The organism is Niastella soli (genome assembly GCF_017742245.1).
Lineage (GTDB): Bacteria > Bacteroidota > Bacteroidia > Chitinophagales > Chitinophagaceae > Niastella > Niastella soli.
Map to the genome: position 1 here is coordinate 461370 of NZ_JAGHKO010000004.1, position 461373 is coordinate 922742.

Annotated in this window: 366 protein-coding genes, 3 tRNA genes, 1 other RNA gene and 1 pseudogene (2 of these 371 running past the window's edge); 187 read left to right on the plus strand and 184 right to left on the minus strand. The window is 44.0% G+C overall.

Going from position 1 to position 461373, the window contains the following annotated elements:
- Positions 1-296: the start of a DEAD/DEAH box helicase gene (locus J7I42_RS16800; protein ID WP_209140001.1), read on the minus strand. Its footprint begins 934 nt before the window's first position; 296 of the gene's 1230 nt are visible here — the first part of the coding sequence; it begins with the start codon at positions 294-296; its stop codon lies off the left edge, out of view.
- 530 nt (positions 297-826) lie between these two features.
- Between J7I42_RS16800 and J7I42_RS16805 the strand changes: the two genes are divergently transcribed.
- The 3 genes from J7I42_RS16805 (at position 827) to gloA2 (ending at position 2645) form a co-directional block, all read left to right on the plus strand.
- A complete protein-coding gene (locus tag J7I42_RS16805; protein ID WP_236065510.1) occupies positions 827-1276 on the plus strand; it encodes a cold-shock protein in 450 nt (149 codons plus the stop codon).
- 256 nt (positions 1277-1532) lie between these two features.
- Positions 1533-2075 (plus strand): hypothetical protein, encoded by a 543-nt coding sequence (locus J7I42_RS16810; RefSeq protein ID WP_209140002.1) that lies wholly within the window; start codon positions 1533-1535, stop codon positions 2073-2075.
- Between the two features lie 180 nt (positions 2076-2255).
- Positions 2256-2645 carry an SMU1112c/YaeR family gloxylase I-like metalloprotein gene (gene gloA2, locus J7I42_RS16815; protein ID WP_209140003.1) on the plus strand — a complete coding sequence of 130 codons (390 nt, stop codon included), beginning with the start codon at positions 2256-2258 and terminating at the stop codon, positions 2643-2645.
- Positions 2646-3102: 457 nt separating this feature from the next.
- Here gloA2 and J7I42_RS16820 read toward each other — a convergent pair whose 3' ends face one another.
- The 3 genes from J7I42_RS16820 to J7I42_RS16830 form a co-directional block, all read right to left on the minus strand.
- A complete protein-coding gene (locus J7I42_RS16820) occupies positions 3103-3525 on the minus strand; it encodes a hypothetical protein (RefSeq protein WP_209140004.1) in 423 nt (140 codons plus the stop codon).
- 5 nt (positions 3526-3530) lie between these two features.
- Complete coding sequence (locus J7I42_RS16825; RefSeq protein ID WP_209140005.1) at positions 3531-13277, minus strand: SpvB/TcaC N-terminal domain-containing protein; 9747 nt, start codon at positions 13275-13277, stop codon at positions 3531-3533.
- Positions 13278-13342: 65 nt separating this feature from the next.
- Positions 13343-15328 (minus strand): T9SS type A sorting domain-containing protein, encoded by a 1986-nt coding sequence (locus J7I42_RS16830; protein WP_209140006.1) that lies wholly within the window; start codon positions 15326-15328, stop codon positions 13343-13345.
- A gap of 417 nt (positions 15329-15745) precedes the next feature.
- Between J7I42_RS16830 and J7I42_RS16835 the strand changes: the two genes are divergently transcribed.
- Complete coding sequence (locus tag J7I42_RS16835) at positions 15746-16180, plus strand: EthD family reductase (RefSeq protein ID WP_209140007.1); 435 nt, start codon at positions 15746-15748, stop codon at positions 16178-16180.
- 358 nt (positions 16181-16538) lie between these two features.
- Positions 16539-17015: a hypothetical protein gene (locus J7I42_RS16840; RefSeq protein ID WP_209140008.1), complete on the plus strand. Its 477-nt coding sequence runs from the start codon at positions 16539-16541 to the stop codon at positions 17013-17015.
- Between the two features lie 122 nt (positions 17016-17137).
- On the opposite strand, the gene J7I42_RS16845 is transcribed toward J7I42_RS16840, so the two are convergent.
- The 3 genes from J7I42_RS16845 to J7I42_RS16855 all read right to left on the minus strand — a co-directional run bounded on the left by J7I42_RS16845 (position 17138) and on the right by J7I42_RS16855 (position 19733).
- Positions 17138-18115 carry a glycoside hydrolase family protein gene (locus J7I42_RS16845; protein ID WP_209140009.1) on the minus strand — a complete coding sequence of 326 codons (978 nt, stop codon included), beginning with the start codon at positions 18113-18115 and terminating at the stop codon, positions 17138-17140.
- Positions 18116-18292: 177 nt separating this feature from the next.
- Positions 18293-18814, minus strand: a complete 522-nt coding sequence (locus J7I42_RS16850; RefSeq protein ID WP_209140010.1) for a M23 family metallopeptidase — start codon at positions 18812-18814, stop codon at positions 18293-18295.
- A 124-nt stretch (positions 18815-18938) separates the two neighbouring features.
- Positions 18939-19733 carry an HAD family hydrolase gene (locus J7I42_RS16855; RefSeq protein WP_209140011.1) on the minus strand — a complete coding sequence of 265 codons (795 nt, stop codon included), beginning with the start codon at positions 19731-19733 and terminating at the stop codon, positions 18939-18941.
- Between the two features lie 658 nt (positions 19734-20391).
- Here J7I42_RS16855 and J7I42_RS16860 point away from each other — a divergent pair.
- The 6 genes from J7I42_RS16860 (at position 20392) to J7I42_RS16885 (ending at position 27895) form a co-directional block, all read left to right on the plus strand.
- Positions 20392-22863 (plus strand): sensor histidine kinase, encoded by a 2472-nt coding sequence (locus J7I42_RS16860; RefSeq protein ID WP_209140012.1) that lies wholly within the window; start codon positions 20392-20394, stop codon positions 22861-22863.
- A 30-nt stretch (positions 22864-22893) separates the two neighbouring features.
- Complete coding sequence (locus J7I42_RS16865) at positions 22894-24861, plus strand: sigma 54-interacting response regulator (RefSeq protein ID WP_209140013.1); 1968 nt, start codon at positions 22894-22896, stop codon at positions 24859-24861.
- 239 nt (positions 24862-25100) lie between these two features.
- Positions 25101-25973, plus strand: a complete 873-nt coding sequence (locus J7I42_RS16870; RefSeq protein ID WP_209140014.1) for an alpha/beta hydrolase — start codon at positions 25101-25103, stop codon at positions 25971-25973.
- A gap of 45 nt (positions 25974-26018) precedes the next feature.
- A complete protein-coding gene (locus J7I42_RS16875) occupies positions 26019-26780 on the plus strand; it encodes an alpha/beta fold hydrolase (RefSeq protein ID WP_209140015.1) in 762 nt (253 codons plus the stop codon).
- A gap of 38 nt (positions 26781-26818) precedes the next feature.
- Complete coding sequence (locus J7I42_RS16880) at positions 26819-27517, plus strand: type 1 glutamine amidotransferase domain-containing protein (RefSeq protein WP_209140016.1); 699 nt, start codon at positions 26819-26821, stop codon at positions 27515-27517.
- Positions 27518-27574: 57 nt separating this feature from the next.
- Positions 27575-27895 carry a putative quinol monooxygenase gene (locus J7I42_RS16885; RefSeq protein WP_209140017.1) on the plus strand — a complete coding sequence of 107 codons (321 nt, stop codon included), beginning with the start codon at positions 27575-27577 and terminating at the stop codon, positions 27893-27895.
- A 403-nt stretch (positions 27896-28298) separates the two neighbouring features.
- Here the strand turns inward: J7I42_RS16885 and J7I42_RS16890 are convergent, their stop codons facing one another.
- The 3 genes from J7I42_RS16890 to J7I42_RS16900 form a co-directional block, all read right to left on the minus strand.
- Positions 28299-31103 carry an outer membrane beta-barrel protein gene (locus tag J7I42_RS16890; RefSeq protein WP_209140018.1) on the minus strand — a complete coding sequence of 935 codons (2805 nt, stop codon included), beginning with the start codon at positions 31101-31103 and terminating at the stop codon, positions 28299-28301.
- A gap of 716 nt (positions 31104-31819) precedes the next feature.
- Entirely contained in the window at positions 31820-34246 is a 2427-nt protein-coding gene (locus J7I42_RS16895; protein WP_209140019.1) for an ABC transporter permease, read from the minus strand.
- Between the two features lie 339 nt (positions 34247-34585).
- Positions 34586-34768, minus strand: a complete 183-nt coding sequence (locus J7I42_RS16900) for a winged helix-turn-helix transcriptional regulator (protein WP_209140020.1) — start codon at positions 34766-34768, stop codon at positions 34586-34588.
- A gap of 82 nt (positions 34769-34850) precedes the next feature.
- Here J7I42_RS16900 and J7I42_RS16905 point away from each other — a divergent pair, with 82 nt between their 5' ends.
- Positions 34851-35738, plus strand: coding sequence for an NAD(P)H-binding protein (locus J7I42_RS16905; RefSeq protein WP_209140021.1), 888 nt, complete (start codon positions 34851-34853; stop codon positions 35736-35738).
- A 210-nt stretch (positions 35739-35948) separates the two neighbouring features.
- Here J7I42_RS16905 and J7I42_RS16910 read toward each other — a convergent pair whose 3' ends face one another.
- Positions 35949-36113 carry a hypothetical protein gene (locus tag J7I42_RS16910; protein WP_209140022.1) on the minus strand — a complete coding sequence of 55 codons (165 nt, stop codon included), beginning with the start codon at positions 36111-36113 and terminating at the stop codon, positions 35949-35951.
- A 160-nt stretch (positions 36114-36273) separates the two neighbouring features.
- On the opposite strand from J7I42_RS16910, the gene J7I42_RS16915 reads away from it, so the two are divergent.
- The 5 genes from J7I42_RS16915 to J7I42_RS16935 all read left to right on the plus strand — a co-directional run bounded on the left by J7I42_RS16915 (position 36274) and on the right by J7I42_RS16935 (position 39544).
- Entirely contained in the window at positions 36274-36654 is a 381-nt protein-coding gene (locus J7I42_RS16915; RefSeq protein WP_209140023.1) for a hypothetical protein, read from the plus strand.
- A 97-nt stretch (positions 36655-36751) separates the two neighbouring features.
- Positions 36752-37195, plus strand: a complete 444-nt coding sequence (locus tag J7I42_RS16920; protein ID WP_209140024.1) for a thioredoxin family protein — start codon at positions 36752-36754, stop codon at positions 37193-37195.
- A 37-nt stretch (positions 37196-37232) separates the two neighbouring features.
- Positions 37233-38126, plus strand: coding sequence for an FAD:protein FMN transferase (locus J7I42_RS16925; RefSeq protein ID WP_209140025.1), 894 nt, complete (start codon positions 37233-37235; stop codon positions 38124-38126).
- Positions 38123-38341 (plus strand): DUF4266 domain-containing protein, encoded by a 219-nt coding sequence (locus J7I42_RS16930; RefSeq protein WP_209140026.1) that lies wholly within the window; start codon positions 38123-38125, stop codon positions 38339-38341. The genes J7I42_RS16925 and J7I42_RS16930 overlap by 4 nt, the downstream gene beginning before the upstream one ends.
- Before the next feature lie 21 nt (positions 38342-38362).
- Complete coding sequence (locus tag J7I42_RS16935; RefSeq protein ID WP_209140027.1) at positions 38363-39544, plus strand: DUF3570 domain-containing protein; 1182 nt, start codon at positions 38363-38365, stop codon at positions 39542-39544.
- Positions 39545-39591: 47 nt separating this feature from the next.
- On the opposite strand, the gene J7I42_RS16940 is transcribed toward J7I42_RS16935, so the two are convergent.
- From J7I42_RS16940 to J7I42_RS16955, 4 genes are all read right to left on the minus strand, one after another.
- Positions 39592-40260 (minus strand): BON domain-containing protein, encoded by a 669-nt coding sequence (locus J7I42_RS16940; protein WP_209140028.1) that lies wholly within the window; start codon positions 40258-40260, stop codon positions 39592-39594.
- Between the two features lie 80 nt (positions 40261-40340).
- The gene (locus J7I42_RS16945; protein WP_209140029.1) at positions 40341-41162 is read right to left on the minus strand and encodes a universal stress protein; all 822 of its coding nucleotides are present in this window, start codon (positions 41160-41162) and stop codon (positions 40341-40343) included.
- Positions 41163-41185: 23 nt separating this feature from the next.
- Positions 41186-41488: an HPF/RaiA family ribosome-associated protein gene (locus tag J7I42_RS16950; RefSeq protein WP_209140030.1), complete on the minus strand. Its 303-nt coding sequence runs from the start codon at positions 41486-41488 to the stop codon at positions 41186-41188.
- A gap of 340 nt (positions 41489-41828) precedes the next feature.
- Positions 41829-42107: a helix-hairpin-helix domain-containing protein gene (locus J7I42_RS16955; RefSeq protein ID WP_209140031.1), complete on the minus strand. Its 279-nt coding sequence runs from the start codon at positions 42105-42107 to the stop codon at positions 41829-41831.
- Between the two features lie 177 nt (positions 42108-42284).
- On the opposite strand from J7I42_RS16955, the gene J7I42_RS16960 reads away from it, so the two are divergent.
- Both J7I42_RS16960 and J7I42_RS16965 read left to right on the plus strand, forming a co-directional pair.
- Positions 42285-42371, plus strand: a tRNA-Leu gene (locus tag J7I42_RS16960).
- Positions 42372-42841: 470 nt separating this feature from the next.
- Positions 42842-43957 (plus strand): site-specific integrase, encoded by a 1116-nt coding sequence (locus J7I42_RS16965; RefSeq protein ID WP_209140032.1) that lies wholly within the window; start codon positions 42842-42844, stop codon positions 43955-43957.
- A 212-nt stretch (positions 43958-44169) separates the two neighbouring features.
- On the opposite strand, the gene J7I42_RS16970 is transcribed toward J7I42_RS16965, so the two are convergent.
- Positions 44170-44271, minus strand: coding sequence for an AraC family transcriptional regulator (locus J7I42_RS16970; protein WP_209140724.1), 102 nt, complete (start codon positions 44269-44271; stop codon positions 44170-44172).
- Positions 44272-44392: 121 nt separating this feature from the next.
- Positions 44393-45064 carry a TetR family transcriptional regulator gene (locus J7I42_RS16975; protein WP_209140033.1) on the minus strand — a complete coding sequence of 224 codons (672 nt, stop codon included), beginning with the start codon at positions 45062-45064 and terminating at the stop codon, positions 44393-44395.
- A gap of 254 nt (positions 45065-45318) precedes the next feature.
- Here J7I42_RS16975 and J7I42_RS16980 point away from each other — a divergent pair, with 254 nt between their 5' ends.
- The 8 genes from J7I42_RS16980 (at position 45319) to J7I42_RS17015 (ending at position 51389) form a co-directional block, all read left to right on the plus strand.
- Entirely contained in the window at positions 45319-46197 is an 879-nt protein-coding gene (locus tag J7I42_RS16980) for a helix-turn-helix domain-containing protein (RefSeq protein ID WP_209140034.1), read from the plus strand.
- A gap of 106 nt (positions 46198-46303) precedes the next feature.
- Entirely contained in the window at positions 46304-46876 is a 573-nt protein-coding gene (locus tag J7I42_RS16985) for a sugar O-acetyltransferase (RefSeq protein WP_209140035.1), read from the plus strand.
- Positions 46877-46961: 85 nt separating this feature from the next.
- Entirely contained in the window at positions 46962-47441 is a 480-nt protein-coding gene (locus tag J7I42_RS16990; protein WP_209140036.1) for a cyclophilin-like fold protein, read from the plus strand.
- A 33-nt stretch (positions 47442-47474) separates the two neighbouring features.
- Complete coding sequence (locus J7I42_RS16995; RefSeq protein WP_209140037.1) at positions 47475-47951, plus strand: cupin domain-containing protein; 477 nt, start codon at positions 47475-47477, stop codon at positions 47949-47951.
- A 34-nt stretch (positions 47952-47985) separates the two neighbouring features.
- The gene (locus J7I42_RS17000) at positions 47986-49170 is read left to right on the plus strand and encodes an NAD(P)-dependent alcohol dehydrogenase (RefSeq protein ID WP_209140038.1); all 1185 of its coding nucleotides are present in this window, start codon (positions 47986-47988) and stop codon (positions 49168-49170) included.
- A gap of 26 nt (positions 49171-49196) precedes the next feature.
- Entirely contained in the window at positions 49197-50249 is a 1053-nt protein-coding gene (locus J7I42_RS17005) for an NAD(P)-dependent alcohol dehydrogenase (protein WP_209140039.1), read from the plus strand.
- A gap of 77 nt (positions 50250-50326) precedes the next feature.
- Entirely contained in the window at positions 50327-50965 is a 639-nt protein-coding gene (locus J7I42_RS17010; protein WP_209140040.1) for an NAD(P)H-binding protein, read from the plus strand.
- Positions 50966-50990: 25 nt separating this feature from the next.
- Positions 50991-51389, plus strand: a complete 399-nt coding sequence (locus tag J7I42_RS17015) for a (R)-mandelonitrile lyase (RefSeq protein WP_209140041.1) — start codon at positions 50991-50993, stop codon at positions 51387-51389.
- A 21-nt stretch (positions 51390-51410) separates the two neighbouring features.
- On the opposite strand, the gene J7I42_RS17020 is transcribed toward J7I42_RS17015, so the two are convergent.
- Together J7I42_RS17020 and J7I42_RS17025 are read right to left on the minus strand one after the other, a co-directional pair.
- Positions 51411-52325: a helix-turn-helix domain-containing protein gene (locus J7I42_RS17020; protein ID WP_209140042.1), complete on the minus strand. Its 915-nt coding sequence runs from the start codon at positions 52323-52325 to the stop codon at positions 51411-51413.
- Positions 52326-52373: 48 nt separating this feature from the next.
- Positions 52374-53378 carry an aldo/keto reductase gene (locus J7I42_RS17025; RefSeq protein ID WP_209140043.1) on the minus strand — a complete coding sequence of 335 codons (1005 nt, stop codon included), beginning with the start codon at positions 53376-53378 and terminating at the stop codon, positions 52374-52376.
- Between the two features lie 182 nt (positions 53379-53560).
- On the opposite strand from J7I42_RS17025, the gene J7I42_RS17030 reads away from it, so the two are divergent.
- From J7I42_RS17030 to J7I42_RS17050, 5 genes are all read left to right on the plus strand, one after another.
- Positions 53561-54379 carry an oxidoreductase gene (locus J7I42_RS17030; RefSeq protein ID WP_209140044.1) on the plus strand — a complete coding sequence of 273 codons (819 nt, stop codon included), beginning with the start codon at positions 53561-53563 and terminating at the stop codon, positions 54377-54379.
- A gap of 114 nt (positions 54380-54493) precedes the next feature.
- Positions 54494-55399 (plus strand): helix-turn-helix domain-containing protein, encoded by a 906-nt coding sequence (locus tag J7I42_RS17035; protein WP_236065512.1) that lies wholly within the window; start codon positions 54494-54496, stop codon positions 55397-55399.
- A 19-nt stretch (positions 55400-55418) separates the two neighbouring features.
- Complete coding sequence (locus J7I42_RS17040) at positions 55419-56093, plus strand: Rossmann-fold NAD(P)-binding domain-containing protein (protein WP_209140045.1); 675 nt, start codon at positions 55419-55421, stop codon at positions 56091-56093.
- Between the two features lie 79 nt (positions 56094-56172).
- Positions 56173-57060, plus strand: a complete 888-nt coding sequence (locus J7I42_RS35140) for an SDR family NAD(P)-dependent oxidoreductase (RefSeq protein WP_236065513.1) — start codon at positions 56173-56175, stop codon at positions 57058-57060.
- A 276-nt stretch (positions 57061-57336) separates the two neighbouring features.
- The gene (locus J7I42_RS17050; protein ID WP_209140046.1) at positions 57337-57993 is read left to right on the plus strand and encodes a YdeI/OmpD-associated family protein; all 657 of its coding nucleotides are present in this window, start codon (positions 57337-57339) and stop codon (positions 57991-57993) included.
- Here J7I42_RS17050 and J7I42_RS17055 read toward each other — a convergent pair whose 3' ends face one another.
- The gene (locus J7I42_RS17055; protein ID WP_209140047.1) at positions 57994-58254 is read right to left on the minus strand and encodes a deaminase; all 261 of its coding nucleotides are present in this window, start codon (positions 58252-58254) and stop codon (positions 57994-57996) included.
- A gap of 202 nt (positions 58255-58456) precedes the next feature.
- On the minus strand, positions 58457-59572 hold the full coding sequence (locus tag J7I42_RS17060; protein ID WP_209140048.1) for a Gfo/Idh/MocA family protein: 1116 nt from the start codon (positions 59570-59572) through the stop codon (positions 58457-58459).
- Positions 59573-59920: 348 nt separating this feature from the next.
- Between J7I42_RS17060 and J7I42_RS17065 the strand changes: the two genes are divergently transcribed.
- Positions 59921-62542 carry a DUF5916 domain-containing protein gene (locus tag J7I42_RS17065; RefSeq protein WP_209140049.1) on the plus strand — a complete coding sequence of 874 codons (2622 nt, stop codon included), beginning with the start codon at positions 59921-59923 and terminating at the stop codon, positions 62540-62542.
- Here J7I42_RS17065 and J7I42_RS17070 read toward each other — a convergent pair whose 3' ends face one another.
- From J7I42_RS17070 to serA, 4 genes are all read right to left on the minus strand, one after another.
- Positions 62543-63043, minus strand: coding sequence for a DinB family protein (locus tag J7I42_RS17070; protein WP_209140050.1), 501 nt, complete (start codon positions 63041-63043; stop codon positions 62543-62545). It abuts the gene before it with no gap.
- Between the two features lie 166 nt (positions 63044-63209).
- Positions 63210-63617 (minus strand): DoxX family protein, encoded by a 408-nt coding sequence (locus J7I42_RS17075; RefSeq protein ID WP_209140051.1) that lies wholly within the window; start codon positions 63615-63617, stop codon positions 63210-63212.
- A 126-nt stretch (positions 63618-63743) separates the two neighbouring features.
- Entirely contained in the window at positions 63744-63986 is a 243-nt protein-coding gene (locus J7I42_RS17080) for a hypothetical protein (RefSeq protein ID WP_209140052.1), read from the minus strand.
- 53 nt (positions 63987-64039) lie between these two features.
- The gene (serA, locus tag J7I42_RS17085; protein ID WP_209140053.1) at positions 64040-65278 is read right to left on the minus strand and encodes a phosphoglycerate dehydrogenase; all 1239 of its coding nucleotides are present in this window, start codon (positions 65276-65278) and stop codon (positions 64040-64042) included.
- Positions 65279-65434: 156 nt separating this feature from the next.
- On the opposite strand from serA, the gene J7I42_RS17090 reads away from it, so the two are divergent.
- From J7I42_RS17090 to J7I42_RS17110, 5 genes are all read left to right on the plus strand, one after another.
- The gene (locus J7I42_RS17090) at positions 65435-66721 is read left to right on the plus strand and encodes a serine hydrolase domain-containing protein (protein WP_209140054.1); all 1287 of its coding nucleotides are present in this window, start codon (positions 65435-65437) and stop codon (positions 66719-66721) included.
- 12 nt (positions 66722-66733) lie between these two features.
- Positions 66734-68230 (plus strand): NAD(P)H-hydrate dehydratase, encoded by a 1497-nt coding sequence (locus J7I42_RS17095; RefSeq protein ID WP_209140055.1) that lies wholly within the window; start codon positions 66734-66736, stop codon positions 68228-68230.
- A gap of 41 nt (positions 68231-68271) precedes the next feature.
- Positions 68272-68841: a hypothetical protein gene (locus J7I42_RS17100; RefSeq protein WP_209140056.1), complete on the plus strand. Its 570-nt coding sequence runs from the start codon at positions 68272-68274 to the stop codon at positions 68839-68841.
- 77 nt (positions 68842-68918) lie between these two features.
- Complete coding sequence (locus J7I42_RS17105) at positions 68919-69503, plus strand: PhnA domain-containing protein (RefSeq protein WP_209140057.1); 585 nt, start codon at positions 68919-68921, stop codon at positions 69501-69503.
- Positions 69504-69539: 36 nt separating this feature from the next.
- Positions 69540-70235, plus strand: a complete 696-nt coding sequence (locus tag J7I42_RS17110; protein WP_209140058.1) for a GNAT family N-acetyltransferase — start codon at positions 69540-69542, stop codon at positions 70233-70235.
- A 118-nt stretch (positions 70236-70353) separates the two neighbouring features.
- On the opposite strand, the gene J7I42_RS17115 is transcribed toward J7I42_RS17110, so the two are convergent.
- Both J7I42_RS17115 and J7I42_RS17120 read right to left on the minus strand, forming a co-directional pair.
- Positions 70354-70770, minus strand: coding sequence for a molybdopterin-dependent oxidoreductase (locus tag J7I42_RS17115; RefSeq protein WP_209140059.1), 417 nt, complete (start codon positions 70768-70770; stop codon positions 70354-70356).
- Positions 70771-70838: 68 nt separating this feature from the next.
- Complete coding sequence (locus J7I42_RS17120; protein WP_209140060.1) at positions 70839-71204, minus strand: winged helix-turn-helix domain-containing protein; 366 nt, start codon at positions 71202-71204, stop codon at positions 70839-70841.
- A gap of 182 nt (positions 71205-71386) precedes the next feature.
- Here J7I42_RS17120 and J7I42_RS17125 point away from each other — a divergent pair, with 182 nt between their 5' ends.
- From J7I42_RS17125 to J7I42_RS17145, 5 genes are all read left to right on the plus strand, one after another.
- Positions 71387-73243, plus strand: coding sequence for an outer membrane protein assembly factor BamB family protein (locus J7I42_RS17125; RefSeq protein ID WP_209140061.1), 1857 nt, complete (start codon positions 71387-71389; stop codon positions 73241-73243).
- A 200-nt stretch (positions 73244-73443) separates the two neighbouring features.
- On the plus strand, positions 73444-75330 hold the full coding sequence (locus J7I42_RS17130) for a PAS domain-containing sensor histidine kinase (protein ID WP_209140062.1): 1887 nt from the start codon (positions 73444-73446) through the stop codon (positions 75328-75330).
- A complete protein-coding gene (locus J7I42_RS35610; RefSeq protein ID WP_209140063.1) occupies positions 75327-75956 on the plus strand; it encodes a response regulator in 630 nt (209 codons plus the stop codon). The genes J7I42_RS17130 and J7I42_RS35610 overlap by 4 nt, the downstream gene beginning before the upstream one ends.
- Before the next feature lie 574 nt (positions 75957-76530).
- The gene (locus tag J7I42_RS17140; RefSeq protein WP_209140064.1) at positions 76531-76920 is read left to right on the plus strand and encodes a response regulator; all 390 of its coding nucleotides are present in this window, start codon (positions 76531-76533) and stop codon (positions 76918-76920) included.
- A gap of 7 nt (positions 76921-76927) precedes the next feature.
- Complete coding sequence (locus J7I42_RS17145) at positions 76928-77971, plus strand: sensor histidine kinase (protein WP_209140065.1); 1044 nt, start codon at positions 76928-76930, stop codon at positions 77969-77971.
- Positions 77972-78093: 122 nt separating this feature from the next.
- Here J7I42_RS17145 and J7I42_RS17150 read toward each other — a convergent pair whose 3' ends face one another.
- Both J7I42_RS17150 and yiaA read right to left on the minus strand, forming a co-directional pair.
- Complete coding sequence (locus J7I42_RS17150) at positions 78094-79170, minus strand: DUF2652 domain-containing protein (RefSeq protein WP_209140066.1); 1077 nt, start codon at positions 79168-79170, stop codon at positions 78094-78096.
- Between the two features lie 202 nt (positions 79171-79372).
- Positions 79373-79783: an inner membrane protein YiaA gene (gene yiaA / locus J7I42_RS17155; protein WP_209140067.1), complete on the minus strand. Its 411-nt coding sequence runs from the start codon at positions 79781-79783 to the stop codon at positions 79373-79375.
- A gap of 250 nt (positions 79784-80033) precedes the next feature.
- Between yiaA and J7I42_RS17160 the strand changes: the two genes are divergently transcribed.
- On the plus strand, positions 80034-81689 hold the full coding sequence (locus tag J7I42_RS17160) for a tetratricopeptide repeat protein (protein ID WP_209140068.1): 1656 nt from the start codon (positions 80034-80036) through the stop codon (positions 81687-81689).
- Positions 81690-81741: 52 nt separating this feature from the next.
- Here J7I42_RS17160 and J7I42_RS17165 read toward each other — a convergent pair whose 3' ends face one another.
- Complete coding sequence (locus J7I42_RS17165; protein WP_209140069.1) at positions 81742-83139, minus strand: hypothetical protein; 1398 nt, start codon at positions 83137-83139, stop codon at positions 81742-81744.
- Positions 83140-83328: 189 nt separating this feature from the next.
- On the opposite strand from J7I42_RS17165, the gene J7I42_RS17170 reads away from it, so the two are divergent.
- The gene (locus J7I42_RS17170) at positions 83329-84588 is read left to right on the plus strand and encodes a GH36-type glycosyl hydrolase domain-containing protein (RefSeq protein WP_209140070.1); all 1260 of its coding nucleotides are present in this window, start codon (positions 83329-83331) and stop codon (positions 84586-84588) included.
- A 62-nt stretch (positions 84589-84650) separates the two neighbouring features.
- On the plus strand, positions 84651-85004 hold the full coding sequence (locus tag J7I42_RS17175) for a DUF5713 family protein (RefSeq protein WP_209140071.1): 354 nt from the start codon (positions 84651-84653) through the stop codon (positions 85002-85004).
- Between the two features lie 17 nt (positions 85005-85021).
- Here the strand turns inward: J7I42_RS17175 and J7I42_RS17180 are convergent, their stop codons facing one another.
- Positions 85022-85660: a hypothetical protein gene (locus J7I42_RS17180; protein WP_209140072.1), complete on the minus strand. Its 639-nt coding sequence runs from the start codon at positions 85658-85660 to the stop codon at positions 85022-85024.
- A gap of 166 nt (positions 85661-85826) precedes the next feature.
- The gene (locus J7I42_RS17185; RefSeq protein ID WP_209140073.1) at positions 85827-86672 is read right to left on the minus strand and encodes an aldo/keto reductase; all 846 of its coding nucleotides are present in this window, start codon (positions 86670-86672) and stop codon (positions 85827-85829) included.
- Positions 86673-86765: 93 nt separating this feature from the next.
- Here J7I42_RS17185 and J7I42_RS17190 point away from each other — a divergent pair, with 93 nt between their 5' ends.
- Positions 86766-87560, plus strand: a complete 795-nt coding sequence (locus J7I42_RS17190) for an SDR family NAD(P)-dependent oxidoreductase (RefSeq protein ID WP_209140074.1) — start codon at positions 86766-86768, stop codon at positions 87558-87560.
- A 180-nt stretch (positions 87561-87740) separates the two neighbouring features.
- Here the strand turns inward: J7I42_RS17190 and J7I42_RS17195 are convergent, their stop codons facing one another.
- Both J7I42_RS17195 and J7I42_RS17200 read right to left on the minus strand, forming a co-directional pair.
- Entirely contained in the window at positions 87741-88661 is a 921-nt protein-coding gene (locus J7I42_RS17195; RefSeq protein ID WP_209140075.1) for an ADP-ribosylglycohydrolase family protein, read from the minus strand.
- Positions 88662-88675: 14 nt separating this feature from the next.
- Positions 88676-89617, minus strand: a complete 942-nt coding sequence (locus J7I42_RS17200; protein ID WP_209140076.1) for an SRPBCC family protein — start codon at positions 89615-89617, stop codon at positions 88676-88678.
- A gap of 173 nt (positions 89618-89790) precedes the next feature.
- On the opposite strand from J7I42_RS17200, the gene J7I42_RS17205 reads away from it, so the two are divergent.
- The 4 genes from J7I42_RS17205 (at position 89791) to J7I42_RS17220 (ending at position 94963) form a co-directional block, all read left to right on the plus strand.
- A complete protein-coding gene (locus tag J7I42_RS17205) occupies positions 89791-90357 on the plus strand; it encodes an RNA polymerase sigma factor (RefSeq protein ID WP_209140077.1) in 567 nt (188 codons plus the stop codon).
- Positions 90358-90414: 57 nt separating this feature from the next.
- The gene (locus tag J7I42_RS17210) at positions 90415-91383 is read left to right on the plus strand and encodes a FecR family protein (protein WP_209140078.1); all 969 of its coding nucleotides are present in this window, start codon (positions 90415-90417) and stop codon (positions 91381-91383) included.
- 80 nt (positions 91384-91463) lie between these two features.
- On the plus strand, positions 91464-94088 hold the full coding sequence (locus J7I42_RS17215; RefSeq protein WP_209140079.1) for a TonB-dependent receptor: 2625 nt from the start codon (positions 91464-91466) through the stop codon (positions 94086-94088).
- 2 nt (positions 94089-94090) lie between these two features.
- Complete coding sequence (locus J7I42_RS17220; protein WP_209140080.1) at positions 94091-94963, plus strand: DUF4249 domain-containing protein; 873 nt, start codon at positions 94091-94093, stop codon at positions 94961-94963.
- A 1-nt stretch (position 94964) separates the two neighbouring features.
- Here J7I42_RS17220 and J7I42_RS17225 read toward each other — a convergent pair whose 3' ends face one another.
- On the minus strand, positions 94965-97808 hold the full coding sequence (locus J7I42_RS17225; protein ID WP_209140081.1) for a COR domain-containing protein: 2844 nt from the start codon (positions 97806-97808) through the stop codon (positions 94965-94967).
- A 545-nt stretch (positions 97809-98353) separates the two neighbouring features.
- On the opposite strand from J7I42_RS17225, the gene J7I42_RS17230 reads away from it, so the two are divergent.
- Both J7I42_RS17230 and J7I42_RS17235 read left to right on the plus strand, forming a co-directional pair.
- Positions 98354-99169, plus strand: coding sequence for an SDR family oxidoreductase (locus J7I42_RS17230; protein ID WP_209140082.1), 816 nt, complete (start codon positions 98354-98356; stop codon positions 99167-99169).
- Positions 99170-99198: 29 nt separating this feature from the next.
- Positions 99199-100107 (plus strand): helix-turn-helix domain-containing protein, encoded by a 909-nt coding sequence (locus tag J7I42_RS17235; protein WP_236065514.1) that lies wholly within the window; start codon positions 99199-99201, stop codon positions 100105-100107.
- Positions 100108-100118: 11 nt separating this feature from the next.
- Here J7I42_RS17235 and J7I42_RS17240 read toward each other — a convergent pair whose 3' ends face one another.
- The 5 genes from J7I42_RS17240 to J7I42_RS17260 all read right to left on the minus strand — a co-directional run bounded on the left by J7I42_RS17240 (position 100119) and on the right by J7I42_RS17260 (position 104591).
- Positions 100119-100946 carry a c-type cytochrome gene (locus J7I42_RS17240; RefSeq protein ID WP_209140083.1) on the minus strand — a complete coding sequence of 276 codons (828 nt, stop codon included), beginning with the start codon at positions 100944-100946 and terminating at the stop codon, positions 100119-100121.
- 566 nt (positions 100947-101512) lie between these two features.
- Positions 101513-102490, minus strand: coding sequence for a hypothetical protein (locus tag J7I42_RS17245; RefSeq protein WP_209140084.1), 978 nt, complete (start codon positions 102488-102490; stop codon positions 101513-101515).
- A gap of 185 nt (positions 102491-102675) precedes the next feature.
- Complete coding sequence (locus J7I42_RS17250) at positions 102676-102882, minus strand: hypothetical protein (protein ID WP_209140085.1); 207 nt, start codon at positions 102880-102882, stop codon at positions 102676-102678.
- Positions 102883-103041: 159 nt separating this feature from the next.
- Complete coding sequence (locus tag J7I42_RS17255; protein ID WP_209140086.1) at positions 103042-103575, minus strand: FEKKY domain-containing protein; 534 nt, start codon at positions 103573-103575, stop codon at positions 103042-103044.
- A 299-nt stretch (positions 103576-103874) separates the two neighbouring features.
- Positions 103875-104591, minus strand: coding sequence for a 3-ketoacyl-ACP reductase (locus tag J7I42_RS17260; protein WP_209140087.1), 717 nt, complete (start codon positions 104589-104591; stop codon positions 103875-103877).
- 256 nt (positions 104592-104847) lie between these two features.
- Between J7I42_RS17260 and J7I42_RS17265 the strand changes: the two genes are divergently transcribed.
- The 4 genes from J7I42_RS17265 (at position 104848) to J7I42_RS17280 (ending at position 108229) form a co-directional block, all read left to right on the plus strand.
- Positions 104848-104921 (plus strand) — tRNA-Pro (locus J7I42_RS17265).
- A 294-nt stretch (positions 104922-105215) separates the two neighbouring features.
- Positions 105216-105386, plus strand: coding sequence for an Arm DNA-binding domain-containing protein (locus J7I42_RS17270; RefSeq protein WP_209140088.1), 171 nt, complete (start codon positions 105216-105218; stop codon positions 105384-105386).
- 46 nt (positions 105387-105432) lie between these two features.
- Positions 105433-106458 (plus strand): site-specific integrase, encoded by a 1026-nt coding sequence (locus tag J7I42_RS17275; RefSeq protein ID WP_209140089.1) that lies wholly within the window; start codon positions 105433-105435, stop codon positions 106456-106458.
- 328 nt (positions 106459-106786) lie between these two features.
- The gene (locus J7I42_RS17280; protein WP_209140090.1) at positions 106787-108229 is read left to right on the plus strand and encodes a P-loop ATPase, Sll1717 family; all 1443 of its coding nucleotides are present in this window, start codon (positions 106787-106789) and stop codon (positions 108227-108229) included.
- Positions 108230-108326: 97 nt separating this feature from the next.
- On the opposite strand, the gene J7I42_RS17285 is transcribed toward J7I42_RS17280, so the two are convergent.
- A complete protein-coding gene (locus J7I42_RS17285) occupies positions 108327-109262 on the minus strand; it encodes a hypothetical protein (RefSeq protein ID WP_209140091.1) in 936 nt (311 codons plus the stop codon).
- A gap of 401 nt (positions 109263-109663) precedes the next feature.
- Between J7I42_RS17285 and J7I42_RS17290 the strand changes: the two genes are divergently transcribed.
- Entirely contained in the window at positions 109664-110011 is a 348-nt protein-coding gene (locus tag J7I42_RS17290; protein ID WP_209140092.1) for a helix-turn-helix domain-containing protein, read from the plus strand.
- Between the two features lie 363 nt (positions 110012-110374).
- Here the strand turns inward: J7I42_RS17290 and J7I42_RS35685 are convergent, their stop codons facing one another.
- The 3 genes from J7I42_RS35685 to J7I42_RS17305 form a co-directional block, all read right to left on the minus strand.
- Entirely contained in the window at positions 110375-110782 is a 408-nt protein-coding gene (locus tag J7I42_RS35685) for a HEPN domain-containing protein (RefSeq protein ID WP_209140728.1), read from the minus strand.
- Positions 110671-110976: a hypothetical protein gene (locus J7I42_RS17300; RefSeq protein ID WP_209140093.1), complete on the minus strand. Its 306-nt coding sequence runs from the start codon at positions 110974-110976 to the stop codon at positions 110671-110673. The genes J7I42_RS35685 and J7I42_RS17300 overlap by 112 nt, the downstream gene beginning before the upstream one ends.
- 318 nt (positions 110977-111294) lie before the next feature.
- Entirely contained in the window at positions 111295-113625 is a 2331-nt protein-coding gene (locus J7I42_RS17305) for a S9 family peptidase (protein ID WP_209140094.1), read from the minus strand.
- A 431-nt stretch (positions 113626-114056) separates the two neighbouring features.
- Between J7I42_RS17305 and J7I42_RS17310 the strand changes: the two genes are divergently transcribed.
- Complete coding sequence (locus J7I42_RS17310) at positions 114057-114803, plus strand: energy transducer TonB (protein ID WP_209140095.1); 747 nt, start codon at positions 114057-114059, stop codon at positions 114801-114803.
- A gap of 5 nt (positions 114804-114808) precedes the next feature.
- Here the strand turns inward: J7I42_RS17310 and ltrA are convergent, their stop codons facing one another.
- The 6 genes from ltrA to J7I42_RS17340 all read right to left on the minus strand — a co-directional run bounded on the left by ltrA (position 114809) and on the right by J7I42_RS17340 (position 126591).
- Complete coding sequence (gene ltrA, locus J7I42_RS17315) at positions 114809-116062, minus strand: group II intron reverse transcriptase/maturase (RefSeq protein ID WP_209140096.1); 1254 nt, start codon at positions 116060-116062, stop codon at positions 114809-114811.
- A gap of 1162 nt (positions 116063-117224) precedes the next feature.
- Positions 117225-117992, minus strand: coding sequence for a formylglycine-generating enzyme family protein (locus J7I42_RS17320; protein WP_209140097.1), 768 nt, complete (start codon positions 117990-117992; stop codon positions 117225-117227).
- A 213-nt stretch (positions 117993-118205) separates the two neighbouring features.
- Positions 118206-119477 carry a DUF6624 domain-containing protein gene (locus tag J7I42_RS17325; RefSeq protein ID WP_209140098.1) on the minus strand — a complete coding sequence of 424 codons (1272 nt, stop codon included), beginning with the start codon at positions 119475-119477 and terminating at the stop codon, positions 118206-118208.
- A gap of 500 nt (positions 119478-119977) precedes the next feature.
- Entirely contained in the window at positions 119978-121045 is a 1068-nt protein-coding gene (locus J7I42_RS17330; RefSeq protein ID WP_209140099.1) for a PorP/SprF family type IX secretion system membrane protein, read from the minus strand.
- 7 nt (positions 121046-121052) lie between these two features.
- Entirely contained in the window at positions 121053-124691 is a 3639-nt protein-coding gene (locus J7I42_RS17335; RefSeq protein WP_209140100.1) for a T9SS type B sorting domain-containing protein, read from the minus strand.
- Positions 124692-124836: 145 nt separating this feature from the next.
- Positions 124837-126591, minus strand: coding sequence for a hypothetical protein (locus J7I42_RS17340; RefSeq protein ID WP_209140101.1), 1755 nt, complete (start codon positions 126589-126591; stop codon positions 124837-124839).
- Positions 126592-126840: 249 nt separating this feature from the next.
- Between J7I42_RS17340 and J7I42_RS17345 the strand changes: the two genes are divergently transcribed.
- From J7I42_RS17345 to J7I42_RS35615, 4 genes are all read left to right on the plus strand, one after another.
- Positions 126841-127740 carry a helix-turn-helix domain-containing protein gene (locus J7I42_RS17345; protein ID WP_209140102.1) on the plus strand — a complete coding sequence of 300 codons (900 nt, stop codon included), beginning with the start codon at positions 126841-126843 and terminating at the stop codon, positions 127738-127740.
- Positions 127741-128037: 297 nt separating this feature from the next.
- The gene (locus J7I42_RS17350) at positions 128038-128649 is read left to right on the plus strand and encodes a YdeI/OmpD-associated family protein (protein ID WP_209140103.1); all 612 of its coding nucleotides are present in this window, start codon (positions 128038-128040) and stop codon (positions 128647-128649) included.
- Positions 128650-129131: 482 nt separating this feature from the next.
- Positions 129132-129380, plus strand: coding sequence for a hypothetical protein (locus J7I42_RS17355; RefSeq protein WP_209140104.1), 249 nt, complete (start codon positions 129132-129134; stop codon positions 129378-129380).
- An 83-nt stretch (positions 129381-129463) separates the two neighbouring features.
- Complete coding sequence (locus tag J7I42_RS35615) at positions 129464-133006, plus strand: S8 family peptidase (RefSeq protein WP_209140105.1); 3543 nt, start codon at positions 129464-129466, stop codon at positions 133004-133006.
- A gap of 698 nt (positions 133007-133704) precedes the next feature.
- Here J7I42_RS35615 and J7I42_RS17365 read toward each other — a convergent pair.
- Complete coding sequence (locus tag J7I42_RS17365; protein WP_209140106.1) at positions 133705-136122, minus strand: arylsulfatase; 2418 nt, start codon at positions 136120-136122, stop codon at positions 133705-133707.
- A gap of 621 nt (positions 136123-136743) precedes the next feature.
- On the opposite strand from J7I42_RS17365, the gene J7I42_RS17370 reads away from it, so the two are divergent.
- The 4 genes from J7I42_RS17370 to J7I42_RS17385 all read left to right on the plus strand — a co-directional run bounded on the left by J7I42_RS17370 (position 136744) and on the right by J7I42_RS17385 (position 140935).
- The gene (locus tag J7I42_RS17370) at positions 136744-137106 is read left to right on the plus strand and encodes a hypothetical protein (RefSeq protein WP_209140107.1); all 363 of its coding nucleotides are present in this window, start codon (positions 136744-136746) and stop codon (positions 137104-137106) included.
- Between the two features lie 508 nt (positions 137107-137614).
- Positions 137615-138823 carry a glycosyltransferase gene (locus tag J7I42_RS17375; RefSeq protein WP_209140108.1) on the plus strand — a complete coding sequence of 403 codons (1209 nt, stop codon included), beginning with the start codon at positions 137615-137617 and terminating at the stop codon, positions 138821-138823.
- 10 nt (positions 138824-138833) lie between these two features.
- On the plus strand, positions 138834-139919 hold the full coding sequence (locus J7I42_RS17380; RefSeq protein ID WP_209140109.1) for a hypothetical protein: 1086 nt from the start codon (positions 138834-138836) through the stop codon (positions 139917-139919).
- Positions 139916-140935: a glycosyltransferase family 4 protein gene (locus J7I42_RS17385; RefSeq protein WP_209140110.1), complete on the plus strand. Its 1020-nt coding sequence runs from the start codon at positions 139916-139918 to the stop codon at positions 140933-140935. Before J7I42_RS17380 ends, J7I42_RS17385 begins: the two co-directional genes overlap by 4 nt.
- A 2-nt stretch (positions 140936-140937) precedes the next feature.
- On the opposite strand, the gene J7I42_RS17390 is transcribed toward J7I42_RS17385, so the two are convergent.
- Positions 140938-142389 carry a glycoside hydrolase family 130 protein gene (locus J7I42_RS17390; protein WP_209140111.1) on the minus strand — a complete coding sequence of 484 codons (1452 nt, stop codon included), beginning with the start codon at positions 142387-142389 and terminating at the stop codon, positions 140938-140940.
- A gap of 212 nt (positions 142390-142601) precedes the next feature.
- Here J7I42_RS17390 and J7I42_RS17395 point away from each other — a divergent pair, with 212 nt between their 5' ends.
- From J7I42_RS17395 to J7I42_RS17415, 5 genes are all read left to right on the plus strand, one after another.
- A complete protein-coding gene (locus tag J7I42_RS17395; protein WP_209140112.1) occupies positions 142602-142880 on the plus strand; it encodes an RNA recognition motif domain-containing protein in 279 nt (92 codons plus the stop codon).
- A 22-nt stretch (positions 142881-142902) separates the two neighbouring features.
- Complete coding sequence (locus tag J7I42_RS17400; RefSeq protein WP_209140113.1) at positions 142903-143154, plus strand: RNA recognition motif domain-containing protein; 252 nt, start codon at positions 142903-142905, stop codon at positions 143152-143154.
- A 178-nt stretch (positions 143155-143332) separates the two neighbouring features.
- The gene (locus J7I42_RS17405) at positions 143333-143647 is read left to right on the plus strand and encodes an RNA recognition motif domain-containing protein (RefSeq protein ID WP_209140114.1); all 315 of its coding nucleotides are present in this window, start codon (positions 143333-143335) and stop codon (positions 143645-143647) included.
- A gap of 725 nt (positions 143648-144372) precedes the next feature.
- A complete protein-coding gene (locus J7I42_RS17410; protein WP_209140115.1) occupies positions 144373-144885 on the plus strand; it encodes an RNA polymerase sigma factor in 513 nt (170 codons plus the stop codon).
- Positions 144875-145441 carry a hypothetical protein gene (locus J7I42_RS17415; RefSeq protein ID WP_209140116.1) on the plus strand — a complete coding sequence of 189 codons (567 nt, stop codon included), beginning with the start codon at positions 144875-144877 and terminating at the stop codon, positions 145439-145441. Before J7I42_RS17410 ends, J7I42_RS17415 begins: the two co-directional genes overlap by 11 nt.
- A 154-nt stretch (positions 145442-145595) precedes the next feature.
- Here the strand turns inward: J7I42_RS17415 and J7I42_RS17420 are convergent, their stop codons facing one another.
- The 3 genes from J7I42_RS17420 to J7I42_RS17430 form a co-directional block, all read right to left on the minus strand.
- Positions 145596-146345: a hypothetical protein gene (locus tag J7I42_RS17420; protein ID WP_209140117.1), complete on the minus strand. Its 750-nt coding sequence runs from the start codon at positions 146343-146345 to the stop codon at positions 145596-145598.
- A gap of 138 nt (positions 146346-146483) precedes the next feature.
- A complete protein-coding gene (locus J7I42_RS17425; protein ID WP_209140118.1) occupies positions 146484-146825 on the minus strand; it encodes a hypothetical protein in 342 nt (113 codons plus the stop codon).
- Positions 146826-146937: 112 nt separating this feature from the next.
- Entirely contained in the window at positions 146938-147375 is a 438-nt protein-coding gene (locus J7I42_RS17430) for a hypothetical protein (protein ID WP_209140119.1), read from the minus strand.
- A gap of 230 nt (positions 147376-147605) precedes the next feature.
- On the opposite strand from J7I42_RS17430, the gene J7I42_RS17435 reads away from it, so the two are divergent.
- The 3 genes from J7I42_RS17435 to J7I42_RS17445 all read left to right on the plus strand — a co-directional run bounded on the left by J7I42_RS17435 (position 147606) and on the right by J7I42_RS17445 (position 150976).
- Complete coding sequence (locus J7I42_RS17435) at positions 147606-148073, plus strand: pentapeptide repeat-containing protein (protein WP_209140120.1); 468 nt, start codon at positions 147606-147608, stop codon at positions 148071-148073.
- Between the two features lie 118 nt (positions 148074-148191).
- Positions 148192-149889 carry a T9SS type A sorting domain-containing protein gene (locus J7I42_RS17440; RefSeq protein WP_209140121.1) on the plus strand — a complete coding sequence of 566 codons (1698 nt, stop codon included), beginning with the start codon at positions 148192-148194 and terminating at the stop codon, positions 149887-149889.
- A 223-nt stretch (positions 149890-150112) separates the two neighbouring features.
- Complete coding sequence (locus J7I42_RS17445) at positions 150113-150976, plus strand: hypothetical protein (protein WP_209140122.1); 864 nt, start codon at positions 150113-150115, stop codon at positions 150974-150976.
- A 212-nt stretch (positions 150977-151188) separates the two neighbouring features.
- On the opposite strand, the gene J7I42_RS35385 is transcribed toward J7I42_RS17445, so the two are convergent.
- Positions 151189-151314, minus strand: coding sequence for a hypothetical protein (locus tag J7I42_RS35385; protein WP_262898133.1), 126 nt, complete (start codon positions 151312-151314; stop codon positions 151189-151191).
- 69 nt (positions 151315-151383) lie between these two features.
- On the minus strand, positions 151384-153360 hold the full coding sequence (locus J7I42_RS17450) for an FAD-dependent oxidoreductase (RefSeq protein WP_209140123.1): 1977 nt from the start codon (positions 153358-153360) through the stop codon (positions 151384-151386).
- A 335-nt stretch (positions 153361-153695) separates the two neighbouring features.
- Between J7I42_RS17450 and J7I42_RS17455 the strand changes: the two genes are divergently transcribed.
- The 3 genes from J7I42_RS17455 (at position 153696) to J7I42_RS17465 (ending at position 156774) form a co-directional block, all read left to right on the plus strand.
- On the plus strand, positions 153696-153941 hold the full coding sequence (locus J7I42_RS17455) for an FG-GAP repeat domain-containing protein (RefSeq protein ID WP_209140124.1): 246 nt from the start codon (positions 153696-153698) through the stop codon (positions 153939-153941).
- 214 nt (positions 153942-154155) lie between these two features.
- Positions 154156-155178, plus strand: coding sequence for an LLM class flavin-dependent oxidoreductase (locus J7I42_RS17460; RefSeq protein WP_209140125.1), 1023 nt, complete (start codon positions 154156-154158; stop codon positions 155176-155178).
- Positions 155179-155388: 210 nt separating this feature from the next.
- Positions 155389-156774, plus strand: a complete 1386-nt coding sequence (locus tag J7I42_RS17465; RefSeq protein WP_209140126.1) for an RtcB family protein — start codon at positions 155389-155391, stop codon at positions 156772-156774.
- A gap of 659 nt (positions 156775-157433) precedes the next feature.
- Here J7I42_RS17465 and J7I42_RS17470 read toward each other — a convergent pair.
- A complete protein-coding gene (locus J7I42_RS17470) occupies positions 157434-157949 on the minus strand; it encodes a lipocalin-like domain-containing protein (RefSeq protein WP_209140127.1) in 516 nt (171 codons plus the stop codon).
- Between the two features lie 100 nt (positions 157950-158049).
- Here J7I42_RS17470 and J7I42_RS17475 point away from each other — a divergent pair, with 100 nt between their 5' ends.
- Positions 158050-158889 carry an AraC family transcriptional regulator gene (locus J7I42_RS17475; RefSeq protein ID WP_209140128.1) on the plus strand — a complete coding sequence of 280 codons (840 nt, stop codon included), beginning with the start codon at positions 158050-158052 and terminating at the stop codon, positions 158887-158889.
- A gap of 29 nt (positions 158890-158918) precedes the next feature.
- On the opposite strand, the gene J7I42_RS17480 is transcribed toward J7I42_RS17475, so the two are convergent.
- The gene (locus J7I42_RS17480) at positions 158919-159563 is read right to left on the minus strand and encodes a glycohydrolase toxin TNT-related protein (RefSeq protein ID WP_209140129.1); all 645 of its coding nucleotides are present in this window, start codon (positions 159561-159563) and stop codon (positions 158919-158921) included.
- A 1447-nt stretch (positions 159564-161010) separates the two neighbouring features.
- Here J7I42_RS17480 and J7I42_RS17485 point away from each other — a divergent pair.
- Positions 161011-162279, plus strand: a complete 1269-nt coding sequence (locus J7I42_RS17485) for a polysaccharide lyase (RefSeq protein ID WP_209140130.1) — start codon at positions 161011-161013, stop codon at positions 162277-162279.
- 91 nt (positions 162280-162370) lie between these two features.
- On the opposite strand, the gene J7I42_RS17490 is transcribed toward J7I42_RS17485, so the two are convergent.
- The 3 genes from J7I42_RS17490 to J7I42_RS17500 form a co-directional block, all read right to left on the minus strand.
- On the minus strand, positions 162371-165946 hold the full coding sequence (locus J7I42_RS17490; protein WP_209140131.1) for a VCBS repeat-containing protein: 3576 nt from the start codon (positions 165944-165946) through the stop codon (positions 162371-162373).
- Positions 165947-166175: 229 nt separating this feature from the next.
- Positions 166176-167912 carry a RagB/SusD family nutrient uptake outer membrane protein gene (locus tag J7I42_RS17495; RefSeq protein ID WP_209140132.1) on the minus strand — a complete coding sequence of 579 codons (1737 nt, stop codon included), beginning with the start codon at positions 167910-167912 and terminating at the stop codon, positions 166176-166178.
- A 20-nt stretch (positions 167913-167932) separates the two neighbouring features.
- Positions 167933-171100: a SusC/RagA family TonB-linked outer membrane protein gene (locus J7I42_RS17500; RefSeq protein WP_209140133.1), complete on the minus strand. Its 3168-nt coding sequence runs from the start codon at positions 171098-171100 to the stop codon at positions 167933-167935.
- A 694-nt stretch (positions 171101-171794) separates the two neighbouring features.
- On the opposite strand from J7I42_RS17500, the gene J7I42_RS17505 reads away from it, so the two are divergent.
- From J7I42_RS17505 to J7I42_RS17515, 3 genes are all read left to right on the plus strand, one after another.
- Positions 171795-172181, plus strand: coding sequence for a toll/interleukin-1 receptor domain-containing protein (locus J7I42_RS17505; protein WP_209140134.1), 387 nt, complete (start codon positions 171795-171797; stop codon positions 172179-172181).
- Positions 172182-173822 carry a hypothetical protein gene (locus J7I42_RS17510; RefSeq protein ID WP_209140135.1) on the plus strand — a complete coding sequence of 547 codons (1641 nt, stop codon included), beginning with the start codon at positions 172182-172184 and terminating at the stop codon, positions 173820-173822. It abuts the gene before it with no gap.
- A 510-nt stretch (positions 173823-174332) separates the two neighbouring features.
- Positions 174333-175139: a HEAT repeat domain-containing protein gene (locus J7I42_RS17515; protein ID WP_209140136.1), complete on the plus strand. Its 807-nt coding sequence runs from the start codon at positions 174333-174335 to the stop codon at positions 175137-175139.
- Positions 175140-175288: 149 nt separating this feature from the next.
- Here J7I42_RS17515 and J7I42_RS17520 read toward each other — a convergent pair whose 3' ends face one another.
- On the minus strand, positions 175289-176125 hold the full coding sequence (locus tag J7I42_RS17520; protein WP_209140137.1) for an SIR2 family NAD-dependent protein deacylase: 837 nt from the start codon (positions 176123-176125) through the stop codon (positions 175289-175291).
- A 449-nt stretch (positions 176126-176574) separates the two neighbouring features.
- On the opposite strand from J7I42_RS17520, the gene J7I42_RS17525 reads away from it, so the two are divergent.
- The 4 genes from J7I42_RS17525 (at position 176575) to J7I42_RS17540 (ending at position 180940) form a co-directional block, all read left to right on the plus strand.
- Complete coding sequence (locus J7I42_RS17525; RefSeq protein ID WP_209140138.1) at positions 176575-177144, plus strand: Crp/Fnr family transcriptional regulator; 570 nt, start codon at positions 176575-176577, stop codon at positions 177142-177144.
- 654 nt (positions 177145-177798) lie between these two features.
- Positions 177799-178569, plus strand: coding sequence for a DUF3560 domain-containing protein (locus J7I42_RS17530; protein ID WP_209140139.1), 771 nt, complete (start codon positions 177799-177801; stop codon positions 178567-178569).
- Positions 178570-178631: 62 nt separating this feature from the next.
- Positions 178632-178910 (plus strand): type 2 periplasmic-binding domain-containing protein, encoded by a 279-nt coding sequence (locus J7I42_RS17535; protein ID WP_209140140.1) that lies wholly within the window; start codon positions 178632-178634, stop codon positions 178908-178910.
- Positions 178911-179107: 197 nt separating this feature from the next.
- Positions 179108-180940, plus strand: a complete 1833-nt coding sequence (locus tag J7I42_RS17540; protein WP_209140141.1) for a M1 family metallopeptidase — start codon at positions 179108-179110, stop codon at positions 180938-180940.
- A gap of 75 nt (positions 180941-181015) precedes the next feature.
- Here J7I42_RS17540 and J7I42_RS17545 read toward each other — a convergent pair whose 3' ends face one another.
- The 3 genes from J7I42_RS17545 to J7I42_RS17555 form a co-directional block, all read right to left on the minus strand.
- A complete protein-coding gene (locus J7I42_RS17545; RefSeq protein ID WP_209140142.1) occupies positions 181016-183814 on the minus strand; it encodes a carboxypeptidase regulatory-like domain-containing protein in 2799 nt (932 codons plus the stop codon).
- A 2-nt stretch (positions 183815-183816) separates the two neighbouring features.
- Positions 183817-185058 carry a 6-bladed beta-propeller gene (locus J7I42_RS17550; RefSeq protein WP_209140143.1) on the minus strand — a complete coding sequence of 414 codons (1242 nt, stop codon included), beginning with the start codon at positions 185056-185058 and terminating at the stop codon, positions 183817-183819.
- Between the two features lie 144 nt (positions 185059-185202).
- Entirely contained in the window at positions 185203-186363 is a 1161-nt protein-coding gene (locus J7I42_RS17555) for a M57 family metalloprotease (protein WP_209140144.1), read from the minus strand.
- 302 nt (positions 186364-186665) lie between these two features.
- Here J7I42_RS17555 and J7I42_RS17560 point away from each other — a divergent pair, with 302 nt between their 5' ends.
- The gene (locus tag J7I42_RS17560) at positions 186666-187280 is read left to right on the plus strand and encodes a DUF4230 domain-containing protein (RefSeq protein WP_209140145.1); all 615 of its coding nucleotides are present in this window, start codon (positions 186666-186668) and stop codon (positions 187278-187280) included.
- A gap of 255 nt (positions 187281-187535) precedes the next feature.
- On the plus strand, positions 187536-188669 hold the full coding sequence (locus J7I42_RS17565) for a DUF4932 domain-containing protein (protein ID WP_209140146.1): 1134 nt from the start codon (positions 187536-187538) through the stop codon (positions 188667-188669).
- 32 nt (positions 188670-188701) lie between these two features.
- Here J7I42_RS17565 and J7I42_RS17570 read toward each other — a convergent pair whose 3' ends face one another.
- Together J7I42_RS17570 and J7I42_RS17575 are read right to left on the minus strand one after the other, a co-directional pair.
- Positions 188702-189547, minus strand: a complete 846-nt coding sequence (locus J7I42_RS17570) for an N-acyl homoserine lactonase family protein (RefSeq protein WP_209140147.1) — start codon at positions 189545-189547, stop codon at positions 188702-188704.
- Positions 189548-189599: 52 nt separating this feature from the next.
- Positions 189600-191807 (minus strand): outer membrane beta-barrel family protein, encoded by a 2208-nt coding sequence (locus J7I42_RS17575; RefSeq protein WP_209140148.1) that lies wholly within the window; start codon positions 191805-191807, stop codon positions 189600-189602.
- A 364-nt stretch (positions 191808-192171) separates the two neighbouring features.
- Here J7I42_RS17575 and J7I42_RS17580 point away from each other — a divergent pair, with 364 nt between their 5' ends.
- The 4 genes from J7I42_RS17580 (at position 192172) to J7I42_RS17595 (ending at position 195860) form a co-directional block, all read left to right on the plus strand.
- On the plus strand, positions 192172-193176 hold the full coding sequence (locus J7I42_RS17580; protein ID WP_209140149.1) for a sensor histidine kinase: 1005 nt from the start codon (positions 192172-192174) through the stop codon (positions 193174-193176).
- Positions 193173-193910: a LytR/AlgR family response regulator transcription factor gene (locus J7I42_RS17585; protein WP_209140150.1), complete on the plus strand. Its 738-nt coding sequence runs from the start codon at positions 193173-193175 to the stop codon at positions 193908-193910. The genes J7I42_RS17580 and J7I42_RS17585 overlap by 4 nt, the downstream gene beginning before the upstream one ends.
- 543 nt (positions 193911-194453) lie before the next feature.
- Positions 194454-194930: an LEA type 2 family protein gene (locus tag J7I42_RS17590; protein ID WP_209140151.1), complete on the plus strand. Its 477-nt coding sequence runs from the start codon at positions 194454-194456 to the stop codon at positions 194928-194930.
- Between the two features lie 174 nt (positions 194931-195104).
- On the plus strand, positions 195105-195860 hold the full coding sequence (locus J7I42_RS17595) for a glycoside hydrolase family 25 protein (RefSeq protein ID WP_209140152.1): 756 nt from the start codon (positions 195105-195107) through the stop codon (positions 195858-195860).
- Between the two features lie 9 nt (positions 195861-195869).
- On the opposite strand, the gene J7I42_RS17600 is transcribed toward J7I42_RS17595, so the two are convergent.
- From J7I42_RS17600 to J7I42_RS17620, 5 genes are all read right to left on the minus strand, one after another.
- Positions 195870-197096: a BamA/TamA family outer membrane protein gene (locus J7I42_RS17600; RefSeq protein ID WP_209140153.1), complete on the minus strand. Its 1227-nt coding sequence runs from the start codon at positions 197094-197096 to the stop codon at positions 195870-195872.
- A gap of 11 nt (positions 197097-197107) precedes the next feature.
- The gene (locus J7I42_RS17605) at positions 197108-198409 is read right to left on the minus strand and encodes a BamA/TamA family outer membrane protein (RefSeq protein ID WP_209140154.1); all 1302 of its coding nucleotides are present in this window, start codon (positions 198407-198409) and stop codon (positions 197108-197110) included.
- 98 nt (positions 198410-198507) lie between these two features.
- Complete coding sequence (locus J7I42_RS17610; RefSeq protein WP_209140155.1) at positions 198508-199422, minus strand: DUF4249 family protein; 915 nt, start codon at positions 199420-199422, stop codon at positions 198508-198510.
- Between the two features lie 4 nt (positions 199423-199426).
- Entirely contained in the window at positions 199427-201808 is a 2382-nt protein-coding gene (locus tag J7I42_RS17615) for a TonB-dependent receptor plug domain-containing protein (protein WP_209140156.1), read from the minus strand.
- A gap of 203 nt (positions 201809-202011) precedes the next feature.
- Positions 202012-203508: an MFS transporter gene (locus J7I42_RS17620; RefSeq protein WP_209140157.1), complete on the minus strand. Its 1497-nt coding sequence runs from the start codon at positions 203506-203508 to the stop codon at positions 202012-202014.
- Between the two features lie 200 nt (positions 203509-203708).
- On the opposite strand from J7I42_RS17620, the gene J7I42_RS17625 reads away from it, so the two are divergent.
- Genes J7I42_RS17625 through J7I42_RS17645 form a run of 5 tightly spaced genes read left to right on the plus strand, consistent with a single transcriptional unit; the run spans position 203709 to position 208431 of the window.
- Positions 203709-204773 carry a hypothetical protein gene (locus tag J7I42_RS17625; protein WP_209140158.1) on the plus strand — a complete coding sequence of 355 codons (1065 nt, stop codon included), beginning with the start codon at positions 203709-203711 and terminating at the stop codon, positions 204771-204773.
- A 37-nt stretch (positions 204774-204810) separates the two neighbouring features.
- A complete protein-coding gene (locus tag J7I42_RS17630) occupies positions 204811-207027 on the plus strand; it encodes a molybdopterin oxidoreductase family protein (RefSeq protein ID WP_209140159.1) in 2217 nt (738 codons plus the stop codon).
- A 30-nt stretch (positions 207028-207057) separates the two neighbouring features.
- Positions 207058-207627 (plus strand): 4Fe-4S dicluster domain-containing protein, encoded by a 570-nt coding sequence (locus J7I42_RS17635; protein ID WP_209140160.1) that lies wholly within the window; start codon positions 207058-207060, stop codon positions 207625-207627.
- 27 nt (positions 207628-207654) lie between these two features.
- A complete protein-coding gene (locus tag J7I42_RS17640) occupies positions 207655-208161 on the plus strand; it encodes a Rieske (2Fe-2S) protein (protein ID WP_209140161.1) in 507 nt (168 codons plus the stop codon).
- Between the two features lie 30 nt (positions 208162-208191).
- Complete coding sequence (locus tag J7I42_RS17645; protein WP_209140162.1) at positions 208192-208431, plus strand: DUF6755 family protein; 240 nt, start codon at positions 208192-208194, stop codon at positions 208429-208431.
- 8 nt (positions 208432-208439) lie between these two features.
- Here J7I42_RS17645 and J7I42_RS17650 read toward each other — a convergent pair whose 3' ends face one another.
- Positions 208440-209189, minus strand: a complete 750-nt coding sequence (locus J7I42_RS17650) for a DUF3575 domain-containing protein (RefSeq protein WP_209140163.1) — start codon at positions 209187-209189, stop codon at positions 208440-208442.
- Positions 209190-209357: 168 nt separating this feature from the next.
- On the opposite strand from J7I42_RS17650, the gene J7I42_RS17655 reads away from it, so the two are divergent.
- Entirely contained in the window at positions 209358-210173 is an 816-nt protein-coding gene (locus J7I42_RS17655; protein ID WP_209140164.1) for a CPBP family intramembrane glutamic endopeptidase, read from the plus strand.
- Between the two features lie 269 nt (positions 210174-210442).
- On the opposite strand, the gene J7I42_RS17660 is transcribed toward J7I42_RS17655, so the two are convergent.
- Positions 210443-213640: a reprolysin-like metallopeptidase gene (locus J7I42_RS17660; RefSeq protein ID WP_209140165.1), complete on the minus strand. Its 3198-nt coding sequence runs from the start codon at positions 213638-213640 to the stop codon at positions 210443-210445.
- A 301-nt stretch (positions 213641-213941) separates the two neighbouring features.
- Positions 213942-217775: a M36 family metallopeptidase gene (locus J7I42_RS17665; protein WP_209140166.1), complete on the minus strand. Its 3834-nt coding sequence runs from the start codon at positions 217773-217775 to the stop codon at positions 213942-213944.
- A gap of 230 nt (positions 217776-218005) precedes the next feature.
- Between J7I42_RS17665 and J7I42_RS17670 the strand changes: the two genes are divergently transcribed.
- Together J7I42_RS17670 and J7I42_RS17675 are read left to right on the plus strand one after the other, a co-directional pair.
- Entirely contained in the window at positions 218006-218332 is a 327-nt protein-coding gene (locus J7I42_RS17670) for a hypothetical protein (protein WP_209140167.1), read from the plus strand.
- Positions 218333-218387: 55 nt separating this feature from the next.
- Positions 218388-219305 (plus strand): SMI1/KNR4 family protein, encoded by a 918-nt coding sequence (locus tag J7I42_RS17675; protein WP_209140168.1) that lies wholly within the window; start codon positions 218388-218390, stop codon positions 219303-219305.
- A 51-nt stretch (positions 219306-219356) separates the two neighbouring features.
- Here J7I42_RS17675 and J7I42_RS17680 read toward each other — a convergent pair whose 3' ends face one another.
- The gene (locus tag J7I42_RS17680) at positions 219357-219869 is read right to left on the minus strand and encodes a hypothetical protein (RefSeq protein WP_209140169.1); all 513 of its coding nucleotides are present in this window, start codon (positions 219867-219869) and stop codon (positions 219357-219359) included.
- Positions 219870-220058: 189 nt separating this feature from the next.
- Here J7I42_RS17680 and J7I42_RS17685 point away from each other — a divergent pair, with 189 nt between their 5' ends.
- Entirely contained in the window at positions 220059-220691 is a 633-nt protein-coding gene (locus J7I42_RS17685) for a hypothetical protein (RefSeq protein ID WP_209140170.1), read from the plus strand.
- A 16-nt stretch (positions 220692-220707) separates the two neighbouring features.
- Positions 220708-223218: a glycoside hydrolase family 95 protein gene (locus tag J7I42_RS17690; protein WP_209140171.1), complete on the plus strand. Its 2511-nt coding sequence runs from the start codon at positions 220708-220710 to the stop codon at positions 223216-223218.
- Positions 223219-223398: 180 nt separating this feature from the next.
- Here the strand turns inward: J7I42_RS17690 and J7I42_RS17695 are convergent, their stop codons facing one another.
- Positions 223399-223962 (minus strand): dihydrofolate reductase family protein, encoded by a 564-nt coding sequence (locus J7I42_RS17695; protein WP_209140172.1) that lies wholly within the window; start codon positions 223960-223962, stop codon positions 223399-223401.
- 225 nt (positions 223963-224187) lie between these two features.
- Between J7I42_RS17695 and J7I42_RS17700 the strand changes: the two genes are divergently transcribed.
- From J7I42_RS17700 to J7I42_RS17715, 4 genes are all read left to right on the plus strand, one after another.
- Positions 224188-224901, plus strand: a complete 714-nt coding sequence (locus J7I42_RS17700) for a LytR/AlgR family response regulator transcription factor (protein ID WP_209140173.1) — start codon at positions 224188-224190, stop codon at positions 224899-224901.
- Between the two features lie 19 nt (positions 224902-224920).
- Positions 224921-226747, plus strand: coding sequence for a tetratricopeptide repeat-containing sensor histidine kinase (locus J7I42_RS17705; protein ID WP_209140174.1), 1827 nt, complete (start codon positions 224921-224923; stop codon positions 226745-226747).
- A 152-nt stretch (positions 226748-226899) separates the two neighbouring features.
- Positions 226900-227286 (plus strand): hypothetical protein, encoded by a 387-nt coding sequence (locus J7I42_RS17710; RefSeq protein ID WP_209140175.1) that lies wholly within the window; start codon positions 226900-226902, stop codon positions 227284-227286.
- Positions 227287-227556: 270 nt separating this feature from the next.
- Complete coding sequence (locus J7I42_RS17715) at positions 227557-227949, plus strand: hypothetical protein (RefSeq protein WP_209140176.1); 393 nt, start codon at positions 227557-227559, stop codon at positions 227947-227949.
- A 43-nt stretch (positions 227950-227992) separates the two neighbouring features.
- Here the strand turns inward: J7I42_RS17715 and J7I42_RS17720 are convergent, their stop codons facing one another.
- The 9 genes and pseudogenes from J7I42_RS17720 to J7I42_RS17760 form a co-directional block, all read right to left on the minus strand.
- The gene (locus J7I42_RS17720) at positions 227993-231757 is read right to left on the minus strand and encodes a right-handed parallel beta-helix repeat-containing protein (protein ID WP_209140177.1); all 3765 of its coding nucleotides are present in this window, start codon (positions 231755-231757) and stop codon (positions 227993-227995) included.
- Between the two features lie 77 nt (positions 231758-231834).
- A complete protein-coding gene (locus tag J7I42_RS17725) occupies positions 231835-233796 on the minus strand; it encodes a T9SS type A sorting domain-containing protein (RefSeq protein ID WP_209140178.1) in 1962 nt (653 codons plus the stop codon).
- A 556-nt stretch (positions 233797-234352) separates the two neighbouring features.
- On the minus strand, positions 234353-236467 hold the full coding sequence (locus J7I42_RS17730; RefSeq protein WP_209140179.1) for a B12-binding domain-containing radical SAM protein: 2115 nt from the start codon (positions 236465-236467) through the stop codon (positions 234353-234355).
- Between the two features lie 135 nt (positions 236468-236602).
- Positions 236603-236833: pseudogene (locus tag J7I42_RS17735) on the minus strand (T9SS type B sorting domain-containing protein); the annotation flags it as partial.
- A 15-nt stretch (positions 236834-236848) separates the two neighbouring features.
- The gene (locus J7I42_RS17740; RefSeq protein WP_209140181.1) at positions 236849-238897 is read right to left on the minus strand and encodes a glycogen debranching protein; all 2049 of its coding nucleotides are present in this window, start codon (positions 238895-238897) and stop codon (positions 236849-236851) included.
- A gap of 11 nt (positions 238898-238908) precedes the next feature.
- The gene (locus J7I42_RS17745; RefSeq protein WP_209140182.1) at positions 238909-240171 is read right to left on the minus strand and encodes a cupin domain-containing protein; all 1263 of its coding nucleotides are present in this window, start codon (positions 240169-240171) and stop codon (positions 238909-238911) included.
- A 27-nt stretch (positions 240172-240198) separates the two neighbouring features.
- Positions 240199-241350, minus strand: coding sequence for a cupin domain-containing protein (locus J7I42_RS17750; protein ID WP_209140183.1), 1152 nt, complete (start codon positions 241348-241350; stop codon positions 240199-240201).
- 10 nt (positions 241351-241360) lie between these two features.
- Positions 241361-243157 carry a GMC oxidoreductase gene (locus J7I42_RS17755; protein ID WP_209140184.1) on the minus strand — a complete coding sequence of 599 codons (1797 nt, stop codon included), beginning with the start codon at positions 243155-243157 and terminating at the stop codon, positions 241361-241363.
- A 119-nt stretch (positions 243158-243276) separates the two neighbouring features.
- Positions 243277-244356, minus strand: coding sequence for a gluconate 2-dehydrogenase subunit 3 family protein (locus J7I42_RS17760; protein WP_209140185.1), 1080 nt, complete (start codon positions 244354-244356; stop codon positions 243277-243279).
- 298 nt (positions 244357-244654) lie between these two features.
- Between J7I42_RS17760 and J7I42_RS17765 the strand changes: the two genes are divergently transcribed.
- Complete coding sequence (locus J7I42_RS17765; protein ID WP_209140186.1) at positions 244655-245848, plus strand: aminotransferase class V-fold PLP-dependent enzyme; 1194 nt, start codon at positions 244655-244657, stop codon at positions 245846-245848.
- 32 nt (positions 245849-245880) lie between these two features.
- The gene (locus J7I42_RS17770; protein WP_209140187.1) at positions 245881-246387 is read left to right on the plus strand and encodes a TspO/MBR family protein; all 507 of its coding nucleotides are present in this window, start codon (positions 245881-245883) and stop codon (positions 246385-246387) included.
- 50 nt (positions 246388-246437) lie between these two features.
- Here the strand turns inward: J7I42_RS17770 and J7I42_RS17775 are convergent, their stop codons facing one another.
- The 3 genes from J7I42_RS17775 to J7I42_RS17785 form a co-directional block, all read right to left on the minus strand.
- Positions 246438-246794, minus strand: coding sequence for a hypothetical protein (locus tag J7I42_RS17775; protein WP_209140188.1), 357 nt, complete (start codon positions 246792-246794; stop codon positions 246438-246440).
- Between the two features lie 130 nt (positions 246795-246924).
- Positions 246925-247716 carry an MBL fold metallo-hydrolase gene (locus J7I42_RS17780; RefSeq protein ID WP_209140189.1) on the minus strand — a complete coding sequence of 264 codons (792 nt, stop codon included), beginning with the start codon at positions 247714-247716 and terminating at the stop codon, positions 246925-246927.
- Positions 247717-247747: 31 nt separating this feature from the next.
- The gene (locus J7I42_RS17785) at positions 247748-248185 is read right to left on the minus strand and encodes a carboxymuconolactone decarboxylase family protein (RefSeq protein ID WP_209140190.1); all 438 of its coding nucleotides are present in this window, start codon (positions 248183-248185) and stop codon (positions 247748-247750) included.
- An 82-nt stretch (positions 248186-248267) separates the two neighbouring features.
- Between J7I42_RS17785 and pdxR the strand changes: the two genes are divergently transcribed.
- Positions 248268-249752 carry a MocR-like pyridoxine biosynthesis transcription factor PdxR gene (gene pdxR / locus J7I42_RS17790; RefSeq protein WP_209140191.1) on the plus strand — a complete coding sequence of 495 codons (1485 nt, stop codon included), beginning with the start codon at positions 248268-248270 and terminating at the stop codon, positions 249750-249752.
- On the opposite strand, the gene J7I42_RS17795 is transcribed toward pdxR, so the two are convergent.
- From J7I42_RS17795 to J7I42_RS17810, 4 genes are all read right to left on the minus strand, one after another.
- Positions 249738-253415, minus strand: coding sequence for an AsmA family protein (locus J7I42_RS17795; RefSeq protein WP_209140192.1), 3678 nt, complete (start codon positions 253413-253415; stop codon positions 249738-249740). The genes pdxR and J7I42_RS17795 overlap by 15 nt on opposite strands.
- Before the next feature lie 42 nt (positions 253416-253457).
- Positions 253458-254423 (minus strand): alpha/beta hydrolase family protein, encoded by a 966-nt coding sequence (locus J7I42_RS17800; protein ID WP_209140193.1) that lies wholly within the window; start codon positions 254421-254423, stop codon positions 253458-253460.
- On the minus strand, positions 254410-255471 hold the full coding sequence (locus tag J7I42_RS17805) for a sensor histidine kinase (protein ID WP_209140194.1): 1062 nt from the start codon (positions 255469-255471) through the stop codon (positions 254410-254412). The genes J7I42_RS17800 and J7I42_RS17805 overlap by 14 nt, the downstream gene beginning before the upstream one ends.
- A gap of 197 nt (positions 255472-255668) precedes the next feature.
- Entirely contained in the window at positions 255669-256220 is a 552-nt protein-coding gene (locus J7I42_RS17810; RefSeq protein WP_209140195.1) for a hypothetical protein, read from the minus strand.
- Positions 256221-256728: 508 nt separating this feature from the next.
- Here J7I42_RS17810 and J7I42_RS17815 point away from each other — a divergent pair.
- Positions 256729-258354, plus strand: coding sequence for a GMC family oxidoreductase (locus tag J7I42_RS17815; protein ID WP_209140196.1), 1626 nt, complete (start codon positions 256729-256731; stop codon positions 258352-258354).
- 55 nt (positions 258355-258409) lie between these two features.
- Here J7I42_RS17815 and J7I42_RS17820 read toward each other — a convergent pair whose 3' ends face one another.
- From J7I42_RS17820 to J7I42_RS17830, 3 genes are all read right to left on the minus strand, one after another.
- Positions 258410-258664 (minus strand): hypothetical protein, encoded by a 255-nt coding sequence (locus J7I42_RS17820; protein WP_209140197.1) that lies wholly within the window; start codon positions 258662-258664, stop codon positions 258410-258412.
- A 58-nt stretch (positions 258665-258722) separates the two neighbouring features.
- Positions 258723-259049, minus strand: coding sequence for an LETM1 domain-containing protein (locus J7I42_RS17825; protein ID WP_209140198.1), 327 nt, complete (start codon positions 259047-259049; stop codon positions 258723-258725).
- Positions 259050-259133: 84 nt separating this feature from the next.
- On the minus strand, positions 259134-259622 hold the full coding sequence (locus J7I42_RS17830; RefSeq protein ID WP_209140199.1) for a hypothetical protein: 489 nt from the start codon (positions 259620-259622) through the stop codon (positions 259134-259136).
- A 162-nt stretch (positions 259623-259784) separates the two neighbouring features.
- On the opposite strand from J7I42_RS17830, the gene J7I42_RS35620 reads away from it, so the two are divergent.
- Both J7I42_RS35620 and J7I42_RS17840 read left to right on the plus strand, forming a co-directional pair.
- Positions 259785-260924 carry a helix-turn-helix domain-containing protein gene (locus J7I42_RS35620; RefSeq protein WP_209140200.1) on the plus strand — a complete coding sequence of 380 codons (1140 nt, stop codon included), beginning with the start codon at positions 259785-259787 and terminating at the stop codon, positions 260922-260924.
- Between the two features lie 179 nt (positions 260925-261103).
- A complete protein-coding gene (locus J7I42_RS17840; protein ID WP_209140201.1) occupies positions 261104-262459 on the plus strand; it encodes a serine hydrolase in 1356 nt (451 codons plus the stop codon).
- 254 nt (positions 262460-262713) lie between these two features.
- Here J7I42_RS17840 and J7I42_RS17845 read toward each other — a convergent pair whose 3' ends face one another.
- From J7I42_RS17845 to J7I42_RS17855, 3 genes are all read right to left on the minus strand, one after another.
- Complete coding sequence (locus tag J7I42_RS17845) at positions 262714-262965, minus strand: hypothetical protein (protein WP_209140202.1); 252 nt, start codon at positions 262963-262965, stop codon at positions 262714-262716.
- 151 nt (positions 262966-263116) lie between these two features.
- Entirely contained in the window at positions 263117-263320 is a 204-nt protein-coding gene (locus J7I42_RS35690) for a type II toxin-antitoxin system RelE/ParE family toxin (protein ID WP_209140729.1), read from the minus strand.
- Positions 263321-263417: 97 nt separating this feature from the next.
- The gene (locus J7I42_RS17855; RefSeq protein ID WP_209140203.1) at positions 263418-263723 is read right to left on the minus strand and encodes a hypothetical protein; all 306 of its coding nucleotides are present in this window, start codon (positions 263721-263723) and stop codon (positions 263418-263420) included.
- A gap of 1300 nt (positions 263724-265023) precedes the next feature.
- On the opposite strand from J7I42_RS17855, the gene ku (J7I42_RS17860) reads away from it, so the two are divergent.
- Positions 265024-265803 (plus strand): non-homologous end joining protein Ku, encoded by a 780-nt coding sequence (ku, locus tag J7I42_RS17860; RefSeq protein WP_209140204.1) that lies wholly within the window; start codon positions 265024-265026, stop codon positions 265801-265803.
- Between the two features lie 200 nt (positions 265804-266003).
- Here ku (J7I42_RS17860) and J7I42_RS17865 read toward each other — a convergent pair whose 3' ends face one another.
- The 11 genes from J7I42_RS17865 to J7I42_RS17915 form a co-directional block, all read right to left on the minus strand.
- On the minus strand, positions 266004-269258 hold the full coding sequence (locus J7I42_RS17865; RefSeq protein WP_209140205.1) for a hypothetical protein: 3255 nt from the start codon (positions 269256-269258) through the stop codon (positions 266004-266006).
- A 22-nt stretch (positions 269259-269280) separates the two neighbouring features.
- Positions 269281-271443: a pentapeptide repeat-containing protein gene (locus J7I42_RS35390; RefSeq protein ID WP_209140206.1), complete on the minus strand. Its 2163-nt coding sequence runs from the start codon at positions 271441-271443 to the stop codon at positions 269281-269283.
- Positions 271406-272446, minus strand: a complete 1041-nt coding sequence (locus J7I42_RS17875; RefSeq protein WP_209140207.1) for a leucine-rich repeat domain-containing protein — start codon at positions 272444-272446, stop codon at positions 271406-271408. Before J7I42_RS17875 ends, J7I42_RS35390 begins: the two co-directional genes overlap by 38 nt.
- Positions 272446-273726: a pentapeptide repeat-containing protein gene (locus J7I42_RS17880; RefSeq protein WP_209140208.1), complete on the minus strand. Its 1281-nt coding sequence runs from the start codon at positions 273724-273726 to the stop codon at positions 272446-272448. Before J7I42_RS17880 ends, J7I42_RS17875 begins: the two co-directional genes overlap by 1 nt.
- A gap of 534 nt (positions 273727-274260) precedes the next feature.
- Positions 274261-279540 carry a fibronectin type III domain-containing protein gene (locus tag J7I42_RS17885; protein ID WP_209140209.1) on the minus strand — a complete coding sequence of 1760 codons (5280 nt, stop codon included), beginning with the start codon at positions 279538-279540 and terminating at the stop codon, positions 274261-274263.
- A 32-nt stretch (positions 279541-279572) separates the two neighbouring features.
- Positions 279573-282782 (minus strand): SprB repeat-containing protein, encoded by a 3210-nt coding sequence (locus tag J7I42_RS17890; RefSeq protein ID WP_209140210.1) that lies wholly within the window; start codon positions 282780-282782, stop codon positions 279573-279575.
- A gap of 9 nt (positions 282783-282791) precedes the next feature.
- Positions 282792-284876: a fibronectin type III domain-containing protein gene (locus J7I42_RS17895; protein WP_209140211.1), complete on the minus strand. Its 2085-nt coding sequence runs from the start codon at positions 284874-284876 to the stop codon at positions 282792-282794.
- 3 nt (positions 284877-284879) lie between these two features.
- Positions 284880-289382: a hypothetical protein gene (locus J7I42_RS17900; RefSeq protein ID WP_209140212.1), complete on the minus strand. Its 4503-nt coding sequence runs from the start codon at positions 289380-289382 to the stop codon at positions 284880-284882.
- A 224-nt stretch (positions 289383-289606) separates the two neighbouring features.
- Positions 289607-291319 (minus strand): TonB-dependent receptor, encoded by a 1713-nt coding sequence (locus J7I42_RS17905; protein WP_209140213.1) that lies wholly within the window; start codon positions 291317-291319, stop codon positions 289607-289609.
- A gap of 28 nt (positions 291320-291347) precedes the next feature.
- Positions 291348-292706 (minus strand): PKD domain-containing protein, encoded by a 1359-nt coding sequence (locus J7I42_RS17910; protein ID WP_209140214.1) that lies wholly within the window; start codon positions 292704-292706, stop codon positions 291348-291350.
- 447 nt (positions 292707-293153) lie between these two features.
- Positions 293154-295076, minus strand: a complete 1923-nt coding sequence (locus tag J7I42_RS17915) for a hypothetical protein (RefSeq protein WP_209140215.1) — start codon at positions 295074-295076, stop codon at positions 293154-293156.
- Positions 295077-295174: 98 nt separating this feature from the next.
- On the opposite strand from J7I42_RS17915, the gene J7I42_RS17920 reads away from it, so the two are divergent.
- From J7I42_RS17920 to J7I42_RS17930, 3 genes are read left to right on the plus strand one after another with little or no spacing between them, the layout of a single operon-like run.
- A complete protein-coding gene (locus tag J7I42_RS17920; RefSeq protein WP_209140216.1) occupies positions 295175-296284 on the plus strand; it encodes a glycoside hydrolase family 130 protein in 1110 nt (369 codons plus the stop codon).
- Positions 296285-296330: 46 nt separating this feature from the next.
- A complete protein-coding gene (locus J7I42_RS17925) occupies positions 296331-296717 on the plus strand; it encodes a DoxX family protein (RefSeq protein ID WP_209140217.1) in 387 nt (128 codons plus the stop codon).
- Positions 296718-296729: 12 nt separating this feature from the next.
- Entirely contained in the window at positions 296730-297185 is a 456-nt protein-coding gene (locus J7I42_RS17930) for a GNAT family N-acetyltransferase (protein ID WP_209140218.1), read from the plus strand.
- Positions 297186-297394: 209 nt separating this feature from the next.
- Here the strand turns inward: J7I42_RS17930 and J7I42_RS35625 are convergent, their stop codons facing one another.
- The 5 genes from J7I42_RS35625 to J7I42_RS17955 all read right to left on the minus strand — a co-directional run bounded on the left by J7I42_RS35625 (position 297395) and on the right by J7I42_RS17955 (position 308221).
- The gene (locus J7I42_RS35625; RefSeq protein WP_209140219.1) at positions 297395-298447 is read right to left on the minus strand and encodes an adenylate/guanylate cyclase domain-containing protein; all 1053 of its coding nucleotides are present in this window, start codon (positions 298445-298447) and stop codon (positions 297395-297397) included.
- Positions 298448-298735: 288 nt separating this feature from the next.
- Complete coding sequence (locus J7I42_RS17940; protein ID WP_209140220.1) at positions 298736-300835, minus strand: glycoside hydrolase family 97 protein; 2100 nt, start codon at positions 300833-300835, stop codon at positions 298736-298738.
- A 182-nt stretch (positions 300836-301017) separates the two neighbouring features.
- Entirely contained in the window at positions 301018-302823 is a 1806-nt protein-coding gene (locus J7I42_RS17945; protein WP_209140221.1) for a RagB/SusD family nutrient uptake outer membrane protein, read from the minus strand.
- A 231-nt stretch (positions 302824-303054) separates the two neighbouring features.
- The gene (locus J7I42_RS17950; RefSeq protein WP_209140222.1) at positions 303055-306210 is read right to left on the minus strand and encodes a SusC/RagA family TonB-linked outer membrane protein; all 3156 of its coding nucleotides are present in this window, start codon (positions 306208-306210) and stop codon (positions 303055-303057) included.
- Between the two features lie 379 nt (positions 306211-306589).
- A complete protein-coding gene (locus tag J7I42_RS17955) occupies positions 306590-308221 on the minus strand; it encodes a DUF6377 domain-containing protein (RefSeq protein WP_209140223.1) in 1632 nt (543 codons plus the stop codon).
- A gap of 128 nt (positions 308222-308349) precedes the next feature.
- On the opposite strand from J7I42_RS17955, the gene J7I42_RS17960 reads away from it, so the two are divergent.
- From J7I42_RS17960 to J7I42_RS17970, 3 genes are all read left to right on the plus strand, one after another.
- Positions 308350-308865, plus strand: coding sequence for a hypothetical protein (locus tag J7I42_RS17960; protein ID WP_209140224.1), 516 nt, complete (start codon positions 308350-308352; stop codon positions 308863-308865).
- The gene (locus J7I42_RS17965; protein ID WP_209140225.1) at positions 308850-309698 is read left to right on the plus strand and encodes a tetratricopeptide repeat protein; all 849 of its coding nucleotides are present in this window, start codon (positions 308850-308852) and stop codon (positions 309696-309698) included. Before J7I42_RS17960 ends, J7I42_RS17965 begins: the two co-directional genes overlap by 16 nt.
- Positions 309699-310072: 374 nt before the next feature.
- Positions 310073-314224 (plus strand): sugar-binding protein, encoded by a 4152-nt coding sequence (locus J7I42_RS17970; RefSeq protein WP_209140226.1) that lies wholly within the window; start codon positions 310073-310075, stop codon positions 314222-314224.
- A 57-nt stretch (positions 314225-314281) separates the two neighbouring features.
- Here the strand turns inward: J7I42_RS17970 and J7I42_RS17975 are convergent, their stop codons facing one another.
- Positions 314282-315295 carry a metallophosphoesterase gene (locus J7I42_RS17975; protein WP_209140227.1) on the minus strand — a complete coding sequence of 338 codons (1014 nt, stop codon included), beginning with the start codon at positions 315293-315295 and terminating at the stop codon, positions 314282-314284.
- Between the two features lie 143 nt (positions 315296-315438).
- Here J7I42_RS17975 and J7I42_RS17980 point away from each other — a divergent pair, with 143 nt between their 5' ends.
- A complete protein-coding gene (locus J7I42_RS17980) occupies positions 315439-316689 on the plus strand; it encodes a WG repeat-containing protein (RefSeq protein WP_209140228.1) in 1251 nt (416 codons plus the stop codon).
- A 12-nt stretch (positions 316690-316701) separates the two neighbouring features.
- Here the strand turns inward: J7I42_RS17980 and J7I42_RS17985 are convergent, their stop codons facing one another.
- Positions 316702-317163 carry a YbhB/YbcL family Raf kinase inhibitor-like protein gene (locus tag J7I42_RS17985; RefSeq protein ID WP_209140229.1) on the minus strand — a complete coding sequence of 154 codons (462 nt, stop codon included), beginning with the start codon at positions 317161-317163 and terminating at the stop codon, positions 316702-316704.
- A gap of 29 nt (positions 317164-317192) precedes the next feature.
- Complete coding sequence (locus tag J7I42_RS17990; protein WP_209140230.1) at positions 317193-317927, minus strand: hypothetical protein; 735 nt, start codon at positions 317925-317927, stop codon at positions 317193-317195.
- Positions 317928-318125: 198 nt separating this feature from the next.
- Between J7I42_RS17990 and xth the strand changes: the two genes are divergently transcribed.
- Both xth and J7I42_RS18000 read left to right on the plus strand, forming a co-directional pair.
- Entirely contained in the window at positions 318126-318902 is a 777-nt protein-coding gene (gene xth, locus J7I42_RS17995) for an exodeoxyribonuclease III (protein ID WP_209140231.1), read from the plus strand.
- 204 nt (positions 318903-319106) lie between these two features.
- On the plus strand, positions 319107-319412 hold the full coding sequence (locus tag J7I42_RS18000; RefSeq protein WP_209140232.1) for an antibiotic biosynthesis monooxygenase family protein: 306 nt from the start codon (positions 319107-319109) through the stop codon (positions 319410-319412).
- 54 nt (positions 319413-319466) lie between these two features.
- On the opposite strand, the gene J7I42_RS18005 is transcribed toward J7I42_RS18000, so the two are convergent.
- The 3 genes from J7I42_RS18005 to J7I42_RS18015 all read right to left on the minus strand — a co-directional run bounded on the left by J7I42_RS18005 (position 319467) and on the right by J7I42_RS18015 (position 321974).
- On the minus strand, positions 319467-320339 hold the full coding sequence (locus J7I42_RS18005; protein WP_209140233.1) for a pirin family protein: 873 nt from the start codon (positions 320337-320339) through the stop codon (positions 319467-319469).
- A gap of 92 nt (positions 320340-320431) precedes the next feature.
- On the minus strand, positions 320432-321082 hold the full coding sequence (locus J7I42_RS18010; RefSeq protein WP_209140234.1) for an HD domain-containing protein: 651 nt from the start codon (positions 321080-321082) through the stop codon (positions 320432-320434).
- Positions 321083-321152: 70 nt separating this feature from the next.
- Positions 321153-321974: a helix-turn-helix domain-containing protein gene (locus J7I42_RS18015; protein ID WP_209140235.1), complete on the minus strand. Its 822-nt coding sequence runs from the start codon at positions 321972-321974 to the stop codon at positions 321153-321155.
- A 432-nt stretch (positions 321975-322406) separates the two neighbouring features.
- Here J7I42_RS18015 and J7I42_RS18020 point away from each other — a divergent pair, with 432 nt between their 5' ends.
- The 3 genes from J7I42_RS18020 (at position 322407) to J7I42_RS18030 (ending at position 323772) form a co-directional block, all read left to right on the plus strand.
- A complete protein-coding gene (locus tag J7I42_RS18020; RefSeq protein ID WP_209140236.1) occupies positions 322407-322979 on the plus strand; it encodes a Crp/Fnr family transcriptional regulator in 573 nt (190 codons plus the stop codon).
- Positions 322980-323042: 63 nt separating this feature from the next.
- Positions 323043-323435, plus strand: a complete 393-nt coding sequence (locus J7I42_RS18025; RefSeq protein WP_209140237.1) for a DUF4267 domain-containing protein — start codon at positions 323043-323045, stop codon at positions 323433-323435.
- A gap of 7 nt (positions 323436-323442) precedes the next feature.
- On the plus strand, positions 323443-323772 hold the full coding sequence (locus J7I42_RS18030) for a hypothetical protein (protein ID WP_209140238.1): 330 nt from the start codon (positions 323443-323445) through the stop codon (positions 323770-323772).
- A 19-nt stretch (positions 323773-323791) separates the two neighbouring features.
- Here J7I42_RS18030 and J7I42_RS18035 read toward each other — a convergent pair whose 3' ends face one another.
- Positions 323792-324409 carry a hypothetical protein gene (locus J7I42_RS18035; RefSeq protein ID WP_209140239.1) on the minus strand — a complete coding sequence of 206 codons (618 nt, stop codon included), beginning with the start codon at positions 324407-324409 and terminating at the stop codon, positions 323792-323794.
- A 76-nt stretch (positions 324410-324485) separates the two neighbouring features.
- Positions 324486-325301, minus strand: coding sequence for a hypothetical protein (locus J7I42_RS18040; RefSeq protein WP_209140240.1), 816 nt, complete (start codon positions 325299-325301; stop codon positions 324486-324488).
- A gap of 250 nt (positions 325302-325551) precedes the next feature.
- On the opposite strand from J7I42_RS18040, the gene J7I42_RS18045 reads away from it, so the two are divergent.
- Positions 325552-326196 (plus strand): NAD(P)-dependent oxidoreductase, encoded by a 645-nt coding sequence (locus tag J7I42_RS18045; RefSeq protein WP_209140241.1) that lies wholly within the window; start codon positions 325552-325554, stop codon positions 326194-326196.
- Between the two features lie 32 nt (positions 326197-326228).
- Here the strand turns inward: J7I42_RS18045 and J7I42_RS18050 are convergent, their stop codons facing one another.
- From J7I42_RS18050 to J7I42_RS18075, 6 genes are all read right to left on the minus strand, one after another.
- Positions 326229-326852, minus strand: coding sequence for a hypothetical protein (locus J7I42_RS18050; protein WP_209140242.1), 624 nt, complete (start codon positions 326850-326852; stop codon positions 326229-326231).
- A gap of 22 nt (positions 326853-326874) precedes the next feature.
- On the minus strand, positions 326875-327045 hold the full coding sequence (locus tag J7I42_RS18055) for a hypothetical protein (RefSeq protein ID WP_209140243.1): 171 nt from the start codon (positions 327043-327045) through the stop codon (positions 326875-326877).
- Between the two features lie 81 nt (positions 327046-327126).
- Positions 327127-327693: a hypothetical protein gene (locus J7I42_RS18060; protein ID WP_209140244.1), complete on the minus strand. Its 567-nt coding sequence runs from the start codon at positions 327691-327693 to the stop codon at positions 327127-327129.
- A gap of 57 nt (positions 327694-327750) precedes the next feature.
- The gene (locus tag J7I42_RS18065) at positions 327751-328506 is read right to left on the minus strand and encodes a helix-turn-helix transcriptional regulator (protein ID WP_209140245.1); all 756 of its coding nucleotides are present in this window, start codon (positions 328504-328506) and stop codon (positions 327751-327753) included.
- 3 nt (positions 328507-328509) lie between these two features.
- The gene (locus tag J7I42_RS18070) at positions 328510-329451 is read right to left on the minus strand and encodes a hypothetical protein (protein ID WP_209140246.1); all 942 of its coding nucleotides are present in this window, start codon (positions 329449-329451) and stop codon (positions 328510-328512) included.
- 2 nt (positions 329452-329453) lie between these two features.
- Entirely contained in the window at positions 329454-329981 is a 528-nt protein-coding gene (locus J7I42_RS18075) for a GNAT family N-acetyltransferase (protein WP_209140247.1), read from the minus strand.
- 119 nt (positions 329982-330100) lie between these two features.
- Between J7I42_RS18075 and J7I42_RS18080 the strand changes: the two genes are divergently transcribed.
- On the plus strand, positions 330101-330973 hold the full coding sequence (locus J7I42_RS18080; RefSeq protein ID WP_209140248.1) for a ThuA domain-containing protein: 873 nt from the start codon (positions 330101-330103) through the stop codon (positions 330971-330973).
- Here J7I42_RS18080 and J7I42_RS18085 read toward each other — a convergent pair whose 3' ends face one another.
- Entirely contained in the window at positions 330974-334015 is a 3042-nt protein-coding gene (locus J7I42_RS18085; RefSeq protein ID WP_209140249.1) for an ATP-binding protein, read from the minus strand.
- 226 nt (positions 334016-334241) lie between these two features.
- Here J7I42_RS18085 and J7I42_RS18090 point away from each other — a divergent pair, with 226 nt between their 5' ends.
- Positions 334242-335444, plus strand: a complete 1203-nt coding sequence (locus J7I42_RS18090) for an NAD(P)/FAD-dependent oxidoreductase (RefSeq protein WP_209140250.1) — start codon at positions 334242-334244, stop codon at positions 335442-335444.
- 52 nt (positions 335445-335496) lie between these two features.
- The gene (locus tag J7I42_RS18095; RefSeq protein WP_209140251.1) at positions 335497-336330 is read left to right on the plus strand and encodes an SDR family oxidoreductase; all 834 of its coding nucleotides are present in this window, start codon (positions 335497-335499) and stop codon (positions 336328-336330) included.
- Positions 336331-336333: 3 nt separating this feature from the next.
- On the opposite strand, the gene J7I42_RS18100 is transcribed toward J7I42_RS18095, so the two are convergent.
- Positions 336334-337128 carry a mechanosensitive ion channel family protein gene (locus tag J7I42_RS18100; protein WP_209140252.1) on the minus strand — a complete coding sequence of 265 codons (795 nt, stop codon included), beginning with the start codon at positions 337126-337128 and terminating at the stop codon, positions 336334-336336.
- Positions 337129-338275: 1147 nt separating this feature from the next.
- Between J7I42_RS18100 and J7I42_RS18105 the strand changes: the two genes are divergently transcribed.
- The 3 genes from J7I42_RS18105 (at position 338276) to J7I42_RS18110 (ending at position 339410) form a co-directional block, all read left to right on the plus strand.
- The gene (locus J7I42_RS18105) at positions 338276-338698 is read left to right on the plus strand and encodes a hypothetical protein (protein WP_014217921.1); all 423 of its coding nucleotides are present in this window, start codon (positions 338276-338278) and stop codon (positions 338696-338698) included.
- A gap of 278 nt (positions 338699-338976) precedes the next feature.
- Positions 338977-339099 (plus strand): hypothetical protein, encoded by a 123-nt coding sequence (locus J7I42_RS35395; RefSeq protein ID WP_262898134.1) that lies wholly within the window; start codon positions 338977-338979, stop codon positions 339097-339099.
- Between the two features lie 17 nt (positions 339100-339116).
- Positions 339117-339410 carry a hypothetical protein gene (locus tag J7I42_RS18110; RefSeq protein ID WP_209140253.1) on the plus strand — a complete coding sequence of 98 codons (294 nt, stop codon included), beginning with the start codon at positions 339117-339119 and terminating at the stop codon, positions 339408-339410.
- Between the two features lie 80 nt (positions 339411-339490).
- Here the strand turns inward: J7I42_RS18110 and J7I42_RS18115 are convergent, their stop codons facing one another.
- Positions 339491-340231 carry an SDR family NAD(P)-dependent oxidoreductase gene (locus J7I42_RS18115; protein ID WP_209140254.1) on the minus strand — a complete coding sequence of 247 codons (741 nt, stop codon included), beginning with the start codon at positions 340229-340231 and terminating at the stop codon, positions 339491-339493.
- A gap of 91 nt (positions 340232-340322) precedes the next feature.
- Between J7I42_RS18115 and J7I42_RS18120 the strand changes: the two genes are divergently transcribed.
- From J7I42_RS18120 to J7I42_RS18150, 7 genes are all read left to right on the plus strand, one after another.
- Complete coding sequence (locus J7I42_RS18120; protein ID WP_317196249.1) at positions 340323-340667, plus strand: winged helix-turn-helix transcriptional regulator; 345 nt, start codon at positions 340323-340325, stop codon at positions 340665-340667.
- A gap of 54 nt (positions 340668-340721) precedes the next feature.
- Positions 340722-341051, plus strand: coding sequence for a hypothetical protein (locus J7I42_RS18125; protein ID WP_209140255.1), 330 nt, complete (start codon positions 340722-340724; stop codon positions 341049-341051).
- 135 nt (positions 341052-341186) lie between these two features.
- Positions 341187-343634 (plus strand): TonB-dependent receptor, encoded by a 2448-nt coding sequence (locus J7I42_RS18130; RefSeq protein ID WP_209140256.1) that lies wholly within the window; start codon positions 341187-341189, stop codon positions 343632-343634.
- Between the two features lie 312 nt (positions 343635-343946).
- Positions 343947-344903, plus strand: a complete 957-nt coding sequence (locus tag J7I42_RS18135; protein ID WP_209140257.1) for a helix-turn-helix domain-containing protein — start codon at positions 343947-343949, stop codon at positions 344901-344903.
- 60 nt (positions 344904-344963) lie between these two features.
- Positions 344964-345680 carry an SDR family oxidoreductase gene (locus tag J7I42_RS18140; protein WP_209140258.1) on the plus strand — a complete coding sequence of 239 codons (717 nt, stop codon included), beginning with the start codon at positions 344964-344966 and terminating at the stop codon, positions 345678-345680.
- Between the two features lie 680 nt (positions 345681-346360).
- The gene (locus J7I42_RS18145) at positions 346361-346960 is read left to right on the plus strand and encodes a hypothetical protein (RefSeq protein WP_209140259.1); all 600 of its coding nucleotides are present in this window, start codon (positions 346361-346363) and stop codon (positions 346958-346960) included.
- Complete coding sequence (locus J7I42_RS18150; RefSeq protein WP_209140260.1) at positions 346957-348339, plus strand: hypothetical protein; 1383 nt, start codon at positions 346957-346959, stop codon at positions 348337-348339. Before J7I42_RS18145 ends, J7I42_RS18150 begins: the two co-directional genes overlap by 4 nt.
- Positions 348340-348602: 263 nt before the next feature.
- On the opposite strand, the gene J7I42_RS18155 is transcribed toward J7I42_RS18150, so the two are convergent.
- The 6 genes from J7I42_RS18155 to J7I42_RS18180 all read right to left on the minus strand — a co-directional run bounded on the left by J7I42_RS18155 (position 348603) and on the right by J7I42_RS18180 (position 355242).
- The gene (locus tag J7I42_RS18155) at positions 348603-349355 is read right to left on the minus strand and encodes a glycosyltransferase family 2 protein (protein ID WP_209140261.1); all 753 of its coding nucleotides are present in this window, start codon (positions 349353-349355) and stop codon (positions 348603-348605) included.
- A 96-nt stretch (positions 349356-349451) separates the two neighbouring features.
- Positions 349452-350741, minus strand: a complete 1290-nt coding sequence (locus J7I42_RS18160) for a DUF2851 family protein (RefSeq protein WP_209140262.1) — start codon at positions 350739-350741, stop codon at positions 349452-349454.
- An 84-nt stretch (positions 350742-350825) separates the two neighbouring features.
- A complete protein-coding gene (locus tag J7I42_RS18165; protein WP_209140263.1) occupies positions 350826-351422 on the minus strand; it encodes a Maf family protein in 597 nt (198 codons plus the stop codon).
- Positions 351423-352367, minus strand: coding sequence for a geranylgeranylglycerol-phosphate geranylgeranyltransferase (locus tag J7I42_RS18170; protein ID WP_209140264.1), 945 nt, complete (start codon positions 352365-352367; stop codon positions 351423-351425).
- 55 nt (positions 352368-352422) lie between these two features.
- The gene (locus J7I42_RS18175) at positions 352423-352944 is read right to left on the minus strand and encodes a KdsC family phosphatase (protein ID WP_209140265.1); all 522 of its coding nucleotides are present in this window, start codon (positions 352942-352944) and stop codon (positions 352423-352425) included.
- Positions 352945-353088: 144 nt separating this feature from the next.
- Complete coding sequence (locus J7I42_RS18180) at positions 353089-355242, minus strand: carboxy terminal-processing peptidase (RefSeq protein WP_209140266.1); 2154 nt, start codon at positions 355240-355242, stop codon at positions 353089-353091.
- A gap of 153 nt (positions 355243-355395) precedes the next feature.
- Here J7I42_RS18180 and J7I42_RS18185 point away from each other — a divergent pair.
- The 5 genes from J7I42_RS18185 to J7I42_RS18205 all read left to right on the plus strand — a co-directional run bounded on the left by J7I42_RS18185 (position 355396) and on the right by J7I42_RS18205 (position 360603).
- Positions 355396-355469, plus strand: a tRNA-His gene (locus J7I42_RS18185).
- 115 nt (positions 355470-355584) lie between these two features.
- Positions 355585-356190: a DUF445 domain-containing protein gene (locus J7I42_RS18190; RefSeq protein WP_209140267.1), complete on the plus strand. Its 606-nt coding sequence runs from the start codon at positions 355585-355587 to the stop codon at positions 356188-356190.
- A 256-nt stretch (positions 356191-356446) separates the two neighbouring features.
- Positions 356447-359119, plus strand: coding sequence for a TonB-dependent receptor family protein (locus tag J7I42_RS18195; RefSeq protein ID WP_209140268.1), 2673 nt, complete (start codon positions 356447-356449; stop codon positions 359117-359119).
- Between the two features lie 284 nt (positions 359120-359403).
- The gene (locus tag J7I42_RS18200; RefSeq protein WP_209140269.1) at positions 359404-360054 is read left to right on the plus strand and encodes an SGNH/GDSL hydrolase family protein; all 651 of its coding nucleotides are present in this window, start codon (positions 359404-359406) and stop codon (positions 360052-360054) included.
- A gap of 57 nt (positions 360055-360111) precedes the next feature.
- A complete protein-coding gene (locus tag J7I42_RS18205; RefSeq protein ID WP_209140270.1) occupies positions 360112-360603 on the plus strand; it encodes a hypothetical protein in 492 nt (163 codons plus the stop codon).
- On the opposite strand, the gene J7I42_RS18210 is transcribed toward J7I42_RS18205, so the two are convergent.
- From J7I42_RS18210 to pxpB, 5 genes are all read right to left on the minus strand, one after another.
- Positions 360595-361860 (minus strand): DUF4407 domain-containing protein, encoded by a 1266-nt coding sequence (locus J7I42_RS18210; RefSeq protein WP_209140271.1) that lies wholly within the window; start codon positions 361858-361860, stop codon positions 360595-360597. The genes J7I42_RS18205 and J7I42_RS18210 overlap by 9 nt on opposite strands.
- Before the next feature lie 564 nt (positions 361861-362424).
- A complete protein-coding gene (locus tag J7I42_RS18215; protein ID WP_209140272.1) occupies positions 362425-363621 on the minus strand; it encodes an NRAMP family divalent metal transporter in 1197 nt (398 codons plus the stop codon).
- 84 nt (positions 363622-363705) lie between these two features.
- Positions 363706-364467: a LamB/YcsF family protein gene (locus tag J7I42_RS18220; protein ID WP_209140273.1), complete on the minus strand. Its 762-nt coding sequence runs from the start codon at positions 364465-364467 to the stop codon at positions 363706-363708.
- Positions 364461-365453 carry a 5-oxoprolinase subunit C family protein gene (locus J7I42_RS18225; protein ID WP_209140274.1) on the minus strand — a complete coding sequence of 331 codons (993 nt, stop codon included), beginning with the start codon at positions 365451-365453 and terminating at the stop codon, positions 364461-364463. Before J7I42_RS18225 ends, J7I42_RS18220 begins: the two co-directional genes overlap by 7 nt.
- Positions 365454-365523: 70 nt before the next feature.
- Complete coding sequence (gene pxpB / locus J7I42_RS18230; protein ID WP_209140275.1) at positions 365524-366273, minus strand: 5-oxoprolinase subunit PxpB; 750 nt, start codon at positions 366271-366273, stop codon at positions 365524-365526.
- A gap of 381 nt (positions 366274-366654) precedes the next feature.
- Between pxpB and topA the strand changes: the two genes are divergently transcribed.
- The 3 genes from topA to J7I42_RS18245 all read left to right on the plus strand — a co-directional run bounded on the left by topA (position 366655) and on the right by J7I42_RS18245 (position 370960).
- On the plus strand, positions 366655-369255 hold the full coding sequence (topA, locus tag J7I42_RS18235; RefSeq protein ID WP_209140276.1) for a type I DNA topoisomerase: 2601 nt from the start codon (positions 366655-366657) through the stop codon (positions 369253-369255).
- Between the two features lie 85 nt (positions 369256-369340).
- Positions 369341-369940: a YcxB family protein gene (locus J7I42_RS18240; RefSeq protein WP_209140277.1), complete on the plus strand. Its 600-nt coding sequence runs from the start codon at positions 369341-369343 to the stop codon at positions 369938-369940.
- 87 nt (positions 369941-370027) lie between these two features.
- Positions 370028-370960: a transglutaminase family protein gene (locus tag J7I42_RS18245; RefSeq protein ID WP_209140278.1), complete on the plus strand. Its 933-nt coding sequence runs from the start codon at positions 370028-370030 to the stop codon at positions 370958-370960.
- A 100-nt stretch (positions 370961-371060) separates the two neighbouring features.
- Here J7I42_RS18245 and J7I42_RS18250 read toward each other — a convergent pair whose 3' ends face one another.
- On the minus strand, positions 371061-372500 hold the full coding sequence (locus tag J7I42_RS18250; protein WP_209140279.1) for a Gfo/Idh/MocA family protein: 1440 nt from the start codon (positions 372498-372500) through the stop codon (positions 371061-371063).
- Between the two features lie 153 nt (positions 372501-372653).
- Between J7I42_RS18250 and J7I42_RS18255 the strand changes: the two genes are divergently transcribed.
- The gene (locus J7I42_RS18255) at positions 372654-372911 is read left to right on the plus strand and encodes a hypothetical protein (RefSeq protein ID WP_209140280.1); all 258 of its coding nucleotides are present in this window, start codon (positions 372654-372656) and stop codon (positions 372909-372911) included.
- Positions 372912-372976: 65 nt separating this feature from the next.
- Here J7I42_RS18255 and J7I42_RS18260 read toward each other — a convergent pair whose 3' ends face one another.
- Positions 372977-374395: a Gfo/Idh/MocA family protein gene (locus J7I42_RS18260; protein WP_209140281.1), complete on the minus strand. Its 1419-nt coding sequence runs from the start codon at positions 374393-374395 to the stop codon at positions 372977-372979.
- A gap of 231 nt (positions 374396-374626) precedes the next feature.
- Positions 374627-375037 (minus strand): OsmC family protein, encoded by a 411-nt coding sequence (locus J7I42_RS18265; protein WP_209140282.1) that lies wholly within the window; start codon positions 375035-375037, stop codon positions 374627-374629.
- Between the two features lie 36 nt (positions 375038-375073).
- Between J7I42_RS18265 and J7I42_RS18270 the strand changes: the two genes are divergently transcribed.
- From J7I42_RS18270 to J7I42_RS18290, 5 genes are all read left to right on the plus strand, one after another.
- On the plus strand, positions 375074-375409 hold the full coding sequence (locus J7I42_RS18270; protein ID WP_209140283.1) for a tRNA-binding protein: 336 nt from the start codon (positions 375074-375076) through the stop codon (positions 375407-375409).
- Between the two features lie 25 nt (positions 375410-375434).
- Entirely contained in the window at positions 375435-375935 is a 501-nt protein-coding gene (locus J7I42_RS35630) for a methylated-DNA--[protein]-cysteine S-methyltransferase (RefSeq protein WP_209140731.1), read from the plus strand.
- 162 nt (positions 375936-376097) lie between these two features.
- Positions 376098-376616 (plus strand): O-acetyl-ADP-ribose deacetylase, encoded by a 519-nt coding sequence (locus J7I42_RS18280; RefSeq protein WP_209140284.1) that lies wholly within the window; start codon positions 376098-376100, stop codon positions 376614-376616.
- 106 nt (positions 376617-376722) lie between these two features.
- Positions 376723-377724 carry a YhdH/YhfP family quinone oxidoreductase gene (locus tag J7I42_RS18285; RefSeq protein ID WP_236065517.1) on the plus strand — a complete coding sequence of 334 codons (1002 nt, stop codon included), beginning with the start codon at positions 376723-376725 and terminating at the stop codon, positions 377722-377724.
- Between the two features lie 3 nt (positions 377725-377727).
- A complete protein-coding gene (locus J7I42_RS18290; protein ID WP_209140285.1) occupies positions 377728-378819 on the plus strand; it encodes a flavin reductase family protein in 1092 nt (363 codons plus the stop codon).
- Positions 378820-378826: 7 nt separating this feature from the next.
- Here J7I42_RS18290 and J7I42_RS18295 read toward each other — a convergent pair whose 3' ends face one another.
- The 3 genes from J7I42_RS18295 to J7I42_RS18305 all read right to left on the minus strand — a co-directional run bounded on the left by J7I42_RS18295 (position 378827) and on the right by J7I42_RS18305 (position 381844).
- Positions 378827-379324, minus strand: a complete 498-nt coding sequence (locus J7I42_RS18295) for a suppressor of fused domain protein (RefSeq protein ID WP_317196252.1) — start codon at positions 379322-379324, stop codon at positions 378827-378829.
- A 350-nt stretch (positions 379325-379674) separates the two neighbouring features.
- Positions 379675-380169, minus strand: a complete 495-nt coding sequence (locus J7I42_RS18300) for a cytidine deaminase (RefSeq protein WP_209140287.1) — start codon at positions 380167-380169, stop codon at positions 379675-379677.
- A 91-nt stretch (positions 380170-380260) separates the two neighbouring features.
- Positions 380261-381844, minus strand: a complete 1584-nt coding sequence (locus J7I42_RS18305) for a S26 family signal peptidase (protein ID WP_209140288.1) — start codon at positions 381842-381844, stop codon at positions 380261-380263.
- A 180-nt stretch (positions 381845-382024) separates the two neighbouring features.
- Here J7I42_RS18305 and J7I42_RS18310 point away from each other — a divergent pair, with 180 nt between their 5' ends.
- Positions 382025-382972 carry a MerR family transcriptional regulator gene (locus J7I42_RS18310; RefSeq protein WP_209140289.1) on the plus strand — a complete coding sequence of 316 codons (948 nt, stop codon included), beginning with the start codon at positions 382025-382027 and terminating at the stop codon, positions 382970-382972.
- Between the two features lie 236 nt (positions 382973-383208).
- Here J7I42_RS18310 and J7I42_RS18315 read toward each other — a convergent pair whose 3' ends face one another.
- Positions 383209-384372, minus strand: coding sequence for a sigma-54-dependent transcriptional regulator (locus J7I42_RS18315; protein ID WP_209140290.1), 1164 nt, complete (start codon positions 384370-384372; stop codon positions 383209-383211).
- 71 nt (positions 384373-384443) lie between these two features.
- Here J7I42_RS18315 and J7I42_RS18320 point away from each other — a divergent pair, with 71 nt between their 5' ends.
- Complete coding sequence (locus J7I42_RS18320; protein ID WP_209140291.1) at positions 384444-385223, plus strand: DUF4846 domain-containing protein; 780 nt, start codon at positions 384444-384446, stop codon at positions 385221-385223.
- Positions 385224-385341: 118 nt separating this feature from the next.
- Entirely contained in the window at positions 385342-385476 is a 135-nt protein-coding gene (locus J7I42_RS35410) for a hypothetical protein (protein WP_262898136.1), read from the plus strand.
- Between the two features lie 88 nt (positions 385477-385564).
- On the opposite strand, the gene J7I42_RS18325 is transcribed toward J7I42_RS35410, so the two are convergent.
- The 5 genes from J7I42_RS18325 to J7I42_RS18345 all read right to left on the minus strand — a co-directional run bounded on the left by J7I42_RS18325 (position 385565) and on the right by J7I42_RS18345 (position 391233).
- Entirely contained in the window at positions 385565-386398 is an 834-nt protein-coding gene (locus J7I42_RS18325; protein WP_209140292.1) for a universal stress protein, read from the minus strand.
- A 15-nt stretch (positions 386399-386413) separates the two neighbouring features.
- Positions 386414-387994 (minus strand): DHA2 family efflux MFS transporter permease subunit, encoded by a 1581-nt coding sequence (locus J7I42_RS18330; RefSeq protein ID WP_209140293.1) that lies wholly within the window; start codon positions 387992-387994, stop codon positions 386414-386416.
- A gap of 15 nt (positions 387995-388009) precedes the next feature.
- The gene (locus J7I42_RS18335) at positions 388010-389113 is read right to left on the minus strand and encodes an HlyD family secretion protein (RefSeq protein ID WP_209140294.1); all 1104 of its coding nucleotides are present in this window, start codon (positions 389111-389113) and stop codon (positions 388010-388012) included.
- 44 nt (positions 389114-389157) lie between these two features.
- Complete coding sequence (locus tag J7I42_RS18340) at positions 389158-390492, minus strand: TolC family protein (RefSeq protein ID WP_209140295.1); 1335 nt, start codon at positions 390490-390492, stop codon at positions 389158-389160.
- A 168-nt stretch (positions 390493-390660) separates the two neighbouring features.
- Positions 390661-391233, minus strand: a complete 573-nt coding sequence (locus tag J7I42_RS18345; protein WP_209140296.1) for a TetR/AcrR family transcriptional regulator — start codon at positions 391231-391233, stop codon at positions 390661-390663.
- Between the two features lie 300 nt (positions 391234-391533).
- Here J7I42_RS18345 and J7I42_RS18350 point away from each other — a divergent pair, with 300 nt between their 5' ends.
- Positions 391534-394008 (plus strand): ABC transporter permease, encoded by a 2475-nt coding sequence (locus tag J7I42_RS18350; protein WP_209140297.1) that lies wholly within the window; start codon positions 391534-391536, stop codon positions 394006-394008.
- Between the two features lie 108 nt (positions 394009-394116).
- Here the strand turns inward: J7I42_RS18350 and J7I42_RS18355 are convergent, their stop codons facing one another.
- Complete coding sequence (locus J7I42_RS18355; protein WP_209140298.1) at positions 394117-395103, minus strand: pyruvate dehydrogenase complex E1 component subunit beta; 987 nt, start codon at positions 395101-395103, stop codon at positions 394117-394119.
- Between the two features lie 356 nt (positions 395104-395459).
- Here J7I42_RS18355 and J7I42_RS18360 point away from each other — a divergent pair, with 356 nt between their 5' ends.
- The 4 genes from J7I42_RS18360 to J7I42_RS18375 all read left to right on the plus strand — a co-directional run bounded on the left by J7I42_RS18360 (position 395460) and on the right by J7I42_RS18375 (position 398955).
- Positions 395460-396683: an acyltransferase family protein gene (locus tag J7I42_RS18360; RefSeq protein WP_209140299.1), complete on the plus strand. Its 1224-nt coding sequence runs from the start codon at positions 395460-395462 to the stop codon at positions 396681-396683.
- 54 nt (positions 396684-396737) lie between these two features.
- On the plus strand, positions 396738-397781 hold the full coding sequence (locus J7I42_RS18365) for a sensor histidine kinase (RefSeq protein ID WP_209140300.1): 1044 nt from the start codon (positions 396738-396740) through the stop codon (positions 397779-397781).
- Positions 397778-398488: a LytR/AlgR family response regulator transcription factor gene (locus J7I42_RS18370; RefSeq protein WP_209140301.1), complete on the plus strand. Its 711-nt coding sequence runs from the start codon at positions 397778-397780 to the stop codon at positions 398486-398488. Before J7I42_RS18365 ends, J7I42_RS18370 begins: the two co-directional genes overlap by 4 nt.
- An 80-nt stretch (positions 398489-398568) precedes the next feature.
- Positions 398569-398955, plus strand: coding sequence for a hypothetical protein (locus J7I42_RS18375; RefSeq protein WP_209140302.1), 387 nt, complete (start codon positions 398569-398571; stop codon positions 398953-398955).
- A gap of 16 nt (positions 398956-398971) precedes the next feature.
- On the opposite strand, the gene J7I42_RS18380 is transcribed toward J7I42_RS18375, so the two are convergent.
- Positions 398972-399235: a hypothetical protein gene (locus J7I42_RS18380; RefSeq protein ID WP_209140303.1), complete on the minus strand. Its 264-nt coding sequence runs from the start codon at positions 399233-399235 to the stop codon at positions 398972-398974.
- Positions 399236-400293: 1058 nt separating this feature from the next.
- Positions 400294-400707 carry a hypothetical protein gene (locus tag J7I42_RS18385; RefSeq protein WP_209140304.1) on the minus strand — a complete coding sequence of 138 codons (414 nt, stop codon included), beginning with the start codon at positions 400705-400707 and terminating at the stop codon, positions 400294-400296.
- 195 nt (positions 400708-400902) lie between these two features.
- Here J7I42_RS18385 and J7I42_RS18390 point away from each other — a divergent pair, with 195 nt between their 5' ends.
- Positions 400903-401298, plus strand: a complete 396-nt coding sequence (locus J7I42_RS18390) for a single-stranded DNA-binding protein (RefSeq protein ID WP_209140305.1) — start codon at positions 400903-400905, stop codon at positions 401296-401298.
- Between the two features lie 665 nt (positions 401299-401963).
- On the opposite strand, the gene J7I42_RS18395 is transcribed toward J7I42_RS18390, so the two are convergent.
- Positions 401964-402482: a GNAT family N-acetyltransferase gene (locus J7I42_RS18395; protein WP_209140306.1), complete on the minus strand. Its 519-nt coding sequence runs from the start codon at positions 402480-402482 to the stop codon at positions 401964-401966.
- 145 nt (positions 402483-402627) lie between these two features.
- Between J7I42_RS18395 and J7I42_RS18400 the strand changes: the two genes are divergently transcribed.
- Entirely contained in the window at positions 402628-403347 is a 720-nt protein-coding gene (locus J7I42_RS18400) for a hypothetical protein (protein ID WP_209140307.1), read from the plus strand.
- Positions 403348-403403: 56 nt separating this feature from the next.
- On the opposite strand, the gene J7I42_RS18405 is transcribed toward J7I42_RS18400, so the two are convergent.
- A complete protein-coding gene (locus J7I42_RS18405) occupies positions 403404-404588 on the minus strand; it encodes an acetyl-CoA C-acyltransferase (protein ID WP_209140308.1) in 1185 nt (394 codons plus the stop codon).
- 188 nt (positions 404589-404776) lie between these two features.
- Entirely contained in the window at positions 404777-405571 is a 795-nt protein-coding gene (locus J7I42_RS18410; protein WP_209140309.1) for an alpha/beta fold hydrolase, read from the minus strand.
- A 651-nt stretch (positions 405572-406222) separates the two neighbouring features.
- Between J7I42_RS18410 and J7I42_RS18415 the strand changes: the two genes are divergently transcribed.
- The 4 genes from J7I42_RS18415 to ligD all read left to right on the plus strand — a co-directional run bounded on the left by J7I42_RS18415 (position 406223) and on the right by ligD (position 410765).
- Entirely contained in the window at positions 406223-406570 is a 348-nt protein-coding gene (locus J7I42_RS18415) for a hypothetical protein (protein WP_209140310.1), read from the plus strand.
- Positions 406571-406615: 45 nt separating this feature from the next.
- A complete protein-coding gene (locus J7I42_RS18420) occupies positions 406616-406876 on the plus strand; it encodes a hypothetical protein (RefSeq protein ID WP_209140311.1) in 261 nt (86 codons plus the stop codon).
- Between the two features lie 112 nt (positions 406877-406988).
- Positions 406989-407951, plus strand: a complete 963-nt coding sequence (locus tag J7I42_RS18425) for an alpha/beta hydrolase (RefSeq protein ID WP_209140312.1) — start codon at positions 406989-406991, stop codon at positions 407949-407951.
- Positions 407952-407996: 45 nt separating this feature from the next.
- Complete coding sequence (gene ligD, locus J7I42_RS18430; protein ID WP_209140313.1) at positions 407997-410765, plus strand: DNA ligase D; 2769 nt, start codon at positions 407997-407999, stop codon at positions 410763-410765.
- Between the two features lie 14 nt (positions 410766-410779).
- Here ligD and J7I42_RS18435 read toward each other — a convergent pair whose 3' ends face one another.
- Both J7I42_RS18435 and ku (J7I42_RS18440) read right to left on the minus strand, forming a co-directional pair.
- On the minus strand, positions 410780-411274 hold the full coding sequence (locus J7I42_RS18435; RefSeq protein WP_209140314.1) for a ferritin family protein: 495 nt from the start codon (positions 411272-411274) through the stop codon (positions 410780-410782).
- A gap of 91 nt (positions 411275-411365) precedes the next feature.
- Complete coding sequence (gene ku, locus J7I42_RS18440; protein ID WP_209140315.1) at positions 411366-412157, minus strand: non-homologous end joining protein Ku; 792 nt, start codon at positions 412155-412157, stop codon at positions 411366-411368.
- A 223-nt stretch (positions 412158-412380) separates the two neighbouring features.
- Between ku (J7I42_RS18440) and J7I42_RS18445 the strand changes: the two genes are divergently transcribed.
- The 4 genes from J7I42_RS18445 to J7I42_RS18460 all read left to right on the plus strand — a co-directional run bounded on the left by J7I42_RS18445 (position 412381) and on the right by J7I42_RS18460 (position 417082).
- Positions 412381-414081 carry an HAD-IIB family hydrolase gene (locus tag J7I42_RS18445; protein WP_209140316.1) on the plus strand — a complete coding sequence of 567 codons (1701 nt, stop codon included), beginning with the start codon at positions 412381-412383 and terminating at the stop codon, positions 414079-414081.
- Between the two features lie 127 nt (positions 414082-414208).
- A complete protein-coding gene (locus J7I42_RS18450; RefSeq protein ID WP_209140317.1) occupies positions 414209-414718 on the plus strand; it encodes an RNA polymerase sigma factor in 510 nt (169 codons plus the stop codon).
- Positions 414719-415524: 806 nt separating this feature from the next.
- A complete protein-coding gene (locus tag J7I42_RS18455) occupies positions 415525-415794 on the plus strand; it encodes a hypothetical protein (RefSeq protein ID WP_209140318.1) in 270 nt (89 codons plus the stop codon).
- A gap of 382 nt (positions 415795-416176) precedes the next feature.
- Positions 416177-417082, plus strand: a complete 906-nt coding sequence (locus J7I42_RS18460; protein WP_209140319.1) for a transglutaminase domain-containing protein — start codon at positions 416177-416179, stop codon at positions 417080-417082.
- A 219-nt stretch (positions 417083-417301) separates the two neighbouring features.
- On the opposite strand, the gene J7I42_RS18465 is transcribed toward J7I42_RS18460, so the two are convergent.
- Positions 417302-418021 carry a hypothetical protein gene (locus J7I42_RS18465; RefSeq protein WP_209140320.1) on the minus strand — a complete coding sequence of 240 codons (720 nt, stop codon included), beginning with the start codon at positions 418019-418021 and terminating at the stop codon, positions 417302-417304.
- Between the two features lie 961 nt (positions 418022-418982).
- Between J7I42_RS18465 and J7I42_RS18470 the strand changes: the two genes are divergently transcribed.
- Positions 418983-420002, plus strand: a complete 1020-nt coding sequence (locus J7I42_RS18470) for a WD40/YVTN/BNR-like repeat-containing protein (RefSeq protein ID WP_209140321.1) — start codon at positions 418983-418985, stop codon at positions 420000-420002.
- A 34-nt stretch (positions 420003-420036) separates the two neighbouring features.
- Here J7I42_RS18470 and J7I42_RS18475 read toward each other — a convergent pair whose 3' ends face one another.
- Positions 420037-420369 carry a DMT family protein gene (locus J7I42_RS18475; protein WP_209140322.1) on the minus strand — a complete coding sequence of 111 codons (333 nt, stop codon included), beginning with the start codon at positions 420367-420369 and terminating at the stop codon, positions 420037-420039.
- Positions 420370-420440: 71 nt separating this feature from the next.
- Here J7I42_RS18475 and J7I42_RS18480 point away from each other — a divergent pair, with 71 nt between their 5' ends.
- Positions 420441-420971 carry a ferritin gene (locus J7I42_RS18480; RefSeq protein WP_209140323.1) on the plus strand — a complete coding sequence of 177 codons (531 nt, stop codon included), beginning with the start codon at positions 420441-420443 and terminating at the stop codon, positions 420969-420971.
- 365 nt (positions 420972-421336) lie between these two features.
- Here the strand turns inward: J7I42_RS18480 and smc are convergent, their stop codons facing one another.
- Complete coding sequence (gene smc / locus J7I42_RS18485; protein WP_209140324.1) at positions 421337-424858, minus strand: chromosome segregation protein SMC; 3522 nt, start codon at positions 424856-424858, stop codon at positions 421337-421339.
- A gap of 311 nt (positions 424859-425169) precedes the next feature.
- Here smc and J7I42_RS18490 point away from each other — a divergent pair, with 311 nt between their 5' ends.
- The gene (locus J7I42_RS18490; protein ID WP_209140325.1) at positions 425170-425490 is read left to right on the plus strand and encodes an antibiotic biosynthesis monooxygenase family protein; all 321 of its coding nucleotides are present in this window, start codon (positions 425170-425172) and stop codon (positions 425488-425490) included.
- A gap of 96 nt (positions 425491-425586) precedes the next feature.
- A complete protein-coding gene (locus J7I42_RS18495) occupies positions 425587-426066 on the plus strand; it encodes a hypothetical protein (RefSeq protein ID WP_209140326.1) in 480 nt (159 codons plus the stop codon).
- A 133-nt stretch (positions 426067-426199) separates the two neighbouring features.
- Here J7I42_RS18495 and fsa read toward each other — a convergent pair whose 3' ends face one another.
- The 3 genes from fsa to J7I42_RS18510 all read right to left on the minus strand — a co-directional run bounded on the left by fsa (position 426200) and on the right by J7I42_RS18510 (position 428528).
- A complete protein-coding gene (gene fsa / locus J7I42_RS18500) occupies positions 426200-426877 on the minus strand; it encodes a fructose-6-phosphate aldolase (RefSeq protein ID WP_209140327.1) in 678 nt (225 codons plus the stop codon).
- A gap of 174 nt (positions 426878-427051) precedes the next feature.
- Positions 427052-427151: signal recognition particle sRNA small type (gene ffs / locus J7I42_RS18505), an RNA gene on the minus strand.
- 84 nt (positions 427152-427235) lie between these two features.
- Positions 427236-428528 carry a type IX secretion system plug protein gene (locus J7I42_RS18510; RefSeq protein ID WP_209140328.1) on the minus strand — a complete coding sequence of 431 codons (1293 nt, stop codon included), beginning with the start codon at positions 428526-428528 and terminating at the stop codon, positions 427236-427238.
- Between the two features lie 154 nt (positions 428529-428682).
- Between J7I42_RS18510 and J7I42_RS18515 the strand changes: the two genes are divergently transcribed.
- Positions 428683-429912, plus strand: coding sequence for an ABC transporter permease (locus J7I42_RS18515; RefSeq protein ID WP_209140329.1), 1230 nt, complete (start codon positions 428683-428685; stop codon positions 429910-429912).
- 83 nt (positions 429913-429995) lie between these two features.
- Here the strand turns inward: J7I42_RS18515 and J7I42_RS18520 are convergent, their stop codons facing one another.
- From J7I42_RS18520 to fabF, 4 genes are all read right to left on the minus strand, one after another.
- A complete protein-coding gene (locus J7I42_RS18520; RefSeq protein WP_209140330.1) occupies positions 429996-431918 on the minus strand; it encodes a menaquinone biosynthesis decarboxylase in 1923 nt (640 codons plus the stop codon).
- A 283-nt stretch (positions 431919-432201) separates the two neighbouring features.
- Positions 432202-433065, minus strand: coding sequence for a DUF6089 family protein (locus tag J7I42_RS18525; protein WP_209140331.1), 864 nt, complete (start codon positions 433063-433065; stop codon positions 432202-432204).
- Between the two features lie 229 nt (positions 433066-433294).
- Entirely contained in the window at positions 433295-433936 is a 642-nt protein-coding gene (locus tag J7I42_RS18530) for a carbohydrate-binding family 9-like protein (RefSeq protein ID WP_209140332.1), read from the minus strand.
- Between the two features lie 250 nt (positions 433937-434186).
- Complete coding sequence (fabF, locus tag J7I42_RS18535) at positions 434187-435428, minus strand: beta-ketoacyl-ACP synthase II (RefSeq protein ID WP_209140333.1); 1242 nt, start codon at positions 435426-435428, stop codon at positions 434187-434189.
- Between the two features lie 90 nt (positions 435429-435518).
- Between fabF and J7I42_RS18540 the strand changes: the two genes are divergently transcribed.
- Positions 435519-435932 (plus strand): winged helix-turn-helix transcriptional regulator, encoded by a 414-nt coding sequence (locus tag J7I42_RS18540; protein WP_209140334.1) that lies wholly within the window; start codon positions 435519-435521, stop codon positions 435930-435932.
- Between the two features lie 138 nt (positions 435933-436070).
- Here J7I42_RS18540 and J7I42_RS18545 read toward each other — a convergent pair whose 3' ends face one another.
- Positions 436071-437615 carry a S10 family peptidase gene (locus J7I42_RS18545; protein ID WP_209140335.1) on the minus strand — a complete coding sequence of 515 codons (1545 nt, stop codon included), beginning with the start codon at positions 437613-437615 and terminating at the stop codon, positions 436071-436073.
- Positions 437616-437756: 141 nt separating this feature from the next.
- On the opposite strand from J7I42_RS18545, the gene J7I42_RS18550 reads away from it, so the two are divergent.
- The 3 genes from J7I42_RS18550 (at position 437757) to J7I42_RS18560 (ending at position 442616) form a co-directional block, all read left to right on the plus strand.
- Entirely contained in the window at positions 437757-438536 is a 780-nt protein-coding gene (locus tag J7I42_RS18550; protein WP_209140336.1) for a (Fe-S)-binding protein, read from the plus strand.
- 139 nt (positions 438537-438675) lie between these two features.
- Positions 438676-441060 carry an ABC transporter permease gene (locus J7I42_RS18555; protein WP_209140337.1) on the plus strand — a complete coding sequence of 795 codons (2385 nt, stop codon included), beginning with the start codon at positions 438676-438678 and terminating at the stop codon, positions 441058-441060.
- 281 nt (positions 441061-441341) lie between these two features.
- Positions 441342-442616: a hypothetical protein gene (locus J7I42_RS18560; protein WP_209140338.1), complete on the plus strand. Its 1275-nt coding sequence runs from the start codon at positions 441342-441344 to the stop codon at positions 442614-442616.
- Between the two features lie 66 nt (positions 442617-442682).
- On the opposite strand, the gene J7I42_RS18565 is transcribed toward J7I42_RS18560, so the two are convergent.
- Positions 442683-445616, minus strand: a complete 2934-nt coding sequence (locus J7I42_RS18565) for a TonB-dependent receptor (RefSeq protein WP_209140339.1) — start codon at positions 445614-445616, stop codon at positions 442683-442685.
- Between the two features lie 146 nt (positions 445617-445762).
- Between J7I42_RS18565 and J7I42_RS18570 the strand changes: the two genes are divergently transcribed.
- The 3 genes from J7I42_RS18570 to J7I42_RS18580 are packed head-to-tail and all read left to right on the plus strand — an operon-like array spanning position 445763 to position 448305.
- Positions 445763-446689 carry a phosphoribosylaminoimidazolesuccinocarboxamide synthase gene (locus J7I42_RS18570; protein WP_209140340.1) on the plus strand — a complete coding sequence of 309 codons (927 nt, stop codon included), beginning with the start codon at positions 445763-445765 and terminating at the stop codon, positions 446687-446689.
- 30 nt (positions 446690-446719) lie between these two features.
- Complete coding sequence (locus J7I42_RS18575; protein ID WP_209140341.1) at positions 446720-447178, plus strand: DUF3592 domain-containing protein; 459 nt, start codon at positions 446720-446722, stop codon at positions 447176-447178.
- 14 nt (positions 447179-447192) lie between these two features.
- Entirely contained in the window at positions 447193-448305 is a 1113-nt protein-coding gene (locus tag J7I42_RS18580) for a lactonase family protein (RefSeq protein WP_209140342.1), read from the plus strand.
- A gap of 84 nt (positions 448306-448389) precedes the next feature.
- On the opposite strand, the gene trhO is transcribed toward J7I42_RS18580, so the two are convergent.
- The 5 genes from trhO to J7I42_RS18605 form a co-directional block, all read right to left on the minus strand.
- Positions 448390-449442 (minus strand): oxygen-dependent tRNA uridine(34) hydroxylase TrhO, encoded by a 1053-nt coding sequence (gene trhO / locus J7I42_RS18585; RefSeq protein ID WP_209140343.1) that lies wholly within the window; start codon positions 449440-449442, stop codon positions 448390-448392.
- Between the two features lie 171 nt (positions 449443-449613).
- Positions 449614-452079, minus strand: a complete 2466-nt coding sequence (locus tag J7I42_RS18590; protein WP_209140344.1) for a DUF5686 and carboxypeptidase regulatory-like domain-containing protein — start codon at positions 452077-452079, stop codon at positions 449614-449616.
- A 120-nt stretch (positions 452080-452199) separates the two neighbouring features.
- Complete coding sequence (locus J7I42_RS18595) at positions 452200-452667, minus strand: RDD family protein (protein WP_209140345.1); 468 nt, start codon at positions 452665-452667, stop codon at positions 452200-452202.
- A gap of 6 nt (positions 452668-452673) precedes the next feature.
- Positions 452674-453036, minus strand: a complete 363-nt coding sequence (locus tag J7I42_RS18600) for a hypothetical protein (protein ID WP_209140346.1) — start codon at positions 453034-453036, stop codon at positions 452674-452676.
- Between the two features lie 7 nt (positions 453037-453043).
- Positions 453044-455491, minus strand: coding sequence for a penicillin acylase family protein (locus tag J7I42_RS18605; protein WP_209140347.1), 2448 nt, complete (start codon positions 455489-455491; stop codon positions 453044-453046).
- A gap of 577 nt (positions 455492-456068) precedes the next feature.
- Between J7I42_RS18605 and J7I42_RS18610 the strand changes: the two genes are divergently transcribed.
- Positions 456069-456551 (plus strand): cupin domain-containing protein, encoded by a 483-nt coding sequence (locus J7I42_RS18610; protein WP_209140348.1) that lies wholly within the window; start codon positions 456069-456071, stop codon positions 456549-456551.
- Positions 456552-456639: 88 nt separating this feature from the next.
- Here the strand turns inward: J7I42_RS18610 and J7I42_RS18615 are convergent, their stop codons facing one another.
- Positions 456640-457737: an aminotransferase class I/II-fold pyridoxal phosphate-dependent enzyme gene (locus J7I42_RS18615; protein WP_209140349.1), complete on the minus strand. Its 1098-nt coding sequence runs from the start codon at positions 457735-457737 to the stop codon at positions 456640-456642.
- A 74-nt stretch (positions 457738-457811) separates the two neighbouring features.
- On the opposite strand from J7I42_RS18615, the gene miaE reads away from it, so the two are divergent.
- Positions 457812-458420 carry a tRNA-(ms[2]io[6]A)-hydroxylase gene (miaE, locus tag J7I42_RS18620; protein ID WP_209140350.1) on the plus strand — a complete coding sequence of 203 codons (609 nt, stop codon included), beginning with the start codon at positions 457812-457814 and terminating at the stop codon, positions 458418-458420.
- 85 nt (positions 458421-458505) lie between these two features.
- Here miaE and J7I42_RS18625 read toward each other — a convergent pair whose 3' ends face one another.
- Positions 458506-459204, minus strand: coding sequence for a uracil-DNA glycosylase family protein (locus tag J7I42_RS18625; RefSeq protein ID WP_209140351.1), 699 nt, complete (start codon positions 459202-459204; stop codon positions 458506-458508).
- A gap of 52 nt (positions 459205-459256) precedes the next feature.
- On the opposite strand from J7I42_RS18625, the gene J7I42_RS18630 reads away from it, so the two are divergent.
- On the plus strand, positions 459257-460609 hold the full coding sequence (locus tag J7I42_RS18630; RefSeq protein WP_209140352.1) for a Gfo/Idh/MocA family protein: 1353 nt from the start codon (positions 459257-459259) through the stop codon (positions 460607-460609).
- A gap of 136 nt (positions 460610-460745) precedes the next feature.
- On the opposite strand, the gene J7I42_RS18635 is transcribed toward J7I42_RS18630, so the two are convergent.
- A protein-coding gene (locus tag J7I42_RS18635; RefSeq protein WP_209140353.1) for a GSCFA domain-containing protein crosses the window boundary here: on the minus strand, positions 460746-461373 show its 3' portion. Its footprint extends 377 nt past the window's final position; the window shows 628 of its 1005 coding nt (coding positions 378-1005); its start codon lies beyond the right edge, outside the window; the stop codon is at positions 460746-460748.

Genomic DNA, 461373 nt, shown 5'->3' on the forward strand with positions numbered 1-461373 from the left:
CCGGTATGCCGGGCAAGTGCCCGTACAGTATCCGTGATCTGGAGTACCAGCTCACGCGTAGGCGCAATGATCAACGTACGAAGTGTTGTTTTTCTTTGCTCCTCCTGCATTAATTGCAGTAAAGGAATAACAAAAGCGGCAGTCTTGCCGGTTCCCGTTTGGGCGCAACCGAACACATCGCGGCCTGCCAGCACATGCGGTATCGCCTGTTGCTGAATAGATGTAGGATTGCTGTATCCCTGTTCATTTAATGATTTCAGCAGGGATGTATTTAGATTTAGTTCTTTGAATGCCATAGTACTTTTGCCTGGAAGGCAATTACAGATAACTTTTGAATATATAATTTGATTAAAAAGTGAAAAAGGACCCAACAAGCGTAAAGAGAAGAAAAATTGTTACCGGTGAAGTGTAAGAATTAAGACTATTCCTAACCGAATGATGAAGAACTTGTGTTCACGATGCAAAGATAGGGCTTTATTTTGGCTTGTTACCATGCTATTTGTTAAATTCCTTCCCCGGCCAGGGTATTCATTGATTGACAAGGCATTAGGCAGCACATTGACTATCACGCCATTACCTTTACACCTGCGGTATTCTGATTTATTATTTGTACCTTTGTGTTCTTATTCTCCGCCTGCACCTGTTTTGATTCTTCACAACACTTAGTAAGGTTAGGTCATAAGTACTTCTGAAATTCGAATATCAAATGCTTCCTTTCTTCGAAAGCATTTCAAGGACCGAGTATGTTAAATGACGTTGGTTAACACGTCTGATGAGTGGCTTTAAATAATATTTCCTGTTCAACAGGAATCACTAAAAATTAAATATGGCAAGATCACAAGACACATTTGCAAAAAGAGAACGCGAAAAACAGCGCGTAAAAAAGCAAGAAGACAAAAGAGAAAAGATGAAAGAAAGAAAGGCTAATGCAAAAAGCAGCAGCCTGGAAGACATGATGGCTTATTTAGATGAAAATGGCAATCTTACTGACAGACCACCTGATCCAAGGAAGATCAAAACGTTCCGTCAGGAAGACATTCAGATCAGTGTACCTAAAGGCGAAGACAGGGAACCGGATCTACCCAGACAGGGAAAAGTTTCCTTTTTTAACACACAAAAAGGATTTGGTTTTATTATTGATGCAGAAACAGGTGAACGTATATTTGTTCACGCCAATGACCTATCGGCACCCATCCAGGAAAACGATAGAGTAACCTTCCTGATACAACATGGACCTAAAGGATTGATGGCTGCTAACGTAACGCATGTCAAGTAATATTACGCCATGCCTAAATGATGGTTTATGATATTTTTAAAAACGGCGATAAGAAACGCTTCGTAAAATGCTTTACGGAGCGTTTTTAGTTTATGCCAATTTAAAGATCTATTAAACTGGACGAATAACCGTAAATTTTATATCTTTCATAAAATTTGGTACTATCAAGCATCCTAACTAAGTATATAATAAACGGGAACAGGGAAATCAGAAATGATATTTCAAGGATTTGCCTTATTCAGCCAATAATCCTGCAATGAAATTCATAGTTACTTTCATCATAACACTTTTACTGTGTAAACCAACACACGCACAAAAGTATCCCCAGTCATTGATCGACAGCTTTTCTAACGAAACAATTGAGTACTATTATACAGACTTTATAAACCGCATCGACAGTACAGAGCCCGATTATTACAAACCGGGCACCATGTATATGCTCAAAAGCGAATTAACAAAGAACTTAAAAACACACTTCAAGAGTTTTACCCTCTGTTATGTAACACACGAGCAGGCTTTGGATGCATTCGTCAAGACGGAGGACCGGAGCGGCTCTTTGGAGAATTTATCTGTTACCCAATTGAAGGACACTATCAACATTGACATTGGTGGCTGGGTCATACAGATCACCAAGGTTAAGACTGTAAATGGTAAGCTAACTCCCGTAAATTCAAACTTCCTGATCAGTTGTGGTGGAACGCTTGGTTATATTCCAACCTGCAGATTTGTATTTGACAAAACATCACATTCCTGGAAAAGGTATACCTGGCAACAGACTGCAGCCATGTTAATACGTTGACACAGGAAGTAGGTTGATCAGTTGACCTGTTGATCAGGAAAAGCAGGTTGATCAGTTGACCAGTTGATCAGGAAAGGCTGCGGATTCGGCGGGTCACTTCCGGACTGATCAAACTTATTCTCTTCCTCCAGGAAAAAGACAATAGGTTTGCATTAGAAAAAAAATTCCTACACAGACAACATGAAAATTGAAAGATTACACCATGTAGCCATTATTTGTTCTGACTACGAAAGATCGAAGCGTTTCTATACGGACGTTTTAGGCTTTAAAATTGACAACGAAGTTTATCGCAAGGAAAGAGATTCTTATAAACTTGACCTTTCCCTTAATGGACAATACTTAATTGAACTTTTTTCATTCCCCAACCCACCCCAAAGACCATCACGTCCCGAAGCAACAGGTTTAAGGCATATTTCCTTTGGGGTTAAAGACATTGAGCAGTCTATTGCATTCTTACAATCAAAAAATATTACTGCAGAACCAATCCGGATTGACGAATATACCGGTAAAAAATTTACGTTCTTTAACGACCCGGACAATTTACCCATTGAAATCTATGAGGTATTATAAAAATGAAGCCGATCGTCGGGTAAGACCCTGCCACCACATTACCAATGTGTCAACCTGTTAACGTGTCAACCGGCGGTGTGGTGATCAGTTCTATTTTTTCAATCTTGTCAGCGGGCATACCTGACAGCATCGGCAATGCTCACAATAACCCTGTGCCTCAATGCAAATAGTTTGCAAGTCATAGCAAGACAGTTAACAGTTAATAGTAAGTCTTCTAAACAGAGCGTTTATTGTATTGCTTTAATAGAGGTAGGAAGAGAAGAAGGCTGGGAATCACAACAAATGTATTAAAACAGCCGAATATAAGTGAAAAACCAGGACACTATTATCGATTGAAGGTCAATTGACAGGCAGAAAGCAGACTCAATCATTATAGCAAGGGGCAGCGAAAGAAATGGCCCCAATTGTCGATTGGGGCCATTTATACCTGCAATTTGATCCTATAACTTAGTTCGTCTTATGCTCTTGTTACCAGTTTTTGCTGAACTTTTCTGCCCAATAAAAACGGACTAATAAAAGTAGCGGCAATCAGAAAATAAAAAAAGTTAGCTGTTAAATAATCAGTGCCACCAGGCAAAAGTAAACCATAGAATAAAGAAAGAACTATGTAGATCCCGCAATTGACTACTGCAATCTGTAACAATCTATTTCTCCATCTTTTTGCATTTACCAAAAAGTAGAAAAGTATAATATAGAACAGATAGTAGAATATAAACCGCATGGCATTTATCTCAAGCCCATCCCGCACCGCTTTCTCAATGTGCCAGGAATCTACTTTGTATTTTACAAAAAATAACGCACACTCTAATAGTACAATACAGATCACTGTTTCAATCAGCATTAACAGGATCGTATAGAGGACACACCTTAGTACAGACATACTTTTTATTTTTTCTTTTTTTCGTAAAGCTGGTCAATTAACGCCTGACCTAATTTCACCCGGTCGTTGTAATTCCCAAAGTTAAAGGTCTTGCCGCCTTCAAAATAATCTTCCATTACTTTCTTTATTGCACTGGGGGCAAATGCGGCTCCCATTGAACCATTTATTGATTTCATGATCGCTTTCATATCCGCCCCTGGGTTTTCTTTCTGATATTGGCTAATAAAATCCTGCACTTTTGTTTGCTCAAACTGAACCAATGCATAATCCAGCGCTTTTCCGCTCAGGCCTTTCAGTGATACCTTCGCACCGTTGGCATCGGTAAAGTTTTTATCGAGATTTCCTGCTATCAGGCCTTTGGCATTGTCCATATTGTGACTGAACAGGTACTTATTCCCTTTCGACAGGAAATCGTCGGCAGCATCGGACAAATACCACATATTAATACCTTCCGCAGCACCTACCGCATTCCATTGGGTCACTATGGCCGCGGCCGCAAACCATTTGCTTTTACCTGCTAACTTTTCATCGGCCCATGAATAATAATTATTTCTTTCGCTGATGCTTGTATAAGCCCAGGCATTTCCATGGGAAGTATTGTAGTTTGCAGCTTTAGAAAATGATTCAGGATCTGTATAGCCAATGATAGAATTATCACCATGAACATAATACCATTGAGACGGCTTTAACTTAGGCCAGAATAACCTGTTAATGAGCCCTTCTGTAACAGGTACTCCTTCCCGTCCATCGGCATCAAATACCAACACCGGGTTATTACCCATAGCGGCATAAGGCGACCATTGCGGATGTTTATGCGCCAATGGATCTACACTTTGCCACAAGCTTGTTCTGGGGTCATAATACCGTGCTCCATAATAATACAATCCTGTTTCTTCATCCAGTTCTTTTCCATTGAAAAGATACGGGGTGCGATCGGTGTTGCTGTGTTCCTGCACAAATGTTTCGCCAAATGGAAAGTATTCCATGTGTTCATACACTTCACCCGATGCATCGGTCACATAACCGGTGCTTCCTAAATGATCGGGATGATAGTAGTACAGGAAGTTATCGTCGGGGGTATTACCACTGTTACCGCTGTTATCATTCTTGCCATTCTTGTAATGCCCGTATGCATAATGATTGCCCTTATTGGATGGATCGGCATTGCTGTTATTGTTGTTACTGTTATTATTGATACCAGTGGCATTGCCATTATTGCCCCGCGCATCTTTCCCCGTAACAGCATCATTTGCATTGCCGTTGTTCTGCAATGTTTGCTGGTCGCGGCTGATGCTTTTCAGCAGCTGTTGTTCTTTTTTGGTGAAGGTGGTGGTATCGCCAGCATCATCGGCTGATACCTGCTTGTCCCAATTGTGTTCCAAACGGGTTGCCACGCGTTGCGTGCCTATAAAATAGTGATTGGAGTATTGCCCGCTTTGCACTACCAGGTATGGGTTTACATACACGGTGAAATTGCCTACACCACCCGAGCTGCTGTTGAGACTTCCATTCACAAACGTCGATTGCCCGGAACCCTGTCCCTTTAGTACCCTTTCACCAGCCGCATCATACACATAGCTATTGAGCTGCCCATTCACCGATACACTACGCAGGTGATTTTCTTCGTCCCAGATCATTTTTTGCCGCTGGCCTGTTTTATCATCAGTCCAGCCGGTTATATTACCATTTTCATCGTAGGTATAGGTTTGGCTGCCAATATGCGTAGCGGCATGCGGTTGTTTTGCTCCGTACGAATAGGAGTTGTCGTAGGTCATTTTCTTCTGCGGGATCCATTTATTTCCTCCCGGACCATTCGATTTATCGCTTGTTTGCACCTTACGGGTAATGCTTCCTACGGTATTATATTCCATAGTAAGGCTAAAGCGGTCCTGTTCATTAGGGCCTTTATAATAACCGGTGGCTGTAGACAAGCGATACAGATCGTCGTATGTATAATTATATTCTGTAGCGCCGCCCATCAATTTGTTACCGGGCACCGGCGCGTTGTTAACCAGGCTAAGGATATTATCCATCTTATCGTAGCTGTACACATTGTCCATGATACGCCGGCCGTTACCTGTAGTGGTCAACAGGTTTTCCAAACGCCTGCGTTGCGGGTCAATCGTATAGCTGGTTTGGGTACCATTGCCAAAGCCTGCAAACACCCTTGATTCAAACTTATCGTACCCCAGTTGCTGTACGTAGCTGGTTATGCTTCCAGACCGGTTGCCACTCATAGAGGCTAACAGTCCTCCCTCGTTATAATTGAAACTCACTACTTCGCTGTCAGGATAGATCATTGAAGTAAGCCTGTTCCAGGTGTCATAATTCCATTGGGTCACAAAGGTGCGCCGGCCAAAGTTGGGAATAACGATGGTGCGCACATTCTTTATGGTTTCACCAAACGGCCCAAAGAAATATTCCTGGGCGCCGGCAGCGTCTTCCTGAAGATAGATCTTGCCCGCGCGGTTAAAGGCTGCACCGGGCGCGCCATAGGTATTATGTAAATTGTTCTCGGGGTTATGCGGATACCTGATATCAGTTATCCGGTTAAAGTCGTACTCGTAGGTAATGGCATCGCTGTCTTTTTGCAGATTGGCGGTTACCATTTTAATCATATTGCCAGCCCGGTCATAGGTATACCGGGTCATGCCCTCATCAGGGTGGGTGGTACTGATACGACGTCCAATAAGGTCATATTGCATGGTTGAAACAGTACCAATATTGTCTGTAGCCGAAACCGGCTGCTTCATGGGGTCAAATGTAAAGCTGGTCCAAACATCACCTTTACCTGTAATACTTCTTTGAGACGTTACCAATCCCTGTACGCTGGTAAACTGTTCCATTATTTTTCCATTCGCATCCTCGGTCCTTGTACTGAACTGGTTTTGATTCAGCCGGTCGTTCCCAAAACCATAGGTATACCGCGTTACCGAACCATCGGGCACGGTAATGGTAAGCGCCCGGTTCATTACATCATACGTGGTACGGGTTGGCGTTATATTATCAAAGTTCTTATTGAAAACACTTTCTGTGCCTTTGTCTTCCAAAATGGGGTAATACACGGCTATTTGCCGGCCCAGTCCATCGAAAATTATCCTGCCCGAAACGATCATTTGTTCTTTATCCTGTTTGCCTTTGCCCTGGTAAATGCTGGCATCTTTTTTTGTTTGCAACAGGCGGCCTAAACCGTCCATGAAAGTCACCGTTTCCATGTTGTTGCCCGTATATGCCGGATCATAATGCGCAGTATGTGCCCAGGGTATAGCGGCTTCGGGATGATAATCGAAACGGATGGTATATGGTACGCCCGCCGCCAATTCATACGGACCAGTTATTTGTGATACCCGGCCCAGATCATCGAGCTGGTACGTAACAGCCTGGTTATTGAGATCGATGGTCTTAACCTGCCGGCCAAACCGGTAATCATAAACCGCCTGCGAACTGTATCCATAACTGTTCGAGACCTTAGTGATAAATTGATGCACCTGATCGTCGAAAACATACTCATTTTTAAATCGCTGTCCTTTTGCATTGGGTGCACCGGTAGTGCTGATGAGGTTGCCATAATTGTCGTACTGCATATCCGTGGCAATTACACTGCCATCATCGAGGAACTGACGGATCTGTGTCACGTCCCCTGTTTGGGGATCAATGGTGCTTTCGCGTTTGCGATAAGTAGTACCCGATCCTGTTATCACGATCGACTTTGGCGAACTGATAATGTATTTGTCAGGAATATTGTAATAGGTAACCGTTGCACTGATATCATCGGCAGGGCCATCATCTGCGAAATCGGTATACTGTATAATATTACCCTTTGTATCATATTCAAACGTAACAGAGGTAGACTTTCCTGGTTGTGCCTGTCCTTCAAAACTAAACTCATCCGTTCTTTTCAAGGCAACAAAAGCAGCACCTGCATCATCGGTCTTATATGAATTGGGTAATACGGCCCCTGTATTAATGTCTTTCAATTCATAGGTACTGATCTTCTGTTTGTATTTCTTTCCATCAGCGCTTTGCATGAGTTCCGACAACACCCTTCCTTTCATGTAATAGTTATCATTGCTGTGGGTACTGGTAGCGATGGTGTATACGGCATTGTTACTAGCAGCATCGTGGCTTCTTGTATATACAGTTTTAAAACCATAGAAGTCGCGTTCATTACGATCGAAGTAACCGCCTTCATATCCAAAAGTGGTCAACGTGGTATCCGGGCCATCGCCTGGTAAACCATCATACACTTTCAAAGACGCCAGGGTCCAGATACTATTGGGCATGGCATAGGTATTTCCCTGCCGTTTGTAATCCATGGTGAACAGGGCACCCATTGGCAGGTTCACTGTTTTCAGCATATTGGTACGGCCAATAGTGGAGAGTGCTACCGTAAGGTTATCGTCTTTTGTTGAACTGGTATAATCAGGAAATCCATCTCCATTTACATCCTGCATTTTTATCAGCTCGCGGCTCATCCCATCTCCTACGTTTATACTGGGGTTAATGGTGAATTTAACACCAAACAGCACGAAGCCCACCGTAAAGGCCAGGTTGCCCGATTCAGTAGAGCTGCTGCTGGAACCCAATACATTGGCATTTGTCCAGTTGATGACGTTTGAACTAAAGCCATTGCCCGTATTAAGCCTTACCTGCAACGCCTGTGAACCAATGGTCACCAGGTCGGGCAGCCCATCACCGTTCATATCCTGCAGCGACTGTTTTGAATTATTATCTGAGCGTGATAAGCTAAAACCGATGTTAATACTGTTGTTGCCTTTCACAAAACCCAAACTACCGCCACCGCTTACTGATTTGCTTGATCCATCTTGTATTTGATCAAAACCCCAGTCTTCTTCGGCGGCAAAACCATAACCCAGGTTCAGTGCTACCAGGTGATTATCCTGGTTAACGCGATCGGGCAATCCGTCGCCGTTCATATCCAGATAGGAGAATGTAGCTTTATTGGTGCCATTTACCACACCTGCATTTCCACCAATACTGATCTTGCCGCTACCCGCATTTGTTTGCGCATTACCGGCATCCACTACCTGGTCGCCCGAAGGTGTTTTGCGAAAAATAGCAGTTGGGATATACGACGAGCCGGTGAGGCTGAGACCAAGGGTATTGGTACTTGTTTCCTGAATAACGCCACCTGCAGTTGTTCTGCCCGATAAACCACCTCTGGCATCGGTATACTGGATGTTCTTTTCACCCACCACATCAGGATAGCGGTCTCCATTCAGGTCCATAAAGTCGGTAAGTGTTTTTGAAGTAGCGTTTGAAACACTGGCGCTGCCTCCTATTCCACCGGCGCTGGCCCCCACGGTAAATGAGATGCTGGTCACTTTGCTCACTTTGTCAACAGCGGGCGAACCGGTACCGCTACCGGCATTGATCTGTAACAGGCTCACATCATCGGCACCCTGGCGGCTGCTGCTCATGTTGTTGCCCTTTACAAATACCTGCATGTCGTAACCACTCCAGCGTTGCTGGTTGGCATTGCCGATCAGTATAATGAAACGGTCTTGTTTTGGATCATAGGTTTGGGAAGGGGTGAGTTGATCACCGTTCTGCTGGGCAAGCGCGTCAGGATCTACGCCTTGTTTTTGTTGGATCTGGTCACTCGGCTTTAATTGGCTTTCGTCAATTGGTTGGTCCTCCCAGCCATTGTTGCCATTCCAGGCAAACTGCCCCCAGCCACGATAGAAACTGCCGAAAATAAGATCTTCCTCCCGGCCATTTTTCGGCACGGGCGACCATATGCCCGCTGTTACCTGAGCACTAACGTCGCCGCTCAAGGTAGCGGTAGCCGCTGTTATAGCAGCACCTAATACATCATTTGGCACATGGTATTCAAAATAAATATTGTCCTGGTTGTGAACACCAATATTCAACGCATAGTTACCGGTTTGAATAACACCGTTTATAACCTTTATGCTCACTTTACCCAATAATTTGCCCGGTGCTTTCACCGAGAAGAAGATAGTCCCTGTGCCCGTGGTACCATTCAACAACAACGGATCGATGCTCAGCTGTGGCATCACTGTCAAAGTATGCAGGGATGTATCAGCCAGGTTGACCAGATACGGCGTAGTGAGCTGAACCATGTTGGCCAGTATAGAATATCTGGCTACGGCATACGCTTTTATAGGCGTAACACTCAGATCGATACTGGGATCGTTGGCTGCCGTAAATGTCATAGCAGGCTGCCAGTCGGTATTTGCCCAGTCGATATTTGTTTGCGACGCTACCACAAAACTATACTGATCGGTATTGCTTACTGTAATATTGTTCAGGGAAATGGTTGTGTTTACCGCCTGACTGGCTGCATAGGTTTGTTTCCACAACGTATCTGTTCCGGTTGATGTAGTATGCAGTATTACCAGCATCACATCATCAGTAGTGACCGGTTTTTTAAATGGTCCGCTGATGGTCACCATCCCGTTGATGGGCGGTGTGAGCGTTTGGGGACTGCTGAGCACAAAATCTTTGGCTGCATCAAAATGGTATAATGTTTTTCCATTGGCATCGGCCACCTGTCCATCCTGACCCATATAATCGATCACGGGAACCCAGCTCACCGAATCATAAGAACCGTTTTCTATAGATCCGATCCGGAAATAAAGGCGATCGCCTTTTTGAACCTGCAGGCCATTCAGCCCTGTAGGTTGATGCACCGTGTAATCATCGGCGGCAATATTCTCACTCCACAATACTGTGCCTTTCAACTGCACGCTTGCTTTAACCCCGTCTGCCGGTGTAGCTATGCGGTCGGGGTCATTGCTTTGTAACAGTTGCACCGGTGCAGTAACATTAACGGTACCGCTGTAGGGAGCCTGCCACATTCTCACAATATCTTGCAAAGGATTGTTGTTGATGGCCTCCTGCCGTTCATTGGCCAGTTCAGCGGCATCAACCAGGTCCTTACTGATGGCAACCCCGGCAAAAACAGGACTTGGTGTGCCCGTACTGGTTGCCGTAAACGTGATGATGCCCGTGGTGGTATCGATATGGTTAAAATATACAGTTCCTTCCTTCACAATATCGACCAACTGATCACCATTGCCTTCGGTAAAATAGATCGTGGTTTTTGTGGTTGACTTGCCTAAATTGGCACCGGCCATTAATCCGCCCAGTGCATTGGCCTCCAACCCTACGGTATATCCCTGTGTTTTATCTTTCTGGAATACATTCAGTCCGGTGATGGCTATTTTGTTGCCAAAACTGGTTTTGCCTGTTACGCCACTCTGGTTAGGTCGATAGTACAGGCTGTTATTGCCAGCGTCGAGAAATAATTTATCAGGCAATCCATCGCCATTCATATCTACCAGCGCCAGCATACCCTGGCTTTCAGATTGAGAATAGGAAAAAGCCCCACCCACTGAATTGATCTTACTGCTCACATCGGCACCCAAACCAACCGATACGGTTACGCCGCCACTTACATCTTTCGAGGCCGTTCCGCTTAAGGCCGAAGCTTCATCAGTAAACCCACTGACATTGGTGATCATATGACCATGCACATTATCAGCTCCTATAAGCCAGCTTTGGGAACTGGCCAGCGGCACCAGCGTATTACCTGATGCCACATCGTTGTAATAATCAAAACTGTGCTGGTTGAAAAAATTGCCTGCGGCATCGTATTGACGAATGCTTTGCAGCAGTGTTTTATAGAACGCACCTTCTTTATAGGTTAGCTCATAATGACGGATGGTGGTGCCATCGAATTGGACATCTATCCGTTTCAACAGATCAGCTGTAACCTGTTTGAAGCCATTATTGGCGGTAATGGTCACATCTTTTCTACTGGTGTGTCCATCCAGCTCACGGTCTCTTTTGAACAATACGGTATATCTTCCATCCTGGCCATTGAAACCTGTATAGCTGATCTTACTGATATAGAGCTGAACGCCCATAACGGTACCACCTGCCACGCCGGCATCGGTCACTTTCGTATACTGGTAATGGATAAAATTACCCCGGAGGTCTATCGTCTTTTTCAACGCCCAATGCGCAATATTACCTGCCGCATCGCTTAAGGTATAGTTCTGGTCGGCGCCTGTTGCAGGATCACCGCCATAGAAAAACCGGGTCCCCTCTTTATCGGTCACTTCCCACCAATATGTTAGCGGACTGTTACCATGTCGGATGATCTTATTAAAACCCTGCTCTACCCGGGGGTAAAACTGCTTTTCCGCGGAACGGGTCACCAGGCTGCCTCTGTGGGCAACCGGACTTAACTGTTCGCCGCTCATGGTATAGGTCTCGGTTTCATTCTGAGCATCGAACCGGGGAGCGCCCCAACGCGTGTCTATGGTAACGCAGGGAACAGACAGGTCCCACCCTATTCCCAGCCAGCCATTTCCGGCGCCACTATTATAACTAACAGACAATTGTGGCTGCAACCCCGAACGCCCTGACGGGATCTCGATGGGATACCCCAGCGAAGCGGTACCCATGCTGCCCGCCTGAGGAGCCTGGATCATATTCACCGCATCACTCGGGTTTGCCGCTTTAATACCCTTCATGGAGTTGGAATTATAGGCTTCCACTTGTGGCGATTCGGGCACTTTGATAACCGCGTTGATCATATCGGTAAAATGCAACGTCCTTGAATGCACTTTACCTGTTAACACCGATACGCTGTCGCGGGAAAGGGGCATCCAATGCCCTTTTTTCTCATCAAAGTAGTAGGTGCGAATATCCTTCTCTGTATATCCCTCGGGAATTTTTGTATCGTCGTAGTCAAGGCTCAATTGGGCTCCTTTAGCAAAACGGGTACCATGAGGCAGAAACCGGAAACCTGCCCCCCGGGTCACGTTCACCATGCCCATATCCATAGCAGGCAGGTCTACTGCACGCAGCGCTGTAACCGAAACCAGGGCAGCTTCTTTCATCGCCCCTTTGGGAATAACAATTGTGGCGTTGCCGGCAGTAAGCAACCCGGCTTGCTTTTGCTGCAATAGTTTTTGCGAATGAACAACAGCTCCTTCGAGTTCAAACCGGTAGTCAACTTTTTGTTCATCGGTAAAACGAATAACCTGTGATCTTTTTTTGCCATCTGCATAGCTCACCTCGATCAGGGATTGCCAGTTGCCTTTGGCGTCAGCTGGCCTGTTAACAACCGCCTCAAATGCGCCCTTCCATACTCTGGCGGCCTTTCCATCAACAGTCACTGTCGTTTTCTTTCCGGTGCCGTTGATAAATCCGCTGATGTACCCCTGGTTTCCATAATAGGCCAGTGAAGGTTGTTTTATCACCAGCTTCCCGGCTTCTTCATCCTGCGCGGCTATTTCTATTGACAAATTTTTGATGCGATAACTGTAACCTGCTGCTTCGGGCAATGTAAAGCGAATGATGTTATCTCCCTTTTTTAACCAGGAAGTATTCAACTGCTCTTTTTGCCTTGCCCAGCCCTGTCTCTTTTTCACCAGGTATCCTCCTGTGGATAGCTGGTCGTTGATGCTGCGGCTAACTGCTGTATAGTCCTGCACCCCATCGAGGTCATACGTGAGCCACACGCGCTCGTTGCCTTTTAAGGATGTTGGCAGGTATACGTGAAATGAATTATCAGCGGGATTGTCTACTACAGTGGCCGCGTTCGCGCCAATGACGCCTTCCCGCTGCCGTGCATTATATTGACGACGGGAGCCGGAATTATTGTCGTTTCCAGGTGTTTTACCGTAGCTGAGCGTACCAATAGATAATACGATCAGCGAAATGGAAATATTTCGAATAAAATTAAAGCTCATTTGATAGGGATTAGGAGGATAAGGTTAAAAGGATTGGGATTATAGAATTTAGGTATTGTATTAGTTTAAAGGATCAACAGGGTGCGTGAATCAACCCCATCTTTGGTAACTACCATGATCGTATAGGTGCCGGCGGTAACCAGGTGGCCAGGGAAACGGTATTCTGTATTATTCTTACCCGTCATCTCCTGCACCTTGGTACCTTTTGCATCATAGATGCCCACCTTTACATTGGTTGCTTTCGGGAAAGACATGCTGATAGTAAAGTTGCCATCTATTGAAGGGGCTGGATATACCGAGATGTGTTGTACTGCCTTACCTGTTACCTGCACGGTGTCACTGAACACACAACCGGCCCTGCTGGTGGCCTTTACTACATACGTACCCGGTTGTTTTACGGTTACCTGGGGCGTTGTTGCGTTGAATCCATTCTCACAGGTCCATTGATACCCGGTTGCATCGCCGGGTGTAATATGTTGCGCTGCATCCAGCAACAACTCTCCGCCAGTTGGTAAAGCCAGGGTTGGCTCCAACCCGATCAGCAACCGCTGGGCAGCAGGCGCCGGCATTATCAGCGTACGCAGGCTTTGGTGTCCTTTATTGTCTTTCAGTACTACCCGGTAAGTACCAACACTTAGTTTGCTAACATCGACAGATGTGGTATTAAAGAACTTACCAGTTGACACCACCTCACCTTGCGTATTGGTAACCGTATAGGCATAAGGGCTTTGACCGCCTATTGCCTGTAATCGGGCACTGCCCGCCTGGGCAGATACACACGAAGGTGTATCGACCACGTTCAATTTCAGTAACAGGTCTTTGGCCACCGCCAAACCAAACAGATCCTTGCCCGACTGGTCGGCATCCCACTTTACATTGCGATACCTAATCTGACCATTGGCGTCAATGCTATCAGGAAAATAATAATCAAGACTATCTACCGGAAAACCGTCATAGGCCCCGCGATTCACCACCAACCAATATTTACTGTTTCCCAGCAATTGCTGGTTCAGTTGCACGGTTGTATTCAACCTATTGGTTGCAGCGCCGCTTGCATTCATCAACCATTGCCGGTTCAGCATTTGTAACTGACCATCGACTGTGGCCGATCTACCAAATGATTTATTGTTATCACCCCACACCAGGTAATTCCCATTGGTAAGGGTATCGGTATTGGCTGCATTAGTTGCTACGAATTGACCATTGCTGATAGCGAGCAAGCCATCCGGATCAATAGCACTGATCGATTGCTTTTGATGAAGGGAAAAGAAGTCTTCCCGGCCAAGCCCCGTCAGGCGATACCCGAAATCTTTATTTTTATCAGCATTCCACAACACCGATTCACCAGCACTCACATAGTTCCCACGGGTAAGCGGAAGACCATATTTGATCGCTAAATAAGTTTCGTATTGAATTTGCGTGAGCACATCGAGGCTACGGTCGAACACTAACAGTTCGGCAATGGTACCCTTAAAAGGCCGGGTATTGTTTTGAGTGGAACCGAACAACAGGTATGCATTCTCACTTAATAACGTGGTGGATGGCCAGTTTTGAATAACAGTGCTTAACAGGGCGTAGCCGCCGTTCACACCGATGTTATCCACGCTGCTATCCGGGCCCATAACCCGCCGGGTGGTCATCATCATTTTATGCGCCATGGCATTGCCTGCGCCCCATACGCCTGTTTCAACGGTATCTGCCGGCTGAAATACAGCTATCACTGTTACCGCAGCCATACTATCTACATTGCAGGGAATACTTAAAGAATCATTAAAGCCATTAAAACTAAAAGCGGGATTGTAATTGAGTGAGCTGTTCACACGCACGGGTTGTCCAAAGATCGAAGCGTCGTGGCCTTGCCCGGTAGCATCCTTCCAAAAGCCATTCAGAGCGCCGGTACTATCGGCCCGCAGCCACACAACAGGATAATCTGTAGTACTGAGGGATTGTGCCGAGGCATCAAGGCCGATCAGTAAAAATAAAGAAATGAAAGAGCGGAATAAATAACGGGGCAGGCAAACCGGTAACGGCGCCATTACTACGTTGTTCATTAGGGGTACGATTTAAGGTCTTGTTATCTGGTATATGATTAACATCGCTAATGTATGCCGCCAAAATCAAACATGCAAGACAATTGACAGAAAAAAAATATATACCCCGGAAAATATATGACTTTTTCTTGCTAAATAATTTGAGCATCTCCGTAAGCGGGGGCTGAGGTGTTTATTTTGGCACAATCCGGGAATCAACCTACGTAAAAACACTTATACTTACATGTAACAGGTAACATGTAAGAACATTCTAAATTTTGTCACCTCGGCGTTCGTCGTTTATTGTTAGGCTCCTCCTTAACGGGTCGCAACTAAAGACCCCGATCCGCTCGCCATGCTGTTTTTTTGTTCAAGACCGGTTAACGGCATATATTTAAGAGTTAGTAGCAATTAAACCAATAATCAAACCTAATTTGTATGGCAACTAAAATACAATCCCTTTTGCTGATCTCCATCATTGCAGCTTTAACAGGTTGCAAAACCAGTCAACTGAAACCCTCCGCTGCAACAGAAGTTGGCATGTTTAAGGTGACCATACTTTATGCAAACGGGGAGGATAAGACCTTTGACATGGACTATTATGAAAAAAAGCACATGCCAATGGTAGCTGGATTTATAGGCAAAAATTTGAAATTTTATGAAATTGATAAAGGCATTTCCGGCAGAACACCCAATGACAAAGTACCCTTTGTAGCTATAGGTTATTTTTACATTACAGATGTTGCAGAATATAATAAAGCAATTGGACAAAACAGAGATGCCATCATCAGTGACTTTAAAAACTATACCAACATCCAGCCTACTATACAGATCAGTGAAGTTAAACAGGTGGGACACGTTGACGCGAAGTAAAGCTTACACTTAACTACCTGCCAAAGATTTGCTTCATCTTTTTCAAAAGTGATATCTAAGTAATAAAATATCTGTAAAAAACGCCTCGTAGATTTACATTTACGAGGCGTTTTAAATCAATATCATACTCTATTTTGAAAGAGGTGCAGCCCCTGTCGCTTTTACTATACTTATGCAAAAACACCTATCCCGCTCTTGCAAAACCAACAGTATAAGCACGCATGAGAAATCGCTCACTCTTTAATTTAAAGTTTTCATAATCTGTAAATTCGATACATTCAGAGTCATTACAGGAAAAATATACAACTCATAATAAACAAACCCTTCTGCCGTTCTTGCCTCCTTAACCAACCCTATAATGAAAAATAAAATTTCTGCTGCATTCGCTATTATTATCTTTTTCGCCCTATCTAAAAGTTGTATTTCCGATTATAAGAAAGGGGGTGATAAGGCAGCCATCGCCAAATATGAGAAAATGCTGGAAGACAATTCAAAAACAACTGCCGAGCTTCGCGATACATACCGGGAAGTGACCGTAAAGATCATGAAAGTGCCCGTGAAAACGTATGAGTTTAAGTATGATTATAAGGTTAACGAGACGTCCTATAGCGGAGAACACAGCTTCTCTGAACTGCCTACCAGCAAATACCTGGAAGTATATTATATGAAAGAGGATCATTCGGTTAGTTGTGTAAATCCGCAAAGCCTACTTGCCAGCGAAAATCAAAAGAATACATCAAAAGAGCCTTTATACTGGGGCATTGGCTTTGGAGTTCTTTGCGTTTTTTCCATTTTTGGTTTAGTCGCAGAATTAAGGGGAAAAAGTTTAGATTAAACTGCCGGGTAATTAATTAAGCTTGTTGTTATAATTTTCATACCATGCCTTGCGCAATGATGACCACTGTGCAAGGCATGGTATAATAGGTTAGGAAGCAACAGTTCTACTTACTCCTATACTCACAATTTCGCATAAGCAACACTAAAGTAGGAACTGAGACTAAAAGACGTGGCGCTTCCATTCGTAGCCCAGGAGGGCGTTACCATATTCATACTGCCGCCATCGCCGTTCCAGCACCAGGCCAGTACCGTCCAACCTTTACTACGTGCTTTATCTACTATTGCCGACCAGTCAGCACCGGAGCCACCGGAGTTTCCAAATTCCCCGATCATACAGGGGCGGCCGGAACTGGCAAGATCATCGATATCTGATGTATTCACATACCGCCCTTTGCCCCCATTCCAGGAACCGGGATAAATGTGTGCAGAAAGGATATAATTTCCATCTGTGATCTTTGTGCCATTGGTCCCTTTTGCGGCAGCCGCAGCAATAGCCGTTTCCTGTCCCCAACCCGACAGGTCAATAATGATAGCACCTGAATAAACCCGGCGCACAATGCTAATAGCATTATTGTATGCACTCGCATAGGCGTTGGCGCTTAGATTGTGACTTCCCCATTCGTTCATCAGGTTAATGGTAAATGATCCTGCCGAGGCCAGATTGGCATAATTGGCCACCCACCAGTTCGCAGCTGCTGTTAACTCCGCTGCATTATCAGAACCAAGGACAGAAGCTTTATGATAAGTGGCAATCACTGCATAACCATTGCTTCGGGCCTGTGATATCCAGCTTTTAGCCTGCGTTACATATCCAGGTTCAATTTCAATGCGCACCGTTTTGATCTTTGTCTGCTGTTTCATGAGCGACCAACCGAAATTCGGATTCCCTCCATTGTAATAGGATGGTTGCAGATTTACGCCATTACCAAAGCCGGCTGTAGCATCTACGCCAACCAGAGGCCCTGCATCCTCGCCAATGTTCTCGTTTTCTGTAAGATTCGTTGAATGTTTGTTACAGGCGGGCAACAACGCCGTGCCATACAGGACAGCTATAAGTACAATAGCCTGCCAACCCCATTGGGGTATTTTCTTTTTCATATGGATGTGTTTTAGTGAATAAGCAATCGTTATACAAGCGCTTGTACAGCGCTGATAGCAATCATAGAGGGCATTATAAATTTACCATGAAAGTGGGGAGCAGGCTAGTACTTTTTTAGCGTATCAGCTTATTATTTAAACCGGATACAAGTGCAGATAGGCGCTGCGCTTGCGTTTTCAAAAACATTCATTTAAATACGGGATAGGATTTAAGTAAAACATTTTTTTCCAGCCCTGGATGCTTTTGTCAATTCGCCAGGGGTAAGGTAAAACCGTCTTTATAGCATAGTGCAGATGTGGAGGCTTGCCAACTGCGTTACCAGTAGCACCAACTGTCCCAATTTGTGAGCTTTTTGATACAAATGAAAACATTCCAGTCGTTATATCATCCAGATGTGCGTAATAGTGAAGCCTCCATTTTGGACCAAGCACTAAAACCACATTGCCACCCATCTCGATTTGTCCTTTGAAAATCACAATTCCATAGGTGGAAGAATGTATAGGTGTACCTTTCTTAGCAAATATATCCACACCTTTATGAGTCACCGATTTCCCCCAAGGGTAAGCCCAGTAAGAATTCTGAGAATAGCTTTTGAATGTAGCACCCTCGACAGGCATTCTATAAGATTGTGGAATTAAAAACCCAATCAGCAGAATTATCAGTATTATATACAGGGTCCTATTAAGTCTTTTCTTCATTTGGGGGAAGGTCAATTATTTAAAATAGTCATTTTCCCGAACACTTTACTATTCCTCCTATTTATATAAACCCTTTACCTTTTGGTTAGACTATCACTAATAAAATTTCAGACTTAAAAAAATGCTAACATTCATTAAAACACAATAACTCTATTACATCCAGTATACCGGCCTCATTGTTATCTTTTTCTGTAACAAAATTAGCAGCCTCAATAAGTTTTGGGTTGGCATTTTTCATGGCATAACTATAGGTGGCAGTTTTCATCATTTCATAGTCGTTCATAAAATCGCCAAATACCAGGGTTTCATCGGGACTAATACCATTTAATGATTGCAGGATCTGTACGGCTTCGCCCTTATTGACGTCAGTTCGGGTAATGTCAAGCCATTTTGCGCCACCCACTACCACTTTTAACCGGTTTTCAAAATGTTTAAATTGCGGATAACTGTTTTGTTCTGAACCTGCATAATCATACACAGTCATCTTTAAAACCTCTTCATCAATCTTTGTAAGATCATCCACAATCTTAAAATTACTGTGGTAGGCTAATACAGCATTCATGAGAACCTCATCTGAATTTTCCAGATACCATTGGTCTCTTCCACAAAGTATTGGCCAGGCGTTGTCAACAGACCGGGCTGCTATTACCAGCGCCTCTATCTCATGTTTTGGCAGTGATTTGGAAAGCAACTCTGTTTGTTCATGAATAATAAGACTTCCATTATCCGAAATAGCATACAGCTGGTCTACAATAGCCTGAAATTTTTCGGTGATGCTAAAATGAGGTCTGCCGGTGGCGATCCCAAGCTTAATGCCTTTGTCAAACAGGCGGGAGGCTATTTTCCAGAAACGATCAGGGACTTCATGATTATCAGTGAGGAGGGTACCATCAAGGTCAGTAACAATAAGTTTTATCACAGTATCGCGGTTGTTTAAAGCGGTAAGGTACAACAAATTTAAAGATCGGGTAACAGGCCTTTGGCTTTCCAGTTTTGTATAGAGTGCAACCCTTCTGTGCATCCCGACCTGTCGGCAGAGTCGTTGGTTCGAATCCAGCCATCCCGACTAAAATTTACGAGTCCCTTCAAGTCATTGGATTTGAAGGGGCTTTTTGGTTCGAAGTGTTCTAGTTGAATTTTGATCCTTCAAATTCTCTCACATTCATTTTCCATATAGAAACTTCGTCGCCATTATATTGAATATCTTAAGCCAGGTTCGAATCCGGTTGAAATCACAAAAAGGAACGACCATTCCTCTATTATCTTCATATTCTGACAGCTACCTGTGTTTTTATGGAAATGTTAAGGGCGGGTGGTTCTGGTAGGAGATGCGGGTTACAACCGTAGCCATGGTCGGCGCTTACACCTTAGCGAGTGAATTAACTGCTCATAAAAACTATCTGCGTACTGAACTGGAGGTTATGTAAATGTCATGCGCGACCATATTATCAGCAATCAGAAAGCTGAACCCATTCAAAAAACATTTTTTGTTTTATTTATGTGTTTTTCCTTTCACAATGGACTCCATTTCGCAGCAAAGTAATTATCTTCAATTCAATTTGCTTAAAAGTAATGCTATGTCCAGGATCCTTCCATTTATTGTATTCAGTCTGCTGATGGCTGTTGAAGGGCAGGCTCAAACTTCAGCACAAAATGGAACACCCCAATATGCTTACTATCCACCATCCAGGGATAAGCAATCCTGGCAACGGCTAAATTTATTGCTGAGTTCCACTTTTATTAATGTGGTGCATGAAGGGCAGGTTGACCTGGACACCTCCTTATTATTAGCCAGCCGTTCACTTGGTTTAAGCCGGTTTTCAATGCTGGCGGAAGGGATAAATGATCCCGGATTGTTTGAGCAATCGGGCTGGATCGACCGGCGGGACCCCGGGTATGGGATCCGATTGTTATCAAAGGCAACAGGCAGGAAGCGCCTGGAATTATTGATCCTGCTTGGCGCCTATTATGCTTTTGAGCCTGGAGGTTATCAACAGAAAAGGGACAGTGTAGACTATTTTCTAACCCGGGCAATCCAGGAGAGTAAATTGTTGAAGGAAGAAAGGCTGGGTAGGCAGGCGCTTTGCCTGCAGGGAAAAATATACGTACAGCTGAACGATAGCCGGGGAGATTCAATTTTTACCCATTTGATCAATCAATGCGGGGAGGCTGGTGATAAGGAAACCGAAGCAAGGGCATTGGTATACCGCAGCAGGTACACGCCGCCAATGGCCGCCACCATACAAAAAAAGACAGAAGACTCGCAGCGGGCGGCAGACATCTATCACAGCCTGGGCAATACCGAGGGGGAGATCAATGCCCTGACGGATGCAGGCTATTTGATTACAATTACCGGGCAGTTGCAATCTGCTAAAGAAGTTTTCCTGAAAGCGCTTAACCTGGCTGAGTCTATCCACTTTCCCTACACGCATTACAATTTCCAAACGCTTTCCATGATCACCACTTTTCAGGGGAAGTTTGGGGAGCCATTGCGTTACACACTTCAAATGATCAAAATAGCTGAAAACTGCCGCGATAGTATCGGCTGGGGTTATTTATACAGTAACCTGGCGCTTATGCTTAAGTCTGAAGGCAGAATACAGGAAAGCCTGGATATAACGCAAAAGGCTATAAAGCGATTTATCATAGACCGTAATCCTACAGTGTATAATATGTTGATCGATGTGAACAATAAGATGGCTGAAGAGGGCCGGGCAAAAGAAGCGCTTGAACTTACGCTGGAGATCTCAAAAAAGGTAAACCCTCCAGCTACTTTTTCAGATCAATTTGTTTATCACGATGCATTTGCCAATTGTTATTTACACCTTAACCAGTTAGGCCTTGCCGAAATGCATCTTCGAAAGATGGATTCGCTGGAAACACTGGCCGAGAAGATCACGGGGCCGCTTAGAAGATCTGAAGTCAATGAATTAACCGGCCTGATCCTTATGAAACGGGGGCAATACCTGAAGGCACGCTCCTACTTCGAAAAACATTTCACCGTTCCATCGATGGTAACGCGCAATTTACCGGGCGATCTGAACGCATACCGTTCGCTGTTGACTATTGATTCTGCGCTTGGAGATAATGTGCGTACAATAGCTCATTACAAGAAATATACAGCACTACTCGATTCCAGTTTTAAGGTAACTAAAATAAGGCAGGCAGAAGAACTGCAGGTGATGTACCAGATGCAGGAGAAAGAAAGCCAGATCGCCTTGTTGACCCAGCAGGCTAATATTGAAAAGGCTAATTCGAAGCAGGCGGCTCTTCAAAAAAATGTAACGATTGCAGGTATTATCGCCGTAATGGTAATTGCAGGATTGCTATACCGGCAAAACCGGTTAAAACAAAGGAATAATGAGGTGATCACCCGTAAAAATAAGCAGCTACAGGAATTGTTGGACGTTCAGGCCCAGTTAATAAAAGATAAGGAATGGTTGTTGAAAGAAATACATCACCGGGTGAAAAACAATCTTCAGATCGTAATGAGCCTGTTGAATTCTCAATCGGTATATATTAACAATGATGCAGCGCTTACCGCTATCCATGACAGCGAGCGCCGGGTACATGCAATGGCGCTGATCCATCAGAAGCTTTACCAGTCTGAGAACATCTCCCAAATAGCGATGGTTGAATATATCGATGAACTGGTGAGTTATGTGCATGATAGCTTTGATATAGGGAATCGTGTAGTTTTTGAACAATTTATTGAGCCAATGAACTTGGATGTATCGCAGGCCATTCCACTCGGATTGATCATTAATGAAGGCATTGTGAATGCCATTAAGTATGCTTTCCCAAATGAACGGAAAGGAATTATAACTATCAACTTACATAATGATGGACCCGGCTATTTGTTGCTGGAAATATCGGATAATGGCATTGGTTTGCCGCCGGGGCTGAACATAAAGCAACTCAATTCACTTGGGCTGGATATGATACAGGGACTTACAAAACAATTAAATGGCAAATTTTATATAGAGAACAATAATGGTCTGCATATAAAGGTAGGGTTTGTTGCTTTAAACAGGGAATTGGTAAGTTAGTGCCGGTCCATTCTTTATTAATAATTTTTTATGAGTAAACAAGTGCTTATTGTAGAGGATGAGTATATTGTGGCCAAAGACCTGCAGCGTATACTGGAGCAGGCAGGCTATATAGTAAATGGCATCGCTTCCTCAGTTATAGAAGCCGAAGAAGATCTGCGGGAACACAAACCGGACCTTGTACTGCTGGATATCCGGCTGGAAGGAGAATTAACCGGAATTGATTTTGCCAGGAAGCTTAAGTCTGAAAATATTGCTTTCATTTATTTGTCTGCTAATTCTAATCAACCCATCCTGGATGAAGCAAAGAAAACCGAGCCGTATGGGTTCCTTGTAAAGCCATTCAGAAAGAAAGATCTGCTGATCGCTTTAGATATTGCCTGGTATCGCCACAACCATAGTTTTGAATCAAAATTACGCCAGGAAGTAATATTGCAGCAAAAATTAACGGAAATAACCAATGAAGCTACAGACCCCGATCAAAAGTTGTTGAAGGTGGCCGGGGTGATACAGTCTCATATACCATTTGACCTTATTGCCTCGGGATGCAGGCCGCTTAACACGGCACAGTTCAATGATAAAGGATATTTGCGTATAGGATATAACGAGTACCAGCTTATCGGTAAAAAAGAGTTACTGACAATAACGGGTCTAAAAGAAAATGATTTTTCAAGCATAGTTGAAAGTAGTTATACCGACCGGGCGATCATTTACAATGAGGGCGTCACAAATGAAAAACCCGGAATCACCTCCCTGCTCAGAATCTTGTTTGTCACCTTTAATTTACGATCGTACCTGGTATTTCCTGTTACGTTAAGAAATGGAATGTGTTTTCACTATTTCTTTTATAGTCGTCAACGTGATATTTATACCCAACATCATATTGACTTATTGATACGTTTGAAAACCTATTTAACGGCGGTGACCGAAAGAATGCTCTTTGAGGAAGCGGCATCGGCCCGGGTAACTGGCAGGCCAGTTTTGGCTGCTCAAAATAATAATGAAGTGGCCAGGCATACCGTCTTCAAAAGTATAATCGGGAATCACCATCTTTTACTAACAGCGTTAGACCTTGTAACACAGGTGGCGCCGTATAATACCTCTGTTCTGATACTTGGTGAAAGCGGTACAGGAAAAGAGAAAGTAGCTCAGGCCATTCATGATCTTTCACCAAGGAAGAATGGGGCATTTGTTAAAGTCAATTGCGCTGCCATTCCAAGCACGCTGATTGAATCTGAGCTATTCGGTCATGAAAAGGGTGCTTTTACCGGGGCTATTGAAAAACGGAAAGGGCGATTTGAACAAGCTGACGGGGGAACTATTTTTTTAGATGAAATTGGAGAACTGCCGCTGGGTATGCAGGTAAAATTATTACGCGTTTTACAGGAAAAAGAAATAGAGTATGTTGGTGGCAACGCTCCAAAGAAAGTGAATATTCGCATTGTAGCCGCCACCAACCGGAACCTCGAAAAAGAAGTAGCCGAAGGGAAGTTCCGGCTCGACCTGTATTATCGTCTCAATGTTTTTCCTGTTACCTTACCTCCTTTACGGGAACGAAGAAGCGACATAGAGGCATTGACATTGTTCTTTGCAAACAGGTTTTGTAAGGAATTCAATAAGCCATTTACGGGTGTTGCAGACGCTATGATGAAGCAATTGATTGCTTATGACTGGCCGGGGAATATCCGTGAACTGGAGAATATTGTAGAGCAGTCTGTTATTCTGAATGATGGACAATCAAAATTAGAATTAAAAAGGGGCCTGACTGTTTCCCTCCCTGAGGCCGCTGAAAAAGTTAATATCACTACCCTCCAGGATGTTAAGAACGTTCAACGGGAAACAGAAAGAGGGTATATCATCTCCGTTCTTAAAAAAGCGAATGGCCGCATACGCGGCGCCAATGGCGCAGCCGAAATATTACAGATCAAGCCATCGACCCTGGAGTCGAAAATGACCAAGCTGAATATTAAAAGAACAGATTTTATGGATATGACATAAGATCATTTAAAGACAATAACAACAGGCCCCCGGAATTTTCGGGGGCTTTTTATTTGTCCCCGAAAATTCCGGGGGCTTTTGGGTTTATACGGCATGCTGCCATGGAACATATTATCTGCGAACGATTTGTTTTACACTGCTTTGCGAAAATTTGTCCGATAGTTTTCTGATTTGGGATCAACTGGCACATAAATGGTCTTGCTATCTAATCAAAAACAACTGCTTAAACTGCTGTAAACATGGCCCCAAAAGAGAAGCAAATGGCCGCTACTTTTAGTACTAACAAAGTACAATCTACTTTTTACAGGCACTGGAAGAATAATTTCAAGCCCAAAGCGATACTGTTGATTGTGCATGGGCTGAATTCACACAGCGGGTATTATCAAAACTTTGCGCTGCAGCTCAATGAAAACAACTATGAAGTATATGCCATGGACCTTCGTGGCCGGGGTCATTCAGACGGTGAACGTTATTACATAGCCGATTATAAAGATATTACCGGTGACATTGACCTGGTATTGCAAACTATAAGAGCTGTCCACCCCACCTTACCCTTTTTCTTATTTGGCCATAGTGCCGGTGGTGTATTTGCTTCCGTTTATGCAGTGGAACACCAGCACCAACTAAAAGGACTGATCTGTGAGAGTTTTGCATTTCAGGTTCCTGCACCCGCGTTTGCCCTGGCCGTTATGAGATTACTGGGTTATATTATTCCGCATGTACGGCTGGTAAAGTTGAATAACCAGGATTTTTCCCGTGAACAGTCTGTTTTAGATACCATGAACAACGATCCTTTATTGGCCAATGAAAGGCAGCCAGCCAAAACCATGCAACAGCTTTTACGCGCAGCTGCCTATTTGAAAAAGGAAATGCCCGCCATAAAACTTCCTCTTCTTATCCTGCACGGAACGGCGGATAAAGCCACCCAACCCGGTGGAAGCAACTATTTCCTGGTGCATGCTTCTTCAGCTGACAAGCAATTGAAATTGTATGAAGGACATTTTCACGATCTGTTGAACGACAAAGACAATGGGATCGTGATGAGGGACATAGTACAATGGTTAAATGAGCAGGTTGAAGCCCTGCGGCAATCATCCAACCAGATATTGTAAAACCTAATCGCCTAAAATAATTTCTTATCATTCAAAATCAAAATTATGAAATCAACTTTTTTACCAATGTTTGCCTTGTTGTCTGCTACTCATTCTTTAGCGCAGTCACCAACGCCTGCACCTGCCAAACCCACTATTATTTTTGTTCATGGTTTGTGGGCTGATGGGTCTTCGTGGAACAAGGTCATTCCTACGTTACAAACCCAGGGATATAATGTTATTTCGGTTCAGAACCCTACTACATCCATAGAAGATGATGTGGCAGCTACAAAAAGAGCTATTGAATTGGCAAACGGAGATGTGATCCTGGCAGGCCATTCATGGGGAGGGTTTGTGATCTCAGAGGCTGGAGACGATCCCCGGGTAAAAGCGCTTGTATATATTGCTGCTTATGCGCCCGAAAAAGGTGAAACCGTACCCTCTTTAAGCGAAAAGGCGGCCTCTACAGCGCTGTTGTCTTTTTTTCAGGCGGCTGAAGGATACATAACACTTACCAATGAGGGCATTAACCAGGCTTTCGCTACCGACCTCCCTCCTAACGAGCAAAATATTGCTTTTGCCACGCAGCAGCCAGCCTCCCCCAATGTATTCAAGGCGGTGGCACAGCACGCAGCATGGAAAGTAAAACCAACCTGGTATATAGTAGCCGCAAACGATAAAACCATACATCCCGACCTGGAGCGGCTAATGGCTAAGCGGGCTAACGCAAAAACCACTGTATTGCAAACCGGCCACTTAGCTATGCTGGCTCAACCCCAAAAAGTTTTGGAAGTGATCGCAGAAGCTGTTAAGCAAACCAGTAAATAATTATAAGCACAGATCCATTAACAATTAAATCTTCAAAAATGAAAAAGAGAATTTTAATCATTGTGTCCAATGCTGGTACCATTGGCCCACATAATAGAAGAACAGGTAATTTTTTACCCGAGGTAGCGCATCCTTATGCGGTATTTGATAATGCAGGATACGAGATCGATTTTGCCAGCTTAACCGGATATGGGCCTTACCTGGATGCACTTAACCTGGCTGACGACCCGGATAATCTTAAATTTTTGACAGGTAAAGGATGGGCAACTATGCAAAAAGCAGTAAAACTTGCAGATGTTGACGTTGCCACCTACGACGCGATATTTGTGCCGGGTGGCCTGGCTCCCATGGTTGACATGCCGGACTCTGTGCTGATAAAAAAAGTAATTGTAGAGACCTATGAACGCAACGCTGTTGTAGGCGCCGTTTGTCATGGGCCCGTTTCCTTATTAAATGCAAAATTGAGCGATGGCACTTATATCGTTAACGGTAAAAATATAGCTTCTTTTACAACAGAAGAGGAAGATGGCTATGCCCGGGCAGATGTGCCTTTCGATCTGCAAACGGCACTTACCCAGCAAGGGGCGATATATCAAGTTACGCCACCCTGGACTGCCAACAGTGTTGCTGATGGCAACCTCGTAACAGGTCAAAATCCTGCGTCTGCCAAAGGAGTAGGTGAAAAAATGGTCGCCATCCTGGAAAAAACCAAAGCGAAAACCGGAGCAATGGCCTGAGTCATTAAAAATTGTGACCACTCTTTCAGGAGTGGTCATAAACTAATTAAATATTTCATGTCAAAAGCGAATGTAATGAGCACAACACCAGTTTATGTATTCGCCAAATGGCAGGTGATGGAAGGAAAGCTGGCTGCCGTATTATCATTCCTTAAGCAGGCTGCACAAAAAAGCCGGAGTGAAAAAGGAAACCTGTTTTACCATCTTCATCAAAGTACCAGCGATGCCAACACCATACTGGTATACGAAGGTTATACCAACGAAGCGGCAGCAGAAGAACATCGAAATTCTGATCATTACCAGGAGATCATTAAAAAGTCAATTATACCTTTATTGGAAAACCGGGAAGTGATCATGATGACACCGCTGTCAGATTAAGTAATATCAATCTGTTTATAAGTTGCGAGTTTCGGGTTAGTTATGAATTACGTTTTTGTAGAATGTCATTTGTTATAATGTTGGTTTTTACTATCCCCATGACTTTGCTGAATTCCGCCAAATTATCCAGGAACAGGTTAGACATCTGTCCAGTTGGCCCGGGTTTTCGATTTTGAAGTGGCCAGAACTGGACAGAGTTCGAACCTTTTGTTAGCTGATCTTAATAGCCTTCGATTATTTTGATAGAAAGAAAAGCGCAAACAATATGAATTAGGGAAATATTGCTGTTTAAAAAGAAGCTGATCGTTGAGCAATGATCAAAAGCCTTCCCCTCACGGCCTCACAATGTCCGGATCGATTCCTGGCTTGATATCGCCCGGTCAATTATTTTTCAACGAACCGCTTAAAACAAAGACCACTTTCCACCTGCAGCTGTTTTCTTTGCGCCTGCAGGCCTTAGATTATAAGTGAATGTTGACAAAAAATACTGCGCCAGCACATCTCCCTTAGAAAAGGATGCTGTATTTTGATTAGGCGACATGTACACATTTTTCCCCTGGTTCAATATGTCATTTGCACTTATCCTCAATACTGCTCTTTCATCTTTAAAGAAAGTAAAATTTACTGCTGCATTCCATAGATATATCTTTTTCAATGTCGGATCATCAAACATATTATTAGTGATTAAACGCAATCTTGTATCAAAAATTACATGTTTTATATAACGGACTATTACTTCTGTACCGATCGTTTGGCTAAATGTTTTGATATCTTCAAAACCAGCATTACTATTCTTTACAAACCGGTAACTAAAGGAGTACTCCTGGTTAAGCTCCAACTTATCATCCCAATTAAATCCAATGCCACTCCAGAAATTACAATTCAATCTGTTTTGTAGGCTTCGAACTCCATTATAATAAAAATAATTTCGAACATATTCGGTCCAGGTACCAAAATTCCAGGGGATCATAAAATTCTTTGAATTCCTTTTATTCTGGTACAAACCAAAATTAGTCGCAACACGTTTATACCCATTTGCATTTACGGGGTATATTGTTTGTATGCCACTCTGATCCAACGCAATGCTATCTACTATCACATTTTTCGATTGCGAGGCTTCAAACCATGACCATACACCCAAAGTACTTTTAGGGCTATAAGTGTTCAATGTAATACGTACCCTGTCCTGCAACGCCGGTTGAAGATTAGGATTACCCAACCTTGTCATATAAGGGTTGCTATTGTTCAATACCGGTATCAGGTTGCCGTAATAAGGTAACACTACATCCCGGTTATACGAAAGCGATAATTTTTTATATACAAAATCAAACTGTGGAAGAACATTATGCTGCTCCTGCGTAATTGACTGATTTAATGAGTATATATTGTTGTCAAATCTTTGCGATTGATAACGTATGCCTGGCCGGAAAGTAAAATCTTTATACCTGTATTCAATTCCTCCGGAAACGCTATACTTATTGCTTTCCCTGTTAAACCTGCTGCTCAGATCTTTGATAGGGCCACTTGTGTTATTTGCAAACGTGCCTACTCTGTCATCCATTTTTTCGTAATCGTAGCGTGCACCTAGCCTAAAGAAAAAGTTTTTGATCAGAGGTTCGCTGTAATTTCCGGCCACGTTAGCCGTCCACGTTGGTACCCATTCATTACGCAATTGATGGTAAACGGTATCTTTACCAACAGGTTGCTGGTATGAAATGAGAGCATTAGTATAGTCATCTCTGTCTCTTTTGCTCCACCCCGTGTATTGCGTAATATTCAATCGTCGCCCTTTTTTACTTCTGGATAGTTTGGTGAACATTATATTATGACTATACATGTTGGTTTTCAGATCACCTATATTATTTACAATACCGTTGTTTAAGTTTCCAAGAAAATTATTGACGCCACTTCTTGCGTCATTTTTTTCAGATTTGGTTCCGGATATTACATAGTTTAAGCCAATGATGAGGTTTATTGTAGAGTCAGGCTTTAAATTTGCACCGGCTCCAAACACATGCGAATTACCGATCTCGGTATAGTACTGTTTTGAAAAATTATTTATTACAGTATCTTCTTTATAGATATCGGTTCTGTTCTCATTTTGCACATCTGTATGAACACGTCCATAAAAATATTGACCATAGATTGATTGTTTATTGCTGGGCGAATGGTTGATGTTAATGCCTACGCCATCACTTTTTGTGACACCACCGTTCCGTGATTCTCCTCCAAAATTGATATCATTGATACTGAAGGAGGAACCGAAATTACTGGTATTGTTGTTATTGTTAGAGTTGCCTCCCATCGTCTCGATTGAACGGCTGATACCCATTGTTTGCCGCATATCAGTTACGCTAAACCCGGGGCGGTTAAGGTTATTGGAATAGCCCATTACACTTACCTGCAGTGTGTCCCTAAAAATATTTGCTATAGCTCCCATTTCATACCGGCCACCCTGCGGTCCGCCACCGCCACCGGCATAGGCTTTACCGAACATGCTTTTCTTTATCCCCTTTTTTAAAGTAAGATTGATCACCTTGCCTACGTTGTTCGCATTATCATCTCCATTACGCAACATCTCTTCTTTATCATCCGTTACCTGCACTTTATCGATCACCTGAGACGGCAAATTACGGCTAGCCATCTTTGGGTCATCACCAAAAAATGTTTTGCCATCAACCAATATCTTGTTAACAGGCTTCCCATTAACCATGATATTTCCATCTTTATCTACTTGTACCCCAGGTAATTTTTTTAAAAGATCTTCTACCAACGCATTGGGTAATGTTTTAAAAGCAGATGCATTAAATTCAACTGTATCCTTTTTAATTACAACCGGTGGCCGTTCTGCATATACAACCACTTCTTGCATTGCTACGGAAGCGGGCGACATGTAAACAGTACCGAGGTCTAAAACAGGCTGATCGCTTCTAACAGTAAATTCTTTCCTGTACCCAATGTAGCCACTATACGAAACTACAACTCTGCATTTCACATCAAAGGGTAACCCCGGAATTTTGAAATCACCTTCAGGGTTACTTAACCTGTAAGTAATAATGGCTGTATCAGATGCTTTAAAAACAGTTACGGTAGCTAAACCCAGAGGTATTTTTGCTGCACTGTCTATCAATTTTCCCTTAAGTGTTGCTTGCGAAAAGGATGTTGTACATATGGCTACGCACATAAAAAGCAATAAAATGATTTTCATTTTTTAATTCCGTTGTTTAATGGCTATATTAATTTTCTACATTTATCTCTTTTATTTCGATCGCCATAAGCTATCAAATCTCACCAGGGATTTTTTTTGAAAACCCAGGTCTGGTAATCTTCAATACTTATTTTCCTACGAAAAGGTTTCAATTTTGTTTGCTCCGGTATATAAATATAAAAGTGTACTCATAATTTCTATAAACCGTATCTCTTCACACTGCGGTAAAACTGCAAATGACGAATACAGTTATAGAGACAAGGCAATATGATATATGTTGCATGATAATTCAGATATTTATAAATGGGTAACAAGGGTGTTTGCAGGCAGTTGATTTTGCTCTATCAGTCATTTACTTTTCGACGTTGTTGGTGTTTGCAATCTTCAGCTAGTAGATGACATTGCCGGTGCCTGCCTGTCCGGTAGGCAGGTTTTCACCGGCGGCCCGAAGTTATACACGTGAATACCAAGTGAGAAGGTGAGTATTGGATGGTATACGCCATACATTTTAAAAAAATGATCTGGTCTTATAGCTATTTTAGGACTAGACAATAAAACATCATACAGAGTGCTTTCTCAGCGGTGGAAAAGCAAGGGACGCAACAATGTGGCTCCAAAGGTACTGTATCGCTACAGTTAACTACCGGGGTAGCATAGCCAATATTAGTAATATTTGAAGAACGGTAAATTTTTTGAATGCACTTTAGTTAGCTATTTTATTCGCTTCGTAGGCTTTTCACAGGATTAGCCAGTGCTGCTTTAATAGATTGAAAACTGATAGTTACAAACGCTATTACCAGCGCCATAATGCCGGCTGCCGCAAATATCCACCAACTCAAATCAGTATGGAAAGCAAAATCAGCTAACCATTCATGCATCCACCATCCGGCTACCGGGATGGCTATTACAGCTGATATTAAAACTAACCGCAGGAAATCTTTTGATAACTCAAGTACAATTTGCCGCAGACTTGCTCCCAGTACCTTTCGTACGCCAATTTCCTTAACCCGCTGGTTAATGGTAAATGCCGATAAGCCGAATAGCCCCATACAAGCGATAGATATAGCGACGCACGAGAATATGGTAAACAGGCTGCCCTGTTGCTGTTCGTTCCTGTATAGTTGACCGAATTTATCATCCAGAAAGGTAAAATCAAAAGGGGTTTCGGGTAGATATTTATGCCAGGTGGCTTGCAGCAAATTCACTGCGGTTTGGACTTCGCGACTATTTACCTTTACCGACATTACATGATAACCGTTGTCCGATGGCAATCGAAATAACAGCGGAGTAATTGTCTGGTGCAACGACTCGAAGTGAAAATCCTTAACGATGCCGATAATTTTGCCACTGACATCTCCATACGTAATATCCTTACCAATAGCATTTTGCGGGGTTTTCAAGCCCAGCGACCGTACCGCCGCCTCGTTTACAATAAAGTTATTGTTATCGGTTGAAAACGCTGCCGAGAAATTGCGTCCGGCGGCCATTTTCATACCATAAGTCGGTATAAAGCCGTAATCGGTGCTGATGCATTTCAGGTCGCTTTTAATTGGTTTTATTACGCCATCTACCAAAACCGACCCGTCTACGAAGTCGAGCAAGCGGCCCGATGGAATACGCGATGACCGGCCAACCTCTTTTATCGCTGTATTTTTCAGTAAATCTGCTTTAAATGCATCATATTGAGAATGTAGCTGTCCAACATACCCCATCGTTAAAACAGCGTCCTTACTGAAACCTAAATCGGCTTTTTGAATATATTGAAGTTGGCGGAACACCACGGTAGTGGCTACTATCAGGATAATCGAAATAGAAAACTGCGAAACAACCAGCACCTTACGGAATGACACTCCACCTGAGCCGGTTTTTATAATACCTTTCAAAACCTTCACCGGCAAAAACGACGACATAAAAATGGCTGGGTAAATACCACTGATGAGGCCTATTATGAACGGCAGCAACAAAATTGGCACTAAAATTTGCCACTGCTGCAGGCTGTTAAACGCGAGATTGGTGTTTGCAAAATGGTTTATCATTGGCAACAGTAATGCCGTTGCCGCCATGGCCAGTGCAAGCGCAAACCAGGTAATCATTATTGATTCGCTTAAAAATTGCCTGATGATCTCTTTTCGCTGTGCCCCGATTACCTTGCGGATACCAATCTCCTTTGCCCTCAATACCGACCGTGCAGTGGATAAGTTCATGTAGTTGATGCATGCTATCAGCAAAATAAACAGCGCAATAGCCGAAAATATGTATACATTTTTGATATCGCCGTTTTCTTCAAACTCATCAGCCATATGTGAGTGCAGGTGTATGTCGGCGAGCCTTTCAAACGTAAGTTTTGTGCCCTCCTGTGTTTTAGTGTTTCCGGCAGTACCGTCAAGATGTACGTATTTATCCAGAAAATCAGGCAATTGGCTTTCAATCCTGTCGGTATTATAGTCCTTGGGAAAAAGCAGGTAAGTGAAAAAGGCATTATCACCAAAATCGTTCACTAAGTTATTCGCGCCATAAATTGCCGGATCTCTCAAAGTACTGAACGACATCAGTATGTTGGGGTGCATATGCGAGTTGGCAGGAAAATCTTTAAATACACCGGTAACTTTAAAGTCGTGTTTAATCTTACCTAGGAAAATGTTATCCAGAAATATGCCTTTGTTAATCGGGTCGGAATCGCCGAAATATTTTTTGGCCATGTCCTCGCTAAGCATTATGCTGTAAGGCTCTTTCAGGGCATTATTATGGTTGCCTTTAACCAGAGGTACAGTGAAAAAGTCGAAGAAATTTTCCTCGGCAAAGACGCTATTCTGTTCGTTAAACAGCTTGTCATTAAACCGAAAGGCTGTAGTGCGGATAGGCAAAACCCGTGTTATTTTTTTAATATCAGGAAATGCACTTTGCAGCAAAGGCCCAAACGGCGGCGCAATCGCGCTTAAATGAAGGACCTCCTCATTCTTACTGGCATAAAAAATGCGCGTCACCCTGCGTATATCCTTCGCATTGGCATTAAATTTATCATAGCTGCGCTCGTAAATAATATAGCTTAAAATAAGCAGGCAGCAGGTTAAACCAACGGTTAAACCTAATATGTTGATGAATGAAATAAACGGGTGCCTTTTGATATTCCGAAACGCACTCATCAAATAGCTTTTTATCATGATTGGTACTGCATTAATTATATACTATATATTCATCACGAAACAGGTTAAATATTATGCCTAATTAATAAGATGCTGGTTATTAACATATTAATAAGAATATATTACTTCACACCGTAACAAAAATGAACAATTGGTGTCCGCTTTTGACACGATGCAAGCAAAATGATTATTTTTATCACCGTAGTCGATTTACTTTTTATACTTCGATGGGATTCGAAAAACTCCGGGTGGTTCCAACTTGCTAGCGACCGTAATAATAATCGTTTTTACTGTCTTAACTATTGGCATTTATTGTATACTTAAGTCGTTGAGCACCTTTTAGGTAATAGTCGGAATGGATTTTTTAAGCTCGCTGTATCGTTTCGTTCCCATCAATAAGCTGAACAAAATAACCGGCTTCCAATAACCGCCAATTCTTTCCATAACGAATGTTACCGGGCAAGCCGCAAATGCGTTGCTTTTATTCTCCTGAATGGTTGATGTTTTCTTAATCAATGTCATACTTATACATACTATGGGGTAAGTACTTGTATTAAAGTAAGTATAAATTTAGTTTTGGCAGGAATTTAAAATAAATACAAAGATGAAAATTACTGTAACGGGTTCTTTAGGAAATATTAGTCATGTTCTTATAGAAAAATTGGCAACAAATGGTCACGAAGTAAAAGTCATAAGTTCAAATGCCGAAAAAATTAAAGAAATTGAAAAACTAAAAGCAACCCCTTTGATTGGTTCTTTAAAGAATGCGGAATTTGTTCTTCACGCATTTAAAGATGCCGATGCGGTATATACAATGATCCCGCCTGATTTTTCAGTTCCGGATTATTATGATTTTGCAGATAAAATACACCAAAATTATGTACAGGCTATTGAACAAAATAACATCCAATATGCGGTAAATCTAAGTAGCATTGGTGTTGCATTTGCAGGCACTGAACCTTTGACAAGGTATTACAATCTGGAAAAACGCCTTGATGAAATACCGGGATTAAACGTTGTTCATCTACGCCCTGCAATGTTCTATACCAATTTTTATGGCAGCCTGGAAATGATAAAACATCAGAGTATTATTGGGCATAATCTTGCCGAAACTGTTGATCTGCTTATGACACACCCAGGTGACATTGCAGAAGCGGCATTCACCTACCTAAATTCTCTTTCTTTCAGTGGACATCAAATCAGACACATCGTTAGTGATGTAAAAAATGGTAAGGAAATAGCCCAAATATTGAGTGACGCAATTAACAAGCCATTACATTGGGTTGAATTTCCTGATGATGCTTTATTAGCAGGGTTGCTACAAAATGGATTTTCTCAAGATGCTGCCGAAACCCTCATAGTAAATGCGGGAAAGGCTATCAGAGAAGGATTATTCAATGAGTACAAGGCAGATAAATACAAATTAGTAGGAAGCCGAAAATTTGTTGATTTTGCTAAAGAATTCGCAATGGCTTATAAATTTAACAATTAAGTTTTAGCAATTATCCCATCCTTATTTATTCGATTAAGGTTCATAAATTCACCAGTTACCTTCAAATCCTGTATTAACTGGTTAGATGTTCGTCCAACCGCCCCGACTAAATAATCAAGGCAGTAAAAATGCTGCCTTGGTTATTTTTATCACTTACTGAAATGCAGTCGCCTCCATTGTATAGTAATAATGGAATATAATAACGTAATATTAATTAGCTAAAACTTCGTCTGCATCAAGAAATCCTGGAATCATGGCCATCAGCAAATCCGTTTTTTGCGTCAATCCAGGATGCATGGTTCCAGGCAAAATGGCAAATTGTGAGGCAGGCATCGATAATTCACCTAAGCTTCCTCCCCCAAATAAGTATAACATTAAGGAAGGGAAGTTCGAATCAAAATTGATTACCCAATGGCCCTTCGTACAGGCATCTCTGCCTACTACGCAAGACTCGCTTAAATACCCAATTGTTTACCAGGCTGTTAAACTTTTCTAGTGTCACTTTGTTAGTTATTATTTTGAATACCTTCAATACGTGAAAAACCAGGTGGCCATATTTTTATTAGTGATTTACCTGTTCGGTTCAACCGACGCGTATCAACTATTGAAATTACCGCAGTTGGTAGGGCATTATGTGAAACATAAAAGTGAAAGCCCACACCTGACGTTTGGCTCATTTTTCAAAATGCACTACATTGATCCTCAGCCATTTGATAACGACTACAAGCAGGATATGCAGTTGCCGTTCAAAACGGCACTAAATATTTACGGTAGAAATTTGCCTACTGACTTAACTGTTTTACCCAGGATCATTTTCAGTGCCCCGGCAGAAAATCCAGGTTTACAACCTGTTTTGAATGATAATATCCCTCCTTTTTTATTTACCTACAGCATCTTTCAACCTCCCAAAGCATAGCTGCATTTGTTGAATTCAGTCATATGTAATGCTGTAAGGAAGCCTTTATGTACAGGCTTTCGTTTACAGTCAATATAGTTATGTAAAAAATTATCTAATGAAGTTATTATTCCTGTTTTTACTGGCAGGTAGCAACCTGCTTTTTACCGATTGGCATGCTGATTTTGAAACTGCCAGAAAGGAAGCCAAAGCCAATGGTAATTATATTTTATTAAATTTTTCGGGATCCGACTGGTGTGCACCCTGTATCAAATTACGTCAGGAGGTATTTGGCAGTGCAGCGTTTGAACAACTGGCAAATAACTCCCTCGAATTATATGATGCAGATTTTCCCCGGAAGAAAAAGAACCAGCTGGCAAAAGAATTACAGCAAAGCAATGATGCCCTGGCTGAAAAATACAATCCTTTGGGCAAGTTCCCCTATACAGTAATACTAACCCCCGATGGAAAGGTGGTGAAAGCATGGGAAGGGTACCCGGGTAATAACAGCACACTGTTCATTGAACAACTAAAATCAGTTTGTGATGCCAAACGTCCCTGACAATCGGTTATTTGAATACAAACACACGTGTAAGCTAATGGGTAACACGTTTGAAATAACTGTAGTGGCCAATGACGGAAACTGGGCACAAGAAAAAATAGCACTTGCGGTTGATGAGATCAGAAGGATTGAAAAGCTGCTTACCACTTTTGATGAAAACAGCCAGACAAATCAGATAAACAAAATGGCTGGAACAGAGGCCGTACCCGTTAATCGGGAAGTGTTTGAGCTGATCAAGCGGTCTTTAAAGATCTCCGGTGTTACCGATGGGGCCTTTGACATTACTTATGGGTCTATAGATAAACGGTTGTGGAATTTCGATCGTAATATGACCAGTTTGCCCGATGCCGAAACGGCCAAAAATTCGGTGAGTCTGATCAATTACCATAATGTGCTTTTAAATGAACAGGATGGTACCGTAATGCTAAAAGAAAAAGGAATGCGGATCGGTTTTGGCGGAATTGGCAAAGGGTACGCTGCTGATATGGCCAGAAAACTGCTGGAAAAGGAAGGCGTACAAAGCGGTATCGTAAACGCCTCGGGCGACCTTGTTGCCTGGGGCAAACAGGCAAACAATGAGCCCTGGACCATTGGCATTGCTCATCCTGATAATGCGCGCTCCGCCTTTTCCCGGCTTAACATTTCCAACCTGGCTATTGCAACCTCTGGAAATTATGAAAAGTATGTAGTAATTGATGGCAGGAAATATTCCCACACCATCAATCCTAAAACAGGCATGCCGGTAACCGGTATTAAAAGCGTAACCATCATTAGCCCCTATGCTGAAATTGCCGATGCCATGGCCACTCCGGTTATGGTTATGGGGGTAAAGGCAGGCCTCGATCTCATTAACCAGATTGAGCACCTGGGTTGCATAATTGTAGACGACAACAACAAGATTTACTCCACCAAAAACATTCACTTAGAATGATCATTAAAAAATATTTTACTGCACTGGTTGTTGTTACACTGCTGGCAACATCATGCAAAACAGTTAAGGAATACCAGAAGAACAAACTGAATGATTCAGAAATGAGCCTGACTAATAGGAAAGTGGAAAAAACTGAAATGAGTTTTCAGTCGTACCGGGAAGGCGCATCCGGCGCAAATGCCGGCAAAAGCGGTGGCGGATGTGGCTGTAATTAATTAACTGTTTAACCAACATGCATGAAAAGAATATTCTTAACCGTACTAGGTATAGCGGCATTGGTAAAGTCTTTTGCGCAACAATTGCCCGATACCAGTTTTCAAAGCAGGAAGCTGAAAATAGATGAAATAAACCTGGTATCAAGTTACTATGGTCAAAATGGTGACCATGCGGCAGTAACGGGCGGTATTGGCACCCAGCAGCTAACTGACATCGCCAATGTATTTGATGTAAAACTGACGAAATATGACAGGAAATTAAGAAAGCATTCGTTCGATCTGGAACTCGGCATTGATCATTATACTTCGGCCTCTTCTGATAAAATAGATCTGAAAGCCAATTCATCGGCCTCACATGCTGATACCCGCATCTACCCTTCCCTTTCCTGGAGTATGGAAAATGAGAAAAAAGGAAGCACGGTAACAGCCGGCGTTTCCTCCTCTTCCGAATTCGACTATACTTCTTTTGGCGTTAACGCTGGGTTCTCTAAAAAAACAAAAGACAGGAATGGGGAATTGTCGGTTAAAGTACAGGCGTTCTTTGACCAGGTAAAGCTGGTCACCCCTGTTGAATTAAGAAGTAACCCTGAAGATAAAAATTATGGATCAGCCAACCGCACTACCCTTGCCGGCTCTTTATCCTGGTCGCAGGTCATTAACAAAAATCTGCAGGTAGCATTTCTTGCTGATATTGTACATCAGCAGGGCTTCCTGAGCCTTCCTTTTTACCGGGTGTACTTTACGGATGGCAGCCTTCACCAAGAAAAACTGCCCGACAACCGTTTTAAGGTACCCTTGGGTTTCAGGGCCAATTACTTTCTGGGAGACCGATTCATCATCAGGACCTGGTACCGGTATTACAAAGACGACTGGGGCATAAGCTCACACACGGCAAACATAGAAGTGCCAATAAAGATCACACCGTTCTTTAGCGTGAGTCCCTTTTACCGTTTCTATAACCAGACAGCCATAAAATATTTTGCGCCCTATGGCGAGCATACGGCACAGAATGAATTTTATTCAAGCAATTATGACCTGTCAAAATTCAACAGTAATTTCCTGGGAGCAGGTATCAGGTTGGCGCCGCCTAATGGAGTATTTGGCGTTAAACATTGGAACATGTTAGAGATCCGTTATGGACATTATACCAAAAACATTAACATGAACGCAAATATTGTTTCGCTGAATATTAAGTATAAATAAAAACGAACATCATACCAAAGCCATCGGAGTGATCTGGTGGCTTTTCATTACCAAACCAGTACTGACTCCTCTAATTCCAGCCTGTCTTCGACCTGGTCAACACCCGGGGCTGCCCAGGCCGCATAAACAGCATCTTCCTGTTCGGCAAACGAACGCACTTTTCCGGTAAGTGTTACTTTCCTGCCATCTACTTCTACGTTAATTTTTCCGGAATCTATCGTAGCGCTTCGTTCAAACGCTGCAGCAATTTTTTCTTTTATGTTTGCAGGTGTTATAGATGGTCTTATGGTTATAAAGTTATTCACCATTTTAATTCCAGCCAGGTTATCTATGGCCTTTATTGCAGCCTGACGCTGGTAATCCCAGTCCACTTCACCATTCAACGACACATATCCATCTTCAACTTTAACCTCAATACTTTCGTCTGGCACGAGTATATTCCAGCTCAATGCATGCAAAACGGCTTCAGCAATTTCAGTATCTGTCCTGTGAAATTCAGTTGCAATTCCAACCTGTATTTCTTCGGCTACAGCTTTTACTCCGGCCACTTTCTTTACTGCCTGTTCTGCCGCCACTTTTTTTGAATAGGTATCTACCTTACCATATAAGGTAACTATTCCATGTTTTACAAATACGCCTATTTCAGATTCATTCAAAATTGGCTCCCACATCAATTGATCCATTACATCTTTTCGGATCTCTATATCACTTTTCATACAATGAATTTTATAGTGTTATCAAATAATATCTCTTCAAATTTAATGTCAGGTGCTAAAGGTAAAAGGCAGTATTGAAATCACTTATGATGAGCAACAAATACCGGCACATTAATCGCTTTTATAATTAATTCTGCAGTGCTATGACTGAATAACCTGGCAAGCTTTGCTCGTTCAAATGCACCCATTACTACAAAAACATTCTTCTTGCCCAGCAAATGCCCAAATAACTCATCAGCTGCTTTACCCTGGAGCAATTGAAATTTAATGTTCTGGTAATGCAGTTCCAGCAACTCTGTTATTTTACCTTTCTCGTTGAACAAACTATCACCTGCTTCATTTACCTCCAGAACTGTAATTGTTCTGGCCGATAATTCAGGAAACAGATAAGTAAATTGCTTTATTGCATAGACGGAGGCTGCACTACCATCATAGGCTAATATTATTTCGTCGATTGTATGAAAATCAAAAGGAGCCAGCACTACGGGGCATTCACTTTTAGCAAGCACTTCTTTTATAAAACCGGAAGGTATTTCCTCCTTTTTTTGCTTAAATGACATTTCCGGATCAACAATAAGTAACTCTGCAAAACGAGTTTGTTTTATTATCTCTACAAGTGGATTATTATTTTCAAAATAAACTGAACAGTTTATTTCTCTATTGGCACAAGCCTCCTTAAATAGATGAATATTCTCATCGATTGATCTTGCCATTTTCTTTACTGCCGGTGCAAACTTTGCTTCCCTATAAATTGGCTCTTTTATCATCGTTTCCAATATTTGTGCGTCGTCAAGGAAAACGCCGGTAAGCCTGGAATGTGTAAGTCTGGCAATATAACAGGCAAAGTCCAACACCTTCATATTTACCTTTTGGGCATCAATTGCAATCATCACCTTTTTCATAACATGTCTTTTTATAAACCTATTTACCAAATTTCAACCCTTTCTTCTTTCTTCCATCTTAGTTGACGAGTGAGGTTTTCCATCACGTTACTGATCACCTCTTCAATGGATTTGCCTTTTTCCCGGCAAAAAAATGAAGTATTTGGAATAAAGACCCGCCCCTCCATTTCGTACTTATCCTTCTTGCCTGAATCAATTTTTCTCAAGAATACATCCAGCCCTACGATACGATCAAATATTTTTTCCAGACGGGCAAACTTGTTATGCAACAGACCATCCAAGTTCAGATCGAGCTTCACGTCTGGTGATTTGAAATTTAATTTCATAACAATATGTTTTCTGTGAAAAAAGTGTACTTAACTTACTAAAGTTATAATTATAAAAGCCTTTCGCTCGCTGATATGCATCAAGGAGCGAAATGATGTATGTCATATTACTCAATCAACTTAATAGATACCTTTTGAGTAAATAATTTAAACAGCGTGCATTTGGAGAATAAAAGGACTGGATTATTTGTAATGATCCATATTAATTGATCTAACACAAAGGCCCTGGTCCGCTTCGCGTGCCTGCCTTTTTATTGTCTGCTTTGCGGAGCAAGCCCGGCAAACCGTTCAGGAGGAGGTTGATTGGTGGGAATCATAGGCAGACCGGAGGCATTCGCACTTATATTTTTTTGTCTTTCCAGTTCCACCATTTTAATTTCCCGCTCTCCTGATCGCGGGCAGGTGTTTCTGCATAATAAACGGCGCACCGGAAAACATAGAGGATGCATCTGTCCTGCACGCAGCCGGCGAATTGGTTTGACTGGTCGTACAATTGTTGTGGGTCTTTTCCTTTTAGGTCGTCAATGCGGCTAATGCCAATGTTAAGAAGGTCTGTGGCAATAGATTTTCCCACACCAGGTATTTTAGACAGTTCTTTTATTGATTGGGCGGTGGTCATTTTACAATCAGAATGATAATGTACTAAAGATACGGTGCAACGGGAAAATGGGTGCTGAGACTGTTAGTCAAATTTTTCTTAGATTTTTTTTTATCATTTTTTTGGTCAATTCAGATTTACGGTTATCTTTGCAACCCGAAACGAAAAAGCTCTTTACAAAAACATAAAGATCTGAATGCCCAGGTGGCGAAATTGGTAGACGCACTGTGTTCAGGTCGCAGCGCTCGCAAGGGTGTGCTGGTTCGAATCCAGTCCTGGGCACCATTTAGCCCTGTAAGTCATTGATTTACAGGGCTTTTTTATTTTCCGTATGTCAAAAATGTGTCGTTTTTCACGCTTTCTACCACTATTTCTGACACATAATTGACACACTCAATGACACACACAAACGCTGGCACAGAAACATGTGCCGATGCTAGCACACTACAGGCACACCATTTCGGTCAAGCACAACGAAACCCGCTAAAAACGCCTAAAACAACCACCAGGCACACGCTTCCTCCCCCCTTTTTGACACACGGTTTGATACACGCTTTTGGCAGTAGTCAATCCGCTGAAATGTCAGTGCTGACAATACTTCCAGCGAATTTTAAAGGAAATTTTTTCGTTCATTTTTCATCACATTTTACCACAAACCTTTGCCGTGTGTCAAATCAGGTAGAGATTCTGACACACGCTTGCTCTTCGGCATATTCATTGAGCCACGATTCTATCACCTTTAAAATCGTAATCCTATGAATATCCTTGAAAGACCAAACAAAAAAGGCGATAAGATCTACTTCCTGTATGATTATGGACGTGGTCCCGGTCAACGACCATCAACCGGTGTTTTTATTTACACCAATCCAAAGGATCAGATTCAAAAGAACCATAACAAAGAGGCTCTAAAGCTGCTGGAGGTTAAGAAAAGCCAGGCAACAATTGATCAGCAGGCTATTGGCAGTTCCTTTATCCCCGCACATAAGTTTAAAGCCAATTTTTTGGAGTATTACGAAGAATATGTAAAGCTGAATGCCCGTAAAGGCAACCGCCACCTGGTTAACAGTCTGGCGCAGTTTAAACTGTTTATAAAAAAGGATTTCATCGCCCCCATTGACATTACTGAAAACTTCTGCAAGCGATTTCGGCAGTTCTTATTGGATAAATATTCAGGAGAAACACCCGGCAATTATTATTCACGGTTCAAATGGGCAGTGAGCGCAGCCGAAAGTGACGGGTACTTTCAAAAGAACCCTTCAGACAAAGTAAATTCGAAATCAAACCCCAGCATCAAACTAAAAGAGAACCTGGAGGTTGACGAATACCTTAAGCTGCTTACCACTCCATGCTTAAATGAAGAGGTAAAGGCCGCTTTCATTTTTTGCTGTTACACCGGCTTGCGCTGGGTTGATGTAAAGAAGCTGGAATGGAAAGATATTCGGGGGAATGTTCTTACGACCCGCATCATCCAGGCAAAAACAGGCCAACCGGTAACCCTGACACTGCATCCTATTGCGAAGTCCACCCTTGAAAAGCAAAAAGCAAAGCTGGAGGCGGTTAAGATTCAGAACCCGGAAGTGTTTTCACTACCAACGGCAGATGGCGCTAATAAGATCGTAGATGCCTGGGTAAAATCAGCAGGTATTGACAAGTATATTACCTGGTCCTGTGCCCGGTTGAGCTTCTCAATACTGTTGCAGGATAAAAATGTAGATGATGCGACTGTGGCTTACCTTATGGGGCATACTACTACTGACCAGGTGAGGAAAAGGTATAAAAGGCATAGGCCGAAAGATCAAGTGGCAACTATTAGTCAGTTGCCGACCCCAGATCAATCGCCAGACTTTCTGAATATAAGCAATAAATTGTAGAAGTTAATGGTATTTGATTAGTGCAGCCTCCCTTCCGGGAGGCATTTTTTTTGATTTACTCCATTAAAATCTTCTATATCACGATTAATTGTAGCAGTCGTTCGCTGTCACTACATCTTTTCCATGAGTAACTTGTTGACTATACTATGATTACACCTGTAGAAAAAATCTAAGTCAGTGACACCAGGTAATTGGGGTTTAGCTAAACCATATTAGTTTAACCATCGATATTCATTAGGTGTAAATCCAACTCTTTGTTTAAATAATCGTGTAAAGTGTTGAGGATATTTAAAGCCAAGCTCAAAGGCAATCATCCTAAGTTCCGATACTATCAAAACTTTGCAACTGTATAACGTAGGCTAACACACCACCATGGCGTCTTTGATTATTTAATATTAAAACTCCCTTAAAATGATATCATAAAACAAACGAAGTTTATTCTTCATTTTTAATATCCAAATGCGCCCGTAACATATGTTTTAAATGCTTTTTTAACCTGGGGGCGATTTTTTTATGATAGGAAAGATTATCTGCGCCATTAATTTTCCAACGGCTGCAATAAGCATCTTTCGAATTGGCTACATAGTTAACGGTTCCCAGTATAGTCGCCATAGTAAGCTCTATATCTACTTTTTTAAAATATTTTTTTCTTTGTCCGTCTTTGACCAGCTTGGTTATCTGCTCTAAATGACGTGATCTGATTTTTAGGATAAGTTCATTTATTACGGGCGACGCAGAATAGTTGTATTGTTGTGAGATAATACAATCGAAATAATATTTATTTAGTGTTTTTTCTACCAAAAAGGAAACCAATCGGTCAATCTTCTCCCAAGGTGAAAAGGTTTGATCCTTATTTAAGGCTTCAATTTTGTCAAATGTATGTTGCGCCCGCTCTGCGATAAGTACTTCTATTAACTTCTCCTTCGAACCGAAGTAGTAAGATACCATTGCAATATTAACGTTTGCAAGTTGCGCAATATCACGTACAGAAGTCCCATCAAATCCTTTTTCCGCAAACAGCTGCTCTGCAATTCGAAGAATGTGTTCTTTCTTATATAGTATTCCCATTAGTGACATAAAGTATTTACTTAATCCAATCTTACGCACATATTCTATCTAATGCCTGAGGCTGGTATTATTTATTTCTTCATCTATCTCTGGGATTACAAAACTAAAATCTGAAAACCGGGGGCACGTATACAAATTCCTGTTTTCTGTATACATATTGGGTATTTACTAATGGAGGTCCTCAGCAGTCGCCCATAAAACATAGTTGTGTACGAAAATGATTTAAAACCAGCATTTTAAAGGATTGTGATATTTACAGGTACCACTAAATTTGAAAATCTTAACTTTGTTGCATGGACAGAAAAGAAAAACGCTCACTTTCTGAATACAATAATGAATTGAAGTTGAAGGGATTTAATGTTTTCCAGATTGAGAGTGACGGCCAGGCTACAAAGATTTACAGTAGGAAAGATTTCTACAAGATATGCCTTACAACAGGAAAAAGCCTGATTCATTATGCCGACAGAAGCTATGATATGGATGGTACTATTTTGTTTTTCGGCAATCCTCATATTCCATATTCGTGGGAAACAATATCAACTACTTATGTGGGGTATACCTGTCTTTTTTCGGAAGACTTTTTAAAGCAATCAGAGCGAACAGAAAGCCTTCAACATTCGCCTTTTTTTAAAATAGGAGGTACACCTATCTTAGAAATTACAGATAATCAACGGGATTTCCTTAATAGCATATTTAGAAAAATGATAGAGGAGCAACAGACTGATTATGTTTATAAGGATGAACTCATTCGAAATTATATCAGCCTGATAATTCACGAGTCGCTTAAGCTGCAACCCTCTGAGCATTTTGACAAACATAAAAATGCATCTTCGCGTATCACTACTGTGTTTCTGGAATTACTGGAAAGGCAATTTCCAATCGAAAGCATTGACCGGCCATTATCATTGCGAACAGCTCAGGACTATGCCAAAGCCCTATCCATTCATGTGAACTATCTGAATAAAGCTGTTAAAGAAATCACTGGTAAATCCACAACAAACCATATCACTGATCGAATTATCACCGAAGCAAAGGCTTTGTTGCAACATACTGAGTGGAACGTTTCAGATATAGCTTATTCCCTTGGCTTTGATTACCCCACGTATTTTAATAATTTCTTTAAAAAGGTTACCGGAACAAACCCCAAAGCGCTCAGAGATCAATTAGTTTGAAATTCTTAATGATTTGATTGAAAATCGTTATCACCGGCTCGTTCTTCCTACCGAAATTTGTGTTACCAATCCCGCTTAAATAGATGTGGGAACAAATTCAAATGATATGAACGAACCTGTTACCGATATATTTCAAAGAGACAGGAGCGGAGATGTTATTAGTCTCGATGATCCTGAATACCCAAAGCTATTCAGGATAATCCAAAAGGCAATTAGAACAACGGCTGAGCTTAACAGCCTGATTACTGACGACCTGCAGGAAATTCGCGATGTGTTTAGCAGGTTGATCGGCCGCAAGGTAGATGACAGTCTTTTTCTTATTCCTCCATTTTACACAGACTTCGGTGAGAATATCGTGGTGGGCAAGAACGTTTTCGTAAATCACGCCTGTACATTTATGGACAGAGGTGGTATTACATTAGACGACGAGGTACTTATTGGCCCAAAAGTTAACCTTATTACCACCAATCACCCAATAAATCCATCCCAGAGACGCGCCACCATATCAAAACCCATAGTAATAAAAAGAAAAGCATGGATTGGCGTTGGCTCTACCATTCTACCAGGTGTAACCATTGGCGAGAACTCTATTGTAGCGGCAGGTTCTGTTGTAACAAAGGATGTCCCGGACAACGTAATTGTTGGCGGCATCCCGGCGAAAATCATTAAATCAATATAGCACGGGAAAATTTACCACTGCTAAAAAGCCGATTGCCAAATTGCAGCGCATAGTACACACTTTCAAATAATCAAACCTCAATTTTATGAGATGGATAATTATTGCAGGAACTTTCGCTATTGGACTATTCTTTATGTCCTATGCTGCTTGCGGCAAAGGAAATAGTGTCGACTCTATTTCTTCAGACACAACGAATATTAATGATACAACGACCCGAATAATGAAAATAAAAATTGGTTCTGTAGTATTTCAGGCTTCATTACTAGATAATGCTTCAGCCCGGGCATTCCAATCCCTGCTTCCATTAACCTTAAACATGACAGAGTTAAATGGTAATGAAAAGTATTTTGACTTATCAACTAATCTTCCTGTTAATGCCGCTAATCCTGGCACCATTAGCTCGGGAGATCTAATGCTTTGGGGAAACAAAACCCTCGTTCTATTCTATAAATCATTTTCAACCTCTTATAGCTATACAAAATTGGGTGTGATTGATGACCCAAAGGGACTCGCGGAAGCAGTCGGTTCAGGAAATGTTACCATTACATTCGAAATGAATAAGTAGCATCACTATTGAACATGTTAAAATCAATAAATAATGAATGCAATCTTCATATATATTGTTGCAGTTGCAGTCATGTTTACATGCTGTAAAGAGGCGCCTAAGAACAATCTATCGGTCGACGCAAAGGCAATATTTCCGAAAGGACAATTAGGTGCGACTGAAAATTTTACTGGCAATGCATGGAATTACGGCTTGGTTGCCAACGACACCGCTTTCACCACCCTGGTAGGCAATGTATATTTCGAACCAGGCGCAAGAACGAACTGGCATATACATCCTGCCGGACAAATTTTGGTCATTACCGATGGAGTTGGTTATCATCAGATCAGGGGGCAGCCCGTCGAATCCATCCGCAAAGGGTCAGTGGTGAAATGCCCACCCGGTGTCGAACATTGGCATGGCGCCAGTGCAGACACAGGTCTGCATCAACTTTATATCGTTCCAAACACAGAAAAAGGCATTGTTGTGTGGAATGAAAAAGTAACGGATGAACAATACAAAGGTCATTAATCCATCACTTAATTAACTATTTAATATAGGATATATGTGTACAGATAAGAATAAGCACGATCGTTCAAGAAGAAAGTTTATACAACAAACAACAGTAGCAGGCGCGGCCCTACTGTTGACCAACCCGATAGATATGTTTTCACAAACAACGGGCAAACAAGCCGCCAACATCAAGTCAAAAGGCTATGCGGCTAGAGATGCATCAGGCAAACTTAGTTTGTGGGAATTTGAACGCAGACCGGTAGGCGACAATGACATTCTCATTGAGATCAAATATGCCAGCATTTGTCACTCAGACATACACCAGATGAAAGGTGATTGGGGGCCTCAACAATACCCACAAGTGCCAGGCCATGAGATCGTAGGAATTGTAACAGCCATCGGTAAGAATGTAAAAAAGTTCAAGGTTGGCGACCGGGCAGGTGTTGGTTGTATGGTGGATAGTTGTATGCAGTGCGATAGCTGCAAACGAGGTGAAGAACAATTTTGCGATAATGGGAAAACATTGTTTACGTACGGATACCCAGATAAAAGTTCTCCTTCCGGTATTACCCAGGGCGGATATGCCACCAATATCGTAGTGAGAGATCATTTTGCAGTACATATTCCGGACAACATCAGCTTTGAGCAAGCTGCGCCATTGCTTTGTGCAGGTATCACCACGTATTCACCGCTTATGAAAGCAAAGTTTAAAAAAGGTGATAAAGTAGGCGTTGCAGGTATAGGCGGCTTAGGTCACTTGGCGGTGAAACTGGCCGTATCTAAAGGGGCAGAAGTATATGCTTTCACTACTTCCGCCGATAAAGTAAATGACATAAAGTCCTTCGGCGCGAAAGAGGTAATTATTGTCGACGACTTATCGAAACTGAAACCCTATAAGGGCAAGCTGGATTACATGATCTCCACCATTCCTGCCCAATATGATGTAGCTGCCTATGCAGCTGCAGTCAAGCCTGGGGGTTCTTACACACAGGTAGGTATGCCTGTAGGGTTCAATCTCACACTTAGCAACATTGCACTGGCAACGACCCGCGTTAATTTTAATGCATCCCTGATCGGCGGTATTCCCGAGACACAGGAAGTGATTGACTATTGTGCAAAAAACAAAGTGGTTCCGCAGATACAGGTAATTAAAGCGGAAGCTGTTAATGAAGCATGGGAAAATGTAGTGAACAAAAAGGCACGTTATCGCTATGTGATCGATGTAAAGACGATCTAATCTATAAAAACATTAAGAATGATCTCATGGAAACATTTAAAGTAAAAGCATATGGAACAGAAGCGGCCGATGCGCCGTTTCACAATATTGAAATCAAACGCAGAAACTTGTTGCCCGATGATGTAGAGATAGATATCCTTTATTGTGGTATCTGCCACTCGGACCTGCATGCGGTAAAAAACGATTGGGGCGGCACAATCTATCCAATCGTGCCCGGCCATGAAATTGTCGGCCGTATTACACAGGTGGGAACAGAAGTAACAAAGTTTAAGGTGGGCGACCTGGCAGCGATTGGATGTATTGTGGATAGCTGTGGCCATTGCCATCAATGCGATAACGGCGAAGAACAGTTCTGCGAAAAAGGATGGACTGTTGTATTCAATGCCCCTGACAAAGTGTTGGGCGGTCAAACCTATGGGGGCTTTTCAGAAAAAATTGTAGCCAAAGCCAATTATGTACTCAAAATGCCGGAGAATATTGACCTCGCGGCTTCAGCTCCCATTCTTTGCGCTGGTATTACTGTGTACTCACCTTTAAAACATTGGAAAATTGGTGCAGGTACGAAAGTAGGTATCATAGGGATTGGCGGCTTGGGACATATGGCTATTAAAATAGCCAAAGCAATGGGTGCATATGTTGTAGTATTTACTACTTCAACTTCTAAAATAGATGATGCAAAGAAATTGGGAGCTGATGAAGCTGTTTTATCTACAGATAAGGCCCAGATGAAAGCACAGGCAGGTTTTGATATGATATTAGATACAGTATCTGCAAAACACGATGTAAACACATATCTCAATGCGTTGAAGGTAGACGGTAGCCTGGTGCTTGTAGGATTGCCTAATCAGCCTCTTGAAATTGGTGCATTCAATGTGGTGAATGGTCGAAAGAGTTTTTCAGGTTCTAACATCGGCGGAATAGCTGAGACGCAGGAGGTTATTGATTTCTGTGCAAGCCACAATATTACCGCAGACATCGAACTGATTACAGTCGACCAAATCAATGAAGCATTTGAAAGACTTGAAAAAGGAGACGTGAAATATCGTTTTGTGATCGATATCGCTGCATCAAAAAAATAAAAACAATTGGCCGCAAAGCATCTGTGTACCGGATGCTTTCATGGCCAATTAATAAGTAAAATCTACGTATACAAACAATGGCCAACGTATTAATTTTGGGTGCCGGTGGACAAGTTCCGGCACATGTTATAGAAAGGCTGAAAACAAATAAAGCTATCAAGCTCACGTTATATTTGCGTAACGCAAACCGCTTGGAAAAACTGCAATCGGCTAATATCAGAGTAGTTGAGGGTGATATACTTGACAGTAAAAAGCTCACTGATGCCATGCAGGGACAGGATATAGTTTATGTAAATATTAATGGGCAGGAAGACCTACTAACGCAACAGATTCTGAATGCAATGCAAACGGTCGGTGTAAAGCGTCTAATCTTTATTGCAGCCATAGGTATTTACGATGAAGTGTCCGGAGACTTTGGCAAATGGAATGAAAAAATGATTGGACCCATTTTGCAAAGGTATAAACAAGCTGCCAATCAAATTGAGGCCTCAGGAATAGATTATACTATTTTGCGTCCTACATGGTATACCGATAAAGATGAAATAGATTATAAGTTTACTCAAAAAGGCACTCCTATTACCTGTACTGAAATTTCCAGGAAAAGTGTCGCCGATATGGTGGTGAATCTTATTGAAAAGCCTGAATTGTATATCGGCACCAGCCTTGGTCTGGAAAAGCCAGGAACAGAAGGAAACAAGCCTTCTTTTATGCAATAGCTTGATCAAAATAAAAAAGAAATGTATGGAGATCATTAAGAATGGTTCAAAACCATCAGGCAAAGGGCCGGCAGACTGGTTCACCGGTGCCGTGCGTATAGATCCGTTGTTCGATGCCAATGAAGTAAGGCGTGGCGCTGCTGCTGTAGTAACTTTTGAACCAGGCGCAAGAACGGCATGGCATACGCATCCACTTGGGCAAACATTGATCATAACAGCAGGATGTGGCTGGATTCAAAAGGAAGGCGAACCAGTACATGAAGTATTTCTCGGTGATGTGGTTTGGTTTGAACCCAATGAGAAACACTGGCATGGTGCCACTGTTACAAATGGCATGACACATATCGCCATACAGGAAAACCTAAACGGAAAGGTAGTAGATTGGATGGAGCAAGTGACCGCAGATCAATACAATTTCAAATAACCGTATTGAACCGCCAAGCTTTCAATTAAATGATTGTCGGAACTGCAACGGCGTTACATTCGTTTTATTCTTAAACAACTTGTTGAACGATTGAGGATATTCAAACCCTAATCTATAAGCTATTTCACCCACGGATAAATTAGTTGTTGTCAATAATTCTTTTGCCTTTTCTACCAATTGGCAATGGATATGTTGCTGTGTTGTTTGCCCTGTGAGGTTTTTCAGCATATCATTTAAATAATGAGGCGAAACAAAAAGTTTTTCAGCAAAAAATTGAACCGTTGGCAGAACTGTCGCATTAGACCTGCCATCCTTTAAGTAGGCAATCAACAACTCTTCAAACTTTGCAATCAAATCATTGGATGCTTTCTTTCTGGTAATGAACTGGCGGCTGTAGAAACGATTGCAGTAGTTTAACAAAAGGTCAATATGGGAAACAACGAGGTCCTGTGTAAAGCCATCTATAATAGCTTCAATTTCCGATTGCAAATTTTGCATTATTCCAGAAACAATCATTTCTTCTTTTTCCGAAACGTGTAGGGCTTCGTTTGTGGCATAAGAGAAAAATCCGTAATCATTGATCTTTTTTGCAAGCTGATAGCCGTGAAGAAAATCAGGATGAAAGGCAAGCATCCAGCCTTGTAATTTGGTGGGAGTAAAGCCTTCTATGGTTATTCGTTGTTTAGGTGCATAAAAGGTTATTGTGCCGTTGTCAAAATCATAGTATTGCTGCCCGTATCGGATTTTTCCATCAAAGTTTTTCTTCAAAAAAACAGTATAAAAGTTATGAATAATTGTTTCTACGGGTACGCTTTCCTTAGTATTGACGTCATCCAATTTCACTACACTCACCAACGGATGCACGGGCTTTCTCAGGTTAAGTGAGGCATGTAGGTCTGAAACAGAGTTAAAAATATGATGTTTGTCGTTTTGCATACATAAAAATCAAAGTTAGTGGGTAAGAAGATATCTTACCCACTTCGGTTATAAGTTAACATCTTTCATATCGGCGTATCTATCACCAGTTTGTGTTCCCAAAGGAATAATGGCTTCCAGGCGGGATACATCCTCTATACTAAGTTCAATTGTTGCAGCAGATATGTTCTGTTCCAGGTACTTTACCCTTTTTGTCCCTGGAATTGGAACATGGCCTTTTGCTATCACCCAGGCTATAGCCAACTTTGAGATAGCCACCTGCTTTTCCTGTGCCATTTTTTTTACTTCATTCAACAGTTCAATATTCTTGTAGAACTGCTCGCCCTGAAACCGAGGTAAATACCTTCTAAAATCGTCGGCAGGAATATCTTCCGGATGTTGAATTTCGCCCGATATAAAGCCTCTCCCTAATGGTGAATAGGCAACAAAACCAATGCCCAATTCTTTCAACGTTTGCAAAACACCTAATTCTTCCACCTGCCTTTCAAACAGCGAGTATTCCGTTTGCACCGCAGTGAGCGGATGAACTTTGTGGGCCCTTCTTATAGTTTCAGACCCAACTTCGGAAAGACCGATATACCGTACCTTGCCTTCTTTTACCAGTTCTGACATAGCTTCCACAGTCTCTTCAACGGGCGTATCCCTGTCGAGACGGTGCAGATAATAAAGATCGATATAATCAGTGTTCAGATTTCTTAATGAACGCTCTGCCGCCTTCTTAACGTAATTTTTGCTGCCATTGGTCCTGCCGGCACCATTACCATTATCGTCCATCTCAAAGCCAAATTTTGTGGCTATAATGTATTGATTTCTTTTTCCATCTATGGCTTGGGAAATTAGCTGCTCATTTTTAAATGGACCATAAAGATCTGCAGTGTCCAAAAAATTACCGCCTAACTCAAAGGAGCGGTGAATGGTAGCAATAGCTTCTTTTTCGTTTGATTCTCCGTAAACCTTCATTCCCATCATTCCTGTCATACCCATACATCCCAGCCCTATGCTTGGCACAGTAAGTCCCTGACTGCCTAATTTTACTTGTTTTAAGTTGCTCATATCATTTTATTTATGACAAAGATGTACCTATTGGGGCATGGAAATGTATCCAAAACATACAGATTTGTATCCATGAAGGATGTATTACCGCACCACCCGCAATAAGTATACAAGAAACCGGCATTTGTTTAAATATTACAATCCTTTTTATCTGACATTTATGCAGTTAAACAAGTACAATTATGAATAAAGTAATCCTTATTACAGGTGCCAGTTCAGGAATTGGAAAAGCAGGTGCACTTAAGCTAATACAGGAAGGCTATACTGTGTACGCAGGTGCGAGGCGGATGGATAGAATGCAAGACTTAAAAGATGCGGGTGGCTTTCCTGTCAGACTGGATGTAACAAGCTCAGAAGATATTAAAAGTGTAGTTGACAATATCATAGCGAAAGAGGGCAGAATAGATGTTTTATGGAATAATGCTGGTTTCGGCTGTTATGGCGCAATAGACGATGTACCATTAGATGATGCCAGGCGGGTTTTTGAGGTAAATCTTTTTAGTATGGCAGCCTTAATTCAAATGGTCGTACCCCACATGCGAAAGGTAAAATCAGGTACCATAATAAACACCTCTTCTATGGGCGGCAAAGTCTATGTTCCTCTCGGTGGTTGGTATCATGGAAGTAAGCATGCAATAGAAGGATTTAGCGACTGTTTACGTCTGGAGCTGAAGCAGTTTAATATTAAAGTTGTCATTCTTGAACCGGGAGCAATAGGAACAGAATTTAACACGGTAGTTGAAGAGGGACTGAAAAAGTATAGTGATAAATCCGCCTATACCGGTCTTTATAAAAAGATTGTAGGTAACATTCGAAGGGGCACAACCGAAGGTGGCGCATCACATCCATCTGTTATTGCAGATACAGTTAGTAAGATACTGAAAACTAAAAAACCAAAAACCCGATATGCGGCGGGCAAAATGGCAAAGCCATCAATATGGCTTCGCACATACCTTGGAGATCGAATCTTTGACAAAGTTATATCCAGTCAAATGAAATAATCAAAGTCAGGTTACCAGGATCATATTTTATTAATTGATTTTGGCTAAATTACTATCCGCAACAATTGGTATCTTGGATGGTTGTACTTTGAATAGTTTGTTTAATCTTTTAACATGAGCATTATCCATATAGAAAGTATATCAGAAGTAAATGACCTGCTCGGTCAGCCAAAAGTCAAACATCCCCTGATCGGAGTAGCTAACTTTACAAAATTCGAACAGGAGTTTGAACCGGGGATTAAGTTTACACTCGGTTTTTACATCTTAATGTATAAAAACTGGTGTCCAAATAAAATAAAATATCGTCAGCATATTCACGACTTTCAGGAAGGTACTCTTCTATGTATTGCTCCACATCAGGTTATTACTGTAGATGAAGCTTTTAAAAGCCCTAAGGACACCCAGGGTTGGGCAATATTTTTTCATCCCGATTTAATCCACGGGACACAACTTGGCAGAAACATTAATAACTATTCTTACTTTAGTTATTATTCCGGAGAAGCTTTATATTTATCTGATAAAGAAAAACAGATATTAGGTGAATGCAAACTAAATATCGAGGATGAACTTTGTGAAAATATCGATAAGCATAGCCGCACCTTGTTGATCACCGCACTCGAATTGATGTTAAATTACTGCTCCCGATTTTACGATCGTCAGTTTATCACCAGGCATGCTATCAACAATGATGTCATAAATGAAGTGGAACAGTTGTTACAAAACTACTTCCGGTCGCAAGATTTAATTCGGCAAGGGCTACCAACAGTTAAATACCTTTCGGAAAAAGTAAACTTATCACCTGGCTACCTAAGCGATCTTTTGAAAAAAGAAACTGGCATGAATGCACAAGACCGCATTCATTATTATCTGGTTGAAGAAGCGAAAAACCTGCTTCTTAGTTCAAATCAATCTGTGAGTGAGTTAGCATATTCTTTAGGTTTTGAATACCCCCAATATTTCTCAAGATTATTTAAAAGCAAAACGGGGTTGACACCGCTTGAGTTTAGGAACAATAATTAACCTGCAACAGCAATAAAAAATGAAGGTACTTATAACAGGAAGCACAGGAATGGTGGGCAAATTAGTTTTACAGAAATGCCTTTTATCTGATGAAATAACCGAAATAAGAAGTCTGGTTCGAAAGCCAACAGGACTAAAGCATGATAAATTAGCTGAAATAATTATAGAAAACTTTGAAGATTACTCACAACACGAAAATTTATTTAAAAATATTTCTGTAGCTTTTTTCTGTTTGGGTGTTTACACAGGACAAGTGGGTGACGAACTATTCAAAAAAATCACTGTAAATTATGCAGTAGAATTTGGGCGAACCTTGGAAAACCACAGTCCGCAAGCGACCATGTGTCTGCTAAGCGGTGCGGGGGCAGACACGACGGAAAAAAGCAAAACATCTTTTGCACGTTATAAAGGAATGGCTGAGAATAGAATCTCAAATTTGAATCTTAGATTTTATAGTTTCAGGCCGGCATACATATATCCGGTTGAACCAAGAAAAGAACCGAATGTAGGATATAGAATAATTAAGGTTTTATACCCATTACTTAAATTGTTTGGAGAGAAATACAGTATTAAATCAACTGAATTAGCAAATGCCATGTTCAATGTTGGCCTTTATGGTGCTGACAAGCAAATTTTGGAAAATCAGGACATATTGAAATACATATCTTCAGAAACGTATCTAAATAAGGCGTAAAACCACTAACAATTATTCCCGGGCTTGATCGACCTTTGTTTTTTAACATAGGCTGTTACAAGGTATAATACTTTAATGAATGGAAAATAAAACATTAGATGGAAAGGTAGCTTTAGTTACCGGTGGCTCCAAAGGTCTGGGACAAGAAATCTCCTTTGTATTGGCCTCGGCAGGGGCTACAGTAATTGTCAATTACAACAAAAGTCAATCGGATGCAGAACGGATAACCGCCAGAATAAAAGCCTCGGGTGGCAAGGCCGTAGCTATAAAGGCTGATGTTTCCAGGGAAGCTGACATATCCAGCCTCTATAGTGAAATTAAGGAGCAGGTAGGGTCAGTAGACATACTTGTAAACAATGCAGGTATCAACCCCTCCAAACCACTTCTGGAGTTGACCCTCGAAGACTTCCAAAAATCCATCAATGTAAATCTTACAGCTGCGTTCCTGACTACACAAGCGGCATTACCAGCTATGATAGAAAAAAATTATGGACGTATCATTAATATATCGTCTGTTGCCGCACAATTAGGAGGCGTAATAGGCCCAGCTTACGCAGCTTCAAAGGCAGGGATGCTGGGGCTGACACATTCTTATGCGGCGCTGCTTGCGAAGTATGGTGGCATCACTTCCAATGCTATAGCCCCTGCTCTCATTGAAACTGAAATGATAAAAAAACAATCCCAATATAAAACCAACGCTCATTCCACTTGGACGTTTTGGGCAGCCAGCAGAAGTTGCCAGCGTTGTGCTTATGTTGGCAACAAATGGTTACCTCAATGGACAAACTATCAATGTAAATGGTGGCTGGTACATGAGTTGATCTTGAATTTAAACGCCTGTAGCTTGTCGACTAAACAACCATTGGCGAACCTTCTCTTAACGAAAAAGTTGAAAGGGGAAACTGTTTATTTTCTGTTATACTTTATATTTGCTCCGACAGGCAAAAGCGGAAATAAGCACGCCTAACTGGCACACTTTTGTGCCTGATTAGATTTGCCTGGCAAAAATTTGACAAGCAGAGGCTTTAATATATTGAAGACCAGGACTTAACGAATCCAGTCCTGGGCACTTACTTAGAATGCCTCTTGATTTTATCAAGAGGCATTTTTGTTTTTAGGGTAGCTAAGAAATTAGGACCTGGCAAAATAAAAACGCTGCGTAAATATTTTTACGAAATGAACTTCAGCAATATTCAATAAATAGCTAAAGCCGCCTTTCCCTACCTTAGCTCAAACCCACACCATGCCAACGCCATTAGCTCAAAAACTAAAGATAAAAGAAGGCTACACCTTACTCACCATCAACGCCCCTGCCGATTTCAAAAAGGAACTCGGTCCCCTACCCGATGCTGTTTCCATTTCATCCACAGCAAAAGACTTTCAGCAAATTCACTGGTTCATCCTCAATAAAGCCCAGCTCGATAAGGAGCTGCCCAAAGTTATGCCCCTGGTAAAAGATGAGGTGCTTTGCTGGTGTTACTACCCCAAAGGCACGTCTGCCCTGCAAACTGACCTTACACGCGATAAAGGATGGGACAATCTGCTCAAACACGAACAATTTCATTGGATCAGTCTGATCTCCTTTAACGATACCTGGTCGGTCTTTGCCTTTCGGCTGAAAACGGAAGCCGACAAAAAGAAGGAAGCAAAACCCCAGGAACGGCCCATTCTCGATTATATCGATCCACAGAAGAAGACCGTCCGCCTGCCCGATGACCTGAAGGCAGTACTGTCGAAAAACAAAAAGGCCATTTCTTTCTTTGAGTCCCTTTCGTTCACCAACAAAAAGGAGTATGTGGAATGGGTAGTTACCGCCAAACACCCGGAGACCCGCAAGGAACGCATTTCGGGTACCATGGAAAGATTACTGCAGGGCTGGAAGAACCCAAGGAATACGTAGTTATAAAACGGTAATCATTGGTGGCTGGCCCCATGTATGCAGATCTGAGGTTGTAAGGATATTAAAAGGAGGCCTGGTGCCCCCCAGCTCCCCGGAATGTTTTGCGAAGACCACTTCTTTAATTTTATAATGCCTGATGGCATAGGAACAAAGTATACAGGGTTCTACATTACTATACAAAACCGAGCCTGACACATCCTCTCCCTTTTGTACCGCATCAAGTAAGGCCACTACTTCGGCATGCCGGGTAATGTCTTTCAACTGCCTGCTTTTTTCATAACCCTCACCTATATTTGTCCATCTTTTACCAATACGCTGCCTACCGGGCTTTCCCCTTCTGCAGCCGCCCTTTCGGCAAGCACCATACACCTGTCCAGATAATGCTGATGTTCACTCATGGCTCAAAATTAAAAAAGCCTCCCGACAAACCGGAAGGCTTTTATTATCCTATAGTACATTCTTATCATTTTAATTCCACCCGTTTACCACTGCTGACCGCCTGGTAAATGGCATCTATGATCTTTAGATCGCGCACCCCTTCCTCTCCATCAACCGGCACAATTGGCTGTTGGCCATCCAGGATAATACTGGCCATTTCATCCATCTGCACCGTTTGATGGGTGATATGCGGCTGCGTTAACTCACCTTTATTAGTACGTCCTTTTATGGGGCCATAGCCGGTAGCAGGTTGCAATTCGGCAAATCCTTTTTCTGCATTTAAAAAGAACCGATCGAGGTTGTTCATACTATAGGTACTCAAACAGGAAGCCACCGCACCACTGGGGAAACCCAGTTGAAATTGAATGGTCTCATCAACCCCGGGTTTAAATTTTTGCGGATTGTTCTTGGTCTCCTCGGCAGTCACCCAAACAGGTTCCTCCCCGATCATATAACGCGCACCATTAATGGAATAAATACCAATGTCCATCAGGGAACCGCCACCAGCCAGGGCTTTGTTTAACCGCCATTGGGTAGGGTCGCCAATAGTAAAACCGCTTAACCCCTGGAAGAACAGTATTTTTCCCAGTTCACCATCCTTGCGCATGCGAATGATCTCCAGGGTCTTTGGTTCAAAATGCATGCGATAGCCTACCAGCAATTTTACATTGGCTTTTTTGCAGGCATCTACCATCTCCTGCCCTTCTTTGGCATTAAGCGCCATCGGCTTTTCACAAATAACATGCTTACCCGCTTTGGCGGCTCGGATCACATTGTCATGATGCAACCCGTTTGGCGTGGTCACATAAACCACATCTATATCCGGATTGTCTTTTATTTTATCGAAGGTCTCGTAACTATAACAGTTCTTTTCAGGTATATTATATTTCGATTGCCAGCTGGTGATCTTGGCGGGCGTACCACTCACCACCCCGGTTAGGCGGGCCCGTTTGCAATCCTTCATGGCTTCTGCCACCCGGGTGCCATAACTACCCAGGCCCATGATGGCCACACGTAACGGCGGACCATCATATCTTTTTGCATTGGGATGTTCTATACAGGAAAGCGCTTCAGCTGATACCAACGGGAATGTGATCACCGAAGCCACCAGCTTTTGCAGGAAGTCTCGACGGGAATTCATACAGGCAAGTTTTAAATAAATTTAAGTAACAATGAGTTACCGCAGCATTATTTATGCCACCAACATTTTTACCAATTGTAATGATCATTTACCATTAACAGCCATGTTGTATCGTTCTTGCAGGATTCCATTTCCGCTCATCCTTAAAATAGTTGTTTTTTGTAACTTATTAGCGCAGCATTTTCCATAGGCTGCCACAGCAATAGCCCCGTTGCTCGTTTTTCTGAAATTACCGTTGCTATACTTTAACAGCAGTAAAAAAAAGAGAATCTGTACACTTGGAATATGAACCCCAGCAAACTGCTTTTGCTAATTTATTTTGCAGTCACATGTATCACTACAACCGCCATGAGTCAAACAACCGATACGACGGTTGTAAGAAGAACTTTTATTACCCAGCACATTCAGGGAAATATTTTAATGGATGGCATCCCTAACGAAGATGCCTGGAATGCGGTTGACTGGAGCGGTAACTTCATTCAATGGCAACCCAATGAAGGCAAAGCGCCCCATCAACCTACCGAATTCAAGATCCTGTATGACGAAAAATACCTGTACATAGCTTACCATTGTATAGACCAACATCCCGATTCCATAATAAAATGGATGGACCGCCGCGACCAGTTCCCCGGCGATTGGGTGGAAATAAATATCGACAGTTATCACGACCATCGCACTGCCTTTTCTTTTACCCTATCGGTATCGGGCGTACGCGGCGATGAGTTTGTTTCCAACAACGGTGATAACTGGGACGTAAACTGGAACCCCATCTGGTTTTCCAAAACCCATATTGACGAAACCGGTTGGACGGCAGAAGTAAAGATCCCGTTCAGCCAGCTGCGTTATGGCAATGAGGTCGACAAAACCTGGGGCATACAGGTAACCCGACGTATTTTCCGCAAGGAAGAAAGGTCCTGCTGGCAATATATTCGCCAGGGCTCTGGAGTTTGGGTTAGCGCCTTTGGTGAACTAAAAGGTTTGAAAAATATTCCCATGCACCGCCAGGTAGAAATTGCGCCTTATGTAACCATACAGGCCGATAAATACAAAAAAGAACCCGGCAATCCTTTCGCCAAAGGGTTCGATACCAAATTAACCGGTGGCGTCGATGGCAAGTATGCTGTTACCAACGACCTCATTCTTGACTTCACCGTTAATCCTGATTTTGGCCAGGTAGAGGCCGATCCCTCGCAGGTGCGCATCGATGGCTTTCAGAACTTTTTTGAAGAACGCCGGCCTTTCTTTATGGAAAGCCGGAATATTTTCAACTACCAGTTAACTGGCTCCGAGGCGGGTGGCGATTATGACTCCGATCTGCTTTTCTATTCCCGGCGCATCGGCAGTTCCCCGCATTCCACGCCCGACATAAACGACAATGAATATTTGAAAATGCCGCAAAACACCTCCATCCTGGGCGCCGCCAAGTTCAGCGGCAAAACCCGCAAAGGCTGGAGCATTGGCGTACTGGAAAGCATTACCCAACGGGAAATGGCCACCATCGATAATAATGGGGAGAAAAGAGAGGAACTGGTGGAACCGCTTACAAGCTATTTTGTAGGCAGATTGCAAAAAGACATCAACAGCGGCAAAACCATCTTTGGCGGCATCATTACCGCTGTAAATCGCGATGGTGGTCTGAACGACCTGTTACACCGCCAGGCCTATTCCGGGGGGCTCGACTTCTATCATACCTGGAAAGACCGCACCTGGTACATTCGTGGTAATATGGTCTTTAGTCAGGTACAGGGCACAAAACAAGCCATTCTCAATACCCAAACAGCTTTTGAACACCTGTTTCAACGCATCGATGCCCGTGGATTGTCGGTGGATAGCAACCGTACCGATCTAACTGGTACGGGCGGCACCTTCCGCCTGGGGAAAATAGGGGGCAAAGGATCAGGAAAGCATGGCCGCCTGTTTAAATTTGAAACGGGTTTCACCTTGCGCTCACCTGAGTTGGAGCTGAACGATATTGGTTTTATGCTCACCGCCAATGAGATCAACCATTTTACCTGGGCAGGTTTTCACTGGCCCAAATCATTCCTGTTCTTCCGTTGGGCCCGGTTGAACTACAACCATTGGTCGAGGTGGGATTATAGCGGCAGGTTCCTGAACCAGGCCTTTAATTTCAATACCCATGCCTCTTTTAAAAACAACTGGCAGGTGGGTACCGGCAGCACCACCACCGTTTACGATGTTTCGAACAATGCATTACGGGGAACAACAGCCATTCGCAACCCTGGTAGCATCTCGCATAATGCTTATTTAAATACCGACTTCAGAAAGAAATTATATGCTTACCTGAGCTTATACAATCAGTGGGGATTTGGCAATACCACCAGGTACAATGGTGTGGACCTTACTCTTTATTATCAGCCCATGAATGCCCTGCGGCTCAGCCTATCCGGTAGTTATTCCTATAACTGGCGCCGGCAGGACCAGTTTGTAGACAATGTTACTTACAACAATAACACCCGCACAATTGTAAGTGAAGTAAAACAAAATACCCTGCGTTTTACCGGCCGGTTAACCTATAATATAACACCGGACCTTACCTTACAATACTATGGGCAACCTTATATTAATCGCCCCCTGTACAGCAACTTTGCGTATGTAATAAGCCCCATGGCAAACAATTACAACGACCGTTTTCATCCGTTCATCAATGGAGAAGTAAAAGAAGTGAATGGCAAATATCAGGTTGATGAGGACAAGAATGGTGTAGTGGATTATACCTTCGACAAACCTGATTTTAATTTTGTACAGTTCCGCTCCAACTTTGTAATGCGTTGGGAATATAAACGCGGCTCCGAACTGTACCTGGTATGGTCACAAAGCAATACACCCGATGCCGAAGCTGACCTTGACAACAATGTAGGAATACCAAAAAGTTTATTCAATAATGCCTTTGATCACGATGTAACCAGAAATATCTTTCTGGTTAAGTGGACGTATCGTTTCCTGAAATAATTACCAGGTCCGTTCATCCGCTGAAGGTCCGTAAATCGATGGAACAGGAATATCATTCAATCGCATATATACGGTAAGTTGTCCGCGATGGTGCACCAGGTGATTTATGGTTGAAATGATCTGCCCCAGTTTGGGAGCGGTGTATAAAACCTGGCCATTTCTCTTCAAAGAAAATGGCTCCTGCAGGGCTTCATTTGAAACATTGGTCAAAGCTTTTCTGGCACCCTGGATATTCTCATCAAACCGCTTTACCAGATCGTCAGTAGAAGCAGGATGGAAAAATTGACCTTTGGCTAAATCAATTTCAGGCTGTTCTATCATGGTTGTGATCCAATTGGGCATTTCAGCCACCAGTATTGCCAGATAGCCCAATTCCATTGACTTTTCATGCGGTTTGTAGTGGAAAAGCTCTATAGGAATGCGTTCCAGGCATTTACGGGTAGCAGTTACTTCTGACTCCAGTTCTGCTAAATAGGTTTTACCAATAGTGGTCTGGTTCATAGTTTTGATTTTTGTTAAAAAGCATGCAAATTGTAAGCCAACGAAAAATTATCAGGTAACAACGCTATTACCCCGTTTATAATCCCTTTTTTCTATACCGAATGCCCAACACTGGTTATAACCTGCGTTAGGCATTCATAATTTCCATGGCTATACTGTCGGCATGCTAGGCAACTGCTACTCCTGTGTAGTGAGTAGTGGCACCCGCCTGTTGCAATTTTCTTCTTTTTTGATAGAACATATATGCTGTAGTTAATAAGGCTAATGGAATAAGATTGTAGATCCAGTCGGGTTTACCTGCCATATAGATAGAATAAGTAGCGCCGATCAGGTCAAAGAAGAAGCCTGCATACGCCCATTCTTTCAACCGGTGGAATCCTGGGGTAAGAATGGCCACCACCCCTAAAAACTTGGCTACGCCAATGAATGGAATAAAATATACCGGATACCCCAGGTCTTCATGCATTCCTTTTATAGCAACCGGATGACTTATAATATCAGGTATAGCAGAACCCAGCATCAGGAAAGCCAGTAAACCGGTGAACACCCAGTAAAAAATGTTAGTCTTTTTCATGACAATGTGATTTAGTTGTTGAGTATTTGTTGTTGCTTTTGTTGAAACAAAGCTAATATCAAAAAACAGCCTCAACGGGGTGTGTTACGGACAATCTAAGGGGTGGTTTGCGACTTCGCCCGCCTTCTATGCCGTCTCCCGTCTGCCGTTTGCCGTTTGCCATCTCCCGTCTGCTGTTTGCCGTTTGCCATCTGCCGTCTCCCGTCTGCCGTCTCCCGTTTGCTGTCTGCCGTTTGCCGTTTGCCATCTCCCGTCTGCTGTTTGCCGTTTGCCATCTGCCATCTGCCGTCTCCCGTCTGCCGTTTGCCGTCTCCCATCTGCCGTCTCCCGTCTGCCGTTTGCCGTCTGCTGATTCACGATAGCCGACAAAAAAGCGGATCGCCCTTTTCAGAACGATCCGCTTTCTATAAAGTATAATACTATTAATACAACAGCCTTACCTTAATGGTATCCTTCACTTCCTTCAACAACTGCACCGCGGTATTCGACAGCTTCTTATCAATATCAAGCACCACGTACCCTATTTCATCGTTTGTTTTCAGGTATTGGCCCAGGATGTTGATCTTGGCATTCGACAGGGTGGTGTTTATGGCTGACAGTACACCTGGCACATTACGGTGAATATGCAGAATGCGATGCACGCCCTCTTGCAGCGGCAGGCTTAAAGTAGGCACGGTGTGCGAACCAATGCTGGTACCATTCTCCAGGTACTGGAACAATTTATTGCTCACATCTTCTCCAATGTTTTCCTGCGCTTCTTCGGTAGAACCACCGATGTGCGGGGTCAGTATCACGTTTGGCAAACCCTGTAATGGGGTAGAGAATTTGTCGCCGTTCTTTTCAGGCTCCCAGGGATATACATCCACTGCGGCGCCGCTCATTTGTTTTTCTTCCAGGGCCTTGGCCAGTGCCTCCAGCTCAACCACTTCCCCACGGGCATAGTTGATCAGGATAGAACCCTTTTTAAAGTTCTTGATCACATTCTTGTTGATCATATTCTTGGTGGCAGCCGTTTCGGGTACATGCAACGTTATGATGTCGGCCTGGCTTACCACCTCTTTCAGGGTTTTCTTGGCAATGGCATTACCCAGCGGCAGCTTGGTAATGGTATCGTAGAAAATAACATGCATACCCATCGCTTCGGCCAGAATGCTCACCTGGGTTCCGATGTTACCATACCCGATAATACCCAGGGTCTTTCCACGAAGCTCATAACTACCCTTTGCATCCTTCATCCAAATGCCCTCATGGGCGGCTTTGTTCTTATCAACTATGCGTCTAATCAACAAAATTGATAGACCAATAACCAGCTCTGCTACGGAACGGGTATTGGAATACGGCGCATTGAACACCGCAACACCCTGTTGCTTAGCATATTTTAAATCAACCTGATTAACACCAATACAAAAGCAACCGATCGCCTGTAGTTTCTTCGCAGCATCCAATACACGCGGGGTGATCTGCGTTTTGGATCGGATACCCAGCAAATGCACGTCCTTCACTTCCTTTATCAGGTCTTCTTCACTTAATGCCCCCGTTACTTTTTTAACGGATGTGTAGCCATTGTCTTTAAAGAATTTAACAGCCGTGTCAGAGATGTTCTCAAGTAGGAGAATGTTTATCTTTTCCTTGGGAAAACTCGTAATTTGTTTTTCGGTCATAATGAATCCCCTGCTTTTACGTTATCTTAGTTAAAAGATTGCAAATATAGTTCATAGTTGCAGAAACTTGGGCATAGAAATTGAGTTTCATGGCCCGTTACTGAACCGTTTTCTGTAACTTTACAAATTAGTTGAAACCATAAATTATTAGTCCTGGTGAAAAACATAGTCAGGTTGTTGCTAACCCTAGTGGTATTGGAAAGCTGTGCGCGTGTTAATAATAAGAAGGTTACTTCCTCCCCTATGAATGAAGGTGATACTTCATCCCTAACCCATGCTGCCGTCCCATTAACCCCCGAAGAGATGAGTTATTATAAGAGAATGGTAAGCAACCATCTCGACTCTACCTTCAGTAAAACAAGGTTCAATGGCAGTGTGCTGGTGGCTAAAAATGGCCAGATCATCTACGAAGAGTACAATGGCTTCGTTGATCCCCGCACCAGGAAAGATTCCATCACTCCCTCCACGCCTTTTCATCTTGCCTCCGTATCAAAGACCTTTACAGGTATGGCCACTTTAAAATTGTGGCAGGATGGCAAACTCAATATCGACGATCCTGTCTCAAAATATTTACCCGGTTTTCCCCTGGAAGCTGTTACGGTAAGGCTTTTACTGAACCACCGCAGCGGTATTCCCAAATATGACCACTACATGGGTGAAATGGGCTGGGATAAACACAAGATGGTTTCCAACCAGGATGTACTGGATTTCCTTATCGCCAACTACCGGAAAATACCTATCGCGGCCGCCAACCACGGCTTTAGCTATTCAAATACCAACTTTGCATTGCTGGCGCTCATCATTGAAAAAGTAAGCGGCCTTAGCTACCCGGAATACCTGAAAAAGACATTCTTCGAACCATTGGGGATGAAAGACTCCTACGTATTCACCCTCGCCGATTCGGCCAGATACATGCCATCCTTTTATTACAGCGGAAAAGAATACAGGTTCGAATTTCTCGATGCAGTGTACGGCGATAAAAACGTATACAGCACCGTGCGCGACCTGTTGAAATGGGACCAGGCCCTCAAAAATGAGAACTTATTTAAAAAGGCTACCCTTGACCAGGCTTATGCCGGTTACAGCTTTGAAAAACCCGGCACCCATAATTATGGGCTGGGCTGGCGCATGTACCTGTTGAATAATGGCAAAAAACTGATCTACCACAACGGCTGGTGGCATGGCAACCGCACCTCTTTCTATCGTATGCAGGATGAAGATGCCACCATCATTGCCCTTTGCAATAATGATTGCCGATACGTGTACAAGGTGAAAGAAATGGCCGATATTTTCGGCGATTACCTGCAAAACAATAACCGCTACGACGATGACGACCCAACAAACAGCCAGCAGGTTGCGCAAAGACCGGTCGCCAAACATCGCTCACATGCCGTTTCACATAAAAAGAAATCTGCCGGTCGCCGTTCTACTGCCAAAAAGTAATTAATTTTCGGGATGCAAATTTTTGCTACCGAACAAATTAGGGCTTGGGATGAATACACCATCCGCCATGAACCTATTGCCTCTGTAGACCTTATGGAGCGCGCCGCCACGGCTTGCTACGAATGGTTATTGCAAAACAATTACAAAGGCAGGGCTTTTACCATCTTTTGTGGAAAAGGCAATAATGGCGGCGATGGCCTTGTAATTGCCCGGCTGCTGACCCAAAGTCGTCATACCGTTACCGTTTACATCCTGGAATTTGGCCATAAGGGCACAGTAGATTTTCAGCTCAACCTGGCCCGGCTGCACGATACGACCGCCGCCATCCGGTTTGTATCCTCGGAAGAAATGCTGCCTTCCATTCCAGCTGGTGATGTGGTCATAGACGCCCTGCTGGGTTCCGGCATCAACCGCCCCGCCGACGGGCTTACCGCCAACCTGATACAACATATTAATAATAGTCACAATAATGTGATTGCCATAGATATTCCCAGTGGCCTGTTCGTAGACCAAAGCGCCCGGGGCAATAGGGTGATAAAAGCCCATCACACCCTTAGTTTTCAATGTTTTAAACCAGCTTTTCTGATGCCGGAGAATGCTGACAGTATTGGGGAAGTACACCTGCTCAATATTGGGCTGCTCCCCGGTTTTTTATCCATCCAGGATTCACCCTTTCTGCTTATTGATAAGGCAATGGCAAAACAGTTGCTGCAGCCACGGAAACCCTTTTCCCATAAAGGAGATTATGGTCATGCTGCTCTTATTGCCGGTAGTTATGGTATGATGGGCGCAGCGGTCCTTTGCGCCCGCGCCTGTTTGCGCAGCGGGGTGGGTAAACTCACCTGTCATGTTCCGGCCGTGGGTTACAACATTCTGCAAACCGCAGTACCCGAGGCCATGTGCAAAACGGGACCCGTCAACGATCCCGGTCACGCTGTGCAGGAAATGGACAAATACGACACCATTGGCATTGGTCCCGGACTCGGCGCTCACGCCAGTAACATAAAGCTTTTGTATTCAATTTTTGAGCAGAACCGCCGTCCCATGGTGATCGACGCCGATGGCCTGAATGCAATAGCGCAGGAAAAAGGGCTGCTGAACAAGATCCCGCTGGGTTCCATCCTTACGCCACACCCCAAAGAATTTGAACGGCTGTTTGGAAAGACCGCCAATGATTACGATCGCATCCAACTGGCGCTGCAAACCGCCACGGACAATGATCTGTACATTGTGCTAAAAGGCCGGTATACATTTATAGCCTCCCCCGATGGCAAGGGCTATTTTAACAGCAGCGGCAACCCCGGTATGGCAAGTGGCGGCACGGGCGATGTGCTTACCGGAATAATTACCGGTTTGCTGGCGCAGAAATATTCTCCCCTGCACGCGGCCATTATGGGCGTGTACCTGCACGGTTGTGCCGGCGACCTGGCGGCCGCTTATGCCTCCCAGCCTTCTTTGATCGCCTCTGATCTGGTAGACTTTTTAGGCCAGGCCTATCAATCGTTATAAGAAAATCCTGATATTGCCGTTTTAAACCCAATCCGTATTATATGAAAACTTCCCCTTTTTGGATCAACCTTATTATGTATGGACCATATATTTTATTACTGGTCCTTTTTGTCATCTTCTACTACCGCGCCATCAGGTTCTATGGCATTACAAAGCTGAAGAAATTTACGGTGGTCATGCTGGGCGCTTTTGTAGTGGCATTCGCCTTGCGCTATTTCAGGTTTAATTTCTTTGATTGGGTGCCCATCCAGTTTCTGAAAATTGCAGGCAATGAGCCAATCACCAATGTACTGATCCTGTTAATGATGGTCTTTTTTGTTACCGCCATTGCCAAAATACGTACAGAAAAAAACGCCCGTTTCCTTTCGTTAACCTGGCTGCTCATTGGCTTGTTCAGCCTGGCCTTTGGCTGTTGGCTTACCTACCTGTATGCACGCTGGGAAGCACCGGTCAAAAAACCTACCGGGCCTTTACAAATAGCTATAGACCTTAACAATGTCCGAAGCTTCTATTTGACACAGATGATCTATCCTTTTTTGTGGGTGATGGTTTGTGCTGTAAGCCTTTGGAAGATCAAAAAAGAAAAACGCACCTCAATATTTGCCAGATAGGGCTTTTAGGCAGGCGCATTTTGCAGGAACCGTTTAGGGTAAAAATATTACATTCGCCGCCAATTTAAACCCGTATTATGAAACTGGAAGAGCAATTAAAGCAAAGAAGCGGCAACCAATGTGAATTATGCAAATCAGGCGGTCCGTTAAAAATATATGAGGTAACACCCCAGCCCCGGAGCAACGCAGATGATACGATCCTCATTTGTGAGACCTGTCATGCGCAGATTGAAAAGAAAGCAGAACTGAATAACAAACACTGGGCTTTTTTATCAGAAACAATGTGGAGTGAGATACCAGGTATACAGGTTGTCTCCTGGCGGATGCTGAATCGCCTGAAACGGGAAAGCTGGGCAATGGAAAGCCTGGAGATGATGTACCTGGATGAGGACATGCTGGCCTGGGCCAAAGCTACCGGCGATCATGACAACGACGACGCTGTTGAATTACACAAAGACAGTAACGGCAATCTGCTACAAAATGGCGACACAGTGATCCTGACAAAATCGCTGGACGTAAAAGGCTCTACATTAAATGCAAAAATGGGGACGGTAGTAAAAAACATTCGCCTGGTAGAGAACAATACGGAACAGATTGAAGGTAAAATAGAAGGCCAGGTAATAGTGATACTTACCAAATACGTAAGAAAGCAAAACGCTTAAAACCTCTGGTCGGCCGCAAAATCATTACATTGCGAGATGCATCACAGTGATCCATTTTCAACACTTGATAACCCTGCCTGGTGGGCGCTCACCAGCATGCAGCAACAGTTTGCTACCGGACCACAAAACGCAAAACGATACCAACGCGGTGTGCTGCCTTTTGCTGCGCTTGAAACAGCAACAACGGAGAATTTGCTCACCCTGCACACGCTGTTTGAACCGGGTGAGCTCTTTTATCTGATTGGTGAGCTGCCGCCATTGCCGCCAGGCGTTCAGTTATTGAAAGAACTTCCCTGTGTGCAAATGGTCCTGCAAGAAGCAACGGCCCTGCCTGCCGGCACGGAGCCTATTACCCCACTCAACGCATCGCACAGCGATGACATGCTCCACCTCATCAACAAAGTGCAGCCGGGGTATTATGAAAAAGACACAAGACGCCTGGGCAATTATGCTGGAATCTGGCAGGGCAATGAACTGGTAGCTATTGCGGGCGAACGAATGCGGCTCGATCACTTAACAGAAATAAGTGCTATTTGTACCGATCCGGCTTATACCGGTCGAAAATATGCCCAGTACCTGATTGCCCATCTTTGCAACGCTAACCTGCAAATGGGCAATACCCCATTTCTGCATGTATTAGAAACAAATGAACGGGCCATCAGACTGTATGAATACCTTGGGTTCACCACCAGAAGAACGATCAGCTTCTGGCAGCTCGTGAGTAGTTTGTGAGTTTGTAAGTTGTGAGTTGTGAGTTGTGAGGGGGTTCGCGAATATTCAGATGTCCGAAAAATCGGGAACCTACTCACCACTGACCACTCACAACTGACTCATTAATCCTTGGCAAACTTTATAATAAATTCCACTGGCCCTTGCCTTCGGGTAAGGGTTTATTATCGGCCTGGGTGGCCAGGATGATGGTCTTTTTAGAAAGCGCGGTATCCATTTCAGCCAGGGCAAACAACACCTGATAGCCATCGGCACATTTCACCAACACATACTTAGTGAGGTTTTCACCATGTAATTGTTTACCGGTAGTAACCCCTGCACTGTTCAGGATATCCAGTACCGGCACCCCGGTATAACTATGGTCTTTACCATCTTTATCGGAAAGCGTAACGGATACTTTGTTCATTTTAGCAATGTCAGCTTCATACAGTTTCAACGTCTTGCTCACTTCACCTGATACCTGTACATAGGCCTGCGCGGTGGCAACATAGCCCATACATACCAGTAACACCGAGGCAATCAAACTTTTTATAGTCATACTTATTTGTGGTTACGCACTTGCGTTGCAGCTTATAATCGAACAGCATTTTTCATAACCCATTGCCCTTATCTAAGCTTCGCAGTTTCCTGCTCCATAAACTTCCGGAATCTTTCCCGTAGTGACATATACCAATCGATCAGTTGTTTGGCTTCTTCAGAAATAGCAGAACCACCACCCTTTTCACCACCGGTTGCAGTGATCACCAATGGACTGCCCACTATTTCATTCAACCGGTTTACAATTTCCCAGGCTTTTTTATACGACATACCCATTTTCTTGGCGGCCTGGTTTATGCTTCCGGTCTCATCAATCAATTGCAACAACTCCACCGGGCCAGGACCAAAAAACCGGGTCCCATTACCTTCTAACCATAAACTGCCATTCACCCGGAATTCACCATTTGTCAATATGTCCTTCATTTGATTTTTCATGATGCAATAATAATTATTCTAATGTAACCCTTCCTTGAATGCAAAAAAAACATTATTCCTAAAAATAAACTCCCCAGATACCCCTAACTGTTATTAACAACAGAACATTTCGTCCTTTTCCCTTTGAACAATCATTTTATTCTTTCTATTTTGGCGGCATTATCATAAACCCAACTCTTACTATGAAGTCCATTCGAACGACCCTATGTTTATTATTACTATCTGGCCTAACTTATGCGCAGGTACAACCTGAATTTGAATTTCAGTTAGGCACCACTGTTACAAAGATCAAATGGATGCAGCAAACCAATACCGGTTCCCTGGTAGCTGCAACCGACCTGAGCCTTGCCGGTATTGACCCCAAAACAAAGAAAATTACCTGGGAAATTAAAGAACTGGGTAGTGCTTCTGAAGACAAATTTGAGAATATTTCCGGCACCCCTTATTTTATGGTGGAAACAGCCAAGTCACTGGGATTAGGCAAACCACAAACCAGCATCATTGAAGCTGAAACCGGTAAGATCATTTTCAACAGCAATGATGCCGACATGAAGATCTCTGGCAAAAGGCCTTTATACCACCTGGGCGCATTGCTCATTGAAGGCACCCGTAACAAACGCAGCTTTATCGCCCTGCTCGATTTTGCTACCGGTAAAGAAAGATGGTCAAAAGATATAGGCGCCGCCAAATCAGGTCTTGGTGCGTTGTTAAATACAAGAAGCATTTTCACTGTTCCCCCGATGGTCGATAAAAACAAGAACCTGGTGATCATTGATAAAAACAATGTGATCTGCTTGAATGGTACCGATGGCAGTGACGTATGGAAAAAGGAATTCAAGGAAAAAATTGAAGACGCCATGCTTACGTACGACAGATCAAAACTGTTTGTAACCTATGAGAACCGTGTTGATCTGCTGGCTACTGAAACCGGCGTTAGCGCTTATGGCGAAAAGCTGTTAAAGCTGAATGGAAAATGTAATGGCCTGGCCCCTTATGATAAAAAAAGCTATATCATCAAACATTCAGAAGGTGTAAACATCATTGATGCTGAAACCGGCCAACTCCGCTGGCAAAAGGAAAGCTCACTGGATAACATCAATGATATCCGTTTAACAGAGCACGGCATTCTGGCTATTAACAATGAAGAAAAGGCAACCAAATTTTACCTGGTAAACAACGAGGGTAAAAAAGTTTGGAAGTTTGAATTAAGCAGCCCCGCTGTGATCATTGAGCCTACAGAAAAAGGTATCTTATATTTTACCGAATCAAGGGCGAACCTGGTAGAATATGAAAAAGGAAAAGAACTGTGGAAAAGAGATATCAAGATCCGTAAACGTCCGGCCTTTGGTTTTGACGATGCAAGAAACCGCCTGTTGGTGTATAGCGATGACAAATTGAATGCATTCAGTCTGGCCGATGGTAATATGACTGTATTAACAGAATCCCTTCCATTAAAAGATTATGATGAAGAAAGGGAACTGGCTACCATTGAAGTAAGAAAAAGCGGTTATTTCATCAACTCCTTACAAAATACTTCTCTGGTTGACTTTGAAGGCAAAGTGATCTTCAATCACAACTATAGAGAAGCCGGTTTAAGTAAAGGCGTTCGTGCCTTAATGAAAGGCGCGGCCGTTGCTGCCACCGTATATTCAGGAGTTAAAACACTACAATCAGTACGTGTTCGCCCTGCTACAGATGAAAAAGGCAATCTGGTTAACGAAATATATGTAGATGAAAACACGTCTACATACAAATCAGCTGTTGCCGGCAATGATGCGGCAGGCGCTTTGTTTGCCATGGCAAGCCAACGTTTCAATGCCACAAAAGCCACAAAAGATGCCATATTCATTTTAACCAAATTTGAAGAATCTGGCATCAATGGACTGGTAAAAATTGATAAAGACTCAGGAAAAGACCTGGTAAAAATCCCATTCGGCGATAAAGACCCTGCTTATATAGTTGACGAAGCAGAAAACAAACTGTATGTTGTTATTAAAGACAAATTCTTACAGGGTTATGATCTGAACGTAAACAAATAATAAGCTTCCGTAATTTTTATAAAAGAAAAGCTGTTCACTAACCGGGACAGCTTTTCTTTTATTCTGCCTGTCTTGAACTAAATGCACCCTGGTAAAAGGGTATTCATTAAAAAAATAGGTGATTTACTATATATTTAAATTAGAAATGCATTAACTTATAAGCTTAACCCGTTATACATACTTAAATCAATTCCCGTTTGATGGATACGAGTATGCCAGCAATAAACAACCGTTCCGAAGATGTCATTTTAGTGTCGATTGAAAAGAAATCAGGTGTAATAAATGGCATCTGGCCAAAGGAAGCCAGGCTGCATGGAGTGGCTGGAAAACGATGTATAGGTAAAAAGATCCTGTCCTTTCTGATACCCGCATCAAAAGCTGTCTTTAAAAACGCCGTCTCAAAAAAGAACAAACAGCCAGCCGGCATTCTCCAGCTCGAATTCTGCTCAAAAAAATTACCCGACGCAACATACGATTGTTCTATCTGGAACGTTCGCAAACAACCGTTAGTGTTGATGATACATAGAAGTGCATCCCAATCATCCCAATCATCCCAGAAATCCCAGTCACATATGCCGCAACCTGACGAGCTGATAGCATGGGAGAAAGCAGAAAAACTGGTACTAGCTGCCGAAAACAAGTTCAAACGGATCCTTGAAAAAATGACCACCCCTATTGCGGTATATGAAGTACATGAACCCAAACGGTTCGTATTCATCAATCCAAAATTTACCGAATGGTTTGGTTACACTATAGAAGATATTCCCACTATTGATCGTTGGGGACAGCAAGCCTATCGCGATGAAGTTCATTTCCGAACACTACAAAAAGGTTGGCAGGCCGAATTGAAACTGGTCTATCATGGAGAAAAATACGAATCCCGCCCCTTTGAATCGAAAGTGTATTGTAAAGACGGGACTATAAAGGAACTGGAATTTACCTTTACTACAGATGAGAACCTGGTGTTTGTAAATTTTAATGACATTACTGAAAGGAACAGCTTTTTAAGGGCCCTGCATGAGAATGAAAAGAAATTCAGGGATATTTCCGAACAATTGCCCATTCCCATTTGTGTATTTAGTGATGCCGGCGAAACCAAGTTCGTGAACAATGCCTTTGTTGATACGTTTGGCTACACCCGGGACGATATTCCAACCCATAAAGAATGGCTGAACAAAGCCTACCCCAATGAAAATTATCGCAATGTGGTAAATGCAGCCCGTGAAAATGCGATCAGTCGCCCCAACCACAAAACAAGATCTACCTTAATTTGCCAGTTTGAAGTAAACTGCAAGGATGGTTCAAAAAAACACATAGAATTCTCCGCTTCCAAAGGCAACAAGAATCTCTATTTGGTAGCCAATGATATTACCGGCAAGGTAAAAGCCGAACAGGAGCTGAAACAATCGCACCGGCAACTCCGGGAACTCTCCTCCTACCTCGAAAACATCAGGGAGGAAGAACGGAAACATATTTCCCGCGAAATACATGATGAGTTGGGCCAACAATTGACGCTGTTAAAACTCGATCTGTTACAAATGAGCAAAAAGCTGCCTCCTGAAGCAAAAGAAATGATTGAGAAAATGAGGCAGGCGGATCTTTTACTCGCAGAAACCATGCGATCGGTACGTAAAATAGCTACCCAGTTAAGACCCAGCATACTCGATAACCTGGGACTGGTAAGTGCGTTGGAATGGCAAAGCCGGGAATTTGAAAAGAACTTTGGTATCCGCTGCATTTTTGAAAGCCTGTTGTATGAACCACAATTCACTACAAAGCAATCAAATGCATTGTTCCGTATTTATCAGGAAGCGCTGACCAATATTGCCCGTCATGCCAGCGCCACCCAGGTAGACGCCGTATTGTCGATGGAAGAGAACAGGATTGTGCTGGAGATCCGCGACAATGGCAAAGGATTTAACCCGAATGATATGGCCCACAAAAAAACGCTTGGTTTGAAGGGTATGCAGGAAAGGGCTTTGATGATAGACGGAGATTTTCATATTGATAGTACTCCCGGAAAAGGGACCTATATCCAAATATCCATTCCTATACTAATCACAAACCACGAAATCAGTCAACAGTGAGCAAATTTTTAATAGCCGATGACCATAGCCTTATCCGCAAAGGCCTGAGCACCTTGTTACGGGAAGAATTTCCCGGTGCCGAAGTATGCGAAGTGATCGATTCTTCTGCCCTGATCAAAGAGGCTGTAGCCCAAAAATGGGACCTGATCATTTCAGATATTTCCATGCCCGGACGCAACATCCTGGAAACACTTCGACAGTTGAAAAAAATGCTGCCAAATACCCCCGTATTGATCTTGAGTGTACATCCCGAAGACCAGTATGTGGTGCGGGCGCTGAAAGCAGGCGCATCCGGTTATCTTAATAAAGAAAGCCATCCCGATGAATTATTGAAAGCCGTTCGGCAGCTGATGCTGGGAAAAAAATATGTGAGTGCCGAAGGAGCAGAAAAATTAGCCGCATCGTTTGGCGATGATCCCAACCAGCTGCCGCATGAAAAGCTGTCTGAGCGGGAATTCGATGTACTGAAACGGCTGGCTTCCGGGAAAACTGTTTCCGAAATTGCCACTTCACTTTCCTTAAGTGTAAACACCATCAGCACCTACCGGTCGCGCATACTTGAAAAAATGAGTATGCAGAACAATGCTGAATTAACTCTCTATGCTGTAGAAAATAAGTTGATCTAAAACATAACTCCGGGTTAACCAACCTTGTTGTTTGGGTATCGGTCCATCCTTACAGGATGGTGTCAAAGAACTACCGTATACGAATACAAAGGTACCCATTACCTTCATGCGAAAGTTCCATCATGGGACGGGCTTCGGAAACCGCTGTGACGGTTTACTTGAAACCGGTGGGACGAATGGCTATTTCTCCTCGGAAATTTTAATTTTGGTGGGACGGTCCGCGGAAAATGGTGGGACGAATGGTCGAAAATCAGTGATGGTTTTTATTTCCTTCACTTTGCCTATACTGATCCTTCTCTTTGCCTCCTCGAAACCTTCGCTTTGCCTATACTGGCCCTTCACTTCACCTCCTCGGGCGCCGAGGTAGCAATGTGGTACCAAAGTGAAAGAATTAGGGAGTTTGTTAGTTTGTTAACTCAAGAACTAACAAACTAAACAACTTACAAACTTGCTTTTGTAGTACAAACCGCTACAAACAGTAATTGTCATCCTTACACAGAAACAACAATTGATCCTATGTACCGGCAACCTGTTATGGCCTACCTTTGCGTTCCAAACAAACAAAACGGCATGAATGAGCAATTCCCTATGTATCCTCTTAATAGATGATTCGGCCTTATTCATTCATCGCATCAAAGAACTGCTTTTAGAACGCTACAACGAGGCCTCCATTGCGGTAGCCGGCTGCTATGAAGATGGCATAACGATGTTCGCCAGAAAAACGCCACACGTTATTTTCCTTGATATTAACCTGCCAGGCAGGAGTGGGATTGATTTGTTGATAAAGATCAGGGGAATTAACAAGCATGTAAAAATTGTCATGCTTACCAATAACGACCCTGGGGAATATTTCGAAACATGCATGCGCCTTGGAGCTGATTATTATGTAGAGAAGTCTATGGGGTACGACTCCATTACAGGCATAACAGATGAGGCCCTGGAAAGCCTTGTAAAACAAAAGTAAACTAGCTATGAACTTGAGTGACGGAGCGTCACCGAATGCCTCGCAAGCGGGACAGGAATCGGTGTATTATGCAATCATTGATCAGGACGGCCGTATACTTTCTATGAACTCGGCCATGAATCAAGAGTTTGGACCCGGAACCCTAAAGCAATTGGACCATTTTCAATCCCTGCTTTCAGAAACTGACCGGGAAGTGTTCGATACCCTACTGACAAACAACGATCCATCCCTGCAAACCCTACCCATTAATCTGTACACCAATTCCGGTTCTAACCGTACCCAGACATTTAAATGGTCATTTTTCCATCTGGTTTCAGATAAAGAGGCGAATGGATGTATACTTTGCGCGGGTCACATGAGCGAAAAGGCGTTACTGGCTGAAAGCGTTATGCCGCAAAAACAAAACGCAAACAGGCCAACAGATCATCAAAACGCCGTCTCCGGTATGCTTATGAAAATGCTGGAGCATGAGCGGTTGGTTATTGGACAGGAACTACATGACAACGTGAACCAACTGTTATGTTCTGCCAAACTACACCTGGACCTGGTTCAGGTGTATAAGGCAGACAATCAAAAAGCAAAGGAAGTAACCACGCAACTAATTAAAGAAGCAATAGAAGAGATCAAGAAGTTATCGCGTGGAATGGTACTACAAAAATTGCAAAAAGATACCCTACTCGAAAGTGTAAAAACTTTCATTGAAGACATAAAAACAATCCACAGAATAAATATCCTATTTGGTATCCATCACTTTAATGAAAGCATGATCTCCGATTACAAGAAGGTCAATATTTACCGTATCCTGCAGGAACAATTCAGAAACATAACAGAGCATAGCAGAGCAAAAACGGTGGTTATGACACTCGAAACCGATGACCGGCATGTAGAGTTGATCATTGACGATGATGGCATTGGTTTCGACCCTAACCACCAGGTAGATGGCATTGGGCTCATAAACATCAGAGAGCGTATCCGCAATCTGCATGGCCATTGTGAGATCGTTACATCGCCAGGTAAAGGCTGCCGCTTACATATTAGCATTCCTATATGAAAACCATACAAGTACCGACTGTTCTGCAAAAAGCCAGCAACAGCCTGTATGATCAATGCACGACTAATTAATTGAGCATTGCACCTAAAGCTGCTGATATTTTTTTTCAGCAGCTTTTGTTTTTAAACATGGGCTTCGTGCGGAAATTCTATCAATAAATTTTCGAGGTTTTGCAGCGACCGCTGATAACTGATTTTTAAGTGATTCTTACCAGCCAGCACAGGCAGATATTCCGTAATAAAATTCTTTTTCCGATACAGGTCAAGCGTAAGCCGGGTGGTAGTATTGGTTATTCTCTCCAGCGTAAAGTAAGTAACGTTGCCCGTCTTTTCTTCCGTTTCGCTGAACCGGATCTTTTCAGGATGATAATAATAACTACTGCTGTAGATATAGGTTTCGCCGCTTTCTGTTAAAAACCTGCTTCGCATACCTATACGGGGCAGGTGATGATCGATCTCCTCTACTTTTATCACCCCTTCCTGCCAGCGGCTGCGATTCGAAAAATCGCCAGTGGCATGGAACAACAGAATGATATCTGTTTTGTATTCTTTCGACAGCGACAGTATTTTAACTTTATCAGAAAACACAATTGGCTCAAGCGGTTCTGGCGGCAGCTGTTCCTTCAACTCGCTTAATAAAGTATAATGATAGGGAATAACACCGGTTTCTGTTTCCTTATTACTGATCTCCCAATGCATCCAATTCGTAATGCCCTCAGGCTGTTTATCAGCAACCAGGTTATTGGTCACCAGCCAATATTCATGCTGGCGGATATCGTTCTTCAACAACTGATGCGCTACGATCACATCCTTACCGATCAGCTTATTGAAGTTCTGCACCTGGTACCCGGTAAATTCGCCATAGTGCGTAATAACTTTTAGCGTCAGTGCAACAGCAGCAGTACAGGCTGCACACTGGCAATATTTCCTGCGATCATACGCAATTAAACAGCGGTGAAAGGCACAAAACATCTCTTCCACCTGCTTGTATAGCACAGGCAAAGCAGGCGGTTCACCAAACTTATAAAACAAAATGGCGTCCCCTTCAATCTCGGAGATCTGCAAACCGAGACTATTTGACTTTATAAGCACCTCCAGCAATTCCTGAATAACATAACGGCTATGTTCAATTTCCGTTTCAGAAACAAAACGGGTAAAACCGCTGATATCAGGAATAAAGAGAAGTCCCCTGTTATCCATTTTTTTCTTTTAAGTTACTACTATTTAGGCAGATATGAGCAAAGAGTTAAGAGGTAGGAGGTAGGAAGTAGGATGTAAGAAATAAGAAGTAAGAATAAGAAGCAGGAAGTAAGAAAAAGAGGTAAAAAACAGGAAGCTTTATACTTCCTACTTCTTACCTCCTACTTCGATGTCTTAAGAAACGGGATTAAACTATTTAATTCTAATTCTCTTTAATCTCCTTCTTTTCAGCTGCCTTGGCGTCGCGGGTGTTCTTTTGCACCGCAATGGCGCCAAATAAAGCCAGTAAAAATGCAAATGCATAATACCCTTTCTCACTGGGTAAAATGGTAGCATTAAACAAACCAACTGCTAATAATACCACAGCCAGGATAGTGCAGAACCAGCTTAAACCATAATAGATGTCTGTAACAGGAACACCTTCCAGTTTATCACGAACGCTTTTCTGAAGAGAAATAACAGCAAAAAGACCGAACATTAAAACCGTAAAATAATATCCTTTTTCATTCAGTACCATTTCAGCACGCCACAGGCCGATTAAAAATCCAAGCATACCTGCGCCCAGGGCGATCCACGAGGCCGCAATAAAGGCGTTTGAGGGTTTTTGGTTCATGGGTTGTTTTTTAAGGTTAATTCAATAACCGGAAAAGTAAAAATAGCAAAATAAAGATATAATCAAAACCCATAAAATAATCACAAAAAAGCCCCCTCGTGGCAAAATACTAACATACATGAATGCATAACGGGTTATACCACATAATATTTCTATCTTTAGATAACACGTTTATCGTTTCTCCACCCATTGATAACATACCATCCGCACGCCTCCATTATTCATTCGGCCATTCAAATCGCTTGCTATCATGAAAAAAATCAAACCAGTTATAACGGTGCAGCTCATAGTCATTATTTCCCTGTTTGCCTGCAGGGAAAAACTACAGCCTACGCTTGCCAAAGAGATCAACGCTATTAATCTTAAAACAGGCAATGTAGTGCTGTGCGGCCCCGATGATAAAGGCGTGGGTAAAGTTTCATTTATTATTACCGGTGAGGATAGCATTGTAAAACAATTCAATTTTGCCGTGGCCTTGTTGCATTCCTTTGAATACGATGAAGCTGAAAAAGCATTTGCGCAGATCATTCACCACGATCCGCATTGCGCCATGGCTTACTGGGGTGTGGCCATGTGTAATTACCATCCATTATGGACACCGCCTGAAACACCAGAACTAACAAAAGGCGCAAAGGCACTGCAAATAGCCCGTTCCATAGAACCTAAATCAAGCCGGGAGGCTGATTACATTAATGCATTAACTGTGTATTATAACAACTGGGAAAAACTCGATCACCGCACCCGTTGCAACCAGTATGAAGCCGCCATGCAAAAGCTCAATGAGAAATATCCCAACGACAAAGAGGCCGCCATCTTTTATGCATTGGCGCTGGACGCGGCAGCAGATCCCGCAGATAAAACATATGCCAAACAAAAAAAGGCCGGACAAATACTCAGCAGCATTTATCCCAGTGTACCCTTTCATCCAGGCGTTATCCATTACCTCATTCATACCTACGATTATCCTGAACTGGCACAATTGGCGTTACCGGCCGCTCAGAAATATGCATCCATAGCACCCGCATCGGCCCATGCCCAGCATATGCCGTCGCATATTTTTACCAGGTTGGGCATGTGGGACGAATCCATTCAATCGAACCTGGCCTCCATAGCATCAGCTAAATGCTATGCAGAAAATGCAGGCATAAAAGGACATTGGGATGAAGAATTACATGGCATGGACTATCTGGTATATGCTTATTTACAAAAGAAGGAATTAAAGAAGGCCAAAGAACAATGGGATTACCTGAATACCTTTAGTGAAGTATCGCCGCCCAATTTAAAAGGCGCTTATACATTTGCAGCTATCCCCGTCCGGTATGTGCTGGAAAACAGACTATGGAAAGAAGCCACGCAACTAACTACCACACCGGCTGGTTTCCCTATGCAACAGTTTCCCTGGCAACTCGGCATTATACATTTTGCCAGACTGCTGGGCTTTGTGCACCTCAATCAGCCGGACAGCGCCAACAATGAACTGGCCATCCTAAACCAGTTGCGCAACAATTTACTGGCAAAAAAAGAGACCTATAAAGCCAACCAGGTCGACATACAGATAAAGGCATCAGAAGGCTGGATAGCCTGGAAAGCAGGCAACCCCGCCCTGGCAGTGGAAAAAATGGAGCAGGCTGCCGACATGGAAGACAAAACAGAAAAACACCCTGTTACACCCGGTGAAGTATTACCAGCACGGGAACTGCTGGCTGATCTGTACCAGGAACTAAAACAACCCGAAAAAGCGCTGGAGGCCTATCAATCAGATCTGACAACACATCCCAACCGGTACAATGGCTTACATGGTGCCGCCCTGGCGGCAACACAATGCGGCAAGAAAGAACTGGCAGATTATTATACCCAGCAATTAAAGGTTATTACGGCGCCCAAAGCAGCTTTGGCAAAAAAATGAATGAAAGGTATTGGTTACCCTGAAAATTACGCTTATAGGTAATGTGCAGTCATTAGCTGTTATCAATGACTATGATCTCCTGTTTCAGGGCGGCAAAGTCTTCGTCTTCTATCACCTTGCTTAAGCTGTAGGTAGTATACAGCTCGCTAAATACGGCTTTACATTCCTGAAGTATGGCCAGGCATCTCTCGGGATCGCCCAATTTCAGGGCAACCTTCGCCCGTCCTAAATAAGGGTGGTCATAGTACTTTAGCCCAAGCCCCTGGGCAATCAGAAATCTCTCTTCCGCTTCCTGTAATATCGCAGGCGATTGAAAATCATGGGCGAGCCGTGCATATTCAATAAGAAATTCGCCCCAGTATAAATTAGCGGTGAAGTCTTTTTCAGGTTCATACAATTTTGAGAAGATATACCGTCCTTTTTCGAACAGTGCAATTACAGCAACCTTGTTATGCCCGGCATACAAAACAGCCATTGCCTTTAACGCATTGGTAGCATATACGGGATAGGTCCAGGCAGCCGGATTAATATCCTGCGCTTTGGTAAAATATTCCACCGCAACGTTATAATACGTCAACGCTTCTGCGATGCTTTCCTGTTCACTCAGTTTATCAGCTGTTTTAGAAAAAGCAGTCCCCAGTTTGTTCAGGGTTTCAGGGTTAGCCGTTTCAAAATTTGTCAAAGGCGTTAATAATTGCGCCGATTGCCTGGCAAGTTCCTGCGCATAAGCTGGAGGGATACCCTCGTAATTTTCAACAATCCTTTTCAACTCATTCACCCATTCCAGGTAAATAAGCGGATCATTTTCTGCCCTTTCACGCAATACCGTGTTTACTTTCTCTAAAAACACCCCATGCCAGTATCGGTTTCGGGGAAAAGACAGTTGTAAGATGTCAAAGCATTTATAGATAAGATTCAGTTGATTCGAACTGCTGTAGTTTGATAAACCCTGTTCAAAATACCCCAGTACCACTACAAATTCGTCATCACTATATACATTTCTGAACTTTATTTTATCCAGTAAGATGCTTACCAGTTGATTGTTCAACCCGCAGGAATCAGGTTGCGCATTTAATGCTTCCCCTATTTCCTGCGCAGCCTTTTCTATATAACTTAATTGTTCATCCGGGTTGGTTTTAAGTCCGGCCATGGCCTGGTAACAGAAAGCTCGTTGTTCATTATAGATCCGCGAAGGATCAACCCGCTCAGCATCCGCCAGCAGTTCCAGCAGGTAGGAGAAAAAAGGATCCGGCCCTTCATTCGTTTCCACTTTACCACAGTCAAAGTCATAAAACCAGATAGCGTAAATATCAAGGAATGCTTCCCCCAGTTCGGTTTTATATTGCTGCCGGTCATCAACAGACAGGCTTTGTATCAATTCATGCAATCTGCCGTCATCCCGGGCGTAGGTTATTTCCTGTAACTGTTCCTCCAATGCTGCTTTATCCATAAGGTACTTTATGTATGTAAATGTAGCCTTACGCAGTCAGAAACGCCTGCATGTTACTACATTTCCGCTTACATATAAAGTATCATAATTAACAATTATCTAATTATAAATAATTTAATCATCCCAGCACCGGTTCTTTTGGTTTGTATCAGACAAAATTGTAACTATGTGCATACATAACAATTTACGATGCGTTGCAGAACGATTGCCTTTATTTTTTGCCTGCTGCCTGCTGTTCCTTATTGTCAACAAACCAATTTCCTGGCCATGGCCGATTCGGTGAAAACCATGGCAGAACAATTGATAAAAAAAGGCTTTAATGCCGGCGATGGATACGGCGAGGTTTGGATCAGGGACTTTAACACCTTTATGGATGTAGCCTGCAAAGTGAATGACAAAACCCAGATCAGGAAAAGCCTGCTCACCTTTATTCTTTTTCAACAACCAGATGGCGCCATTCTGGATGGTTATATTCCCAAACCCAAAAGCACGAATATTCCCTATAACTATTACTTTACGCCCCTGGCGCCTGAATACGCCGGTCATAAGAACACCGTGGAAACCGACCAGGAAACATCCCTGATACAGGCGATTGCCAGGTACATCCGCAATACTGGCGACAAGGCTATTCTTACAGACACCATTGCCGCCCTGCCGGTTCAACAACACCTGGAGCAGGCCTTGCAGTTTTTAATGACCCGCCGCTACAATGCCACCTACGGACTACTCTGGGGCGCCACCACAGCCGATTGGGGCGATGTACAACCCGAACATGACTGGGGTGTTGAAATGAATGCCGACACGCATCAGGCGATCGATATTTACGATAATGCCATGTTTGTGATCGCCCTCAACGATTACCTGGAAATGGCCGGATTATCTCGGACCAAACGCCAGTACTGGACAAAAACCCGGGACAATTTCAAAAAGAATATCCGCACCCATTTATGGGATGCAGCCAAACAAAAATTCAAACCCCATATTTACCTCAACAGCTCCCCCTTTCCTCCATCGTTTAATGAATCGGAGGTATATTACCACGGCGGCACTACAGTTGCCATTGAGGCGGGTCTGTTAAGTAAAAGCGAAGTGGAACAGGCATATCGGAAAATGCAGGAGAACGTACAACGGGCGCATGCCGCTACCATCGGGCTTACCCTGTACCCTGTTTACCCCGCCGGCTCCTTTAAAAATACCGGCATGGGGCCCTATTCCTACCAAAACGGCGGCGACTGGACCTGGTTTGGTGGCAGAATGGTAACCCAATTAGTGAGGTACAATTTAATGAAGGAAGCCCGCGAAGCCCTTACGCCCATGCTGGAGCGTGTATTGACAAACAAAGGTTTTTACGAATGGTACACCCCGGCCAATGAACCCAAGGGATCCACTGGCTTTAAAGGAGAAGCCGGTGTTTTATGGACCGCAATAGAACAATTGACAGAAAAATAGAAGTTGGAAAATAAAAACCAGGACGTGTCGTTATAAGCCCCCTAATTGCCCTACACAAGACAATGAAAAAACAATCGGAGCTCAAAAATGAGGACATTTGGAGCTACTCATTCCTGGAAGATATGTATGTCGACGACTTTTATCCTAACCACCTGGTAGATAAATGCAGGGATATCCTGATTGAATTATGCTTTGATATTGAGCGCACCCACCCCAAAGACCTGGACGAATTGTATGCATTAACCCATGCTGCTACCGACAAATTCAATCATATGCATGATGAATTTTACGAAAACAACAGTGAAATTGAAACCACTGCCCGGGATTGCATCAGCATTGACTTTACCTTTATAGCCACCTCTTACGGGTTTGCAGACGCCGACAGTGAAGAGCTGATTGCTACCAGGGACTGGTAAGTGAAGGCCGCACATAATTATAAATTAACGGCCATTACTTTCCTTATAGTTGGATCAACCACAATGTCTATTATGTGATTTTTTTCCTTCCTGGGCAAAGCAACGAAAAAGTAAAAAGATCGCCGGCCGTTATAGTCGCCAACCCGAAATCCCTGAAAATTGGGGTCATGGGCCTTTCCATATACAGAATCGGTTTTTGCCAGCGCTGTAAGTAGATAATCGATGGGTTTCCTCCTGAGCTTTTCCGGATCTGAATAATATTGTAACGAATCTTTGTTCAGGTGTTGAATGCCAAATATATAACCATTAATCGTTGGTATACACTCCCTAACCTGTTTGAGTTCTGATGATTCATATCGAACAGAACTTTTACCCAAGCTTTTACTGTCGATGACGACATCTACATATCTATAATCCGACAGGTTAGTAACTTTTGAATTTATAAGCGCCAACGCAGGAATAGACTTTAAATAGTTCATTTGCCTTTCTATATGCTGGCTGTCGATTGAAGGTTCTGTAATCAGGATCTCCATCTTTTTGAAAGTACCTGATCCGGCCCCTGTTACAATTCCTTTAGTCAATTTAACTTTTGTCCCATTTAACAGAGAAGAAAGATCGGTGACAAACTGCAATTCCTCTGAGAATACAGTTGACATACAAGATGCAAATAACGCGCAGAGACTAATAAAGAGCAGAGGTTTGGCAGGGTTCATAGTCAAAGATATCAGAAAAAACGTATTGCCGCCTGCTTTATTACTACCAACTACATATTAATTAGCGGATGCATATATAGAATATACATCCGCCAAATACAAATTCTTTTTATCCTCCCAACTGTTCAAACTCTTCGTCGGTAAGCTCAATAGAAGCCGCTTTCATATTTTCGGTTAAATGCGTTAGTGAGGAAGTCCCAGGAATAAGCAGAATATTTGACGAGCGTTTCAACAACCACGCAAGCGCTATCTGCGCCACGGTCGCCTTATGTTTTGCAGCAATGCTGCTGATCATCTCCGCAAGCGCATCCGGTCCGGAAGCCAATGGGTACCACGGAATAAAAGCCATGCCTTTTTCATAGGTATAATCAATCAACTCCTCCCACCTGCGTTCACCCAGGTTATACAAGTTTTGAACAGATACAATGGGAAGTATTTTCTCAACCTCTTCAACCTGCTCAATAGACACTTCCGATAATCCGACATACCTGATCTTACCCGCCTGCACCGCTTCCACTACGGGGGCCAATGTTTTTTCAACCGGCACCTGGGGATCTATCCGGTGTAATTGCCAAAGATCGATGGTATCTACTTTTAGTCTTTTGAGGCTTCCTTCAATGTTCTCTTTAATAAACGCAGGATCACCATTGGGGATCCATCCACCTGGCCCAGTGCGTCCAAAACCGCCTTTGGTTGCGATCACCAATCCTTTTTTATAAGGATGCAGGGCATCGGCAATAAGCGTTTCATTGAATTTAGGCCCATATGCTTCCGCCGTATCTATAAAATTAACCCCGGCGGCAACAGCAGCCTTTAGCACTTCTATAGCGTTATCACGGTCATTCACTTCGCCCCATACACCTGGGCCAGTTAATTGCATGGCGCCGTACCCGAGCCTGTTTATTTCGACTTCCCCACCTAATTTATAGGTAGCGTGTGTGTTTGTAGTGGTCATAACGGGAGTAACAACAAAAAGTTATTTAAGTTTAAAGACCGCTTTAAACAATTTGCCTTGCCGCCTGTTTCTAATCCTCCTAAAAATCATTCAATGGATCTGCAACTTCATAACAAAACGGCTTTCATAAGCGGTTCTACAGCCGGAATTGGACTGGCTATTGCCGAAGCCTTATTAAAAGAAAACGCAGCCGTTATCATAAACGGACGCAAACCAAACCAGGTGGAGGAAGTGGTAAAAGCTCTTCAAAAAGCGTTTCCCAATGGCAAGGTTTCCGGCCTTGCTGCCGATTTTGGAAAAAAAGAAGAGGTAGACGCCCTGATAAAACAGTTGCCTGCCATTGACATCCTGATAAACAATGTAGGCATTTTTGAACCCAAGCCCTTCACCGAGATCCCCGATGAGGACTGGTTCCAATTTTTTGAGGTAAACGTAATGAGCGGCGTGCGGTTGTCACGACACATCTTCCCCCAACTGTTGCAAAAGAATTGGGGCCGCATCATTTTTGTTTCCAGCGAATCGGCCGTTTTCATTCCCGAAGAAATGATCCATTACGGCATGACAAAAACCGCCCAGGTTGCCATTGCCCGGGGGTTGGCAGAATTGACAAAAGGCACTAACGTAACGGTAAACAGTGTTTTACCTGGTCCCACCAAATCGAGAGGCGTGGGTGATTTTGTGAATACCCTGGCAGCACAGGAAAACGTAAGCTTTGACGAAATGCAAACCAAGTTCTTTCATGATTTCCGGCCTACTTCCCTGTTGCAGCGATTTGCTTCCCCGGAAGAAGTGGCCAATATGGTAGTCTATGTGGCCAGTCCACTGGCTTCAGCTACCAATGGCGCAGCCCTTCGGGTAGAGGGCGGTTTAATAAGATCGATCTTATAAATAATTGAACCTGACCTGTAAGGTTTGTCATAGAGGCTTGAACAATTAAGCAGATCAATCGAACCCGCAAAGCGGGGCAGGCTCTGACAGGTCAGTTTTTTTAATAAGAGGCGCAACTGGTCACTCTATTTATGAAAGCATCAAATGATGCATCCGTCAAAGGCGACAGGCTCTGACAGGTCAGCCCCCTTTATAAAAAGGAGAGGTCCTGAATGGCTCCACCTGAATTAACCATTGCTCAGGTATGCTTTTTAAGCCAGCAGACATTACAACAATACTACCTATAATAGCAGCAATCGTATCCCGGTCGCCCAGTCCGCTTATGCCTTTCCAGATGGCTTCAACAAATGAATCGGTATGATTAGCGGCGCACCATAAGGCAAAAGGTACTGTATCCTGCGCGGTTAAATCAGTACCATTACCCAATACAGAAACAATCGTTCTTACATCATAACCCGCAGGAAGCGTTTTGGCTTTTTGAATTTTAGCTCTGACATCGCTCGAAGGCATCTGGTATATAATAAAATCATAGAAAGTATCTGCAGATAACTTCACCCCCGCCAATCTACTCCGTGTACAGACACAGGCGGCCAATGCCACGGCAATGCCGCCGGCAATTCCTTCCGGATGTGCATGGGTAACTTCTGCTGCTAATGTGGCTTCCCTGATCACGCGCGCTGCATCTTCATAAAAATAAGCACCAATAGGACCAGAACGCATGGCAGCACCATTACCGGCAGACCCCATTCCATCAAAAACGTCACGGCTTGCTCTTTTCCAATAAATACCTGCAGTAATATCTCTTAAGATCTTTTGTGCTATTGCCCCATAACCCCGACAGTTATCCTTCCTGTAATTTCCGGCAAACTCAAAGGCCAACGCATCCTGGTTGATCATCCCAAACAATGATAAATGATTATATACCCCAATCGCCATTATTGTATCATCAGTAAAAAACCAGGTGCCTTCCTGTAAGATCCTGTCGTTTATTCTGGCGGCAATTATATCTGCAGGCCCAAAGAATGTTTCACCTAAAGCATCACCAATGGATAATCCTAAAAGTGAGGTCTTTGCAAGGTCAAGTTTGTTTGCGATAGCCATGAATGAGGTACGTTTTATCTTATACCAAATCTTCGTTCCAGGTCCTTTGCCAAATTATTAAACACATAATCATGCTCCTGGGTAACGCCCAATTTCTCCATGGGTTCCCAATAAAAACGCGGGGTTAAAACGGATGTATAGGTGGTTATTCTCGTTAACTTACAACTATTGTTCGCTGCAGGCTCAAAATAGTAAATGGCTTCTTTAAAGCCAAGCCATTTCCGCCCAATTAAATTATAGTCTATTACATCCATTTTCAACACTTTGCCGCGCTTCACTTCAGTCACCCGCTCTGTTATGGTGCCGCCGCCAAAATCTGCATTACTTAACCGCCCGCCTCTAAAATAGCAGGTCCTTAACGCACCCACTTCCTCCTTTTCTAAAATACATTTTGTGGGAATGGGTAGGTCCAGCTTTAACAGGAATGGCTTTTCAGCATCCAACGTATCTACCGATTTTATTGCATCATATACCTGGTCCGGAGTGTAATTAAATACTTTTTCCGTTCTTACTTCTATGATCGTTTGCTTCTCCTTGTTAAAAAAATGTTCAGCGGGGGCAGCTATCAAAAAAGGGATTAGTGGCAGCAACAAAATGGACAACTTGTCGGTACCTTTTATTTTCTTGTAGCGTTTTACCAGCACCGCTATCACATAGCCGAGAAAGACAAGGGGTATGATCAGCACCTCCGCCATTACAATACAAATAATACCTGACATGCCAGGGATCCATAAAGCTATTAGAATTATTGCCGTTGTAATCAGCGCTCCCCATAGTGCATATTTTCGCACTTTCATGGAGCCTATGGCAACTCCCAGTACAATAGGTAGCAGCACAAACAATACCCAGCTATAGCCAACAAGCCCCATTAATAAAAACACAACGCCTGTCCCAATAAAAAAGAAGGAAAGTGCAATAGATATTTGAAAGCTCTCATCCTTTAAAATTTTGTTCATGATTTAGGTATTACTACTATTGAAAGTTTTACAAAATCGCGAATATTCGTCTGTGCACCTAACGCCAAAGACTTACGAATATTTCATATACGTTACTTATTGTTACAAACAACGCCTTAAACCTTTTCTTAACAGTTGATTCGCTATCTTCCGCCCCATTTTTGAACCGATCTATGCCTCCACCAAAACTGCAACATATACCCGATAATGAACTTTGGTTACTGATCATTTCGGGTAATGTATCCGCCTATGCCGAACTCTATGAACGTTACTGGGAGTCCCTTTTTGAAATAGCTTACTGGCATTTATTTGACAAGGCTACTGCCAAGGATATTGTGCAGGAAGTTTTTGTGTATTGCTGGCAGAAAAGGGAACAGATACAGATCAACGAATCTGTTGCCGCCTATTTTCGTGCCGCCGTACGTTTCAAGGTGTTGAATTACCTGAAATCGGAAAGCGCCCGGGAAAAATACCAACTGCTGGCAGGCAGGGCGCTGCCTGAGTTTACAGTAAATACCAGCGACCACCTGGCAATGGCTGACCTGCAGGCAAATTACCACCGCGAACTAAACCGCCTGCCCGATAAAATGCGAGCCGTTTTTATCGATAGCCGCGAACAGGGCCTTTCCATAGAGGAGATAGCCCAAAAACGAGCCATTTCCACCCAAACGGTTAAGAACCAGTTGTCTGCGGCCCTGAAAAAACTCCGCGAAGGGCTTGGCAGTTTTTTTATGGAATAAATTTTCCCGCAGCATAGTACTCCACCATTTCGAGAATTGTCTTATAAAAGTTAGCACATGAACAAGCTTCAACAATCTATGATAACGTCCTTATTGGAAAAACACGCCCTCGGCATTTGTACGCCGGAAGAAATGGACTTGTTGCAGCAATGGTATGCAGCCTTTCCGGAAAATGGGTCTGTATGGGAAAATAAGGAGGAGAAAGAAGCGATGAAAGACGCATTGAAAGCTAACATATTCAACGCAATAACGCCTGCGCAGGTAGTTTCCATTACGCAGGCCCCAGATAAAACTCAACGAAAGATCTGGTGGTCAGCAGCCGCAGTGGTGGCTGTACTGGTTGTCACTTATCTATTGTATAATAAATACAATTATAAAAAAGGACCGGAATATATTGTTGTAACAGCCGTTGCCGGTAAAGGCATTATAAAACATGAATTGCCCGATCACTCTGAGATCTGGCTTGAACCGGGCACCACGATACGTTACCACAAAGACTTTGTAAGAGATGTGCGCATTATAGAACTGACAGATGGGATGGCTTTCTTTTCCGTTCATAAAGATGCACAACACCCCTTCCTGGTAAAAACGCCCGGCGGGGTGCAAACAAAGGTACTCGGTACTGAATTTACCGTAAAAGCGTACGCGCAATTGGCAATCGTGCAGGTAATGGTTACCTCCGGCATCGTACAGGTATCTGACAGCACCCATATCCTGGACACACTCAAAGCGGATCAGCAACTCAGCTACGAGCAACACACGCATGCCATTAAACGCATGGACGGCCCACCGGAAGACTGGCGCAGCGGGGAGCTGGCATTAAACAATGCCCCCTTTGCAGAAGTGGCCCGCATCCTGACAAACCGTTACGGGTTACAGGTAAGCTATAATGAAAAAGCCGTAGCCCGTTATAGTTTCACTATCCACATCAGCCAGCAAACCACGGCGGATGATCTTTTAGAGCTATTGAAAGATATAAGCGGACTGACGTATGTGCTCAACAATGGCAAGGTGACCATACAATAAATTATAAATAACATTCAGGCAAACCAGCACTGGCTGCAAAAGCGGCCTGGAGAATCTTTATCCTTACTTAAACAACAACTATGCGTTACTACATTACCTTTCTTTTATTAACGATGTGGCAGGCACTAAGTGCACAACCAGCCAACTTGCGGACCAGCATCAGCATTCCGGCAACTTCGTTAGAAACAGCATTAAAACTGCTGGAACAGGAAAGCCATGTGCCGATCTCGTTTGAAGGTTCGCGGATAAAAGGCATCCAGGTGAAAGAACGCGTATACAAAAATGTGCTGTTGGGAACAATACTGAAAGAATTACTCGAAGGCACCCAATTGGAATATAAAGAAAAAGGCGGCAATATACTCATTGTGCTACGCCCTCGTTCGGGCAAAACCCTCAGTGGCTTTGTAGAAGATGCGGTAAGTGGCGAAAAACTGATCGGGGTATCATTGATGGCTCCCCAACACATGGCCGGAACCACTACCAACAACTATGGTTTTTATAGCATCACCGTTCCTGGCGATTCTTTATATATACAACTCACCTATACAGGCTATCAACGGCTTGATACCGTAATTAAATTAGAAGGCAATACACACCTCAACTTTAGTCTGCAAACCGCCAGCAGGGAACTGGAACAGATCACCATTAGCGCGCCACGCACCACCCCGATACAGCAGTCATCACAAATGAGCAGCATCAATTTGCCGGTATCACAGGTGCGTTCAATGCCCAGGCTATTGGGCGAACCCGATCTGTTAAAGACCCTGCAACAAATGCCCGGCGTAAAACAGGGTTCCGAAGGCACCAGCGCCTTGCTGGTACGGGGTGGTACGCCAGACCAGAACCTGATATTGCTGGATGGCGCCCCCTTATATAATCCTATGCACCTGTTGGGTGCTTTTTCTACCTTCAATACAAGTGTACTGAAAGATGTAACATTATATAAAGGCGCCTTTCCGGCGCGTTATGGCGGAAGGCTTTCTTCAGTTGTAGATATTTCAACAAAGGATGGAAATATGCATCAATTGCATGGCGACTTTTCCGTTGGTTTGCTCTCTACACAATTTACATTGGAAGGGCCATTACAAAAAGGAAAAACTTCTTTCGTGCTATCTGCCCGCCGTACGTATCCCGATCTGATTGCCACCCCTATTGCCAAAAACAAACCGGATGGACCAGAGAAATTCAGTCTTTTCTTTTATGACATCAACGCCAAATTGCACCATCAGTTTTCTGATAAGGACAAACTTTATTTTAGTTTTTATCTGGGTAAAGATAAACTCAGGCTGCTGGAACAATACAATGTACCTGTTGATCCGCCGGTAGACAATTACAATATTTCAGACCTTCATATTCAATGGGGCAATATCACAAGCACCCTTCGCTGGAACCATATTTTCTCCCCCAAACTGTTTGCCAATACTATGCTCATTGGCAGTAGTTACAAATTAAACTCCACCTTTTATTCAGAAGACAAATATGATACAGCTATCAATACCAATTCACTGAAGTTAAACTCAGGAATACGGGATTTTGGACTGAAAACTGATTTTGACTACCGGCCCTCTCCTGCGCATACCATAAAAATGGGCGCGTCCTATATGTTCCGCACCTTTACGCCAGGTATTGTTCGAATGCAACAAACCAACGACCACCTGATCACACTGGACTCACTGAATAATAACCGTACAATCAACGGATCAGAAACGGACCTGTATGCAGAAGACGACTGGGAGATCACCCGCTGGTTGAAATTGAATGCGGGGCTTCACTGGAGCACATTTAGTGTACAGGGACAATTTTATAATTCCCTGCAACCCCGTGCGAGTGCGCGGTTTCTTTTGCCCGGCAACTGGGGACTGAAACTATCCTACAGCCGCATGACCCAATATATTCACCTGCTGGCCAACAATTCCATTTCATTACCAACAGACCTTTGGGTGCCCGCTACAAAAAAGATAGTTCCCCAGCAGGCCGATCAATATGCGGTTGGACTGGCACGTAACCTGTTCCACAACAAATATGAATTTTCGGCAGAAGTGTATTACAAGAAAATGGACCATGTTATAGAGTATAGAGAAGGAGCCGATTACCTCACCACCAGCAAGGGAGACACCTGGCAGGAGCAGGTAGCAGCCGGTACCGGCGTAGCCTATGGTGCAGAATTGCTGTTACAAAAGAAAATCGGCCGGTTAACTGGCTGGTTGGGTTATACCTGGTCTAATTCCAACCGAACGATCCCGGAGGTAAATTATGGCCGCACCTTTCCTTATAAGTATGACCGTCGCCATGATCTTCACCTGGTACTCGTATATAAGCTACGCAAGAACATTGAATTGTCTGCCAGCTGGACATACCAGACGGCCACCCCGTTTACGGTTTCGGTAGCGAATTATGAAAGAATATATGAACCAAGTACGGCCAATAGTTACTATTATACGCAACCAAGTATCAACTACATCAATAGCCGCAATAATGTAAGGGTACAAGCCTATCACCGGCTCGATTTGGGGATCAGCTTTATTAAACAAAAAAAGAATGGCATTACAAGAACCTGGAATATCAGTATCCTGAATGTATACAACAGGAAAAACCCGTTTACTTACAATGTAAAACAATATTCATCAACCAATGCCACAGCGCAGCTTGCCACCTCCTCCATTCTGCCTATTATGCCAAGTATATCTTACACCTTAACATTCTAATTATGATCAGAAGCCTTTTACTTATTATACTTCCAGTATTAACGTTTATCAGTTGCGATAAAGTCATCACCATATCTATTCCCGAAGAATCGAATAAAGTAGTATTGAACCTGCTCATGAATAAAGACAGTATCATGATGGCCCGTATCACTTTATCTGGCCGGCTGGAAGGACCAAAGGGCTTACCGGAGATCACGAACGCCGAGGTGAAATTGTATGAAAATGGAGTATTCAGAGAAATGCTTACCCCCTTTACCTATAGATACCGTACTTTCTACCGGGGCACTACCCTGGCCAAAACAGGGGCCACTTACCGGGTAACGGCAGAAATTCCCGGTTATCCAGAAATCTCCGGCAGTGATCAAATACCCGATACCGTACAGGTGGGTGAAATGAGACTGACCGCCGGACAGGTAAGCAGCTCGCGGGACAAAGTCACCATCAGCGTACAACTGCACGATGATCCGGCTATCCAAAATTACTATCGCATTCGGCTTTACGGCGTCAATGAAGGTCATGACAGTACCGGAAATGGCTGGCGTTCAAAAGCACCACAAGAGTTTGAAGCGGAAGAAGCCAGCCTTAAAATTTACAACAAAAAAGCCCGTTTTGAATTCTATACAACAGATGCCTTGTTCAATGGCAAAAGCCCGCGATTTGTTTTCACAGCCACTACCTATAATTATTACAACAAGATGGCAGTAGAAATAACCACCCTTACTTATAACAGCTATAATTATTTAAACAGTGCCGCTATGGCCGATGAAAAAAATGAAGATGGATTTTCGGAAAAAGTGATCGTATTTAATAATATTGAAAACGGCCTGGGCATAGTAGGCGGTGTAGCGCAGCGGGAGTATGACCTGGCGAAATAGCTTATTCACACTTTAACTGCTTTACAAAAGCCTCATCAGCCAATAGTTTATCAATAGCATCTTCCAGCTCATTTACCAATTGGTCTGTATTTTGAAATGGGACTGGAAAATGCTCTAGCTCTTTTAATTTCTCCAGAAAATCATACCGGCTATCAGCATCCCGTTTTTGCAGGTTCTTGGGCAGGTCTACATCTTTTTGAAATATTCGTAACCGTGGCATCCCTTTTTCCTCAAACAGCGTTTTAGCCAGTGTAAATTCTTCAAATGAGTACTTGCCCACTTTAGAATAAAAGAGCATGGTAAAAAAATCACATTGTCTAATTTCAACATTATAGTCATCCTGTGAACGAAGTGACTGACCTATGATCTTTCCATCTTCCCAGATCAATAGCTCGATCACTATACCCTTTTTCCTTAATAATTTGTTCTTTCTATTAAGTGCCTGCTCAATTTGGATGCGTTCCTTTTCAAGCTCATTGGAGGAAGCCAGGAATATTTTAAGTATTCGAATTTCAGGAGCACTCTCCCTTTCAACGCTTCCTTTTAATTGAAGAGAAGAACCTTCTTTATATTGCTCAAAAACAAATGTATTCTCCAACAGTTCCAACACATTTAATTTTTCCAGGGAATTATCACACTCTACTTCAAACCGCCCTTTTTCCAGGCGTCGGTTAAGCGTTTCAAAGTCGAAATAATGTTGTTTGTTGGCCCCGGTTTTACAGCCCTCACAGACACAGGGTACTTTTTCCCGGTATTTTATTCCTTTGTATTCTGCATGCAGCTCTCTAAAGGTTTTCAGAATAATGGTCAACATCTCTTTTCGGTTACGTCCTTGCGTACGAATATAAAAAGCATCCCGGCCTTCCAATCTTGTTTTGGACACTTCACCCAAGGCCTCGTTTTTCCATTCCAGGATTACGCCATGCCGCCAAACAAGTTTTCGGCCCTTTGATATATCCGCGTGACGGGTAACAATGAATTGCGTTAACAATACTTTGGGTAAGAAATCGTAATCAATATACAATTCCAGGGAAGGGACATCCGGCCAGCTGTAATTTTCCGGCGGCGCTGGTGGTAACAAAGGCGGAGTTACATATTCTTCCCTACTGGGTAACTGATAGGCCAGCTTAAACTGTTTCATTAACTCCAGCAACTGTGGGCGCATATGCTCATATTCGCCATCATTCCAAATTCGTTTCACGTCTGATTGGTCAAAAAAACCGCACTTGCTTTTTGCCACTACTTCATCATCCAGGATCTTATATACCGCTTCCGTGGCCCATTCATTTTTAAGAATAATAAACTGCTTTAATAGTTCATTTTTTTGGTAATGGAGGCAGTCGCCTATTTTATGCAGCACAGAGCTAAGTATCAGGGCACTTTCCGGTTGAGGCAGATCATTTTGTTTACAGATCTCAAAATATTCTTTTAACGGGATATACTGTTCCTCCCTTCGTTCATGCAACACCCGCCTAATAGCCGCCCAATTAGAGGGAAAGGGATATTTGGTATGAGGAAGGGTTTGGGCAATAAACCGGATGTATTCTTCAGCAGTTGAAAAATTTTGTTTGGTGCCCAGGTTAATGGTAAATACTTCTTTTAACAATTCCGGGAATTGTTTTTTCCAGTAGTTGATGTCAAAACTACCCGTTCCAATACCTGATTTAAATTCATTCAATATCAATACCAACGGACTGCCTTCTCCAAACAATTCAGCGGTCTGAAACCAATCATCATAATCAACAGTGGTATTACCACTTTCTGCAACCATTACATACAAACTACTTTCCGTATAGAACAGTTGATGGAGCTTTTTGTATTTATCCTGGCCGGCAAAATCCCAGATATTTATTTTAAAACTGCTACCGTTCGCAATTGGAAAAGCATACTCACCAATTATTATATCCACACCTTGCGTACGATCCTTTTCCTTAGGCAACTCTTTATTCAAGAGGCGATTGGCAAAAGATGTTTTTCCTGAGCGGCCATCGCCTAACAGGATCAGCTTGGCTTCATTTAATTGCTCGGTGCCGCTTTTTTCACGTTGCTCAAAATATTCCCGGATCGCTTTATTGCCTTGTTTGATTATTTCCGGGGAAGGATTTATTAAAGGATTATTTTCTAATATTATGCCTCTACCAGTAAATCGACTCTCATATTTCCATTTTATATTTAGTCGAAGGTCTAAAATACTGCGAGGTAATTCTCTTATTTTATTTTTATTCAACCCTAACCATCTTATGCTTTTTAGTTCATTTATGTTTTCGGGGATAGATTCAATTTTATTATTTCCAAGACTTAATACTTCAATACGGTTTAAACTTCCTTCTATATTTGGAAAGTCTGCTATTTTATTATACGACAACATTAATTTCTTTAGATTATTGCATTCAAACAGTGTCGTAGGAATATGCTCAATTCCATTCTCAAACAAAAGAAGCTCATCAAGTTCTTTTAACCAATTAATATCTCCCGGAATAGATTTAATACCGCAGCCTGCTAAATTCAAAAAACACAAGCCGTTTAAGTCCAATAGCTGAGATGGAAAACTTCTAAGATCATTTCTTGCCAGTGATAAGTATTTCAGGCTTTTCATTTTGGATATTTCAGGCGGCACCTCTTTTAATTTATTCTGACTAAGTTTCAAATCTTCGAGTTCATTAAACTCCAATAAAGATTGCGGAAAAGTTTGTAAGCTTATGTTTCTAAGCCGAATACTTTTTACAGTTTTGTCAGCATCAATACTATAATATAAATCAGAAATACTATCCAAATCACTTCCCTTCCTTTTAAGTGTATGTCCTATTTCCGATTCAAGCCTTTTGATCTTTTCTAAATCAGTCATGCCTGGAATAAAATTTGAATATTAATAAAGCACCTACGCTTTCAAGTTTGTAATAATTTGATGGATAAAATAGGGTGTTTTTCCCGTTTTTTATATGAATGTGGTAATTTATTTGTATCAAAACCGTACTGATTTGTCCGGTTTTGTATGGCGAACACCGGAAAAGCAGGCTATAGCACTGGTTGTTAATCGTTTACGAAAATGGCATAGTGTTTAGAGTTAGCGTACAAACCGGTTAACATGTTCAGGAACCACCTTAAGGTTGCTTTCCGCAGCGTCTGGAACAATAAGTTTTATTCGGCCATCTCCATATTTGGACTGGCCATAGGTATAACAGCGGGTTCTGATTGCCGTTCTTACTATAAGTGTACAGGCAATCAAGGGCGCATTGGCAAATCCCGTTAAAAGCCTAAGAACTGAATAAATTAATATATTTCTTAAACTAACCCGAACATCCGTAAAAAGTATACATCTTCCGGGAATTCGTATTATCGGTCTGGCAGCCTTTAGTAAGACCTTTACCTCATCAATTAAATCTTACTAAAATGAACAAGACAATCTTTATTACAGGCGCCAGCAGTGGAATAGGAAAAGAGACCGCCAAATTGTTTCAATCAAAGGGATGGAACGTTATTGCCACGATGCGGAAACCCGGAAGTGAAAGGGAATTAACTGCACTAACTAATGTAGTGGTAACGGAACTCGATGTATTGGATGCCAACTCAATCAATAAAGCAGTAAATGAAGGCATCAAAAAGTTTGGCAAAATTGATGTACTGCTGAACAATGCAGGGTATGGCGCTTATGGACCGTTAGAATCATTTACAAGAGAAAAGATCGTCCGTCAGTTTAACACCAATGTGATCGGTCTATTAGATGTTACAAGGGCTCTACTCCCCCATTTTCGACAAAATAAAAACGGAGTTATCATTAACATTTCATCCATTGGCGGCAAAATAACCTTTCCGTTAGGCGCTTTGTATCATGGTACCAAGTTCGCCGTTGAAGGCATTTCCGAATCGCTGAATTATGAGGTAGAACAGTTTGGCGGACGGGTAAAGATCGTTGAACCAGGTGCTATTGCCACGGACTTTGGTGGCCGTTCCTTTGATTTCAGCAATGATGAAACACTTACCGAATACCAACCGATAGTTGAAAAAATGTTATCAACCATTCCGGCCCTGTACCAAAACGCTTCCCCGGCAAGCGTAGTTGCCGAGGTAATTTACGAAGCCGCTACCGATGGCACTGGTCAGTTACGGTATACTGCAGGAGAAGACGCCAAAACAATTATCGCGAATCGTAAGCAACTGGATGACGCCACTTTAATTGGTGCCCTTAAGAACCAATTTGGGCTTTAGTACCTAAAAAGTTAATTACTTTTATGATCATGAGTGTATTTGTTCACCTGCAAACGATCACAGACCTGTTCAAATTTTTCAATTTGACTAAAATCCACCACCCCCTGGTGGCAGTGGTGGATTTTAGCCAGGTAAGCGAGCACATTACCGAGGAGACAAAAGTTGCAGCCGATTTTTACACTGTGATGTTCAAAAACTATCACAGTAACACCGTAAAATATGGGCGCAAAATGGTGGATTTTCAGGATGGCAGCCTCATTTGTCTGGCGCCCAACCAGGTGATTGAAATGGATACTGATACAGAAGCATCAGAGAACATGTTGGGTTGGGGTTTGTTTTTCCATCCCGACCTGATCAGGAGTACCTCCCTGAACGATAAAATGGAAGGCTACAGCTTCTTTTCCTATGAAATAGCAGAAGCGCTGCATTTATCGGAAAAGGAAAAACAGATCTTATATGAATGTGTACTAAAAATTCAGGCTGAATTACAGGAGAACATTGATGTACATAGTCAAACGATCATAGTTTCCACCATTGAGTTGTTACTGAATTATTGCACCCGTTTTTACGGAAGGCAATTCATAACCAGAAAAAGCACCAACAATGCAGTGGTGGTTCAAATTGAAAAAATACTAAAAGAATATTTCAAAAGAAGCGAAATAACGGAAACAGGTTTACCTACTGTAAAGTACCTGGCAGAACAGGTGCATTTATCACCCAGTTATTTGAGCGACCTGCTAAAAAAAGAAACCGGCAAAAACACCCAGGACCATATCCATTTTTATTTAATAGAAGCAGCCAAGAACATGCTGTTAAGTACCAATAAATCAGTTGGAGAAATAGCCTATTCATTGGGATTTGAATACCCCCAATATTTCAATAAGCTCTTCAAGCAAAAAACAGGAAAAACCCCGATAGAATTCAGGAGTATGAGTTGAAGTAACAGGTTTTAATGATCTCTCTTATGCTCTTTCATGTATTTCAAATACAGGATGATATTTTCGAATTCTTTATCCGATAAGCTGGTCATTGCAGGCATACGGCTATTGTACCTGAAGGAGGCAGGCGCCTTTGCAAAAGCAATGAGCTGTTTTTCATCCCGGTATTCGGTAATGTTTTTAGGGAGATTAAATTCAGGACCAAAGGAGCCACCGATCTTATTGATAGAATGACATTTCATACAATTGTCTCTGAATGTAATATAACCGGGGTAGGCAGCATCACTACTATCAGGCTGAATTAATCGATATTTTTCTTTTTCCGGGATCAATCGAATAGTGGTGAGGCCATAGGGCCAGAAAAAGGATTTATCCTCTTTCTTCACTTTGTCCCAGACAAGATAATACGGGCTAAAATGCTGACTAAGGGAGTCTGGCCAATTCTTAGTATCCGGCTGGTCCAAGTCCTTAAATACGATGTAACCTTGCGCAGGACCATAGATCTTCGAAAGGTCCATGATTGGGTTGTAGCCATCCTTGCATTCAAATAAGACCATGGCGTGGGTGGTATCGAATGCAGCAGTTTTCCAGGCAGCATCGAGCAGCGGGCGGAGAGAAAACCCAAGGTATTTTTTGGGAGATTTGAAATACTGATCGTAGTCAACGTTAACCTTTATTGAATTCCTGGCTGGCGAATCCAATACTTTTTCCAGCACAATAGTAACTTCCTCATTTTCGCCTGCACTTTCAGTAGAAAGAGTACTTTTATTATTCGTTGTCGGGTTATTACAAGCTATGAAAACGACAATACCCCAGAAAACAAAAAGCGCTATTTTCATACTCATCTTTATATAAAGGTTACTAATACTTTATTTAAAAAATGACCGTGTTTTTCACGTTTTGTTTGAAAAAGCTACCGGCCCTGGAAAAAACCTCCTTCAGCTTAAAAAGCCCGACCAACCTTGCCCACCCACCTGTGCCGCTACTAGAAGCTATTCTAGCGTCTGCTTTCCCTCCTACCGCCACATAACCCACCCGACACGCCCAAGGCGCCCTAAGGCTTATTATCGCCGAGACGCTACCAATAGGAGTATAAAACCATCCCATCACGTAGCCAGGTCCTGGTCAGATTCTCTCAACATATTCTAGACATATTCTAGTCAGATATACTAAAACAGGCCATTTCCCCGGTAATAATGCCACTGTAATCCCACTAGAATGCCACTGTAATCCCACTGTGGAGTGCCATTTTGGTGCAATTCCGGTAGAATTTTGGTGGGATAATTAGGCGGAATCAGGCTTGTTTCAGTATATCAGAAGTGAATCTAACAGGACTAACAGTTTATGTCTACAAAGGTCTGAGCTATGATTAACTAGGGAAATAGCCGGATATGGCACCCTATGGTCACAGATCATACCGGTACAAAAGCGCATATGACCGGCGGTGATACCCGGAGGAGGCGATTGGAGGCAGGTTGAAATCGAAATACCCGGCAAACAGGTGCCGGCCCCATTGCAACTGCAAATTGGGTTGCACGGCCTGGTGAAAGCTCACTCCTAAACCGGCTGACAGATGAAAGGCTGAACTGTCATTGACATTGATCTTTCTGATGCCCCGAATGCCAATGTATTGTTCAGGAGAAGAAGAAGAACCGCTGACCAGGGAAAAATTTCCATAACCGCTGATCTGTGTACTTTCATTAATGGCACCGGTATAACCAGCCTGCACGCCGAAAGTAGTTGGCAAGGTAGTTATGTGGTCCCATTCTGTGTAAGGGTGATTGATATAACGGGTGGAAAAACCAACAAACCATTGTTGTTCTTCTGTAGTATGAAAAACGGATGCCCCGGCGTTAAAAGTAAAATACCCGAAATTGTAGCCAGATTGGAGGGGATCTCTTTTTATAGCCCAGGACATTGCACCTGATCTATCGAAATCAGCAGGAAAACTATAATAACTCCCTGTATAACCTACCCTGTTGAAAGAATAATTTCCCTGAAAGCCGATGGCCATATAAGTGTTATTATAATCGAGCGGCAAGGCATACGAAAGCGCCAGCATGGCTGAAGAAGCCTTCATCAGGTTATCACTGGCATTATCTACATTCAATCCAGCCGTAAGCGTGAAAAAAGGAAAGGTATTCGACACCGTTTCTATATTCCGTTCAAAAACCAACTCAAGGGTTATCGACTTGCTTTTGGTTGAAAGAATACCCGGATAATTGACATTATGAAGCATTACATGGGTTACCGGTAGGGTGTCGGTCTTAAGTGCCGGGTTGTACCAAAGCTTCATTTGTTCAATTCCCAGGGCATGAGGGTCCTGCGCTTTTGTAAAAACGACAATACCGAAAAATGCCATGAATGATAAAAACCGACGCATGAGATGATTTGGGCAACCATAACGAGCGGGCTATTTCTTTATTATTGCCAGGCTGTATTTGCTGGTTACGCAACTGTTAAATTACCAAAAGCCGAGATAACATACTGTGACTTCAGCATTTTTCTTTTATGAGAAGTAATTGACTGGAAGGAGCCTTTATAGAACCCGAGTTATTTAGAGATGAGCTATTCGTTGTTAAAAAGAACAACTGCCAGCGTCATTATTACCAAATGGGCGATATAATCGAATATTCCCCAAATAAAAATAAATTTAACGCCACCCCAGAAACTTTCCGGTCCCACCCAACTCCAGGCCCACACACCACAAAGAATAATGAGTGCGATATGAGCAATTACTACAATTAAAGCACCGAAAGCAGATAATTTATTCATAGCGTTTAGCATTAATTTTTTATAAATACCTGTTCAATCCAGGCCAATCTCTGCTATACAACTAACGCCAACGAATAATTATAATTGTGAGGTTGGTTTTACTTGATATAAATCAATTTATACTCAAGTTGGCCAGATAACCTAAACGGAATGATTTAATTAATATTCCTTAGGACTTATTGGATCCACAAACAATTCAATCACATCACTCTCTTTGGTCACGGTTTTCGTTGCCAGGTTAACAGTAAATTTATAATAAGTAACTTTTTGCATTTTCTCATTCTGGTATCTCCAACCATAAGCCTTTACCGAAAAAATGTTTTGGCCCTCAACAGGTTCTGTTGAAAAGCGATGTCCCTGGTGTATATAAGGTTCCTTTTTTACAAGCGCTTCTGCCTCGGCGATCAATTTCATCATGGTATCAACCTGCCTATTAAATTCTATTTGCCATCCCTTGCCATGCCGCTGTTCCAGTATTTTATTTACTCTTTTATTCTCCTTTTCTACACTATCTTCTAATTCCTTATCAACCTTACAGCCTGCAACAACAAGAAGAGAAAAACCATATTTTTTGGCTACAACATTCTTTGCTCTGCAATATTGTCCATTTATATCGCCATAAAGAAGTCTCTTTAATGGAGCATCAGTCTTGTTTGTTTGTGCTTTACAGGTGAGCGCGGAAAAAAAGATCATAAGAAATAGTAATGGCCGGATCATTCAACTTAATTTTTGACAAGATGCAACAAATTTAGATCTGCTGCAACAGGACAAACCTGTACCATTGGTTGATTTTTTCCGGATTTCGAAAAATGTCTTTAACCAATCATACTATCCGCCCAGAAGCCAGTACCGGGTTCAGGACCTTGAATATGTGCAGGGTAATGGTGCCCGCTACAATCTTAGCGTAGGTTTTAAATTTTAAAATATTTCTCAGGAATTAAGCGAAGGGGGTGTCCACCGATGGCGGACACCCCCTTTTTGTTATTATAGCCTTATGGATTGGTCGAATAAATGCTCGCCTCTTTAACAAAAACCCTTCTGTTGAGCTTAAGCTGCGCAATGATCAGTTCAGCAAAATCTTCCGGGTGCATTACTCTTTCCGGATCGCCTTTGATCAAATTAGCACTATTTGCAAGGTCAGTAACTACTGTACTGGGCGCCAGTGCGGTTACCCGGATATTATGCTTTCTTACCTCCTGCATCAGACTTTCAGACAAACCAAACACGGCAAACTTTGAGGCAGCATAAGCACTGGTTACGGGACTGCCCGTTTTACCAGCCGTGGAAGAGATATTGACAATATCGCCAGTCTGGCGCTCGATCATTTGCGGAAGTACGGCACGGGTAGTATAATAAACGCCAAATACATTTACTTTTATCTGCTGCTCCCACACTTCAGGCTCCAGTTCCAAAAAATTACCAAAGGTTGCAGTACCGGCATTGTTGATCAGGATATCAACATTACCCAAAGATGCGTTCAGCTTTTGAATAGCAGATTCAACTTCAGTCCTGATACTTACATCGGCAGTAGCCCAGGCAGCTTTCACTCCTAGCTTAGTGATTTCCTCTGCCACTGCTATTACATCCTTTTCTGTTCTGGCCATCAGTCCAACGTGCACCCCTTCATTAGCCAAAGCAAGCGCGATGGCTTTACCAATTCCTTTCCCGGCACCAGTTACCAATGCCACTTTTCCTTTTAAATTTTCCATACGTTTATTTTACTGCAAAAATGCAGCAAGTTATCTTAAGTGCATGAGAGATTTCAACAGACAGACGAAAAAGTCGTACTTTGATGAGTAAGACGGTTTTAGTTATATTTAACTACCGAAGTATCATATTTCGGGCAGTAGCGCGGCTCAGAGAAAATCAATGCGACGAAGGAGCATTCAATTTTCCTGATCCCGATCTCGGCTGAGCCGAGACGGGACCACGGGTAAGCGGGCTACCTGATGAATGATGAAATTTCGGGCAGTAGCGCAGCCCGGTAGCGCACTACGTTCGGGACGTAGGGGTCGCAAGTTCGAATCTTGTCTGCCCGACTAGTAAGGTTAAAATCTTCACCAAAGGCGCATAAACTCCACTGTTTATGCGCTTTTTTTCAAGTTTTCATATCAGTTTATTACAAAGTTGTTCAAATCTCAGGTGAACAAAGAGGTGAACAGCGGTTCGAATAAGAGGTGAACATAAATTTGTTCACCAGAACCGATATATACACCTGGTTGTCAAACTATTCCGTTAGTGAGATTTGATTCAATATGGTGTGTTTTGTATTCATTTTTCGTGTTCGGTAAGCGATTAAAGAGCTGAATTCATTCAATCAAAATGAAAACAGTATGAAGAACACAAACACATTCGGCGTTCATTTCACATTGCGCCAGAGCCGGCAGGTTAATGGCAAATCGCCTGTTTATGTAAGGATCGTTGTAAATAAGAGCCGGTGCGAGCTGGCTTTAAAATGCTATTTGAAGAAAGAAGATTGGAACACTGCCCGGGGGGCTCGCTAAGTCAAAGAATGAAGATCTAAAAAAACTGAACACCTATCTCGAAGAAGTGCGCGCTAGGATCATAAACCACTACCGCAGCCTGGAACGGCAGGAAATGGCGATAACCGCCGAAGCAGTCAAAAACGCTTACCTGGGCCAGGGCGAACAGGTAAAGCAGAAAACACTGATAGAAGTGTTTACGCAACATAACAAAGAAATGGCAGCTTCTCTGAAATGGGGCACCATGAAGAACTATTTCACCACAGCCAAATACCTGAAAGAATTTTTAACCAACAGGTTTCCCGGAGGTGATATCATTCTGAAGCAACTCAATTATGAATTCATTTCATCGTTCGAGTTATATGTACGCACCAATCCTATTCATAATGGTGATCCCTGTACCCAGAACGGCACCATGAAGCATATGGAAAGATTAAAGCGGGTGATAAACTGGGCTTGTAAAATGGATTGGCTGCACAAAAATCCATTTGATCAGTATCAATTAAAATTCAAACGGAAAGAACGAGACTTCCTTACAGAACTAGAAATAAAGGCCATCGAAAGCCATGTATTTGTTACCGCTTCCTTACAGGAAGTAAAAGACCTGTTTGTTTTTAGTTGTTATACCGGTCTGACCTATTGCGATCTGATTGAATTATCACCTGACCAGATAGCACCGGATACTCAGGGCCGGTGCTGGATCTACACAAACCGGATGAAAACCGAGATCCGGGTAGACGTCCCTCTCCTTTTACATGCACTGTCAATCCTGGAGAAATATAAAAACCATCCTGCAGCCAACCAGCGGCAGAAGGTGTTTCCCTACACTTCCAACCAGGAAGTAAACCGGCAGTTGAAACTGATTGCTGAAGCTGTCGGTATCAAAAAGCACCTGACCTTTCACCTGGCCCGGCATACCTTCGCTACCCTCCTACTAATGAACGGCGTTCCCATAGAAACTATTAAAAAGTTACTGGGTCATACGAAAATCACTACCACTATGATCTATGCGCATGTGGTGAATGCGAAGGTGGGAATGGATATGGATGCGTTTGAGAAACGAATGGATTTCATTAAAAATCCGGGGCGTTGACAAAATTTAATATGAATTAAAACGTTGATAAATAAGATACTTATGTAAAATTTTAAAATTAGAAAAAGGATTAATAAATTGCAACAAAGTAAATTGAATAATATATTTATTCTAAATATATTATTTTCTTTTTTCAAACATAATTCCCAACCAATATTGTACGACTCCCATTTACAAGGACAGTTAGTAGGCTGTTGCCCATTGGATAGATTGTGTGGTTGATCCAACTTCAAATTATCTTTTCTTAAACGCTTTTTAACCTTAGCCTTCATCTAAATATAATAGCTGTAGGGCTAAACATTATAAACTAACAGGAGAAATTTTCCATATGATTGAAACAGATAATTTTTCGAAACTTCGAACAGATCTAATAAAAGAAATTGCTACAAATTGGAAACTTGAGGCTAAATCTGAAGATGTCGGCAGATACTTTTATCATATGAATGAAGTTGAGGCTATCATAAGCGGTGCCAAAAATTATGTTATCGGAAGAAAAGGAACAGGTAAAACGGCAATTAGTGAATTTATTCTAGGTTTAGGAAAAACCCAGAAAGGAATATTTTGTGAAAAACTTTCATTCAAGAATTTTCCCTTTAACGATTTGTACGAGCTTTCGAATCTTAAATATACACCTCCCAATCAATATATCACCCTTTGGAAATATTTAATTTATAGTGTTATTTGTCGATTAATGTTAAAAAACAATAACATTAACAGCCAAGTAAGAAAAAGCCTGAGCTTGTCATATAATACCGACCCAATAACAAATTTGCCTGTTGTGGTTTCAAATTGGACGGATGCTAATTTTAAGTTACAAAACGATACCAAACAACCAAGTAATCTCTCATGGATAGAAAAGGTTAATATACTCGAAGGCATTATTCAAAAAAATCTAGATAACGAAAAGTACTATATTATATTTGACGAACTAGATGAAGATTATCGAGACATAAAGAATATTGAAGAATTTAAACCATACAACAATTTAATTACAAGTTTATTCAAGGCTGTTCAGGATGTTAAAAACATCTTTAGACTTTCAAGTCTTAATATCAACCCTGTCATTTTCCTTAGAGACGACATTTATGATTTAATTAAAGACACGGATAAAAATAAATGGAGTGATTATAAAATAGAAATTGATTGGGATGAGAATAAAATAAAAAGACTACTCGCTTTTAGAATCAGTAAAGCTATTTCAACAAGTCAGCATGTTTTAAACTTTGATAAAGCATGGGAGCTTATTTTTCACAGAAGTGCTGTTAGAATGGGTGACAAACAGTCAAAAGAAATGCACACATTTGACTTTATTGCGAGAAGTACACAAATGAGACCCCGAGACTTCATTAAATATATCCAAGCATGCGCGGAAGACACCTATTATAATCATGGCCGTTTTATATATCCTCAAACAATCAAACAAGTCGATAAGGCTTTCTCTAATTATCTTAAAGCTGAAGTGGAGGATGAGATTCAGGCGATTCTACCAGATATTCCTCAGATTTTTCAAGTCTTATCGCAAATTAGAAAGTGGAACTTTACAGTTCAAGAATTTAAAACTGCTTTTGCAAATTATGTCCAAGCGGGAACTATTAAAGAAACAAATATGGACTTTGTGATACAAGCATTATTTAATTTTAACGTTATCGGCAATCTACCAAGGCAACGCCAAAATCAATTCTTTCGTTATAAAAACAAGGAAGCGAGGATAAACTTCAACGAAAGTATAGTTGTACATCGAGGCCTATTCAAATCACTTCAAATATTATGAGATTTTCAAGAGTGTTACATGTATCTCACTTTACGATTATCATATCATGTATAGATGAATAATGTATTTAATTCATCTATACATGACTTATTGCAATTTATTCGAAATGTTGCCTGATATTTTCACTGATGTCAGAGCAAGCTTGTGTCAATAGTTTATCAGATGAAGAATACTCTTTATAAAGTATTTTATGCCTTATGTCCTGTTTGAATTTCTTTAGTCTTTTCCACTCTTCAACTGATTTTTCAAATTCAATTGAATCGAAGGACATGTTAGGAGCTTCTGAAAAGAAATAAGCCATCCCAAGAGGTGGATTATTGGTAGAAGAATTATTGATTGCAAACAATAATTCTTCGGCGGTCCCTGACTCCTCTCTTTTTACCGAAGTAGTAGGATCAATAGTTGGTGTGCCTAACTTATGTTTAAATACAGCTAAAACAATATCAACCTTTTTTAGCACCTGCTTGTTAATTATGTCTTGACCGTAACCGGATTGTGAAGCTAATTCTTCCCACCCTCTTATGATAATTCTTTTGCCGCATTGTGATTCAAAACCTTCTCGTCTAAATTTGGTTTCTAATGAATTTACAAGCAGCTCCCTTTCGACTGTTACGTCTGATGGGGAGGCTATAAGAATGTGGATTGTTTTTCCATCCAAAGCTTTTCTCTTTTCGGGATTTACTATTGCTGATAGTCCTTTATCAAGCGAGATCGTTGTCGCGATCCCTGTAGAACTTAACGCTGGGTAATTTGTGCTAAGTCTTAAATCTTCTATAATAATCGTGATTATTTTTTTAAAATCTTTTAGGCCGCCTTCGAAGTAGAGATTATGGTCCGGGGCAATATCGGAAAAATAAATAAGTGGAGCATAATTTATGGAGTTAAGATCGTTTAAATAATGACTTTGATCTCCGAAAAACTTTCGAACGTACATTTTTGCCCTTTCCTCAATTAACTCAAAAAGCTCTCTATTCGTGTAGTTTATCTTGGAAGTTTCTAAAAGAAGATCCTCAAAAAGTTTCAATTGATCCATAAATGTGTTGAAATTTTTAATTTTAGCTAAAAATAACACTTATAGATTATTTTTTTACCTATTTAGTAAAGGAACAGCTTAATCAGTAAGATGTTCGGCATTTGTAATATCTAGTGTAAAATTAACATAGGGGAGTTTACCTAAACCTGATTGCAGGATAGGCGACATTTCCAATATGAATCATGCTCGTTAGCTTTGCATTACCTCTTTGTTTTCGGTATATCGATACCGTAACCTTGGTGTAATACTACTTTTTAAATTATATTATAATTGTACGAGAAACATTGGATGTTATAAATATTTAGCCACCAAATGAATAATTATTTTCCCGAGCCTCGGGTCTAGCTCGGAAATTTCCTCCTTCCGGTAACAGATATTTGAAGGATATAAAATTGTACAAAATGAACAACGTGCATAGTTTGTATCCATCTGGTATAAGGCCGGTGAACCGTGACCAACTGGTTACCCTGGCAGATTTGGAGGCATTTAAAACCAGCCTGCTGGTAACTATAAGGCAAATTCTAACAGAAAATAAAGGGCAAACAACTAAATGGCTCAAATCTTACCAAGTCAAAAAGCTGTTGGGTGTTTCAACAGGCACCCTTCAGAATCTGCGAAATAATGGCACATTGCCATACTCCAAGATCGGAGGCACCATTTATTATAGTAGTGATGAAATAAACAAATTACTTCAGGAAAAAGACAATTTTCATAGGACTATTAGCATGGATTCAAGACAAGCCAAATAAGGAGTAAAGGGCCTGGAAGTAATATACCATCCACTGTAAATGCAGAGGGTGACCGTGCACCGGATGCACGGAGCAAGATGTAGTGTTGTTGACAACATGAGGTATAGAACCAGTGCTATTACTAATCTCTTACTGCCAATGCAGCGTTTGACCGTGCTTAGGGTGCACGGAGCAAGATGTAGTGTTGTAATCAATACTGGATTGGATTGAAAGAAAAACAATAGTTGTAGATACCTATACATCCTGCAGTGGGCGCTATACGCACACGCAACGGACCAGCAATGCCTTTTTGTAGCCCGCCCCTTTTTCTTTTCATCAGCAACCCTAATAGTTTAAAATATTATTGTTGAAAATGTGGTATGTTTAATCGTACGTGTTTCCAGTCAGAATTAGGCTTTCAAACGCTTTCAGCCTATCCTCAAAAGCTTGTTCCGTTTGTGTGAGAATGGCATTTACACGGTCAAGTAGCAGCATTGCCTGATCCTGGCCAATTTCATATTGGGAACTATACCTTGCAGAAACGTAGGCCGTATTCAGCAAATCGAATAATTCCTTTTCCTCGTCAGTGTTTTTAGGAAAAATGGTATCCAGGTCAGGAACGCAAAAGCAGGAATGCCTAATTAATGATTTCAAATTATGTCCGTAGGCTGTCAATCCAGTTAGGGAAACCAATAATGCACGAAGTGCATGTTCTGTTGCTTGATGTAATAAAAAAGCCGCTGGTTTATATTGGTCAGTGGTCGCGAAATATTCAGCACCTCCAGGAAAGATTTTGCATTAAGAAAAGCATCATCGAAAATGTTCCGGGCATGAACCTTTATGGCAGAAATGTCCATATCAGGCTTTTCCGGCAGGGTTACCCGTTTGTTATCATACACCATTAAATCTGCTGAACAGGCGGCAGAATAGAAAATGTGTCCTTCCGGGTTACTTTCATGCAACTCGATATAAAATTGATAGACCATTTGTCAGCGTAGATTTTATTTTTTATAAAGTCTTTCACCAGGTGGTAATGGCGTTCTAACCGGTTGGCATATTCTTAGTCTGTTTGAAGGATATCTTCGAATCATTCAAATTTATTGAACACTAAAAGAGGAACAACTCAACTATATGATCTGTTCCTCATTTTATTTTTTCCAGATAAACCAGATATTTAAGAATCAAGTCGAAAAGTTGAGCAACGAATTTTCACCAACCAATTGACCGGTAGCGCCAAATTGCAATTACATTCGTGTCCGCAACTACATGGCAGCTTTTTCAATCTGGCGAACGTCTCTGTAATCCTACTGCACACTATTCCTTGGATCTGTTTTGATTTCCATCAGGTATTCTTTGGGTGGTTCAACGCCTAATAAGTTTTTTACAAAATAGTCCCAGCGGCGGCGCATCATATATGGCGAGTATGTACCATAGCCATGCGCACTGTTGGGAAAAATAACCAGGTCATAATCTTTATTCGCCTTTTCCAGTGCTTCTACTACCAGCATGGTATTGGAAGCAGGTACATTGTCGTCCATTAATCCGTGGGCCAGCATCAACTTGCCCTTCAGGTTCTTTGCATACACCTGGTTGGCCTGTTCGGTATAGTTATCCGTACCGTCTGCATTTTTTGTCACCAAACCAATATAGCGCTCGCCCCAGTCGTCTTCATAGTTGCGGTTGTCATGGTTACCGGATTCTGAAATACCCACTTTAAAGAAATCGGGGTAACGGAACATAGCACATGCAGTTGCAAAACCACCGCCTGAATGCCCCCAGATCCCCACCCGCATGGTGTCCATGTAAGCATAGCGTTGTGAAAGTTGCCGGATGCCGCTTACCTGGTCTGGCAATGTATTTTCTGACATGTTGGGGAAATACATATCGTGGAAACTTTTTGAACGCAATGGATTGCCGCTGCCTTCAAGCACTACTACAATAAATCCAAGTTCAGCCAGGGATTGGTGATCGCCCCTGGATGCACTAAAGGCCCAACTGCCAACACTTCCGCCCTGCGGACCGGGATAAATATAATCTATAACCGGATATTTCTTTTTGGGGTCCAGTTTGGTTGGTGTAAAAAGTAAACCATACAGATCAGTTGTACCATCGTGCGCTTTCACCGTAAAAGGAACAGGCGCTTTCCATCCCAAAGCGGTCAATCTTGATACATCTGTTTTCTCCAGTGTAACAATTGTTTTACCTGTTATAGCATGCAACTCTGATACGGCTGGTACATTGGGTTTAGAATAGGTATCAATAAAATAATTTTCTGATGGTGATAAAACAATCTGATGCGTACCTTCCGCTGGCGTGAGCAAGGTTGTTTTCTTTCCATCAAAACTCACTTTATACAACTGGCCAAAGTAAGGGTTCTCCCGCTGTGTGCCGCTGGCCATAAAATACAATTCGCGGTTTTTCTCATCTACCTTGATCAAACGTGTCACCAGCCAGTTGCCTTTGGTGATCTGATTTTTCAGCTTTCCGGTGGTGGCATCGTATAAATATAAATGTCCCCAGTTGTCTCTTTCAGAATACCAAATGATCTCGTTGGTCTTTGGTAACCATCGCCAGCAGATGGTGCTTGCGCCCGATTCAAATTGCGTGGTAACTGTTTCCTCAAACACCTTGTGCACCTCACCGGTGCTGGCATTGGCAATGCAGACCTTTTCCTGTTTATGATCGCGGGAAGTGGAAACAAACGCCAGTTGTGAACCATCCGCACTCCAGTCTATATCACTAAGAACGCCACTGCGGCTGATATCATCACCCAACGAAGACCGGTGCGGGTCTGGCGGTACATTCAATACAATTACTTTGGGTGTATCCACATTAATAACTACCCGTTGTATCATGGGAATCTCTTCATCGCCAGGCAATGGATATTTCCAGGCACGCAACTTAGGGTGCCCCACATTGGTGGTGATCATATACATATCCCCTACTTTGCGCTGGTCCTGTTTGAACGTGGCTATCTTTTTTGAATCGGGCGACCAACGCAGTATAGCCCTGTCACTGCTGGTCCAGCCTGCATTGTCTGTAGCATAACCAAAATCTTTGATACCGTCTGTTGTCAACTGGGTTTGCTGGCCTGTTTTTACATTCCGCACCCACAAATTATAATCTTTGATGAATGCGGTGCGACTGCCATCGGGCGATAGCGCATCATTGCCATTCCTGCCTGTCTTATCTGCAGCTGCATCGGTATCTATAGTACAGGTATAAGTTTCCAGATCACATTTCCATAGCTTGCCACCCACACTGAAGAGGATGGCCTTTCCATCAGCAACATAGCTGAAAATCTGGAAAGGCAGCATAGCAGGCTTATATGATTTTCCGCTGGCCGTAGACAATGCCGCCGCCAGTTTTTGCTGATCAAAAGCGGCTGTGCGGGTACCTTTGTTAGGATCAACGAGGATATATTCACTGCCCTGCGCTGTAAGCGTCCGATACCAGAACCTGTCATCCTTAATCCAGTTGGGTATTACGTTGCCATGGTCTATGAATTGTTGGGTATTGTATGCCATAAAGCTTTCCGCATTGGCATAGTCTTTTGCAGTCAATACAGTGCCCTGTTGCGCATTGACCGCTAAAAGTGTTATGCTGCCAATGAACATAGATAAAAATCTTTTCATAATATCTACTTAACAGTTAGATGATTGTTTTTTGCAAATTATAGTATTGGCAGCAAAATCGGGCGTGAAATCCTGCCGAATATCACTGGTTTAAAGCCACTGGAACATTCCTAACCTGTTTTTAAGTACCATAACGACCAGTTACTTTCGTAACCAACGTGATGGTAATTCACTTCGAAAAAGAAAAGTTACGGGTATAATTTCAGTGAAAGAACGGTTCCAGTCTTCTGAATTTTACAGGATTCATGAAGCGATGACTTTTACAGTTACTGTCCAGACGAATATATTCCTTTTTATAGATATTGTAACTCAATGACAATCCATATGTCTCCATTTGAACTTGTCTTTTTAAATTGGTGATTTAGTCGGCATGGTTAAAGTATTTTGGTGAAATTGACTAAAATTAATAATTTGTCGACCTGATTTACGCTATGAAACATTTAATCTTTTTGCTGTTTTTGGCAGCTACTACCCTACCCTTATTCGCCCAACGTATTACCGAAACACAATATTTTGATAAGAATGATGACAGCACCCGTAAAGAAAATGCAGTTACCTATTCTTTAACTACCTATACAGATTCCTCCAAAAAAGTTTATACAGTCAAAAAATATTCAATCAAAGGACAGCTGCAATCTGACTTTTCCTTTCGCACTTATGGGGTTCAGGTTAAGTACGATGGGAACTATATTGTTTACCATGACAACGGCCACCTAAAAATAAAAGGTGCGTATATAAGAGACAGATTACAGGGTGAGCTTACCAGTTGGTATGCCAATGGACAAATTAAAAGGAAAGATGAATATGTAATGGATTCATTGATAAGGGGACATTGTTATACAGCTACCGGTAAGGATACTACCTGGTTTCCCTTTGATGTTGGTTTTACTTATGGCAATGGGTTACAGGAGTTATTTCAATTCTTTGGTAAGAATATTCATTACCCTATAAACTCTCTAAAACTGGGCATTCAGGGTGATGTGCACATTCTGTTCACTATTGAAAAAAACGGAACCGTTTCCCATGAACAGGTCCGCAAATCAGTAAATGAGGAGATTGATGCTGAGGCGTTACGGATATTTAGAGTTTTGCCGCCAAACTGGAAACCTACTTTGAAAGACGGCGAGCCACAACGACAACAAGCTATACTCCCTGTTTCATTTAGAGTAGAAGGATAAGGAATTCAAACCTCCTCCGCTTCTAATAAGTGTTGATGTAATTGATCACCCCCTTCCGAAACATTGCAGCAAATGCAACAGCTTCGTCTGGGGTTGACATCCACTGTTGAGCAGATCGAATGCAGCGCTGCGCGCAATCTCACCAAGGCATAATGGCCTCGAAGCTTTTGGTTCAGTTCGGCAATCAGTAACGGCATGCTTAATTTGTGCCTGTTGAGTTTGATCCATTCACTCATTCTTTTCAGTGAGGCATTCAGCTTCTTGCTATTGGTCTTACGTTTAAGGATACGTTTGCCTTTGCGGCTCATGCCCATATAATGGGTGAAGCCTAAAAAGTCAAACGTTTTCTTGTCCTGACCTGGTTTTCCCTTTTCTTCTTCCAAATCTAACAGTTTGGTTTTTTCAGGATGCAATGTCAGTCCATGTTTCCCTAATCGCTTAGGCAGTACCTGCATTACCCGTGTCGCATCTTCCTTGTTGGTGAACCCTAACAGAAAGTCATCAGCAAAACGAATAAGAAAGCTATCTCCTTTCAGTAAAGGTTGTATCTGCCTGACGAACCATTCATCCAACACATAGTGTAGATAAACGTTACTGATCAGTGGTGAGATGGTTCCGCCCTGAGGGGTACCCTCTGTCGGATACACAAGCTGCCCGTTATCCAATATACCGGCTTTGAGCCATTTATCGATCATCTTTCTAATCACGCCGTCTTTTATCCTGAGGTCAAGGAACTCACGCAAGTATTGATGATTGATACTCCCGAAGTAGTTTTGCATGTCAGCGTCTATAATATAGCGCATTCCTTTCCAACTGATCTGCCGGGTTAATTCTTCCAATGCCTGGTGTTGTGATTTACCTGGCCTGAACCCATACGAGCTGGGATAGAACATATCCTCATACACCGGTTGCAACACCCTGGTTACTGCCGTTTGCAGCAGCTTATCTTCTACCGTGGGCAGGCCCAGTGGCCTAAGTTTTCCATCACCTTTGGGTATAAAGACCCGCCGGATGTTAGGTGCCCGGTAGTTACCGCTTTTAAAGGCTGTTAGTAGCTGAGGGATTCTTGTTTCCCGTTGTTTGTGATAGTCTATCCATGTTTCTGCATCCACGCCACTGGCTCCTCTCTTGTTCAAGGAGTCAAAACTTTCTTGTAGCAGTGGTACATCAATAAACTCATGCAGGTTCGTTAGCGCTTCAGACCGGTATTTCCTGGCCCGCTCTGCTATCTGCATTTCTACTGTTAACATCTTTTCCATGTCTCTGGTACATTAGGATGTTTCTAAAATGCAATTCCGTAAACAGGCATCCCCCTTCCTTACTAGGTGGCTTTCATGGAACTGATTTCCCACCGTTCTATCAGTACTATGGGGATGCTAAGACTGCCTCCGCCCGTCTCCTTTCCTGCGATTTCTCTTGGTCAGGATACCTCCCGGCACCGCCTTTTTTTATCGCTTGTCAGGGTGGCGATACATACCCTGTAAGCCCAGACTGTTCTGGTTCGGTCAGTCCTCGTTAACCGATTTTCGGTTGGAGGCGGTAGGCTCTCCTGTGTTCCCGTACTACCCCTGTCTGCCTATGATATGTTCTCAGACCCCGGCCGAATCTCCCCAACTCGTCATAGCGCTGGTTTGATGTTGTCCTAATCTATCTAACAATCAGGACTTCAGCATGTAGGACAGTTTCGAGGCTCAATAGCATACCCTCAGCAGTCGCTGTCTACGCTTCGTGCAGGTATCTCTACCTACTACGCAAGACTCACTTCCGGTGGTTGACTAAACCTTGCCGGACAGGATTGGTTACCTGTCGGGTTGTGTTGAAGTGTTTCATTTCTAAATCCCCACTTCACGGGCTTTGCACAGCGCGATAGACATTTGTCCAGTTGGCCCGACTTAAAAACATCAAAACCCCTGTAATTACAGGGGTTTTGTATTGTATGTAGCGAATTTTTAGCGAATAATTTACTTCCTTCGGTGAAATATTGTTTTATTTCTTAGTCAGCCTTTTGATACTTCCCATTCTTATTATTGCTTTGGTTTGATTCATTCAGGACTAGAGAATAAGTCTTTCAAAAGAGTAATATTACTTACAGCGCATATACAAATGTTATAATTGAACTAAACCAAATGAACTTATGGCTGGAAGAAGATATCCCATGGATCAAGTCAAATTCTTGGGGGATTAGTTTGTTAAGCATAGATTTTAGCGAGTCTGAATAAGAAGAAACTGATGTCTCTTGCACCTCTTGCAGAGGCCCTAATACCATTCATTGCGCCATCATACCAATCAATGGCATCAATTTCTGAATGAAGTGGCTTAACACCTCTGTTTAGATTATAGGAAATCATTAACATAAAACACTTACTTTAATCGTTGTCCAAAAATTGAATTGAACATATCTGCTACCTCCTGAGTTACTTTTCATTGGATGGACTGGGCGAGCACTACACGAAAGCCGTAGCTAACGAACCCTTCGTCCGGCAAGGCGTGGTGGCGGGTAACCACCGTGCAAAGAGCGGCGGCGCTGGCCCAACTACCGCCGCGCAATACGCGGTGAGAGCCGCTGGACGGGCCTTTGGGATTGGTTTGCGCATCGTAGGGATAATCGCCGTACCAGTCCTCACACCATTCCACCACATTGCCGCTCATATCGTAAATGCCCAACTCGTTGGGCTTTTTGCCCCCCACCACCTGGCTTTGGTCATGGCTCCATCCGACTTCTTCCAGGTTGTCGCTTCCTGCGTAAGTATAACCATTGATTTTTTTACCGGGCTTTGCCGAGCTTTTAATACCGCCCCTTGCCGCATATTCCCATTCGGCCTCGGTGGGCAAGCGGTAGTTGCCGCTATGCACTTCGCTCAACCACTTGCAATAGGCTTTGGCATCATCAAAACTCACGTACCCCATAGGATGCTGATCGCTCCATTTCCGTGAGCTCACATCGCGCATTTTGCGCCCCGTGGCGGTGCAAAATGCTTTGTATTCGCCGACAGTCACTTCGTATTTGCTGATGTTAAAGCTGCTTATTGTAACGGTATGAATGGGGTGTTCATCACTAGGTCCAACATAGCTGCCCATGGTAAAACTGCCGCCCTCTACAAAGACCATTTGTGGTTTGGCGGGCGTTTGGCCGAAAGCTGAAACCGTAACAAAACCGGTTAAAAGCATTGCGAATGTGTACTTCTTCATTCTGGTTGTTTTATCTAAATTTTCAAAAAAGGAACGAAAACTCTTAGCGATGGCTTATTAACACTCTTACCTTTTGTTTTATTGTCCCATCCTGCCCCTTTTGGGACGGGGATGTATTAACAGGAAATTATTTTCTTCTGGCAGGCGGCTCACCACATGCCTGATGAAGCCCTTCAAATGATTGGATTTGAAGGGCTTTTCAAAGTAATCTTCCTAAAGACGACTGTAAATGCTTTCCCATCTGGGTTCTTTATAAAGTATGCTGAAAGCCGGCTGCGCTTTTAGCTTGTTTTTGCTAAGCGCATGCCTCAGATATAAAAGGTTCAGAAAATCCAGAGCCATGGATTTAAAACGGGAATTCTTGGTTTGGGCTGCAACACGGGAAAATAATATGGCTGCCCGAAAATTCTCAATATTGTTCATCCCGCCTGGAATCATGGACGCCTGATCATAGCAATCATACATTTTCTCAAAGTCTTTTCTTCGGTAAAAGTAGGTTGCACTATCTATTAAATTGCAGGTGTTTTGCCGAACGACGGAATCCCTTTTTTTTGACGCGGCGACAGATATATTCTTATAATCAAAACCGTATGTCAAAGCATAAAGCCTCAAAGGAAGCATGCCCATGGAATTCCTTCTTTCGTCTACACCATCTTCGCCTGCAATACTCCTGAAGCCGGTCGCTTTTCCATGCGCTGTCCAGTTAACCTGTGTGCCATACAATTGCCTGTAATTCAAATTGCATTGAACCCGGTCATATAAAAATGCGTAGTTCTCAAGATTGACTTCTCCGGTTTTTCTTAATTTTTGCATCGCGGAAAGAGCTGCTTGCTGCAACGCTAGGTCGTCGTCGGCGTGCTGGACTATCAACCAGAAATTGTTTTGCCCGTCTCTACCGATTTCTGATATTTTCGGCCAGCCGTATTGTCTAAATATAGCCTTCACCTCGGCGCGGTTGATCGAGTCTGCAACATGAATATCATGGGAAATCCTTTGCCTTTCTTCCTTGCTGCCTGCTTGTACCTGAGCATACCTTAATCTTTGATCTGTAAGAGCCATGCGGTTAATTGTTTTACGCAAGGAAGGTAAAGCCAATTTTTCTTCATATTTTTTTTCTGAGGAAAATGCGTTTTCTTCCACCTTTTTCCATTTCTCCGGAGATACCGTTCTCAAATACTCGAAATAAGGATCGAAGGCCAATTGGTCGGCCTCCGTCCACCCCAGCTTCAAAGACAGGTTTATATAATAAAAGCCTTTATCCATATTGCTATCCAGGGAATTTACGCCTGCAGCCTTGTAAGCATTCAATGCATTGGGCTGGTGGCGTGAGAAAGCCTTCTCAAAGCAGGCAATAGCGCTCTTGTAGTCCTTCTGAAGATGGAATAAACTTGCGCGGGCTATCAGGGCCTCGTAAATAGTGTCCGGTTGCGCTTTCGCACAGGACATGAAAATCAACGCGGTAAAAATCTGTAAGAAAATTCTCATGCAATCGGATTAGGCTAAATAATTGTTTCAAATATAGGTCGACTCTCTTTATTTGACGAGGACATAAAACCTGTTTGATTCCCTGTAAGTTTTACTATGTTACAACTCCTTTCAGTTTCAGGTTTTTAACATATGCGTAAACTATTGAATTTTAATCAAATCATTCATAAGTAGGTTCCGGGTAGAGCGGTTCGTTTCCTCCCCGCTCCCCCACAGCCCCGTGCGAGCAGCTTTCCTGCACACGGTTCCTCCATTTACGGTTTCGCTAAAAGTCGGCTGTGATCCTGAATTTGCAATAGTTCCTGTATCAGTATCATGAATTTTTCATTCAACTGAAACAGGAAGATCCATGTTTAGATGATTTATATACTCCATATTTAGCTCATCAACTAAGAATTGCACCAACGGGAGTCTAAAAAAGCATGGTTATGTACGAAGATTTCCTGGAGGCCTATAAGTTTATTAATATTTAAATTGCTGAATTCGCTTGTTTGGCTACATTACCATATATTCCGGGGACAGGTATCGCCAAACCGGTTGCCCAGCACAAATCCAATCAATATTTCATGCGATCCATGGCTCACAGTGTTTAAAACCGAGGTGGTAGCATCATATGAATACCCGATGTTTATGGTCTTACTGATATTAAATCCTGTCATGGCATTGAACCCATCTTTAAACCGATACCCGGCTCCCAACCAGATCACATCACGATATTGTAGTTTGGAATTAATGTCTATTCCCATAGCCATTGGCCTGATATAACGTACCATAACCGAGGGCAGCATACTGATATCATCATTCAGAAAAAAACGATAACCTGCCGTTACAAAAGTATGCGGTATCCAGATCCCCTGTTGCCTGTTTATTGTATCTGCTGACTGTATGGTGCGTTCGGGAATAATCTGGTGAAAGGCCAGGCCGGCAAACCAGTCGGCACTATACAACCAAAGACCGGCGCTTACATCCGGTTTCAGTTTGTTCAGTTCATTGCTGGATACAACAACCGGATCAACCGGGTTGGCTGTTCCAAAATACAATTTGCCGGTTTGTACGCTCAGTTGGGCAATACCGGCGCTTACGCCCATTGATAAAGTGGTATTGGGTGAGACCGGTAAATGATAAGCAAAAGTGCCACTCGCCGAAAACCGGTTCAACACACCAGCACGATCGTTCAGGATCGTAAGCCCTACCCCGCTGTGCGCAGGCGGCGCTTCATAGTTTTGCCAGTAAGCCTGCCCGCGGGGGTTCTCTCCATCCGGCTGCAAGCCTGTAGGTGTTATACGTCCGTAATCGTCTTTTTTTAAAGGCGTATGAATGGTTAAATAGGTGGTTACAGGCGCTCCTTCCAGCCCTGCCCACTGATGCCGGTGACTGAGTTTTACATCTGTGTAATTTTCAATACCGGCTACTGCCGGATTTACAATATAGGTATTGAGGATGTATTGTGAATAATGCGGCCGCTGTTGCGCAGTAACGGTAAAAGCAGTTAAGCATACCGGTACAAAAATAGCAGGGCGCAATAATAGTATAAAGCGAGCCAGGTTATAACTGATACGGAATTGCATATACTTTTTATTTTAACAAGGTTACTGAACCGGAAAATTTTGGCCGTCCGTTTTTCAGATCAATGATGTAATAATAGGTTCCCATAGGCAGAGGTTGTCCATTTATCCGTCCGTCCCAGCCGTTGCCACGCTGGTAATTCGTGGTATTATAAACCGGTTGCCCATACCGGTTAAATACCTGAATGGAAGCACCTGGAAATTTTTCCAGGTAATCAATTTCCCAGCGATCGTTGATGCCATCTCCATTGGGTGAAAACGCATTGGGTACCAAGAACTGATCAACTACCATTACCTGAATGGTACCTGAACTGGTACAATCTTCTTTCGAGGTAACAGTTAACCGGTAAACTGTGGTAGTAAGCGGACGTGCTATGGGATTAAGAATGGCCCCATTGTTCAGATCGAATGCCGGCGTCCACGCAATAACACCAATAGTACCGGTAGCGGTAGCCTGTAGTTGCGCCATATCGCCTTTGAGAATGGTGGTACGGTCTGAAGAAATAGCTAATACCGGCAACGGGTTTACATGCATGCGAATGGTATTTGAATATACAATTGGGTGCAGGGTGCAGGTCGTATTGCTGGTAAACCGGCAACTGACCTCATCGCCGTTTTTCAGGGAGCTGCTTTTAAAAGCAGGATTGCCTCCACCTGCCGCCGTTCCATTTAACAGCCATTGCCAGCGGGGAGCAGTACCACCGTTTACACCCGTTGCCGTAAATTCCACTGCTGTTCCTTCACAAATGGGATTAACCGAAGCAGCTATGGCAACGGAAGGGGTTAAAAGCGGCATTACCGTAACTGGCGCGTCGACACTGTCGGTACACCCTGCTGTATTAGTGGCAATAAAACGGATCGTTGCGGTGCCTGTCTGTAAAGCAGTTAGTTTACCTGCCGCATCAATGCCGGCCAGATTGGGTTGAAGGCTTTTCCATACATCCGTTTGGCGCGTAGTGGTATTGTTTAATTGCAAAATACTTTGTTCACAAACGGAGAAGCTATTGCTGGCCGACGTAATGGGTTGCATTGCCGGCAGGCCGTTTACTGTTATGGTCACATCCGTACTGTCGGTACATCCTGCTGTATTGGTGGCAATGAACCGGATGGTGCTTATGCCCGGCGAAACAGCCTGTACATTTCCTGCATTGTCAATAGCAGCCACCCCGGGCTGCAGACTCTTCCACTGAAACCCGTTGTTCAGAGTAGCATTGTTGAGTTGAGTGGTCTTTTGCAGGCACACACTGGTATTACCAGTAGTTGGAAGCATAACAGGCATTGGTTTCACCACCAGGGTTGTAAGGGTACTGTCGCTACAAGCCGTGGCAGCGCTTATATCTGTGACAATGCATTTAACCACATCGCCATTATTTACAGCAGCTATAGCATATGTTTGGTTATTACTACCAGTATTAACTCCGTTCAACTTCCATTGAAATTGGGGGGAAGCAGCCGATGTGGCAGCTGTAAACGTTTCTGCCACATTGCCGCAAACGGGGTTGGGCATGTTCGACTGTAAGGTTACCACAGGGTTAGGGTTCACGGTCATGGTGATGTTATTACTTATTGCAGTGGGGCTGGTAACGCAGCCTGCATCTGCAGCCACCGTCAAATTACAATTATATACATCGCCCTGTTGAACAACAGGCGGACTGTACGAATTGCCTGTACCTGATGCCACCCCATTACGGCTCCATTGCAATACCGGGTTTGTTCCGGCATTTACAACAGAAGCCGTGAAGGTGACAGGTGTACCCGCGCATATCATAATATCAGGGGTTGCAATACTAACAGTGGGTGTATTGTTAGCATTAATTACAATGTTGTTGGTAGTGCTGGAGCAACCTTCCTGCGATTTTACCACCGCATGATACGTACCTGCACTGACCGCTGTAAATGTTTTAGAAATGCCTGAAGATTGAAGCGAGCCATCTTTATACCAATTAATGGCAGCAATATTGGCAGTGGAGCTAACCGTAAGCAGGCTCCCCGCACAGGTAGTAGCAGAGCCCAGGGTAGCGGGCGGACTAACTGACATGGTTATGGTATTGCTGTTCACGTTCACCGGAGTAGCGCACACCGCATTGCTCGTGAGCCTGCACCTTATTATGTCGCCATTGTTTAATGCAGTCGTAGAAAGCTTATTGCCAGTGCCGGCATTATTACCATTGATGGTCCATTGGTAACCGGGTGATGTACCGCCATTTACCGGGGTGGCGGTGAATGAGGTTGGCAATCCGACGCAAAAAACATTCGTGCCCGCATCAGGTGAAATGGTTACTGAAGGAACAGGACTTGGCAAAACACTTACGGCAAGGTTAACTGTATTTGAACGGCAACCGTTGCCACCGTCTACAGCAGTTACCTGGTAGGTTCCGCTATTAGCTGTAACAGGGCTTTTGATCACCGGATTTTGTGCCGCCGAAACGTACGACGAAGGGCCCGTCCATTCATATAAGGCGCCGGCTGAACTATTGGCAAACAGATCAAGAGCAATGCCTGAACAAACAGGGCTGTTGGATGATACCACCGGAGTTGACGGCCCAAGCAGTACGTTGATGCTATTGGTGAATTTTACCGTGCCATCCAGGTAATGTACAAAGGCAGTGTACCAACCTGCTGAGGTGGGTGTAAAGGTCATATTCACATCCGGACTGAATCTTTTTACACAATGTGCAGGAGCAGCCCCTACAACATAAAGATTGCCGGAAGGATCAGTCTGTATGCCTCCACTTCCCCAGGTGGTTATCTGGCGCGGGGTGGTACTGCCTGGCTCCAGGATATATGCCCCGCTTGAATTGGAAAAATAAAGATAGCCGTAACTATCCCCGTAGATTGAACTATAGCTATCAAAACTAAAATTAGATACAATAGGAATGCCGGGAAATCCTTCTGTAGATAAAAACGGGAAATACATGATGCGGTCATTATCTACATCGATCACATACATATTTCCCCCCGCGTCTACATAGATATCGCCGGGAAAATTTAACTGGTTGTTTGCATTGCCCGATGAGTTGGTAACACCGGCCTTTACGGTGGCAGGCGTACCAGTATTAAAAAAAGGCGGATATGCTTCCACACGCTGCCCCCAATAATTAACTACATAGATAATGCCGCCCGGCCCCATCCCCAACCCCTCTGCTCCACCACTTATATTGGCCACCGTAATTCCTGCCGGCCATTGGGTTATTCTTTTTCCCCAATGTTCCGAAACAAGTATGTTACCAAGAAGATCGATCTGGATATCCTCAGGCCAGTCGAGGCCGGTTGCTACAGTTACACCGGAGGTATATGGCGGGTCCCATCTTTGCACCCGGCCAGCACTCCGGTCGGTTACGTATACAGATCCGGTTGACGTTACAAATATTCTTTTTGGAAAACCCAACTGGGTAGCCGAACTGCCATACGAACCTTCGGTTCCGGCAACCACCACCGGGTTTACCCACTCGCGGTAAGTGGTTTGTTCTATCGAACTGTAGTTCTTAAACCATTCTATCTTGTAAATTTTGGACGCATCGTCCATTAAGGTCAATGGAAAATTGGTACAGGGGCCACCAGCGCCCGTTGTAATGGTTTGAGCTTTGGCTGCATGGTCATATAAGATCAATGAAACGGCAATGACCAGGGCATGGACAGTTATTTTCATGGAGTTGAGGGGTTTGCAATACAGGTTATTGGGATTTAATAGTCGTGCAAACCTATATGGAGCAGCTGCTTTTTGCAAGAATACCAACGGACAAATGCGGATACGCGGGGCGGACAAAACCGGACAAGCGCCCGTACAGTTGAGCTTATGGATTGGTAGACAATAGATTAAACAGGTATTCTTCTACGGTAACCGGATCAGGCAGTTGTAAACGCTGTTTTAGCCTGCGTTTGCTTCGCTGCACACTTTCCCGGCCAATACCTAAGGCGCTGGCTATTTGAAAAGTATTGAGTTGAAGAAAAAGTAGTGTAGCCAGCCGTTCTTCGGCGGGTGTGACCTGGGCGATCCGTTGCCGGAGCCTGGTTAGAAAATCAGGATAGGCTTTGGCAAATTCAACCTTGAATTTTTCCCATTCTGTATCTGTGAGCAGGGTATATTCCTGTAAGTTTGCCTGAATAGCCTGTTGATTTTGTTGCTGGTCGAGGTTGTTGAGCTGCGCCTCCAGCGTTTCGATCAGGCTGTTCTTTTCTATAATATGATTCGTAAAACCGGTTATCTGCTCCCGGGCTATCTTTATTTCCTGTTCTGTCTGCTGCTGTTGCTGCCTGATCTGTTGCAGGGTATATTTCTGTTTTAACCGGCGCCTGTTATAAAGCAATAGAATGATGAATGCAGTCAAAAAAATACCTGCGATAATAACATTTCGGGTAGTTCGTTCCTTCTGCAGGGCCGCTTGCGATTTGCTGAGCGATGTGTGCAATTCATCAAAAGCGATCCTCGCTTTCATAACAGACAATTGCAACTGGCTCAGGGTACCCGTAAGGCTATCTTTATGCCGGTGATACAATTCGAAATAATGAAAAGCGCTGTCTGTTTGGCCGGTAAGCCTGAAAATGCCGGCTATTCCCTGTGCAGCCTGTACGCTGTTCTCGAGCGAGCCTGATGCACAGCTCCAGTAATACGCCTGGCGCCAGGCAGCGAGGGCAGGCGTATATTGTTTTCTGTTGTAGTAAATGCTGCCCAGGTAGTTCTGGGCCATGGCTATATTAAGCTGATCGCCGTAATCAACACTGCTTTTTAAATAGGATGCTACCAGGGGAAAGGCCTCCTCATATTTTCCCTGCAGGACCTTGATATGACCAAGATTACCTTTGCCTATTCCCAGCCACAATTCCTTTTTACGGTCATCAGTAGTAGCGCTGGGAATATGCCTGATCAGGTTTTCGTAATAATAAGCAGCACTGTCGTACTGCCCCAGCCTTTTATAACAGGCGCCCAGAATATCCAGTTGATATACGTACACCATCGGGTCATAATGATTCCGGTCGGTAATTTTGGTATTCAGGCAATCCAGTCCATAAGTAATGCTTCGCCTGTAATCCTGGTTCAGGTACAGCGCCCTGCTCACATCAAACAATCTGGTATACACGTAGAAAAAATGCTCCAGGCCAATGCGTTTCTGCAGCTCAATGGCTTTGAGATTGTACAACAGATAGTTTTCAGGACCGGCCATCCCGGCATATAAACTATATATTTCAGCAGCCAGTTGATCATCTTCGAGCTCACCGGCCAGCCTCATGGCCTTTTGCATGAGACCAATATAGTGATCTGTTGGGTAGTTAAATTCAAGGGCCCCAAGGGTTTGGTATACAATACTGCGAGCTTCCAGTCGCTTGTCGGGATGACCCTGTAAGTATTGAGAAAGCTGACCAATAACCTGCAGATAGTGAGCGGTATCTTTTTTCCGGTGCAATGAATCGTAGAGGACCTGCGCCCGGGAACTTTGGGAAGTATCAATAACCTTCCAGGCTTCAATAAAGGGTTTAATAAGGGATTGCTGCGCCCTGACGCCAAAACATTCACACACAAGCAGCAAAACAAGTGAAAATATAAATTTCATGAATGGTTGGGGTGGACGCTAAATTACAGTTTTTTCCTGTTTTTATAAAACAAAGTACATCTAACACAATACTTGCTTGCCTTTCTTCCTGCCAGAGTCAATAGCGTTCTCTGGTGGTAGTTACGCTCTTCCTTCTTTGTCGGTCAGCTAATATTTTTTTGATGTGCACTTTTACACCTAACGGTTTTATAATTCCCTTATAAAAGGCGACTTTGCTGTCAATTGGAAAATCCCTAGATTTAACCTTTCATGGAAAAAGCCACACTTTCTATTCCTTTTTACACAGAGATCAATGACTTCCTGGCATCTATTCCCTGGTCCGGGAAAACAAACAACCCGGATTTCTATTGCTTACGTCTGAAAAAGATCGACGAAGTGCTCCAGGTATACCGACCGCCCTTCAAACGTTCCTTCTATTTTTTTGCGCTCTTCCGGAACACCGGTCAGATCGAAGTGAATTATGACGACCAGCGGATCAATAATCCGGATTCCTATATGGTCTTCCACGCCCCCAACCTGATCTACAGCTTTTCGCACAACAATGAGCTTGAAGGGTACATCGTCTATTTCAAGGCAGAATGTTTTTCCTTCTTCAAACAGGACTTTCATCGCACTTTTCTCCTGTTCGATCTGCTGCACACGAATCTCTTCAAGTTCGATCACGCCACTTACGACCGGTTAGCTCCGCATTTCGAAGCGGTATTCCAGGCTTACGACAACTCGGCAAAAGACCAGCACATGGAAGCCCGGCTTAAATTGCTGGGCTTGTTGTACTACCTTGAAGATTTCAGTGTCGAAAGAAAAAAAGACATCGGATTGGCTACACCCCAACAAATACTATTGAAGAAATACATCCAGCTCGTCAACAATCACTACCTCGATAAACGGACGGTCCAGGAGTATGCTGATATGCTGTCTGTGACAGCCAACTATCTCTCCCAATCTGTTAAACAAGTGTCTGGTAAGAACGCACTGGCCTTTATTTCCGAAAGATTGGCCGGCGAGGCCAAATCCCTCATCCGGCATACCGACTCCGGTATCGCAGAGATCGCCTACCAGCTCAACTTTTCCGATCCCGCCAACTTCGGGAAATTCTTCCGGAGTCAGACCGGAGAATCCCCCTCCGAGTACCGGAAAAAGCACAAGTGAGCAAATTTACCAGTCTATCCAAGATTTAAACCAGCAGCGTCAGCCGGTTCTTAGTTTCTTTGCTACATAGATTCAGCTATGACAGACCCGGTATTCATCAGCCCGTCGGTAAAGAACCTCAAAAGCGTCTTCTTCCGGGAACATCAAAACGGATCAGCGATGCCCTCAGGACGACCGAAGTGCTCATTACGATACACGTAGCCTCCAAGGCCGATGTCCAATGGATGATCATCAGGGACCTCACCTAAGGGAACTCGTGTGCCTAGATGCTGATCGATTACCTACACAATAAAAAACATGAAACAAACCAACCCGAAGATCGACACCTACATCGCAAAGGCGGCTGATTTCGCCAAACCAATACTATTCCACTTACGAGAACTTATTCACGACGCCTGCCCGGAAGTTGATGAAGAAATAAAATGGGCGTTACCGCATTTTTCTTACAAGGGAGTCACCCTTTGCACCCTCGGCGCCTACAAGGGCCACATCTCATTCAGCCTCTTTAACGCAGATCAGCTTAAAGACCCCAGAATGAAAGAAAGCGTAAAAGCCGGGAAGAAGTTCGGCTATATGGACAAAATAAAAACGTTGTCCGAACTACCTTCAGAAAAGATACTGACCGGCTATTTAAAGGAGATCATAGCCATCAATGCAAGCGGTGTTAAAAAGCCAACGCCGTCAAAAAAAGAACAAGTCCCCGTTGAAGTGCCCGCCTTTTTCCTCGAACGGCTAAACAAGCACCCTAAGGCCAAAAAGGTATTTGAAAGCAAATCACCCTCCTTCAGAAAGGAATACGCCAAATGGCTTAACGATGCCAAAACGGATACCACCCGTGAGACCAGAACCACCCAGTCCATCGAATGGATCTCGGAAGGCAAAGGCCGGTTCTGGCAATATGAGAAATAAAGGCTAAAATTTTCGTCTGACAATATTCCACATTTCTGTCTTTACAGTTACAGCGAACGATCGAGCTGAATGTCGGTACCCTCACATCTGGTTTACTGAGTTTCGGAATCTACTCAGATAAATGTTACTGATCAGTGGTAAGATCGTTCCCTCTTGCGGGGTACCCTCTGTCGGATACATAAGCTGTCCGTTGTCCAATACGCCGGCTTTGAGCCATTTGTCGATCATCTTTCTAATCACGCCATCTTTTATCCTAAGGTCAAGAAACTCACGCAAACACAGGCTAATAACTCCACTTTAAAAGCAACCATAAACCTTCAGCTGAACAATGATGCGGCAGTACAAAACTTTTACCGCATACGAATGTACCACGTCTTTGAATGGGTAAACCCTAACGGTACGATACCCCAAGAAAAAACATTGATACGTTTTGAAGCTGATGCCTGACGCACGAAAAGAATGATAATCTATCGTCGGAGAAAGTGATCGTGTATAATAATATCGAGAATGGGCTCGGCATAGTAGGTGGGGTGGCGCAACGTGAGTATGATTTGGTGAGAAAGCTCGAATCAGACACGTTATTAAAAAAAGTAGATTGTATTATTCATACCACCAATCCCAAAGCGCTTAAAAAGAAGGGTATTACCGTTATCTCCGTTTCACCCTGGGCAGTCACGGCCGTGGCTACTCCAGCACAGCCTACTAACGGCAGCCGTCATGCCGGAGGTTAACTTACCCAAATCCCATGAAGCAGTGAACGGGAGTTTTCGTTAAATTGCTTATCTCCATTAAACATTAATCAAATACCTGGTCTATGAGAAAATCTACTCCCAAGGGTTATCCTCTTGTTGTGTACGCTCCTGTCGCAACATTTTTTCAAAACAAATCAATCCTGCTTACTTTTCTTTCGGTACTGCTATACGTATCCGGATATACGCAGAATCGGTCACCGGAAGATAAGATCGATCCCGCATTCAAATTTGTGTTAACGCAACTCAATGCGCGGCAGGAAGCAGGGACTTATTCACCTGCATTTAAAACCACGCCCACACAAGTACAGGTAGCCCCCGGCCAACCTGGCGGCGAGCGCTATGATTGTATTGTATATACGACCGATGCCAACTCGCTTCGCAATAGTGGTGTACTGGTAAACGCGGTGTACCCGCATTTTGTAACGGCCTGGGTTACGCCAGAACAAATAACGCAGCTATCGAATTTGCCCGGCGTTAATTACATTGCTGCGCCCGTGATGGATGAACTGCACAACGACATTGCAGTTGCCAGCAGCGGCGCTTCCCTGTTACACCAGGGAAAGCTTAACAACACGGTATACAAGGGCAAAGGCGTTATCGTTGCCATTTTTGATTCGGGTATCGATTGGCTGCATCGCGACTTCCGCGATCCCAATGACACTACCAAAAGCCGCATCTTGCGTATCTGGGACCAAACCATTACCCCTGTTGCCGGAGAAGTTTCTCCTGTAGGTATGGGTTATGGTGTTGAATACACCCGCGAACAGATCAATGATGAGCTCGATGGTACGCCTACTAACTTCGTTCGGGAACGCGACATCAATGGTCATGGTACCCATGTGGCTGGCACCGCTACCGGAAATGGCGCTGCCCTGCCCCTTACCCGCAAATACACCGGTATGGCGCCTGAGGCCGACATCGTTGTTATCAAAGGCGGTGACGGCTCTTTTTCAAACACCAATGTAATCAATGGCATTGCTTATCTGAAGAACCTGGCTACAGCCCTGGGCAGACCGGTTGTATTGAATATGAGCATTGGCGGTCAGTTTGGCCCTCACGATGGCTCCCGCGAATACGAACTGGTAATAGATGATTTTACCGCCTCCGGGCCCGGACGTGCAGTAGTTATTTCTGCCGGTAACGATAATGGCAGCAATATCCATAACCAGTTGGATATAGCAGGTGCCGGCACCGGAACCATCTCCTTCAACGTGCCGGCCGTTACAGCGTCCGACATGTTCCAATACCGCGTGTATATAAACGATAGCAGCAATATTTCGGCTACTTTTTCTGCACCGGGCGTTGGTGGGTCAGTAACTGCCAATGCCAACCAGAATATTATCGGACAGTTATTAGGCAATGGCTTCAATGTGTTCCTGAGCAATCAAATTGATGTGGGCAATGGCGACCGCTATATAGACATATATGTTCAAAGGAATGGCACCAATTTGATCAATCCGGTAGGCACGTGGACGCTTTCGCTCACCAACAATACCACCAATACGCTGTCTTTGCACGGTTGGATGTATTACAGAAATACCTCATTCTCTGCGTTATCTCTTGTGGGCGGCAACAGCGATTACCTCGTGGGATCACCGGGTAACGCCACCTCAGCCATCACCACAGCAGCTTATGTAGGAAGGCCTTCCTGGTTTACCTATGCCGCCAATGGCGCCTTTTACGGCACCACCGCCAGAATGGATGCCATTGCTACTTTCAGTTCCCATGGCCCGCGCCGCGATGGGGTATTGAAACCAGAGATCGCTGCCATTGGGCAACATGTGATCTCGGCATTCTCCCGCAGCAGTACGGCCGCTGCGACAGATATCATTTACCCGGGGTTGTATCGAAAGAACCAGGGAACCAGTATGTCGGCCCCTGTGGTTACGGGTGCGGTAGCCTTGCTGTTACAGGCAAATCCTACAGCAAGCGTTTCGCAGCTTCGCAACCTTCTTTTTTCCAATACAACCAAAGACTCATTGACCGAAACAGCCGGCCCTACGCCTAATACTACCTGGGGGTATGGCCGCCTGGATATTTACCGGGCCGTTGGGGCTGGGTTCAATTGTTCACCGGTGAACCGTAAAACCTATCAATACGATGCTTCCAATCTTGTTCCGGAAGACCTGGGTGTAACGTTCACCACGCAACGTATTGCCACACGCTTTACACCTGATATAACCGGCAGCTTAGGGGGCGCTTATTACCATACCTCCATTACAAAAACAGCCCTGGTAATGGAAGTACGCGCCGATAGTGCCGGCACACCCGGTGCGTTACTGGGGAAATTGCTACTGCCTGATACAACGGTCAGCGCCTTTTCATGGAATTATGTTGACCTTAGCGATCTGAATATTGCTGTAACAAATGGCGCCGATTATTATGTAGTGGTTTATCGGGATTCAGGCAGTGCGGCCAATTGGAGCCTGCGCCGCGAAAACACCCGCATCGACAATCGTTCGCTTACTTCAGGAGATGGAATTATATGGGTAAATCCCGGCTTCGATTACAAGATCCGCTCCGTAGTGTACAGCCAGCCGCTGATGACAGCCAACCTGGTTACCAGGGACACCAAAAATACCAGGGACATTTCCACCAGCAACCTGTTCGTCGATAACAACTGCCGCCTCATTGCACAGGTATCGCCGGCTGGCGCCAGTGCAATCAGTGGTACTGTTACCGCCAATGTGTGGATAGAGTCGAAAGTGCCTCATGATTGCGGTATTCCATTTGTGGCCCGGCATTACCAGTTGTTGCCTGCCGTAAATGCAGCTTCGGCTACAGGCAAGGTTACCCTGTTTTTTACCCAGGCTGAGTTCACAGCATTCAATACCGATTTCTTAAGCTTCCTGAACCTGCCGGCTAACCCGGGCGATGCCGCTGGCAAAGCCAATGTACGCATCGCTTATTATGAAGGCAGCACCAGTAATGGCACCGGACTTCCCTGTAGTTACAGCGATGATGGATTGCTCATAGATCCTGCCGACAGCGACATCGTATGGAATGCAACAGCCAAACGTTGGGAAATCACCTTCGATGCCAGCGGTTTTGGCGGATTTACCGTACAAACCAACCTTAAGGGAACTCCGTTAATGGTTGAAAACTTTAACGGTCAACCACAGGGACGAGCCAATGTACTGAGCTGGATATTCAGGTGCCTGCGCAAATGGGCCATATTCGATGTAGAACAAAGCGATAATGGAATTAATTTCAGCAGCATCGGCAAACCGAAAGGATGGGATGCCTGTACCTTTAATTTCGACTTTAAACACGATCTGCCAGGAAATGGAAAGAATTACTATCGCATTAAAGTAACCGACAGGGATTCCACTTATTATTCCAACACCATTCTGTTGGAAACCGGAAAACTCCAAACTGCCCTGTACCCGAATGTTATTAAAAAGGGAGAGCATATACAGGTGGTTTGCAGTGAAAATGATGGTGTATTGCGGGTAAATGACGCCATGGGAAGATTGGTGTTCAGCCGTATTCTTGCTACCGGTAATCAAAGTATAACCCTGCCGGGTTCTTTGAGCGGTATGTATTACTACAGCATACAGAACAACAAAGGACAATTAACCAGTGGTAAACTAATCATCCAGTAAGAAGAATACTAAAAGAAAAGAGGGTCTTCGCCTGGTAGCGAAGACCCTCTCTTTTAAGGATATAATGAATCCTCAAACAATTCAATTGCGTCACTTTGTGGTAATGCTTTTTGAACAGTAAATAGCGTCCCTTTGACATTGACGTCAAATGCCAGGTCAAAACCCTCTTCTGCAATATGGCCAAGTGGTTCCAGCGTACCCAGGCCTCACAGGCCGTACCAAAAATGAACAATTGGTGTCCGCTTTTGACACGATGCAAGCAGAATGATTATTTTCATCACCGTAGTCGATTTACTTTTTATGTTTCGATGGGATTCGAAAAGCTCCGGGTGGTCCCAAACAGATCATTTGAATGACATGTTCCCTTTTTATTTTTTTCTGAGATTTATGATCCTTATGAAGTCCCTATTTTATTCCTCACTGTATTCCCATTGCCAGGGCAAGCCGTTCTTCGGGTTTGATATAGTGATCAACATCTTCTGCATCCTTGTCTACATCGATCTCAACCCAGTTTACCTCACCATTAAATTTCCTGATTTAAAATGGTGTTATGCAAAAACCAATAGAAGGCGTGTCCATGCTCTATTCATTCGACAACTGAATCATCTACATTCTTTTTAAGATCCATGTGTGAGGAATGGTCAGTTATTTTGGCAGCATTAAGAATTAATGCCCTTCCCGGGGATCTATGCAAATACTCACTGCCTTGCCATTGCCAAAGCGATGGCTTTCTCAGGTTCAATTATCTGGCCGGAGGAGCCAACAGCGTCTACAATTGAAAGCTGTACCCCTTTAACCGTTCCAGTGAATTCGTTTCCCCGTGGACCATAATCTTCCGATACCGAAGAGCCCGTATCTTGTCCCACATCACAGCCATCATCGGCAGAGAAAATCATGGCCGCAGTGGCAGTGACTTTGCCAGCACCAACCTTTTGGCCATCAACGAACAGCGACACTGATCCCCCCTTGCCAAGGCCATCGCCCGCGTAGTCAAACTCCATACGCACCTGGTGATCTCCTGCTGGAAGCGCACTGTTCGCTTCGATATAGTTGTATTTTAAACCAAGCAAATTGTAGCAGTATTTAAGTTTGCCGTCGCTAACGTAAAGGCTCCATCCTCCAATGTTGCCTCCCTGTGCTATAATCACACCATTAACACCTGAATCAGGAACATTGATTTCGGCAGTAACAGCATGAGACTTGTTCTTCATATTTAGAACTGAATTTTCCGATAATCTGCCCATACCGCCAAAGAGCAGTTGGGTGTTTCCATGGATCAACACAGGTCTACCCGCCAGGTCTGAATTGAACCTTTCCATGACACGGTCATCAAGTGGAAGTACATTATGCAGCGCAGCCTCAATCAGCCAGAGTCGTTGTAGGTCGTGGAGCTTTTCCGGCATTTCCCTGGCCAGGTTGCTCGCCTGGCTCCAGTCTTTATTGGTGTCATAGAGTTCCCAGTTGTCGTCATCGAAAGGAGGGATATTCTCACCCGTCAACACCCAGGGTGTTTTGTGCCGCGTTACCGCAGTCCAGCCCTTATGATAAATGCCACGGTTGCCAAACATCTCAAAATACTGGGTTTCGTGCTGTTCGGCGGCGTTTGCATCATTAAAGGAGTAGAGCATACTAACTCCTTCAATAGGATGCTGCTGAACACCATTGACCATGAGCGGTTGAGGAAGACCGGCTGCTTCCAAAATACTAGGCGCTATATCAATGACATGATGAAACTGTGACCGTATTTCGCCCTTGGACTTGATCCCATTAGGCCAGTGCACAATAGTACCATTACGTGTACCTCCCCAGTGTGAGGCTACTTGTTTTGTCCACTGGTAAGGTGTATTCATAGCGTGTGCCCAACCTACCGCGTAGTGGTTATAGGACTCGGGGCCACCGAGTTTATCCAGCTTTGACATCAGAAATTCAGGTGTTTCAATGTTAGTTGCCCCATTGAAAATGATCATTTCGTTGAACGTGCCATTGAGTGTACCCTCCGCTGAGGCGCCATTATCACCAATAATGTAATAGATAAGTGTATCATTAAGCAGGGTTAGTTTTTCGAGGGTGTCAAGCATGCGTCCGATGTGGTGATCAGCGTATTCCACAAATCCCGCATACACTTCCATCTGCCGTCGAAGTACTGGTTTAAGCGCTTCCGGCATATCATCCCAGGCAGGAATTTCTTTATGACGTTCGGTAAGTTGGCAATCCTGGGGAATGACACCTAATTTCTTTTGATGTTTAAAAGTTTCTTCACGAAGCTTGTCCCAGCCATCATCAAACTTGCCTTTATATTTATCGGCCCATTCTTTTGGTACGTGGTGCGGTGCATGGGCAGCACCCGGTGCAAAGTATATGAAAAAAGGTTTGTCGGGGATCAAAGCTTTCTGCTGTCCAATCCAGCCGATGGCCTTATCGGTCATATCCGCCATGAAATGATACCCCTCTTCAGGTGTCTTTTTCACTTCAATTGGTGTAGTACCTTCATACAAGGAAGGATACCATTGATGCGCCTCGCCGCCGATAAAACCATAGAAATATTCAAAGCCTCCGCCACCTGTTGGCCATTGATCAAACGGCCCGGCAGGGCTGGTTTGCCATACGGGTACTTCATGGCATTTGCCAAATTGAGCAGTGGCGTAGCCATTTAACTTCAAAGTTTGGGAAATGGGCGAACAGGTATTAGGTATAAGAGAGTTATAACCTGGTATTCCACTAGCGATTTCCGTTATACCGCCCATGCCAACGGTATGGTGGTTGCGCCCGGTGAGTAAAGCAGCACGTGTAGGTGAGCACAAAGCGGTGGTATGAAACCGGTTGTACTTAAGACCATTGGCTGCTAACTTTTCAGCGTTTGGCATGTTGATCGGGCCACCGAAGGTGCTGGAAGCCCCGAAACCAACATCATCGAGCAGGATGACCAGCACATTGGGTGCACCTGGGGGTGGAAGCAAAGGTGTAATAGGGGGAAATTTTGTGTCCGGATCTTTCGCATCATACGTTGTCAGTATATTTGGTTTTTGATACGGAATAGGAAGAACGGAACGCTGAATATTGTTTTGAGCCGTTGCTCCTTCTGAGGATTTTGATTTTTCTTTACCATTACTTTTCATAATAGATTTTTTAGATTTGTATCAATCACGCAGGGATTATAATATCATATCTTTTCGCTGTTCATCCCTGTTTATTTACTCCGGCCTTATCGTCTTTTACCATTTCTCACATTCTTTCCAATTAGGATTCCTTTATTTGCTTTCATGTTTACTTTTAAATAGTTAAATGATTTGTGGAAACACGGGCGAGTTTTTCCTGTTGGGCTGATTCTGACCCGGGAGTTTCCTTCTATAAACTAAAGACACTATTCACAATACCTTCTCCCCTTTTAAAATCGATAAATCTGCAAAAAAAATAGAATTTAAAAGATGCCTGCCGGATATGGCGGCCATTTAGCCCTTTTAGTAAAAAATGAACTGTTTAGCTGGCAAAACATTGCATACCTGGCGAAACACTATGGTGAGATGTGTCTAATATTTTGACTGCCATTACTCTGTGACATTCATGCGGATTTCTCTTGTTATAAATCTTAAATATGAGACTTCAAGCTATTATCGTTTTAAATATGATTTTGTTAATTGTCACAAACTCACTCCGTGCGCAGCTAAAAGGAACACACCTTGTAGCTGACATGGATTTGCAATCGGGTAGCCAACCACCTCCATCTTTTACCGGGTTTGTTGCACTGTACAATTATCATACTTCCCAATCTTGTAAACAAACAGGTTGAAATTTCTGAATCCTTTGCCCGTACTGTTAAGGGCTCTAATCATGCAGCCAGGATACAGAAAGGAACCAAAACGGATAATGCCAGGTATTTACCCTTAACGGATGATTTGATTATTCTGCTTGAAAAACAGATTGCCGGTAAACAACCTGATGATCTTGTATTCCCCTCCCCTAATGGATTAAGTATTGATGACAGAATGCTGGAAAGAAGAATTCTGAAACCTGTATTGATAAAACTAGGCTTTGGAAACCGGGATCTTTATGCTGCGAGGCAAGATGTAATTATTGTTGACAATAGAGGGTGTAGAGCCTAGTCATAGTATCATTCATATTCAATTAAATTAAACGACTTCAAATTTAGCTTATTTATCCATTTAGTAATATAAGGCCAATCCAATTGTTCAATTGCAGCAAGATTTTTGATTTCCTCCATTTGCTGTGCGGATTGGTAAAAATATAGTGTTAAATCATAAAGGAGAAATATATGTACACTCAATAGAAGGGGGAAGTAACGGAGTTACATGTTATACTTCCTGTAAAGGGATAAAGCTCATCTATATGGTGTCTTTTGTGCTGGGAGAAAAATGGAGTTAGTTACCTCTTAAAGGCACGTGCATTTTCTGACTATTCGTAAATTAATAGTTGCAGTCGAATAAATAGACTACCTTCACTTACTCTTTTGAAGATAATCCCACAGATCCTTCATATTGACTCATCCGATTTGTAACTACAATTAATTGTAGTCCTGTTCACTCCAGGTAACATCTTATTGCATTGAGCCAGTCAGTACTGTCCCTTTATTAATTACTAAAAAATATTAGTATGACAATTTCTCATTCACGATCAAAAATACTTTTCATCAGCACTTTCCCGCCTGTAAAATGTGGCATAGCAAGTTTTACACAGGACCTTACGGCTTCAATTGCTTCGGAGTTAAACGAAGATTTTTCAATCTCTGTTTGTGCGCTTTATAAAAAAGCCATAGCTCACCCATATCCGTTACCGGTTTCAATCGTCATGGATAGTTATAATTTAACCTCCTGCATTGAAACGGCTAATGAAATCAATGATGATCCCCAAATTGAACTTATTTGCATTGAACATGAATTTGGCTTATATGGCGGTAACCTTGGTGAATTTTTATTGGGGTTTCTGGCGCTGCTTGATAAACCTTTCATCATCCGGTTTCACACGGTGTTACCAGCTCCTGATGAACAAAGATTAAAACTGGTTCAGAAAATAGGATTACTGGCCGATAAGATAATCGTAATGACTTCCAACTCTGCCAGGTTATTGACAGCCGATTACCAGCTGAGCCCAGGAAAAATCATAATTATACCACACGGCACTCCTTCTAATAGTAAAATCGATCCTAATGACCTGAAGTATAAATACGATCTTATACATAATCAGGTGCTAACCACCTTTGGCTTATTAAGCCCTAATAAAGGAATAGAAAAGGGAATACTGGCCATGAAAGAGATCTGTGAAAAAATTCCGCAAGCCATTTATATTGTATTGGGACTTACGCATCCCAACCTGCTGCAAAAGGAAGGTGAACAATACCGTAACTACCTACAAAAATTAATCGATGACAATAACCTCCAGAATAATGTACGGCTGGTGAATGAATATGTGCCAACCCAGGTACTAATGGAATATCTGGCATTGACGGACATATACCTATTCACTTCAAGAGACCCCGATCAAGCAGTAAGCGGTACTTTTCTATATGCCATGAGTGCAGGCTGCCCCATTATTTCCAATTCATTCGTTCTGGCAAAAGAAATGCTGGATGAAAAAACCGGCATTATCATTGAACCGGGCCAGGAACATGAACTGGCAGAAAATGCTATTTACCTGCTACAGAATAACACCGTAAGAATACAAATGGGGCATCATGCGGCTTTAAAAACAAAAGATACCACCTGGAAAAAAGTTGCTGCAAAACATCTGGAATTGTTTCATACAATTCTGAAAAAACCGGTTGTTAAAACCGGGGTGACCGACCAATTAATAGCCAGATTTTAAAAAAAAATTTATGAACACAGATGATACGCTGCTTTTATCACAACCAGCTTTGTTTACAATATCACAAATGCCTGATTTAAATTTCAAGCATATCAGCAATTTAACAGATAAAACCGGTATTATTCAGCACGCCCTGTTTGCAATGCCTAACAGAAAAGAAGGTTATTGCATCGATGATAATGCACGCGCTTTGCTATTTGCTGTTTGGGCTTGTAAGAATAATAAGAGAGATCAGATTACCCACGACCTTTTGCTGGTTTACCTGAGTTTTATTCATTACATGCAAAGCGAAGACGGATATTTCCGAAATTTTTTGAGTTACACGATGACAGCCACAGAAGACCGGGGTTCAGAGGATTCATTCGGAAGAACCATGATGGCGCTGGGTTATTTGATCAATGAAGGTCCATCTCACTTATTGACCAGAACAGCTCATGGAATATTTACTAAAGCATACCCGCATGTTAATAAACTTACTTCTCTCCGCGGTATTGCCAATACCATTGTAGGCATTAGCCAGATTATTAAATATCAATATCCCGATGACAGAAAAAGAAATATGGTAATTAATCTTGCCGATAAAATGGTTGCCATGTATAAGCATAGCAAAAGCAGCGACTGGCATTGGTTTGAACCCATTCTTACTTATGACAATGCCATGCTGCCGCTGGCTTTATTAAATGCATTTGAAGTAACTCAACAGGATGAATTCCTGACGATCGCCTTTGAATCCATGGCTTTCCTGGAATCTAAAGTATTTTATGATACATTCAGACCAATTGGAAACCTCGGATGGCATAAACAGGGTGGCCCCATAGCCACGTTTGATCAACAGGGCATAGACGCAATGGCAATGGTACTATTTTATCAACAGGCATTCAGGCTTACCGGTGAACAATTGTACCTGGCCCGCATGTATAAATGCTACCAATGGTTCCTGGGCGATAATGATATGGGGCTTTCCCTGTACGATTTTTCAACCGGGGGATGCGCAGACGGCTTGCATACTGAAGGAATTAATTTAAACCAGGGCGCTGAAAGCACTCTGGCCTATTGGATATCGCACCTGGTGGTAGCCTCAACTTTATCAGCATGAAAATAGCGATGCTTGCACCAATAACCTGGAGAACTCCGCCTGTAAATTATGGTCCGTGGGAACAGGTGGCTTCTGTTTTAACAGAAGCATTGGTAAAAAACGGGATGGATGTTACTTTATTTGCCACCGGAGATTCTGTTACGAAGGCAAAACTGCAATCGGTGTGTAGAACATCATTAGGCGAACATCCTGCCGATGCAAAGGTTTGGGAATGCCTGCATATATCCAATCTTATGGAGCAAGCTTCACAATTTGACATCATACACAATCATTTTGATTTTCTTCCCCTCACCTATTCCCGATTAATCAGGTGCCCGGTTATTACCACCATTCATGGGTTTTCTTCTGAACAAATTGTTCCGGTATATAAAAAATATAATGCGCACGCATCGTATGTATCAATCAGCCACAGCAACAGGCACCCTGAACTGCAGTACCTCGATACCGTTTACAACGGTATTAATGAAGAACAGTTTCAATTTGGCCAGGGTGCAGGAGATTACCTGTTGTATTTTGGAAGATTTCATCCGCATAAGGGCGCTTATGAGGCTATCCAGATTGCCATTCAATCAAATAAAAGATTAATTCTTTGCGGCCTCGTACAGGATGAAGATTATTTTAAAGAAAAAGTTGTTCCTTACCTCAATGATACGTCAATTATATACAAAGGCAATGTTGGGCCTGCGCTGCGTAATGAGCTATTGGCGAATACGCTGGCATTATTACACCCAATTAATTTTGAGGAACCATTTGGGCTTAGCGTAGCAGAAGCGATGATGTGCGGCACACCAGTAATTGCTTTTAACCGTGGCTCCATGCCGGAACTGATCAAAGATAGAAGAACAGGGTTTATAGTTCGGAACATCAAAGAGGCAGTGATAGCTTTGGATAACATTAAATCGATCAGCAGACAGGCGTGCCGGGAACATGCCCTGGATAAATTCAGTAGCCAGGTAATGGCCATACATTATATGCAATTGTACGAAAAGGTGGCCCATCAACGCTGTGGTTTGTAACTTTAGTTCATAGCTTGTAATAACGTCGACAATGGGATTGTAGCAAATGAGGTAGCATAATCAGATATGGCATAAGGAATAAATAAATTGTTCTGATGGATGATAGTTCCGCAAGAGTAAACCACATTGGGTACATAACCGTGCCATTCATCCTCATCAGGCATCAATAACGGTTCTTTTAAGCGTCCCAGCTCTTTGGTTGGATCGTTTAAATCGAACAAGCTGGCACCGAGGCAGTATTTACGCATAGGCCCCACGCCGTGGGTTATTACCAGCCATCCCTTTTCCGTTTCTACGGGTGATCCGGCATTGCCTATTTGTACAAATTCCCATGGATACATGGGCTGTTGTAGTAACATAGCTGTTTCCCACAAATACAGGTCATCAGAGAACATTATATAGTTATTAACTCCGTCAACACGGGAGATCATGGCATATTGACCATTGATTTTCCTGGGAAACAAAGCCAGGTTTTTATTAACAGCCGCTTTTCCGTGAAGAGGCGACATTTTAAAGTGTAAAAAATCCTTTGTTTCTATTAAATGTGGTAAAATAAAAGAACCATCATAAGCTGTATAGGTGGCAAAATAAGTGACAGCGCCGTCTTCGGCAGTAAATTTTATAAACCGGGCATCTTCAATACCGTTCTTTTCAGTAAAGGTTGCCGGGAAAATAACCCTTTCCGACAATAAAGATTCCTGCAAAAAATGAACTTCATAACTGGTATTTACCAGGCTGAGGATATCATATTTAAGTTTGTTTTTCGCCATTCCGGTCTCTATATGCTGCAGGGCATTTTTTAAGATCAATTCTATCTCTCTATAAGAAAAAGTATCTTTCAACTGGTTTAAAATATCGGTGCGAATCTCTTCCGGAAATGGGTATTGGGATAATAATTCCTTAAATGCTTTTTTGTTATTCCGTTTCTGTTGAGTAATTCTGCCCTGGTTCATATACTTCCCGGAAGGCTCAAAATGGATCTTTGCATTTTTATCAAGTTTTGCCCGTTTAAATACAAGCGAAGATATATGACCTTCCCCTGTAGCCCTGAAACTGACGATCACATTTTTTTCCCCCGCTGCCGTATCGGACTGGTCTGGATCTTCCACGATAGAAGGGTTGAACAAAGCCGCATGCTCCAATGAATATTCCATGGTAAAATAAGACCCTATTAACAATTTTTTTTCGAAGGATAAAGCAAGGCACTCCTTTTCCGTTAACAAGTGCTTTACCAATTCAAAATGCATTTCAAAAACAAGCCGGATATTACTATAGCGTTTATAAAATTCTTGTTGAACCTGTAATAATAATTCATTTACCTGACTGTCTGACAACAGCATCACCCTGTCAATAAGCGTCCGGGAACGTTCATCACCTGTATTAAAAAAACGGGGAATTACTTTTCTTACATCTGGATCCAAGCGCACATTGATCCTGTTAACCTGTAATTTCATATATAGTGAAGGTAGCTCAATAAACAACACAAATACCATTTAACCTTTGGGGGTTGTTCTTCTAAAAGGGGATGATTTGTAACCTCAAATAATAAAATAGATCGTTACCGCAAAAAAGCGTACCTTTAAAGCTGACCTTCTATTGTGTAATTTCTTATCTGCTCTCCTACACTTTACCTCGTCACTTCCCTTAACAAAGTAAATTAAATAGTATGCGTTTATTAATCAGCAATTTGAACAGGTTCACTACCGCTTCCCAGCTGGTAAATCTTCTTCATCCGTTTGGTTTGGTATCTGAGGCCAGGATAGTAATTAATGCGCAAAACGGCTACTCAGAGGGAATGGCGTTGGTTGAAATAGAATATAAGGCAGGCCAGATTGTTATTAGTGAACTCAATAACAGCCGGTTTATGAATTACTACATCAGTGTGGAAGAAACAATTCCGGCTAACAACTCAAGTAGCGTTAAGGGCCACCGTATCGTGGCTTAAATAGTATTATCAAATAGCCAATATGAACATACAGATCTTAAATCTTAGTTTGAATACCGAGGATCGTGATTTGCGAAAATTATTTTCCTCCTTTGGTAGTGTAACATCGGCTGAAGTGGTGAGGGATAAATTAAACGGCCGGTCAAAACGTAATGGAATAATCGAAATGCCTATTGACAGAGAAGCCCGCCAGGCGATAGAATCGCTTAACCAAACAATGTTTGATGGCAAGCTGGTTTCCGTTAATGAATCCCGGATAAACGCTAAATGGTAAATATGGCAATGGTTTAACAAATTCGATTAGTTACTTCAGTAAATTAAGACTAGCTTCACCCAGTTATTTTGAGCCTCGCATTAGTATCCATTAATTACATTGCTTAGTACATCTGCATTATAGTTAGTTTCTTACTTCTTGCTTTCCTCAGAAATTACTCATCATTTAATTTCATGGAATGAACATTTATGTTTCCAATTTAAGCTTCAGCGTTCAGGATGAAGACTTAAAAGAATTTTTTGCTCCTTATGGAGAAGTTACCTCAGCTAAAGTTATTACAAACCGCGAAACGGGCAGATCAAGAGGCTTCGGCTTTGTTGAAATGTCTGATGAAGCTGCATCCCAAAAAGCAATTGCAGAATTGGATGGTAAAACGGTTGAAAACAGGTCTATCAGCGTATCTGAAGCCAAACCAAAAGAAGGCAGGTCTTCGCGAAATAGTGACCAGGGCGGTTTCAATAACAGGAATAGTTATAATGAAAACAATTATTAAATAATTTACTGCCAATTTGAAAGCCCCGCATGGGGCTTTTTTTCTGAGCCATTCTTACAAATTTGCATCCGCAAGCCATAGGTTTCTAGTAAAATAACCATGTTCAAAACCATGACTCAATTAAATTCTTCAAAAACTGGTCACGGATAAAGCAGGGTAAAATAAAAAGTCGAGCGCCCTTACCAGGTTTTGAAATAACACCGATAGAGCTGTAGTGTTGTTTTATAACAGCTAATGAAATAGTAGATGCTTATACAATTGCACTTGCAAATGGAGACATCGCTACAGCATGCCCCCACTTTCTATTATTGAGTTTTAAAATATCTATAACCTGTTGAAATCCTAATAACTCCTGTATTAACAGGTTCCGGGTAGAGCGCTTCGTTGCCTCCCCGTTCCCCCACAGACCCGTGCGAGCAGCTTTCCTGCACACAGTCACTCCATTTACAGTTTCGCTAAAAGTCGGCTGTGACAGATCCTAGGCTTCTCCAGTGGCCTCCATTCCTCCGTTAACTTTTTGATCTTTTCCCATGACCAAATGCGTTGTCTCTGGTAATATCCTGATAGTGCCGGCAGACTGCTGAACCAATTAATGAAATTGCTCATTTGTATATCTACTGCAATCAACTAATAGTTAAATTCTAATGCAATAAAATATGTAATTGCTTCCCGTTCCTGTAAGAAATCATTCCTTTACCGGGACTAATAATAAAAAACTACGCCCAGTGACCGAACGGGAACACCAGCATATTTTTACAGAGTGGCTACACCAGTACAAAGGTCTCATCTTTAAAATAGTTCAGGCCTATGGATATACACCTATGGACCGGGAAGACTTATTCCAGGAAATTACTATTCAGGTTTGGCGATCCATTCCAACTTTCAGGCAGGAATCAGCCATTTCTACCTGGATTTACCGTATAGCACTTAACACAGCGATCAGTTGGGTAAGCAAAGAGAAAAAATACAGGGATACCAATAATACGGTTGAAAACCTGCCGGATATTTTATTACAGCATCATAAACTGATTGATGAACGCATGATATGGCTTTATAAAACCATTCGTCAATTAGATGAAATTGATCGCTCTATTATCTTATTGCTACTGGATGGTTACAGTTACAAAGAAATGGCCGCCATACTGGGTATTACAGAAACGAATGTTGGTGTAAAAATTAATCGCATTAAAAAACAACTCATAATTCATTCAAAAAAAATAAGTAAAAATGGAATTTGAAGAATTACAGAAAATTTGGGACACACAAAATATTCAGCCGCTGTTTGCTATCAACGAAAACGCATTGCACAAACGCATTGTCTCAAAAAAATACCAGGTCATTCATATTGCCCGTTTCAGTGAGTGGTTAACAATGATTGTAAATACCGCTGCAGGAGGCTTCATTTTGTGGAATAATCTTATTAAGCAGAACACCTTGTTTATGTACATTTTAGCAGCATGGATGTTTGGCAGCGCCTTGTATGTATTGATAAACCGCATTCGCAGGATAAGCGCACAAAAACGTTTTGACCGTTCAGTACTTGGTGACCTGAAATATGCCATTACTACAGCAAGCTACCAGGTTCGCCTTTCCATTATCATGCGTTGGAACATACTGCCTATTGGAATATTGATACTTTTAAGCTTTTGGGAAGCCGGAAAATCAGTTTGGATAATGTTGGGAGCGTTTCTCTTTTTTATGATTGTTTTTTTTTCAAGCGGATGGGAGCATAATATATATAAAGCCAAAAAGCAGGAACTGGAATTACTTTTGAAGAAATTGCAGCAGGAATAAAGTGGCTACGTCTAGGCAGGCTTTGGGGGTCTGAAATATTCTCGTTAAAAGTTAGTCAATATGTTCATATTGCAGGTACCAGTAAATAAAGCATTTTTTTACGAAGCCTTTGAAAAGGCAAACGAGAACATCCCAAATAGGATTCCAACTTTTATTAGAATATTCCTCTACCAAGAGTAAAACAAAAAATAATAAACAAAATGAATATCGATATGATAACGATCTGGCTCGCCCGGAGTTCGTAATTGTTGACTTTTGTTTGTATACCTGGGATTATAAACATAACAGGTAGCGATCCAGACATTTCGAGCAACCCTTCAAATGCAGCGTGTATTCTATCGTATTTAAAAAATAAGCCGGCAATAGTTGCTGCAATTGCTGCAGCAAAGTAGGAGTAGACAATACTTTGTCTCAATGGGAATTCGGCAAAAACAAGCCCGATTCTATTGACATGCAACCAGATAATTTTTATGGAAAGCAAATAAGCGATAGTGCCGGCAATTACCAGAACAGGTTTTCCTATTGTTCCGATATTTAATTCTTTTATTGTATAAGTCCAGTCACCGGCTTTACTTAAGCCAGACTGCAATAAAGTACCCGAAAACCAGAATAGGTTATAAGCCATTATATTCAGCAGAAAAAGCGTGGAAAGAAGAGCATGACTTTTTCTTTTTTTAAGAAAAGCATGTATTAATAAACCAAATAATAAATTAGTTATTGGGCCGCCGATATCTGTAAGAAAACTACCGGGATTACTTTTAAAACAGACAGAAGTTATGAGATCAACCTTGTTCCTAATTATCAGACAGGTACCACCATGTCCTACTACTTCATGAAATATGTCTGCAAGTATATAAGCTGCTACTCCAACAGAAGATATAGCTATTATCCATTTAACTTTCACAGCCTTTATTTTTTATAACAATATAGTTGTTATCTTCCTGAGTATGGGAGCCAAAGTTAAGAACGTGTATTCTTACAACATTACTTAATTAATCTACATCTTTAAGTCTTTGAATTTCATTAAATCCTCCAAACGGAACTATAGGTAAAAGACTGCATAGATTCTGTAGAAAGTGTTTAATAAATTTTCGACTAAGCCTTCCATTTTATTAATGCCGTTTATTCTATGACACAGATCAGGTATGCAGGTAGTAACCAGCCCTGTTCTAAAGTTGCCTTCTCGCTGTATATCAACAAGACTTTCTAAAAACCTGTTCCGGGCAGAGCGGTTCGTTGCCTCCCCGCTCCCCCACAGACCCGTGCGAGCAGCTTTCCTGCACACGGTTCCTCCATTTACAGTTTCGCTAAAAGTCGGCTGTAATAGATTTTTGGTTTCATTAATGGCATCCATTCCTCCGCTAACTTTTTGATCTTTTCCCATGACCAAACGCGATTACCGCCACGATGGTTGAGCCAGTTGTGGAGTAATCGTTTAGTTTGGTAATAATACGAGTTTAGCCTCGCGATCGAAACTGCGGATGCATATTGTGCAGCTATTGTATGATAAAAATCCAACTGCCTCCTCTTCTCTTAAACGGCTTCCCCTTTCGTTGAAGGACAATCGTATCTGAACCGTTAATGATAAATGCCTGTCCCCAGGGCAGTGTTCTTACTGGCCAGCTACTTTCTACGATCACCTGATGCTTATTCTTTAATAAAAATGAGTAGCTTCTGTTTACCGTATCAATATTTTCCAGCGGTATAGCAAGTCCGTAGCGGTAAATGTCACGGGTACTGATCTCATGTTCCGTCAGCGTATGGTCGTATGCTTGCAGTGAATCTGTGGCAATAACGGGGCGATGACTGGCAGGATAAAGCACATGGATATTTTTGTCAGTTCCGGATTTATTATGGAGGACAACCTGGGCGGGAGAATAACAGGAATGAAATACTACCACTGCTACAGAAGAGAACCAGGTCCTGAATTTCATTGTTAAAGTCTTTATCTATAAATGAATGTACGAGCTATTTCGAATATATCAAAACCATAAGCACGGGCGGGAAAGTAGATTAAGGCACAATTGCCCCTTCAAAATGTCACTTTATCCCCTTTTGACTACTAAGAGAGCTGTTTACATTTACGAAACTAACAGCATGAAGTTGTTATTGTCAACGGCTTTTTGTTATGTATAATGAATTATATTAATCAAAAACTATTCTTATGGACATCCTTACCGTACACAACGCTACAAAAAAGATTGACGCAGTTGATTTTAATCTGGAAAATTCACGGTTCATTAATGGTTGTATGAGTAACAGCCATCTGGAAAATATGATGATGGCGGGTACTACTATAATTAATGTTAATGCCAGCAATATGAAAATTGCCAATGCCAACCTCAGCGACCTGGAAATAGAAGGCGCTCAATTGGGCGGAGCCTATATCCACAATATCGGGATGCCACCCCAAGATCATCCTATGCACGTGCCAAATATCACCATGCGTCCTGTACGTTTTGAGGACTGTGAATTGCATGGCAGCCAGTTTAACCACTGCAATTTGAGTAATGTGCGTATAACGAATTGCGATCTTAGCAGTATTGAGCTGATAAACTGCAATATCAAAGGAATGACTATTAATGGAATTGCAGTTGAGGATCTGCTCAACGCAATGGACAATCGGAAATAAGCATTTGCCAAGGCAAATAAATCGTGAATGGTTATTTATTTCCGCATTTCGTAACATCCAATTTCCTGAATGGCACAGTATTTCGGGTCTATCCCACCTTACTACTATTTGAAAAACTATGAAAGTGTCAATTCTACGGTTCCTCAACCTGCTGCTTTTTGTTGCAACATCGTTTTGTGCCAATGCTACTAATTATTATATAGACCCATCATCCTCCGGGAAAAACCTCGGCACCTACGATGATCCATGGCACGACATTAACGACATTCCGTGGACGATTAACTATTTTCAACCTGGTGATAATGTTTACTTCAGGCGCGGTCAACAATATACGGGGACCTTGTCTATCAACAGTAGTGGCAGAGATGGTGCACCCATTACGTTCATGCCATATGGTGAAGGTAGTGCGCCTCTGTTTAAATTCAATCCGGGCAACTTCCCCGATCCAATGATCTATAACCGTGTAATGATCCGGCTGAATCAATGTAACTACATCGTTATCGATGGTTTTGAAATGACCGACTATACTATCCCCGATTATGACCGTAGTGGTACTGCTAATGTAGGTTACGGGGTTTACATTTATAAAGGTCCTGGCGATGGCGGTTCTCATAATGTTATTAGGAACTGCACCATTTCACGATTAGGCGCCGGTGTTAATATAGATGGCGGTAGCGACAATACCATTACCAATTGCACCATCCGCAACCTGCGCATGATCATCAATACGCCTTATCAAATGTGGGACGATTTTGGAGCCGTAGGTATCGTGGTTGGCGGTTCTAACAATACCATTTCCCATAATCAAATTCACGAATGCTGGAGCAATAGCTACGATTTTAATCTCGACGGTGGTGCTATTGAAATGTATGGCGATGTTTCTGATAACAAAATATTATATAACACAGCCAGCGATAATATCGGTTTTATGGAATTTGGCAGCAGCTGGGGTGGTCATGCATTCAATAACCTCGTTGGCTATAACCTTCTTGTAAATAACGGGCATGTATGCTGGATCAATTCCACCAGTGTGTTTGCCCTAGATGTCCGCAACCTCCAATTGTTCAATAATAATATTGTTGAAACAAAATCGCCCCGCCTTCCCGATGTAAGGAATCTTATTGGCATTATGTCTACCCCCTGGGTGTCGAATGTGCTTACCATGAAGAATAATATTTTCTGGATCAACACTTCTTCTAATATCACCGATCCCAATTTTAAACCCTTTAATGGTCCGCAATTGATCCATCAGAGCAACATCTTTCATTTAAATGGTGGTGGCATTGGGTTTGAACCGGATTGGTCGGAACAAAACCTTCCTAAGGATGTAGAGGTGTTTGCAAATACTTATTCTTACGATCCGCTTACCTGGAATTACGATCTGCGGCCAACTGCTTGTGCTGTTAACTGGGGACAATGGACCGGCATTGTAAAAGACTTTTGGGGTAAAGATGTGCCTTACAGCGGTGTTCCTGATGTAGGTATTTCTGAGAGTAATTCCGGCCTTACGCCCGCCCGCATCTCAACGGCTTCAACCGGTTTGGTAAGAATTGAAAACCGGGACCAGGCAAGTAGCCTAACCCTTTCGCCCAATCCGGCCAAGAATTTTGTTTACCTGAAATTGACAGGCAATAATTTTATAAACAAGGAAGTAGTACTGGTGAATATGGCTGGCGCAGTACTTCAAAAACAGAAATTAAACAACGCAGGCAGCCAGGTACAGCTGAATGTTAGCATGCTGCCTAGCGGTTCATATGCAGTAAAGCTTACAGATACCCAAACCGGTGAATCGCAAAGCACAACATTTATAAAATAAGGTGTTAGGCTTTTAACGCAATCCGAGAATTGATAGATAAGAATAGAAGCAGGCCATCGGGTTTGCTTCTATTGGCTTCGTGAAAATCATACCTGGGATGATTATAGTGAATCCCCGTTTATATATCTTTCAATTAAATACATTAATCCATTTAGAAAGCGTTGGCCATTTGTAAAACGCTTTATATCTTGCCAGGCCGAAATTTATATCTAATCTTTACTATATGAACCGTTTGTTAAGTAGTTTGCCTGTTATCCTGTTTGCATTGTGCATCTTTTCCTGCAAAAAACCTAAAGATGACGCCAACGATACAGCTTCAGGCTCTACATTAGTATCAAAAGTGATGGTATGGGATGCCGCACAACCGCAAAAAGCCATTCAGATTATCGACTTTAAATATGACAGTCTAAACAGGGTAACCGAGATCGTCTATTCATCCGGCGATTCAGTAAATGGAGCCATAAATTCATATATTGTACGAACCAATAAATGCTTTTATAATGGTAATGGAACAAACCCTTATAAAACAATCGGCTTTAAACTTCCTTTAGGATATCCTTCCAGCGATGTGTACCATTATTATACCAATTCAGGTGTATTGGCAGCTGATTCAACAGGTACCTGGCGGACTTACACCGGCTACTATAAAAGAGAATTAGCCTGGTCTGCTGATAAAATTATAGCAACCCATAACAATACCTATTCTGGTTCTCTGCGGCAAACCAAAGACACGATGTTTATAGATGGCAATAATATAACGGGCTACAATACAACGCTGACCGGCAATATCGAAGAATATAAATTTAAATACGACAATAAAATAAATCCATTGGCGAATTTGAATATTGCCCTATTTACGGTTGTTGATGGAACGGATGGGATAGAAGGCTTTGTAGCGCCCGGCTATTGCAAAAACAACATAACTGAAAGCTTTAAAAAGTCAACCAAAATTTTGGTCAATGGTACCAGTACAAGTACTACAACAACGGCCTTTATGTATACATATAATAATAAAGGTTTACCCATAGAACGCCTGGTAAGCGCGGACAAATCGACTATTACAAAGTATTATTACAGGGAGAATTAATGCATGAATAATTTATTTTCAAGTCTGTAAATCATCATTGATTTACAGACTTTTTTTATTTTCTCATCAAATATCCCAGCCTCGTGCCCAATATTTATTATTCTCCCAACCAGTACAGAAAAAGCCCGCGTTCGCGGGCTGCGTACAATTATTCCACCGAAGGGATTGATTTAATATACCACTTCAGTACATTTTTCTATTGATTTTATTCCTTAATGAGCTTGTGCACCGGCACTTACACCATGATGTTTGGTACCTATGTGTGCACCGGCACTGCAGGAGCTAATGGAGACACCAATCACCATAAGCATAGCAACAATTATTGATAGCTTTTTCATATAGTATGCTTTGGTATATCTGAATAAAAAATTGTGCCGCCGTTGTTTTTGCACAGTTTGGTTGCTTCGCTACGGTACAAACAAAACAGCATCAGCCACTACGGCGCCATCCGCGTCTTCATTTGACACCTCTACATAAGCGTTGTTCCCCACCGGGAGTTCTGTGGTACCCAGCAGCACCCATTCACCGGAAGTCTGACCCTTCACTTCAAGGTCATTCTTATTGATCCTTTTATGAATAGATTTATTGCCATCGAAAAGGTGTACCTGCATTACTGTTGAAGCATCCCGCCTTTTGGGGCAATAGAAATACACATTGTACTTACCAGCCTTTGTAATAACTGGCGTAAAGCGGACTACAGCTGCCCCCTTGCTGGTATTGATCAATAAAGACGGCCCGTAGCCACCGGTGGCTTCTTTTTTCCATTCGCCGGTAACAACGGTCTGCGGATCATCATTATCGACCAGCACCTCAGGCGTACTATTGTCCGCCAGCGGGTTATTTTTCAAAGTAGTTTGCAACGTTTTTACGTCTACCTTCTGCACACTTGTTTTATGATCGACAGCCATACAGGAAGCCACGGCAGCCGATTGCGCCAATACCATAAACACGGGTTCCATGCGAATGGAGCCATAGGCCATATGGCTTGCGGAAAGACATACAGGCACCAACAGATTGGTACATTCCGAGGCCCGGGGTGTAATGGATCTATAAGACACCGGGTAGGGCTGTACGTCTCTTTGCTGTACATCTCCTTCGTTCTTTACCATGCCATTTACCACAAGCCGCTGACAATTATGCGAGTCCATGGTGTAGGCCGCCATACCAATCCCGTCGTCCACGACCTCTCTTGCCTGACAGTTAGCCTGGGTCATGATATAAGCGCCCAGCATACGCCTCGCTTCACGTATGTAAAGCTGTGGCGTCCAATGACCGGTGTTCTTATATTCGTCTTTGGGATAACCCCACTGAAGCATTTGTTTGCGCAGTTGTTCTGGCATACGCATATCATGCCCTATAAAATACAAAAGCCCCTTTGTGTACACTTCATGTTGCTTAATAATGCGGGCGCGCGTTGTATAATCACCGTCTGCATAATCATAATTCATTCCGATCATGTCGGTGGAAAAAGGGCCGTTGTTATTGATATCTGTTTTATGGTTGGGCATTAGGTCCATTTTTAGAATGCCGCCCAGGTCTTTAGCAGGCTGTACCGCCAGGTATCGAAGTAATAATTCATAGCGGGTGGAGTCATAGCCGACAGGTCGGGTAATTGGCAGCCGGTTGGCGGGGTCATTGCTTAGACAAATCCTGAAATTATATGCCTGTATTTTTTTATCACCGCTACCTATTTCAGCCAGCCGCCCGTTGTCTATGCCCCAAAGCAACCCACTTTCAGGTCTTCCAGGTTCCTTGTAAGGATCCACACCATCGGGAAACTGATGCTTGTCTTTCAACTGCACTCCGTTAACCGTTTCGTTGTATTGCGTGTTTGGTTCGCGGCCAGTGGTATAGCTTACACCAGCCGCAGCCATTAGGTCCCCTTCATAGGAGCAATCAATGTATTGTTTGGCGACAACGATAACAGAACCGGCACTCCCTGTTGAATTCTCTAATTCTATCGAACTGATGGCTGCACCCTTATGCTGCAGCTTCTTTAGTCTGTTACCATAAATTACCTGGCAGCCTGATCTTTTTATATAGTCCTGGAATATTGACTCGGCTACCTTAGGTTCGAATATCCATTGTTCAAAACGGCCATAATAACTGCCTACCCGCCGATAAAAATTCCGGGCCAGACCCGATACTACGTATTTATTGCCGATATCAGTAAAGCCTAACCCGCCCGACGATAACCCGCCCAGCCGGTAACCCGGTTCAACCAACAACACCCTTTTATGCAATTGTCGGGCAGTGTAAGCCGCGATCACACCGGCCGAAGTACCACCGTAGACACAAATATCAACTGTAATCACTATTCGCCGGGGGTGTGAGCCAGCTATGAAGGGAACAAAAAGTATTAGCAGAACAATCGTCTTTCTCATTGTAACACAATATAATCAATCGGTTATTATTTCATAAAATCTGTTGCGTTTGCACCGGTTGGTTATTTTTCCGTTTACACACTTGTCCTCAAAATCAGCACGATCATTTGCCAAAACAACACACTTATTACCGCTATTGCAATTGACGCCAGCAGGAAGTATCTTCGCCTACAAACCCCTAAAACGCTGTCTGCACTTACGCCATATGAAAGTTTTTTTTCTGATCTCTAACGAATCCGCCCCGGGAACTCATCGCGTTCACCGGTCATTATTTTGCCTGCTCATTACTTTATCTTTTTTTTCAATACAGTGCACCTATAGACTCCACTACCGGTTTGCATCCCAACGGTATTGCCATAGCGGATTTTGATAATGATGGTAAACCTGATGTGGCAACTGCCAATAATTACAGCATCAGTGGAGAACCGGCATCTGTTTCCTTACTAAGAAATACGGGTTCTGGCGGACTGTTATCATTTGCACCTCACCAGGAGATAAGAACAGGCATTCTGACGTATGCTATTGCTGCGGGTGACCTGGATGGCGATGGCATAAGATCTTATTGCCCGTTAATAACTTAAAGAATGGCCTGTATATGGCTATATTAAAACGAACAACAGGCGCTCCCGCACTGATCAGATTTATAAAACAGTAACCAATAACCAGCTATTACAGCCCAACTGAATCGATCGAGCATGCCTCTGGTAACTCCCCTGAGGCATGTAAGATGACCTAATTGCCGGCAATTATATAATACCTATTTTTGTGTGGCTATTTTACAATTGAAAGAGTTGTATGAAGAAAATAGGATTTTTATCATTCGGACATTGGTCCAATCGTACAGGCTATAAAACCCGTACGGCAAGTGACACCTTGCTGCAGTCCATTGACCTGGCCGTTGCAGCCGAAGAGATCGGTTTAGATGGTGCGTATTTCCGGGTGCATCATTTTGCTGCTCAGTTAGCCTCTCCATTTCCTTTGCTTTCGGCCATCGGCGCCAAAACAAGCAATATCGAAATTGGAACAGGTGTTATTGACATGCGTTATGAAAATCCCCTCTACATGGTGGAAGACGCCGGAGCCGCCGATTTGATTTCCGGCGGGCGATTACAATTGGGGATCAGCAGAGGTTCGCCGGAACAGGTGATCGATGGCTGGCGTTATTTTGGATACGAACCAGCTGAAGGAGAAAATGACACAGATATGGGGCGCCGAAAAGCACTGCAATTTTTGGATGCGCTCAAAGGTGTTGGATTTGCAAAACCTAACCCCTATCCAATGTTTCCTAATCCACCAGGCTTATTACGATTAGAACCCTACTCAGCGGGATTGCGGGAACGCATCTGGTGGGGAGCCGCTTCTAATGCCACCGCTATTTGGGCAGCAGAAAACGGGATGCACCTGCAAAGTTCAACCCTGAAGTTCGACGAAAGCGGCAAACCGTTCCATGTACAGCAGGCAGAACAGATCAGGTTGTACAAAGAAGCCTGGAAAAAAGCGGGGCACCAGCGTGAGCCAAGGGTTTCGGTAAGCCGGTCTATCTTTGCATTGGTAAACGATCAGGACAGGTACTTTTTTGGGCAGGAAACCAGCAAAGCAGACCAAATTGGCATTCTTGAAAATGACAGGCGCGCTATTTTCGGAAGAAGCTATGCCGCAGAACCAGAGCAGCTCATCAGGGAGCTGGCTCAGGATGAAGCCATCCAGGAAGCCGATACGCTTCTTTTGACAATACCTAACACGTTAGGAGTTGAATACAACATTCACGTTCTGTCTTCTATTTTGAAATATGTTGCACCCGGATTAGGCTGGCGTTAAATGCTACATCCGGCAAAATATAATGAAGCCGCCCCAATACATCGGAGCGGCTTCATTTTTATAATATTCTCCTTTCGACTGAAACCTGAAATTATTTTCATACTACGCAGATCCGCTGCGCAGATCGATCTCATCTTGCAGTCACAATAACATGGATATGCCGAGGCAAGTATTTAGAGATAAAGATATCCCTGTAATAAAACAAACAAAATGATAACAGGAAAAGAACTGATCGAATTGGGTTACAGACCTTCAACATGGTTTAAAGAAGCAATTGTATATGCGAATCAAAATAACCTGGAAGGTGAGGCACTTGCTTCATATATAAAAACCATTGCACCGGAAACCATTGAGCCATTCAGGGAACCGTTACCTTTTTACAAGAACATTAAAGCTGAAACGGAAGCCGAAATTTCAAATGTTCAGGAGGTTTTTGACACCATGAATGTGCTAATGAAGACCCCAACATTGGTAAAAGGCGTTGTAATGCCTGATGCATGCCCTACCGGGGAAGTTGGCCAAATTCCTGTAGGAGGAGTGGTAGCCGCAAAAAACGCTATCCACCCGGCTATGCATAGTGCAGACATTTGTTGTTCTGTAATGATGACTAATTTCGGCAACATATCTCCTAAAGAGGTTTTAGATAAAGCGCATTCCGTTACGCATTTTGGTGGCGGCGGACGGCCGGAATTCTCCGAACTGCCAAAAGACCTGGAAGAGCGAATTGCAGCAAACAAATTCTTTAACAATCAGGCGAGTTTGAATTTAGCAAAATCTCATTTAGGAACTCAAGGCGATGGCAACCACTTTTTATTCGTAGGTATCTCAAAACAAACCGGCGAAACGATGATGGTAACCCATCATGGAAGCCGTGGCTTTGGAGCCAACCTTTATACCCAGGGAATGAAAGTGGCTGAAATGTTTAGAAAAGATATTTCACCCCGAACGCTTCCTAAAAATGCCTGGATACCTTATGATACCAATGAAGGTAAATCATACTGGGAGGCGTTACAAATAGTAAGAGACTGGACAAAATTGAATCATACCACTCTTCACAATGCCACCCTTGAAAAGTTAAAAATGGATCTGGTGGACAGGTTCTGGAATGAACACAATTTTGTATTTAAGGACGAAGACCTGTTTTATCATGCCAAAGGTGCCACGCCGCTGGATGACAAATTTGTTCCTGATAGCAAAAATGGCTTGCGCCTGATCCCTTTAAATATGAGCATGCCTGTTTTGATCGTAAAGGGACAAACGACTGAAAACAACCTGGGTTTTGCACCACACGGTGCGGGCAGAAACGTGAGTAGAAAAGCTCACAAAAGGACAAAAGCCGACAAAACCATTGAACAGGTCTTTGCAGAAGAAACGCGGGGACTTGATATTAGGTTTTTCTCCAACAACATAGATATCTCTGAATTACCAAGTGCTTATAAAGATGCCCATTCGGTAAAACGCCAAATGCAGGAATTCGGACTTGGTGAAGTGGTAGATGAGATCATGCCTTATGGTTGTATTATGGCAGGAGACTGGGAAATCGACGCACCCTGGCGAAAAAAATTTAAAGACCGTTCAGCTCCCAACAAAAGATAAAAAGCCTTGAAATTCATTAAAGAAATGAGTTTCAGGGCTTTTCCGCTCCTGGTCAGATCTATTACAGACTTAGCTGAATATTAGCGTATATACGCTCCAGATCCCACCGGAATACCACCGAAATCGCACCAAAATGCCATAGCCTATGGCATTCTTATGGCATTCCTATGGGATTCCTATGGCATTCTTAGGCGGGAAATGGCTTGTTGGAGTATATCTGGAGTGAATCTCAACAGGACTTAACTACACTTTGAATAGGGGGTCTACTGCACACTAACCTGGCTTTGACATAATTATACACCGGTATCGGTAGTACTTAAACGATAATATGCTTTAAAATGCCCGCAACCGCACAAGCAGGCGGATAGACCCCAATGACAAAATAAGCGCCAGAATAGCCCCTTATGGCGCCGGAGAGGCATGAAGGCAAGGTTTACCAGGGGCTCAAAAACCTATCGCCAAAATGTAATCTCAAGTGTCTGTCTTAACGCATGCTTATCTAATTTAATGCGTTGGAATACTTTTCGCAACCAGGAAACCTGAGTTTTTTTGCCAGCTGATGGCAACTGTCTTGCCGGTCTTATTGCAAATGTATTACTATCGTCTGTTGTTGTAGTGTTGTTTGTATACATAACTGTAACTTGTATAGTAAAAGTTAGCTATCCCTTTATTCTTCGCCAGGCGACTTCTGCAATTACTTTTTGCCCGCCCTGTGTCGTATGCGTCACCACATACTTTATTTCATTGCCCGTGTATGTATAAAAACGTTCCTGCTCAGTACCCTCCCAATTTGGATAAAAAGCATGCTCAATAATAAATGAAATGGAATTTTTCTTCTCATCAACTTTATACTTTCCAAAATGTGAATTACTGCCTTGTACTAATGCAGTACTTTCTTCCGGGGTGCATTTATTTTTGTCGCCTGATGCAATTTTTGGCCGTTCGGCTTTCAGTATTTGAATAGCATAATTGCCTTTTTCATCAAACATCAACAGCCCTTGAGGATTTTCCCCGTAAGGATAGTCCCTGCTGCTATCGGGATGAATATTAACAACAGAGACCAATGCCCACGTTCCAATTAACTTTTTTTGTAACGATCTTGCAGGGTTGCTTTGTTGTGCATGCAACATACAGGTGGCCCCTGACAGCAACAGTAAAACGATTATTTTCTTCATATTTGACAACTTAATTTTTAATAACTCTTCCCTGCAATATTATACAGATTAATTAAGTACCTTTCTGTACATTTTTTCACTTATTCTGTAAATTTCCTTCATGAAACCGGAGAACATATACGTGCCATTTGAAGTGGAGTATAAAGAATTACACAGCTATCCTCAATCAAAACGAAGCAGGAACTTCTTTGAGCTGATCTATGTGGTGGATGGCACCGGCGTTCAATATATAAACAAACTAAGATTTAATTACCGCAAGGGGAACTTATTCCTTATTACACCACAAGACATCCATTCCTTTGAAATAGCCAATGTGTCTAACTTCTTTTTTATTCGCTTTAGTGAATATTATGTAAAGACATTTATTTCAAAAGATAAAGATGCAGTAAAGCGGATGGAATATATACTTCAAAATGCCAGCCATCGTCCAGGTTGTATTTTGAAAAACAAGGCAGACAAGCCATTTATTGCATCGCTTATAGAAAGCCTTATTCGGGAGAACACCAATCAGCAAATTTATTTCAACAAGATCATTGAACAGGTAGTAAACACGGTCATTACCATTGTGGCAAGAAATATTGCCTTAAAGCTCCCCAAAAATATAAAAGAAAATACCGGCGAGCCGGTGCTTGAAATATTGCACTATATACAGCAAAACGTTTTTGAACCTGGCAAATTGAGAGCAGAAATAATAAGCAGGCATTTCGATATCTCGTTAGCTTATCTGGGGCGTTATTTCAAGAAGCAAACAGGAGAAACGTTGCAGCAATATATCTCCAACTACAAAATGCGCCTGGTGGAATCCAAGCTTTTACACAGCGACATGAGAATTAACGAGATCGTGTATGAATTTGACTTTACCGACGAAAGCCATTTAAACCGCTCCTTTAAAAAATATAAGGGAATAAGTCCAACCGAGTTTAGAAAATTAAATAGCTAAAACCGTAACCCGGTTGGGTATTACTTCAATTAAAAGTCATAATTCTTTTTCTCCAAAATACTAATTCCGCCCATGCAATATGCAACGCCAATGGGAATAGGCTTTCCTTTATGATAGAAGCTGTGGCCCTGAAATGGGGTGATGCTATCGTCAATCAGGAAAAAATACCGATCCTGGTTTGTCAGGATATCCAGGTTGTCTGTTGTTAATGCTACCGGCTCCACATATTCAACCACACCCAGTTTATATAGCTCCGGAATTGTTATTTTTTGTCCATTCACAACACATGCGTATTTGTCGCCCAATCCCGGCATTCCGAACCAGGGCATGGCCTGCCCAACCTGTAAAGAAATATTAGAGGTATCACCTACAAATACGAAATTCCTACTTGCAAAGGTCTCAAAAACCGGCGGCAGGGATTTTTTGGGAAATGGTTCTTCGGCCTTCCAAAAAAACAGGACCTTATTTTGCCACTCCTGGTCGTTAGGATCTTCGCAAACTAAATTATCCGTCCAATAGTGCATATAAAGCTGTGTGGCCATTAATGGAATAGTCGATTGAGTGAGCCGCTCTCTTTGTTCATTCGTTACCTTTCTAATAAAGCCATACCCTAAATCATTATCAATAGTTTTCTCCGCTTCCTTTTTTCCAAATAGTTTGTCGAAAATTCCCATGTTTATATTTTAATTATCTGCAGGTCCCTCTTCCAAAATTAAGGAGCTAATATATAGTTAAGCTGTTCAATTTGCAATAGAACATCCATAAATAAGTTCGAATAGAGCAGTTCGTTGACGATCGATTGAACAGGAGGAGCTCCTGGAACTACCCCGCTTGCGATCATAACCGGACAAAATACAATAGCTCCTTAACAGCATAGTGGAGCCGATGCCACCCGACCGTCAGCAATCTCCAGGTGAATCAGCAGCCCAATGGGCCGGCAAATAGTTTGGCTTGCGAAGTATCAGCCAGCTGCCAATCATCCGGTTTGCCACTATACGCCAGCTTCATTATGCGCTGCTGTTCAATTAAGCCTTATACAGATAGTACAAAACCTCACACAGACTATTTACAATTGTTTTGCGTACACCAATTCTATCGGAGCTTTTTTTTAAGCAATAACACTTACCACCACTTATATTAAATCGACTACATCAGTAGCATTTTAATGACATAAGGTTTCAATTAAATGAAAAAGTATGCAGCTTTGCATCATCGTACTGAATGAAAGCTATTTGACAAATGTCTATTTCTTTGAAAACTTTAGATTAACCAAAATTCAGGCACCATGTTTGTGTTTGAATGGCACGAAATACTTTTTGAAAACACAAATGTCCTTATGATGAAAACTATTAGCAGAATCCTCAAAGATGTCACTAACATCTTTTCATCTGTACCAGAAACAAGAAAACTAATAATCCGTGCTATTGCTACAAAAGGCGCGCAGACATACAGGCTTGCGCAGCCATCAATAACCTCCAACTCACAGTTTGGAAGAAGAGCAGCCATCGCCTTGAAAAGCGACACGGTATCAACAAGTGTTCTTCATGATTCACATCAAATCATCTGAATGGTTTAGTCATTATTTACAATTCATTCAATGTGAAGATTTGTAAATAAGTATTACACTAATCAAATGGGATTTACTAAACAGTGACTCCCCCAATACAGGTCTGGACACACCAATCCAGCACTGTGTAGAAGCACTGTTGTGTGTAATTATGAAGGCTTTTTGAAGAGGATCTCTATGGATGTACATGAGCACGGCGTTGTCTATTGTTCCGGAATTAAAACTGAAAGGCTCTAATTTGTTTTCCATCACCTTGTGTAAGCACCTTATCTATAACCTTACCTATATTTCGCATTCGTACGTTATGAAATGTTAGCCTTGGCATTCCGGGGCACCGGAATGAAAAACGACAGAGTAAGTAACTGTATCTGTCTTTAGAATCAACAAGAGAGGATCAAACCGTTACATGCCGAATAATGCGGCATGGCGGACATGTAACGCATCGCAAGTTTTAAAAAACCACTTGTGATGTGAACGGGGAAGTTCTGTGCGTAAGCAAGACGTTACCGACAATTGAAAACTTTTTTTTAAAATCTAGAAATTAATTACCTGAAATGAAAACTTTGATGCACAAAAGAGGCAATTTGTTACGTAGAAATCAGCGCGTGCTGTCCGTTTCCCTTTTACTGGCTACATTAGCTGCTTGTCAGAAAAATATTGACCAAAAACCTGTGGGTATTGATAGTGAAGAGCAAGTATCAACACAAGCAACATCAGGTGGAAATATTATCTGGTCGGAGAATGCAGATGGTAGCAGCTTTTTAACCGGCGGGTTAAGTTTAAGCATACAATATGCAACATCCTATGGTATTACTCAATCAACAACCCAGGTTTTCAATGGTACAAAATCAGCTCGTTTTGAGTTAAGAGATACCGATGCTGAAAGCCATAGCGGTACAAGAGCCGAAATCTCTTTCCCAACACCTACAACCAATAATTTCTGGTATTCTTATGCATTGTATATGCCCAGCGCTCAGTATAAAGATGAGACTGATGATGAAGTTATCACCCAGTGGCATGGTGGCGGTGGCATTACGCCAGCTATCTCCCTGCGTGTAACAAACGGCCATCTTGTTATGAGAACACCAGATGATGCCAGAACTGATCTTGGCACAATAGAAAAAGACAGATGGCATACTTATGTATATCATATCATCCACTCATCAGGTTCTGATGGTTTGATCGAGATCTGGAAAGATGGCAAACAGATCGTATCACGTAAAGGTGCAAGCATGTACAAGATCACTGGCGATTTCCATCTTCCTAACTGGAAAATGGGTATCTACAAATCAGACTGGAATGGTACTAAAACCACTTCTACCAACCTGAGAGTACTGTATTTCGATGATATCAAATATGGTAAAGCAACAGCAACTTATAATGAAATGTTGCCCGTTGGTAAAACTACCACTACACCAACCAGCCCAACTGATGGATCAACTACCCAACCTACATTACCTACTAATGGGTTGAGCGTTTCATCCTTCACGCTGGTAAATTCAGACACAGAAAAAGATGTACAAACCATTTCAAATGGTCAAACGATCAGCCTGAGCGCACTGAAACTGGCAAAAGCAAATATTCGTGCGATCACAGCTGGAACTATTGCGAATGTAAAATTTGAGTTAAGCGGCAAACAAAGCAAAACTTATACTGATGCTGCAGCTCCCTTTGCATTGCATGGCGATGATGGAAACGGTAACTACTATTATGGCAACTGGAACCCACCAGCATTAGGTACTTATACGCTGAAAGCTACTCCCTATGATTCAAAAGGTGTAGCCGGTACTGCGAAGACCATCACATTTACCATTGCGAAATAACTTATAGTAATTTCTTTAGACGGGAAAAAGCCCTCCGATTGATCGGGGGGCTTTTTCATTTCCATGCGCTACGTTTTTGTTCCTGGAAAATTTATTTAAAAGTAATTTTTCTCATCTTGCCTGCATTGTCAGTAATATCAACAGCCGAAATAGCTGAGGTAACCGCAATAAACCTGGCCGACTGTGACAAGTAGGAAGATCCATAATAAAATTCTTCTTTCCGGTTCTGCCCGTTTATAAAATGGAGGATTGCCATCCGATCATCCGGATTGACCTTAACAAGCTGCGTCTTTTTGGTTTGTTCAAATATTTTCATTTCATTCCTGTTCTGGCTTGCAGCAACCAGATAATTACCCTTACTTCCAGCCATCTTCACCAGGGCCTTTCCATTGCCCGGAATGTAGATGCCACTTTGCTGGATCGAAAGCGGGGTGAATCCACCCTTTCCATCCCCTTTCAGCGACAAACCATTAAACGCATCATAACGACCGATGGAAATATCAGTACCAAAATCGTTTCCATTCATCAGTACATCCAAATTGCCATCGCCATCAAAATCTTCTGTGATCATTCCATTAATAACAGACATCTGGGCTGTTACGGGCAGGGGGATCATGGTGAATTTACCATTGCCATCATTTCTAAGAAAACAGGTTTGCAGCATATTGGCATGTAACCGCAATGCAGTCGCCATTTTGTCTGCAGGGATAATATCCGTCATGGTAGCTACCGCAAACTTTCTGTATTGCTCATACCGCTTTTTTACAGCAGGCCATCTTTCAATAATATCATCCCGGCCATTAGCAGGAAATTCTTTCAATTCTCCATTCACATTGGGAAGGAATAAAGACGGGATTGCCAGATACCCCCCATTTTCGGCAAAATCACCAGCGGTTATACAAACCGGGAATTGATCACTGGCCTGGAACAACGTATTCAGTCCCACATTCCCCACTATATAATCGGTGCGGCCAGTATTCCGAAAGTCGCCGGCAACAATCGAACTCCACCATCCCCGCTTGTTGCCTATGCCTGTGCCAGCCGTAACATTTTTAAATTTTCCGTTTTGATTCTGTAAAAAAGTAACCGGCATCCACTCCCCTGTTAGGATCAGATCGGTTTGATCGTCGTTATTAAAGTCAGTAAACAGCGCATCACAAACCAGCCCGATGTTCTTTAACGCCGGTGCTACTTCAGCGGTTACATCTGTAAATTTTGCATGACCGTTTTGAGAATCGTTCCTGAAAATAAAGCTGCTTACCGGTTTTGGGTAAAAGCCAGGATCAACTCGGCCGCTTACAAATAAATCCAGTTTGCCGTCTTTATTATAATCGAAGGCCCTTACACATAGTTTACTCGTATGATTTTGTGGTAACGCTGTACTGTCAATTGTAAAGCCACCATTACCGTTATTGATGTATAATCTATCCTGGTAACATACATCACCTGTAGCATTATGAAAACCGCCGCTTGAAACATATACATCGGGTTTGCCATCACCATTGGCATCAAACACCAGGACACCTTCGTCTTTATGCGTACCGGTACCGGGTTTCGGTTCATACAAATCCTTTTGTACAAAAGAACCATTGGGTTGTTGCAAAAAAAGCTGCGCCGGATTGGCGGCATTGCCCCCGATTATCATATCGTCCAACCCATTGCCATCCAGATCAGCTGCGGCCAGGGCCGGACAGTTTTCCGAAAATTTATGCGGCAGAATAGATTGAATATTAAAATCAACAAAGTCAAAATCCCGATGGGCATAGTGAATACCCAGTGACCGGGTTACATTATGGAACAAGGCCGCGGAATTTATAGCTGGTTGTTCATTTGTGTAGGATTGATCGGCATTGGCGATACTTACAGTAATATGTTGGTTGGCCTTAACGTTCTTTAACACCTGTTTTTTACCCGTATTCCATTGTATTACTGCCGAGTCAACCACCGTAGTTTTTCCCAGTCCAAAATGGGCTATAGCCTGCATGGAGGAAAGATACCCCCGGTAGGGATTGTTTTCAAATGCCTGTACTTTGCCGCCATCATAGTAAATGGTGATCATGGCGCCCAATCCATTTATATTTTTCGGGCCGCCTTTACAACTGATCTGCAGGTAATTGTCAGTAACAGTATCCTTATCACGCGTCGTATTCCTGTACAACAGGGCTTCATCGTTGATATTGTTAATGATCATATCCATGGCACCGTCATTGTCAAGATCTGCATATACAGCACCATTACTAAACGTAGGTATCTTCAAACCCCAATTATCGGTCACATCGCTGAAGGTGAGGTTGCCATTATTATGGAAAGCAAAATTATTGAGTTTCACCTCCGGGATCTGCTTGATCAATTCCGACTTGGGTGTCAGATTGGTGGCATATTGCCGATAACTGACGAAATCATGATCGCTTACATCTTTACGAAATCCATTTGTAATAATTATATCCCGGTAACTATCGTTATCGAAATCGGTTGCCAGCGGGGCCCAGCTCCAGTCTGTTTGCGAAATACCGCTCATGAAACCAATCTCACTAAAAGCCGGCGCACCCAGGGAATCGTTATCATCCAGTCTTGGGCCCCTGTTCAATGACAAGGTGTTGCGCACATATTGATATTGATAGCCGTAATTGTCAAAGTTCTGGTAGGTGACATAATTGGTGGTGGCGGTCATGATTTTCTTCCGGTAATTATCCGGCGGGTTCATGTCCAGCTCAATTACATCAGGCAATGCATCGTTATTGATATCAACAATGTCCTGACCCATGGTATTAAAGGAGGTATGTTTAAAATACTCCTTTACCTTATTTGAAAAGGTACCATTGTGGTTGTTGATATATAAAATATTGTTCGACAGAAAATCATCCGACACATAAATATCTTTCCACCCATCGTTATTTATATCGCAAACAGTGGCCCCATGGCCGTACCCATGCTCTATTACTCCGGCTTCTTCAGACACATCGTGAAAAACTGTCTGTTTGGTTATTGAATCGAGGTCGTTACGGAACAGCTTGCCGCGGTTGGGTCCCGTGTTGCTTTTATTACGTTCTAAAAAAACAGAGGTGTTATATCCGTTGGAGGCCTCGTTAACGGTGAGATACATATCAAGATCCCCGTCATTATCATAATCGAAAAAGGCTGCCATGGTTGATTGTACATGAATATCCAGCCCATAGGCAGCCGCCAGATCTTTAAAATGCGGAATACCGGCTTTATCCGTTCCCTGATTTACATATAAGATATTTCTTCTTCTGAGGGAGTCTTTGTAGATCGTATTACAGATATAGAGGTCCATCAGGCCATCGTTATTGATATCTACTACCGCCACTCCCCTTGCCCATCGGCCTAACCCGTCAACACCTGCGGGGGCAGTTATATCTTCAAAGGTAAAATTGCCTTTGTTAAGATATAATTTGCTGGGCACCATATTACCGGTAAAATAGAGATCCTGTAGGCCATCATTATTAAAATCACCAACGCCAATGCCCCCTCCATTGTAAATGTTTACCACATTCAACGGGTTGATGGAGTCGTTCTCAATGATGCGATTATTGAACGTGATCCCTGAATGCGACGATCCAATTTTCTGGAATAAGGAATGTTTTGAACGACAGGCAGCCATGCAAAACAGCAATGTACCAACAGTTAGTAATCGTAATGAATTCATGGTTCTATATATACGGTACTTGAAAGATAATAAAAAAGGGGATGACCTGAAAGGTCCGCCACCGGGTCTAAAATAATCAGATGGTTATGCGTCCCTGACAGGTCATTCGTGACTATTAAATCAGACCAGTCCGGTTGGCGGACAGGCTCTTACAGGTCTTTTGCTATTTACTTATCCGGCACCCTGCTGAAGGCGGGGCGCCATTCTAAGGGCGGACCCTGCCCAGTTATTATGGGTTCGGGGTCAAATTCGGATTAAGGGAAATGGCAACCTGTGGTATTGGCAACAGGGTCTTTTCGGGGGTAAGCGTGGTATTGTATAAACCATGTTTCTTACCGTCGTGTGTTGGGCCAGGCGCCGGATTTACAACCGGTTCATAACTGCCATCAACTGTACCATTGGCCTTTTTTATAAAAGCGATGGCTACATCAGTACCAGCTCTGCACAGGTTAAAGAAAAGCGAATATTCGCCGGCCAGTTCATGTCTGTATTCGCTCAAGACCATTTGCAGCGGATCGGTAATAGGTTGCCCCGGTGTGCCATCAAAATTGGCACTGTCTTTCATCACTGCAGGTGCTATACCGCCCCAGGCCCTGTCTCTTACTGTTTTCAGATCGGCCATAGCGCCGGCGATATCATTGGTACGAATTTTACATTCAGCCCGGCTTAATAACACTTCGGCATATCGCATAAGGATCTGGTTTTGATCGCCGAATATTTTTTGCGGGCCATAACCGCCGGTCAAATTGTAATCACGCCATTTTTTAGAGCAATAATAACCTGTGCGGCCATTGTCGCTGCCATACCAGGGTCTTGTTTGGGTACCACAGGTATTTAAGATAGAACCATCATCGGCTGTATATTTTTTATTGCCGCCGGCAAAACCGTCTTTTACCGGAATGTATCCTTTTATGCCACCCCATGCCTTTATAATGCCCGGGCTTGCGATGGTATCGCCAGGCCCTACTATGGTCAGCAGTTTGCGTTGATCGCCTTCCTGAAATGAATTCCATAAGGCCGGGTTGCCGTAATCGTACCCCTGTTGGGTTATTTCTTCGGGCCAGCTGAAACTGTCTATCCAGGCAATTTCACCACCGGGCGGATTCCAGCTTCCACCCCAGTCTTGCGGATCGCCTGATTTTACTTCAAATTGAATTTCAAACAGTGATTCATTATTGTTCTGGTTATCGTATTCATGCACATCGGCAAATTTCTTCAATAAAGCATAGTTACTTGACAATTCCTGACTGTTAAAAGCAGCCAGCGCCGCTGGATAATTTTTCAACCACATTTGGGCGGCACCTTCATAAGCAAAAGCGGCCCCTTTGGTAGCTCTTCCCAGGTCGGCTTTTGGCAGGTCTTTTTTCGACCATAATAAAGTTTCGGCCTTTTTCATATCAGCTACCACCTGCATATAAACAGAATCGCGGGGGGAACGTGGTCTTAACCCCAGATTTAAAGCGCCGGATGTATCTACCTCTAATGGTACCCCGCCAAAACAGGATGCCAGATAATAATAAGTAAGCCCGCGTAAAAAATACGCCTCGCCTTTTAAGCGGTTTGCGAGTGAAGCATCGATCACTCCTTTAGTCTGAGCTTTTGTAATGGTGGTAAATGCAGAATTGGCCCGGGCGATACCAATATACGACTGGTTCCAAAGCGTAGACAGTCCACCAAACGTAGAAGGGATCTGATAGTTATTCCAGAAGACATCACCGCCCCAGTTAAAAAAGTCATGGGTGCCGAAATTAGCCCGGTACCAGATACATTTTTTTAGCAGGTCGCTGTTTTGGTAAGTATCGTAAATACCATTTACCAGGCCAATCACCGCTTCCTTTTTTGTGGAAAGCGCATCGGCATTTGACTGAAAGGTATTGTCCTGGTCCAGGAAACTTTCCTTACAGGCCATAGGGAAAACCAGCATGATCAGGGCTATTTTAAAAATATATCGATTGTTTCTTTTCATATCGGTAGTTTTTCAATCGTTTAGAATGTGAGGTTTAATCCTAGAGTAAAAAACCTGGAGGAAGGATAGGTACCATTGTCCAGTCCATATTGTGTTGGATTCGGAAGCGTATTAGAGCCCATATTTGAAGTACCACCCTGCATCCCGATCTCGGGATCAAGCCCTGAATATTTGGTGATAAAAAACAGGTTTTGGGTAGAAACATATACTCTGAATCTGGTTATGGAAAACCTGTTCAGTAATTCGGAAGGCAACGTATAACCAACAGTGAGGTTTTTTAATTTCACGAAGCTGCCATTTTCAACCCACACATCAGAGGGAACACTATTCAGGGTATTATCATCATTAGGCAGGGCGCGGGCATACCGGTTAGAAGGACGGTTGGGCTGCCAGTAATTATCAAAATATTCCTGGCTCACGTTCTGAACGCCTTCCGAGCCTCTTTTCTGGAAGCTTTCGAGGTGGCTTTCAACATAGTTCAATACTTTGTTCCCAAAACTTCCATAAAAATACAGGTTAAAATCCCATGCTTTGTAAGAACCATCGAGGTTAAGCCCGCCAAATACTTTAGGTTGCGGGTTTCCGATAGCGGTACGGTCTTTTGCATCTACTACGCCATCGCCGGTCAGATCGGCAAAATGGCGATCGCCTGGTCTTGTAGCTGCGCGGTAATAGATGCCACCTGGTGCTTTGGCATTCAGGGCATCTATTTCGGCCTGGGTTTGAAAAATACCTAATGATTTATACCCATAGAATTCGCCAACAGGGCCGCCTACAGAAGAACGGCTAAACTCATCCCAGCCCTGACCCACTAACGTTACGCCGCCATAATTTAAAACGTAATTGGTGCCGGAAGTTAAACTTGTCAGGGTGTTCTTGATCTTTGATAGTGTAAGGCCGGCCCCATATTGAAAGTATTTACCCACATTACCTTTGTAGTTCAGGGCAATTTCAATGCCCTTATTATTCATGCTTCCTACGTTGCGGGTGAGATAATCATATCCTGTTTGTGCCGGTGCCTGTAGCTTCAACAGAAAATCTTTTGAATCCCTGTTGAAGTAGTCAACCATTAAAGTTAAGGCTCCATCCAGGAAGGCCGCATCCAATCCAAAATCCGTTTGTTCGTCGGTTTCCCATTTCAGATCGGGGTTTGCTGCCTGAATTTGTGCACTGCCATTCTGGTACATTTTATCAAAAGGATAACCGAAGTTATCTTTACTACTGCCATTATAATTGGCAGGAAAGTTCCCTACATACCAGGCCTGGTATTGAAATATTGGGATAGGAAGCTGGTTACCTACTCTACCCCAGCCAGCCCGCAGTTTCAGGTCGCTCAGCCAATTCACGTCTTTCAGGAATGATTCATTTTTTATTCTCCATCCCACAGCGGTGGAAGGAAAGTTGCCATATTTATGTCCTTTTTCGAATTTGGATGATCCATCTCGTCTAATGGTCCCGGTGATCATGTATTTATCGGCAAACTGATAGGTAACCCGTGCAAACTGTGACGCAATGGTTGTAATGTTTTTACCGTTACCCCATTGATCAAAGATCACGTTCGACATTTGGGCCAGGTCCCTGGTGGTATTATTTGGTGGGATCCCGGTGGCGCCCATTAAGGTGTTGATATTTTTTTGTGCAGAAACACCAGCCACAAAATTAATGGCATGATCGCCAAAGGTTTTATCGTACGAGATCGTATTCTCCCACAGCCATTCAAAATTGTTGCTCATATTCTGCCGGTAGCTGGCAGCGGCAATGGCAGCTGTCGGGAATTGGGCATTGGCCCTTGAATCTTCGGGTTGAAAAAAGGAGCCGGAGAAATTCTTCACATTTACCCCTGCATTGGTTTTGAGCTTCAGGCCATCATAGACGGTAGCCTCCAATGAAGAGGTGGCCAGCACATAATTCGTAATGTTCTCATATTGATTCGACTCCACGGTATAAACCGGGTTGGTGAATTTAAATACATTGGACTGAAGCGGATTGTAAAACCCATAATTACCATTGCCATCTTTTATCTGGTAAGTCAACCGGTTGCCGCTATCCAGCGTTGGCGGGTTGATCACTAAATTAAACAGTTGTCCCGTTCCGTAAGGATTATTGGCATCCTGGTAAGTGTATTTTACACTGCTGGAAGATTTAAGCCATTTGGTTGGCTGGAAGTCGAGGTTTAACCCCGTAGTGAAGCGTTTAAAGTAGGAACCCAGTACGATGCCCTTTTGGTTATAATAACCAAAAGACACAGCTGTTTGCACTTTATCGTTGCCGCCCCTGATAGCAACGGTATAATTTTGGGTAAGGCTTTTACGATACATAGCATCCTGCCAGTCTACAGTATGCAATACATCGGGGGTATGCCAAAGGGGTAAACCGTGATAAGTATGCGTTGAATCTGCCGCCTCTACGTTGTTGGACAGCGTAGCCCAGTCACGGGCATTTAAGATATCGTATTGTTTAGGTTTGCTTTGGAAACCTGTATAGGCATCTACAGAAACCTGGGTTTTATTTCTTGTTCCCTTTTTGGTAGTGATGATCACCACGCCGTTGGCAGCGCGAACACCATACACCGCAGTGGCAGAAGCGTCTTTCAATACATCTATGGTGGCAATATCATTCGGATTGAGATTATTGATCCCATCGTTAGTGGGGTAACCATCTATTACATATAAAGGTACGTTCCCGCCACTGGCCAAACTACCAACACCGCGGATCAACACGCTCATATTGCCGCCTGGTGCCCCATCGTTATTGGTTATCTGCACCCCGGCTGCTCTACCTTGTAAAGCCTGGTCTACCGTGGTTACAGGAATTTTTTCAATAGTTGCAGCATTTACCGAACTGATGGCGCCGGTTACGTCTCTTCGTTTTGTAGTACCATACCCGATCACCACCACTTCATTCAGGTCGAAGCCCTTGGTTTTTAAGGAAACCAGGATATTTCCATCTGCACCGATGGGAACGTCCACGGTTTGAAAACCAATTGAACTGATGGTTACCGTTGTTTCATCGGCAGGCACCGAGAAAGTAAACGTACCATCTGGAGCAGTCACTGTACTGATTTTGCTTTTCCTGGCTGTTACAGTTGCTCCTGTAACTGGCTGACTGTCTGAAGAATTGGAGGTTATTTTACCGGTTAACTTTTTTTGTTGGGCAAAGGCTGCCGCTGAAACGAATAGGAGTAGCATTGGACAGACAACTAATCTGATGATCAACCTGTTGACAGTTGAAACATGTCTCATAAAGCAAGTTATTAAGGTTAGAGTATAATGACCGTTAGCGTACAATATGTGAAACAATAAAATTATTATTTCAGGGTACTACCATGCTAATACTTTTTTAGCACGTCTTCATAGTTTTTATTCAAAAAACAATTTGTAATTCCGGAACCACGGTATTTTGGTCAAAATGACATTTATCTGCAATCAATCTGTAGCACTCAAGGAGGTCACAGTGAAAACATTACGCCATAAGGAAAGGTTATATTTGAGGGTGGTCCTTGAATGCAGTAAAACTATTACAGTCTTATTTGAAACAGGAGGTGAAATGTTTCAGATTAGGGTGTGAAATGTTTCAAACGACTGATTTTCCAGCTCCCAATCCTGGGTGGCCCTCACTTCAAAGGATCTCCCATGATTTTCCCGGCCTTACCTGGCCTAAGGATCTTTATCTGTTTCAGGAAACAGCCCGATCAGGTTGTATGGAGTTCAGGAATGGCTGTGTCCATTTAAATGGGGCATCTCAATAGATAAAGAAATTAAATAATATTTCGTAGCCACCGATAAGATGATGCCCGTCATAAAAGCATTCCAAATACGGGGAAAACACCTGTTATTATTACCCCAAATCTTTGTAACGTTAGGCTACACTTAAAAAACCTGTATGGCTAATATTTTTATAAGTCACCGAATAAAAGACAACGACGAGGCAGAAACACTTGCCGCCCATATTAGAGATAAAGGCCACGACGTATGGCTTGACATCTGGAAGATCGATGTCGGTGATTCAATAATAAAGAAGATCAATGAGGGGCTAGCCGGAGCTACCTATCTCGTCCTTTGTTATTCAGATGCAGGCGTAATGTCTGAGTGGATCAGTCAGGAATGGATGGCAACCCTGGCAAGACAGTTAAATGGCGAAGGGGTGAAAATTTTACCTGTGCGGCTTACAGGAGGTAAACCGCCGGCCATCTTAGCTGATATTAAATATGCAGACCTGGTGTACGACTATTCCAATGGTTTATCTCAACTTTTAAAGGCGATTAAATAGATGAAGCAAAAGATCCTAATTGCCCATGCCAGAGGGGAAGACACGCTTGCAGAACAACTTGCGGCACCTTTAATTAAAGAGGGGTATGAGGCTGTTCATATAGGCACAATAGCAATAAGCGAAAGTATCATTGAAGAGTTATCAAAATGTTTAACAGAAAAAACACCCGTATTATTTTGTGCAACCTATAAAGCAGTTGCCAGCAAATGGGCGCGACACCTGGTGAATGCAGCCAGAAATATTCCAGGAGTAAGGGTATTTGCTTTGCAAATGGATGAAGAGGTTTACATGGAGCAACTCATTTTGGATGAGAAATATGGGAAATATTGGGAAAACCCCACCTACACCATGAATGAATTGAAAGAGGCGTTGCGTAAGTACTATCCAATTGATGGCAGTACCAATTCAGGTATTATCATGCAGGCGGCATTAAATAATTACTATGCGGAGATCCGGAAAAGATACCAGCGGCTTGACCTCGACAGTCTTACCCCGCGTCAAAAGTCGGATTATTTAGAAGTACAGCTTCGTTCCGTATACGTGGAACAACATGTTCGCGACAACCCTCCCCCGGTCGATTTCCCGCCTGAAATCCTCGAACGCCTTCAAAAAAACAACGAATTTGAACAGGGAGAACTCCCGGAAGACATTGCATTGGAGGATGTAAAGCGGGTAAGTGATGTGTATTATAAAAAACCGCCCCGCCCGGTGCTTGATATACTGTCAGACGTCGTCAATCAACATGTTGTTATCCTGGGCGACCCAGGTTCGGGGAAATCAACGCTAACCCGTTTCATTATCCTATCACTCATTGATGTAACACAGGATTCAAAGATCGGCAATGCATTCCCCGATTATCTACCCCTGTTGATTGAACTAAAAAGCTATATAGATCTAATTAAAAAGAATGATAAGTATAAAAACTTCATTGACTACTTTGAATATTTAAAACAATCAGAAGGGTATTATTTCGAAAAGGAAATTCTGCATACTTATCTTAAAACAACCGGCAAAGCGATTGTGATTTTTGATGGACTGGATGAAATTTTTGAACCACAGGAACGCGATCAGGTTTGCAGACATATTGATAATTTCAAGGAAACCTATCCGGGCGCCAGGATCATTGTTACCAGCCGCATTGTAGGTTTTCGACGCAGAATACTTACCGATACCGGTTTCAGGATCTTTACACTCCAGGATTTGGATGAACCCCAAATTAAGGAATTTGTTGAAAAATGGTTTTCAATAGCCTTATATGACAGGAAGGAGGAATTCACAGCAGAACGCTGTAATCTGATCATGGCAGCTGTAAAGGATTCAACCTCCATTCGGCAATTGGCCGGCAATCCAATGTTGCTAACTATTATGTCTATTCTTTCAAAAAACCAGGAATTGCCTCGTGAGCGTTGGAAATTATATGATCATGCTGCTCAGGTGCTTATTGAGATCTGGGATGTAAACAAGTATTTGGAAGTCCATAAACTTAAAAGCAACCACATTGACGAAGAAGATAAAAGAGAAATGCTTCAAAAGATAGCTTTCAAAATGCAAATAGGCAAAGGTGTTGCTGCGGGCAATTATATTATCGAAAAAGAGCTTCAAAACGAGTTTGAAAAATATATAATTGAAAGATACCAGTAACAACCAGGAAATGCGAAGTCAGCTGCACAAAATATGATTCAGCAGCTAAGAGAACGAAACTTCATATTATCACAGTACGGGGCCAAGCTGTATGGTTTTGTACATCGGGCTTTTCTTGAATATTTTTGCGCCTTGTATTTTCTGCACGATTTTAAGAATACACACAAGCTATCCCTGGAACAATTAACAACAAATGTTTTTGGAAGGTACTGCTATAATCAATCCTGGCATGAAGTATTGAGGTTGGTTTGCGGGATGATAGAACCTGAGTTCGCAGGTTCCATTATTAGCTTTCTTTCTGTGGACCCAAAAAAAGTTGAACTTACAGTTAATGATAAAGGTTTTATACCACCCTTACACCTTGGACTAGCCATAAAATGCCTGGCCGAGGTAAAAAAGATGCATTTATTAGCTGAACCCGCTAAAATTTTATTGAACAATATTTGTCTTGCATTTGACGAAGACATGTTAAGTCGTCCAACTCATTTCCTTTTTATCAAACAGAATATTTTGCCGTTTGCTAAATTGATTGGCCCTTCCTGGCCTAACAAGGATTTTTTTGCTACTATATTAGATGAAAGATTAGGCAATCTATATAGTTATAACTACGCCTATATATATGACAATTTGTTTGGCAGCTTTATTGGCTATATAGGCAAGGGATCTGAAGAAGTGCATCAAGCAGTACTTAAATACGCACTTGATGAAGAGCCAACCATTCGGGTGTCAGCACCATTTGCATTGGCTATTGGCTGGCGGGATGATCCCGATACGTATCCCTTACTCTGTATTTTAGCCGATAAAGACCCTAATCCCACCGTTAGTTATGCCGCCATTTATGCGCTTGCAGAACATTACAGCGACCATCCGAAAACTTATGAGCTATTACTGAGAAATGTAAGAAACAGTATTCATGATTTTGGAAGAGTGGCAGCCATAACCGGGCTGGCAGCTCATTTCCATTCCAGAGAAGGTGTATTTGAAGTTATTAAAGAAAGATGTCAGCTTGAGTCAGGTAAGTACCCCAGAACGGTTGCCATAAAATCGCTGGGCGAATGGTTTACTTATTTTGACGGCACTTATGACCTGCTTTTGGATGCAGCCAGGCATGATGACTCACCTAACCCCGATGATAAAGAATATAAAGATCCCCGTTATGTAAGAGATGCCGCCCTGGAAGCAATTTTTCAATATTATCCTAATCATGAAAAAACCATCCAATTGCTTCGTGATCGCAGCGTAAACGATCAGACACCCTGGCTTAGAATAAGAGCTGCAGAAATGCTTAAAACAGTATTCACAAATAAAATGGCGTAGTTTCCCAGATCAAGCTGGTAGATAAAGAAACTGACGACGGTATTGAAAACTTTGTCATTTGGGCACCTGGTCAACAACATTCAAGCATTTGGGTTAAGTGCCAGGAAATTCCCAGGTCTATTCAGTTTTTGTATGTGTATATATAAGTATCACTTCAGCCCAAGGCCTCTAAAAAAATGAACAAATTCAGGAAGGACATCACTACTTTTTCCTTGCAGCCAGTAACCGTTTTTCTTCTTCAGAGCCAATTCAGAAAAATAATTTTCATTGGGATTTATATCTATAATGATCCCATGCCTGCTCAATACGCTTTCCACAATTCGCTGCGGTAAGGTTGTAGCACCAGATGTTCCTACAATCAATAATAAACCAGTTTCTTTTGCTACCCTTAATGAACTGTCCAACTTGAAATATTTCTCATTATACCTTTCATCAAACCAAAGCACATGCGGTCTCAAATAGTCCCCGCACTTTGGGCATTTTAATTCTTCAATTTGTGCAGGCGTTAATTCCTGATCCTTTTCAAGAGGAATTTGTGGATATGGATAAAGCTCAGTACTGCATTCCTTACCACAACGGGCATTTTCAAGTGTGCCATGAATTAAAAAGGTCCTTTCCCTTGAAGAATGCGCTTTAAAATGCAAACCATCTACGTTTTGGGTAATCAATCTGAACCTGTCGGCAAAAATATCTTCCAATTCCCTGATAGCAAAATGTCCTGTATTAGGCAGCGCTTTTAAACAAATATTGAAACGATACAGGAACCACCTCCAGACCTCCAACGGTTTGTTTACAAACATTTCATAGGTCCCCATTTCTTCAGGCATATAATTAACTGAACCAATCGTCCAGAATCCGTCTTTATCCCGAAATGTAGGAATTCCACTGTCCGCCGATAAACCAGCCCCGGTAAGAATAGTAAGTTTCCTTGATTTTTCGTAAAACTCCTTAAGCCGCTCTTGTAATTTACTATCTAGGTATTTCATCTGTCAACATCTTTGTCTTTTCCTTATTAATGATCGCAATATAGGGCTCCTCCGGGCTTCTACAAACACGTTTGCCATTTAAAATTCTATCAAAGAAGCCCCATTATACAATCAGCAATCAAAGATGTACGTTACCATTACGCGCTTTTAGGGTGAAACTGCACGGATTTCAGGCAAAACTGCACGCTTACCAATTGCCACTACCATCAGGTCCCGGACAAAGAAATTCGGGAAACCCAATGGTTTAATAAACAAAATTTTATATTTTAGTTGAGGGTGATAATTCCTTGCCCCCTTTCTCTTAATAGTATCTCTCCCCATCGATAGTTGATACTTTTCTAAACGTGCCGGCAATGCGCTTTCTTAGTAATGTATGTTGCAGCTGCGCGTGCAAAGTTATATCGATCCATTAAATACCATTTATTAACTATTAAACCTGACATTATCACATGGAAGAATTACTCACTATGCTGAATAGCATCTATCCATTAAGTGAAGAATTAAAGAATCATTTGATACAAATACTACAACGCCGGCTACTCCAGGAGGGAGAATATCTATTGAAGCCAGGGCGTATTTGTGAACATGTATATTTTGTCAAAAAGGGGCTGCTGCGCAGTTACGAAATGGATGAAAATAAAAAGGAAATAAATACCTGGTTCATGAGCCAGGGGGATGTTGTTTTTGCCATAGACAGTTTTTTGGACCAAACGCCCAGTACAGAGTTCATTCAAGCTTTACAAAATACCACAGTGTACTATATCACCTTCAAAGAATTGGAAAATACGTTTAGGGATCACATTACCTTTAATTTCAACGGCCGTGTTTTGACGAACAAGTATTACAAATTAAGTCTGCAACGTGAAAAAATGATGCGAATACCAGAGGCAACTGACCGGTTCAATTATCTGGTTAAACACTTCCCAAACCTCCTGAATGTCGTCCAGGATAAACACCTCGCTAGTTTTCTCAGAATTTCGCCTGTAACAATATCCAGGCTGAGAGCCCAAAACAAGTAAAATGTTTCGTTTACAGGCAAAAATGTGGATAAACTGGTCGTTTCAGTTATCACACGATAATTCGGCGAATATGGTTTGTGTACTAATTTAGACTATCAGTTAACGATAGATAATACACAAGCCACTGTTCCGGAATAGAAAGTCACCACCGTCTTACGTAGGACAAAAAATAAAACCAGGGGTAATTGCCCCTGGTTTAGAAAACAACTATTGCCTGTAAATTAAATACTAAAAACGTGAGAAGAGATTCATTTACCCTACGAATTTACACGGAGCTTATCCGTAAAGCGAGATTGTATATTGAAGACGAACTACAATTAAATCCTATTGCTGTTATTGATCGGCATGCTTTATTCTGGTCAAAGAAAAAACACGCAATTTACACTCCCCCAAAACCTTCTTTCATACTGCCCCACTCTTATAATTAGAATTAATCCGTACCCTATTTCCCATTTGTTCCTGTTAAATATAGTAAACCCAATATTGATTAGCGTAAATCGCTGACCAGTCCCTTAATGCCCTGCAATAACCCTGAGATTATAAAATAAACTACAAAACAACTGGAAATAATGTAAGCCGGTCATGGCAACCTATTGCGTTGCATGGGTGACCGGCAACGTACCCTGCATTTCTTAACCATTCAATCTTAATTTTATGAAACAAAAATCAAAAAAGCGAAAGTTACATCGACACAATCCTGTCACAATTGGTGCGGCAAAAAATGACAAATCAGCTTATGGACTTCACACCCGTGTGAAAAGAAAAAGTTCCTACGTTCCCATGGCGCCGCCTAACCTGATAAGCCATCCTGCTGAAAAACGGCACAGCCGCTATAAAGACCGAGATCATGACCTACAAGAGAAAAGTATTGAAACAAGTAAGAAAAGTGGTAACTATCGTAATCCATCATCCGCAGCAAAAAATAACGACGCTATACTTCGCGAGCATCCCGAAGTAAAAAAGCTGGCTGATAAAATAGAAGAGCTGGAGAGCTTACAGGATTTCATGAAGCGGGCTAATAAATGCGTACGTTACAAAGACAGGAAAGGATTTTTAAAATTGCCAGGGGCTTCTGAGAAACAATGGCAAATACTCAATACAACAGCAAGCATAGGCGGGATTGGCTTCGCACCCTCCCTATTAACCAATAATAGCCAAAAAATCAGACGACTCAAAACATGCCTTATGGAACTTAGGGATAAAGTTACCCGCACTCCAGGTGAATATACAATAAAAGGAGTGCGCATCTTAAAAAATGTGGAAGCCAAACGCCTTCAATTATTTTTTGGGGAAATACCAGATGATGAAATAAAAACCCTGTTAAAAAAACACAGGTTTCGTTGGAGCCCACGTACAGGTGCCTGGCAGCGTCATCTAAACTACCCTGGTTTAAATGCTGTAAAGGAATTTTTAAACAGTCTGTAACTACCCGGTAAACCGCACTTACCGTTATCATTTTTCTCATTATCAAAATTATAATTTACTTTATGAATATTGATGAAATGGTAGAACGCTCAGTTAATCACTTTTTAGATAGTTATGATGAAGGACGGGGCAGCAATTTCATTATAGCCTGTTATGCCAGAGAAGAATTAAAATTACCAGAATTTGAGATAGGGCGCTATGTGGAAGAAACCATATATGGAGGTGGGGAAGAAAACAAGAGCCCCATCGAATTTAAAAGGTTCTATACCTGGTATTACATTAATTATTGCGTTGTTGAAAGGGAGGATGAAAACAAAGAGATAATTAAACTGATTAATTAAAATGAGTAATAAAAAGGCCATCTCCCAATTATTAAAAAAACAGGGAGACGGCCTTTATAACCGTTCTCAAACTGTAGTATTTTTCAAATTATTTTATCGATTAGTTGCTTAAGGGTTTATATTTATACCTTTCAATACCTGTAAATAGAAATTTGATAATTAATTTAAGGCTCATTTTACATTTTAAGTTTTCACATATGACACGATCCTTATTCATCCTGGCTTCCTTGTTCCTGGTAATGCAAGCCGGTGCGCAAACACTCACTATGCCGGCCGGAATACAAAAAGCCTACGAAAATGGCACCCGGTCTACCGATGGCAAACCTGGAAAGAACTACTGGCAGAACCATGGGCGTTATACTATTTCTTTAACGGTGCTGCCTCCGGACAGCATCATAAGGGGCATGGAACAAATTGTATATTTTAATAACAGCCCTGATACGCTGAAAAGCCTGAACATGAAATTGATCATGAATTTTCGCCAGGGCAGCGCCATCACAGTTGATGAGATCATGGTGCAGGGTAGCAAAGTAGCCTGGGACAACACCAAAGCAAATCCAACCAATCAAAAGTTGGATCTGTCTGCGCCATTACTGCCACACGATTCTGTGAACCTCAACATTACCTGGCATTATAAGTTGCTACGCAGACCCGCACGTGATGGGATAATTGACTCAACCAGTTTTTATCTCGCTTATTTCTATCCACGGGTTGCCGTTTATGACGATTATAAAGGATGGGATACCCAACCGCACTATGGGTCACTTGAATTTTATAACGACTTCAACGACTATACAGTAAATGTAACGGTGCCAGCCAATTTCATGGTTTGGGCTACCGGCACCCTGCAAAACCCATCGGAAGTGCTGCAACCTGCCATTGCCGAACGCCTGCAACAATCAATGACAAGCGATTCCACCATCCATGTTGCCACTGTGCAGGATTGGAGCAACAAACAAGTCACCGCTCAAAATGCCAGCAATACCTGGAAATGGGTTGCCAATAATATAAGCGATATCGCAATAGGCATCAGCGACCACTACGATTGGGATGCCGCCAGCGTTATTGTTGACAACAAAACCAAACGACGGGTAAGCATGCAGGCTGCCTTCGCCGACTCATCAATCGATTTCCATCATTCGGTACAGTTTGGCAGATATTCATTAGCCTGGTTCTCAAAAAACTGGCCCGGAGTTCCTTACCCTTATCCAAAGTCAAACGCATTTCAGGGATTTGCAGATATGGAATACCCGATGATGATCAATGATTCCCACACTCCTGATCTCGTTTTCGCTCAATTAGTACAGGACCACGAACAGGCCCATACTTACTTTCCTTTTTACATGGGTACTAATGAAAGTTATTATGCCTTTATGGACGAAGGATGGGCCACCACCTTTGAATACCTGATAGGCATTGACGAGAAAGGACAACAAGCCGCCGATAAATTTTATAAAACATTCCGTGTTGACAGGTGGATCCGGGGTCCGCATGAAAAAGAAAACCCTATCATTACCCCCAGCCCCGATGTTACCTTTGGTGGTGGTAATAACGCCTATGGCAAACCATCGCTGAGCTATCTTGCTTTAAAAGACCTGTTGGGTAATAAATTATTCAAGAAAGCGCTGCACAACTACATGAATAACTGGAATGGTAAACATCCTATTCCATGGGATTATTTCTATTCAATGGGAAGTGGCGCTAAAAAAAACCTGGACTGGTTCTTTTATAATTGGTTCTATACACCCAATTACATTGATCTCAACCTGACTAAAGTAGAACAAACGAAAAAAGGGTATGCGCTGAATATTAAAAATATTGGCGGATTTGCTGTTCCTTTTGACGTGATAGCCACCTATGACGACGGGTCAAATGAAAGCTTTCACCAAACACCCATTGTTTGGGAGGCCAACCAAAAAGAAACAGTCGTACCTATTAAAACCAGAAAAAAAGTAAAATCACTGAAACTGGAGGGGGGAATATTTATGGATGCAACTGAAAAAGACAATACCTGGACGGCAGGATCATGATCCAATAAATATGTTTCTCATAAAAGTCAAAGGCCGCCCCGATTGATCGGGACGGCCTTTGATCTGATTGAAAGTCTATTGCTTTTTGAACTCCGTTTTACCAAACTTACGAGGGTAGTAAGAAAACGTCAGCAAAAAATATTGCTGTAATCCATTCGTAACCCTGGTGGTGGTACCATATGCATTTACGCTATTACTGATATTCTGATATTGTTTTAATAAATCCATAGCCGAGAATTTTAACTCCCCCTGCTGCTTCATAAATCTGTATGACGCGAAGGCATTCCAGAGAACAGTTGGCTTTTTCAAATTTGAGTTGGTAATACGATCTGCGGTACTACTAAGGGTAAATCCAGCCGGATAATTGACAACCAGGCCCAACTTTGTTGTACTATTGTTGTTTTGAAAGGAATTCAACCCCGGGGCAGTCGGTCTGTTCTTGTTAAGCTGGAAGGTTTGTCCTGCCGTAAATACAAGGATTGAACCCACTGAATATTGTAGCGTAAATTGATTTAACAAACTTCCCGTCTTGCTAATATTGGTGATCCCGTCAATGAAGTTAGGTTGTTTTCCGGTCCTGAATTCACCTCTGTACATGAGCTGAATGTTGTCTTTATTTAGCTTTCTGGAAATATTGAAATTATAGTTCAGATTGATGTTGTTGGTCTTATCAGCATTCGTGAGATAATAGCTCCTTTTGCCAGAAGGATCATTTATGATACTGTCCGTTATAGGATCTTCTGTCAGGGTATATTTTCCATTAACATAAGCGTTGACAGCATAAAGGGACTTTTTATTTTCAGTATTATAATTGATATTTAAATTAAGAGAGTGGTCAATACTGTTTCGCAGGTTCGGATTACCAATCCTGATCTCATACGCATTTATATCGTCAACAAAGGTATATAGTTGATCAATGGAAGGGTAAGCCATTCTTTTTGAGTAAAATACCGAACCATAATATCTGTATTTGTCCCTTTTCGCCCATTGGTAATTGAGGGAGCCCTCATATCGAAAGAACTGGAAAGAGCGGTCCAGGTTTCTTTTGTCAAACGAAGAGGTATTCCTATCATTCTTAAGATCATCTAACAGTTTGAACTGCAAATACAGGGAACGGAAATAGGTGTCACCAAACTTCCAAATATTCTTCGTAAACGACAGCGAGGGCGTATATTCGAACACTTCTTTTTTATTGTAATTGGTAAGGCCATCATTGAAAAAACGCTGCTTGAAAACAGTGTCATAATCGGCCACTACAGTATTCTCAGTTGACCGCGTATAATTGAACCATTGGCCCAGCGTGAGATTTATTCCAAACAGGTTATATCTTCCTAAAAGCAGCCTTTTAAGACCTGTATACTCCAGGTTTCCGTTTAAAGTCAGCGTTTGATTGTTTGTTGAGTAATGGCGGTTATTGTAAGCATTCTTACTAGCATCGGTAAAAGATTCAAATTCACTTACCGTCTCCCTTTCTGATACCGTATTGCTTCGACTGCCATTGAGCTGGACACTATAGCCTTTTATCGGATACTCGTCATTCGCTTTGCCAAATATTACGTTCAGCGATTCGTTATCCGATCTTTGACTACTCACTGTAGTAGTAAGATTTTTACTTTGCAGCTGATTGGCGGAATCTCTTACTTCAGTTGAACGGTTTGAATGACCGTTCTCGTTATTGGTATTTACAGTACCATTTATGTCCAGGTTATCGTTATAACCATTGGTCTTTATATACTTGATACCAATATCATGTTTATTCTGCAAGGTATTTTGCACCCCTTCATCGGTGATAAACTGCGGATTGTCCAGCGCTGTTCTGTTCTGAATATTTCTATCTGTGATAAAAGCGTTCGATCCTGATTTATTGTAATTAATGGTAAGCCGGTCATTTTGCCGGCTGTTGGACGATTCTATAAAATTATGCACTAATACACCGCCAAAGGAATGGTTCTTATTAATACCATTGGTACCAAACCTGCCTACATTATATAAATTAGGGTTATAGTTTCTGTAGGTATTGTTCTGAAACATCTCCTGGAGGTTGCCGATATTTTTATTAATATTATTTATCCCCCCTCCTATACCGGCACTGCTCCTCTTGTTATACATCTGTAATGAGAGATCTGTTTCAAACCGGTCTGTGGTGCCATAGCCGGCGCCCGCTTTACCGAAATAACCCTTTTTACTACCTTCTTTTAACTTCAGGTTCATTGTGAGCAGGGAATCCTTGGGCAGGGTGGGCTGCCCGATCTTACTTCTGTCAAACTCCTGGTAAAGCTGTATTTTCTCGATAGCAGATTTTGGAAGGTTTTGCGTGGCAACACGAGGGTCCGTCGCTCCCATAAACGGCTTCCCATCAACCAGGAGGTTTTGCACTTTTTTGCCATTCACGGTTATGGTGCCATCAGACCAGATAGTAATGCCGCTAACCTGGTTTAATAATTCTTCTACAACAGCATCCTTTTTCATCTTAAATGCTGCGGGGTTTATCTCCAGGGTGTCCCCGTTCATTTTAATGGGAATGGCTGCGGTTACCACTACCGTGTCCTTATTGCTCAATGCCAATTGTACAGCAAGCGTATCGGTTTTGGGTGCATCCTGTTGAAAGGTAGTATTGAAACCAATATATCCAGTATAAGTAACGCTTACCAGCAATTTTCTCTTCAGTGGTAAATTATCAAACGTGAATTGGCCATTTTTATCAGATAGCTTATACGAAACAATCGAAGAATCCTGTCCAAAGACAGTTATTGTCGCCAGTTCCAGGGGAGTTTTGGTTTCAGCGTCCATGACCGAACCTGTTAGCTTACCGGTTTGGCTAAAAGCCAGTGTAGACAAGGTTAGTAAAAACCAGGTAAAATAGATCTGCTTCAAGGTTAGTTTTTAAGTTTGTATTCAATAATTATGGGTGCTGTGGCAGGGGGATTGCTCTTTATAAAACTTTCCAGCTCTTTGGGAACCGGCACGTTCTTATTTTTTTCGAAAAAGGAAAGGATCTCGCCAACCTTTTGTGTTTTATAGAACCTGTCACCCTTTCTTGTAATTCCATAGTCATCGAGCAGTGATAAATTATACTGGGTACTATCCGGCTTAATATTCTTTACTTTATAGGTAGTATTGGTTTGCTTTTGATAAATGTAATATTCGTAGTTATTGAGATAACCCATCAAAAAGTAAATGAAACGCGGGGCGTCATAGAAAGCATATACCTGGTGCAGCATCATGCCATTATTACGATCAAAATTATCCCGATCGGTCTTATTCTTTAAAGGCCTGGTAAAAAATGATGCCGGCAAACTGTTTTCCAACGGCAACACTATTTGGTAGCCAGGCAATAAACTATCTCTAACCATTTTGTAAACCGTATCGCAATAAGGACGGGTAATAAAATGGATATATGGGGTGTCTGTGCTAACAACACTAACATTTTCCTCTTTATATAAAAACTTTGCTTCATTGATCCGGTTGTAAGGAAAATAACCTTTTACCAGCTGGTCATTTTTGTAGATCTTAAACTCATAATCCAGGCTGTCCTTATACAATTCGCTGGTATTGATCTCGCCCATACTATAAAGATCATCATAGAAATAACGGGCATGTAAAATATCGTTTTGCCGGGGAATGCTTTTTTTGATGGCAAACGAAGTATCGCCTAGATCAATAATATATTTTTTATAATATTTCCTATTCCGCGGATTATTCCAATCCAGTTTTATTTTTATCCGGTCCTTGGGTGTAAGCGCATAATTTTTATTATTTCCAAAAAAAACGATCTGGTTAGTACGCTCGTCATAAGCCGGATAAATACCTTCGCCAATCCTTTTAAAGCTTACTTTTTTAACAAACCGTCCGTCCTTTGCATACACAAGGATAGCCTTATTGATCCAATCTTTTATAATGAAGTAATTGTTTGTTACTTCAACAGCACTAAACCTTGCCAATTCCACATCTCCCTGTACTTCCAAAGGAATAAACCGGATTGAATCTATAAATTTTGATTGTTTGTCGGTACCGGCTGCTTTAGGATGGAGATAGATCTTTTGAAGTTGTGCGGGAGCAACTGATGAAAGGAACAGGCTGTACAGTATCAAGATAAGGCAACGCAGATCATTTGTCATTTAGGGTTAGTATTGGCACCCAAATGTATAGTTGTAAATGTTAACGCGCTCTTAAAAAGCGTGCTAACGTAACGTTATATATACAATTAAAAAGCCAGATAGCATTTTACACTACCTGGCTTTTTAACAGAGTCGAAGTATTCTTTAGTCAGAAACAATATCAAACATAGAACTGAAGTCAGAAACGAACGAACTGGCATCTGAAATAATTTTCACCTGTATCTCATAAGCGCTGTGCCCGCCAGTTCCTACCGCATTCATAATAGGATAGCTGTAAGAGCCGGTATTGGGAATACCGATACCTATGGTTTGTTTAAATACACCGTTCTGATAAACCTGTAATGTTACTGTAGGAGTGCTTACCAATGAGGCATTCCAGGTAATATTGATAGGATCACTGTAATCCAGGATAAAATAATGGCTGTAATTGGGATACTTACCACTATTGGGCGACGTAAGCCAGTTGGAATAGCCAAGCCCTATCGGATAAACTGTTTGTGCGGCAACAATATCATCAGAAGAAAAACCAGCCCAGCTATTAAGCGCAGTACCAGCCTTCATTACAGAGAAATTGTCGATACCAGCAGAAGTAGTGGGTACCGCAATAGCGCCATTTTGCGCCTCGGTATTATTGGCCAGGTCTGAATGGCGGAAACCTATACAGTGACCGATCTCATGCGTCATGTTATATACGCGCTGGCCTTCTGAAACAGTCATATTACTTAAAAAATCCAAATTTACCCGGATCTGAAAACCTGGCTTACCGGAGGTAGGGAACTCAGCCGCAGCAATTACATTGTTGGGAAGAACGCCTGCATCATCTACTATATTAATAAACCTGTCGCCATCAAGAGAAGCCGGATACCTGACAAAATTAATGCTGGTATTGGCGATCCCCGCCCAGTTGCTCATAGCTGTGGCGGATGACCTTTTCCACTCATTAAGTTCCACCCCAAAATTAAACTCAGCAATATCCATTTTCATGTTCTCAACATTGTATTGAGAAACAAGCGTTGGCGTAACCCAATGGCGCCCATTATTGTCACTGGCACCTGTAAGCTCATTTTTGAAATAGTCTTCAAAAAAGTCCATATCTGTATTATTCTTATCAAATAACATATCTCCTTCTACCAGGTAATATTTGCCGATATCCTGGATATGATCTTTTGAAAATCCTGCTTTTATTAATTTTTGATACAGTTCAGACTGGTCAGTGGAGGAGTTGGAAGCAGTTGGTTCAGATACATTTTTCTTACAGGCAGTAAAGAGCAAAAAGAGACATGGAATGAAAAATAATTTTTTCATTGACAAATAGTTTAATGGTTATTAATTGCGATTACCCTATCAAGTTAGACAAGGTATGTTAACTGAATATTAACTCTATTATGAAAATAAAAAAGCCCGTTAGCCGCCTGCTTATAAAGCAGGCTAAACTGACTGGCATCCACCTTTGTATAAATATTACTTACATGCTTAATCTTCGAAAATCCAACAAATTGTTCCGGTTGCAGTTGAAATATTGGTCATAAATTGCCGATTTTTGTCAACCGGGACAAACGCGTCCGGGAGGAAGATTAAGAACGGAAACAATTGAAAAACAAAATTCTATGAAGAAACTGATCATCTGGCTCGTATTGGTATTAACTATTATCCTGGTTTTTTGGCTGGGCCAGCGTTCCGGCGCCCGGATAGTCAATGAGCAAACCCTCTCCAACAGCCTTATTGTACGTGAAATTGCGGAACTGGCCAGTCTCGAAGTACAGGGAACGGCTACCATTAAAAGGAGTAACCTCACAAACGACGGCGGCTGGGAAGATAATCTGCGGAAAATGTTTGCGGAAAATACCATCTGGGTATCGGTGCCTTACACCGCCAAATTTGGAGTGAATGTAAATGATATGAATTTTAAAGTGGCGGTGGGAGCAAACGAAGTACTTGTGTCCTTACCTGCAACGCAACTCCTGAGCTATGAGCTGCGCCTTGACCAAATGGAAACCTCCAACAAAAAAGGCTGGTTCATGTTCTCTGATGACGAAACGTATACCGACGTGCAAAAAAAGCTGTACACCACTTCCCGTCAGGAAGTTGAACAGAACAACACCTATCGCGAACAAAGCAAAGAGAAGATCCGCAAGATCATTGCACAATATTATGCACCTTTTAAACTGACAGTAAAAGTAAAGTTTGGCGACGAAGCCCCTCAAACCTTATCGCTCAACTAATCTGGATCTGTCATATATAAAAAAGCCCTTCAAATCGAATGTATTTGGAGGGCTTTCTATTTGAAACCCGGCAAAGTTGTCTTGTTTCGGGCTTTCAATGGGAAAAAATAGACGTTGTACCCCTTCGGGGAAAGGAAACGGAGGTAGAACTTTTTAGTGTAAGCAACTGGGTATCTGAACGGGTTTTGTTATCTTTATAACGTTCACGGATATTTCTATAGGCAACCAACCAAAACAAAACCTGTCAGGACCAAGATGAAAAATATCATTGTAACTGCCTCCCTCGCCTGGATTACCACGTTCTCGTTTGCACAGGACGGAAAAGTAAACTTTACAAAAGCCTTTCAGCAGCAAAACACCGGAAGATCCAGGGTCGAGATCAACGAAGTAAAAGAACTGGTGCACATTATGATCGCTGTTACAAAATCTGGACTGGGTAACGACGATATGGTGCAGCAGGAAGGGGGCTACTACCAGGATGTCTTAAAACAATTCAAGCCTTTTCAAAACGAGCCAATTATTGTTACATTTGATTCGCTGCTGCAACAAAACCTTATCAACTACGTATTCCTTACAGGCAATGCCATCTGTTACGATTTTAACTCCGATACCCTGTTAGCCAATAAGGTATTTATACTTCCTGCAGATGAAGTAAGTAAATTCAAGATCACTGAAAACCCTATTTCCACGTACAAAACCGCCATCGAAGATTTTGCAAAGAAGTCAGCCTTCCGGCAGTTTTATGCAGCACACCAATCCTTTTACAACAACATTATTTCCGATTACGAAAAAAATGCCAACCTCGGGAAACAATGGAAATGGCTGGAGCATAATTTCACTACCCGCATCAGCAGCTATCAGGTACTATGCTCTCCATTGATCAATGGACTGAATTATACAGGCGATTTTAAAAGCGGCGAATTTACATTAATACAAATGGTATTGCCGCCTATTAGCCACAATGTTAAATGGACCACAAAACTCACCGAGGCCATAAACACCCGGAGCATATTTACAGAGATAGATCACAATTACGTAAGAAAGCCAAGCGACAAATATGTAAAAGAAATAAATGAAGCATTGAAGGACCGTGCAAAATGGGTTGACACCAAGGTGTATGGAACCGACTATTATCATAATCAGCTCAAAGTATTCAACGAATACATGACCTATGGCGTATTTCTGTTATATTGCGAAGATGTATTCAAAAATGATCCGGAAACATTGAAAGCCGTTTATGATGATGTGAACGGGGTAATGGTAAAACACCGGGGTTTTATAAAAATGAAAGCGTTTGCATCTTATCTGACTACGCTTCGTAAGGCGAATAAACATAAAAAAATAGAGAACCTGTATCCCACTTTGCTGCAATGGTGTAGCACCCAATAATTTTCATCAGGGCTTTCAAGCCTGAATTCACCCTACTCTATTTTCACAACGCCTTTTTTTACCGCAGGGAAGTTTGAAAATATTTTCCCATCATGCCCGGGGATGATATACCTGGGATCCCTTACCAGGGTTTTCATTCTTTGCATGGCATTTACATATCCCGCAGGGTCATAAGTACCACCAGCAGACGCCGGGAGCATATGTTCCAGGCTATAATATACCCAGATATTGTCTGAAGCAAGAATTACATTATTACTCCCCGTTTCAACCAACACATACTGAGAATTGAAGGTGTGTCTTGAACCGGTAAATACTTTTATGCCAGGAATTATTTCCAGGCTATCTCCATTAACAAGCGTCAATTTACCAGCCAGGTTTTTATCGATAAGCTTTCTTACATCCCTTTTATTAAATCCACCGGCAGAGCCGCCTTTTTGCCAGGCAGCACCAACATAATAATAAAAATCATCCTGTTGCATCCATACCTGCGCATTGGGAAACAGGTTTAACCCATCTATATGGTCCCAATGCGGATGACTTAAGATAATATCAGTGATCTCAGTGGGTTTCAATCCCATTTTTTGCAAGGTTGAATCAGGCCGCACATAGTTTACTATGGTAAATTCTTTTGCATCGGGGATATCGTTTAAAAACCCCGCATCCACTAAAACAGTCCGCCCATTTCCTTTAATTAACCAGATCATAAAATCGATCTGTACACTATCATTTTTGGGGCCTTTGTCAACCCAATCAGCTATGGGCCACCGGTGAGCAGACGATGCAAATTTCAAAGCATATACTTCATATTGTTTCGATTGAGCCCATACGCTTTTTGAAGCCAGTAAGCAGATAAGAACAAAAAGAATAACACTTTTCATTAATACATACATTAATGCCTGAAGATACTCTTTATTCAGGTTTTATGAAACATCAATTCAAGATCCGTCCTCTTTCATCCGCCGAACCGCCAGCATTGCTTCTCGTTTTGGCACTACCGGTACCAAAAGAACGGGTGTAGGTAATTTTAAATATGGGCGACCTGGCAGATTCTGTACTGAAGGGCACTTTGCTTTTTAAATTGAATACCTCGTCAGTAACCGCACCAAAATAACTGGTAATGCGCAGGGTTTTGAAGATATCCTGTACACTTAACTGAAGTACGCCCTTGTTTTTACTGAATTCTTTTTTAACGCCGCCATTGATGGCGCCAAAACCAGCTACTTCCTTTGAGCCATCATACGACCTTGAATTATACCAGCCTGCAAATTCCAGAGAAAAGTGCTTTGGCAGGGTAAACTGCTCACTAAAATTAAGCGAGTAACCGAAATAACTCTTTTCAGCAGGCTGAGGCGTATGCTCCAGTCTGAACTTTCGCCAGCCACCGGCAAAACCATAATTCATACTCCACCAGTTACCGATTGTAAACGGCAGGTTAGTTTGTAAAGTAAGATTGTTTTGATACCGGACGTTTTGCGGCGACAGCACCAACAGATCACCAGCCGCATTTGATACCATTTGATAGCGGGCAATGGGATAATTGTCGCGGCTTAATAATACAGCAACCGAATAGCCCACATAAGTATAACCCAGCTTCAAATTATTGGTGATGGTGGGTTTTAATAAACTGTTGCCTGTTGCAACTCCTGTAGGACCGGTATATTCCACAAAGGAAGCCAGATCGTTATAGGTTGGGCGGCTGATGCGTTTGGTAAACGTCAGTTGCAGCTCCGAGCGTTCTTTTACTTTCCAGGAAAAAGTAAGTTCAGGAAAAAACTGCCCAAATGTTCTTGCTGTCACCAACCTTTTGGTATTGGGTTCATCCATCCGGGTATGCGAATATTCATACCGCACCCCTGCGTTTACATTAAATGAAGCATTCACCCGCATAGAAAGCGATACATACCCCGCCCCTATCCCCTCTTTCATCACTACATTATTCACCGTGGCCGGACTGCTTACCCAATTGCCGTTAACCAGGCTTTCAATACCAGACACACTCACATTCCGGGTGTAAGTGCCTTTAAGACCCGATTCCAGTTTCAATGAAGGGTTCAATTGATTTGTATAATCGAATTTGGCAACCCCTATTTTTATGGGTGAATGCGAAGAAGCCTTTTGATAGGGCGAGAACAGGGTATCGTTCATTCCTGGAGAATTGCCATCCTCATCATTAAAAAGGCTATACGCATTGGTTGATCTTCTATTATCATAAAAAAGGTAATCAATGTCGAAGTTGATCTGTTGTTGATCGCTTATCTTCTTTTCAACATACACCGAACTGAGCAGGCTGTTCCAGTTGCCTGCCCCACCGATAGTGGCATCCAGCACATATTGCTTATTATTATCCATATTATATACCGCATGATTTACTGTCTTCTCTATGGTATTATTACTATTGAAAGTAAAACTGCCCCCTGCCGTTAGCCGGGGAGTAAAACGGGTATCGAAACCCACGGTAGCATTATGGCTGTTTCGAACAGGTTTGATCTCGCTTAAAAAAGTAGAGGCGGCTTGTCCGCCCAATACGGGTACATAATGCGTGGCCGTAGAAAACCAGTCCACAAAAGTCTTATCGTGCGAATAGGAATAAGCAGCATACAAACCGGTATTTCCAATACCGCGGGCAAGATTAAAGCTGGCCGTGCATTTTTCACCCCATCCATAACCACCGGTAATGGAAAAAGAACCCTGGTTCCTGGCTTTCTTTAATACGATGTTGATCAAACCAGCGCTTCCTTCTGCATCATACCCGGCAGGCGGTGTTGTCATCAATTCAATTTTCTCAATATCATTTGCATTCATACCGGCCAACAGGGTAATAACCTGGTCAACCGATACGCGCATCGCCTTCCCATTGATCATTACCATAACACCGGTTTTTCCATTTAGCGCTATATTATTATCCCGGCGATCGATAAACACACCGGGCGATCGCTCCAGCAATTCCAGGGCAGAGCTGCCTTTTGACAGCATACTGCTCTCCACATTTACCACTGTTCCGTATACCTGCTGCTGAAATAACGGCTTCATCCCCCGAACTGTCACTTCTTTTAAGATCCGTGCACTGTCCTTAACCACAGGCTGGCTAAAAACAGGGGAACAACAACAATACAACAGACAATAGAGCAAGGTCTTCATATTACATTTCGGTTTATGTAAAGAAATACATGCCCCGGGAGGTATAAAAATCTTACTGACTACAGGCGTTATATAATTGATGAAATGCAGCTTTTGTATTGTTCAGCCGATAATTTCATTATTTGTCCCGTTTATATATAAATCGGGGTAGGTGGTCAATTATTTGAGCCGTTACGGGAGCCGCCCGCTTTAATAAATAGAAATCCCTGTATCTTTAAATGAAGAGGGTTTTAATATGCCTTTTATAAAAACGAGCCAGCACTGGCTGATAAAATATAAACTTTACCATATACCCTTTTGGGTCCTGTATCACTACCTATGGTGGGTGGTCGCGGTTGGAAATCCATTAAAAGTCGCCAGCACCATGCTATTACTACCGTATGCGATCAAATTCTCGTTTTATGTATGCTTTCAGGCAATAGCAGTTTATTTCAATTTGTATTATTTGATCCCCCGGTTTCTTGAAAAAAGCAGATTTACTCTTTATATAACATATCTGCTCATTACCGTCCTTTGTACCGCGTCCCTTATTGTTACCGGTTATTATCTGGGAGCCTTTATCAGCGGAAAAAGTTTTGAAGCCATTTACGGTCCTGGCACTTACTGTCTTTATTATTTTTATAGCAATGCGTTGCCCTCTACTTTAGCCAGCACCACCCTGGCGATGAGCATCAAGCTTACCAAAAACTGGATCCAGACAAAGAGAAGACAGCAACTACTGGAAAAAGAAAAGCTGGAAACGGAATTAAACTTTTTGAAAGACCAGTTCAACCCGCATTTCTTATTCAATACCATCAACTCCATTTTTTTCCTGATCCATAAAAACCCTGATAAAGCCTCTGTTTCGCTGGCCAAGTTCTCGGAATTATTACGGTATCAACTGTACGAATGCAATGACAGGCAAATACCGTTGATCAACGAGCTCCTGTATCTCGAAAACGCCGTTGAACTGCAAAAGCTGCGGTTAGATAACCATATCAAAGTCAATTTTCAGGTTAGCCAGGCGCATACAGCACAATTGGGCATTGCCCCCTTTATCTTAATGACCCTTATGGAGAATGCGTTTAAACATGTCTCCAAACATCCCGATCAACCCAACTGGATCACTATAACCCTCCACATTCATCAGGACCAACTGGACTTTTATGTCGGGAACAGTACTTCCTACGACACCTTTACCCCCATGACCCCCTACAAGGGTATTGGTTTAAAAAATGTACAAAGGCGTCTTGACCTGCTTTATCCGGAAAAATATGAACTGGAGGTCGAATGCCAGCAAAACAGTTATGAAGTCAAATTGCGTTTACAGCTATCCGAATTGGTTGACACCCAGATCAAACAACCTCAACCTGAAATTATTTATAAATGATCAACTGTGTAATAATAGACGATGAGCCACTAGCCAGGGAAGGCATTGCCAGTTATGTAAGCGATATCAGTTTCTTAACACTGATAGCTACCTGTGAAAGCGCCGTTGCATATAGTAAACTGCCGCCCCAGCAACCCATTGATCTGATCTTCCTCGATATTCAGCTACCGAAAATAAATGGGCTCGATTTTCTGAAAATGTTACAAAATCCCCCCATGGTCATTATCACCACGGCCTACCCTGAATTCGCCCTGGAGGGGTTTCAATTGAATGTACTCGATTATTTATTGAAGCCGGTTACATTTGACAGGTTCTTTAAGTCTGCCACCAAGGCCAAAGATTATTACCACCTGCTTAAGAAAAACCATCCTACAGACGGCATCCCCACAGGCCAGGCGGAGGATTACTTCTTTGTAAAATGCGGCACCAAATATGAAAAGATCTATTTTGACGATGTCTTGTATGTAGAAGGGATGCAAAATTATATTACCATTTATACCAGGAAGGGTAAATATATAACGATGCATTATCTGAAAACGCTGGAAGAAAATTATTTAAACAATCAATTATTTATCCGGGTGCACAAGAGCTACATTGTATCGGTGAATAAAATAGAAAGCATCCAGGGCAATGAGATCTTTATCGGCACACATCGCATACCTATCAGCCGCAATTACCGCGAACAGGTTATTCAACAGGTGGTGATGAATAAATTGTGGGATAAATCCAAATAACCTAACAGGGTGACTCACCCTGGATCGCTTCGGTCTTGAGCTGGGTTTGAGCTCATTTTTGTTCGGACTTTGTTCGGGTTTCCCTCGGGTACATCCGAACATCCCCAGGGAGAGTCCGAACAACTTCCGAACATTGTCCACAGTAATACCGGCCCAATACCGGCGCCATCCCAAACAATGCCCCGTTTTTCCCATGACCAGTCAAGACGCCTATAGACTACTTTAGTCATTTATAGCGCACTGCAGACTTACCTGGAACAACATAAAACAATAGAGAACATTATAGACAGGTATAGACAGGTATAGACATGCCTGTTATATTTCTAATAAAAAACCATCTTACCTTTGTATCGCACCAGGCAATTTTGAACAAATACCGGTTTTCGACAGGTGCCTTCTGCGCTACGTTCTTTGACATATTGAATAGCTTACCAGAGAGGAATTTGTTAAAAAAATGTTTTTATAACAGGGGCCTTTAAACTGGCGCGATAGTTTCATATCCAATTGGACAACCTTCCAACAAAGGAGTATAAACCAGTAATTATGAAATTCATTTTAACACTACTTTCAGCTTTTGTTTTGATCTTTTCTGCCTGTAAACCCAGTGGCGATGTAAAAGAGCCGGAATTCCGCGACATAGGCAATGTGCGGCTTATTGAAACAGGATTACTAAAGACAACCGTGGGGGCCAACATGATCTATTATAATCCAAACAATTTCGGCATAAAGTTGTCGGCAGCAAGAGGTGATGTGTATGTAGAGAACGCTTACTTCGGCAGTTTTGTACTGGACCAGGAAATTCAGGTAAAGAAGAGTGCAGAGTTTGAACTGCCGGTTACCATCAAAATTGATAACATCGGGGCCATTAAAAACAATACGGAGATCTATAAAAAGAAAGAAGTGCTGGTGCGTATTGAAGGCCGGGCCGTTGTAAAGAAATCGGGGATCTCGAAAGAAGTTCCCATCAGGTATGAGCAAAAACAGGATATCGATAAAATAAGGGCGCTGGTTGCCAGATAGGGTTTTCGCAAACATTTTTTGTTGTCCAGTCTATCATCATAACGAGGCTGTCTTCAATTTTGAGGCAGCCTTTTCGTTGGTATAGAAAAACGGGGAAAACACGGGTAAACAGCAGCCGGAAAATAATGTAATTTGGAAGAAGACTTTTCAAAAACATTATATAGCTTACACGCCATGAAAAAGAATCTTGATGTAGTAACCCGTCTTCGTGCAGCGCTGCCTGTATCTCCTCCGGCCCTCGTTCCAACAATAGCCGGCCATTTTAAAGATCTTCTAAATGTTCCGGGCAAACCGGCCGATTTTATCAGAGGGATCGATATTTCGCATCATAATAACATTACGGATTGGACTGCCATAAAAAAAGCCGATGTCCAGTTCGTGTATATTAAGATCTCCGAAGGCGTAGGTACTCCCGACAAAATGGCGAAGACAAATGCGCTTGCAGCCCAAAAGAATGGACTTAAGATAGGGTATTATCATTTTGGAAGACCCGATAAAAAGAATGACGACACCATTGAATTGGATGCTACCGCCGAAGCCTCAGAGGTCAAGATCCTGCTCACAGAATTACCAGCAGCCGATCTGCCCCTGATGCTCGATCTGGAAGATACCGCCAGTTTTGATTCGACACTGGCACCTAAAGAATACCTGCAATGGGTTGAAACATTCCTGAGTTTTTTCTTTAACGCCGACACCCCATCCACCAATCCCCTGATCTATAGCAGGAAAGAATACCTGGACAGAAAATTGCCCCCCGATCATACGCTGGGCGCCCGGTATAAATTATGGCTATCGAGGTATACAGCCGATCAAAGCAATGCGAAACCAGCCAACGGGTGGGACAAATGGGACATCTGGCAATTTACCGAGAAAGGTGTTTTGGGAAACAATGGCAACCTTGACCTCAATCTAAAAAGGGCCGCCGATTAAATGGCTATTCTAAAACGCTTCACCCAATGAGAGATAGATGCCGGTAAAGTCTTTACTCACGCCAACATCGATGCCGATATTGGTCCTGGAGATCTTATTAAACTTTATCCGCAGGCCTGTACCAACAGCAGGATGCCAGTAAACAAAAGCATTCCCTTCATATTCTGAGACCGTATGTACATTCGCAAATACCACAAAACCCCAGAAACCATTCCGGGAAATATCTCTTCGGTATTCCGATTCAAAATACAATAAACTTTTGCCGCGGTACCTGTTTTGCTCAAAGCCTCGCCCCGATCGGTTATAGTAGTCCCAGCCAATGCTGGGCAGGTCCAGGTAAGGCGTGCGCCCGTTTGTTACGGCCCAATAATAGCTCCAGAAAGCCAGGATGTTTTGCAGGCGTTTGTTGAATGAAAAATATTTACGGGCATCTATAAATACAGACTGCCAGCTGGAAGTACTTCCCAGGGATTCCAGATTAAATCGGTAATCAACGGAGAAATAAGCGCCCCGTGGGGGATTGTATGAATTTCTCCTGGTGTCAAATAAAAAATTGATCACCGGGCCTGATGAAGTAGTCTGCTCATTATAATCTTTTCCGTAATCAAAAAAAGGGACCCTGGTCAGGGCGGAAGAATCATTCTCGTGGCTGCCATTAAAGCGAAAGTCAAGATCATACCCTGCACCGATAAAAAATTGCCGCTTTATCTTTTTTAAAAAGCTATGATAAAGTCTCAGGTAATTATATTGAAGCAATACTTTATCCGCTTCATTGGTGTTGCCACCTAACCCCCAGGTATATTGCGGGTAGATCATAAAACGGGTATCCCCTTTCCATAACAGCATGTCATTCGGCAGCCAGATCAGATTCCTGAATGGCAATACAAATTTGCCATCCAGGGTAAACCAGGGAGAAAACGTAATGGTCGATAAGGACGTAGTGGATTCTCTATCGGTATAAAAGGCGGCATTGAATGCGGTAGCTACGGCCCTTCCACCCCCGGCTGCATTTCCTGCGACGGGTATCAATGAAAATTGGAATTTCTTTTTCAGTCGGGATGAATCAATTTTTTGCTGATCTACTTTAAATAACTTCTTCAGGATATCAATCAGGTCTTTCTTGCCGGTTATGCGCGCGGTATCGATCAATACTGGTTTTTGCGCTTGTAAGGAACATACAAAAAATCCCATAAAGCAGGATAACAGCAGCACCTGTATACTTAAGTGTTTTTTCAAGTCAGGTTCTGTTAGAATGTTTCTGATGCAGCCAGGTAAAAGCCTGATGATTTATTTCCAAAAGCAAAATCAACGGCCAGGTTAGTGCGCGTTTTCTTATCAACCATAATGCGTAATCCCATCCCATAACCTGGCTGTATTGAGTTAAATAATTTCAGTCCCTGCGGATTACTGGCCGTTGTGGCATTCACAAACATTACACCGCCCAATACGCCGGTACAGGCTGAGATCGGAAATCGATATTCTGTTTCACCATAGATCAGTTTGTCGCCCCGAAAGCGGCCCTGGGTATATCCGCGGGCGCTTCTGCTCCTTTGATCGTATGCAGTGGCCGGTAAGATCAGGTAAGGCAATTCTCCTTTTGAAGAGAAATCTCCCATCAACCAAAAACCAATGAGGTGCCGGGGATTTCTTTTCGACAAAGAATGAAAACTTCTCCATTCGGTATAAAATATACTCGTATTTGAATTAGTGCCAAACAATTTTAGCGACGTACGCCAGTTGAAAAAGAAGTAATGCCCTTTGTATGCATTGATAAGGTTGTCCCGAGTATCTGACACTATGTTAAAGTTTAAAGTAGAAACAGTGTATTTAGCCGTATCGTACCCATACAGTTTATTGTAAGAATAATGACTGGTGATCAGTCTATTCCCGGAATCCAGGCGAAGTTTCTCGTCTACAATTTTAGAGTAGGAATCGAGGTAATACCCGGTGCCAATGTAAAATGAGTTCTTTATTTGAAAAGAAACCGACTGGTAAAACCGGTAGAAATTGAATTGCAAAGGCTGCGCTAAAGAATCTTCTGTTGTTTCTTGTCCAAGCAAGTTAAAATGATAGTTCAGGCCCCCTTCTTCGGGCGCATTGGTACCCAGGCCATAGGTAGATTGGGAATAGATCTGAAAGCGCCAATCGCCTGTAAAAATAAGCTTGTTGTTTATCGTAAAAATAGTATTCTTTAACAGGAAAAGCTTTTGGCCTTTGGTGGTAAGTTGAACACTGCCGGAGATCAGGGAATAATTTGTTTTCTCGCCTTTCAGCCTAAAGCCATACTGCCCACCAACGCCAATCATAAAACCGGTTGCGGGATTGGAGCCAATAATAGGAACCAGAATAATAGAGCCAGCTTTACCCGCATCGTTTTTGGGGGCCTTTTTCAATGCTTTCCTTATCAGATCAGCAACATCTTTTTGAACACAGTTTGTATCAGGCCTGCCAGTCGAGTCTTTTTGCGCGTGACCCCAATAACAGAGCATCATGCTTATAAAGAGCAGTACAGCTTGTTTCCTAAACTTTTCAAACACTTTTCCTGTCATACTTGAAATAATACTACAATATTAGTATGTTTAAGTACTACAGCTAAGTGTTATACGGTCAAATGACGTCGGAATTTAACGGTTAAATCCGTTGGTGATCATTGAACGATCAGGCTTTTCGTACTAAGGCTGAAACCACTAAAGCAGCCGATCACATTGTCACCGTTGATCGTATTCAATAACCTGACCGGTGTAGAAAATGGCCCCGCATTGGACCTGGCTTTATTAAAGCTGTCCCAGAAATTGTATACCTTCCTTTCCACATTGGCCAGATAATAATCTACAGAGTCGCCAAGCGCAAACCCATTGGAAAGGGTTAAGTGTATATATTCGCCGTTCACCAGGTCATCTACACCAGGAGTAAAACGATTGGTGCCCATAGCACCCCAGCCAAAATTCTCTCTTGAATCATAAGTACTCCAGTAATACAACTGGGTATTGCCAATTGTATCCGGGTCTTTATAATGAACGGTCAACCGGGCTTTCATTTGTGTGGTATCTTCATCTTCATCAAGATAATGAAAACCGCTGGTTACACTGTCTATAGGAACAGGTGGCAGCAAGGTGGTGATGGCTGAATATTTTTTCCCCTCCGCTTCAATTTCAAGTAAATAATGTTTACCAGGAATTCCTTTCAATGCATTGGCCGGATCTGTTATTAACAGGGGATCGAAATATACACCGGGCAGGAACTGATCATTAAATGGAGCCAGGCGGCCTTCTTTCAATTGTCTTTTTGATGTTTGATCCCAGTTATACATATTATTGGCCTGCAGCATACCTTCTGTAATGGTTACCATAGCACCCGTTACCGGAATATTTTCAAACCCGGGCTCGAAATAACCCTGGCTGTGGCCCAGCACCACATAATTATAATAAGGCAGTTCATTGTTTATATAGGCTTCTACGATCAGCTGGGACTGATTGTTCTTCAACGCTATATCAAAATCCCTTTCACACGAAGCAAATAGCGCCATCGCTGTCATCAGGAGATATGTGCCCGCTTTTTTCATGTTTTTAAAATTTGAAATTCCAGGTAATGCCGGGTAATATGGGGAACAGGAATACCTGCTTTCCCTTAATGCTACGTATATCTTCATCGGCATCGATGTAAATGAAATAAGGATTGTGCCGGTTATATACATTATATAAACTGAATACCCAGTTGCTTTTAAACCTGATGCTTCGGGGCCGGGGAGTAAATGTAAAGGCAATATCCACCCGGTGATAGGCTGGCATCCGGTAGTCGTTGATCTTGCTGTATTGACTTATGTTCGAAAAAATAGGTTCCTGGTCACGTACATTATATCCCAGGTTGTAAACGAACCGGCCGGTTGGCATGGTCAGTGCATTGCCGGTACCATAAACAAAAACAGTGGAAACCTCCCATCTCTTACCAAGCGCATAGTTGGCCACCACACTAATATCGTGTGTTCGATCGTACCGGTAAGGAAATGGCTTTCCTTCATTCATCTCAGTGAATGTACGTTCGGCACGACTTAACGTATAACCGATCCAACCGTTCAATTTCCCGGTTTTCTTTTGCACAAACAATTCGAGCCCATACGCCTTTCCACTACCAAAGACCATCTCCCCTTCCAGGTTCTGATTTAACAATAACCGCGCGCCTGGTTTAAATTCGAGTTGATTGTTCATGGTTTTATAATAGGTCTCAATGCTGGCTTCATACCGGCCATTGCCAAAGTTTTTGAAAAAGCCGGCTGCCACCTGCTCTGCTATACCTGGTTTTATCAACCGGCTGGCAGGCACCCACAGATCGCTGGGAAAAGTAGCTGCGCTGGTAGTAGCCAGGTGCAGGTATTGAATAGTGCGTGTATAAGATAATTTTAGGCTGGCCACCTGGGGCAATTTGTATAATAAATTAATGCGGGGTTCGGGATATTGATACCGGGCAATGCTTTGTCCTCTTTTAAAAGAGGCTATTTCACCCGTTGGGGCGCCGCTGGGCCCGTATATAACCTGCTCGGTAGGCCCAACCTGGTTAAAATAGCTGTAACGCAAACCAGCCACCAGGTTCAACCTGGTAATAATATCTACATCGGCACTTAAATACCCTGCAGCTTCGCGTGCATACTGATCTTTGATCTGCGCTTCAAATTCCTGGAAGCCGGCATTGGCGCTTCCGGCACCGGGCCTGAACTTATGCCAGGTATATTGAAGACCGCCTTTCCATCGTATCCAGTTTGCCGGGGTATATGCCCAATCGTCTTTTACGGTGTGATCGATTAGCCCTGATGAAAAGATAAAACCATTGCTTGAAAATGCTACCTTGCTGTTTAAAGTAAAATCATTTCGTACGAAGGATAATTCATGCCGCCATTTTCTAAACTGTTGTTTCCAGGTAAGCCCTACTATGGTATTTCCCCAAATGGCATCGAATTCCCGCCTGGGGCCATTCGCGTCATCGTCGAAAAAGGTAAACTTATCTTTCCCCGTATAGAAAGTTAAATAAAGGGCGTTTTTATTATTGATAACAAAGTCAGTTTTGGCGTTTATGTCGTAAAAGTAATAGCCATTGCTGCCAATGCTGTCGGGTACTATTAACCTGGCCACCTGGTCAATGTAAGTGCGGCGGGCGTTGATAATAAAAGAAGCTCTTCTTTTTATCAAAGGGCCTTCCAGTGAAAGCCGGGAAGAGATAAGACCAATGCCACCGCCAAATTTTATGGAGTCCTTATTCCCATCCCGGGTATTTACGGAAATAACGCTGCTTAAACGGCCGCCATATTCGGCTGGCATGCCACCTTTTATTACTTCAATATTTTTTACGGCATCGCCATTAAAGACGCTAAAAAAGCCCAGGAGGTGATTGGGGTTATAGACAGGTATTCCGTCGAGCAAAACCAGGTTTTGGTCGGGGCCGCCACCCCGTACATAGATACCGGCACTGGCTTCTCCCCCATTTTTAATACCGGGCAGCAGGGTTATTATTTTCATGGGGTCCACTTCACCCAGCACCACCGGCAATTTTTGAATTTGTACCATCTCCAAACTGTGCACGCTCATTTGGTTGCGCAAGATGTTTCGGCTTCCGGTCACAATTACATGTTGCAGCAAACTTTCCCTCGCCCGCAAGTACACAACAACCGAGGTATCATTGCTTAGCAAAAACAATTTGGTGGCGTTGCTATGTCCTACAGCACTCACCACAATCCGACACCTGCCCCTGGGTAAAATTGTCGTGATCATGCCAGCGGTATCTGCCAGCCGTTCTTTTTGATTGATCTTTATAGTTGCATTGCTTACCGGCAACAAAACACTGTCAAGGACTTTTATATTTAGGGTGTGATTTTGCGAGTAGATGTTTTGGCTTGTCAGTATCAGAAACACAAACAATAAAAAACCGGTCCTTTTGCTATCTGGTTTCTCCACTTTCATCAACAGTAAATTTATGTATATCCGGCAAAGAATAAAACGGAGAATGCTATACCAAAACTTTACAACCTACCAACTGAAATAGTTGCTTTTCAAAAAAAATAAAAAACGGCATCTTTATCCAACGCCTTTGCCTTCCCGATCTTACATATACCAAATATGTAGCAGACACATCACAGTCAAAGAACAGTCAATAAACCAGCAGATCAATGCGCCGTTTTTTCAAACTTATCCGCCAGTTGCGGCGCTTCTTTTTTCATCATACTGGTGATCACCTGGTGCATCCACAGTAAGCAGGCAGAAGACAGCAGGCACACGAACATCCAGGAGCTCGTCCATAACCCCGTTACATTTAAAAGATAGCCAAACAGGATGGGGCCTGCAAATCCGCCCAACCCACCGATCATGCCTACCATACCACCCACTGCCCCAATTTCTTTGGGGAAATACTCTGGTATATGTTTAAATACCGCAGCAGTGCCAATGCCCCAGCAGGCGCCAATCAAAATAATGATCACTACAAACACCCAGATATTGGCTTTAAAAAAGATCATGGTAGTACCCTGGGCCAGCAGTTGCTTCTTTGTTACTCTATCACCCACCTTTACCACGGGTTCCTGCCAAACATCCTTTGCCGGCAGGATCATTGCTTTTCTGTCGACGTGATCAAATTTGTGGCTTTTTGCCAGGATGGGGTATTGTTTTTCATTCACCTGAATAACCGAATCTGTAACCATGGTAACGGTGCCGGCCTGGGTGGCCATAATGCCCGTTCCGGGTGAATAAATTTCCATCCGGGGAATGATCAGCATAAAGGTCAATACAACAGAACTGCCCAACACCCAGTACATTACTCTTCGGGCGCCATATTTATCAGAAAGCCATCCGCCCACGGCCCTGAATGCCCCACCTGGCAGACTAAACGCAGATGCCAGAAAACCGGCCGTGATCAGGGTTACATTATATACGTTTACAAAATAAGGCAGCAGCCATTGGGAGAAGGTAACAAAACAGCCAAAGGCCAGAAAATAATACAAGCCAAACCGCCATACCCGAACGTTTTTTAATGGTTGTAATAAGGTGAACAACGTTTTGTTGGAAGATTCCGGTTTTTTATTTTTTGTGAACAGTACAAAAAGGACGCCTGTAATGGCTAAAGCAACCGCATACATTACGGGTAGCTGTCGCCAGCCTTCGGGGTTAACCCCATTTTGGGTAAATGATTTTAATAAGGAAGGCGCTACCAGGGTGGTCAATGCAGACCCCAGGTTGCCTAAACCAAACAACCCCAATGCCCTGCCCTGCCAGCTTTTAGGGTACCATACCGAAGTAAACCCAACACCGATGGAAAAACTGGTCCCCAGCAATCCAAACAGAAAACTCAGTACCAAAAAAGTGGCATAACTATTGGCCTTTGATAAAAGGAACATAGGTACCGAACAACCCAGCAATAATGCGGTAAACACCCATTTACCGCCTATGCGATCGGTCAAAATGCCCATGGGCAATCGCATCAGCGCTCCCGTTAGTACAGGCACTCCCAGTAGCCAGCCTACTTCCATCAGGCTCCAGTTAAAAATACCGGCGTCTACCAGGTAAGTGACCAATACCCCATTCAGCATCCAGCCGGCAAAGCAAACAACAAATGCCAGGGTATTGAAGAATAATATTCGGTGGGATGTTGAAGTAGGTGAGTTGTCCATACAATTGTATTCGTTATGGTTATGGTAACGTAAAAGTATTGGCCTCCATTTATAGCACTTATGACTTAGATTATCAAGCAATCATGATATATATCATATTTTTCTTGATTTTCCTGGCTCATTTTTGTTCAATAATAATGCTTAATGCAATAACTTTAAGATACCCCAATCAATTTTGTTCACTTTATATTATTTGACGCATGAAATTCAGGTTGAATAGAATTGCTTTTGTGATTGCGTTAGGCTGCTGTTTGATAGTAGTAGCGCTGGTGTTTTATGGCTCCCGAAAATTGCAAAATTTTGATGCGGCTTTAATTGCTTACTTATTCGGCACCGTGTTCGCCTTGTTTGGCATCATCTACCGTTACTGTGTATGGCTGCAAAGACCACCTACCTGGATGTATTTTAAACGGGGCTGGCAACTGCTTTTTTCAAAAAGTTTTGTGGAGTACGCTGGTTTGTCTGTTCAAAAACTGGTGCGCAACATAGCGTTTCAACGATTTATTTACCCGCGAGGCAAGGCCAGGTGGTGGGGGCATTTTCTGCTGGCTACCGGTTGTCTGCTGGCTTTTTCCGTTACCATCCCACTCACCCTGGGCTGGATCCATTTTACAATGAACCCTGCCACCAGCATCAACCCGGCAGATACCAACTATTATGAAGCCCATGTATTTGGTTTTAAAGTAATGGAGTTTAAACTGGGTTCCTGGATCGCGTTCTTTATTTTTCATATCCTGAACTGGTGTTCCTGGCTGGTGATCATCGGCTGTTTGTTGTTTATGCGCCGCCGGTTAACCCACGCCGGACAAATAGCCACCCAAACCTTTGAAGGCGACTGGCTGCCCCTGATCCTGCTTATAGGCATTTCGGTTACTGGTCTCGGACTTACCTATGATTATGAATTCCTAAAAGGCACCACGTATGAGTTTATGGCAGTGACCCATGCGGTTACTGTTATCCTGTTCTTGATCTGGATACCTTTTGGAAAGTTTTTTCATATTATACAACGGCCCGCACAGATCGGCGCCCATTTATATAAAAAAGAAGGTGAAAAGAAAGGGATGGCGGTATGTCCGCATACGCATAAACCCTTCGCCACCCAAATGCACATAAACGATCTGAAAACCGTTACAAAAGAACTGGGGTTTGATTTTACATTGGAGGATGGCAGTTCACACCTTGACCTGAGCCCTGAGGGAAAACGGTCAGCCCTGGCAAAGGCGCATCTCAAAGCCCGTGAAGCAAGCGGGCATTTTTTTGGATAAAAGATCTTACATCATCAGAAGTTTGAAATAAATACGCATGGCTAGATTACCGGTCGCAGCTGAAAAAATCATTGAACAGTTCGGTCCTCATTTAAACTTCGCTCCGCAGGAAGGTTATACCGGGCGTGACGAACCCGATAAAGTAGTGGAGACCCACTGTTGTTTTTGTGGTATGCAATGCGGCATTAAGTTGCTGGTAAAAAACAATAAGGTGGTGGGTTTTGATCCCTGGATGGAATTCCCCTTCAACGAAGGAAGGCTTTGTCCCAAGGGCGTACAACGTTATTTGCAAAACAACCACCCCGACCGTTTGATGGAACCGCTGCAACGCGTGGAAGGTATAGGCTTTAAACCCATTACCTGGGAAGACTCCATGAACAAGACCATTGGTGAAATAAAACGCATTCAGCATACTTATGGCAACGATGCATTCGCCATGCTGTCGGGCGTATCCATTACCAATGAGAAAAGTTATCTCGTAGGAAAATTCGCCCGGGTGGCACTGAAAACCCGCAACCTCGATTACAATGGCCGGTTGTGCATGGTAAGCGCCGGCGCCGGTAATAAAAAAGCGTTTGGGCTCGACCGCGGTTCCAACAATTACACCGATCTGAAAAAAGCGGAAGTCATTATGGTGTGCGGGGCCAATGTAAGCGAAACCTTCCCCACCCTTACCCATTGGATCTGGCAGGCACGCGACAATGGCGCAAAATTGATTGTAGTTGACCCCAGAGTAATACCGCTGGCGCGCACCGCAGATCTGCATTTAGACATAAAACCCGGGACTGACTCGGCCTTATATGGGGCCATGCTCAGGTACCTGGTTGAAAACGATCTGCTTGATCATGATTTCATCAACAACCATACAACCGGTTTTCAGCAAACCATCGATGCCGTAAAAGATTATTCACTCGAATGGGCAGAACAGGTAACCGGTATTGCCAAAGAAAAGATCGCAACAGCCGCTCAATGGTGGGGCAAAGCCGCTACCAGCTTTTTATTGCATGCAAGAGGCATAGAACACCACTCCAAGGGGGTTGACAATGTGCTGGGCTGTATTAACCTGGTACTGGCTACCGGAAGAATTGGCAAACCATATTGCGGATACGCCACTATCACGGGCCAGGGAAACGGGCAGGGCGGCCGGGAGCATGGTCACAAATGCGATCAGTTGCCGGGTAACCGGGATATTAATAATCCCGCTCACCGAAAATACATTGCTGAGGTTTGGGGTATTGAAGAAAGTGAAATGCCGGGAGCCGGTTATACCGCTTATGAACTCATAGAGGCCATTCACCGCGGTGAGATCAAAGGACTGATCTCGCTTTGTTTCAACCCATTGGTATCATTGCCCAATAACAATTATGTACGGGAAGCATTTGAGAAGCTGGAGTTTTATGCTACCATCGATTTCTTTCTGAATGAAACTGCCCGCCATGCGGATATTATATTTCCCGGATCACTACACGAAGAAGAAGAAGGCACGGTAACTACTGCTGAAGGCCGGGTGACCCGCATACGCCAGGCTGTTACCCCACCCGGACAAGCACGTACCGATACTGCCATCCTACTGGAGTTGGCAAAAAGGCTGGGGGTTGGCGATAAATTCACTTATAACACCAGTGAAGATATTTTTAATGAACTCCGCATAGCCTCCCGGGGCGGCACGGCCGATTATTATGGCATAACCTATGAGAAGATCGAAAAGAACATGGGTGTATTCTGGCCATGCCCATCCATTGACCACCCGGGCACGCCGCGCTTATGGGAAGATAAGAAATTCGCCACGGCAGATGGCAAGGCTCACTTCAATCCGGTAGCTTATAAAGACCCTGGTGAAGTAACAGATGAAGCCTACCCCGTTGTGCTCACAACAGGAAGGGTTGTATCGCAATACCTGAGCGGTACGCAAACAAGACGAATAGGCAAGCTGGTAAATCAATATCCCGAACCATTGCTGGAAATACATCCGGAGCTGGCCGCTCAATATGGCATTGCCCAGCGGGAACTGGTGAAAGTGGTTACCCGAAGAGGGGAAGCTGAATTTCCGGCAAATATTGTTGAAACGATCCGCAAGGATACGGTCTTTATCCCCTATCACTGGCCAGGTCGTAAATCGGCTAACCAGTTAACACCGGGAACACTGGACCCCATTTCCAAAATACCGGAGTTTAAAGTGTGCGCCTGTCAGTTGGTGCCCTTGCGAAAAACGGCGCCACCTCCCCAGGAAGCGCCTGCCTATAACAGTATATAACTATTTGCACCATAAACAAAAACCAATCGCATGTCAACCGCTTATTACAAAACCGAAATGGAGTTCTTTGTAGATATGCAGCGTTGTATTGGCTGTAAAGCCTGTGAGGCGGCCTGTGCCGAATGTGAGACCAACGGGCAGCAGTCGATGATACATGTGAATTATGTGGAACGGGCGGTAACCATACAAACCACGGTTCAGGTATGCATGCATTGCGACGATCCCGTATGCGCCAATGTATGTCCGGCAGATGCCATTAGCAAAGATGAATTTGGCGTAGTGCATACCGCTAATACGGCCCGCTGTATCGGTTGTTCAAACTGTGTAATGGCCTGCCCGTTTGGGGTGCCTTTTAAAGAGGAGCAATACGATATGATGATGAAGTGCAACATGTGCTACGACCGTACAAGCGCCGGTAAGAAACCCATGTGCGCCACCGTGTGTCCCAGCCAGGCCCTGTATTACGGTACCCGGGAGGAAATGCGGCAAATGCGTCCCAACAGCGTACCCGTAAATACCTTCCAGTTTGGAAAGCTGGAGGTAAAAACCAAAGTGAACATCATGATGTCCGCCGGCTCAACCATGCTGAAGGTTGACTAACGGCGTTGTAACTAATAAAAAATCTATATGCCCAATAACAAAGAGAAAGATCCTGATTGGAAAAATGATTTCCCTATCAATCAGTCAGAAGTCACAGAAGTAACCCGCAGGCAGTTTGCCAAATTCCTTTGCCTGGTATCGGGTGGTTTGGCAACTGGCAGTGCCTTCGTAGCCGCAAAAGCAGCTTTCTTTCCAGGCAAAAAAGTACAGGGTTTACACCGGGTGTGCAGTATTAATGAATTACCAGTGGGCGGTACCCGGGCCTTTGTGTTGGAAGGCAGCTCAACGCCTTACGTTTTGATACATCTTGAAAACGGCGAATTCAAAGCCTATGAACAGAAATGCACCCATTTGTCCTGTGCGGTATTTTACAAACCCGGCAGCGGCAAAATTGAATGCCCCTGTCACAACGGCTGGTTCGATGCCATGACCGGTGAGGTATTGCAGGGACCGCCGCCAAGACCCCTGCCCCGGCTGGATGTACAGGTAACAGGAAATGATATTTTTGTTACCGCTGCCAAAGAAGAGGCGTAAAAAATTGCATTCAACTTAATTCATTTTGCCATGAGTACTTTTCGACGGGCACAAAGCCAGGCGCATCCCAATAAAACCAGCACGCTGATGCTGGCCATCGTTGTACTGCTTATCCTGAATGTGACCATCCAGATCTGGCTGTTGTACACCGGGCTGAACAATGCCCTGGAGCATAATAAGGGCATTGCCTTTCCCGCCTTTATAGGCTCTTTTACGATATTGATAATTAATTGCGGATTGCTCTATTATTTGCCCAGGCGGCGCCGTTAGCTGATCATTTAAAAGTTAAACCCAATGTGAACAATATACCGGTAGCCGATCGTATTGGTCCGCATTACTCCATTTGCATCAATTTCCTGATCGCTGAAGACATAATTCATCCCCGGAAATTTCTGGGTAAGTAATTGTTTAAGCCCTTCCTGTATTTGTTCTCTTTTTGCGGGATCTATGTTGCTGTTAATAGTGGCCTTATAATCATAAAAGCCCAATCCAGGCCCTACCAATACCAGATCAAGGGCCAGTCGTTTCCAGAAGATAAACTGATAGCCCAGTTCAAAACCAACCGTATGTATATTGAATTTGGTATCTACGGCTACATCGCTGCTCGAACTGCTGGATTTAGATGTCCATTTTACGTCGTTGGTAAATCGATTGTAGGAGTAATAGGGCCCTATATATAACCCATGCGGCGCCCGAAATTTATTTTCCCGGGCAAGGTAGAAACGATAATCGATCGAAAAATTAAGTCCACTCCTTTTTTGATCTTTATTTACCTGAAAACTATCTGTACTTATACTTACCAATTTAGGCATCGATGCCTTGCCAAAGTTTACAGAAATACTGCGTTTAGGTGAAAGGACCCGCTCATATCCAAATACAATATAATGGTCTATACCGAATAATAATCCTCCTGAAAGATTATATCGGATTATATTTTTATAATAACGAGTCGAGTCGGTTTGCTGTGCCAGGCTGTAATTAGCAACGAGTGTCAGGAATAGAAAGCAAAATATATGTGTCGCTCTCATATTTTTTTGTTTTAGCACCAGTCATCTTTTTAAGAAGGACACCCCCCTAACGGTTGTTCCGCCATCCTGAGCAAAAAGAAATATTATCATTTTAGAAGATGTGACATAATTTGTAACATTTAAACAGGAATGGAGACAAATGGTCGTAAAGCACCAAAACCGTTTTTCATGAAAAATGCTTTTCTCAAATGTTTGTTGTTCTGGATCCTGTTTGTTGCTATTATTCATGGATTTGGTTCTTTGACTGCCCTTGCACCGCCTTCGTGGTCAACCTGCGTCAGGTTATTGCATGCTTTATTGGTCACACTGGCTACCTTCTATCTGATCAGGATCTTTCTTAAAAGCGAGAAAAGAACCTATAAGGACATAGAGTTGGTATGGAACAGGAATACACCGGTCAAGTTTTTATTGGGTGTCTTGATTGGCACAGCAATATTCGCCCTGGTGTTGTTGGTGTTGATAAACTTTACCGGTCTTCAGCTTACAAGAAATGCAAATGGGGTCAATTGGCAAGTATGGTTTACTTCTTTACTGATCATTATTCCTTTTGCCTTTATAGAGGAACTCGCCTTTCGGTCTTATACGTTATTGAAACTGGATAAAGCCTATGGACTTTTTTGGGCACAGATAGGGGTGGCTATTTCCTTTGCGCTGTATCATATTGCAGGTGGATGGAACTGGCAGGTTGCTTTTTATGGACCGGGTGCATGGGCGTTTGTATTTGGACTGGCAGCTATACTATCACGCGGAATTGCCGTACCCACAGGTATTCATGTAGCATTAAACTTTTTGCAGGTAGTGGCCGGCATGAAACCAGGCAACGCATCCCTTTGGACACTGCATTTGAAACAAAATACAGCAGCGGCCAGTACAACAGCCAATCAGGTGGGAGTAGGTATACAAATTACGATCCTGGTTGCAGGCATATTAGTTACGTACTTTGTTGTTCAAAAGAAGAAGCGTTTCATTGAGATCCCTGTGTGAGTTGTGAGTTGTGAGTTGTGAGTTGACTCGCGACCATTGAGATTTATAATTACCTTGCGGCGCCAAAAATCAATTGCCGATTGCCGATTGCTCTCGGCTGAGCCGAGACCGATTGCCGATTGCCGATTGCCTACCCTTATCACCCCGTCATCCCAGTCAACTTATTACTCGTCAACTGATCTATTGGTCAACTGATCAACTACTACTTCCTTATAAAAAAAGGTGAGTCTCCTTTTAAAAGAGACCCACCATAATATCATATTACCTACTTATTTCTTAACAATCTTCATCATCTTTATTTCCTTTCCATCATTTCTGATCCTCATCATATATACACCTGCAGGCAATCCGCCAATATCAAACTGTGAATTAACCGTATTCACTTCACGATTCAATACTACCCGGCCATTCACATCGAACAAGCTCACCACTGATTTTCCGGTGAAACCTGTAAGATTAACATTCACCACATTATTGACAGGATTCGGGTATACATCCACTTTCTGCACGTCGCTGGTAATGAGATCAGTTCCGCGGCTGGCTGTACCCAATTGTACCTTTAAGGTATAACAAACCGTAGCACTATTAGCCCCATTCCAACCATATACCTGTGCATAATAAGTACCCGCGGTCATTGTTCTGGTAATAGTTTCACTGCTGGTACCACCGGCCTGTGAAATAGCGAGCTGTGTTCCTGAACTGTTAAGCAATTTCAGGTCATAATCGCCAGGCAAGGTGCCCAGGGTAATAGTGATCGTACCACCGGTGGTGATCACGAATTTATAATTATCGATATCCCCGCTCGGACTGATAAGCCCTGTAACATTGGTATTAAATGGAATGGTTGCCGCACCAGATATTGTTCCATTGGTTGAATTATCCAATGTACTTGCACAGGTTGTTGAAGTTGTTGTGAACTGTGCAGAAGCATAGGCACTGCTGCCACCTGAACAATTTGTTCTTACCCGCCAATCATACAGGGTAGCTGCGGTTAAACCGCTAATGGCCACCGATGTTGAGGTGGTACCCGTTGCAGCATTGGTCCAGGTTGAAGAGGCATTAGTTTTATAATCCACATCATAACTCAGGGCACCGCTTACTGCTGTCCAGCTAACCGTAGCGCCGGTTGAAGTTATGGCTGAACTGCCTAAACCAGCCGGTGAAGTACAGGTAACCGTTCCGGTGGTAGTAAACTGTGCCGTTGAATAAGCACTGCTTCCGCTGGAACAATTTGTTCTTACCCGGTAATCATAAACAGTTCCCTGCGTAAGCCCGGTTAAACCAACAGAAGTTACGGTTGTTCCGGTTGCCGCATTGGTCCAGGTTGAAGCGGAACTGGCTTTATAATCCACATCATACGATACAGCACCGCTTACAGCTGTCCAGCCTACTGTTGCTGATGTGGTAGTAATAGCAGAAGCAGTTAACCCGGTCGGTGAAGAACAGCCTGAGCCTGCTGTAATGGTGAAGTTGGTATTGGAAATATCAAAGAAAATATTCCCTACCGCTTCAATTTTTACCCTGGCTGTTGTAGTAGGTGTATTGGGAATGGTCACCGCTTCACTGCCATCATTTGGGGTACTGGCCACCAATGTATTGAATGTAGTGCCCCCATCGGTAGAGATGGAGATTTTTACGTTCGCGCAACTCACTGGCGAAGCGGTTGTGCTCGCTACATTCCAGGTTATTGTTTGTGATGAATTGCCGGCCCATGATACCGCCGTATTAGGCGCCGTTACAGCAAAAGGTCCTGAGGAATTAGTGACGGTAACTGTCATGTCCCCGAAATTGGTCTGCCCGATAGAGACTGGCGCAGTGGAACTATAGGGCGCATTATCTCTAACAGTTAACCTAAAGTGCAACGTTCTTGACACAGAACTCAATGCCTCAGTATTGGCTCCTGCATCGCCACCCGACAACGGGCCTGAGACCAATCCACCGGCCAGGATAGTGGCCATTTTGGGAAAATACCTCACTGGTGAGGTGGTGGGTGCAAATGAGATCCAGTTGGGACCGGAAGCTTTGGTAGCGCTGGCCACACTGCTGGACCCAGTTTGGGAGGAGGAAGCATTATCATTCTGCTCCCAACAATAAGTAAGTACGTCACTGGCGTTGGCATCGGTAGCCGAACCGGTCAATGCAAATGGGGTACTGATAGGAATAGTATAATTACTGCCAGCACTCACAACCGGGGTTGCATTATTGGCAGAAATACTGGTAGTAATGGGACAGGTCTTACCGGAAAGGTTAGACTGGATCTGCGCAATAGAAGCGGCATGATAGATAGCAATAGAATGTGGCGCAATGTCCTGACTGGTAATACCGGCATAACCCATAATAGTAATACCGGAACCAGGTTCCACATTAACGCCTGTACCTTCATTGCTCATGGAGAAAGTGTGGTTGGCGCCCAGTTGGTGCCCTACTTCATGAACCACATAATCGATATCGAAATTATCACCCTGCGGAATAGCATCTGCCGGGGAAGTAAAACCGCTTCCTTTTGAATTGTCGACACAAATACAACCAATACAACCGGCATTACCACCACCGCCGGATGCACCGAACAGGTGGCCAATATCATAATTCGCGGCACCGATCACGGAGGTCAATGTACTTTGCAATTCACTGTTCCAGGCACCGCCCGCACCCGTGCTGGCGTTGGAATAGGGATCAGTGGAAGCATTATAATAAAATACATTGGTAGTGGCCGCGATCAGGTTAAGGTGCAGGGCCAGGTCTTTTTCATAAACACCATTGCAACGGGTAAGGGTAGCATTAACTGCTGCCAATACCAGTGAAACCTGTGAAGCGCTGGTGGCCCCAAAATAATTGGAGTACTCGGCAGTAACCGATTGGGCCAGCCGCATTGTTTTCATATCACCGGTTGACCTTGCAACTACATTCGTAGACTGGGTTAACTGATTACTGATCTCCGTTGCCATTTTTTGTTCAGGAGTAGAACATCTCCAGGGCAACACCCTCGCTGTTTTTTTGAATACGGTATAAACGGTGTGGTCCGCAGAATAAGGCTCAATAAATTCGCTTTCCCTTTCCGTACGGAAAACCATTGCCTGGATCCCCTGCGGCGAAATACTCAGCTTTAAGGACGCATTGATATCAGTGATACCTTTTCCCGAAAACGCCCTTATATCCGGGAATTGAGCTTGTAATGCAGGTTCGAAATTGGAGGCTTCTACAATCTCGTACTGTTCAATTTGTCCGTCGGCATTTGGCAAAGAAATAATGGAGGAACGGGTTGAAACATTGCCTGCCGCTTTGAATACTTCATTCCGCAAAGGAGTAAAATTCAGATCAAACAATTTGAAGTCAGTTGGAAATGATAGCCGGGCAACGGCTTTGTCGGTAGCAATTCTGGCGCCAGCGTCGTGGGGCCTCCAGTAATCCTGTGCAAGCAATACTGCACTGCACAACATTGCTGTTGCGAAGAGTAAAAACTTTCTCATGTGTAGATTTTGATTTAATGGTAAACAATGGGTACCAGTACCATGATAAATTTAACTTAATTTTTCCCTATTTCCATTTGTACTTGTCCACAATACCCATACACCATGAGTGCTAAACCGAACGGATGTCTATAGCCGAAGTATCGTACTTAAAAAAACAAAGCGTGTTATAGATAAAAAATAACGCAACTAACCTTTATTAAAAACAAAAAGCCCTGAAAGTCTTATTATACCTGACTTTCAGGAAAAGTAAAGGCAGCCTCCATAAAGGCTGCCCATGTAATGTCCTGAACATTATTCTTTAATGCTGTACCATCATGCGGGTTATTTGGCGGTTGGCGCCATTTGTCTCTATCGTATAAATACCGGGCGCTAACCCTTTGGTAGAAATTTTTATTTGGCGCACGCCTGCCCCTACAGCTTGCTGTCTTACCAGGCTGCCGGCCGCATTGTATACATTTACGCTGGTAGCTTTTACATCTCTTGAGATATAAAGTGTTGCATCTGTATTTACAGGGTTGGGGACCAGCACTACCTTCGGATTGCCAATTTCTTTCATGTTCACCGTTCTTACAGGAGAATAGGTGAACTTACCATTTCTGTCATTCATTTTAATCCGATAATAATTAGTACCAATTACCGGATCATTGTGCAGGTAGTTGTAGCTGTTGCTATTGAGGTTCTGGGCGGTTACATTACCCAGACTGATCCAGTTAAACGAATCTGTACTCCATTCAACAGTAAAGTCTTTTACATCAAATTCCGAAACGGTTTTCCAGTCCAGCGCAACCTGCCCGCCTACAGGGTTTGTATTAAACCAGAGCAGGGTAAGTGGCAATGCCGTTTGAACATTTACAAACACCGGTATTGTTATATTGTCTATTCGGGTAGCCCCATTATAAATACCTGAACGCAACACTTCACCGCAACCAATTTCCCGAACAATATCATCCACATACCATCCATCATCCCCGGTACCGTTGTCTGTTTCCATCCGGAACCGGAATTGAACGGGCGTTGTACCAAACGAAGTCAGGTCCAGCATGGTTTGCTGAAAGCCTTTGCTGTCGCCAGAAAAAGCCTTACGTCCGCTAAGTGTGGTCGAGGCATCCATGGCCGTAGTATAGCCGTTGTTCAGGAACAATGGCGAAGCATCCTTCCAGGTAGCACCCCCATCGGTAGAGTATTCAACTACACCCCCATCATAAAACTTTTCTGTATGGAAATTATGCCAGAAAGAAAGAGTACTGACTGGTTTTGCAGCAGTAGCAGCGGTGCCAGCCGAAGTAAGCGATACGGACGACGGCGTAGCAATATCCTGTGCATACCAGGAAGTATTTCCCGAATGCGCTTTTGCTGTAGAAGGCGCCCAGGCAGGAGTTCCTGAAGAGGTAAAGCCTCCGGTAGTGCTGGTTTCCCGGTTATCGTTCAGCACCGAATCGATATCACAACCAGTCGCAGGCGCCTTTAAGGTAATAGAAAAACTTTTAGTTTCAGCAGAGGCAAAAGCAGTAGCAGGGAAAGTAAGAATATTTCCGGTAAGGGTACCTGCCGGTACACTGTTCACATAAGTAAAACCAGTGGGAATGGTATCCTGTAAAGTGAAAGTGGAAGGCTGGCAATCGCAGGTAGCTGTATGGGTGAAAGTATAGTTACTATTTGCGTCAACTTTTACCGGTAATGACTTGGTCAATAAAATATTTTGCGGCAGATCAAAAGCGGGGGTCTGATCAGTAGCGTTGGTTGATAACCCTTGTTTGGCGCTGTATCCCATTCCTCTTCGGGCAAAAGCATTCCAGATAGCGCATTTATGACTGTACCCATACAGAATGGAGTCTGCGGCCAGAATAGCATTTCGTGAATCCAGAAAACCGGGCGAACAAGGTTGCAGTTTCAATCCTGTCATTACCAGGTTCATGGCAATTACGTTTCCGCCGTTTCCTGCACTGTTATAAAGATCGGGTGTAATGGCGTTTTGTTGCTGAATAAGATTCCAGGTCATATCCCAAAGCGCACTGCACCATACTTCCCCGATATTATGTACCTCGGTGCTGAAGCCCACGCTTCTATAGGTTAGGGTGTCTATGCCCATATTAGTTGTATAAGGGACCCTGCGGATACCTGAACCATTTACAGGTTGACCTTGCACGTAGGTTCCCATTGGCCTTGGATTAGCACCATCAGTAAGCTGGGCAGTTGCCCAATTGGTAGTCATCATCAATGCAAAAAAATCACTCCAGCCTTCACCGCCCTGCTCTGCATTATTCAAACAACTGGCGCCGGCACCGGTTAACCGGTTCGATACACCATGACCGTACTCGTGGCAAATGACCCCATTGTCCAGATCGCCATCCAGGTAAATTCCAGACGTTATAGTGGCATTTACAATTTGGCCTGCATTCAACTGGGTGCCAATTGAAGTGCCGGTAGCATTCGTAACTGAAATTGCAGGAATAGTGATGGTTGGGTCTGTATTACCACCAATGAGCCCAAATGAACCAGGGGGAAAATAAACAATAACAGCAATGGCGCCTGCATTTTGTGCATTTTTCACTTTGAAGTCCCAGGTAGTACAGCCAGGCCCACCACCCGCATCGATCATTGCTATATTTCCGGCCACTGCAGCAGCATTGGTTGCAGCAATACACCCCCGGTGAATCGTACCTGCTACATCATCATTATACCAAACAATCCTTCCGGTTATCGGACCGCGGTCAACCAATTTATTCGATGCAGCAAAGGAGCCTTCAAGTGATGCATAGGTACCGGCAATAGCCGCCGGTGCACTAACGGTAAAACCGGGCGGACTGGTGAATGTGAACATTTGCATCCGGCCGCTGGTCCCATCTGGTGGGGAGGAAAAATTGGCATTGTTATAATCAAAACTATCCTGCGCATTGGCTTGTACATAATCGTTGCCAGCACCGCCACGGCCCATGTTATAGCGTTGAAAATTACGGGCGGCTTCTGTAAAACCATATTGATAGGTTACATCATGCATCAGGTTATTCCAGTAAAAAAGGTTGTCCAGGGCAGCCTTTTTGCTTTCAACATTTAACCAGGGCTGTTGAGCGGTATTATTATTATGGATAAACGTAAGGTCGGGCGCCGGCGTACTGGAGGTATCGGGCCAGTTACGGGCAGCATCACTCGCGTTATTTGCCCGCCGGTCTAAAAATGCAAATACATTGTTCCCCCTGGTAATATTGTAATTGGCTACATTATCAAAGTGCCAGCCAAGGGTAACCGCGTCATTGCCGGCGCCGGCCTTTAGCCAGGGACTAACTTCATTGGTAAACGGCGAATGAATAGGGCTTTCGTAAGGAAATGGGATAACCTGGTAGGTGGCCGATGTGACATTGGGTGGCGCCGGTAATTTAGCAGGAACAGTGTTTGTAGCAGTTATCCTGTCAGACATAACAGCGTTGGCCGTTGAATGAACCACGGTGGGCAGGTCACTGGTTTCTACCATGCTCGATGCTGGCTGCTTTTCGTTTACCGTCCAGTTGTCTTTTTCCACAAACGCCCCGGTTTGTGCATTGATCCTCACATTCCACCAGTCGGAACTATCTTTTACATGAATATTTACGTTCCAGGTAAGCGTTATCTGCTGCTTATCGTCCGAGGGCGTCCAGTATAAGGTTGTTTCAATTGGCTGCCGGGCTATGGCATCGGCAGTGACCGTATACTTTTTCTCCGCTTTGAATAGGTCTCTTTCCGCTTTCAGCGGCGCCTTTTCATTTAAATGAAGGTGGTGTACCGCACCCCGGATAGCATCCATATAAGATTTGGAAGAAACGGGAGCGCCGGCCCTGTCAGCAATATTTTTTACAAAACTTCCGGAAGCATATTGCAGGCTGCCATCAATAAAAGCGGCTGAAATAATTGTGTTGTACACTTTTATTTGCTTATAAGTCTGCTGCAGGTAAACGTAGGTGATGCGGGTTGCTTTATCGGTATACCCATGCACAATTTCAGCATCTTTGACATCGGCGGGTGTTATACCAAGGCGGGCTGCATTTTTTACGAGCAAAGGACGGTAAACTTCCAGGTTATTATCCTGTGCTAATGCAAGGCTGGAAAGTACCAAAAAAAAAGAAAGTAAGGTTAAAGGTTTAAGTAACGTTTTTTTCATGGTCAGAATTGGTTATTCCGAAGGTACAGGAATCCTTAAAATCTTTTACAGTTCTTGAAAAATAAAGAGGTGGCATACCCGAACCTGGTGCATATGCAAAACTTCATATATAAAGAATGACACAAACAGGAAAAATCGGCCGGCTTACTGTTCGCATCTGAAACAGTTGTCACTTAGAATTGCAAGGAATACTGATTCCTGTTATTTTTGTCCCATAAGCGCGTTTTAAAATGACAACCACCAATCGCATTACAATTGACCTGCCGCACCCCAATACCAGGAATGCCGAAGCTTTTCTGAATTCCTGGGAGGAGCCATTTATACAAGCGCAAGATGGGACAAATACGTTTGTTTTTATTTCGGCTGTTTCCCAAACAAAGATCGCGTTGCAATTTTTTAACTCCTATGAGGAAGCCAATTCGTTTGGAATGAAACATTACCACCCCGATAGTGAAAAAAGAAGATGGGGCATAAACGGAGCTTTGCTGTTTGTAGTAAGCGGGGACAATGCGAACAAGATCAGTAGCCTGATAAGCCATTTTGCCGGCCGTGAATAAAACGGTAGACGGCAAACAGCAAAATCCTGCTATTTTCGACACGTAACTTCGTATTATGATCCTACCCAATGACATCAAGGTGATATTTTTTGAAACATTTAATGGCGACAGATCAGTGCTGGAATTTGAACAATGGCTGTATGCAAACCGGCAACTGGAAAAAAGGATGCACCCCGATGATTACCTGGAGCTGATAGGTTATGGTTACAAGGGTGACCGGGCAGCATATGGACTAAAAGAATTGTTGAGAAAACATATTCGGCCGGGTGAGTTTAAATTATGGAAACAGCTGCGACAAAAACACCCGAATGGTTATACGCCCAACTCAATAAAGACACCTTTTGACGAGCAATTACAAAGGATCAAAGACAAATTGCCCATCGCTAAAAACGCTGATGAAGGCTGTGATGTATTTTGCGCCGACACCCATGAATACCTGTTGAATGTGCCCGCCACTGAAGAAGAAGTATCCGCATTCGAGCATAAACATGCCATTCAATTGCCCCCATGCTATCGATCTTTTTTACTGGTGGTTGGAAATGGCGGAATAGGCTCTCGCGACTCAGGCGCTGGCCCCGGCTATGGGTTATATCCATTGGGCTGTGACGCAGACAAAGGAGATTATATTTCACACGATTGCGTGCTTAAGCCGGATATGACGATAAATGAATGGGAATCTTTAACAGTGTTTGTTCATAATGAAGAAAATATTTCAAACGAACAGTATCTACGGGAAGCGCGTACATTATTCGGTGGCATTTTACCTTTAGGCACACAGGGCTGCACCTATATACATGCCCTTGTTCTTAACGGACCGCATAAAGGACGCGTGGTAAACCTGGATTATAACTACTTATGTCTACCCTGTTTTTCATCTACCATCAATTTTCTTGATTATTATGAAGGATGGCTCGATGCCGTAATTGACGGAACACTCCGGCACCCCAACGCACCCGAATATGGATATAGCTAATGCTGAGCGTTTAAAATAAATAAAGCCAGCAAAATGCTGGCTTTTAATTTATTATTTATTTGCTAACTGTTCTTTCAACCAACTCTCTAATTCTCCCTTATCCTCAAGCTCCACTAATGTTTCCATCACTTTGTCTTTTCTTACGCCAACTCCTTTTCTATATATTCTTATTACACATCGAAGACCTGCCAGGTTTCCCTGTAGTTCATCCCGGGAATAATTATTTTCCAGTTGGTATTTTGTCCAGCCTGCCAGAAAGAACATATTTAGATCATTGTTTTTCTTTGTGAAGTCAAGGACATTGGCATTTACCAATATTGAAACGTTTGGTGAGTTGATAAGCCAGGCAGTCATAAGCGCATACTGACGGGTGTGCTTTTTTGTTTCCTGATCTAATGGGGTATTCTCCAGCCAGGCGATGGTAGCTAATACCTTCTTTTCACTTTGGACAAACTCTTCTTTGGTGGTGGGTAAAGAATCTAACAATTGCGAATCCTGTGCAAAGGACCAGGAACAGGTTCCAACCAATAATAACAGGGCAAGCATGCGTTTGATAGTTTTCATTTTGTGGGTTTATTTTAAGGGACCGCTATTATACGCCAGTTTTTGTGAGAATCAAAGCCTGTAGGTTATTATTTCTACCTACCAGATCTTCGTCGTAACTTAACAATATGATCTTCACTGAATTTCCTGACCTTACCTGACTGCAAAGCCGTCGCCCTTCGGAAATTTAAACTCTCAACCGTTTCAATTATGTCAAGTTCAATATTTCGCACGGCTGCTGTGCTGATCATTACCTGGCTGTTGTTACTCGGCATTTTGTCGGTCCGCGGCTTTTTCAGCGATTTCACCCGGTTACCACCCCGACTGCTCATCGCGCTTTTAACCCCATTACCTGTTGTCTTGCTTTTTATCCGTTCAAAAACGGGCAAACAATGGTTGCAACATATCCAACCACAACGGCTGGTCTATCTGCAGTCGTTTCGGGTCCTTGTTGAAATTGCACTCTGGATATTGGTACGTAATGGTTCACTGCCCCAGCAAATGAGTTTTGAGGGGCGCAATTTCGATATCCTCACCGGCTTGTTTGCCTTCCCGGTGGGCTATTATTGTTTTGTAAGCAAGCGATGGCCGCCAGTTATCGCGCTGTTGTACAATGTTGCCGGTTTGGTGTTGTTAGTGAATATTGTCACCGTTACGGCCCTATCCCTGCCAACTCCGTTGCGTGCCTTTCACAATGAGCCGGATAGTTCCCTGGTGACAACATTTCCTTTTATTTACCTGCCCGGTTTACTGGTGCCGCTGGCGTACACGCTGCATATCTTTTCGCTCAGACAATACAAGATGGTTCGTCAAACCGCAAGCCGTATATTAGCCCCCAAATAACCAGGGCAACATAGGTATGAAAAAATATACGCGCCGGTCCGTAATTCAGTCAGGCACTTTAGCGGCCTTAAGCTTTAGTCCTCTTTTAAACAGTTTGAACAAAGCATTTGGCAGTCCGGCCCCGTTTAAGGCTGCCGGACCAAGCAGTGATCTGCTGCTGTGGTACCGTAAACCTGCAGAAAAATGGCTGGAAGCCCTGCCTGTTGGAAATGGGAAACTGGGCGGAATGGTTTTTGGCGGCGCTGCCCAGGAACGGATCAGTGTAAGTGAAGATACCTTATGGACAGGCGGCCCTTATCAACCCGGAGTAGACGTGTCCCCTGAAACGCTGGACAACATCAAAAAGCTTTCTTTCCAGGGAAAATTCGCAGAAGCACAGGAACTGGTAAAACAATTACAGGGCAAACCGCACCGGCAGGCCGCCTATCAAACGGTTGGCGAAGTACAGCTCAACTTTCCAGACATCGCTGAACCCAGCGACTATCACCGGGAACTGGACCTGAATACCGGTATAGTGACCATCACTTTTACTGCCAACGACGTTCAATACAAAAGGGAAACTTTTGCCAGCTATCCCAACCATGTTATTGTAACTCATATTACGGCCAGCAAACCCGGACAAATAAATCTGCAATGCAACTTTACCACCCTACATCGTGATACAAAACTGGTTACAACCGGTAACAACGCGCTTATCATGGATGGGAAGAATGGTGACCTGGTGGTGGAAAACGACATAACCATTCCGGCCGCCCTCACCTGGCAATGCCGGGTGGCTTTTCAGGCAAGCGGTGGAAAGCAAACCGCTGTTGACAATACCATTCAGGTCACTGGCGCCAATGAAGTAACTATTTATACAACAGCTGCCACCAGCTATATCAGTTATAACAATGTAAGCGGTAAACCAACTGAATTGTGTGCTGCTGTTATCAATAAATGCCTTGCGCAACCTTACAACACGTTGCGTGCAAAACATGTGGCAGATTACCAGCAACTCTTTAATAAAGTACAACTCTCTCTTACCAATCAACCTCCGGCCAACCTCCCTACCAATGAAAGAATAAAAAATTTTGCCACGGGCAACGATCCATCCCTGGCCACACTCTACTTTCAGTATGGCCGATACCTGTTGTTGTCTTCTTCACGACCAGGCTCACAACCCGCCAATTTACAAGGCCGGTGGAATGATAGTTTATCAGCCTCCTGGGGCGGCAAATACACCGTTAATATCAATACGGAGATGAATTACTGGCCGGCGCAGAAAACCAACCTGGCTTCCTGCGAATTGCCGTTGCTGCAACTGGTAAAAGATATTGCCATCACGGGTCAGGTAACGGCTAAGAAAACTTATCATGCACGCGGCTGGGTTTGCCATCACAATACTGATCTGTGGCGGGCTACGGCACCCATTGACTCTGCTTTCTATGGGCAATGGCCAACAGGCGGCGCCTGGTTGTGTAACCACCTGTACCAGCATTACCTGTACAGCGGCGATACGGCTTATTTGCAGGAATTATATCCACTGATGAAGGGCGCAGCCGAATTCTTTATGGACACCATGGTAAGAAGACCTGTAGACTTCTGGCTTGTTACCGTTCCGTCGATGTCGCCTGAGAACGGCCGGGCAAAAGGTGTTTCCAGTTCACCCGGTCCCACTATGGATATGCAGATCCTTCGCGAGTTGTTTACCCACTGCGCTTCGGCCGCAGCCATCTTAAAGAAAGACATGGAATTTCAGCAAGGCTGCAAGGAAACTGTATTGATGCTGGCGCCGGCCCAAATAGGCAAAGGCGGTCAATTACAGGAATGGCTGGATGATGTGGATATGGAAAGCGATAAATATGAACACCGGCATATGTCGCCCTTATACGGTTTATTCCCCGGCTATGAAATAACACCCGATAAAACGGCCCTGTTTGCCGCAGCGTATAAACTAACGGAAATGCGTGGCTTTTTTGGGGAAGGCATGGGCTGGGCGCTTGCCTGGCGTCTGAACCTCTGGGCCCGCCTGCAACATGCAGACAACTGTTTTAAACTGGTGAACACGTTGATCAGCACTAAAACGGAACAGAATTTATTCGACAAACCACACATTCAACTGGATGGTAATTTTGGCGGCACTTCAGGTATTACCGAAATGCTGTTGCAAAGCCATGCCGGTTCTGTTCATTTATTACCCGCTTTGCCTACCCAGTGGAATGAAGGCGCCCTCAGTGGTCTTTGTACGCAGGGTGGTTTTGAAATAGTTCACCTGGCATGGAAAAACGGTAACATAACGGCCTTGAAAATACGGTCAAAGCTGGGTGGCAACCTACGACTACAGGTGCCTAATGAAGTGGCGACACCGGCTTTACCTGCTATAAAGCCGGCCAGTGGAATAAATCCCAATCCATTCTTTGCGCTTATTGAGATGCCGGCGCCATTAATTGTACCTAATGCGCCCCTGAAACAGTTGGAATTGAAAAAAAACTGGTTATATGACCTGCCCACGCAGAAAGGACAGGTGTATGAGATAAAATTTAAATAAGGAAGGATCCATAACCGGATCCTTTCTTTAAGTTTTAGCTTCCGCAGCGAAGGAGCCATCGCATCGAACGCAGTGAGATGCGATGGCTTTATTTCACGTTTCAAGATGAATTATTAGTAAACCTGCAATTATTCGAGAATCTCAAATATCGGAATCCACTCACAACTGACAACTCACTACTCACTTTTTCACTTCATACCACAACTCCACCATCCCGCTTTTATAGGGGGTCACCTCTTTGAGGTGCAATGCCTGTTCAATTCCTATCTGGTCAAAAAAAGGAGTACCGTTACCTAAAATAATGGGGATCACCGATAGCCTTATTTCGTCGGCTAATTGTAAACGAAGGAACGCTGCGGCAAGCAGGGGCCCGCCAACCAGCCAAACATTCTTATAATTGGGTCTTAGTCGTTCATTTACCAATGTAATCAGATCACCCGAATACAATTCAATATGCGGTCTTTCTATCGGCAGCTCTCTGTGGGTTACTACAATGGTAGGCACGTCGCCATAGGCCCATCCATAACTTCGCGACAATTCCAGGGCGTGTTCATAGGTCCTGGCACCCATTACATAGCAATCTATTGTTGAGAGAAAATCCTCCCTATCCTGTCCGGTAAGGGCAACACCCTTCTCGTAGTGGTCCACCGTTTCAAACCAGGAAACGCTGTTATCCTTTTTAGCAATAATGCCATCAAGGCTCGACACCATATGGATGGTAATTGTAAATGGAGTTGTTGCCATATATAAATCGTTCAAAAAGAAAACGACGGCTCATATTAAGTATTTTACTGATCGATGCCTCTTTACCAAATTTACAGATAGAATTCATTGATTGCTACATATTCTTATAAACCTGATCATGAGACATCTCCAGTTCCTGGCGGAAACGGACACCCTGAGTTTCTCCATTATTGATTACCTTTAATAGACACACCATTTACCTGCTAAATAAACAACCAAAACAATATGAAGCTCCTGAACTGTGTGATTATTGAAGATAATCCCGTTGACAGGTTAGTGCTCGAAGAATATCTATCAAAATATTCTTTTATAAATATTACCGCCAAATTTCCCAATCCTGTCGAAAGCCTGGAGTATTTAAAAACGCATATCATAAATATCCTATTTCTGGATGTTGATATGCCGGTTATCAATGGCATCGATTTCTTAAAAACATTCCCTGATCCCCCACCCTGTATTATGGTAACAGCTCACCCAGAATATGCCATAGATGCTTTTGAGGTACAGGCCATAGATTATTTGTTAAAACCCGTAAAGCCCGAACGGCTCGATGTAGCTATCCAGCGAACGCTCGAGTTGCAGGAAATAAAGTCGAAAGCGGTTCAATACAGCATGCATTTTGAAAATGATTTCCTTATGATCAAAGAGGGCACCGTTTTAAACAAAGTGAATATTGCCGATATTCTTTACCTGGAGGCCCTTACCAATTATACCAAAGTGGTCACCATGCATAAAAAATACATCACCCTTAATAACCTGAAAAGCTTTCTGGACAATTTACCGCCAAAAAGGTTCTTACGCATCCATCGCAGCTATGCGGTGGCGGTAGATAAGATCCGGGGCGTTTACAAAAACGAACTGCAGATAGTGGAGCAGCGGCTACCTTTAGGAAAAACTTATCGCCAGGAAATAAAAAAACTGTTTACTGAAAGTAACTGACCATTTGCCATTCTTTTGCATGAGAGTAGTTTTCATCTGCATAATCATTCTTGATGTTTTATTGCCCGCCGCCAGGGCACAAACCATTAAGCCTGACTCGCTCTTGTCGCTGGCTTATGAATACAGAACAAAAGGTAATTTTGACAAATCCCTCGCTGTCTTTTACCAATGTTTATCTATAGCACAAAAAAATAAAGATTCCTTAGGGACCGGTAATGCCCTGATCGGGATCGGGATTATCTATGATAAGAAGGGAAAATATGAAGAAGGCCTGGAATATTATTTTAAAGCCCTGAAAGTGTATGGTAACATTGGCAACCAGGTAAAAGTTGGCGGAACGCTTAAAAACATTGGAAATACGTATCGTGTGCTGCAACGGTACACCAACGCATCCAACTTTCTGCAACAGGCGCTTGCCGTGCAACAGAAAGAAAAAGATTCAACCAGGATAGCTAATATATTAAACGATATTGGGTCGCTGTATTACGCTCAGGACAGCTCCGCCAAAGCGTTGAGTTATTTCAAAAGGATCATTACTGAGTTTAATTCGCACATTACAGAAGAAATAAGGGCCAATGTATTCAACAATATAGGCTTGACGTATGTAAAAATGAACCGGTATGAACAAGCGCTCAGTTATTATCAGCCGGCCCTTGCGATAATGCAAAAAAGGAACGACGAGTATGGTATTGCCCTGGTGCTGGGTAACACAGGCAATCTGTACTTCAATATGAATAATTTTTCAAAGGCGCTGGAATACCATTTGCAGAATCTTGCCATTGTACAACAGATCAATTCGAACGAACTGTTACAGCAATCGTATAATAACCTGAAAAAGACGTATGTAGCGTTGGGAAATTATAAAAAAGCCTATGAATGCCAGCAAGGTGAAATAGCCATCAAGGATACCGTTTACAAAAAGCAAAGTATTTTGAATTATGAAGAAATGCAGGCTAAATACCAGGCAGAGAAAAGCCAGCAGGAGATCCAGCTCTTACAACGCGACAATCAAATTGCCACTATTGAGCTCACGAACCAACGGCGCACCCAATATCTCCTGTTAACTGGTATTGTTTTAGCGCTTATCCTTGCTGTATCGTTGTACAGCGGCTATATCAACAAGAAAAGATCAAACCGGGAACTTAATCAACTCAATAATAAACTGGCTGAAGCCAATAATTCAAAGGTCAAACTCCTGAGCATCATTACACATGATCTCAGAAGTCCGGTCAGCAGTCTTTTCAATTTCCTGCAATTGCAAAAAATTAATTACGGCAGGCTCGATAAAGAGAAAAAGGAAGAAGTTGATCGAAAGATCAGTCAATCGGCAGAAAACCTGCTGGATGCCATGGAAGATATTCTCATCTGGTCAAAAAGCCAGATGGATCATTTTACGCCATTACGGGAGCTTTGTGAGGTAGAAGAATTGCTCGATGAAATAATTCATCTAAATGAACAATTTGCTGCCAACAAAAACATACTGTTAAAAAAAGAAGTGAACGGACCGATATCTTTTTATACAGACCCCAATTTTATTAAGATCATATTACGAAATCTGGTGAGTAATGCCATAAAGTTTACCCAGCCGGAGGGCATGGTTACCCTCACCGCCGTACAACGTAACCAGGTTATTGATTTCAGCATAAAAGATACCGGACAGGGTATTGAACCAGCCGACCTGAAAAACATTTTTGAATGGAACAGCATTCGCAGCGATTCATCGGGACTGGGGTTAAAATTAGCCCGGGAGTTTACGGAAAAGCTGGGGGGAACTATTTCGGTTACTTCGCAAAAAGAACAAGGCACCGAATTTCTTGTGTCTTTTCTGCGCCAGTTAACCGAATAAGTCTGGTGCATGAGAAAGTAGCCGTTCGTGTATTTTTTAAGTCCATTACTACATTGATCTTTATGTAAGGCAGGTTCTACATCTACTTTTGTTACCCGCCCTCCGAAAACAACCGTTAGAAATCAAATTTCGGAACCTTAAACATACACATCATGTTCAACAAAAAAAGCACCGCCGGTTTAATACTGGTGGTTTTATTTCTTTTCTTATGCCAGTCATTCTCCTATGCTCAGCCCGGATCAGTAAGGGACACGACAACATACGAATTAATTTCCCCGTCCTATTGTTGCCCCGGATCAGTGCCCGATACCGGTTATATAGCTGAGATAATTTCTGACAATATCCCTTCCAGGAAAAAAACACAGATCACCTTCTACCGATTTTATTGCAGGACCTGCTGTTTCATTTTGCCCTCAGGTAAACAGAAACTTCCGGAGAAGGATAAGGTAACCAATCCAGCGTTGATCAAAAAGCTGCAAGCGGCATTGAAAAAGCAATTGGAGCATAATTTAAAAGTGGTGAACAGTATAAAGTATTAATAATCTCCATATTCCATTTCAAAATCCTTCGTTGGATCTTCAATTATTTATTAAAATGGCTGTACCCTCAACAGCCATTTTTTTATGTCTGCAGGCCATGCGTTCCCTTCGTGTATTATTTCACATCCCTTATACACTATAATTCATCCCCCCTCTGAAGGATAATATATTTGTTTGTGACTTCACACCTGTTACCCTTCTGAGTACGATCACTCCTCTCCTTTGAGAAAAACCATCCTGTAATTTTCTATTTATTAAACATTTTAATTTATGAATTCAAGGGAAATAGACGTTTATAAAAGGATCTGGCTGATTTCAGGGATCGTTATTGAGGCAAACACCTTTACCCCCTTGAAAAACTTGTCAGTGCTGGCTTTTGACTTTGACGGCCTATTGGGTGATGACTGCCTTGGAGAAGGGTTTACTGACGAGGAAGGCCGGTATTGCATCATATTTACCTGGGATGATCATAAACACCTGCTTCCATTTCAACCAGATGTATATGTTAAAGTGTATAGTGAATACGGATCACTGCTAAAAGATACCCGAAACGAGGTAACACGTACTATGTTATACCGCAAAACGATCGATATTGAGATTAATATGAATAATGAGGGTGCCTTGTGTTTACCAATTGACTACTTTTTGGAAATGGCGAGCTAAGTATTATTCGAACTGGTTAAGGAAATGTTTATTGATAAAACAATTACCGCAACAAATTAAAGCTCCCTTTCTTAACCTGGCTTGTTCCATCGGTCAATTCCATGGTGGCAACATATACATACACGCCAATCGGCTGCGGTTTACCCTTGCAGGTGCCATCCCAGCTGCCGTTGATGTCAGCAGTTTCAAACACCTTTTCACCCCACTGGTTAAAGATCAGTAAACGCATGGAATGAACCACATTACTGTACATTTTAAACTTATCGTTCTGGCCATTACCATTTGGCGTAAAGGTGTTGGGGAAGAAGATCTGGTCGCTCAGCGTTTGGCCCACCAGGTGTTTTGAATAAGCCGATGGACAATCAAACCTTGTCCCCAGAGCTTCCACCATCAGCCCTACCGTATCCTGCCCCATTAACCCGGAAATATAATGCGAGGTGCCCATTTTGCCAGAGGAAGGTTCCGTCCAGTTAAGGCCATCACGCGATACCCGGTAACCGCTTGCGTTCTCAACGGCTGACCAGGCAAACTTGATCACAAAGCCTCCCACCGAATCTACCCTTACTATCGGCTCAGTTAGTGGGTAACAAACAGTAAATTCATTGGCCCCGATGTCTGGCTTGCTGGCACTGCGGAGTGTGTTATTGATATCATTGGTAATACCGACAGTAGTACCTTTATCGTCGAAGGGTATTAAGGTCGGCGTAAAATCTGCCTTCAACGAATCTTTATACAATGGATAAAGACAGATCGAGTTCGAGTCTTTTCTTACAGCCAGCCAGTCTGTTAACTTCGTATAAGTTCTGCCGCCCATAGAACCGGTATAACCAGTGCCTGCAAGGGTCGTTATTAAATAGTTGTTGTGGTCCGCTTTAAGGGCGCTGTCTTTTCCAATGATCAGGATGCCGGTACTTGTTCCAAGCCCACCTCTCTTAATGACCACGCTGTTATTTTTGAACTCGTCATTAACAGTGAGGCTACCATATAGACCCACCCCAGCCGTAATGCCACTCGCACTGTTGGTGCCCGTAGAATCTTCGAGCGAGATCGTATTGTGATAGACCTTCAGGTTATTGGAACTTCTTGAATAAACGCCGTACTGGTTACCAATACCCCTGAAATTGTACATCAGGTTATTGGCAGCAATATTAGGCGCAGCTGCATTGCCAAGCACCGCTTCAAAATGAAGCCCATGGGCTTCAACAGTAGCCACCCTACCATTGGTTATCAGGTTGTGTACCCTGTTCCTGGTAATTTTATTTCCATAAGGCGCCATCCCGAAAGAAGCTGATTGTTTTAAATAGATCCCGCTAAAATTGGTAAACGTGGTGCGGTCCTTCTGGCTGATATCATTACTATCTACCAGGGTATTGGCCACGCCATCCATATAAATACCAAAACCACAGTTATCGATCATTTTATTACCGCTTAAGATATTTCCTACAGGCATGGGCGATGGGGCAATATAGGTACGGGAGGTATAGCTAATACCATAATATCCCCCGGTGATGGTATTATTGGCAATCGTATTGCTATCGCAATAAGTAAATTCGCTGTAATTGATGGGGTCGTTGCCGCTGTTATTGATCACAATACCTGCATAGCCGTTTGTAACGATATTGGTAGCCATAGAAACGGAGCAGCGTTTTATGGTGTTATGATCGGCATCATCCATCAATTGTATGCCGAAACCAAAGGAGGAGCCGGTTACATTAATATTCAGGCTGTCAATAGTCACATAATCAATCCCATTCAGTTTTAATACCGCGCGTTCATCGCTGTTGGTGGCAGCAAAGGCAAGTGTGTTCCCATTGCCTCTAAAAGTAACCGTTTGGGTAGCCGAAGTAGTAATAGCAGGCAGGATCACCTGTTCGTTATAGGGGCCCGAACCAGGCGTTACATTAAATACAACGGATCCCGTAATGCCACATTGCATGGCCAGTACGGCATCGCCAAATGAATGAAAATTAATACCGCCGGTAGGTTGTCCTGAATTAATGGTATAGGTGCCGCCCGATAATCTGGTATTCACGATCACCCGTATAGGGGCAGAATACATGGTATTGCCCAGACAGGTTACGGCAGCCCGGTAATATAGGGTGGAGGCAGGCAACAGGTCTGCTGATGGATACGCAAGACCCGTGCTGACATTGCTATACGTTCCGGTTGGCGATGAAGCGCTTTGCCAGGTATAGGTTTGCCCTACTCCCCAGGAATTACCTTGTAAGCCCAAAGAGATCTGCGGCCCGTAACATAAAATGGAATCCGGCAATACGGTGGTGCTGCCTGGCACCACCGGGGTTTGACAGGCCGGTGTTACAAATTCATAACAACCCGGATCAGGGTTAAGCGGACTTCTTACAGCACCGGTAATATCAGTATTTATAGTTACCACCAGCGCCATGTTGTCAATGGGCTGTGCTTTTGGGATAAAGTTAAAGGCGGCCAAATTGGTAAACAGGGGGTCTTCATTGGCAGAGGAATAATCTAACCCCGTGGCTTTTTGCCAGTCAGTTAATAAAGTCAGGTCCGTGTTGGCCAGCGATCCAACCGCATTGGTAAAATCAGAACCAGAAACATAATATACGTTCCGGCTGCAGCTTAACTGCGGCATCAATTTCTCCAGAGTAATACCATAATTCCAGTCGCTGGTTTGCCTGGAAATGGAAATGATATTATTCCATACTTTCACATTGCTTACATCTTCAAAGTATATTCCGTCGCACTCCTGTCCATAGATAGTCTGATCATCGAGTGAAATGGTATTATTGAAGATATTGAAATAAGAAGCGGTGGCAAAACGGGAAGCTATCCCATACTGGATGCCATTGGAGCTGAAATCGTAAATAAGATTATTGGCGAACAGGTTCTCTTTACCGGATATTCCTTGTGCTGAATTTAAGATCCCATAAATAAAACTACCCCAGATCAACGCACCAATATGAAAGTTGTGAATTTTGTTATTGGTAACTTTTACCTGCTGGTCAAATAAGTTTAAGTAAACGCCTGCTACCCGGTTAATGGCATGTGGTCCGCCCTGCAGGTCATTGCCATCTACCAGCGCACTATCGTTATAATTCAATTGTATACAGCTGCTATCCGGATCGGAGATGGTATTGTTAAGCACCTTATTATTCCGCATTAATACCGCAGCCCCGGAAGCCGGGGCGCTATTTAAGGTAATACCCGTCCTTCCACCAGAAATGGTATTGTTCTGAATAAGATTGTTATCGCAATTGCTGGTACCGGAAGCGGTTGCAGCACCGTGGTTACCATTTATTACTATGCCTTCATGATTATCAGGGATGGCGTTTGCGGGAACAACAACCCTGCAATTGCGGATAATGTTATTGTCTGAGTTATTTAATAAATGGAACCCATAGCCATACAGACCGGCTGCCTGGGGAGTTATGCGGAGGTTATCAAAGGTTACATAACTGGCATTGTCGAGCTTTACGCCTGCCCGGTTATTGGTATTGTTAGCAATAAATGACAGCGTTACGCCATTACAATTAAAGGTCACGGTATTCAAAACGGTGGCCCCTATCCTGTTATCAAGGGTGATCTGTTCGTTGTATGGGCCCGTTCCTGCAACTACGTTAAAGGTAATGGCGCCACTCAGTCCGTTTTGCATGTAAGTCACCGCATCGGTAAATGAATGGAAATTCCCCGGGCCTGTTGGCAGGGTGGAATTGATGGTGTAGGTGCCCGATACCTGGGCGTTGGTGTCATAGTAGAAAGCAACCTGTAGGCAAAAACAAAGGAGCAACACCTTATTAGTTACCTGCACCCGCAAAGTTTTTCGCATAGTGATCAATGGATTAGTGGTAAAGGGATGAGCCGTTAAGAGATGGGCCCATTGCAGGGACCCATCTCATTTATAAACTATTTAGTTAAAAGTATTCTTTGCAGGAAAACACTATTACCCGTCAGCACTTTTACCGTGTACATGCCTCTTGCCCAGGGGGCAAGCCCGCTTATTTTGATCGTTGAATAGCCTTTTTGCGCATGGGCGTTGGTTGTGCGAACCAGTTTTCCCGTAACATCATAAATAAATACCTGTACCTCTTTTTCGGTATTGGATGCAATATTTATCGAGAAAGCATGCTGGGACGGATTGGGCGCCAACGTTACCATTGAATTATTCACCGCCAATGGTAGTTCAACCACTCTGCTGTAAGTCACCTCCCCATTGGTGCCGGTTACTTTTATGCGGTAATAAACCTTTGACGCCAATAAGCCAAACACTCCATCGTTGGCCTTATAAGTAGCATAGGCCGAATGGGAATCCCCCCTTTTCACGGCGCCGACCAGGGTGTAATGCTCCCCATCGGTACTTCTTTCAATGGTAAAGTATTTGATCTCGTTGTTTGCAGTGACCGTCCAGTCGAGATTGACCAATCCGTTATTAAGCGATCCGGTTAAATTTATTTTATTACTGGCCAGGGTAACGCAGCTGGGATCATAGGCAATGGTTATGCTGTCTGCGGCATAAGTAGGGCAACCCGTTTCCAGGGTTTGCAATACTACATAGGTACCGGGTTTATCCACCGTTATAGAAGTGGAGTCATTGGTTACAATTCTCCCATTAGCTGTAGACCAGGTATAAAGAGAGGTAGAATATGGATTAACAACCGATACATTGCTTATACCTGTAGCGCCGCAAAAAACGGGCACGTCAGCCGTAACATCCACCATTGGTGGTAAAAAGAAATCGAAAGGTGAAATAAAGTCTTTTAATTCTGCATTGAAGGAAGTGGAGGACCTTGTTTTTACCATTACTTTACTGAATGGGATACCACAAGGTGTTTTTCCCATCAAACTAACCGGGTCCAGCCCCAAAATAGTAAGGTTAATTCCAAATTCCATAAACTGACCTTTGGCATATTGCGTTACCACGGCGCCAGTGGCGCGCGGCATCAAAAAGGGGCCAGCCCAGATAGCTCCGGTATTTTCATATCCAAAATAAAACGGGACGTTATTTTTTGCTTGAATCCCTGCGTAACCATATTGGGAATTGTTACTAGCGCCATCAAAGGTGCCGGTCCAGTCAAAATTTGCAGGGGGATTATTTAATAAAGCCTGGTCTACCCAAATACGCGCTTCAATGGAAGTAAGTTTTGAGCTGCTGTAATTGGCAGCAAAGATCATATCGCCCGCTTGTGTTACATTCCCGGCCGCATCAAATTTCCAGGAGGTATGTCCCGCATCAGGACCATACCCGGTAAATTTTCCGGTGCTGCGGGTATAAAAGATATCCGTCTGGTACAATTCAAAGTCGAAGTACCGATCACCGTTAGTACCCTCTATAGCAACAGCGCCAAACAGCCAGAGCGAGTCTGTTTGATTATAATTGGGCCCCTGCCGTCGTAAATGAAGATAGGTATCAAGAATGTCATTCTTTTGAAGCATATTACCCGAGCCACCCGTCCACAATCCCGGGCTATCGCCGTTCTTATTAGAGCCTGCACCAAATGCCGTTTGATCAAAATCGTGGTAATCCCTTACAAATACGGCATCAATTAAGGTCCTTTGATTCGTTTGATAAAATGCAGGATAACGCATCTTACGGTAGAAGGGTATATTTGCATTAGCAGCCGGGTTGGCCAAATAACCTGCTGCAATAGCCGCAGCGCCTGTTGTATCAATTACAAACAAACTGTTATTACCGTTGTCAACCTGAGGATAAAACCAATCGTCACAGTCAGAACAGGGAGGAGTAACGAAGATGTTGTGCTGCACATCGGCATCAATACCGAATCTGCCCTGAATAGTAGGAGTTACTATCTGCGTATTACCAACACAAGCACAGCCCGCCATTAATAGGAATAGTAGAACTTTTTTCATAAATACGGATTAATAAAAAAAAGCACTAAACCAATTGTCAATATCAGTTTAACAATGTAGGAATGGTTAGATGGCCTGTAGATCACCGGGATGAACAGGACACATTTTATTGAAAAATGGTTTAGACTAACTTACATGGTTGGAATGCCGGCTTGCACGTATAGTTCACACACTTAAAGCGGGCCTGTTGAAGCATTTGTGTTTCGGAGGAATCGGAACAAATATATAAATGATCTATTACAAGACAATAATTTTATATATAAAATAAAGCATATCCTTCTTATATCGTAAGTGGATACCCTATAAGCTCAGTAAATTATTAAGAAGTCCTGTTAAGGGTAAGCTTTCCCTGAAATAGCGTATCACGTACAAAGACAACCGTAAAGTATGCTGCGTAATATGTACAGCATTCCCCCTTCAGCAAACCCACCTCACAGCGTTGAGCTGTCTGCTGTTTGCCGTCTGCCGTCTGCCGTTTGCCGTTTGCCGTCTGCCGTCTGCCGTCTGCCGTCTGCCGTTTGCCGTCTGCCGTCTGCCGTTTGCCGTCTGCCCTGTCTTACAAACGCAATAACCCAACCTTGTACAATGTGTTCACGGGTTTGTTATCCCAGAACAGTTCAAAGTCTTCCAGACCGGCTGCGTGGTAGCTGTCCATTACATCCTGTAATGTCAGCGTTTTGGGATTGGTGACAGACAACACATTCAGCATTCCGGCAAGCCAGTCGCCCTGTTCGCGGCCTACACTGATGTTGAATTTCATGCGTTTGTCCTGAATGGTTAGGGAGGTCATTTCCCAGCTATTGCCTTTTTTACTTTTGGTGAAGTGTTCTACAATGGGCGGCTTGCCCAGGTATACGATCCTGCTGGTAGGTTTGGCGGCTGTATACAGGTCCTGTTCCAGTACTTTCTGAATATAGTCGGGAGCTACTTTGGTCTTTGGCACTTTAAATTCGAACCATTTTTGCAAGGGTTCTTCCAGACCAATGCCATGCATATAGTTGAACAATGATTTCTTCAGGCCAAATGCAAACTCTTCATGTTCGGCGCCCGTTTCGTCAACGTGCACCAGATCGTTGTTGGCGAAAGTGCCCACCAGGGCCGATTCTCTTTTTACTTTAAATTTCTCAGGTTGCATCCCTACCGGACTGTGCACTGTCATGGTGAACAAATGCCAGAAGGCCGATTGCAGTACACCGCTAGCAAACATCTGACGCACCATTTCCAGTGAGTCGATGGTCTCTTGTTCCGTTTGTGTGGGAAAGCCATACATCAGGTAAGCATGTACCATTATACCAGCCTCGGTAAAATGTTTGTTCACCTGGGCCACCTGTGCTACGGTAATACCTTTCTGGATCAGCTCAAGCAGCCGGTCGCTTGCCACTTCCAGTCCGCCGGAAACAGCTATGCAACCGGAACGCTTCAACAGTACGCAAAGATCGCGGGTAAAGCTTTTTTCAAACCGTACATTGGCCCACCAGCTTACGGTCAGTTTACGCCGGATGATCTCCAGCGCCAGCGCCCGCATCATAGCCGGCGGTGCGGCTTCATCTACAAAGTGAAAACCGTTCTGCCCCGTTTGTTTCATCATCGTTTCCATGCGGTCAACCAGCAGGGAAGCAGCAATTGGTTCATACAGTTTGATATAGTCGAGTGAGATATCACAAAAAGTGCATTTGCCCCAATAGCAGCCATGCGCCATCGTGAGTTTATTCCACCGGCCATCGCTCCACATGCGGTGCATGGGATTTACCACTTCAATGGCAGAAATATATTTATCAAGCAGGAAATCGCTGTAATCGGGGGTGCCCACCTGCGCCTGTTTGTAATCGGCGCAACTGTTGTTGTTGATGTATTGCACGGTCCCCTGCTGCAGTGTAAAAGTTCGTTTCAACTCGTCAGTAGACCGGTGGCCTTCTACCAGTTGTATCAGTTGCTCCAGAGGTGCTTCACCATCATCGAGTGTAATGTAATCGTAGAATTCGAATACCCGTGGGTCGCTTAACGAGCGCAATTCCGTATTGGCAAAACCGCCACCCATGGCCACTTTTGCGCCGGGATAATGTTGTTTGATCCATTGTCCGCAACGCAGTGAGCTGTACAGGTTCCCCGGAAAAGGCACGGAAATGGCCACCAGTTTGGGTTGCAACCTTTCCATATGGGCTTTCAACAGCCTGATCAGCAATTCATCTACAAAAGTATATTCCTGCTGCAGGGCGTTGTACAGATCGTCGAAGCTGTTGGCAGAGCGGCCTAATTTTTCGGCATACCGGCTAAAGCCAAAATGCTCATCCACACATTCACCGATCAGGTCGCTCAGGTCTTCGAGGTACATAGTGGCAAAGTGTTTGCCTTTGTCCTGTGTGCCCATGGAGCCAAAGGCCCAATCCAGGTCCTCCAGTTGCGCAAAGCGGCTTGCTTCCGGTAAAAAATCCCGTTTGCAAATGCGGTGCGCCAGGGTTGGATTGTGTCCCTGTAAAAAAAGCACCACGTCGTTAATAGTATGAATATAGTCTTCCTGCAAGGCCACCATGCGGGCGGCGTTCTCAGACAATGGCTTTTCAAGTTGGCTGATGCGGTTGAACAGTTCCTGCAGCCCTTCCTGGCAGAACAGGGCCAAGGTTACCTCGATGCCCAGATCGCTCTGGAAGGAACGGATATTTTTGGTATTCAAAAACCCCTTCAGGTATGCCGTCGCCGGATACGGCGTATTAAGCTGCGTAAAAGGCGGCGTAATCAAAAACACAGGAACGCTCAAGATCAAATAATTTCCGGCAAAATTAAGCTAAAAACCCCGTTTTAGACGGGGTTACCGCACCAACATTACCGTCCCTTTATGCTTTATTACAGTCCCCGTTGATGTCGTGATCACCATTACATACACATAGGCACCGGATTCGGCAACCTGCCCGGCCAGTGTACCATCCCAGCCACCATTGATGTCGCGGCTTTCGAATACCTTTTGCCCATAGCGATTAAAGATCATCAGGCTGAATGACCTGGGTATATCACCTGTTTTAACCCGCAGCACATCATTGTGTCCATCCTGGTTATATCAAACCCTTTTTTTCTGTAATACTACCACCGATCTTTCCTTTACGGAATAGGTGGCATTGACAGGCCTCCCATTCTGAAATTCAGTAATATCAGCCGGCGACGGTAATGAAGTATCGATAATACACCGCCAGCTGGCCATCTCGGGCAACTGAATACTGAACTCCAAAGGCTGCCAGTAACAATTTATCATTACGTAAAAATCATCATCATTTACCGAGGTGCCCTTCAGTAGAAAAGCAAGCGTTCTTGAAAAATAGGACAGATCGGGTGTGCCGTTCACCCCAGACCATTTTACATCTTCCCGCCAATAGTTCCCCCGGCACAAAGAGGGATGAGACTTCCGGATGGCAATGATCATTTTAAAAAACCGGTAATTGTCCGGGAACTGGTCCAGCCGCTCCCAGTTGAGCCAGGAAAAGTCATTGTCCTGGTTATAGGGATTGTTATTTCCCTTTTGTGTTTGTAAAAATTCATCCCCCATTCTGAACATGGGAATCCCATTGGAGAACATCAACAGGGTGATGGCATTCTTTGCCTGTCTTTTTCTTAAGGTCATTATCTCTGCCGGAACGTTCTGGTCGCCTTCCCAGCCACAATTCCAGCTGTAATTATCATCGGGCCCATCACTGTTATTATGGCCATTGGCCTGGTTATGTTTCTGATTATATGCTACTGTGTCGTACAGCGTAAAACCATCGTGACTGTTTATAAAGTTAACAGACTGCCACGGTTTACAATTGGTAGGCCGGGTCTCAGGAAAAAGATCAGCGCTTCCATACAGCCGGGTCATCATGACCGCCACCATATTTTCATCGCCTTTTATAAAACGGCGGATATCATCGCGGTATGCCCCATTCCATTGCGCCCAGCTGGCCCCCGGGAACCGGTTACCCAACTGATAAGCCTTAAGGTCCCAGGGTTCTGCGATCAATCTTACCTTAGACAGAACAGGGTCCATGGATATTTCTTCCAGGATGGCCGGATTGATCAGATTGATGGTGGCATCATCATTACGGGTGAAGATAGAAGCAAGATCAAACCGGAACCCATCAATATGCATTTCAGTAGCCCAATAACGCAGACTGTCCAGTACCAGTTTTCTTACCCATCGATAGGAAGTACGCATTACATTTCCGGTGCCCGCATCGTCGACATAGTTATTAAGACCAGGCTGCAACAGGTAATAGGAAGCGTTATCGATCCCTTTGTAAGAATATACAGGTCCGAATCTATCGCCTTCAGTAGTGTGGTTAAATATTACATCAAGGATCACTTCAATACCATTTTCATGCAATGCCAGCACCATGTTTTTGAACTCCTTTACCAGCTCCCAGGAATCGCTGACCGACCCATATCGGTGATTGGGTGAAAAGAAATTCAGTGTCATGTATCCCCAATAGTTACCTTCCTGCGGATCAAACTGATGAACGGGCATTAATTCAACAGCAGTAACGCCAAGATCTACCAGGTAGGGGATCTTTTCAATGATCCCTTTATAGGTCCCCCGCTTTTCTACCGCCACCTGTGAACTTTCATGCTGGGTAAATCCCCTTACATGCATTTCATAGATCACCAGGTCGTGGTAATGATAAGGCCGCGGATCGTTCTCAAACAGATCCGGATTGGAGTCTTTTTTTATCAATAAAGTAAGCGGCGCCTTTCCGGTATTATCACCCGGTTGTATGGCAGCCGAGCGCGAAAAGGACGGGGGAAAACAGATCGCTTTGCCCCAGGGGTCCAATAGTAGTTTTTGTACATCAAAAAAATTACCAGGCTCCGCCGGGCCATTTACCCGGTATGCATATGAATCGGCCCCATTCAATTGCGCTTCTCCTATAAAACAGTGCCACACATGCCCTGTTTTATTTTTTATAGCATCAAAGGTGAAACTAAAAACAGGTTGCTGCGGGGTATCTTTTTTGAAAAATTGAATACTTATGTGGTCCGCATTTTTTGAATAGACGGCAAAATTAAACCCCTGCAACGCTTCGTTCCAGGTTGCACCCATTGGACAGGCTAATCCATATTCAGGTTTCCAGTGATTCATAGCATTATGTTTTAATCATACCCACCAAACATTAACAACGTAGCATCAATATCCAGTGCGTTTACCAATGCATGCAGTTGACCGGCTTTTAGCAGTGTAAACGACCCCGGCATAAGGGTCCTGATCTCAAAAGCCCTTTCCCGGCCGGGAAACTTGTTCCAGTCGCCCATGACCATAAATGCTTTTCCATTTAATAAAAAGAAGATCTCCTGGTTATCGCGGTGCCGGTGGATCCCAATAGCGCATTCTGATTTCAGAATATGCAGGTCAACATATTCTACAGTAAGAAATTCTTCTTCTTTCACCACCTGTTGATTTCCCTTTTTGCCATTGGCATCAAACATCCAGGATTGCAGCGGGCGCGACAATTCATCCATCCGGGAAAAGGTCTTGTAATTGGAGAGCAGATTTCTGTAATGTAAAAAACCGGTGCCGCCATGCGGACTACCGCTCACGCCTGCCTGCATAAAATTATTCCATCCGCGCAGGATCATGTCAAAGGAATAATTGTAATTGTTCCCATTGTTTGAATCCCAGCAGGTTTTAGTATGGTCTGTCCAGGCTACTGAAATATTCAATGGGCGAATGGGATGCATGGTATTCTCGGGCGCCACATTATACATATTCTTATCATCAAGACCTTCCCGGGCAAAATCGGTGATGGAGCCTGTTACCAGGTCGGGGCGTGAAATGATCGTTCCTTTGATAAGTGCATCCTTGCCCTTTGTACTCAGTCTGGTATTCAGGTCCATGTCCGGATAACCCCAGATCTCCACTTCATACCGGTTGGTACTTTCGTTGTAGGGCACCCGCACCGACTCTTTCATCATTTTACCCTGAATACTGGCCCACAGACAGATATAGGATGTTAATTTATGACCCGATGCTTTGCTTAAATAAGAATCGGGATCGCCGGAATAAGAAAACTTTATAAAAGGTCCCGTCCAGTCGCCAATAGTTACCCAGCCACGCACCAGGTAGGTATCGGTAAGCAGAAAGTCCTTTATGTTCTGTTTTTGAAAATCGGTCTTATTATCCTGTAATTCCGGATTCAGGATATCCTGATCATTGCCCGCCGGCCCATACAGATCAAGATGCGAAAATGGAAATAAATACTGTAATGAATCTGCCAGATAAGCGCCCAGGTCCTCTGCAAAAAAAGACGCATCTTCCATCACTTTCATCAGCTTCACTACAGGATTTTTTACATTATAGTTAATGGGACCTGTAACTTTTTGTATGGTATCATTTTTTACAATATCTACAGTAGTCATACATGATTAATTTGAAGGTAAATAACATTAGGAACAGTGGTATCCAAAGGCCACGAAGATGAGCGGCACGGTGGTTGATGTATTCCGGATCCCATGGATGCCGCCGCTTTTTGTATAAATGATCTTGCCTGGTTTTACATGCAGTTCCCGCACCGGCTTCTGGCCTATGCAATAGATCTCCTGGCTTACAATTGGGATGGTATTGTCAAAAGCCGGATCATCATCGCAACCCATATACGCAATACCTTCCCCTGAAACTATATAATACAATTCCTCTGAACCAATGTGCTGATGAACGCCTTCAAAGCTGCCGGGGGTTACATTCACTTCATGAAAATAAACCAGGCTGCCGCCAAGCTCTCTTTGTAAGATCCATTTCATTTCAACAATATTGGTACCGTCAGGATTATACGCCGGATTTATAGATTCCATCATGGCATTGGAATACCTTACGGGTTTTACATTTGCCGAATCAAGCCACCAGCCTCTTTGAAAATTCACCAGGTAATTATCTACGTGCACCGTATTCCCATCGGCACTGGGCGTACTGGTATTGGGCACCTGGTATGAACGCATATAATCATTATCCCACGTAGCATCATCGTTGTTGATCTTATAGCCAAAAGGCTCATCGGTTGCTCCTTCCCTGAAATTCATTTCCACAATCTTTATATCCCGGAGCTGTTTTAAGGCAGCATCCAGATTGGAGACATGTACAATGGTGCCCTTTCTGCCCATTTGGCTTAATACCTTGAAATGGTGTGATGAGCCATCCACAGGATCCAGGTTATCCCAGATCTCGCATTGAAAGGCCCTTACCCAGTTACAAAAACTAAGGGCGATCTGTGTTTCAACAGTTGATTTATCCGGCAGGGTGATCTTCAGGTTGCATAATACCTGCGACTGTAAAAATCGGTTCTTTTCCCGGCTGGTCTCACAAAGCCTGGATGCCAGGTATTCAATCCTGAATACATTGGCCAAAAACCGGCCATCCTGAAAAACCTGGGCTTTTATAAATGTTATGTCGGCCTTTCGTCTTACCTCGGTCACATTATAACGGTACCGCTCACTTACCGTAGCATTGAGATAGGCATCGTGATAAATACGGTCGGGGTAAAAAACTACTTTGAATATTTCATTTTCCGGTGAGGAAGAAATGTCTGAAAATCGTGGGTCCATAAATCATTTTTTAGAGAATTGATAATATATGGTCTGCCACTCTGAATGAGTTGGCTTCAATGGTATGGGTGGGGTTACCACTGCCGGAGGTTGGCATAAATGAACCATCCGTCACAAATAAATTATCAAAATGCCAGGCCCTGCAGTTAGGGTCCAGCACCGAATCATTTTCGGCAGTCCCAAACCGGGCACCACCCAATACATGATTGGCAATTCTTACAATGCCGTTCACTGCCTGGTAACTACCCCCTGCCCCTTCTACCGTTACTCCGGCCAGCGAAAGGATCTGGCGGCATTGTTCGGCGATCTTATCCATCAGGTATTTATCATGCGGGTGCCAGCCTTTATTGATGTAGGCTACCGGCCGGTTCCATTTATCCTTTACATCAGGATGCAATTCAATGCGGTTATTGAACTGAGGTACCTGGTTGGCCATAAATGAAATGGAGATGCGCCGGCCAAAATTGTCATCAAGGAATTTGGTGATCCTGTCGCCCCGTAGGTCTTTATCATATTGCAGCCCCAGCCACAATGTATCAAGGTCCATGGCGCCTATGGTGCGAAACAGCGAAATGGGTAAAGCCGAATCGGAGGTATTATTATAAATAGTAGAGCCGGCCCACAGATCATTATCCAGTAAAAACTTGTCGTTGTTGCTCAGGTCGGTTGCCCAGTCTGAATCGAGGGCTACCGATTTATCAACCCGGCCGGGAATGATGCCGCTGGCACCACCAAAGGCATGGGTAAGAAAATATTTTCCCAGCAATTGGTTTTGATTGATGCGTTTGTTAAAATCATCGCTCAACATACCCGAGATCTTCAGCAACCTTACCGATTCTATAGCACTGCAGGCTACCACCACTACTTTTGCAGTTGCTTCATGCATATTTCCGGCGGGATCGAGATAATGTACTTTATTGACCACCCCATCTTTTGATTCCAAATGGGTAACCGTACAATTGGGTTTGATCTTTAAGTTAGGCAGATCATAAATGGGATTTAACAACGATACCCAGGTGCTCGATTTCATACCCAGCGGATCGCCATACCGGTTAACATAACTTGTTTTTAATGCTTCTGCATTAACTGGTACTTTGCGGCCACTGGGTTTATGGTCTTCGGTTATAACAGCCAGTGGGGTGCGGTATGGTTTTGCGGGTGAACCGGGATTTAGTTGTTGTCCCAATGCCACCATCCCTTTAAAGGCATATTCACTGATGGGGTTTGGCTTAAGGGGTTTTAAATAATTATCAACGTTCCAGGGTTTTAGCTGTTCCGCAGCGGTACCGTTTAAGCCTACCAGGTACTCCGTTTTTTCATAATAAGGCATCAAAACGTTATAGTCAAATGGCCAGTCCCTGGCTTCGCGTTTTACATCTCCATTGGGATCTTCTTTTAAATTTCTGTTGACATTAAAAGATTGCAGCTTAAAATCGCGAGGTGTAAACCGTAAGGAAACACCGCCGTATAAATTGGTGCCGCCGCCCACACACTGGGCAGTATACCCTTCAATGGTCGCTTTGTCTTTACCATTGTCATTATAAATGTGTGGCTCATCATTGATATCGGGTTCCACATGGCTCGAAAAAAAAGGCTGTCCGCTGTTGGCCACTTTCATTTTTAGCACTTTTTCAGTGCCATCGGCAATCAGTTCATCGCGCTTGAACTGACTTAATGCCGTTGCTGTTTGCGGACGGATCAAGGGCCCTTTTTCAAGCACCAGCACTGTTTTATTTTGCTTGGCTAATGTATAGGCAATAGGGGCGCCGCCGGCACCACTTCCAATAACGATAGCGTCGTAAACCATAAAATAATTATAAAGAGTTAAAAATTCTTTTTGATAAAAGTAAGCACGCTTCCAAATCATCCCAACCATCATATTCATCTCTGGCATCCCAGCCATCCCATAAATCCCAGTTCAGACAACTAACCCAGGTATTCTTCATTACTTCCGAGCGGCTTTTCAAGCGCCAGTTGCCAGTTAAAATAACTGTCTACAGGCATGCTGACGTTGTTGTTTATAGCGTACCGCTCTTTCAGGTACCCCCATCCTACTCCGCCAATGTTACCGCCATAGCGGGGATGACTAAAAGCGCCGGTAATGGTATGTCGCCTCAGCAGCGCCAGAAAATAGGTAGGGTTGTTATACAGGCTATAATCCCAGCCAGGCACCGTGCCCGATGCCATTTGTTCATATAGTTCCAGGATCAGCTCCTGCGACACCAGCCAGGAATCTACAAAGGGATTCCGCTGTCGTAAGACCTGGTCAATTAATTTCAGGCAAATTTTATAGTCCTGTAAATGGTGCCGTTCTTCACGGGCCAGAATATTGGTAATGTAATTCACCTCGCCCACCGATTCATCGAGCTTATAGATCGGCATGGATAACCGGTTGGGTTTTGCCAGGGTCAAATAAAACCGGTTGATAAAATTTTGCGCTTCAGGTGTTCTGAAAGGAACAATACAATTGGCCAGTCGATACAGGATACTGATCTCCCAATCTTCAAACTCTTCAGAACTGTTATAATAATCAGTAAAAAAGAAGGACCACTCCGAGCCGTTGGGCAATGTTTTACGTTGCGGGTTTATGGGATCAGGCACATCCCGGCCATTGACACGAAACCGATAATAATAGCCTTTACCAACCGGCGCCTGGATGGTGGCCCCGTATATACCAATATTTTCTCCATCGTACAATACAGGAGCAAGCGCCAGCGATTGGTACATGGGTAAAAAACTGCCTGTTACCTGAATACTGTCAATCACTTCATTGGGTTTAGCCACCCATACAAAGGAAACTTCGTTGATCCGTCCGGTAAAACCTTCGCTATCTCTGGCAGCTAATACAATAGGAAAACGCCAGCCTTCCGCAACAGTGGTTAAATTAAATGAATCGGGAGATACATCATCGACAAACAGCTTTGGTCCTCTTGAAAGATGTTTGGCACAATAATTAAGGATCTGTTCATCGTTTAATGCGATGGGGACAGCAAATGGTGCAGCCATAAAAAATTATTTATGTAGAAAGAAAAATGGCAAAAACCGCTACCAGGTAGTTTAAAAGGCGGATAGATAAAGTAGCAGAGACTTGATTATGTTGATGAGAAAATCTTTCTGATTTCAGGAGGGTAAGTTAGAAAGTACCAGCAATAATAAAAAAGGTGTTTTCACGGTATTTATTTTCAAAAACCCTGCTTTCCTGCTCCAACTGATCTAGTAAAAATTATCCAATCTGCCTCTGTTCCGGAATACATAAATCCTGTTGTTTTGTATAGTAGATCAATTAAGAAGCTACCAACTTATTATGGAAGTAAAACCACTTACAACAGAAGAGATCCGGCTTATCCGATCCGAAACTGCAGGCACATTGGGCCGTATTCATTTTAATAATGCCGGTGCTTCGCTGCCGCCCGATGTGGTAGTGCAAACCATGGTCGATTTTCTACGCGAGGAAGCCCTGCTGGGTGGTTATGAAATTGAAGCCAAATACCGGGCGCAGCTCGACCATACCCACGAATTGATAGCGCAGCTGGTGAATGCCAACCGCAATGAAATAGCCCTGGTAGAGAACGCCAGCGCCGCCTGGGACATCGCGTTTAACGGACTTACCTTTCAACCCGGTGATGAGCTCATCGTTTCTGAAATGGAATACATTTCCAATATCCTGGGGTTGTTGAATGCACAAAAACAATATAGCGTCGTTATCAAAGTGATATCAAATGATGCCGCCGGCAATTTTCCTTTAACCGAACTGGAAGCAGCCATCACCGACCGTACCCGCCTGATCGCTGTGACACATATCCCTTCTACCGCCGGCAACGTACTGCCCGTAGCGGCGATTGGTGAAATAGCCCGCAAACACAATATCTTGTATTTACTGGATGCCTGTCAGTCTGTAGGACAGGTACCCGTTGATGTACAGGCTATCGGTTGCGATATGATGGCCGTGACCGGCCGTAAGTATTTGCGCGGGCCCCGGGGTTCCGGTTTTTTATATGTACGCCGGGAAATACAGGATACCTTAAAAGTGTTGTTCTTTGATGGCCGGACAATAAGCAGCGTGAACCAGCAGGATTTTGTTGTGCGGGCCGATGCGCGGCGTTTTGAATGGTATGAAAAGAACCCGGCCATTGTACTGGGTTTGCAAAAAGCCGTGGAATATTTGTTGAACATTGGTATTGACCGTGTATGGCAACGGGTCCAACACCTGTCTACCTTATTCAGACAACGCCTGCAGGCAATCGAGGGTATTGAAGTACACGACCAGGGCGATGTACTCGGTGGAATCGTCACCTTTTCGGCAACCGGCATGACGGCAAAAGATGTTCGGGCAAAACTGGCGACCAAAAACATCAATGTACATCTTGGATTGGCCAATTCAACTTTATATTATATGAACCGGAAAGGGCTCGATGGGATTGTTCGCGCCTCCATACACTATTACAATACGGAGGAAGAAATTGACCGGGTGTGCCAGGAATTGGCAGGGATGGCATAATTCTTACTGTTATAAAGGTCAAAACCTATTTTATGCAGTTGGAGCAAACAGGAAAACAACGGCGGTTAAAATGGTGGCAGCTGGCCCTGCTGTCAATTGTAGTCACAGCGCTGGGTGGACTTTCAGGCAGAAGATCAAAGAAAAGCGAACGGGCACTTTATAACGAAGAATTGAAACAGGCCCCCTGGGCGCCGCCAGCCTGGGTATTTGGCCCGGCCTGGACAGTCAATAATTTCTTTGTGCTTCAGGCACTGAAAAAACTGGTGCAGGAAACCGGCAGCCACCGGAAAAAACTATTGACCCTCCAGGTGTTTATCTGGATCATTTTCTTTTCCTTCAACTATATATACTTCAAACGAAAAAGTACTGGGTTGGCATTTCTGTGGACAATGGTGGACACAATGCTGGCAGCCTCCAGTTTCACCATCGCCCTTCGGCAAAATAAACAACTGGCCTGGCGGTACCTGCCCCTGCTTGGCTGGACCGGTTATGCCAGCAGTTTAGCCGGTTATCAGGCGCTTGAAAACTCTAAAAACTAACAAGAACGACGCCGGGAAGACGCCGTTCCTTTAAAGATATTTTTATTACCCTAGTATTCCATAAAATCATAGTAAGAAGGACTGTTACTACCAATTACAGCAACCTGTACATAGGTGTTTGCATTATCTACCGCATTACAATATACGGGGGTAGATGGTGTGAGGAAGGCATATCCATTGGCAGGGGAATATACCACGTACGTGCCGGAAGAAATATACAGGTAATTGCCTGACCAGGTTAAACCCGGTACGGGACCGTTACCAAAGGCATAAATGAAATTCCAGGCAAATGCGGATGCCCGCAAACCTGGGGTGAGAGCTAACCGTTTAATCGTGGGCGTTGCCTGCATGCTGGCGCCAAAGCTAAGCATAATGGCAGCAGTCAAAAGAAAGGTCCTTTTTTTCATTAGATAAATTTTAGTAGGTTAATGTGATCAAACCTTCCAAAAGTTAATCAGACTTCCTTTTACCGCTTTATCGATTTGTGTCATTTTGTTGCCAATTTGTATCACGCGCCCAACGATTTGTTCTTTTTTATTATACAAGGAACTTCTTCATCGATTCCTCAAATACCAACTTTACATGTTCGTGCAGGTTTTGTGTTCTTATATAGCCATAAAACGAATCAAATGGGATTGAATCAAACCGTTGCTTAACCCTGACCATTTCTGCATTTGACAGGGGAATACGATTTGGATAACTACGCAAAACAGAAAAGTGTTTTTTACTGGGCGAAAGAAACAAAGTATCACCACAAAGTATGGTACCTTCCTTCGATAAAAAGGGCACATGTAATATACTGCTGCCTTCAAAATGTCCGCCGATCAGCAGTATCTTTATTCCATCCCACAATGGCATTTCATTGCCCTGCCAAAGACGAATGCGCGGTCCCTTTGCAACTATATGTTCGGCATCGTTCTCATGAATATATACCGGACAATCAAATACCTCCGCCCATTCATTCATATTGCTGTAATAATGCGGATGCGAAAAGGCAATCGCTTTCAACCCGCCTTTCGATTTTATGAATTCAACAGTGAGTTCATCCAGCATCGGAATGCAATCCCACAATACATTCCCCGCTGCCGACAAAACCAGTAAAGCTCTTTGCCCAATAGCAAATATGGGATTGATCTCTATCTCATACAAACGCTCATGCAGCTTATTCAGTTTAATACTGTGCTTCCGGTGAAGGTCCTGGGGTTTTGTCCAGCTTTGCCCGGTTTCCGGAATATACTGACGTTCATCACTGCACGTAACACACAGGTGTGGCACTGTTGCTGCCGGGTAATAGGTCCCACAGGTGCTGCAAATAATTTCTTCTTTCATTTTTATGGATGTTAGGTTTAGCAGTTTCAATTTATTCAGCTACCATATGCATTGAAATGGCAATGCGGTTCCAGCTGTTGGTTACCGTAGTTATAAAAATGAGTTGGGCAATCTCCCTTTCACTGAAATACTTTTTTGCCTGTTGAAATGTTTCTTCCCTTAATCCGGCTTCCTGGATCCTGGTTATTTCTTCTGCCAGTTTTAATGCAGCCCGCTCTCCTTCTGTAAAGAAAGGCGTTTCCCACCAGGCACTGATCGCAAAGACCCGTTGCTCGGTTTCCCCGGCCTTTCTGGCGTCCCGGGCGTGAAGGTTCACACAATACCCACAGCCATTGAGCTGCGAGGTCCTTAGTTTTATGAGTTCAGCCAGTTTTTTTTCTATTGTAAAAGTGCTGATCTGTTTCTCTGCTGCATTCATGGCTTTATAAATACCGGCCTCTGCGGCGTCAATGTTCATTCTTTCTTGCATATTATTTGTTTTTTGACTCCTCAAAGCTATACCTTTACTGGATTACCCAGATAGTCCAGATTCAACAAATAAACTAATCCAGATGCCATTACTGAATGAACTGATTATCATAGACGACAAGGCTGGGACCCCTGTGTATTTACAGATCACTAATTTATTTATTCATCATATAAGACAGGGCAGATTAAGAAAAGGCGTGAAACTTCCGGGGTCAAGAGAACTGGCTGTTATGTTGGGGATTAACCGCATGACCGTAGTGGCCGCTTACCAGGAATTAGAAGCGCAAGGCTGGATTGAAATGCTGCCTAAAAAAGGAACGTTTGTAAAAGCAAAGCTTCCTGTATTGTCACCAAAACAACTGGCGGGTGAAGCGGCAGACGTCCCTCTTCCTGCACAACCCGGCTTTATATATGATAAGAAAAAAATTATTCCGGTTGCCTTTTCTGATTTTCCCTCAGCCAGTAAACTGGCTTTTAATGATGGCTTTCCGGATGTTCGCCTGGCGCCTATAGAAGAGCTCACCAGATGCATGCGGAGCCTTTCCCGGCTTTCTGCCAATAAAAAATATTTACTCTATGGCGGTGCACAAGGCACTTTATTACTCAGACAAACATTGGCCAATTTTCTATGTGACACCAGGGGTTTATCAATCACTGCTGATAATATTTTAATTACAAAAGGGGCTCAAATGGGAATTTTCATTGCGGCTTCTGTGATAATTAATCCCGGTGATGAAGTAGTGGTGGGTATACCCGGTTACAAAATGGCCAATATTACCTTTCAGCAATTAGGGGCCAAACTGAATTATGTTCCTGTTGATGAGGAGGGCATCGACACCAACGCTATTGAAAAATTGTGTGAGAAGAAAAAGGTCCGGCTGGTGTATGTGATCCCGCATCACCACAATCCTACTACGGTTACCCTGTCGCCCGAAAGAAGGATGCACTTGCTTAAACTGGCCACCAAACACCGGTTTGCGATCATTGAGGATGATTATGATTACGATTTTCATTATTCCAGCAAACCCATTATGCCTATGGCCAGTTATGACAGCAAGGGTAACGTAGTTTATATTGGTACGCTTACAAAGACCTTTGCCCCTGCGGTAAGACTTGGTTTTATGGTGGCGCCAAAGGAATTCATTCAAACGGCCACTTATTTCCGTAAAAATGTAGACACCCAGGGAGACAGTTTAATGGAAAATGCGATTGCAGAATTATACAAGGATGGAACAATCGCGAGACACATAAAGAGATCGGTCAAGTTGTATAAAGAAAGAAGAGATCATTTCTGCGATTGCCTTCAAAAGGAACTAAGCGATCAGGTCTCCTTTAAGGTCCCCGATGGCGGCATGTCGGTATGGACCACCTTTTTAAAACACGACTTAAAAGAAATTTCCCGCAAAGCGCTTGACCACGGTTTGATCATGAAAGACGGGACGGCGTATGATGTAGGCAAACAGCATTTCAATGCGGTACGATTGGGGTTTGCCTCATTGAATGCTAAAGAGCAGGTACAGGCGGTAAAAATTATCAGTGAAGTGATGAACAGGTCAATCCCGCTCTAAGCTGACAGCCGGCAGGGAATATTTTTCTTCGGCCTCATTATACAACTTTTTATATTTACTGTTCCTTTTCACGCCTACGCTGGTACCAAAACCACTAAAAAGCGTTTTAATCCAATAATTGAACACAAACTTTTCCCGGTCCCTGAGGTAAAACATCCGGGCCTGACTTTGATTGCTTGATTTGATCACCCCATTGGCCAGCAGGGTTCCCACAAAAAGCAACCAGTTTTTTTTCAGGGTGTCTTCCTTATTGAGCAACCGCACTTTCAGGTTACGATAATAAAAATTTATATCCCCGTAGGCTGCATATTTATTACCCGACAAGTTTGCATACAGTGTATCCGCTTCACCGCTGGTAACAGCAATGGCCGTTAGCGGATTGGTCACCTGTGTCAGGTGCGACAACTGCATCGGCGAGATGCCATAATGCATAGTAAACCCGGATAGCGAATCTTGATACGATTCCGCATACCGGAAGGTGCGGACCCCATAATTCAACACCCGTGCGGACAATTCCAATACCAGGCTATCCTGCTCATTGGGGCGGCTGTTTATATTCCTGAACACCGCATTCAACTCATCTATCGGTATCGTACTTTCTCTATTGGTGATGGCAGATACTTCATGCACCTCCACCCCAGCCCCCTTTACCTGAATAGAATCGATCCGCAGGGGTCTGTTTATTCCGGCAAGCAGCCGGGTGGGCATTAACTTCTCAATACCATGCTGAAAGGCCATATTCTTATTGCGAAACGTTGAGATCCGGGGACCTTGCAAAAAGACAGACCGGATGGCAACTTCCCCATCATTCATAAGCGCCTGGTTATTTAGATGCAACAACCCTATACTATCGCAACTAAATGTCACATAATCTTTTTGCCATTCCGATGTTTTAAGGAATTTGTCCAGCGATTTGCTGGGTTTTATGACAACCTGGTTAAAACCCAGGTACCCCTCCTTTCCTTTTCCCGTGATCTTTGCAACAGTTGCAACAAGGGAACTATCATAATATTCAACCCGTCCATTAGTGATATGGATGTTGTTTATAACATTTGTAAGCCCGGAATTATCACTATTCAAATTTACCGCTAAGGGATAGTTGGCTACACTGGCACTCGCGTTCCTGATAGTAATAAAGCCCTGTGACAGTGGTTTATCCAATGACAGGGAATCCAACTGCATGGAGACCTTATCAAATATGATCGCCTCCGGATTGTCATTCTCCAGGCGGGCCCCCAAAACATGGGCATCGAAATGGGCTGACAGGTCCAGCCGCTCATCCGTTTGTTTATAATTGAAATGGCCACCGATGATCTCCAGTTTCCCAATTTGAAAAGGTTTAAGAACGGGGGTCGGGTCTTTTGTAGCCGAAAGAAGATCCGGCTGTGACCTGTTGATTGTTATCTCTGGTTGGTACAGGGCTAAAAATGGGAACCGCAGTTCTTCCAGATCAGTGTTGTTTATCTGCACCTGAAATTTAATTTGGGGTATGTTTACCTGACTGCTTACATCGCGGTAAGTTAGGTGCTGCAAAGCGGCCTCCCCCTGCCCAACCTGCATTTGTTGAATAGTAAGCTGTTTATGATCATTCTTGAATAAGATACTGTCCGCCCGGGCACTCCCGCTTTGCCAGGCGAAGAATTGACCGGTAGTCTTTAATCCCTTAAACGCCACCTTGCTGACCATCGCCTTCATTTCCGCATTACTGGCTGTTTTTACATCAAGCCTGGTTTCTCCGATATTCAGCCTATTAATGGTCAATGGCTGCAACCCGGTCTTGCTTTTCATCCCCTGCCCTGGTAAGGTGCGTACCCAAAAGCCAAGCGTGGGAATATTGAGGGTATCAATATGGATACTTTTGTCCCTGACAAAATCTTCCCAGGAAAAACCCTCCCAATATAGGTTGGCGGCATTTAACCGGATACCGGATAACAGCCGAACATCCAGGGCCCCCAGTTTCCCAAACTCCCGGCTGCCATCAACGAAAAAATCATCCAGGTCAACGGTGATATTCTTCTTATCTAAATTGAGTGCTCCAATACTTAATGCATGAATAGATCTTTTGGTGCCCTGCAGGGAAGAACTGTTGAGCATACCCACCAGGTCTATTTCTGCATCTATATTCCGCAGGGTTAACTCCGGGGTTGTCGAAACCCGGGGCGTATAATCCAGCGTTCCATCTCTGATAGTTAACCAGCGCACATCTATCAGTTGCGCCAGGTCTTTTAAGGTGCTGTAAAATTTATTGACGGGAATGCCAATTTCATTGGTTTTCTTTTTTGCCTTTGAAGTAAAGAAAAACTGCGGCTTGTCTATAACGGCCACCAACGCCTTTAATCTTTTTTCCAACAGGTCATTCAGACTGATCTCAAAAAGCGTAAAGGCCGGGAGCGTAATCCCCGACAAATAGCCTTTGGCCTTGGGGGAAGGTTTCAGATAGGCATTTTTGCAAACAAGGTTATTACTATCAAAGCTGAATTCCTTTACCGTTAACAGATAGAGGCTGTCCCTGGTAGCGAAACTGATCTCATGCAAATTCAGATCGATCCTACCGGTTCGGATCACCGGTACCGGGTTGTGCCAAATACTTAAACTGTATATTTTTAAATTTGTCTTTTTACCCGTATATGAGCGCTTGCCATCTGAAGAGGTCAGATGGACCTGGCCATTTTCAATATTTATATATTTAATATTGATATTACCCGGCAACTGTTGTATTGCCTCATTCAGCTCACTCACGGTATCCTTGTCTTTTTTATCGGCCGGCATGGCAACAGACAATACGGGCGATTTGCAGTAAAGCGTATCGATATTCAGTTCGCTTCTCTCAAAAACAGACTCCAGTTCATCGGTCCGGAATAACAATTTTTCAGCAAATAAGGAGGTTCGCCGCCCCTTGTTATCCGGCGCCGTGGTAATGGAACAGGAATCTACCTGGAAAGCCTGGTCCTTCCCGGAAAAGAACAAATTGTCAAATTTAATAAGTTGTCCGGATGGAAATAACCAGCGCTGGCTGCCTATATGGAGGGTTAAGTTATCCGAGTAGCGGAGGTGGGTGTTTGCACGTTTCTTTTGTCCGAAATTCTCCACCCTGAAACTGATGTTATTGATCATCAGGGGTCGCTCATTCGCTTCCCGGTAAATGGCCATCCGGCCTCTGTTGATCTCCAACATGCGTACTTTAAATATGTCGCTGACATCCTGCATTGACCGGAATATTTCCTGAATAGGCCCTAAGCCATTTTTATTTTTTTGGGCAGCCTGTTGATAAATAGTAATGACCGGCGCGTTGATCTGCAGGCTATCGACGAATAATTTCTTGTGAAAAAACAACTGGTTCCACGAGCTAAGTGAAAAGTAAAGCTGGCTGATGGTAAACCGATAATCTTTTATCTCGGGATGGGCGCTGGCAGGTCTGAAATCAACTGCTTTTAGCTTGATCCTGCCCTTGAAAAAATCTATGGAGATCTTCGAAAAGTCAAGTTCATAAACCCCATGCGTTTCCTGGCGAACAACTTCCTTTATCACCGATTTTATCCGGTATTTTATGATAAAGACCAGCAATAGAAAGATCGCTATCGCAATAACAAGCGATATGACAGTAACGCTTTTTAGTATCTTTTTTATAATATGACTAATAGGAGCTGTATTTGCTGTATTCAAATTTACTCCTATTTAGCCGTTTGTCCAGTTCAATTACAACACCTAATTACCATGCAGCTCCAACGAGGGCCAGGGCTTTTTATCACGCAAATAGGTATTGAACCAACCGATCAGTTGGGTATAAAAATCGTCCCTGTGTTCGATAAGTGAATGCTGGCCGCCTTCGTATAAAATGAACCTGAATGGTTGTTTACATTCATATAATTTATTTACGAACTCCAGCACCTGGTTGGTGGGCACCCGCCAGTCGGCCGTTCCCTGAAAGATCAATAAAGGAGTTGTTTTATTGATCTTGTTTGCAAAATAGGTGGCCGATCGCTGTTTAAGCAGTTCCTTCTTTTGTGTGGCATACCCGGGGATCATGGCCTGCCATAAACTATCAAAATCAGGTCTGGATTCCAGGGTGCGGAACAGATCAGTGAGCCCGCTCCCCACTACGGCTGCTTTTATGCGCGTTGTTTTTGTCAGCGTCAGGTAAGTCATCATCCCGCCCCTGCTCCAGCCAAACATCCCAATCCGGGAGGTGTCGGCCTGTTTTAGGTTACCCAATAAGGGGACCAGGTTAATCACATCATTTACATCACTGCCACCGAACTCTTCCTTCCCTTCGCCCCCATCGGTACCGCGGTACTGACTGGCCACCACCAGGTATCCCTGGCTGCATAAAACCGCCAGGTTTTGTACAAAACCTGCATCTGTTATTTTCCCAAACTCCTGGTTACCACCTCTGTTAAAAATGACAACCGGATACAAGGCTTCCCTTTTGGGAATGGCCAGATAGCCTTTTACTTTCAACCCATCAGACAGATAGGTTATCCGGTAAAAATTAACCGAATCAATAGCAAGCCTGATACCCGGGATCACTTGTTGATACTTATTTACAAGCGAGTCGGGAATATCAAACTTCGTCTGTTCAATGATCTTTCCATTCTGGGCGGAAGCGGAATAACAAACCAATACCAACAAAGCAGTAATACAATACTTTACACTTTTATTAGTCATTATCATGATTCTTTATTAAGGGAATGGAAACGATAAACAGCTCATCTACTTCCTCAACGGTCATATTCTTTTGGTCCAACAATTCAAATTTGGCATTAATATTTGCCAGTCCCATTCCATTGGAAAGCACGGCCACCTTTTTTCGTTGAACATTATTGGAGATTGTTAACAGGCCTTCTTCATTTGACTGAATTGTTACCAGCAACGGGTGCTCTTTGTGCACCACATTGTGTTTTACCGCATTTTCAACCAGCAACTGCAATGTAAGGGGTGGGATCAAAAAATTATTATATAAGGAACTTACCAGTAACTTCAGCTGAAAACCACTGCCGTACCGGGTTGACAATAAGTGACAGTAGGAATGAAGGAATTGTAGTTCCGTATCCAGCGTAACCAGTTCCTGCTCGTTGTTACGTAATAGATACCGGTACACCTTGCACATTTCATCAATAAACTTTTCCGCCTGGGTGGTATCTTCCGCAACCAGGGAGGCAAGCGAATTCATACTGTTAAATAAAAAATGCGGATTTATCTGTGACTTCAGTAGATCATATTTAGCCTGCCACTCCGACCGGATCAGTTTTTCCTTTTCGGCCATTGTTTGTTTGGCCTGTTGCCATAAATAACCAGCCTCATAAATACAGATAGTAACGGTGGTATAAAAGATCACCACTCCCATAACCGTTGAATAACCAAGAAAGGTAGGCCAGCCGGCAGGATTGTGATTGACTATATATTGGGTAATATGTCTGATGGCATAACCAATATTCGCTAACACAAACAAGGCAATGGCCAGATAAAACAGGCGTTTCCGCAGTCTTTCCAACCCCGGCAACCGGGTTTGAATATAAAGCACCGTTAAACGGGTCAATTCCCAGCCAATATACCCTGCGCTAAGCGCGATGATGAAATGATTGAGTAATAAATTACGGGGTGTATCCAGGTACATTTTAAGCCGGAGGAAGACAGCGCCTGTTAAAAAAAGAACCACCGGCCCTATCAGGCGGATCCGCTTGTCAAATCTGGGAGGAAATGGAGAGCGGAGTTTTATCATAATGATTTGAGATTATTTAAAAATACATCTTTAATCTAATAATCTCCAGGCTTACCGATAAGTTGTTGATTTTGGCAATAAATTGATGAAAATGGGGAATGAATTGAGGGATTGATACACCAAAGCGTTGTAAGCCACTACAAAGCTGCTATGATAACGGCTTTATAGTTCGGCTTATAATATATTAGTACAAATTATTATTCTTTTACTTTCTTCTCGCATTCCCAGTCAACCACTTTAAACTTATCAATGAAGGAGGCCGGGGTTATAAAAAAAGTATCCGTCTTTAAATAACCGGCTAAATCACTGTACCGCATAACCGTCTGCAGGCTTTTTGAATCAACTGCCTTTAGGTGTAAGTCCATCGTTACCGTTGTATCTAAATAACCCGGCCCTGGATATTCCCCCTTGCAAAAGATGGTCCGTTCCCGGCCTTGCTGCGTTATGTGGTCAATTTTAAACCGGTTCACCACCGCCACATGATAACCAATTTCCACCATAGTATCATTATAGGTCAAGTAAGTGTGTAAATCACATTGCCGGGCTATTACCAGTTTATTGCTACGGGAGCTCTCCTTCTCCAGGATGTAATACAGCCCCGGGCCGGAGCCAAGTGGCGGCGTATTCGTATTACTGCAACGAACACCAGGCAAACTGGTCAGCATGAAAAATGCAAAGATGGTTTTGGTGGCTGGCATAGTTCTTCTGAAGATAAATAAAAAGAAGGGCAACGCACATAAGTACCCCATATATATATATAACCGTAATCTAAGCGTTATACTTCCAGGAAAGGAAGGAATCCAACGATCAGCAATTTCCTTTTAGCCAGCTTTTGGCAACAGCGCTCACCACCTGTTGTGTCACTCACTTGTACGTTCAGTAATACTATTCAACCAATACGTCAATACGCTTTCACGCTAACAATTATCCTTAGCATTACTATTCTACCACCTACAGTGACCTGTGATCTTATTGCAGGGTGACATATTGGTAATATTAAAGTAATATCACAATAAGATTATTAAGTGTAGTATTGCAAACTCATTATCGTTAGTCAATATAACCTACTGAACCAGTTACAAATTCCCGTTAGTGCGTAATACAAACGCATTTCTATTATACACACTAGGTGGTGGCGGCAAAAACAAATGCCTGCGTAGACTGTTTATTGTGCATTTAGGACACACCTAAACACACAGTCATATGAAATCAATATAAAGACATTCCTCAATAAATATTTTTAAGCAATAAATATTTATGCAACAGGTGCTCCCACAACCTCAGGTAAAAACTACAAGACGTACATTTCTGAAATCAACCGCAGCGCTCGGTTTTGGATTTGTCGTTTCTCCTAATACACTTCTAAAAAAAGGACCAGATAAACAGTATGATTTTATAATCATTGGCGCTGGTTCAAGCGGTTGTGTATTGGCCAACCGGCTTACAGAAGACCCTGCTGTAAATGTATTGTTGCTGGAAGCAGGCGGACCGGATTCAAAACGCGATATCCATGATGCCAGCAGGTTTCCATTACTGTTGGGGTCTGAGGTAGATTGGAAATATATAACGGAAGAAGAACCCTTCCTGAACAACCGGCGGATCAACTGGCCAAGAGGTAAAGTGTTAGGAGGCAGCAGTTCTATCAATTCCATGATCTATGTCCGGGGTAATTATTTAAATTATGATCAATGGGCAAATGCCGGGAATTATGCCTGGAGCTATAAAAATGTGTTGCCCTACTTCATCAAACTGGAAAACATTCCCAATGCATCTGCTGCTTTTCATGGTACAAACGGACCATTGCATATTACCGGGAAAACCTGTTCAGCGGGAAGTTGCTCGCCATTTATCGAGGCTGCCATAGAGCTGGGTTATAAAGGCCCAGACTGGGATTTTAATGGTGCGCAACAGGAAAACGGGGCCGGTCTGTATCAGTTAAATATGAAGAATGGGAAACGTCAAAGCGCCGCCACCGCTTTTCTTTCCCCGGAAGTTTTATCCAGACCCAACCTCACCATAGAAACCTTCGCCCAGGTTTCCCGGCTGTTGTTTACAGGTACGCGCGCAAGTGGAGTCGAATACCTGAAAGACGGAAAGCTGCAGCAGGCCGCTAATACCAGTGAAATAATCCTTTGCGCAGGCGCTATAGAGTCACCCAAAATCCTAATGCATTCCGGTATTGGCGCTGCAGATCATTTACAATCATTCAAAATAAAAGTAACAGCCAACCTGCCCGGCGTTGGCCAGAACCTGCAGGACCATGTGGGGGTTAATCTTGATTTTAAGTCAACCTTATCACATGCTAATTTACCGCTGCCAGCCTGCGCCGGATTATTTACCCGGACAAAACATGCCGGCGTCAACGAAGCACCCGATCTGCAATTTTTGTTCTATCATGAGTCGCTTGAAAACAAAACCTCTTTTTACAGGTTTCTCCCGATTGTTGCCACCCCCAAAAGCACCGGCAGTATAGCACTTCGGTCCAACGACCCGGCCCAGCCGCCAGTAATAAAAGCAAACTATCTGCAAAACGAAATGGACCTCAAAGTATTAATGGAAGGGTACCGGTTAACCCGGGAACTGGCTTTTACGAAGGCTTTTACCAAATTTCGTAGCGATGAAGGACAAAATCTCACTACAGACAAACAAATAGAAGAATACATCCGCCAAAACGCCTCCACCTTGTATCATCCTGTTGGCACTTGTAAAATGGGCGGTGATAAAATGTCGGTTGTAAAATCAGACTTAACAGTACACGGGATAAAAGGGCTGCGCGTAGCAGATGCCTCCGTAATGCCCACCCTCATCAATGCGAATACCAATGCCACCTGTATGATGATCGGTGAATACGCTGTAGATCTGGTTAAAAGTGATTTTTATTAGATGGCCGGCATAAGAAGGAATAACTGACGGCGATGCGGGCAATGCCTTGGGTCCATCATTCCATTTCCCTAATAGCCTGAATGGTTTCCTCACTATCACAATTTTCATTTAGCCTTTCGTTTACTGAGTCCATAAAAGAATCAGCCGCAAGACCTTTCCTTACAAGATTTCCATCCTGAATGAAACTGTCAATCAAAAACCAATCACTATCATTCATAATTGATCTTTCTTCTTTGGTCCCACCCCTAGCCCAACGATCAACATCGCCATTAAAACGCTGGTAAATTTTGACTTTATCTAATGTGATCATGGCGCAACATTATGGTAACTAATATTATTTCTTCCATTCACACCAGTACGATCTCTTGCTAGATTACATTTCCGCTATTACCAGAATCTGCCGGCGTAATAAAGGCCGATGGCATTAATTCAATATTGTGTTTACTGGCTACTTTGATAAGAATAGGCATTAGGACCGAGGCGCCGGGTATCAGGACAAATGGCACACCTATCCCCAGAATTTTTAATGAGTCCATGATCTGCGTTTTCAAGATATGGTCTTCTTCCGCTGTTATCTCCCCTTCCCTGATATATTTTACGATAATAAGGGCCGCTGCACGCTCTTCTTTGGCTTCCGTTTTTATACCGTGCAAAAAGTGATGTATATGTGATTCCAGGATAGCTATTATTTCCATGATAATGCAAAGAAAATATTTTGATTTGAATTGTCCAAGGCAGTTCTTAATTCCCTATTGCCACATTATCACACTCTCACAAGATTACACTGACCCACCCAAAGCTTCCGTAAGATCATTTATTTTTTCAATAAAATAATCCCGCATTTTCTTTTCAGGATTCTTACTATTCAATCTTTTGTTTATTACTTCTATAACTTTCTGATTTCTATTCCGGCATAGGATAACTGTAGCAGTACTAACATGATCATCATTATCACTAAATTCGATGGCATCTAACAATACACTTTCCGCTAAACTGTCATTTATTTTATAATGTATTAAAAGACTTGCTGCCCAAAATGCCAGGTCCAGATCTTTTCCTTCTAAAAGACTCTTGAGTTTTTCAAGATATCTCCCGAAGAACACGCTAATTCTTTCGGTATAAATAAAACGATCCTCAGAGGCGTCAAGCCCCTGAAGAAGTATATCAGACACTTCATTCACGAAACTCATTGTTTGATCAATAGTAACCACCGATTGCTCCAGTGGCTTATTGACGACGATATCTTTCAGTTCTTTTAAATCCTTCATATAATTACCAATTGTTTACCAGATTACCGTAATTCTTTGCATTTAGATTTTTCCCTATCCATTGTGCAGCTAGCAAATATTTTCTACTATTATACTCCTACCTTAACAAAATACAATTTTTGTACACGTTTTTTTATATTTGAGATACAAAAAAAGTATACCGTGACAGGCTTTCTAAATACCATTATCCTGCTTGGTACCATACAGGGATTGATCGTAAGCACACTTCTTTTTCGCCGTACCGTCAATAAACGTTCAAATCGTCTGCTGGCTTTTCTTATTTTGCTGATGTCCATGGCATGTTTAAACCTGTATTGCGTTCATAGTAACCTGTTGGAGACCAGCCGCATCCTACGGATTATTTCCTGGTTCGTGCCAATGATCGTCATCATGCCGATGGGCCCCCTCATTTATTTTTACATTCAGTCAATGCTCAATCCATCCTTCCGGCTTACGCGTAACCACAGGCTTCAGTTCCTGGCCGGTATCATAGATATTGTACCACAGGTAACAACCATTATTTTCCTTACCGGGGTGTACATGAAAGTTATAAAATATAACCCGGAACCCTGGGGGCTTTTTATCGATCGCTATAATATGTATTCCGATATACCGCGGTGGTTATCGCTTACGGTTTATGTATTACTTTCATTCAGATTTTTACGAAAAGAAAAAACAGCCGGCGTGCATACAGACAAAGAGGCTGTACGCAAATGGCTTCAACTGTTTATTAACATATTTATAGCTTTTCAGTTTATCTGGTTCATCTACCTGATCCCGTATATCCATCCCGCTTACAGCGACCGGCTTTTAAACAAATTTGACTGGTACCCCATTTATATTCCAATTGCCATCATGATCTATTGGCTGGGATTGAAGGGTTATTTCATTTCTCTGGCAATAAATACCGAAAAAGTAAAAAAGACCCTTTACCGTGATATCACAAAGGAAGGGGGTGAACAAATAATGAGCCTGCTTCAAAAAAGCATGAAAGAGGACAAATTGTACCTGAACCCTGAATTGAACCTGGAAGCCGTGGCAAAGCATACGGGCATTGTGGCCAAAATGATCTCAACGGTCCTGAACCAACACCAACAAACAAATTTTAACGAATGGGTAAATGCCTATCGGATCGGGGAATTCAAAGGGAGACTCCGGAGCGGCAGCCTGGAGCAACTCACCATAGCAGCCCTTGCCGTTGAATGCGGGTTCAATTCACAGGCAACTTTTCAACGTATATTTAAGCAATCAGAGGGTGTGACACCTTCGGCATACCTGAAAACGATCGGTTCCGACAACTAATTATTCTCAAATCCGGATTTGAGAACTTGTTTTCAACAAATTAAGACAGAAAACCAGCAGTTTGCATCAAACGCGCAGCCATGAAACAAGCATTCCTGACATTGCACTTTTTAACAATACGTATAGTATCGACTGCACTACTCAGTTTTCGTTTGAAACCCATCATTAAAACCCAACACATGCATAAGTCTGTTTTTCTGTTTGCCGGTTTTTTTCTAGCTATTATCAATTCAAATGGGCAAGGCAATCAACTGGAGAAAAAGCTCGACAAGTTGATCGCCGGATATATCGTTCCCTCACAGCCTGGTTGTGAAGTGCTGGTGGCCAGGCATGGGCAGATCGTCTATAAAAAAGCATTCGGGAGCGCCAACCTGGAATTAAATGTTCCGCTGAGTACCGGTATGGTCTTTAACCTGGCCTCCATTACCAAACAGTTTACAGCCGTGGCCATCCTGCAATTAATGGAACAAGGCAAAATTTCCCTGAACGACAGTTTGCAAAAATTTGTTCCCGACTTTCCTTCGAAAGGGCATACTATTACCATCGAACATTTGCTTACGCATACCTCGGGCATTAAAGACTATCTGCAGCTTAACTTTTCGGGTCAGAATATGGAGCGCTGGGATTTTACCCCCAAACAGGTTATCGACAGCTTTAAAAATTATCCGCTGAACTTTATACCCGGCGCCCGGTTTTCCTATAGCAATTCCGGTTATTACTTATTAGGATATATCATTGAAAAAATATCGGGTAAACGGTATCAAAACTATATTATCGACAACCTGCTAAAACCATTGGGAATGGCGCATACCTGTTTCGACAGTAACGGCAACATTATTCCCGGCCGGGTAAATGGCTATTATAAAGACGGGGCAGATTATAAGAATCCCGACTTCTGGAGCCCAACTATTGAATATGCCGCAGGGGGCCTGATCTCTAATGTAGACGATTTGCTCAAATGGCACAACGGTCTTTATTCTTATCAGCTGCTGAAAAAGGAAACCTTACAAAAAGCCTTTACCCCCTTCCGGCTGAGTGATGGCAAAGCAACAGATTATGGTTATGGGTGGTTCGCAAAAACAAATAACGGCATTCAGTCTATAGAACATGAGGGGGGACTGCCAGGGTTTAGGACCAATGAAATATACTATCCCGGAGAGGACGTGTTTATTGCCATCCTGTGTAATTTCGGAACAGCTCCCATTGAAGACCTGTCTGCCGGCATTTCGGCTGTCGCGCTGGGTAAGTCCTTGCAAAGTGATGTTAAAGTAGACCCTGCGATCCTTGACAAATATGTTGGCGTTTATAAACTGTCTATTGACACCAACAGAACGGTCACTATCCAAAGAACCAATGACGGACTTATTGCCCACTTTTCACCTACACAAACAAAGTCCCTGCTTTTTGAATCGGAAACTGGTTTTCAATTTAAGAACATGCTGGGCGTTAGCGGCGAATTTGTGGTTGAAGAGGGAAAGGTTACGAAATTCTATATTTATCAAAACGGACGTTTTGAATGGACAAGATCGAAATAGAACGGTTCGTAAATACAAGATCTGATGAGGGGCAGCAGCTGCATAAAGAGCATAAAAAAGCCTGCTATTGTAGATAGCAGACTTTTTTATGCAAAGAAAATATTTTGGACATCCAACCCATTATCACCTGTTATCCATATGTATTCTTATAAATTTATCATGCTATCCCCACGTACATATGAATAGCCCTTTGTGTTCGTAAAGGACCATGAAAGCGAATACTTTGTTGCGTTTGAAATTTCCGTTTTTAACTACTACATTTCCATTATTGCTTGAATTGTTTCTTCACTATCACAATTCTCCTTTACCCTTTCGTATATTGAATCCCTAAAAGAATAGGAAGCAAGACCTTTCTTTATAAGGCTTATGTCCTGAACGAAAGTCCCAATTAAAAACCAATCATCGTCATTCATGAATGATTTTTCTTCTTTGGTTCCACCCCTTGCCCAACCATCACCATCTCCATTAAAACGCTTGTAGATTTTAATTTTATCTATAGTAATCATGACTTAAAAACGTTATGGTGATAGAATGAAATGCCATCTCATAAATCCACAGATACTTCTTTATTCTTTAAAAAGTCGAATTACCAAATTCAGCAATATTCGCATACAGCACACAAAAAAAGCCACTGCTAATTGCAATGGCTAGAAGGAATTACTTTCTGTATTTTTTACGAGGGTGCTTCTTCGTGTGATGGATTGACGTAATGTATATCTCCTTTTTACTCTTACTTATTTTGTACACTACCAGATATGGAAACCTATCTACTTCAGCCTCTCTAAAAGATTTAACGCCTTTACTGCTATAAGCCTCTGGGTTTTGTTGTATCTGTTTTATTTTTGCATCAACGGCATTTATAAATCTTTCTCCTAATCCTTTCTGCCTTCTTCATACCAGATATACCCCTCTTCAAAATCCTGTTCAACTAAAGGATGAATCTGATAAGTATATTTCATTACTTTTTACGTTTCCTGTTTTTAAATGCTTGTCTGGCCTTGGTGGCCAAATCTTCCAGCTGTACCCCTGCAACCTTACCAGATTCTAAATCTTTAAACCTCTTATCCATTTCAGCTATGTATGCTTTGTCGTCTTCCCACGCTTCTTCCTCCCTTGCAAATGATTTAACTACGCTAAGGACAACTTTCTTCTGTTCTGTACTTAAATGCCCCAAGTAATGGGTGATTTCCTTATCTATAGGCTTAGCTGCTCCCATTATAATATTGATTTTCAACAAATTTACTATTTTTTGATGATTAACCAAACGGGTGATGTTTACTCAACTCATCAAGCAAGGAATCAACAATATGTAACTGGTAGGGGGCTGCTGATATAATTGTGACCAGCTATATAGTGTACCTGACGTTTATTAAGCTGTTTAATCCAGTTACCTGTACCAATCGATTAACTATATTAGAAAGGCCCTGAAATCTGGTGTCCCGTAAGGCAAATTAAGTCGCAGCCAAACTATTGCAATCCAGTACAAAAAGAGACCTTCAATAGTACAACGTCAGGGTACACCGGTCAGCCATACCTGTAAAAGCCTTCAAATCAATACTATTAGCAGGCTTTTCCCTATTGATCCCTATAGCAGTACGCCGATTATTATATGCTAAACATATTGAATATGCGATACTTATTCCAACCGAATTCATGCAAAATTGCATCAGAATTACATAGTCTATGCAATTCCTATGCAATTCTTATGCAATTCCTATGCAATTCTGACCGGGGAAATGGCTGTCTGGAGTGAATCTGACTAGTGACCGGAATGAATCTGACCAGAACTTATTACCACTCGGGAATGCTCCTGGTGTAAACCCTTTGATAACACCTGGTTTTTTTCGGCAAAACCCGAACAACATCCAGGCAAGACCCTAGTTAGACATAGTGCAGATCCTAGTGATATATATCACTTATATACTACATATCCCACCGAACGGCAAGGAAAACCCCACTATAACGCCACTGAGCAGTGGCCTTTTGGTGGCGTTTCGGTGGCGTTTTGGTGGCGTTTTTTGGCGGGAAATAGCCTGTAGGACTACATCAATAGAGAATCTCACTAGAAGTTAACTGCAGGATGACCAGGACTTAACATGGTCTCGGTATAGATATGCACCTATTTCGGTGGCACCTAAGCGATAATAGGCCTAAAAAGCCTTTGATTGCGTCGAATGGAAGTTGTTCTATTAAAGGTAAAATAATAGCCAGAATGGTTTCTTATGGCGCTACAGGCAGTTTGTGCCAGGACAGCCCATATCTTTTAAAAAACAAGGTTTACCATTGCCAATAAGTGGGCTTAATTGCTGCACCTGATATTCCAGATCGTAATAATTTAATCCCCAACTCCTCAACAATTGGACTTGATCCCAATTCAGCGGTTCCCTCACGATTCAGGAGGCAGCCCTAATGCCTGTTTTTAATAATTGCCCCTTTACTAAACTTTCCCTCAAACCCTTTGTTTAAAACAATAAACGCGGCCTGCGGCCACCACGATACCTACCCATCCAAACACTTCAATGTTCCTGTACCGGTTTTAAATCAGGCTTTTAAAAACTTAACGTATGCGCTCAATGTGGAAAGGGTCGATCGGGTTCGGCCTGGTCAATATTCCTGTCAGAATGTATGTGGCTGCAGATGAAAGCGATATCTCATTTGTACAGCTTGATAAAAAAACGCATGGCCGGGTAAAATATAAAAAAGTAAGCGAGGTCTCGGGAAAGGAATTGTTCCAGGAAGACATCGTAAAAGCCTATCAAATGGGGGAAGAATATGTAATTGTAGAGGAGGCTGATTTTGAAAAAGCCGCGCCCGAAAAAATAGACCACCTGGAGATCACCCAGTTTATTGAGGAAAAAGAGATTGATGCCGTTTATTACGAAAAACCCTATTACCTGGAACCTGATAAAATGGGCGCCAAAGCCTACGTGCTGCTGCGGGATGCCTTAAAAAAGGAAGGGAAAGCGGCCTTAGGGCCATTGGTCTATCATAACAAAGAATGGATCTGCCTGATAAAACCGCTGCGTAATGTGCTGGTATTGCACCGGCTGCGTTTTTCCAATGAGATCAGAAGTGAGGCCGGTCTTGATGTACCCGACACGCCGGTAAAAGCCGATGAATTGAAAATGGCCAGTATGTTAATTGCCCAACTAACCAAACCATTCAAACCCGACGAGTATACAGACACCTATTCTGAAAAGCTATTGCAGGTAATTGAGGCAAAAGCCAAAGGAAAAGTAACCGGAAAGCCGCTTAAAGTAGTGCACAACGCCACCACCACCGATCTTATGGAAAAACTGAAGGCCAGCCTTAAATCAAAACCGGCTACAAAGAAAGCGTCTTAACTGTCAGAACTGGGATTCCTGCCTTCTGCCCACGACACGCGCAGCGTGGAGCACACTATCGTATTCCTCTGCCGACTGCCGATTGCCGACTGCCGAAGTGAGGCTCGAATCTAGTGAACCGTTTCACGTTTCACGACTGCCGATCATAAAAAATGCCGCTCCTTGTTTATAGAAGCGGCATTAAAAATACATTCAAATAATTAGGAAGGTAACGGTGGCAACCATTCGCTTACTGAGGGTACCGTAACCCCGGCGGGACCTGTTCCCGTTCCACCAGCCGGACCGGCATTATTGCCTTTTCCATCCTGGGTCATGGCATAGTTCAGCGTATACAGCGTATGCCACATATCCACATTCAGGCGGGCTGCGGGAATATTGGGTGTTGTCACCAGCAGATTGCCAGCGGGCGCACCTTGTCCATATTGATAGATGGCCATGCTATAGTCGCTTACGTGGCTGCCGTCATTGGCATAGAACAACACATACAAATAAGTGGTATAGTTATCCCCTACTGCTGCCACGTCGAGATACGTAACATTGGAAGGCACCAGTAAGAACGGCGAGGCATCGCCGCTGCCATCCTGGAAACAGTTCACCGGATTACCATTGAGGTCAAACGCCTGTAAACGGGCAATATTAAAGCCCTGGCTGCTCAGTTGTTCCAGCACCAGGATGGTACCATCGTAGGAACAGGTAACAGCCACCGGCGTGAACAACAAACCCGGTCTGCCATTACTGTTATTATAGTTCAATGCCTGTCCGGCAAAGGTAACGGCCAGGGGAATATTATTATCAGCCAGTCCGGTACCACCCGCCAGCGGCGTGATCATCATTTTACAATATTTGCGATTCACCCCAACTACATTACCACTGGGATGCATGGCAATAGAATCTGGATAATAAGGAAAACGGCCAAAGGAATTCTGATCAGGGCTCATGTTAAACGGCGTACTGGCATCTAACGTTACCTGACGCAAATGGTAGCCGCCATCTACATCCTGGTCGTTATCGGCCTTGCGGGGATCAACATAATAATTACCCAGACTTACATCGGTGGGGTCCGGAACAGGATTGCCATTGACAACTACGAATTGACCATTCTCCATTAAAAACTTGGGCGGATATACATCATACACCAGCTCTGAAGGGGAAGTAAACCCACAGGAAGGAAACTTCACCGAGTTCATGGCAGTACCAGGGATATCGATGTTTTGAAAAGCATAAAGCTGGCCGCCGGCACCGGTTGAACAATCGGTAATACCCATACCGGCTGCCTTCCAGGCCAAACCGATCATCCCACTGCGCTGGCTAATCGCCAAACCTGTCCAGTCGGAAAGAGCGTTCCCGCTTTGACTGGTGTCTGTATTGGCTATAGTAGCATTGGGCGGGGTGGTTTGTGGGATCCACGTGTAAGCATTATTCTGGTAACCCAGGATAGCGGTATGCGCGTAGATCGATTTATTGGTAAGTGGAATGGGTTGTTGAAACAGGTATAGTACAATATTGGCGGTATTGTCTTCATTGTTTTCCAGCCAGGAAGTAGTGGCTTTACCAGCCAGCCAGTTATCAATATAAAAATCCACTTCGAATTTTACCTGTCCACCCAGCGTATTGGTAAATTGCGCGGGGAGTGTGGGGGGATATGCATTCGGATCAGTGATCACTGAAGTCGTAGTAATGCTGGGTCTGTTTTGCTGCTGATAGATCATCTTGGTAACGTAAGACGCCTGTTTGGCACCAGGTGTCAATGCCGGGAAGGCCCCATGTCTTGGATCGGGATAAATGGTCAACGTGCTTGTAATGGTAGTTGAAATGCTGTTGGTGATCATCCAGGGCGAGGTAGCCACTTCTATAATGGTCTCTGCCAGTTGCGCGATCGTGGCGGCGATATTGATCGCCAGCATGATCCAGCCGGCAAACGGGATCTCATCTTCAATTTCCCCTTCGGCAATTTGTTCTTCGCACCAGACCAACGCTTTGGTACAGGCCTGGTTGAACAGGATCTGGGTAAGGGAAGAGAAGGCGTGCCAGTCCATTTTTTTATTCACCGCGCCATTGTAAATGAAATCGCCTCCAAAGTAAAGCGCCCCGATGGCCACTACCGCTTTTATAAAAGTGGGATTACCCATAGCATCGTACAGACCTTTACACGAATTGGCGGCCACGCCAAAACCGAGCAGGAAGGTGGGGATACCTAAATTGGCCAATCCGGTGAATACCCCGCCAACTATCGGCGTTTTTGGGTATTGGTTATTACCGGTGCCCAGGCCACAACCAAACAGGTTAGCCGAAACGGCGTTTTCGGGAAAAGTTATGCTTACGGTAAGGGTGCCCGGGTCGGCAGCAATAGGAATGGCATATACGGTATTAATAGGATTGATCCAGCCAATAAACCGCATGTTGTCGTAATTCAGGTTCAAGATATTGGCGATGTCAGCTACTATGCCGCCATCATCGGGTTGCCAGGTTGGCGTGCTAATGGCATTGCCATCGGCATCAACAAACTGAATGTAAGCCCCCAGCCAGCGTACATAGTAATTATTCATGGTTATCTGCACCTGTCTGGTACCACTGTTAAGCACCTTGATAGAAGTTTCCAAACCGTTGGCCGTATTGGTATTGGCGAGAGCGGCCGTCCAGTTGTCGCCGCCAACAGCGTCTGCTTTTACAGAAGTTAACAGCTCTGGCGTATTGGTGTTGGTGGAAGATTGCACACTGGTACCGGTTTCCTGTGTCCAGCTGGTGCCCTGTAACCGGGTATCGTTCTTGGTGCTCACCTGTACGGAAGTCATGGAGGCGCCTGCCTGCTGCATGATGCTATCAGTGGGCACCAGGGTTTGTTTGGTGCCTTTGGCGCCAGCATCGTACGCTTGATAGGTGGCCCAGCCGCTGTTGGCAGTTGGGGGGCCGGCCAGGCGCATTTGCGTGGCAAGCTGTTGTATTAATAAATAAGTGGAAGGTGCTTGTACCTGGTCCATATGCTCCATTACAATAGGCGCATAATCTGAATTGGCTGTTATAAGGTCAGCATGGTGAAAGACCAATGCTTTGGCAGTGGTCACATAGTCGATGGGCTGTGACACCACTTTCACCTGGTTTTGCGTAGCCATCAGCTGATGAGCCTCATCGTTAGGCACTATGTGGATGGCTACCAGATGCACCCCGAAATCGCCGGGCACTACGCCCGTATAATTGGTGTGCCGTACGGAGATGCGGATTACCTTGTTAAGCGGTATTTTTACCGGCACCTGCGTGTAGTGCGTAATATGCCCTTGCGGGTACGCCGCCAGCGTGGGTTCCTGTGCATGGGCGATAGCCAGTGATTCGGGCGAATGCATTACCAGCGGGTATTTTTTTCCCGCTACATGCAGCCAGTAATCTTCATTTTCGAACTTGTCGGTAAGGCTCACATGAAAAATGTGGCCCAAACCTGTACTTGTGTTTTTGTCTGCCATTTGATAATAGTTTTAATGATCTCTAATATTGACGCGTGTTTGCTACTGTAGATAAAATGCCGCCGTTGCCTTTTACACCTGAACAGGTAGCGCCTGTAACAGGCGTACCACCGGCTCCTCCACTACCAGGGTTACCCGATTTGCCGGCATAGAATACGAGATTGTTTGAGCAGGTTGAAGTACCAACCAGGGCTACGCCAACGGATGGGCCGCCATTACCACCAGCTCCGCCGCTACTGGCACCCCCTGCTCCACCGGCACCACCATTACCACCCTGGCCACCGGTATTGTTGCACACGTTGTTACCAGACTGGGCGTTGCCACCCGCGCCACCTGCGCCACCGCTGTTACCAGCGCCGCCAGTACCACCATCACCGCCGGCCCCATTGGTTATTTTTACGGTATTGTCTGCTACCAGGGTAGCATTGATGAGCACTACGCCAAAGGAAGCGCCGCCCATATTGGCACCCTGACCACCGAGAGCACCGCAACCACCACCACCGCCGCCGCCGCCTGCGGTCCCATTATAGGTCTCTTCGCCACAAAAGCAACCGCAGTAAGCGCAATACCCGCCACAACCGCCACCGCCGCCGCCACCGCCACTGCCACCAACACCACCGGAGCCACCTGTAGCAGGCACCCATTGGCCATTTAAAAATTTACCTGCTGTATCCGCAGCCGGGTATGCACTGCCACCACAGGCGCCGGCTGTACCGTTAGTTCCTGTTGCGGTTATGGATGGACGTTTTTTACTGCCGCAAAAATAGAAGACACCAGCCGCGGCCTTGGAGCCTGGTGCCGACACCCCGGTACTACCCGGTTGGCCATTGCCGCCATTGTACCAGCAAACCTCTATAGACTGTTCGCAGGCAGCCTTGTCCCACCGATATTTACAATCAGCTTTATTAAAGTAACCGCTGTTACCGCCATAACCTCCTGCATTGCCAGGGCAGCTGGCTGAAGTACCAGGGGTACCACCGGTACCATTAGAACCATTTCCACCTGTGCCACCGTCACTACCCTTTCCCGCACCGGAGCCATCGTCGCCCATACCTCCTTTGAATGAATTGATATTGGTGTTCAACAGAGTCACCGTGCTATTACCCTGCGCCTGCAACACAATGCTGGGCAGGTTTTTTTGTGCAGGAATGCTGCCATCCAGGATAAAATTGCTGAGGCTAACCGCGCCACCAGTAGCAATAATGGCTGGCAAGCCACCGGGTGGCGCAAACAGCGCCGACTGATATGCGGTAGGTTGGCCATTGTAAAAACCTCCTACCAGCGTGATCCCGTTTAATGATACCGGCGCATTGAGCGTATACTCACCATAATCAACCGCTATGGTGCAGGGGCCTGCGCCGCAATTGGCCACTGCCCGGGCAATGGTCTTACAGGGACTGCCCACGGCGCCACAGGTGCTGGTATCGGTGCCCTGGTTCGAGACAAACAAGGTATCGCCTGCAGCCACCTCTTCCTTTGGATTATTTTTCCTTGTACTATCTCTATTGCCCAAAGAATTGCGGGTAGCCGTTACCAGGGTAGTTTGTGCGCAATCTGTTGGATTCTTTATATCCCTGATCGTGAAAGCAGGTTCCTTGGCGGCCTGGGCTACCGGTTGTACCATACAGGATGGCAATATCGCGCCTTTCAGGTCCAGGATGTATACAAAGGGAATAAAGGCACAACCGAGTTTGGCCCCTTTAAAAATGGCGGGAGCGCTGTTGTATACTTTTAGCTCGGGTCCCATGCGCGCCGTAGTCAGATCGGCGCCGGTGAAATTGGCAGCACTGAGATTAGCGTAATAAAACACCGCATTTTTAAAACTGGTATTGCTAAAATTGGCGCCGAGACAATTGGTCAGCGAAAAATTAACCGGTCCTTTGGCGCTCACCGCTGCTTTTGCATTAATGAATTTGGCGCCTATAAGACTTGCATTACTAAAATTGGCGCCATCCAGTTTGGCATTGGTAAAATCGGCGCTGTCAAGATAGGCGCCGTTAAAATTGGCATTGGTCAGGTCCTTTCCGGCAAAACTCTTCCCTTTCAGGTAACAGAATGGACAATCATTTTTATTTGTTTGGGCATAGCCTGCATTGGTTAATAACAACAACACAATAAACAACAGGTTTAAGGAAAGTCCGCCTGCTCTATTTGAGCAGCGGCTTATTTTTCTTTTTAGGTACATGGGGAAGATTTTTTTTAATGGTTGGTTTTGTAGTTGACAAAGAGGTATTGCAACTGGGCAAATTGTTCACGCCACACTGGCTGTGTTTAAGAAAATCTTTTTCGGCCTGCGTTTTGTCGAGCCCCAGCGTATTACAAAGAAAGGGCAGGTTGCACGACAGGTTCAGGACGGAAAGATTGCCATTCCCGTTATTATAGATCGTAGAAATATTGCCAATGGTCTTTAGGGAATTGTTCTGTAAATAGATGGTGCCGACGCTGCTGAACTGCGACAGATCGCCCACGTTGGTTAACTTATTATTGGAGAGATCAACATAGTTCAGTGTATTCTGGATAGTAATATCCATTTGCGTCAGATTGTTATCCGAGAGATCAAGGAAATTAACATAGCTGCCGGCATCCAGCAGCACGGAGGTAAGCGCATTGTCCGATGCATCGAGGTAACGAAGCCCTGAAAGACCCTGTAGATTCAACATCACCAACCGATTCTCGCTCACCTTTAATTTATTCAACGTAGGCAGTTTGATAAAAAAGGTGCCATCGGTGAGCTTATTACAGGAAACATCAAGTGATTCCAGGGAGGTAAAATACTCCAGTCCCTCCAGGTTGCTGATGTTCATACAGGGACAACTAAGCGAAGGTACCTGGGCCGCGATGTTTTTTGTGATCACTTTTGTATTGTCGCCACCAAACAACCGGTTCACCAAACAGGTTTGCAGGTTGGGATCAGGAAAGGTGATCCTGCCGGCAGTATCTGTTCCATTACAATCTGGTTTGAACCAAACAGTTTCCGTTACGTGGTCCTGATTGCAATTGGCAGTTCGCCAGCCCGGCACTACCCATTGCTGCCCATGACAGGTATCGCGATCGCCATTGGGACAGGTGACTTTATTCTTCAATAGCGGAAACACCGTAGCGCCATAACCCTGCTGGTTAATAGCTATTATTCCGCAAAAACTCCCATTCCCATCTACCGTTTTACAACAGGAATCTGCTGCCAGCATTACTGCATTGGAAAAATTGGCCTGGGTAACGATGGCATTGGAAAAATCGCCCCCCCTAATTGCGTGCAGGAAAAGTCTACGCTGGACCCGCCATTGGGGGGCGTTTTCATAGTAGCGGAAGTAAAATTGGCATTTTGAAGAATAGCACCGGTAAACAAAACGCCTTCCAGTTTGCTTTGTTGAAAAACAGCGCCCGGCATAATAGCATCAGTGAAGTTCGTGCTCATCAGGGTGAGGTTATTGAAATTGCCATTAATGAGATACGTATTGGAAAAATTAACACCATTTAGCTGTGCCGAACTGAAAGAGGAATAACTCAAAGTGGCCCCGGAAAAGTTGGCCACGTCATAAATGCTGTCTGATTGAAAATTGGCATAGTTGAACGAGCAGCTATCGGCGGTCACTCCCAACAGGGTGGCTCCGCGCATATTGGCAAAACTGATGTTGCAGTGGTGCAGGGTGGCATTGTTCAGAACCGCCCCGGAAAGATCTGCAGACTTGCCGGTATTGGCCGGGTTGTAAAAACTTACTCCGGTGAGTCCCGTAAAATTCAGTTTGGCCCCTACCAGTTTTACCTGGTCCATGGTGCTGCTGTCCATGTGGGCATAATTTAGATTGGCACCGGACAGATCAGCACCGGTCATGGTACAATGCTGAAAATCGAAACCGGTGAAATTCATCCCTTTTAAAATGGCACCGCTGATGGTCTTTCCTTTAAAACTGAAATTCTGGGAGTTGAGGCCGGAGATCCGGCAATTACTGAGATCTGTATACGACCAATAGGCATCGGGCCAGTTACTAATGGGAAAGTGATTAAAATCAGTAGTGGTGTTATTGAATTTTGTTCTTAGGCTATCAGCGGAAAGCTGAATATTCATAAGCGGCCCAAAATCGGCTGCCAGCAAACTGGCCCTGGAAAAATCAGTCGCTTTAATTTTGGCAAACTGGAGATTGGCACTATCCAGCTGCGCCTGCTGAAAACAGGTATGGTCCAGCGTAGCACCACTTAAGTCGGTCACTCCTTTTGCCGACCGGCGCATGATGGCGCCGGAGAAATTAGCCTTGGTAAGATTTACATTCTGGAATTGGGCACCACAAAGGATAGCATTGGAAAAATTCGCACCCACCAATGCGTTTGCCGGTAATGTCGTAAAATTGAAATCTGTCAGATTTTTCCCGGAATAGTCGGTCCCACCTCCGCCGGCTGGACAGTTTTGGGAATACGCACCGCCATGACAGGTCATGAGGATGACGCATGCCCCAATAATTTGTTTGATCATTTGGACATCAATTAAAATTCATAGTAACTTAATACTGATCGGGTATGAGATCGAAAATAAATACTGTAGCCGGTTATAACGGCTACCCATTGAAGATAGAACGACCTTACTTATTGATCTTTAACAGGTAATAACAGAGATTGGGGAGGTTGCCAGTGAGCGCAATTGATTCAGTTGCTAATGATCCAAAATAACAACATTTCAGGAAACGCTTTGTGCGTACAACTACCTGTTTTTAAAAAAGATCAGCCTGACGCAAGCGTGCGCTTGTACCTGATATATAACCAGGCACTAAAATAACGTTGTAGCTTAATTGCTTTAAATAACAATGGTACCTCGCCGAAGCGGGGCACCATTATTGGGATGACCTGTAAGGTCCGCCATCGGGTCTTAAACAATCAGTTGGCCTTGCGGTCCTGACAGGTCATCCTTTCCCTTTAATTGACCTGTCAGAGCCTGCCCCGCTTGGCGGGGTGCAATAAAACGCACTAATAAGGCAAGCTCAAATGATGCACCTTACAGGTCACCCCTATTCTATAAGATTATAACTGCACTAATAGATTCTATTTGTGTTTTTCTTACCGTGAATTCAACTTTAAAATGCTCTTTTGTATAACCGGTATAAGTACCGTCGGGGATATTAAAGATCCCTTTGTTTTTTATGTTCACCTCATGGTACGCTTCTTTTATCCCCTGTAACAATTGTTCGTCCGTCCAGCGGCTGCGGTTCCGCACATCCTTGTACGTTACATTTTTCAATGCTTTCGGCAGCCCTATTTTATTCCAGTCCACCAATGAAAGTGTCCTTACAATAAAATTCAGCCCGTCGGTTTCCGTAACCACCCTGATCTGGTCATAATCATAGATCTTCTGGAGATAGGGACCATCATCTTTGATAAAAGTAGTTCCCTGGTCAATGGCTTCCTCTATATCGGTTGGCAATACCCCAAAAGGATTATCGGTACAGCTGGTAATAGCTTCCCGGGAAAAGTACCAGTCGCCAATGGCCGCATACGTTTCGCCACCTATTTCCTGTGTGCCATAGTTTTCCCAATTTTTCCAGTTAGCCTTCCAGTCAGTTGTTACAATATTGGGCAGAGTTGTCACCAATTCTTTACACTTATCGATGAATTTGTCAACAACCATATCCTGCACCTGGTCCTTGCAAAATTCTTTCAACTTGGGAATGAACGACTCATCGACATTTACGAAATCATGGAATTCCTTCAACACATCAAACCATTCCTTCCCATCATTGTATACCTCATACCTGGCGGCCAGTTTATCCAGGTCATCCACCATTTTTCTACCGCCGCCATCTAAACTATCCCGGTTGATCGATGGTCTTATCGTTGTGGTATACACTCCATGCAGCTCTTCGATTATCTTCAACACATAGTCGGCCGTATTTACTTCCAGTGCCAGGCCGCCATACTCTTTCACACTTTCTACAAACTTTATGGCATTATCCCTTAACAATGCCGCTGTTTGTGCCGCGTCTATATCATTCATATGCCACAGATACAGGGCAGGCATCCGCACAATATCGCCATTTGAGAACAGTGTCTGCCCATTGGTAAGCGTAAAGTCTTCGCCAAAGACCACGGTCACCGCATCAAATGGATGGATGTTAGTGATCCATTCGTACCCGTTATCCTTGATGTTTGCCTGATACTTCTGCTGAAGATAGCTGTTAACTCCCTTATAGAATTTCTGTTCCTTTATTCTATTGATCGTGAACGTGCACCTGTTGTTCTGACTGTAAAAATCAATCTTATCATTAATATGGATATAGAATTCACCATAATCATATTTTGCATCACAAAAGAGTCGGTTACCCAGCAGGTCGCCCCGGGTAAAGGCGCTTCGCTGGTCTTTTTTCTGGAAGAGTTCGAAGAGGCTTCTCAACATTGCCTCCCTATTACTGCCGTCAACATCATGTGTCAATCTGTAAAGCACGGGCAGGTTACTGTCTTCATTCAGGAAATTGGCTATCATTACGGCTTGTTCGTTATCTGGCACTGTGGTGAGAACGGTTATCAACTGTTTTTCCTCACATTTTATTTCATCACCAACGAAACAGCCCCTGATCCAATTACCATCCTGCGTATACAATTTGATGATCTTGATCCGCTCTTCAGCCGTCAGCTGTTTGTACATTTCCTCGCACGTATTACCTAACAGCGTCCTCATCTCATCGACATTGGTAATGGCAGCCACCTTCCCCTTTTGTTTTTTTGTAGTTTCTACAAACCTGACAAAAGCATCCATGTAAGTATGCGCTTTATCTTTCAAACCAGCATAATTGTAGGCAGGCGCACCAACCCAGGGTTGATCGCCCATCCATAATGCGCCCGAGCCGCACCTGCGAAATGCACTAAATTCAACCGGGTATAATTTTATCAGGTTGGCTATATGCACAATAACCGGCAACGGCATGGCATTATCTCTTGTATTATCATACAAAAATACCGTCGCTTCCTTACTTCCCTCAAATTCTGAATAAGGGCGCATAGAACCGGTGATGTCATAAGCGGGGATCTCGTACCTTTTCTCATAGTCTTCTACCGCTATCTTTTCCAGCAAAATGCCCGCATTTTTCAAATAGCCACTGGCCCTATATCCTGAATCCTGGGTCTTTTTCCACATGGAGTCAGGGACCTGTGCCCATCGTGCCTTTATAGCGTAAGCAGTATCTTCAACATGGCAGGAAGGAAAAGCAATGATGATATTCCCCCCGGTCTCTTTGGCCGACAGGCTATCGTTATAAGGGTCCTTGCTGCCATCATCAGGGAAATACCCCAAAAATGAGGCGGTACCGTTCTGCGCTTTTGCAAGATACCGGACTGTATTTTCTTTCGCGGGCAAACTAAAACCTATCAGGGTCCCAAACGAAATAGATTGTGCCGAATCTTTTTCACTGGTGCTGTTGAAATAATTGGTTTCGCTGAGGTTGATATTCGTTGCGGTGGCAGGTAAGGTAACCGGGAATCCACCGGGCGACAGGAACGTATAGGTATTGGTCTTTACATTCTTCAGCTTTTCAAAATCGGTGACATTGCCCACTCGAAGCTCGGCATCCCCGGGCTTTTCAAAAATAGGGACCACTACACCGGGGTCGTGCAGGGCATCCCACTGGTATTTGGTGAAGTTATTACCCGCCGGGTAATCCATTACATTCGATGGCAACTCGCCCTGTTTAAATCCATAGCCATCGAACACGTGTTTCAGCTGGAACAACCCATGCCCTGTTTCATGCGCAACGGCATGGCCATCGCCGCCGTTGAACAGATAGCCAAATTGTTTTCCCCTGGGCATCTCACCGGCGATGCTGCTGTCGCTGCTGTTCAACACAAACAGGTACACCGCATCGTTCTGCACGGAACGCGCTTTTGCATAAACACTGTTCAACGCCTTCATTTCATTGGTTTGTGTAGATAACCAGCTACTGCCCGAGACCGCCAGTTTATGGTCGCCATTAAGGTCCCAGCTGTTATCATTGAGATCAGCCTCCTGCGTTACGTTGAACGTAACCCCTACCGGATTGTAAATGGCGTTCAGTTGCTCACTGATGGCTGCCTGATTAGTGGTGGCGCCATTTACGGGTACCAGCACCAGCTTGCGGACCTGCGGCTTGTACGAAGCGATCAGGAGTTTACCCAGCGACAGGAATTTACTACTGTCCTGCGGATACAAGGCATACAATTCCTGCGCATCCCCACCGGGGCCACCCACGAGGTTTATTTCCCAGGTACTATCGGTCAATGGTTTGCTTTCATAGCGCACTCCTTTGGCCGTTATGAACCGGATGTTATTGGCTTTGATGGTGGTATCCTTTATCGCGATCACCGCTTTTATCACATCTGTTTTTGTTTCGGTGATCAGCTTGGCATTTACATAATACTCACCGGCCAGCTTTTCATATTTCTCTTTAAACAGGTTGCTGTTGGCATACAAGGACTGGTACGCATCGAATGCATATTGCTGGTTGGGATGCGGGATGAAACGCACCACTGCCTTAGAGGGCTGCAGTGTGTTCAATCCAGCCGGTGTCATGTTAAATGTCCCTGCGCTTTCACTTATTTTGGTAACGGTTCCCTCTTTGTCAATTCCATACACCGTGCCGTTCTTGTCTTTTATGGTAGTGGGCACCTCTTCCACTTTTACTTCCTTAACCGTACCATCTGCGCCGGTAATGATCAGCGTAGTACCCTGACTGGCACCGGCAGTGTCTGTATCCAATGTTACTTTGATGTGCTCCGCATCAGGGATCACCATGTCGATATAGTAGCCGGCGGTATCTACGCCGGCACGAACAATACCTACGTCCTTGCCACCATCGAACACCTGGTCGAGGTTGGCTATTTGTTTTTCAGTAGAATCATAGGTGGATTCTATATAGCCGCCGATCAGTTGTTTATCAGTATTGACGGTTATGCTGGAGAATTTTACTTTAACGCGGTTTTGCCCCAGGAACGGTACGGTCACATATCCTGTACCTGTAAAGCTACGCTGACCGCTTACCTGCATCAGTTTTACCGGGAAGTCGCCGGCCACGATCACATCCCCGGTCAACAGGGTTTGGATGGCTGTCCGGTTGGCGATGTCAGGCGCGGCGGTGAGGGTGCCACAGGTACTGTCCGCCGCACTGTCCTTACCCATGGTCAATGTTCTTATTTCGCTGTAAGTATAGGTATTGCCGTTATCGCAGGTACCGCCCACGCGGTATTCATACGTTTTTTCTTTTTTCAGTTCGGTCAGAACCATGCGGCTGGTATTGGTGGTGGAACTGTACCACGTAGCAGCGGCCTGCCCTTTTTCGCGGTAATCAACCATAAACGCAGTTTGGTTGGGATTGGGCGTCCAGGTAACGGTGGCGCTGCTGCTTTTTATTTCAGCCTGCACATTTACCGGTGCTGCACAATTGTTCTGACAGGTAAACCAGGATATTTCACTATAGCCATTATTACGCCATACATCACCGCCTTCAGTACCCTCAGTTGGTTGGGCCCTGATGCGCCAGGCATAGCGGTGACCGGTCAGTAACAACGGTTCTGCCGGTCCATATAATAACGTGGTGCTTTTTGTAGTGGTGCGATACAATGGCTGGGCAGTGCCAAAAGCGGCCTCCGGCGCCACGCCATTGTCCCACAATTCAACCAGGGAAAATTCATATTCGGTATTGAATGCACTGACCGGACTGTTATAATTCCGGGGTGTCCACTGGAAGATGATGTTCTGCGGGTCTTTATAAACAATGCTTTCGGCCTTTACCGGCAGGTTCAGCAAGGGCGGATCGTTCAAACTGATCCAGGCCATGGCGCAGGAACTGCGGCCTACTACCTGGTTAAGACCGGTCTCGGTCTCCACCACTTCAAAACAAAATTGATAGAACCCTTCGGGCAATTTACCGCTTTGGAGATATTGTGCGCGGGTGATGCCCTGGAAGATAAGATTATCGGCATTGAAATAAGCGGCCAGATCGCCCCCGCCTATGCGAAGTGGAATACCGGCATTCAACTGAATAGGGGGATAATATATATTATCGCGGCTGAGGAGTTTGGCCACCTGGCCCTGGATGCTCATGCGTAACCGTACCTGCATAACCGGTTTATTCAGATCGGTATTGGTAAGCAGCACTACCAGTTTATCCTGTACGCCATTGTAATAATCGCTCAAATTCAGCGTATACGGCGCTTGCAGCTGGGGCACTATCTGTACGGGATATTGCTGACCAGTAACCATTTGTGCGGCCAGTAAGCAAACAAACAACCACAACCGGCTTACTGTTTTCTTATATAGGGTAACTCTCATTGTTAAACACGCTTTAAGACCTAATCTTTTTATTATAAGATCAACACCCTGAAAATGCGGCTGTCGTTCGCCGTTTCCAGAACCAGGGCATACAACCCGCTTACCAGGTTCACCTTATAGGGCACCGAATAATTTTTGCTGCCGCGCAGACGTCGTTCATCAAGCAGGGCGCCATTTTGCAAATTCACCAGTCGCAGGTTGACATCGGCCACATCCTGCAAGGCCACGGTAACCGTAAACTGACCGGTGCTGGGGTTGGGAGCCACTTTAAAATCCAGCACAAAGGGATCATTGGCAGTGCCCGGGTCGTTGAACGATTGCGCTTCCAGGATAGTAATGCTTTTGTAATATTCTTTTGAACAACTGCCTACACCCGACCGAATGCCAATGCGGTAGGTGCCGGTATCGTTGAACTGTAATTCAATCAGGCTGTCGGTTTTCCGTACCACCGTAATGGCGCTGGTGGCTGGCAACAGCCAGGCCACGGTCTCCGGCCAGGGTTTACTAAAATTGATCAGGGTTATTTTATTGCCTTTAAAACCCTGGGTACTTGATACAAATTCTGCCCCTATGGTGGCATTGCTCCGGGTTATGGCAATACTGTCGCTGCCGGTACAGCCTTTACTATCGGTTACCAACACGTTGTATTTCCCTTCGCTGGAAAGGATGGCCGCCGCGGTGGTTGCCACATACCCATATGGCCCGCTCCAGGCATAAACGGCCCTGGGATCGGGGATGGCCGCATTTGCCAGCCAGGTTTGCCCGGTACATAAAGTAAGATCAGGCCCCAGGTCTATAGTAAGGGGGAAAGGATCGTTTACGGCAAATGATTCCTGCGTGGTACAGCCTCGCGTATCTGCAATGGTCACGCTATAATTGCCGGCACAAATACCGGTAATACCTTGTGTGCGGCTGCCATTGCTCCACTGGTAGCTGTAAGGCGGCACCCCGCCTGCCAGTGTATAATTGATGGCGCCATTACAAAAACCGGTACATACCGGCGGCGTTACAACAGCGTTATTTATCAGGATGGGATTGGGCGTACTTACTTTTACCTGTTGCTGGGTCTCACAGCCATGCGCATCTTTTATATACGCCAGGTAACCGCCCTGTTGCAAACCGGTAATGGTTGGCGCCGTACTGCCCGTGCTCCAGGCCAGCGAATAAGGCTGCGTGCCACCGCTGATGATGGCCGAAGCCGTACCATTGGCGCCGCTATGACAATCAACCGGCGTGCTGCTCAAATTAACAGCCAACACATTGGGCTGGGTAAGGATAAAAGGCGCCGATTCCCGCGTGATATTATTACTATCAGTGACGGCTATTTTATAAGTACCGGCGCCCACATGGGTAACAATACTATCGCCCTGGTGAATGAGTGCCCAGGACCCGTTCACATTCAAAAAACACTGGTACACATATCGCCGTCCGGGGAACTCTATACCCCCTTGCGCTTTGGCATACAGTTCGCCATCGCTGACCCCATTACAGGACACGTATCTATTTTCAGCCACGGTAACGATCAATGGCGGCGGCTGGTGTAAATGCAGGGTATCGCGCACCATACAACCTGTTGTATTGGCGCCTGTCGTCAATGCATAATGACTGTCAGTAGCAGTAACCACATAGGTACCATCGCCAATTTGTTGCAGCGTTGAGGTAAAGGGATCTGTTGAATTGGTAACGTTTGTCAATACAGTACCGGTGGCATAGTTGTTCCATGTTACATGGTAACTATTACCGCTTACCGGAGTGCCACCAATAAGAATTACTTTGGCCTGCCCATCGGTATAACCATACGCCAATGGATCGTTGATCTGCCGGTAGTCCACCTGTACGGGCTGCGTGGGTTGACCAATGGTAACGTTGGCCACCTTTTCAATACCACTGGCCTCTTTTGAAAAACAGCCATTGCCATCAACCACCCGTAACTGATACACCCCCGAATCGAGCCCGGTGATGACATGCTGCCCCGTAGTGGAAAATGGTACCCATTGCCAGCTGGCATCCTGCACCTGTTTATACCCTGCGCTGTAATTGCGTACCCCGCCTGTTGCACTAATATTAATAATTCCATCCGCCCCCCCATAACAATACACATCCCGCAAATTATTGTTAAAGCTTACCGAATCAGGGCTACCAAACCCGGTCTCGCCTCTGTGGCCGGCGTCCAGAGTATAAGTGGCTATAGTACCGGTACCGGTAACGAAACTGCCCATCAGGTCGATGACAAAACCACCCGGCGACAATTGCGCCGGAAAAATATATTTATTAGCAGCATCCAATGAAACATCGGCAGCTACCGGATAAGGGCGGTTGTTGATCGTATCGTTTAAGATCAGCGACAAAGACTCTCCGGGCACCAGCGCGCGGTCGAACTGCACGATGATGGTTCCGTTCGATTCCCCAAAACATTTATTGGGAATCGGAGTAAGCGTTGTGATATGTGGGGAGGGAATGGTGGGTTTGAAAGTAAGTACTTCAGAGACATAAAAGTCGGCCTTTAACCGGATAAAAACGTTCGAATTACGAACGGTATCAAAGTTCGCTCCAATGAGATCATACCCCGACACCCGGATGTTGGTTTTCCCTGAAGTATTGGTGGCTGCGGGAAAATCGTACCAGCCCGTACCACCAATATTATATTGCCAGTTGTAAACCGGCGCCGGGTAGCCAGCTGTGGCAGTAATAGTAATGCGATCGGTAGAGGGCAAATAGTTTTCGTTCGTTTGCAGATCGATATTTTCGGGCGAGATAAACACCTCAGTGTTCCCATAATAACAGCCAAAGGGGCTGCTGTGGAATTGGTGCCATACCCCCTGCGTTATATTAACGGGCCAGTCGTACTGGCTTCCACAAAGATGCGAGCAACCGCTAAACCCCGATTTATCGGCACTGCTTTCGAGATATACGTTCGTGATCAGCCTGGAAATATCAAAGCTGATGGAATCCTCAAACCGTCTCCTCACTACCCCATCGCATCCGTTTTCATTCAATCCATTCAGGTCGTGCCCTACCCCATTATCTGAATTCCGCAAGGGCGTTTTGGCAATATCCATATTGGATGCATTGCTAAACTTGGCCACTTCCTTGATCAGATTCCCGGTACATACCTCCCGGTAATCGTCGACCTTCGGACAGGTTATCTGTGTAATTAGTTTTAATTTATAGCGCAGCTGAGCCTGGGTGATCAAGGCAGTGCTCATTAAAATGGTCATCAACAACCCTACACGTATTTTCATAGCGGACAGTTAATAATTTACCGTTACTTTTTTCATTTCACTATAAGCGCCCGACAACAACACCGCCTGTACCGCATAGTGGTACACAGTATTTGGTTGTACATCGGTATCATACAAGCCTTTTTGTGCGGCCGGAATTATTTTCCACAGCGACATCCCGCCAGTACCTATGGCGCGGTATACCTGGTAGTTGCTTACCTGTTTAAGCGCATCTTCCCATACGATCTCCACTCTTTTATTTTCTGGCTGCGGGTATGCATACAGGCGGGTGAGTTGTAATGGGCCTGCCGCCGCTGATGTAATGGTCACTACCAGCGGTTCGGAAGCAGTGACCAATCCGGCTTCGCTGCGGGCTGCCAGGTAATAGTGGTATTGACCGGCCCCGGTTTGAACCGTATCAGTATATCCGGTAGCACTTTTTGCAAGAAAGTTCTTTACGAGGACATACCCCGAATCCCCGGCACCCTTGCGGTATAATGCATGCGCGGCAATATCTTCATCCATACTGTTTATCCAGCTTAGGGTAACCTTGTTGGCATCTACTGTAAAGCGGTTTATTACAGCGGCTGAGGGTGGGATGATATCCGGTTTCTTTACTTCCACCAGGGCCGACATGGCCGACTGGTTCCATCGTTTATCCAATGCGGCAACTCCATAGTATACTTTTTTATTCAGCAGCTTCAGGCTTAGTTTATCGCGGAATTGATTGCCCTGCCATACCGAATCTACCAGCGGTATGGGTTCTTCATCCTGTTTCATGGCCCGGTATACTTTATACCCCATCAGGTCGCGTTCACTGTTCTTATTCCAGCTAAGCGATACCACGCCATTGGAATCTATCACCGCCTGCAAACCGGCCGGGATATCGGGTGGTATGGAATCGAGTGGTTGTACCAACACCGGAAAGGAGGTACGACCCTCACCTTCTTTGGCGATCGCCGTCAGGGTAAAATAACCGGAACCTTCTACCGGGTTTTTGAGCTGCAGCGCACGTTTGGTAACTGCTATGCTGTCTATGTATATTTTATAAGGACCATCGGCATGGTCTGCTTTATTCAGCCGGAACCCTTTGATGAGGGTATTGGCATTCTCCTCAAACTCCCACCGCATTTGCAACAACCCCTTGTCATCTGCATAAGCGGATTGAATACCCGGCACAAATGGCAGCACATTCACTCCTTTTCCTTTTACTATATCAGAGGGCGGTCCTGTTTCGCCAAAAGGATTAATACCCCGCACCCGGTACTGATAAGTAAGCTCATTGCTGTGCAGTGTATCGGTCAGGTACATGCGTTTGGCACGATGCTTTTCGCCTTCATTCAAATTGGCTACCGGCATATCGCTCAGGCGGTGAAAGGTTTTACCGTTGTCTTCCGACCGCTCCACGAAATACGAGGTATAATAAGTGGCTACGCGATCATAATCCCAGGAGAGCATAACAACCCGGTTGCCAAACTGCGCCTGTATTTCCTGCACGGCAGGCAGGACCTCATAGTCAGCCGCGCCAATAAAGACAGCAGCACTGTCTTTCTTTGCCAGGGCGACCGGCGCCGCGGCGCTAAGCCGGTACAGGTATTTTTCATTGGGACGAATGTCATTGTCCACGTATCCCCAGCCGGCAAGCAATGAGGCCTCAAAACTCATATCGGCCGCAAACAGCGAGAAGCTGAAGCGTTGCTCCATTTCCTGCGACTGGCTGATGAGATGGCCCATGCCTTTACTAACACTGCCTACCTGGAAATCGCTGCCATATAATGCCTGGGCAATAACAGCTGCGTACTGGTCTTTTTTCGCCAGCGCCTCCCAATCGTTCAACGGTTTCGAGCGGATGGGCAGCCCCAGCACTTTGCGCTCCGGCACCCCCAACATTTTTTTATCGCGTAATACGGTATACCGTTCCAATACAAAACCATACTGGTTGGTGAGTTTCCATAAGGTGGTGTTGGTAACAGCCCAGCGTAACCGGATGGTATGTCCTGTACTATCGGGTCGGGCGATCACTCTTAGGGGCGTCACCATTTTTTTACCGGCTTGCGCCCCTGCGCCGATGCCAGCCAACAAACCAATTACTAAAAGCAATAGGGAACGTTTCATAGTTTATTGAATAGGATTATAATAAGGAATGGTGTGTGAACTGCCTTTGATACCGCCGGGTATTACAAACTGATAATTCACGTTATAATAACCCTTGCGTATGAAGGGGAAGTAGCCATTGATCAACCATTCGTATTGTTGTTGTTGCGACGTACCAAGGAAACGGTCCACCACCTGGGTTTGCAGGTCCAGAAAATCCTGTTTGTAAATCCGGAACAGATCGTATATGTATGGCAGATACCCGGTAACCTGTGGATCGGCAAAATTGCCCTGCTGTACCAAACTCTGGTACGACAACGACACCGGCAGTGCCCGTACCGGTACCAAACCCAACAAAGCCGTATCGCGCTCCCCCAGCCCAATGGAACCGCCTACCGGGTAATTCTTATAGTTCAATGGATAAATGTATGCCTGGAAATAGGCATCGTCGGTGATGGCCACGGGTTGCGCCAGCGGGAGATTATTGGTATACTCCGTTCCTGATAATTCGTTGAGATCAAAAGGTTCGCCCCCCGTTACACCCTGCTGCATACTGATAAGATCTGAGGCCAGCTTTTTTATACTGGTGCCGCCCTGTTGTATGGCTTGCATCTTTTCGGCAAAGGTGCCATACCGGCTGCTGCGGAAGGTATAATTCAACAACGGTTTACCGGTATTCGTATTCACAACACTAGCTGCGCTGTTGGTGGCAATCTGTACGCTGTCGCCATTTACCGCTGTAGTGCTAACCGCCTGACCGCCGCCTTGCGGGGTGGTGGCAGAAGGCACATTTTGCAGTACCAGTTCATAATTACTGCTGGCCTGCACTTTAAAAATATTAAAGCGGATGCGGCATTCGGTTGAATCGTAACTAAATGGCAGCTTCACCGGCTGTCCGCCACCAACCGGTTGTAACATCAACTGTGGAATATACCCGCGGATGGCAAACAAATACTTCTGCCCCCGTTTCAACTGCACCACGCCCTGGTTGGTTTCACCGGCATAAAAATTATGCTGTTCCACTACCGGCCAGGCATAACTTATATTGCTCAAGGGAATGCTTTCGGGCGCCGTACCGGTAACAAAATTCAGCGTTCTGCTCTCCTCAGCTTTCTTTCCATCCAGATAGACAGTTTGCCAGGAACCATGCTGATTTTCTTTAAAGCTTACTTTCACCACCGCTTTTATAGCAGTGGCCGGTGGCAATACATCTGTTGAATAAAAGGTAACGGCGTCATTGTTTGCATTCCAGGTCAGTTTACCGGGAATGCTTTTTCCATTGGCCAGCAGATCGAACTGATCGAGCTGTACGCGGAAGGTATGATCGCCTTTTTCATCAGAGATAGGGATGTCTTTACCTATGGCAAAATTGAAGGCAGCCTGTGGGGACGCAAATACATCTACATTGGCCGTGTCTTTGGGACTTAGGTCTGAGATCACCGCAATACCCACCGGCGTTGTTTGGGCGCCTCCCGCAACTATGGTACACTCATTGCCCACTTCCAGTTTGAACCGCGCATTTCCGGATACCAATCCGCCCAATACACTAAACCGCACACCCAGGTATCCAACAAACCACGAGGGGTTGGGCAGCTTCGCCTGCATCAACGTGGCCGCAGCGCCTGAGATAATGGGGATGCGGGCCTTTATAAACCAGAGGTTCACCTTCACCCCTAATTCCCCTTGTAAATAAGCATAGGCCTGTGCATTGGCATACCAGCCATCCATCCCAATGGGGTCGCTGCTGCCTTCGCAATGCGCATCGCCATAATCTTTCAGCATAAGATCGAAACCAAGCCCGGCCTTGAAATTGGCATACAGCACCAGGAACGTGATATCACCGGTCTCCACCGATAGCCGGGCCCCAAAGGCAAACCCACGGCCATCACCCAACGCATTTTCATCACGCATATAATCGAGCTGTGCCGCATCCAGACCCAGGATATCAGCCACTTCATCAGGTGGTGGCGGTGAGCCGGGGATCTTTGTTCCCAGCATGAAGTAAGATTGTGTTTTCAGTTTGAAACTTCCCAGCGAGAACTGGATACCGATCGGGTCGGTGGGCGTACCCATGTATACATACCATTCACCGGGTGCAAAATGCATCACGGCCCAGCCGGCCCGGTAATTATTACCAATTCCCTGCAACAACCCCTTCGCCACATTTACATACAGATCGAAGTTTGCATGGAAGGTGTTTGCTTCAAAATCATAGAACATCCCAAGGTAAGCGGAAATACCATTTTCGGTATTCATATCTACATCTGGTGGAATGGTGCGGGCGGCCTGTTGCGGGTCACTGATCTTTAATTTCTGCAGCTTTTCTATTTGTTCCAGTTTGGCTACATCCGACAATCCTTCCAACCCGGAGCTTACTGCGTTTTCCACTTTATTGAACAGCGCAGCCGATTTCTCCATGAACTTCCCGGCTATGCCTGGCAGTTTGCCCATGAATTTGGCATTGCCAAAGAAACCAATGTAATTCATGCCGCCATTGCGATTAAAGGCCACTTCAAATTCAGCCATGCCCTGCACGGCTTCGGGTTTGGCCACATTAAAGAAGATGCCGGCCTTGATTCCAATACCCATTACCGAATCGGGTTTGTATTCACCCAACGCACTGCCGGTAGAGGAGGCCGAGCCTTTGTTCTTTTTACTCATGCGGAAATAAGCGCCGCCGGCAAATCCATTGAGGCGTAAGGGCCCAACGATCGGGATGCCATCGCCCCACTTGGCCTGGCCATCCACAAACCAGTACCGAAAGGTGCTGTGTCCGAAAATGCACCGTACAGTTACCTGCAGGCTGCTCAACATCTCGAATTTGGCAGTGATATTACCGGCAAACCCATCGCCGTACTCTTTATCATCCTGCATAAAATTCGCTTCCCCGCTCAGCGATAGTCCTCCGATCTTTACATTCTCCAGCTTTATGTTTGAAATACCTACTTTTTCAAATTCCCACTTATGGTTACCATTTTGATCCCTGGTGAAAGTGCTGGCAATATTTAACCGGGTACCAGCCTTGAAGGCATTGTCCATCAGGGTTAGCTTTACGCCAAACGACAGATCGACCCGGGTAGTGTCTTTGGCTACCAACACGATGCTGTCTATCGATACCGGGAATTTGGCGATCTTTACTTCGCCACTATAACCAAAGTAATCCACGGAGAAATAGGGAGCCATGGTCTTTAACCGCAGGTTGCGGAAGGTGACACCCTTGAATTCGGCCAGCGAATTACCCGCACTGCCTGTTGCGCTCACCGTCATGCGGCCACAAAGATTTGCTTCTGGTCTGAAGCGGCCATTATCTACCAGCAGCTTTATATAGGAGTTGGAATCAAGGTCTACCTTTGCCTGCCATAATTTAAAATCGAGCGACTTCTTTGGCTTTACCGTCAACCAGTATTTATTGTCTTCGGTGATCACTGCATCATAAGCGAGTGAATCGGCTGCCGCAACGGGCAACCCCAGGTTACCACTGAACGAAGCGGCCACCAGGTGATTGGCTTCGAGCCCGATACTGAAATCATTCACCGAAAAACGCCAGCCCGAGGCAGAACCTGTATTATAAGACAGGATATTCTTTCCCGAGAAATTACCGGTGACACCGTTATTGTCGATGATCATTTTTGTAGCGCTAAAAGATACAGCCCCCTCTTCATTGGAGCGTTTGAACATCTCGGGCAATGCGATCTCAAGCGATTGAATATATACCCCCCGCCACATGGTAGCACTGGGATAACTCATATACCGTTTGGCATAATCGGCAGGGAAAGCCACCGTGGGGCTGTTGCGGAAATCGCTGAAATCAAAGACGGCATTAGAAACCGTAAACACTACCCCTTCGAGTTTATTGATCTGGAACTTTGGCAAATTGATGGAGACCAGCAAATCGTTCCAGTCGGTTATTACTGTTTTGAACGAAGCGTTCACACTGGCGTTTGAATCTGTTATCTTCTTACCATTCTTATCACAGGGCACCAGCAGGTTTCGGGGGAACTGCACCAATGCTGACACGCTTAATTCTTTAAACCCATTACAATCCATGGAAAGATAGGTAACTGAGTCCTTGGCCTGACCGTTTGTTGTATTGAGCCCGCCTTGCAGAATGAGTTTGGCATTACCGCCCTGGATGGGAATAGGAAAATCGCCCAGCAATACCAGCTTGGCATCTCCCACAATGCCGCCTGTATACGAAAGCTTCAAACCGCTGATGCCAAATACCAGGGGCTTTTCATATTGTGGAATGTTTACACTGGCATAGGCAGTGAGCTCGGTATACTTCTCCCGAAAGATGGCACTGCTCACTGCTATTTTATACGTGATGTTATTGATGGTCCTGCGCAGTCCAACCGGTAATTCATTCACATCGGAGGGTTGCAGCGACTCTATCCACCGGTTCGATTTTTCCACTTTCTGTACTGCGCTGATCGCAGCAGACCGGATATCGCCAGAATCGGAATACTCATTTGCATAAGCTCCGGTAATAAATAGCAACAGTAATAAACTAAAACAATAACGTATCATATAGTTCTTTGTGTTCAGAGTTCAGTTAAGACCTGTAAGGTTCGCCATCCGAGCTTGAGCATTCAGAGGGCCTAAGCGATCCCCGATAAATCGGGGCAGGCTCTGACAGGTCTTAACGTAAGATAAAACGACCTGTCAGGTTCAAGACATCAGGCTGATAATGCAAGACCCAATGATGAACCTTACAGGTCTTCCCTTCAACTTATAACTTTCAACTACCAATCTCAAAAACTATAACTATACCCCATAGTTCCGGTGAGGTCAGTTGAGTTCTTTGATTGCGTTTCCCGGTATTGATTGACCAGGTTCAGGTTCAGCCGGTGTTTTTTGAACACGGTATAGGAGGCATTCCAGCGGATGCTTACCACACTGTTCACTAAGGAATTTTCCTGCCTGCTGAAATTGTAGGAAGCAGTCAGTCCGGAGGAAAGTTTCTTTTTAAACAACCGGGCCATAAAACCCAGCGTGGGCCCCATGGTAATAAAATCATTGCGTGCAATGGTATTATAGCTGACATTATAAGCAGCGGTGAGGTTCATCCCCTGTTTCAACCATTGTATCCCATACGAACCGGACAGGTTATAAAACTGCGAACCGTTCCCTTTGGCTACGGTCCCGCCCTGGTCATCGGATGCATCCTGAAAGCTCAGGTTCATATTCAGCGAATGCAATTGTTTGTCAGCTTTTGTGGTGAGCACATTTACATTCAGACTGGCATTTTGCGATAGCTGGGTGAAATTGAGCGTATCCAATTGTTGAAACGGCAACTGGTTGATGTATTCAAACTGCGGACGGATATTCATAAATGTTTGAAAACTGGAATAGTTCAGACTTGTCTGGAGTCTTTCCGTGGGTGCATAGTTCATATTGACAGCGCCTACAAAACGCCGGGTAGTACCTGATTTACTATAATCGAGGTTATCACGCTGTACACCTACGTTTGCCGATACACTGGCTTTATCTCGTAAAAAGCTTTGCGCCAGGTTTACCGTTATATTTTCCAGGTCATTATTAAAATAATAGGCACCGAAAGTCTGATAGCCAGGGTCAATACGTTCATATCCCAGCCCAATAGTGCTTTTGCGGAAATTGTAATTCAACGTACCCTTTATTGCATGGTATACGGCAGTGGACCCATTCCCTTTCATCACTATTTTTGTAAGGTCTTTATTATGATCAGTGGTAGTATCGCGCACATCCCGCGTTATCATACTGGTAGCATAGCCTGCGGTTACCTCCAGCCCCTTCACAGGTTGCAATGCCACTTCATAGTGCAATGCCAGGTTTTGTCCGGGGAAAATAAGCAGGCTATCGGGTGGTGTTGTTAAACTATTTCGTTCGTCTTTGGCAGAAAAGGCAGCAATGCTGAGGCGGTACCCTTTTTTTTCATACCCTATTGTAGCGCCATAGCCTATACGCCGGTACATGGGCAGCACATTATTATTAGTGCTGTCATAGTTGACAGCTTTTCTTAAGCGGCCAGCCATAGCGCTTATTTTCCAGGGACCATCGGGCGTAAGGTCTACGCCCGCCCCGGTAAACTGATGGCCATTGAGGGTATACGGTGAAAAGCTCATGGCCACATCACCCAAATGCCCGCTGACCCAGCGCCAGGTAGGATGCAGGCTCAGGCGGTTGGGCGCCGTCGGATAACTGTACCCATTACCCGCATTCGTAAGATTAAAAGAAAAAGGCAGGTTTATTTTACCAAATATGCTGGCGTTGACATTGCCCTGCAAAAACCAGGTAAAAGGCGCCCGGCCATAATTGCCATTGCCGGCATACCAGGCCGCATTGGCAGCCACCCCGCCACTGAATTTAAGGGGCCGCGCTTTGAACACGTCCTTCAACCCCTCCACATCTATCTGCTGGGCCATTGTCTTTTGGCAACGGCCTGCTACAGCGATCAGAATAAAACAGTGGATAATTTTTTTCATAGTTCCCGACTTCAGGTTTTATTGACAACTAGGGCGTCTTCTGCACTTTTATATCGGCTACCATATAGGAGCCCGCGCCATTTGACACAAACTGTTTTATTTTAACAGCGCCTTTGCGGCCGTCGCTGGTTTTAAATAATACGATGAGCGGCGTAACGCTATTGGAAAAGGAGCGCCACCCGCCGGCAGTAAAATTGATGGCCATTCCGGCCAGCAGTGCATCGTTGGTCAGGCCATCAAATTGAGCGGGCGTTAATGCAGCGCCACAATTACATTGGTCCTGGGAATTTATTATAGTAACAGGTTGCGCGCCTGGTATGGCGTTGAAGGTATATTCGCCGGCAGAATCGGGTGAAACAAAACGGTTATAGGTAAAGCCGGCATTCAACCCGAAAAATACGAGATCAATCTCACGGCCCGTTGTAGTAAGATCATCCGATGCTTTAAAACTTCGCTGCAAACTGGTTGAAAAAAAACAACCTATGGTTGAATGGGCAGTATTGATGCCTAACTGCACATTTGAAAAAGAGCGGAGGTTGGTATTGGGCAATACCGTTATGGGGTGTTGTACCGATTTGGTTTCTTTATCGTTATCAGCAGTGAGTGTAACGGTATAGGTACCACCGGCAGTAAAATGAACAGTTGGTTCCCGGGCGGTGTCATTACTGATCAATCCGCCGCCGGTAACGCTCCAATGCCAGTGCAGGCCACTGATGGTCTCATTGTGCAAGGTGGCCATCAGCGGTGCTTCCTGGTCGTTATCATCGAATGAGGGAATAATAGTGAAGACCGGTTGTAAGGCGGGTTGCAGGACTATCTTTTTGGTAAGGGTAAAATCTTTGCGGCCATTGTTCATCACCAGGGAAATAAGATGTTCGCCGGGTGTGTTGAACGCAATAGTGCCGGGATCTTTTTGAGCAGCGCTGGCCGGTTGCCCGCCTTCAAAAGTCCATTTATATTGTACACCACCTGAACTTTTATTGATGATGGTAACCTGTGCAGGTACAAAGTCATTTACCTGCACCACCGCATCAAACGCAATGACCACCGAGCTGTCGGCCACCAATTGTCTGGTTACCGTATCCCGGTTGTCATCATTCCAGGCCTCGAGGGTAATACTGCAATCACCCGCCGAATCAAAAACAATGGTACCCGGATCTTTTTTATTAGAAGTGGCCGGGTCGCCGCCGGCGAAAGTCCATTTGTAATGCGCAGCGCCGGTAGTATTATTGGTAACCTTCACCTTTACCGGAGCGGTAAAATCTTCATTCATGATGGAATAGGAAAAGTCAACGGTCAACGGCACCGCTTCTTCTTTTTTGCAGGCGGCTAAGGGTACCTGCAACAATAATACATACAGGAGGTATTTTAAACCAGTTGTTTTCAAAGGCCGGGAAGTTTAGGTCAATAATTACCCATCCTGTTCAGCAGCCTGAGCTGTGAACCGGAAAAGCAATTCATGGTAACAGTAATTGATTATGGAAGCATCGCGCGTATGGCGGTATCATCCTGGTTGCTTACCAGGAGCTGTATCCGCTGACATAAATTTGTGCTGAGGTAAATATGCCGGGTAATTCCTGGTTACAGGTAACGGCGTGCAAGGTTAATAACGGACGAATGACTACGGCTTTCATGGATAACGTAGGGTTAAATGGTTTCGGCCGCTAAATTAATATTCAAACCTATTCGTAAAAGTGGGAGTTTGTAAGTGTGCACATTTGGCCCAAATCCGTGCAGTTTTACCCCAAATGCGCGCAGTATTAGCAATTAGGTGCACATGTGATCTTAATGGCCCTCCCGGCACCCCGCTGAGGCAGGGCGCCATTCTTAGCAATTAAGGATGTACGGTTATCTCAATGGCGCCCTTTTGATTGGCAATAGCCAGCGGAATTGCTTCTAACCCGGGCACAAAATTGAAAATGCGATCACCGGTAGTGGGCAGGTGTATCAGCGGTTGATCGGCGTGGAGCGTAACCAGGATGTTGTTTTTTTGAATAACCAGCTGGTTATCGCGCTGCTTTTTTATTTTTTCTGTGGAAGCGGCAATCACCGGCACTACAATTCGGATAGCCTGCTCATAAGCAGCCGGTACTTTATCACAGCGCCAGGCAAGCGTTATTTTTTCGGGGGTGAATGTATAAGTGGTATGGCAATATACAGGTCCCTGTGATGGATCGTTCTGGTCCTGATCTACCAGGCGGGAGCTGGCCTGGATAATTATAGCAGAACCGGTTTTACTGGTGGTGACCGTGGCATCCAGACAGGAAATATTCATGTAGGTAACACCGTTATTGATCAATTCAATCCGCGGCGTCAACGCCAGGCTATGCGGATCTTTATCAACCTGCATATTGCCTGCTTCTACCAACTGGTAGCTGTTCATACTGGCTACCAGCAATGGCCCGGTTTGTTCGTGCCAGAGCAAACTGAGCGCCCCGCCGGTTGCATGCCCGTTGTGCATGGCCTTGTATTCCCGGTCGTACCCGGTTACCGTTGCCCTGAATTTACCGGTGGCGATCAACCAGGTTTGAATGTCTTCAAAAAAACGCAGTCCGTAAGCCGTTTCGCGGGGTATTGATCTTCCAGCTGGGTTAACCGCCGGCTTTTCATGATCAAGAATAGTTGCCAATGCTTTTATATGACAAAAAGTATGGTGCACACTCACCGGCACCTGATGCGTGTTATAATGCGGTCCGCCCATGAGCAATCCATTTACCGTGCACTGTTGTAATAACTGCGTGTTCTTCAAAGCAACGCGGTAAAAGCGGGGATCGCGATCAGCCAGCAATGCATAGGCCGGCTGACAGCCATCTGAAGTACGGCTTCCCCAGTACGTCCATTTATAATTGCGGGTGCCCCAGCTATTGTCCCACCCGCCATCGGGCAACATAAACTCCATATGCGTTTGTAAAGATGCCGTGACCATGCCCAGCACTTCTTCGTCTTTATTCAACAAACCATATAATGCCAGATTGGGCAATGACTCTTCTATATTGTATCCCAGATCAACAGAGAAGCAACCCTTTTTACTGGCTACATAATACGGGGTGCCTTCGCCAAATACAAAATGATCGTTGCGGGTAAAGAACTTCATGGCCTGTTGCGCCAGCATTTTTCCTTTCGCCCTGAATGTCGGATTATCCTGTATAGTGCCCAACAGCGACAACGCATACGCGCCTGAGATGGGATAATTAATGTTGCCGTAGTCAATATTAAAGTTGGTGAGGATGTACTCCCCTGCTTTGACCAGTCTTTCGTTTAAAGCGCTTTTAAAAGCAGGGTCCATCAGCTCACCATGATAGCGGATGGCCTCACTAAGTGCGATCACAGTAAAAGCAGTGGTGCCTTTCCATTTGTCGGTTATTTCGTTTAACCAGGACCCGTCGGGCTGGCTTACATTGGTCTCCATCCAGCGAAACAGCCCCGTGGCCGCATCCAGGTAACGACTATCACCCGTACGACGGGCCATCTGCATAAAGGGATAGATAGTATCGCCAATGCGACCGTAAATGTGGTGGGTGCCGGGACAGCGAATGCCGCCATAGTCCGCCCCCTGCGCTTTATCGTTTATCTGCAAACCAAGCAGGGTGGCAGCCCAGGTAGTAGTAAGGGAGTTGCTGAGCGCATACAGATCATCGCCGGCTAAAAACGGACTGGCAGCAGCAGCCGCCACCCTATTCACATTTCCTACTACCAATCCTATACCTCCGGTTGCAGTAGTGATAATAAAATTCCGCCGCGATACGGGACTGCCCATACTATTTTTTAGCGAACTTAATAATAATGAGCCAGCTATAATACCTAAATTGAGCTGACGTATAATTGACGTACCAAATCAACAACCAAACTTGTTTTATGAAACGCATGCTTGCCGCCGGCTTATTACTGATTGGTCTCATTAACACCTTTGCACAGACACAACTGCCCAAATGGGCATTGGGACCGTTTGTTCGACCGGCCAATGTGAATCCCGTGTTATCGCCCAAACCCCAAAGCGTTTTCCCCGATCCCATGAGCCAGACACCCATAGCCTGGGAAGCTAATGATGTATTTAACCCCGCAGCCACTATAAAAGACAACAAGATCTATGTGATCTATCGGGCTGAAGACAGATCGGGCATAGGGATCGGTAAACGTACCTCCCGGCTGGGGATTGCGGAAAGCAGCAATGGTCTCACCATGAAACGGTGGCCGGCCCCGGTATTGTTTCCAACCAACGACAACCAAAAAGAATTTGAATGGCCAGGCGGCTGCGAAGACCCGCGGATCGCTGTAACGGAAAACGGAACCTATGTAATGCTGTATACGCAATGGAATAAGAAAGTGCCGCGGCTGGCCGTAGCAACCTCTAACAACTTAACCACCTGGACCAAACACGGTCCCGCCTTTTACAAAGCATACAACGGCCGGTTTAAAGACATGGCCAGCAAGTCGGCCTCTATAGTGACCAAACTGGTTAATGGACGACAGGTGATTGCCAAAGTGAATGGCAAATACATGATGTACTGGGGTGAGCGCTTTATGAACATTGCCACCAGCGATGACCTGATGAACTGGGAGCCGATGCTGAATGAACAAAACGAGCTAAAGGCCGTGGTTCGCACGCGGCCCAATTATTTCGACAGCGACCTTACTGAATGCGGCCCGCCCGCCATTATAACAGAGAAAGGCATCCTGGTTTTATACAATGGAAAAAACAAACCCGGTGCAGAAAGGGACACCGCTTATACAGCCAATACCTACGCCGCCGGACAGGTACTGTTCGATCTACACGATCCAACCAAAGTGATTGGCCGGCTTGATAAACCCTTCTTCATACCAACCGAGCCGTTTGAAAAAAGCGGGCAATACCCTGCAGGCACCGTATTTGTGGAAGGGCTTGTCTTTCATAAAAACAAATGGTTCCTGTATTATGGTTGTGCCGATAGCCGGGTTGGGGTGGCTATATTTGATCCTGCGAAATAGCATGCGCTTGAGATAAGTTGTTTATATTCGTTAAAACCAACTAACGATGAAACCTAAAACCATCAACACGCTCTACTGGGTGTTCACCATCCTGTTTGTAATTCTTATGATCTTCGCTTCCTATGCCAGCATCATAGTAAACAAAGACGCCATTACACTCATACATGATGGTCTTGGCTTCCCCATCTACTTTATTCCATTTACTGGTTATGCCAAGCTGTTGGGTTCCATTGCTATTTTAATTCCCGGATTGAAAACGATAAAAGAATGGGCCTATGCCGGTTTATTCTTCGACCTGGTAGGCGCCACCTATTCCGGCCTTGCGGTATCCCCCAGCTTTGACCCCAGGATCCTGGGAATGCTGATCTGGTTTGTAACCGGTATCCTCTCTTATATTTTCTGGAAGAAAAGATTGAAATTGGGCATGGCTTAATAAATTTGTGTCATGACTACATTTCAAAGGACCGATTCCAATAGTATAGATTTTCAGGACCTGGTAAAATTGCTGGATGCGGACCTGGCCATACGTGATGGTTCGGAACACGCTTTTTATGCTCAATATAACAAGATCGTAAACATTCAACATGTAGTGGTTTGCTACCTCGACGAACAGCCGATCGGGTGTGGCGCCTTTAAAGAATATGATGAACATACGGTGGAAATAAAACGCATGTATGTTAAACCTGCATACAGAGGAAAAGGCATTGGTTTGTATATTTTGAGGGAACTGGAATTATGGGCTGCGGAACTGCATTACCCGGCTACTATTTTGGAAACCGGCAAGAAGCAACCCGAAGCGATCCGGTTGTACGAAAAGGCAGGCTACCACCTGATCAAAAACTTTGGGCAATATGAAAATGTTGAGAACAGCGTTTGTATGTCGAAGGATATAAGTTTATGAGTTGATCAGTAAATCAGTTGACCAGTTAACAGATTGAATAATAGCACGAGCTTATATTCTCCCTCCCGACGTGTCGAGAGGGCCGGGAGGCCTGCTAAAATTTGACGAGGTTGAATATAAGCGCGAGGTCGCATTTAGGACTTTCACGTCTGCCGTTTGCCGTCTGCCGTTTGCCGTTTGCCGATTCACGATTGCCTATTCCCCATTGTTCACCCTGATTTTTCACCCTCAATACAGATTACTTCAATAGCCTGTTTTTTACCTTTTAATACCATCATACCCAATGACCGGGTATCGTAATACCTTTCAACGGCACTGTGTTCCAGCACATACCTGGAGGTCAGAAAATATTTATTGTTCTCATTGCAGATGCTTTGGATGCGGGCGGTAGTGTTCAGGGTATCGCCATGATAGGCTATGTCTCTTTTTATTTCGCCTACTTCCACGGCCGTCACTTTTCCCATGTGAAGCCCGGCCTTGAATTGAGGTGACCGTCCATATTCTTTCAGGTAATATTCAGCCCTGCTTGCAAATTTTGCTTCGCAGGCAAAAAAGAACTGAATACAGTAAAGTGGCAATTTTCCCTTTTCAACCGTCCAGGTAACCACCACCTCATCCCCTACATATTGATAGATCTGTGCATTAAACCGGGGTACTACCTCATTAATGTCCAGCATACTATCGCGGATAAAGGCACTGTATTTTAAGTGCCCCAACGTTTCAGCTATCAGGGTCGATGACTTAAGGTCCATAAAAAGAAAGATGCGGTCTTCTTCTTTTGGGTTCTTGTATTTTCCAAACAATATAGGCACCAGCACCCCGGGCCCATATTTGTTATTGATCTGATTGACAAAATTGATCAGCAGTCCGGCCACTATGTTATAGATCAACAGCAATTGAAAGAAATGCTCCCAGGATTTTTCGGGATCAGTAACTACCTTATTAAAATAACGGGCCTGTACGTAGGGATACACCGCATACCGTACGATACTTATAAGAATGACAAAAATAACAAAGGAAATAATGGCTTTTAAGATAATGACAATTCCGAGGGCCCGTTTATAAAAGAACCGCCGTTCAAAGATCTGGTCTGTAAAACCGGAAGTAAAGCCATTACAAAAACCAAAGAACAGGGCTATAGTGACATTGGCCTTTAGATTGATATTTGCATTCAACAAGGGGCCTGCTGTCAATAATATAAAGTGAGTGATCAGCGCAAGAAATAAATAAGCGACCAGCCAAAAAATAATTTGTGTAAACACATGACTCAGGACAGGAAATCGGGAACCAAATCGCCCCGCATACTTTGTGTATATTAAACTCAACGCCATTGAGTCTGCCAATCATTTAAGCAACTAAAGTTAACTATTTCCTGTAACTCTTATTATGCTTTTGCGATAAACGATAAATTTCAAAAGCCTCTTATCGGTAAAACGGAATGAGGCTTTTTTAAGCCCGGTTATTTCAGAAAAACGCTAATAAAAAAGCCCTGCAAATCTTTCGACTTACAAGGCTATAGGCTACCCATAGATAATGCTAATTTACTAGCACTATTCATTTTGCATAATACTAATGGCGGTACCGCCACCAGCTGCCAAAGTCAATTTGAGTTTGGTATTGCTATCAACCGTTATTGTTCTGATGGAATAGGCTTCCGGATTTGTTTTCCAGTTGGCGTCTTTTCCATCTTCGTACAGGATCGCTTTGTATTTCTTTCCTTTCTCCAGGAAGTTCAACAAGAGTGTTGTCGTCCGTGCATTTTCATCGGTGATGGCACCTATGAACCAGTTGTTGGTGCCTTTTCCCTTGCGGGCAATGGTTACATAATCGCCAGGCTCTGCTTCGAGTATTTTTGTTTCATCCCAATCAACGGGCACGTCTTTTATAAACTGGAATGCATCGGGTTTGGCTTCATAATGCTCAGGAAGGTCGGCCACCATTTCAACCGGACTGTATAAGGTAACATACAATGCCAGTTGTTTGGTCAGGGTAGAATGCACTGACCGGTCTGGCATTCCGGGCGCATAGCCCTTTAGTTTAAAAATGCCGGGGGTGTAATCCATTGGTCCGCCCATCAACCGGGTAAATGGTAATACGGTCTCATGATCGGGGGGATTGCCATTACTAAATGCATGGTATTCGTTGCCCCGGGCTGCTTCACACGCCATGAAATTGGGATAGGTGCGTTGCAGTCCTGTAGGTCTTGGCGGTTCATGCGCATCAACCATAACATGGTACCGCATGCCCTGTTGCAATACCCGCTCGTAATGGTTTACCATCCATTGTCCATCGTGGTGTTCACCGCGCGGAACAATGCGGCCTACATAACCGGTTTTTACAGCCGGGTAACCATATTGTTGCATGAACCGGAAAGCCGTATCGAGCTGGCGTTCATAATTGGTAGCCGAACCTGAGGTCTCGTGGTGCATGATCATAGTTACGCCTTTTGACCGGGCGTACGCCGTTATTTCCTTTACATCGAAATCAGGATAAGGCGTAACAAAATCAAACACGTTCTCTTTCCAGTTGCCAAACCAGTCTTCCCAGCCCCTGTCCCAGCCTTCTACCAGCACGCCGCCGATGTTATTCTTTGCAGCGAAATCAATATACCGTTTTACATTGGCGGTATTGGCGCCGTGACGGCCATTGGGAATTAATTGCCCGTTGGCATTGGTGCTGTCGGCATAATCAGAGTAGTTCCAGGTGCTTTTGCCGGTTTGCATTTCCCACCACACGCCTACGAATTTCATAGGTTTTATCCATGCTACCTGCTGCTCAGCAGGTGGGTCATTTAAGTTAAGGATCGTTTTGGAGGCCAGGATGTCTGTTGCTTTATCGCTTACCAGTATAGTACGCCATGGCGTATGCGCCGGAGCATGCAGATAGGCTTTGTTGTTATAAGCATCCGGCACCAGGTGAGAGGAGAGAATAAACCCTTTTTTATCTACATGCAACTGCATGGCCGGATAATTTAACAAGGCTGCTTCGTGGATGTTGATGTACAGTCCATCGGCTGTTTTCATCATCAGCGGTGTTTGTACCGCCAGCGAATCGGTAACGGTACGTACTGCTATATCCGTGGCCGCCTGTACCACCGGTGAATTATTTACTTCACTGAGCAAGGAAGTGGTATAGGCATATTCATTGGTATCGAAATCGCCGGGGATCCAGAATGTTTTATGGTTACCGGCCAGTTGAAACTGGGTGTATTCTTCTTTTACCACAAAATAAACAAGACCGGACTGCTTGGGAAATTCATAACGGAACCCTACACCATCGGCAAAAACGCGAAACACAATATCAAGCAATTTGCCTGAACCATGTTTCAAATGGACCGTGAGTTGTTCGTAAGTATTTCGAATGGAGCTGCTTTCCCCCCAAACCGGTTTCCAGGTTTCATCAACTGCCTTGCGGTCAACATTAATAAGGGAAAAGCTTTTGTAGAAAAGCGAATCTGTATCGAGCAGGAATCCCAATGCGGAGGGTTTCACCACTTCCCTGCCATTGAATAGAACAGCATACATCGGCTTCCCCTGCTCATCTATAAAAAACTGCAGTTTCACTTTTTCCCTGCTTATTTCTAATGGAGGCGTGGCATTGGACACAATGGGAAATAACAGGCATGCAAGTACAATAACAAATTTCATCATTGGTTTAGTGTCAGTTTAAGAATGTTAAAAGACCTGTAAGGTGCATCATTGGGTGCTGAACAAATAGTGTGTTCAAGCGGTCCTGACAGGTCAGGTTCTTTTTAGTATCAAGACCTGTCAGGTCCAATACACCAGGCTGATAGTGCAAGACCCAATGATGGACCTTACAGGTCTTGGAGGAACTAATATCCCGCATTCTGCTGTCCAACCATTTTCGGATTTGAATTGAGCTCTGCCAGCGGAATGGGCCAGCTATAGGTCTTATCTTTCCATTCAAGTTTGCCCGTAACGTTCATCGCCGATTCATAATACTTGGCTTCGGAAGCCCCGAGGCGCCAACGGCAAACATCAAACCACCACCCACCTTCGTTGAACAACTCGGCAAAGCGTTCATAGTACAGCGGGTTATTGCCCAATACCGGATCATCAATAGCAACAGTAGCGCCGGTTAAACTGGTATAATCAACCGGTGAGCTCGCATTTACGGGATAACCATAAGCCCGGCGTTTTGTTTTGTTCAGGTATTCAAGTGCGGTAGCATTATCACTCGTTGCTTTTGCGGCTTCGGCGTACAACAAATACACGTCTGCCAGTCTGATCAGATAATAGTTCCAGGCATCGGCAGGGCCCGTGTTGTTGATATTATTGAAGATGGGTGCATACTTTCTAAAGCTCCAGCCATACCGGTTTGCCTGTCCGGACCAGAATGCAGGCATAGACACCGGGAACCAATGCGCGCCATCATACTTTACCGAATCGAGCCAGGGTTGCAGGGCATTTACAAACAACCGCGGATCACAGGTCTGATTGGCCCTTGTCTGTAACGACTTTTGTTTATAGACAGGGTCCATTATCTTTTGGGGGTTGGTATAACTTTTAGGGTTACCGGCGTCGTAAGCAGGATTGTCAATTAATTTATACGAACCCAGGTCAAAACCGAAACGCGACACGTTTTTGTCGTGGAAGATCTCATTGCCATAACCCAGCGGATTGGAAGCGCCTTCGGTGCCATCCATACCCAGGGCCCAGGGACACCAGACCAACCCATTGATGGAAGTAGCATTGGGCGTATTGCCATATACCCCATAGTTGCCTTTTGAATCCTGGTCAATATTCAATTCAAAGATCGATTCTTCATTGAACTCATTGGCCTCGATACCGATAAAGGCATCGCGGTATTTTGCATAGGGCATTAAAGACCTGCCGCTGTTATCGATCACCTCTTTCAATACCGTCTTTGCATCGTTCCAGTTCTGGGTAAACACATACGCTTTGCCCAGTAATGCTTTGGCAGCCCATTCGTTGATCCTGCCTTTATCATTGCCCGACCAGGTTTTTCCTTTTAGTAACTGGGCTGAAGTTTTTAGATCACTTACGATCAGGTCCCACACTTCTTTTACCGTGTTGCGTGTTTTTTGTGTTCCTTCCAAACCGGTAGGCAGGTCGCTGAAAATAGGTACGCCTTTTTTATCGGCACCACCTGCTGCAGTTATATAGCTTTCGCCAAACAAACATTCGAGGTTAAAATAATAATAAGCCCGTAAAAAATAGGCCTGTCCTTTTACCAGGTCTGCGGTAGGCTGGTCCTGTGGTTTCCCGGTATGCGACATATAAAAATCCACGCCCTGTAAGGCCACATTGCAATTTTTGATACCGGTATAAAAACTCGTCCAGGCCTCCTGCACGTATTGGTTGGTAACGCTTAGATTGGTGGCGGCCATTTCATTCCAGGAAGGGTCGCCATCATATACACTATTAGCCGTATGCGTAGCGTTCGACAATGCCTTTGGCCACAAGTGAAAGCCAAACAGATTCGCATCGCGCAAATTGCTATAACAAGGCGCCAGCACACTGTTCAGATCATTCAGCGTGGCGGGAAAGTTCGTGGTTGAATAGGCGTCGGTTGGTGCAACCAGCCCGGGATCTTTTTTACATCCGGCCGCCAGTAGGACCAGGCTGATTACGATGAGATTTATTTTATTGAACATGATAATATTTTTTAACGATGAGTTTCACGAATGTTTGAAGTATGAGGTACGAGGTATGAGGTATGAGGTACGAAATTTCGCGAACTTCTACTTCTTATTTCCTATTTCTTACTTCCTACTTCTTACTTCCTATTTCTTACTTCCTATTTCTTACTTCCTATTTCTTACTTCCTATTTCTTACTTCCTACTTCTTACTTCCTACTTCAGATCCTGGATCTCGCACTTCGCCTCTAAAAGTTAATATCAATACCCGCTGAATACAACTTCACCTGCGGGTATTGCGATACGGCATCCAACCCGCGGGTGGTAACGCCTACGGCATTGCCTACAAAACCCGACATAGCAGCCGCCGAGAACGCACTTCCTAATTCAGGATCGAGCCCTGAATATTTGGTGATCACAAACAGGTTATTGGCCATTACAAAAATGCGGGCAGTCTTTATTCCTGCCTTTTGCAACAGCGGCGCATTGAATGTATAGCCAACCTGCAGGTTCTTTAATTTCAGGTAATCGCCCTTTTCTACAAAGTAGCTGTTCACTGAAGTGTAGTTCTTATTAGGATCGAGGGTAAATGTACCGTCGTTGTTCTTTATACCTAAACGGGGCTGACCAGTTAACTGGTTATCGCCGAGGAAAGACGCGCCAAACACTTTGCTGGTAGTATTGCCATCGGAGAATGGATACATTTCATAGGCTTTCACGCCATTGAAAATATCAACGCCGGCTACGCCATTGAATAATAACGAGGCATCGAAACCTTTGTAATTAAGCCGGATGGCAGCGCCGTATACAAATTTCGGATTGGGGTTACCTATTACCTGGCGGTCATCTGGCGAGAGTGTTTTTCCATTTTTATCATCATGTGCAAAGATCAGGTCGCCCGCTTTTGCACCGGGTTGCGCCGTAGCCGCAGCCGCTTCGGCATCGGATTTAAACATCCCTACCACTTTGTACCCATAATAGGAACCAAATGGTAAACCGGCCTTTGTAATGGTAATGCTCTGGTTCGACATAACGCTGAAACCAGCATCGCCTGTAGAATAATAGTTATACCCATCGAACAGTTTGTCATTGGCAATGCCGCTCAGATCGATCACTTTATTTTTATTGAACCCGCCGTTCACACTAACGTCGAAGCCAAAGTCAGAAACTTTGCCCCGATATCCCAACAGCACATCAACCCCTTTACTATTCACTTTACCGATATTGGTAAAATAAGGAGCGGTATAACCTGAACTCAACGCAACGGGCAACGCATATAACATATCTTTTGTATCGCGGGTATAGTATTCAACCGTGAAATAAGCTTTGCCGTTCATGGCTTCCCCATCTATACCCAGGTTGGTCTCATACACCGTTTCCCAATGCAGATTGGGGTTGGGAATGGCATTCACCGTAACACCGATATCCAACGGGCCACCGGGTGCAAAGTTCACGCCGGATAAAGAACCCAATCCATTGGGCCCGGCAAAGGGACTATACGTTGCCACATAAGTATAAGGAGGAATATTGCTGTTACCCAGCGTACCATAACTACCGCGGAGCTTTAAGCGGTTCAGTGCAGACCGCAACGGCACAAAGAAATTTTCTTCGCTGAGATTCCAGCCGGCCGAGAAAGCACTGAATACCCCGCGTTGTTTATTGGGCCCGAATACCGTGAAGTTGGCATCCTGCCGTACAGAACCCGTTACATAATAACGGCCTTTGTAATTATAATTGACCCGGCCAAAAAATGATTTTATCAAACCCTGGTTATCATCCTTACCCGATACCGTAGCGGAGGACTGCGATGTTTGTACAAAGGAATAACCGGGTCTTCCTACATAACTCTGAAAGGCGTTGATGTTGCGGTATTTGTTGGTGATCTGTTCAAATCCGGCGATGGCATTGATGTTGTGTCCGCCAAATGCCTGATCGTACGTAAGCACATAGTTTGTCAACAGCTGACTGCTCTTGATAGCAGTACGGGTAAGTGAATTCACATTGTTTACCACGGGACCAAAATTGAAGGTCGACTGATAAAAGTCCTGCGACTCATCGTAATAAGCATAACTTACGTTGGTCCTGAAAGTAAGGTGCAGCGGCAGTTTTACTTCTGCATAAATATTTGCCTGCAGGTTATTTTTAAAATTGATGGCATCGGCCGATTCAGCGGCACCTACCGGGTTGGGCCCACCGAATTGTAATCCGCCATAACCGGGCGGCACCACACCCCAGCTGCCATTGGCATTCTTAACAGGGATGATGGGCAATGTTCTGAACGGTGCATTGTGCAACTGCGCTTCGCTCCCCACTGGTGGCGCCGTTTTCCGTTGTGATAAAGCCAGCTGTTCACCGATCTTTAAAAAAGGCGTCAGTTTATATTCCGTATTGATCCTGGCCCCGCCGATATTGGAATAGTTCTTTATATAAATGCCTTTTTGTTTATTGTAAAAGCCCGAGAACAGGTAGTTCACCACCGGTGAAGAACCGGCGATGGATAAATTATAGTTCGTTTCCGAAGCATCGCGGTACAGGGCATCCGTCCAGTCGGTATCGGCCAGCGTATCGGTATGGTTGGCGCCGGCAAAAAAGGTGGGGTGAATGATGTTCTGCAAACGGATGTATTGTTCCTTATTGAGCAGTGAAATAAGCTTTGGTTTGGTAACCCCGCCCCGTGCATTGATGTTAATAGCAGGTTTGGCAGAAGCGCCCTTTTTGGTAGTGACCACGATCACCCCGCCTGCAGCAGCAGAACCATAAATGGCGGCGGCGCTGGCGTCTTTTAAGATATCAATGGTGGCAATATCCTGCACGTTGAGGTTGTCGCCATTGGTACGAACGCCGTCAACAATATACAATGGCGTGGGCTGGTGTAAGGAAGAAAGCCCGCGGATGATGATGGTGGAACCGGCATCGGGACTGCCTGATGATTTGATGACCTCTACGCCTGCTACCCTGCCCTGTATTGCATCGGTAACATTGGTAACCGGCATGTTCTTGATGGTCTCTCCTTTTACCGAACCAACGGCACCGGTTACATCGGTCCGTTTTTGGGTTCCATACCCCACCACTACAATTGATTCAAGATTCGATTCGAGTGTTTTCAGTACTATCTCCAACTGGTTACTGCCTTTTGCAAGGCTCACTTCTTTTGTTTCATAACCAATGTAAGAAACAAGCAGGACGTTCACCCCTTCGGGCATTGCCAGTTCAAATTTTCCTGAGGCATTGGTGGTCGCATTGTTTTTGGCCCCTTTGGCTATAACGGTGGCGCCTGGTAAGGGGGCGCCTTTTTCATCTGTTACGGTGCCGGTAACAGACCTGGGCTGGGCATAACTGATTTGAAAAACCAGTAGCAATACAAAGCCGCACCACAGGTGATGAAGCAATCGCTTTCTTTGCATAAACTGTTAATTTTTGGATTGAGATGAAATGATGTTCTTGCAAGCGAAGTCAAAAAAAAGATAAGCGGCGGGCGTTGGCAAAATATATAGCTAAAGTATAGGAAATATTGCCCTAAAAGCGGCTAACCAATATTGTAAGTAATTTACAGGCAGCGGGTTATGAACATATTAATTTTACTGGAATATATCCACAAGTAAGGGGAATTTGCATTGATAATTCGCGTAGCAGATTACAAATTTCAGGGGTTCAGGTTCAGAGCTTTCGGTTTAAAGTCCAGGTTATTAGGTTCGTGGGTTATTAGGTTATTAGGGTGACTGCCGCGACGGGGCGTCTGCCGTCTGCTCTCGGCTGAGCCGAGACCGTCTGCTGCCTCAGGACTTAATCAATAGTCTTAATCCGCATGATCTTCTTCTCAAACTCCTCATTCGGCACTACCGACTTGTTCCTGATGCGAGTCTTGTAAGTATTGATCGTATTGACGGAATATTGCAGAATATGCGCAATTTTTTCATTTTCATGAATACCCATGCGGGCGAGGGCAAAGATGCGCAGATCGGTATTGAGCAATTCATTATCCTCCAGTTCTATCCGGTCTTCTTCCCGGAACAGTTCATTGAACTCGGCCACAAAATTGGGAAACAGTTTCAGAAAGGCCCGGTCGAAATGTTTCAGCAACTCTTCTTTTTCTCTTTTCAGGTTGATGTTATTTACCAGGAAACGGATCTCATCGAACTTGCGGTCAGTTAGTTTCTGGTCTATGGATTTCTTGAACCGTTCTATCTTGTCGAAAAACTCGGAGTTAACATTAAAGAAATAGCCTATATACTCTTCTTTTATCTTATTGGCGTCGTTTAGCTTTTCATTGGTCTCCGACAACCGCCGGTTTGCCTCCTGCATATTATGATGTGCTTCCAAAATGGCTTTCTGCGCACGCTTTAGTTTTTTCAGCTGTTTGAATACAATGATTATAAGGGCTACTACCAGCAAGAGTAAAAAGGTAACCAATCCCGCATACCAAAGCAGTTTTGTTCTTTGTTGTTCTATTATGGCATATTTCTGTGCTTCTATGAGCGGCAGCACATCACCCACCTGTACTTTACGCTGGCGGGCCCCAAAGAACACCGCATCGGAAAATGCCTGGTTAATACATACGGAAGCATTCCTGATATCGGCTTTCTTATATAATAAGGTAGATAAGATAAATGCGGCGGATGTTTCTTTGGTGCTGGATTGTACATCTGCGATCATGGCCCTTATAAGCAAAAGAATGGCCTGATCATTATCACCATTTTGAATATATAGATCACTGAGCGTAGAAGCCGTGATGGCTATCTGGTGCGGGGTAAGACCGGGACGGGCCAATAACTGATCAAAATTCCGTTTGGCATCAACGCGGTTACCCGATTTTAACTGTTTCAGTCCTTCATAATAAATATAGTCATGCGAATGGTTGGCCCAAAGCGCCAGCGCCGAATCGATGTACAGGGCGCCTTTTTCAGTATACCGCGGTGTATGGTACTGGTCTTTATCATAATCGCCCAGGTCGTAATAATATCTGCCCATGAGGGCGTAATATTCCGCCCGGCAGCTGTCGGGCACCGCACTGATCTGGATGGCTGACAGGGAATCAAGCGTTTCTTTATACATGCCCGACGACAACATGGAAAAACCCATTTTGATGCGGGCATAATTGATCAGGGCCGGCTCATTGAGACGAAGCGCCACGGCCAGCATTTTTTTGGCGTAATTGTAGGCAGAATCGTACTGAAATACCCGATAAGCATTGTACAGGTTTTCGTACGCTTTAAATAATGCCGGCAGGTTGTTATTATTGGTAGCGGCCAGCAATTTTTTGAAGGACTCGATCTCGCCCAGTTTTTTTTGATCTAATTCCCGTTGCTGTGCCAACACCTCGTTCAATTGTTTCAGGGAACGGGCGAGTGGTTCCGTTTGAGCATACTGGTTACAGAATATGAACAGGCAGGCGGATAGCAGCAGCAATTTTTTCATATGATCGTTATGGCAAAAGGGGCTTTTATCAAAACTAAAACAGAATGGGAGCAAATCCAAATCGCAGACAGCGTAAAATTATAATTGCAAAAATTGCAATTTGCCCAAAAAGCACGTATTATAGGGATATGAAACCCTTTTTAACCATACTCCTGTTAACGGTTACATTAGGCGGCTTTGCCCAGGGAACATTCAATTACAAAGGAGTTGACAGCTTCCCTTTGAATACCGGAGATATTGCGTTCAACGCCACACTCGACGATTCTACTTTTAGCCTTTGCAACCCCCGTACAGTTTTTCAGTATTATAATACCGACTCTTATTACAAGCAACATAAAAGGGAAATTGAACATTATTTTAAAAGCCATTACCACCCCACTATACAAACCGCCCGCGAAACCGGCTATCTCACTATCCGTTTTATTATTAATTGTAAGGGCCAAACAGACCGGTTCAGACTATACGAACTGAATGCCGATTATCAGCCTTACCAATTCGATACAGGCATTAGCAGCCAGTTGCTGAAGTTAACAAAAGAGCTGCGGGGCTGGCAACCTGCTGTATATAAAAATAAGATATACGACAGCTATCAATATATAACTTTCAAACTAACAAAAGGAGCCATTGAATGCATTTTACCCTGAAAAAGCTCAGCTTGTTGTTGCTATGGCTGACCGTTATACAATGGTGCCGGTCACAAACAAACTGCCGGGTATTTACCGATAGCTGCCATATTAAAGCCTGTCTGATATACAATGCAGCAGACTCATTCCACCAGGGTACCCGCCTATCGCAGCAATACTATGACAGTGCCATTAGAACATGTCCGGATTATGCCGAAGCCTGGCGTGCGATCAGTGTCCCATATTTAAAGCGGGGCGATTTCTTTACCTGGCGAAAATACCTTGACAAAGCGGTGGCATTGAAACCCTTTCCCAATTTAGGCATCAGAGGATGGTGCCGGTGGAAATTTCTCAGGGATTATGAAGGCGCCTTAACAGACCTGCGGCAATTCGATACGCTGTCAGGGTTCCATCCAGCCAACAGTGGCGATGGCTATTTTAATTTATACATCGTTATGGCCATTTGCGAACGGGAGCAGGGCAACTATCAACAGGCCTTTCATTATTTTTCGCTGGGTATTGACAGTGTGCTGAAACAACAGGGCGATAAATGGATCGGCTTTTCAGATTACCTGCACCGCTGTGTTACCAGGATGAGAATAAAAGATTATACAGGCGCCTTGCTTGATCTTGACCTGCAAATAAAGAAGTACGACAATTTCGCCGAGATCTATTACTACCAGGGTTTGATCTTTCATTTACTACACCGCGAAAAGGAGGCGATAACAATCCTGGAAAAAGCCGAAGCGTTGTTGACCGCCAATCACCATCTTTCGGACATCTACTGCGAAATGCCCGACGAAGTATTTATGGAAGATATTGAGGAGGCAATTGATCGCATAAAGAAAGAGTAAGCCGCCGGTTTCAGTCTATACCGCTGTTATATTCTAAAAAATTTAACTGTACTATTAATTGGTTGGTTTACACAAAGCTACCCTTTTAAAAGAAGTGTATTTTTCCCCATTTAGCTAGATTTTCCTTATACTTTTTGGCCCTGGCAGATCACTTGATTAGTTTACATGTCCGACGATGATCGTGTTTCGCAATTTGCATTTTGCGCATACCCCGTATACCCCCCTGCACAATTTATTTCAACCCCTTCTTCACAAGAAAGGTTGCTAAAAGTATAGCTCCCTGATCCAATGAACATTGCCATATTTAAAAACACCGGCCTGGTGCTGGCTATCCTATGCGGTTAGTCGAGACAGGCCATAAACCAGATCCATTTATGAAAAAAATTGTATCTCACATTGCTTTACTGTTGGCCTGTCTGGCGCCGTTTTCCCTGTTGGCGCAAAGCGATGGGCTGCCAAGGGGCGCCAACAACATGCCCTATACCCGTTATGAGGCTGAAAACGGCAGCTTAGGCGGCAGCGCTTCCTTACAATCATCTCCACAGTTCATTCAAACAGACATTGCGTCGGAGGCTTCCAATCAAAAATATGTAAGCCTGCCGGCCAACGGTTCGTATGTACAATGGAAAACCAGTGCCGCCGCCCGGGGGGTAAATCTTCGTTTTACCATGCCCGATAACAGTTCCGGCACCGGCCAGACCGGGTCCCTAAACCTGTATGTAAACAACACGCTGGTAAAGACCATTGATCTTAGCTCTTATTGGGCTTATCAGTACTTTGATGTGGGTGGTGAAGGCGATCCGTACCAAACACCCCGTACCAAAACATTTATGCGGTTTGATGAAGTGCATTTTACTGTTACCAACACGATCAATGCCGGTGACACCATTAAAATTCAAAAAACAAATGGCGATGGCCTTACGTATGGAGTTGATTTTATTGAACTGGAACCCGTGCCTGCTGCCATTGGCCTGCCTGCCAATTATTTGAGTGTAACAGATTATGGCGCGGTGGCCAACGATGCCAATGATGATTACGCGGCCTTTAATGCCTGTATTGCAGCCGCCAAAACACAGGCAAAAAATGTATACATCCCAGCCGGTCGCTTTTTATTAAGCGACAAATTACTATTGACTGTGACCAATATGAAAATAACCGGTGCAGGCGTCTGGTATACCCAGGTATATTTCTCCACCGATAAACAGTTTTATGGTGGTATAATGGGTCGCAGCAGCGGCGTGGAAATTTCCAATTTCACCCTGGGCACCGCCAATAATGACCGGTTAAAGTATGATGAACCCAATCCGCGTGACGGACAGAAATACAAAATTTACAAGGGTTTTATGGGCACTTATGGCAATGGTTCGAGTATCCATGATATTTGGGTAGAACATTTTGAATGCGGTTTCTGGATCGGTGGCTATGATGCCCCCTACCCTGTTGATGTTACCCGCAACCTGACCATTTCCAACTGCCGGATCAGAAACAATTACGCAGATGGCGTTAACTTCTGTATTGGCACCTCCAGCTCTACGGTAACCCAATGCAGCCTGCGCAATAATGGTGATGATGCGCTGGCCATGTGGCCGGCCAGCGATGTACAGGGCTCCGTACAGGAACGCAACAATACGTTCAGCAATAATACCATCGAAAATAACTGGCGGGCCGGTAGCATTGCCATTTTTGGTGGTACCGGTCACCAGGTGCATCATAATTACATAAAAGATGGCGTGGCGGGTTCTGGCATTCGATTTACCAATGACTTCGCTGGTTTTGGTTTTGAATATCCCGGTGATGTTACTCATTTTTATGAGAACACCATCGAAAACTGCGGTACCAGTTACGATCTGTGGAATCAGATGCGGGGCGCTATAGAGTTTTTTGCGGGCTCGGGTATCTTTAACATGCAGTTTGGTAATACCACTGTCCTTAATTCACAACGCGACGCCATTCGTATCAGTGGCAGCAACCTGCATCATATAGTATTCACCAACACCACCATCAATGGAACGGGTAAAGACCCCGTAACCCGGGACATCCCCGCTGACGTGTATGGCGGTTTTGGCATTTATTGCGATGCCAATTCGCAGGGTATGACGTTTAACAACCTCTCGGTCACCGATGCGGAATCAGGCACCTACATAAACAGAAACCCTTCTTTTCAACTTGTTTTTCAAAATGTAAATGTGCCGGTTACCAGTGTAAGTATTAGTCCGGCCGGAGATACCACCCTGGCACTGAACCAGTCGGTCCAATTGACACCGGTGATTGTACCAGCCGATGCCAACAATAAAACAGTAAGCTGGAGCAGCAGCAACCCTTCCGTTGTTACAGTTGATGCATCGGGTAAGATCACCGCAGTGGGCACCGGCTCGGCCATTATTACCGTAACAACGGCCGACGGTAATAAGACTGCAACCAAAAACATAACCGTCAGTCCGGCCGTAAATATAAAAGCTACAGACGAAACAGCCGGGGAAGGCGGCAATACGGGTTCCTTTACCATCAGCACGGCCGGCATTACCCAGGCAGCCACCATACACTATGCAGTTAGTGGCACTGCCACATCGGGAGATTATACTGCCAGTCCGGCCCTGAGCGGAACGGTTACCCTTACGCCCACGCAGCTTTCACAAACCATTACCATTAGTCCGGTTGATGATTCGCAATTTGAAGGTGCTGAAACGGTCAGAATAACTTTGTTACCTGGTACCGGTTATAAGCTGGGCCCTGATACGGTGGCCGTTATTACTATTGCTGATAACGACAACCCGCCCTGTACCGCCCCGGTTATTGGACTGGTAAATGGAACGCCCCCCGTGATAGATCAAAATATAGAAGCAGCCTGGGCATCGGCACCGGCTACCAACATCAACCAGATAGTATTGGGTAGCCGGCCGGCAGATTATAGTGGAAAATGGCGGGCTTTATATGATAACAATAATCTGTACCTGCTGGTTGAAATAAACGACGCCACCCGGCTTAATGATTCAGGTCCCAGCTGGTGGGAAGACGATGTAGTGGAAATATTCATCGATGGCAATAACAGCAAGGGCAGCAGTTACGATGGATTGAATGATTTTCAGTTTGGCTTTAGATGGAACGACAATACCGTACATACCGGTGGCAATTCAGTAGCCAATACAACGGGGATCAATTTCAGGATGTATGCAACCGGTACTGGTTATACCACTGAAATTGCCATTCCCTGGACCACCATTGGCGCCACACCGGCCATAGGCAAAGCCCTAGGCCTCGATATACAGATTGACGATGATGATAATGGCGGCTCCCGCGATGCGCAAACAACCACCTTTTCCACTAATACCACCGCTTTCCAAAATCCCTCGGTATTTGGCACCGTATACATGACCAGTTGTAACGGAAATGTGAATCAGCCACCCGTTGCCAATGCAGGCGCCGACACCACGTTAAGTGCGGGCACAACCAGTTTCACCCTGCATGGAACAGGCACCGACCCTGAAGGCAATGCGGTAACTTATAGCTGGACACAGGTTAGCGGCCCAACTGTTACCATTTCCAATGCCAATACGGCCAACCCGGCCCTCTCAGGACTGACAACCGGTAATACGTATGTATTTCAGTTAACAGTAAGCGATGGCGTTTTAACGGCTACTGACAATGTAGCTGTAGGGGTGCTTTCTTCGGCGAATGTGGTACATGGTTACCCAGCCGCGGGCACTATCACCATCGATGGGGTACTATCAGAGGCGGCCTGGCAACTAAATAACAATGCCACCAAAAACGTGATCGGCACGGCCAATAACAACGTGACCTTTGGGGTGTTATGGGATAATAATAACCTGTACATCGCAGCCAGGGTGCTGGACAATACACTTAACAACGATTCGCCCGATCCCTGGAACAATGACGCTATTGAAATATTTATAGATGCCAACAACAATAAGCTCACTAACTATGATGGTTTAGACAATCAGTTTATAAAAGCCTGGAACAATAGCTCGCTGTTTACTAAACTGAGTGTTAGTGGGGTGCAACATGCGTGGGCAGCCGTTAGTGGTGGCTATGCGATCGAGCTCAGTATTCCCTGGTCGCAATTGGGTATTACGCCGGCAGCCGGTAAGCAAATTGGTTTCGATATTGCAAATGACGATGACGACAATGGCGGGGACCGGGATGCCCAGGCGGTATGGATGGGCACCATCAACAATTACCAGAACACCTCGGCTTTTGGTACCCTGGTGATCGAAAACACAGCCGCTACCCTCCTGAGCAACTTGAATGTGCAAAATATGCGCATAGCCACTGAGGGTAACCTGCAGGTGTTGCCCAACCCGGTTAGCAATGGCAACGCCACCGCTATTATTTCAGGGGGCAGTGAAACCGGCATAGTCAGGGTCTTCGATCTGGCTGGCCACCTGGTTTATATCACCAAAGGTCAGGGACGCATTCCGCTGTACCTGCAAACACTGCCTAAAGGATTGTATCTGGTAAGGTTTGAATCAGGCGTGCGGTTGATCAATAAACGAATATTGATAAAATAAGTATAAATAACCGCTTTACATGGTAACTGCGTCCCGGTATACCGGGACGCAGTTTTATTATTGGTGTTTTGCGTTGTTTAATGCTCCCTTTAATGCCGTTACTTTATTAGGCGTATTCAAACTTTTTTGCAAATCCTCCAGGGTGAGATTGTTTGCTCTGCTTTTGAAGAGAAAAGTTTTGAACAGGTGTTTGTTTGCTTCCACACTAAAATTTCCCTGGTGTGTTGCAAACAGCTCATTGGTAAAGTTTTCAATTTGGGCTTTGATAGGCACATAGGAATTCACCAACTCGTTTTTCCAATTCCTGATGTCATTCAAATAATTTACTATTTCAGCATCCTCAATATAAGCCAGTTTTTCAAGCTGTTTATCTATATCGGCAAAAGTCATTTCCTGCCAGTTCTTAGCCTTTAAAACGGGGATTTGCCAGGTCCTTTGTTGTTCTTTCCAGTAATCAGCTTTCGCCTTTACCTGGTGGATGATAAAACCTGGCAATTCAATGGCTGTTAAATAATCACCATGACAGGCACCGGTATCAATCCCATAGGTGTTATTGAATATTGCAGGCTTTTCCCCTACTACCTGATGTCCGTAAATGATTGGCTTTGTACCCTTGTAAAATGCTGTCCAGGAACTGCCCTCGGGATATTTCTTTTCCAGGTATCTGTCTCCTGCAGTAGCGCCACACAACACTTCCTGTTTTTGTTTTGCAAGTTCCGTGTCGTGTTCAAAAAAGGCGTGAATTATAATTGCCTCCTCGGTTTCATAAAAATAGTCAAGTCCATCTAACCACTTCAAAAATCCCTCATACTCGCTGCCAAACTGCACTTTTACTATTTCCTGGGCATAACTTAAGACATTGTTCTGGTGTTTTCTTTCATGATTGCCCATTAAAACCACGCTATTGGGCCGGTTCAAAAAGAATTCATACACTTCCTTTGATTTATTTCCCCGGTCAACAATATCGCCCAGGGAAATAAGCATATCCTCAGCCGTTAACCCAACTTTTTCTATTAACTCCATCAATTCATCATAACAACCATGGATATCTCCAACAATAAATTTTCTCATAGGATTTCTACCAGTTTGCAGCAGCCAAGATAGAAATTTTACTCAACAATCCATAGGAGCCGATTTGTGCCAGTAGTTCAATAAATACCCGGGACTTTTATTTATGAGGCAGATTTATATCTTTGCAGCTGCAAATCCTTATTATGAAAAACTTCGGTTATCTGTGCCTGCTGCTGTTTTCGCTTCAAAGTATTGGCCAATCCCATACTTATCAACCCCCGCTCACTTTTTATCCGTATTCCGACGGTCATCTTTGGGGCATAACCAATGCTAACCGGGAAGTACTTATGCCACCCCAATTCGATATCCCTGCTTTTTTTGTTGGCAGTTATCCCTTTGCCATTGCCATGAAAAATAAAAAATATGGCACCATCACCCGCGATTATAAAGAACTCACCCCCTTTTCCTACGATAAGATCGAGACACTATCAAGCCCTTTTGGTTACGGAATGGTTAAAGGGAAATATATCCTGCTCAATCTTAACACGGGCAAGGTGATTTCTTCCAGCGCTTTTGACTCTATAGAGAATTATTGCTACTGTAAAGAAAAACTGTTTGTTGTAGATAAAGGCGGAAAGAAGATCTTGTATAGTACCCTTACCGACAAACAATGGAACAAAAACACTTTTGAGCAGGTTGAATTCGCAGAAACGGACAACGGCCACAGCGCCCTTGTAAAAACCGGTGGTAAATTCGGGTTGATCGATACAAAGACCAATGCCTGGTTAATTCCCGCCAAATACGACCAGTTAAAAGGGGCCTGGCACAATGACAAGAGAATTTTTATAGGGATTGAAAATGGGAAGACCGCCTGCTTTGATCGCAACGGTAAAGCCATACAAGTAGAAAATCCCAATGCAGAGGAATCTTACTCCGGAGGAATGGGAGTCGTAGAGGCAAAACGAGAAAAGCCTAACATGGAAGGAAAGTTAGATCTGTATATTCACAACCTGGGTAATAATAACTGGAAAGTGAATCTGGAGATCCACAAAGCCGGTAACGTAGAGGTATTTCAATCAGCAAGCCTGCAAGGTTACACGGCCTTAGAAAAAATTCTTTACGACAGCAAGGACTACAAACAGCCTGCTATCATTAAAGCGGTAAAGGAGGGCAAAACCGGTCTTATTGGCCTTAAAGGCCAAATACTTGTCTCCTTTCAATATGATAATATCGAGTTCCTGGATCTTGAGGATCACTGGTTTTTAAAAACCACGTTAAACAACAAAGAGGGCCTTTTGAAAATGAACTGTGTTGAGCTCATGAAGCCCGTATTTAAGCATGTGCTTGGAATAGATTTTAATGTAGAGGCCCTGTTTGTGGAAATGCCCAACGGTCAGCGGGGATATATGGACGAACAAACAGGCAAAATTTATATTCCCGGTATAGAAGATTGATCGGCTTTCGTTTTATCTATCCTCGCGCTCGTACCTGCCCATAATGGTGCCTTCGGCGAGGATATGTGATTTCATGGCCTGTACTAAATTTTCTTTTGATTCCCCATGCATGAGGCCCAGTTCCCGGTCCAGGGCATATACATGGAAATAATAACGATGGGAGCCATTGGGCGGGCAAGCCGGATGATAGCCGGATTTGCCTGCTGAGTTATTACCCGAAATACCGGGGTTTGAATGTTCATTGATCGTAGTGTTGGGTCTTATATTCCACACGATCCAGTGATCGTACGTGCCGCCGGGCGCATCAGGATCTTCCACTATAAGGGCAAGCGTTTGGGTGCCTTCTGGTATATTATTGATCTTCAATGGCGGATTTATGCCTTCTCCGTCGCAGGTATATTTGGCAGGAAGCTCACCATCTGCTTTAAAGGCTGGGCTTGACACCTCAAGCTGCCTGATCCCTGTTGTTGCCATAATATTAGTTTCCCTAAACGCATCAATTTTTATACCGGCATATAGTACAGCGCTTCGGGTGCAAGCCGAAGAACTGGTTGACAATAACATAAGCCCGATTGTCTGTTGCGATCTGCCTGGATGATCACTGGTGGCTGCCTTTCTATTACAGTACTTTTTGTCTGTTGTCTCCCTTGCAGTCGTCGTTCCTGCAACATTCGTTCATAAGGCGTCATCCGTTGTTCGCGGGTAAGTCCCTCCACAGGTGCTTTTCTTATTTTTCGAAGAAAGATAAACAGTCCGATCATAAAGCATACAAATACGATCAGGCTTCCCCGTAAATTGATGGTCTCATAACCGGGGTATGGAAGATGGATATCTGCATTTATCCCAAATGAGTTAATGCCCGTTATTACCTGTGTGGTGAGATGGTCTTTCACCAGGTAATAGATCCATCCGCCGGTTAACACACAACACAATAAAACAAACAATCCGGTAAAAGCCGCTCTTACCCGTTGCAGCAGATGCCGCCTCGACGGAGAAAACAGGATCACGATGGGATAAATAAGAAAAAAGAGCGCTGGCGCCACGATCATGTCTATGTCAAGCGGCAGCCGCACAGGGATATCCAGAAATACAAGACTGGGATTGATTTGAACACGCCCGGCAATGGCAGGAAATTGTTTGGCCACGTATAGCTGGCCGGGAATAATGCAAAGAGCAAGTATTACCAGTACAATGGCAACTGTGGGAAACGACCGTTGCTTCCCTTGAAGAACATCCATAAAATAATTTTTAACAAAATGAATAGGCGACTCGGTTGGCTAAAAAGGTCTTTATGAATATTACCAGGGTACAGTACACAGCATCATGCAACGTGAAGTAAACACAAGTTCTATGCCCCAAATTTTTAATGATCTGACTTAAGAAACTATTATGAATTTCTTTACAATCATTAATTTCGATGCAAAGGAATCTCTATAATGAAAATAGCTACCTATAACGTAAACGGGATCAATGGGCGGTTGCCTGTGTTATTACGCTGGTTACAGGAAAGTTCGCCAGATGTGGTTTGCTTGCAGGAACTGAAAGCACCGCAGGAGAAGTTCCCCGAAAAAGCCATCTCAGACCTGGGCTATCATGCCATCTGGCATGGGCAAAAAAGCTGGAATGGGGTTGCCATTTTATCGAAGTATGGTCTGCCTGTAGAAACGCAAAGAGGTCTTCCCGGCGACCCCGAGGACGTACACAGCCGTTATATTGAAGCTACTGTTAATGACCTCACCATTGGGTGCCTGTATTTGCCCAATGGCAACCCGGCCCCGGGCCCCAAATTTGATTATAAACTGGCCTGGTTTGAACGCCTCACTGTGTATGCTGCCGGACTATTAAAATCAAAAAAACCGGTTATCCTAACCGGAGATTACAATGTAATGCCAACGGAAAAAGACGTTTATAAACCCGAACGATGGGTGAACGATGCCCTTTTCAGACCCGAAACCCGGGCGGCATTTAAAAAACTGGTTGAACAGGGTTGGACCGACGCCATCAGAAAGCTGTATCCTGACGAAACCATTTATACTTTTTGGGATTATTTCAGAAATGCTTACGGGCGGAATGCCGGGCTGCGCATTGATCATTTCTTATTGAACCCGGCCATAGAAAAACAATTACTGGCCGCAGGTGTTGACCGGGACGTACGTGGCTGGGAAAAAACAAGCGACCATGCACCGGTATGGATCGAGCTCAAAGACCATTGAAAAGCTGGATAAGCAATTCAATTATGCGATATTAGTTGTTGCCTTCATAGGAAACATTTGTCTGCTTTCCCAGGGCAACTTAATAACTTTAGTTGTACCTTAACACTCCAATTCCAACAACTTTACCTGTTTCCTTAATAGATCCGCACAGTCTGGACCCACCTGACAATTCCGTTTTCTTCATCTTAAAAAACAGGAGGATTTATGATTGTCCGACTCACCTACATCACTTTTTTACCAGAAAATGTAGATCAGGCCAAAAGGGTTTACCGCGATCAGGTTGTACCTGTTGTAAAAGTTCAAAAAGGTAATCTTGATTGCAGATTACTGGAGCCCATGGACAATTCGAATGAGTATATTTCAATGACAACCTGGGAAACAAAAGATGATGCCGATGCGTATCACACCAGCGGCACGTATAAAGAGCTTGTAGACAAAGTAAGAAAAGACTTTGCTAAAAACCCGACATTGAGAGTATACACAACTGAAAGCATTCTTGAACATGCCTAACCAGCCATCAATATAAAAGGGCCTTTACAGGCCCTTTTATATTGAGTTACTTATTTACCATTTATAATGCTGTTCTTCGGGCACCGTTGAAATATGTTTCATTTTGCCCTGCCGGTACTGGTTATACAGCGATACAATATCCTCTGAACTATCCGCAATAAAGGGACCGTGAGAAACAATTTTCTCATGTAATGGTTTTCCTGCGTATAATACAAACCGTACGCCTTCCTCACCTGCCGTTATCTTTAATTCACTTTCGCCGTGCTCGTCAACAATATTCAACCAGCCTACCTGATCTTTATACAGCCAGGTTTTATGATCTCCCACCTGTACCCCGCCCTGCAAAATGTACAGGAAGGTATTATAGCTTGCTGGTATTTTTTGCACAGACGATGCACCTGGCGCAACGGTAACATCAGCAATGATCAGGGGTACATAGTTTTGTATCGGCGAGGTAACGCCAGCCAGCGAACCGCTGTATAATTTTATTTGCGTTGCCTTGTCATTGACAACAGGTACATGTGCCAGGGGCAGGTCCTGCAACCGGGGCATGGCCTGCCGGTGTTCCCGGGGAAGATTGGCCCATAGCTGAAGAATACGCATGTTGCCGGGTTTATCAATGATCTCGGTATGAACTACCCCACTGCCCGCCGTCATGAGTTGAAAGTCGCCGCTTTTCAGTTTGTGATCATCTGCGCCTAACTCACCGTCAAGCACCAGCGTCACCGTTTCAAAACCGGCATGTGGGTGGGGACCGCCCACGGGTTTAGTATCTTTCTTATCCAGCACATCGTCCATCAGCAAAATAAATGGATCGCTTTGGATGTAATTATCATAGATCAACGGCCGTGCAATATGCCCTGCACCCAGAAAACCGGGTTCACCCTCGGGGTTTTCTATTCTTATCAATTCTCTTGTAATTGCCATAACCTTAATTTAATGTAGTATTGAATACACCACAAAATTACACAAGTTATGTCATCGCTTTCAGGGCGCTATACCGGAAGGAAGTGCGGGCCCTATTCACTCCAAGGCGACTGTAAAATACAATCACAAAAGTTCTTTCGCTGAAAACCAGGTATCATAAAGGCGCATACATCTGCCTTGATATTACCAAAAGTAGTATCCGTCTTATGCTTAAAGCCATCAAAAAAAGTGGGTATGATGTTTTTCTTAAAGCCATTACGGGGGAATTGTTTAATAATGGCTTCGCGGTTCTCTTCAGTCAGCTCCTGGTACCCCTCGCCCATTACATCCAACCCCACACCGGAATACAATAAAGCAACTTCGGCTTCTTTATATTCAGCTACCCCTATAGTGGTATGCAGCGCAATAGTATCCCAAACCAGCTGCAGCGATGATGGCGGCAGGCCATGTCCTTTAAGAAAATCACGGGCCGCATTGGCGCCATCTACCTCAAATCGTTTATCGGCACTGCTATAATGCGGAGTAAGCCCCAGGTCATGAAAAACAGCACTTACATACAATAACTCAGGATCATATCGCAGTTTCCGGTTCGCCCCATTCAACGATGCGAATACAAATACCCTTAAGGAGTGGTTATAAATGAATTCTGTACCATGTTCCAGCAACAGCTCGGTGGCTTGTTTTGCAATAGTGCTATCGGGAATAGTAATGCCTGCTACTGCTTTTGGTTTGTTTACTGACATATTACTTTGCTTTTATTTTTATGCAAAGCTATTTGACAGTTCATAGCCGGGAAATGCCAGAAATTACATATCAGATACCAATTTTTACAAACTGATCGCGGTACTGATTAGGGCTATACCCTGTTTGATTTTTGAAGAAGTTACTGAACTGATAGGGATTGGCGAAATGCAACTGGCCGGCAATCTCTTTTATAGAGCGGGAGGTGAATTGCAGGTCTTTCTTTGCTTCGTTAACCAGGTGTTGCAGGATCATTTTTTTGGCATTCTTTCCTTTGCTCTTGCATACATCCGAGAGTTTTCGAGTGCTTATCCCCAATGCATCGGCATGATCATCGACTTTATGTAAATAGTTTCCTTTTTCACTAACAAGGGCTACAAACCGTTCAAACAACTTGCTGTCATAAGAGCTTGTATCGGCCTTAAGCAGGAAATGAATATTGGCTGTTTTTATAATGATCACTTTCAGATAGGCTGCCAGCACATCGGGTTTATTGCTGTAATCGGGCAGTTCAAAATCGCAATAGGTAAGCTCCAGTAATTCAAGCAGGTGATCAAAATGTTGTTTATCGGGAATAAGCGTAAAACTATCTATGCTTCTGTTGAATAGTACTTCTTTGCAGTTATTGGCGCTGAGTGGGGTCTTTTGCCAGAACGAATCATCGAATTGTAATAAATACCCGCTGATCTTATTTTCTCCGAAAACAACCCGTTTATCTTTACCAATCAGGTACACCTTACCCCTGGAAATGGTATGGGGAACATAAGCCAGCTCCAGTTCACCCCTTCCCTTTTCAATGACCAGTATTTTATTAAAAAGTTCCGTTGTAAGTTCTGTTGGTCCAAAACATTTATCCCGGAATTTCTCAATAGTAAAAACATCACTGATCTGCATGGAGCATAGTTTTGCCAGATAAAGCTACAATCTTATTTCCTGTTTGCTATTTTAATGTTTTTGGTAGTTCCAATGCAAAGGGTCTGTCCATACAGTAGGAAATTTCCCAGGATTTTGGCACCCTTTTCACAATGTGGATGGTCGAAGCTTAACTGAACACAAACCGAAGCTGAATTATGGGCATTCCCGTAATGGGAATGAAATAAGAGAACGCTGACAGGCGATAATTTTTGAGATCTGTTTATCACTTCAAACGGGTCTAATAGGGACCTAACAGGGACCTCACAAGGACCTCACAAGGACCTCACAAGGACCTGACAGGGATAATGTCCCTGTGAGGTCCGGCTGATCTCCTTGCAATTCCCTATAAGGGGATACTGGAGGTCGCCTTTTGGGGTCTCGGATTTGTTGATTGCTTATCTTTATTCCCATATGGAAGCCTTATTCAATAGCATTGCCTACTTTGTTCCTGTTGGGGAAGCTGAAAAGGAAATTATCGCCAGCCTTTTTACGGAAAAGCACTTTAAAAAAGGGGAACCATTTTTACAGGAAGGAAAGGTTTGCCGGCATGTAGGGTTCATTGTAAAAGGTTTGATGCGTTATTTCTTAACTGAGGACGGCGAAGAAAAAACTTTCTATTTCGCGAAGGAATACGAGTTTGTAAGCAATTATGAAAGTTTTGTGCCGCAAATACCCTCTCTTAAAAGCATAGAAGCCCTGGAAGACACGGTCATGTACATTATCTCCTACGAGCACCTGAACCGCCTCTACAGCACCATGGCCAACGGTGAGCGCATGGGCCGACTGATCATTGAACAGGTATTTGTACAGGCTTTGCAAAACCTGAATTCTTTTTATTCCGACACCCCGGAACAGCGGTATAAAAAACTGCTGCTGGCGCACCCCGATCTGCAACAACGCATACCTCAATATTATATAGCCTCTTGCGTGGGCGTGAAACCGCAATCACTCAGCCGCATCAGAAAAAGGCTTTCCCTGCATTAATTAACCTGGGTGCATGAAAAAGTTGGTGCCGTCGATGACATTTGCATTATAAACATAATGCAAATGAAAAAGATCACACCCATTATCGCGTACTGGCTCTGTTTACTTACCGGTCTTGGTTTAGTTTTTATTGGCGCCCGTTTCTTCTTTGTTCCTGTTGAAGCGGAACACGCATATGGCATCCAGGTGAATACTGGTGGCAATTTTTCCTTCCACTATTTAAAAGGCGCCCGCGATATCTTCTCTGGCCTGGCACTTACAGCGTTGCTGCTTACCCGTCAATATCGTGCATTGGGCATTCTTTCGCTCTGCGCCGTAATAGTTCCAGCTACTGACATGAGTATTGTAGCTTCACAAGCCAACGTTCAAACAGCGGCCCTTTACCCCCATCTGTCAGCCGTCATCATCGCCATACTGCTGGGTAGCTATTATTTACGTGCAAAAACTGTAAAATAACTTACTTATGATACTGTTTAATATTATCCTTATTCTTCATTTTGTGGCATTCCTGTGGTATACCGCCCTGCTTGTAATGCTGTACCCCAAACCTGTAAAACAACTACCGAAAACCGGGTTACTATTAGGTATTTCCATATTGGTGAGCGGGTTATTACTGGTAGCATTAAAATACCCGGTTATCAATTATTACAAAGTAGTCCCCAAGCTGGTCATTTTTGGTGTGATCAGCACTTTAAATGGCTTATACAGCCGTAAAACCTTACCGGTGAAAGTTTACCTGGTAATAGTGGGTTTAACGGTGCTGGCCAGTCTGATCGCAGTAGTTAAAGTGTAGGTTTCAGTCCAGGACATGTTCAATCCTGTTCCCACTTACGGGTAGTTGATCCGTTTTGCCGCACCACCCGCCAGCCATGTTGGGCTGCCTCTTTTAACAGGCGCGTTCTCAATTTTTTGGGATAAAATATTTTCCGGTAAGTGTTCCTATAACTATACCGGGGCAGAATATGCAATTGCGCCAGGATATCGTAAGCGGCCGCGCCACAACGCATTCCTATAAACGCATAATCGTAGGGCGTTTGTTTCAGGTAAGCTGCTGTAATACTATCGAATTGCTGTTTCTGCCGAGCGCTAACAGGAATATAAATGATGGCACTTTTTACGCTATCGGGGTTGTAGTGAAACAGGGAATAGAATTGTTTTTCGGAATGGACCCCATACCGGCTATGCCGGTTTTTCTCTTTAGCAAACCAATGCAACTCTCCTTTTTTCAGGAAGTTCACAATTTTATCGCTATCGCTTTCAATACCTACATGGCCTCCTAAAATGCCGCCAAACCATTTCCGTTCTGTATCCTTATATTTTTTTAAAGGTTTGGAACCATAGAGGAAATGAACTTTTAAACAGGCAGTGTCCTGCGAATACACCTGGCACCAGGTAAAGCAAATAAGTATGATCGTTACCAGCCGAACCATTATGCGTTGATAATTCCGCTAGTATACGATTTTTTTAATATAAAGCCTACAACAGAACTGTTATGATATTCTTGAATTATTCGAAGGTATATACTGTCACGGCGTTCATACCAGGTTGTATTTCGTTTACAGTACTGGCCTGCCACGCATAATTATTTGCATTGTATTGGTAAGAAGCTGTTTGTACCAATTGAAAGTCGTCATGCCCTTTTGCCAGATACTGTTTTACCACATTCCCTGCGCTTTTTGTAGCGATGGCATAAATAGCATTACCGGCTTCATTATAGAAATACACGTTTTCCTGGTTCCTGAGCGGGTTTATTTTACCGTCATATTCATTTTTCAACCGGGCATATAATTCAAGCGTTCCATTTTCCATTTTGTAACTTTCTGCCAGGGTTGCATTTGCGCCATCATACATAAACTTGGAAACCCATGCTAATTGATAGGTACCATTTGTTATGGAATACTGGGAATCAGCTATCAGCCGGCCTACATTATCATAGGCATATACGTTATAATCTTCGTTTACCGCTATTGTACCGGCCCGGCGTTGTCTTTTAGTGATCCTTTTATAAGCATCATCGATCTCAAATTCATAAGAAAATGTTACAGGGCCTCCATTCTGGCGAAACTCAGCTTTTGATACGCTGCCTCTGTTTTCATACAGCAGGTTCATGGACAAAACCTGGTTATTGCTGCTGTCGCGTTCGCCAATCAGTTTTCCTAATAGGTCCCGTTCATAAAAATGATAATTCGCCGGAAAGTTGTCAAACGTGATGATATATTTCTTTAAACGGAAGCCAACGCTCAGATCTGCACTTTCCCTTCTACATGAAGAAAATACACATATGGACAATAGTACAGAAGCTAGGGTTAAAGAGCGGCTCATTCAATTTAATTTTCGCAAACATACTTAAGATAAGTTAAAATGTAAATGGGGGAAAAACTACGCTAGTAAAACACCCAACAGACAGATACCGTTGGCCAGTTCTCCCTTTTTCTTCCCTAACTGGTTCATATACTGTACCTTCGCAACATTAAAATCTCCTGATAAATATTGATATACTCGTTTATTGCTGCTTTTCCTGGTGAAAAGCAGGGCAGTTTATTTTTATTATCAATTTTTATTAACTGAGATCATGAACCACATAATAAAAGTTGCCGTTATTGGCGGCACTGGAAAATCAGGCAAATACCTCGTTCAGGAATTACTCGCCCAGCAGCTCCCCATCAAACTGCTCCTTCGTGACCCGGCAAAGTTCAAAACCATCCATCCACTGGTTGAGGTTATTCCCGGAAATGTTACAGACTATAAGGCGGTCCATAATTTAATAGATGGTTGTCAGGCTGTTATAAGTACCTTGGGCCTGGGCATCCCGGCAAGCGAACCTACTATTTTCAGCCAGTCAACCACCCATGTTATACAGGCCATGAAGGCATGCAATGTGCATCGCTATGTAGTTACTACCGGTTTGAATGTAGATACGCCATTTGACAATAAAACGGGAAAAACAGCCCAGGCTACGGATTGGATGAAAAATACCTATCCCGTTTCCACCGCTGATAAACAACTGGAGTATGAACTATTGTCCACCAGTACTATCGACTGGACGCTGGTACGGCTACCCATGATTGAACAAACCGCCGGGCGTTATCCGGTGGCGGTGAGCGTAACAGATTGTCCGGGGGCAGCCATAGGCGCAGGCAGTTTGGCCCACTTTCTTATTGACCAGCTTTTCGCTAAGGAATATATAAAGAAGAGCCCGTTCATTGCCAATGGATAAACAGGCTACAGAGGGTCCAAACGGGCCCTCTGTTATTTTACGCGCTCAGATACGTTGTACCAGTTCCATTCCCAGGTTTTACCATTATCGGTGGAAAATGCCTGGCTCCAGATGGGCCGTTCTTTATTTCTTGCGTCCCAGCGGAACACCACCAGGACCGGTTTTCCATTGTAGGTGTCTTTGCAAAAGAAATGACCGATCGTATTATCAAATGAACCCACCATAGGCGGATCAACCACGCCCACATTACTGGCTACCCAATACAAACTCCACAGCCTGGTTTTGGGATCAAAAGTGCGCAGGGTAAACCCTTCAAAAGCCTGCCCTTCCATGCCCGGCATTTCAGTAGTACGGTAGGTATCTACATTGCCTTTACCGCTTAAGATAGGCTGGTTTTCATCCCAGGAAACAAACTCCGTCCAGTCGTGGCAGTTCACCAACCGTTTATTTAACCGGCGATGGTACATTTTCCATTTGCCGGCCAGGAAATCAAAATCATTATTGGCAGAAGTAGCCGAAGCCGTTACTATCAGCGCGCCTTTCGCGTCAAATTTTACGGGAGGGATGGCAACAGCGCTGTCAGTTGTCAGCTCCCGGTTTTGTCCCAGCACAAGGTGTGTTGTACAAGCAAACAGAAAGATAATAGCGTATTTCATGGTAATGGTGTTGTGATAAAAGTTAGGGCATTTGCGCGGGCAACACACCTTTCTTGTTATTGTTGGTCATTGGCAGTGACCGGTGGCAAGACATATTTATGTCATTTACATACAAAAACCGGTTGTTGGCATACAACGCAAACAGATCTGCCAGTATGCATACTAAGTTTGCACCGCCATCACTGAAAATCATAACTTATCAAGTAAATAGGGAGACGTATAAACACAATTGAGCCCTGATTTCAATCGGGGCTCTTGTTTTTTTATTACATGCTCAGCTCGACCATTGACCCCTGGTTTGAAAAAACTTCCATACACCTTTTTCCTTTATATAAATACTATATCCCCCATCACCGCCTAACCAGCCGAGACTTGACTCAGCATAAAACACACAAATATTTCCGCTTTTATTAAAAAGCGGATAAGACAGCAAAAAATACCCTGGTCCAAATTTCTTATGATACTCCTCCCAGGCGTCCGTGTCGTCCTTTACAGAACGAATTCGAAATACAGTTTCATAGTCGTCTATTGGTACCCGCGTCCAGTTGATCGCATAGGATGAGTCGAATGTTACAGGTTTATAATTTTTGATCTGCCATTCTATAAATTCTATATCATCATCACAGAACAGGTCCCATACGGAGTCTATTTCCTTTATCTTTTCTATACTTACCGGCTTGTATGCCTGATCAACCAGGAGAAACGTTTTTTTGAATCTTTCGTTGTTGTTATAACTCATTTTAGTCAACAGCGCCCTTACGTCGTACAATGCCGGATCGACATTTTGTGCGGCCAGGTTATTGAAAAAAAATACGGTCAACCCAAAAACAAGATATCTCATAAACTGGATATGATTTTATATCAGGATGCGCAAAATTGAAAATTGCATCTCCAACTATTACAACTCCAACGGCGCCTTCCCGGTCAGCCCTTTTGCATCTTTACAAAAATGAGCATAATCCGTATATCCAAAATCGGTATAATTGAAATGATAGCCGAAGGTACGATAAGCCTGTAACGCCGATTTAAAACGTATTACTTTCTGACAGTACTTGGGTGATACCCCCGTATGCTCCAAAAAATACCGCCTGAGCGATGCATAGGTGATATGATGCCGGTTGCATAATGACTGTATACTTTCCGGCTGACAGTATTGCGCATTTGAAAAAACGTGGGTGAACAACTCCACATATTGCTGTTTATATCCGGTCATAAACGGCTGATAGCGCAACAGCCGGGTTTCAAATAAATTGACCCGATGCCGGAATGAAGGCAGATCAGCCAACTGCCAGGCAGAAAAGTCCCTGAATAAATGAGGGATCGCTACCTGATCATTTTGAATGGCATTAGGAGGAACCGGGCACAACGTGTTAAAGACGCCGGGTTTCAGCTTGGCATAAAATGCTTTACTACCCGGTTTATAGGAGCCGGTAACGCACTGGGTCAAATGCCCCATCAGGCGAATAGGCTGTTCATTCAAAAGATCGATGGCAATAAGCGTATTGACCGAAGGCAATCCGGTGATATGAAGGGGGCCTGAAGCAAGGGTGGTATCTATTTCAAAATAATAAGCGATGCAGCCAGCCAATGCCTGCTGCGGATAGGCTATCCGCAGAAAAGAAGATCGTTCATTTTCAAAAACCACTTTGCCCATAAGCTACAACAGTCCTTCCTCCAGCTTATTCAGTAATTCCAGTCCGAACCCTGAAATAAAGAACCGTTCTTTTTTATTATTGAGGAATTGTTGAGTCCAGTCTACCAGTCCACCATCAGCAATTTCAAAGTCCCGTTGCTGTAAAGTGATCACCGCTTTGAACTGAAGCCCCTTATAATAATTGTTGGAACCGGGGTTTTTATCCTGGGTTACTTCCAGTTCTGGTACCTGGGTATGAAGATACGCCAGCACAGCAGGAATAAAACCATCGGGATAACCAGCCCGTTGTTGCAACCTGAACCTGACATCACCTGTATTAAAAACAGTGGTCAGCACCTCTTTCAGCGCTAAGAAATGTTCTACTATTGCTTGCTTTTCAAAAGCAAAATTACCGGTATCTGTGCCCGATGATACCAGGCAGCCTATAGTGAAATGCGGTGAAAATCCTTTTAATTGAAATGGCTGCGACCGCACATGCCGTTGTGTGGTGCAGTATTTTATATGGTTGCCGCCAGCATTATTTTTTTGCTTTTTCTTTTGACTACTGATATACATCGCCAGCGCATTGGTAGCATCAGACAACACCTCACAATTGCGTAAAGCCGAAACTACTTTGTCCTGGTCAACCGTTGCCACCACCGAACAGGTACCCAGCTGACTAAGCGGCGATACCTGTACCGGCAGAAACTGATGCCTGCTCAGGCATTGAAGCGTTTGCAGCGATCTTTCAAGAAGATGGACGAAGTCAGTTTCCGCCGGCTGTACAAAACGATTCTTTTCATATTGCTTCAACAGTTCGGGAGCTGATAGTTGCTGGGCCCGCCGCGAAAAAACCTCCAGTAACAGCGAATTCAGTTCAGTGCCCGATAATTCATCGGCCAGTATATTGATCAGGTTCTCATTGCCCGTACGTTGGGCTATTATTTTTCCAATCTTTCCCGGCATTGCTATTTTAGTTTAGCCATTAAGTAATCATCGAGCAGGACTTTGTTTTTGATACTCCCCTTTTTTCTTATGCCCTCAATAACAAATCCGTTTTTTAACAAGGCTTTTCGCGAAGCAGTATTGGTCTCAAAAACATGGGCAAAGATCCTGATCATATTTAACTGGCTAAACCCATGTTGGCAGGCAAGCCCGATCGCTTCGGTAATAATTCCCTTTCCCTGAAAAGCAGTCCCCAGCCAATACCCGATCTCGGCACTGTGCCGGTAAATATCTTCCTGCCGGGTCAAACTGATCACTCCTGCCAGCGTATTATGGTCAAAAATACCCCAGGCTTGTAAGTAAGGGTCTGCTGCTGCAAACTGGATAAACTCCTGTGCATTGGTGAGCGTATAAGGCGAGGGAAAGCTGTCTCTAATGCAAGCAGCAATAGCTGCATCATTGGCAATACCAGCGAGCGCCGGGGCGTTGGCTGGCACCAATGAACGCAGGCTAATGCCCCGTTGCCCTGTTATTTCAACGGATTGTTCCATATGCAAGATTAAACATTACCGGGCACCTAACTGGTGTAAAAATCGTACATTACATAATTTGCATTAACTTTTTAAGCCGCCGCCCAACTCATTAACAAAAAAGATAAATCATAGTACCGATGCCTGCCAAACAGCTCCTTTTTCGCTTTCTGATCATCGTATGTTTTCAGCATGTTACCGGTATACACGAGGCTGTCTGCCAGCAAAAAGCCCGGTTCCATGTACTGGCTTTTTATACTGCCAAACACGATCAGGCGCACATCAGCTTTGTGCATGAAGCCAATAAATGGTTTGCTCAACAGGCAAACCGGTTTCACTTCCAATACGATTCAACCAACGACTGGAGTTTACTCAACACGAATAACCTCGCCCAATACCAGGTTGTTATTTTTCTGGATACCCGCCCCGATGATGCTGCGCAACGCACCGCGTTGGAGACCTATATGCAGCACGGTGGCGGCTTGCTGAGTTTCCATTTTGCCGGTTTTGCGTTAACCCCTTCTGCTTATCCGCAAAACTGGAACTGGTACCATAATACGCTGTTAGGTGCTGGTGAGTACAGTGGCAATACCTGGCACCCAACGCCTGCCATCTTACGGGTTGAAAAAAGAGATCACCCGGTAACCCGGTACCTGCCGCAAACGTTTACATCAGCGCCTAATGAATGGTATAAATGGGAAAACGACCTGCGGAAAAACCCCGATATAGAAATATTGCTGTCCGTAGACTCAACCAGTTTCCCTTTGGGCAATGGTCCCAAACAACATGAGATCTGGCATTCAGGCTATTACCCGGTTGTATGGACGAACAAAAAGTACAGGTTGTTGTATGTGAACATGGGGCATAATGATATTGATTACGACAATAAAACCAATAAGGAACTATCGTTTCAATTTGAAAATAAGGAGTATTGCCAACTGATCGTAAATAGTTTGTTCTGGTTGGCAGGTAAGAAAACCGGCAAAGCAACTTTATATGCGCTTTCGCAGTAGTTATGCGGGAAGATAAAGGTGAATAGTGGCGCCCTCATTTTCTTTGCCTTCTGCCATAATAAAACCGTTATGGTTCTCTACCACTTTTTTGGCAATGGCCAGGCCAATACCTGTTCCTTCATAATCTTTGCGGCCATGCAAGCGTTGGAACAGACCAAATATTTGTTCACTGAATTTGGGATCAAAGCCGGTACCATTGTCTGCCAGGGAAATATGCCAGTATTTCTTTTCCATATTAACAGCAGCCTTATCGATGGTTTTACCATCAACCACTTCACTTTTTATAGTAATATGGGGTGGCACGTTTGTCCGCGCAAACTTGATGGAGTTGGTAATGAGGTTGGTGAATAACTGCTTGAACTGAAATGAGATTATAGGTAAAATGGGTAGTCGTCCGCATTCTATCACCGCACCAGTGGCGGTTATTTTTTCCCACAACTCCTGTTTTACTTCTGCCAGGAGGCTGTTGAGATCGGTCTTTTCAAAATGCTTTTGCGAAGTATTGGTGCGGGAATAGGTAAGCAGGTCGTTGATCAACAACTGCATTCTGTTGGCGGCATTATCCATCCGATAAAAGAAATTCTTTCCTTCATCGCTCAACACATTTATTTCCTTTTCCAGAATACGTTTACTGAACATCTGGATCTTACGCAAAGGCTCCTGCAGATCATGACTGCTCACATAGGCGAATGAGGTCAATTCTTCATTCATTTTAGTGAGCTCCCGATTCATTTCTTCCAGCTTTTTGGCATACTTCTTTTGTTCCGCAATATCCATCAGCGCTTCTGTTCTTATCTGCTGGGTCTTTATCTGGGAAGCGATCCGCGAGATCAATTCTTTGGAAGAAAACGGTTTGGTGAGATAATCATCGGCACCGGTTTCCCAGCCTACGATCTTCGACTCCTCACCCGCTCTTGCAGTTAACAATATTACAGGAATATGTGCGGTTGCTTTGTTTGCTTTTACTTCCTGTAACAATCCAATACCATCCAAAACCGGCATCATGATGTCCGTTAAAATAAGCGAAGGTGGTTGTTGCTGGATCTTTTGCAAGGCATCCTGCCCATGAATGGCTGTAATAACTTTAAAATGGGGCATTAACACGGATTGCAGGTGTTCGCGCATATCAGCATTATCATCAACTACCAGAATCAATGGCATACCATTTCCGTCGGTCGCGTTCACATGTGCTGCATTATTTTTTACCAGCAGGGTACCGGCTTCTTCCACAAACATGTTTGTGATCATTGCATCTTCCTGATCGCCCTGGTGAACGCGGGTTATTTGCTGTTTTGGGAGGTGTTCTTTACCTAATGGTATTCGAACAGTGAACGTACTTCCCTTGCCCAATTCGCTTATAACCCCAATATCTCCTTTATGTAATAAAGTAAACTCTTTTATTAATGACAGACCAATACCAGTGCCTTCGAAAGTACGGCCCGTTACGTTTTGCACCCGGTGAAAACGTTCGAACATATGAGGCAGTTCTGCTTCGGGTATGCCCACGCCGGTATCCATTATTTTAAGTACCGCATATTGGTCTTCAGCCGACAATTCTACTGTAATGGTCCCAGCAAGTGTATACTTGAAAGCATTGGACAACAGGTTAAAAACGATCTTCTCCCACATGTGCCGGTCAACATACACCGGTCTAACGATCGTATCGGTTTTTATAACCAGTTTCATTCCGGCTTTTTCAATAACGGCCCTGAAGTTAGCAACCAGGTTCCTGGTCAATGCCACCAGATCAGTAAGGGCATAATTAGCCTGTTGCCGTCCCGATTCAATACGGCTGAAATCGAGTAAGGTATTTACCAGTTTGAGTAACCGTACCGCATTCCGGTGCGTGGTCTCAATATTTTTTCTTTCAATTGCCGACAAATTACCTGATGGCTGATGGAGCAACTCTTCCAGAGGATTCAAAATGAGCGTAAGCGGTGTTCTGAACTCATGGCTGATATTGCTGAAGAAAACAGTTTTTGCCTTGTCTATCTTTTCCAGTTCTGCGGCCCGTTTTCTTTCTTCTTCAATAGCCAGCATTTTATTGATCTCCAGGGAAGCCCTTTCACCAATCAGTTCACAGAACTGTTTGAAATTATTATCAAAAAGCCGGTATGGGTTCAATGCCGCAAAAATGATCGCATAGGGATGATTGCTGCCCACTGCGCTTATGGGTATATAAACGAATTGAGAGGCGGCTGATCTCCACTCCCCTTTTGGAATATCCTTAATTTCTGTATTTACTTCGGAAAGGGTCATTTTATTGGCAGCATAGGCTTCGCCAAAATCCCGCGTACTCTTTGTGGAAGTGCCCAGCTCAATGGCTGCAGGCAGTATGTATTGTTTATTGTTTGTACCTGCTGATGCAGCGGCAACAGCAGTATTGTTATTGTTCTCTATTTTATATACAGTGGCAAAAGGAAAATCTTTATGGTTCTTTCCCAATGCTTCGGCTATGTTCCGGTAAATAACGTCTAATGATTTTTCATCAAAAGCGATGGCGCCCAGATCACGTAGGGTTTGCAGTGACCTTTCATTAATAACGCGTTCCGTGTTGTCGGCACATACGCAGAATAAGCCCTTCATAGAGCCATCATTGCCCGGCACGGGGCTATAACAAAACGACACATATACTTCTTCCTGGTAACCTTTACGTTCCATAATAAAAAGCATAGAATCGTCATATGTACCTTCATTCCGTTCAACACTTTCAATTTTGGGAACCAACAGGTCCCAGACTTCAGCCCAAACGTCTTCTGCTTTGGCGCCCAGGGCCAACGGATGCTTTACCCCCAAAAAATGCGCATACTGGTCGTTATAAATATTGATACGAGAAGGTCCCCACCATACAAACATGGGTTGCGCTGAGGTAAGAATAATGCGAATACAGGTCTTTAAACCCTGTTCCCAGGATTCCGGATCTCCCAGTTGCGAGTTTCCCCAGTCAAAGTTTCGAATCCGCTCTCCCATTTCACCACCGCCCGAAAGAAAATCCAACTGTTTAGTTATCGATATGTTTTTATTCATGTTAATGTATGCCATGATACAAGCATCGGTTTTCCATATATATAATATATATATTTTCTACTACCTCAGGTTGAGCAATAACTTGCCCATCAAAATGCAAAACGCCAATATAAATGCTATCTGTAAAACTATAGAAATCATTTACAGTAAGCATTTAAAAGGTAATGCGCAACTTTCTGCATTACACGTTTCAAATGATATGCCATTGAACAGTGGCACATTTCTTAATTAGCATTTGTACATGGACTTAAGATCAGAATACCCTTTCTGGCTGCTTGACAAAGGAATCATTCATTCCTATCCTTCTCTGCAAAATGACCTACGCACCGATGTGGTGATCATGGGCGCCGGCATTAGTGGTGCATTGGCGGCCTGGTGTTTAGTACATGCGGGTTTTAAAACCGTGGTGGTAGACAAGCGCCATGTAGGCATGGGCAGTACGGCTGCCAGTACGGCCTTATTGCAATATGAAATTGATACTCCCCTCACAGAACTGATTGGCTTACGGGGTGAACGGGATGCAGTGCGCAGTTACCTGCTTTGTCTGAAAGCCATCGATGACCTCGAAAACATTTGCGGCCAATGGCCGGAAGCCGGTTTTACGAGACATCCCAGCTTGCAATTCGCCTCCTACAAAAAAGATGTGGCCGCCCTGGAACGGGAATTTACGCTTCGCAAACAATATGGCTTTGCATTGCAATGGCTCGACAAAAACGCCATAAACGACAAATTCGGATTTAAAAAAGAAGCTGCCCTGCTATCGCGTGACGGAGCCGCCATAAAAGCATATAGCCTTACGCATGCCTTGTTGCATCGTTGCCGGCAACTGGGCGTGGAAGTATATGACCATACCGCTATTTCGCATTTTCGCGAAAACCAGCGCGGAGTAGCCCTGATAACCGAAGAAGGTAAAAAGATCAGGGCCCGGAAACTGGTGATCGCCTGTGGATATGAATCGGCCCAATACATTCCACAAAAAGTGCAAACCCTGCAATCGACCTATGCCATCATCAGCGAAGCCTGTAATACCAACCAGCACTGGTATCGCAATGCCCTGATATGGGAAACGGCGCGCCCCTATTTATACCTGAGAACAACCGCCGATAACCGTATTCTGGTTGGGGGCAGGGATGATGATTTTAGCAGTCCTTACCTGCGCGACCGGGCCCTGCCGGCAAAAGCCAGGGCGCTTGAAACGACATTCAGGAAGTTATTTCCCCATATCCGTTTCAGAACTGATTTTAAATGGGCCGGCACATTTGCTTCCACAAAAGATGGCCTGCCCTATATTGGCAGCCTGCCCGGCAAACCACATACATATTTTGCACTCGGGTTGGGTGGTAATGGGATAACATTCAGCATAATAGCAGCACAGATCATAACCCGGCTGGCATTGGGCCTTAAGGACGATGATGCCCGTCTTTTTGGTTTTAATCGTTCCTGATACTTTAGAAAGCAGGCACAGTTTTTTTCCCGCTATCAAGAAATACATAGCCATGAAACCGAACCAAGCATTGCCCGGCAGTGAAAAACAGATGGATCACAAACCCATAGTTGATGATGTTACCCACCAGCCTGGTGGTAAATTGAAAAACAAGATCGCCCTGATCACCGGTGGCGACAGCGGCATTGGAAAAGCAGTAGCCATATTGTTTGCCAAAGAAGGAGCTAAACTGGTCATCAATTACCTGAATGAGCATGAAGACGCCAATTCCACTAAAAAGATAATAGAAAAATATGGCGGAGAAGCATTGCTGATACCCGGTGATATAAGTCAGGAAGCCTTTTGCCGGCAATTGGTAGAAAAAGCGGTAAAACAGTTCGGCCGTATAGATATCCTCGTTAATAATGCCGGTACGCAACACCAGACCCAGGGCCTGGAAGATATAAAAACCGAAGACCTGCTGCATACCTTCCAGGTAAATGTATTTGCCATGATCTGGATCACGCAGTCGGCATTGCCGCATATGCCCAAAGGCAGCGCCATTATCAATACCACTTCTGTAACGGCCTACCAGGGTAATGCCCAGCTGTTGGATTATTCTGCCACAAAAGGTGCCATTGTGGCCTTTACCCGTAGCCTGTCGGCCAGCCTGGTCAGTAAAGAGATCAGGGTGAATGGTGTAGCACCGGGGCCCATATGGACGCCCCTTGCTACCGTTACTAATGATAAGGAAAGCAACAAACACCATGGAGAAAACACCCCATTACAAAGAGCAGGCGAACCGGTTGAGGTAGCGCCCAGCTATCTTTTCCTGGCCTCAAAAGACGCCTCTTATATGACGGGTCAGGTGCTGCATCCCAACGGTGGGTCCATTATTAACGGATAAGCATTAAAGATGCGGAGTAACGGCCGCATGTATTTGCCGTAAAACTTTATCGCGGATATTATTGAATCCCATTTCAATGGTATTGTCGATCCAGCAATGTACTTCCATTTTAACTGTATCACCATTATAATCGGTAAACAAAACCTGCACTCTGTCATCCTTCACCTCAGCAACACTGGCTAAAGCATCTTTTATTTGTTGTTCAATAACCTGTAAATTCAACTTACCGGAAAAAGTAAGCAATACATCAATGCGCCGTTTACCGCTCAGGGAATAATTGGTAATTGGTTTTTGAAATATTTCCTTATTCGGCAACATGATGTGCAGGCCCTGAAAAGTACGAATGGTGGTTGAACGTAGTTGTATCTCTTCTACAATACCGGTAAAACCGTTTGTATCTACGATATTGCCCACATCGAAGGGTTTTCTGAAAATGATAAATACCCCCGAAATAAAATTGGCCGTGAGGTCCTGAAAAGCAAAACCCAGGGCCAGCCCAATAATACCGGCTCCAGCCAGTAAAGAAGCAATGGTTTTTTCAAGATGCAGTAATTGCAAACTGATAAAAAGGCCTACCAATAAGATAACAATAAAAAATATGCTGGAAAACAACCCGCTGATAGTGGGTTTATGGGATACCCTTGTCAACAGCCTGAACACTATTTTTCGCAGGAATTTGGCCATAAAAAAGAAAACGGTAAAAACGAGAATGGCCAATATCAGATTAGGCAGCATTTTTATCAATAGCACTAACCAGGACGCTAACTTTTGCTTTATCAGTTCGAACCATTTTTCCATGGCGAATAACATTTGATACATATCAAGCCTGTTCCTATAATTCAATGCCAACCCTCTTTCTAACCATAGATGGTTAAACAGCGCAGGATAATCGACGCATTGGGGAAAACCTACCCCGAGGTAAGTCTGGGCTATTTGCCAAAACGTGCCCCAAAAGCAAACAGGAAAGATTTAAAAAGGGACAGCTCGTTTTTTGCAAGCGACAGACATACCTATTTCGTCACTGAATTTGCCCGGTTTTATAATGCGCATGTAGTATTTTCTCACTCCCTGATTTCGACAGACAAAGAGCAACTTCAGAATTGTGTAAAAATTAAATTTTAATGTGGGCCTGTGCATTACTTTACCAGAAAAAATGAGTAAATTAGGTTAGCTAACAACTTCCGGTTGCTAACAACAGAAAGAAGAGCAATATCGCTTCCGGCAGTAGTTTATTGTTAAGGTCTAATTTGGTACATGCGATCATAGTTACGTCATGTATTAACACTTCTTTCACCGTGAAAGGGCAATAACATTGCCAACGCACCAATGCAATTCAACGTATAGATAAGAAGTGAAAGAACAATAACCATCTGCTTGCGGCAAATAAAATAATAACATCAAATAAAGGATATCATAAAAGGAGAACAGTAATTATTGTAGCAATAGGAAAAGTGTTTGCCCGGCATAATATTTGATCTTTTATCATTGGAAGTATGCACATAACCAGCGCGTTTGCAAAGTGGGGGGAAAGCATTTCAATATCTTCATAACAGGCACCGGATCTATTGATGAATTAAGAAAACGGAATTATCGACCACCACCATTTTGAGAACCATCCGGACGAAAGCATAGCTTACAGCAGCATACCTTTTGCATGCATTTCGCCTATACACACAAAGCAGCAATTTACAGGTAACCGCTGTCTAATTTTTAGGTAGTCTTAATTGAATCATATTATCCTCTTTTTAGCTCCAACCCTATTGAGCCGATAATATGTGTCAGAACCTTTTTAACACCGCTAACAGAATCCGAAGAAAGACGAATTGTACATCTCTGTATCCTATTTACTGATCAGATCGGAACAATAAGTTATTAGACAGATTATACGCTTGTATAAGATGACCTCTTTTTAGTATTGTTTTTTGTAACTAAAAATTTAAGAGATATGAAAAAAGAACACACCTCCCTTTTCAGCAATCTCTTTGGTGCAAAGGGCAAACCCACAGAGTCAGAAAAATCAACTCCGGTGGTAATTACTTCTTATTCTCAACCGCATGTATTGCAACAAAGAATGAAAGAAGAAAAACTGTCGCATGGTGAAACAGTGACAGCTAACATTTCCCCGGTTAGATTAGAAAGCAATTTTGGCAAAATGGTGCTTTATTTCTGCCCAATGCAATCAATCGAAATTACAGAAAAGGTTAATGCCGGTGACGGAGGCAGCTTACCGGCTGAAGCAATCATTGATGGTTTAACAGTTCCAGGAAACTGTAAACCCGGCTTGTACACATTAAAGAACGTAACATTATCCTCTAACGGAACCATGCAGGTGATAGCCACCGAAAATACCATGTGGGAAAGCGTTTAACAAGCGTTACTGGTATTAAAAAAGTGTGTCCAATGGAGTAAGTATTTTTGATGTGAAGCCCAACAGGGAGCAGGATACAGGTACATTTTCGTCTTTGTAATCCCTCGTCTGAAATGTTTCATTGTAATCTTTCTGCCTAATCAAACATGTCAATACAAAACCCTCGTCCCGGTATTGCCGGGGTGAGGGTTTTTTAGTGCGGCCCGGGCAGGCTGCACACCTATTCCGTTTCTATTGTTCCTTTGGTTTTATTGATATCAACCGCATTACCCGCACAAATGATCACCACTATTGCCGGTGGCAGCATCGGCGATGGAAAATCAGCTACCACTGTTGGCATTGCTTTCCCCTACGGGATCCAGGTTGATTCAGCCGAAAACCGTATATACCTGACAATGTAAATTTCAGGATCAGAAAAGTGTCAGCCGCAACAGGCATCATTACTACTGTCGCCGGCGGCGCATTAAATAGCACCGGAGATGGCGGACCGGCCACTTCGGCACAACTGGCCTACACGAACAATGTTGCTGCAGACGAAACCAGCAACGGGTATAATTTCAACCGTGGCCGGCTCAGCGAGTACCGGGAATGCAGGGCAACAATACTTTTTACAGCCAGCAAATACCTTCAGCTCACCGCTACGGCTTACTGGTTTGCAAACAGGACTTTATTTTGTTCCTATTTCTATAAACAAAACAAAGTATGTTCATAAAATACTCGTACAGTAAATAACTGTACAATTATAAAAGAACAGGGATTGGGCAGATAAAAGCGCAATCCCTTTTCTCTTTATTAAATGCTAAATCCGCCATCAATTGTCAATGAAGCCCCCGTCATAAAACGGCTTTCCTCACTGGCCAGGTAAACTGCCAGTTCCCCTATGTCTTCTGGTTTGCCATATGCAGGAATAGCCATGGCACTACGGACTACATCGGCAAAAGCGCCATTGGCCGGGTTCATATCAGTGTCAACCGGTCCGGGTTGTATCATATTTACGGTAATACCCTTACCACCCAGGTCGCGGGCCAGGCCTTTTGTTAACCCGATCAACGCCGATTTGCTCATAGAATATAAAGTACCGGTTGGAAAAGCCACCCGCTCTGCCATATTACTGCCAATGTTAATGATGCGCCCACCGGGTTGCATATATTGAGCCGCTTTTTGTGATGCCATAAAAACAGCCCGCACATTCACCGACATAGTACTGTCAAAATCGGCCAGTGTATACTCTGCCAGTGGTTTGGCAATATAAATGCCGGCATTGTTCACCAGAATATCGATACGGCCAAATGCGGCAACCGCTTTTTCAACCGCTTCATTAATAGCATTGGGAGAAGCATTGTCAACCGCAATGGCCAATGCCTGCTGCCCTACTTTCTTAATTGCATCAACTACCTGGTTTGCCTGATCAGCTGCCTGCACATAAGTGATCACCACATCGGCGCCCGCTGCCGCCATACGTTTAGCTATACCCGCTCCTATACCTCTACTGCCACCGGTAATAAATACAACCTTGTTTGTTAATCTCTTCATAGTAATCTTTTTATTGCTTGCAAAACTATTGGCTGCATAGTACATTTGCCGGTACATATAATGTTGTTAGGTACTATCAAAATTGTAAGTAATGCGCAAAGAGAATTCAACCAATACCATTAATAAACAGCAAATGGATAAGGACTGTGGCATGTCGTACACCCTTAATACCATTGGCGGCCGATGGAAACCCGCAATTCTGTACAGGCTGATCGGGGGTAAAATGCGGTACAGCGAACTGCGCGACTCCATTCCCAATGTGACCGAACGGATGCTGGTGCTGCAACTGCGCGAAATGGAAAAAGATGGGTTAATAAATCGCATCGTCTATGCGGAAGTACCGCCCCGTGTTGAATATGAATTAACCGAAAAGGGTAACTCGTTGAAACCTATACTGAAAAGCCTCTCGGAATGGGGCGTTAAAAACAGGGATTAGAATTAACCTAGAAAATTTGTAATAATGTTGCAAATTCCGCTACTTTTGTAAGCGATGACAGGAAAGCGGATCATAATCAAGCTCACTACCATTCTTCTTATTCTGGTGTTCAGCCAGAAGATGGGTGTGGGTTTGTATCTGCACAACTGGTTACACGCTTCCAAACAACATACAACGTCATCAAAACCCATTTCAGGCCAGGAAATACAATTTGCCTGCGGTTGTATCAACGATTTCAATCTGCCTTTCACGGAGACCACCGTTCCTTCTATTGAAGTGCCGGTAACCATCGTTAATCAATCGCACAATTCACCCATCTTCACCATTCCGGCTGTTTTCAAATACTTCCACTCCCTTCGCGCTCCCCCTGCATTGGCTGTTTAATTCATTCATTGCTACCATTGTCTTTTATGCATCCTGCATTAAAAGTCATTGCATGCATTCAATATCATTCCGGTAAACAACCACAGCCAATTTAATCCAGACAGGCCCTTGCGGACTGTACAAATTCATTCATTTATGAAACCAGTCAGTGTTATCCTAACATTTATATATAGTTTATTAAGTTTATTTTCCTATAGCCAACAAGAAATTGCACCAGTACCTCATCATGCTACCCCTGTTGAGGCACCACTGGCAGGTGTGCTTACCGGTAAAATAACCGATGCCCATACAGGTGAACCATTGCCCGGTGCCAGCATTTATGTACACGATCTGAAAAAAGGCACCATCTCTGATGATAAAGGCCAATACCGCCTTACTAATTTAAATACCGGTAAATACCTGATTGAGATAACCTACCGGGGTTATTCAACTATTATAGAAACGGTTTCCGTAAACGGTGAAACCCATAAAGATTTTGCGCTACAGGAAGCAGTAGTAGAAAATGAAGAAGTGACGGTAACCGGCGTTTCCTCTGCCACCCGTATTAAACAATCGCCGCAACCGGTGGAAGTATTAAAAAAGGAACAACTCTTTAACGTGTCGGCCACCAATGCCATCGATGCCCTTACCAAAACAGTACCGGGTGTAAATGGCTTGTCGACCGGGCCTGCTATTTCAAAACCCTTTATTCGTGGTTTGGGGTATAACCGGGTTGTCACCATCAATGATGGCATTCGCCAGGAAGGTCAGCAGTGGGGTGATGAACATGGGATTGAAATTGATGACTACAGCATTCAACGGATTGAAGTATTAAAAGGCCCTGCGTCCTTAATGTATGGCAGTGATGCGCTGGCTGGTGTGATCAACATCATTACGCAACGCCCCGTAGCTGATGGTCATATTACGGCGAATCTATTGGGTGAATACCAAACCAATAATGCCCTGCGTGGTTTTTATGGCGATGCAGCAGGCACAAAAAATGGCTTTAGCTGGAATGTGTATGGCTCCTACAAAGGCGCTGAAGATTATAAGAACAAATACGATGGCCGCGTGTACAACTCCAAATTCTATAATAAGAACTTTGGCGGCATGTTGGGCTATACCGGCACCTGGGGCTATAGCCATTTGATGGTTAGTAACTTTGATCAACACATTGGGATGATCGAAGGTGATCGCGACAGCGCCACCGGCGCCTTTATAAAAGCCATGCCCGGCGGTCTCGAAGGCATACCAACTCATGAAGACTTTAAGACCATCACCCCCGAGGTCCCTTATCAGCACATCCGGCACTTTAAAGTTTCAACAGACAATAACTTTAAAGTAGGCAAAACAAACCTCGATGTTACGATCGGCTATCAGCAAAACCAACGGCAGGAATATGGTAATCCTGACGAAGCCAATACCCCCGATGCCTGGTTTAATTTGAAAACAATAAACTATGCCCTGCGCTGGCATCTTCCTTCCACCCAAAACTGGAAAACTACCATAGGCGTAACCGGCATGTCGCAAAACAATACCAATGAAGCAGCGGAAGTGATCATTCCCGATTACGACCTGTTCGATATCGGTGGTTTTGTATTTACCCAATACCATAAAAATAAACTCTCGCTCAATGGCGGTATCCGGTTTGACAGCCGTCACGTAACAGGCAAACCGATGGATATAGACAACCAGCTTAAGTTCACCGGTTTTACCCGCAATTTCTCCAATGTATCGGGTAGTGTAGGTTTGAGCTATGCCACCAGTGACCTTGTTACGCTTAAATTCAATGTGGCCCGGGGCTTTAGAGCACCTAACCTGGCCGAATTGGCCAGCAATGGGGCACATGAAGGCACTAATCGCTATGAAGTAGGCGCCAATGACCTGAAATCGGAAACCAGTTTGCAGATAGATGGCGGTTTTGAACTGAACTCGCAACACGTGTCGCTGGAAACAAGTTTGTTCTATAATCACCTCACCAATTTTATCTTTTATGAAAAAGTGTTGAACGCTGCAGGTACCGATTCCATTCTCACCGACCCTGATTCCGGTGATGACTTGAATGTATATCGTTTTGACCAGAACAATGCCAATTTATATGGCGCCGAACTGGCCCTTGACATTCACCCCCACCCGCTGGATTGGTTGCACTTTAGAAACGCTTTTTCGTATACCCGCGCACAATTTTCCAATGAAGTAGCTGGTACAAAAGATATTCCTTTTATCCCTGCAGCCCGGTTGTTTACCGACCTGGCCGTAACCTTTTTACCAAAAGGAAAAACACTGCGCAACCTGCACATGAACCTGGAAAGTGATTATACCTTTAAACAGGACCATCCATTTACCGGCTTCGATACAGAGACGGCCACACCCGATTACTGGTTGATCAATGCCGGTATTGGCGGCGATTTTGTAAGCAAAGGTAAAACCCTGTTCAGTCTTCGCTTTACAGCTTACAACCTGGGTGATGTAGCTTATCAAAATCATTTAAGCCGGTTAAAGTATACAGCAGTAAATAATGTCACCGGCAGAATGGGTGTATTTAATATGGGCCGCAACTTTGGTATCAAGCTGAATGTACCGCTCGACTTTATCTGGAATTAAAAAATAGAAAAGAATCTGTAGGATGTACCTCGTGAGCTCAAATATTCAGTGAGACGATGTACACCTGACAGGTCTGGTTCTCAAACCTTGGCACGGCTTGCTGCAAATGTATTTAGCGAAGTAAACCAGACCTGTCAGAGCCTGCCCCGCTTTGCGGGGTCCAATTCAACCTAATAATTACTCAAGCTCGAGTGATGGACCTTACAGGTCTTGCCCCTTTACTGGCGCTCCGACTCGTCGGAGTGCCCCGTTACGGAGATGCAATTACAGGTCTTCCCGTTTTGCAATACCTTTGCGCTATAGAAGATTCCCATGGGTAAAAAAGCAACAAGCGACTCCGCCGCCATACCACAATATGTATTAAAGGGGTTCAGGGGTTTGCACCGGCAGGAAGACGATACGACTGATTTCGGTTATAATAACCTCGATACCATTCACCCCATTGCGGGGTTTGAATTGTATTCAAGCCGCGGATTAAAACCTTCGCTGGGTCCTTTGAAATCGGCATTCTATCGCATAAGCATAACTATAACCGGACAGGTGGATATGCAACTTGGCCTGGAACATTTCAAACACCAACCACGCACCATGAGTTTTACCTGGCCCAACCAGGTTTTCTCAAAAAGCAATATCAGCGCCGATGCTTTTGGTTATTACCTGCTGTTCAATGAAGACTTTCTAAACGACCTGGTGCCGGCGGCCAACATTCCACGGGAGTTTCCTTTTTTTGACTACTCGGGTAAGCCGTTGTTTCAACTGGCCCCTGAGGAAATTGACCGGGTGCAGCAATTCGTTTTGAATATGAATGAAGAACTGAAAGCAAACCGTCCCGGTAAGGAAAAAGCGGTCCGCATGTATCTATATTTATTGTTGCTGGAAGCTAAAAGAAGTTATGAAAGACAGCAATTGCATGTATCAGCCGATACCGGCGATACCGTATACCTCGTGTCGCATTTTCAAAAACTGGTAAGCCGGCATTTTCTGTTAAAACGAAAGGTCACCGATTATGCCAGCCTGCTTGCAGTAAGTGCTAACCATTTAAACCGCACGGTAAAAGATGTGACTGGTAAAACAGCTTCCGAATCCATTGCCGACATGCTGGTGCAGGAAGCAAAAGCCGTACTGAAATATACCGAAGCAACCGTATCGGAAATTGCCTACCAGCTGAACTTTAGTGAACCGGCTGCCTTTAACCGCTTCTTCAAAAAAATGACCGGTGAAACCCCACTGTATTTTCGAAAGAATGCATTGGGTCAATACAATGCATGATCGGGTCAATTACTAACCGGTACTATCGTCAGACATTTGTTCTAACAAAAACAGAACAAAATGAATGGAGTATTCGAAAACAAAAAAGTAATTGTAATTGGCGGTTCATCAGGCATTGGATTGGCAACGGCGCAAACCCTGGCTAACAGTAACGCCAGGGTAACTATTACCGGTCGGGATGCTGAAAAATTAAAAGCCATACAGCAAACATCAAACATTCAGACCCAGGTAGTAGACAGCAGCGATCGTACTGCACTCGATGCATTTTTCAAACAAACCGGTTCTTTCGATCACCTGGTTATTACAGTGAGTGGGTCAAAAGGCATGGGCAATTTTGCAGAATTGTCATTAGCCGATCTGCGGGCAGGGTTTGAAGGAAAATTCTGGCCCCAGCTCAACACCTTACAGGCAGCATTACCTTATTTGAATAACAGCGGCAGCGTTACCCTCATAACGGCCATTTCCTCGGTAGCCCAAAAACCGGGCACATCCGGACTGGCAGCCATCAATGGCGCCCTGGAATTAATGGTCCCCGTGCTTGCTCAGGAGTTAAAACCCCTCCGCATCAACGCTGTATCTCCCGGAGTTGTAGACACGCCCTGGTGGAACTTTGCACCCGAAGCAGCCAAACAACAGGCCTTTCAACAATTAACCGGCAATATACCAGCAGGACGGGTAGCCCGCGCCGAAGAAATTGCCGATGCCATTGTATTCACTCTCGGTAACAGCTACATGACCGGTACCGTGATCCATTGTGATGGGGGCTTCAGCTGTTAATATTTTTTATGACATTCATCATGCCCCTATCGGGCATTTTAAAAGCTGTATGAGGCATTAAAAAAATAAACTACTAACATTCAAGTGATTGTACATGCGAAATAGCGCTAATTGAAAATAAGGATGGCATAATGCTTGATGTAAACCCACCCAAATAAATTGACCATATACATTTTTTTATAGAACTAAAAAGATAGGAATGATTTTAGTGGTGTATCATGAATTCAGCTTCAACCTTTTCCTGACATCTTTGGACAATAAAGGCATAGTGCGACCACTCATAAATAGCAGCTTCCTTACATATTATTGATGTTAATCTGACGCGTGCAAGGCACGGTTTGAGATTGTTTTATTAATAGTTCAAAAATACACTTTGAAAAACCATCGATGATCCCGCAAAGGGCGGGGTTTCCAAACTTCCTAAAGAAGCCATCAATGTCTTATGATCCCTGGGTAAGAGGCATCCGCCTGCACGCGGACGCCTCTTTTTTCTTTTTTGTAATACAGCTATTTTCCCTGGCAGCCCATTTTTCCTTCTAAATTGTATATCATTGCCGAAAATTAATTTGTTGGCCAACGAAGCCCGATAAAAGATATAATATTTGCAAAATCAAGGCGTTAACCAAGCTTTCGGACAATTGGCCAACCAATAGCCATCGGAAACATATAAAACTGTTTAGATGAAAAAGAACAAAAATGTATCGCAGTCGGGCGGTGCTGGCAGTACAGGTTCTCAACCGGTTCAACCATCATCAGCGGCTGCTACTTCCACAAAACAGCCTGCCCCTGCTACCAGCAATGGTTTTAAAACATTCATTTTATTGGTAGCCTCCATTTTTTTACTGATCATATTCTTCGGTTTGGAACCTAATAAAATGTGGCTCGATCAACGGATCATGCCCTATTGGGAAGATTATAAAGAACAAAAGCTTAACCTCGACCTGGAAGAACGTAAACTGGCCCGTTATCAAACAGATTACATCTTCGCCAAAAACGTAAGCGGCTTTTTTGAACAAAGAGGTATTGCCAGCAAAACCCTGGTATTGATCCCCTCCTCTGATTACTTCAACGCCCATGGGCTGCAGATCCACGTTCCCGAACCGGCCGTCTTCTACTACTTCACCGGCTTAAAAACCATTTGGGCCAATAGCCCGGAAGCCAACAAGGCCAACTGGTACATAACTGTCCGAAATGGCGGACTGGTATTCGATAGTGTTACCAATCAACAGGCTTTACTGGATACCATTGCCTCCTTTAACAAATACAAAATTTCTTTATGAGTGGCATAATGATCATTTTATTACTAACGATCATACAGTTTATTGCAGGATTTGGCCTTATCACCTTATTCAATATACAGCTGAAACCGGGTTTGCTGATCTCCCTGGCTATCTTATTAGGGGTGGCGGTATTTTCCATCATGCCCTTTATTTTACAACTGGCCTACATTCCGCTCACTTCAACCAATGTATTCATTTCTATACTGGTGGCCTGTGTGCTGTTAAATATTAAGTTCAGGCAGGGTATTGCCCGTATGCAGGAACTGAAGGCCAACTTTAAGCTAAGGGTAAAACTATATGAGATCCCCTTTGTGGTGATGATCGTATTTATAGTATTTGTGAGCGCGTGGCGTTGTTTTTATTTCCCCCCTACTCCCCGTGACCTTACTTCGGGCGCCGAGGTAATTGCAGAATTTGCCATCCGCGAAAAAACAATGATCAACTCTGTTTTTAGCGTTAACCTCGAAACTACCAACAACGTTTTCAAACCCCCGTTTATAACCTGTTTACAGATCATTTATAAATATGCCGGGTTCGAATTCGGACAGGTATGGCTCAGCACCATCGTGGCTTGTTTTCTTATCTTTTTATACCAGGCGCTTACCTTAAGCATCCACCGCATCTTTGCCGGTTTGCTGGTCTTGTTCTTTATGGCCATACCTGAAATGTTTGCTTATACCTTTATGGTGTTGTTCGACTATAGTAATGCCGCCTTCTTTTTCCTGGCCATCTGGTTCCTGTATCAATTTTTTCAGAACCAGCAACGCAACTACCTGGCTTTTGCCGGTTTGTTAATGGCCATTGCCACATACATCCGCTCAGAGACCCTGATCCTGGCCTGCCTGATGACACCAGCCATTGTCTGGTTCCACTGGAAGAATAAAACGGGCATTGTAAAAGGATTGATAAGCAGCGCCTGGTATGTAGTACCTTCCGTTTTGGCGTATGTGTTGTCGATCTCTATTTATATTAACCGGTACCTGCCGGCCAAGTATAATATTGAGGGACTGGTGAATAAGAACCTGGGCGATCTGTCGCCTTTTTTCACCCGCTTTTCCGATATCAACAGTAAACTGATCTTTAGCGATCTGGGGGTAGGCTACTATGGCTATTTCATTTACTTCTTTGTTTTGCTTTTGCTGCTCGAACTTGTGATCAAACGCAAACTGAACGGTACTACCCGTTACTGGCTGTATGCCGTGCTGGTAATATATATCGGCTTCCCGCTGATGAGTTATTTGTTACCCCTGCTCGACCTGAACAACTCAACCAAAAGAGGGCTGTTTAAAATATTTCCGCTGATGTTGTTGTATATGGCTAATAACAGCCTGCTGGTAAGCTGGTCGCAGCGTATTACCAAATGGGAAACGAAATCGTAAAAGCAAGACCTGTAAGGTCTGCCTCATTAAATTGCCGGGCTAAGATGATGAACAGACCCCGATGAATCGGGGCAGGCGCTGACAGGTATTGCTCTCTTCTCTATTCATGACCTGTCAGAGCCTGCCCCGCTTTGCGGGGATCACTAATCACTCTGCTCGTTTAAGCTCAAATGGCGAACCTGACAGGTCGTATAAAAAAATAAGCGAGGCTCCCTGATAAATCGGGGAGCCTCGTGAATATAATAACTGGTTAGCCGGTCAACTTACTTACCTAACCCTTTGAACAACTTAGACTTTACTAACCCTATTTTATTAAAGAAGTATTGAAAACTTACCCGCAAAACGCCCAACCCATAAATAGAGCTGCGTTTAAAGTTGATAGAAGATGCTTCGTCGAAGTACTTTGTGGGGCACGTGATCTCGGCTATTTCAAAGCCCTTGTAAAAGATCTGGGCCAGCAGCTCATTATCGAATACAAAATCGTCTGAATTATCCTGAAAAGGTATCGCCAACAACACATCTTTATGATATGCCCGGTAACCGGTATGGTACTCAGATAATTTCTGGTTCATCAGAATATTCTGCGTCATGGTCAACATGCGGTTGAACAGGTATTTGTACATGGGCATGCCACCTTTTAAAGCGCCCTTGCCTAATATGCGGGAACCCAGCACAACCGGGTAAACTTTATTGGCTATCAGGGAAACCATGGGGGTGATCAGTGCAGGAGTATACTGGTAATCGGGGTGCAGCATTACAATTATATCTGCGCCTATTTCCAATGCTTTATTATAGCAGGATTTTTGGTTACCACCATAACCTTTATTTTTCTCGTGCCGTACAATATGTTGAATACCAATTTGGCGTGCAACTGCAATGGTATCATCTTTACTCGCATCATCAACAAGGATCACATCATCCACTATCGATCTGTCGATTTCATCATAGGTTGGCTTGAGTGTTTTTGCTGCATTATAGGCCGGCAACACTACCACTACTTTTTGTCCATTAATCATACTTATATATACAATCTAAATATAAAGGGTATTTACGCCAGCAAGGGCGGAATAATCCGGCAATAATAAAGCATTTATAGCACTTTTTCAAGGGTATTAAGTGCATGTTTCCATATAAACCGATACCGACCGCTTTAGTAAGGTATTCCCCATAGCGCAATCAAGACATCTTTTGACATCACAATAATGTCCTTTTAACTCAAGCAGGGCTTGTGAATCGCAGGCGCTTTTATTAACAATGCCCAGGTCTGTAAAACTATTGGTTATGGCGTTCACTTCCGGGTCCAGTTCATCTAACCAGTTCAAAGCCCGGTTCTTATATTGTTCTTCATTGTGTAAAAGACCATAGGCGAATAAAATTGGTACCACCGTATTGATAATAAGGATATCGATCATTTGATTGCCCAGCTTCTTGGACCGGTGGACCGAACTTTTCTGGAAGGTATAATGCTCATCCCAGAATTCACTGGCGGTAACAGCAAGCCAGTTCCTGATATCACTGAGCTGTGCTGTTTCCTTGATAAACGTAAACAGGTGGCTCGACCGGTACAGCAACCTGGCTAGTTGGGCCAGCCGGATGGTGGGAAAGTTTACCGGGCGCGTACGCAAAAAATGCACTGATTGCCTTACCGGTTGCAGTTTGTATTTGGCTTTTACGTGCAGGTAATCCCGCTGCAGCCTGATGGGATAAGCCTCTTCAAAATCACCCTCCAGCAAACCGCATTGGCCCAACAACAAGGCCTCCAGCACCGGTAACTGGTTTTTGTACCGGGCCAGCAAGGTTACCGGCAGGGTTTTGGCCATTGCTTCAAACGGTTCAAAGTTTAATGCAGCTCCAAAGTTGCGTGCCAGCAACCACCAGAAAGTTTCTTCCCAATGTTGATGGGTTTGTAATAAAAAAGAGAACACCATGGCCGATTTGCGTTGCATGCGCTCCGCGAGTAACCTCTCCCGCCATGAGATCCAGATGATGCGCGATACATCCCTGATCTGGTTTCCGCAGGCAATAAAACCGGCACTGTCCATCCAGTATTTATATTGCTCCAGTAACAACATGGAAACCTTTGAGTGCATGGAAAAAACCGGGATCCGGGTATCCCTTTCTGGCAGGTCGTTTTCCCATACCACGTGCAATACTACATTGTCGTAATTACGGTCGAACTGATGGGCATGCCGGTACCAGTCGGACGTTTTTACATGCACTTCCACATGCCCTACCCATAAAGTATCTTCAATCCTTATTTTAGCTTCAAGAAAATCGGGCCCCTGGTTGGTATTAAATCGGCCCGGATGTATAACCTGAAAGATATCTCCATTATCCAGAATGGAGCTTTGTTTATTATAATACTGAAATTGCCATAGGTATTGCAGCAGCCTTTCTGTCATTGTACTAATTTTTCAAGTTAGAAAATGCTGCTACTATCAGAGCTGAATTTTTGGCTACAATCAGACCCTCCTACCTAAATATATTCATTTTCCCTGATTTGTTACTAACTTATTCAATTCCGTTACCACCCTACTAACGGGCAACCCCATAACATTATAGAAATCACCCTGTATAGATTTTATCCCCACTACCCCGATCCATTCCTGTATGGCATACGCGCCGGCTTTATCGTATGGCTGGTATTTATCTACATAGAAAGCGATCTGCTCCCGGGTAAGTGGATGAAACCAAACATCGGTAATATCTGCAAAAGCAATTTCCTGTTGTCCCTTTAAAAGTACAACCCCGGTTATTACCTGGTGTTTATTACCCGAAAGCCGGCTTAGTATCTCTATTGCATCCTCGCGATCTTTGGGTTTTCCAATGATGGTAGTTCCCAACACCACTACTGTATCGGCGGCAATTATAATATTATTGGTATCGTGTAGCGATTCATATTTCTGCCGTACGGCAATTGCTTTTTCGCGGGCAATGTGTACAGGCACTTCCGGCACCGGCATGTCGGCCGGGAAGGTCTCAGCGGTAGACTGTACCATGATGTCAAATGTAATTTCAGCCCATTCCAGTAATTGTTTACGCCGGGGCGATTGGGAAGCCAGGATGATACGGAGACCGTTCATTTATGTATAGAGTTTAAAGAACAACATAGACAATATGCCGCTCAGCATGATCAACTTTAGCCAGGTGCTTATGGTATGAAAATCAGCCGGTGCTACGGCTTTGACCAGTTTACGCAGCAATATCAACAAAGGTATAAGAATAAAGACCACACTATAGCCTGCAGCCCACCACCATTTAAAAGGCAATACATAGGCCTGCATAACCACTACGCCCGCCAGTAATACCAACAGCCAGGTGGCGGCAAATACTTTGGATGCGTTTATTCCCCAAACAATGGGCATAGTGCGGCAGCCATACCGGACATCACCATTTATATCTTCCATATCTTTCACCACCTCCCTGATCAGGGATATAATAAAAGCAAAACCAGCATACAGGAATGTCCGCCGCATCAACTTGGATGCTTCCACCCCCGCATACATCTCTGGTCTTTTCAGCACCACATAATGTGTAATAAACCCTATTACCAAAATTACCCAGGCGGTAAGCAGGGAAATGATCACATTGCCGCTCAGCAGTTTCTTCTTAAATATGGTACTGTAAAACCACAGGGCGCCTACACAACCAATATTGGCGGGTATCAACCACCAGCACCTGGTTTTCCAGGCTACATAGGCACTGCATAATACCCCCAGTCCCGACAACACGAGGTGCCAGATAATGGCCCAGCGGCGTTTGATGATCTTCTCCACCACCAGCTTGTCGGGTTTATTTACCAGGTCTATGTTTAAATCGAAATAATCGTTGATGATGTAACCGGCAGCGGCAATAAGTACAGAAGCCGCGATCAGGGTTATAAAAACAGGCGTGGGAAGCACAGGTGTTGCCTGCGCATGGTTAAATATCGGTCCTACAATACAATACTGAAACAGCAATTGGGTAATGGCAATGAACAACAGGTTCACTGAACGTATAAGGCGTATAAATGCTGCCAGTAATTTCATTTAATAATAAGTTTCGGGTTCAGGATATTGGGGATATTGGGATATTGAGCCTTGGTTACTTACTCGCCACATCGGTGCTCAGTTCCCAGTTATTATTCAACTTCAGCACTTTTTCAATCACCTCCCGAACACAACCTTGTCCGCCTGGTAACTGAGCAATATATTTGGCTATTTGTCTTATTTCGGTGGCCGCATCGGCGGGTGAACAAGGCAAACCAACCTGCTTCATTACGTCATAATCGGGAATATCGTCTCCCATGAACAACACTTCGCTCCATTGTAAATTATGCTGCTGCACATATTCCGTCAATTTGCCTTTTTTATCAGTGACCTGCATAAACACATCCTGTATTCCCAGCCGGTTCAGGCGTTGAATAACGGCATCGCTTGCCCCCCCGGAGATCACCGCTATACGGTACCCTTTCTTTACAGCCAGCTGCAGGGCAAACCCATCTTTTATATTCATGCGGCGCACAAACTGTCCGTCATCAAAAACAAACAGCGTACCATCAGTCAGTACGCCGTCTACATCAAAGACGAAAGTGGTTATCTGCTTAAATTGGTCTAATATATTCATGTTCATCGGATGGGTGCAAAAATAAGCTGAAAATTACTCTTATACCAGCGATCAAAGTAAAGAAATCGACACCAGTACAATAAAAAAACCGCTCTGTTGTCAGAACGGTTTTTTCTTATATATACAAAGAATCGACTGTTGTTCTTAATTCTTGTTTACATTGGCATACACCAGGTTGGTTTGGGTTACCATGTCGTTTAATACGTTGGTAGCCTCATCCAGATAAGGATCATTACGCAGGAGCTTCAACCAGTTCTTAAAGCGCTCCAGTTTGGCAACATCGCCTGTAGACTCAACCCGTTTCATATCTTCGATCAGGGGATCTACATTCAACTCGTGCGGTAATTTATTCTGTGTCTCTATCTGTTTGGCGATCACTTTGTTCTTTTTCTGTTCTTCCTGGTATTTCTTCAGGCTCAATGAAACCGTTCTATCGCTTTGTTTGGCCAGCCATTCTGCATTGTTGTGAATGGTGGTGAACAGCGCATTGCTCTTAAGACGCTCAGCACTGGCTTTTCTGATCGGGCTCAGGTCAAGACCGTACTTCCAGCGGCTATAATCAGCCTTTTGTATTTCATCCCAGGCCAGCGCATCCGGATTATCTTTCTCGCGGATCTTCGTATACTCGAAAATATCGGGGATGTTCACATCAGAAGCCACACCACGCAATTGCGTAGAACCGCCATTGATACGATAGAATTTCTGCAAGGTCAGTTTAATGGTCCCCAATTCGCTGTTAGGATCAAGGAAACCCATTGTTTTATCAAGACCAATGTTACGTTGTACAGTACCCTTACCATAAGTAGAAGTGCTGCCAATGATAACCCCACGGTCATAGTCCTGAATAGCGGCGGCAAAGATCTCAGAAGCTGAAGCGCTGAATTCATTTACCATTACAGCCAGCGGACCATCATACAATACTGATTTATCACGATCGTAGTAAACCTGCGGTTTTCCTTCGCGGTCTTTTACCTGTACAATAGGACCACCTTCAATGAACAGACCAACCATTTGCACTACATCGTATAAAGAACCACCGCCATTGTTACGCAGGTCCATTATGATGCCATCCACTTTCTGTTCTTTTAATTTGATGATCTCTTTCTTTACATCCTCAGAGCAACGGGCGCCTTTTGGATTATCGAAATCGGCGTAGAACTCAGGCAGGTAAATAAAACCGAGTTTACCTTTAGGTGTGTTGATCACAGCGCTGCGGGCAAAGGTCTCATCCTGGATGATCTCATCGCGGATCAGGGTAACTGTTTTTATAGAGCCATCCGTTTTCTTCAATGTAAGACGCACTTCCGTTCCTTTTTTACCACGGATCAGCTTCACGGCATCCTGAACCGTATAACCAGTAAGATCAACAGGTTCAGCAGCCCCCTGTGCTACTTTGATGATAAGGTCGCCCACCCCAATTTCACCTGACTTCAAGGCAGGGCTGCCAGCCAGCACAGAACCGATCTTGATATTACCATCTTCTTCGCGTAAAGAAGCGCCAATACCATAAAAACGGCCACTCATTTCTTCATCAAAATAACGTTTGTCAATAGGCGGCATGAACGTAGTGTGTGGGTCCATCGATTCAGTGATGGTCTTTACAAACTCGTTAAACCGGTCATCATCGCTTACTTTAAATTTCAGGCGATCGAAATTCCTGCTTAATATTTTCAAAACCCGGTCACGGGCTTCCTGCTCCAGTTGCTCATCGGTCTTTGCTACAAAATTTTCTTTGCCTTTGTTCTTTTCCCGGTCTTCCAACAGGTCGTAATAACGCTCAAGGACCATATATTTTAAGCGTTTACGCCAGGCTTCTTTTCTATCAGCCTCGTTTTTGGGAAAATCCAGTTTCTCGTCATTCAGGTTAGCTGTCTCCTCTTTTGTAAAATCAAAAGGCTTTGACAGTATTTCTTTATAGATATCCTCGGTTTCAGGCAAACGTTTTTTATAGATCTCAGAAACGGCAGGTACAAACTGTACGGGACCGCCCAGGATCTCATCGTCGATCTTCGTTTCGTACTTCTTCAATTGCTGAATATCCGACTGTAACAATATATTCTTTTGATCGTCGATCTTGTCGCCCAGGTATTTCTTAAAAATTTCTTTGGAAAAGTTATCGTCGATCTTTTTGGGACTGTAATGGATCTCAGCAAGCATTTCTCCTACATTATGAAGTATCTTTTCATACTTAGTGGGTGGAGTACCCTTACCCAATCCAAACCCCAGCGAACTGAATGCCAGGAACACTCCCGCAACAAACAAAGGCAGAACTATGGGTAAATTTTTTCGTTGTAGCATATATTTTAAAACTTTAGGCATCTATTCAAAAATAACGATAAAAAAGATGGGTTGTTGCACTAATGTGATAATTAACAAGCCATTTTGATGAAAGGTTTACAGAAAGATTTGTTACTAAAACAATTTTTTCCCTACATTTGCAACCTGAACACGGAGGTTGTAGCTCAGTTGGTTAGAGCGCTAGATTGTGGTTCTAGAGGTCGAGGGTTCGAAACCCTTCATCCTCCCTCAGATATCTCCCCCGACATCTTTGTCGGGGGTTTTTTATTTTAAAACCCGGAAGAAGATCTGTCTATCCGGAACGAATTTTTAAGGCGTTTAGATATTAATAAAGTTTCACTTATGAATTGGTGGTTACTGATCATTATACCATTTTCCTCGGCATTTATTGGGTGGGCAAGCAACCGCATTTTCGTCAAAATGCTTTTCTACCCTTATAAACCGGTACGGATATTCGGATTTACCCTGCAGGGCATTTTTCCAAAACGGCAAAGGCAACTTGCCCAAACATTGGGCTCCCTGGTGAGCCGGGAATGGCTCTCTTTCGGCGATTTGGAAGAAAAGATCACCAACCCGGAAAGCATAAAAAAAATTATGCCGGTGGCCGAAGTGCACATAGACGATTTCCTGCGTAACAAACTCAAGGAAGGATTTCCCATGATCAGCATGGTTGGCGATAGAACGCTTAATACCCTGAAAGAGATCTTTATGAAGGAACTGGAAGCCATATTTCCGGTCATTATGAAAGGATATCTCCAAAATCTGCAACAAGACCTCGACCTGGAACAAACCATTACCGACAAAATAGCCACACTGCAAACAGAAAAGATTGAAGCCGAACTGTATCACCACGCAGGCAGGGAATTACGCCAGGTGGGATTAATAGGAGCGGCTATTGGTTTACTAATAGGCCTGGTACAGGTTTGTATCATTTTGATAATTAAGTAAATGAAGTAAGATGTAGGAGATAGGAAGTAGGAAGACTACGAATTCCAGGATTCATAATTAATTTGAAAATCGGAAATCAATCAGAATGCTCAAATTGCGGGTTCTTCCTACCTCTTACTTCCTACTTCTTACCTCATGCCTCCTACTCCTGTAACTCACCTCCTCCAACTAATCGACCGTTTATCACAAATAAAATCCTTTACACAAGTTCTCCGGCATTTTTGCGTCTAATCGTACTCAACCTAGTAACTAGCACATGAAAAATTTTGTATGGCTCTTTGTACTCCTTGCAAGCTTTCAAATCGTTAATGCCCAATACCCTGGAGGCGCAGGCGGTGGCGCCAGACGTCCAGGCGGTGGTCAGCAAATGAATATCGGTCACTTTTATGGCCGTATTGTCGACAAAGCAACTAATAAAGGACTGGATGCCGCTTCTGTTCAACTAATTCAAAACAAATTCGATACTGTAACCAAAAAAAGAGTGGATGTGGTGGTAGGCGGTATGCTTACCAGCCGTAATGGTGATTTCAGCCTGGAGAACCTGCCTGTATTCGGACAGTTCAAACTGGTTATTACCGCTATCGGCTATAAAGCCATTGAACAAAAAGCCGCATTTGATATAAAAATGGGGCCGGGTATGGACAGATCGCAAATGCTTTCTCAGGTTGACAAAGACCTGGGTAATATAAAAATGGACCAGGACGCTACCATGCTGACAGATGTAACTGTTACTGGTTCCAAACCCATGATACAAATGGGTGTTGATCGTAAGATCTTCAACGTTGAAAAAAGCATCACTTCTGCAGGCGGTACCGCCGTGGACGTAATGCGAAATGTACCATCTATCAACGTCGACATCGACGGAAACGTTTCCTTGCGGAATTCTGCTCCCCAAATTTTTGTGGATGGCAGACCGACTACCCTTTCTATGGACCAGATCCCGGCCGACGCCATTCAAAGCGTTGAGATCATCACCAACCCATCTGCCAAGTACGATGCCAGCGGCGGACAGTCAGGCATTTTAAATATCATTTTAAAGAAGAACCGTAAAACCGGTTACAATGGTAGTGTACGTGCCGGTGTTGATTCACGCGGTAAGTTCAACGGTGGAGGCGATATCAACGTGCGCCAGGGCAAAGTCAATGTATTTGCCAACGCCATGTACAACCAGCGTAAATCAAAAAGCTGGGGCGAAACCGACCGGTACGCTTTTGGATCAAGCACCATCAAAGACCTTTACACTACTCAGTACAGCAATAACATCTTTAATGGTGCTTTTGCCTTTGGCCGCTTCGGGTTCGATTATTTCATCGATAACCGCAATACCATTTCCCTCTCACAGTCAATCGTGAATGGCGATTTCAAACCCAATAACAAGGCCAACTATATTTATGATTCCGTAAATGGGTCGCTGGAAACCCAGTACCGCAATACCGATGGCAAAAACAATTTCCGCAACTATGGTACGCAGTTAAGCTTTAAGCACCTGTTTACTCATGCAGGGGAAGAATGGACAGCCGACGTAAACTTTAACCAAAGCAAGAATACCAACCTCAGCAATATCTATATTCAGAATTTCTTTGACCTGGATATGATAAATAAAAATGGCGACGAAACCTTACAATCTATTCTTGGCGGCGGTAAAAACAGGTTTATCATAGCTCAAACAGACTATGTAAACCCCATCAATGAGAATATTAAAGTAGAAGCCGGTTTACGGGCCCAGGTCCGCAAGTTCGAAAGCTTCCAGGACAACTATTTTAATAACGTATTTGCGCCAGCCTTCAGCAATGAATTTGAATACACCGATCACGTATATGCTGGTTATGTTACCTATTCTCAAAAAATAAAGGAAACCTTCAGTTATCAATTAGGCCTGCGTGCTGAAAGCAGCGGTTACGAAGGTACACAGACAGGCAAGGACACCTATAAAGTTGACTACCCTATCAGCTTATTCCCCAGTGTATTCTTAAGTAAGCAGCTCGAACATAAACAGGACCTGCAGTTAAACTATACACGCCGCATTAACCGGCCAAACTTTTTCCAGTTAATGCCCAATACTGATTACTCAGATCCATTGAACTATCAAACCGGCAACCCAGGTTTGAAACCCGAGTTCACCCATTCACTGGAATTGTCGTACCAGAAAACCTATGGTAAACTGAGCAATACGTTTCTGGCAACACTGTTTGGGAAATACACAACCAACCTGATCTCCCGTTATCAATACCCGGGTAAACTGGGTACCTATCCCGATTCAGTTTTCATTGCTACTTATATAAATGCCTCTTCTGCTTATGCCAGTGGTCTGGAGTTGATCTTCCGTAATAACATAACCAAGTTTTGGGATGTTACTTTAAGTACCAACGTATATTATTCAAAGATCAATGGCAGTAACGTAGTGGCCGGTCTGGAAAATGAACGCACCAGCTGGTCGGCTAAAATGAACCACAACTTTAAATTCAATAAAGGCTGGAGTATTCAGATCAATGGCGACTACCAGGCAAAAAGCGCTTTACCAGTTAGCACCAGCAACAGCGGCAGCGGTGGCGGTGGTGGTGGTTTTGGCGGTGGTGGCGGCCGTGGCGGTGGCGGTGGCGGATTTGGCGGCGGCCAACCTACTACTACCCAGGGTTATGTAAATGCTAACTATGGATTTGATCTTGGCTTACGCAAAGACTTCCAGATCAAAAAGAATACAGCCAGCGTTTCAGTAAACTGGCAGGATTTCCTCAGGACCCGCAAGTACAATGTACACTCCGAAGCACTCGGGTTTGTACAGGACGACTGGCGCAGAAGAGACCCCCAAGTGGTTCGCGTAAACTTCAGTTACCGCTTTGGTAAATTTGATGCCGCGCTGTTCAAACGTAAGAGCAGCAAGGGCGACCAGGAAGGTATGCAAAACGGAATGCAAGGCATGGGACAATAAAAGCAACAAGTATAAACTACATGATCATGTTGCAAGGGGCTGAGTAATCAGCCCTTTTTTATTGTTACCGGCTATCAGCCTGCATTTCGTAAAGCCTTTTAATTTTTTTCTTCCTACAAATCAGAAACCCACCCCTGCCTCCCGCAAAGCGGGACAGGCTCTCCCAGGAGGGGATTAAACACTCACCACTACCTACTTGTCGGAGTACCGATTACTAGTAGGTATGCCTGAAGTACACGTCCCTGAAATCTGGGACCTGAAACTTGGAACCTGAAACCAGTAACTTGAAACCTGTATTTTGTATTTTTACACCCATGGCACACACCTATTCTTATTTAGCCCTGGGAGACAGCTATACCATTGGCGAAGGCGTTCCCGTTTATGAAAACTTCCCTTATCAAACCGTACAACGTTTGCGTAAGGCTGGTTTCGCATTGCAAGCCGCTGAAATTGCTGCCAAAACCGGCTGGACAACCGATGAATTGCAGGCAGGTATTGATAACAGTAGTTTTCTTAATACATATGAGGTCGTTTCCCTGCTTATTGGCGTAAATAATCAATATCGCGGAAGAAGTTTGTCTGAATATACCCAGCAATTTGAATCGCTATTACAACAAGCCATCCGCTTTGCCGGCAACCAGGCCGATCGTGTTTTTGTATTATCCATTCCCGATTGGGGCGTAACGCCCTTTGCCCGCAACAACGGCAAAAACGCCGCTACCGTTGCACAGGAAATAGATGGGTTCAATGCAGTGAACAGATCACTGGCAGAAAAATATGCCGTGCACTATATTGACATTACCCCGGGCACCCGCCTGGCAGCCAATGATGGCTCATTACTGGCCGCCGATGAATTACATCCATCGGGAAAAGAATATGGCCTGTGGGCAGAGAAACTGGCGCTGGCAATAAAAAATGTATTATCAAAAAATTAAAGTCCGGGGCACAATAAAACAAACCTCTACAACCTTCTTATTCTAAATAGATTCCCTATGGAAAAATTGTCCTGGAGAGAAAAGTATGCCGGCGTACTGGTATTACTGATCGGTATTGTTTATCTGATCATGCAGCTGGCTTCATTATTATCCAACACCTCACATTCTTACGCCATACAAAACGGCTCACTCGTCATTAATAAGAATGAATTTTTTTCAGATCTAAAAGCTTATTCTTTGATCCTCGCCGGTATCATTGCCGGTTGGTGCCTGTTAAAAGGCAAGCGCCTGGGTTGGATGTTAGGCCTGCCCATCTTACTATTCATTACAGCAGTAATAGGCACCGTAACAGTTGAACAGTTACTGAAGCTGAAGAAATTTGACAGGTCCCTTACCGGTTTTGGGGTGGGTATCTTTCTGGCGGCCCTGGCTATTATCTTTTTATTGTTACCCTCTGCCCGACAAAAATACAGGGTTAGTAAAGGCATTGCTTTCCTAACCCTGCTGTTATTTATCGGCCTTGGCGGCGCTTATTTCTTTTTACAATAGGTCTTCCCCGTTGAACTGGTAACGCTCCTTTATTTTGCGCATCACTTCGTCCATGGATGCACGATGGTCGCGTGGGTTCCATTCGCCCCGCTCCCATTTATCCAGCTCCTGGTCAATGTGTTTTTGTTGCAAAGTGGTCATCTTTTCAACCAGTTGTTCCGAGAATTCCTTTTGGGCTTTATACAGGTTGTTCTTTTTGTCGATCACCATTTCTTTATTGGTCCGCATTTCATTTTCCGAGGCGGCCATGCTGGTCAGCTCTTCTTTGGCCAGCGCAATATCATACGGCCCAACCTGCATAATGAGTTTGGAAATAATAGGCCCTACTTCAATCAGGATGATGAGCAGGGATAACAGAAAGCTGGTCCAGTAAACACTGCTTTCTTCGGCAGACAGATCGGTCAGTGCTTTATTGCGTTCCAGGAAACCAACATTCTCCAGCGCGCTTAGTTCATACTTTGCCCGTTTGGCTTCCATATTGCTTTTGGCATTGGCCAGAATGCTGTCCTGCACGTGTATGCTATTGGTAAGCGACAGCAACTCCGGTGCGGACTGTAGCACAGATGCATTGTAGGCATCTTTTTTCAGTTTGGCGATCTTTTCAACCCCGCGGATCTGTGAGCCACCTGTTCCATCGGCTTCCTGTACATACGATTGCTGTAAACGGCTTAACTCATCTTCAATCGTTTTCTTCCGTTCCAGCAACCGGTTCCGCTCTGCCTCTGTGTTTTGCATCAATGCCGTGTTCTCGGCCTGCAGCAAACTGTCATTCAACTGGATCTTTTTGTGGGTGTTCTCAATAACCTTTGTATTGATCTCCTTTTCAAAGATCTTCAGCTCCAAAGGTCGTGCGATGGTAAAACCGATCAAAATGGCCAGCGCCATCCGCGGTAATGCCATAGCGAATTGTTTGCGCGGGCTCACACCATACTTACGCATGGTAGAAACCAGAAAACGGTCAAAATTAAAGATGATAAGCCCCCAGATGATCGCAAAACAGATGGTCCATAGCCAATTGCCAAACACGCTGTAAATGGCATAGCCAGAGCTTAATGCAGCCAGCACAAAAGTGGCGAGGATCACCCCGCCTAATCCCCAGTACTTGCTGTGTTCGGAGGGAAATTGTTTTAAGAGTTCCTGATGAGCACCGGAACACCACCATAAAAAATTAGTGTCGGCCTTTTTGCCGGGGCCTCGACCGGTAAATGAATCATAGGTATACAAGCCATTATCAGGCGCTTGCTGATTGTCAGCCATAACCGTAACGGTTTAATTAATGGATAATAATTGTTGAGTAAAAAATTAACTTAATACCTTATAGGTGGGTTGAGTGGGTTGGAATATTACAAATAACGATAAAAAAATCGGTATGTGTGTAAATGGAACGTAAAAACAAGTGAAAAAGAAAACCATTAACAAAACTCAATGTTGTTGGTGTTAAATCCCTTAACACATATTAGAACAAGCGTTGGTAATTTCCGCACAACATTCGAAAAAACACGGTCTGATCCACTAACAACAGGGGTTATCTGGTAGCGACTGCCTGTCAGCATTCACCGGGAATCCTAGTTTAGTTGTAGCGTACTTCATGCCAATAGTATGAGATATCCGATATATATCCCACCAAAATCCTGCAAACAGGCCACTAAAACGCCACTGAGCAGTGGCCTTCCAGTGGCGTTTCGGTGGCGTTTTGGTGGCGTTTTGGTGGCGTTTTTACCAGGAAAATGGCTTGTTTTAATATATCTGAAGAGAATCTGACTAGGGTAATACTGGTATCCGGAGAGAATGAGGCATAGATAGCTGATACTGTTTGCACCACTAACTGCCGAATAAGGATACAATGGCTTTACCGCCCATGAGGCCCATGATCACTACTACTATCCAGCCGGCCACCGATAACCAGACCGGATGTTTGTAATCACCAATAAGTTTCTTTTTAAGAACGGCTGTCAGGAGCAGGGCCATTGACACAGGTAAGATCAATCCATTGAGCGCACCGGCGATTACCAGTATTTGCACGGCGCCCTGTTGGAGGAAAGTAAAAATGCCCATGGAGATCAAAATGAAAAGCGAAGTAATAAGACGCTGGTATTTTTCAAACACCGGATGCAGTGTGCGTAAAAAAGAAACGGAGGTATAGGCAGAACCCACTACCGAGGTAATCGCAGCGCTCCACAGTACGATGCCAAAGATGCGGTACCCCACCTCCCCTGCTGCAATTTGAAAAACGGAAGCGGCCGGGTTATCAGGGTTCAACACACCACCGCTTGTTACCACCCCCAGCGCGGCCATGAATAACAGTATGCGCATGGTAGAAGCAATCAGGATAGCACTTACACTGCTGCGTGATACCTGGGGCAATTGTTGTTGCCCTTTTATGCCGGCATCCAGCAACCGGTGTGCCCCGGCAAAACTGATATAACCGCCTACGGTACCACCTACCAGGGTTACAATAGCAGTTGTATTGGTAGTAACAGGGACAAACGACCGATAAACGGCTTCCGCCACCGGCGGGTGCGAGCTGATGGCTACATACAGGGTTAAACCGATCATTACAAAACCGAGGATCTTGGCAAACCAATCCATGGCCACTCCGGCTTCTTTAAACCAGAAGATAAAAAGCGCAATGGCTGCACTGATGCCAGCGCCTATCACCGGGTGTTTGAGATCGGTATCAAAGGGATATACCACATTCATGCCTAATCCGGCGCCGGCTACATTACCAATGTTAAATACCAGTCCGCCCGCTACAATCAATACAGCTAACAAATAACCCATGCCGGGTAATAAAGTATTGGCCAGGTCCTGTGCCCGCATTTCAGTAACGGCAATAATGCGCCATACGTTCAGTTGGGCAGCTATATCCAATAAAATGGAAACCAGTATTACAAAGCCAAAACTGGTCAGCAGCTGTTGCGTGAATACGGTGGTTTGGGTAATAAATCCGGGACCTATGGCGGAGGTGGCCATTAGGAATGCGGCGCCTAGTATTACTGAACGGGTGGATGATTTCACAAGCAGTTTATTGTTATAAGTTTTAAATCCGGGTTCTAAGTTTAAGTTATTGAGTTAAACTAACAAACTAAAAAACTAACAAACTCAATAACTTGCTATTTCAATCCCGGATGCCTCTAACATACTCCTGATCTCCTTTACAAAAGACAAAGCATGTAAACTATCGCTATGCACACAGACCGTCTCCGCTACAAGAGGCACGGTCTTTCCATTTAAACTTGTCACGCTTTGCGTTTGTACCATTTGCAATACCTGTTGTAATGCCTGTTCGGTATTGCTTAACAACGCCTGCGGATGCGTGCGGGGCGTAAGATGTCCATCATCCTGGTAGGTGCGATCGGCAAAAACTTCACTGCGGGTTGTAAGTCCGGTGGCGGTTGCGGCCTGAATCAATTTACTGCCCGACAACCCATACAGCACCAGGTGCGGATCAAAATCATATACAGCTTTGCAAATAACCTCCGCCATCCTTTCATCTTTAGCCGCCATATTATACAAGGCACCATGCGGTTTTACATGATGCAGGCGGGTATGCAATACCTTTAAAAATGCATCCAGTGCGCCAATCTGGTATACTACCAATTCATAAATGGCTGAGGGTGACAACTCCATATTGGTGCGGCCAAAATTATCCCGATCGGGAAAACCGGGGTGGGCGCCAATAGCTATGCCGGTCCCGGCAGCAGCTTCTGCCAGGGTGTACATTGTATTCGTATCACCGGCATGGAATCCACAAGCCAGGTTAATACTGCTAACGTACGATAACAGCAACCTGTCCTTTTCAATATCATATGGCCACAGGTGAGTGCTCTCCCCCATGTCGCAGTTAATGTCGATACTTAACATACCATGCTATTCAGGCGCTCCATACAGGCGCGTTGTAAAATATTTAATTCCTGTTGCTGGGCAATCAGCAGTTGCTCGGCTTTGTCAATATCTGTTCTTATAAAATGAATGCAGTCGCTGGGTCGTAGTTGTGCCAGTTTAGGCAAATGGGCCGAGATCACATGACCGATACGGGGATAGCCCCCTGTTGTCTGGTGATCGGCCATCAGCACGATCAGCTGACCATTGGGCAATAACTGGATAGTGCCAAAACTAACGGCCGAACTCACCAGTTCAGTATTCTGATGCCGTTTCAGATCAACACCCTTTAGCTGATAACCCATGCGGTCTGAGAAGGGATGAATAGTAAAATTATCTTCCACCATTGCATCTTTCGACTGGTTGGTGAGCTGTTCCCATTCATTTCCGGGTATAAAGAAGATCTCGTTGGGATGTTCGTAGGTATTGCCGGTATCTACGCCCCATTTCAACGCTTCAAATTCTTTACCGGGTTTCAGTAATCCGGCAAAGTATATACTGGTTTCCTTAAAAGAAATTTCATCGCCTTTTTCCAGTTTACGGCCATGAAAACCACCGGCGGCGGCTTTCAAATGGGTGCTATAGCTGTTCAGCCATTTACTTACACAAAACCCGCCATGTACTGCCAGGTAACACCTGCTTCCATTTTGCAGTTTTGGGAAATGCAGGATGGCATTTTTGCGTACAACAATGGGATGCCATAAAGGCACCGGTTCATCATTGAGCATGGCGTTATAGTTACCACCGGTAATACTGATGAGGGTATTTTGTTCAAACAGAAATTGGGCCCCAGGAAAGTGGATTTCAATAACAGCCTCGTTGGTATCATTCCCTACCAGCATATTGGCCACCTGGGCGGCATAACGGTCCATAACCCCGCCCCTGTTAATACCTAGCCGGCTGTATCCAGCACGGCCCTGGTCCTGTAACGTGTCTAATAGTCCGGGTTTAATAATAGTTAAAGACATGGGCTAGTTTCTGAGTTGGTTGGTTATTGAGTGTTTGCGTTATTAAATTAAGGAGCCATGCACACACAAACTAAATAACTGAATAACTTACAAACTCTTCTTTTGTTATCGCATAAAATTGGACCCGGTCGCCAGCCTGTAATTTCACTGGTTCGGGTGCAAAGGGATCAAATAATCGGAGGGGTGTGCGGCCAACGATCTGCCAGCCACCAGGACTATTTAAAGGATAGATCCCGGTTTGTGAACCTGCAATTCCAACACTTCCGGCCAAAACGGGTGAAGGAGTTTGTTTTCGTGGGGCTGCAATTCTTTCATCCACCTCACCCATGTAGGAAAAACCAGGCAGAAAACCGATCATGTATACATTATAAATAGTGTCGGTGTGAATGGCAACCACTTCCTGTTCGGTGAGTTGGGTTGACCGGGCCAGGGCAGCCAGATCGGGCCCATAGCCTGCTTCGTAACAGACCGGGATTTGTATCAGCTCCCGGGCAGCCTGTTTGGTTTGAACTGTTTTCTCAAATGCTTGTTGTAATTTATCGGCGACCCAGGCATAGGCGGTGCTGGCTGGATTATAATATTTTTTAATAAGGACAGGATTATACAACACAGTAAGTGAGCTGTACGCTACCAGACAATCCTTTAGCCCTTCAAACGGATGAGCCAGCAGCCAATGCTGCATGGCCAGTGCCTTTTGATTCAGGGGCTCGCTGATGGAGTTGCCCATGTCAAAAGTTACGGCCGAATCTCCCAGTGGAAATATTTTGTATTGGCTGATCACCTTAGAGTTGGAAATGGTTGAAGTTAATTTTTTTAGCACACAACCGTACATTTTGTCATAAATATCACGGTATTATATTTTTATTACGCTGATTAGTACTGGTTTCCACTTATTTTTTTGTTAGGAATACAACCTTTTTACCTTGTATAACAGCTTGTTTTAAAGATAGCCAATAACCGACATTTAGGCACGTTATAGTATTGTCCGATAAGTATCAATTTGTTGTTTTCGTTGTTATACATTAAACTTGCACGCCAGCAACTATGATTTTCTGCCCCCAGTGAAGCTAAAATTCAATAAAACAGTGCATTGAATTTTAATGAAATAGCTAGTTTTAACCTGGTTGAACCGGTTATTCAACCATTTTATGATCCTGGGCAGGGATTGTAAAAAAATGCATATAAACCATTTATAGAACCTATGGCGAAGAATTTATTGATCGTTGAGTCTCCTGCGAAAGCCAAAACCATCGAAAAGATCCTTGGGAAGGATTTCGAGGTAAAGAGTTGTTTTGGGCATATCCGCGACCTGGAAAAGGAGGAAATGGGTATTGACATTAAGAATGGTTATCAACCCCGGTATAAAATTCCCGACGATAAATCAAAAGTTGTTCAGGAGCTAAAAAGCCTCGCCAGGAAAAGTGACGAAGTTTGGCTGGCAACGGATGAGGACCGTGAGGGAGAAGCCATCAGCTGGCATTTGTGTGAGGTCTTAGGCCTGGATCCATCAACTACCAAACGCATTGTTTTTCATGAAATTACCAAGCCTGCCATTCAACAGGCGGTATCCAGCCCTCGGTTGTTGGATATGAACCTGGTAAACGCCCAGCAGGCCCGCCGCGTGCTTGACCGTATTGTGGGTTTTGAACTGAGCCCGGTCTTATGGCGGAAGATGAGCATGAAGAACAACCTGAGCGCTGGCCGGGTACAGAGTGTGGCCGTACGCCTGATCGCGGAACGCGAGCGTGAGATCAACGCTTTTACCGCTACCAGCACCTTTAAAATTGAAGCCTTTTTCACTGCCAACGATACTACCGGTAAAAATGTAACCTTCATTGCAGAAGGTAAAAAATACAATGCTGCAGAAGACGCCGAACGTTTTCTGCAATCCTGTTTTGGCGCTAAGTATAAGGTGAACGATATCCAGGTTAAACCGGCCAAAAAATCACCGGCAGCACCTTTCACCACTTCTACCCTGCAACAGGAAGCATCCCGTAAACTGGGCTTTTCTGTTAGCCGCACCATGCGGGTAGCGCAAACCCTGTACGAAAGTGGTAAGATCACCTACATGCGTACCGACAGCGTGAACCTGAGTGATACCGCCATGGGCGATATCCGCAAACAGATCTCCGGTTCGTATGGTAATAATTATTATCAGCCCCGCAAATACAAGAACAGGAACGAATCGGCACAGGAAGCGCACGAAGCCATCAGGCCTACTTATATGGACAGCAGCACGCTGGAGGATGCCGATTTTGACGGCCGCCGCCTGTACGAGCTGATCTGGAAACGTACCATGGCTAGCCAGATGGCGGATGCCGAACTGGAAAGGACCATTGCCAAAATAGAAATTTCTACTAATAAAGAAGAGTTAACGGCCAGCGGGGAAGTATTGAAATTTGATGGCTTTTTAAAAGTATACCGCGAAGACCGTGACGAAGAGGATATTACAGATGATGAGCAACAGGAAGGTATGTTGCCCCCATTAACAGTAAACCAGCAATTGCCTTTAAAAGAAATGAAGGCCACCGAGCGATTCAGCCGTCCTTCCCCCAGATATACGGAAGCTTCGCTGGTAAAGAAACTGGAAGAACTGGGTATTGGCCGACCTTCTACTTATGCGCCCACCATTTCTACCATTCAAAAACGGGGTTATGTGGAGAGACGCGATAAAGATGCGATCAAACGCGATTTCCGCATACTTACTTTAAAGAACGATCAGATCAGCAAGGTTACCGAACAGGAAAACACCGGGGCCGAAAAAGCCAAGTTGTTCCCCAGCGATCTGGGCCTGGTGGTGACCGACTTCTTAAAACAATACTTTGACGATATCATGGATTATGGGTTTACTGCCCGTATTGAAAATGAATTCGATGAAGTGGCTGCCGGCAAACTGAAGTGGAACAGCATGATCGACGATTTTTATATTCCCTTTAAAAAAGACGTTGATAATACCATTGAAACGGCAGAACGGATAAAAGGGGAACGTGAACTGGGGATCGATCCGCAAAGTGGAAAAAAGATCGTGGCCCGGATGGCCCGCTTTGGTCCCATTGTACAGATCGGCGAAGCAAATGATGAAGAGAAACCACGCTTTGCCGGGTTAAGAAAAGGACAGAGTATTGAGACCATTACTTACGAAGAGGCTATGCAGTTGTTTGAACTGCCCAAAACCTTAGGCGAACAGGATGGTCAGGAAATATCTGTGAACCTGGGCCGTTTTGGTCCTTATATAAAATGGGGCGAGCAGAATATTTCCATGCCCCGTGGCGAAGATCCATTCAGCCTCACCATAGAAAGAGCTATGGAACTGATAGGCGAAAAACAAAAAGCCGACGCGCCTATTGCGCATTACGATACAAAACCGGTGACAAAAGGTACTGGTCGTTTTGGTCCGTTCATTAAATGGAACGACATGTACATCAACGTACCCCGGCGTTACAATTTTGAAGCACTGAGCCAGTCAGACATTAATGAGCTGATTGAAGCCAAGATCAAAAAAGAAGAGAACCGGTATATTCAAAACTGGCCCGATGAAAAGATTTCGATTGAAAATGCCCGTTGGGGTCCGGTATTGAAATTCGGTAAAAAGATCTTGAAAGTGGGCAAGAAAGCCGATGATACCAAATACACGGCAGAAGAATTAAGCACGGTGCCATTGGATGATATAAAGAAAATGATCGAAGCACAGGTACCCAATGCATTTGCCAAGAAAGCAGCGGCTAAAAAAGCACCCACTAAAAAAGCAGCAGCTAAAAAGGATGCAACCAAAAAAGCAGCGCCTAAAAAGAAATCCAAATAGTGAAGGACTGGAATGTGGATTAAAATGCAAGGGCGAAAATATATTATGGAAAGGTAAAGGGGCTAAATTGCCCCTTTCTTTTTGAATGGTGGCAAAGAAAAACCATTTACAATTCATCACAAGCTTTCAACCAGCCATGCTTAACCTGAAATACCACCTTACGGAAGAAGAATATTTTGATTACAATTATTACACGGCGTGGGCAGCGCCTGAAAAGAAGAATTACCGGCTGTGGTATTATCTGCGGGTTTTTATGTTGTATGCAGCGGTGGCCGGCTTATACATTTTTAGCCGCCGTTCAGAACAGATCTTTATTGACCTTATCATATTTAGCGTTATTGCTACCATTTATTTCTTAATGGTGCCCTATCTTATAAAACGGTCTATTTTACGCAGGGTGAAAAACATTCTTTCCAAACCCGAGAACCAGCATGTGCTGGAAGAAGCCGAAGTGGTGCTCACCGATACCGGCATCGTAGATAAAGACAATGCCTCGGAAAGTAAATACAGCTGGGAAGCTATCGTGAAAAAAGCCGAAACCCCAGCCTGTTACTATTTGTATACAAACTCTTATCATGCCATTGTTATCCCCAGGCGCGTGATAGCAACCACTCAGGATAAACTGGAGCTGGAACGGTTATTTAACCAGCATTTACCACTGAATTCAGAGTTCCCCACAAAGTGAAGAAACTTTGTGGATAACATTTTTATTGATATCTTTTGTAAGATTCCGAAATTGAATCGGTTAAACGGCAAGAACTGAAGATACACAATGGAAGAAAACAAAGAAATATCGGCCTTGTTCCATTTGATTGATGATCCGGATGAAGAAGTATTCAATGTGGTATCAACGCGCATAATCGATTTCGGGAAAGGGATCATCCCCAATCTCGAAAACTTGTGGGAGAACACTATAAGCGAAGATGTGCAGGAACGAATTGAGATGTTGATACACCGACTGCATTACCGCGATCTGACGGAAGAACTAACGCAATGGAATAACAACACACACCAGGACCTTCTCACTGGTGCACTATTGGTTGCCCGCTTTCAATTCCCCGACCTGGTTCCCGCACAGGTTTACCAGGAAGTTGAAAAATTACGTCGCAATATCTGGTTGGAACTGAACAGCTACCTCACTCCCCTGGAGCAGGTAAATGTGGTCACCAGCATTTTATACAATTATTTCAACTTACGAGGGGCAGAGATCGGTTATCAAAACCCGGATGAATTCCTGATCAATAAACAACTGGAATCAAAACGCGGCAATACCATTGCCAATGGCATCCTATACCTCATATTGTGCGAATTGCTCGATGTGCCGGTTCGTGCCATCAATATACCGCACCAGTTTGTGCTGGGTTATTTTAAAACAGATTACGACTTTACCCGTCATGTGGAGAATCCGTTGTATAAAACAGAGTTCTTCATTGATCCCATGAGCGGACAGGTATTCACGCATAAAGATGTAGAGAATTACTTCAAGCGCATAAACGTGGCTCCGTCGGCCGGTTACTTCAAACAGCTTTCCAATAAGCGGGTGATCCAGTTTATGATGGAAGAGTTCAGCAAATGCTTTACGGATGAGAAGAACAGTTACAAACAAAAAGAGTTGCTGGCGCTTTCAGAGTTGATCACTATTGAAGAAAAACCTGATACTTCAGATACAGATACAGACACGGACGCTGATCCTGAGAACGAATAACGAATATCTCTTTAAATAGAAAGGTGAGTTGCTCTTGAGGGCAACTCACCTTTGTAATTTATGGGTGAGCCCCTTTTAAAGGGGACCCTCCCGGTATAACTTATAAACTGAGTTTCCAGCCTTCCCGATACTCTCTCTTCACAAACTGGTTGGCTTCATCAAAGTTGGTGATCTTCATATTTTTTGCATCCCATAACAGGCGTTTTCTGCCCGGGTATCTGTTGTCGCCTTTAGCAGCAGCATTCTTCATCATAAAGCTGCGGATGGCCAGATTACCCATCAGGATACTTTCTGTAAACGGACCGGCATACTCAAATGGAGAACTGGTTTCGCCTTTACCATATCCTTCGATACAGGCATTTACCCATTGAACATAGTGGCCTTCAGGCACCCGTTTGATCCTTTCTGCAGGCATTTTCTTCTCCTGCATCAGGCGGGTAGGCAATAAGCGTGGATTGGCACCATAACAATCGCACATGATCTTACCTTTGGTACCTTCCATAATAACACCGCCATCCCAGTTACCCATTGGTTCTTCGGGCAATAATTCTTCAGGACGCTCAGGCGTTAAACCACCATCGTGCCAGGACACTTTAATATTTCCCTTTCCATTCTTTTTAGGATAAGTAAGGTGCATGATCGATGAAGGCGGGCAGGCATCAGGGTTTACATAATCGTTCCACATCTCTTTATAAATAGTAGCCACGCTGCACTCAACAGAAGAAGGATAATCGATGGGCAGAATGCGGAACACCGGGTCCATGATATGACAGGCCATATCGCCTAATGAACCAGTACCAAAAGCCCACCAGCCACGCCAGTTAAAAGGCAGATAAGCCGGATTGAAATCGATCTTTTTGGCGGGGCCGAGCCACAGGTCCCAGTCAAGTTCTTTGGGAATCTCAAAAGAACCGGTTGGCGTGGGAATGCCTTGTGGCCAAACGGGACGGTTTGTCCAGCAATGCACGGTGTGCACCTCGCCTACCAGGCCGGCATCCACCATTTCTTTCATTTTACGAACACCATCGCCAGAACCACCCTGGTTGCCCATTTGGGTCACTACTTTATAGCGTTTAGCCGCTTCGGTAAGAATACGGGCTTCATAAATATCGTGGGTCAATGGTTTTTGAACATACACATGCTTACCCAACTGCATAGCCGATAGGGCGGCAACGGCGTGGGTATTATCGGGCGTGGAAACAGAACATGCATCGATGTTGTTCTTTTCCTTATCGAGCATTTCGCGAAAATCCTTGTAGTATTTCGCATTGGGGAAAGACTGCCGGGATTTAACAGCCTGGCGATCATCCACATCAACCAACGCCACAATATTCACCTTGGGGCTTTTGGCAAATTCAGCCAGATCGCTGGTACCTTTACCACCAGCACCAATGCCGGCAATATTTAATTTATCACTGGGCGCAACGTATCCTTTGCCCAATACATGCCGGGGCACAATGAAGAATCCGGCCGCAGCCAGGGAAGTGTTTTTGAGGAAGTCCCGTCTTGACGACTGGTTGGTTTTTTTGTTTTTCTTCATATAGAAGCATTGTGTTTTTTAGAATGCTGAATGTATAGAATTAAACCGATTTAGCAAAATAATTGCAACAAAGGGAAGACGTGCTTCCGCTGTAAAGTGTTGCAAGAGCCACCATACTTTTTTATTGAATTTTCCTTTGCAGTACCCCCAATAATGGGTCTGCAAAATGCTGCAAAGTGGCTGGTTTATACATTAACTTTTTGTAACCTGTTTGTAGGAGGTTTCATGACTATTGGGCAGTGGGCAGTGGGTCATCTTTGGCGGCAGACGGCAGACGGCAAACGGCAGACGGCAGACGGCAAACGGCAGACGGCAAACGGCAGACGGCAAACGGCAAACGGCAGACGGCAGACGGCAGGCGGCAGACGGCAAACGCTCCTTCGCGACATCCTCTTTTCCTGGCACCTGTAACGTGGAACCAGGAACTCAATAACCTAATAACTTAATAACTCAAAAACTAAATAACTAACAAACGCTTACAACTTAAAACCATTCTTATACTCCCGTTTCACAAAGGCATTAGCCCCTTCGAAATTAGTGATACGCATATTAGCGCCATCCCAAAGCAGCTTTTTACGGCCTGGAAAACTATTGCCCTCTTTGATATTATAACTTCTTATAGCCAGGTTGCCCATCAGAACGGTTTCCGTTAACGGTCCGGCCATATCGAAAGAAGAGCTGGTGTATGTACCATACCCTTTTTTGCAGGCCTGCACCCATTGGGTTTGGTGCCCTTCGGAACCTCTTTCAACAAAGGGGAATTTTGATTTGGGCAGTTTGGCGTCTTTCATTTTCAAGGTGGGCAACAAGGTTGGATTGCGGCCAAATAAACCAGCCACCAGTTTACCTTTGGTACCTTCAAACAAGATGCCCCCATCCCATTCGGCAAATGGTTCATCGGGTAATAATTCGGCGGGGCGAGCAGGTTTGATACCGCCATCGTACCAGATCATTTCAACCGGCGCCATGCTGCCCCTTGCCGGGAACTGGAGATGTATTTTGGAGGAAGGCGGATAACTATCGGTATAAAACACTTCTTTAAAAAATCCGGTATATACGGAGCCTACGCTGCACTCTACCGAGATGGGGTAACCTAGTTTCAGCGCCCGGAAAGGCACATCGATAAAGTGGCAGCCCATATCGCCCAGGGAGCCGGAACCAAAATCGACCCAGCCCCGCCAGGTAGCGGGCAAATAAGCCGGGTTAAAATCCCGGTGAGGCGCTGTGCCCAGCCAAAGGTCCCAATCCACTTCTTTTGGAACATCAAAATTACCGGTGGGTGTAGGAATGCCTTGCGGCCACACGGGACGATTCGTCCAAACGTGAACGGTATGTACAGCGCCAATTACGCCGGCCTGGATCCAGGTCTCTACATTGCGGGTATCGTCGCCACTGCTTCCCTGGTTACCCATTTGCGTAACCACTTTGTATTGCTGGGCGGCTTGGGTGAGCATACGGGCTTCGTAAATATCGTGGGTCAACGGTTTTTCTACATATACGTGTTTGCCCAGCTGCATGGCGGCCATGGCCTGTACAGCATGCATGTGATCGGGGGTGGTAACAATTACCGCGTCTATGTTCTTATTTTCTTTCTCCAGCATTTCGCGGTAATCGCGGTAATACGGCGCATTAGGCCATCTTTTGCGGGCATTTACAGCCATACGGTCATCTACATCGCAAAGGGCCACTATGTTTTCTGCACCATTGTTATAGGCGTAGGGAAGGTTCACTTCGGCCTTACCACCGGCGCCAATGCCGGCAATATTGAGTTTGTCGCTGGGAGCAATAAAACCACGGCCCAATACATGGCGTGGCACAATAAAGAAGCTACCGGCGGCTAAGGAAGTATTTCTTATAAAATTGCGCCGGGTAACAGATCGTTTGTTTGAGGGCATATGGCAGCAAGTTAATATTAGGATGAAAGTTAAAAGTATGCATTAACGTTTCATGAGGGCGGATGAAGGAAGTAGGAAGTAAGAAATAGGAAGTAGGAAATACAGATTCGAAATTAATAGGGAGACTAAAAATCTCAAACTTTTCTTACTTCTTACGTCCTACCTCCTACTTCGTATACATCAACTGGCATCAACACGCACTTTTCTTAGTTTTCTGCCAGGATCCTGTAATTAAACCAAAGAAGCATCTAAAGTGATCTCACAGTTCAGCACCTTGCTCACCGGGCAGTTAGCTTTAGCATCTTCAGCACATTCTTTGAATTTGTCTGCGCTGATACCAGGAATGCTTGCTTTTAATACGAGGTGAGAGCTGGTGATGGTGCCATCTTCCAGGGCAACAGTAGAAGTTACTTCCAGTGAATCGGGAGTAAAACCAGCGCCGCCTAACACGAAGCTCAATTTCATAGCAAAACAACCTGAATGCGCAGCTGCAATCAGTTCTTCGGGATTAGTACCTACCCCTTCTTCAAACCTTGATTTGTACGAATACTGCGTTTTGTTCAATGTAGTGCTTTGCGTAGTTAAATTTCCTTTTCCATCTTTTCCTGAGCCGTTCCAAACGGCAGTAGCTGTACGTTTCATGTAATTGTAATTTATTTTTGAAAAAAATTTAGCACAATGAGTACTATCACTTGGGATGACTTCGCAAAAATAGATATCCGGGCCGGAACAATCATGGAAGTTAATGATTTTCCAAAAGCTAAAAATCCGGCTTATCAAATTACCATCGATTTTGGGGAGCTGGGCATTAAAAGATCATCGGCCCAGATAACGCATTTATACGATAAGGAAGCCCTTATCGGTAAACAGGTAGTAGCCATTGTGAACTTTCCCCCCAAGCAGATCGCTAATTTTTTCAGCGAATGCCTGGTGCTGGGCGTTTACACTGATAAAAAAGAGGTAGTTTTACTAACACCCGACCACCCGGTACAAAACGGCTGGAAGATTGGCTGATCAATTAATTTAATAAATTGTTCATATAAGCTCCTTCACTACATATTACCAGTCGCCCGTTGGCTTGCTGCTGATAACAGGTACCGAACACTATCTCAGTGAAGTGCTGTTTATCGATGAACCCGATAAAATTGCACCTGCCACCGATAACAAAGACCTGCCTCCCATGGCCATACTGGCGGTAGAACAACTGATAGAATATTTTCATGGCCAACGCCGCTTTTTTGAATTGCCCATCTCGCAGGAAGGCACGCCCTTTCAACAAAAGGTATGGGCCGAACTGATGAACATCCCCTATGGAAGAACAATCAGCTACCTGGAGTTGTCACACCGCCTGGGCGATCCCAAAGTGATCAGGGCTGCCGCTGCAGCCAATGGTAGAAATAATGTGGCCATTATAGTACCCTGCCACCGGGTTATTGGCAGCAACAATCAACTGGTAGGTTATGCCGGCGGTCTGCCCCGGAAAAAATGGTTATTGCAACACGAGAATAAAATAGCTAACGGGGTACAAACCTTATTCTGAACTGGGATTTATGGGATTATTGGGATTTACTGGGATGGGGATGACTGGGATGACTTGGATGATGGGATGCGGAAGAAAGAATACCTCGGCGTTGTTTTTGCAATACTGACTGAGATATTGGGATTTTTGGGATGATGGGATGAAGGATATTCAAAACTTTTTATGATCAGGCTTATACAGGGAGATATCACTAAAATAGAAGTTGACGCTATCGTGAATGCAGCCAACACTTCCCTCCTGGGCGGCGGTGGTGTAGACGGCGCCATTCACCGCGCTGGCGGACCGGCCATACTGGAGGAATGCCGGCAAATACGGGCCAAACAGGGTGGTTGTGCTATTGGCGCGGCAGTGATCACTACCGCGGGCCGACTGCCAGCCAAATATGTAATTCATACAGTAGGCCCGGTATGGAATGGCGGTCATAACGGGGAACCGGAGCTGCTGGCCAATTGTTATCGCCACTCATTACAACTGGCTGTTGAAACTGGGATAAAAACCATTGCATTCCCGAATATCAGTACAGGCATTTACCACTTTCCGAAATCAGAAGCAGCTACTATTGCCATTACCACTGTACAACAGTTTCTGGCAACCGATAACACTATTAAAGAAATTATTTTTGTGTGTTTTGATGAGGAGAATTATGCACTGTATAAAGAAAGGCTGGACAAAGGGCAATAGGCAATGGGGAATAGGCAATGGGGGGAAGGCAGACGGCAGATGGCATACGGCCATAATTCACCAATGCCTAATAGTATTACTATAACAACATAGAAACATCTTATATATGCCATTTAAAGCGCTTTGGGTAACAGAAACCGAAACCGGAACATTTGAGCGGACGATCATAGACCGGTTAATTGATGATCTGCCATCGGGTGAGCTGGTGATCAGGGTACATTATTCTTCGCTGAATTATAAAGACGCGCTTTCGGCAACCGGCAACAAAGGCATAACCAGAAAATATCCGCATACTCCCGGTATAGATGCGGCCGGTGTGGTAGAGATCTGCCGCAACGAACAGTTTGCGGTGGGTGACGAAGTAGTGGTCACAGGGAACGACCTGGGCATGAACACCTGTGGGGGCTATGGTCAGTTTATTCGGGTGCCGGCCAGCTGGGTGGTCAAAAAACCAGAAAACCTTTCCTTAAAAGATTGTATGACCATTGGCACAGCCGGGTTTACCGCTGCCTGTGCTTTGTATAAAATGGAGTTGATGAAAATGACCCCGGCAATGGGACCCATTGTAGTTACCGGCGCAACCGGTGGCGTGGGCAGTATGGCGGTGTCTATTTTAACAAAAGCAGGCTATGAGGTGATTGCAGTGAGTGGTAAATCAAATGCCATGGAATACTTACAACATCTTGGCGCCACCCGAGTAGAAGACCGATCGTTTGTAACCGATTTTACTAGTAAAGCATTGCTAAAACCTAAATGGGCCGGGGCCATCGATACCGTTGGCGGCGATACTCTGGTCACCTTATTGAAGGCCTGTCAACCCGAAGGCTGTGTAGTAAGCACCGGACTGGTGTCATCACCTAAACTCGATGCCACCGTATATCCTTTCATTCTGAACGGCGTTAATTTGCTGGGCATTGGTTCTGCTGAAACGCCCATGGCTGTACGCCTCATCGTTTGGGAAAAGCTCAATACCGACTGGAATATAAAAGATAAATTACCTGCCATTGCCAAAGAAGTTACATTGGAGGAGTTGAATGCTACCTATATCGATAGTATTTTGCAGGGTAAAATAATGGGCCGCATTGTGGTCAATCTCAACAACCTGTAACTAATGGAAATATTGCAGTGGAAAGTGATTCAGGTGATTCCCGAAACGCCTGATGCAAAAACGTATGTTCTGGAAGAAGTGAATGATCAACCGGTTACCTGGGATGCCGGTCAATCCCTGACTTTTTTGTTTAGCCACCGGGGACATGAAATACGCCGCTCCTACTCTATTTGTACTACACATGGCGTAGATAAGCACGTAGCCATTACAGTAAAAAAGAAAGAAAATGGCGAGATCTCGCGTCATATCCTGCGCACCTGGAAACCAGGAACGCTCGTAACCAGCTTACCACCTGCAGGCCGGTTTGTTATTGAAACCGATAGAACACAAAAACGACAACTCTGGTTTATTGCGGCCGGCAGCGGCATTGTGCCCATTCTGGCCCTGATAAAAAAAGCGCTTTGTTATGAACCGGAAAGCCATATCACGCTTCTTTATCAAAATCACGATGAGCCGAATATCATTTACCACCAACCGCTGCAACAACTGGTGTTGCAATACCCACAACGGTTCACCCGCATCGACTTATTGAGCAATCCCCTCGATGCCGATACCAAACCTGCACGGTTGAATAACTGGCTGCTGGAAAAAATAATAGAAAATAATCTCCCTTCGACTTACGCCTACGCAAAGGCTTCCGCCTACTCCGCCGCGGCGGATTCGACGGACAAGGCGCTCAGGATGGTATTCTATACCTGCGGACCGGAGCCATTTATGCGGATGGTACAGTTCACCCTTCGGGTGCTGGGTTTTAGTGAGGATCAATTGCGGAAAGAGCATTTTGTGATCGAGCCTATCCGCAAACCCGCCTTTATCATCCCACCTACGGTATTCAGGGTAGTGGTGCATTATGCGCATCAAACACATCATTTCACCTCAGCCTGGCCCGATACCATTTTACAGGCCGCTCAAAAACAGGGCATTGACCTTCCTTATAGCTGCAATACCGGTCGGTGCGCCACCTGTGCGGCACATTGCCGTAAAGGCTCGGTAACCATGAGCAATAATGAAGTACTTACAGATGGAGACTTACAGGGTGGACTGGTGCTTACCTGTACCGGTTATGCCACTGCTGATCTGGAGTTGGATATTTAAGTATTGCTTACACGTAACTTTTACGGCCACGGTCAAGCGTAACGGGGTGTTGGTGTTCTCCAAAGAGATCGAGGATGGCATTTACGCCATTTTCTTTCTTGAACGCATATTCTGCATCGGTAAGAAAAGTAAGCCAGATAAAACCAACATCATCCCCTTCGAGCTGAAAAGCCGGTTCATTGTCGGCCGTTACTATAGATGATAACGTAAGTAAAGTAGTTAACTCGGAATGCTCAAAAACATTGTGCAGGTGAATGGTATGCCCCCAGCCAAGAAAGGTTTGCGGTTCCTGTAAAAACGGGAAAGCACCGGCCCATCGTACCCAGTTGGCAATATCATCCAGTTCGGTCTCCCCTTCGTTTACATAAACAATGATCTCCGCCCGTTTGGTATCGGTATCTTCCGCCTGCTCGTCGAGCGCCATGGGTGTAAGGCTCATACCATAAGAGCATAAGGTGCCCCAGGGCCGGCCAGTTTTATCTGCCGGGAAATACGCACAGCCCACCTGTGGATCCTCCTCATTGGGTTCCCATAACAAAGAAGGTGCTGCGCCGAAGTGGGTGCTTAATTGTCTAAGAATATGTTTGTGTTCGTTAGTCAGAGTTTGTTAGTTTGTTAGTTCAGAGTTCCAAGTTTACGGGTTTCGGTTTAAAGCCCTGCTTTCTGGATGCTAAGTTTCAGTTATTAGGTTCGTAGGTTATTGGGTTATTGGGTTAAGACTCGCGATAACTTACGAACCTAATAATTTACCAACTCGAGAACCTAATAACTAAATAACCGGCACCTTCAGGTTCAGCAATAACTGTCTACTTACTAAGTTGCCCATTGCCTATTCCCCATTGCCTATTGCCTATTTTACCATTCCCCCCTCAGTTCATCACTTGTAAAGGCCAGGGGTAATAACGAACTGGCTTTGGGTATCACATAGACTTTTCCTTCCATGCCACCGAGTATGAGCCGTATAGGATGGTTCACCCGTGACTCAAATTCCTGTAACGATTGCCGGCAAATACCACAAGGAGAAATAGGATGATCGCTATCGCCATTTCCGGACTGATAACTGATAGCCATTGAAACGATCGGTATTTTGGGATACAGCGACGATGCCGATGCCAGCAATACCCGTTCGGCACACAAACCCACGGGGAACGAAGCATTCTCCTGGTTACTACCGGCTACAATTTCTCCATTGGCCAGTTTGGCTACTGCACCTACCTGAAAATGCGAATAAGGTGCATAAGCATGCTGGGTTACTTCTCTTGCTTCATTCAGTAACCAGGCATCTTCTTCCGATAACTCCCCAACAGAATCATATACTTCAAATGAAAACTTGTATTCGTCCTTTTTCATAATCCCTGATTTTGTTGTTGCCCAGATCAGACAAAAAATCCTCCCCGCAGAGCGGGAAGGATCACTAAAGTTAGTAAATCTGAATGTCTTTTTAATGTATTGATCTGAACATCCGGTTCCACCGTACACCTTTATCCCAACTCATCCAGATCATCCAGGCCTCGCCTACTACGTGGTCTTCCGGTACAAAACCCCAGAAACGGCTGTCCTGTGAGCGGTGACGGTTGTCACCCATCATCCAGTAGTAGTTCATTTTAAAGGTATAGGTAGTAGCTTCCTGTCCATTTATAAAGATCTTTCCACCGCGCTCTTCCCAGGTATTGTTCTCATACACCCGGATAGCACGTTTATAATAGGAAATGTTTTTAACATTCAGCTGAATGGTAGCACCTTTTTTGGGGATCCACAGCGGACCAAACTCATCGGTGCTCCATAATTGTACCGCGGTATCACGTGGAAATATCCGTGAGTCGCCCACATTCTCCAGCTTACGGGTTACAGTTACACCAGGGAACTTTTTCAGGATCTCCGCTTCTCCTTCGGTCATGTTGATCAGGTAACTATTGGCGCCGTAAGGGATAAAATCGGGATTTCTTTCATCGGTGTTCAACCGGATCCCAGCTTCCCGTAAATCATCATCGTTCAACGCTTTACCATTGGTGGTGGTAACTGTATAATCAGTGGCCGATGTAGGTGAAATATAAGCCTTCTGGCTATTTACATACAAAATGCCGTCTACTATCTGAATGGTATCGCCAGGGATGGCCACACAACGTTTGATGTAGTTCTCGCGTTTATCCACCGGGCGGGTCATGATGGTATAATCGTTCCACACAATTTCCCGGGCTTTTTCTTTGCTAATAGCCTGCAATTCTGCCTCGTTGGCAACTTGTCCTTTTAACTGCTGGTATTGCCGTGTTTCTTCACTTTGCAGAATGTCATAATAGGGATCCTGGGAATCCAGTTCCTTGGTAAGGGTATCCCCTGCCGGGAAGTTGAATACCACTACATCATTGCGTTTAACCGGACTGGCGAACCAGCGGGTATAAGGCAGATGAATGATCTCGGTATATGATTTCGAGTTAAAAAAGGGCATGGTGTGGTGAACAAATGGAATGGCAAGGGGCGTATTGGGAATACGGGGTCCATAGCTGAGCTTGCTCACAAACAGAAAGTCGTTTACCAGCAAGGTCTTTTCCATTGAACCGGTGGGGATGGTATAGGCTTCAAATACAAAAACCCTGATAAGGGTGGCGGCCACCACGGCAAACACCCCCGCATCGATCCACTCCCGTACAGCCGATTTTTTATGATTTTTAACAGCTTCAGGTCCCAGGTATTTCACTTTGGGGTCCATACCAATAAAGGGAAAATACACCACCGACAACAAAGCGGCACCTACATGATCGAGGAAGCTGAACCGGCCGAATAATTTTACAAATTCAACCAGCAGCCAAATGCTTATAAACCAACCGGCTACGGGTATAAATTGCCAAAAGAACCAGTGTTGTTTCAACCGGGTCTTTTTTGTGATCTCCCAGATGTTATAAAAAGGGACCCAGGCTTTCCAGGACTCAATTCCAGCCTTTTCGAATAATTTTGCTAACCCAAAGGCCGGCAATTCTACGATAAGAAAGGATATTAATATTATTACGAACAGATCGTGTAAACTCATTTGGGGCAATTTATTAAAAAAATCCGGGCAAAAATACCATATTAATTCTCACAGAAACAGGCCAATAACGAACAATTTGCTAAAAAAAGTGTCTATTATTATACGTATGGGCACTATTTATGACAAACAGTATTTCATCAGTTGCATTAGTTGTGATATCTTACCTTTTGTTACAATACTATGAATCTCTTTTCCATCCGGGATATTGAAAACTTAACAGGCATCAAAGCGCATACCCTGCGAATCTGGGAACAACGCTACAATCTTTTCTGCCCTAAACGCAGGGAAAGCAAACACCGTTTCTATGATTGTGAGGATCTGAAACACCTGTTACGCATCGCCTATCTGTATAACCAGGGACATAAAATTTCTCAGATCGCCTGCTGTTCGGCCGAAGAAATGACCAAACTGGCATTGGAGATAAAGCCCGATACCGATAACTACGAAATTTTTATCAATCAATTAACAGAGGCTTCCATTGACCTGGACCAGCCCCGGTTCGATAAAATATTGCATAACCTGGTACTGCATGCCGGTTTTGAAAAAAGCATGATCAATGTGCTGTTCCCCTTTCAGAAAAAGATCGGGGTATTGTGGTTGACCGGTCAGGTAATGCAGGCGCATGCCCATTTTGCCCGCTCCCTTATTATTAAAAAAACGATGGTAGCCATTGATGGGTTGGAAAAACCCACATTTACCGGCGGCCGCAGGGTTTTGTTGTTCACCCCCGCAGGTGAACACCACGATATGCCAGGCGGCGAATGCATGGAACTGCCATTGCTGTTCATGCATTATATGCTGAAAAAGGAAGGCGTACCTACGGTGTATATGGGGAAGAATGTTCCGTTGAACATGCTGGAAACTATTTGTTCGCTTCAGCCCATTACACAATTGTATTTCCTGATAATACCCAACCTGAACAAATGCGATATGCATGAGTATTTGAAACAATTCTCGCATATGTTCCCCGATAAAGAAATTGTTTTTTCAGGCCCTGAGGCCTGCCAGTGCAGCTGTGATCTGAAAAATGTGCGGTTGTTGAAAACAGTGGAGGAGAAAAGAGCATTCCTGAAAGAAGGAAAACAAGTTGATCAGTTGACAGCCTGCCCCGACGTGTCGGGGAGTTGATCAGTCAATACCTGTAAGAGCTTGTCCGCCTTTCTTGAATAATTATAATGCTGAAGCGATACTGACAGGTCGTTGCATAACTCAATGGCTGAAAAAAAACTGATCCGCCAGCTGGCGGATGCAAATGATCTCACTAAATTACCCAGTCCACATAAAATATAAACTGACCTGTCAGGTGCAAATGATCTCACTAATTTTGCAAGCTCAAATGATGCTTACAGGTCAGTCTTATTCATTTATCTTTTAGGCACTACATACGCATGTACATCATCCGGCATAATGGTTTTACCCGATAAGATGATCAACCGCTCTACTACGTTACGCAATTCGCGAATGTTACCTGTCCAGTTATGTTGTTTCAGCGCATCCAGTGCATCTTTTTCGATGCCCTTTTTGGGAATGCCATAATCAGCACAGATATCGGCCAGGAATTTATCAACCAGTAATGGAATATCCTCGCGGCGATCATTCAATGAAGGCACGTGAATGATGATCACACTGAGGCGATGGTATAAGTCGAGGCGGAAATTCTTATCATCCACTTCCTTTAACAGGTCTTTGTTGGTAGCCGCAATAACGCGAACATCCACGCTGATATCCTTATCACCTCCCACCCGCGTGATCTTGCCTTCCTGCAGGGCGCGCAATACTTTGGCTTGTGCCGGCAGGCTCATATCACCAATTTCATCCAGGAACAACGTACCGCCATGGGCCTGTTCAAACTTACCAATGCGTTGTTTTACGGCAGAAGTAAAGGAGCCTTTTTCATGACCGAACAATTCGCTTTCTATCAGTTCACTGGGAATGGCAGCGCAGTTCACTTCTACCAATGGGCCGGTTGACCGGTTGCTTTTTTCATGCACCCAGCGGGCCACCAGTTCTTTACCTACCCCATTTTCACCAGTTACCAGAATACGGGCGTCTGTGGGCGCCACTTTATCAATGGTTTCCTTGATCTTTACAATAGGTGCCGCTTCACCGATCATTTCTTCCACTTTGCTCACCTTACGTTTCAGCACCTTGGTTTCGGTAACCAGGTTGTTTTTATCCATTGCATTGCGAATGGTTATCAACAAACGGTTCAGGTCTGGTGGTTTTGCAATATAATCGTAAGCGCCTTTCTTAACCGCTTCTACAGCCGTTTCAATAGTACCGTGGCCGCTGATCATGATCACGGGCACGTCTGGATTGGCTTCCCGGGCTTTGTCGAGGAATTCAATCCCATCGAGCTTGGGCATTTTTATATCACACAGCACCACATCATATGCTTTCTCTTTAAATTTTTTCAGCCCTTCTTCCCCATCGCCGGCTTCTTCAATTTTGTAACCTTCATAAGAAAGAATCTCGCTGAGCGTTTTACGGATAGCTTTTTCGTCGTCGATAATTAAAATGTTTGACATAGATAGTTTAACAGTCTTTAGCTATGGAAAAATCACTTTTTTTCATCCCAAAAGTCTTCAAATGTAACAATATGAAACGGAACATCCTTATGACAATTATCCTGCCGCTTTTCCCTATCGCCGGCATAGAAAAAACCGCAAATTCAACTATTCCCCCACATACTACACAAATGGTTAATACGAGGCCCGCTTCTGTTGTTGACATTCCCCTCCCGGCGGGTTTTAAACGCGTTAATTATCCCCCTACTTCATTTGCCTGCTGGCTGCGTAAAATACCTATAAAAAAGGATACACTGGTACATCTTTACAATGGCAAGCTCAAGATAAACCAGGGTGCACAGTATGCCGTACTGGATATACCCGTTGGCGATAAAGACCTGCAACAATGCGCCGATGCGGTAATGCGGCTGCGGGCGCAATACCTGTACGATCAAAAAAGGTATAGCGAGATCACATTTGTTGATAACATTGGCAAAAAATATACCTGCCCCGGCAAAACAGACAGTATCCATTTCCAACGCTACCTGGAAATGGTATACAGCCATTGCAACACAGTTTCCCTCGAAAAGCAATTACACCCAGTGAATGATTTTAGTACAATAATGCCAGGAGATGTGCTGGTAAAGGGTGGGTCACCGGGACATGCTGTGATGGTGATGGATATGGCGGCGAACGACAGCGGAAAAGTTATTTATCTGCTGGCGCAGAGTTATATGCCGGCACAGGATATTCACATTTTGAAAGACCCGTTATACAGAAAATTAAGCCCCTGGTATTGGGTAGATAAAGATAACTTAATGGTTTACACGCCCGAATGGACGTTTGCTAGCTTTCATTTACGGCGATGGTAAATACCTCGTTTTTTCCCATGAGGAACCCATAGTAAAACTACCTTGCAAGATTTAACAATTCATATTATTTTGTATCCACATATCCTTTTGAAAACATTTATTAATCAAAATCCGTACTATGAAGGCATCAGCAGTTGATGTTCAACCCACACTTTCGTTACCGAAAGTAATTACCAGATTAGCATTATTGGGAAGTTTTATACTTGGCGGCATGGTTGCCTTGCTGATCTTATGCTCGTCCTTCCTGCATTAAAATATTTCAGTAGAACTTTTTATTAATATCCGAAGCAAGCAATGAAATATTAACGGTGTCACAGTTCCAAACCGTGGCACCGTTTTTTTTAAATAAACTCCTCCTGCTGCCTAACCGATAATAACGGGATGTGGTTCAGGTACACCAGCCCTTTGGTATGGCTCTTTTGGAAGATATTGTACCAGATGCCATGGCGGGTAGGTATCACCAGCAGCATATCAATATTTTCATCCGCAGTAAAATTGTCTATGGCTGAAATTACATTGTTATATTCCGGTTCAAAATAAACCGGGTTCAAATCGGCCAGGCTTTCCTGCAGTACCTGTTTGTTATGTAATGCTTCTTCCGAAATCATTTCATGGGGCGCCACTACATTGATCACGTATAGTGATGCGCTGGTAAAACGAACCAGTCGACGAATAACCGATACCGGCACCTGCAGGTTCTTTCTATAATAGTTACAGGCAAAAGCTATTTTATTAACCGGGCGAAACCTCACCTGGGACGGGATCACCAGCATGGGCACTGGCAGATCGATAAATGAGTCGACGATATTGGTATCCCACGAAAGCAGGTTGGTATAATTGCCATCGGTACCCATTACTACCAGCACGGCATTTGTCTCTATTACTTTCCTTAGTAATTCCTCCTGAAAGCTCCCGGTCACCATTTCGGTATCTATAATTATTGACGGATAATGGTCCTGCACCCACTGGTATTCCTGCTCCAGCAAGGCGGCATCGTGTTCTATGATCTCTCCCATAGCAGCTATCGCTATAGCATCGCCCGTCATGTTACCGGGAAAGTTATAGATATTCATTAATATCAGGTGGGCCTGGGTGTTCTGTAACAGGGAACAGGTATATTCAAGCGCATTACGCGAGGCATCGGAAAAATTGGTAACTACCAGTACTGTAGACATAACTATCTCCTCGTATTAGTGGGCGGCATCCGCCATGCTCACTTTGGTTTTAGAGCGTTTAATAAATATCAATACAAAAGGCACACAAACAAGGAACATACAACCGATGTATAAGAAGATATCCATGTAAGAAAGAATGGTTGCCTGCACCGTTACTGAGCCCTCCAGCAATTGGTAGGCGCTTTTGGTGGCGGTGTTGGGCGCCATGCCTTTTGCCTGCATCCCGGCGGCAATGCCATGCACACGAGCCTGGACTGCGGGGTCGTAAATATCAAGGCTGCGGATCAGGTTACCGCGGTGGCCAACTATATCTCTTGTTAAATAGGTGGAAATAAGCGCCACGCCAAACGAACCACCCAACTGTCGCATCATCCCCGAGAAGGCAGCGCCCTGCGCAATTTCAACTCCTTTTAAGGTTGACAGCGCCATAGTGGAAATAGGCACGGACAACAACCCCAGTCCTACCCCACGTACCATCAGTGGCCAGAAGAAATCATCGCCGCTTGTTTGCGGGGTAATTACTTTATAGGTGAACAAACTGTAAATGAAAAATACGATCATCCCCATGGCTATCATATATTTCTGGGATACGCCCCGCTGGATCATTTGTCCAACAATGGGCATCATAAAGGCCACCATCAGCGTACTGGGGATCATCAACAGGCCAGATTGCGTGGCATCCCAACCCAGAATGGTTTGGGTATATAAGGGAATGATAAAGGTGGAGCCGAACAAACCAAACCCCTGGATAAACGACAGGATCACCCCCATCCGCAGGTTGCCATTGCGTAAAACCTTCAGCTCTACAACGGGGTATTTGTATACCAGTTGCCGCCAGATAAAACAATACACCCCCAGGATGGCTACTACTGTTAGTATGACGATCAGATTGCTGTTGAACCAGTCGTCTTCCTGGCCTTTTTCAAGAATGTATTGCAAAGCGCCTACAGAGACTGTCAATAAGAATATACCTAACCAGTCGACCTGGTTCACCGGTCGTTTTTCCGCATATTTCGGACTGCGTACATATTGCAGGGTAAGCAGGGTCGCAATAATACCTACGGGTATATTAATGTAGAAGATGTAGGGCCAGGAAGCATGGTCTACGATATAGCCACCGAGTGGTGGTCCCAGGGTTGGGCCTACAATTACCCCCAATACATAAATGGCTTGTGCCATGGCCCTTTTTTCGGGCGGGTAACTTTCGGTAATAATAGTTTGGGAAGTAACCAGCAGGGCGCCGCCCCCCAGTCCCTGAATAAAACGGAAGACGATCAGTTCGACCAGGCTGGAGGAGTTACCACATAAAAAAGAGGCGACGGTAAAAATGATGACCGAGGCCGCAAAATAATTACGCCGGCCAAACTGTTGCGACAGCCAGCTGGTCATGGGTACTATAATAACATTGGCTATTGAATAGGCGGTGATCACCCAGCTTATTTCATTGAGGGTAGCGCCCAGGCTTCCCCGCATGTCGTGCAGGGCCACGTTCACAATGGTGGTGTCAATGATCTCCAGCAATGCGCAAAACACTGCCGTAATGGTGATGATCACCCTTCTTGAACCATATTCAACCAACGATCCTTGTTGTTCCATATTAATTCTTATTACTTAATCCAGGTGCACATCCACATTCACGTTCATACCGGCCTTTAGTTGTTTCACCAGGGAATCCTGTTTATTGAACTCTATTTTAACGGGCAGGCGTTGTACCACTTTTACAAAGTTGCCACTGGCATTGTCGGGTGGCAGCAAGGCAAACCGCGCGCCGGTAGCGGGTGAAAAAGAAGTAACGGTGGCTTCAAAGTCATGTTTTGGAAATGCATCTACATTGATGGTCACTTTTTGACCAATGCGCAGGTCATTGAACTGGGTTTCTTTAAAATTGGCCACTACCCAAATGTCATTGTCCTGTATCACACTGAAGGTGGCCTGACCAGCCTGTAAATACTGCCCTGCCTGTACGTTTATTTTTGAGGTGATACCATCTGCCGGGGCTGTTACCACCGTGTATGACAAATTCAGTTTGGCATCGTCCACATCAACCTGTCGTTGTTTTATGGCCGAGCTGGCAACATTTATCTGGGTAGAGGTAGCGTTGCTTTGCGAGCTCACTGCGCTGGTTTGACGGGTAGCCTGGTTCTTTTGTTCCTGTAATACCTGTAATTGCTTTTCCGCTTTTTCCTTGTTGGCCTGTGCCTGTTCAAATTGTTGCAGGGTGATGGAATGGTCTTTTATGAGGTTGGCATAGCGGTTATAATCCTGCGTAGCCTGCCATACGCTTACTTTAGCGGCTTCAATTTGAGCATCTGCTGCTTTAATGGCGGCAGCGGAGGTACCTATATTCGCTGCTGCTGCCTGTGAGGTAGCTTTGGCTGAAGTGAGGTTGCTCTGAGCGGTGCCCAATGCGGCTTCCGCCTGTTCAACTTTCAGTGTAAGGTCCCGGTCGTCGAGCAACAACAGGGTATCGCCCTTCTTTACTTTCTGGTTATCTTTTACCCTTACTTCCGTTACATACCCTGAGATCTTAGGTATCACCGGGTTGATGTTGGCTTCCACCTGTGCGTCATCCGTTTCTTCATGATGCTTTGCATGAATGTATTTACTGATGCCAAAGGCACCACCAACGATCACTAATAAGATCAATACAATTAAAAAACCCCGGCTCTTCTTTTTAGGAGCGGCTGCTGCGCCTGTTTGTTGAGTTGTTGCCATATACTATTGTTGTTCCCTTTTTTAGAAAAGGATTTATTCTAAAACTATTGATTGAGCAAACCTGCTTTTTGCAGTAAGGTTTGATAGGCCAATACCAGGTCGGCCTTTGCAAAGGCTACGTTTAACCGGGCCTGTAACTGCGCCACATCGGCATCGAGCAGGTCGGTAAGCGTAAGCAGGTTATTGGCGTATTTGTTTTTGTTGATGCGGTAATTTTCAGTGGCCTGGTCAAGCGCCTTATTGTATACTTCTATCTTTTTTACGCCCGACATATAATCCTGGTAGGCTTTGTTAATAGAAAGCCGGATGGCGTCATCGAGCATAGCCGCATTGACAGTCAGCTGGTCCTGCCGGGCTTTAGCCTGTGCCACTTTTGAACTTGTTTTCCAAAAGGATGATAGATTATATTTCACGCCAAGGCCTGCGTTCATTGCATTGGTTACCCGAATGAATTTGGGCACCTCGGCATATACATAACCACCGGTGAGCGCAATGGAAGGATAGTAGTCGCCCCTGGCTATTTTCACCCCGGCAGCGGCTGCCTTTTGCCGGTAATCCAGCGCTTTGAGGTCGTGCCGGTTTTCAGCGGCGAGTTGTTCGTATTCATCAATGGTTTTTACTGCACCGGGTGGAACTATACTGGCAGAATCAGCCACCAGTACCGTTTTTTCGGGAAGCCCCAGCATGAGGTCCATGTTTACAATAGCCAGTTGGTGGTTATTTTGCGCATCAAGCAGGGTCAATTCCAGGTTGGAGGTTTCCTGTTGTGCTTTTAACAGGTCATTTCTTGCCAGGGTGCCATTCCGTTCCAGGTTAACGAAATCGGTGTCCCGCTGGCGGGATTGCGCCAGGTTCTCTTCTACCAATTTTACGGCAGCGCTGGCCTTGTACAGGTTTATGTAAGCAGCAATGGTGTTTAAGATCACATCCTGGCGATCGTTATCGGCATCCATCTCAGCTGCTTTTTCCAGGAATTTCGCCGATTCAACCCCATACTTGATCTTCAAACCAGCATACAGGGGAAGGGATAAATTGGCCATTCCAAACATCGCCTGATTTAAATGTGAAGGGGAAGAAATGGCATTGCTGTCATTACCGGCAGCCCCCACCGTTTTTATATTGAGCTTCGGTTGGTTAACCCGTAAGTAAGAGGCGCTGATATTGATATCAGGATATCTTCTTTCCATCGCCTCTTTGGTTGCAGCAACAGCCTCGGTGATCCTGGCCTTATTCAGTTTTAGTTGCTTACTGCTTTTGATACCCAGGTCTAATGCTTCTTGCAAAGTAATTGTCTTGCTTTCCTGGGCATGTGAGCTGGTAAAGCAGCCTAGCATACAGAACGCCAGTAACATGCGGATCATGTAAATTCTATTCTTCATACTAAAATGGCTTTTAACAGGGATTGTGCCGGAAACCGATTGCAGTTTCCGGGAATACAGCATATAGTCAATCGCTTGCAATTAAGGTACCTGGCAAGCTGTATCCGGTAATTGGTAACAGCCTCCCCTTTTAAATGAATAATTATTCATCTAAAAGGCAAAAAAAAATCAGGCTTTAATGCCATCCCAGCAAAGCTGGAAGTTGGCTTCCAGTATTTCGCTGGTCAATTTTATGTGGTAATACATGGTCCTTTTGGCAATTTCGTTGATGGCGCCAACCATTAGGGAAAGCAGCCACGTGGTGTCTATGTCTTTTATCAGGTGTTCCTTTTTACCCCGTTCTATCAGATGGAGGAGCGGCTCAAATATTTTTCGCAGCCGCACTTTCGATTCCTCGTCAATAAAGGGAGAATGAAAACATTGTTCAATGAATATGCTTTCATTGAAGTGTGTTACCCGACGGTGTACAATATTCAACCAGATGGTATGAAACCCGATCTTGAATGGCTGGGCCGGATCGTAATTGCTAAAGAAGGTGCTGGCCGAACTTCTGATACAGACATCGAACAGCGCATTGATCAGGGCTTCCTTGTTTTTAAAGTAGATGTACAGTGTACCGGTGGCAATGCCGGCCTCTTTGGCCACCATTTGCATAGTGATACCCGCCAGTCCGCTCGCCTTTACCAGGTTGAGGGTAGCCTTGTAAATTTCATTGATCTTATTCTCATCTCTGGGTTTCACGATGCAAAGTTAAATGAATAATTATTCAGTTAAAAGGCTGTAGGGAGATTTATTTTAGGGCCGGTTTACTGTTCAGCGTTCACGGTTCAAAGTGAAGGGTTCAAAGTGAAAGGTTCAAAGTTCGCTGTTCAGATTTCGCAGAAAGGGGCTGACGGCGACTTGTTTATATTCAGACACTTCCTGTATCGGAACCGGACAGTACCAACGGATTGCCATACATAAAATGTTAGTTATTAAATAGGTCTCAACAGGTACTGTATTTGTTCGATCTGCCTGACTCCCTCACTCCAAATGATTGCTATGTTTAAAAACTATTGGATTGTTGCCTGGCGTACCCTCGTTCGCAATAGGATTTATAGCCTCGTAAATGTACTGGGTCTGGCGTTTGGCATTTGTGCCTGCTTGGTCATTTATCTGATCACCCGGTATGAATACAGTTTTGATACCTTTCACCCGGACCCTGACCGCATCTTTTGTGTGGACTATGTGCCGGTTAAGCATGGTGCCCATTTTAATTGTGTACCTGTCCCCTTACCGGCCACCATGCGCCGGGAAATCACCGGTCTACAGACGGTGGCCGCCTTTCGTACCTATTCGGCCGATGTAACGATACCAGGTGTCCGGAATGAGCCTCCGGTTCAATTCAACGACGACGGCAGCCTTCTTATCGCGGAGCCACAATACTTCGACATCTTTCAATACCGGTGGTTAAGCGGAAATGCCGCCACGTCCCTGAGCCTGCCCAACTCAGTAGTACTTACCGCCGGAAAGGCCAGAAAATACTTTGGCAATCTTGATCCGGACAAGGTCATCGGCCGCACCATCTATTACCAGGATTCGCTGATGGTGCGGGTAACTGGCGTTGTTGCCGATCTTACAGGCAATAGTGATCTTAATTTCAGCCAATGGATCTCTTATGCTACTATACCAGTTAGTTTGCTGAATCGTAAGATAAAGTTGGACGATTGGAACAAAATAGACGGTTCCAGCCAGATGATGGTCAAACTGGCAAAGGGCGTAACGCCTGCACAGATCGATGCGCAATTGGATGCCATAGTCAAACAACATTTCGGCAAAAGAACGGAGCGCGGCGCCCTTTTGCGCCCCCTGTGGGGCATCCACTTTAGTAAGGATTATGGTGGTTGGGTGATCAGAAAAGCCGACCAGGCAGCTTTGAAATTGCTCCAGCTTGCGGCCATTTTTATTCTTGTTCTTGCCATCGTTAATTTTGTGAATTTGTCTACCGCGCAATCCATGCAAAGAGCCAGGGAGATCGGCGTTCGGAAGGTGCTGGGTGGCAGCAGATCGGGCATCGCCGTTCAATTTTTTACCGAAACCCTGTTGATGACCATCGCTGCTGCGGCATTGGCAGTGCTGATGATAAGACCGGTGTTCATCCTGTTCGCCGATTTGATCCCAGCGGGTGTCCATTTCCGAATGGATGGAGGTACGTTGTTGTTTTTGCTGTTGGTAGTCGCGGCGACTGCCGGCCTGGCGGGGTTTTATCCGGCCAAAGTGCTGGGGAAATATCACCCTACGGTGACCCTGAAAGGGATCACGGCAGTGCCCGACGGTGGAAAAGGGGAACTGCGCAGGGGATTGATCGTCTTTCAATTTACCATCTCGCTGTTGTTTATCATAATGTCTTTCATTATGGGTTCGCAGCTGCGGTACATGTTCCATATAAACCTGGGGCTCAAAACGGATGCGGTCATCACGATCACTCCTCCGCGCAGCAAGGCACGTGTTGGGATATCTATGGAGGCACAAGGTGAAAGGAAGCAGCGAAAGCCTTCCGAAGAGACAGTTAAGATGGCGGTACTGGCAGATAAGATCCGGCAACATGCCGGCGTAGTGCAGGTGATCAAAGAGGGAGCGCCGCCAGTAGGTTTTATGCGTATGAGTTTCTTCGATTTCGGGCTGAGAAACAACAATGAGAACATGGAGGTATCCTTGCATTACAGCAACGAAGAATACGTTCCTTTTTATGGGCTGAAGCTGATCGCGGGACGAAATCTGCTCCCGGGCGACAGCAGCCGGGAAGTGCTGATCAGCGAGCAATGTGCCCATGCATTGGGTTTTGCCGATGTGAACAAGGTCATTGGCCGGGAGGTGCTCTTATATAATGAAGCCTGTCCCGTAGCCGGTGTGATAGCCGATTTTTATGACGCCTCTTTTCATCGGGCAGCCAGACCGATCCTCATCAGTCACGATCCCGTAAATGAGACCGTCATTGGGGTTAAGATCGCCGCTCAGCAGATGACCGCCAGCGAATTGAAGACACTCATCGGCAATTTTGAAAAGGACTGGAAGACCGTCTTCCCCGGAAAGCCTTTTGAATGTTCCTTCCTGGACGAGATCGTTGCCGGTATGTATGCAGACGATCTCAGGGCCGAAAGGGTGATCAATGTGGCGATGTACATCACCGTTTTTATCTCTTGTTTAGGCCTGCTCGGTCTCACCATTTTTTCTACGGAAAGAAGGGGCCGCGAGATCGGCATCCGAAAGGTATTAGGCGCCACGGTGCCGAAAATTATGGTTATGCTTTGTAAGGAGATTGTGGTGCTTATCGTGATCGCTTTTTTGATCGTTACCCCGATAGCCGCACTCGTTATGGTTAGGTGGCTGAATGGCTATGCCTACCACACACCGCTCAACTTCCTGATGTATTTTGCTGCAGGCGCCGCGGCCATTGGAGTAGGGCTGCTTACGGTGGGCTTCCAGGCAATGAAAGCGGCCATGGCCAACCCGGTCAAATCCCTGCGCACCGAATAACGGCCATCTGAATCATTAATAAAAACAAAAGGCAACAGTAAAACGGCTCATTGCCATTTTACTGTTGCCAGTGTATTATTTACTGCCTTGAGCCGGGGCTCCTGACAATTATTTTCTCGAATACATTACTTCTTTTACCAGGCGTACTGTTTTATCAACAGTAGGCAATGCACCATCAATCAGGGTTGGTGCGTAGTGAAGCGGCGCATCAGCAGCGGTAAGACGGCGGATAGGCGCATCCAGGTAATCGAAAGCTTCTTTTTGAATGCGGTAAGCGATCTCAGAAGATACCGAACACATGGGCCATTGCTCTTCAACGATCACCAGGCGGTTGGTCTTTTTAACGCTCTCAAGGATGGTATGCCAGTCGAGCGGACGAATAGTACGCAGGTCAATCACTTCAGCGCTGATGCCTTCTTTTTCCAGTTCAGCAGCGGCGCCCAGAGCAACCTTCATCATTTTATTATAAGAAACGATGGTAACATCTGAACCCTGTTTCTTTACATCGGCTTTACCGATCTCAATGATGTATTCTTCTTCAGGAACTTCGCCTTTATCGCCATACATAACCTCGCTCTCCATGAACATCACAGGATCTTCATCGCGGATAGCGGCTTTCATCAAACCTTTAGCATCGTATGGGTTAGAAGGAGAAATTACTTTAATACCGGGGATATTTGCATAATAGCTTTCAAAAGCAGTAGAGTGCTGGGCACCCAACTGACCGGCAGAACCATTTGGTCCACGGAAAACGATCGGACAACCAATTTGGCCGCCGCTCATAGCCAGCATTTTTGAAGCGGTGTTTAAAATCTGATCCAATGCCAGTACGGCAAAGTTCCAGGTCATGAACTCAACGATCGGACGTAAACCGTTTTGAGCAGCACCTACCGCAATACCGGTGAAACCCAGCTCAGCAATAGGGGTGTCAATAATCCTTTTGGGGCCGAATTCTGCCAGCATACCCTGGCTTACTTTATAAGCACCATTGTATTCAGCTACTTCTTCACCCATCAGGAAAACCCGGTCATCTCTCCTCATTTCTTCACTCATAGCTTCGCGGAGCGCTTCGCGAAATGCGATAATTCTTGCCATTCTGTTTTCAGTTTTTAAAACCCGGCAAAATTATTGGTTGAAACGCATAATAACAAATTGCCGGGCAATAATAAATTAAATGTCTAATAGGCAGAAAGTCAGTGTGTAGGGTAAAATGCGTACTGAGAGCGCTTTTTACCGGATTTCAAGGTAAAAAATCAGGGTACAGATTCCCTGGAAATACCCTTTCCGGGTATCAGTTTGTCAGTTACCCAAACAGCCCTCCGGACACGTCGGGCAGGCTTTCACCCGGCAAAAGCACCTGCTTCCGTCCTCACACCGCTTCAAACCGCCCACACGTCAAAGTAATTTTATCCCGCCTCCCCCGGAAACTAGGTTTGTAGAAAATTAACCATATGCAACCAGTTTCCACCCGCCAGGCTTATCTCGACTGGCTCAGAATTGCCTCCATAATGGCCGTTTTCTTTCTACACTCCTCCATGGCCTACGTTGAAGATTGGGGCTGGCACCTAAAAAACAAAGAGACCAGCAACCTGCTGATGGAAGTCAATTTCTGGATGAGTCGGTTCAGAATGCCGCTGTTGTTCTTCATCTCAGGCACCGTCACCTATTTTATGCTGAAAAGCAGAACCACCGGCTCATTTATCGGGTTGCGGTTCCGGCGGTTATTTATTCCATTGTTATTCGGTATGCTGGTGGTTGTACCACCGCAAGTTTACATGGAGCGGCTCACCCAGGGATTTAAAGGGAATTTTGCCGACTTCTACCCTAGCATCTTTACAACCGGCGCCTACCCAAAAGGTAATTTGAGCTGGCATCACCTGTGGTTTATTTTATACCTGTTCCTGTATGATATTATTTTTGCCCCGGCATTCAAATGGAGCATGAGCGATCGTGGCAAACAACGGCTGGCTTTCTTTAATAACCTGGCAACAGGAAAAAGAATATACCTCCTGCTGGTACCCAGCGTGATCATTTATACTGCCATGAATTTATCATTTCCCGAAACACACGACCTGATACACGATTGGGGCAGACATATCTACTGGATCTTTTTCTTACTAACCGGATTTACCTGCATCAATTTTCCCGCGTTGATGGATAGTCTCGAAAGGAACCGCCGTACCTCCTTCCTGCTTGCTTTCGCCACTATTCTTATCATCAATTATATCCGCTGGAATAACCTGGAACCTGACGATATATTTCCCAACTGGCGACACGACTGGCGCATGTACGCATATATGTTGTTATTTCCACTTACTGCCTGGGGTTGGATCTTCACCGCTATCGGCTATGCCAAACGATATCTGAACAAGAAACATCGCATTCAGAATTATATCAATGAGGCCGTTTATCCTTTCTATATTTTACACCAAACGATCATTGTGATAGTAGTATTTTATGTAATAAGGACTAGCGAGCCTGTTTTGAACAAGTTCCTCTTCACCTTTATAACGTCCTTTATACTGGTACTGTGCATTTATCATTTGTTTATCAGACCTTATTCCGTTACAAGATTCCTGTTTGGGATGAAACCGAAGAAAAAAGCGACAAGACCAACAGAAACCACGGTAGAGAAATCTGCAGAAACAATACAACCGGCCATTCAATTATCGTAAATTACAAGCAATGAAACGAAGTTCCAGCTGGCCCCAAAAAATAAAAAATATCAGATGAAACGGTTTTGGAAATATGTTTTCCCTGGTTTATTTGGACTACTGATCTACATCACGGTGCGGGTGCTTAATGATACGTTGTCCCATTTCCGGTTCTGGAAACGCGCCTGGTCGACAACCGCCATTGAGCTCCTCTTTGTAGTAGCCGCGGGATATATTACCATGTACGCATTTGGGAAACTATTTCAACGGTTCGATAAAAAACTGCAACACAATATTGATTTCAAAATTGTGTTGCAGGAACTTACCTGGGTGGTATTAATAATTACAGCGATCAATAATGCCATCATTACTCCCATGGTGGCATTAACTGATGATGGCCTGAGCTGGGGCGATTTTGCTAATATTAATATTATTCCGCTTTTATATTGTCTGGTGTATTATGCAGTGGTAAGAAGCAATAAATTGTTGCATGCGTATGTAAACAACCGGTTATTGCTTGAAAAAATAACCAATGATCATTTGCAAACAGAGCTCAAATTCTTAAAAGCACAATATCACCCGCACTTTTTATTCAATGCCCTTAATACCGTTTATTTTCAAATGGATGAGAACATCGCAGAGGCAAAGAAAAGTATTGAAAAGTTCTCAGAACTGTTGCGATATCAGTTGTACGATCAACAACAAATGGTGCCCATAAGCCGGGAATTCCATTATCTGCAAAACTTTATAGAATTGCAACAGATAAGAAGTTCCGATAAGTTGAAATTACAGGTACATTTCGATAGCTCATTAAATGGCGAACAGGTATACCCACTGTTATTTTTACCCCTGGTAGAAAATGCGTTTAAATATACAGGCGGGGATTACCGGATCACTATTGAAGCCAACAAAGAAAATGATCAGTTGCGGTTTGCCGTGGCCAATTCTGTACCAGCAGAAACATCGTGGATAAAGCAAACAAGCGACCAAACGCGCAATGGCATTGGACTGGAGAACCTGAAAAGAAGACTGGACCTATTATACCCGGGAAAACATACATTTACCACCACAAAAAAGGATGATACCTTTTTTGCAGAAATACAATTACAATTATCATGACGCCAGCCATAAAATGCATTATCACCGATGATGAACCAATAGCCCGCAAAGGATTACAGGGTTATATAGAAAAGATCGATTTTCTGGAACTGACCGGCGTTTGTGAAGATGCCATTCAATTAAACTCCTTATTAAAACAGCAACCCGCCGACCTGCTGTTGCTGGATATTGAAATGCCTTATGTAACCGGGATCGATTTTTTAAAGAATACGCCCAATGCGCCCAAAGTGATCTTTACCACTGCCTATGAACAATATGCCATAAAAGGATATGAACTGGATGTGCTCGATTATCTTTTAAAACCCATTTCCTTTGAACGCTTTTTAAAAGCGGCGAATAAAGCTTATGATTACTTTGCCGGTGCCACCACCAACACCGTTAACTACCTGTTTATTAAAACCGACAACAAACTGGAAAAGGTAACCCTGCAGGAATTGCTTTTTGTAGAGGCTATGGAAAATTATGTAGCCCTGTACACCCCCGATAAAAAAATGGTCACCCACTCTACCCTCAAAGCCTTACAGGAAAAGCTCCCCGCCGGCCAGTTCATTCAGCCACATAAATCATACCTGGTGAATATCCAATGTATCCAATCTATTGAAGGCAACATACTGCACGTAGGCGGCAAATACCAGATCCCGATCTCAAAATATCAGAAAGAAGAGATCATGGAAAAGATTGTAAATGATAAGTTGTTGAGGAAGTGAATAAAGGGCTATAGAGCTTGACAAAATAACTACTGACACCTATATTTACGTTTTAAATAGCATTTATCAGATAGTACTTTATGAAACCAATTCTTCGCTGTTTATTAATTAGCATTGTTATTTGCTCTTGCAAAACCAAAACCAGTGAGTCTAACGTAATTAATGATGTTATAAGTTACAATGCAAGCGTTTTAAATAAAAAGATCTCCGATTGTTTTATAATGGATGACAATGCTTCTTGTGGAAACAAGACAGAAGCTTATATTATCGAGTGCACAGGAAGTGAAAACTGGTTTAAATGGGACAGAAGCAATAATATAGACGGAAAGACTATTATTACTATTTACACCATTCCGAATAACTTTGACAATTACCATTGTAATCCGGAATTGAATTATAAAAAGCAATTCAAGGCCCATAAGAAAACCAGTCAGGGTTGGATACCTGAAAATTATACGGATAAATAAGACACCTTCAGGATATCTATTTCTTCACCAAATACTTTCTCATATAAGGCTCCAACTCTTTAAAGGCTTTGGGAAATTTCTTTTTGCGGTCTTCTATGTCGTAGGGATGAACACCCTGATCGCCAAAATCTGCATTCAACACATCATCATACCCACCGGTAATCATTTTTTTAAAAGTAAGTGGCTGCAGGTGCTTGCCGAGGTCATGAAGCAATACATTCAGCACCAACAGGGAGATATCTTTCTCGTTCAGCAGCTTATACGTGTCGGGAGTTATCAATTTAGCTCAGGCTTACAGCACACTGTTTATATGCCTGATGCCATGATCGGTATATTCTTCAAAAAATACAGCTTATTCTCAGCAAACACCTGATCAAACCTCCTACAGGTGGTATAAACAGCGCCTTTATAATAGTTGCTCGTATCCTTTTCTACAATCTCCTTAAACTTTGGCGGTAACTATATCATGCGTTCTATTTAATTATTTAAACAGGATCTCAAGTGAAGTCAATTATGAAGAGCCTGCAGGCGGGCCTGCGTTACTGGTTGGGGTTAAAATCTGAACTATGGCAAAAACAAAAAATATTAAGCAATCAGCCTCAAAATGGGATGTTGTAAGCATAGTTTAGGAATACGGGCAACTGCGGGCCGCAGTTATAAATTCGCCTGGAGTGCTGTTGGAATGGGCGTCAGACTGTAGTGGAGTGCTCAGCAAGGGGTCTGAGAGTGGTCTGGAAGTTGTCTGGGAGTGGTTATGGGAGTAGCCTTTAGAGCATTCCCAGAGCATCCCTGGAGCATACCCAGACAATACCTGGACCACCAGGACACCATTTCTCTCCCACTTCACTACCATGCTGCTACCATTCCGGACCATTGCATCTCATACGTTGCTACGAGAATGGATGTATTCCTGTGGGGCAATTCCCCGGGCATTGCCTGCGGATTGCCTGGGTATTGCCTAAGTATTGCCTAAGACATTAGGGTTTCTGTAGGGGCTCCAGGCAATCCCTGAGGAGTACCAGGGCAATACCAATGCCATTAGACCACCATTATGCTACCATTTCACTACCAGCCGCATTCCAATTCCGGAACTATACAAACCCAGGATACAGCTATTACGCTTGGGACCAAACAAGAACATTACCCGGACCTGACAGGGAGAAAATCCCTGTGAGGTCCTTGTTAGGTCCTTGTGAGGTCCCTGTTAGGTCCCTGCGAGGTCCACATTAAACCATAAACTGTTCATTAAAAATCCCAGAGCCGGTATCCCAAGGAGCTTTCAGAAGAAGTTTTCCGGTATGTGGGGTTTGTACATAATACTACCATTACCCTGCAACCTTACTCTCCTCTTTTCGTTATCACCTGGTTATGTTTGTGGATAAAATGCCTTTTTCGGGTATCCTTTACGGCTAATACTTTTTCCTGATCAATGGAGCGGTAGCCATACTCGTAACAATAAAAGTATTGTTCCTTTTTATCGGGATGATATTGTTCAGTGAAATATTGAAATTGAAAACCTAATTCAGCCAGCTTTTGGCGCTCAACCACCAACACCTTCCTCTCCAAAGGCGCCAATAAGTCCTCCAGTATACGCCTGTTCCTTCGTAAGATATTATTGATGTTTCGCACCAGCGGAATCGAATAACTATTTAGCCGGTTATTGTAGTTATTCCGGCAGGAATCGTCGCAGAATTTTTTGTCTATGCGGCCTTTAATAGGCCTATCGCAGGCCAGACAGTTTTTAACAGTCATTATCAAAGGTTTAATTGGCTATTGAAATTGAATGTACAACAAATAGTCGTTTGTAAACGACAAGCAAACGCTTAATATCCGGGTACAAACGACAAAATACCGGTTATTGGTTTCCGTGTGTCGCATCTTTGGATCGTCAATCGAAACGGCGCTCCGGTAGACTGAAATAAATTAATCATCTTTAAAATTACAGTTATGTACGCAATTAAAAACAAAGTTCAACTAATTGGTAACTTAGGTCAACTACCTGAGATCCGCACTACCGAAACCGGTAAAAAAATGGCCCGCTTTTCTATCGCTACCAATGATGTTTTTCGAAACTCAAGAGGTGAACGGGTACGAGAAACGCTGTGGCATTACGTTGTAGCCTGGGGTAAGCTGGCAGAAATAGCCGAAAAGTATTTAACAAAAGGGAGAGAAGTAGCCGTGACTGGCAAACTGGTGCCACGCCATTACATAGATAAAAACGGTATTAAACGCTTTGTTACCGATGTAGTGCTGAACGAGTTGGTTATGTTGGGTAGCGGTACCAGGTATCAAAATGAGCCAAGTGAAGAAGACCCGAACATTGAATCTGAAACGGATAGTTAGTTCCCTTGTTGTGAGGGTTTATAATCTGTACTGTGCACGGTGCAATAGTTTACTTTGGAAAGTTGGCTAGCTCCTTTGTTGTGAAAGTTAATAATCCTGTACTGCACTCGGTGCAATAGTACACTTTAATGGGTAGGTAGTTCTCCAGTTGCGATAGTTTGATGGCCCCATCGCTGCGCACGGTGCAATATACCTAGATGGATGGTTAGTTCTCTTGTTGCGAAGGTTTATAATCCGTGCCCCGTGACTAGTTCAAAAATACTCTTTGAAAAACAGGTTGTCCAGGTTGCTACCAGTACTCATAAAAAGCGCTAAAATCCAATTCAATATAGTGCAGCTTTCGATATTGAAGATAACGTTGATGTGCCAGACTGCATACAATGCTTTTAATGAGTATTTCAGCGCAACCAGTGGGTTATTAATTGTCCCTTGCTAATACCCAACCAGGGGAGCTAATAGGAATTGAAACGCGGCTGTCAGGAATTGAAATGTGAGTTATTAATTGTCCCTTGCTTAGCTTCTGGTACCGGGGCTAATAGGAATTGAAAAGACTTTGATAAAAGTTGTTGTTTTAGGTTTAGTATATGTTGGTCGTTAGTCGTTGCACCTTCCGTGACTATGGTTGTGTAAGCCCCCTCCCGATTCATCGGGAGGGGTATATTTTACTATAACCCTTTTTTCATCAACCAATCTGTTTGGGGATCATTACCTAACATAAACACATGCTCGCTAAATTTCTCAAACCCCCATTTGGTGTAAAATGCAATGGCCTTATAATTTTTCTCCCACACACCCAGCCAGATAACGCCGGCACTTTTTTGTTTTGCCACCGCTATACAATGCTGCATCAGGGCACTTCCTACCCCTTTGCCAATACTTTTTTGCATTGCATATATCCGGGCAATTTCTATGGCCGGTCCCCCTTCCAATAAAACCGGTTTGGGTGTTTCCCTCATACGCGCATACCCTATCGCTTCCTCTCCTTCATAAGCCAGCAAAAACACATTTCCTTCCCGCCCTACTTCTTCCATTAATTGCTCCCTGGTAAACTGTTCATTCATGAATTTATCCATATCCTCCTTGGTATTATCTGCTGCAAAAGCATCATAAAACGTTTGACGGCTCAGGTCAGCGATCAGGGCTGCATCTTTTTTAGTTGCTACTTCAATACGAATGGTATTCATCCGATAAAGGTACTTATCAAAAAGCAGCTATGATGTATATCATTTTTTCCTGCCATATATTCTTTGTACTTTTCTTTCCCCTTTTTCTATAGAAGATTACTTCCCTACCACTCTCCCATATTTATTAAACCAAAATCACTAAAACATGAGAAAGTTCTTTCTCTGCTGGCTGTTACTCCCGCTTTTTGCAGCAAGCCAAACTAAAAACGTTATCAGCTGGTTCAGGGCATTTCCAAAACCTGAAAAGATCACTGAATTTGAAAAAGCACTCACCGCTCATGCTCAAAAGTTTCATACCGGTGATTGGAAATGGCGCGCTTATGAAGTGCTGTCCGGACCCGATGCGGGCGGTTACCATGTTGCCGAAGGCCCTATCAGTTGGGCACAATTGGATGACCGTAAAGACATCAGCAAGGAACATACGGCAGACTGGAATACCAATGTATCTCCTTTAACTACCACCCAGGGTGCGCAGGGCTTTTCCATGTACCGGGAAGACCTGAGCTCGGTGCCCTTATCGGAATTTTCCGAAAAAATGGCGCTTACCCATGTCTTTCCAAAACAAGGTTACGCAGATACTATTGCCGGTCTTATCAAAAAAGTAAAAGTAGTATGGCAAAAAAGTAATGAGCCTGTGGCGGTTTACCAGATCTCCGGTTCCGGCCCCTCACAATTCGTGCTGGTATTCCGTTATAAAACCGGTTGGAAAGAAAGAGACCCCAGCTTCCGCAAACCGTTTATGGAAAGATATAAAGCTGAATACAATGAAAGTGGTTACAATGATTATATGGCTGTGATACAACAATTTGTTGAAAAAAGCTGGACTGAACTGCTTGTCTACCGCCCCGATCTTAGTTCTAAATAAAAAGAAAGCCCTCCCGATTGCAATCGGGAGGGCTTTCTCTATATGTTGCTCTATTATTACATTCTTTCAATTACCATAGCCGAAGCTCCACCGCCGCCATTACAGATACCCGCCGCACCGTACTTACCGTTATTGTGCTTCAGTACGTTGATAAGGGTTACAATAATGCGTGCACCACTGCAACCTAACGGATGTCCTAACGAAACGGCCCCACCATGGACATTTACTTTCGCGGGATCCAGCTTCATACGCCGGGAGTTTTCAATACCCACCACCGCAAAAGCTTCGTTCAATTCCCAATAATCAATATCAGTCATTTTTAACCCGGCTTTTGCTACTGCTTTGGGAACCGCGATGGAAGGAGTTGTTGTAAACCATTCCGGCGCCTGTTCAGCATCGGCATAAGAAACAATTTTAGCAATTGGCTTCAGCCCCAACTCTTCGGCTTTTTCTTTACTCATCAATACCAATGCGGCCGCACCATCATTGAGCGTACTGGCATTGGCAGCGGTCACTGTTCCATCTTTTTGAAAAGCTGGTTTCAACTCCGGGATCTTATCGAACTTTACATTAAACGGCTCTTCATCTTTGAAAAACTTAATTGGATCGCCTTTGCGTTGTGGTATTTCTACCGGTATTACTTCATCGGCAAACTTACCGGCCGCCCAGGCGGCCTGGCTGCGTTTATAGCTTTCAATGGCAAATGCATCCTGTTCTTCGCGGGAAATACCGCATTCTTTAGCGCATAACTCCCCGGCATTACCCATCGCCTGACCATCATACGCATCGGTTAACCCGTCTTTAGACAACCCATCAATTAAATTGGTATTACCATATTTATTACCCCAGCGTAAGCTGTCAACATAAAAAGGCACATTGCTCATGCTTTCCATACCACCAGCCACTACTATGTCGGCATCACCCAGCGCAATACTTTGTGCCGCCTGAGCGATGGCTTTCATCCCGCTGGCGCAAACCTTATTTACAGTGGTACAATTTACTTCATTGGGCAAGCCGGCAAATTTAGCCGCCTGACGCGCAGGAGCCTGTCCCAGGTTGGCCTGAATTACACAGCCCATCAATACATCCTGGACCTGGTTGGGTTGTAGCCCGGCCCTTTCCAGTGCAGCCTTTATGGCCACCGCGCCTAATTTGGGGGCAGTAAAATCCTTTAATCCACCGCCGAAACTGCCCATGGGGGTACGAACGGCCGAAATAATATAGACTTCCTTTTTGTTCATATAGTAAGTTCTGTGTTTAAGATGTGGGTTTGTTAGCGCACACAAAGATATATCTTTACTAACAATCGTTAGCTATAAAATAACGAATTCCGGCACTAATTTGTTCTATTCTTCTTCTTTGGCCGTCAGCTGTTTTGCGAGCCCACGCACTACTCACCACTCACTTGTTAACTAGTCAACCTCCTCCTTCATTTTAAAAATTGCAAAATGGCAGCAGCAAACTCTGGTGTTTTGGATGCGTTGTTATGATCGCCCGGTGTGGCTTTATATACCCCATGTGTGAAAAGGGTTGCCAGGGCCGTGGCATTCCCATTATCACTGTCCTCACTTCCGCAAATAACCAATACGGGCTGCTGTACTTTTTTCAATGTTTCTTTTGGGGTGGAAGGTTGTTCTTTTTGCAACAGCGCCAGTGCGGGTTGATCGAGCCCTGAACTTTTTACATAACTTACCATTTGTGCCAGCTCTGGTACACTATCGCCCGATAAAGCCCTGTAGAACATTTTACGGCGTGGCCATTCGGGATTGGTAAAATCGGTGCCCATGCCACCCAGCACCGCTTTTTTAACCCGTTTATCAAGTACTAGTAAACGAGCTGTTATAATAGAACCTCGGGAATACCCTATCACTATATAGTTTTTAATTTTGAGGTTGTTCAGCAACCCCATGATGTCTTTTGCTTCGGCATCATTGGCATAGGCGGAAGCTTCATGCGGTTTATCGGACCTTCCATTTCCCCGCATATCAAAACTTATTACCTGATAGCCTGCTTTTAACAGATCGTTGTACAAAGCCGTTCTTTTCCACGACTCCCCATTGACAATAAACCCATGCACCAGTACAACCGGTTCGCCGGTACCTCTTACTTCGTACCAGATCTTTGTGCCATCAAAAGAAGAATAATAACCTGCGGTGGAGTCTGTTTGAGCAAATAGCAGGCGGGTGATCAACAATAGGGGTGTTAAGGATAAAAGCTTTTTCATAAGCTTAAGATACGTCATTTAGGGCAATAGGGAATGGGGAATGGGGAAACGGGAAACGGCAAACGGCAGACTGACAGCAGACGGCTGATGGCAGACAGTAGACGGGGCAGCCCTCGATGTCTCGCGAAAACTGCTTAAACATTTAGAAAATAAAAAACCCCCTCGGCTAAGCCGAGGGGGCTAGTGATATTTTTTTCCTTTCACTCTCAGTATCCAGCATTCTTGACACTTTTTTACAAGTGTGACTGCCAGAAGGAAAAAATTATCGCTTATAGTATTTATTAAAAATACTGTGCCAGGGGTAAAAGGCAATGCTTCGCCCGCTGAAGCCCTGGCGAAAGCGGGGTGCAATAGGAAAAGCGCCCCTCAATAACCCACTAACTTAATAACTAACAAACTTATACTTTGAACTTAGTGTCCGGAATATCCTTTGAACCGGCAACCGGTTACTGCAAACTAATTTCCCCACAGGAAATTTGTGTAGAAAAAATTCTTCAATTGGTCCGCTTCTTCAACAATATAACATCCAGGTAGCAAGCCGGCGTAATTTCACAGTATAAAAACAACACAATTCCAGGAGGTTGGGTGGCATAGGTTTTTGAAATGGTATTCAATAATTGCAAGACTATATTTTTATTTAAAAACATTTATATGGAAACCAAACCTTCAGAAATGACAACCCTGACCGCTGTATTGGAAAAGTTAAGACATCAACATAACGACAATGAATTTACCATTACCAAAGATGGATTCACTACTACCAATGGTAAATTCTATAAGCCTGAAGACCTGATGATCATTAAAACGTATCGTTTTGAAGGACAGTCAGACCCTGGCGATTCATCTATTGTTTATCTCATTCAGGCCAATGATGGTACAATGGGTTATTCTATGGATGCATACGGCGTTTACACTACCCATGAAGAGGTGAATTATGATGATCTTATTAAACAGATCCCGGTACAGGAGCGTGAAGAACAGGCTATTTTTCATGACTAATTTATTTGAACCGTCCTTTTATTTTCAACCTTAAAAATTACAGGTATGGAAGAATTAGCAACGAAAACGATGGAACTGTCAGTAAGTGGTAAAACCATGACCTGCCAGATCCATGAAAGAGATTTTGGCGATCTGATCGTATTCGATGTGTATTCAGAGAACAACTACCTGTTCACCCTTACGCAACAGGGCGATGTATTGTTCAATGAATATGAAGTGGGTCACCAGAAAAACATTATGGATCCCCGTCAGTTGAATATTTTAATAGAAATGGTTAAAGAAAAATTAGATTCTGAACCTGGTTAACTCCTACCCCTACCCCGTAGAAGTTCGTCTATCCTACTATACTGTTAAAATATCCGAATTTACCTAACGGTTATAAAATGCATGTAACTTCATGCATCAAACACATCTTTGCATGCTGCGTAAACAAATTAACAAATACCTGGCGTTATTATTATGCCTGATAGCTACCCTATATCTGCAGGCACAGGTAGAATATCCCTACCCTGTTAAATATTTCAAGATCATCCTTGAAAACAGACCGGTACAAATTGCCTACATGGATGTACAACCTGATTCACCAGTCAATAAAACCGTACTGCTTTTTCATGGTAAGAATTTCAACGGCTACTACTGGAAAGATGTAATGGCCTTTTTAACAAAAGCCGGTTTTCGGGTGATCGTTCCTGACCAGCCTGGTTGGGGAAAGTCAGATAAACCTGATCTCCATTATAGCTTTCATATGCTGGCATATGCCATGAACCAGTTACTCGATTCATTACATATTACTAATATAGACCTGGTTGGCCACTCCATGGGTGGAATGTTGGCCGCGCGTTTCGCCATGCAATATCCAGACAAGGTTACCAAACTGGTGCTGGAAGACCCGATTGGCCTGGAAGATTACAAACGTTTTGTTCCCTACCAAACTATTGACCAATTGTATGACAAAGAGATACATGCCACTTATGAGTCGTATAAACAATACCAGCAAACGTATTATCCCCAATGGCGGCCCGAGTACGAACAATATGTTCAGGCCCAGGCCGACGTACTTAAAACGCCCGATTTTTCACGTATAGCGTTGGTAAATGCCACTACCTATCAAATGATCTATGAACAACCGGTGTGTTATGAATGGGGTCGCATTCTGGCACCCACCCTGCTGATGATTGGCACCGAAGACAGAACCGTGTTAGGCAAATCCCTGTTAAGCGAGGATGAAAAAAACAGGTATGGCCAGTACCCGGCCCTTGCAAAGAAAACAAAAGAACAGATCCCCAATGCGTTACTGTATGAAGTACAGGGCGTTGGTCATATTCCACATATTCAGGATCCCGGACAGTTTAGACAGGTATTACTCACCTTTTTGAAATAATTACCGGATCCCTCCCCATGGCATAACTTTTTTGAAACGGTTCATATGAGTCTTGCCACGTATAAAAAGAAACGGTCGTTTAATAAAACGCCGGAGCCGGAGGGTAAAAAAACAGCCGCCAAAAAGAAAGCGGTGTCCGGCGAACTGCATTTTGTTGTTCAAAAACATGATGCTACCCGTTTGCATTACGATTTCCGCCTTGAAATGGATGGTGTGCTTAAATCGTGGGCAGTGCCCAAAGGACCTTCTATGAACCCGGCCGACAAACGCCTGGCCATGATGGTAGAAGATCATCCATACGATTATAAGGATTTTGAGGGCATTATTCCGGAAGGCAATTACGGTGCCGGAACCGTGATCGTATGGGATGAAGGCACTTATGAACCGATAGAATTCCAGGGCGATAGCAAAAAAGCAGAAAAACATTTACTGGAGCAACTGCGCAAAGGGTCCATAAAGATCACCTTACATGGCAAGAAATTAAAAGGGGAATTTGCCCTGGTGCAAATAAAAAGCAGTGAAGACAATGCGTGGTTACTGATAAAACACAACGACAAATACGCCACCCAAACCGATGTTACCCAAAAGGCCAAATCAGTTCAATCGGGGATGAAAATTGAACAGGTGGCCAAAGAAAGCACCAACGAATGGGTAAGCAACAAGAAAACAACTTCACAAAAGAAAAGCCGCCCCGCAAAAAAATCACTTACTCAACCCACTGCGGCTAAGAAAAAACAACCCGGTAAAAAAAAAGTCACTCCCGCAATAGATGACCTTATAAAAAAAGGGAAACAGCAGGCCATGCCCACCGGCATCATACCCATGCTGGCCACCCTTACTGATGATCCATTTGATGACCAGGACTGGATCTTCGAAATAAAATATGATGGTTACAGGGCCCTTTCTTATGTCGATGGCAGTCATGTTACCATTATGTCGAGAAAAAACCTTTCATTCAATAAAAAATTCCCGCCCGTAGTAGACGCTTTAAAAGAACTGGGGTTGGAAGCCGTACTCGACGGAGAGGTCGTTGCATTGAACGCTGCCGGTAAAAGCGATTTTCAATTGCTGCAACAATGGCAAAAGAACGGTGAAGGGGAATTGGTTTATTATGTTTTTGACATTGTATGGCTTAATGGTTATAATTTGATGAGCCTGCCCCTGGTTGAACGAAAAGAGATCCTGCAACAAATAATGCCAGATCATCCCATGGTCCGGTACAGCGATCATGTTGAGCAGGCCGGCACTGAGTTTTTTGAAGTAGCCACGCAGCAGGGTCTTGAAGGCATCATGGCCAAAGAGCGCGACAGTGCTTATACGCCCAAAATTCGTACCCGGCAATGGTTGAAGATAAAATCTGTTCAACGGCAGGAAGTGGTGATTGCAGGCTTTACAGAATCAAGAGGAAGCCGCAGTCATTTTGGGGCCCTTGTGTTAGGCGTGTATGAAAAAGACAAGCTGATCTATGTAGGCCATACAGGCTCAGGCTTTACGGAACAATCACTGGCTGCTATTTACAAAAAGCTGAAACCCCTGATCATAAACAAACCTCCTTTTGCTACCAAACCCAAAACCAATATGCCCTGTACCTGGGTAAAACCGGTATTGATAGGTGAGGTTAAGTTTTCTGAATGGACAAAAGACAATATGCTTCGCCAGCCCATATTTATGGGATTGCGGGAAGATAAGAATGCCAAAGAGGTACATAAAGAAAATGCCCTACACACCGACAAGGCCGTAGTTGAAGCCGAAAAGGAAACCCAATCTCCCCACAAACAAACTTTCCGGATGGAAACAAAAACAGCAAAGAAGAAAGCCGCTAAACGCGGAACGGGTAATGCGGAACGCAACATACAAAGCTCAGAAAAGGGTGAAACATTATTGAATGATGAAGAAAAGGAGCAAGTGGTTACCATCGACAAAAAAGAACTGACGTTTACCAACCTTGATAAAATATACTGGCCGGCCGACAAGTACACCAAGCGGGACCTGATCAATTATTACGACCGCATGGCGCCTTTTATTCTTCCTTATCTGAAAGACCGTCCACAGTCAATGAACCGCCATCCCAACGGCATAAACAAACCTGGTTTTTATCAGAAGGATGTAAGTGGTGGCAAGGTAGCCGACTGGATAGAAAAGCACAATTACCTGAGTGAATCGGATGGCGAAACAAAACAATACCTGGTTTGTACCGATGAAGCATCCCTGCTTTATATGGCCAATCTGGGTTGTATTGAAATGAATCCCTGGCACAGCACCACAAAAAAACCGGAGAACCCCAGTTGGTGCGTCATCGATCTGGACCCTGGTGACATCTCCTTTAACAAAGTAATTGAAGCTGCGCAGGTAATAAAACAACTGACCGATGAACTGGAAATTGATACGTATTGCAAGACCTCCGGCTCAACCGGTTTACATATTTATATCCCCCTGGGTTCGGCGTATGACTACGATCAGTCGAGGCAGTTAGCAGAATTGATAGTAACCCTGGCATACCATGAAATGCCTTCTTTTACCAGCCTGGAACGCAGTCCGGCCAAAAGAAAAACAAAAATATACCTTGATTATTTGCAAAACCGGACAATACAAACCATTGCTGCGCCTTATTCATTACGCCCCAAACCGGGTGCAACGGCTTCAGCCCCACTTCATTGGGAAGAAGTTAAAAAGGGATTGAGCATCCAGGATTTCACCATCGAAAATATGTATGAACGGGCCAAAGAGGTGGGCGATATCTTTAAACCCGTATTGGGGAAAGGTATTAATTTGAAAAAAGTACTGACCAAGATCAATAGTATGAAAAGTAAATAAAGCGTTAAAAACACTTATATCGACTTTTTCATTTTCTGGGGCATCTTCTGGGGCTGGCTTAAGATCCCCTTTACCACACTGTGCGATGTTTGCAGCCCCCGTAACTGGGTCTCTATCATGTATTGCAGATCGCCGGCAGGCAACTGTTCAATTGCCCGGGCATAAATAACCTGGATGGCTTCTTCACCTTGTTCGCTGCTTTTCAGCATGTCGTATATATTCGGACCAGAAAAAGAAACACCCATCTCTTTCCATTGATTGTACAATTCACCAAAGGAAAGTTGTGGCAATGTTTTTTTTGAGGTGGGAATGTGACTTTGTAATTGTTCTAAAAACTGACGAAGTGAAAAACTGTTCTGCCGGCTTTGATTGGCCAGTAAGGCAAAAGTGCCACGCAACTCCAGGTTAAAAATGAAATTCAGGAAAGATGCTTCCTCGTAAGCTTTGGCCCTTTCGCGATTGATAGTAGAAAGGTCGTTCAAAATTTCGGCTGTTTGTTGATATTCCACAAGCATGAAGTTTTGATGTGTGATTGAACTGCTACTACAATTTACTAAAATTTTCTGAGCAGTAGAAAGCCATTTTACATGTTAATTTATCTCAGGAAGCTTTCCGGCGACTTCCCCCTCCTTTTTCTTTCTTCCCAAGGCTTGCTTTCAATTGCTCCATAATATCTTTTGAGCGGGAATGCACTACCCGCATATGTGGCACCTGAATTTTCTTACCTTTTGCTTTATCCTTGATCAGCTTTAACAGATCGGCTGAATAAGTATCTTTAAAATGGGTAATATCAAATTCACCAGATAACTGATTTATAAGGGCGATGGCCATTTTTAATTCTGCCGGTTTGCTTTTTGTTGATTTAACATCCAGCTCTGAAGCATCCCGGATCTCTTCGCCAAATCGTATCTTATTCAATACCAGCACATCTTCATGTGGTTTTATCACACCAATGCTCTCCTTGTTCCGTAAAACGTAGGTGCCCAGCCCTACTTTGCCTGTTTCTCCCAATGCATCACGCAACAGATTATACGCTTTTATACCACTTTTATCCGGTGCCAGGTAATACGGATTTTCATAATACATGGTATCTATCTCTGTTTCATCAACAAACTCGGTAATATTGATGATCTTGTTCTTTTCCGGCCGCACTTTTTGAAAATCGTCGTCAGTCAATACAACATAATGACCATTCAGGTTATAACCACGCACGATATTCTCCCACGCCACTTCCTTTCCTGTATTTGCATTCACCCGTTGGAAATGAATGTTGGAATGGTCCTTTTTATCCAGCATATCCAGGTCAAGCTCACTGCCTTGTACGGCACTGAAAATTTTTATGGGAATATTTACCAACCCAAAACCTATTGCTCCGGTCCAAATGGCTCGCATAACAAGTCTTTTTAAACCTTCAGAAACTTTTATGCCAGTGAATAACCCCAGTAATTCAGCAGCGTTATTAATTAACCGTAAGATCCCGTACTATGCTGATAGTAATACTGGTAAGTCCATAATTACTTTCAAAACGCTGCAAATGGGTATTTTTTTGCGCAGGTATACTGGCCGCATGATTGTACGACTCCTTTGTTTATTGTTGACCTTTAAATGTCCGGTAATGAGATATTTATGTTTAGCAGCGGATTACGATGGCACACTGGCCACCCATGGAAAAGTTGAGCAGGAAGTGATAGACGCCCTATACCGGTTTAAAGCCTCTACCCGGCAACTGATACTGGTCACGGGCCGGGTGCTGGATGAACTGAAAGTTGTTTTCCCTGAGTATGAGCTGTTTGACCGCATAGTGGCTGAGAACGGCGCCCTGTTATATAATCCCGCTACTAAAGAAGAGCGGTTACTGGGTGAACGGCCACCCGCTTCATTCATCAACGAACTGCACCACCAGGTAAAGCCATTGTCGGTGGGTAAAGTGATCCTGGCTACCTGGGAACCGCATCACATCACCGTGCTTGAGGCTATTAAGAAAGAAGGATTGGAGCTACAGGTGATCTTTAACAAAGGGGCTGTAATGATCTTACCTGCGGGTATCAATAAAGCCAAAGGGCTGAAAGAAACGTTGAAAGAATTGAATATGTCATTACACAATGTGGTAGCTGTAGGTGATGCAGAGAACGATGGCGCCATGTTACAAGCCGCAGAATGCGCTGTAGCTGTATCAAACGCTTTACCTGCCGTTCAACACCTTGCAGATTGGGTTACGGGCCAGCCGCATGGAAAGGGCGTAATAGAGCTTATAGACCGTATACTGAAATACGACCTGCAGCACCTCGATTGCCGGTTAACACGCCATTACCTGTGTTTGGGACAACGCATCACGGATGAGGACTTCAGCGTTTGTCCATATGGTCCTAATATCCTTCTTTCCGGCACTACCAAAAGCGGTAAAAGCACTATGGCTGCTTATATTCTCGAAAAACTGTTGGAAAAGAATTACCAGTTCTGTTTAATAGATCCCGAAGGTGATTATCTGGAGCTGCATGGCGGTGCCGTACGAATAGGTGATACGGCACATGCACCATCTGTTGAAGAAGTGTTGTCGCTGTTGGCCAATCCCCTGCAAAGTGTGATCGTTTGTATCCTTGCCATTCCGCTCGACGACCGGCCCCGTTATTTCAACAACCTGTTAACGGCTTTATCGCAAATGCGAAAGGAAACCGGTCACCCTCACTGGATCATTGCCGATGAGGCGCATCATATGCTGCCAGCGCCAGCCGCTCCCTCCTACTATGCCATACCAGATGACTTTAAAAATTTCATCTTCATTAGCATTTCTACCGAAGGTATGAACGAGGCCGTGCTAAATAAGATCACCCTGCTGATCTCTATGGGCGACGATGCCGCCAAATCCATGGAAGAGTTCAGCCGTTTAAGGAATATGCCACTTATTACAACCGCGGTAACCCCATTGCAAAAAGGCCAGGCCTGGGTGTGGGACATTGCAGCTAATAATGAACCCGTGCTTATAAAAACCGGCACGCCGGTGCATTTGTTGCAACGCCACAAAAAGAAATATGCCCGCGGCGATATGGATTATAATAGTTTTTATTTCAGGGGGCCAGAAAACAAAATGAATTTAAAAGCATACAACCTGATGGTGTTTACAGAAATAGCTGCAGGCATTGACGAAGAAACCTGGCGTTACCATTTGAAACGAAAAGATTACTCCAACTGGTTGCGACATTCGGTGCATGATGAAGAACTCGCCTCCATGATTGATGAGATTGAAAACAATGAACAACTGGCACAGCGATCGCGCCAAACAATTACAGACCTTATTAATGAACGTTATACAGCATAATTGCTGTACTACATTGTATTAGGTGTACATACTATTTTTCTCCTATTTTTACAATCGGTCTACGTTACTATTCCCGCCCAACCAGGTTAACAGTCTTCTCTGATCGTTTAACCAGTAAACCTTTTGTATGCCTATACCGCACCCTGTAGTATTTGCAGAGATCTATAACCGCTTTTATGACCCGTTGGTATTTTTCGCCCGAAAGTTTTTGTTCGATCCGTTAGTAGCAGAAGATATTGTAACGGAGTTGTTTTTAAAATTCTGGCAGAAACAGGAGCAATTCAATTCACCGATTGCGGTGAAGACCTTTTTATATATCAGCACCCGGAATGCCTGCATTAACCACAATCAAAAATTTCGCAAACAGGCCCGGGCGAAAGCAGAACTGCGCATATTGACCGATGAGCTGGAAGAATCCATCTTGCAAACAATTACCCGGTCAGAGCTTTTGCGCGACATTTATTCCAGCGTTGAATCGTTACCCACTCAATGCCGTAAGATCATTTTACTCAGCTACCTGGGTGGGCTCACCAATCAACAAATTGCCCGGCATCTGCAATTATCGGTTCATACCGTAAAAAACCAGAAAGTGCGGGGCATTATGCTGGTAAGGGGGAAGGTGTTTCAGGAGTCGTGAAACGTGAAATGTGAAAGGATTTACGAGATTCGAGCCTCATTTCCGGCAGTCGGCAATCGGGAATCGGCAAACAGGGCCTTAGCTGCGTTAGGTCCGTTAACTGTCAAGGGGTCACCTATTCCCTTCAACCGTCCGACCGGTCATCTGGGCGGGCTCCTTCGACTCTGCGCAGGCCAATCCGCGCAAATCTGTAACCGGAAAGGATTTAAGAGTTTAAAAACCAGTGTTTTGAGCCAGGTTATCCAATGATTACGAAGAACCTGGAATCCTGAAACTCAATACCTTAATAATTGCGCTTCTGAGCTGAATTAATAACCAAAAAAACGGTGAACACGGGGCTATTAACGGTGAATGAAGAAACTTGAAACAGTAACTTTAAACGTTAAACTTTGAACTGCAAAAGGTGCACTAAAACCTGCCAATTCTGATCTCATTTGCCAGCTTGTCGGCCCATACATACGGTGCCAAAAATGGGATTTAAACAACCCTTCAAAAAATTTAAATTTCATCAATTAATGGCTCCCGAACAACCCGACCAAAACCCTTAACAAATTGGTTATCAATAGCCAACTTTAAACAAATTATAAATTCGGCCTGGCAGCCCCAAGGAGTATGGCCATTGTGTTTTTTTATGCTAATTTTGAATTGTACGCGAAACGGGACACTCACTTACACATCCCATTATACTACATGGAACTAACACATTAAATTCTGTAGAACGTTACGCGTATACTACCCATTTAATTCGGCTTGCAACCTGTTGATTCTTCTTTTTTGAAACATTAAAAAAGGTGGAGGATATTAGTATGTATTCTTATTCATTGTTAGAGCCCGGCTGTTTTTATTTGATACAGGAAAAAGAAGACGAACCTGTAATGCTTATTAAAATTACGGTAGAAACCGACCAATGCCTGTATATTACTCAATATGAGGATATGCCGGTGATGGTGTGGAAAAAGAAAAATGATCCGATTTTTGACATTCTGGAGTTGTTGAGTGATGACAAAGTGAAAGAATGGGAAGCTGTGTACAACGACAGCCAGGATGCCTATTATGAGGAAGAAGATGATGAATAATGAGGCTTAAAGTATAATGTATAAGGTTTAAAGTTGTTAACTCATTTTAGCATGTTTTCTCTTCCTGAAAGAGAACTGCCCAATCATGTTAGAGTAACTACTTTAAACCTTATTTTATTATACCTGTTTATCACAAACTTTACCGTTTTATGGCTATTCTTTTCTCCCGGTTTTTTACGTAAGTTTGCTTACCCGGTTACCATATTGTTTCATGGTTTTCAGGAAATCAATTCGGTGAACCGGCGGTAAGTGCCTGATACCACTCCATGCTTTTTTTTACCGCGTTATCAGGTAAAATCATTACTTGTTAAATTACAGAAAGCTTAACACTTGCCATACAAACAAAATGGTTGAACTTTCGTTTCTGTAAAGTAAGTGCGTTATGAACCAAGCCCAGGATAAATACGGCCATACCCGGAAAGTGCTGCTGGTTATATTGAGTATACTGGCAGTGATCCCATTGGCGCCACTTATTAACCGTTATATTCCTCCATTGATCATTGGCGACTGGAACCTCGACCTCACTGTTTCCATTATTCTCGCCGCAGCCTTAACATTTCTTACACTCCGGCTTTTCCGTTTTTTACTGTTACCAGCTGTTGGTCTGCTCATATTGGTTTTAATTTATAATCAATTGACCAATGGTTATGGTTTTGGTAATATGATCAGAGATTATAAGACCATGGTACAAAACAACTGGGGCAAAAAAGAACAAAAGGAAATTGACCTCGTGTTACGGCCTACCTTCTTTGACGGTCCGTTAACCAAAACAGTAAAAACGCTTCAATCAAAAGTAATAGCTACAGATTCGGTAGTACGAAACTACTCCGTAAAATATTCCCTGGAATCATTTGATGAATACTATCCAAAGTATGGTTCGCAGGTACGGTTATTATCGCTGTTCAAGCATATCAACAGCAACTTCAAGTATGTATCCGACTCGGAAAGGGACGAATACTTTGCCACTGCCCGCGAAACCATTCAAAACGGACTGGGTGGCGATTGCGACGACCATACTATTTTAATGGCGTCGTGTATGAAGTCCATAGGCGCCCATTGCCGCATGATCTTAACAGATGGTCACCTATACCCCGAACTGCTGTGTGGCGACGAAAAACAGTTCGAAATGATGCAACAGGCCGTTATTCATCTTTTTGGTAACGAAGCCATCGACAACATGTATTACCACGAACAGAACGGGCAATACTGGATCAACCTCGATTATACCGCCCGTTATCCCGGCGGACCGTATGTTAGTGAAACCGCCTACGCAATCATCAACTTATAAGATGGCGTCTTTTTTAAAAGTGTAACACCTGAGTAAAAAGCTGCCGTTGCGAGGTGAAGGTTGAAGGATAAATATGTGAGTGGTGAGTGAGCTCGCGATTGGCGTGATTAATAACTATCTTGCTGCGCCAAAAATCCATTGCCCATTGCCCATTGCCCATTGCCTATTGCCTATTGCCCATTGCCTATTGCCTATTGCCCATTGCCTATTGCCTATTGCCTATTGCCTTTCCAAACTAACATAATCAGGAATACTTCTACTAAAAGGGTTCTCCAGGCGATCACCCACAGGTGGTTGTGGCGGATTGTTAATGCCTTTGGTCAGGAAACCACAAATGGCCACAGGAAGCGCTATCAGGGAAGATAAATAATACACCAGGAAGTTATCGGTTGGTGTAGACGTTCCAGGCAGGAAATAATCGAAGATGTATATAACAACGAAAGTGCCGTATTCGAATAACAGGGCTGCGTAAATGAACAACAGACCTTTTACCTGTCCGGTCAGCCGGATCTGCTGTAATTTCAAAATGATCTCCCAAACGATCACAGTCAATACGATAAGCAGTTCTCCACCCAGCACATATTCCAGCGAACCAGTACTAAATCCCCTGATAATACAATTAACAAGCCCTGCCATCAGCAATGCGGGTACTGCTATTTTGGTGAACTTTTTTACAACGGGAGAAGAAGAGGAAAAATAAAATATTGTAAGTATTATAGGAATATCGAGCAGATTATAAATAACAGTATACAGGTCCATTACCGAGTGCGACAAATGAATATACTCAACCAGGTTTGCCAATGCACAGATCAGCCAGTACAACGCATATAAGCGGAAGGGAATTGCAGACCAAAGCTTTTTCATCAGCACAACAAGCATCGGTACGAAATACAATCCCACTGCCAAAACAGATACGATTTGGTATATTATACTTTTCATGGGTCGAATTACACTCTAAAATCGCCAAAATATCGGACAATATTGCATAGGGCCTGTTTTTCAGTAATTGTACTTTTGCCCAATTCTGCATAAAATACTATATATAAATCCGGTTTTACACAATCGTTTGCATAAGAGGAAAAATGAGGAAGTTTAGTCAACTTGCAGCGATCACCCACTTTTATCGTTTTAGCAATATTTGCGGTTAAACAAATGGGTTATATCTGTATCAAACAACCGAGATTTTTACATAGAAAATGGCACAACTCTCATTGTAGTCTTACAGCACTGATCCAGATCTGTTGCTGTGCATTCAGTTTTCCCCTTTTTATTCACAGTGAAACCTATGCGTAAGTTTTCCGCTAATTTTGTGGTCAACCACTCCGGTAACCCGCCTCTATTACTGCCTCAAAAGCGGGCTTCTCGTTCACCCAATTCGTAGATTTACTATACCACTAACTGGGTATTCCCTGGTTCAACATTGTATTTAACCTATCACCCACGTATTAACTGAAGGTTTTAAATTGGGCACATTTGCTCTATGAATGAATGCGTTTAACATATATTTTTGATTTACTGATTCAGCGTAGTCAGTAAGTTTTTTTAAAGAGGTTTTAAAGTCCAAGTATCCGAAACCGCTGTCCAATATCAAGTGTAAAGATCAAAAGTTCCAAAAGCGATTTCACAAACAATGTAGATCGTATCCTAAATTATCCTTAAGAACCGTTCACAGTATTAAATCCAATTCCAAGTCCAAAGAACCAGATCCAGTAAATCCTGGAAAAACCCAGTCGATATCCTGAAAACCCGTAGCCAATAACGTGTTTTACCTTTGAAAAGAAATCCGATACTATTGAGAACAGTTCTAATTTGGTAGGTTCGACTGAAAAAATTATATAGCCCTTCCGACTCGTCGGGAGGGCTTTTTGTATATATTCAGTTTTCCAAACTTACAACACCCATGACTGCACGCCTTTATAGTATGTTGCTGATCCTATTGATTACCCTCCCCCATTTCATCTCAGCACAAAGCATTGAGCTGCTTACCAGCGGCCAGGCTGTTTCTATCAGAGGGTTATGTCCGGTAAATGACCAGGTGGTTTGGGTCAGTGGCAGCCGTGGTACTGTAGGCAGATCGCTTGATGGTGGTAAAACCTGGCAATGGACCATCGTAAAAGGATTCGAAAAAACTGATTTCCGCGATATAGAAGCTTTTAACGCCAATACCGCCATTATCATGGGCATAGCAGAACCAGCCCAGATATTAAAGACAACAGATGGGGGCAATTCCTGGAAGGTTGTTTTTACCGATTCTACCAAAGGTATGTTCCTCGACGCCATGGATTTTTTTGATAATAAAAATGGTATAGTGGTTGGCGATCCTATAGACTCCAAATTCTATATTGCCAAAACCACCAATGGCGGCAATACCTGGAAAAAAACACCCTCTATTATGCAATCCAATGCCGCACCCGGCGAAGGTTGTTTTGCCAGCAGCGGTACTAACATCTATTATTTCCGTAACAAGGATTTCTTATTTGTAAGCGGGGGTACCATTAGCCGGGTACATGATGATGCCGGTGGCCGGTCACTCCCCATTGTTCAGGGTAAAGAAAGCACGGGCGCCAATTCCATTGCTGTACGCAGCGACGGTCCCCGGGTAAGTAATACTTTTACTATTGTAGGGGGCGATTTTACCAATGATAAGGATACCACCCGTAATTGTGTATTAACACACGACGGCGGCCATACCTGGTTAAGTCCTGCCACGCCACCACATGGCTACCGCAGCTGTGTTATATATATTACAGGCAAAAAACTCCTAAGCTGTGGGACTTCAGGCGTTGACCTGTCAACCGATAGTGGCCTCACCTGGCGATTGGTAAGCGAAAACGGTTTTCACGTTTGCCGCAAAGCTAAAAAAGGGAAAACAGTATTTTTAGCTGGAGGCAATGGTAAAATAGCAAAACTTGTTCTTTAAAGACATCCTTCCTATTAACCATTCAAATTTAGGATCAGAATTTTTTGAACATAAAATATACCGCCCCTAATAACAACGCAAAGCTCACCAGGTATTTCCAGTGAAAGGGTTCATGTAAATACAATGTGGCAAACACGGTAAATACCACCAGGGTGATCACTTCCTGGGTCATCTTTAACTGAAAGCCTGTAAATCCATTGCTGAACCCCCAGCGATTGGCTGGTACCATTAAACAGTATTCAAAAAAAGCAATGCCCCAGCTTATCAATATAGCCTTCCATAAGGGCAGTTGTTGTTGTTTTAAATGACCATACCAGGCAATTGTCATAAACACATTAGAGCAGATCAACAAAAGGATTGTACGCATGTTCCAAAAATAAGACGATCGGTAAAATATTCTAACTAATAAATTCAGTAATTTGGTTTAAACTAATCAATATGATCTCGAGCAAAATTGAAGCAGCTTTAAACAGACAGATCGACCTGGAAGGATATTCTTCCATGTACTACCTGGCCATGGGTTCCTGGTCTGAAGTAAAGGGATACAACGGTGTAGCTCAGTTCTTGTACCACCATTCCGATGAAGAAAGAATGCATATGCTGAAACTCTTTCATTATATAAACGACCGCGGCGGCCATGGTATTGTTCCAGCCTTTGCAGCTCCCCAGAACGATTTTAAAAACATCAGGGAGATCTTTGATATTGTTCATTCGCATGAAGTAAAAGTATCAAACGAGATCAATGCACTGGTTGAACTGTGCATTCAGGAAAAAGATTATACTACCCATAATTTTTTGCAATGGTATGTTACCGAACAGATCGAAGAGGAAAGTCTTGCCCGTCAGATCATTGATAAACTAAACCTGATTGGTGAAGATAAAGGCGGGATGTACCTGTTCGATCGCGACCTGGCCACTATGATCGGTCAGCAAGGCGGTAAAGGCGGCGGTCACGGCCACGGACATTAATCCTTTGACTCTCCGCCAAAGGCGGACACGCGCTCAGGACTCGTATAAAACAAAAGCCCCAGTCTTGGTTTAACCGAGACCGGGGCTTTTTAATTTCTTTACAGTATTGGGTAATTCATGGCTATGGAGAGTTACTGTAAAGCGTAACAAAAGTAAACATTTGTTGCTAAAACTTTTTGTGCAAGTTTGTAACCGTGCATTTTTAGGCAAAATCCGTGCGCTTTTGTATAATATTCGTGCGGTGGAAGTGGATTTATTTCTGTAAAGCGGCATAAGCCCCCAAATACAGGAAAAAGTTACGGTACCAAAACAATAACCCCTCCCGACGAGCGGGAAGGGTTATTTATATCTAATCATTAAACCTCTTAATTCAGGTTCCGGAAGTCGACCGGAACGAGTTTACTCACCCCAGGTTCCTGCATGGTAACCCCGTAGATCACATCCACAGCACTCATCGTTTGCTTGTTATGCGTAACAATGATAAACTGGCTTTCCTGGCTGAACTTGCGGATCATTTGCGTGAACTTACCAACGTTGGCATCATCGAGCGGCGCATCTACCTCATCGAGGATACAGAACGGCGCTGGTTTGATCAGATAGATCGCAAACAACAGGGCCGTTGCCGTTAAGGTTTTTTCACCACCACTTAACTGGGTGATCGACGATGGACGTTTGCCCTTAGGCTTGGCCACAATGTCGATGCTGGTCTCCGCCAGGTTCTCGGGGTTCTCCAGGATCATATCAGCCGAATCATCTTCGGTGAACAATGCCTTGAACACCTTCTGGAAGTTCTCGCGCACTTTATTGAAGGTATCGAGGAACTGCTGGTTGGCAGTAGCCTCCACTTCCTGTATGGTTTGTAACAGACTGTCTTTGGCGGTTACCAGGTCATTCTTTTGTTCCAGAATGAACTCATACCGTTTTTTCATTTCCGTGAACGCTTCGATGGCGGTGGGATTCACTTCACCCAGGTTCTCTAACCGCTTTTTCATACGGTCACCTTTTTCCTGCAACTCCTCTACCGGCGTTTCACCAGTACGGGGTTGATCGATGATGTCATCCAGGTTGATCTTGAACTCAACACTCAACCGCTCTTTCATTCCGGCCAGCTGCAATTTCAATTCATTCAGCTTGTCTTTTATTTCTGCCAGCAAATGCTCGGTTTGCTCTCTTTCTTTTGATTTGTGACGCAGTTCGCTTTCTTTTTCCCCCAGGGCATTACGCATATTGTAATATGCCTGGTCAGCTTCATTCAGCTTTTTCTCTTCTTCTTCTTTGCGGCGCATCATCTCAACCAACCCATTTTCAGCAGTGGCCAGTTGATCTGCACTTTCGGTGATGTTCTCCAGAGTTTGCTTTAACTGCGAGGCATTGGTTTCAACCTGCTGTTGCAATTCAACCAACTGCTTGCTCTTGAACTGTAGTTCCTGGGTCAATGAGTTGATCTTACTGGTTTGACGTGTTAACTGCAGGTTGTATTCATTGAACACCGCCTGCGCATTGGTATACTGGCCTTCGGCTGCTTTGTATTCATTTTCTACGCTGGCCAGTTTGTCGCCCAATTCTTGCAACTGATTTACCAGCTCCATCCATTGCTGACGGGTGCCAGAAATAGAAGAGGTGGTTTCTTCCAGGTTCATTTGCAGTTCTTCCAGTCTGTTTTGTGAAGAACTTTGCGAACCGTGCAGATTCTCCATTTTGTTCTCCAGGGAGAACACCTGATTAGTAAGCGTATTGATATCCTGTTGCGCCTGTTTAATGGCAGTATCTTTCAATTGCTCATTATAACCGATCACCTCGTTGTGCTTTTGTTGAATGCCCTCTTTCAGACTTTGCACAACGCCTTCCAGCGCTACAATTTCTTCGTGTAATTTCTCCAGGTTCTTGGCACGACCGATCTTTTTACCTTCAAACAAACCGACGCTACCACCGGTCAATGAGAACTTGCCTTTTACATATTTACCGGTTTTTTCCAGCACCACTGACCCATTGCTGGTAGCCAGTGCATCGTCGCTTTCGGCAATAAATACATTACCCAGCAGGTATTCAGCCAGCTGCCGATATTGTGCATCTACCTCAATTACATCCATTGCGGCAATGGTGTTGGCAGGTGCATGACCGTTATCGTTCTTATGCTCGTTTAATTTATCGAGCAGGAAGAAGTTTGCTTTCCCTTTTTTGTTATTGTCCAGCAGGTGTACGGCCTGTAAGCCTTCCTGCAGGTTGTTCACTACATAATAGTTCAGGTAAGGCTCCAGCACGTTTTCAACGGCGGCGCGAAACTCTTCTTTTACATAGATGATATCTGATAAGATGGGAGCTGTATGGTTCCAACCCGGATTGTTGTGAAGGAACTTCACGCTTTCGGGATAACCTTCCATGGAGTCGATCAAACTTTTCAACAGATCGTGCTCATTCTTTTTGGCATCCAGCTTTCTGCTTTCCTCGGCCAATTGCTGGCGTAAGGTTTCCAGTTCGCCCTGAGCCTGCAAGATCTGTTCTTTGGTCCTTTCCTGGTGGTCCTGTAATTGTACCAGGTCGCGTTGCCTTTTCTCCAGTTCCTGCTCCTTCACCATTTTCTCCTCTTCCAGTTGTTTTATCTGGCTGTAGCGGGCTTCGCGCTCTTCTTCTATCTGATTGATGGCTTTTTGAACGTTCTGAATAGAGGTATCGGCTACCGCTACCTTCTTTTCTGCATCAAACTGGTTCCGTTGCAGACTGAGGTTTTCAGCGCGCAATCTGTCAACATGGGTTCTTTTTTCGTCAAAGATGGAGCGGGCACTTTCAACTGCTTCTTTATTCTCTTCCACCATTTGCTCCAGTCCTTCCAGTTTACCCTTTTCTTCATCTACCGATCTGCGGGTAAATTCAATGCTTTCTTCCAGTCCTTTCAGAGTACCTTCACTCTTATTCAGGAATTCCTGAAGACTGTTCTCGCGCTCCTGCAGGAACTTGAGACGTTGAGAAGCCAGGTTCTTTTCATTTTCCTTGGTGCGCAGGGTTTGCAACAGATCGTTAAACTCGTGTTGCATACTTTGCAGGGCACGTTCTTTTTCAATGAACCCTACTTTTTCCTGCTCGATCACCGCTTCTTCGTTGGCCACTTCCGCATCCAGACGAATCTTTTTATCGGTCTCAATCTCCGATTGGGTGCTCAATTCGCGGTAGGTGAGGTTAAAGCCTTCGAGGGCTGCTTTGGCCAGCTCGATGCTCAGCTCGCGGTATTCTTTCTTTATTTCGTAATATTTCTCTGCTTTTTTAGCCTGGTTCTCCAGCGTTTTTAACTGGTTGTTTATTTCAAACAACAAGTCCTCGATACGCGCAAGGTCCTGCTCAGTGGCATCGAGTTTTTGCTTAGCTTCCTTTTTGCGGGTCTTATAAATAGTGATCCCAGCTGCCTGTTCCAACATGCGACGGCGGCTGTTCTCTTTATCTTTAATGATCTCATCAACCATCCCCAACTCGATGATGGCGTAGCTGTCGGTGCTCACTCCGGTATCCATAAACAGGTTCTGGATATCGCGCAAGCGGCATTGCACATCATTCAAACGGTACTCACTTTCCCCACTTTTATAAAATTTACGGGTTACGGTGATGGTGCTGAATTCGGTAGGCAACAGGTTCCGGGTATTTTCGAAAGTCAGGCTAACCTCGGCCAAACCACTGGCCGACCGGGTTTTTGACCCGTTAAATACCAGACTTTCAAGGTTTTCACTACGAAGGTGACTGATCTTTTGCTCCCCGATCACCCAGCGGATGCTGTCGATAATATTACTCTTACCACAACCGTTTGGTCCGATAACACCCGTAATACCCTCGTCGAAGTGGAGTACGGTTTTATCGGCAAAACTCTTGAACCCTTTGATTTCTAAGCTTTTTAAGCGCACTTGTTCAATTTTTTTAAGGAAACGACAAATATAACCAATAGCGCTACAAAATAGTGCCGCATCCCCTAACAGACTTCAAAAGTTGTGCACTTTTGTGGAACAAGCCTGTGAAATCGTGTTTATAAATGTTAATATCTTGTGAGTAATCCATTCCAAAAGAGGACTGATTGAAAATATATTGGTTGTATAAAGCTTAAATTTGTTGGGCTTAAATTTCTCTCCCCTAAATAACATAAGCAGGTTCAGGCATCTGCATTGCAATAGCCCTATTGTATATCTTGACTTTTTCAAACATATCAAACCATCTTGCTATGATTACCAGAAACTGGACAGGAGTTGTAAGGCCCGAGCGCTCAACCGATTACCTCAACCATTTGAAACACGACACCCTAAAAAAGCTGTCTTCTATTAAAGGTTTTTTAAATGCGTCCATTCAACAACGGGTGGTTACCGATGGAATTGAATACCTGGTGATAACTTATTGGGAAAATATGGACGCCATTAAAGAATTTGCCGGCGATGCCGCAGATATTGCTGTTGTACCGTCCATTGCGCAGGAAATGATGGTGAGGTACGATCCGGTAGTAAGGCATTATGAGGAGGTGATCAGTCTGGTCCCTATAGTAGAATAGAGCTGGTTACTCCCTTTAACAGGAATTTATAGCCTGGCTTTATAACCCGGAAGGTTTGTTACTGTCCAATAAATACAACCAGGTAACCGTTGTAATTTGCAGACAATTATACTTTCAAACATCATGTTGAACAAGATCACCTTTGTACCCATCAGACAGCTTCTTTTATTGTTGTTGGTAACTAGCGCCAGTTTGGCTGGCCGGGCCCAGCAGGTTGATAGTATTTTCTTCCACCTGTATACCGACAGCCTAAAAAAGGGTGTGCATAATTATATCAATGTAGATGGCAAGTTATCGAATGGCCATTGGCTGCCTTTGACCAATAAGGAGATCGACTTTACCAGTACAGCCGGAAAATTCATGGGCAACAGCCTGATACTTGACACCGCTTTCAAAGGTGAAAAAGTAACCGTAAAGGCGGTGTTGAAAAATAATACCGCTATCTGGAAGGAAATTGACATTTACATCAAGAAAGTAGAAGATAACGAACGACTGCGAACAGTAGATGAGATACTGAACACGCCTTCCTCCCGCAGGAGTAAAAGGAATTCGAAAAGCCTTGTAACAGGGTTTTGAAGTAAGAAATAGGAAGTATGAGGTAGGAAATATCAAAAAATCTTACATCCTACTTCTTACTTCATTTTAATAAAAATGCCGTCCCGACAAAAGCAAGGGACGGCATTTCATTTTATAAACTCTTTACTCGTTCTTATTTAACACCGGCCAATTCAGCACGCATTTTCTTTGCGTCTTCGAGGAATTTAGCCAATCCGATATCAGTTAACGGATGTTTCAACAAGCCCAGGATTGGTTCCAATGGTGAAGTAACCACATCAGCACCAGCTTCAGCACATTTTACAATGTGTAATGGACTGCGGATAGATGCTGCCAGGATCTCTGTTTTATATCCCTGAATTTTATAGATCTGTGAAATTTGCTTTATCAGTTCAACGCCATCCCAGTTGCTATCATCGATACGGCCAATGAAAGGCGATACGTAATTGGCGCCTGCTTTAGCAGCCAGGATTGCCTGACCGGCAGAAAATACCAGTGTACAATTGGTTTTAATTCCATTGTCAGAAAACCATTTCAATGCTTTCACGCCATCTTTGATCATGGGTACTTTTACCACGATCTGGGGGTGAATAGCCGCCAGCTTTTTGCCTTCTTCAATAATTTCATCTACAGTTGTAGACAGCACCTCTGCGCTTATATCTCCATCATCAACCAGTTCGCAAATGGTAAGGTAATGTTTCATTACTGCCTCTTCACCTTTAACGCCTTCTTTAGCCATTAATGAGGGGTTGGTAGTAACACCATCGAGAATACCCAGGTCGTGTGCTTCTTTGATTTGGGCAAGATTCGCTGTATCAATAAAAAACTTCATGATTATTATAGATTTAAAATTGCTTATTGCAAATGCAAATTTACAACTTCCTGTTGTTTTTAGGCTTACTTGTAGTAATTATGAGAGTGAGCTGGTATCTTCGAGGCAGTTTCTTCAAGCTGCTGGTGCAGTTCTGTTTGGGAAAGTGCAATTTGCTATCACCAAAAAAAGAAAAAAAGGCAGGCGATTTACATCGCACCGCTACAACCACCTACCCTTGCTGCCTTCCGGCCCTGGGGGGGTTCAGCGGGAGCTGGTCGTGTAAGACCTGCCGGTGCAAATATAGGGTGAAATATCGAATTTCGAACTGAAGAATGTTGAATATCGAAGTTTAAACCAATATTTTTTTTGTTTTCACTTATTGAATGCCAATTCCTTTTCTGCCAGTAAGCGAGTTTATCCGGGTAATGCCTACCAATTCATCAGCACGGCCACCCAGTTGCCGGTAATATACCAGTATCATGTAATCATTTTCTGTTTCCCAGAAATTACCTTCAGTAAATTCATAGCTGGCTGCTCTTTTCTTGTCGTTCTGATCAATGGTCGCATAATTATAATTGTAGTACCCCTGTTTCAGGAACAGTGTTTTTTCATACACGCGCGTTTCATTATTGAAAACCATTTTTGCGGTGTCATTGAGGTTGTAGTTGGTCAATTGACCTATTAAAAACAGGTCCTTATCGGCAAACGGCACATTCTCTGGTGGAATATAAGTGAAGTGTACAGAAGCGTAATCTGTTTGCCAGAATGGATTTAGGCTTTCGGTTGTTTCAATCGTGTACATACCATTAATATCATGATAATACACGAACCGCTGCTGGAATCTTTCAACATCGGGTTTTACAAATATTTCTGTACTGCGCGCATAGTAATTGGCTTTTGCTACCCGATCGCTTTGCAGGCGAAAACTGCGCAGGTCGAGCCAGCGGAACTCTTTGCCAGCCGGCATTACAATTTCATTCTCGGTATTGAAATCAAGCTTTTTGTTGGAGAAGAAAGTAGGCTTTATATTAATAAGGGCATTATCCCACCGGTTATTCTGCAGGATCACCGCTTTTATCTGTTGCAGGTGGTTCATTACCTGTAACTGATCGCCAAGCACCACCTGGAAAGGGATTTTTTGCCAGGAGCGGAATATCTCTCCATTGAATGGCTGTTGTATTTGCGCTACAATGGAAGCCTGGTTATCCACTACCAAAAACCGTTTGGTGAACGCTACTTTTGAGGTATCGCCATTTATAAACACTTTTAGAATATAATTACCAGACCGTGACGGTGCGCAATTGTTATCAGGCACCATGGCTGAGTAATGCGTGTAACGGGTAAAGGCAACGGATGAAATACGATAGTTACTGATCCGCTGATAGGAGAACCCCTTTATAAAATCAAAGCTGCTCAACATGACAGGCGTCCAATCGGCATTGCACAACTGGTATGTATAGGAGTAACTTTTAACATTGCCATCCAGGTCGTCGAAATGCAGTTCCAGCCTGTCGGAAGTATTAAGACCCAATACGGGATACCCCAACTGGTTGGCGGCAGGAAATAATTGGACCGTTTTGATATTAGGCAGGTTTATCCCTTCTGTCAGTTGCCCCTTTCCCAGCAGGGAGATCAGAACAGATACGAATAATATAAGAATATTTTTCATGTTGAGTGTTTCGTCCCTTTAAAAGTAATAAATATAAGGCAGCGGGCAATACGAGCCCGTCCATAGCGAAGGCGGGTCAGCTTGGCAGCGGATCAGGTCGTGTTTTTTTGTTATCTATTTAGTATTACTTTTGGTCTAACTAAAATTATGCCGGTTGAATATTGCCGCATTTATTGCACGCCGAATAGCGTTTAATCAACAGAAATCGTTTTCCCGTTTTGTGATCCGGTTGTCAATTGGGGCCACCGTTATCAGTGTAACAGTAATGATACTTACGCTGACATTTGCCAGCGGGTTTCAAAAAACCATTAGTGAAAAGGTTTTTAGCTTCTGGGGACATATACGCATTCAAAGCTATTATTCAGCCCGGGTTGCCATTGCCGAAGAATCACCCATCCATCGCAGTGACTCGGTAACCAACCTCAAAAAATTATATCCTGCTATAAGAACAGTGCAGGCATTCGCCACAAAGAATGCCATTCTGAAAACGGCGGAAACCATTGAAGGCGTATTGTTTAAAGGGGTAGAAAAAGACTATGATTTCACAAACCTGGACCGGTTCAAGGTAAAAGGCCGGTGGCTACATTTCACCGATAGTGGTTACAGTAACGAAATTGTGCTGAGCGCCTATACAGCCAATATGTTAAAGTTAGATGTGAACGACCAGGTACTGATCTATTTTATTCAACCCGGCGCTCCACCCCGCACCCGCAAATTAACGGTTGCCGGGATCTTTAAGACCGGTATTGAGGAATATGATAAGCTGATCGCCATTGGTGACCTGAAGCTGGTTCAACGGTTAAATGACTGGAACCCCGATCTGATCGGGGGGTATGAAATCTTTCTGCATGATTACAACCGCATGGATGAAGTGAGTGAAGCCATTGTGCCCGATATTCCGCTCGGATTGCAAAGCAATACTATTAAATATATCTACCCCAGTATATTCGACTGGCTGGCGCTGCAAAACAAAACCATCCTGATCGTACTGGCCATTATGATCGGCATTGCCATCTTAAACTTAATTACCTGTTTGCTGATATTGGTACTGGAACGCACGCGGATGATCGGCTTGTTAAAAGCATTAGGCGCCCGCAGTTATACGGTGCGGGGCATATTCCTTTATCATGGCGCCATTATAACCTTCTTTGGCTTGCTGCTGGGAAATATCTGCGGTTTGTTTATTGCGTGGCTGCAAGAAAAGACCGGGTTTATCAAATTGCCCGAAGATGCTTATTATATTCCTCAGGCGGCCGTTGATATTGTGTGGTGGCAAATTGCGGCAGTGAACATTGCCACTTTTATTATTTGCTTTTTAGTGCTGTTAATACCCACCATCATAATCAAGCGGGTTCAACCTATTAAAGCTATTCAATTCAGATAATGTTTATTAGTTTGTTAGTTATTTAGTTTGTTAGTTCCTATTACCGATAAACTCAAAAACTAAATAACTAACAAACCAAAGAACTATTTAACTACCGCTTCTTCACCATACATCTGGTCCTTGAACTTCAGCGAGGGTGATGAAACAAATTCGCCTAATCCCAACGTATTCCATTTTGCATCAACCGATGCGATGGTTTTATCATCGGCTACTATGATATTTGGCCAGTCGCGCTGAAAATCGTCGAGGGCGGCTGTTTTAATGGTACCATCAAAACCCATGCAGGCCCAGGTTTTACCAGGCATTTGACGGGAAGGTTGTTGCATCAGGATGCTGTCGCGGCGGGGATCGAGGTTATTACAGAAACGCCATAAAGCAACCGGCAGGTCATTGGCGTTCACGGTATGCTCTACATACAGGATCATTTTAATGCCTTCGATCATTCCGGTATTGCATATTTGCTGATGCAGTTCGCGGATATGCCCTTTCCGGTTCTTTTCTACTGAAATGATCAGACAGGGAATATGTATAGCAGGCAGGGCATCATTAATACCTCTTATTTCAGGGTAATGTTGCTGCAATATTTTTTTATCGAACCGGCTGCCTAATACCGGAAACTCATAGGAGTCATCCGTTTCTTCATCAAACTTCCGTGTTCCATCGATACACATTTTGCCACCAAAACCCAGTTTGCTACAACTATGGTCCAGTACATCCATAGGGCCAGTAGACAAATAAATATCAGTGGCCGGGTTCATATTAGCGAATACGTATTCTGCCAATTTTGCGTAATCCTGAATTTTAACACCTTCATCGGCCAGCACCAGGATCTTATTAAACATCATTTGACCGGCGCCCCACATGGCATTCATCACCTTTTGCCCCTGACCGGCATATTCTTTATTGATCTTTGTAATAACCAGGTTATGAAAAACGCCTTCTATGGGCATGTCCATATCCACAATTTCAGGCACCATGGTCATTTTTATAGGTGCCAGAAAAATTCGTTCAGTGGCTTTACCCAGCCAGGCATCCTCCTGAGGCGGAATACCAACGATGGTAGCGGGATAAACCGCATTTTTTTTATGTGTAATGGCGGTGATATGAAAACGCGGGTACCAGTCGGGCAATGAATAATAACCGGTATGATCGCCAAAGGGACCTTCCCAGATCATTTCATCATTGGGATCAACATACCCTTCTATCACAAAATCAGCATCGGCGGGTACTTCTATTTCGGGTTGGGTAATACATTTTACCAGTTCTACCTTTTTCTTACGCAGAAAACCGGCGAGCATGTATTCGTCAACGTTGTCTGGCAACGGCGCTGTAGCAGAATAAGCATAGGCGGGATCGCCACCCAATGCTACCGCCACCGGCATGCGTTTACCCAGTTTTTTATACTCATTAAAATGTCGCGCGCTTACTTTATGTTTATGCCAGTGCATCCCGGTTAAAGTGGGTCCGAAAACCTGCATCCGGTACATGCCTACATTGCGGGTATGCGTATTGGGATCTTTGGTATGTATAACGGGTAATGTTACAAATGGACCGCCATCTTTTGGCCAGCAGGTGATCACGGGCAATTTAGAGATATCGGGTTTGTCCATCACCACTTCCTGACAGGCGCCTCTACCGCTTTTTACCTTGGGCATCCAGGAAGCAAACTGTGATAATTTGGGTAATACTTTCAGTTTATCGATGATGCTTTCTTTGGGTGATGCAAGCAATTTGAATAAATTTTCAATTTCCCGGGCCACATCATCGAGATGCTCTACGCCTAAAGCCAGACACATGCGTTTTTCGCTGCCATAAGCATTCATAAGCACCGGAAAATCGTAGCCGGTATTTTCAAACAACAGGGCCTTGCCGCCACCCGTAGTTTTACTAATTCTATCTGTAATTTCTGCTATTTCTAATTTGGGGTCTACATAGGCTTTGATACGTACCAGTTCACCTGCCTGCTCCAAAGTATCAATAAAATGTTGCTGATTACGATATGACATGGCGCAAAGTTAGTTGATAAGTTGATATGTTGGTTGAGGAAGGAAGTTGACCTGTTAACCAATTGACCAGTTGACGTGAGAGACATACAGGTGATGGAAAGAAGGAAGTTGACAGTTTTAAAGAAAAGTCCGTAAGAAACAGATCTCAAGGTCTGTTCTTACGGACTTTATTAGCTATTGCCGACTGACGAAAATAATCGGACCGCAGCAAAAAGGCCTTTCCCGTTTCACGATTGCCAACTTGTCCACCGAAGCCTTGGCAAAGGCGGATTGCCGATTCCCCCTACAGCACCCTGGGGCACCCGAGTTGATTTCTTCCGCCATGAGAACGACCAAAAGAACTAGTCCGGCCATTGCCTGAACCAATTCCAATGTACAGGGTAAAACCGGTAAAATAATACCAGTCTTTATATTTTGAACCACCGCGCACACTGCCCTGATCAGGATACGTGGTGCTGTTGCCTTTCAACTCATCGCTTCGAAAGGCCATTTCCACGGCTTTTTGTCCACGGGCCTGTGCCAGCGCAGCCTCATCAAAATAAGTGGTACTTACATCGTCTAAATAATCAGTAAATGTTTTCCGTGCGCTTAATTCATAAGCCAGCACGGTGTTCTCATTTATTCTGAATTTTAAACCAATACCTAAGGGAATAGCAAACTGGGTTAAATTGTATGGCTTACGATCGGGCGCCAGTCCCTGTCCTTCGGTACTAAGCGGCTTCAGATAAACTTTACTACCAATGGAGTCATACGCATATGGATTGAAATGGTACACGGTGACCCCACTGTAAACAAAAGGAGAAATTATGTAGTCCTCCAAATTTAAAACGGTGTATTCTAACAGGAAACTACCTTCGTTGATCTTTGAAATAAAGCTCAGGTTACGGGCTTGTAACAGGGGATCTTTACTCTTTTTATCATCCCCCTCAATAGTACCGTGATTATACGCCAGGCGCACAGCCAGATTGGGCGTAATATCATATTTGATACCGGCGCCTAAAGCAAAATTTGCCTGTTGTAAAGTAAATCTGTGGTCTTGCAGATCGCCTGCATAATTCGACAAACCGCCAAACAAGGTTACGTGAAAACGCTGTTGCGCCAGCGCTACTACCGGGCAAAGCATGCTTAATAGCAAAAGTTTTCGCATGGAATTTTTTTTAATGAATGTTTCAGAGAAGTTCTCAGGGGATTACGGATTCCATTCAACTTTTTAAGCTAAAGGGTAGATACGAGGAAATTAAACCGGGGGTTGGTAAGCAAGTTTTAAGCCAAATTAGTTTTTTTGCCCATAGGACATGGGGCTACCGGCATTGCACATGCAAAAATAATAGACAGAAATTGATTATCAATACCTGTGGGGAAATTTTTGTTAAAATCTACTCAAACTCGAGGGCACCAAAAAACTGGCGCAAATGAAAGTTAGGCTGTGGCCATTGGATGTTCGCCCAGGTTACATAATGTGGTTCCGGCAATTCATCGCCACATTTATAAAAATTGGCAGCACATTTCAATCCTTTTAAGGTCTGAATGTGGTGATAACAAAAAGCCGTTACGGGTATCAATAAGGTTAACTCCCATCCTATGGCTTTCTGATTTTGATCGTTAGTAAGAACCGACTTGTATTTTATTTGTTGACCAATTTCAAGGGGCAACAGGCTACGGTCTGTTTTACCTTCGCCAAAACCTATCAAAGGTGTTCCAATACAATTAAATTCAAAATTGTAATACGCAGGCTCGTCATTAAACCCAATAAAGAACTCCACACAACTATCGTTATATACTGGTGAGTTCAATGTATTATTAACTGCCCTGATATTTTTTTCCTTCACAAAGTATTTCAGGAATACAGCATTGCTGCTATGTGCCATAGTAAATTGCACTTCGGGATGATAAGGATATGCTACCCAGGGAACATACACGAGTTGTTGCTTAGGCGTTGCATCCAACACCTGTGAGATCTCCTGCAATGGCGTATGCAGATCAATACTATTCAAATAGGGAACACGCAAAAAATTCATGCTGTAAGCTCCTGGCTTTTTTATAAAAGAAGCCCGAAAATTACTCCATAGCCGCGAATTGCAAAACTAATCTTGTGCAATCGTTTGATCTGAAATGGCAATAGGCAATGGGCAGTAGGCAATTGTGAGACCCGACGAAGCTTCGCTTGTCGGCTCTGACGACCGCAAACATCGGCATGAGGATTACAAACGGTAAGGCTCGCGAAAATTTCGCGAGCCTTACTCACCACTCACAACTCACCACTCACTATTATATCTTCTTAAACACCACAATCCCGTTATGCCCACCAAAACCAAACGTATTGCTCATAGCCACCTCTACCTTTTTCTTCAGGGGTTCTTTTAATACGATCTGTACACCGGCAGGTAATTCAGGATCGAGGTCCTGGGTATTGATGGTAGGCGGTATCAATCCTTCGTTTATACTTGCAATGGAGGCAATGGCTTCAATTGCACCGGCAGCACCCAGCAAATGACCTGTCATTGATTTGGTGGCACTCAGGTGCACTTTATCCAGTTCACTGCCAAACATTTTTGTGATGGCGTTAATCTCACTGATATCACCAACAGGTGTTGAGGTGGCGTGCATATTTACATAATCAACTTTATTCGATGCTATGCCTGCATCCTGTAATGCCAGCCGCATGGCATGGTAAGCGCCCAATCCTTCGGGATGGGTAGCAGTCATATGCCAGGCATCAGCCGTCATGGCCGCACCGGCCACTTCTGCATAGATCTTTGCACCGCGTTTGCGGGCATGCTCATAGTCTTCCAGCACCAGCGCGCCGGCCCCCTCGCCCATTACAAATCCATCGCGATTCACATCGAAAGGCCGTGATCCGGTAGCCGGGTCATCATTCCTTACCGACATGGCCTTCATAGCACAAAAACCTCCAATGGAAGCTTCTGAAATAGGTGCTTCAGATCCGCCGGTAATGATCACTTTGGCTTTACCCAACCTGATATAATTCAGGGCATCCATAATTGCTGTATTGGAAGTGGCACAAGCCGATACCGTGGTATAATTGATGCCCATTAACCGGTATTTAATGGAGATCATGCCCGAAGCCATATTGACAATCAACTTCGGTACAAAAAATGGGTTGAACCGGGGATTCCGGTCTCCCTCAACATATTCAGCCATTTGTTCCTCAAAAGTCTGCATCCCACCTTGTCCTGAACCCCAGATAACTCCGGTATCAAAGGGGTCCATGGTACTGAAATCGAGCCCTGAGTCTTTTATCGCCTCATCGGCAGCCACCAGGGCATATTGGGTGAACATATCTGTTTTTTTCAGTTCGTTCTTATCGAGCAGGGCTTTGGCATCGTACCCCTTTAGTTCACAGGCAAACTTTGTTCTGAAACGCTCTGCATTAAAACGGGTTATAGGAGCAGCGCCGCTGGTCCCCGCCCATAAATTGCTTATATAAGCCTGTACATTGTTGCCGATAGGCGTCAGCGCGCCCATGCCGGTGATAACCACTCTATTCATATAATAACTTTAACCACTTGAAAAAATCAAGCGGGGCCAAAGATACGTCAAACTACTTTATATTTGCAAGTGGTTAAAAATATTAACGCTATGCGCTCTGATTGTCCCCTGAATTATGGAATTGAAATATTTGGTGATAAGTGGACGCTGCTGATCATCCGCGACCTTATGTTCTTTAACAAACGACATTACAATGAATTGCTGAGTTCTGCCGAAGGCATTGCTACCAATTTACTGGCCGACAGGCTGGCCATGCTGGAAAAGGAAAAGATCATTAAAAAAGAAAGGGACAGCCAGCACAAACAACGCATTGTGTATAGCCTTACTGAAAAAGGAATCGATCTGTTACCTATTATCCTGAGCATTGGGTTATGGTCTGACAAGTATGCTACCATAAAACTCAATCCTGAACGGGATGTAATTATAGGCGGTGCTAAAAAGAAGACCTTAGCTAAAGAAGTGGCTTATTTGAAAAAGAAATTACTTTCGGAACATAAGAAATAGTTTGTGGTTTGTGGTTGATCGCCTTATTCGGAACTCGCTATAATTGGCAAGCTCAAGTCGGAAAATTTATTAAGCTCGCATTTAATCGATCTTCCCGAATGAAGAACAACAAACCACAAACCTCAAACTACAAACAAACTAATATTTAGCTGGTTTATCTCCAGGTATCGCTTTTAAGATAAAATCACGCAGGTGTTGATTGGCCGTGGCCAGGTCTTCCTTCCGCAAATACATCATATGTCCACTGCGGTAACCTTCCCAGGAAAGGCGTCCTTTTAATTTGCCTGCTGCATCTATTTGCCACAAGCTGTATTTGGCATTGAAATAGTCACAAGCGCCATCATAATAGCCGCTTTGCACCAACACATGAAGGAATGGGTTTTCTGCTATGGCCTGACGCAGGTTCTCCCCGGTGTGGTCATTCGTCCGGTCCCAGGGATGTACGGGGCCAAACATGTAATATTTTAAGTCGGTTTTAAATTTCAACTCATCGCGCAGGTACATATTGATAGCTGGCGTAAAAGCATGCAACCAGGAGTTGAGTTCGGCATTGTAATCGGGCGATATACCGGCATCTTTCCGGTCAATACCCAGATAGCGGCTGTCGAGCCGGCCAATGGTGAAGCCCTTATCCCTTAATAATTCTTTCCAGAAAGCGGAAGGAAGTATTTCAAGGTTATTCTGCACAATGAATTGTTGTGACAAACCCGAAAAACGCGCCATTTTAGCGGCAATGGCCGTTCTATCCGCCTCTGTTAAACTGCCGCCTTTGGCCAGTGCCGGTAACAGTTCATTTATAGTAAAGGTTTCCACCTCAGGCAACACTGCGGTGAGGTCTTTGCTTTGCAGATCGGCTGGTAATTTCTTGTGATACCAGGCCGTGGCGGCATAATAAGGCAGACTTAAAGCCGCATCTACCGGCCCATTCCGATCGATGCCCAGGTCGGTGGGCGAAACCAGGATCACGCCATTCAGGTACATCCACTGATTGTTTTGTAATTCCAGTGCCAGTCCCGATACCCGGGTGGTACCATAGCTTTCACCAATCAGGAATTTGGGCGAGGCCCAGCGTTTGTACCGGCTCACAAAAGTACTGATCCAGCTGGCGAGGTATTTGATATCGGCATTCACCCCAAAAAATGTTGCTGGTGGAATGTCTTTCTCAGCCGGGCGTGAAAAACCGGTATTCACCGGGTCAACATATACGATATCGGCCACATCAAGTATGGAATGCGGGTTATCTCTTAACCCATAGGGTTGAATGGGATATCCTTCATCATCAATTTTCAGCATGCGTGGTCCCGTATAACCGATCTCCATCCATACGGAAGAAGTACCAGGCCCGCCATTAAATGAAATTACCAACGGACGGGCTGAGAGATCTTTTATATCTGATCTTTCATAATAAGTATAAAACACACCAGCGAGCGGCTTTCCATTTTCATCCCATACGGGTATGGTACCTGCCGTTGCCGTATAGGGTACCCGTTGTCCTTTAATGGTAATGGCGTTGGAAGTAGTAACACTGCTGTCGAGTGCCAGGCGGATGACATTATTATTATCAGCCGGTTTGGTCACTTTGGGTGGTGGTGTTGGCGCGGGTTCTGTTTCCGCCCTTCTTTGTGCATGAATGGTTAAGGAAATGCCAGTAAGAGCTACAATAAATAGCAATTTTTTTCTCATGGTTGATGTAGTTGTTCTGATAGAAAATTGTCAAATATAGCCGTTCTACCGGTAAAAGAGCGACCAATTACACAGGTGGTCAATATGTATGAATTAGCCGTCTTATACCTTATATTTGAGGCACATAAACCAGTAAACTACATGCAAATACGTACTGCTGCTGAAATGATTGCCGCCGGCACCCCTCCGGAAATACTGTTCTGGGTGGGCTGTTCGGGAAGTTTTGATCAACGGGCGCAAAAGATCACTAAAGCTTTTGCAACCATTCTTACCAAAGTAGGGATCAATTTTGCCGTATTGGGAAAAGAAGAATGCTGTACCGGTGACCCTGCCCGTCGGGCCGGTAACGAATTTATGTTTCAGATGATGGCCTACCAGAATATTCAAACCCTGAATAACTACGGTATCAAAAAAATAGTTACAGCTTGCCCCCACTGCTTTAATATTTTCAAAAACGAATATCCCGAACTTGGCGGTAATTACGAGGTGATACACCATACCACGTTTTTACAGCAATTGATCGACGAAGGAAAAATAAAATTAAAAGAAGGCGGTGCCTTTAAAGGACAACGCATCACCTACCATGACAGCTGTTACCTGGGCCGGGCCAATGATATTTATGAAGCACCGCGCAAAGTACTGGAAGCCCTGGATGCAGAACTGGTTGAAATGAAACGCTGCCGCACCAAAGGTTTGTGTTGCGGGGCCGGTGGCGCACAAATGTTCAAGGAAGAAGAAAAAGGCAACCTGCGCATAAACCAGGAGCGTATACAGGATGCACTGAGCACTGAATCAACTATTGTGGCATCTGCCTGCCCTTTTTGCAACACCATGCTTACTGATGGAGTGAAACTGAAGGAAAAAGAAGAATCGGTAAAAGTGCTTGATGTGGCCGAGCTGGTAGCAATGAGCATGGAGTAGGTGTCCGCTGTGTTGCAGGCGTACAGTTCATGTATCAAAAATGAACACTCTGGTCTGTTAATAGCAGCCTATTACATTGCAAATCAATATCATCTACCTTGGCATGCTACTGGAAGTTTAAAGCGAAAGGTGCATCAACATGCTCATCAATTTCTTTAAAACGGCCTTCCGTAATTGCTGGCGGAACAAGACATATAGTGTTTTGAACATTTTGGGGCTGTCGGTAGGTATTGCCTCCGCAGCCCTCATCTTTTTATGGGTTGAAGACGAATTAAGTTTCGACAACTTCAATGAAAAGAAAGACCGCTTATTCTTTGTTCGGGAGAACCAGAAATACGAGGCCTATACTGCCACATTCTACAGCACACCCGGCCCGTTAGCACCAGCCATGCAGGCAGAAATTCCGGGCATCGCCAATACCTGCCGAACATCGGAAGGCGACAGTTATAAGCTCTTTACTATTGGCGACAGGTCGATGTACTCCTATGGCCGGTTTGTAGAACCCTCTTTATTCACCCTATTCACCTTGCCATTTGTGCAGGGAAATGCAGCCTCCGCTTTCAATCAATTACATTCCCTGGTCATAACTGAAAAAGCAGCCCGTAAGTACTTTGGGAACGACAAACAGGTAATAGGTAAAACCATACGGGTCAATAACAAACAGGATTATATAGTAAGCGGTGTATTAAAAGACATTCCTGAAAATTCAAATCTGAAATTTGAATGGGTAGCCCCTTTTGAAATTTACGTACAGGAAAGTGAAGGGGTAAAAAAATGGGAGAATAATTCCATCAGCACTTATGTTGAATTGAAACCCGGCGTTCAACCAGCCGCTGTAAATAAATTGTTGTATGCGTTCATACAAAAAAGGGCTCCCAACTCATTGGCCCGTCCTTTCTTATTTCCAATGAACGACTGGCGGCTGCGTGACAAATTTGACAATGGTGTACAAACCGGTGGCGGCCGCATTGAATATGTTCGTTTGTTCTCCATCATTGCAAGCATCATCTTGTTGATTGCCTGTATTAATTTCATGAACCTGTCCACGGCAAGAAGTGAGAAAAGAGCCAAAGAGGTAGGCATTAGAAAAGTATTGGGTTCCGGCAACAAAGGCCTCATCTTTCATTTCCTGGGTGAAGCCCTCCTGATGGCTTTTCTCGCAGGCGTCATCGCCATTCTCCTTGTTACACTTACCCTGCCCGCTTTTAATTTACTGGTGCAGAAAAATTTGCATCTTGCTATAGGCCGCCCTGTTCATATCCTGGGTCTTCTTACAATAATTGCAACCTGCGGATTGCTATCTGGAAGTTATCCTTCCTTCTATCTTTCATTTTTTAATCCGGTATTTGTCTTAAAAGGAATAAAAGCCAAAGCAGGCAGTGCGGAACTGATCAGAAAAGGATTGGTGGTTCTACAATTTGCCACGTCCATCATCCTTATTATAAGTACCATTATTATTTACCAACAGATACAGCATGTAAAGCACAGAAATCTTGGATTTAATAAGAATAATTTGATGGAAACAGATGTAACAGGCGATGTGAAAAACCACTATACAGCCATTAAACAAGACCTGTTAAATACTGGCATGATTGAAAATGTGGGATTAAGCGACCATGTTACTATTGATGGCGGTAACAACACCAGTGGGTTTGACTGGGAAGGAAAGCCGGCCTCTGCAGAGATATTGATCTCTCATCGGGGCATAAGTACTGATTTTTTTCAAACATCAGGAATACAATTACTGGAAGGAAGAGATGTTACAGAAACTGACAGCATGGTGCCAAACAAAACAGTACATGTTGTTATTACCCGGTCGTTGGAAAAGCTGATGGGCAATGGCAGCGCGCTGGGCAAAAAGATCTGGCACGAGGGAAACCCCAGAATAGACGCCGAGGTAGTGGGAGTTGTTAATGATTATGTTTATAACGATATGTATAAACAGCCTGATCCGGTGCTGTTCCATTATACCAAGCCCCAAAATGCTACCCGCATGTATGTGCGGTTTAAACCGCAGGCCGACCTTGAAAAAGCGCTGGCAAAAACAGAAACGGTCATGAAGCAATATAACCCGGCCTATCCTTTCTCGTACCAGTTTGTTGATGATCAGTTCAACCAAATGTTCATGAGCGAAGAATTGATCAGCAAGCTGTCGAGAACCTTCGCCATCCTGGCTATTTTTATTTCCTGTTTGGGTTTATTTGCGCTGGCTTCTTATGCCACAGAACGAAGAACAAAAGAAATTGGCGTAAGAAAAGTACTGGGTGCTTCTATTTCCAATATCACCACCCTGTTGTCGAAAGACTTTCTGAAACTGGTCGTTTTATCCTGCCTGGTGGCCTTCCCAACGGCCTGGTGGATAATGCATACCTGGTTGCAGGATTATCAATACCGGATCAGCATCAGCTGGTGGATCTTCCCCATAGCCGGTCTTGTAGCTGTTTTAATTGCCATTATTACTATCAGTTTTCAATCAATAAAAGCAGCGCTGGCCAACCCGATAAAAAGTTTGCGGACGGAATAGATAATTATTTATATCGCTGAAATACAAAGGAGGTCGGCTCATAATTTTATGGGATGACCTCTTTTTTTACAACATACCATAACTGTATTTAGGATAAGACCAACGCTACTGCATCAAAACACCATACAGAATAGCTTATAAGACCGCCTACGCAACTGATGCCGCCAGATGAACAATTGATGGCAGGCCTGTTTCGGTTCATACACAAGCCGCTGGATTGGCTTCCACTTGCGGTATACTTTTACATTCAATTAAATACCAATTACATTTCCTCATTCAATATGAAAAAGATATGCTTGTTTGGCTTTTTAGCCACGGTTTGTATGCTGGCCTGTAAAAAAAGTCAGGACGGTAATGACAGTAATAACAGTAAAGAAGAAGGATTGGTCACTGCTGTAGGGGCACCCGCAGGTACACCTGTCAGTAAGTCGATAGGAAATACAGGCGGAAGTATCAGTAGTACCGACGGCCGGCTTACCATTGATGTACCCGCAGGGGCATTTAATACGGCGCAACAAATAACCATCCAGCCTATTTCCAATAACGGGCCCAGTGGGGTGAACAAGGCGTACCGCATTACTCCGCATAACATCCAGTTTGCCAAACCTGTTAAAATAACGTTCTCATACAACGATAGTGATGTATCGGGCAGTGCCCCTGCATTCCTGGGTATCTCCTATCAGAATGAGCAAGGCATCTGGCAGGCTAAACGCACCACCATAGTGGATACAACTGCCAAAACCATCTCGGCGTTGACCAGTCATTTCAGCGACTGGAACATCTTCAGGGGATTGGAGATGACCCCAGAAGACACGGTTATAGAAACCGGTAAATCTCTAAAGCTTAAAGTTTATGTTGCTTTGGAAGACGTGTTTGTTCCATTACCAGTGGAAGGAGAAGACCTTGTTGTGGCGCTACCTGCCCGAAAAGAAGTAGCCGAAAAATATGTAAAGCAATGGATAAAATCAGGCGACGGCACACTCACCCCCCAGGGTAATGCTGCCACCTACACCGCGCCCAACATGGAGCCAACCCGCAATCCGGTATCCGTGTCTGCCGAATTGAACATACCCGGTAAAGGCAAATTGTACCTGGTTTCAAATATTACCGTTGTATCAGATGAAGCAGTGATCATTAAAGCAGGGGCTGGTCCTGGTTCCGGTTCCTACGTGCTTACCAAAGCGCCGCAGGCTATTTATGATGCCGTTAATAACGTAACTCATATCTCCGTTCATGACGCCGCTGGAGATGCGCAAAATTCCAAAAGAGTAGAGCTCGTTTTTAAAGGCAATGTGGCAGACACCATAGCCTGGAATCATAACCACGATGTAGAACTGACTTATACCGTAAGAACAAACGGCGTAAACACCGTTTACAAATCCGTTTGGTCTAATATAAATGGATGGCATGACAGTGATGGAGGTGTATACCTGGCCAGTTTTGGAAACAAGGGCGAATATATTATGGGCACCTTTGCCGCGAGTAAGGCGGGCTATCTAAATGGACTGGAAACCGCCACCTCGTTGAGTGGGATGTTTAAGATCAAAAGACTGTAATCGGGGGCAAAATAGAAAAGGTCGTCAAAAAGTAATGACGACCTTTTCTTAAATAAGCTTTATCCGTTAAAAAACATTATATCCAAAGCTCACATAGTACAAACCGCCTACACTTGGATTACCAAAGGCGGTTGTATAATACTTGTTCAATAAATTAGTAGCGCCCAGCTTGATCATACTTTTGATCTTTGGCAGGCGATAATTAACCTGGCCATCCAGTGATCCAAAAGAGGCAACTTCGCCACTACCAAAGGTGCCTTCCCACAGCATTTTATCCTGCCAGCGATACAGGATGTTAAAACCCCAATTGCTGTTATTTATCTTTTCATTACCGAAGGTGGCATTGAAACGCACTTTTGGTGTATTAAAGAAGGTCACCAATCCTGGTTCTACATCATTTAATTTATCACCTGAAACGTTTACCCCCACCTGATAACCTTTTTTAAGGTTATAATTCACACTTACCCCCCAACCTAAAGCTTTTACGGTACTGGAGGAATTATATATGAAAGAATAATTGGTAGTAGTAAACGGACTAGCCAATTCAGCAAATGCTTTGCTCTGATCGGCGCTTGCCCCTCTGCCAACCGCTTTACGGCCCAGGAAATCTTTGTATTGGCTATAATATCCATAGGCATCAATCAGCAGGTTGCTGGTAAGCAAACCGCGATATCCTATTTCATATGAGTTGGCTATTTCGGGTTTCAGCGTACCGAAATCAGCAACTTTCAGTAACGTTGGATTAGGTGTACCAGCATTTATTGAATTGCGGTAATCAACTATGCTTTCGGCAGTATACGCCGGACTGGCATCGAAATGATAGAACGTATAAAAATCGGGCATACCGCCAATGAGTATGCTCGCCGGAGTTCTCAGGTTGATCCATTGGTCCTGGGTGGAAGGGAAACGGTATGCCTGTTGATAAGATAAGCGGAAGCTGTTGTCTTTTGCCACTTTTATCAAAGCCGTAGCCCTCGGTGTAAACCGTCCTTTGAAATTTTCATTTTTATCGTATCGACCTGACACCGTTAATTTCAAAAGGTCTTCAACTACCCATTTGGATACCTGTGCATATCCACCTACTTCACCGATACCAATTCTGCCGGTTGTATCGGCAAAAATGGTCCCATGCGAGTTCAATGAATACAACCGGTAACTGGCGCCCACCAGCACTTCGGCCCATTTAATTTTTTCAGTAAAATTATACTGGCCTTCGAAATGATACATATCGGTTTCATCCATGAATTTAGAGCCACCGTCTTTTATTGATTTACTTACGGCATTATCAAAGGCCGCCTGATATTCAGGTGTACCTGGTAAATATCTACCTCCATCGGCTACGCCCCTGGCGGTGCCATGCGCGGTTGCATCGGGTAATACAGCGCCGCCAGCACCCGGTAATATTCCCAGTCTGGCCGCCCCATAAGTACCGGTATATTGTTGAAACCACAATTGGTCGGCCTTCCAGGACCGGTTAATAGCCACAGCAGAGGTGGTGGCGGTAAAGGCATCGCCTGAATTCTCCTGGATGGTATAGCCCCTCAAAAACCAGTTTTTTGATTTAAATTCCAGTTTATACTGACCCATGATCAGGTTTTTGATGCTGTACCGGTCAGCACCTGTATATACAGTAGTACCGGTACCCCAGTTACCCTCCAGGATTGCTTCCGTATTCTCGGTTATTTTATAATGAAGCGCACCAGCCAGTTTTACATTATACGTGTTATAATCAACCAGGTCTTTTTCATTATATCCTGTACGGCTTACATATTGACTTCCATATATTCCCTTGTAATTATTGTTAGGCGCATTACTGGTAGGAATTAAGAAAGGCAAATAGGTTGCATACGGTGCCAATGCCGGATTAGCAGCCCAGGAAGCAGCGATTTGCTGCGGTGTTAAACCGCCTGCGATCTGTGCATCAAGACCGGCCAAAGCAGGCGCTGTACCAGGCGTTGCAGAAACCTGGGCTCTAACAGCCTGTGCAAAAGCCTGCATACTCGCGCTGGCCTCATCACCAAACACATTCACCCCATCATAGTTGGGGTCAGAGGTGCGATCGCCAGGTTTCAATTCACTGAATACATTGTTCCTATTCAGGTTGCGATAATCGGTAGCCTGCCAGTCATCGGCTTTTACAAACTGACCGGAGATCCTGAACGCAAACTTATCACTGATCTTTTTTGCATAGCGAAGCGACCAGTCGTAATACGGAGTGGCATTGTCCTTAGCAGGATCGTTAAAATGCATAAAACCCTGCTTTACCTGAAAACTAAGTCCCTGGTTCTTCCATGGACTTTTACTGTTCATTAACAGGGTGCCATTCATACCGCCCGAACCATACAGGGCAGAGGAGGCGCCTTGTAACAGCTCCACATTGTCAACGTCCAGTTCGGTAAGGCCAATGATATTACCCACGCTGAAATTTAAACCAGGTGCCTGGTTATCCATTCCATCAACCAACTGGTTAAAACGCAGGTTACCACTACCATTAAAACCCCGGGTGCTGATGGTGCGAAAGGTCAAGCTCGATGTTGTAAGATCGACCCCTTTCAGGTTAGCCACCCCATCATAATAATTGGGTGCAGCCGATGCCCGGATGGCCCCCACATTCATCCGTTCAATAGACACGGGCGATTCCAGAATCCGTTCTGGTACCCGGCTGGCGGAAACAACCACCTCAGCACCTAAACTGGAACCAGGGTCCAGGTCAATATCTATGGACCCGGCGCTTGTTACCTGTACTTCTTTTGAAGTAAAGCCTACTGAAGAAACAACTAAGGTGAGGGGCAATGCATGGGAACTTGCGAACTTGAATGTTCCCTTTTCATCGGTAAAGGTTCCGGAACTTGATCCTTTGATCGATACGGTAGCAAAAGGAATAATTTCCTTGTTTGTACTACTTCGTACGGTCCCGGAAATAGTGGTTTGAGAACTGGCAGCAATCGTAATCATTAAGAGCAAGGATAAAGCTGCCAGGCAACGAGAATATTTACTCATAGCCATGGAGTTTTTTTGGTTATAGAGCAAAATACGATTTGTATGTTTCAACAGAAAATTTTATTTAAACACATCTTGTTGATTTTGTTGATATTTCGGGAATTCTTTTTTTTCATGATATTATTCACCTCTGGTATCTTCGGCCCATGAAATCATTACAATTTCCGCAGCAGACGAAGTTTTACAAGGGCAAGGTCAGAGATGTATATACCATTGACGATCAATGGCTCGTAATGATAGCCAGTGACCGTATTTCTGCATTTGATGTAATATTACCCCGCCCTATTCCTTATAAAGGACAGGTATTAAATCAGATTGCTGCCTATATGTTGCAGGCTACCCGCGACATATGTCCCAACTGGTTAGTATCAGTTCCGGCCCCCAACGTATCGATAGGTAAAAAATGTGTTCCCTTTAAGATAGAAATGGTTGTACGTGGTAATTTAACGGGTCATGCCTGGCGTACTTATGCTAGTGGCAAACGGGAATTATGCGGTGTTCCCCTACCCGAAGGCATGAAAGAAAATGATTATTTCCCTACTCCCATCATAACACCAAGCACTAAGGCAGAAGCCGGTCACGACGAAGATATTTCGAAGGAAGAGATCATTGCCACCGGACTGGCATCGGCTGCTGACTGGGCTGTACTGTCAGCATATGCCTTGAAACTGTTTGAACGTGGAAAGGAAATTGCCGCCAAACAAGGACTTATATTAGTAGATACAAAATATGAGTTTGGAAAGATCGGTGACACCATTTATTTGATGGATGAGATCCATACACCCGATAGCAGCCGCTATTTTTACGCCGATGGCTTTGAGGAAAGACAAAAAACCGGCGAACGCCAGCAACAGCTGAGCAAAGAATTTGTACGCGAATGGCTTATTGCCAACAATTTTATGGGCAAAGAAGGACAAACCGTTCCCGAAATGAGCGACGAATGGATCAACACCATCTCAAAACGATATATAGAATTATATGAGAAAGTGATCGGGGAACCCTTTAAACCCGAAGCACTGAACGAAGATGAAACCTATACGCGCGTGGTGAAGGCCCTTGGCGAATTGAAGTAAAGCAAACAGGTAATAAATAATTAAGCCCCGGTGTTTAGAAAGCATCGGGGCTTTTTATATTTTGTGCTTGATTTACCAACTGATATGGAATATGCCTACTTCATAGCCGGCACACTCTTTCTGATCTTTGGTCTTTTTTTTCTCAAAGATCGTATAACCTTTTTAAAGTATGGAATCGAAGCATACGCCATTGTCATAAGAATTGAAGTATCTATCCGTGATACGGAGGATGGGAAAAGAACAACCTACATACCCCACTTTAAAGTTGTCACTCACGATCATACTGAATTAATATTTACCCATGGCAGCTCCGAAGAATGGGGCCGATGGTCAATTGGCGATCAAATAAAAGTGGTTTACAATGACTCTTTTCCCGGTGATGTTGTGGTATGCACTCCCTGGGAAAAATACCGAAAGATAATAATACTCCTGACCCTTGCAATCATCTCTTTTATCATCGCATGTTTGTATTTAGTTGATGTTTTATAGTGTATCTTCCCTATATGAAACACATCTGGCACAGTTTACTATTGCTTGTAATTCCCATTATTACCAATTGCCAAACGAATTACTACTTAATAATCGGCACCTATACGCGTGGAAATAGCGAGGGCATATATGTATATAAAATGAATACGGAAACCGGTGAGGCTTCCTATGTAAATAAAGCTACCGCCTCAAACCCCTCCTATCTCGATCTTTCGCCGGATGAAAAATTTGTGTACGCTGTAAATGAAGACGCCAGTGATAAAGGCAGCGTATCAGTTTTTTCGTTCGACAAAAGCAATGGCTCCTTAAAGTACATCGATAAGCAAACCAGTGGTGGCGACCACCCGGCTTATGTAGCCGTAAATAAAACCGGCAAATGGGTAGCCGTAGCCAATTATACCGGCGGCAGCTTTTCTACCCTGCCTATTATGGCCAACGGCACACTAGGCGTTCCTACTACCATTCAACATACCGGCAGCAGTGTGAATAAAGAAAGACAGGAAAAACCACATGTGCATTCCACCGTTTTCTCGCCCGACGACAAATACATTTTTACGCCTGATCTGGGTATCGATAAAGTAATGATCTATTCATTCAACCCGGGCAGTGGTAAACCAGAACCGGCGTCTGTTCCCTTTGTAGCTACCCCACCCGGCAGCGGCCCACGCCATTTTACCTTTCATCCCAATGGAAAACTGGCCTACCTGGTTGAGGAAATGGGCGGTGAAGTTTCGGGCTATAAGTACAACAATGGGAAATTGACCTTGTTCCAACGCATTTCAACTTATGCCGCTGATTTTAAAGAAAAGAAATGGTCGGCTGATATTCATGTTTCGCCCGATGGTAAATTCCTGTATGCCACTAACCGGGCTCCGGATTCTATTGCCATTTTTTCAATCAATACCCCGAACGGTAAACTTACACATATCGCCACAGTATCTACCCAGGGCGAGATACCACGCAACTTCACCATCGATCCTACAGGGAACTTTTTACTGGTGGCCAATCAGGAAAGCAACAATATTGTGATCTTTAAACGCAACAAAGAAACCGGTTTGTTAACCGATACAGGCAAACGCATCGAAGTTGGTAAACCTGTTTGTTTGAAGTGGGCAAAAGAAGACTAAAAATATTAAAAGCAAAAACGCACTGTTACATGTCCTATGTTTACAGTGCGTTTTGATTTCAGTTGTAAGTTGTGAGCCCATTGCCTATTCCCCATTGCCTCCTCTGTCTCCCAGCTTAGGTCTTAATCTGGCGCGCGATTTATTAAAGATATTCCGTCCCTTATCGATGCCCTTGCGCTGTTCTTTTCTTTCTTCCTCGGGTAAATGAATAAAATCCTGGCATTCCTTGCTGCAGCAGCCTTCATGATGCTGAGCGCAATTTTCGCACTGGATAAATAACAGGTGACAACCATCGTTGGCACAATTCACATGGGTATCGGCCGGGTTACCGCACTGGTGACAACGGGCAATGATATCAGGTGTAATGCGCTCCCCCAGCCTGTTATCAAACACAAAGTTCTTTCCAATGAACTTGCTATCAAGCCCATCATCCTTCACCTGTTTGGCATAATTGATAATGCCGCCTTCCAGGTGAAACACGTTTTGAAACCCGTGATGAAGCATGTATGCACTGGCTTTTTCGCATCGTATGCCACCGGTGCAATACATAATGATATTCTTATCTTTCTGGTCTTTCAGCATATCAACCGCCATGGGCAGTTGCTCACGGAAAGTATCGCTGGGCACTTCCAGCGCCTTTACAAAATGGCCCACCTCATATTCATAATGATTGCGCATGTCAACCACAATGGTCTCAGGGTCGTTTAGCATGGCATTCAACTGTTCGGCGTTTACATACCTGCCTTTATTGGCCATGTTAAAGGTCTCATCGGAAATGCCATCGGCCACGATCTTGTCGCGCACTTTTATTTTCAGCACCCAAAACGATTTGCCGTCATCATCTACTGCAATGTTCAGGCGCAAACCGCTCAAAGGCTCAATGGAATATAAATAAGTTTTAAAGGCTTCAAAATTACTGGCCGGTACGCTGATCTGGGCATTAATGCCTTCATTCGCCACATAAATGCGGCCAAACACTTTTAATACTTCCAGATTTTTGTACAGCTCGTTGCGGAATTGTTCAGGTTCGGGGATGGGAAAATACTTATAAAAAGAAATGGTAGTACGGGGTTCTGTTTCCTGGTACAAACGTTCTTTCAGCTCCTTTTGGGAGACGCGGTTATGTAAGATTGCCATAATTGAATTTTTGCGACCGCTTGCAGGGCAGTCAAAAATTATAAACGCGGCAAATTTAGTTTATTAGTTATTAAGTTTTTAAGTTCATTAGTTCTGAATTTCATGAGGCTTCTAAAAATTTAGAAATCAACAATTAAAAGAACTCAATAACTCAATAACCTACAAACTGTTTTACAGCTTCCCAAATCCTCTGATTCCCAATCGAATACCAAATGTAGAGACCTTGTCTTTATCGAAGCCCCAGACAAGATCCAGGCGGGCAATTTTCAGGATGTTCTCAAAACCAGCGAAGACCTCCACATATTCCTTATCACTATCGGCATACAGGCCATTGGCACCCGCTACGAGGTACCAATTTATTGCCCTGAAAAGAGGTATCTTATTGGTGAGCAGTCCATTAAAATGATGTTCAATATGCCCTTCTGCATACAGCCGGTTCTTATTGCTGTACTTATAGTAGGGCAATAACTGAAAGCCATTCAGGTACTCCACAGAGGCCAGGACCTGGTTACCGTTAAAATGGGTATAATCTATTACCTCTACGCTGTCGCGCCGTATAAAGCCTCCAAGGGCCCATTTATAGCGAAAATTACCTCCCAGGTTCAGGTTCAGGTTTTGTTGCACATCAAACCGCCATTTGGCATAATTGATATCACTGCCCAGCCAGTTGGAAATGCCCTGCCAGTACGAGAGGGTTAACAAGGGATAGTGGGAACCTACGTTCACGATCCTGTCGGGATATTCAATATATTTTGTTCCGGGCAACCAGCTAATACCACCATTAGCGATCAATGCCTGGTGCCTTTCAAAGTTTTCCGCCATAATTTCAATAGGGAAATTCGGGGTGAACTCAATCCCCTTGCGATCGCCTAATGAATATGAGGAGGTATTCTCCAACGGAATACGGTCTTCGTATTTCAATCCGCCAAAAACAGTGATCCCATTTCCTACATCTTTTGAAAAGTTGAACCGTGCATACCAGGCTTCATAAAACTTGGCATAATTGCGTTCAAACAACCAGCTGCGAATGGTATTACTTAACTGGCCAATGGGATTGGCATTATTGATCTGGTACACCCAACTACCCCCGCTTAGCGAAAACGAAGAAAAGTACTTTTTTCCATGCGTATAGGTAAAGGTGCCTGAGGCATTGAGGTGATGATTGCTGAGTCCATACCGCAGGGCAGGTTCTATACTAAAGGCCCGTCGCGACCCGGGAATAGTATCCAGCAGTTTGGTATAGCTGCCGCCAAAGCTGCCAAGCCACCCTTCCACCGTATTGTAAGCAAAGGTTTCCAGCACCGGATTCACGCTGTACATTTCCCGCTTTTTTTCGCGGTAGAATAACTGGCCTGTTGCCACCAGGGGAAACAGGTGTGGTTTATTACGCCGGCGATCGATAGAATCGAGGTAATGCGGATCTTTATGTGCTTTTTCCAGGCTGTCCTTCTTGGTATAATCGGCTATTTCATCGGCCTGTAGTGGCAGCGGGCGAACAGAATCCCAAAAGGCAGCCGGTTTTTTATTGGATCCTTCATAGATCTTCAGATAGGTATTGTTAAAGAATCTCCGCTCAAAAGCAGGCGCAGTGTTAAACTGGGAATACACATTTACAAAACTGCCAAATGCATCAAAGCCCAGCAGTTTTACGGCCGGGTACAATACCTGCGTTTTTATCACCCATACCTCTTTGTTAAACGGCACATACAATTGTTCAATATTCAGCGAGTCAATCAATTCCATTTGCGAGGCCTTGGTAAGCCGCAATTGCAAACTGTGAATACGCCAGTCGCCTTCAGTGATATTGATATACCCGGTGAACAACGGTTCATACCGTCGCCTAGGCGTTACTTTAATGCGATTGATCTCGCGGCCATCTTCAATAAAACTGCCTTCGTATTGATAGCGGTAAAAATTCAGCGCACTGGCAGCGATGGGCGAAATAAATCCACGTGGGTTCAGGTTGCGGCCTACCTGGATATTGTTCTCATAAAACGAAACGATCTGGGGTGTGCTTAATCCAAACTCATCACTTCTACCGCTTACCTTGGTTGATAATACTTCAATCTTGTTCTTACGCGGCTTTTCAACAGAATATCTTGCTACAGTTTCAGAGAGAAAAAGCATTTTCCGTTGACTGGTATCACCATCTTCAAAATCAATTGTTTCGCCCAGGAATTTTTTAGGGTAGGCGCGTAACTGCAGCTGGCCCTTTATATACACTTCACATTGAAAGGTATTGAGCTGGTGCTGATAATACGGTCTTTTTTTTATGGCATTGCGAATGATCTCATAGGCAGGGTCTTCCCCTCCGGGTTTTACTACTACTTCCTTTAAATTGAATTGTTGTATGGAAAGCTGAAAATCGAGTGTGATATTGTCTGCACTTATGGTGATCGTTTTTTCCTGCCGGCTATAACCTACGTATTGGGCAACGATGGTGTAAGAACCGGGGGGTAGCTGCAGGAAGTAATCCCCTTCTTTATTGGCCGTTGTGCCCAGTGTAGTGCCTTTTACCAGGATGGAAGCATACACAAGCGCCTGTCCTTTTTCGTCAGTAACCTTGCCGCTGATACGGGCAGCGTGCACGGATGTAAAGCCAACAATAAAGAGGGAAATTAAGGTCAGTATTCTCATATCGCGCGACGAACGCGAAAATAAGGCCAATTGTTGATTAGCTACTCAGTAAAATAGTTAAAACAGCTTACAAATAGATCAGACAGCCCTTTTTATATATGAACCGGAAATATGTAGCACTTAGCCATTGGCCTGCACTACAATTGTCTTTGCGACCAGATCACCCACGCGCTGCGCTTTTTTATTGCTGTTGGCAGTAGCTACCCCTACCATGCCACCAAAAGGAAGAAAATCAACAAAATCGAACAGATGTCTGACTATACTGCTAACGATGTCTAATTTTGAGCCATCATGATTTAAGACCCTTATCCCAAACATGACCTTACCAATGGTTTGACCCTTATTAAAGGTTTCATAACCTGGCAGTATCACCAGCCAGGGTATAACAACGAAGGCATTGTTTATAATATCATTATATAAACCTACCCATTCTCCATTACCTTTTATTGTTAGCCAGCGGCCATCCGAAAAATGAATGATCACACCTGTTACTAAAGCGTAGATCAGGTAGTCAACAAAACTGGCCAGCCAGCGGATAAATTTTGATGCCGGCGGTGGCGACTCAAAATCTCTTAGAATATCTTCCATAAACAGTTAATACCTTTCCCGGCTATCGATATACTTACGTAGAAAACTTCCCGATAAAGCAGACAGCCCGCCAATAATGGCTCCCACTACACCGGTTATTAGTATTAGCATTGCGGAAGAACCGCCTAAAGGAAACAGGCTGGCCATGCGGGTTGATAAAATACTGTCGTTTTGTGCGTCTATCCACCAGGCGAGTAATCCCCAGAATAATAATATGCTTACAAAACCTGTTAGCCAGGCCATACCAGGTTTTTGATAGATAAAAGCGGCTACGCAAAACGATACCAGCGCTACACTCCAGAAAGGTAAATAGAACCCGGCCGCAAAACTTACCACGATTGTCAGTAATATGGAAACACCAAATTTCATCTGTGCTTTAATTAAAGTTCATAGTGAAAAGGACCCTTTTGTCTTTAGCTTCTCCTGCATCCATCACCCATAGTTTATCATACTTCCCTTCAGACCATTTATCGATAAAATTATCGTAGTACTGGCTGCCGGGGTTGCCGCTTTGCCCGCCGGGATAAATGCCCCAGGCTTCAGTTTTATCAGTCAACTCAACGATCATGCGCCAGCTTGGCCCATGAAATTGTTTGGTGGCATTGATCATATTCTCGCCGCCGCCGGTCATTAAATGAAACCGGCTTAATGGGGCCAGCCGCAGCAAATGCCTGATGCCCCCATCTTTATATTTACCCCAGTTCAGATTGGCTTTCTGATCGGCAAGGGATACCACCGGCACCGTTTTTTTGAAGGCGGCTGTTACTACATCCCTAACCGTTTCTACCTGGTTGGTTTTTATATTGTCGGCAAATTTGAAATTCGACATGTTAAGACAATGCACCAGCGTAGCTTCGTCCGGTACTTTAACAGGTTTGTTGGCTACTTCCAGGTCGTCGTCCCATACTTCCAACTCCAGGTTATCGAACCATAGTTGAAAAATAGCCGGAGCTTTTTCCACCGCATCACCACGTAAATTCCAGCCACGTAAAATATCAAGGTATTTTTTTTCTTCAATGCTTAAGGTACTTTCATCTACATTGGCCATCAACAAAGGCAGGGCTGTTTCTGCAAACACATTGAAATTATCGGTTTGCATTTTTTTCATATCATCGATGGTAATACCGCTCATTTGCCGCAAATACCGGTTGATCATAATTCCCCGGTAAATGGGAAAATGCCCCCCCAGGTAATAGGGATACGAAGTATCTGCCGCCATTTGGTTGGCGCTGCTTACAAAACCACGCTCCGGATTTTCGAGATGCGGGTTTTCAGATTGTTCAATTGTTCCCTGCCACAAATAAGAAGAATCAACACCCGGCATTATGAAATCGCCCTGGCGCCGCCACTTGGCCGGAAACTCCCCCTGTTGCCAGATGGCTATATCGCCGCTTTTTGAAGCAAACACAAAGTTCTGTCCCGGGCAATGAAAGTTTTTAATGGCTTCCCGGTAATCGCCCATATTCTTTGTGCGGTTAAGCAGATAAAAAGTCTTCAATTCATTTGACCCCTCGTGTGCTTGCCATTTTACAGCAAAGCTGTTATTGGGTGTAGTGCGTTTTTTGCCGGTAAAGGAATTATCGTATTGTACAGGGCCGAAGACGGTATAGGCAACGGTATCATAAAAAGGCAGGGCGCCTTTTATTTTAATGGTATCTATATGCAGGTCGCTGTTTACCCAGTTGCCATTGAAAAAGTATTGTTCTTTGGTTTCGTCTTTGAATTTGATATTATAATAGTCCTTCACATCGCGCTGGGCATTGGTTACCCCCCAGGAGCAGCTATCGTTAAACCCTATGATCACCGCAGGTGACCCGGGAAAACTAACTCCATACACATTGTATTGGGGAGTATGCAATTGCATTTCGAACCAAAGGGATGGCAGGTTCAGGTCAAGGTGTGGGTCGTTACATAAAATAGGGCGGCCGCTTTTTGTTTTGGCACCGCTCACGGCCCAGTTATTACTGCCGTTGTCTTTATCGGGTTTATCAACAGGTGTTGCATTGATGTCGGCAAACGTGTTCCATTTAAAATATATGCTGTCAGAAGAAACAGGCATTTGCGGACGTATTGCCGGCGCCGAAAAGACCTCGCCTTTGGGAATAATTGGGTCCAGTGAATCCTGCATGGTTGGGTACAGTATCTCAAAGTCTTCGCGGCTCAAAACATTGCGCACATTTGTTAATTCAAAATCATTTTCTGAACCGGTAAGACTATAGCTCATATATTTCAGGAAGAGCGCTGTCTTGTAATTGTTCCAGTGTTCGGGCACATAATTAAGCAACCGGTATTCCAGTGGCAGTTCATCGGCCGATAAATTGTTTATATAGGCATTCACCCCGGAAGTATAGGCATCGACGATGCTTTTGCTAACAGGATCGTTTTCCATGCTATCGAGTGAATGCCGGGCGCCAAATTGCATTCCTACCCGGCGCATATTACGGTCGTAATTCAAATAGTCATTGTTGGGACCAGGCCCCAGCACTTCACACAAACGGCCGGCAGCGGCATAGGTTTGAAATTCCATTTGCCAGAGGCGGAATTTTGCATGCAGATACCCCTGAACGAAATACAGGTCCTCATCGTTCTGAGCAAATACATGTGGTACCATTCTGTCATCGAAGTACACCTGTACCTTGTCTTTGAGTTGCGGAAAATTAAGATCAATGTTGGCATGGGCATTAACAGGCTCTGCATTCTGCCAAAATCCGGTTTGTGGACTAAGAAAACTGCCCAGGGGCGGAATGCTGCCTATAGGCTTGCTTAAGGTTACAATTAAACCCATAGTAACCACTACGGTAATAATAAATGGAATAATGCGCATATTGCTAATTCACATCAGGGATTAGAAGGATTTTTTAAAAGTAGTGTATTTTTTTTAATTACCTGTTAACGCATCTCTTCTGCTACAAGCAATTAGCACTTATTCCCATTGATAAGCGCTTATTTAAATGTGTGAAAACTACCACAAAGTTGTATTGTAAGGACCACTGCTAATTCTGACATTTGTAGTGTGATCTAAAGCAGTATATGCTTTAAAAAAATGAAATGAGATGGAAGCCCGGATCTATCAACGAAAAAAGAGAGTGCTGGCTTTGTTATTTGCCGGGCTAATATTAATCGCATTATTTGTATAGCAATTATACATTCAAGTTGTTCGCAGTTCAGTAGTCATCAGCAATCGTTTAGTTCATCAACCTTAGAGGTTACAGTCCGTGGTACCGAATCCCGCCGCAAGGTGGGATTCTCTTTTTTATCTAATTCCACCCGATGGTCCCGTTTCAGGGCCGCACCACCAGCCCGAATCTGCCGTTCGGGCATAAACCAGGATGTAATTCCTGAAATTGTAGTAACTTACTCATCAGTTCTTTTCATTATTCGTCACCTAAATATTGTTTGCTATGAAAAAGACAGCCTTTTACGCCATGGCAATGCTACTGGTTCCATGGCTGTCCTGTACCAATCATCCGGTACAGAACATTGCAAGTCCGCCAATGAATACAGGTGAAAATGCTAAAATGATACTCCCGCCCGTGAAAGACACTGTGCTGGCCAGCGGTAGAAAGAACATTTATCTCGCCGGACTACGCACTAAACAAGGATTTTTTACAGAACGTTACATCTTCCCACCCGGTTATAAAGGCATGCCGCATGTACATAATTCCGATCTGTATATAACCATCTTAAGCGGCTCGGCCCATATTGTTCAGGAAAAGAAATTCGATACTACAGCTCCTTCCATTGCATATGGCCCTGGCAGTTTTGTAGTGATCAAAGCCGATCAGCCGCATTTTGAATGGTTTACACAGGAATGTACCATGCAGGTATCGGGTATAGGTCCCAATGAAACTTATTATTTACCGGAAGAACCAACTAAGAAGTAGGTTTGTAGTTTGTGGTTGCTGCCGCGCTTTGAGGCTCGTAATTAATTTTGAACTTCGAATTGAAGAACAACAAACCACAAACAACACACTACAAACAGTTAATAACTTCTTCAACCTGTTGCAACGTATTAAACGCATGTAATACAATCCGCAATCTCTCCTTTCCGGAAGGAACCGTAGGATATAATATGGGGCGAATATCGAGGCCGGCTGACTGTAATGCACCGGCTACCTTTTTCACGGCATCATTGCCGGGGATGATCGCTATTTGTATAGGCGTATGGGAAACCAGCTTCTCCCAGGGCATGGTTGCCTGCTGAAAGGTATTGATCAATTGTTGCAAATGCGCCCGTTCCTTATTCATCCCGGGGAATAACTCATATGCACAACGTATTGCAGCCACACTTGCTTCGGGCAGGGACGTACTGTATATAAACGACCGGCAAAAATTCACCAGATAATTGCGCAACTGCTCACTGCCCAGTACAATGGCGCCATGGCAACCTACGGCCTTGCCAAATGTATGAACGCGGGCAAAACAGGCTGTTTGCAGGTTAAGCTGTTGTACCAATCCAGCTCCTTTTACGCCTACCACACCTGTAGCATGCGCTTCATCCACTATCAGGTGGGCGCCATATTGCTGACATAAGGCGCTGATCTCGATAAGAGGGGCCATATCACCATCCATGGAAAATACGGATTCCGTTACCACGAAAATGGTACCGGTTGCGGCCTGTAATCTTTTTTCCAGGTCGGCCAGGTCGTTATGCTTAAAAGCAAAAGACTGTGCAAAACTCAATCGGATGCCATCGCGTAAGGAGGCATGGCTTAAATAATCGTAAATGATAGTATCGCCGCGCTGGGGAACACAACTTAACAAACCCAGGTTGGCATCGTAACCCGAATTAAAGATCAAACCGGCTTCGGCCTCATGAAAGGCCGCCAGTATTTTTTCGGTTTCTTCTACCAACGTATAATTACCGGCCAGCAACCGGGAACCGGTTGAACCGTGCCGGTATCCCTCAGGGGCATCTTTGCCCAATTGTTTTTCAATGAGCTGGTTGTGTACAATTCCCAGGTAATCGTTTGAACAAAAATCGGTTTTACCATCGGGCAATAACAGCCTGCGGAATGCATTTTGCGCCTGCCGTTCATTGAGCTTTTTAAGTAGAAAGTTGTCGTTCATAATTAATAGCTTAACCGTGCCACGGTTCGGGCAAAGCAAATATATCGCACTTACGTGTTAACTTTGTGCACTTTATGAGCACTACCAACGATACTAAGAATATTCTGGGCCTGCACCTGCCCACCGATCCACGCTGGGTGAACCTGGCCGAATTATCACTGGAGTACATTCTTACCGACCACGCCTATTGTGAACAAAAAGCAGCCACCAGCTGCATCTCACTTATTCAGCGGTACAGCGAATTAGAAAAACTGGTGACAGATCTGGCGCCCATTGTTACCGAAGAATGGGGGCATTTCCGCCTGGTACTGGCAGAGTTGCAAAAACGCAACCTTAAATTAGGTAAACAACGTAAGGACGAATATGTAAATCAATTACAGGTATTTCAAAAAAAAGACGGGAGCCCCGAACAGCGCCTGCTGGATAAACTATTGATCTTCGCCCTGATCGAGGCCCGCAGCTGCGAACGTTTTAAACGCCTCAGCGAAGGGCTCGATGATGAATACCTGCGTAACTTCTATCGCCGCTTTATGGAAAGCGAAGCCGGCCATTACCATTTATTTATTGAACTGGCAGAAACATATGTCGATAAACCTACTGTTCGCAAAAGGTGGCAGGAATGGCTCACCTTTGAAGCGGATCTAATTCAAAAACTGGAAGTGCGGGGAGATAGAATGCATTAGCTTGTTTGTGGTTTGCGGTTTGTTGTTCTTTAGTGCATGGGCTCAAAATTAATTTTGAACCTCAAAGCGCGGCAGCAACCACAAACTACAAACTGATTCTAAGTTTCTCTACATACACCTTAACAAACTCATCGATCTTCTTTCTGCGATATTGCATTACCCAACGAGGATGTGGCAATGGAATGATCTCTTTAAAGAACTGATGTTTAGCATTTAATTTTTGAAAGATCTTGTAATTGGTGCCTTCGCCCAAACAATAACATACATCCCTGGTAGTAGCAATGGTATCCAACTGCTCGCGAATGCACTTTAAAATAAACGGTTCGCTGTCTTTAAGCAATTCCTTATCGTCGTAATAATTCAGGTTAACGCCATCTTTTGTAAAACCCAGCGGTGATAAAGCCGTTATATAAAAATCGTAATAAAAAGCTTCAGGCCCACCGTAGGCAGCTATCACGTCATATACAAACAGCGACGACAATTCCGCCTTTTTAGGCAGATCGCTTTCAATACCACAAATCTCTTTCAGCCGGATAGGATCGGTAAAAGGGACCCCTGTAACCCCGGCGCCAAACCGCCCGGGATTGATCCCAAATATGAACTTACGCGGATGATGGTCCTTATAAAATTTATTGTAGAATGTTTCCGCTAATTGCAAAGCAACTGCATCGGAAAACGGGTTCATGATGGCCACACCAGCTGGCAAGGTGAGTGCCGGCTTCAGGTTTTTATAAAATTCCAGTATTGCATACGATTGCGTAAGATTTTGACCGGTGGCTTTCATGTTCCCTAATTTGGTATTTTGGTAGCATCAAATTCCCTGTAAAAATAAGGCTATGAACCGAAGATCATTTGTCAAAAATACCGGACTGGCAGCAGCTGGTTTTGCCATTTTACCAACCACACAATCGTTCACCGCACCCGACCCTGTTGTTAAATTAGGGATCATAGGTGTTGGTTTACGCGGACAAAACCACCTTAACAATGCGCTTCAGCGGAAAGATGTAAGCATAGTGGCCATTTGTGATATCGATGACCGCATGCTCGAAATGGCAACCAACCTGATCCAAAAATCCGGGAAACCTATGCCTAAGGTATTTAAGGGCGATCCCAATGCCTGGAAAAAGTTACTGGAATTAAAAGAGCTCGATGGCGTGATCATTGCCACGCCCTGGGAATGGCACACGCCCATGATCATTGGCAGTCTGGAAGCCGGAATAAAATATGTAGGCACCGAAGTTATGCTGGGTATTACGTTGCAAGACCACTGGGATGTGGTTAAAGCAGCCGAACACCACAACGCCCAGGTGATGATGTTGGAAAATGTTTGTTACCGGCGCGATGTAATGGCCATCCTGAATATGGTAAGGCAGGGCTTGTTTGGCGAACTGATCCATTTACAGGGCGGCTATCAGCACGATCTGCGCGCTGTTAAATTCAATAACGGTACACAAGCCTATGGCGGTGGTGTGGAATTTGGCGAGAAAGCATTTTCTGAAGCCCGCTGGCGAACTGAACATTCCGTTCATCGCAATGGCGATTTGTACCCTACTCATGGTATTGGTCCCGTAGCTGAAATGATCAACATTAACCGGGGCAACCGGTTTGTATCTCTTTCTTCTTTTGCCAGCAAAACACGCGGATTACATGAATACATTGTAAAGAATGGTGGCGAACAACACCCCAATGCAAAAGTGCAATTCCAATTAGGCGATGTTGTTACTACGAATATCCGTTGCGCCAATGGGGAGACCATACTGCTGCACCATGATACCAATCTGCCCCGCCCCTACTCGCTGGGTTTCCGCGTACAGGGCACACATGGCATCTGGATGGATGTGAATCACTCCCTCTATATTGAAGGCATGAGTAAAACCAATGATGCCTGGGAAGATGCCAAAAGCTGGCTCGAAAAATATGACCATCCATTATGGAAGAAATATGGTTCCGGGGCCGAAGGTGCGGGTCATGGCGGTATGGATTTCTTTGTACTGCATGCATTTGTTGAATCTATAAAACGTAAGACCGCCACACCACTGGATGTATATGATGCAGCCGCCTGGAGTGCTATTACCCCCCTGAGCGAACAAAGCATAGAACTGGGTAATCAAACAGTAGAGTTCCCCGACTTTACGTCAGGGCAGTGGATGTACAGGAAAAATACGTTTGCTTTGAACGATGAATATTGATGGTGAGTGGTGAGTTGTCAGTTGTGAGTGGGTTCGCGAAATTTATAGATTTCCGAAGAATCAATGGACTCGCTATTTTTCAAGCTTTCCGAAAAACGGGAACCAACTCACAACTCACCTCTCACAACTGACTATATTATTGTAAAAAGTATCTAATATCTTCATCCAGGTTTAGAAACGGGTATTTCCGTTGCAATTCCTGCGCCTTCTCCAGGTGGGCCCTTAAAAACTTCTTATGCGCTTCGGTAGCCGGTTGAAACGGTTTGTGTTTACGGGCTATTACGATCTTCTTTATTTCTTCTGCCAGTTGCTGCGCTTTCTCATCTACAAAATGCCGCATGAATTTATCGAGCACAAAAGAGGTAGCCTGGTAGTTCGGATGTACCATGTCGATGTCGTAAAAACGGTAATCGCGTAATACATCTATCACCAGCTCATAGGCAGGAAAGTAATATAGCTTATCAAATTTATTAACAAGATGGTGAACCACTTCTATTAACCGGGCTTTGCTTCGGTTATTATCAATAACGCCATCGCGTATATGACGCACCGGGCTTACCGTAAAGATCACTTTTATATTAGGGTTGAACTGGAACAACTGGTGTAAACAGTTGTCGAGCATGGTAGTGGTTTCTTCTATTGAAAGCAGGTGTTTGTTGAACCAGCCCGCTGGTGTACGATGGTTGTTGGCCACGGCGCCCCGTACGGCGCCCCGCCGGAAAGCAACGGGTACCTGTTCCGTTAACCGGTATGAAAAAGAAGTG

Bases quoted from the DNA above. Each gene is read 5' to 3' on its own strand.
- J7I42_RS16805 (WP_236065510.1), top strand. From the start codon at position 827: ATGGCAAGATCACAAGACACATTTGCAAAAAGAGAACGCGAAAAACAG.
- J7I42_RS16810 (WP_209140002.1), top strand. From the start codon at position 1,533: ATGAAATTCATAGTTACTTTCATCATAACACTTTTACTGTGTAAACCA.
- gloA2 (WP_209140003.1), top strand. From the start codon at position 2,256: ATGAAAATTGAAAGATTACACCATGTAGCCATTATTTGTTCTGACTAC.
- J7I42_RS16820 (WP_209140004.1), bottom strand. From the start codon at position 3,525: ATGTCTGTACTAAGGTGTGTCCTCTATACGATCCTGTTAATGCTGATT.
- J7I42_RS16825 (WP_209140005.1), bottom strand. From the start codon at position 13,277: ATGAGCTTTAATTTTATTCGAAATATTTCCATTTCGCTGATCGTATTA.
- J7I42_RS16830 (WP_209140006.1), bottom strand. From the start codon at position 15,328: ATGAACAACGTAGTAATGGCGCCGTTACCGGTTTGCCTGCCCCGTTAT.
- J7I42_RS16835 (WP_209140007.1), top strand. From the start codon at position 15,746: ATGGCAACTAAAATACAATCCCTTTTGCTGATCTCCATCATTGCAGCT.
- J7I42_RS16840 (WP_209140008.1), top strand. From the start codon at position 16,539: ATGAAAAATAAAATTTCTGCTGCATTCGCTATTATTATCTTTTTCGCC.
- J7I42_RS16845 (WP_209140009.1), bottom strand. From the start codon at position 18,115: ATGAAAAAGAAAATACCCCAATGGGGTTGGCAGGCTATTGTACTTATA.
- J7I42_RS16850 (WP_209140010.1), bottom strand. From the start codon at position 18,814: ATGAAGAAAAGACTTAATAGGACCCTGTATATAATACTGATAATTCTG.
- J7I42_RS16860 (WP_209140012.1), top strand. From the start codon at position 20,392: ATGTCCAGGATCCTTCCATTTATTGTATTCAGTCTGCTGATGGCTGTT.
- J7I42_RS16865 (WP_209140013.1), top strand. From the start codon at position 22,894: ATGAGTAAACAAGTGCTTATTGTAGAGGATGAGTATATTGTGGCCAAA.
- J7I42_RS16870 (WP_209140014.1), top strand. From the start codon at position 25,101: ATGGCCCCAAAAGAGAAGCAAATGGCCGCTACTTTTAGTACTAACAAA.
- J7I42_RS16875 (WP_209140015.1), top strand. From the start codon at position 26,019: ATGAAATCAACTTTTTTACCAATGTTTGCCTTGTTGTCTGCTACTCAT.
- J7I42_RS16880 (WP_209140016.1), top strand. From the start codon at position 26,819: ATGAAAAAGAGAATTTTAATCATTGTGTCCAATGCTGGTACCATTGGC.
- J7I42_RS16885 (WP_209140017.1), top strand. From the start codon at position 27,575: ATGTCAAAAGCGAATGTAATGAGCACAACACCAGTTTATGTATTCGCC.
- J7I42_RS16890 (WP_209140018.1), bottom strand. From the start codon at position 31,103: ATGAAAATCATTTTATTGCTTTTTATGTGCGTAGCCATATGTACAACA.
- J7I42_RS16895 (WP_209140019.1), bottom strand. From the start codon at position 34,246: ATGAGTGCGTTTCGGAATATCAAAAGGCACCCGTTTATTTCATTCATC.
- J7I42_RS16900 (WP_209140020.1), bottom strand. From the start codon at position 34,768: ATGACATTGATTAAGAAAACATCAACCATTCAGGAGAATAAAAGCAAC.
- J7I42_RS16905 (WP_209140021.1), top strand. From the start codon at position 34,851: ATGAAAATTACTGTAACGGGTTCTTTAGGAAATATTAGTCATGTTCTT.
- J7I42_RS16910 (WP_209140022.1), bottom strand. From the start codon at position 36,113: ATGTTATACTTATTTGGGGGAGGAAGCTTAGGTGAATTATCGATGCCT.
- J7I42_RS16920 (WP_209140024.1), top strand. From the start codon at position 36,752: ATGAAGTTATTATTCCTGTTTTTACTGGCAGGTAGCAACCTGCTTTTT.
- J7I42_RS16925 (WP_209140025.1), top strand. From the start codon at position 37,233: ATGGGTAACACGTTTGAAATAACTGTAGTGGCCAATGACGGAAACTGG.
- J7I42_RS16930 (WP_209140026.1), top strand. From the start codon at position 38,123: ATGATCATTAAAAAATATTTTACTGCACTGGTTGTTGTTACACTGCTG.
- J7I42_RS16935 (WP_209140027.1), top strand. From the start codon at position 38,363: ATGAAAAGAATATTCTTAACCGTACTAGGTATAGCGGCATTGGTAAAG.
- J7I42_RS16940 (WP_209140028.1), bottom strand. From the start codon at position 40,260: ATGAAAAGTGATATAGAGATCCGAAAAGATGTAATGGATCAATTGATG.
- J7I42_RS16945 (WP_209140029.1), bottom strand. From the start codon at position 41,162: ATGAAAAAGGTGATGATTGCAATTGATGCCCAAAAGGTAAATATGAAG.
- J7I42_RS16950 (WP_209140030.1), bottom strand. From the start codon at position 41,488: ATGAAATTAAATTTCAAATCACCAGACGTGAAGCTCGATCTGAACTTG.
- J7I42_RS16955 (WP_209140031.1), bottom strand. From the start codon at position 42,107: ATGACCACCGCCCAATCAATAAAAGAACTGTCTAAAATACCTGGTGTG.
- J7I42_RS16965 (WP_209140032.1), top strand. From the start codon at position 42,842: ATGAATATCCTTGAAAGACCAAACAAAAAAGGCGATAAGATCTACTTC.
- J7I42_RS16970 (WP_209140724.1), bottom strand. From the start codon at position 44,271: ATGATTGCCTTTGAGCTTGGCTTTAAATATCCTCAACACTTTACACGA.
- J7I42_RS16980 (WP_209140034.1), top strand. From the start codon at position 45,319: ATGGACAGAAAAGAAAAACGCTCACTTTCTGAATACAATAATGAATTG.
- J7I42_RS16985 (WP_209140035.1), top strand. From the start codon at position 46,304: ATGAACGAACCTGTTACCGATATATTTCAAAGAGACAGGAGCGGAGAT.
- J7I42_RS16990 (WP_209140036.1), top strand. From the start codon at position 46,962: ATGAGATGGATAATTATTGCAGGAACTTTCGCTATTGGACTATTCTTT.
- J7I42_RS16995 (WP_209140037.1), top strand. From the start codon at position 47,475: ATGAATGCAATCTTCATATATATTGTTGCAGTTGCAGTCATGTTTACA.
- J7I42_RS17000 (WP_209140038.1), top strand. From the start codon at position 47,986: ATGTGTACAGATAAGAATAAGCACGATCGTTCAAGAAGAAAGTTTATA.
- J7I42_RS17005 (WP_209140039.1), top strand. From the start codon at position 49,197: ATGGAAACATTTAAAGTAAAAGCATATGGAACAGAAGCGGCCGATGCG.
- J7I42_RS17010 (WP_209140040.1), top strand. From the start codon at position 50,327: ATGGCCAACGTATTAATTTTGGGTGCCGGTGGACAAGTTCCGGCACAT.
- J7I42_RS17015 (WP_209140041.1), top strand. From the start codon at position 50,991: ATGGAGATCATTAAGAATGGTTCAAAACCATCAGGCAAAGGGCCGGCA.
- J7I42_RS17020 (WP_209140042.1), bottom strand. From the start codon at position 52,325: ATGCAAAACGACAAACATCATATTTTTAACTCTGTTTCAGACCTACAT.
- J7I42_RS17025 (WP_209140043.1), bottom strand. From the start codon at position 53,378: ATGAGCAACTTAAAACAAGTAAAATTAGGCAGTCAGGGACTTACTGTG.
- J7I42_RS17030 (WP_209140044.1), top strand. From the start codon at position 53,561: ATGAATAAAGTAATCCTTATTACAGGTGCCAGTTCAGGAATTGGAAAA.
- J7I42_RS17035 (WP_236065512.1), top strand. From the start codon at position 54,494: ATGAGCATTATCCATATAGAAAGTATATCAGAAGTAAATGACCTGCTC.
- J7I42_RS17040 (WP_209140045.1), top strand. From the start codon at position 55,419: ATGAAGGTACTTATAACAGGAAGCACAGGAATGGTGGGCAAATTAGTT.
- J7I42_RS35140 (WP_236065513.1), top strand. From the start codon at position 56,173: ATGGAAAATAAAACATTAGATGGAAAGGTAGCTTTAGTTACCGGTGGC.
- J7I42_RS17050 (WP_209140046.1), top strand. From the start codon at position 57,337: ATGCCAACGCCATTAGCTCAAAAACTAAAGATAAAAGAAGGCTACACC.
- J7I42_RS17060 (WP_209140048.1), bottom strand. From the start codon at position 59,572: ATGAATTCCCGTCGAGACTTCCTGCAAAAGCTGGTGGCTTCGGTGATC.
- J7I42_RS17065 (WP_209140049.1), top strand. From the start codon at position 59,921: ATGAGTCAAACAACCGATACGACGGTTGTAAGAAGAACTTTTATTACC.
- J7I42_RS17070 (WP_209140050.1), bottom strand. From the start codon at position 63,043: ATGAACCAGACCACTATTGGTAAAACCTATTTAGCAGAACTGGAGTCA.
- J7I42_RS17075 (WP_209140051.1), bottom strand. From the start codon at position 63,617: ATGAAAAAGACTAACATTTTTTACTGGGTGTTCACCGGTTTACTGGCT.
- serA (WP_209140053.1), bottom strand. From the start codon at position 65,278: ATGACCGAAAAACAAATTACGAGTTTTCCCAAGGAAAAGATAAACATT.
- J7I42_RS17095 (WP_209140055.1), top strand. From the start codon at position 66,734: ATGCAAATTTTTGCTACCGAACAAATTAGGGCTTGGGATGAATACACC.
- J7I42_RS17100 (WP_209140056.1), top strand. From the start codon at position 68,272: ATGAAAACTTCCCCTTTTTGGATCAACCTTATTATGTATGGACCATAT.
- J7I42_RS17105 (WP_209140057.1), top strand. From the start codon at position 68,919: ATGAAACTGGAAGAGCAATTAAAGCAAAGAAGCGGCAACCAATGTGAA.
- J7I42_RS17110 (WP_209140058.1), top strand. From the start codon at position 69,540: ATGCATCACAGTGATCCATTTTCAACACTTGATAACCCTGCCTGGTGG.
- J7I42_RS17115 (WP_209140059.1), bottom strand. From the start codon at position 70,770: ATGACTATAAAAAGTTTGATTGCCTCGGTGTTACTGGTATGTATGGGC.
- J7I42_RS17120 (WP_209140060.1), bottom strand. From the start codon at position 71,204: ATGAAAAATCAAATGAAGGACATATTGACAAATGGTGAATTCCGGGTG.
- J7I42_RS17125 (WP_209140061.1), top strand. From the start codon at position 71,387: ATGAAGTCCATTCGAACGACCCTATGTTTATTATTACTATCTGGCCTA.
- J7I42_RS17130 (WP_209140062.1), top strand. From the start codon at position 73,444: ATGGATACGAGTATGCCAGCAATAAACAACCGTTCCGAAGATGTCATT.
- J7I42_RS17140 (WP_209140064.1), top strand. From the start codon at position 76,531: ATGAGCAATTCCCTATGTATCCTCTTAATAGATGATTCGGCCTTATTC.
- J7I42_RS17145 (WP_209140065.1), top strand. From the start codon at position 76,928: ATGAACTTGAGTGACGGAGCGTCACCGAATGCCTCGCAAGCGGGACAG.
- J7I42_RS17150 (WP_209140066.1), bottom strand. From the start codon at position 79,170: ATGGATAACAGGGGACTTCTCTTTATTCCTGATATCAGCGGTTTTACC.
- yiaA (WP_209140067.1), bottom strand. From the start codon at position 79,783: ATGAACCAAAAACCCTCAAACGCCTTTATTGCGGCCTCGTGGATCGCC.
- J7I42_RS17160 (WP_209140068.1), top strand. From the start codon at position 80,034: ATGAAAAAAATCAAACCAGTTATAACGGTGCAGCTCATAGTCATTATT.
- J7I42_RS17165 (WP_209140069.1), bottom strand. From the start codon at position 83,139: ATGGATAAAGCAGCATTGGAGGAACAGTTACAGGAAATAACCTACGCC.
- J7I42_RS17170 (WP_209140070.1), top strand. From the start codon at position 83,329: ATGCGTTGCAGAACGATTGCCTTTATTTTTTGCCTGCTGCCTGCTGTT.
- J7I42_RS17175 (WP_209140071.1), top strand. From the start codon at position 84,651: ATGAAAAAACAATCGGAGCTCAAAAATGAGGACATTTGGAGCTACTCA.
- J7I42_RS17180 (WP_209140072.1), bottom strand. From the start codon at position 85,660: ATGTCAACTGTATTCTCAGAGGAATTGCAGTTTGTCACCGATCTTTCT.
- J7I42_RS17185 (WP_209140073.1), bottom strand. From the start codon at position 86,672: ATGACCACTACAAACACACACGCTACCTATAAATTAGGTGGGGAAGTC.
- J7I42_RS17190 (WP_209140074.1), top strand. From the start codon at position 86,766: ATGGATCTGCAACTTCATAACAAAACGGCTTTCATAAGCGGTTCTACA.
- J7I42_RS17195 (WP_209140075.1), bottom strand. From the start codon at position 88,661: ATGGCTATCGCAAACAAACTTGACCTTGCAAAGACCTCACTTTTAGGA.
- J7I42_RS17200 (WP_209140076.1), bottom strand. From the start codon at position 89,617: ATGAACAAAATTTTAAAGGATGAGAGCTTTCAAATATCTATTGCACTT.
- J7I42_RS17205 (WP_209140077.1), top strand. From the start codon at position 89,791: ATGCCTCCACCAAAACTGCAACATATACCCGATAATGAACTTTGGTTA.
- J7I42_RS17210 (WP_209140078.1), top strand. From the start codon at position 90,415: ATGAACAAGCTTCAACAATCTATGATAACGTCCTTATTGGAAAAACAC.
- J7I42_RS17215 (WP_209140079.1), top strand. From the start codon at position 91,464: ATGCGTTACTACATTACCTTTCTTTTATTAACGATGTGGCAGGCACTA.
- J7I42_RS17220 (WP_209140080.1), top strand. From the start codon at position 94,091: ATGATCAGAAGCCTTTTACTTATTATACTTCCAGTATTAACGTTTATC.
- J7I42_RS17225 (WP_209140081.1), bottom strand. From the start codon at position 97,808: ATGACTGATTTAGAAAAGATCAAAAGGCTTGAATCGGAAATAGGACAT.
- J7I42_RS17230 (WP_209140082.1), top strand. From the start codon at position 98,354: ATGAACAAGACAATCTTTATTACAGGCGCCAGCAGTGGAATAGGAAAA.
- J7I42_RS17235 (WP_236065514.1), top strand. From the start codon at position 99,199: ATGAGTGTATTTGTTCACCTGCAAACGATCACAGACCTGTTCAAATTT.
- J7I42_RS17240 (WP_209140083.1), bottom strand. From the start codon at position 100,946: ATGAAAATAGCGCTTTTTGTTTTCTGGGGTATTGTCGTTTTCATAGCT.
- J7I42_RS17245 (WP_209140084.1), bottom strand. From the start codon at position 102,490: ATGCGTCGGTTTTTATCATTCATGGCATTTTTCGGTATTGTCGTTTTT.
- J7I42_RS17250 (WP_209140085.1), bottom strand. From the start codon at position 102,882: ATGAATAAATTATCTGCTTTCGGTGCTTTAATTGTAGTAATTGCTCAT.
- J7I42_RS17255 (WP_209140086.1), bottom strand. From the start codon at position 103,575: ATGATCTTTTTTTCCGCGCTCACCTGTAAAGCACAAACAAACAAGACT.
- J7I42_RS17260 (WP_209140087.1), bottom strand. From the start codon at position 104,591: ATGGAAAATTTAAAAGGAAAAGTGGCATTGGTAACTGGTGCCGGGAAA.
- J7I42_RS17270 (WP_209140088.1), top strand. From the start codon at position 105,216: ATGAAGAACACAAACACATTCGGCGTTCATTTCACATTGCGCCAGAGC.
- J7I42_RS17280 (WP_209140090.1), top strand. From the start codon at position 106,787: ATGATTGAAACAGATAATTTTTCGAAACTTCGAACAGATCTAATAAAA.
- J7I42_RS17285 (WP_209140091.1), bottom strand. From the start codon at position 109,262: ATGGATCAATTGAAACTTTTTGAGGATCTTCTTTTAGAAACTTCCAAG.
- J7I42_RS17290 (WP_209140092.1), top strand. From the start codon at position 109,664: ATGAACAACGTGCATAGTTTGTATCCATCTGGTATAAGGCCGGTGAAC.
- J7I42_RS17300 (WP_209140093.1), bottom strand. From the start codon at position 110,976: ATGGTCTATCAATTTTATATCGAGTTGCATGAAAGTAACCCGGAAGGA.
- J7I42_RS17305 (WP_209140094.1), bottom strand. From the start codon at position 113,625: ATGAAAAGATTTTTATCTATGTTCATTGGCAGCATAACACTTTTAGCG.
- J7I42_RS17310 (WP_209140095.1), top strand. From the start codon at position 114,057: ATGAAACATTTAATCTTTTTGCTGTTTTTGGCAGCTACTACCCTACCC.
- ltrA (WP_209140096.1), bottom strand. From the start codon at position 116,062: ATGGAAAAGATGTTAACAGTAGAAATGCAGATAGCAGAGCGGGCCAGG.
- J7I42_RS17320 (WP_209140097.1), bottom strand. From the start codon at position 117,992: ATGAAGAAGTACACATTCGCAATGCTTTTAACCGGTTTTGTTACGGTT.
- J7I42_RS17325 (WP_209140098.1), bottom strand. From the start codon at position 119,477: ATGAGAATTTTCTTACAGATTTTTACCGCGTTGATTTTCATGTCCTGT.
- J7I42_RS17330 (WP_209140099.1), bottom strand. From the start codon at position 121,045: ATGCAATTCCGTATCAGTTATAACCTGGCTCGCTTTATACTATTATTG.
- J7I42_RS17335 (WP_209140100.1), bottom strand. From the start codon at position 124,691: ATGAAAATAACTGTCCATGCCCTGGTCATTGCCGTTTCATTGATCTTA.
- J7I42_RS17340 (WP_209140101.1), bottom strand. From the start codon at position 126,591: ATGAAATTTATATTTTCACTTGTTTTGCTGCTTGTGTGTGAATGTTTT.
- J7I42_RS17345 (WP_209140102.1), top strand. From the start codon at position 126,841: ATGGAAAAAGCCACACTTTCTATTCCTTTTTACACAGAGATCAATGAC.
- J7I42_RS17350 (WP_209140103.1), top strand. From the start codon at position 128,038: ATGAAACAAACCAACCCGAAGATCGACACCTACATCGCAAAGGCGGCT.
- J7I42_RS35615 (WP_209140105.1), top strand. From the start codon at position 129,464: ATGAGAAAATCTACTCCCAAGGGTTATCCTCTTGTTGTGTACGCTCCT.
- J7I42_RS17365 (WP_209140106.1), bottom strand. From the start codon at position 136,122: ATGAAAAGTAATGGTAAAGAAAAATCAAAATCCTCAGAAGGAGCAACG.
- J7I42_RS17375 (WP_209140108.1), top strand. From the start codon at position 137,615: ATGACAATTTCTCATTCACGATCAAAAATACTTTTCATCAGCACTTTC.
- J7I42_RS17380 (WP_209140109.1), top strand. From the start codon at position 138,834: ATGAACACAGATGATACGCTGCTTTTATCACAACCAGCTTTGTTTACA.
- J7I42_RS17385 (WP_209140110.1), top strand. From the start codon at position 139,916: ATGAAAATAGCGATGCTTGCACCAATAACCTGGAGAACTCCGCCTGTA.
- J7I42_RS17390 (WP_209140111.1), bottom strand. From the start codon at position 142,389: ATGAAATTACAGGTTAACAGGATCAATGTGCGCTTGGATCCAGATGTA.
- J7I42_RS17395 (WP_209140112.1), top strand. From the start codon at position 142,602: ATGCGTTTATTAATCAGCAATTTGAACAGGTTCACTACCGCTTCCCAG.
- J7I42_RS17400 (WP_209140113.1), top strand. From the start codon at position 142,903: ATGAACATACAGATCTTAAATCTTAGTTTGAATACCGAGGATCGTGAT.
- J7I42_RS17405 (WP_209140114.1), top strand. From the start codon at position 143,333: ATGAACATTTATGTTTCCAATTTAAGCTTCAGCGTTCAGGATGAAGAC.
- J7I42_RS17415 (WP_209140116.1), top strand. From the start codon at position 144,875: ATGGAATTTGAAGAATTACAGAAAATTTGGGACACACAAAATATTCAG.
- J7I42_RS17425 (WP_209140118.1), bottom strand. From the start codon at position 146,825: ATGGGAAAAGATCAAAAAGTTAGCGGAGGAATGGATGCCATTAATGAA.
- J7I42_RS17430 (WP_209140119.1), bottom strand. From the start codon at position 147,375: ATGAAATTCAGGACCTGGTTCTCTTCTGTAGCAGTGGTAGTATTTCAT.
- J7I42_RS17435 (WP_209140120.1), top strand. From the start codon at position 147,606: ATGGACATCCTTACCGTACACAACGCTACAAAAAAGATTGACGCAGTT.
- J7I42_RS17440 (WP_209140121.1), top strand. From the start codon at position 148,192: ATGAAAGTGTCAATTCTACGGTTCCTCAACCTGCTGCTTTTTGTTGCA.
- J7I42_RS17445 (WP_209140122.1), top strand. From the start codon at position 150,113: ATGAACCGTTTGTTAAGTAGTTTGCCTGTTATCCTGTTTGCATTGTGC.
- J7I42_RS35385 (WP_262898133.1), bottom strand. From the start codon at position 151,314: ATGAAAAAGCTATCAATAATTGTTGCTATGCTTATGGTGATTGGTGTC.
- J7I42_RS17450 (WP_209140123.1), bottom strand. From the start codon at position 153,360: ATGAGAAAGACGATTGTTCTGCTAATACTTTTTGTTCCCTTCATAGCT.
- J7I42_RS17460 (WP_209140125.1), top strand. From the start codon at position 154,156: ATGAAGAAAATAGGATTTTTATCATTCGGACATTGGTCCAATCGTACA.
- J7I42_RS17465 (WP_209140126.1), top strand. From the start codon at position 155,389: ATGATAACAGGAAAAGAACTGATCGAATTGGGTTACAGACCTTCAACA.
- J7I42_RS17470 (WP_209140127.1), bottom strand. From the start codon at position 157,949: ATGAAGAAAATAATCGTTTTACTGTTGCTGTCAGGGGCCACCTGTATG.
- J7I42_RS17475 (WP_209140128.1), top strand. From the start codon at position 158,050: ATGAAACCGGAGAACATATACGTGCCATTTGAAGTGGAGTATAAAGAA.
- J7I42_RS17480 (WP_209140129.1), bottom strand. From the start codon at position 159,563: ATGGGAATTTTCGACAAACTATTTGGAAAAAAGGAAGCGGAGAAAACT.
- J7I42_RS17485 (WP_209140130.1), top strand. From the start codon at position 161,011: ATGAAAACTTTGATGCACAAAAGAGGCAATTTGTTACGTAGAAATCAG.
- J7I42_RS17490 (WP_209140131.1), bottom strand. From the start codon at position 165,946: ATGAATTCATTACGATTACTAACTGTTGGTACATTGCTGTTTTGCATG.
- J7I42_RS17495 (WP_209140132.1), bottom strand. From the start codon at position 167,912: ATGAAAAGAAACAATCGATATATTTTTAAAATAGCCCTGATCATGCTG.
- J7I42_RS17500 (WP_209140133.1), bottom strand. From the start codon at position 171,100: ATGCTACTCCTATTCGTTTCAGCGGCAGCCTTTGCCCAACAAAAAAAG.
- J7I42_RS17505 (WP_209140134.1), top strand. From the start codon at position 171,795: ATGGCTAATATTTTTATAAGTCACCGAATAAAAGACAACGACGAGGCA.
- J7I42_RS17510 (WP_209140135.1), top strand. From the start codon at position 172,182: ATGAAGCAAAAGATCCTAATTGCCCATGCCAGAGGGGAAGACACGCTT.
- J7I42_RS17520 (WP_209140137.1), bottom strand. From the start codon at position 176,125: ATGAAATACCTAGATAGTAAATTACAAGAGCGGCTTAAGGAGTTTTAC.
- J7I42_RS17525 (WP_209140138.1), top strand. From the start codon at position 176,575: ATGGAAGAATTACTCACTATGCTGAATAGCATCTATCCATTAAGTGAA.
- J7I42_RS17530 (WP_209140139.1), top strand. From the start codon at position 177,799: ATGAAACAAAAATCAAAAAAGCGAAAGTTACATCGACACAATCCTGTC.
- J7I42_RS17535 (WP_209140140.1), top strand. From the start codon at position 178,632: ATGAATATTGATGAAATGGTAGAACGCTCAGTTAATCACTTTTTAGAT.
- J7I42_RS17540 (WP_209140141.1), top strand. From the start codon at position 179,108: ATGACACGATCCTTATTCATCCTGGCTTCCTTGTTCCTGGTAATGCAA.
- J7I42_RS17550 (WP_209140143.1), bottom strand. From the start codon at position 185,058: ATGACAAATGATCTGCGTTGCCTTATCTTGATACTGTACAGCCTGTTC.
- J7I42_RS17555 (WP_209140144.1), bottom strand. From the start codon at position 186,363: ATGAAAAAATTATTTTTCATTCCATGTCTCTTTTTGCTCTTTACTGCC.
- J7I42_RS17560 (WP_209140145.1), top strand. From the start codon at position 186,666: ATGAAGAAACTGATCATCTGGCTCGTATTGGTATTAACTATTATCCTG.
- J7I42_RS17565 (WP_209140146.1), top strand. From the start codon at position 187,536: ATGAAAAATATCATTGTAACTGCCTCCCTCGCCTGGATTACCACGTTC.
- J7I42_RS17570 (WP_209140147.1), bottom strand. From the start codon at position 189,547: ATGAAAAGTGTTATTCTTTTTGTTCTTATCTGCTTACTGGCTTCAAAA.
- J7I42_RS17575 (WP_209140148.1), bottom strand. From the start codon at position 191,807: ATGAAGACCTTGCTCTATTGTCTGTTGTATTGTTGTTGTTCCCCTGTT.
- J7I42_RS17580 (WP_209140149.1), top strand. From the start codon at position 192,172: ATGCTATTACTACCGTATGCGATCAAATTCTCGTTTTATGTATGCTTT.
- J7I42_RS17585 (WP_209140150.1), top strand. From the start codon at position 193,173: ATGATCAACTGTGTAATAATAGACGATGAGCCACTAGCCAGGGAAGGC.
- J7I42_RS17590 (WP_209140151.1), top strand. From the start codon at position 194,454: ATGAAATTCATTTTAACACTACTTTCAGCTTTTGTTTTGATCTTTTCT.
- J7I42_RS17595 (WP_209140152.1), top strand. From the start codon at position 195,105: ATGAAAAAGAATCTTGATGTAGTAACCCGTCTTCGTGCAGCGCTGCCT.
- J7I42_RS17605 (WP_209140154.1), bottom strand. From the start codon at position 198,409: ATGACAGGAAAAGTGTTTGAAAAGTTTAGGAAACAAGCTGTACTGCTC.
- J7I42_RS17610 (WP_209140155.1), bottom strand. From the start codon at position 199,422: ATGAAAAAAGCGGGCACATATCTCCTGATGACAGCGATGGCGCTATTT.
- J7I42_RS17615 (WP_209140156.1), bottom strand. From the start codon at position 201,808: ATGAAAGTGGAGAAACCAGATAGCAAAAGGACCGGTTTTTTATTGTTT.
- J7I42_RS17620 (WP_209140157.1), bottom strand. From the start codon at position 203,508: ATGGACAACTCACCTACTTCAACATCCCACCGAATATTATTCTTCAAT.
- J7I42_RS17625 (WP_209140158.1), top strand. From the start codon at position 203,709: ATGAAATTCAGGTTGAATAGAATTGCTTTTGTGATTGCGTTAGGCTGC.
- J7I42_RS17630 (WP_209140159.1), top strand. From the start codon at position 204,811: ATGGCTAGATTACCGGTCGCAGCTGAAAAAATCATTGAACAGTTCGGT.
- J7I42_RS17635 (WP_209140160.1), top strand. From the start codon at position 207,058: ATGTCAACCGCTTATTACAAAACCGAAATGGAGTTCTTTGTAGATATG.
- J7I42_RS17640 (WP_209140161.1), top strand. From the start codon at position 207,655: ATGCCCAATAACAAAGAGAAAGATCCTGATTGGAAAAATGATTTCCCT.
- J7I42_RS17645 (WP_209140162.1), top strand. From the start codon at position 208,192: ATGAGTACTTTTCGACGGGCACAAAGCCAGGCGCATCCCAATAAAACC.
- J7I42_RS17650 (WP_209140163.1), bottom strand. From the start codon at position 209,189: ATGAGAGCGACACATATATTTTGCTTTCTATTCCTGACACTCGTTGCT.
- J7I42_RS17655 (WP_209140164.1), top strand. From the start codon at position 209,358: ATGAAAAATGCTTTTCTCAAATGTTTGTTGTTCTGGATCCTGTTTGTT.
- J7I42_RS17660 (WP_209140165.1), bottom strand. From the start codon at position 213,640: ATGAGAAAGTTTTTACTCTTCGCAACAGCAATGTTGTGCAGTGCAGTA.
- J7I42_RS17665 (WP_209140166.1), bottom strand. From the start codon at position 217,775: ATGAAAAAAACGTTACTTAAACCTTTAACCTTACTTTCTTTTTTTTTG.
- J7I42_RS17670 (WP_209140167.1), top strand. From the start codon at position 218,006: ATGACAACCACCAATCGCATTACAATTGACCTGCCGCACCCCAATACC.
- J7I42_RS17675 (WP_209140168.1), top strand. From the start codon at position 218,388: ATGATCCTACCCAATGACATCAAGGTGATATTTTTTGAAACATTTAAT.
- J7I42_RS17680 (WP_209140169.1), bottom strand. From the start codon at position 219,869: ATGAAAACTATCAAACGCATGCTTGCCCTGTTATTATTGGTTGGAACC.
- J7I42_RS17685 (WP_209140170.1), top strand. From the start codon at position 220,059: ATGTCAAGTTCAATATTTCGCACGGCTGCTGTGCTGATCATTACCTGG.
- J7I42_RS17690 (WP_209140171.1), top strand. From the start codon at position 220,708: ATGAAAAAATATACGCGCCGGTCCGTAATTCAGTCAGGCACTTTAGCG.
- J7I42_RS17695 (WP_209140172.1), bottom strand. From the start codon at position 223,962: ATGGCAACAACTCCATTTACAATTACCATCCATATGGTGTCGAGCCTT.
- J7I42_RS17700 (WP_209140173.1), top strand. From the start codon at position 224,188: ATGAAGCTCCTGAACTGTGTGATTATTGAAGATAATCCCGTTGACAGG.
- J7I42_RS17705 (WP_209140174.1), top strand. From the start codon at position 224,921: ATGAGAGTAGTTTTCATCTGCATAATCATTCTTGATGTTTTATTGCCC.
- J7I42_RS17710 (WP_209140175.1), top strand. From the start codon at position 226,900: ATGTTCAACAAAAAAAGCACCGCCGGTTTAATACTGGTGGTTTTATTT.
- J7I42_RS17715 (WP_209140176.1), top strand. From the start codon at position 227,557: ATGAATTCAAGGGAAATAGACGTTTATAAAAGGATCTGGCTGATTTCA.
- J7I42_RS17720 (WP_209140177.1), bottom strand. From the start codon at position 231,757: ATGCGAAAAACTTTGCGGGTGCAGGTAACTAATAAGGTGTTGCTCCTT.
- J7I42_RS17725 (WP_209140178.1), bottom strand. From the start codon at position 233,796: ATGAAAAAAGTTCTACTATTCCTATTAATGGCGGGCTGTGCTTGTGTT.
- J7I42_RS17740 (WP_209140181.1), bottom strand. From the start codon at position 238,897: ATGAATCACTGGAAACCTGAATATGGATTAGCCTGTCCAATGGGTGCA.
- J7I42_RS17745 (WP_209140182.1), bottom strand. From the start codon at position 240,171: ATGACTACTGTAGATATTGTAAAAAATGATACCATACAAAAAGTTACA.
- J7I42_RS17750 (WP_209140183.1), bottom strand. From the start codon at position 241,350: ATGGACCCACGATTTTCAGACATTTCTTCCTCACCGGAAAATGAAATA.
- J7I42_RS17755 (WP_209140184.1), bottom strand. From the start codon at position 243,157: ATGGTTTACGACGCTATCGTTATTGGAAGTGGTGCCGGCGGCGCCCCT.
- J7I42_RS17760 (WP_209140185.1), bottom strand. From the start codon at position 244,356: ATGGCTGCACCATTTGCTGTCCCCATCGCATTAAACGATGAACAGATC.
- J7I42_RS17765 (WP_209140186.1), top strand. From the start codon at position 244,655: ATGGAAGTAAAACCACTTACAACAGAAGAGATCCGGCTTATCCGATCC.
- J7I42_RS17770 (WP_209140187.1), top strand. From the start codon at position 245,881: ATGCAGTTGGAGCAAACAGGAAAACAACGGCGGTTAAAATGGTGGCAG.
- J7I42_RS17775 (WP_209140188.1), bottom strand. From the start codon at position 246,794: ATGAAAAAAAGGACCTTTCTTTTGACTGCTGCCATTATGCTTAGCTTT.
- J7I42_RS17780 (WP_209140189.1), bottom strand. From the start codon at position 247,716: ATGAAAGAAGAAATTATTTGCAGCACCTGTGGGACCTATTACCCGGCA.
- J7I42_RS17785 (WP_209140190.1), bottom strand. From the start codon at position 248,185: ATGCAAGAAAGAATGAACATTGACGCCGCAGAGGCCGGTATTTATAAA.
- pdxR (WP_209140191.1), top strand. From the start codon at position 248,268: ATGCCATTACTGAATGAACTGATTATCATAGACGACAAGGCTGGGACC.
- J7I42_RS17800 (WP_209140193.1), bottom strand. From the start codon at position 254,423: ATGATAATGACTAATAAAAGTGTAAAGTATTGTATTACTGCTTTGTTG.
- J7I42_RS17805 (WP_209140194.1), bottom strand. From the start codon at position 255,471: ATGATAAAACTCCGCTCTCCATTTCCTCCCAGATTTGACAAGCGGATC.
- J7I42_RS17810 (WP_209140195.1), bottom strand. From the start codon at position 256,220: ATGGGGTACTTATGTGCGTTGCCCTTCTTTTTATTTATCTTCAGAAGA.
- J7I42_RS17815 (WP_209140196.1), top strand. From the start codon at position 256,729: ATGCAACAGGTGCTCCCACAACCTCAGGTAAAAACTACAAGACGTACA.
- J7I42_RS17820 (WP_209140197.1), bottom strand. From the start codon at position 258,664: ATGATCACATTAGATAAAGTCAAAATTTACCAGCGTTTTAATGGCGAT.
- J7I42_RS17825 (WP_209140198.1), bottom strand. From the start codon at position 259,049: ATGGAAATAATAGCTATCCTGGAATCACATATACATCACTTTTTGCAC.
- J7I42_RS17830 (WP_209140199.1), bottom strand. From the start codon at position 259,622: ATGAAGGATTTAAAAGAACTGAAAGATATCGTCGTCAATAAGCCACTG.
- J7I42_RS17840 (WP_209140201.1), top strand. From the start codon at position 261,104: ATGCATAAGTCTGTTTTTCTGTTTGCCGGTTTTTTTCTAGCTATTATC.
- J7I42_RS17845 (WP_209140202.1), bottom strand. From the start codon at position 262,965: ATGATTACTATAGATAAAATTAAAATCTACAAGCGTTTTAATGGAGAT.
- ku (WP_209140204.1), top strand. From the start codon at position 265,024: ATGCGCTCAATGTGGAAAGGGTCGATCGGGTTCGGCCTGGTCAATATT.
- J7I42_RS17865 (WP_209140205.1), bottom strand. From the start codon at position 269,258: ATGGCAGACAAAAACACAAGTACAGGTTTGGGCCACATTTTTCATGTG.
- J7I42_RS35390 (WP_209140206.1), bottom strand. From the start codon at position 271,443: ATGTACCTAAAAAGAAAAATAAGCCGCTGCTCAAATAGAGCAGGCGGA.
- J7I42_RS17875 (WP_209140207.1), bottom strand. From the start codon at position 272,446: ATGCTGGCAGCAGATTCCTGTTGTAAAACGGTAGATGGGAATGGGAGT.
- J7I42_RS17880 (WP_209140208.1), bottom strand. From the start codon at position 273,726: ATGATCAAACAAATTATTGGGGCATGCGTCATCCTCATGACCTGTCAT.
- J7I42_RS17885 (WP_209140209.1), bottom strand. From the start codon at position 279,540: ATGAGAGTTACCCTATATAAGAAAACAGTAAGCCGGTTGTGGTTGTTT.
- J7I42_RS17890 (WP_209140210.1), bottom strand. From the start codon at position 282,782: ATGAAAATACGTGTAGGGTTGTTGATGACCATTTTAATGAGCACTGCC.
- J7I42_RS17895 (WP_209140211.1), bottom strand. From the start codon at position 284,876: ATGAAACGTTCCCTATTGCTTTTAGTAATTGGTTTGTTGGCTGGCATC.
- J7I42_RS17900 (WP_209140212.1), bottom strand. From the start codon at position 289,382: ATGATACGTTATTGTTTTAGTTTATTACTGTTGCTATTTATTACCGGA.
- J7I42_RS17905 (WP_209140213.1), bottom strand. From the start codon at position 291,319: ATGAAAAAAATTATCCACTGTTTTATTCTGATCGCTGTAGCAGGCCGT.
- J7I42_RS17915 (WP_209140215.1), bottom strand. From the start codon at position 295,076: ATGGGCAGTCCCGTATCGCGGCGGAATTTTATTATCACTACTGCAACC.
- J7I42_RS17920 (WP_209140216.1), top strand. From the start codon at position 295,175: ATGAAACGCATGCTTGCCGCCGGCTTATTACTGATTGGTCTCATTAAC.
- J7I42_RS17925 (WP_209140217.1), top strand. From the start codon at position 296,331: ATGAAACCTAAAACCATCAACACGCTCTACTGGGTGTTCACCATCCTG.
- J7I42_RS17930 (WP_209140218.1), top strand. From the start codon at position 296,730: ATGACTACATTTCAAAGGACCGATTCCAATAGTATAGATTTTCAGGAC.
- J7I42_RS17940 (WP_209140220.1), bottom strand. From the start codon at position 300,835: ATGATGAAATTTGTTATTGTACTTGCATGCCTGTTATTTCCCATTGTG.
- J7I42_RS17945 (WP_209140221.1), bottom strand. From the start codon at position 302,823: ATGTTCAATAAAATAAATCTCATCGTAATCAGCCTGGTCCTACTGGCG.
- J7I42_RS17950 (WP_209140222.1), bottom strand. From the start codon at position 306,210: ATGCAAAGAAAGCGATTGCTTCATCACCTGTGGTGCGGCTTTGTATTG.
- J7I42_RS17955 (WP_209140223.1), bottom strand. From the start codon at position 308,221: ATGAAAAAATTGCTGCTGCTATCCGCCTGCCTGTTCATATTCTGTAAC.
- J7I42_RS17960 (WP_209140224.1), top strand. From the start codon at position 308,350: ATGAAACCCTTTTTAACCATACTCCTGTTAACGGTTACATTAGGCGGC.
- J7I42_RS17965 (WP_209140225.1), top strand. From the start codon at position 308,850: ATGCATTTTACCCTGAAAAAGCTCAGCTTGTTGTTGCTATGGCTGACC.
- J7I42_RS17970 (WP_209140226.1), top strand. From the start codon at position 310,073: ATGAAAAAAATTGTATCTCACATTGCTTTACTGTTGGCCTGTCTGGCG.
- J7I42_RS17975 (WP_209140227.1), bottom strand. From the start codon at position 315,295: ATGAGAAAATTTATTGTTGGAGATATCCATGGTTGTTATGATGAATTG.
- J7I42_RS17980 (WP_209140228.1), top strand. From the start codon at position 315,439: ATGAAAAACTTCGGTTATCTGTGCCTGCTGCTGTTTTCGCTTCAAAGT.
- J7I42_RS17985 (WP_209140229.1), bottom strand. From the start codon at position 317,163: ATGGCAACAACAGGGATCAGGCAGCTTGAGGTGTCAAGCCCAGCCTTT.
- J7I42_RS17990 (WP_209140230.1), bottom strand. From the start codon at position 317,927: ATGGATGTTCTTCAAGGGAAGCAACGGTCGTTTCCCACAGTTGCCATT.
- xth (WP_209140231.1), top strand. From the start codon at position 318,126: ATGAAAATAGCTACCTATAACGTAAACGGGATCAATGGGCGGTTGCCT.
- J7I42_RS18000 (WP_209140232.1), top strand. From the start codon at position 319,107: ATGATTGTCCGACTCACCTACATCACTTTTTTACCAGAAAATGTAGAT.
- J7I42_RS18005 (WP_209140233.1), bottom strand. From the start codon at position 320,339: ATGGCAATTACAAGAGAATTGATAAGAATAGAAAACCCCGAGGGTGAA.
- J7I42_RS18010 (WP_209140234.1), bottom strand. From the start codon at position 321,082: ATGTCAGTAAACAAACCAAAAGCAGTAGCAGGCATTACTATTCCCGAT.
- J7I42_RS18015 (WP_209140235.1), bottom strand. From the start codon at position 321,974: ATGCAGATCAGTGATGTTTTTACTATTGAGAAATTCCGGGATAAATGT.
- J7I42_RS18020 (WP_209140236.1), top strand. From the start codon at position 322,407: ATGGAAGCCTTATTCAATAGCATTGCCTACTTTGTTCCTGTTGGGGAA.
- J7I42_RS18025 (WP_209140237.1), top strand. From the start codon at position 323,043: ATGAAAAAGATCACACCCATTATCGCGTACTGGCTCTGTTTACTTACC.
- J7I42_RS18030 (WP_209140238.1), top strand. From the start codon at position 323,443: ATGATACTGTTTAATATTATCCTTATTCTTCATTTTGTGGCATTCCTG.
- J7I42_RS18035 (WP_209140239.1), bottom strand. From the start codon at position 324,409: ATGGTTCGGCTGGTAACGATCATACTTATTTGCTTTACCTGGTGCCAG.
- J7I42_RS18040 (WP_209140240.1), bottom strand. From the start codon at position 325,301: ATGAGCCGCTCTTTAACCCTAGCTTCTGTACTATTGTCCATATGTGTA.
- J7I42_RS18045 (WP_209140241.1), top strand. From the start codon at position 325,552: ATGAACCACATAATAAAAGTTGCCGTTATTGGCGGCACTGGAAAATCA.
- J7I42_RS18050 (WP_209140242.1), bottom strand. From the start codon at position 326,852: ATGAAATACGCTATTATCTTTCTGTTTGCTTGTACAACACACCTTGTG.
- J7I42_RS18055 (WP_209140243.1), bottom strand. From the start codon at position 327,045: ATGATTTTCAGTGATGGCGGTGCAAACTTAGTATGCATACTGGCAGAT.
- J7I42_RS18060 (WP_209140244.1), bottom strand. From the start codon at position 327,693: ATGAGATATCTTGTTTTTGGGTTGACCGTATTTTTTTTCAATAACCTG.
- J7I42_RS18065 (WP_209140245.1), bottom strand. From the start codon at position 328,506: ATGGGCAAAGTGGTTTTTGAAAATGAACGATCTTCTTTTCTGCGGATA.
- J7I42_RS18070 (WP_209140246.1), bottom strand. From the start codon at position 329,451: ATGCCGGGAAAGATTGGAAAAATAATAGCCCAACGTACGGGCAATGAG.
- J7I42_RS18075 (WP_209140247.1), bottom strand. From the start codon at position 329,981: ATGGAACAATCCGTTGAAATAACAGGGCAACGGGGCATTAGCCTGCGT.
- J7I42_RS18080 (WP_209140248.1), top strand. From the start codon at position 330,101: ATGCCTGCCAAACAGCTCCTTTTTCGCTTTCTGATCATCGTATGTTTT.
- J7I42_RS18085 (WP_209140249.1), bottom strand. From the start codon at position 334,015: ATGGCATACATTAACATGAATAAAAACATATCGATAACTAAACAGTTG.
- J7I42_RS18090 (WP_209140250.1), top strand. From the start codon at position 334,242: ATGGACTTAAGATCAGAATACCCTTTCTGGCTGCTTGACAAAGGAATC.
- J7I42_RS18095 (WP_209140251.1), top strand. From the start codon at position 335,497: ATGAAACCGAACCAAGCATTGCCCGGCAGTGAAAAACAGATGGATCAC.
- J7I42_RS18100 (WP_209140252.1), bottom strand. From the start codon at position 337,128: ATGGAAAAATGGTTCGAACTGATAAAGCAAAAGTTAGCGTCCTGGTTA.
- J7I42_RS18105 (WP_014217921.1), top strand. From the start codon at position 338,276: ATGAAAAAAGAACACACCTCCCTTTTCAGCAATCTCTTTGGTGCAAAG.
- J7I42_RS35395 (WP_262898134.1), top strand. From the start codon at position 338,977: ATGATCACCACTATTGCCGGTGGCAGCATCGGCGATGGAAAATCAGCT.
- J7I42_RS18115 (WP_209140254.1), bottom strand. From the start codon at position 340,231: ATGAAGAGATTAACAAACAAGGTTGTATTTATTACCGGTGGCAGTAGA.
- J7I42_RS18120 (WP_317196249.1), top strand. From the start codon at position 340,323: ATGCGCAAAGAGAATTCAACCAATACCATTAATAAACAGCAAATGGAT.
- J7I42_RS18125 (WP_209140255.1), top strand. From the start codon at position 340,722: ATGACAGGAAAGCGGATCATAATCAAGCTCACTACCATTCTTCTTATT.
- J7I42_RS18130 (WP_209140256.1), top strand. From the start codon at position 341,187: ATGAAACCAGTCAGTGTTATCCTAACATTTATATATAGTTTATTAAGT.
- J7I42_RS18135 (WP_209140257.1), top strand. From the start codon at position 343,947: ATGGGTAAAAAAGCAACAAGCGACTCCGCCGCCATACCACAATATGTA.
- J7I42_RS18140 (WP_209140258.1), top strand. From the start codon at position 344,964: ATGAATGGAGTATTCGAAAACAAAAAAGTAATTGTAATTGGCGGTTCA.
- J7I42_RS18145 (WP_209140259.1), top strand. From the start codon at position 346,361: ATGAAAAAGAACAAAAATGTATCGCAGTCGGGCGGTGCTGGCAGTACA.
- J7I42_RS18150 (WP_209140260.1), top strand. From the start codon at position 346,957: ATGAGTGGCATAATGATCATTTTATTACTAACGATCATACAGTTTATT.
- J7I42_RS18155 (WP_209140261.1), bottom strand. From the start codon at position 349,355: ATGATTAATGGACAAAAAGTAGTGGTAGTGTTGCCGGCCTATAATGCA.
- J7I42_RS18160 (WP_209140262.1), bottom strand. From the start codon at position 350,741: ATGACAGAAAGGCTGCTGCAATACCTATGGCAATTTCAGTATTATAAT.
- J7I42_RS18165 (WP_209140263.1), bottom strand. From the start codon at position 351,422: ATGAACGGTCTCCGTATCATCCTGGCTTCCCAATCGCCCCGGCGTAAA.
- J7I42_RS18170 (WP_209140264.1), bottom strand. From the start codon at position 352,367: ATGAAATTACTGGCAGCATTTATACGCCTTATACGTTCAGTGAACCTG.
- J7I42_RS18175 (WP_209140265.1), bottom strand. From the start codon at position 352,944: ATGAATATATTAGACCAATTTAAGCAGATAACCACTTTCGTCTTTGAT.
- J7I42_RS18180 (WP_209140266.1), bottom strand. From the start codon at position 355,242: ATGCTACAACGAAAAAATTTACCCATAGTTCTGCCTTTGTTTGTTGCG.
- J7I42_RS18190 (WP_209140267.1), top strand. From the start codon at position 355,585: ATGAATTGGTGGTTACTGATCATTATACCATTTTCCTCGGCATTTATT.
- J7I42_RS18195 (WP_209140268.1), top strand. From the start codon at position 356,447: ATGAAAAATTTTGTATGGCTCTTTGTACTCCTTGCAAGCTTTCAAATC.
- J7I42_RS18205 (WP_209140270.1), top strand. From the start codon at position 360,112: ATGGAAAAATTGTCCTGGAGAGAAAAGTATGCCGGCGTACTGGTATTA.
- J7I42_RS18210 (WP_209140271.1), bottom strand. From the start codon at position 361,860: ATGGCTGACAATCAGCAAGCGCCTGATAATGGCTTGTATACCTATGAT.
- J7I42_RS18220 (WP_209140273.1), bottom strand. From the start codon at position 364,467: ATGTTAAGTATCGACATTAACTGCGACATGGGGGAGAGCACTCACCTG.
- J7I42_RS18225 (WP_209140274.1), bottom strand. From the start codon at position 365,453: ATGTCTTTAACTATTATTAAACCCGGACTATTAGACACGTTACAGGAC.
- topA (WP_209140276.1), top strand. From the start codon at position 366,655: ATGGCGAAGAATTTATTGATCGTTGAGTCTCCTGCGAAAGCCAAAACC.
- J7I42_RS18240 (WP_209140277.1), top strand. From the start codon at position 369,341: ATGGTGGCAAAGAAAAACCATTTACAATTCATCACAAGCTTTCAACCA.
- J7I42_RS18245 (WP_209140278.1), top strand. From the start codon at position 370,028: ATGGAAGAAAACAAAGAAATATCGGCCTTGTTCCATTTGATTGATGAT.
- J7I42_RS18250 (WP_209140279.1), bottom strand. From the start codon at position 372,500: ATGAAGAAAAACAAAAAAACCAACCAGTCGTCAAGACGGGACTTCCTC.
- J7I42_RS18255 (WP_209140280.1), top strand. From the start codon at position 372,654: ATGGGTCTGCAAAATGCTGCAAAGTGGCTGGTTTATACATTAACTTTT.
- J7I42_RS18260 (WP_209140281.1), bottom strand. From the start codon at position 374,395: ATGCCCTCAAACAAACGATCTGTTACCCGGCGCAATTTTATAAGAAAT.
- J7I42_RS18265 (WP_209140282.1), bottom strand. From the start codon at position 375,037: ATGAAACGTACAGCTACTGCCGTTTGGAACGGCTCAGGAAAAGATGGA.
- J7I42_RS18270 (WP_209140283.1), top strand. From the start codon at position 375,074: ATGAGTACTATCACTTGGGATGACTTCGCAAAAATAGATATCCGGGCC.
- J7I42_RS18280 (WP_209140284.1), top strand. From the start codon at position 376,098: ATGATCAGGCTTATACAGGGAGATATCACTAAAATAGAAGTTGACGCT.
- J7I42_RS18285 (WP_236065517.1), top strand. From the start codon at position 376,723: ATGCCATTTAAAGCGCTTTGGGTAACAGAAACCGAAACCGGAACATTT.
- J7I42_RS18290 (WP_209140285.1), top strand. From the start codon at position 377,728: ATGGAAATATTGCAGTGGAAAGTGATTCAGGTGATTCCCGAAACGCCT.
- J7I42_RS18300 (WP_209140287.1), bottom strand. From the start codon at position 380,169: ATGAAAAAGGACGAATACAAGTTTTCATTTGAAGTATATGATTCTGTT.
- J7I42_RS18305 (WP_209140288.1), bottom strand. From the start codon at position 381,844: ATGAGTTTACACGATCTGTTCGTAATAATATTAATATCCTTTCTTATC.
- J7I42_RS18310 (WP_209140289.1), top strand. From the start codon at position 382,025: ATGAATCTCTTTTCCATCCGGGATATTGAAAACTTAACAGGCATCAAA.
- J7I42_RS18315 (WP_209140290.1), bottom strand. From the start codon at position 384,372: ATGTCAAACATTTTAATTATCGACGACGAAAAAGCTATCCGTAAAACG.
- J7I42_RS18320 (WP_209140291.1), top strand. From the start codon at position 384,444: ATGAAACGGAACATCCTTATGACAATTATCCTGCCGCTTTTCCCTATC.
- J7I42_RS35410 (WP_262898136.1), top strand. From the start codon at position 385,342: ATGAAGGCATCAGCAGTTGATGTTCAACCCACACTTTCGTTACCGAAA.
- J7I42_RS18325 (WP_209140292.1), bottom strand. From the start codon at position 386,398: ATGTCTACAGTACTGGTAGTTACCAATTTTTCCGATGCCTCGCGTAAT.
- J7I42_RS18330 (WP_209140293.1), bottom strand. From the start codon at position 387,994: ATGGAACAACAAGGATCGTTGGTTGAATATGGTTCAAGAAGGGTGATC.
- J7I42_RS18335 (WP_209140294.1), bottom strand. From the start codon at position 389,113: ATGGCAACAACTCAACAAACAGGCGCAGCAGCCGCTCCTAAAAAGAAG.
- J7I42_RS18340 (WP_209140295.1), bottom strand. From the start codon at position 390,492: ATGAAGAATAGAATTTACATGATCCGCATGTTACTGGCGTTCTGTATG.
- J7I42_RS18350 (WP_209140297.1), top strand. From the start codon at position 391,534: ATGTTTAAAAACTATTGGATTGTTGCCTGGCGTACCCTCGTTCGCAAT.
- J7I42_RS18355 (WP_209140298.1), bottom strand. From the start codon at position 395,103: ATGGCAAGAATTATCGCATTTCGCGAAGCGCTCCGCGAAGCTATGAGT.
- J7I42_RS18360 (WP_209140299.1), top strand. From the start codon at position 395,460: ATGCAACCAGTTTCCACCCGCCAGGCTTATCTCGACTGGCTCAGAATT.
- J7I42_RS18365 (WP_209140300.1), top strand. From the start codon at position 396,738: ATGAAACGGTTTTGGAAATATGTTTTCCCTGGTTTATTTGGACTACTG.
- J7I42_RS18370 (WP_209140301.1), top strand. From the start codon at position 397,778: ATGACGCCAGCCATAAAATGCATTATCACCGATGATGAACCAATAGCC.
- J7I42_RS18375 (WP_209140302.1), top strand. From the start codon at position 398,569: ATGAAACCAATTCTTCGCTGTTTATTAATTAGCATTGTTATTTGCTCT.
- J7I42_RS18385 (WP_209140304.1), bottom strand. From the start codon at position 400,707: ATGACTGTTAAAAACTGTCTGGCCTGCGATAGGCCTATTAAAGGCCGC.
- J7I42_RS18390 (WP_209140305.1), top strand. From the start codon at position 400,903: ATGTACGCAATTAAAAACAAAGTTCAACTAATTGGTAACTTAGGTCAA.
- J7I42_RS18395 (WP_209140306.1), bottom strand. From the start codon at position 402,482: ATGAATACCATTCGTATTGAAGTAGCAACTAAAAAAGATGCAGCCCTG.
- J7I42_RS18400 (WP_209140307.1), top strand. From the start codon at position 402,628: ATGAGAAAGTTCTTTCTCTGCTGGCTGTTACTCCCGCTTTTTGCAGCA.
- J7I42_RS18405 (WP_209140308.1), bottom strand. From the start codon at position 404,588: ATGAACAAAAAGGAAGTCTATATTATTTCGGCCGTTCGTACCCCCATG.
- J7I42_RS18410 (WP_209140309.1), bottom strand. From the start codon at position 405,571: ATGAAAAAGCTTTTATCCTTAACACCCCTATTGTTGATCACCCGCCTG.
- J7I42_RS18415 (WP_209140310.1), top strand. From the start codon at position 406,223: ATGGAAACCAAACCTTCAGAAATGACAACCCTGACCGCTGTATTGGAA.
- J7I42_RS18420 (WP_209140311.1), top strand. From the start codon at position 406,616: ATGGAAGAATTAGCAACGAAAACGATGGAACTGTCAGTAAGTGGTAAA.
- J7I42_RS18425 (WP_209140312.1), top strand. From the start codon at position 406,989: ATGCTGCGTAAACAAATTAACAAATACCTGGCGTTATTATTATGCCTG.
- ligD (WP_209140313.1), top strand. From the start codon at position 407,997: ATGAGTCTTGCCACGTATAAAAAGAAACGGTCGTTTAATAAAACGCCG.
- ku (WP_209140315.1), bottom strand. From the start codon at position 412,157: ATGCGAGCCATTTGGACCGGAGCAATAGGTTTTGGGTTGGTAAATATT.
- J7I42_RS18445 (WP_209140316.1), top strand. From the start codon at position 412,381: ATGAGATATTTATGTTTAGCAGCGGATTACGATGGCACACTGGCCACC.
- J7I42_RS18450 (WP_209140317.1), top strand. From the start codon at position 414,209: ATGCCTATACCGCACCCTGTAGTATTTGCAGAGATCTATAACCGCTTT.
- J7I42_RS18455 (WP_209140318.1), top strand. From the start codon at position 415,525: ATGTATTCTTATTCATTGTTAGAGCCCGGCTGTTTTTATTTGATACAG.
- J7I42_RS18460 (WP_209140319.1), top strand. From the start codon at position 416,177: ATGAACCAAGCCCAGGATAAATACGGCCATACCCGGAAAGTGCTGCTG.
- J7I42_RS18465 (WP_209140320.1), bottom strand. From the start codon at position 418,021: ATGAAAAGTATAATATACCAAATCGTATCTGTTTTGGCAGTGGGATTG.
- J7I42_RS18470 (WP_209140321.1), top strand. From the start codon at position 418,983: ATGACTGCACGCCTTTATAGTATGTTGCTGATCCTATTGATTACCCTC.
- J7I42_RS18475 (WP_209140322.1), bottom strand. From the start codon at position 420,369: ATGCGTACAATCCTTTTGTTGATCTGCTCTAATGTGTTTATGACAATT.
- J7I42_RS18480 (WP_209140323.1), top strand. From the start codon at position 420,441: ATGATCTCGAGCAAAATTGAAGCAGCTTTAAACAGACAGATCGACCTG.
- J7I42_RS18490 (WP_209140325.1), top strand. From the start codon at position 425,170: ATGATTACCAGAAACTGGACAGGAGTTGTAAGGCCCGAGCGCTCAACC.
- fsa (WP_209140327.1), bottom strand. From the start codon at position 426,877: ATGAAGTTTTTTATTGATACAGCGAATCTTGCCCAAATCAAAGAAGCA.
- J7I42_RS18510 (WP_209140328.1), bottom strand. From the start codon at position 428,528: ATGAAAAATATTCTTATATTATTCGTATCTGTTCTGATCTCCCTGCTG.
- J7I42_RS18520 (WP_209140330.1), bottom strand. From the start codon at position 431,918: ATGTCATATCGTAATCAGCAACATTTTATTGATACTTTGGAGCAGGCA.
- J7I42_RS18525 (WP_209140331.1), bottom strand. From the start codon at position 433,065: ATGCGAAAACTTTTGCTATTAAGCATGCTTTGCCCGGTAGTAGCGCTG.
- J7I42_RS18530 (WP_209140332.1), bottom strand. From the start codon at position 433,936: ATGAATTTTTTGCGTGTTCCCTATTTGAATAGTATTGATCTGCATACG.
- fabF (WP_209140333.1), bottom strand. From the start codon at position 435,428: ATGAATAGAGTGGTTATCACCGGCATGGGCGCGCTGACGCCTATCGGC.
- J7I42_RS18540 (WP_209140334.1), top strand. From the start codon at position 435,519: ATGCGCTCTGATTGTCCCCTGAATTATGGAATTGAAATATTTGGTGAT.
- J7I42_RS18545 (WP_209140335.1), bottom strand. From the start codon at position 437,615: ATGAGAAAAAAATTGCTATTTATTGTAGCTCTTACTGGCATTTCCTTA.
- J7I42_RS18550 (WP_209140336.1), top strand. From the start codon at position 437,757: ATGCAAATACGTACTGCTGCTGAAATGATTGCCGCCGGCACCCCTCCG.
- J7I42_RS18555 (WP_209140337.1), top strand. From the start codon at position 438,676: ATGCTCATCAATTTCTTTAAAACGGCCTTCCGTAATTGCTGGCGGAAC.
- J7I42_RS18560 (WP_209140338.1), top strand. From the start codon at position 441,342: ATGAAAAAGATATGCTTGTTTGGCTTTTTAGCCACGGTTTGTATGCTG.
- J7I42_RS18565 (WP_209140339.1), bottom strand. From the start codon at position 445,616: ATGAGTAAATATTCTCGTTGCCTGGCAGCTTTATCCTTGCTCTTAATG.
- J7I42_RS18570 (WP_209140340.1), top strand. From the start codon at position 445,763: ATGAAATCATTACAATTTCCGCAGCAGACGAAGTTTTACAAGGGCAAG.
- J7I42_RS18580 (WP_209140342.1), top strand. From the start codon at position 447,193: ATGAAACACATCTGGCACAGTTTACTATTGCTTGTAATTCCCATTATT.
- trhO (WP_209140343.1), bottom strand. From the start codon at position 449,442: ATGGCAATCTTACATAACCGCGTCTCCCAAAAGGAGCTGAAAGAACGT.
- J7I42_RS18590 (WP_209140344.1), bottom strand. From the start codon at position 452,079: ATGAGAATACTGACCTTAATTTCCCTCTTTATTGTTGGCTTTACATCC.
- J7I42_RS18595 (WP_209140345.1), bottom strand. From the start codon at position 452,667: ATGGAAGATATTCTAAGAGATTTTGAGTCGCCACCGCCGGCATCAAAA.
- J7I42_RS18600 (WP_209140346.1), bottom strand. From the start codon at position 453,036: ATGAAATTTGGTGTTTCCATATTACTGACAATCGTGGTAAGTTTTGCG.
- J7I42_RS18605 (WP_209140347.1), bottom strand. From the start codon at position 455,491: ATGCGCATTATTCCATTTATTATTACCGTAGTGGTTACTATGGGTTTA.
- J7I42_RS18610 (WP_209140348.1), top strand. From the start codon at position 456,069: ATGAAAAAGACAGCCTTTTACGCCATGGCAATGCTACTGGTTCCATGG.
- J7I42_RS18615 (WP_209140349.1), bottom strand. From the start codon at position 457,737: ATGAACGACAACTTTCTACTTAAAAAGCTCAATGAACGGCAGGCGCAA.
- miaE (WP_209140350.1), top strand. From the start codon at position 457,812: ATGAGCACTACCAACGATACTAAGAATATTCTGGGCCTGCACCTGCCC.
- J7I42_RS18625 (WP_209140351.1), bottom strand. From the start codon at position 459,204: ATGAAAGCCACCGGTCAAAATCTTACGCAATCGTATGCAATACTGGAA.
- J7I42_RS18630 (WP_209140352.1), top strand. From the start codon at position 459,257: ATGAACCGAAGATCATTTGTCAAAAATACCGGACTGGCAGCAGCTGGT.